This is a genomic window from Vibrio rhizosphaerae (assembly GCF_024347095.1).
GTDB classification, from domain to species: Bacteria; Pseudomonadota; Gammaproteobacteria; order Enterobacterales; family Vibrionaceae; genus Vibrio; species Vibrio rhizosphaerae.
This window is the reverse complement of record NZ_AP024903.1, coordinates 1,268,774-1,730,146: the sequence shown is the minus strand read 5'-3', so window position 1 is coordinate 1,730,146 and position 461,373 is coordinate 1,268,774. Positions and strand designations below refer to the sequence as shown.

The 461,373-nt window shown below is 45.9% G+C and carries 383 protein-coding genes, 2 tRNA genes and 4 pseudogenes (2 of these 389 only partly in view); 169 read left to right on the top strand and 220 right to left on the bottom strand.

What is annotated here, in order from left to right:
- From OCV37_RS07380 to matP, 5 genes are all read right to left on the bottom strand, one after another.
- Positions 1-978, bottom strand: partial view of a PEP/pyruvate-binding domain-containing protein gene (locus OCV37_RS07380; RefSeq protein WP_038179356.1) — the 5' end (the start) only. 1,683 nt of this gene lie to the left of the window's left edge; only the first 978 of its 2,661 coding nucleotides appear in the window; its start codon is at positions 976-978; its stop codon lies beyond the left edge, outside the window.
- Positions 975-3,035: a DUF6041 domain-containing protein gene (locus OCV37_RS07375; RefSeq protein ID WP_051680411.1), complete on the bottom strand. Its 2,061-nt coding sequence runs from the start codon at positions 3,033-3,035 to the stop codon at positions 975-977. The genes OCV37_RS07380 and OCV37_RS07375 overlap by 4 nt, the downstream gene beginning before the upstream one ends.
- Positions 3,036-5,227: 2,192 nt before the next feature.
- Positions 5,228-6,907, bottom strand: coding sequence for a sensor domain-containing diguanylate cyclase (locus OCV37_RS07370; protein ID WP_169739352.1), 1,680 nt, complete (start codon positions 6,905-6,907; stop codon positions 5,228-5,230).
- A 289-nt stretch (positions 6,908-7,196) separates the two neighbouring features.
- The gene (locus OCV37_RS07365; protein ID WP_038179360.1) at positions 7,197-7,514 is read right to left on the bottom strand and encodes a DUF3634 family protein; all 318 of its coding nucleotides are present in this window, start codon (positions 7,512-7,514) and stop codon (positions 7,197-7,199) included.
- Positions 7,515-7,529: 15 nt separating this feature from the next.
- Entirely contained in the window at positions 7,530-7,979 is a 450-nt protein-coding gene (gene matP / locus OCV37_RS07360) for a macrodomain Ter protein MatP (RefSeq protein ID WP_038179362.1), read from the bottom strand.
- A gap of 166 nt (positions 7,980-8,145) precedes the next feature.
- On the opposite strand from matP, the gene OCV37_RS07355 reads away from it, so the two are divergent.
- Positions 8,146-9,834, top strand: coding sequence for a S16 family serine protease (locus tag OCV37_RS07355; protein ID WP_038179364.1), 1,689 nt, complete (start codon positions 8,146-8,148; stop codon positions 9,832-9,834).
- A gap of 65 nt (positions 9,835-9,899) precedes the next feature.
- Complete coding sequence (gene fabA, locus OCV37_RS07350; protein WP_021020321.1) at positions 9,900-10,418, top strand: bifunctional 3-hydroxydecanoyl-ACP dehydratase/trans-2-decenoyl-ACP isomerase; 519 nt, start codon at positions 9,900-9,902, stop codon at positions 10,416-10,418.
- A 134-nt stretch (positions 10,419-10,552) separates the two neighbouring features.
- Here fabA and rmf read toward each other — a convergent pair whose 3' ends face one another.
- From rmf to OCV37_RS07285, 13 genes are all read right to left on the bottom strand, one after another.
- Positions 10,553-10,726, bottom strand: a complete 174-nt coding sequence (gene rmf, locus OCV37_RS07345) for a ribosome modulation factor (RefSeq protein ID WP_027694189.1) — start codon at positions 10,724-10,726, stop codon at positions 10,553-10,555.
- Between the two features lie 172 nt (positions 10,727-10,898).
- Positions 10,899-12,584, bottom strand: a complete 1,686-nt coding sequence (locus OCV37_RS07340; RefSeq protein WP_038179366.1) for a DUF3466 family protein — start codon at positions 12,582-12,584, stop codon at positions 10,899-10,901.
- Positions 12,584-14,533, bottom strand: coding sequence for an ABC transporter ATP-binding protein (locus tag OCV37_RS07335; RefSeq protein ID WP_038179368.1), 1,950 nt, complete (start codon positions 14,531-14,533; stop codon positions 12,584-12,586). Before OCV37_RS07335 ends, OCV37_RS07340 begins: the two co-directional genes overlap by 1 nt.
- 216 nt (positions 14,534-14,749) lie before the next feature.
- The gene (rlmKL, locus tag OCV37_RS07330) at positions 14,750-16,879 is read right to left on the bottom strand and encodes a bifunctional 23S rRNA (guanine(2069)-N(7))-methyltransferase RlmK/23S rRNA (guanine(2445)-N(2))-methyltransferase RlmL (protein ID WP_038179370.1); all 2,130 of its coding nucleotides are present in this window, start codon (positions 16,877-16,879) and stop codon (positions 14,750-14,752) included.
- Positions 16,880-17,308: 429 nt separating this feature from the next.
- Entirely contained in the window at positions 17,309-17,845 is a 537-nt protein-coding gene (locus OCV37_RS07325; RefSeq protein ID WP_038179371.1) for a cell division protein ZapC, read from the bottom strand.
- A 179-nt stretch (positions 17,846-18,024) separates the two neighbouring features.
- Entirely contained in the window at positions 18,025-19,035 is a 1,011-nt protein-coding gene (gene pyrD, locus OCV37_RS07320) for a quinone-dependent dihydroorotate dehydrogenase (protein WP_038179374.1), read from the bottom strand.
- A gap of 45 nt (positions 19,036-19,080) precedes the next feature.
- A complete protein-coding gene (locus tag OCV37_RS07315) occupies positions 19,081-23,928 on the bottom strand; it encodes an NAD-glutamate dehydrogenase (protein ID WP_038179376.1) in 4,848 nt (1,615 codons plus the stop codon).
- A gap of 152 nt (positions 23,929-24,080) precedes the next feature.
- Complete coding sequence (locus tag OCV37_RS07310) at positions 24,081-24,299, bottom strand: DUF2835 domain-containing protein (protein ID WP_038179378.1); 219 nt, start codon at positions 24,297-24,299, stop codon at positions 24,081-24,083.
- Positions 24,300-24,375: 76 nt separating this feature from the next.
- On the bottom strand, positions 24,376-26,979 hold the full coding sequence (pepN, locus tag OCV37_RS07305; protein WP_038179380.1) for an aminopeptidase N: 2,604 nt from the start codon (positions 26,977-26,979) through the stop codon (positions 24,376-24,378).
- A 219-nt stretch (positions 26,980-27,198) separates the two neighbouring features.
- The gene (locus tag OCV37_RS07300; protein ID WP_245609111.1) at positions 27,199-27,867 is read right to left on the bottom strand and encodes a hypothetical protein; all 669 of its coding nucleotides are present in this window, start codon (positions 27,865-27,867) and stop codon (positions 27,199-27,201) included.
- 178 nt (positions 27,868-28,045) lie between these two features.
- Positions 28,046-30,052, bottom strand: coding sequence for a carboxy terminal-processing peptidase (gene prc, locus OCV37_RS07295; RefSeq protein WP_038179382.1), 2,007 nt, complete (start codon positions 30,050-30,052; stop codon positions 28,046-28,048).
- A 17-nt stretch (positions 30,053-30,069) separates the two neighbouring features.
- Positions 30,070-30,681 carry an RNA chaperone ProQ gene (gene proQ / locus OCV37_RS07290; protein ID WP_038179385.1) on the bottom strand — a complete coding sequence of 204 codons (612 nt, stop codon included), beginning with the start codon at positions 30,679-30,681 and terminating at the stop codon, positions 30,070-30,072.
- A gap of 90 nt (positions 30,682-30,771) precedes the next feature.
- Positions 30,772-31,257 (bottom strand): GAF domain-containing protein, encoded by a 486-nt coding sequence (locus OCV37_RS07285; RefSeq protein WP_038179386.1) that lies wholly within the window; start codon positions 31,255-31,257, stop codon positions 30,772-30,774.
- Positions 31,258-31,556: 299 nt separating this feature from the next.
- Here OCV37_RS07285 and rsmF point away from each other — a divergent pair, with 299 nt between their 5' ends.
- On the top strand, positions 31,557-32,984 hold the full coding sequence (gene rsmF, locus OCV37_RS07280) for a 16S rRNA (cytosine(1407)-C(5))-methyltransferase RsmF (protein ID WP_038179387.1): 1,428 nt from the start codon (positions 31,557-31,559) through the stop codon (positions 32,982-32,984).
- A 100-nt stretch (positions 32,985-33,084) separates the two neighbouring features.
- Here rsmF and OCV37_RS07275 read toward each other — a convergent pair whose 3' ends face one another.
- Positions 33,085-33,930, bottom strand: coding sequence for a CvfB family protein (locus OCV37_RS07275; RefSeq protein WP_038179388.1), 846 nt, complete (start codon positions 33,928-33,930; stop codon positions 33,085-33,087).
- Positions 33,931-34,078: 148 nt separating this feature from the next.
- On the opposite strand from OCV37_RS07275, the gene OCV37_RS07270 reads away from it, so the two are divergent.
- The 3 genes from OCV37_RS07270 to OCV37_RS07260 are packed head-to-tail and all read left to right on the top strand — an operon-like array spanning position 34,079 to position 37,011.
- On the top strand, positions 34,079-35,443 hold the full coding sequence (locus tag OCV37_RS07270; protein WP_038179389.1) for a hypothetical protein: 1,365 nt from the start codon (positions 34,079-34,081) through the stop codon (positions 35,441-35,443).
- A gap of 9 nt (positions 35,444-35,452) precedes the next feature.
- Positions 35,453-36,511, top strand: a complete 1,059-nt coding sequence (locus OCV37_RS07265) for a 3-deoxy-7-phosphoheptulonate synthase (protein WP_038179390.1) — start codon at positions 35,453-35,455, stop codon at positions 36,509-36,511.
- Positions 36,512-36,528: 17 nt separating this feature from the next.
- Positions 36,529-37,011 (top strand): YajQ family cyclic di-GMP-binding protein, encoded by a 483-nt coding sequence (locus OCV37_RS07260; protein WP_038179391.1) that lies wholly within the window; start codon positions 36,529-36,531, stop codon positions 37,009-37,011.
- Between the two features lie 110 nt (positions 37,012-37,121).
- On the opposite strand, the gene OCV37_RS07255 is transcribed toward OCV37_RS07260, so the two are convergent.
- Positions 37,122-37,478 carry a YibL family ribosome-associated protein gene (locus tag OCV37_RS07255; RefSeq protein WP_038179392.1) on the bottom strand — a complete coding sequence of 119 codons (357 nt, stop codon included), beginning with the start codon at positions 37,476-37,478 and terminating at the stop codon, positions 37,122-37,124.
- A gap of 90 nt (positions 37,479-37,568) precedes the next feature.
- The gene (locus tag OCV37_RS07250) at positions 37,569-38,519 is read right to left on the bottom strand and encodes a siroheme synthase (RefSeq protein ID WP_038179394.1); all 951 of its coding nucleotides are present in this window, start codon (positions 38,517-38,519) and stop codon (positions 37,569-37,571) included.
- A 471-nt stretch (positions 38,520-38,990) separates the two neighbouring features.
- On the opposite strand from OCV37_RS07250, the gene OCV37_RS07245 reads away from it, so the two are divergent.
- From OCV37_RS07245 to OCV37_RS07225, 5 genes are all read left to right on the top strand, one after another.
- Positions 38,991-40,022, top strand: coding sequence for an amino acid ABC transporter substrate-binding protein (locus OCV37_RS07245; protein WP_038179396.1), 1,032 nt, complete (start codon positions 38,991-38,993; stop codon positions 40,020-40,022).
- A gap of 68 nt (positions 40,023-40,090) precedes the next feature.
- Entirely contained in the window at positions 40,091-41,302 is a 1,212-nt protein-coding gene (locus OCV37_RS07240; protein ID WP_038179398.1) for an amino acid ABC transporter permease, read from the top strand.
- A gap of 1 nt (position 41,303) precedes the next feature.
- Positions 41,304-42,401, top strand: a complete 1,098-nt coding sequence (locus OCV37_RS07235) for an amino acid ABC transporter permease (RefSeq protein WP_038179400.1) — start codon at positions 41,304-41,306, stop codon at positions 42,399-42,401.
- Between the two features lie 19 nt (positions 42,402-42,420).
- Positions 42,421-43,182, top strand: a complete 762-nt coding sequence (locus OCV37_RS07230; protein ID WP_038179401.1) for an amino acid ABC transporter ATP-binding protein — start codon at positions 42,421-42,423, stop codon at positions 43,180-43,182.
- 236 nt (positions 43,183-43,418) lie between these two features.
- A complete protein-coding gene (locus OCV37_RS07225) occupies positions 43,419-44,081 on the top strand; it encodes a Bax inhibitor-1/YccA family protein (protein ID WP_038179403.1) in 663 nt (220 codons plus the stop codon).
- A gap of 137 nt (positions 44,082-44,218) precedes the next feature.
- Here the strand turns inward: OCV37_RS07225 and tnpA are convergent, their stop codons facing one another.
- A complete protein-coding gene (gene tnpA / locus OCV37_RS07220; RefSeq protein ID WP_261855926.1) occupies positions 44,219-44,680 on the bottom strand; it encodes an IS200/IS605 family transposase in 462 nt (153 codons plus the stop codon).
- A 272-nt stretch (positions 44,681-44,952) separates the two neighbouring features.
- Between tnpA and OCV37_RS07215 the strand changes: the two genes are divergently transcribed.
- Positions 44,953-45,282 carry a TusE/DsrC/DsvC family sulfur relay protein gene (locus OCV37_RS07215; RefSeq protein WP_038178435.1) on the top strand — a complete coding sequence of 110 codons (330 nt, stop codon included), beginning with the start codon at positions 44,953-44,955 and terminating at the stop codon, positions 45,280-45,282.
- 139 nt (positions 45,283-45,421) lie between these two features.
- Here OCV37_RS07215 and yccX read toward each other — a convergent pair whose 3' ends face one another.
- The gene (gene yccX, locus OCV37_RS07210) at positions 45,422-45,697 is read right to left on the bottom strand and encodes an acylphosphatase (RefSeq protein ID WP_038178455.1); all 276 of its coding nucleotides are present in this window, start codon (positions 45,695-45,697) and stop codon (positions 45,422-45,424) included.
- Between the two features lie 225 nt (positions 45,698-45,922).
- Between yccX and OCV37_RS07205 the strand changes: the two genes are divergently transcribed.
- Complete coding sequence (locus tag OCV37_RS07205) at positions 45,923-47,116, top strand: class I SAM-dependent methyltransferase (RefSeq protein ID WP_038178434.1); 1,194 nt, start codon at positions 45,923-45,925, stop codon at positions 47,114-47,116.
- A gap of 445 nt (positions 47,117-47,561) precedes the next feature.
- Positions 47,562-49,217, top strand: coding sequence for a methyl-accepting chemotaxis protein (locus OCV37_RS07200; RefSeq protein ID WP_038178433.1), 1,656 nt, complete (start codon positions 47,562-47,564; stop codon positions 49,215-49,217).
- A gap of 265 nt (positions 49,218-49,482) precedes the next feature.
- On the opposite strand, the gene citG is transcribed toward OCV37_RS07200, so the two are convergent.
- From citG to citC, 6 genes are read right to left on the bottom strand one after another with little or no spacing between them, the layout of a single operon-like run.
- Positions 49,483-50,448 carry a triphosphoribosyl-dephospho-CoA synthase CitG gene (gene citG / locus OCV37_RS07195; protein WP_038178432.1) on the bottom strand — a complete coding sequence of 322 codons (966 nt, stop codon included), beginning with the start codon at positions 50,446-50,448 and terminating at the stop codon, positions 49,483-49,485.
- Positions 50,426-50,965: a citrate lyase holo-[acyl-carrier protein] synthase gene (gene citX, locus OCV37_RS07190; RefSeq protein WP_038178431.1), complete on the bottom strand. Its 540-nt coding sequence runs from the start codon at positions 50,963-50,965 to the stop codon at positions 50,426-50,428. The genes citG and citX overlap by 23 nt, the downstream gene beginning before the upstream one ends.
- On the bottom strand, positions 50,962-52,488 hold the full coding sequence (gene citF / locus OCV37_RS07185) for a citrate lyase subunit alpha (protein ID WP_038178430.1): 1,527 nt from the start codon (positions 52,486-52,488) through the stop codon (positions 50,962-50,964). Before citF ends, citX begins: the two co-directional genes overlap by 4 nt.
- A gap of 13 nt (positions 52,489-52,501) precedes the next feature.
- Positions 52,502-53,377 carry a citrate (pro-3S)-lyase subunit beta gene (gene citE, locus OCV37_RS07180; protein WP_038178429.1) on the bottom strand — a complete coding sequence of 292 codons (876 nt, stop codon included), beginning with the start codon at positions 53,375-53,377 and terminating at the stop codon, positions 52,502-52,504.
- Positions 53,374-53,670 carry a citrate lyase acyl carrier protein gene (citD, locus tag OCV37_RS07175; protein WP_038178428.1) on the bottom strand — a complete coding sequence of 99 codons (297 nt, stop codon included), beginning with the start codon at positions 53,668-53,670 and terminating at the stop codon, positions 53,374-53,376. The genes citE and citD overlap by 4 nt, the downstream gene beginning before the upstream one ends.
- Before the next feature lie 43 nt (positions 53,671-53,713).
- Positions 53,714-54,763 carry a [citrate (pro-3S)-lyase] ligase gene (citC, locus tag OCV37_RS07170; RefSeq protein WP_038178427.1) on the bottom strand — a complete coding sequence of 350 codons (1,050 nt, stop codon included), beginning with the start codon at positions 54,761-54,763 and terminating at the stop codon, positions 53,714-53,716.
- Between the two features lie 279 nt (positions 54,764-55,042).
- Between citC and citS the strand changes: the two genes are divergently transcribed.
- The 6 genes from citS to OCV37_RS07140 all read left to right on the top strand — a co-directional run bounded on the left by citS (position 55,043) and on the right by OCV37_RS07140 (position 62,383).
- The gene (gene citS, locus OCV37_RS07165) at positions 55,043-56,386 is read left to right on the top strand and encodes a citrate/sodium symporter CitS (RefSeq protein WP_038178426.1); all 1,344 of its coding nucleotides are present in this window, start codon (positions 55,043-55,045) and stop codon (positions 56,384-56,386) included.
- Positions 56,387-56,704: 318 nt separating this feature from the next.
- Positions 56,705-58,351 carry an ATP-binding protein gene (locus tag OCV37_RS07160; RefSeq protein WP_084717411.1) on the top strand — a complete coding sequence of 549 codons (1,647 nt, stop codon included), beginning with the start codon at positions 56,705-56,707 and terminating at the stop codon, positions 58,349-58,351.
- Entirely contained in the window at positions 58,351-59,034 is a 684-nt protein-coding gene (locus tag OCV37_RS07155; protein WP_038178425.1) for a response regulator, read from the top strand. Before OCV37_RS07160 ends, OCV37_RS07155 begins: the two co-directional genes overlap by 1 nt.
- 1,204 nt (positions 59,035-60,238) lie before the next feature.
- Complete coding sequence (locus OCV37_RS07150; protein WP_084717410.1) at positions 60,239-60,850, top strand: GNAT family N-acetyltransferase; 612 nt, start codon at positions 60,239-60,241, stop codon at positions 60,848-60,850.
- Positions 60,837-61,697, top strand: a complete 861-nt coding sequence (locus OCV37_RS07145; RefSeq protein WP_038178424.1) for a lysophospholipid acyltransferase family protein — start codon at positions 60,837-60,839, stop codon at positions 61,695-61,697. The genes OCV37_RS07150 and OCV37_RS07145 overlap by 14 nt, the downstream gene beginning before the upstream one ends.
- On the top strand, positions 61,694-62,383 hold the full coding sequence (locus tag OCV37_RS07140) for an HAD family hydrolase (RefSeq protein ID WP_038178423.1): 690 nt from the start codon (positions 61,694-61,696) through the stop codon (positions 62,381-62,383). Before OCV37_RS07145 ends, OCV37_RS07140 begins: the two co-directional genes overlap by 4 nt.
- Positions 62,384-62,481: 98 nt before the next feature.
- Here OCV37_RS07140 and OCV37_RS07135 read toward each other — a convergent pair whose 3' ends face one another.
- The gene (locus tag OCV37_RS07135; RefSeq protein WP_157634860.1) at positions 62,482-63,168 is read right to left on the bottom strand and encodes a response regulator; all 687 of its coding nucleotides are present in this window, start codon (positions 63,166-63,168) and stop codon (positions 62,482-62,484) included.
- Positions 63,159-64,775, bottom strand: a complete 1,617-nt coding sequence (locus OCV37_RS07130) for a sensor histidine kinase (RefSeq protein ID WP_038178421.1) — start codon at positions 64,773-64,775, stop codon at positions 63,159-63,161. Before OCV37_RS07130 ends, OCV37_RS07135 begins: the two co-directional genes overlap by 10 nt.
- Positions 64,776-65,066: 291 nt before the next feature.
- On the opposite strand from OCV37_RS07130, the gene OCV37_RS07125 reads away from it, so the two are divergent.
- The 5 genes from OCV37_RS07125 to OCV37_RS07105 all read left to right on the top strand — a co-directional run bounded on the left by OCV37_RS07125 (position 65,067) and on the right by OCV37_RS07105 (position 70,954).
- Positions 65,067-66,038, top strand: a complete 972-nt coding sequence (locus OCV37_RS07125) for a tripartite tricarboxylate transporter substrate binding protein (protein WP_038178420.1) — start codon at positions 65,067-65,069, stop codon at positions 66,036-66,038.
- 113 nt (positions 66,039-66,151) lie between these two features.
- A complete protein-coding gene (locus OCV37_RS07120; RefSeq protein ID WP_038178419.1) occupies positions 66,152-66,649 on the top strand; it encodes a tripartite tricarboxylate transporter TctB family protein in 498 nt (165 codons plus the stop codon).
- A gap of 13 nt (positions 66,650-66,662) precedes the next feature.
- Positions 66,663-68,192: a tripartite tricarboxylate transporter permease gene (locus OCV37_RS07115; protein ID WP_038178418.1), complete on the top strand. Its 1,530-nt coding sequence runs from the start codon at positions 66,663-66,665 to the stop codon at positions 68,190-68,192.
- Between the two features lie 142 nt (positions 68,193-68,334).
- Positions 68,335-70,230: a DUF294 nucleotidyltransferase-like domain-containing protein gene (locus OCV37_RS07110; protein WP_038178417.1), complete on the top strand. Its 1,896-nt coding sequence runs from the start codon at positions 68,335-68,337 to the stop codon at positions 70,228-70,230.
- A 1-nt stretch (position 70,231) separates the two neighbouring features.
- On the top strand, positions 70,232-70,954 hold the full coding sequence (locus OCV37_RS07105; RefSeq protein WP_038178416.1) for a 3'-5' exonuclease: 723 nt from the start codon (positions 70,232-70,234) through the stop codon (positions 70,952-70,954).
- Between the two features lie 135 nt (positions 70,955-71,089).
- Here OCV37_RS07105 and OCV37_RS07100 read toward each other — a convergent pair whose 3' ends face one another.
- On the bottom strand, positions 71,090-72,664 hold the full coding sequence (locus tag OCV37_RS07100) for a BCCT family transporter (protein WP_038178415.1): 1,575 nt from the start codon (positions 72,662-72,664) through the stop codon (positions 71,090-71,092).
- A 514-nt stretch (positions 72,665-73,178) separates the two neighbouring features.
- Here OCV37_RS07100 and OCV37_RS07095 point away from each other — a divergent pair.
- Positions 73,179-73,655: a MarR family winged helix-turn-helix transcriptional regulator gene (locus OCV37_RS07095; protein ID WP_038178414.1), complete on the top strand. Its 477-nt coding sequence runs from the start codon at positions 73,179-73,181 to the stop codon at positions 73,653-73,655.
- A gap of 92 nt (positions 73,656-73,747) precedes the next feature.
- Here OCV37_RS07095 and OCV37_RS07090 read toward each other — a convergent pair whose 3' ends face one another.
- Complete coding sequence (locus tag OCV37_RS07090) at positions 73,748-74,119, bottom strand: hypothetical protein (protein WP_038178413.1); 372 nt, start codon at positions 74,117-74,119, stop codon at positions 73,748-73,750.
- Between the two features lie 332 nt (positions 74,120-74,451).
- Here OCV37_RS07090 and OCV37_RS07085 point away from each other — a divergent pair, with 332 nt between their 5' ends.
- Entirely contained in the window at positions 74,452-75,132 is a 681-nt protein-coding gene (locus OCV37_RS07085; protein WP_038178412.1) for a DUF2982 domain-containing protein, read from the top strand.
- Here OCV37_RS07085 and OCV37_RS07080 read toward each other — a convergent pair.
- The 4 genes from OCV37_RS07080 to gyrA form a co-directional block, all read right to left on the bottom strand.
- Positions 75,126-75,782: an MBL fold metallo-hydrolase gene (locus OCV37_RS07080; RefSeq protein ID WP_038178411.1), complete on the bottom strand. Its 657-nt coding sequence runs from the start codon at positions 75,780-75,782 to the stop codon at positions 75,126-75,128. The genes OCV37_RS07085 and OCV37_RS07080 overlap by 7 nt on opposite strands.
- Positions 75,783-76,027: 245 nt before the next feature.
- Positions 76,028-76,624: a GTP cyclohydrolase II gene (locus OCV37_RS07075; RefSeq protein WP_038178410.1), complete on the bottom strand. Its 597-nt coding sequence runs from the start codon at positions 76,622-76,624 to the stop codon at positions 76,028-76,030.
- A gap of 302 nt (positions 76,625-76,926) precedes the next feature.
- Positions 76,927-77,055: a 3-demethylubiquinone-9 3-methyltransferase gene (locus OCV37_RS07070; RefSeq protein WP_205409447.1), complete on the bottom strand. Its 129-nt coding sequence runs from the start codon at positions 77,053-77,055 to the stop codon at positions 76,927-76,929.
- A gap of 305 nt (positions 77,056-77,360) precedes the next feature.
- Entirely contained in the window at positions 77,361-80,024 is a 2,664-nt protein-coding gene (gene gyrA / locus OCV37_RS07065; protein WP_038178408.1) for a DNA topoisomerase (ATP-hydrolyzing) subunit A, read from the bottom strand.
- A 384-nt stretch (positions 80,025-80,408) separates the two neighbouring features.
- Between gyrA and ubiG the strand changes: the two genes are divergently transcribed.
- The 4 genes from ubiG (at position 80,409) to yfaE (ending at position 85,337) form a co-directional block, all read left to right on the top strand.
- A complete protein-coding gene (gene ubiG / locus OCV37_RS07060) occupies positions 80,409-81,116 on the top strand; it encodes a bifunctional 2-polyprenyl-6-hydroxyphenol methylase/3-demethylubiquinol 3-O-methyltransferase UbiG (RefSeq protein WP_051680298.1) in 708 nt (235 codons plus the stop codon).
- Positions 81,117-81,540: 424 nt separating this feature from the next.
- The gene (nrdA, locus tag OCV37_RS07055; RefSeq protein WP_038178406.1) at positions 81,541-83,832 is read left to right on the top strand and encodes a class 1a ribonucleoside-diphosphate reductase subunit alpha; all 2,292 of its coding nucleotides are present in this window, start codon (positions 81,541-81,543) and stop codon (positions 83,830-83,832) included.
- Positions 83,833-83,919: 87 nt separating this feature from the next.
- Positions 83,920-85,053, top strand: a complete 1,134-nt coding sequence (gene nrdB / locus OCV37_RS07050; RefSeq protein ID WP_038178405.1) for a class Ia ribonucleoside-diphosphate reductase subunit beta — start codon at positions 83,920-83,922, stop codon at positions 85,051-85,053.
- Between the two features lie 2 nt (positions 85,054-85,055).
- A complete protein-coding gene (gene yfaE, locus OCV37_RS07045; protein ID WP_038178404.1) occupies positions 85,056-85,337 on the top strand; it encodes a class I ribonucleotide reductase maintenance protein YfaE in 282 nt (93 codons plus the stop codon).
- Between the two features lie 64 nt (positions 85,338-85,401).
- On the opposite strand, the gene OCV37_RS07040 is transcribed toward yfaE, so the two are convergent.
- The gene (locus OCV37_RS07040; protein WP_038178403.1) at positions 85,402-85,680 is read right to left on the bottom strand and encodes a hypothetical protein; all 279 of its coding nucleotides are present in this window, start codon (positions 85,678-85,680) and stop codon (positions 85,402-85,404) included.
- 274 nt (positions 85,681-85,954) lie between these two features.
- Positions 85,955-87,187 carry a CinA family nicotinamide mononucleotide deamidase-related protein gene (locus OCV37_RS07035; protein ID WP_038178402.1) on the bottom strand — a complete coding sequence of 411 codons (1,233 nt, stop codon included), beginning with the start codon at positions 87,185-87,187 and terminating at the stop codon, positions 85,955-85,957.
- Positions 87,188-87,475: 288 nt separating this feature from the next.
- On the opposite strand from OCV37_RS07035, the gene OCV37_RS07030 reads away from it, so the two are divergent.
- Both OCV37_RS07030 and OCV37_RS07025 read left to right on the top strand, forming a co-directional pair.
- Positions 87,476-88,000 carry a glycine cleavage system protein R gene (locus OCV37_RS07030; protein WP_038178401.1) on the top strand — a complete coding sequence of 175 codons (525 nt, stop codon included), beginning with the start codon at positions 87,476-87,478 and terminating at the stop codon, positions 87,998-88,000.
- A 230-nt stretch (positions 88,001-88,230) separates the two neighbouring features.
- Positions 88,231-89,838 (top strand): methyl-accepting chemotaxis protein, encoded by a 1,608-nt coding sequence (locus OCV37_RS07025; RefSeq protein ID WP_038178400.1) that lies wholly within the window; start codon positions 88,231-88,233, stop codon positions 89,836-89,838.
- A gap of 122 nt (positions 89,839-89,960) precedes the next feature.
- Here OCV37_RS07025 and nspC read toward each other — a convergent pair whose 3' ends face one another.
- From nspC to OCV37_RS06990, 7 genes are all read right to left on the bottom strand, one after another.
- Positions 89,961-91,094, bottom strand: a complete 1,134-nt coding sequence (nspC, locus tag OCV37_RS07020; RefSeq protein ID WP_038178399.1) for a carboxynorspermidine decarboxylase — start codon at positions 91,092-91,094, stop codon at positions 89,961-89,963.
- A 186-nt stretch (positions 91,095-91,280) separates the two neighbouring features.
- Positions 91,281-92,525 carry a carboxynorspermidine synthase gene (locus OCV37_RS07015; RefSeq protein WP_038178398.1) on the bottom strand — a complete coding sequence of 415 codons (1,245 nt, stop codon included), beginning with the start codon at positions 92,523-92,525 and terminating at the stop codon, positions 91,281-91,283.
- Positions 92,526-92,541: 16 nt separating this feature from the next.
- Positions 92,542-95,430 (bottom strand): pyridoxal phosphate-dependent class III aminotransferase, encoded by a 2,889-nt coding sequence (locus tag OCV37_RS07010; RefSeq protein ID WP_038178452.1) that lies wholly within the window; start codon positions 95,428-95,430, stop codon positions 92,542-92,544.
- Between the two features lie 509 nt (positions 95,431-95,939).
- Positions 95,940-97,115, bottom strand: a complete 1,176-nt coding sequence (nhaA, locus tag OCV37_RS07005) for a Na+/H+ antiporter NhaA (RefSeq protein ID WP_038178397.1) — start codon at positions 97,113-97,115, stop codon at positions 95,940-95,942.
- 144 nt (positions 97,116-97,259) lie between these two features.
- Complete coding sequence (locus tag OCV37_RS07000; RefSeq protein WP_038178396.1) at positions 97,260-99,713, bottom strand: ABC transporter permease; 2,454 nt, start codon at positions 99,711-99,713, stop codon at positions 97,260-97,262.
- The gene (locus tag OCV37_RS06995) at positions 99,694-100,365 is read right to left on the bottom strand and encodes an ABC transporter ATP-binding protein (protein ID WP_038178395.1); all 672 of its coding nucleotides are present in this window, start codon (positions 100,363-100,365) and stop codon (positions 99,694-99,696) included. The genes OCV37_RS07000 and OCV37_RS06995 overlap by 20 nt, the downstream gene beginning before the upstream one ends.
- Before the next feature lie 80 nt (positions 100,366-100,445).
- Positions 100,446-101,798: an MATE family efflux transporter gene (locus OCV37_RS06990; protein ID WP_390902291.1), complete on the bottom strand. Its 1,353-nt coding sequence runs from the start codon at positions 101,796-101,798 to the stop codon at positions 100,446-100,448.
- Positions 101,799-102,031: 233 nt separating this feature from the next.
- On the opposite strand from OCV37_RS06990, the gene OCV37_RS06985 reads away from it, so the two are divergent.
- Complete coding sequence (locus OCV37_RS06985) at positions 102,032-103,459, top strand: DUF2867 domain-containing protein (protein WP_038178393.1); 1,428 nt, start codon at positions 102,032-102,034, stop codon at positions 103,457-103,459.
- 35 nt (positions 103,460-103,494) lie between these two features.
- Here the strand turns inward: OCV37_RS06985 and OCV37_RS06980 are convergent, their stop codons facing one another.
- From OCV37_RS06980 to rsuA, 6 genes are all read right to left on the bottom strand, one after another.
- A complete protein-coding gene (locus tag OCV37_RS06980; RefSeq protein ID WP_084717408.1) occupies positions 103,495-103,854 on the bottom strand; it encodes a cupin domain-containing protein in 360 nt (119 codons plus the stop codon).
- 305 nt (positions 103,855-104,159) lie between these two features.
- The gene (locus OCV37_RS06975; protein ID WP_038178392.1) at positions 104,160-104,759 is read right to left on the bottom strand and encodes an isochorismatase family protein; all 600 of its coding nucleotides are present in this window, start codon (positions 104,757-104,759) and stop codon (positions 104,160-104,162) included.
- Positions 104,760-105,014: 255 nt separating this feature from the next.
- A complete protein-coding gene (locus tag OCV37_RS06970; protein WP_038178391.1) occupies positions 105,015-105,881 on the bottom strand; it encodes a LysR family transcriptional regulator in 867 nt (288 codons plus the stop codon).
- Between the two features lie 92 nt (positions 105,882-105,973).
- Positions 105,974-106,639: a DUF2913 family protein gene (locus OCV37_RS06965; protein WP_038178390.1), complete on the bottom strand. Its 666-nt coding sequence runs from the start codon at positions 106,637-106,639 to the stop codon at positions 105,974-105,976.
- Entirely contained in the window at positions 106,636-107,853 is a 1,218-nt protein-coding gene (locus OCV37_RS06960) for a Bcr/CflA family multidrug efflux MFS transporter (RefSeq protein WP_038178389.1), read from the bottom strand. The genes OCV37_RS06965 and OCV37_RS06960 overlap by 4 nt, the downstream gene beginning before the upstream one ends.
- A 51-nt stretch (positions 107,854-107,904) precedes the next feature.
- Complete coding sequence (gene rsuA / locus OCV37_RS06955; protein ID WP_051680297.1) at positions 107,905-108,636, bottom strand: 16S rRNA pseudouridine(516) synthase RsuA; 732 nt, start codon at positions 108,634-108,636, stop codon at positions 107,905-107,907.
- Between the two features lie 89 nt (positions 108,637-108,725).
- Between rsuA and OCV37_RS06950 the strand changes: the two genes are divergently transcribed.
- From OCV37_RS06950 to OCV37_RS06935, 4 genes are all read left to right on the top strand, one after another.
- Positions 108,726-110,477, top strand: coding sequence for a DEAD/DEAH box helicase (locus OCV37_RS06950; protein ID WP_038178388.1), 1,752 nt, complete (start codon positions 108,726-108,728; stop codon positions 110,475-110,477).
- Positions 110,478-110,613: 136 nt separating this feature from the next.
- Positions 110,614-110,892, top strand: coding sequence for a 50S ribosomal protein L25 (rplY, locus tag OCV37_RS06945; RefSeq protein ID WP_038178387.1), 279 nt, complete (start codon positions 110,614-110,616; stop codon positions 110,890-110,892).
- A 469-nt stretch (positions 110,893-111,361) separates the two neighbouring features.
- Positions 111,362-111,508 carry a hypothetical protein gene (locus OCV37_RS06940; protein ID WP_157634858.1) on the top strand — a complete coding sequence of 49 codons (147 nt, stop codon included), beginning with the start codon at positions 111,362-111,364 and terminating at the stop codon, positions 111,506-111,508.
- 235 nt (positions 111,509-111,743) lie between these two features.
- Positions 111,744-111,965: a hypothetical protein gene (locus OCV37_RS06935; protein ID WP_038178386.1), complete on the top strand. Its 222-nt coding sequence runs from the start codon at positions 111,744-111,746 to the stop codon at positions 111,963-111,965.
- A gap of 45 nt (positions 111,966-112,010) precedes the next feature.
- Here OCV37_RS06935 and OCV37_RS06930 read toward each other — a convergent pair whose 3' ends face one another.
- A complete protein-coding gene (locus tag OCV37_RS06930; RefSeq protein ID WP_038178385.1) occupies positions 112,011-112,262 on the bottom strand; it encodes a DUF1289 domain-containing protein in 252 nt (83 codons plus the stop codon).
- A gap of 292 nt (positions 112,263-112,554) precedes the next feature.
- On the opposite strand from OCV37_RS06930, the gene OCV37_RS06925 reads away from it, so the two are divergent.
- The gene (locus OCV37_RS06925) at positions 112,555-113,001 is read left to right on the top strand and encodes an META domain-containing protein (RefSeq protein WP_051680295.1); all 447 of its coding nucleotides are present in this window, start codon (positions 112,555-112,557) and stop codon (positions 112,999-113,001) included.
- A 46-nt stretch (positions 113,002-113,047) separates the two neighbouring features.
- Here OCV37_RS06925 and OCV37_RS06920 read toward each other — a convergent pair whose 3' ends face one another.
- The 3 genes from OCV37_RS06920 to OCV37_RS06910 all read right to left on the bottom strand — a co-directional run bounded on the left by OCV37_RS06920 (position 113,048) and on the right by OCV37_RS06910 (position 116,152).
- A complete protein-coding gene (locus OCV37_RS06920) occupies positions 113,048-113,983 on the bottom strand; it encodes a class I SAM-dependent methyltransferase (RefSeq protein ID WP_038178449.1) in 936 nt (311 codons plus the stop codon).
- A 7-nt stretch (positions 113,984-113,990) separates the two neighbouring features.
- Positions 113,991-114,692, bottom strand: coding sequence for a TIGR01621 family pseudouridine synthase (locus OCV37_RS06915; RefSeq protein WP_038178384.1), 702 nt, complete (start codon positions 114,690-114,692; stop codon positions 113,991-113,993).
- 116 nt (positions 114,693-114,808) lie between these two features.
- Complete coding sequence (locus OCV37_RS06910; RefSeq protein WP_038178383.1) at positions 114,809-116,152, bottom strand: sodium-dependent transporter; 1,344 nt, start codon at positions 116,150-116,152, stop codon at positions 114,809-114,811.
- Between the two features lie 684 nt (positions 116,153-116,836).
- Here OCV37_RS06910 and OCV37_RS06905 point away from each other — a divergent pair.
- The 3 genes from OCV37_RS06905 (at position 116,837) to OCV37_RS06895 (ending at position 121,935) form a co-directional block, all read left to right on the top strand.
- Entirely contained in the window at positions 116,837-119,005 is a 2,169-nt protein-coding gene (locus tag OCV37_RS06905) for a methyl-accepting chemotaxis protein (protein WP_038178382.1), read from the top strand.
- 174 nt (positions 119,006-119,179) lie between these two features.
- The gene (gene cls, locus OCV37_RS06900) at positions 119,180-120,634 is read left to right on the top strand and encodes a cardiolipin synthase (protein ID WP_038178381.1); all 1,455 of its coding nucleotides are present in this window, start codon (positions 119,180-119,182) and stop codon (positions 120,632-120,634) included.
- 101 nt (positions 120,635-120,735) lie between these two features.
- On the top strand, positions 120,736-121,935 hold the full coding sequence (locus tag OCV37_RS06895; protein WP_038178380.1) for a cystathionine beta-lyase: 1,200 nt from the start codon (positions 120,736-120,738) through the stop codon (positions 121,933-121,935).
- Positions 121,936-122,040: 105 nt separating this feature from the next.
- On the opposite strand, the gene pspC is transcribed toward OCV37_RS06895, so the two are convergent.
- Genes pspC through pspA form a run of 3 tightly spaced genes read right to left on the bottom strand, consistent with a single transcriptional unit; the run spans position 122,041 to position 123,343 of the window.
- Positions 122,041-122,433, bottom strand: coding sequence for an envelope stress response membrane protein PspC (pspC, locus tag OCV37_RS06890; RefSeq protein WP_038178379.1), 393 nt, complete (start codon positions 122,431-122,433; stop codon positions 122,041-122,043).
- The gene (gene pspB, locus OCV37_RS06885) at positions 122,420-122,659 is read right to left on the bottom strand and encodes an envelope stress response membrane protein PspB (RefSeq protein WP_038178378.1); all 240 of its coding nucleotides are present in this window, start codon (positions 122,657-122,659) and stop codon (positions 122,420-122,422) included. The genes pspC and pspB overlap by 14 nt, the downstream gene beginning before the upstream one ends.
- Before the next feature lie 9 nt (positions 122,660-122,668).
- Positions 122,669-123,343, bottom strand: coding sequence for a phage shock protein PspA (pspA, locus tag OCV37_RS06880; protein WP_038178377.1), 675 nt, complete (start codon positions 123,341-123,343; stop codon positions 122,669-122,671).
- A 193-nt stretch (positions 123,344-123,536) separates the two neighbouring features.
- Between pspA and pspF the strand changes: the two genes are divergently transcribed.
- From pspF to OCV37_RS06840, 8 genes are all read left to right on the top strand, one after another.
- A complete protein-coding gene (gene pspF, locus OCV37_RS06875) occupies positions 123,537-124,577 on the top strand; it encodes a phage shock protein operon transcriptional activator (protein WP_038178376.1) in 1,041 nt (346 codons plus the stop codon).
- A gap of 122 nt (positions 124,578-124,699) precedes the next feature.
- Complete coding sequence (sapA, locus tag OCV37_RS06870; protein WP_038178375.1) at positions 124,700-126,322, top strand: ABC transporter substrate-binding protein SapA; 1,623 nt, start codon at positions 124,700-124,702, stop codon at positions 126,320-126,322.
- The gene (locus OCV37_RS06865) at positions 126,322-127,284 is read left to right on the top strand and encodes an ABC transporter permease (RefSeq protein WP_038178374.1); all 963 of its coding nucleotides are present in this window, start codon (positions 126,322-126,324) and stop codon (positions 127,282-127,284) included. The genes sapA and OCV37_RS06865 overlap by 1 nt, the downstream gene beginning before the upstream one ends.
- The gene (locus OCV37_RS06860; protein ID WP_038178373.1) at positions 127,271-128,158 is read left to right on the top strand and encodes an ABC transporter permease subunit; all 888 of its coding nucleotides are present in this window, start codon (positions 127,271-127,273) and stop codon (positions 128,156-128,158) included. Before OCV37_RS06865 ends, OCV37_RS06860 begins: the two co-directional genes overlap by 14 nt.
- Positions 128,158-129,153 (top strand): peptide ABC transporter ATP-binding protein, encoded by a 996-nt coding sequence (locus OCV37_RS06855; protein WP_038178372.1) that lies wholly within the window; start codon positions 128,158-128,160, stop codon positions 129,151-129,153. Before OCV37_RS06860 ends, OCV37_RS06855 begins: the two co-directional genes overlap by 1 nt.
- Positions 129,150-129,947 carry a peptide ABC transporter ATP-binding protein gene (locus OCV37_RS06850; RefSeq protein ID WP_038178371.1) on the top strand — a complete coding sequence of 266 codons (798 nt, stop codon included), beginning with the start codon at positions 129,150-129,152 and terminating at the stop codon, positions 129,945-129,947. Before OCV37_RS06855 ends, OCV37_RS06850 begins: the two co-directional genes overlap by 4 nt.
- A gap of 1 nt (position 129,948) precedes the next feature.
- Entirely contained in the window at positions 129,949-130,734 is a 786-nt protein-coding gene (locus tag OCV37_RS06845; RefSeq protein WP_038178370.1) for a DUF2927 domain-containing protein, read from the top strand.
- 72 nt (positions 130,735-130,806) lie between these two features.
- A complete protein-coding gene (locus OCV37_RS06840) occupies positions 130,807-131,607 on the top strand; it encodes an ABC transporter permease (protein ID WP_038178369.1) in 801 nt (266 codons plus the stop codon).
- Between the two features lie 303 nt (positions 131,608-131,910).
- On the opposite strand, the gene pgsA is transcribed toward OCV37_RS06840, so the two are convergent.
- From pgsA to OCV37_RS06820, 4 genes are all read right to left on the bottom strand, one after another.
- Positions 131,911-132,468, bottom strand: a complete 558-nt coding sequence (gene pgsA, locus OCV37_RS06835) for a CDP-diacylglycerol--glycerol-3-phosphate 3-phosphatidyltransferase (protein WP_038178368.1) — start codon at positions 132,466-132,468, stop codon at positions 131,911-131,913.
- A 45-nt stretch (positions 132,469-132,513) separates the two neighbouring features.
- The gene (uvrC, locus tag OCV37_RS06830) at positions 132,514-134,346 is read right to left on the bottom strand and encodes an excinuclease ABC subunit UvrC (RefSeq protein ID WP_038178367.1); all 1,833 of its coding nucleotides are present in this window, start codon (positions 134,344-134,346) and stop codon (positions 132,514-132,516) included.
- Positions 134,346-134,990 carry a UvrY/SirA/GacA family response regulator transcription factor gene (uvrY, locus tag OCV37_RS06825; protein ID WP_038178448.1) on the bottom strand — a complete coding sequence of 215 codons (645 nt, stop codon included), beginning with the start codon at positions 134,988-134,990 and terminating at the stop codon, positions 134,346-134,348. Before uvrY ends, uvrC begins: the two co-directional genes overlap by 1 nt.
- A 391-nt stretch (positions 134,991-135,381) precedes the next feature.
- Positions 135,382-135,678, bottom strand: coding sequence for a hypothetical protein (locus OCV37_RS06820; protein WP_038178366.1), 297 nt, complete (start codon positions 135,676-135,678; stop codon positions 135,382-135,384).
- Between the two features lie 150 nt (positions 135,679-135,828).
- Here OCV37_RS06820 and OCV37_RS06815 point away from each other — a divergent pair, with 150 nt between their 5' ends.
- Entirely contained in the window at positions 135,829-138,240 is a 2,412-nt protein-coding gene (locus tag OCV37_RS06815; RefSeq protein ID WP_038178365.1) for a DNA polymerase II, read from the top strand.
- A 36-nt stretch (positions 138,241-138,276) separates the two neighbouring features.
- Here OCV37_RS06815 and OCV37_RS06810 read toward each other — a convergent pair whose 3' ends face one another.
- Complete coding sequence (locus tag OCV37_RS06810; RefSeq protein ID WP_038178364.1) at positions 138,277-139,047, bottom strand: nucleotidyltransferase domain-containing protein; 771 nt, start codon at positions 139,045-139,047, stop codon at positions 138,277-138,279.
- 189 nt (positions 139,048-139,236) lie between these two features.
- On the opposite strand from OCV37_RS06810, the gene efpL reads away from it, so the two are divergent.
- The 3 genes from efpL to OCV37_RS06795 all read left to right on the top strand — a co-directional run bounded on the left by efpL (position 139,237) and on the right by OCV37_RS06795 (position 141,119).
- Positions 139,237-139,803 carry an elongation factor P-like protein YeiP gene (gene efpL / locus OCV37_RS06805; RefSeq protein WP_038178363.1) on the top strand — a complete coding sequence of 189 codons (567 nt, stop codon included), beginning with the start codon at positions 139,237-139,239 and terminating at the stop codon, positions 139,801-139,803.
- Positions 139,804-139,808: 5 nt separating this feature from the next.
- The gene (locus tag OCV37_RS06800) at positions 139,809-140,129 is read left to right on the top strand and encodes an HI1450 family dsDNA-mimic protein (protein WP_038178362.1); all 321 of its coding nucleotides are present in this window, start codon (positions 139,809-139,811) and stop codon (positions 140,127-140,129) included.
- Positions 140,130-140,390: 261 nt separating this feature from the next.
- Positions 140,391-141,119, top strand: coding sequence for a DUF3581 domain-containing protein (locus OCV37_RS06795; protein WP_038178361.1), 729 nt, complete (start codon positions 140,391-140,393; stop codon positions 141,117-141,119).
- Between the two features lie 138 nt (positions 141,120-141,257).
- Here OCV37_RS06795 and OCV37_RS06790 read toward each other — a convergent pair whose 3' ends face one another.
- Both OCV37_RS06790 and ydiJ read right to left on the bottom strand, forming a co-directional pair.
- A complete protein-coding gene (locus tag OCV37_RS06790; protein WP_038178360.1) occupies positions 141,258-141,725 on the bottom strand; it encodes a methyltransferase family protein in 468 nt (155 codons plus the stop codon).
- A 70-nt stretch (positions 141,726-141,795) separates the two neighbouring features.
- A complete protein-coding gene (gene ydiJ, locus OCV37_RS06785) occupies positions 141,796-144,846 on the bottom strand; it encodes a D-2-hydroxyglutarate dehydrogenase YdiJ (protein WP_038178359.1) in 3,051 nt (1,016 codons plus the stop codon).
- Positions 144,847-145,027: 181 nt separating this feature from the next.
- On the opposite strand from ydiJ, the gene OCV37_RS06780 reads away from it, so the two are divergent.
- From OCV37_RS06780 to OCV37_RS06755, 6 genes are all read left to right on the top strand, one after another.
- Positions 145,028-145,747, top strand: coding sequence for a DUF3334 family protein (locus OCV37_RS06780; protein WP_038178447.1), 720 nt, complete (start codon positions 145,028-145,030; stop codon positions 145,745-145,747).
- A gap of 243 nt (positions 145,748-145,990) precedes the next feature.
- Positions 145,991-146,674 carry a DUF2786 domain-containing protein gene (locus OCV37_RS06775; RefSeq protein WP_038178358.1) on the top strand — a complete coding sequence of 228 codons (684 nt, stop codon included), beginning with the start codon at positions 145,991-145,993 and terminating at the stop codon, positions 146,672-146,674.
- A 96-nt stretch (positions 146,675-146,770) separates the two neighbouring features.
- Positions 146,771-147,421, top strand: coding sequence for an OmpA family protein (locus tag OCV37_RS06770; protein WP_157634868.1), 651 nt, complete (start codon positions 146,771-146,773; stop codon positions 147,419-147,421).
- A 70-nt stretch (positions 147,422-147,491) separates the two neighbouring features.
- On the top strand, positions 147,492-148,565 hold the full coding sequence (locus tag OCV37_RS06765) for a tetratricopeptide repeat protein (protein WP_169739342.1): 1,074 nt from the start codon (positions 147,492-147,494) through the stop codon (positions 148,563-148,565).
- Positions 148,566-148,884: 319 nt separating this feature from the next.
- A complete protein-coding gene (locus tag OCV37_RS06760) occupies positions 148,885-149,295 on the top strand; it encodes a hypothetical protein (protein ID WP_051680293.1) in 411 nt (136 codons plus the stop codon).
- A gap of 303 nt (positions 149,296-149,598) precedes the next feature.
- Positions 149,599-150,708 (top strand): phosphoribosylaminoimidazolesuccinocarboxamide synthase, encoded by a 1,110-nt coding sequence (locus tag OCV37_RS06755; protein ID WP_038178355.1) that lies wholly within the window; start codon positions 149,599-149,601, stop codon positions 150,706-150,708.
- Positions 150,709-150,836: 128 nt separating this feature from the next.
- On the opposite strand, the gene OCV37_RS06750 is transcribed toward OCV37_RS06755, so the two are convergent.
- Positions 150,837-151,214, bottom strand: coding sequence for a hypothetical protein (locus tag OCV37_RS06750; protein WP_038178354.1), 378 nt, complete (start codon positions 151,212-151,214; stop codon positions 150,837-150,839).
- A gap of 368 nt (positions 151,215-151,582) precedes the next feature.
- Here OCV37_RS06750 and OCV37_RS06745 point away from each other — a divergent pair, with 368 nt between their 5' ends.
- From OCV37_RS06745 to OCV37_RS06730, 4 genes are all read left to right on the top strand, one after another.
- Positions 151,583-153,271: an NAD-dependent malic enzyme gene (locus OCV37_RS06745; protein WP_038178353.1), complete on the top strand. Its 1,689-nt coding sequence runs from the start codon at positions 151,583-151,585 to the stop codon at positions 153,269-153,271.
- Positions 153,272-153,347: 76 nt separating this feature from the next.
- Complete coding sequence (locus OCV37_RS06740) at positions 153,348-153,671, top strand: DUF3392 domain-containing protein (RefSeq protein WP_038178352.1); 324 nt, start codon at positions 153,348-153,350, stop codon at positions 153,669-153,671.
- A gap of 110 nt (positions 153,672-153,781) precedes the next feature.
- A complete protein-coding gene (locus OCV37_RS06735; RefSeq protein WP_051680306.1) occupies positions 153,782-154,462 on the top strand; it encodes a SanA/YdcF family protein in 681 nt (226 codons plus the stop codon).
- Between the two features lie 151 nt (positions 154,463-154,613).
- On the top strand, positions 154,614-155,441 hold the full coding sequence (locus OCV37_RS06730; protein WP_038178350.1) for a DUF2797 domain-containing protein: 828 nt from the start codon (positions 154,614-154,616) through the stop codon (positions 155,439-155,441).
- A 143-nt stretch (positions 155,442-155,584) separates the two neighbouring features.
- Here the strand turns inward: OCV37_RS06730 and OCV37_RS06725 are convergent, their stop codons facing one another.
- Together OCV37_RS06725 and OCV37_RS06720 are read right to left on the bottom strand one after the other, a co-directional pair.
- Complete coding sequence (locus OCV37_RS06725; RefSeq protein WP_038178349.1) at positions 155,585-156,817, bottom strand: cysteine desulfurase-like protein; 1,233 nt, start codon at positions 156,815-156,817, stop codon at positions 155,585-155,587.
- Positions 156,801-157,457: a 2OG-Fe dioxygenase family protein gene (locus tag OCV37_RS06720; RefSeq protein WP_038178348.1), complete on the bottom strand. Its 657-nt coding sequence runs from the start codon at positions 157,455-157,457 to the stop codon at positions 156,801-156,803. The genes OCV37_RS06725 and OCV37_RS06720 overlap by 17 nt, the downstream gene beginning before the upstream one ends.
- Positions 157,458-157,846: 389 nt before the next feature.
- Between OCV37_RS06720 and trxB the strand changes: the two genes are divergently transcribed.
- The 3 genes from trxB (at position 157,847) to cydC (ending at position 162,476) form a co-directional block, all read left to right on the top strand.
- Entirely contained in the window at positions 157,847-158,803 is a 957-nt protein-coding gene (trxB, locus tag OCV37_RS06715; protein WP_038178347.1) for a thioredoxin-disulfide reductase, read from the top strand.
- A gap of 168 nt (positions 158,804-158,971) precedes the next feature.
- Positions 158,972-160,762 carry a heme ABC transporter permease/ATP-binding protein CydD gene (gene cydD / locus OCV37_RS06710; protein WP_038178346.1) on the top strand — a complete coding sequence of 597 codons (1,791 nt, stop codon included), beginning with the start codon at positions 158,972-158,974 and terminating at the stop codon, positions 160,760-160,762.
- Positions 160,755-162,476, top strand: a complete 1,722-nt coding sequence (gene cydC, locus OCV37_RS06705; protein WP_038178345.1) for a heme ABC transporter ATP-binding protein/permease CydC — start codon at positions 160,755-160,757, stop codon at positions 162,474-162,476. The genes cydD and cydC overlap by 8 nt, the downstream gene beginning before the upstream one ends.
- A 90-nt stretch (positions 162,477-162,566) precedes the next feature.
- On the opposite strand, the gene rluB is transcribed toward cydC, so the two are convergent.
- The 3 genes from rluB to rnm form a co-directional block, all read right to left on the bottom strand.
- Complete coding sequence (gene rluB / locus OCV37_RS06700) at positions 162,567-163,484, bottom strand: 23S rRNA pseudouridine(2605) synthase RluB (protein WP_038178344.1); 918 nt, start codon at positions 163,482-163,484, stop codon at positions 162,567-162,569.
- 141 nt (positions 163,485-163,625) lie between these two features.
- Positions 163,626-164,246 carry an L-threonylcarbamoyladenylate synthase gene (locus OCV37_RS06695; RefSeq protein WP_038178343.1) on the bottom strand — a complete coding sequence of 207 codons (621 nt, stop codon included), beginning with the start codon at positions 164,244-164,246 and terminating at the stop codon, positions 163,626-163,628.
- Positions 164,247-164,279: 33 nt separating this feature from the next.
- Positions 164,280-165,122, bottom strand: coding sequence for an RNase RNM (rnm, locus tag OCV37_RS06690; protein WP_038178342.1), 843 nt, complete (start codon positions 165,120-165,122; stop codon positions 164,280-164,282).
- 250 nt (positions 165,123-165,372) lie between these two features.
- On the opposite strand from rnm, the gene OCV37_RS06685 reads away from it, so the two are divergent.
- The 7 genes from OCV37_RS06685 (at position 165,373) to OCV37_RS06655 (ending at position 173,617) form a co-directional block, all read left to right on the top strand.
- On the top strand, positions 165,373-166,974 hold the full coding sequence (locus tag OCV37_RS06685; protein ID WP_038178341.1) for an anthranilate synthase component 1: 1,602 nt from the start codon (positions 165,373-165,375) through the stop codon (positions 166,972-166,974).
- Positions 166,967-167,554 carry an aminodeoxychorismate/anthranilate synthase component II gene (locus tag OCV37_RS06680; RefSeq protein WP_038178340.1) on the top strand — a complete coding sequence of 196 codons (588 nt, stop codon included), beginning with the start codon at positions 166,967-166,969 and terminating at the stop codon, positions 167,552-167,554. The genes OCV37_RS06685 and OCV37_RS06680 overlap by 8 nt, the downstream gene beginning before the upstream one ends.
- A 51-nt stretch (positions 167,555-167,605) precedes the next feature.
- Positions 167,606-168,604, top strand: coding sequence for an anthranilate phosphoribosyltransferase (gene trpD / locus OCV37_RS06675; RefSeq protein ID WP_038178339.1), 999 nt, complete (start codon positions 167,606-167,608; stop codon positions 168,602-168,604).
- Between the two features lie 6 nt (positions 168,605-168,610).
- Positions 168,611-170,020, top strand: coding sequence for a bifunctional indole-3-glycerol-phosphate synthase TrpC/phosphoribosylanthranilate isomerase TrpF (gene trpCF / locus OCV37_RS06670; protein WP_038178338.1), 1,410 nt, complete (start codon positions 168,611-168,613; stop codon positions 170,018-170,020).
- A gap of 45 nt (positions 170,021-170,065) precedes the next feature.
- Positions 170,066-171,259, top strand: coding sequence for a tryptophan synthase subunit beta (trpB, locus tag OCV37_RS06665; RefSeq protein ID WP_038178337.1), 1,194 nt, complete (start codon positions 170,066-170,068; stop codon positions 171,257-171,259).
- Entirely contained in the window at positions 171,256-172,062 is an 807-nt protein-coding gene (gene trpA, locus OCV37_RS06660; protein WP_038178336.1) for a tryptophan synthase subunit alpha, read from the top strand. Before trpB ends, trpA begins: the two co-directional genes overlap by 4 nt.
- Before the next feature lie 253 nt (positions 172,063-172,315).
- Positions 172,316-173,617, top strand: coding sequence for a dicarboxylate/amino acid:cation symporter (locus OCV37_RS06655; RefSeq protein ID WP_038178445.1), 1,302 nt, complete (start codon positions 172,316-172,318; stop codon positions 173,615-173,617).
- Positions 173,618-173,711: 94 nt separating this feature from the next.
- Here the strand turns inward: OCV37_RS06655 and OCV37_RS06650 are convergent, their stop codons facing one another.
- Complete coding sequence (locus OCV37_RS06650; protein WP_038178335.1) at positions 173,712-174,170, bottom strand: DUF2846 domain-containing protein; 459 nt, start codon at positions 174,168-174,170, stop codon at positions 173,712-173,714.
- A gap of 468 nt (positions 174,171-174,638) precedes the next feature.
- On the opposite strand from OCV37_RS06650, the gene OCV37_RS06645 reads away from it, so the two are divergent.
- From OCV37_RS06645 to OCV37_RS06630, 4 genes are all read left to right on the top strand, one after another.
- Positions 174,639-175,181: a septation protein A gene (locus tag OCV37_RS06645; protein ID WP_038178334.1), complete on the top strand. Its 543-nt coding sequence runs from the start codon at positions 174,639-174,641 to the stop codon at positions 175,179-175,181.
- Between the two features lie 153 nt (positions 175,182-175,334).
- Positions 175,335-175,736, top strand: coding sequence for an acyl-CoA thioester hydrolase YciA (yciA, locus tag OCV37_RS06640; protein ID WP_038178333.1), 402 nt, complete (start codon positions 175,335-175,337; stop codon positions 175,734-175,736).
- An 85-nt stretch (positions 175,737-175,821) separates the two neighbouring features.
- A complete protein-coding gene (locus OCV37_RS06635) occupies positions 175,822-176,118 on the top strand; it encodes a YciI family protein (protein ID WP_038178332.1) in 297 nt (98 codons plus the stop codon).
- Between the two features lie 20 nt (positions 176,119-176,138).
- Positions 176,139-176,540, top strand: coding sequence for a GspS/AspS pilotin family protein (locus OCV37_RS06630; RefSeq protein ID WP_038178331.1), 402 nt, complete (start codon positions 176,139-176,141; stop codon positions 176,538-176,540).
- An 80-nt stretch (positions 176,541-176,620) separates the two neighbouring features.
- Here the strand turns inward: OCV37_RS06630 and metE are convergent, their stop codons facing one another.
- A complete protein-coding gene (gene metE / locus OCV37_RS06625; RefSeq protein ID WP_038178330.1) occupies positions 176,621-178,936 on the bottom strand; it encodes a 5-methyltetrahydropteroyltriglutamate--homocysteine S-methyltransferase in 2,316 nt (771 codons plus the stop codon).
- A gap of 276 nt (positions 178,937-179,212) precedes the next feature.
- On the opposite strand from metE, the gene OCV37_RS06620 reads away from it, so the two are divergent.
- Complete coding sequence (locus OCV37_RS06620; protein WP_038178329.1) at positions 179,213-180,124, top strand: LysR substrate-binding domain-containing protein; 912 nt, start codon at positions 179,213-179,215, stop codon at positions 180,122-180,124.
- Positions 180,125-180,164: 40 nt separating this feature from the next.
- On the opposite strand, the gene OCV37_RS06615 is transcribed toward OCV37_RS06620, so the two are convergent.
- From OCV37_RS06615 to OCV37_RS06600, 4 genes are all read right to left on the bottom strand, one after another.
- Positions 180,165-180,890: an amino acid ABC transporter ATP-binding protein gene (locus OCV37_RS06615; protein ID WP_084717412.1), complete on the bottom strand. Its 726-nt coding sequence runs from the start codon at positions 180,888-180,890 to the stop codon at positions 180,165-180,167.
- A gap of 22 nt (positions 180,891-180,912) precedes the next feature.
- A complete protein-coding gene (locus tag OCV37_RS06610; RefSeq protein ID WP_038178327.1) occupies positions 180,913-181,857 on the bottom strand; it encodes an amino acid ABC transporter permease in 945 nt (314 codons plus the stop codon).
- 90 nt (positions 181,858-181,947) lie between these two features.
- Positions 181,948-182,754 carry a transporter substrate-binding domain-containing protein gene (locus OCV37_RS06605; protein WP_038178326.1) on the bottom strand — a complete coding sequence of 269 codons (807 nt, stop codon included), beginning with the start codon at positions 182,752-182,754 and terminating at the stop codon, positions 181,948-181,950.
- A gap of 296 nt (positions 182,755-183,050) precedes the next feature.
- Complete coding sequence (locus tag OCV37_RS06600; RefSeq protein WP_038178325.1) at positions 183,051-184,259, bottom strand: trans-sulfuration enzyme family protein; 1,209 nt, start codon at positions 184,257-184,259, stop codon at positions 183,051-183,053.
- A 191-nt stretch (positions 184,260-184,450) separates the two neighbouring features.
- On the opposite strand from OCV37_RS06600, the gene OCV37_RS06595 reads away from it, so the two are divergent.
- Positions 184,451-184,927, top strand: a complete 477-nt coding sequence (locus OCV37_RS06595) for an Lrp/AsnC family transcriptional regulator (protein WP_038178324.1) — start codon at positions 184,451-184,453, stop codon at positions 184,925-184,927.
- Between the two features lie 157 nt (positions 184,928-185,084).
- Here the strand turns inward: OCV37_RS06595 and OCV37_RS06590 are convergent, their stop codons facing one another.
- Positions 185,085-185,282, bottom strand: a complete 198-nt coding sequence (locus tag OCV37_RS06590) for a DUF4250 domain-containing protein (protein ID WP_038178323.1) — start codon at positions 185,280-185,282, stop codon at positions 185,085-185,087.
- Between the two features lie 89 nt (positions 185,283-185,371).
- Positions 185,372-186,052 carry a hypothetical protein gene (locus OCV37_RS06585; RefSeq protein ID WP_038178444.1) on the bottom strand — a complete coding sequence of 227 codons (681 nt, stop codon included), beginning with the start codon at positions 186,050-186,052 and terminating at the stop codon, positions 185,372-185,374.
- A gap of 209 nt (positions 186,053-186,261) precedes the next feature.
- On the opposite strand from OCV37_RS06585, the pseudogene OCV37_RS06580 reads away from it, so the two are divergent.
- Positions 186,262-188,469 (top strand): annotated as a pseudogene (locus OCV37_RS06580) (YgiQ family radical SAM protein); the annotation flags it as partial.
- 80 nt (positions 188,470-188,549) lie between these two features.
- Here the strand turns inward: OCV37_RS06580 and serC are convergent.
- Complete coding sequence (gene serC / locus OCV37_RS06575) at positions 188,550-189,644, bottom strand: 3-phosphoserine/phosphohydroxythreonine transaminase (protein ID WP_038178322.1); 1,095 nt, start codon at positions 189,642-189,644, stop codon at positions 188,550-188,552.
- Positions 189,645-189,803: 159 nt separating this feature from the next.
- Entirely contained in the window at positions 189,804-191,057 is a 1,254-nt protein-coding gene (locus tag OCV37_RS06570; RefSeq protein WP_038178321.1) for a DUF945 family protein, read from the bottom strand.
- Between the two features lie 266 nt (positions 191,058-191,323).
- Between OCV37_RS06570 and OCV37_RS06565 the strand changes: the two genes are divergently transcribed.
- From OCV37_RS06565 to OCV37_RS06555, 3 genes are all read left to right on the top strand, one after another.
- Positions 191,324-193,276, top strand: a complete 1,953-nt coding sequence (locus tag OCV37_RS06565; RefSeq protein ID WP_038178320.1) for an ATP-binding protein — start codon at positions 191,324-191,326, stop codon at positions 193,274-193,276.
- Between the two features lie 24 nt (positions 193,277-193,300).
- A complete protein-coding gene (locus OCV37_RS06560) occupies positions 193,301-193,801 on the top strand; it encodes a response regulator (RefSeq protein WP_038178319.1) in 501 nt (166 codons plus the stop codon).
- A 263-nt stretch (positions 193,802-194,064) separates the two neighbouring features.
- Positions 194,065-194,613 (top strand): hypothetical protein, encoded by a 549-nt coding sequence (locus OCV37_RS06555; protein WP_038178318.1) that lies wholly within the window; start codon positions 194,065-194,067, stop codon positions 194,611-194,613.
- Positions 194,614-194,670: 57 nt separating this feature from the next.
- Here OCV37_RS06555 and OCV37_RS06550 read toward each other — a convergent pair whose 3' ends face one another.
- Positions 194,671-195,276, bottom strand: coding sequence for a TfoX/Sxy family DNA transformation protein (locus OCV37_RS06550; protein ID WP_038178317.1), 606 nt, complete (start codon positions 195,274-195,276; stop codon positions 194,671-194,673).
- Positions 195,277-195,591: 315 nt separating this feature from the next.
- Here OCV37_RS06550 and OCV37_RS06545 point away from each other — a divergent pair, with 315 nt between their 5' ends.
- The 5 genes from OCV37_RS06545 to OCV37_RS06525 all read left to right on the top strand — a co-directional run bounded on the left by OCV37_RS06545 (position 195,592) and on the right by OCV37_RS06525 (position 201,815).
- Positions 195,592-196,512, top strand: coding sequence for an HDOD domain-containing protein (locus OCV37_RS06545; RefSeq protein ID WP_038178442.1), 921 nt, complete (start codon positions 195,592-195,594; stop codon positions 196,510-196,512).
- Between the two features lie 145 nt (positions 196,513-196,657).
- Positions 196,658-198,310 carry a pyridoxal-dependent aspartate 1-decarboxylase PanP gene (panP, locus tag OCV37_RS06540; protein WP_038178316.1) on the top strand — a complete coding sequence of 551 codons (1,653 nt, stop codon included), beginning with the start codon at positions 196,658-196,660 and terminating at the stop codon, positions 198,308-198,310.
- Between the two features lie 326 nt (positions 198,311-198,636).
- The gene (locus OCV37_RS06535) at positions 198,637-199,491 is read left to right on the top strand and encodes a MurR/RpiR family transcriptional regulator (RefSeq protein ID WP_038178315.1); all 855 of its coding nucleotides are present in this window, start codon (positions 198,637-198,639) and stop codon (positions 199,489-199,491) included.
- A gap of 177 nt (positions 199,492-199,668) precedes the next feature.
- Positions 199,669-199,935: a GrxA family glutaredoxin gene (locus OCV37_RS06530; RefSeq protein WP_038178314.1), complete on the top strand. Its 267-nt coding sequence runs from the start codon at positions 199,669-199,671 to the stop codon at positions 199,933-199,935.
- Between the two features lie 197 nt (positions 199,936-200,132).
- The gene (locus OCV37_RS06525) at positions 200,133-201,815 is read left to right on the top strand and encodes an aspartate:alanine antiporter (protein ID WP_038178313.1); all 1,683 of its coding nucleotides are present in this window, start codon (positions 200,133-200,135) and stop codon (positions 201,813-201,815) included.
- A gap of 144 nt (positions 201,816-201,959) precedes the next feature.
- Here the strand turns inward: OCV37_RS06525 and fabV are convergent, their stop codons facing one another.
- Complete coding sequence (gene fabV / locus OCV37_RS06520; RefSeq protein ID WP_038178312.1) at positions 201,960-203,162, bottom strand: enoyl-ACP reductase FabV; 1,203 nt, start codon at positions 203,160-203,162, stop codon at positions 201,960-201,962.
- Between the two features lie 418 nt (positions 203,163-203,580).
- On the opposite strand from fabV, the gene OCV37_RS06515 reads away from it, so the two are divergent.
- The gene (locus tag OCV37_RS06515; RefSeq protein ID WP_038178441.1) at positions 203,581-204,510 is read left to right on the top strand and encodes a 1-aminocyclopropane-1-carboxylate deaminase/D-cysteine desulfhydrase; all 930 of its coding nucleotides are present in this window, start codon (positions 203,581-203,583) and stop codon (positions 204,508-204,510) included.
- Here OCV37_RS06515 and OCV37_RS06510 read toward each other — a convergent pair.
- The 3 genes from OCV37_RS06510 to OCV37_RS06500 all read right to left on the bottom strand — a co-directional run bounded on the left by OCV37_RS06510 (position 204,507) and on the right by OCV37_RS06500 (position 207,673).
- Entirely contained in the window at positions 204,507-205,871 is a 1,365-nt protein-coding gene (locus tag OCV37_RS06510) for a TrkH family potassium uptake protein (RefSeq protein WP_038178311.1), read from the bottom strand. The genes OCV37_RS06515 and OCV37_RS06510 overlap by 4 nt on opposite strands.
- A gap of 1 nt (position 205,872) precedes the next feature.
- Entirely contained in the window at positions 205,873-206,526 is a 654-nt protein-coding gene (locus tag OCV37_RS06505; protein ID WP_038178310.1) for a potassium channel family protein, read from the bottom strand.
- Between the two features lie 88 nt (positions 206,527-206,614).
- Positions 206,615-207,673, bottom strand: a complete 1,059-nt coding sequence (locus tag OCV37_RS06500) for an FAD:protein FMN transferase (protein ID WP_038178309.1) — start codon at positions 207,671-207,673, stop codon at positions 206,615-206,617.
- A gap of 312 nt (positions 207,674-207,985) precedes the next feature.
- On the opposite strand from OCV37_RS06500, the gene OCV37_RS06495 reads away from it, so the two are divergent.
- A complete protein-coding gene (locus OCV37_RS06495; RefSeq protein ID WP_038178308.1) occupies positions 207,986-209,725 on the top strand; it encodes an ABC transporter ATP-binding protein in 1,740 nt (579 codons plus the stop codon).
- Positions 209,722-211,506 (top strand): ABC transporter ATP-binding protein, encoded by a 1,785-nt coding sequence (locus OCV37_RS06490; protein ID WP_038178307.1) that lies wholly within the window; start codon positions 209,722-209,724, stop codon positions 211,504-211,506. The genes OCV37_RS06495 and OCV37_RS06490 overlap by 4 nt, the downstream gene beginning before the upstream one ends.
- A 100-nt stretch (positions 211,507-211,606) precedes the next feature.
- Here the strand turns inward: OCV37_RS06490 and OCV37_RS06485 are convergent, their stop codons facing one another.
- Together OCV37_RS06485 and OCV37_RS06480 are read right to left on the bottom strand one after the other, a co-directional pair.
- The gene (locus tag OCV37_RS06485; RefSeq protein WP_051680291.1) at positions 211,607-212,140 is read right to left on the bottom strand and encodes a NifB/NifX family molybdenum-iron cluster-binding protein; all 534 of its coding nucleotides are present in this window, start codon (positions 212,138-212,140) and stop codon (positions 211,607-211,609) included.
- Between the two features lie 481 nt (positions 212,141-212,621).
- On the bottom strand, positions 212,622-212,897 hold the full coding sequence (locus OCV37_RS06480) for a DUF134 domain-containing protein (RefSeq protein ID WP_038178306.1): 276 nt from the start codon (positions 212,895-212,897) through the stop codon (positions 212,622-212,624).
- A 366-nt stretch (positions 212,898-213,263) separates the two neighbouring features.
- Between OCV37_RS06480 and OCV37_RS06475 the strand changes: the two genes are divergently transcribed.
- The 9 genes from OCV37_RS06475 to OCV37_RS06435 all read left to right on the top strand — a co-directional run bounded on the left by OCV37_RS06475 (position 213,264) and on the right by OCV37_RS06435 (position 222,198).
- Positions 213,264-214,691: a S41 family peptidase gene (locus tag OCV37_RS06475; protein ID WP_038178305.1), complete on the top strand. Its 1,428-nt coding sequence runs from the start codon at positions 213,264-213,266 to the stop codon at positions 214,689-214,691.
- Positions 214,692-214,887: 196 nt separating this feature from the next.
- Positions 214,888-215,841: a M23 family metallopeptidase gene (locus OCV37_RS06470; RefSeq protein WP_038178304.1), complete on the top strand. Its 954-nt coding sequence runs from the start codon at positions 214,888-214,890 to the stop codon at positions 215,839-215,841.
- A gap of 8 nt (positions 215,842-215,849) precedes the next feature.
- Positions 215,850-216,203 (top strand): bactofilin family protein, encoded by a 354-nt coding sequence (locus OCV37_RS06465; protein WP_245609097.1) that lies wholly within the window; start codon positions 215,850-215,852, stop codon positions 216,201-216,203.
- A 376-nt stretch (positions 216,204-216,579) separates the two neighbouring features.
- Entirely contained in the window at positions 216,580-217,605 is a 1,026-nt protein-coding gene (locus tag OCV37_RS06460; protein ID WP_261888137.1) for a substrate-binding domain-containing protein, read from the top strand.
- A 5-nt stretch (positions 217,606-217,610) separates the two neighbouring features.
- Entirely contained in the window at positions 217,611-218,615 is a 1,005-nt protein-coding gene (locus OCV37_RS06455) for an ABC transporter substrate-binding protein (RefSeq protein ID WP_038178438.1), read from the top strand.
- 40 nt (positions 218,616-218,655) lie between these two features.
- Positions 218,656-219,468 carry an ABC transporter permease gene (locus OCV37_RS06450; RefSeq protein WP_051680300.1) on the top strand — a complete coding sequence of 271 codons (813 nt, stop codon included), beginning with the start codon at positions 218,656-218,658 and terminating at the stop codon, positions 219,466-219,468.
- A 3-nt stretch (positions 219,469-219,471) separates the two neighbouring features.
- Positions 219,472-220,257, top strand: coding sequence for an ABC transporter permease (locus tag OCV37_RS06445; RefSeq protein WP_038178301.1), 786 nt, complete (start codon positions 219,472-219,474; stop codon positions 220,255-220,257).
- A gap of 28 nt (positions 220,258-220,285) precedes the next feature.
- Positions 220,286-221,389 (top strand): ABC transporter ATP-binding protein, encoded by a 1,104-nt coding sequence (locus tag OCV37_RS06440; protein WP_038178300.1) that lies wholly within the window; start codon positions 220,286-220,288, stop codon positions 221,387-221,389.
- On the top strand, positions 221,383-222,198 hold the full coding sequence (locus tag OCV37_RS06435; protein ID WP_038178299.1) for a phosphodiesterase: 816 nt from the start codon (positions 221,383-221,385) through the stop codon (positions 222,196-222,198). Before OCV37_RS06440 ends, OCV37_RS06435 begins: the two co-directional genes overlap by 7 nt.
- 1,606 nt (positions 222,199-223,804) lie before the next feature.
- On the opposite strand, the gene OCV37_RS06430 is transcribed toward OCV37_RS06435, so the two are convergent.
- From OCV37_RS06430 to OCV37_RS06385, 10 genes are all read right to left on the bottom strand, one after another.
- Positions 223,805-224,332, bottom strand: a complete 528-nt coding sequence (locus OCV37_RS06430; RefSeq protein ID WP_038178437.1) for a GNAT family N-acetyltransferase — start codon at positions 224,330-224,332, stop codon at positions 223,805-223,807.
- 126 nt (positions 224,333-224,458) lie between these two features.
- A complete protein-coding gene (locus tag OCV37_RS06425) occupies positions 224,459-224,815 on the bottom strand; it encodes a nuclear transport factor 2 family protein (RefSeq protein WP_038178296.1) in 357 nt (118 codons plus the stop codon).
- A gap of 127 nt (positions 224,816-224,942) precedes the next feature.
- Positions 224,943-226,553, bottom strand: a complete 1,611-nt coding sequence (locus tag OCV37_RS06420) for a UvrD-helicase domain-containing protein (protein WP_038178295.1) — start codon at positions 226,551-226,553, stop codon at positions 224,943-224,945.
- Between the two features lie 3 nt (positions 226,554-226,556).
- A complete protein-coding gene (locus OCV37_RS06415; RefSeq protein ID WP_038178294.1) occupies positions 226,557-228,254 on the bottom strand; it encodes an ATP-dependent nuclease in 1,698 nt (565 codons plus the stop codon).
- A 1,389-nt stretch (positions 228,255-229,643) separates the two neighbouring features.
- Positions 229,644-230,054 (bottom strand): cytidine deaminase, encoded by a 411-nt coding sequence (locus OCV37_RS06410; protein ID WP_038178293.1) that lies wholly within the window; start codon positions 230,052-230,054, stop codon positions 229,644-229,646.
- A 97-nt stretch (positions 230,055-230,151) separates the two neighbouring features.
- Positions 230,152-230,673, bottom strand: coding sequence for a GrpB family protein (locus OCV37_RS06405; RefSeq protein ID WP_038178292.1), 522 nt, complete (start codon positions 230,671-230,673; stop codon positions 230,152-230,154).
- A 77-nt stretch (positions 230,674-230,750) separates the two neighbouring features.
- On the bottom strand, positions 230,751-231,215 hold the full coding sequence (locus OCV37_RS06400; RefSeq protein ID WP_038178291.1) for a hypothetical protein: 465 nt from the start codon (positions 231,213-231,215) through the stop codon (positions 230,751-230,753).
- A 643-nt stretch (positions 231,216-231,858) separates the two neighbouring features.
- Positions 231,859-232,737: a HEPN domain-containing protein gene (locus tag OCV37_RS06395; protein WP_038178436.1), complete on the bottom strand. Its 879-nt coding sequence runs from the start codon at positions 232,735-232,737 to the stop codon at positions 231,859-231,861.
- Between the two features lie 294 nt (positions 232,738-233,031).
- Positions 233,032-233,448, bottom strand: coding sequence for a hypothetical protein (locus OCV37_RS06390; protein WP_038178289.1), 417 nt, complete (start codon positions 233,446-233,448; stop codon positions 233,032-233,034).
- A complete protein-coding gene (locus tag OCV37_RS06385) occupies positions 233,448-233,783 on the bottom strand; it encodes a hypothetical protein (protein WP_038178288.1) in 336 nt (111 codons plus the stop codon). The genes OCV37_RS06390 and OCV37_RS06385 overlap by 1 nt, the downstream gene beginning before the upstream one ends.
- Positions 233,784-233,968: 185 nt before the next feature.
- On the opposite strand from OCV37_RS06385, the gene OCV37_RS06380 reads away from it, so the two are divergent.
- The 4 genes from OCV37_RS06380 to OCV37_RS06365 all read left to right on the top strand — a co-directional run bounded on the left by OCV37_RS06380 (position 233,969) and on the right by OCV37_RS06365 (position 237,982).
- The gene (locus OCV37_RS06380) at positions 233,969-234,115 is read left to right on the top strand and encodes a hypothetical protein (protein WP_157634856.1); all 147 of its coding nucleotides are present in this window, start codon (positions 233,969-233,971) and stop codon (positions 234,113-234,115) included.
- 1,058 nt (positions 234,116-235,173) lie between these two features.
- Positions 235,174-235,416, top strand: coding sequence for a type II toxin-antitoxin system Phd/YefM family antitoxin (locus OCV37_RS06375; protein ID WP_059120589.1), 243 nt, complete (start codon positions 235,174-235,176; stop codon positions 235,414-235,416).
- An 8-nt stretch (positions 235,417-235,424) separates the two neighbouring features.
- Complete coding sequence (locus OCV37_RS06370) at positions 235,425-235,724, top strand: type II toxin-antitoxin system RelE/ParE family toxin (protein WP_261888136.1); 300 nt, start codon at positions 235,425-235,427, stop codon at positions 235,722-235,724.
- Positions 235,725-237,790: 2,066 nt separating this feature from the next.
- Positions 237,791-237,982, top strand: a complete 192-nt coding sequence (locus OCV37_RS06365) for a hypothetical protein (RefSeq protein WP_261888135.1) — start codon at positions 237,791-237,793, stop codon at positions 237,980-237,982.
- A gap of 31 nt (positions 237,983-238,013) precedes the next feature.
- On the opposite strand, the gene OCV37_RS06360 is transcribed toward OCV37_RS06365, so the two are convergent.
- On the bottom strand, positions 238,014-239,411 hold the full coding sequence (locus OCV37_RS06360; protein WP_038181179.1) for an SLC13 family permease: 1,398 nt from the start codon (positions 239,409-239,411) through the stop codon (positions 238,014-238,016).
- Positions 239,412-239,493: 82 nt separating this feature from the next.
- On the opposite strand from OCV37_RS06360, the gene OCV37_RS06355 reads away from it, so the two are divergent.
- Positions 239,494-240,339 carry an AraC family transcriptional regulator gene (locus OCV37_RS06355; RefSeq protein WP_038181250.1) on the top strand — a complete coding sequence of 282 codons (846 nt, stop codon included), beginning with the start codon at positions 239,494-239,496 and terminating at the stop codon, positions 240,337-240,339.
- A gap of 36 nt (positions 240,340-240,375) precedes the next feature.
- On the opposite strand, the gene OCV37_RS06350 is transcribed toward OCV37_RS06355, so the two are convergent.
- The 3 genes from OCV37_RS06350 to OCV37_RS06340 form a co-directional block, all read right to left on the bottom strand.
- Positions 240,376-241,776 (bottom strand): APC family permease, encoded by a 1,401-nt coding sequence (locus OCV37_RS06350; protein ID WP_038181181.1) that lies wholly within the window; start codon positions 241,774-241,776, stop codon positions 240,376-240,378.
- Positions 241,777-241,813: 37 nt separating this feature from the next.
- Positions 241,814-243,106 (bottom strand): NAD(P)/FAD-dependent oxidoreductase, encoded by a 1,293-nt coding sequence (locus OCV37_RS06345; RefSeq protein ID WP_038181184.1) that lies wholly within the window; start codon positions 243,104-243,106, stop codon positions 241,814-241,816.
- Between the two features lie 67 nt (positions 243,107-243,173).
- A complete protein-coding gene (locus tag OCV37_RS06340) occupies positions 243,174-244,313 on the bottom strand; it encodes a tyramine oxidase subunit B (RefSeq protein ID WP_038181187.1) in 1,140 nt (379 codons plus the stop codon).
- Between the two features lie 249 nt (positions 244,314-244,562).
- Between OCV37_RS06340 and OCV37_RS06335 the strand changes: the two genes are divergently transcribed.
- Positions 244,563-245,411 carry a helix-turn-helix domain-containing protein gene (locus tag OCV37_RS06335; RefSeq protein ID WP_038181190.1) on the top strand — a complete coding sequence of 283 codons (849 nt, stop codon included), beginning with the start codon at positions 244,563-244,565 and terminating at the stop codon, positions 245,409-245,411.
- Between the two features lie 308 nt (positions 245,412-245,719).
- Here OCV37_RS06335 and OCV37_RS06330 read toward each other — a convergent pair whose 3' ends face one another.
- The 4 genes from OCV37_RS06330 to OCV37_RS06315 form a co-directional block, all read right to left on the bottom strand.
- Positions 245,720-246,709 (bottom strand): trypsin-like serine peptidase, encoded by a 990-nt coding sequence (locus OCV37_RS06330; RefSeq protein ID WP_038181193.1) that lies wholly within the window; start codon positions 246,707-246,709, stop codon positions 245,720-245,722.
- 250 nt (positions 246,710-246,959) lie between these two features.
- Positions 246,960-248,216 (bottom strand): PTS ascorbate transporter subunit IIC, encoded by a 1,257-nt coding sequence (locus tag OCV37_RS06325; protein ID WP_038181196.1) that lies wholly within the window; start codon positions 248,214-248,216, stop codon positions 246,960-246,962.
- A gap of 12 nt (positions 248,217-248,228) precedes the next feature.
- A complete protein-coding gene (locus OCV37_RS06320) occupies positions 248,229-248,516 on the bottom strand; it encodes a PTS sugar transporter subunit IIB (protein WP_038181200.1) in 288 nt (95 codons plus the stop codon).
- Positions 248,517-248,557: 41 nt separating this feature from the next.
- Positions 248,558-249,001, bottom strand: coding sequence for a PTS sugar transporter subunit IIA (locus OCV37_RS06315; protein ID WP_038181202.1), 444 nt, complete (start codon positions 248,999-249,001; stop codon positions 248,558-248,560).
- A 262-nt stretch (positions 249,002-249,263) separates the two neighbouring features.
- Here OCV37_RS06315 and OCV37_RS06310 point away from each other — a divergent pair, with 262 nt between their 5' ends.
- The gene (locus OCV37_RS06310; RefSeq protein ID WP_038181205.1) at positions 249,264-250,289 is read left to right on the top strand and encodes a LacI family DNA-binding transcriptional regulator; all 1,026 of its coding nucleotides are present in this window, start codon (positions 249,264-249,266) and stop codon (positions 250,287-250,289) included.
- Positions 250,290-250,492: 203 nt separating this feature from the next.
- Here OCV37_RS06310 and OCV37_RS06305 read toward each other — a convergent pair whose 3' ends face one another.
- Entirely contained in the window at positions 250,493-251,266 is a 774-nt protein-coding gene (locus OCV37_RS06305) for a 2,3-dihydro-2,3-dihydroxybenzoate dehydrogenase (RefSeq protein ID WP_038181208.1), read from the bottom strand.
- 176 nt (positions 251,267-251,442) lie between these two features.
- On the opposite strand from OCV37_RS06305, the gene OCV37_RS06300 reads away from it, so the two are divergent.
- Together OCV37_RS06300 and OCV37_RS06295 are read left to right on the top strand one after the other, a co-directional pair.
- Positions 251,443-252,624 carry an isochorismate synthase gene (locus OCV37_RS06300; protein WP_038181209.1) on the top strand — a complete coding sequence of 394 codons (1,182 nt, stop codon included), beginning with the start codon at positions 251,443-251,445 and terminating at the stop codon, positions 252,622-252,624.
- An 11-nt stretch (positions 252,625-252,635) separates the two neighbouring features.
- Positions 252,636-254,279 (top strand): (2,3-dihydroxybenzoyl)adenylate synthase, encoded by a 1,644-nt coding sequence (locus OCV37_RS06295; protein WP_038181212.1) that lies wholly within the window; start codon positions 252,636-252,638, stop codon positions 254,277-254,279.
- A gap of 112 nt (positions 254,280-254,391) precedes the next feature.
- Here the strand turns inward: OCV37_RS06295 and OCV37_RS06290 are convergent, their stop codons facing one another.
- Entirely contained in the window at positions 254,392-255,291 is a 900-nt protein-coding gene (locus OCV37_RS06290) for an isochorismatase family protein (RefSeq protein WP_038181214.1), read from the bottom strand.
- Between the two features lie 417 nt (positions 255,292-255,708).
- On the opposite strand from OCV37_RS06290, the gene fepB reads away from it, so the two are divergent.
- A complete protein-coding gene (gene fepB / locus OCV37_RS06285) occupies positions 255,709-256,713 on the top strand; it encodes a Fe2+-enterobactin ABC transporter substrate-binding protein (RefSeq protein ID WP_038181216.1) in 1,005 nt (334 codons plus the stop codon).
- A gap of 52 nt (positions 256,714-256,765) precedes the next feature.
- Here the strand turns inward: fepB and entS are convergent, their stop codons facing one another.
- The gene (entS, locus tag OCV37_RS06280; protein ID WP_038181220.1) at positions 256,766-258,055 is read right to left on the bottom strand and encodes an enterobactin transporter EntS; all 1,290 of its coding nucleotides are present in this window, start codon (positions 258,053-258,055) and stop codon (positions 256,766-256,768) included.
- Positions 258,056-258,178: 123 nt separating this feature from the next.
- Here entS and OCV37_RS06275 point away from each other — a divergent pair, with 123 nt between their 5' ends.
- The 3 genes from OCV37_RS06275 to OCV37_RS06265 are packed head-to-tail and all read left to right on the top strand — an operon-like array spanning position 258,179 to position 261,103.
- Positions 258,179-259,252: an iron chelate uptake ABC transporter family permease subunit gene (locus OCV37_RS06275; RefSeq protein ID WP_038181223.1), complete on the top strand. Its 1,074-nt coding sequence runs from the start codon at positions 258,179-258,181 to the stop codon at positions 259,250-259,252.
- Positions 259,249-260,289, top strand: coding sequence for an iron-enterobactin ABC transporter permease (gene fepG, locus OCV37_RS06270; protein WP_261888134.1), 1,041 nt, complete (start codon positions 259,249-259,251; stop codon positions 260,287-260,289). Before OCV37_RS06275 ends, fepG begins: the two co-directional genes overlap by 4 nt.
- A gap of 1 nt (position 260,290) precedes the next feature.
- Complete coding sequence (locus OCV37_RS06265; RefSeq protein ID WP_051680541.1) at positions 260,291-261,103, top strand: ABC transporter ATP-binding protein; 813 nt, start codon at positions 260,291-260,293, stop codon at positions 261,101-261,103.
- A 219-nt stretch (positions 261,104-261,322) separates the two neighbouring features.
- Here the strand turns inward: OCV37_RS06265 and OCV37_RS06260 are convergent, their stop codons facing one another.
- The 3 genes from OCV37_RS06260 to fes all read right to left on the bottom strand — a co-directional run bounded on the left by OCV37_RS06260 (position 261,323) and on the right by fes (position 271,431).
- A complete protein-coding gene (locus OCV37_RS06260; RefSeq protein WP_038181227.1) occupies positions 261,323-269,785 on the bottom strand; it encodes a non-ribosomal peptide synthetase in 8,463 nt (2,820 codons plus the stop codon).
- Between the two features lie 63 nt (positions 269,786-269,848).
- Positions 269,849-270,043 carry an MbtH family protein gene (locus tag OCV37_RS06255; protein ID WP_038181231.1) on the bottom strand — a complete coding sequence of 65 codons (195 nt, stop codon included), beginning with the start codon at positions 270,041-270,043 and terminating at the stop codon, positions 269,849-269,851.
- A 29-nt stretch (positions 270,044-270,072) separates the two neighbouring features.
- Positions 270,073-271,431, bottom strand: a complete 1,359-nt coding sequence (gene fes, locus OCV37_RS06250) for an enterochelin esterase (protein WP_038181233.1) — start codon at positions 271,429-271,431, stop codon at positions 270,073-270,075.
- 179 nt (positions 271,432-271,610) lie between these two features.
- Here fes and OCV37_RS06245 point away from each other — a divergent pair, with 179 nt between their 5' ends.
- Entirely contained in the window at positions 271,611-273,686 is a 2,076-nt protein-coding gene (locus OCV37_RS06245; RefSeq protein ID WP_038181236.1) for a TonB-dependent receptor, read from the top strand.
- A gap of 78 nt (positions 273,687-273,764) precedes the next feature.
- Here OCV37_RS06245 and OCV37_RS06240 read toward each other — a convergent pair whose 3' ends face one another.
- Positions 273,765-275,303, bottom strand: coding sequence for an alpha-N-arabinofuranosidase (locus OCV37_RS06240; protein WP_038181240.1), 1,539 nt, complete (start codon positions 275,301-275,303; stop codon positions 273,765-273,767).
- 890 nt (positions 275,304-276,193) lie between these two features.
- Between OCV37_RS06240 and OCV37_RS06235 the strand changes: the two genes are divergently transcribed.
- Entirely contained in the window at positions 276,194-277,252 is a 1,059-nt protein-coding gene (locus tag OCV37_RS06235) for a 4-oxalomesaconate tautomerase (protein WP_084717464.1), read from the top strand.
- Between the two features lie 396 nt (positions 277,253-277,648).
- Positions 277,649-278,335 (top strand): response regulator, encoded by a 687-nt coding sequence (locus OCV37_RS06230; RefSeq protein ID WP_038181242.1) that lies wholly within the window; start codon positions 277,649-277,651, stop codon positions 278,333-278,335.
- A gap of 146 nt (positions 278,336-278,481) precedes the next feature.
- On the opposite strand, the gene OCV37_RS06225 is transcribed toward OCV37_RS06230, so the two are convergent.
- The 13 genes and pseudogenes from OCV37_RS06225 to OCV37_RS06165 all read right to left on the bottom strand — a co-directional run bounded on the left by OCV37_RS06225 (position 278,482) and on the right by OCV37_RS06165 (position 297,652).
- Positions 278,482-279,924, bottom strand: coding sequence for a DASS family sodium-coupled anion symporter (locus tag OCV37_RS06225; protein WP_051680542.1), 1,443 nt, complete (start codon positions 279,922-279,924; stop codon positions 278,482-278,484).
- A 136-nt stretch (positions 279,925-280,060) separates the two neighbouring features.
- Complete coding sequence (locus tag OCV37_RS06220) at positions 280,061-281,701, bottom strand: sensor histidine kinase (RefSeq protein WP_038181243.1); 1,641 nt, start codon at positions 281,699-281,701, stop codon at positions 280,061-280,063.
- A gap of 168 nt (positions 281,702-281,869) precedes the next feature.
- Positions 281,870-282,115 (bottom strand): annotated as a pseudogene (locus OCV37_RS06215) (transposase); the annotation flags it as partial.
- Positions 282,116-282,204: 89 nt separating this feature from the next.
- On the bottom strand, positions 282,205-283,086 hold the full coding sequence (locus OCV37_RS06210) for a HEPN domain-containing protein (protein ID WP_038181247.1): 882 nt from the start codon (positions 283,084-283,086) through the stop codon (positions 282,205-282,207).
- 262 nt (positions 283,087-283,348) lie between these two features.
- Entirely contained in the window at positions 283,349-284,344 is a 996-nt protein-coding gene (locus OCV37_RS06205; RefSeq protein ID WP_038181248.1) for a ribonuclease T2 family protein, read from the bottom strand.
- Between the two features lie 248 nt (positions 284,345-284,592).
- Positions 284,593-285,770, bottom strand: a protein-coding gene (locus tag OCV37_RS06200) for an IS3 family transposase (protein ID WP_261888133.1) whose coding sequence is annotated in 2 segments (ribosomal slippage) — positions 284,593-285,503 and positions 285,503-285,770 — 1,179 coding nt in all. Because the reading frame shifts where the segments join, the coding sequence is not laid out codon by codon here.
- Between the two features lie 436 nt (positions 285,771-286,206).
- Positions 286,207-289,260: a type III restriction-modification system endonuclease gene (locus OCV37_RS06195; RefSeq protein ID WP_038178653.1), complete on the bottom strand. Its 3,054-nt coding sequence runs from the start codon at positions 289,258-289,260 to the stop codon at positions 286,207-286,209.
- 2 nt (positions 289,261-289,262) lie between these two features.
- On the bottom strand, positions 289,263-289,943 hold the full coding sequence (locus OCV37_RS06190) for a DUF4276 family protein (protein WP_038178651.1): 681 nt from the start codon (positions 289,941-289,943) through the stop codon (positions 289,263-289,265).
- Positions 289,936-291,042, bottom strand: a complete 1,107-nt coding sequence (locus OCV37_RS06185; RefSeq protein ID WP_038178650.1) for an AAA family ATPase — start codon at positions 291,040-291,042, stop codon at positions 289,936-289,938. The genes OCV37_RS06190 and OCV37_RS06185 overlap by 8 nt, the downstream gene beginning before the upstream one ends.
- Positions 291,043-291,051: 9 nt before the next feature.
- Complete coding sequence (locus OCV37_RS06180; RefSeq protein ID WP_038178648.1) at positions 291,052-293,028, bottom strand: site-specific DNA-methyltransferase; 1,977 nt, start codon at positions 293,026-293,028, stop codon at positions 291,052-291,054.
- 55 nt (positions 293,029-293,083) lie between these two features.
- Entirely contained in the window at positions 293,084-293,845 is a 762-nt protein-coding gene (locus OCV37_RS06175) for a DUF4391 domain-containing protein (RefSeq protein WP_051680340.1), read from the bottom strand.
- Position 293,846: 1 nt separating this feature from the next.
- On the bottom strand, positions 293,847-297,158 hold the full coding sequence (locus OCV37_RS06170; RefSeq protein WP_038178646.1) for a helicase-related protein: 3,312 nt from the start codon (positions 297,156-297,158) through the stop codon (positions 293,847-293,849).
- A complete protein-coding gene (locus OCV37_RS06165) occupies positions 297,158-297,652 on the bottom strand; it encodes a type II toxin-antitoxin system RelB/DinJ family antitoxin (protein ID WP_038178644.1) in 495 nt (164 codons plus the stop codon). Before OCV37_RS06165 ends, OCV37_RS06170 begins: the two co-directional genes overlap by 1 nt.
- A 219-nt stretch (positions 297,653-297,871) precedes the next feature.
- On the opposite strand from OCV37_RS06165, the pseudogene OCV37_RS06160 reads away from it, so the two are divergent.
- A pseudogene (locus tag OCV37_RS06160) lies at positions 297,872-299,024 on the top strand (IS3 family transposase).
- Between the two features lie 245 nt (positions 299,025-299,269).
- Here OCV37_RS06160 and OCV37_RS06155 read toward each other — a convergent pair.
- Together OCV37_RS06155 and OCV37_RS06150 are read right to left on the bottom strand one after the other, a co-directional pair.
- Positions 299,270-299,357: transfer RNA gene (locus OCV37_RS06155), tRNA-Ser, on the bottom strand.
- A gap of 161 nt (positions 299,358-299,518) precedes the next feature.
- On the bottom strand, positions 299,519-299,965 hold the full coding sequence (locus OCV37_RS06150) for an L-alanine exporter AlaE (RefSeq protein ID WP_038178638.1): 447 nt from the start codon (positions 299,963-299,965) through the stop codon (positions 299,519-299,521).
- Positions 299,966-300,262: 297 nt separating this feature from the next.
- Between OCV37_RS06150 and OCV37_RS06145 the strand changes: the two genes are divergently transcribed.
- Entirely contained in the window at positions 300,263-300,835 is a 573-nt protein-coding gene (locus OCV37_RS06145) for a UPF0149 family protein (RefSeq protein ID WP_038178688.1), read from the top strand.
- A gap of 86 nt (positions 300,836-300,921) precedes the next feature.
- Here OCV37_RS06145 and nadA read toward each other — a convergent pair whose 3' ends face one another.
- The 16 genes from nadA to cysS form a co-directional block, all read right to left on the bottom strand.
- Complete coding sequence (nadA, locus tag OCV37_RS06140; protein WP_038178636.1) at positions 300,922-301,983, bottom strand: quinolinate synthase NadA; 1,062 nt, start codon at positions 301,981-301,983, stop codon at positions 300,922-300,924.
- 194 nt (positions 301,984-302,177) lie between these two features.
- On the bottom strand, positions 302,178-302,960 hold the full coding sequence (ybgF, locus tag OCV37_RS06135) for a tol-pal system protein YbgF (protein WP_038178634.1): 783 nt from the start codon (positions 302,958-302,960) through the stop codon (positions 302,178-302,180).
- A 21-nt stretch (positions 302,961-302,981) separates the two neighbouring features.
- Complete coding sequence (gene pal, locus OCV37_RS06130) at positions 302,982-303,524, bottom strand: peptidoglycan-associated lipoprotein Pal (RefSeq protein WP_038178632.1); 543 nt, start codon at positions 303,522-303,524, stop codon at positions 302,982-302,984.
- Between the two features lie 31 nt (positions 303,525-303,555).
- Complete coding sequence (tolB, locus tag OCV37_RS06125; RefSeq protein WP_038178630.1) at positions 303,556-304,908, bottom strand: Tol-Pal system beta propeller repeat protein TolB; 1,353 nt, start codon at positions 304,906-304,908, stop codon at positions 303,556-303,558.
- 34 nt (positions 304,909-304,942) lie between these two features.
- Entirely contained in the window at positions 304,943-305,953 is a 1,011-nt protein-coding gene (gene tolA / locus OCV37_RS06120) for a cell envelope integrity protein TolA (protein WP_038178629.1), read from the bottom strand.
- A gap of 14 nt (positions 305,954-305,967) precedes the next feature.
- Entirely contained in the window at positions 305,968-306,408 is a 441-nt protein-coding gene (locus tag OCV37_RS06115; RefSeq protein WP_038178628.1) for an ExbD/TolR family protein, read from the bottom strand.
- Positions 306,409-306,413: 5 nt separating this feature from the next.
- A complete protein-coding gene (gene tolQ / locus OCV37_RS06110) occupies positions 306,414-307,097 on the bottom strand; it encodes a protein TolQ (RefSeq protein WP_038178627.1) in 684 nt (227 codons plus the stop codon).
- Positions 307,098-307,099: 2 nt separating this feature from the next.
- A complete protein-coding gene (gene ybgC, locus OCV37_RS06105) occupies positions 307,100-307,507 on the bottom strand; it encodes a tol-pal system-associated acyl-CoA thioesterase (protein WP_038178626.1) in 408 nt (135 codons plus the stop codon).
- 155 nt (positions 307,508-307,662) lie between these two features.
- On the bottom strand, positions 307,663-307,965 hold the full coding sequence (gene ybgE, locus OCV37_RS06100) for a cyd operon protein YbgE (RefSeq protein ID WP_038178625.1): 303 nt from the start codon (positions 307,963-307,965) through the stop codon (positions 307,663-307,665).
- Positions 307,958-308,065: a cytochrome bd-I oxidase subunit CydX gene (gene cydX, locus OCV37_RS06095; RefSeq protein WP_038178624.1), complete on the bottom strand. Its 108-nt coding sequence runs from the start codon at positions 308,063-308,065 to the stop codon at positions 307,958-307,960. The genes ybgE and cydX overlap by 8 nt, the downstream gene beginning before the upstream one ends.
- Before the next feature lie 14 nt (positions 308,066-308,079).
- Positions 308,080-309,216 carry a cytochrome d ubiquinol oxidase subunit II gene (cydB, locus tag OCV37_RS06090; RefSeq protein ID WP_038178622.1) on the bottom strand — a complete coding sequence of 379 codons (1,137 nt, stop codon included), beginning with the start codon at positions 309,214-309,216 and terminating at the stop codon, positions 308,080-308,082.
- 15 nt (positions 309,217-309,231) lie between these two features.
- On the bottom strand, positions 309,232-310,818 hold the full coding sequence (cydA, locus tag OCV37_RS06085) for a cytochrome ubiquinol oxidase subunit I (RefSeq protein ID WP_038178620.1): 1,587 nt from the start codon (positions 310,816-310,818) through the stop codon (positions 309,232-309,234).
- Between the two features lie 457 nt (positions 310,819-311,275).
- Complete coding sequence (gene ruvB, locus OCV37_RS06080) at positions 311,276-312,280, bottom strand: Holliday junction branch migration DNA helicase RuvB (RefSeq protein ID WP_038178618.1); 1,005 nt, start codon at positions 312,278-312,280, stop codon at positions 311,276-311,278.
- Complete coding sequence (gene ruvA / locus OCV37_RS06075) at positions 312,277-312,894, bottom strand: Holliday junction branch migration protein RuvA (RefSeq protein WP_038178616.1); 618 nt, start codon at positions 312,892-312,894, stop codon at positions 312,277-312,279. Before ruvA ends, ruvB begins: the two co-directional genes overlap by 4 nt.
- An 83-nt stretch (positions 312,895-312,977) precedes the next feature.
- Positions 312,978-313,499 (bottom strand): crossover junction endodeoxyribonuclease RuvC, encoded by a 522-nt coding sequence (ruvC, locus tag OCV37_RS06070; protein WP_038178615.1) that lies wholly within the window; start codon positions 313,497-313,499, stop codon positions 312,978-312,980.
- A 77-nt stretch (positions 313,500-313,576) separates the two neighbouring features.
- Positions 313,577-314,962 carry a cysteine--tRNA ligase gene (cysS, locus tag OCV37_RS06065; RefSeq protein WP_038178613.1) on the bottom strand — a complete coding sequence of 462 codons (1,386 nt, stop codon included), beginning with the start codon at positions 314,960-314,962 and terminating at the stop codon, positions 313,577-313,579.
- Positions 314,963-315,114: 152 nt separating this feature from the next.
- Between cysS and OCV37_RS06060 the strand changes: the two genes are divergently transcribed.
- The 3 genes from OCV37_RS06060 to OCV37_RS06050 all read left to right on the top strand — a co-directional run bounded on the left by OCV37_RS06060 (position 315,115) and on the right by OCV37_RS06050 (position 316,907).
- Entirely contained in the window at positions 315,115-315,609 is a 495-nt protein-coding gene (locus OCV37_RS06060; protein WP_038178611.1) for a peptidylprolyl isomerase, read from the top strand.
- A 71-nt stretch (positions 315,610-315,680) separates the two neighbouring features.
- Complete coding sequence (lpxH, locus tag OCV37_RS06055) at positions 315,681-316,412, top strand: UDP-2,3-diacylglucosamine diphosphatase (protein WP_038178609.1); 732 nt, start codon at positions 315,681-315,683, stop codon at positions 316,410-316,412.
- 99 nt (positions 316,413-316,511) lie between these two features.
- Complete coding sequence (locus OCV37_RS06050) at positions 316,512-316,907, top strand: YchJ family protein (RefSeq protein WP_038178607.1); 396 nt, start codon at positions 316,512-316,514, stop codon at positions 316,905-316,907.
- Between the two features lie 78 nt (positions 316,908-316,985).
- On the opposite strand, the gene OCV37_RS06045 is transcribed toward OCV37_RS06050, so the two are convergent.
- Together OCV37_RS06045 and OCV37_RS06040 are read right to left on the bottom strand one after the other, a co-directional pair.
- The gene (locus tag OCV37_RS06045; RefSeq protein WP_038178605.1) at positions 316,986-317,645 is read right to left on the bottom strand and encodes a YccT family protein; all 660 of its coding nucleotides are present in this window, start codon (positions 317,643-317,645) and stop codon (positions 316,986-316,988) included.
- A gap of 174 nt (positions 317,646-317,819) precedes the next feature.
- The gene (locus OCV37_RS06040) at positions 317,820-318,854 is read right to left on the bottom strand and encodes a porin (RefSeq protein ID WP_038178604.1); all 1,035 of its coding nucleotides are present in this window, start codon (positions 318,852-318,854) and stop codon (positions 317,820-317,822) included.
- A 508-nt stretch (positions 318,855-319,362) separates the two neighbouring features.
- Here OCV37_RS06040 and dinG point away from each other — a divergent pair.
- The 6 genes from dinG to pflB all read left to right on the top strand — a co-directional run bounded on the left by dinG (position 319,363) and on the right by pflB (position 326,824).
- Complete coding sequence (dinG, locus tag OCV37_RS06035; protein WP_038178601.1) at positions 319,363-321,444, top strand: ATP-dependent DNA helicase DinG; 2,082 nt, start codon at positions 319,363-319,365, stop codon at positions 321,442-321,444.
- 36 nt (positions 321,445-321,480) lie between these two features.
- Positions 321,481-322,260, top strand: a complete 780-nt coding sequence (locus OCV37_RS06030; protein WP_038178599.1) for a sulfite exporter TauE/SafE family protein — start codon at positions 321,481-321,483, stop codon at positions 322,258-322,260.
- Positions 322,257-322,814: a primosomal replication protein PriC gene (gene priC / locus OCV37_RS06025; RefSeq protein ID WP_038178596.1), complete on the top strand. Its 558-nt coding sequence runs from the start codon at positions 322,257-322,259 to the stop codon at positions 322,812-322,814. Before OCV37_RS06030 ends, priC begins: the two co-directional genes overlap by 4 nt.
- A complete protein-coding gene (locus tag OCV37_RS06020) occupies positions 322,811-322,990 on the top strand; it encodes a DUF2496 domain-containing protein (protein ID WP_038178594.1) in 180 nt (59 codons plus the stop codon). Before priC ends, OCV37_RS06020 begins: the two co-directional genes overlap by 4 nt.
- Positions 322,991-323,108: 118 nt before the next feature.
- Positions 323,109-323,921 carry an exodeoxyribonuclease III gene (xthA, locus tag OCV37_RS06015; RefSeq protein WP_038178592.1) on the top strand — a complete coding sequence of 271 codons (813 nt, stop codon included), beginning with the start codon at positions 323,109-323,111 and terminating at the stop codon, positions 323,919-323,921.
- Positions 323,922-324,547: 626 nt separating this feature from the next.
- Positions 324,548-326,824, top strand: coding sequence for a formate C-acetyltransferase (pflB, locus tag OCV37_RS06010; protein ID WP_038178590.1), 2,277 nt, complete (start codon positions 324,548-324,550; stop codon positions 326,822-326,824).
- Positions 326,825-326,901: 77 nt separating this feature from the next.
- Here pflB and OCV37_RS06005 read toward each other — a convergent pair whose 3' ends face one another.
- Positions 326,902-328,782, bottom strand: a complete 1,881-nt coding sequence (locus OCV37_RS06005; RefSeq protein ID WP_038178588.1) for a methyl-accepting chemotaxis protein — start codon at positions 328,780-328,782, stop codon at positions 326,902-326,904.
- Positions 328,783-329,141: 359 nt separating this feature from the next.
- Between OCV37_RS06005 and pflA the strand changes: the two genes are divergently transcribed.
- The 5 genes from pflA (at position 329,142) to OCV37_RS05980 (ending at position 335,816) form a co-directional block, all read left to right on the top strand.
- Positions 329,142-329,882, top strand: coding sequence for a pyruvate formate lyase 1-activating protein (gene pflA / locus OCV37_RS06000; protein ID WP_038178587.1), 741 nt, complete (start codon positions 329,142-329,144; stop codon positions 329,880-329,882).
- A gap of 159 nt (positions 329,883-330,041) precedes the next feature.
- On the top strand, positions 330,042-330,542 hold the full coding sequence (locus tag OCV37_RS05995) for a YfbU family protein (protein WP_038178586.1): 501 nt from the start codon (positions 330,042-330,044) through the stop codon (positions 330,540-330,542).
- Between the two features lie 309 nt (positions 330,543-330,851).
- Positions 330,852-332,786 (top strand): PrkA family serine protein kinase, encoded by a 1,935-nt coding sequence (locus OCV37_RS05990; RefSeq protein WP_038178585.1) that lies wholly within the window; start codon positions 330,852-330,854, stop codon positions 332,784-332,786.
- Positions 332,787-332,980: 194 nt separating this feature from the next.
- Positions 332,981-334,252, top strand: a complete 1,272-nt coding sequence (locus OCV37_RS05985; protein WP_038178584.1) for a YeaH/YhbH family protein — start codon at positions 332,981-332,983, stop codon at positions 334,250-334,252.
- 13 nt (positions 334,253-334,265) lie between these two features.
- Entirely contained in the window at positions 334,266-335,816 is a 1,551-nt protein-coding gene (locus OCV37_RS05980) for a SpoVR family protein (RefSeq protein ID WP_038178583.1), read from the top strand.
- A gap of 70 nt (positions 335,817-335,886) precedes the next feature.
- On the opposite strand, the gene kdsB is transcribed toward OCV37_RS05980, so the two are convergent.
- The 5 genes from kdsB to OCV37_RS05955 are packed head-to-tail and all read right to left on the bottom strand — an operon-like array spanning position 335,887 to position 341,774.
- The gene (gene kdsB, locus OCV37_RS05975) at positions 335,887-336,648 is read right to left on the bottom strand and encodes a 3-deoxy-manno-octulosonate cytidylyltransferase (RefSeq protein ID WP_038178581.1); all 762 of its coding nucleotides are present in this window, start codon (positions 336,646-336,648) and stop codon (positions 335,887-335,889) included.
- Positions 336,648-336,827, bottom strand: a complete 180-nt coding sequence (locus OCV37_RS05970; protein ID WP_038178579.1) for a Trm112 family protein — start codon at positions 336,825-336,827, stop codon at positions 336,648-336,650. The genes kdsB and OCV37_RS05970 overlap by 1 nt, the downstream gene beginning before the upstream one ends.
- Positions 336,808-337,815, bottom strand: a complete 1,008-nt coding sequence (gene lpxK, locus OCV37_RS05965; RefSeq protein ID WP_038178577.1) for a tetraacyldisaccharide 4'-kinase — start codon at positions 337,813-337,815, stop codon at positions 336,808-336,810. The genes OCV37_RS05970 and lpxK overlap by 20 nt, the downstream gene beginning before the upstream one ends.
- Before the next feature lie 3 nt (positions 337,816-337,818).
- Entirely contained in the window at positions 337,819-339,567 is a 1,749-nt protein-coding gene (gene msbA / locus OCV37_RS05960) for a lipid A ABC transporter ATP-binding protein/permease MsbA (protein WP_038178687.1), read from the bottom strand.
- A 17-nt stretch (positions 339,568-339,584) separates the two neighbouring features.
- Entirely contained in the window at positions 339,585-341,774 is a 2,190-nt protein-coding gene (locus tag OCV37_RS05955; protein WP_245609101.1) for a DNA internalization-related competence protein ComEC/Rec2, read from the bottom strand.
- A 92-nt stretch (positions 341,775-341,866) separates the two neighbouring features.
- Between OCV37_RS05955 and OCV37_RS05950 the strand changes: the two genes are divergently transcribed.
- The gene (locus OCV37_RS05950; protein WP_038178575.1) at positions 341,867-342,376 is read left to right on the top strand and encodes a DUF2062 domain-containing protein; all 510 of its coding nucleotides are present in this window, start codon (positions 341,867-341,869) and stop codon (positions 342,374-342,376) included.
- Between the two features lie 267 nt (positions 342,377-342,643).
- On the opposite strand, the gene lolE is transcribed toward OCV37_RS05950, so the two are convergent.
- The 3 genes from lolE to lolC are packed head-to-tail and all read right to left on the bottom strand — an operon-like array spanning position 342,644 to position 345,779.
- Positions 342,644-343,891: a lipoprotein-releasing ABC transporter permease subunit LolE gene (gene lolE / locus OCV37_RS05945; protein WP_038178573.1), complete on the bottom strand. Its 1,248-nt coding sequence runs from the start codon at positions 343,889-343,891 to the stop codon at positions 342,644-342,646.
- Between the two features lie 12 nt (positions 343,892-343,903).
- A complete protein-coding gene (lolD, locus tag OCV37_RS05940; RefSeq protein WP_038178571.1) occupies positions 343,904-344,578 on the bottom strand; it encodes a lipoprotein-releasing ABC transporter ATP-binding protein LolD in 675 nt (224 codons plus the stop codon).
- Entirely contained in the window at positions 344,571-345,779 is a 1,209-nt protein-coding gene (gene lolC, locus OCV37_RS05935) for a lipoprotein-releasing ABC transporter permease subunit LolC (RefSeq protein WP_038178569.1), read from the bottom strand. The genes lolD and lolC overlap by 8 nt, the downstream gene beginning before the upstream one ends.
- A 164-nt stretch (positions 345,780-345,943) precedes the next feature.
- Between lolC and OCV37_RS05930 the strand changes: the two genes are divergently transcribed.
- The 3 genes from OCV37_RS05930 to OCV37_RS05920 are packed head-to-tail and all read left to right on the top strand — an operon-like array spanning position 345,944 to position 350,822.
- Positions 345,944-346,510, top strand: coding sequence for a PilZ domain-containing protein (locus OCV37_RS05930; RefSeq protein WP_038178567.1), 567 nt, complete (start codon positions 345,944-345,946; stop codon positions 346,508-346,510).
- A 7-nt stretch (positions 346,511-346,517) separates the two neighbouring features.
- Positions 346,518-349,982, top strand: coding sequence for a transcription-repair coupling factor (mfd, locus tag OCV37_RS05925; protein ID WP_038178565.1), 3,465 nt, complete (start codon positions 346,518-346,520; stop codon positions 349,980-349,982).
- Positions 349,983-350,036: 54 nt separating this feature from the next.
- The gene (locus OCV37_RS05920; RefSeq protein WP_038178563.1) at positions 350,037-350,822 is read left to right on the top strand and encodes a peptidoglycan binding protein CsiV; all 786 of its coding nucleotides are present in this window, start codon (positions 350,037-350,039) and stop codon (positions 350,820-350,822) included.
- Between the two features lie 93 nt (positions 350,823-350,915).
- Here OCV37_RS05920 and OCV37_RS05915 read toward each other — a convergent pair whose 3' ends face one another.
- The 7 genes from OCV37_RS05915 to hinT all read right to left on the bottom strand — a co-directional run bounded on the left by OCV37_RS05915 (position 350,916) and on the right by hinT (position 356,952).
- Positions 350,916-352,205, bottom strand: coding sequence for an NAD(P)/FAD-dependent oxidoreductase (locus OCV37_RS05915; RefSeq protein ID WP_038178561.1), 1,290 nt, complete (start codon positions 352,203-352,205; stop codon positions 350,916-350,918).
- 350 nt (positions 352,206-352,555) lie between these two features.
- Positions 352,556-353,095: an alpha/beta hydrolase YcfP gene (ycfP, locus tag OCV37_RS05910; protein WP_038178559.1), complete on the bottom strand. Its 540-nt coding sequence runs from the start codon at positions 353,093-353,095 to the stop codon at positions 352,556-352,558.
- A gap of 115 nt (positions 353,096-353,210) precedes the next feature.
- Complete coding sequence (locus OCV37_RS05905; protein WP_051680333.1) at positions 353,211-354,107, bottom strand: phosphotransferase; 897 nt, start codon at positions 354,105-354,107, stop codon at positions 353,211-353,213.
- Between the two features lie 24 nt (positions 354,108-354,131).
- A complete protein-coding gene (lpoB, locus tag OCV37_RS05900) occupies positions 354,132-354,722 on the bottom strand; it encodes a penicillin-binding protein activator LpoB (RefSeq protein WP_038178557.1) in 591 nt (196 codons plus the stop codon).
- An 18-nt stretch (positions 354,723-354,740) separates the two neighbouring features.
- Complete coding sequence (locus OCV37_RS05895) at positions 354,741-355,130, bottom strand: YcfL family protein (protein WP_038178555.1); 390 nt, start codon at positions 355,128-355,130, stop codon at positions 354,741-354,743.
- Entirely contained in the window at positions 355,130-356,497 is a 1,368-nt protein-coding gene (locus OCV37_RS05890; RefSeq protein WP_157634874.1) for a COG3014 family protein, read from the bottom strand. Before OCV37_RS05890 ends, OCV37_RS05895 begins: the two co-directional genes overlap by 1 nt.
- Before the next feature lie 104 nt (positions 356,498-356,601).
- Entirely contained in the window at positions 356,602-356,952 is a 351-nt protein-coding gene (hinT, locus tag OCV37_RS05885) for a purine nucleoside phosphoramidase (RefSeq protein ID WP_038178551.1), read from the bottom strand.
- Between the two features lie 394 nt (positions 356,953-357,346).
- On the opposite strand from hinT, the gene OCV37_RS05880 reads away from it, so the two are divergent.
- On the top strand, positions 357,347-358,510 hold the full coding sequence (locus OCV37_RS05880) for a Card1-like endonuclease domain-containing protein (protein ID WP_038178548.1): 1,164 nt from the start codon (positions 357,347-357,349) through the stop codon (positions 358,508-358,510).
- Positions 358,511-358,580: 70 nt separating this feature from the next.
- On the opposite strand, the gene fadR is transcribed toward OCV37_RS05880, so the two are convergent.
- Positions 358,581-359,426: a fatty acid metabolism transcriptional regulator FadR gene (gene fadR, locus OCV37_RS05875; RefSeq protein WP_038178546.1), complete on the bottom strand. Its 846-nt coding sequence runs from the start codon at positions 359,424-359,426 to the stop codon at positions 358,581-358,583.
- 629 nt (positions 359,427-360,055) lie between these two features.
- Here fadR and nhaB point away from each other — a divergent pair.
- Positions 360,056-361,636 (top strand): Na(+)/H(+) antiporter NhaB, encoded by a 1,581-nt coding sequence (gene nhaB / locus OCV37_RS05870; protein ID WP_038178544.1) that lies wholly within the window; start codon positions 360,056-360,058, stop codon positions 361,634-361,636.
- A 75-nt stretch (positions 361,637-361,711) separates the two neighbouring features.
- Positions 361,712-362,248, top strand: coding sequence for a disulfide bond formation protein DsbB (gene dsbB, locus OCV37_RS05865; RefSeq protein ID WP_038178542.1), 537 nt, complete (start codon positions 361,712-361,714; stop codon positions 362,246-362,248).
- A 66-nt stretch (positions 362,249-362,314) separates the two neighbouring features.
- Here the strand turns inward: dsbB and OCV37_RS05860 are convergent, their stop codons facing one another.
- The 3 genes from OCV37_RS05860 to cysB form a co-directional block, all read right to left on the bottom strand.
- Positions 362,315-365,080, bottom strand: a complete 2,766-nt coding sequence (locus tag OCV37_RS05860) for a DNA translocase FtsK (protein ID WP_038178540.1) — start codon at positions 365,078-365,080, stop codon at positions 362,315-362,317.
- 175 nt (positions 365,081-365,255) lie between these two features.
- Complete coding sequence (gene lrp, locus OCV37_RS05855; protein WP_021020090.1) at positions 365,256-365,750, bottom strand: leucine-responsive transcriptional regulator Lrp; 495 nt, start codon at positions 365,748-365,750, stop codon at positions 365,256-365,258.
- Between the two features lie 513 nt (positions 365,751-366,263).
- Positions 366,264-367,238, bottom strand: coding sequence for an HTH-type transcriptional regulator CysB (gene cysB / locus OCV37_RS05850; protein ID WP_038178682.1), 975 nt, complete (start codon positions 367,236-367,238; stop codon positions 366,264-366,266).
- A 302-nt stretch (positions 367,239-367,540) separates the two neighbouring features.
- On the opposite strand from cysB, the gene OCV37_RS05845 reads away from it, so the two are divergent.
- Entirely contained in the window at positions 367,541-368,302 is a 762-nt protein-coding gene (locus tag OCV37_RS05845; RefSeq protein WP_038178538.1) for a hypothetical protein, read from the top strand.
- A gap of 76 nt (positions 368,303-368,378) precedes the next feature.
- Positions 368,379-369,149, top strand: coding sequence for a tRNA isopentenyl-2-thiomethyl-A-37 hydroxylase MiaE (gene miaE, locus OCV37_RS05840; protein WP_038178536.1), 771 nt, complete (start codon positions 368,379-368,381; stop codon positions 369,147-369,149).
- A 113-nt stretch (positions 369,150-369,262) separates the two neighbouring features.
- Here the strand turns inward: miaE and pyrF are convergent, their stop codons facing one another.
- The 6 genes from pyrF to cmk form a co-directional block, all read right to left on the bottom strand.
- Positions 369,263-369,964: an orotidine-5'-phosphate decarboxylase gene (gene pyrF, locus OCV37_RS05835; protein ID WP_038178534.1), complete on the bottom strand. Its 702-nt coding sequence runs from the start codon at positions 369,962-369,964 to the stop codon at positions 369,263-369,265.
- 56 nt (positions 369,965-370,020) lie between these two features.
- Positions 370,021-371,190: a lipopolysaccharide assembly protein LapB gene (gene lapB, locus OCV37_RS05830; RefSeq protein ID WP_038178532.1), complete on the bottom strand. Its 1,170-nt coding sequence runs from the start codon at positions 371,188-371,190 to the stop codon at positions 370,021-370,023.
- 9 nt (positions 371,191-371,199) lie between these two features.
- Positions 371,200-371,484: a LapA family protein gene (locus OCV37_RS05825; RefSeq protein WP_038178530.1), complete on the bottom strand. Its 285-nt coding sequence runs from the start codon at positions 371,482-371,484 to the stop codon at positions 371,200-371,202.
- A 136-nt stretch (positions 371,485-371,620) separates the two neighbouring features.
- Positions 371,621-371,905, bottom strand: a complete 285-nt coding sequence (gene ihfB / locus OCV37_RS05820; RefSeq protein ID WP_038178528.1) for an integration host factor subunit beta — start codon at positions 371,903-371,905, stop codon at positions 371,621-371,623.
- 86 nt (positions 371,906-371,991) lie between these two features.
- A complete protein-coding gene (gene rpsA, locus OCV37_RS05815; protein ID WP_021020081.1) occupies positions 371,992-373,662 on the bottom strand; it encodes a 30S ribosomal protein S1 in 1,671 nt (556 codons plus the stop codon).
- Between the two features lie 117 nt (positions 373,663-373,779).
- On the bottom strand, positions 373,780-374,463 hold the full coding sequence (gene cmk / locus OCV37_RS05810; protein WP_038178525.1) for a (d)CMP kinase: 684 nt from the start codon (positions 374,461-374,463) through the stop codon (positions 373,780-373,782).
- A 255-nt stretch (positions 374,464-374,718) separates the two neighbouring features.
- On the opposite strand from cmk, the gene OCV37_RS05805 reads away from it, so the two are divergent.
- The 3 genes from OCV37_RS05805 (at position 374,719) to OCV37_RS05795 (ending at position 381,127) form a co-directional block, all read left to right on the top strand.
- Positions 374,719-375,903: an acyl-homoserine-lactone synthase gene (locus tag OCV37_RS05805; RefSeq protein ID WP_051680331.1), complete on the top strand. Its 1,185-nt coding sequence runs from the start codon at positions 374,719-374,721 to the stop codon at positions 375,901-375,903.
- A 238-nt stretch (positions 375,904-376,141) separates the two neighbouring features.
- Positions 376,142-378,424 (top strand): ATP-binding response regulator, encoded by a 2,283-nt coding sequence (locus OCV37_RS05800; protein ID WP_169739345.1) that lies wholly within the window; start codon positions 376,142-376,144, stop codon positions 378,422-378,424.
- Positions 378,425-378,586: 162 nt separating this feature from the next.
- On the top strand, positions 378,587-381,127 hold the full coding sequence (locus OCV37_RS05795; protein ID WP_038178523.1) for a hybrid sensor histidine kinase/response regulator: 2,541 nt from the start codon (positions 378,587-378,589) through the stop codon (positions 381,125-381,127).
- Between the two features lie 78 nt (positions 381,128-381,205).
- On the opposite strand, the gene OCV37_RS05790 is transcribed toward OCV37_RS05795, so the two are convergent.
- The 7 genes from OCV37_RS05790 to tig all read right to left on the bottom strand — a co-directional run bounded on the left by OCV37_RS05790 (position 381,206) and on the right by tig (position 390,078).
- Positions 381,206-381,508 carry a ComEA family DNA-binding protein gene (locus OCV37_RS05790; RefSeq protein ID WP_038178522.1) on the bottom strand — a complete coding sequence of 101 codons (303 nt, stop codon included), beginning with the start codon at positions 381,506-381,508 and terminating at the stop codon, positions 381,206-381,208.
- Between the two features lie 135 nt (positions 381,509-381,643).
- The gene (gene ppiD / locus OCV37_RS05785; RefSeq protein ID WP_038178521.1) at positions 381,644-383,497 is read right to left on the bottom strand and encodes a peptidylprolyl isomerase; all 1,854 of its coding nucleotides are present in this window, start codon (positions 383,495-383,497) and stop codon (positions 381,644-381,646) included.
- Between the two features lie 251 nt (positions 383,498-383,748).
- Positions 383,749-384,021 carry an HU family DNA-binding protein gene (locus OCV37_RS05780; protein ID WP_038178520.1) on the bottom strand — a complete coding sequence of 91 codons (273 nt, stop codon included), beginning with the start codon at positions 384,019-384,021 and terminating at the stop codon, positions 383,749-383,751.
- 189 nt (positions 384,022-384,210) lie between these two features.
- Positions 384,211-386,565 (bottom strand): endopeptidase La, encoded by a 2,355-nt coding sequence (lon, locus tag OCV37_RS05775; RefSeq protein WP_038178519.1) that lies wholly within the window; start codon positions 386,563-386,565, stop codon positions 384,211-384,213.
- 116 nt (positions 386,566-386,681) lie between these two features.
- Positions 386,682-387,956: an ATP-dependent protease ATP-binding subunit ClpX gene (gene clpX / locus OCV37_RS05770; protein WP_038178518.1), complete on the bottom strand. Its 1,275-nt coding sequence runs from the start codon at positions 387,954-387,956 to the stop codon at positions 386,682-386,684.
- A gap of 85 nt (positions 387,957-388,041) precedes the next feature.
- A complete protein-coding gene (clpP, locus tag OCV37_RS05765) occupies positions 388,042-388,668 on the bottom strand; it encodes an ATP-dependent Clp endopeptidase proteolytic subunit ClpP (protein WP_038178517.1) in 627 nt (208 codons plus the stop codon).
- A 105-nt stretch (positions 388,669-388,773) separates the two neighbouring features.
- Positions 388,774-390,078 carry a trigger factor gene (gene tig, locus OCV37_RS05760; protein ID WP_038178516.1) on the bottom strand — a complete coding sequence of 435 codons (1,305 nt, stop codon included), beginning with the start codon at positions 390,076-390,078 and terminating at the stop codon, positions 388,774-388,776.
- A 500-nt stretch (positions 390,079-390,578) separates the two neighbouring features.
- Between tig and OCV37_RS05755 the strand changes: the two genes are divergently transcribed.
- Both OCV37_RS05755 and OCV37_RS05750 read left to right on the top strand, forming a co-directional pair.
- A complete protein-coding gene (locus tag OCV37_RS05755) occupies positions 390,579-392,378 on the top strand; it encodes a sensor histidine kinase (RefSeq protein ID WP_038178515.1) in 1,800 nt (599 codons plus the stop codon).
- A gap of 9 nt (positions 392,379-392,387) precedes the next feature.
- Positions 392,388-393,731, top strand: coding sequence for a sigma-54-dependent transcriptional regulator (locus OCV37_RS05750; protein ID WP_038178514.1), 1,344 nt, complete (start codon positions 392,388-392,390; stop codon positions 393,729-393,731).
- A 188-nt stretch (positions 393,732-393,919) separates the two neighbouring features.
- Here OCV37_RS05750 and OCV37_RS05745 read toward each other — a convergent pair whose 3' ends face one another.
- The 6 genes from OCV37_RS05745 to nagE all read right to left on the bottom strand — a co-directional run bounded on the left by OCV37_RS05745 (position 393,920) and on the right by nagE (position 401,447).
- The gene (locus tag OCV37_RS05745; RefSeq protein ID WP_038178513.1) at positions 393,920-394,522 is read right to left on the bottom strand and encodes an ATP-dependent Clp protease proteolytic subunit; all 603 of its coding nucleotides are present in this window, start codon (positions 394,520-394,522) and stop codon (positions 393,920-393,922) included.
- A 231-nt stretch (positions 394,523-394,753) separates the two neighbouring features.
- Positions 394,754-396,115: a TRAP transporter large permease gene (locus OCV37_RS05740; RefSeq protein ID WP_038178512.1), complete on the bottom strand. Its 1,362-nt coding sequence runs from the start codon at positions 396,113-396,115 to the stop codon at positions 394,754-394,756.
- A gap of 5 nt (positions 396,116-396,120) precedes the next feature.
- On the bottom strand, positions 396,121-396,807 hold the full coding sequence (locus OCV37_RS05735) for a TRAP transporter small permease (RefSeq protein WP_038178511.1): 687 nt from the start codon (positions 396,805-396,807) through the stop codon (positions 396,121-396,123).
- Between the two features lie 81 nt (positions 396,808-396,888).
- Positions 396,889-397,893, bottom strand: coding sequence for a TRAP transporter substrate-binding protein (locus OCV37_RS05730; protein WP_038178510.1), 1,005 nt, complete (start codon positions 397,891-397,893; stop codon positions 396,889-396,891).
- Positions 397,894-398,216: 323 nt separating this feature from the next.
- Complete coding sequence (locus OCV37_RS05725) at positions 398,217-399,698, bottom strand: protein adenylyltransferase SelO (protein WP_038178509.1); 1,482 nt, start codon at positions 399,696-399,698, stop codon at positions 398,217-398,219.
- A gap of 246 nt (positions 399,699-399,944) precedes the next feature.
- Positions 399,945-401,447 (bottom strand): N-acetylglucosamine-specific PTS transporter subunit IIBC, encoded by a 1,503-nt coding sequence (nagE, locus tag OCV37_RS05720; RefSeq protein ID WP_038178508.1) that lies wholly within the window; start codon positions 401,445-401,447, stop codon positions 399,945-399,947.
- Between the two features lie 268 nt (positions 401,448-401,715).
- Here nagE and nagB point away from each other — a divergent pair, with 268 nt between their 5' ends.
- The 7 genes and pseudogenes from nagB to OCV37_RS19800 all read left to right on the top strand — a co-directional run bounded on the left by nagB (position 401,716) and on the right by OCV37_RS19800 (position 407,357).
- Positions 401,716-402,528, top strand: coding sequence for a glucosamine-6-phosphate deaminase (nagB, locus tag OCV37_RS05715; RefSeq protein ID WP_038178507.1), 813 nt, complete (start codon positions 401,716-401,718; stop codon positions 402,526-402,528).
- On the top strand, positions 402,529-403,680 hold the full coding sequence (nagA, locus tag OCV37_RS05710; RefSeq protein WP_038178506.1) for an N-acetylglucosamine-6-phosphate deacetylase: 1,152 nt from the start codon (positions 402,529-402,531) through the stop codon (positions 403,678-403,680).
- Between the two features lie 16 nt (positions 403,681-403,696).
- The gene (locus OCV37_RS05705) at positions 403,697-404,911 is read left to right on the top strand and encodes an ROK family protein (RefSeq protein WP_038178677.1); all 1,215 of its coding nucleotides are present in this window, start codon (positions 403,697-403,699) and stop codon (positions 404,909-404,911) included.
- A gap of 79 nt (positions 404,912-404,990) precedes the next feature.
- Positions 404,991-405,611 (top strand): esterase/lipase family protein, encoded by a 621-nt coding sequence (locus OCV37_RS05700; protein ID WP_038178675.1) that lies wholly within the window; start codon positions 404,991-404,993, stop codon positions 405,609-405,611.
- Positions 405,523-406,212, top strand: coding sequence for an alpha-ketoglutarate-dependent dioxygenase AlkB family protein (locus OCV37_RS05695; RefSeq protein ID WP_157634872.1), 690 nt, complete (start codon positions 405,523-405,525; stop codon positions 406,210-406,212). The genes OCV37_RS05700 and OCV37_RS05695 overlap by 89 nt, the downstream gene beginning before the upstream one ends.
- A 77-nt stretch (positions 406,213-406,289) precedes the next feature.
- Positions 406,290-406,778, top strand: a pseudogene (locus tag OCV37_RS19805) (bifunctional transcriptional activator/DNA repair enzyme AdaA); the annotation flags it as partial.
- Between the two features lie 39 nt (positions 406,779-406,817).
- Positions 406,818-407,357: a methylated-DNA--[protein]-cysteine S-methyltransferase gene (locus tag OCV37_RS19800; protein WP_342665169.1), complete on the top strand. Its 540-nt coding sequence runs from the start codon at positions 406,818-406,820 to the stop codon at positions 407,355-407,357.
- Between the two features lie 161 nt (positions 407,358-407,518).
- Here the strand turns inward: OCV37_RS19800 and OCV37_RS05685 are convergent, their stop codons facing one another.
- Positions 407,519-408,313, bottom strand: coding sequence for a transporter substrate-binding domain-containing protein (locus OCV37_RS05685; protein ID WP_038178672.1), 795 nt, complete (start codon positions 408,311-408,313; stop codon positions 407,519-407,521).
- 472 nt (positions 408,314-408,785) lie between these two features.
- Between OCV37_RS05685 and OCV37_RS05680 the strand changes: the two genes are divergently transcribed.
- Positions 408,786-410,732 (top strand): HAMP domain-containing methyl-accepting chemotaxis protein, encoded by a 1,947-nt coding sequence (locus tag OCV37_RS05680; protein ID WP_038178504.1) that lies wholly within the window; start codon positions 408,786-408,788, stop codon positions 410,730-410,732.
- Between the two features lie 150 nt (positions 410,733-410,882).
- Here the strand turns inward: OCV37_RS05680 and OCV37_RS05675 are convergent, their stop codons facing one another.
- The 17 genes from OCV37_RS05675 to OCV37_RS05595 all read right to left on the bottom strand — a co-directional run bounded on the left by OCV37_RS05675 (position 410,883) and on the right by OCV37_RS05595 (position 428,951).
- Positions 410,883-411,500 (bottom strand): glutathione S-transferase family protein, encoded by a 618-nt coding sequence (locus OCV37_RS05675; protein WP_038178503.1) that lies wholly within the window; start codon positions 411,498-411,500, stop codon positions 410,883-410,885.
- A 160-nt stretch (positions 411,501-411,660) separates the two neighbouring features.
- Positions 411,661-412,293: a type B chloramphenicol O-acetyltransferase gene (gene catB / locus OCV37_RS05670; RefSeq protein ID WP_038178502.1), complete on the bottom strand. Its 633-nt coding sequence runs from the start codon at positions 412,291-412,293 to the stop codon at positions 411,661-411,663.
- A 38-nt stretch (positions 412,294-412,331) separates the two neighbouring features.
- Positions 412,332-412,952, bottom strand: coding sequence for a hypothetical protein (locus OCV37_RS05665; protein WP_038178501.1), 621 nt, complete (start codon positions 412,950-412,952; stop codon positions 412,332-412,334).
- Between the two features lie 109 nt (positions 412,953-413,061).
- Complete coding sequence (locus tag OCV37_RS05660) at positions 413,062-413,808, bottom strand: metallophosphoesterase family protein (protein WP_038178500.1); 747 nt, start codon at positions 413,806-413,808, stop codon at positions 413,062-413,064.
- 25 nt (positions 413,809-413,833) lie between these two features.
- On the bottom strand, positions 413,834-414,526 hold the full coding sequence (locus OCV37_RS05655) for an NADPH-dependent F420 reductase (protein ID WP_038178498.1): 693 nt from the start codon (positions 414,524-414,526) through the stop codon (positions 413,834-413,836).
- A 159-nt stretch (positions 414,527-414,685) separates the two neighbouring features.
- The gene (locus OCV37_RS05650; protein ID WP_261888132.1) at positions 414,686-415,138 is read right to left on the bottom strand and encodes a GNAT family N-acetyltransferase; all 453 of its coding nucleotides are present in this window, start codon (positions 415,136-415,138) and stop codon (positions 414,686-414,688) included.
- Positions 415,139-415,266: 128 nt separating this feature from the next.
- The gene (locus tag OCV37_RS05645; protein WP_038178497.1) at positions 415,267-415,674 is read right to left on the bottom strand and encodes an ABZJ_00895 family protein; all 408 of its coding nucleotides are present in this window, start codon (positions 415,672-415,674) and stop codon (positions 415,267-415,269) included.
- 34 nt (positions 415,675-415,708) lie between these two features.
- Complete coding sequence (locus tag OCV37_RS05640; protein ID WP_038178496.1) at positions 415,709-416,335, bottom strand: LysE family translocator; 627 nt, start codon at positions 416,333-416,335, stop codon at positions 415,709-415,711.
- Between the two features lie 29 nt (positions 416,336-416,364).
- Complete coding sequence (locus tag OCV37_RS05635) at positions 416,365-416,586, bottom strand: VF530 family protein (RefSeq protein WP_038178494.1); 222 nt, start codon at positions 416,584-416,586, stop codon at positions 416,365-416,367.
- 195 nt (positions 416,587-416,781) lie between these two features.
- On the bottom strand, positions 416,782-417,681 hold the full coding sequence (secF, locus tag OCV37_RS05630; protein WP_038178492.1) for a protein translocase subunit SecF: 900 nt from the start codon (positions 417,679-417,681) through the stop codon (positions 416,782-416,784).
- 1 nt (position 417,682) lies between these two features.
- Complete coding sequence (gene secD, locus OCV37_RS05625) at positions 417,683-419,518, bottom strand: protein translocase subunit SecD (RefSeq protein WP_038178491.1); 1,836 nt, start codon at positions 419,516-419,518, stop codon at positions 417,683-417,685.
- 130 nt (positions 419,519-419,648) lie between these two features.
- A complete protein-coding gene (locus OCV37_RS05620; RefSeq protein ID WP_038178490.1) occupies positions 419,649-420,119 on the bottom strand; it encodes a hypothetical protein in 471 nt (156 codons plus the stop codon).
- A 191-nt stretch (positions 420,120-420,310) separates the two neighbouring features.
- On the bottom strand, positions 420,311-422,593 hold the full coding sequence (gene pbpC, locus OCV37_RS05615; protein ID WP_169739344.1) for a penicillin-binding protein 1C: 2,283 nt from the start codon (positions 422,591-422,593) through the stop codon (positions 420,311-420,313).
- Between the two features lie 8 nt (positions 422,594-422,601).
- On the bottom strand, positions 422,602-427,503 hold the full coding sequence (locus OCV37_RS05610) for an alpha-2-macroglobulin family protein (RefSeq protein ID WP_261888131.1): 4,902 nt from the start codon (positions 427,501-427,503) through the stop codon (positions 422,602-422,604).
- 260 nt (positions 427,504-427,763) lie between these two features.
- Entirely contained in the window at positions 427,764-428,132 is a 369-nt protein-coding gene (locus OCV37_RS05605) for a VOC family protein (RefSeq protein ID WP_038178487.1), read from the bottom strand.
- 93 nt (positions 428,133-428,225) lie between these two features.
- Positions 428,226-428,696, bottom strand: a complete 471-nt coding sequence (locus OCV37_RS05600; RefSeq protein ID WP_038178668.1) for a GNAT family N-acetyltransferase — start codon at positions 428,694-428,696, stop codon at positions 428,226-428,228.
- A gap of 178 nt (positions 428,697-428,874) precedes the next feature.
- Positions 428,875-428,951: transfer RNA gene (locus OCV37_RS05595), tRNA-Arg, on the bottom strand.
- Between the two features lie 216 nt (positions 428,952-429,167).
- Between OCV37_RS05595 and folD the strand changes: the two genes are divergently transcribed.
- A complete protein-coding gene (gene folD, locus OCV37_RS05590; RefSeq protein ID WP_038178486.1) occupies positions 429,168-430,025 on the top strand; it encodes a bifunctional methylenetetrahydrofolate dehydrogenase/methenyltetrahydrofolate cyclohydrolase FolD in 858 nt (285 codons plus the stop codon).
- A gap of 152 nt (positions 430,026-430,177) precedes the next feature.
- On the opposite strand, the gene OCV37_RS05585 is transcribed toward folD, so the two are convergent.
- Together OCV37_RS05585 and OCV37_RS05580 are read right to left on the bottom strand one after the other, a co-directional pair.
- Positions 430,178-431,155, bottom strand: a complete 978-nt coding sequence (locus OCV37_RS05585) for a lytic murein transglycosylase (protein ID WP_038178485.1) — start codon at positions 431,153-431,155, stop codon at positions 430,178-430,180.
- A gap of 30 nt (positions 431,156-431,185) precedes the next feature.
- Positions 431,186-431,470, bottom strand: coding sequence for a YcgL domain-containing protein (locus OCV37_RS05580; protein ID WP_038178484.1), 285 nt, complete (start codon positions 431,468-431,470; stop codon positions 431,186-431,188).
- 202 nt (positions 431,471-431,672) lie between these two features.
- Between OCV37_RS05580 and minC the strand changes: the two genes are divergently transcribed.
- From minC to minE, 3 genes are read left to right on the top strand one after another with little or no spacing between them, the layout of a single operon-like run.
- Positions 431,673-432,335: a septum site-determining protein MinC gene (gene minC, locus OCV37_RS05575; RefSeq protein WP_038178483.1), complete on the top strand. Its 663-nt coding sequence runs from the start codon at positions 431,673-431,675 to the stop codon at positions 432,333-432,335.
- A 42-nt stretch (positions 432,336-432,377) separates the two neighbouring features.
- Positions 432,378-433,190: a septum site-determining protein MinD gene (gene minD, locus OCV37_RS05570; protein WP_038178482.1), complete on the top strand. Its 813-nt coding sequence runs from the start codon at positions 432,378-432,380 to the stop codon at positions 433,188-433,190.
- A gap of 6 nt (positions 433,191-433,196) precedes the next feature.
- Positions 433,197-433,460: a cell division topological specificity factor MinE gene (gene minE / locus OCV37_RS05565; protein WP_038178481.1), complete on the top strand. Its 264-nt coding sequence runs from the start codon at positions 433,197-433,199 to the stop codon at positions 433,458-433,460.
- A gap of 149 nt (positions 433,461-433,609) precedes the next feature.
- Here the strand turns inward: minE and rnd are convergent, their stop codons facing one another.
- From rnd to OCV37_RS05525, 8 genes are all read right to left on the bottom strand, one after another.
- Positions 433,610-434,737: a ribonuclease D gene (gene rnd / locus OCV37_RS05560; protein WP_038178480.1), complete on the bottom strand. Its 1,128-nt coding sequence runs from the start codon at positions 434,735-434,737 to the stop codon at positions 433,610-433,612.
- A gap of 172 nt (positions 434,738-434,909) precedes the next feature.
- Positions 434,910-436,601, bottom strand: coding sequence for a long-chain-fatty-acid--CoA ligase FadD (fadD, locus tag OCV37_RS05555; RefSeq protein ID WP_038178479.1), 1,692 nt, complete (start codon positions 436,599-436,601; stop codon positions 434,910-434,912).
- Positions 436,602-436,697: 96 nt separating this feature from the next.
- A complete protein-coding gene (locus OCV37_RS05550; RefSeq protein ID WP_038178478.1) occupies positions 436,698-437,579 on the bottom strand; it encodes an alpha/beta fold hydrolase in 882 nt (293 codons plus the stop codon).
- A 6-nt stretch (positions 437,580-437,585) separates the two neighbouring features.
- Positions 437,586-438,155 (bottom strand): Slp family lipoprotein, encoded by a 570-nt coding sequence (locus OCV37_RS05545; protein ID WP_051680318.1) that lies wholly within the window; start codon positions 438,153-438,155, stop codon positions 437,586-437,588.
- Positions 438,156-438,172: 17 nt separating this feature from the next.
- Positions 438,173-438,481, bottom strand: coding sequence for a hypothetical protein (locus OCV37_RS05540; protein WP_038178477.1), 309 nt, complete (start codon positions 438,479-438,481; stop codon positions 438,173-438,175).
- A gap of 86 nt (positions 438,482-438,567) precedes the next feature.
- Positions 438,568-439,269, bottom strand: a complete 702-nt coding sequence (tsaB, locus tag OCV37_RS05535; RefSeq protein WP_038178476.1) for a tRNA (adenosine(37)-N6)-threonylcarbamoyltransferase complex dimerization subunit type 1 TsaB — start codon at positions 439,267-439,269, stop codon at positions 438,568-438,570.
- Positions 439,270-441,225 carry an ATP-dependent DNA helicase gene (locus tag OCV37_RS05530; protein ID WP_038178475.1) on the bottom strand — a complete coding sequence of 652 codons (1,956 nt, stop codon included), beginning with the start codon at positions 441,223-441,225 and terminating at the stop codon, positions 439,270-439,272. It abuts the gene before it with no gap.
- A 105-nt stretch (positions 441,226-441,330) separates the two neighbouring features.
- On the bottom strand, positions 441,331-441,534 hold the full coding sequence (locus tag OCV37_RS05525) for a hypothetical protein (protein WP_038178474.1): 204 nt from the start codon (positions 441,532-441,534) through the stop codon (positions 441,331-441,333).
- Between the two features lie 207 nt (positions 441,535-441,741).
- On the opposite strand from OCV37_RS05525, the gene purU reads away from it, so the two are divergent.
- The 3 genes from purU to ansA all read left to right on the top strand — a co-directional run bounded on the left by purU (position 441,742) and on the right by ansA (position 445,813).
- Positions 441,742-442,575 carry a formyltetrahydrofolate deformylase gene (purU, locus tag OCV37_RS05520; protein WP_038178473.1) on the top strand — a complete coding sequence of 278 codons (834 nt, stop codon included), beginning with the start codon at positions 441,742-441,744 and terminating at the stop codon, positions 442,573-442,575.
- Positions 442,576-442,830: 255 nt separating this feature from the next.
- A complete protein-coding gene (sppA, locus tag OCV37_RS05515; protein ID WP_038178472.1) occupies positions 442,831-444,699 on the top strand; it encodes a signal peptide peptidase SppA in 1,869 nt (622 codons plus the stop codon).
- 100 nt (positions 444,700-444,799) lie between these two features.
- A complete protein-coding gene (ansA, locus tag OCV37_RS05510) occupies positions 444,800-445,813 on the top strand; it encodes an asparaginase (protein ID WP_038178471.1) in 1,014 nt (337 codons plus the stop codon).
- Between the two features lie 126 nt (positions 445,814-445,939).
- On the opposite strand, the gene OCV37_RS05505 is transcribed toward ansA, so the two are convergent.
- Positions 445,940-446,236, bottom strand: a complete 297-nt coding sequence (locus tag OCV37_RS05505; protein WP_038178470.1) for a YeaC family protein — start codon at positions 446,234-446,236, stop codon at positions 445,940-445,942.
- A 123-nt stretch (positions 446,237-446,359) separates the two neighbouring features.
- Here OCV37_RS05505 and OCV37_RS05500 point away from each other — a divergent pair, with 123 nt between their 5' ends.
- Positions 446,360-447,172 (top strand): DUF2989 domain-containing protein, encoded by an 813-nt coding sequence (locus tag OCV37_RS05500; protein ID WP_038178664.1) that lies wholly within the window; start codon positions 446,360-446,362, stop codon positions 447,170-447,172.
- A gap of 39 nt (positions 447,173-447,211) precedes the next feature.
- On the opposite strand, the gene msrB is transcribed toward OCV37_RS05500, so the two are convergent.
- On the bottom strand, positions 447,212-447,613 hold the full coding sequence (msrB, locus tag OCV37_RS05495) for a peptide-methionine (R)-S-oxide reductase MsrB (RefSeq protein ID WP_038178469.1): 402 nt from the start codon (positions 447,611-447,613) through the stop codon (positions 447,212-447,214).
- A gap of 339 nt (positions 447,614-447,952) precedes the next feature.
- Between msrB and gap the strand changes: the two genes are divergently transcribed.
- From gap to OCV37_RS05475, 4 genes are all read left to right on the top strand, one after another.
- On the top strand, positions 447,953-448,948 hold the full coding sequence (gene gap / locus OCV37_RS05490; protein ID WP_038178468.1) for a type I glyceraldehyde-3-phosphate dehydrogenase: 996 nt from the start codon (positions 447,953-447,955) through the stop codon (positions 448,946-448,948).
- Between the two features lie 115 nt (positions 448,949-449,063).
- Positions 449,064-449,951: a D-hexose-6-phosphate mutarotase gene (locus tag OCV37_RS05485; protein ID WP_038178467.1), complete on the top strand. Its 888-nt coding sequence runs from the start codon at positions 449,064-449,066 to the stop codon at positions 449,949-449,951.
- Positions 449,952-450,065: 114 nt separating this feature from the next.
- Positions 450,066-450,884, top strand: a complete 819-nt coding sequence (gene rlmA / locus OCV37_RS05480) for a 23S rRNA (guanine(745)-N(1))-methyltransferase (RefSeq protein ID WP_038178466.1) — start codon at positions 450,066-450,068, stop codon at positions 450,882-450,884.
- 123 nt (positions 450,885-451,007) lie between these two features.
- Positions 451,008-451,373, top strand: a complete 366-nt coding sequence (locus OCV37_RS05475) for a hypothetical protein (RefSeq protein WP_038178465.1) — start codon at positions 451,008-451,010, stop codon at positions 451,371-451,373.
- A 129-nt stretch (positions 451,374-451,502) separates the two neighbouring features.
- Here OCV37_RS05475 and OCV37_RS05470 read toward each other — a convergent pair whose 3' ends face one another.
- The 4 genes from OCV37_RS05470 to OCV37_RS05455 all read right to left on the bottom strand — a co-directional run bounded on the left by OCV37_RS05470 (position 451,503) and on the right by OCV37_RS05455 (position 460,337).
- Positions 451,503-453,095 (bottom strand): bacteriohemerythrin, encoded by a 1,593-nt coding sequence (locus OCV37_RS05470; RefSeq protein WP_038178464.1) that lies wholly within the window; start codon positions 453,093-453,095, stop codon positions 451,503-451,505.
- Between the two features lie 373 nt (positions 453,096-453,468).
- Complete coding sequence (locus tag OCV37_RS05465; RefSeq protein WP_051680316.1) at positions 453,469-456,147, bottom strand: EAL domain-containing protein; 2,679 nt, start codon at positions 456,145-456,147, stop codon at positions 453,469-453,471.
- On the bottom strand, positions 456,144-459,233 hold the full coding sequence (locus OCV37_RS05460) for an ATP-binding protein (protein ID WP_051680314.1): 3,090 nt from the start codon (positions 459,231-459,233) through the stop codon (positions 456,144-456,146). The genes OCV37_RS05465 and OCV37_RS05460 overlap by 4 nt, the downstream gene beginning before the upstream one ends.
- Before the next feature lie 18 nt (positions 459,234-459,251).
- Positions 459,252-460,337 carry an ABC transporter substrate-binding protein gene (locus OCV37_RS05455; protein WP_084717413.1) on the bottom strand — a complete coding sequence of 362 codons (1,086 nt, stop codon included), beginning with the start codon at positions 460,335-460,337 and terminating at the stop codon, positions 459,252-459,254.
- 476 nt (positions 460,338-460,813) lie between these two features.
- Here OCV37_RS05455 and OCV37_RS05450 point away from each other — a divergent pair, with 476 nt between their 5' ends.
- Together OCV37_RS05450 and panF are read left to right on the top strand one after the other, a co-directional pair.
- Positions 460,814-461,155, top strand: a complete 342-nt coding sequence (locus tag OCV37_RS05450; protein WP_051680313.1) for a YhdT family protein — start codon at positions 460,814-460,816, stop codon at positions 461,153-461,155.
- Positions 461,148-461,373, top strand: partial view of a sodium/pantothenate symporter gene (panF, locus tag OCV37_RS05445; RefSeq protein ID WP_038178463.1) — the start only. 1,229 nt of this gene lie beyond the right edge of the window; only the first 226 of its 1,455 coding nucleotides appear in the window; its start codon is at positions 461,148-461,150; its stop codon lies beyond the right edge, outside the window. The genes OCV37_RS05450 and panF overlap by 8 nt, the downstream gene beginning before the upstream one ends.

Below are 461,373 nucleotides of genomic sequence, written 5' to 3'. Positions count from 1 at the left end.
GGAGAACAGGGCGCCATCTTTCACGGCTTGTCTGGATTCCCAAGGGTTTGCGTAAATAACGGTCGCTTCTTTTGCCTCGGTGGTGACCGGCCGAGCCTGCAGTAACCAAACTTTGTTATCTTTGACTGCCCATTCAATATCTAAATCGGTGCCGTAAATTAATCGGGCCTGACGCGCAAGGTCTTTCAGCTCACTCAAATGTTCCGGTGTCAGACTGGGTTTTTCTTGTAATGCGGCCGGCGTTGGCAGGATGGTAACATGTCCCTTTTCGTCACACTGACAATAGTGGGGTTTGTGACGGATCTCCTGGGCAATGACGTGACCAGTTTGCTTGTCGAGGGTAAAGCTATCGGTTGTGACCTGACCGGAAACGACCCCTTCACCCAATCCCCAGCAGCTATCGATGACAATATGATCTTGATTGCCGGACAGTGGATCACAAGTGAACATGACACCGGCTGCATCTGCATCGACCATCTCCTGTAAAACCACTGCGATAGCACTTTCGGAAGCATGTCCTTGGCGATAATGAGCCGCTCTGTCAGCCCAAAGCGATGCCCAGCAGGAACGAACTTTCTGCAAGACGTCTTGAATCCCCTGAACATGCAGATAAGTTTCGTACTGACCTGCAAATGACTGAGATTGTCCGTCTTCATCCAGTGCGGATGAGCGTACCGCAATACGGGGATTCTCACCCAAATCCTGATAGGCTTGTTGGATCGCCTGTTTAATGGATTCCGGGATGTCTGCATTGAGAATGGTCTCTCGTACCTGCGCCATTTCTCCGGATTCAAGCAGTGGCGCGGGGAGTGTTTCCCGAATGAATTGCTGATAAGCATCCGCGGTGACACAAAAAGCGACCGGAACGGGCAGTCCTGCATGAACTAAGTGGTTCAGCGAATAACCTTTTCCCCCCAGATGTTGATGAGCGAGTTGCTGATCACCGGAGATCCCGACAACGATATGTGCATCCGTCATAGTGCTGCTCCTGCTAGAGAATCTTCAGTTTGATGTTGAGAGAGGCTTGTATCCGGCTGAGAAGCTTGCACCTTTAGTTGTTGCTTAACGGCTTTAGCTGCCTTCAGGCCAGAGAAAACCGCACCTTCAATATTACCGATACCGACACTGTCCTGATTGGCAAACTGAATACATTTAAATGGCTGCCCTGCGGTCTTGAATATGCCACGACTATGATGTCCTTTAACCGCAGTGACCAGACCGCCGGACCAATGCCAGAGTTTGATATCCTGAATCACATTCGGATTGATACCGATGTTGGTCAGAAGTTTGGATATTTCAAAATGAGTCTGTTTTTGCAGCGATCTGAATTTTCCGTAAGCATCACGCCCTTTGCGTTCCGGCCGTGTTGTCGGCATCAGTAGTGAGAGCACTCCGACTTCAGCATGACTGTCAGGATCCATCCAGTTCGCGACCAGACAAGTGCCGGGTTTACACCAGTAGTACGGTTCATTCACCGAAGCGTACTCAGGTTCGATCATATACCCGCCAAACGCGTGACTGAGAACCGGTTTGGATAACAGGACACTGGCCATATAGTAATCTTCGTAACAAATGCTCTGAATGGCTTCAACCTGAGACTTTGGCAGGCTTGGAACATGGGGAATAATGGCGCTTTTCTGTGCCGCCCAGATGACTTGCCGGGTATTGACCTCTATCACTTGGCCGCCCACCATCAGTTGTAACTCGGCATGATCTTCAGCAAGTTGGTTGATGTTTTCCAATGTGGCATCGGTCACCATAGTCACATTTTCTTTTGCATCAAGGTAACGACATAATCCTTCACTGATACCACCATTTCCTCCGGGCAGAGCCATCAGATTGCCGCGTAAATAACCGATGAGGAAGTAAAGGCCGGCATAAGCAGAAACATCGTTGAGATCAGAACATTCAACCCGCAGCGCAACCCGAATCGCATTTTCAACTAATTTGCCAAGGACGGGCGGACGCAGATGTTGAGGGAAGTGGGCAATTTTTTCAGGTTCAAACAGATAAGTGTAGAGAGAAATATTATCCAGCAGTTCCATTTCTTCCCGAGGCCAGCCACTTTCTTCACTCCAGGGCATTTGAGGGTAGAGTCGGGTTCCGGGAGCAAATCGATCCAGAAAGCGATAGAGCTCAGCAAATGTTGGATCACCGAGTTGTTTTGATGAGCTCACATACGGTTTACCAATGATGGCGTTCACAAAGAGCTGACAGGTGAGTCCCCAGACTTCCGGCTTGAGCAGAAAAGCCGGTTTTTTGAGGAAGCCGACAATCACTTCTCCCAAACAACGCATCAGTAACATCGTATCGAAGAAAACCAACATGTCTTCTGCGTTAGAGCGGTAGCTTTTATCCAAGCCGATTTTTTTCAGAATGTACATCATTTCAGAGTCGGGGAGAGGCTCTTGAAAACAGACACCGCCGACAGGATGTTTGAGTCCCTGATAGGATTCATGACGCGCATTTCCTCCCAACGATGCCGTTTTCTCAACGATCAAGACACGTTCCTGATCAAATTCACTGGCTGCAGTCAATCCAGCGACGCCGCCACCGATAATAACAACATCATAAGCGGCACCATTTTGAGGCCGGTTCGGTTGTTCGGTCGTGGATTGAAGCTGCGAAAAATCTTGCGTAGGGAAAATGCGAAATGATGTTTTGCGTCGATACTGGTTGCGGAGCATGTACAGGGCAGCTAAAGCAAAGACGGCATCGAGTAATATGACTTGAGGTTGTGAACGGTGCAAAATCGTAACAAAAACAGCCATCATCAAGAGCTGACCGTAGATGATCCATTTTGTCCAAGGTGGATTTAGTAGCAAAATCAATCCTGAAACGAAGAGAATCGCGCCGGATAGAAGATTGAAGAACTGAGCGTGAGTACCAATCCAGGCGGAAATCCCTTCATACCAAGTTCCCTGATTTGCCACCGCTGCTATTTGGAGTTCTGCTACGACATCTTCAAACTGAGGGAAAAGTTTAGCAATGCCGGCAAGCATATATAGTACGGCGAAAATACGTTGAATAATCATTCGATAGTTACCTCTATAAAGCCTATTTCACGAACGATAATGGGAGATTATCGTTCAAAGCGGACAACTTCATCGGGCGGGTAACTTACTTTTTCCTGAAACCATACATTCTAAAAATCATATATGACACTGACCATAGAAAGACGGTAATTCTGGTTATTCAGCTCGTTATATATTCAAGAGATGCATTATTCATACAGCATTCAATCCATATCTTTTGATACAGATCAATTTTAATTAATAATTAGCTGCTTGATAAAATAAGCCTCATGAACCTAGCCCTGACGTTGTTATAGTTATGAATCAAAAAAAACAATTATTGATAATAATATGATTTATGGTTTTTTTGACGCTATACCTCGATTTTTATTTTTTATAATTTTCCATTCTATTGCGATGGTTATATGAATATTTTTATAAAGCAAGAATATTAAACTTTTAAGTCAGAATAATATTATTTAAATCATTTTTTATTCTACGTGGAAATAGTTACCACATAATCTGAGCCGCTATCAAGATAGAAATAATTGCCTAACAATTTGCTGAACAATTGTTAAGCAACTATTTTCAATCAAAATCAATAACATAAAATAATCATTTCATATTTGGAAATATTTATTGAAAATTTCAACATGAGATATAGTTCTCAAAAAATCAGGAAACGGTAGGTATGTGTTGCAGTTCAACATGAGGGGTGTTTTATTTATTTTCTTTGACTCGCATCTTATAATAGTGCACATATAAATAATAAAAGTGTAAAAATAAAATAGAGTTTATACTTTAACAAATCAAGTATAGATGAAAAAAATCATTTTGTAATGTTGCCCATGAAAAAATTAGTATCATTTTTATCAAAAGAAAGAGATTATCATTTCAATACGAAATCGTATCACAAGCGTTTTTGAATATATGACGGTATAAAATCGAGAACGTCTCTGATCTTGCATCAGCAGAAGACTGGGGGTTATGGCATTTTTTAATATCGACTTACTCTCACAAAAAGTTTATACCAAGACTTATTATGAGAGGGTTTTATATGATTACATATCATTTGTCCTGTTTTGAAATGCTATTTATTATGGAGTATTTACTCCAATTCTCATTGCTAAATAATAAATTTAATTAACCGGACAAATAATTTCAAAAGTTTACGTAAAGCTATCAACCGGACAGGCCAAGAAGTCCCAGAAGTTAAGATACAAACAGACTAACTTTTAATATGGGATAATCAACTGATAAGTATTTATGAGCTGCAAGACGGCTTACAACACGCAACTCAATTCAATCTGGTTTGTGAACAGCCAAGACAGCCAAGACAGCCAAGAAAAGAAAGGATTTAGTTAGGACAGACAAGGCTTGAATCGATGATGATTGTCAATCATCACGAGGATGCACATCATCATCGATTCTGAACCGGTGGACGGCCGTACATGATAACTTGGGATGGCGCATAACTTCTCACAACACAAAGATAGGCTGCAAGAGTGAAAGCCATAATCAGATTTAACGTCCCAATATTTATCGTTATCGTTTTTCCAAAATCGGCGTTCAGAGGATGGGAGAATGAATAAGAAGTTAGGGCATAGAGAATGAACACATTGAATCGTCTCGAATATTATATTTAACATAATATATATAATACGTACTTAATTATAAGAGAGAGTGACAGCCTGTTGCTGATGCCGTCTTTTATCAACTCTGTAGATGTAGAAATACACATTTATGCCTTGTACGAATCATATCGTTTCCTTGCAATGTCTTGGTAAGCTTAACGCTGTTTCTGGTACATCTGCCAAGCTGGTCGTTCTGTATTTCAAACGCCGCAACACTAAACACACAAACCATCGTCCGCCAGCCTGACTTGAATCAGAAATTTGCGGCTCTGCTATCTGTCGTCGTCATACCCAGCTTCAGTCTTCTGAGGATTATCATGGCTATCTACATGGTTAGCCCAAGCGTCTCATCTGATGATGATTCATCGATAGTATTCTGGAAGCAAAAAGTATTTATATTCGCAGTCGAATTCCCAGTTTTTTTGCATACCAGTTGCCCTTAGGCTTGCTAGTTTTGTTGGTTATGGGGGTTGCTATCTATTTTTTATTGGAGATATGTGTAAGGTTTTTTAATTCATTCTATTAGTTATAGTGCATCAGTATATATCGATTTAACCTTAAACGGCCAAATGAGCATCATTAAATAAGTAACTTCGCTTCACCTGTCACGGTTTCTACAACGGGAGCATTTGATACTAAAGGTTGCTCACTATTCATACGTCCGACAACCTGACAACGTCCGCGATCTTTGGCTTCATACAGCCCTTGATCGGCTTCATTCAGTAATTCAGCGACCGAATTTTTTCCAAGCGATGAGCTGACGCCTAAACTAATCGTTACTTGACCGGTCTGTCTGAAACGGTGTTGAGCAACAATACTACAAAGTTTATTGGCCATATGAAATGCGGCTAAATAGTCAGATTGAGGACAAATGACGACGAACTCCTCACCACCCCAACGGCCAATGTCATTCGGTTGATTCAAAGATTGCTGTAGCAACTGGGTTATTTCAATCAAAGTATTATCACCGACCAAGTGTCCGTATTCATCATTGATCGTTTTAAAATAATCAATATCGATCAGAATGATGGAAAACTCACGTCCCGATTTTTCTGACTGTTCGAGATATTCTCTCATTAACTCATCGAGTTTCATCCGGTTATAAATACCGGTCAATGGATCTCTTTCAGCCATTCGCTCGACTTGCTTGCGGTCAGTCCTGTCAGTAAAGATAGCCATGTACCCGGTCAGATTCTGGCGTTTATCAAACCTCGGTATAATCGATGTATGTAACCACAGCTCATCTCCATGATTTGTTTGTCCGTGGAGCTCACCTTGCCACTGCTTACCGGGTAATAGTGTTCTAAACATCGAAAAAGAGACTTGATTCACCACCAGTGAATCGCTGAGCATACCGTAAGACTGTCCGAGTAACTCATGTCTGGCATAACCGGTTAATTTTAAAAATGCATCATTACAACGTAAGATTCGGCCCTGCTTATCGGTAAAAATGACCGGGATATATTGATCGATAATATTAAGACTTGCCTGATTTTCAACCGACAGCTTATTTAACATAATCTTACGCTGAATCGTATGCCACATCATCAGCGCTCCAATTGGGATCGCAAGAGCAACCACTGCCATAATCGCAATCAATAACAGATTATTATCGCTATGATAAGGTGCCTCACCTCGCATTCTGTACGCTAGCGTTAATTCATCATGACTGGGGATTAAATGAGATAAGCTAAATGTAGAAAATCCAGAGGCTTTCCACATTGCTAAAGCGGTTGGCAGAGATGTATGAGGAACAGACTGAAAATCAGTCTCCCAATGGTTTAAGCTTTGATTGCCATATAAAATCTGACCGTATTTATCCAGTAAATAAATATCAGCATCCGGTTGAAAAAAGAGGCTCTGCCAGAATTCGGTCATATCAAGATGAATCGTCAGAGCACCGATCAATTGCCCATGCATGAAAATAGGCAACCCTGCCTGCAACATCAATTTCTCTGTCCTGATGAGGCCTGATTGCTGTCTTATCTGAGAAAACCAGATATCATTCGGTTTGGCTTGACGTAGTTGCCGGACATAAGGAACGATCGATTCCTGGTCAGGCGGTGAAAACTGAATTTGATTATCGGGCGCAGCCGATTTCACAAAACGAACCCGTGTATCGCCGCTTCGATTTAAAATATCCAGTTGTTCAATTGCAGGAAAACTTTGTGTCAGTTGCCGAATCATAGCTCGAAGAAACAGCGGACGACTAGGCTGCGAATGAGTCAGATAATCATGTACAACCTCACTCTTTTGCATCGATTGAAGCACGTTTTTTACGAGCCTTACATAAAGTTTAGAATATTGTTCAGCGCTGGAAAAGAAAAACTGTGCGTGATTTTCGACAGTCGTATCTCTTTGATTCTGAAATGTAATCAAAATGAAGGACATTGAGGCCATCGAGAGAATGACCCCAAAAATGAAGTAGATGTACTTCGTGTATGTTTTTGACAGGACCATGACATTATTATTCTTATTCCTTTAGTTAAGCAATATAAAATCTAGCTCATAATCAAGGAATTGCAAACAGAGGTCAGGTTTATTCAATCTAGTGTTTATTTTTTTGACTAATGCCCGATTTTTTCAGGCCGCTGAATGGGAATACATTACGAATCCGCTGTTGAACACTCTTTGGTATCGAGGAGGAAAATTTAAGCCGAATCCCCTCTCGACGTTGGTAAGCTTTTAGGTCTCCATCAAATGGCGAATGATGACCAATTTCAGTCAGGTTATGCTTTAAAGTCGTTGGTAAATGGCCTTTGACTTTGACCAACTGGCCTTTTTTAAAATGAACGTACAACACGGGCCGATCAAGAACAAGCAACCAGAAAATCACAACAGCAGCAATGATTATGACGTACATCATTAGATAATTCCTTGATTATTCGGATAATAATCGATTTAAATCTTCTTTCAGTGAGCTCATTTTCTGACTCGCTTTTTCAGTTTTAGAGGCTTCGCTGAGCAAATATTCAATCGCTTCAGATAAGGTGCATCCTAATTCATTCGCACGAAAGGCAAGTTTTTCCCATACGCGATAATCCAAATCAATTGACTTTTTCCGGGTGTGAATTTGTTCAGCGTTATAATGTCTTTTCCGTTTTGCCCGAATAGCCTGTTTCAGCTTGTTATCCAGTTCGGGGGACATGTGTTGCTCGATCCACTCCAAAACATGGATGGGCTCATGTTCAATCTGACTCAGTAACGCAATGGCATGATCAATCTCACTGTTATCAATGTAGCGAGTGATCTGAATGCCCTCTTTATACCGATGCATGAGGTATTGCCATTTCCACCCACATTCCAGATTTTCAAGTTGCTGGTATTTCATTTGGGATAACCTATTTGTCTTACGCGGAATCATTTTAGATGCAGTGACAGCGTAACCCATCATATGAGTATCTGCAAATAGATCATTGATCAATGGGACACAAATCTGTTTTCTAGGTGACTTTTTCTATATAATCTTTCATCTTTTAATTCATATTGAATATGCAATGACAAATGATATATGGCGCTTCGTAACGCCTCAGTTTGACGACTACAGCAAACAGTTCGCACAATACCCATCAATTCAACCTGCTGATTTTATGTCAACCCAGCCTCGGCTCCAATCGACACTGCGTCGCTTTACCGAGCTAACAGGACTGAGCCGCTTATTGGTGATCCATGCACCGGACAATTCAGTTTATCGCCATATTATCCAGAATAGCCTCTCAGCCTTACTGCCGGAAAATGTACCGGTGATTACCAGTGAATCGATTGAAAAGAAGCATCTTTTTACAACAGTCAAGGCAGATGACGGGCACCTGGTCAGCGAAGTTTCCGGCTTACTCGATAAAGCGGATGGCGGTTACCTTATTCTCTCGCCGAACTGGCTGATCAAAAATGCAGATAGCTGGCCGATTCTGAAAGGTGTCTTACTTGGTGAAGAAGTCTCGGCATTAAACTGTAATGAAAAATCCCCCCTTCAGTATGAATGGGCGAAACGTTACGATATCAAATTGATCTTATCCGGCGATCGCGAACAGCTGGCAACAGTCGATTATATTGATGACGACATCCGAAGCGGCTTGTCTCTTTATACTGAGGTTGAACTGGAGATGAAGATCGAGCCGGAGAACCTCACCCACTATTTCGCTTACTTAAAATGGTTACTACAAACTTACCGCTACCCCGCTCTGTCAGAAGACGCGGTTCGGTTATTGTTGACTGCCGGCGTCCGGCAAACCGAAGATCAGCAATACATACCTCTTTGCCTATTCTGGCACCGTAGTCTGCTGGAAGAAGCCACAATTGAAGCGGGCAATCATACCATTGAGTCTTATCATATCCAGTCTGCATTGGATAAACGCTATTATCGCGAAAGTTATCTGCCGGAACGTGCTCTGAGTGATATCCTTAATGGTCAGGTATTGATTGAGACTCAAGGAAAACAAGTCGGTCAGGTAAATGGTTTAACGGTCATCGATATAGCAGGACACCCGGTCTCTTACGGAGAGCCGGCTCGTATTTCATGTGTGGTTCACTTTGGTGATGGCGATATCAGTGATGTCGAGCGTAAAGTCGAGCTAGGCGGAAACCTTCATGCCAAAGGCATGATGATTATGCAGGCATTTGTCAGTAGTGCTCTGGAATTGAATGCGCCACTCCCCTATTCTGCATCCGTTGTATTTGAGCAGTCATATAGTGAGGTCGATGGTGATAGCGCTTCTCTAGCCGAGGTCTGTTCACTGGTGAGTGCATTGTCGAATATAGCCATTGATCAACAGATTGCAGTGACGGGCGCGGTCGATCAATTTGGCCGGGTTCAGGCAGTCGGTGGTCTGAATGAGAAAATCGAAGGGTTTTACCATGTTTGTTGCCACCAAGGGCTAACAGGCAAACAAGGTGTCATTCTCCCGAAAACTAATTTAAGGAATTTGGCACTTCACCATACACTGGTGAGCAGTATACAAGCTGGAGAGTTCCATATCTGGCCGGTATCAACCGTCGATGAAGCGATTCCTATCCTTATGGGGAAACCGTTTCGTCGAAAAGATACAGACGTCGTCCTCAACAAGGATAACGGCTTTGAAAAAAATAGTGTTCTTGAAAAAATAGCGGAAAGAATTGAATTATTCGAGCGTGAAGAAAATCCGGAAAGTTTATGGGAAAAACTCAAAAATAGACTGAATTTTTACTGATCGGAGTTGTTTCACATACACCGCTTCACTAACATGCTCGCTGTTAATATTTGGAGTAATAAATAATGCAAAATAAACGTGAATCTTATAATCGTGACGACCTTCTGGCATCAAGCAGAGGTGAACTCTTTGGGCCAGGATATCCACAATTACCAGCTCCCAATATGTTAATGATGGATCGTGTCACCAAGATGTCTGAGACAGAAGGTGAATTTGGTAAAGGTTTGATTCTGGCTGAGCTTGATATTACTCCTGATCTATGGTTTTTTGACTGCCATTTCCCTGGTGACCCAGTGATGCCAGGATGTCTCGGACTTGATGCGATGTGGCAGCTTGTCGGCTTCTTCTTAGGCTGGGTTGGCGGTAAAGGTAAAGGCCGGGCTTTAGGTGTCGGTGAAGTTAAATTTACCGGTCAGATTCTGCCAACTGCTAAAAAAGTAACTTACGAAATCAACATGAAACGTGTCGTCAATCGTAAACTGGTTATGGGTGTCGCAGATGGCCGGGTTTTAGTGGATGGTAAAGAAATTTATGTTGCCAAAGATCTGAAAGTTGGCCTGTTCCAAGATACATCAACTTTCTAATTATTATTTTATTTAAGCGGTTCGTGGACGAGCCGTTTTTTTCTGATGCAAATCATTAGTTATAGTGCATTAGAGGCCAACAATAAAGCCCCTGTTTATAGGGGCTGTTTTCTCAGTGTATGTGGAATGTTTCGTTATTTATAGAGACCTGCATTCTTATCATCTCTGGCTTCGCGCCAACCGCCCATCCAATAGGAGCGAACATCCATCTGTTGGTAAGGGCACTCTTCAGCAGAACGACCATTTAAACCCGCTTTGTACCCTTGAGACTGTGCTCTTCCCAGACGATCTCGCTTTTGTCTCTTCATAGTAAAGTCCTCATACATTAACGATTCATTAACTGATTACTGTTACAACGATGTGGCTTTTTTATGACCACGTCTTTAAGAATCGCTCAATTAAGAAGCAGACTCAAGCATAAAAAGAGACCAAAATGCGTGCAAATCAAAATCTGTGATTCATTCCGATTATTGACAAAACTCATCGTTTCCGTCGGAACCAAAGCAGACTCAGTAATGTCAAACCTGCGCTACCCAAAGCACCACCACTACGTTTAATTGAACTGGATTCTTGCCCTCTGGCACTGATATCACTGCTGGTTGCGTTCTGTATCGGAATCAGCTTCACCGCAACCGTTGTCTCTACTTGCCCGCCATTGCCGCATGTCGCATTGTATGCAGTTGAATCATATCCGCCACTACACTTAATCGCAGTTGCTGCAATCACGCCGGCATCATTAATATCGGATGCATTCAGAATACGATACTGATTGTTATTCGCAGAGAAATTACCGCCATTGGTCAAATCATCCAGTAACCAGGCTCGGTTGGCGAAAATTCCCATGCGTGTAGCGTTACTGCCTGTTCCGTTATACGGATAGATGAAAGCGCGCTTCCGGCGCGGTTTACCGCTACTTTCACGGTTGGACTCCGTATCAACCTGACCAACGATTTCGTTAAAGTTATTGATCGCATTGGCATGACCACCCGCGCCGGAAAACGAAATATTGTCAGAGATAAATTGCGCTGACGGGGATGCAGCACTGACATCCGGCACCACAAAGAACCGATTTGCCGCCGCACCACCGGATGGTCGGCTTCCCGCTCGTTTTGCTTCCCCAATCGCAATCAGATTGTCGTTAACCGCAGTTAAGACGGTATTACTATAGATGCGGTCATTACCTGATTTGGTCTTGGCGTTATTAATCTCAGTCGAAGTCCAGTTTGATGCTGTTGCATAAGCACTGCTAGCGACTTTAAAGACCGTCGCATTCATAAAGTTATTGTCGCTATCGTAGGTATTGTAACCAATCCCGTAGATGGTTCCGCTCTTAACGACAAAATCACGCATACTGCCCTGAGCCAAACGCTGATCTTTCTCCTGACTGACACCAGGGCCCCAACCAATTTTAACTACCACACCATCACTGCCCCAAATCGCGGCATTAGAGCTGTAATAGTTCCCAAAAGTATTGGTCCGATTATCAGATACACTACCGACTGTGAAAGTACCGTCCGTTTTCCAGGCCCGGGATTTATCAAACGTTCCCGTCGGAGCAACCGGTGCCAAAGCGGTGACCGTCTGACGGCTATCTCCAGTCGAAAGTTGAATACCAACCGGCTCTTCACTGGTCGTCAGGCTATTGATTACGGTATTTTGACTACTGAAAGTGGATTTCCCCTCAACAAAAGCGATGCCATTCACGGTTTTATCCCCGCTCAACTCACGTTGCCACTCCGCCCAATGGGACTCTCCCCATGCATCACAAGTTGAGTAAAGCAACTCACTCTTACAGTAATTTTTCATATCGTTCTCGGTCTGAGCATAAGAGAACGCGTTGTCCATACCGAATGGGGCTTCCTCTCGATAGCTCATCCCGTCAACAGCTTGACCGGCCATTGTTTTTTGAATCCGAGTCTCTCCGGCAAGAGTAAAACCGGAACAAGACGTCCCGCCGATTGAACCGGCGAGAAAACAACTATTAAAATTAGTGGCTGAATTACTATCATTTGTCGACGGCTGAATCGCGACACCAAAGGCACTTTGATAACTATTCGAAGAAACCGGCGGCGTCACTTCAACCACTTGATAAATAGCGGCATGAGCCTGTGTTGCTGCAAATACGGAAACGGCTAAAAATGATATTTTTGTCTGAATCGGTGTCATTATGATTTACTATCCTGTTGTAATGCTTCCAGCTCTTCCCATCGGTTAAATGCCACCTCAAGCTCGGCTTCTGCGGCATCCAAGCGTTCCAAAACGGGTTGAGTCTGTTCCACCCCCTGCGAAAAGAAGTCAGCATCGTTGACCTGGGCCTGAAGTGTCGCGATTTCTTGTTCCAAAACTTCAAGCTGTTCCGGAAGTGATTCCAGTTCACGTTGCTGTTTATAAGATAATTTTTTACCTTTATTCACCTTCGCAGGTGGATTTGTTTTCAGTGAAGCGCCTGCAGACGGCTCCGAAGATAAATTCGGCGCTGACGCTTGGCTCTTGATCACTTCATTTCTCGCGGCGAATACTTGTTGACGCTGTTGCTGCGCATCATGATATCCGCCGACAAATTCTTCAATCTGCCCATAGCCCTCAAAAATCCAGCTTGTCATGACGGTATTATCTACAAAATGACGATCGTGGCTGACCAAAAGCAATGTACCCTGATAATTGGCAAGTAAATCTTCCAAAAGTTCCAGAGTCTCAATATCTAAATCGTTCGTCGGTTCATCCAGTACCAACAGGTTATTTGGACGAAGAAAGATTCGGGCTAACAATAAGCGATTCTTTTCTCCGCCAGACAACGCTTTCACCGGCGTTCTTGCTCGTTTCGGAGAAAACAAAAAGTCTTGTAAATAACTTAAAGCATGACGCGGACGCCCACCGACCATCACTTCCTGTTTACCATCGGCCAGATTGTCCATGACCGTTTTTTCCGGATCTAACTTCTCCCGATACTGGTCAAAATAGGCAACTTCCAGTTTTGTACCACAATGTAAGCGACCATGTGTCGGCTGAATTTGCCCTAATAACAATTTTAACAGAGTACTTTTACCGCAACCATTTGGCCCGATCAAGGCAATTCGGTCTCCCCGCATCACATTAAAGCTAAAGTTATCAATAATGCATCGACCATCAATCTCATACGAAAGATTTTCAGCTTCAAAGACAATCTTCCCGGAGCGAACCGTATCATCCAGCTGTAGGTTCACTTTGCCCTGTACATCACGTCGTTCGCTGCGTTCCTGACGAAGTTTCTTGAGAGCTCTCACCCGCCCTTCATTTCGTGTTCTACGGGCTTTAATTCCTTGACGAATCCAAACTTCTTCCTGAGCCAGCTTCTTGTCAAATTCAGCATTTTGCAGTTCTTCAACGCGTAACAGCTCCTCTTTTTCAGTTAAGTACTGTTCATAACTGGCAGAGAACGAGGCGAGTTGTCCGCGATCCAAATCAACAATCCGAGTCGCCATTGACTGAATAAAGCTCCGGTCATGCGAAATAAAGATGATTGAACCTTTGAAGTCTTTCAGAAAGCTTTCCAACCACTCAATCGTTGTGACATCCAGATGGTTGGTCGGTTCGTCAAGTAACAATACGTCAGGATCACAAACCAGTGCACGGGCCAGTGCCGCCTTACGCTGCCAGCCACCAGACAAATCCGTTAATAAGGTATGTCCATCGAGATTTAACGAGGCCAGAACATTTTTAATCCGTTCATCAAAACGCCAGCCGCCACTATGATCCAGTTGTTCCTGAACTTGTGCGAGTCGGGTAATATTTTTCTCACTCGGGTCGTGTTCAACTAACGTTAATAATTCTTGATAGGTTTGGAGCAGTTTACCAACCGCAGCAAGACCATCGGCAACATACTCAAATACCGTCCCTTCCTGATCTCTGGGCGGATCCTGTTCCAGACGGGACACCACCACGTCCTGTGTCACGGTCATTTTGCCGTCGTCCAGATGAACCTCTCCACAGAGAACTTTCATCAATGTTGACTTCCCGGCACCATTTCTGCCAACCAGACAGACCCGCTCGTTTTCTTGCAGAGAAAAGTCAATATGATCCAGCAACGGATGGTCGCCAAATGCCAGATATCCGTTATGAATGCTCATTAATGCCATATGCTTCTAACCAAATCTTTGAATGCTGTGAATATACAACGGCCACGTTCCTGAACCTCAAGAAAAAGTGACATTGTCACTTTAATAGTACGACTTTCAGGAAGACCATCAATTAACTAATATCAAATAACTAATAAAGCAGACTGCCTAAGGGCCAGTCTGCTTATGTTCATACAATAACGAAGCGGAATCATCGACTCATAAAATTGCGAGCAATTATTCCGCATCGGCTTGACGATGACGAATGAGCCAGCAATTATGAATCTGCTGATGCCGCTTAAAGTCTAAAGGCAACGTCTGTGAGGAAATATTTTCCGCAGAAAGTTGTAATTCAGTCAGCGCAGCCATATCCATCTTAAACTGTCGTTTATTATTGGAGAACACAATCACACCATCCTGACGAAGAAGACGCTTCAGATATTGCATGAGGTGAATATGATCGCGTTGGACGTCAAATGTCCCAGCCATCCGCTTTGAGTTTGAGAACGTTGGAGGATCAATGAAAATTAAATCATACTGACCTTTCGCTTGCTCAAGCCACTGTAAACAATCCGCTTGCTCATAACGATGTTGCCGCCCGATCTGCTTATTCAGAGTCATGTTTTCTTTCGCCCACTCAAGATAGGTTTTTGACATATCAACCGTTGTGGTTGATTTAGCGCCACCTAAAGCCGCATGAACGGTTGCAGTACCGGTGTAAGCAAATAAATTAAGAAAATCACGCCCTTTTGCCATTTCACCCAGACGACGACGTGTTAAGCGGTGGTCGAGAAACAATCCCGTATCGAGATAATCATACAAATTAACGATAAACCGGACACCATACTCCTGCACTTGTGACGTTTTAGCTTTAGTCGACATTTTCTGATACTGCGCATGCCCCTTCTGCTTCTCCCGTACTTTCAGGACAATATGATTCGCATCAACATCCATGACTTGTGTTGTTGCCCGAATCATATCAGTCAGACGTCGTTTTGCTTTCTCTGGCGCAATCGATTTTGGTGCTGCATATTCCTGAATCACGACATGATTGCCATATATATCGATCGCAGCATTATAGTCCGGAAGATCAGCATCATAGACACGATAACAGTCAAGCTGTTCCCGTTTCGCCCATGGCGTTATTTTTGCGATATTCTTACGTAAACGGTTAGCGAAGTCCGCTGCGACTTCCTGACCCGCCATCTGGCGCTGGGTCTCATCCCGTTCGGCAATCGAATAGAATTTTAAGTGACAAGGTAACGAACCATTTCTCATTTTGAACTGTTTATCAGCCCGCATCCGCAAACAGCTTAATAATTCGTCAGAGCTGGAGAGAAACATGGCCTTACATCCGCCAAATTCAGATTTTAGCTGCGCCCCCAAAGATGCATACAGTGCAATGAGACTAGGCTCTGTTCCCAGTCGCTCCCCATAAGGCGGGTTAGAAATCACCAAGCCAGCCTGAAAAGATGCCGGACACTGTAATTTTGCAGCATCCATTGATTGAAATTCGATCAGATCACGTACCCCGGCACGACGCGCATTTTCTTTTGCCAAGTTCAGCATCTTTGAATCATAGTCATAACCATAAATCGGCACAGATACTTGTTTGAGCCCTTTTTTCGACTGAACACTGGCTTGCGTTTTGACTTGGGTCCAAAGCTCAGGTTCATAGTCAGGTAACGACTGAAATCCCCAGTGGGCCCGATTGATTCCGGGCGCAATTCCGGCAGCGATCATTGCCGCTTCAATGACGATCGTACCGGATCCACACATCGGATCCAATAACGCCACATTGCCCTGCCAGCCACTGCGCATGATCATTGCAGCAGCCAGTGTTTCCCGTAAAGGTGCCGCACCAGCTTCCGTCCGGTAGCCTCTGATATGGAGGCTTCCTCCAACCATGTCGATCCCTAAGATTGCTTTTTCTCTATTCAGGCGGACGTGAACCCGAAGATCCGGACGATCCTTACTGATCGTTGGGCGCGGTAAGTTTCTTTTCGTAAAATGATCAACGATCGCATCTTTTACTTTGACCGCTCCGTACTGGCTATTCCGGATTGACTGATTGGTGCCATTGAAATCAACAATCACGGTTCCCGATAACTGTAAGTAGTCACTCCACCGAATGGCTGATGCAGAGAGATAAAGATCCATATCATCCTGACACGAAAACTCTGAGAGAACTCGGATAAAACGTGACGCTATTCTGCTCCAAAGGCAACAACGATAAATAAGTTCATTGGAGGCGCGGAACCGGACACCGGCCTGAACAACTTGGGAGTCACTGACACCTAAACGGTTCAATTCTTCTGCTAATAAATTCTCAAGTCCGATTGAAGTCGTGGCTAAATAATGATGCATCGATGGTCTTTACTCTGAAAATTGGTCCGCAATTATACCTGACATTCGTCTATTTGGGTAAATCAAACCGCGGAATTTTTCTTTTCCTGACCAGCCTTCCCCTTATTTTTTGTTTCCTTATATATCAATGCATAACCAGTAAGTGAGTATTTATTCACTGCAAAATTGGTCTATACCAGAAGGCCATTTACAATGTAAATTAATTACAAAAACAGCGCAAAAGAGGAACTATTACCTGAAAAAGGTCAGGATGACCCTGCTTTTTGTTATCGCATTGATGATAAATTTATCGAAATTTATGGATGAATCTCACAGTTGAGACCTACCTGTGATTGGATGATGGGGAATGACTCAGGATTTTAAGATAAAAAAAATCGGCCTTTCAGCCGATGGGAAATGAAAAAAGGAACAAAATACGAATGGAAATCACTAGCCAACTAAGGCTATAGGTTGTGAACCAAGGTTCACGTACTCCATACGGTCATGCATCACTTTGATAGCCTGACCATATTTGAGTTCTTTACCCGGAGCAAGTGTAAATGCTTCAAGTTCAATGCTGGCACATAAACTGGCATATTCACCCACTTCCAGAACAATAAAGCGACCAGCGTTCATTTGGTTTTTCAGCTGGACAATATCCCCGACATGCGGGACTGTTTCAGTATTCTGGATATCAAAGAACCAGCTTTTCGGTTGCACTGGCTTATGAAATCTTCTCGCTGCGACACAGTTTAGAACCAATTCAACTTTTCTTGGTTCAGATAAATCCAGATACGCAACACTCTCTTTAAATACTTGGTAATCACTGGCATCATCCACGGTGAACTGACCAGAAGTAAAAGCACATGTAACAAGCAGCTTTTTGGGCAGAAGGGTTTTAAACACCATCTCATTTCCCAAATCGAGCATTAAGTGGCCTTCTGTGTCACAAAAATACCAGTTCCATTTGTCACTCGGTTTCAGCATATTACAACTCTTTTCAATACGGATCATTTATGATACTCGTGCCCTGACAGAGCAGATTTACCAACGAATCAATATCATTCTAAAAGTGAAGAAATAAAAAAAAAGAGGAAATGAAAACTCATTTCCTCTCGATAATTTCAGGCTGATTTGCACCAAATCAGTACAATCTAACCACTCCACTATAAATTTTTGACAATGTCTTTTACTAGACCAGGACCATGGTAAATAAATCCAGAATAAACCTGCACTAGTTTAGCGCCAGCCAGTAGCTTTTCTTTGGCAGCCACATAAGAATCAATCCCACCAACACCAATGATTGGAATCTGCTCCCCGAGCTCTTGATACAACTTACGGATCACTTCGGTACTTCTGAGTTGAACCGGACGTCCACTCAAACCACCCGCCTCGTTCGCGTGTTTCATTCCCATCACAATCGAACGATCCAATGTCGTATTGGTTGCGATCACGCCATCGATGTTGTTGCGAAGTAAAGACTGACAGATCTGTTCCAGTTCATCGTCACTTAAATCCGGTGCAATTTTTAACGCCAGCGGCACATACTTATCGTGTTGCTTAGCCAACTCCGCTTGTTTTGCTTTTAATAGCGCCAGTAGTTCATCCAACGCTTCACCATATTGCAGTGACCGCAATCCCGGTGTATTGGGCGATGAAATATTGACAGCAATATATCCGGCATAAGAATAAACTTTCTCCATACAGATCAAGTAATCATCTGCACCGTTTTCAATCGGAGTATCTTTATTCTTACCAATATTGATCCCCAGCACACCATCATAGTTTGCCTTTTTGACATTATCGATCAGTTGATCAACGCCTTGGTTATTAAATCCCATGCGATTGATGATCCCTTCCGCCTCGACCAATCGGAACAACCGAGGTTTATCGTTCCCGGGCTGTGGTTTTGGTGTGACTGTACCCACTTCGACAAAACCAAATCCCATCGCACCAAATGCATCGATACATTCTCCGTTTTTATCCAGCCCTGCCGCTAATCCGACCGGATTTTTGAACGTCAGGCCCATACATTCAACCGGACGATGCGGTAAATGCTGACGATAAAGGAGATCAAGAGGTGTACCGGTAAAACGTTTAAAATTCTGAATTGCAAGATCATGTGCCTTTTCGGCATCCAACTGGAAAAAGCCACTTCTGGCGATACGGTAAAGCATTGTGCCTCCGAAAGAAAAAACCCCGTATAAACGGGGCCTTATTATTTACTCATTTGTCGAACAATTCAAATTTAATAGTGTCAGTTCCCTGAGTGCTACCGAGAATTTTGCAAATTCATGGACAGCGCCCACTTTAAACTCATTGAGAATATTCTCCCACCGTTGCAAGGCCACTTGATTCACTTCGATCCATTGTTCTAATAACTCAATTTCATCAAATGACTCGCCGAGACATCCGCAAGAAAGTACCTGGGATGTTAACTGACGTTGCTGCCAGTCAAGATCTTCTCTAAAGGCTGCACGGGCCAACGTTTGCCAATTATTATCAACCGCCTGATGATTGATTTGCTCTAAGAACCAATGGAGTGATAAACGCACACCGAGGTGGAAATATAGCTTAGCTGTTTGTTGAACCGTAATTCCTTTTTCTCTGGCAACCACGCAAATGTCCAGTGCCGAATTGAGACTGGAGAGCCGGGAAACATAATGAGCCATATCTTCATCGATACCCTGTCCGATCCAGCGATTGGCCAGTGCATCATGATCACTGATTTCTCTGCCTACCAAAGCCTCATTCAGATGAGCCGCAATTTTTTGTACATCATCTTTATAAAGTTCGATGAGTTCATTGACGGATTTTTTACCCATATGATTGCGGAGAATCCAACGGGACAAACGTCTTAAAAATCGCCGTACAACCCCCAGCACTTCATACTGAGCCCCGGTTGTCGCCTGATTATCCAGCCCCCGGATTTTTTCCATAATTTGGTCAAGGTTGTAAATATCCCGGGCAGCACAATAAGCATTGGTAATCTCAACAACACCGGCCCCGGTTTCATCCTGCAGACGAGAGACAAAATTGCAGCCCATCTCATTAACCATCTGGTTTGCCAGCGCGGTTGCAATGATTTCGATCCGTAATGGATGTGTCGGTAGCAACTCAGCATAGTTACGGCGTAACTCAGAAGGGAAGTATTGCATTAGTTGTGCAGCATGGTAGCTATCACCGGCAATCCGTTCATCCGCCAACTGCTCTTTCAGCACCATTTTCGCGTAAGCAATCAGGACGGAAAGTTCGGGACGAGTCAGCCCGACTTCTTGTTTTTCACGCTCGAGCAATGTTTCATCATCCGGTAAATATTCCAGCGCCCGATCCAGAGCACCACTCTTTTCGAGTGCATGAATAAAACGGATTTGCTCTTTCACCTGAGCGACACCTTGTACTTCCGCCACCGAAATCGATTCCGCCTGCTGATAGGCATCGGCAAGAACGATTTCTCCGACTTCATCCTGCATGGATTGTAGTAACTGATTACGCTTCTTCATGGTCAACTCACCATGAGCAACCAAGGTGTTGAGGAAGATCTTAATATTGACTTCATTATCCGAGCAATCAACACCACCGACATTATCGACAAAATCAGTATTGATTCGTCCACCTTTCAGTGAGTATTCAATGCGTCCCAGCTGAGTCAGACCGAGGTTACCACCTTCACCCACAATTTTAGCCTGCAAATCAGCACCATTAATTCTCACAGCATCGTTAGCCCGATCACCGACATCAGCATCTGTTTCTTGGGAGGCTTTCACATAGGTACCGATTCCCCCATTCCACAGTAAATCGACATCCATTTTCAGGATCAAACGAATCAAATCATTCGGAGCCAGTCTCTTCTGATCTGTTTTCAGCATGGTTCGGACTTCAGATGATAATGTGATCGACTTCGCTTTCCGAGAGAAGACCCCACCACCTTTTGAGATCAATTTCTGATCGTAATCTTCCCATGATGATCTGGGCATCTTAAATAAACGATCCCGCTCCTGCCAGCTTTGTGCCGGATCTGGATCGGGATCCAAGAAAATATGCAGATGGTTAAAGGCGGCAAGTAAACGCGTATGTTGTGATAACAACATGCCGTTCCCGAATACATCCCCTGCCATGTCACCAATCCCGATGGCAGTAAATTCAGAAGACTGGCAATCAATGCCTAATTCGCGGAAATGGCGTTTCACCGACTCCCATCCCCCTTTCGCAGTGATCCCCATCGCCTTGTGGTCATAGCCATTCGAGCCACCGGATGCAAATGCATCCCCTAACCAAAAGTCGTAGGTTTCAGAAACAGAATTGGCAATATCAGAAAATGTTGCCGTTCCTTTATCTGCTGCAACAACCAGATATGGGTCATCAGGATCATGTCGCACCACATGGGCCGGAGGCACGATCTCGCCTTCCTTAATATTGTCCGTGATATCCAGTAATCCCTGAATAAACTGGCGATAACACCGTTGTCCTTCCGCAAAAATCTCATCGCGGTTACTAAACAAATACTGCTTTTTACAGATGAAGCCACCTTTGGCACCAACAGGAACAATCACCGTATTTTTTACTTGTTGGGCTTTGACTAACCCCAGAATTTCTGTCCGGTAGTCTTCAAGTCGATCCGACCAACGCAATCCCCCCCGGGCAACTTTACCGCCACGTAAATGCACACCTTCAACATCGGGGGCATAAACAAAAATCTCATAAGCTGGCACCGGTGCAGGAATGTCAGGAATATCACGCGGACTCAGTTTCATCGACAACCAAGGTTTCGACTGGCCTTGATCATCAAGCTGGAAGTAATTGGTCCGTAATGTGGCCTGAATCATTTCCATATAGCGACGTAAAATACGGTCATCATCGAGGCTTTCAACATCTTCAAGCTGGGCTGAAAGTTCATTCACCAATTTATCAAATGCCCGGACACGTTTCTGCTCATCCAAAGCCGGATTGAAACGTGCCGTGAAAAGACCGACAAGACCTTTGGCCAGCTGAGGGTAATGGTTCAGTGTATCTTCAATATATTGTTGACTGAATGGGAAACCGACTTGGCGCATATATCGGGCATAAGCTCTCAGAATAGAAACTTCTCTTCCCGTCAGCGAAGCACTCAAGACCAAACGGTTAAATCCGTCATTATCAAGTTCACCACGCCAGATCGCGGCAAAGGCTTGTTGGAAACGATCTCTTGACTCACGAATATCAATCGCCATATCCGTTTTATGCAGCATAGAGAAATCAAGGATCCAATAGGTCTGACCGTTAGACTTATCCACCTCATACGGGGATTCACCGATGACCCGTAATCCGAGATTTTCAAGCATCGGCATCACATCGGATAAATGAATCGGTTCATCGCGATGGTAAAGTTTCAGTTTGACAACTTTGGAATGGCGATCTTCTTCCTGCGGACGATAGAACAGCATATCCAATTTATGATCTTCACTCAGCGATTCCAGCCGTTCAATATCCGCCACTGCCGTACTTGGCATCATGGCTTCTTTGTAAGAACGCGGAAAAGATTGCATATATTCTTTCGACAGGGGTAATCCTTTACTCTCGCCTAAATTCGCCACAATCGCTTCAGATAAGCGGTCATCCCAACTGGTCGACGCTTCCATGAGGTTCTGCTCTATTCTTTTCACATCAACATCCATATTATTGTTATCAACACGTACAATATAATGCGTGCGAGCTAACGGACTCTCTGAAAAATAGACTGTATAATCAACAGGTTGTTTTGAACCAAAATAATCAGCGAGCACCGCTTGCGTTTTTTTCCTCAGTTCAGTCGTATGTCGATCTCTCGCGACATAAACCATGCAACTAAAGAAGCGTCCAAACGGATCTTTACGCACAAACAACCGCAACAGATCCCGATCCTGCATTTGAACCACGCCCATACCGACTTCGAGTAACTCTTCCTCATTGGCCTGTAACAGTTCATCCCGTGGATAATTTTCGAGAATGTTATGCAACGCTTTATACGAATAAGCGCCCTCGCGATAACCACTGGCAGTCAGGATCCGACCGACCTTATCACGGATCAGCGGAATACTTTCGATCGTTTGGTTATAGACGGCTGAAGTGTATAAGCCGGTAAAACGGTGTTCCCCGATCACTTTGCCATTTTTATCAAACTTTTTGATCCCGATATAATCGGTATAAGCCGGACGATGGATCCGAGACTGGCCATTGCCTTTCGTCATGATCAACAAAAATGGTTTGGTGGCTTCCAAACGTGCTGAATCAGAAAAATCTGAAAGTTTGACCCCTCTCACCCGCTTTGGATCAGAAAAAAGCCCAAGTCCGAGCGCATCGGTCGGTCTCAATTCCCCGCCTTCCGATGTATCGATCAAATCGTACTCTTTGTAGCCCATAAAGGTGAAATTATGATTGGCTAACCAACGTAAGAACTCGATGGTTTCGACGAAACGTCCTTCATCAACCGGCAGTTGTTTTTTCTGTTTTTCCAGTTGTTGAATGACACGGTTGAGCTGTTCCACCATCGGCGACCAGTCTCTGACCACTAATGCCGTATCCGCAATTACACGGATCACTTCATCACGCAAATGTTTTATCTTTTGACTATCGGTTAATCGGTCAACCTCGATATGAAACATCGAATGTAACTCTCCCTCATGCTGACCGATTGCAATAATTTTATTATTTTCATCACGCTGGATCTGAGCAGGACCATGCAACATGATGTGGCAGGCCAGATCAAGACGGTTCAACACCATTTTGATCGAATCAACCAAAAACGGTGTATCGGGAACAACGACTTCAATAATGGTATGTGTCGATTGCCAACCATGTTTGCTGACCACCGGATTAAAAACTTTAACAGACTGTTCTGTGACTTTGGCTTCATTCAAATGGTGCCAAAGACTAATCACTGCCCCATAGAGATCGGATTCCGTTCGATCAATCAGGTCATCCTGAGAAACGTTATTAAAAAGATGCTGCGCTAACTGCTTAACAACTGAATGTTGTTCAGACTCTAACTTCGACTGAATCAGTTGATACACTTTCTCGACTAAAACTGGCTGTAATGTGTCACGGGAACCCATAGAAACCTCATCTATTACTGGATTATTTGCTATTTTTATTAGTTTATGCGCTAAAGAGAATCTTTTTGTAAAAGAAACAACTGAATTGTGAAGTAATTTTAATAAAAATTAACTTATTCGCATCACAAAAGAGAAAATGTGTTGCATAAATGTCAAATTAATTCAAGGCACTGGAATTTATACTGCGCATCCGTCGTCAGACGAAAGCGTCCTTTCAAGCCAAATTGAGTTAAATAAGGGCGAAAGTGTGTTGCGGGAAGTTGAAGGGTCAGACCATTCTCCGTTTTGACCACAAGATGACTTGCCACACCGGAGTAATGTGCAAGGTATTCCTGATAAGGAATATAAAGCGAAAAATAAAAATATTTCATCTGCAACAATGACCGTAGCAAATAGTGACCGTGGCCAAAACGGCCACGGTCTTCATCTTAACCAATGATAATACGACTAAGCCTCCAGAGCTTTAGTGACTTTTTCATATAAATCTTTGGCCAAATTATCCATTTTCAGTAACGCTTCTAACTCTTGCTTCATCAGTTTCTGACGAACGTTGTCATAACGTTTATATTTCAGTAACGGGTCAATCAGACGTGAAGCGACTTGTGGGTTCATCGCATTCAACTGCTGTAATATTTCACCGGCAAAACGGTAGCCGCTACCGGACTGGTCATGGAAACGCTCTGGATTCTGATTCAGGAATGAACCAATCAAACTCCGGATACGATTCGGGTTTTTCAGCGTGAATGCTTCATGACTCATTGTTTTCTGAATGACAGCTAATGTATCTTCTGCCGGATTGGTTCCTTGCAACATAAACCATTTATCCATGACCAAACCATCGTGTTTCCATTGCTGACTATAGTCTGCCATTAATGTTTCACGACAAGGTAGTTCAGCCAGATTGGCAGCGGTCATGGCCGCGATTGTGTCCGTCATATTGTTGGCATTTTGGTATTGTTGCCGAACCAATGTATCCCCTTGTTCAGTCAGGGCTAAATAAGATAAACAGGTATTTCTCAGAGAACGTTGACCAATTGCCGGGTGCTCAATCGTGTACTCATCTTGCTTCAATGAATGATAGAAGGCGGAGAATTCATCTTGTAGTTCTCGTGCCAAAGCATTCTTTATCGCTTTCAGAACCAGAGAGATCGCATCAACATCGACCGTCTCAAACCAACCTGAGACTTCATTATGATTCGGCAACGCCAACATTTCGGCAATAAATTCATGTTCCAGAGATGGATCAAGCAATACTCCGCGGAAAGCATCCATCACCGATTCCGGCAACTCAACAGACTCTCCCTGCTGCACCCGCTCAATATTAGCGCGGATATATTTCGCAAGAAGCATTTGCCCCGCATCCCAGCGAGCGAATTTATTTCTCGCATGTATCATCAAAAATGCTAAGGCTTCGTCTTGATAGTCGTACACCAGTTTCACCGGAGCTGAAAATTCTTTCAACAGAGAAGGAATCGGCTCACTGGTTACTGACTCAAACACAAATGTCTGTTCATCTTGGGTAACATTCAGCACATCAGAGATTGCTTCACCGTTACAACGTAACTCAATAATATTTCCCGTGGCATCGTAGAGTTCAATGGCAAAAGGAATATGAAGCGGCTGCTTGTCTTTTTGATCAGCCGTCGGTGGCGTGTGTTGTTTTACTGATAAGGTAAATGTCTGGGCATCCTGATCATAAACACCACTCACTCGAAGTTCCGGTGTACCGGACTGGCTGTACCATAAACGGAACTGTTGCAAATCAATCCCGGATGCATCTTCCATCGCCGCGACGAAATCTTCACACGTTGCAGCCGTACCATCATGACGTTCGAAGTAAAGTTTCATTCCCTTCTGGAAATTACTTTCGCCCAATAGCGTATGAATCATACGAATAACTTCGCTGCCTTTTTCATAGACCGTCAAGGTATAGAAGTTATTCATTTCAATCACTTGCTCCGGACGAATCGGATGAGACATCGGCGAAGCATCTTCAGCAAATTGTGGTCCGCGAATAATCCGGACATTATGAATACGATTGACAGCCCGGGAGCCTAAGTCTGAAGAAAACTCTTGATCGCGGAAAACAGTCAATCCTTCTTTCAGGCTGAGTTGAAACCAATCCCGACAAGTGACGCGATTCCCGGTCCAGTTATGAAAATACTCATGCCCAATCACGGACTCAATCCCAAGATAATCGGTATCGGTTGCCGTCTGATCATTGGCTAAAACGAATTTAGAGTTAAATATATTTAACCCTTTATTCTCCATCGCGCCCATATTAAAGAAGTCAACGGCCACCACCATATAGATATCGAGGTCATATTCCAGACCAAACCGCTCTTCATCCCATTTCATCGCGTTAATGAGTGAACGCATCGCATGATGTGCCCGGTCTAAATTACCTTTGTCCACAAAGATTTCAAGTGTCACATCCCGACCAGACATGGTTTGGTAAGAATCGCGAAGCACATCAAAGTCACCGGCCACCAGTGCAAACAGGTAGGATGGTTTGGGATGAGGATCTTCCCATCGTACCCAGTTTTTTCCTTCATCGGTCGTTCCCTGGTCAACTTTGTTACCATTACTGAGCAGGTAAGGATAATTCTGCGGAGCAATAATTGTTGTGGTATATCGTGCTAATACGTCCGGCCGATCAAGATAATAAGTGATGCGACGGAATCCTTCGGCTTCACATTGAGTACAGAATGCACCATCAGATAAATATAAGCCTTCCAACGCTGTATTTTCAGCCGGATTAATCAGAGTCTCGATTCGTAATTCAAATTGCGTGGGAAGATTACTTAATTCTAAACCGGCTTCGACGAGCTGATAATCGGTCCACGGTTGCTGATTGACCTGAACACTCACCAATTCAATAGCTTCACCATCGAGTGTCAGTTGATTACTTTCTTGTAGCTGCTTCACCTGAGACACAGCTACGACGCGGGTTTGATTTTCGTGAAGATCAAATGTGAGATTGAGATCAGTGATCGTATGAGAAGGCGATTGATAATCTTTACGATATTTGGCTTGGAGCATACTTGCCATCTTGAATCCTTTTGCGTTAACGATATAAAACTTTTCCGAAATATGTGGAAATAGGTTTTGTCAGAGATATAGAACGTTTTTTGCGTCTATAGATAAGGCTACTCTAGGCGATTCTTATATAATTCTCAATGACCACGCGAGATTATCTGTCAATATACGCGGGTATAATCTCGTAAGGGCGACCATACAATTTCATACTCACCAACAGCTCTTCCAGACTCACTGAACCCGATTCAATACTGCAATCATGGCACCGTTTTCAAAATTAACGGTCAACTGATCGGCATTGACCCGAAAACGGGTATCGTGTTCTCCCTGTTCGTACAGTAAAACCAGATGGTCATTTTCGGTATAATAAACCCCACGATGAACGGCTTCATGGCCTCGCTCATCAACAGAACGAATAAAGAATAAGAAATCAGGCTCGAGAATCAGCTGAATTTCTTTCACACCAACCACATCCAACTCGGAACCCGAGAGGTGGACACTTTGCCAGTAACCCACCAAAGAACGAGAAAGTCCTTTGATGAAAGTAACGCCATTTAACATCAGGCGATTATGGGTTGTCTGATAGGCATAGATTTGAGGGTCAAGACTGTGCGTGCCAAGCATTAAGGTATCTTGACTCGCTGCATATCCGCCTTCCCAATATTCCACAGAACTATCCCGCTTTTTAACCTGAACGGCAAAGGTATAGCTGGAACTGAGTGTCAGATGGATGGACATAAAGTCCTGCTGCGGATCATCGGGGTCAGAATTAACCAGATACCACTCCCCGACTAAAAAAGGAAAATCGAACTGAGTGAGATCATTCTTATGACTGGTCGTGAATCCACTGCCGGAGCACACGAAACTGAGGATAGCGACATACCATTTCACATTTCGCATAGTAGATAGACTCCTCACTTTTTTCTTTAAGCTTAGAATCCATATACTGATAAAGCGAACAATTCTGTAATTTGCTGATAGACGAATTTTGATTGTGCTGGACAGTATAAAATCGCTCAAAAAAGAAAACGCGCTTTGAGAAAGCGCGTTTGTCTATAAAGCTCAGAAGCTGATGAAATTAAGCACCAATATTAACCATATCCACCGTAATTGCCACGGCTTCATCCAGATATGCATCCGGCGCAATATAGTCCTTCGGAACATCTTCTAATTTAGCGTAAGGTTTATGACCCTCTTGCTTCTGACGCAGATTGATCCGTTTTAATTTCAGTGCATCCGCAGCTTCAGTTTCCTGACGTCTGACCGCTTCATTCAGAGAAAGCCAATTCTCACTGTCTTTCTCCTGTTTATACTTAGCAATATCTTGCTCGATAAACTGAAACTCCATATCTTTGGCAATGCGTTTTTCATGACGTTTTTTCAACGCCTGAATCAGCTTCTGATAGTGATGGACCTTGCTGTAGTCAGCACGGCTGATGCTATCCCAAGGCAGTGAGTTATCTTCAACACTTTCACCGGTTTCACTCGGATCAACGGCCGTCGGGAATGCAATATCAGGGGCTACGCCCTTATCCTGCGTACTACCACCATTGATACGGTAAAACTTCTGAATGGTATATTGAATATATCCCAACGGCTCACTGAACAAATCGTAAATACTATTTAACGAATAATGTTGTTGAACGGTTCCTTTACCGTAAGAGTTTTCACCGAGAATCACCGCACGATCATAATCTTGCATAGCGGCAGCAAAAATTTCAGAAGCAGAGGCACTATAACGATTAATCAATACCGTTAAAGGACCGTCATAGCTACTCTTGCCATCCGTGTCGCTGTTGATATTCACTTGTCCACGACTATCACGCACCTGAACTACCGGTCCTTTTTTAATAAACAAACCCGTTAATCCGGTTGCTTCAGTCAGAGCACCACCACCATTATTACGCAGGTCAACAATCACACCATCAACATGCTGCTGTTTAAATTCACTCAGCAATTTATCGGTATCCCGGGAAAGTCCGACATAAAAGCTAGGGACTTCAAGAACACCGATCTTCTTGCCGCCTTGCTCAATCACTTTCGATTTAACCGCCCGGTCTTCCAGACGAATCTTATCGCGTGTAATTGTGACAACGTGACTTTTTGCGTTCTTACCTTCCGGTAGAACTTGGAGTTTGACCACCGTGCCTTTCGGCCCTTTAATCAACTGAACGACATCATCGAGACGCCAGCCAATCACATCAACAATGGCTTTACCATCCTGGCCAACCCCGATAATCCGATCGCCTTCTGAAAGTTTATGGCTTTTATCCGCCGGCCCGCCGGCAACTAATGAACGAATAACCGTATAATCATCCGTCATTTGCAACACGGCCCCAATCCCTTCCAGTGACAGATTCATTTCTGATTTAAACTGCTCGGCACTACGCGGGGAAAGATAGCTGGTATGCGGGTCAATCTGACGCGCAAAAGCATTCATAAACAGTTGAAAAACATCTTCACTATGTGTCTGAGTCAAGCGTTTGATGGCATTATTATAGCGTTTCGTCAGCGTCTCTTTGATTTCCGGCCATTTCTTTCCGGTCAGTTTCAGGTTCAACGCATCATATTTAACTCGCTTACGCCATAAATCATCCAGTTCCTGCTGATTCTTCGGCCATGCCTCTTTAGAGCGATCCAATTCAATCGATTCGTTGGTATCAAACTTTATCTCATGATCCAATAACGAAAGCGCATATTTAAATCGTTCATAGCGTTTCTTAACTGAGATGTTGTAGACATCGAAAGCAATTTGATCATTGCCCGCATTGAGTTGGTCATCCAATTCAACCGACCACTGTTTAAACCCATCAATATCTTTCTGAGTAAAAATATTCCGGTTGTAATCAAGCAACCCCAGATAACGCTGAAAGATTTTCTGAGAAAAAGCATCATCCAGATAAATATGTTTGTAGTGAGACTGAACAAACTTATTCTTGATCCGTTCCGTCGCAAGCGAATGTTGACTTTCAGGAGTAAGAACAGGCAGATCCGATTCACGGATTGAGGGAACAGAGGCTTGAACAGAAGAAACTGCCAGCCAAAGGCCAGCAGCAATTAGTGTCAGTTTTGAACGGCATTTCATGCGTAGGAGGCTCTCCTTTATGCGCTTAAGTGCTCCGCTTTAATGACCATTTGCAGGCCATTTCCAAGCTGTACACGCACATCTTCCTTATTGATCTCAACAATGGTCGCAGCCATGTTGCCTTTACCCATGTTGACTTTGACCTGACGACCTACACTCAGTTCATCAGGATTCAATGCCCGGGCTTGTACAGTTTTTTCCTGAGCACGTTTTGCAGTTTTTGCCTTAGGATTTGGCTTCCTAGTTTTAGGCTGTGCATTATTCTTTTCTTGTTGCTGTTTTTCTTTGCGTCGCGCCTGAACTTTTGCCTTACTTTCGGCTAGTGTATTCTGGGCATGTTCGACATGTTCTTGCTCTAATGTACCACATGGATTCCCATCTAAGTCAACTCGTTCGGCACCGGGTTTTACTCCATGCAGATAACGCCATGAAGAGGTGTATTGTCTTAACGCTGCACGAAGCTGAGTTTTACTCACCTTCGGATCACCTTCCAAACGTTGAACAAGATCTTGAAAAATACCAATTTTCAGTGGCTGAGCTTCACCTTCTAGTGTGAAGCATTTTGGGAAACATTCAGCAATATATGCAATGACTTCTTTGCTGTTTTTTAACTTTTCAGTGTTTTCCATGTGGGTTCCTGGTTACTACGGTTTCATTCCGTAAGACATGAAGATATCAATGTTCGGGTATTATAGTGTTCTGAATCGGAAAAACCACCGTCAGACTATAAATAATGTCTCGTTAGTCTGTGAATTAAACAGCTTTTCTACCTGATTCATCATTTCTGTCAAACCTTGTTCGTCGACTTCAGAGAATCGCCCCTGGCTTGGACTATCAATATCCAATACGCCACGCAATTGACCGTCCACCGAAAATGGAATCACCAACTCGGAGCGGCTGTCAGCATCACAGGCGATATGTCCTTCAAATGAATGCACATCATCAATCCGCTGAACGCAATTTGTTTCAATCGCAGTGCCACAGACCCCACGACCGACAGGAATCCGAATACAAGCCGGTTTACCTTGAAATGGCCCCAGGACGAGTTCATCACCCTCTAACAAATAAAATCCAACCCAGTTAATGTCGGTCATTTCCATATGAAGAAGTGCTGACAAATTTGCCAAGTTAGCGACCAGATTGGTTTCAGAACCAATCAATGTCACGGCCTGCTTAGTTAAAAGCCGATACTGTTCAAGTTCCATACATCTTTCCATATCATGCAATCGATCCAATCATTACGATGAAAATTGCTTTAAAACGAGTCGTTTTATCGCTGAATGATTGATAACACAAGCAAAAACTAACATTCATGTTGCATTGATGCAAATACATCCATATCCAAAGACATCATCCCCCACCAATCAAGCGTTCCCCAGCGGGTTAAATCTGCGGAAACTGAGGATAAAACTGACGAGGCGAGCGCTGATTATGTATCTTGATATCACTTGTGTATATAATGCAGCGCTTCCCTGCAATTGAACGTTAAACTGAGAGAGTTATTTTGCACACGAATATTGATTTGCCGGATGAATTTCTGCGGACGATCGAACAGATACTGCCGTCTCAACTGTCGATGGATGATTTTATTGCCGCCTGTCAGCGCCCGCTGCGCAAGAGTATTCGCGTCAATACCTTGAAAATATCGGTCTCCGATTTTTGTCAGCGTGCCAACGATAATGGCTGGCGTCTGACCCCGATTCCTTGGTGTCCGGAGGGATTTTGGGTTGAACCGGAAGATTTCACCACACCGATAGGCAATACTTTCGAGCATATGACCGGCTTATTTTATATTCAGGAAGCCAGCTCAATGATGCCGGTCAGTGCATTATTTCATCAACAGGACACCGCTTTTGAAGCGGTGTTAGATATGGCGGCAGCACCGGGATCAAAAACGACCCAGATTGCGGCCCTGATGAATAATGAAGGGATTATCGTTGCCAATGAGTTCTCAGCCAGTCGGACCAAAGCACTTTACTCAAATATTGAACGCTGTGGCGTCAGAAACAGTGCCCTGACAACGTTTGACGGTCGGGTTTTCGGTGAGTGGCTTCCCGAACAGTTTGATGCGGTATTAATTGATGCACCATGCTCCGGTGAAGGTACGATTCGCAAAGACCCGGATGCAATGAAAAACTGGAGTCCGGCCTCTATTGCAGCGATTGCTGAGACACAAAAAGCACTAATTGAAAGCGCGTTTTATGCTTTAAAACCAGGGGGAATCCTAGTCTACTCAACCTGTACATTGAGTCGAGAGGAAAATCAGGATGTTTGTCATTACTTGCAACAAACTTTTGGTGACAGCGTCACATTTGAATCTCTAGCATCACTGTTCCCGCAGGCCGAACTGGCATTAACTGAAGAAGGCTTCTTACATATTTTCCCACAAATTTATGACTGTGAAGGTTTCTTCGTAGCACGGATTCGCAAAACCTCTTCTGTCCCCTCGCCACAAGTCAAGAAACGACTCGGCAAGTTCCCTTTCAGTAAAGCGAACCTAAATCAGCAGAATACGATCAGTCAGGCATTGAAGCAGTCATTGGATATCGATTTACCGGCACACAGCCAAATCTGGCTACGCGATAATGAAGTGTGGTTGTTTCCACAGGCTCTGGAGCCGATGATTGGTCAGTTTAAATTCTCCCGCATGGGAATCAAACTGGCTGAAGCACACAAAAAAGGCTATCGCTGGCAGCACCAGGTTGTCACCGCTCTGACATCCGGCCACGAAACCAAAGCGATTGAACTCTCGCTGGAAGAAGCTCGCCAGTGGTTTATGGGCAAAGATATTCGTCCGGAGCAGGCTGACGTTGGCCAAGGCGAAGTCCTGATTCAATATCAGGGCGTGTTCCTTGGACTCGGGAAATGGGTCGGTAACCGGATTAAAAATGGCTTGCCAAGAGAACTGGTGAGAGACGGTAATTTATTTTAATCTCTGCCATTGATTGTCACTTTTAAGCATTGAAAAAGCCCGAAACCATACCACTGGTTTCGGGCTTTTTGTATACGATGCAGATTACAGCAAAGTGAGTTTATTTCGGATCATTCAATAATCGGATGCCATCACTTTCAATCGTGATGATACCTTGCTTATACAACTGACCAATCGTTTTTTTATAGGTCCCTTTACTGGTACGAAAGGCATTAAAAATAGCATCTGGAGAAGATTTATCGCCCAGCGGCAGAAAACCACCTTTCTGACGCAGTTGCTCAACAATCTTACCGCTCAGTTCATCAAGTTTGGCGACCCCTAACTTTTGCAGAGACACATCAATTTTGCCATCTTCGCGAACTTGTTTCACAAATCCTTTCAGTCGCTTGCCGACAAATACTTTGCCAAAAACATCTGACTGAAACAGCATTCCCCAATGTTGCTCATTGATAATCACTTTGTATCCCAAAGCTGAACGCTCTGCGACCAATAGATCAACCTTCTGGTTAGGTGTGTAATGTGCCGGTGTTTTATCCAGCCATTTATTGAACTTTGTCGTCCCGACAATCCGTCCGGACGCTTTATCCGTATAGACATAAACCAGAATAGATTGCTCAGCCGTGAGCCGCCCGCGCTGCTCACTGAAAGGAATCAAGAGATCTTTTTCATGAATCCCCCAATTGACAAAAGCACCGGTTTGATTGACGCCAACCACTTTCATCATGCCCCATTCACCAACACAAGCAATCGGTGTTTCCGTTGTCGCAGCGAGCTGACTGTCAGAATCGAAATATAAAAACACATCCACCGATACACCGATTTCAACCGGCTGACGCATCAGCTTCTTCGGCAACATCACCGTGCCATAATCTTTTGCATCGAGAAACACCCCAAAATCAGTTTCCCGCAAAATCTCTAGCTGATTGATTTGTCCAATTTTAATCATCAAATAGGTCTCATATCAAATTTGCAGAGATTATACGCGAACTCTGATATCCTTTCTCTACCATTTACAAATATATACTCAGTCAACGTCAGGATTTACGTCTTTTGCGGTGATTCAGATATACAAGTGCGTTTACCGGAGGACAGATTTGATCAAGGTTAGCAAGCATGATGCGATTACGTTGAAAATATCCCATACAATGTCACAGAGTAAGCTTTCCAGTCTGGAAATGTATCTGTTCGTCCCGGGAGAAATCGGGCTCAATCAGGATCTGATGCCTGAGACAGAGCTCTATTATAATTGTCTGACCCAAAAACGCGCTTATTACAGTGACAAACATCTCCTGCCGTTGATTCACAGCCGTCTCGCTCAGCGAGGCAGATTGTCATCCACTCAATATCGAATCAGTTTGAGTTTGTTCGCTTACCAGTATGTCATGGCACTCGACAATGCAGTGGGTAATCTCCTGCACGATAGTGACAACGTCACTGAAATCGAAATTGATAACGTTGTCGAATTGACGCTGGATATCCTTCGCAGACTCAGACGCACCATTCCTTATGAAGAAACACTCAAACGGTATTACACCAATATCGATAATTATCTCTCTTGGTATACCGAACAAAAATTTCTCTCTCTGGTGGCGCACTTAACCCGGGACAGTGAGTACAAAACGATCAAGGACCGTCTGATTATTTTGGCCGAAAAAGAACAGGCCCATCGTGCACTGCATCACTATAATTCAGCGCAAGCGACTCAGGATATCACCCGGATCAGTAACAAAATGCGTTTGTTACGCCGCCTGATTGAACATCCGGTCATTCTTAAGGAAACAACCATATCGCTCGGTAATAACATTCGGCGGGCCGTGAAAGGGATTGCGACCGGTTTTGTGATGCTGTTTGTCACCATGATGGTTATTTTTGCCCGGGATTACTGGGGAGAAATTACGGCTTCATTTATTATTGCCATGTCTTTTATATATGCATTGAGAGAAATATTTAAAGATGATTTGAAAGATATGCTCTGGCGCTGGCTCCGTAAGGGAAAACCGAAGTGGAAAAGACGTTACTATGACCCCAGTACGGGCAACCAGATTGGGCAAAAATATGAGTGGTTGAATTACCAAACGATTAGCAACCTTCCTGACCGGATTCAGCGCATCCGTAAGAAGCGGATCGTACAGCGGGAAGAGCAAGTCATCTGTTACCGTTCCGAAACGGAAATGTCAACGTCACGCTTTATGAGCGGTTACGAAGAAACACGTGAAACTATCTATTTTGACTTTCGTGAAATTACACGACTTTTCGATAAAGATACTTATCGGATTTATCGCCTGAACAACGGTCAGGTCAGTCGTGAAAAAGTTGAAAAGCGCCACCTGTTTAATCTCATTATCAAACAGGATAATCATGTTGATGAGCCAATTTACTATCGCTGGAAGGTGGTACTCAACCGTAGCAAGATAGTCGCGATTGAACCGATTGAGCTTACATCTAACGAACTGGAATAGAATCAAACCATGAAAACCGATGAATTAAGAACAGAACCTTTAGGGCATATGCCTACCCCCGAGCAGTTGCGAACCCAGTCTCCTGTGAGTGCTGCCGTTGGCCAGCATATCTCACAAAGTCGTCAAGCAATTGAAGCCATCTTACACGGCAGAGATCATCGACTGTTAGTCATTACCGGACCATGCTCAATTCATGATCCGGAAGCGGCACTGGATTACGCAAAACGCTTAAACGTCCTTCGCGAGCGGTATGCTGATAATCTGTTGATCGTCATGCGGACCTATTTTGAAAAACCGAGAACCGTCGTCGGCTGGAAAGGATTAATCACCGATCCGTATCTGGATGGCCGTTATGCACTCGAAGAAGGATTGAGTAAAGCCCGGGAGGTTTTACTGGCAATCAATCAACTTGGATTACCGACCGCGACTGAATTTTTGGATATGATTACCGGTCAGTATATTGCCGATCTCATCTCTTGGGGAGCCATCGGTGCGAGAACCACCGAATCTCAAATTCACCGGGAAATGGCTTCGGCACTCTCCTGTCCTGTCGGTTTCAAAAATGCCACCAACGGTAACGTAAAAGTAGCAGTTGATGCGATCAGAGCCGCTCAGGCATCTCATTATTTCTACTCCCCGGATCGACAAGGTCGCATGACGGTTTATCGCACCAGTGGCAATCCGGATGGACATGTCATTCTTCGTGGCGGTGAAAACGGGCCGAACTTTGACAGTAAGTCTGTTCAACAGGCTTGCGCTCAATTAGAATCACACCATCTGTCTCCCCGGGTGGTCATCGATTTCAGCCATGCGAACTGCCAAAAACAGCATAAACTTCAATTAAGTGTGGCTGAAGATATTTGTCAGCAAATTCGCCGGGGAAGTGATCAAATTGCCGGCGTGATGGCCGAGAGTTTCATTGAAGAAGGCCATCAGCCGATTGCTTCACCGGATCAATTGAAATACGGCATGTCGATTACCGATCCATGTCTGAGCTGGTCAGATACCGAGCTGATGCTCTCTCAACTGAACGCAGCGATACACGACAGAAATAACGACAAACGATAAAGACAAGGAGCAGGCCTATGCCTTCTTTTGACATGGTGTCAGAAATTGACACTGTTGAATTAAAAAATGCTGTTGATAATGCCAACCGTGAACTATCAACCCGCTTTGACTTCAGAAATGTTGAAGCCAGTTTTGAACTCAAAGATGACATCGTCACACTGTCAGCAGAAGGTGACTTCCAGCTCAAACAGATGCGTGATATTTTGCGGAGCAATCTGGCAAAACGCGAAGTTGACGGTAACGCGATGGAGACACAAAAAGCCAGTCAGTCGGGTAAACTCTGGCATCAGGATGTATTATTCAAACAGGGAATCGAGACGCTGCTGGCCAAAAAAATAGTCAAAAGCATTAAAGACCAGAAGCTGAAAGTTCAGGTTGCAATCCAAGGCGATAAAATTCGTGTAACCGGTAAAAAACGCGATGACCTACAAAGTGTGATTGCTTTTATCCGCGGAGAAGATTTTGGTCAGCCGTTTCAATTCAACAATTTCAGAGACTAAACACTACGACCAAAATCATCAAGGGCTCGATAATCACGAGCCCTGATTTGTCAGTCAGACTATTATCGCAGCTTACTCATCACAGAGACGCTTAACAGGACTGTCGCGAATCAGAACTGACGCGGTGCAAAACCTGTCATGGCCTCAAGACGCATCGCCTTGCCCAATTTGGTTGTCGGGTGAACAATAACAAGCCCTTTGACTGATTTTTTCAGCTTACCGATATCCGCTTGTTCCTCGCGGGTAATTTCCCGGGAAAAAGGTAAATCAGATAATCTTTTACGCTCTTTATTTAGATCGTACTCTTGCTTACTTTTCAATGAGTTGAGCTGTTTATTCAACGCATCAATCTCATCCGTAAACTGGGTAATCATCTCATTATCTCCGCGAGATTTAGCCGCCTCCAGCTTATGTTTACATTTGTCCAATCGATTGTTCAATTGCTGGGTTTGATCTTTTAAACTCATAGGAAATAACTCTCATCTGTTAGTAGCGGCGCAGTATAGCACAAGCGTATTCAATTATTAGTGGATTCGTGATGACGGCTTTATTCCTGTTTATTCACTCTGATAAACACCACAGCCAAATTGACGCTCCCCCTTCATTTTCAGATCGGCAACAGCCTGAAAATCAGTCGCGGTGACCATGATACAAAGAGCGTGTGTTTCTTCCCGGGCTCGCGTAAGTAAATCTTGTAATTCAGCCCGGCTGGCAAACACGGCTCTTTCTGCATCACGACGACATAAATCAAGCCCCGCCGCAGGGATATCCCGATGATAAAGCACTTGTTCAGATTGCTGCATAAAACGCACTGCCTTCATCGGCAGTAACTCCACATCGGTATCACAAATCACCCACACCACTTCCCGGACATCCAATTCCGGCATCGCAAGATAATGTTGATAACGATGTTCTAAAATTGTCCGCTCCTGCGTCTCTTTCACCATCGGGTCTGCCAGAAAAGACTGCCAAAAGCGACGGCGGGCATTGACATCCGGTCGGTTTGCTTTCAGATGCTCTCGTTTTTCACCGCAAAATTGCGCCAGAACACGTAAATTCTGCGCTAAAATCGCTTCAACGGACTCACGAATATTACGTACCAATACCGGGGAAGACCCACCACTTGAAATGGCCACTTGAATTAGCCCTCGGTCAATCATGGCTGGCGTAATAAAATCACAATAGGGTTGATCATCAACCACATTGACTAATAATCCGAGTAATTTAGCATCCGCATGAATCTGATGATTCAACGCAGCATGATCCGTCGTCGCCCAAACCTGCACATAATTGCGGGTCAGAAATGCACTATCATAGCGCTGCTGAATCCAGTGAATCACATCATCGTGCCATAATCGCAGAAGAGATTCGGAAAGCTCAGGAGACAAGATAGTGACCTGCGCACCGGCTTTAACCAAAGCTTCAGTTTTCCGACTTGCAACTTCTCCTCCTCCAACAACCAAGACAGCTCTTTCACTTAAATCCATAAACAGCGGAAAATATCGCATAACATTTGCAACCTTATATTAACAACTATAACAAATCACACGAACCAAAAAAGTGCAACTGTTATCTAACCAAAGCACAATATGGAAATTATTGATTAAATTAACATCCATACTTGGATTAAAATTCTAAATAATAACAATAAACAAAAACAAAAAGTCGAAAAACTATTCAAAAAATGTATGTATACACAATTGCACTATCATTGAACCTGACTGCACTATTTACATTTAAATAACAATTCGCCATGCTAAATGCAGGCTGGGTTTGTGATTATACTATAATTCTTTTTGTCAGAAATTTGAGAAAAACCTAATCCCTACCTACGCTTACAGACGATTGTGACTGGAAATGAAATGGCGCTCTGGACAAATAGCGGTTTCAACCGTCAGAACAAATAAAGGCAAAATGAATTACTTGTGTCAGGAATCCCTGCTCACATTGCGTGATTCATACTGGAAGGATACAGACTCATGGCAAACACACTCAAAATTCTTGCTTCAATTACTATTGCATCCGCTGCAATGGTTGCAGCCCAGTCTGCTTCAGCAGCAGAGAGCACTCTTGATAAAGTACTCTCAAATGGCGTTGTAACCTGTGGTGTTAGTACCGGGCTTCCGGGGTTCTCCAACCCAAATGCGAAAGGAGAATGGGAAGGCATTGATGTTGAATATTGTCGGGCATTGGCCGCAGCAGTGCTCGGTGATAAAACCAAAGTCAAATTTGTACCATTAACTGCAAAAGAGCGTTTCACTGCACTACAATCCGGTGAAATCGACGTTCTCTCCCGTAATACAACCTGGACATTGCAACGCGATACCGCTTTAGGTCTCAATTTTGTCGGCGTTACATATTATGACGGACAGGGATTCATGGTCAAAAAGAATCTCGGTGTCAAAAGTGCCAAAGAGCTTGATGGTGCTTCTGTCTGTATTCAGTCAGGAACCACAACGGAGCTGAATCTTGCTGACTATTTCCGCAAAAATGGCATGTCTTATAAACCGGTTGTCTTTGATACATCAGCTCAAACCGCTAAAGGTTTTGATGCTGGCCGATGTGATGTACTGACATCGGATCAGTCTCAACTTTATGCGCTACGTGTCAACCTCCAAGATCCAAGCTCTGCTGTTGTGCTTCCGGAAATTATTTCTAAAGAACCACTCGGCCCGGTTGTCCGCCAAGATGATGACAAGTGGTTTAACGTTGCAAAATGGACGCTATTTGCTCTGGTCAATGCCGAAGAATACGGCATCACATCGAAAAATGTTGAGCAAATGAAGAAATCAACCGATGCCAACATTACACGTATTCTCGGCTTAGATGGCCCCAAAGGTTCCGGTCTCGGAATTCGTGATGATTGGGGTTATCAGATCGTCAAGCAAGTCGGAAACTATGACGAAATATTTGAACGCTCTGTCGGTTCAGGTTCTCCACTTAAAATTGCCCGTGGTGTCAATGCACTATGGAATGCGGGCGGCTTCATGTATGCCCCACCAATCCGTTAATCATGAGATTAAAAAAACGGGCGGTTTAATCCGCCCTTTATCGGAAATGGACTTGAGGTTATTGTTGTATGAAGCCTGAAAATAACGCGGTGTCCTCAACAGGCAACACATCTGCCCCCAAAAAAGTGACACACTTATTCTATAATCCTACATTTCGGTCAGTCGTCTTTCAGATAATTGCTATCTTGGCACTGGTCTTTTTCATCTACACGATTGTTAATAATGCCCTGACCAATCTAGAGTCTCGCAACATCACCACCGGGTTTGATTTTATGGATCAACCGGCAGGGTTTGGCATCAGCCAGTCTTTAATCGACTACAACGAAACCGATACATATGGCAGAACCTTTGTTGTCGGACTCCTGAATACATTATATGTGTCATTTATTGGCATCGTTTTGGCGACAGTACTGGGGTTTATTCTTGGGATCGCTCGTTTGTCGTCAAACTGGCTCGTGAGTCGCTTTGCAGCCATCTATGTCGAAACCTTTCGGAATATTCCGCTGCTGTTACAAATTCTCTTCTGGTATTTTTCGGTCTTACAGGCCTTACCCGGAAAAAGACAAAGCCTATCTATCGGAGATGCCGTTTTTATTAACGTCAGTGGTTTATTTATCCCGAAACCCATTTTTGCCTCAGGAAGCGGCTTGGTATTGGCGGTTTTGATTCTCGGTGTGATCGCCACAATCTGCGTGAAAATCTGGGCCAACAATCGCCAAAAAGTGACAGGGCAACAAACACCGACACTGAGTATTGCACTCGGCCTGATTATCGGTCTGCCAGTTATCACCTACTTCTTGACCGGGATGCCAATCTCAGCGGAATATCCGGTTCTGCAACGGTTTAATTTTCAGGGCGGGATTGAAATTATTCCTGAATTCGTAGCTCTGCTGGTTGCTCTTAGCATCTATACAGCAGCATTTATTGCCGAAATTGTTCGCTCCGGGATTAATGCCGTCAGTCATGGTCAGACTGAAGCGGCAATGTCATTAGGCCTGTCTCGCCGGAGAACCCTTAAATTAGTTATTATTCCTCAGGCAATGCGCATTATTATCCCACCATTAACCAGCCAGTATCTCAACTTAACCAAAAACTCTTCACTCGCTGTTGCGATTGGTTATCCGGACCTCTTCAATGTGTTCGCCGGAACGACCCTAAACCAGACCGGACAAGCGATCGAAGTCATTTCGATGACAATGGCCGTTTATCTGACAATCAGTCTGGTCACTTCATTTTTAATGAACACATATAACCGTAAAGTTGCTTTGGTGGAGAGATAAGATGAAAGTACATCAATTTCAACCGGATCTGCCGCCACCGTCCAATACCAACGGTCCGATCGTCTGGATGCGCAAGCACTTATTCAGTAATGTCTTCAATTCCGTGCTGACGCTGATTCTTGCTTACTTTGCATTTACCGGACTGTACCACCTCATTGACTGGGCTCTGATTAAAGCCGATTGGATCGGAGAAAGCCGTGATGCTTGTTCAAAGCAAGGGGCTTGTTGGGTGTTGATTTACGTTCGCTTTAATCAGTTTATGTTTGGATTTTATCCGGAAAGTGAACTGTGGCGCCCCCAATTATTCTATGCCACATTGGCAATTTTAGTTGCCCTGCTGGCTTATCCGAAGACCCCGAAACGTGGCTGGTTAGCGCTGTTTACATTGACTGTTTATCCACTCTTGATGACCGGTTTGCTCCATGGCGAATGGTTTGGTTTACCTGTGGTTGAAACTTACAAATGGGGCGGCCTTCTGATCACGCTTGTGCTCGCTTTGGTCGGCATTGTCGCATCCTTACCCATTGGTGTGCTGCTGGCGCTCGGGCGACGTTCTCATATGCCCATCATTCGTAGCTTATGCACCGTTTATATTGAAGTATGGCGTGGAGTCCCGCTGATCACCGTGTTGTTTATGGCCTCGGTCATGCTACCGTTATTCATGGCTGACGGCGCAGATAGTGACAAGTTAGTCCGGGCACTGATCGGTGTAATACTCTTCAGTGCAGCCTATATTGCCGAAGTCATCCGGGGCGGTTTACAAGCCATCCCTAAAGGGCAATACGAAGCTGCAGACTCACTCGGACTAAGCTACTCCAAAAAGATGGGATTGATCATTCTGCCTCAGGCACTGAAAATTACCATCCCTTCGATTGTGAATACCTTCATCGACCTATTTAAAGATACCAGTCTGGTACTGATTATCGGGATGTTTGATGTGCTTGGGATCGGTCAAGCAGCAAATACCGACCCGAACTGGCTTGGTTTTTCGACTGAAAGTTATGCCTTTGTTGCGTTAGTGTTCTGGGTCTTTTGTTTTGGCATGTCGAGATATTCGATCTGGCTGGAAAACAAACTACACACGGGTCACAAACGATAAAAATTTCAAGGAACGTATTATGACGCTACAAAATACTCAAAATAAAGAAGCCGTGATCCAAATTAAGGATATGAATAAATGGTACGGTGAGTTCCATGTATTAAAGAACATCAATCTGAAGGTGACTAAAGGAGAACGGATTGTAATTTGTGGTCCTTCCGGTTCCGGTAAATCAACCATGATTCGTTGTATTAACCGGCTTGAAGAACACCAAAAAGGCCAGATTATCGTTGCCGGTCATGAACTCACTGAAGATTTAAAGGATATCGAAGCCGTCCGTCGTCAGGTCGGGATGTGCTTTCAGCATTTTAACCTCTTCCCTCATTTGACGGTGCTGGAAAATTGTACGCTGGCGCCTATCTGGGTGAAAAAAATGCCAAAAGAAGAAGCCGAAGCCCTTGCGATGAAATATCTGGAGCGCGTCAAGATCCCCAATCAGGCCAAAAAATATCCGGGCCAGTTGTCCGGGGGGCAGCAACAACGTGTGGCGATTGCTCGCTCATTATGTATGAACCCTCACATTATGCTGTTTGATGAGCCGACATCGGCTTTGGATCCGGAAATGGTCAGAGAGGTTCTGGATGTCATGGTTGAACTGGCAGAAGAAGGCATGACCATGTTGTGTGTCACACACGAGATGGGGTTTGCCAAAGAAGTAGCAGATCGCGTCATTTTCATGGATGCCGGTGAAATTATCGAAGAAAACAATCCGCAAGATTTCTTTGCCAATCCTCGCTCCGATCGCACCCAGAACTTCCTTGCGCAAATTCTGCAGCATTAATGTTCAAGCGTATCTTTGTCAACAAGGCCCATCGGGTGCCTTGTTGACATCAGGAAACCATTCGGAAGTTAACATTTGTTTCTCATCGGAAAAATTGTGTTACAACTTCATCACGGTATTGCAGTTCATTTTTGACTAAGATAAGGTCATGATACCCGTGAGGGGTTGAAGATTAGAACTTTTACCCCCACATAGAGTCTTAATTAGAAATAGACAATCATTATACGAGGAAGCGTATGAACCGTCCTATGTATTCACGCACATCGACTTTAGATGGTGCACTTCAAACAAACAAAGTGTTGAGAAACACCTATGCCCTCTTAGGGATGACGCTGTTATGGTCTGCTGTCGTCGCTGGCGTTTCTATGGCGATGAATCTTCCCTCTCCGGGGTTGATCATTATGTTGGTCGGCTTCTATGGTTTACTGTTCCTTACTGAGAAGAACCGTGATAACAGTATGGGATTAGTTTTCACCTTCCTGTTCACCGGTTTCCTTGGTTATACACTAGGCCCGATCCTGAACGCATATATCAGTGCCGGTCTCGGAGATGTAGTCTTAACCGCGCTGGGTGGTACAGCCCTGACCTTTATGGCGGCTTCCGCTTATGCACTGACCACTAAACGTGACCTTTCATTCCTGTCGGGAATGCTACTGGCTGGTTTTGTTGTCCTGCTCGTCGGGTTTGTTGCGAACATCTTCCTGCAACTCCCTGCCCTGTATCTGGCAATGAGCGGACTGTTCGTCTTGTTCTCAACGGGTGCAATCTTGCTGACTACACAGCAGATTGTCCGCGGTGGTGAGACCAACTATATCTCTGCAACCATTACGCTGTATGTTTCAATCTATAACTTGTTCATCAGCCTGCTCAGCATTCTGGGCTTCATGAACAGAGATTAAGTTCTGACTGACGTATTTTTTGCATGACAGAAAAAAAGTATCCACCGGCATAGCCGGTGGTTTTTCATATGCGCCTATAAGGCTCTCCTACTAGCAGCGCCCTAGCAGGCGCGTAGTGATCTGACATTTGCATATGACTACTTCCTGCGGCCCGTAAACGGGCTACCTGAATACGGGATCGACAATTGCTCTCCCATTTTATCCTGCTCTAGTTGCTGCTTGATGTAATTTTGTATCTTGCTCGTATTTTTACCTACCGTATCTACATAATAACCTCGGCACCAAAATTCTCGATTTCTATATTTAAACTTCAAATCACCGAATCGTTCATAAAGCATTAGGCTACTTTTACCTTTCAAATACCCCATAAACCCTGAAACACTCATTTTGGGCGGTATTTCTAAAAGCATGTGGATATGATCCGCGCAACATTCCGCTTCAAGAATGTTCACATTTTTCCATTCACATAGTTTCCTCAATATTTCACCTATTGCTCTACGTTTTTCTCCGTAGAACACTTGCCTTCTATATTTCGGTGCAAAGACTATGTGGTATTTACAGTTCCAGCGCGTGTGCGCTAAGCTCTTTTCGTCCCCCATTGGGACCCCCTTTCAATTCTTAATTAACTCTTGTAGTTGCCAGACCACAAGACTTTTTTATCAAATTGAAAGGGGTTATATAACTGACTTATAGCTGTAAGCTTTACGGAACCCCCAGCCTAGCTGGGGGTTTTCTCTATACAACAAAGAAAAAGCCCGGCTCCGGGCTTTTTTTATATCTCCCACAGACCTTTTCTATAAACAATGATTGTTTCATGGCAAGCAGTTCGTTACCCTTAGCGCGTTCTAATTAATGAGGCAACACAGCATTTATGTTTGAATATAATGGTCAGATGATAGCAACTGATAATGAAGGTTATTTACTTGATCACACTCAGTGGCAGGAAGGGATGATTCCACTGCTGGCAGAAGCCGAAGGCATTGAGTTAACCGCTGCGCATATAGAAGTGATTCACTTTGTGAGAGAGTTCTACGAACAATACAACACGTCTCCGGCCATTCGCATGTTGGTCAAAGCCATGGAAAAGGCTCATGGTCCGGAAAAAGGCAACAGCAAGTACCTTTTCAAACTATTTCGCAAAGGGCCTGCCAAACAGGCAACGAAATTGGCAGGACTTCCTAAACCAGCGAAATGCCTGTGACATCGGCGACATCATCACGCACTCAGGTCGGTAAATATTGAGACCAGACTCAAGGCGCGTCCCTTAAACGGTTGAGGAGCAATCGATTCACTTAAACGCAGTGGATATTCCGCTTAAATTCAGCCCCTCAACCGCATCATTAATGGATTGAAAATCCTTGAAATGACTTCTCACTGTGAAAGTCTGACCGCTCTACCGCTTCAACACGCGCGGCCGGTGAGCCTTGATGGAGCCAGTGATAAAACCGTTCCAGTTTATCCGTTTCGCCACAGGCAACAACCTCGACATCCCCGTTATGTAGGTTTTTTGCATAACCGGTCAATCCTAATTTTAACGCCTGATGCGAGGTGTAATAACGAAAACCGACCCCTTGAACAACACCTTTCACGGTAAAGATTTCTCTCTTTTGTGACATTTTCGGTTCCTCCTCTTTCGCATCAGAAAACTCATCAAGCAATGAGATTCGCTCATCGAGATAGTATATCTAAATTTATCTCGAATGTGAGGGATGCCTCGCTCACTCTGCACAATGATTCCTCGTTTAAAACACCGGAGCGTTGCTCTCGCGAGGCCTTCAATCCATTGCTTTTCCCCCACACATCACCGACAATACCGTTTTTTCAAGCTACAGAATACAACTATGACAGCCGCTATCTATCTCGCCAAAGGGCGTGAAAAATCTCTCCTTCGCCGCCATCCTTGGATTTTCTCCCGCGCAATTCATCATATTCAGGGTGAGCCGGTTTCGGGCCAAACGGTTGATGTCTATAGCCACAACGGACAGTGGCTGGCGAAAGCAGGCTTTTCTCCACAATCACAAATTCGGGCCCGGGTCTGGAGCTTCGAACCCACGGAGATTGATACCGCTTTTTTTATCCAGCGTATCCGTCAGGCACAACAGCTTAGAGAGCCCGTCATTCAGCAAGGTCAATTAACCGGTTATCGCCTTGTTGCGGCTGAATCTGATGGTTTACCGGGCATTACGATTGATCGATATGGCGATTACCTGGTCTGTCAGGTATTGAGTGCCGCCGCTGATTTTTTAAAACCGCTGCTGGTTGAAGCCCTTAGAACCTGCTTCCCTGAGTGTCATATTTATGAGCGTTCAGACGTTGCTGTGCGTCAAAAAGAAGGGTTACAAGAACAGGTCGGCGTTTTACACGGTGATATGCCGACAGCACCCGTCATTATTGAAGAAAATGGGATAAAAATCAGTGTCGATATCGTCAATGGTCATAAAACGGGCTTCTATCTGGATCAACGGGACAGTCGCTTGCACGCCATGAAATACGTTCAGGATAAGGAAGTGCTAAACTGCTTCTCTTACACGGGTGGATTCGGTCTCTACGCGCTCAAGGGCGGTGCAAAACGGGTGATCAATGCAGACGTTTCCCAACCGGCTCTGGATACAGCCAAGGCAAACGCCCAGTTAAATGAATTCGATATTGCTAAAAAACGCGCTGTATTTCTGAACGCGGATGTCTTTAAATTACTTCGTGAGTACCGCGATCAAGGCACCCAATTTGATGTCGTCATTATGGACCCGCCCAAATTTGCCGAGTCAAAAGCCCAACTCAACGGTGCCTGCAGAGGATATAAAGATATTAACATGCTCGCGATGCAAATTCTCAGACCGGGCGGAACGTTACTCACCTACTCCTGTTCTGGTTTGATGGATCAGATGCTATTTCAGAAAATTATTGCGGATGCAGCGCTGGATGCCGGACGAAATGTTAAATTTATCGAACGTTTTAGTCAGGCTGCCGATCATCCGATCGACTCGGCCTATCCGGAAGGCTTCTACCTCAAAGGGTTCGCCTGTAAGGTTTGGTAAAACTTGGTAACGACCAATGGGAGTGTTCGGCTCCCGTTGTTCTCTTCCGACGCCCTTTTCATCACTTTCCCGTCACCTTTCACTCTCATTCTTATCAAACGTCTCCGTCAATAAGCAAAAAGTGGGATATCAATCCATACTCTTCAACATAAATACAAACAAAGATAAATATTCTGGTATTGACTAACTGGTATTTATAACCTAATTAAAAATAAAGGGAAGATTTTATGCAAAATTAGTAACTATTCACTTTTACTTTATTAAACAATAAATTAGATAAAAGCTGGTCTAATTGTGAACAATATAAAACCAGCCGTATTGATCACTATTGGAAATGAACGCGCCCGGAAATTTACAAGTTGTGAAACTAATCGTAAACCACAACAGTAGAACACGTTCTGGGTACTGACTTTCCACCACTTGATTTACCTAGTAGGAAATGCAGATGTTTCAGAATCGTCTTACCTTAAAATTACGACTGGTCATTGCTGTGGCAATTCCTTGTCTCGCACTGATTTTAGTCGGTATTAACAGCCTTCAAAAAATGGCTAATATCCAATATCAATCCGAACAGCTCTATGTCAATACAGCGGAACCTTTACGGGCAATGGCCGAAGCTGCGTCTCGGATTCCGAGAATGCGAGTCGGTATCGATATGATGCTCATGCAAGATACCTCGCTGAAAGATAAAAAAGGGATTCAGACCCGGGTGAAAGAAGCGTATGAGGAAGATATTCCCGAAATGCGTCAAGCGATGCAGCTGGCCGTTGACACCCAAGTTGATCCGGACATGATCAGCAATACGCTCAAGCTACAAAAAGACTATGAGGAGATGATTTCGCAGGCCATTGAACCCTTATTAGAAGCGTTAAGTAAAAATGATTTGGAAGGTGCCAGAGAAATCTATAAATCTCGCTATGCCGGCTATTACAATGTGACACGTAAAGCATCGAACAAATTACTGGATACCCTGTTAGAACAAGCCAAAAAACATAATCAAGTGAGTATTGATACATACAATCAAGCCCAGCTGATGATGATCATTGCGATTAGTCTCGGTTTGATTGCCTCTATCGTGGTATCAACCTGGATCGTAATCCAACTCAGAAAACGCGTTGACTCTCTTAAAAATTCAATCACTTATGCAGCCAATAATCTCGCACTCCATACACGAATTAATCTCGCGGGTCAGGATGAAATTAGCCAAATTGCTGAAAGTTTTAATCGCTTTATCGAGAAAGTTCACCGCTCCATGCAAGATGTATCCAGTAACGCCAGAGAGCTGGCAGAAACCGCACAGAATGTTGCCAAACAATCCAACCTGACTCATAACAACTGTACTCGTCAGAGCGAACGGATTATTCAGGTCGCGACGGCCATTACTGAAATGGGCAGTACCGTCAGTGAAATCGCGTCGAATGCAGCAAGCGCTGCTGAAACCGCACATCAGGCCACTCAACAGACATCGGAAAGTAATCAGGTTGTGATGCGGACACAGCAAGAGATTGAAGCATTGACTGAAACCTTGAACCAATCCAGTGACGTGGTTCAATCACTCAGTCATCAGGTTGATGATATCAGTACCATACTGGATACGATTCGCGGCATATCGGAACAGACCAACCTGCTCGCGCTTAACGCTGCAATTGAAGCTGCCCGAGCCGGTGAACAGGGTCGTGGATTTGCCGTTGTTGCCGATGAAGTGCGTAACCTTGCCACTCGCTCTGCCGCATCGACCGATGAGATTCAAGAAGTTATCGAAAAATTGCGCCATGAGTCATCTCGTGCCGTCTCTGCGATGCAACTTGGCAAAGATAAAAGTCAGTTGGTAGTCGAACATGCCACAGCAACCAGTGACTCACTTCAGGAAATCAGCCACCATATTCATCAATTAAATGATCAAAACACCCAAAATGCCGCAGCAACTGAAGAACAATCATCGGTCGTGGCTGAGTTGGGCGAGAATATCGAAGACATTAGTATGCTGACGGATGAAACAACCAGACTGTCTGAGCAACTGACAGACGCCAGCAGCCACCTACATAATGTGTCTCAACAGTTAGATGATCTGGTCAAATATTTTGATTTAGGTAAACAGTAAACGGCTCATTCAACTCATTCGCATGGGACGTGTTATGTCAGTCACCAGAACCGATTCTGGATGCATACCTGACAAAATACGTTCCATTGCTGTGTCGTATCATGGTGATGATTATCTTTCCCAAATAATGATCCATCTATACATAAAAAATATACATAAAAAAACTTCGGTAGCGCCTGTGACCTACCGAAGAAAAGGACCACCAAATTTTATCGGCACTCACTCTCGTCAGTGCAACCGCTGCCGAGGCAAGGTCAATATTTCCTTAATCCGTCGGGACAAAAACTTGCTCCAGTTCAGCAATCAGCCAAGTCACAGCCAGTAAATCAGCGCTGCCTCCCGGGCTGAGATGTCGTTCGATCAGACAACGGTCAAACTGATTTAATGCCATTTCGATATCCGGACGGGCAATACCACCTGACGCCAGTAGATTAGACGCATACTGCTGCACATACACCAACCCGGCCATTCCCCCGCGGGAAAGTAAATTGGTATCCTGATTGTGCGCGATCAGAACCAGCAATGTCTGCCACAAGGCTTGCTCGGTTGAGACACCTTGCGCAATCGTCGACTGATAGACCGGCAACGCATGATTGATGATCGTCTCAAACCCTGAAGCGGCTTCACCTCTTGCACCGGTCACGCCATATTGTTGATAGAGTTTTTCTCCTTGTGTCATCGGAACCCGGCGTTTGATTTGCCGAAGTTCATCGAAAACAAGGTGTTGGCAACACTGGCTTACCGCTGCACTGATGGCCTGAGCACTCACCGCCTGCTGATTGGCTTTCAGCCAGCCAACCACACCACAAATAAGTCCCATGGAAAAGATCATACCTTTATGGGTATTGATACCTGATGTTGCCTGAAACATGGCAACTTCAGCATCAATACCAATGGGCCGCAGTTGTGCTAAAAGAGACGAGAGCGGTTGGTGATGGTACAACCAACCAGCCCGCACAAAACTAACCATGTATGGCGCAAGCACTTCCGCACTGCGAACAAACAATGCCAGATCCATATCATGGTGAGCCCCTTGATTCGCCGTATCAACCAACCCGGGTTTCGGTGTCAGATGCACCTCAAGCATCATGGCATGATAAGCGAGATGACCGACAAATTGATCGAGAGGAAACGCATCTTGGATGTGACGCGGTAACACATCGATATTTTCAGTCTCAAAGAGATGCTGACCTTTGTCAAACAGCAAATTAATGACTGCACTCTTCGGCATGAGCCATTTCCTCTATCTTCGTCAACAGCTCCTGAAGCGGATGTCGACGGGAACGAGCACAGATGACCGCATCTTCCTGACAGATCAAGCATTTCCTTCGCCCGATCTGATATGCTTTACGGCTAATACTTTTACCTTGTTTATCAATGACATCCAAATCCATCAATCGACCGAGCGGATGAGTTCTCTCAATGTGCATCATCTGCTTTTTGAGTATTGACGCACTCACACCTTGCACAGCAAATATGCCTTCTGGCCCCGTTTTTTCATGATGAATTTGCTGTGCAATCACTTTCCAGCCCTGCTCATGACAAATCGCTTCTAGTGCCGCTAATCCCTGAGCAAAAACTTGCTCACTAATCGAATTCAGTTTGACAGGCCCCGGCATATTGATACTAAAGGAAACCAAAGGAACTCCGTAAGTTCTCAGCCATGACAATTGCGTTTTTGCACGTTGTTCTTTACATGCGAGTAGTTCGCACAAATGAACCGGTGTTTCTTCTGCTATCTGTGTCATTGAGCAACCTCTTTAATCACATCAATGACAGAACCATCCCGATAACGCACAAAGGCAATCGTTCTGTCAGTAAATTGAATCGGCTCAGGCTTACCGGTAATTAATTCAGCCCGAGTCTGCAATGCATCGATAGAATAAACCGGAATTGAAAGCGCATTCAGTCGTTCGATCAAGTCTTCACGTCTTGGGTTTACGGCAATACCATGATCCGTGACTAATACGTCAACCGATTCGCCCGGTGTCACCACATTGGTCACCCGTTCGACAACCGTCGGAATCCTTCCGCGCACCAAAGGGGCAACGACAATCGTTAAATTCGCTGCTGCGGCAGTATCACAATGACCACCGGAGGCACCACGAATCACCCCATCAGAGCCTGTAATAACATTGACATTGAATTGCATGTCAATTTCTAACGCACTGAGAATCACCACATCCAGTCGATCAACGACAGCACCTTTTGAGGAGGGGTTCGCGTATTCATTGGCGGAGATTTCATGATGATTCGGGTTCCGGGACAAAGAGTCAGCGGCCACCGAATCAAAACACTGAACATCCAGCAATGTTTCAATCAACCCTTGCTCATGTAGATCCACCATGGTCGCCGTAATGCCACCCAAACCGAAAGATGCCACAATATTATGCTTAATCATCTTATCTTTCAGAAAACGGGTCACAGCCAGAGAAGCGCCTCCGGAACCGGTTTGCAAGGAGAAACCAGATTGAAAGTAACCGGAATGTTCAATGACCTCAGCCGCATGTTTGGCAATTAACAATTCACGCGGGTTCGTCGTCATTCGGGTGGCATCACCGCCAATCTTATCCGGGTCCCCCACCTCTGCGACTTGAACCACTGCATCGACACAATCCTGACGAATGGATGCGGGCGCATTGGGATAATCAACCATTGATTCGGTCAGAATAACCACATGATCCGCATATTGCGCATCAATCTGAGCGTAACCTAAAGAACCACAGCGTGACTTGCCCTGAATACCGTTCGCATTACCAAACTCATCACTGCAAGGAACACCAATAAAGGCAATATCGATATGAATTTCACCACTTTGGACTAAGTGAACCCGTCCGCCATGAGAATGAATATGAACCGGCTCTTTCAGTAGTCCCCGGGAGATTGCTTCTGCCAGCTCCCCCCGTAACCCGGAGGTGTAGATTTTACGTACCACGCCATTACGGATATGTTCAATTAACGGGGCATGAACCGAAGTCAGGGAACTGGAGGCTAAAGTCAAATCTTTAAACCCCATTTTAGCGATGACATCCATCACCGCATTGATGGTTTTATCGCCGCCACGAAATGCATGATGAAAAGAAATCGTCATTCCATCGGCCAAACCAAGCGCTTTAATCGCCTGCTCAAGTGAACCCTTCAGTTTTCTGCCTTTTTTAAATCGCTCTTGTTCCAGATGCGGTGTGATTGCATTGGCATTTGTATAAGGCGTTAATGAATGGATTTCCAGTTCATCAAGCGAAATGGGATTATTTAACGTACTGACACTCATAACACACTGCCTTCTATTGTTTGATACCGGATTCAGCACGTTGCAATGTCCAGCGTGCGCGTTCAATGATGGGACTATCGACCATTTTACCGTTGAGAGAGACCACACCTAGCCCTTGCTGTTCTGCTTCTTCAGCCGCTTCAATCACGGCATAAGCATAATCGACCTCTTTCTGGGTCGGGGCGTAGACATTGTGGAGCAGATCGATCTGACGTGGGTTAATCAGTGATTTGCCATCAAATCCAAGCTGTTTGATGTGCTCAGCTTCGCGGAGAAATCCTGCTTCATTATTCGCATCCGAATACACCGTATCAAATGCCATAATCCCAGCCGCTCGTGCGGCTTGAAGAATACTACACCGGGCAAATAGTAACTCCGTTCCTTCCGGTGAGCGGTTGGTTCTCAAATCACGCACATAATCTTCTGCTCCCAGCGCAATACCAATCAGCCGGGAGGAACTATGCGCGATTTCGACGGCATTGTTGATCCCTTGGGCACTTTCAATTGCAGCCAAAAGTTTGGTGCTCCCGACAGCACGGCCGCAAGCTTTCTCGATTTGTTCAATTTGGCTCGCCATCAGCGTTACGTCGTGAGCCGTATCGGTTTTAGGAAGTCGCACAACATCAGCGCCCCCTCTCACCACGGCATTTAAATCATTCATACCAAACCGGGAGTCAATCGGATTGACCCGGACAACGGTTTCAATATCCTGATATAACGGATGTTGTAATGCACGGAACACCAACATACGCGCCGTGTCTTTTTCCCGTAATGAGACCGAATCTTCAAGATCAAACATGATCGCATCGGGTTTGTAGATAAAGGTGTTACTTAACATTGCGGCATTCGCACCCGGGACAAATAACATACTTCTGCGTAGTTGGCTCATGACAATAGACTCCAATCAATCTGTTCGACACCACAAGCCCGCATCACTGCCGCCTGAACCCGGGCCTGAATCACACAATCCAAAGCCCCTTTATCTTCAATGGTTAAAATCGCATCCGTCACTTTCAGTTGCTGTAATGAGTCGAGAACAACACGTTTGATGACTTCACCAAATTGTTGCTGAACCGTACTATCAAGATGAATCACAATGCCACCTTCATGATTCGGAGCGATTCGAACCTGAAGATCGCTGGACTCCAGAGTTCCGGCAAACGCTGGTTGTTTAATTTCCATGGGATTGGCCTTTCTAAGTTGAAATTTTTATAGGGGATGCCGTTCAGGCTGCAACAGACTTTGGCCTGTCAGACGGAACGTCATCACGCAATAGGATTGTGTAGGTCGTTTTCGGTACCAGCTTCGCAACCTGTTCATTATTTTGCTGAGATAATAATCGCCGGACTCTGGACGCAGAGACAGGTTCACCATCGACAGACTTTCTGGGCACTTCGACAATTTGAATGCGATTGGGTCGGAAAATCGATGATGCCAACCAGTAGTGCATGGCCTCGTTATAATGATTGGTGACCGGACAGAGCGGTTCAGTACCGACGTATCGGTGGGTAATCCCTAAAGCCGGAACGATACCATCACGAAATAGCTGTAAATCCAGCGCTGCATGACACTCATTGATTTTCTGTTGATCTTTGATGAAGTAAGTCGGGAATGTAGCTCTGGAGATCATATAATCTGAGCCTGGATGGATGGTGATATTTTTCAGGTGTTGCGTGCCGGCTCGAATCATATTCAGTCGTTCAAGATAAGAAAAATCTTTCCCCTCTTCCCGAACCACGAACAGATGAACCCAGTCGCATTCGGCACAGGCTTTTTCCACCAGATATTGGTGCCCCAGAGTGAATGGATTGGCATTCATGACCATGCCACCGATACGATCACCGGCAACTTTCATGAGTTTGAGTTGCTGACAATAAGATTGAAACCGATTCGGACTATTTTCCATGAGAATCATGGCATCATCGACTTGGGCAAGCGGGAAAAAACCAGATTGGCGAAATAGATTAAAATTTTGAGGTTTAGTAAACAGAAATAAATTATAGCGTCCTAACTCATAAGCGAAATTTGTTAATTCAGTCATCAGCGTCAGAGATAATCCGCTACCACGGCATGTTTTTTCAATGGCAATCGACTTTAAAACTTTTCCGGCTATCGCCCCACACGCGAGTATTTGTCCAGTGATACATTTTCCGATAACGAAGTATTCTATATCATCATCAATGTCCAACCCGTTACGTGCTAAAAAGGTTTGAATTTTTCCTATTTTATAGCGATTGGTAATCGGAACTCGAGAAAAGGATATCTCGTCTAGCATGACGTACTGCCTCTGTAACTAAATTCATCACGACATAGTTTGCGGTGTTTATATTCATAAAATAATGATATGAATCACTTTATATGCGAGCTTAAAAACTCTTTATGAATTTAATGAACTTAATTACTTATCCTCTTGTTTTTAAAAAACAAAAAATAATAAAAACCATTAACGCCATTGACGTTTTTAACGTCACTTCATTCAATGAACTTTTTCACAATTATGGATCACTTTTTTATCTAAATTGTTAAATTGAACATCAACCTACGGAAATTGATTATGAATGAAAAAACGTTACGAATAACAAGTGACGCCCCCAGCGCTCAGTCGCTTCTGTCACAAATAAAAATATTCGGCATACCATTCCATCTTTTTGCCCTACTCTTTCTTGTGGTTTTGACAGCACACATAACAGATACACTACCTAACAATATTGTCGGCGGTTTCTGTTTTATGTTCGTCGTCGGTGCAATATTCGGTGAATTCGGTAAACGTCTACCGATATTTAATAAATATATTGGTGGTGCGCCAGTGATGATTTTCCTTGTCGCAGCTTGGCTTGTCCACATGGGGTTACTGACCCAGAAAGAAATTACTGTTGTGACTCAGGTTATGAAAAAGACCGATTTTCTCGATCTCTTTATCGCAGTACTGATTACCGGTTCGATTCTGGCAGTGAATCGAAGACTCCTGCTACGTTCCTTGGTCGGTTATATTCCAACCATTCTGGCAGCAGTGGCAGGCGCATCGATTCTTGGTATTCTGGGGGGGTTGCTCTTCGGTATTCCCGTCGATCGGATTATGATGCTGTATGTCCTCCCAATCATGGGCGGTGGTAATGGTGCCGGTGCGATTCCCCTGTCTGAAATTTATGAATCCGTCACTGGCGGTTCAAAAGAGCAATATTATTCGGTTGCAATTGCGATTCTGACCATTGCCAATATCGTCGCTATTATTGCAGCAGCGGTGTTAAATGGTATTGGTGATAAAATCCCTGCCTTAACAGGGAATGGCGAGCTACTACGTAAATCAAAATTCAATGTCGATGAAGTCGTGAACACTCCAACGATTACAGCACGCGAAATCGCTATCGGCCTGATGCTTGCGGCCTGTGTTTATACGTTATCTGTCTCACTATCCAAACATATTCTTCCCGGATTTGGCGATATCAAAATTCATACATTCGCTTACATGGTTATTATTGTTGCGATTATCAACGGTGCTGGTCTTTGTTCCGAGGAAATCAAAGAAGGCGCGAAACGCCTTTCTTCCTTCTTCTCGAAACAATTGCTCTGGGTTTTGATGGTCGGTGTCGGTATTGCTTATACCGATCTGGGTGAAGTCATGAATGCCTTAACTTTCACTAATGTCATCATTGCGGCACTGATTGTATTCGGTGCAATTTTTGGTGCCGCACTCGGTGGCTGGATGATGGGCTTTTACCCGGTTGAATCATCAATCACTGCAGGTCTGTGTATGGCGAACCGTGGTGGTTCCGGTGACCTCGAAGTGCTGGCGGCCTCTAACCGGATGAACTTACTCTCCTACGCTCAAATATCTTCTCGTCTTGGGGGTGGGATTGTTCTGATCATTGCCAGCGTGGTATTCGGCATATTCATGTAATTTTCCCTTCTACGTAGCGCGTCATTCGACGCGCTCAACTCAGCGACACAGCGTTTTCGGAGCAATCTATGCCATGACAATACAAGCCCAATATGCATAACCATGCCGACTCATCACACGAAAATGAATATATGTCTCACCGTTTAGATATAACCAAATGTATAAACAAAGTGTAGAGATGACACAATAGTGATATAAACAGCGGTTATGGCAAGATAAGCAGAACAACACTTAAAATGGATTGTACACCACTCATATCAATTCTAGTGAACCATAGAATCGATATAATCACCGATAATAATTTGCCTTTATAACGTTATGCTTAAAACGATCTTTCAAACCGCTCATACACATATTTGTCAGAAGCTTTCATTTCGACTCCGGGTTGCATTACTGCTGATTTTTGTGGTTTCAATTCAATTAATACTGGTCACCGTTTTTTTTCATCTCACTCTCAGCAAAAGTCTTGAACATCAATTCAGAACCAAAGCAGTGATCCAAGCCAGAGAGATTGCCCATAATAAAGTCTTAATCCATAACATCGAACAACATAATGTGGCAGCGATTCAACAGACGGTTCACGAACTACAGGCGATCTCCGATGCTGATTTTATTGTTGTCGGTAACAAAGAAGGAATTCGTCTGGCACACCCCGACTCAGATAAAGTCGGTTTTCCGATGCAAGGCGGTGATAATGTGCGCGCCTTAAAATACGGAGAATATTATTCCTCGTTGAGAAAAGGCAGTTTAGGATTTGCGATCCGCGGAAAGTCCGCGATTATTAATCAGCACGATGAGATTATCGGTGTTGTCTCGGTGGGTTACTTAGTTAACAGTATCAGCGACTGGCTGGCATTTTATTCCTATCCGCTTTTTTACGCCGTATTCGCTCTGCTGATTTTATCCATGCTCGGTGCCTGGTTATTTACCAAACATATCAAACAGCAAATGTTCGACATGGAACCGGAAGAAATTGCCCTCTCGCTACGCTTACATAGCTCAATCTTACAAAGTGTTTATGAGGGAATTATCGCTGTCAGTACCCAAGGAAATATTCTGTCGGTCAATCATCGCGCCCTCAAAACACTGGGGATCGCGCATCCACCGAAATATTTACTTGGCAGAGCGATTACTGAGTTCGTCACACCGGCTTCATTTTTTATGGGCAGTAATTCGCTTGGTCAGATTGATATCAATGAACAACAAGATGAACTCATCACCTGCAACGGCGAAACACTGGTTGCGAACCGGGTGAACATTTGGGATCACGAAAGACACATCGGTTGGGTCGTAAGCTTCCGGAGGCGGGATGACATCAATACCCTGACCTCACAAATTTCACAAATTCGCCAGCATACCGAAAATCTGCGCGTGCTCAGTCATGAATATACCAATCGGTTATCAACGATCGGAGGATTAGTCCAAATTGGCGCTTATGATGAAGCCATTCAAGCCATTCAAAAAGAAACCCAAAATCAACAACAACTGATCGATTATATTACCCAAACATTCTGCTCGCGTATTATTGCCGGACTACTGCTAGGCAAATATAGCCGAGCCAAAGAGCTCGGCTTACAGTTGGAGTTTGATCCACTCTGTCAGATGCAAAAACAACCACAATGTATGTCATCCGACGAACTGGCCGCAATTTTGGGTAATCTACTTGACAATGCCTTTGAAGCTACTTTAAAAAACGATAGCAGTAATAAAACAATCTCACTGCTTTTAACCGATGCCTCAGACGAGCTCGTCATTGAGGTAGCGGACAATGGTACCGGCATCCCCGAAGAGATTTCTGATTCACTTTTTAGCAAAGGGGTCAGTAGCAAGGAACAGCCGGGACACGGTATTGGTTTATATCTGGTTCATCGTCTGGTTACGCAGGCGAATGGCTCGATATTGATTGATCATGCTGAGCCGAAAGGTACCATTTTTTCTATTTTCATCCCTAACGTGAGTACATAATAATGGATGTGTTTGATGTATTGATTGTTGAAGATGAAGTCAGTATTTCTGATTTTCACACTTACTACCTGAATCAAATGCCTAGGTTTCGTCCGATTGGTGTTGCCCGCTCTCTCGCGGAAGCGCGTAACATGCTCCGTCTTCTAAAGCCACAACTAATTATATTGGATAATTTTCTTCCTGATGGTCAAGGTCTGGATTTACTGAAAGAAATGATTTCAGGTGGAAATATGCCGGACGTTATTTTTGTCACCGCAGCCTCTGATATGGAAACCGTCCGTGAGGCCGTTCGCTGTGGTGTTTTCGATTATCTACTAAAGCCAATTGCCTATGACCGGCTACAAGATTCACTTGAACGTTATTTAAAGTATAACAACTCGCTGAAAGCCGCAGATAATTTCAATCAAAGACATGTCGATGAATTACTCAACTTCCAATCAAAAGCGCAATATCATCAAGATAATCTCCCCAAAGGTATTGATGAATTAACACTCAATAAGATCAAAGTAATTTATCAGGAAGACGATGTAACACACACCGCAGAATCATTGGGGAAGTTGGTGGGGATCAGTAAAACAACGGCCCGCCGATACCTCGAATATTGCACCTCCACCAGCTTCCTTGAAGCAATCATTCAGCATGGTCGGGTTGGCAGACCCGAAAGACTATACCGCCGAAAGTAGTACCATAGATGGGTCAGCCTTGCTGCTGGCTCTTTCCATACAGATACACATGCGTTGCCACACCATTGTCACGACTCATATCATCTGTATCCAACATCTCTGGCTGTATGATCTGCACTCCGGCTAGAGCCCCACACCTCGACAACACAATCAAAACAAAATACCAACGAACCAATCACATCAACGACTTCCGTTCCTGTCAGGGTATCCACATGTGAAAGATCATGTTCAATATCGATAATTGTCAGATCGTTGATTCGCTTGTTCGGTCTAAAGTCACGTATTTACGCTAACGTTGCTAAACCGGAAGCCAAATGAACAATAAAATCCCACATCATGAATGCAGGACTGGTTTATTATTTTAAAGTATACCATACTGATAAATATTCACCTTTTGTGCACTCTGATAAACACCACCAATATTATTGACAAAATAAACATTTATAATTAAAAGATAGTTAAAACAGACAATATCCACATTTTTTCCTGCTTAAAAAGTATTAAACATCATATCTATCCAACCAATACGAAATGATAGCGATAACATTCTTATATAATTCTGTTCAGCGCTATCTGTCTCACAAAAGAAAAATTAAGAAAATTTTCTCAAATTAGAGACTGAAGAGCATATTTTTTATTTTTTTAGATGATTTTATTTTATTTTATATTTTATCCACTACGCCTTTTCCCTCCTAGCGATTGGCTAGGTGTATCAAGATCAGTCCTCCCCCTTTTGATAATTATGACGATAAGCAACTATTTACATTAAAACCAAGAGCAAATAATTTAAATTTATATGGATAATTCAAAAAAGGAATATTTTAACGAAACACTATTCACCCGATAAAGTTTAATTGTCACCTTCTCACGCACTTGATACAGCGTTTGGTGATTGACTAAATGAATATAGTTGCATATACAAATAACTATCTATAATGATGTAATAACGATAATGATGTAACAAATATGTTTAAAAACATACTAAGACGAAGAGAGTTCAGCGCCTCATTCAGAGTTCATGACTTTTCCATCTGTTCTCGGTTATATGAGTCGGCAGGCGGACAAAAAAACAAACGTATTAGAACGAGATGTAGAAACATCGAATTGGGTAATCGACATACGCATTGGCTACCCTTTAGGCAGCACATGAAGAAATGTGGCGATGATAAACAATTGAACAACTGAAGTTTGGCGGTAGGTAGATATGAATAACGTAATATGTAGCAAATACGGCATCACGCTGCGCAAGTGGAATGATGAAGATATACAGGGATATGCAACACTCGCTTCCGATGAAGAAAATATGAAGTTTATTTCTTCCGGACAAGCAAGAACTATCGATATCATCAAGGATGAAGTTGAACGATTCAGACAAAACCAGGAACAAAAAGGATGGGCACGCTGGGTTGTTTCTCAAGGAGCCAATGCCCCTTTCATGGGGTATGCCGGATTTGAAGAGAAACAATTTGGTATTAATTTCGGGATGCGTTACTTACCCAAATACTGGGGAACCCCATGGACTTATTTAGCGGGTCATACAGCATTGTGCTGGGCCTTTGATGTTCTGGGATTTACGTCAGTTTATACACTGACCAACATCAAACACACTCGTGCAATTCAGATGAATCTGAAATATCTCAACCTTGATCGTGATCAGTGCCGGATTGTGGCCACGCCATTCGGTGATCATCTCAAGATTGACTATGACCGGGATAACTTTTTCAAGGTCAGAGACAAAAACGAAAGTACTGCACAAAAACTACATCAGTACATTCAAAAACAAGAAGCACGGGAAATAGTACATGCAAAATATTGAACAACCTACATTATGTCAGGATGTCCCTATCTCGGCATTATGTGATGTGAAATTATGGCATCATTTTTCAGTATCAACCGTGCTATATATGCCATTCGGATTGTTATTATTACTGTTCCGACTGTTACTGATCGGTGCTTATGGACTGGTATTTCCGATATTTCCACATTCGAAAAGAAAGTCGGTATATCGAGTCTTTATTCGACTGTTAGGAATACAGGTACGTTGTAATATGACGCCGGAAGCTGTCGGTCAACATACAGCCGGATGTGTTGTGGCCTCACCACATGTCAGTATTTTTGATCATATTCCGGGTTTGGCCATGCCTCACGCGACACTGATGATTGATAAAGCAGATAGTCCGCTGGGCAAATTCGTAGGCTATATCTTATTTAAAGGCTCGAATTCCAGCTATTGGCTCGTCAGAAATCAACGTCAGTTAATACAGTGTTTCAGAGAGTGGAACAAAACGCCGGAAAAACACGCACTATATATTACACCGGAAGCGACACTGAATAACGGGCAAGCCCTTTTTCGGTTTCGACCTGAGTTTATGATCCGAGGACAACCCGTCGTGCCAGTGGCTTTAAAAGTCAGACTTCCTTTTGGATTGTCTCCAAGTCCGATGATGTCCCCCGGGTATGTCCGCTTCATGACCATTCTGATGATGCCCTATATCCATTTTGAAGTCACTTATCTGGACAAGCTTCATTACTCCCGGGAGCAGTCACCACAAGAGTTTGCAGATAAGGTTCAACAAGCCGTTGCCGATTATCTCAATATTCCGGCGACCCGCTGGACCAGAGACGATAAGTATAGTTACAAAGAGCAGTTAAAACAGTTATGAATGTCATCTTTGATTTTGATAATACGTTACTTCCGGAAGAGAGTACGGTAGAAGTTTTGAAAATCGCATTGCGTCATAAGAAAGGCGGAGATGACACCATGCGTTATCTGGCAGAAATCGCACCTCGTGCATTTGCCGGGCGTGCGACTTGGCAAGAAAAGCTGATCATGCTCAGAACAGCACTGTTTGTCACGAAGCAAACCATCGATCAATATGTCGCAAGTCGGGTCGATGCTTTAGACCCTGTATTACAAGCGACATTGCGTTCGTTAACCGAAAAAGGTGTCAAACTCCATGTAATTTCAGGCGGTTATACAGAGTGGATCGCCCCTTTGTTAGACGCATGGGGCATTCAATACGATCAACTCACAGCCAACCGTTTTATCTGGTTAGGTAATCGAGTGCTCAGTATACGCCCTTCCCCGTTACTTTCTTCCAAAGGAAAAGTACAAGTGATACAACAGTGGAAAAGTCAGCATAAGACGACCGGGAAGTTTATCATTGTGGGTGACGGTTCAGCCGATCAAGATACATTGCGCTATCATGCCAGTGATGCCTTTGTTTCCGCTGAATACTTCCAAAATAACCAGCTCCCGTCGATGGCACAAATGAGACGGGCGTCAACGCCGGCAGAGGTAGGACAACATCTTGACCATTTCTTAACGCAGCTCTCCCCTGCGTCTTAAAACTTATCTCTCATCGTGTGGCCTTCTACCGATATACTCAGTGGGCGATTCACCCACTGAGTATTGCCATCCTTGCATCGTATGGATTCGCCTGATATTTAACCTTTGCGTTGATAACAACGTTCAGGACGGCCAACCGTCCCGTAGTTCACATCTGAAATAAGTTCCCCGGTACCATTCAGGTACTCCAGATAGCGTCTGGCAGTCGTTCGACTCGCTCCGATTTGTTCTCCGGCCTCATCAGCGGTCAGTAAAACATGATCCTGAAAAAGTTTGCGAATTTTATCCAAAGTCACAGCATCAATCCCTTTCGGGAGTTTCTCCACACATGTTGTTGATGCGCCAGCCGGACTAGAAAGCATTTTATCGATGACCCCCTGATCAAGGCCGCCCGCTTCGGTCAACTGCTGCCGTAGTCGCTGATATTTTTGCATCGCGGATTCAAGTCTGGAAAACACGACAGGTTTCAGTAAATAATCGACGACACCATAACGCATTGCCTGCTGTAGTGTTCCGACATCTCGGGCTGCTGTAATCAAAATCACATCACATTGATCCTGATTGCTTCTCGACTGCTGCAAAATCTCTAATCCAGTGCCATCGGGTAAATAAACATCTAAAAGAATGAGATCCGGTGCAAGCAGTGACAACTGCATCTCTGCTTCTCTTTTATTGGTGGCAATACCAACCACCTCGAATCCACCGATTTGTTCCAGATAACGCTGATGAAGCTGAGCAATCACCAGATCATCTTCAATAATCATGACTCTGGTATTCATATCAATGGCTCCTTGGGCAAATAAACCGTCATTCTTGTGCCATTTCCCTTTTTATCGTACATGTCTAACTGCCCGTGGTATCTGTCAGTCAACTGCTGCACCAGAAATAATCCAACGCCGCGTCCCTGATAGCTTTTGCTTGATACCCCTCTTTCGGTCAGTCGGTTCACACTAACACCATCCGGCAGACCACACCCTTGATCATCAACTTCCAGAATAATGTCATGCCCATAGTCACTGATCGAAACATCGATAATACGCCGCTCATAAGCAATATGTTTACTTTGCCGTACAGAGGTCAGAACCGCTTCAAAGGCATTATCAATTAGATTTCCCAATATCGTCACCACATCTTCAGCGCGGAGGTGCTCCGGTAATGCGTCCAGCGAGGTTCCCTCTTCAACCCGAAGCTCCAGCGATAATTCCCGGGCCCGTTCACTTTTACCCAGCAACATTCCCGCGATCAATGGATCTTTGATCGCGCCACGCAAAAATTCGATCAATGTCTGATAATGTTCGGTCTCCTGACCAATCAACTGTTGGACAGCTTCTAGCTCTCCCATTTGGACTAAACCACTGATTGTATTTAGCTTATTTCGATGTTCATGTGTTTGTGCCCGTAACAGCTCCGCATAAGCTTTCGTTTGGGACAGTTGCTCGGTTAAATCATTGATTTCATCACGTAATCGAAAACTGGCAACCGCACCGACAACCCGTCCATCAACCACGATCGGGCTCCGGTTAGCAATCAGCCGCTGATGATTGAGATACAATTCAATATCACTATCGGTTTGTCCGGTTTCCAGCAAGGTATAGAGATTACTGTCATGCAACGAATCCGTTAATAAACGATTCAACGCTTTATCTTTATCGATTCCCAGAATATCGCAGGCACTTCGGTTGATAGAGCGAAGATACCCCTTTTCATCAATACTCAGAATGCCCTCTTTTAAGGTACTCATGGTGACATCAAGCTCTCCGTAGAGACGCCCGATCTCTTCAGGCTCAAATCCGAGAATTGCTTTTTGAAAGCGTTGGGAGACATATCCGGAAATGAGCCCATTGACCACCACCACCAACACGACAATGATCAACAGATAATACAAATAGGGTTCAACCCTGTCCTGTAATCGCTCAATCAGGTAACCCACCGATACCACACCAATGATATGACCCGATGCATCAATCACTGCGGACTTCCCCCGGACGGAACGTCCCAGAGAACCATGCGCAAATGAGATATAAGACTGGCCTTCTCGCAGTGCTCTTTGATTATCGCCCCCAACCATCGGCAGACCAATCCGTTCTCCCAACGGGTGAACCAGACGAATCCCCTGACGATTACCGATCACAATAAATGCCGCCCCGATCATATAAGTCAGATCACGGTAATACTGCTGCTGACTGGTATCTTTTTGACGAATCATCTCAATCACAGCCGGAGATTGAGACAGAAACGTAGCAACACGCAATGCCTTCTGCCCCATATCTTCTTCTTGCTGATGGCGGATATAAGAAAAACCAGCCAGTGCCAGAATCAGCAACTCAACGAGTCCAGAAAAGGTCATGATGATCAACATCCGTTTACGGAAACTAATCTGATTCCATGTCATATGTACCTCCAGAAAAGAAGCCGTACATTAACACTTATTCAACATTGTGGAGAGTGACACCACGAATAACTGTGATTGATTCAACGCATTACAACACTTCATGAACAATATGAATAAAATACTCTTAATGCTCATTATTCCCTTTTATTACCATAAACAGGACAAGTATTTAACATTTGTATAACTTTTCGGAGTGATTACGGATGAAGGAAGCGAACCGCGACAACCGTAAAGCAACACCGCATAAAACGTATAAGCATAAATAAATTGCACACAGCAAAAGGAACGTGAATGATGAAGCAACTGAAAACCTGCCTGTTGATATCCATGCTCGCTGCTGGATTTTCCACCAATACACTGGCTGCAGATATTGAGGAAATCCATTTTCTGGTTCCCGGGGGTGCCGGGGGTGGCTGGGACATGACAGCTCGCGGAACGGGTGATGTTTTATATAAATCCAAACTGATTGATAACGTCTCTTTTCAAAATATGTCCGGTGGTGGTGGTGGCAAAGCAATTGCCCACCTGATTGAAACGGCAGAGCGCCAACAAGACACGCTGATGATTAACTCGAGCCCGATTGTTGTCCGCTCGCTTTCCGGCATTTTCCCTCAGTCATTTCGGGACATGACCCCTGTCGCGGCAATTGTTTCGGATTACAGTGCCATTGTTGTGCGTGCCGACTCAAAATATAAAACATGGAAAGACATTGTTGCTGATTTTCGGGATAACCCTCGAAAAATCAAGATTGCCGGCGGCTCAGCCCGTGGGAGTACAGATCATCTGGTCGTAGCTGAAGCATTCAAAGGCGAAAATTTCGATCCGAGAGCCGTTCGTTACATCGCATATGATGGCGGCGGTAAAGCAATGGCAGCTTTGTTATCCGGAGAAACACAACTCCTCTCAACCGGTTTAGGGGAAGTGCTTGAGATGTCAAAAGCCGGACAGATCAGAATTGTCGCTGTCACTGCACCGGAGCGTCTTCCTTCCGCACCAGATATTCCGACATTAAAAGAGTATGGCAATCCAACTGTATTTGCTAACTGGCGCGGCTTCTTTGCCGCACCGGGAGTGAGTAAAGAAAAAGTCGCGGCGTGGGACAACGTGCTGGAAAAAATGTACCAGACCCCCGAATGGAAAACGCTTCGGGACCGGAACGGTTGGGTCGATAACTATAAGCCAGCACCGGAATTCAATGCGTTCCTTGAAGCACAGGAAAACCAGATGAGAACGCTGCTGCGTGAACTGGGCTTCATTCAATAATTATTCCCCAAACGAGAACATCAACTGTCATATGCAGGTTTGCTGAATCCTTTGTTGAGATTCCCCGTCCAGGCGACCTGTATATGACGCCCTCACACCCATGGAGTCGGATAATGTCTACTAAAATAAATCCACTGCTCTCAAGAGAATATCTATTAAGTCGCGATAGAGTTGGCGCCTTAATTTTTCTCGTATTTTGTCTGGTTTATGGCTATCAAACCTTCAATATTCCTCTGCTTCCGGGAGATGAATACGAACCTTTTACCGCCAGAACACTACCGATTTTACTCACTTATATCGGGATCATTCTTGCTGTGATACTACTCGTCACCGGGCAACCCGATCAAAAAAGTGGCGCTGTACTCCAATTCAACTGGAAGTTACTCATCAGTTTCCTGATTTTAATGACGTTCTATGGCATCGGTCTGACCTATGTCGGCTTCGTGGTTGCCACAACGCTTTTTCTCGCGATCGGGTTCTATCTCTTAGGCGAACGACGTAAAAAAGTCCTGTTCGGGGCCTCATTTCCCTTTGTCTTAAGCTTTTATCTGTTACTGACTCAAGGTCTGGATATTTATCTGGAACCCGGCGTCATCTTCACGATCTGGTAAAAAGGAGACTGCAATGTTAGATGGAATTCTTCAGGGACTTAGTACCGCAGTTCTGCCGATGAACCTGATGATGGTGGTTGTCGGATGTTTTGTCGGTACATTTATCGGCATGTTACCGGGATTAGGGCCAATTTCAGCAATTGCCCTGATGATCCCAATCACCTATGGCTTAGAGCCCTCTTCCGGCCTGATTCTGATGGCTGGGGTTTACTACGGTGCAATTTTTGGCGGTTCGACTTCGTCGATTTTAATCAATGCGCCGGGGTGTTCATCGACCGTCGTCACGGCTTTTGACGGATACCCGATGGCACAAAAAGGACAAGCAGGCAAAGCATTGGCATTAGCGGCTTATGCTTCGTTTACCGGCGGAACACTCTCCGCAATTATGTTGCTCTTCGCAGCTCCGGCACTCGCCAGTGTTTCGCTCAGTTTTCAATCTGCCGATTATTTTGCACTGATGTTAGTCGGTCTGTCCGCTGTCGCCGCTTTTGCCGGTAAAGGGCAAATTTTGAAAGCATGGATGATGACGATCTTAGGCCTGATGCTTTCTACTGTTGGGATTGATAAAGGGATTGGTGTTGAGCGATTCACCTTTGGTTTAACCGATCTGATGGATGGCTTTAGTTTTCTGATGCTGGCGATGGCCACCTTTGCTTTAGGTGAAACATTAATGGGCATTTTAAAACCTGAGGCTGATACACGCCATACGGAAACCCAAAAAATGAGCGAACTCGGAAGCATGAAAATTAATAAAGAAGAGTTTAAAGAAGCGGCTCCTGTTGCTGTCCGCTCTTCGATTCTGGGATTCTTCACCGGCGTCTTACCCGGTGCCGGGGCAACGATTGCAGCATTTCTAAGTTATGGTCTGGAGCGAAACCTCGCTCCCAAAGACAAACAAGCGTCATTCGGCAAAGGCTCAATTCGGGGGCTCGTTGCTCCGGAGTCAGCCAACAATGCAGCATCCAGTGGTTCATTCGTGCCCCTGCTGACTCTGGGTATTCCGGGATCTGGCACAACAGCAATTATGCTTGGTGCGCTGATTGCCTATGGCATTCAACCGGGTCCCCGCTTGTTTGTGGAACACCCGGATGTATTTTGGTCAGTGATTATTTCCATGTATTTCGGCAATATCGTGTTGATTATTTTGAATCTGCCATTGATTCCTTATATTTCACGTTTACTGGCCGTGCCGCGGACCGTACTCCTACCGATGATTCTGTTTTTCTCCATAACCGGTGTCTATCTTGTATCGTTCAATACCGTGGATGTTTTCATCATGATTTTGATTGCGATCGGAGCCATCTTATTACGACTGGCAAATTTTCCACTGGCCCCTTTGCTACTGGGATTCATCCTCGGCGGACTGATGGAAGAAAACCTGCGGCGTGCGTTGATGATCACAGATGGAGAACTGAGTTTCCTTTGGGAACGGCCGATTACTTTGGTCTTCACATCTCTGGCCATTTTATTACTGATCAGCCCTCTCTTCAGTGTGATTCTCAGTCATTTGAAAACCCGCAAAACTGCATTACATCATTCTTAACCTCAAGAGCAGCCCGGTATCACCGGGCTTTTCCTCTGGTTCAATTCACTTTTTTAATACATTCATGTGCTTCCATCGAACCCATCGTCTCTTCCTGCTATGATGATAGAAATACTCGTTATCTCGTGATAGAGAAACCTATATGCATACAGAATTATTGGAAATTAAACAATTTTTTGCTCAATATCCCCCATTCAATGAGCTGGAAGAGACAGCACTTGAAGCGATGGTGCAACAGATAGAGATCACCTACTTTCGCAAGGATACACCGATTATTCAAAACGGGGATACTATTGAGGATTTGTTCATCATCCGGAGTGGTGCCGTCGAAGTGTATCGACGCAAAGGCGAGCTTTACAACCGCCTCTCACAAGGTGACCTATTTGGACAAATGGGATTATTGACCAATAACAAAGTCGTTTTTCCTGTCACGGCGATTGAAGATACGCTGGTTTACCGGATTCCGGAAGCACACTTTCAAATGCTATATGATAACTATGAAGTATTTGCCGATTTTGTTGAAGTTAACGATAAAACCAGACTGCGCCATGCGATTTCCAGTACGGTGGAAACGAATGATTTGTCCACCGCCAAAGTCAAGAATTTGCTAACCGGTGAAGCAATCTGGATCTCACCGGAAACATCGATCCACGACACCGCCCAAAAAATGGCTGAGGAAAATGTCTCTGCCCTGCTCATTTTAAATACTGATCAGCCTGAGGCAGATGATCAGGATGACAAACCACAATTAGGTATTATTACAGACAGAGATCTGTGTACCCGAGTCTTAGCGAATGCAATTTCTCCTCAGCGGCCAATTCGTGAAGTCATGACAACCGAGCTGTTAACCCTTGATCATAACGCTTATGTTTATGAAGCAATGATGGCTATGTTGCGTCACAAAATTCACCATCTCCCGATTCTGAAAGAGAACAAGCCATTAGGCATCCTCGAGACAACCGATTTGGTTCGTTATCAGTCACAGAACTCACTGTTATTAGTCAGTAGTATCTTTCATCAAAATAGTGTGGATGATTTGGTGACGATTGCCGAACAGGTCAAAGAAAGTTTCGTTCGTCTGGTCAATGAAGATGCGAATGCCCACATGATTGGCACTGCAATGTCTGTTATCGGCAGAAGCTTTAAACAGCGCATTATTGAACTGGCAGAAATTGAATACGGGCCGGCCCCCATCCCTTTCTGTTTTCTCGCATTAGGTTCAATGGGAAGAGATGAACAACTGGTCGTTACCGATCAGGACAACGCCATCATTCTCGACAATCGTTATGACGCCAACAAACATGACGACTACTTTAACAAACTGGCTCACTTTGTTTGTGATGGGTTAGCGCGTTGCGGTTATAGCTATTGTACCGGTGATATCATGGCAACCAATCCGATGTGGCGGATGACCCGTCAGGAGTGGGAAGCCTGCTTCTCCGATTGGATTGATGACCCGAATCCGAAAGCCTTGTTGAACGCATCAATTTTCTTCGATCTGGATGGCGTCTACGGGCAAACCCGCTGGGCAGAACAACTGAATCGGTTTATTGTCAGACGCGCGCGACAAAGCCCCCGCTTCCTTGCCTGTCTGGCCAGAAATGCTTTAAACCGCACCCCGCCATTAGGATTTTTCAAAAATTTTGTGATGGAAAAAGATGGTCGTCACAATAATTCTATCAATCTCAAAAGACGAGGCACCGCACCGCTGGCCGATGTCATTCGGGTTCATGCCCTTGCGATTGGCTCACATGCAAAAAATTCATTTGAACGGTTGGATGATATTATCGAATACGGTCTCCTCCCGAAAGGTGGTGGTGAAAACCTCAGAGATGCGCTTGAATTTATCTCGATGGTGCGTATCCGCCATCAGGCCTATGACGTCGAAAACCGAATTGAACCGGACAACAATATTGAGCCGGAAAACCTCTCGGATTTCGAACGACGGAACCTGAAAGATGCATTTCAAATTTTGAGCAATGCGCAAAACTTTTTGAAATATCGTTATAAAGCAAGCAGTTCACCTCGTGCCTCATAATATGCTAAAAAAACTATTGAAAGCGCCCAGTATTGACTGGCAAAAAAAGTATCAGCTCAAGCAGAAACGGGTAACGCATCCGTCGCTTCATTATTTCTATCAGCAATTACTACCCGATGCAGATACCCCGATTGGAGAAATTGAGTTTCTGGCACTTGATTTTGAGACAACGGGCCTGAATCAGGCCAAGGATGAAATTGTCACGATTGGCGCGGTCCCTTTCACGCTGGATCGAATCAAACCGGGGCAGTCTAAACACTGGCTGGTGAAACCACGTCGTCCTTTAAAAGAGTCGTCTATCATTGTTCATGGTATTACACATACAGATATTATGGACGCACCTGATTTAAATGAGTTTCTTGATGAGATCTTGCATCTTATGGCAGGAAAAATAATCGTCGTGCATTATCATCCGATTGAGCGCCAATTCCTCGATCAGGCGCTGAAAGAGAGAATTCAAGAAGGGATTGAGTTCCCGGTTGTTGACACCATGCATCTCGAAGAGCGAATTTTGGCTCAGCAATCCGGAGGGATACTGAATTTGATGAACAGCTTTAAGAAAAAGCCATCAGTCCGACTGGGGAATACCAGAGAACGCTATGGATTGCCACACTACCCGCTGCATGATGCATTATTTGATGCACTCGCTACAGCAGAGCTTCTTCAGGCGCAGATCGCTAATCACTATGATCGCTCTCGGCCAATCAATGATTTTTGGATATAGCCCCGCAAAAATTTACTTCAGTCAGTCACGGCCTGATCATCAATCACTTCACCCAGTCTATTCAGCGTTGAAATGTTGGGGCCAGATACAAAAAAGCCGGCATCATCGCCGGCTTTTCCAGAATAACCGCAGCAATTAATTCAATCGCTCGGTTTTCATTCCCATAATCAGACTGACACACATCATGAGCAGAACAAATGTAAATGGCAGAGCTGTCGAAATCGCACCCGCCTGCAATGCCTGAATGGCTTGTGTTCCACCAATCCATAGCAATGCAATGGCAATTGCGCCCTCAATAGAAGCCCAGAATATTCTCTGCGGAATCGGTGCATCGACCTTACCACCAGCAGTAATACTATCAATAACCAGTGAGCCGGAATCAGAAGAGGTAATGAAAAATACCAAAACTAATACAACACCAATTAAAGAAAGGACTTTGCCGTAAGGCAAGACATCAAACATCTGGAACATCGCCAGTGAAACTTCAGTAATTCCTTTATGGCCCAGTTCACCGACTTGATGAACCACCTGATCGATTGCCATGCCACCGAATACAGACATCCAAACCACAGTCACCAGTGTCGGAACAAAGAGTACCGCCGTGATAAATTCTCTGACCGTACGACCTTTGGAAACCCGGGCAATAAACATACCGACAAATGGTGACCAAGAGATCCACCATGCCCAGTAGAATACAGTCCAGCCTTGGAACCATGCTTCATCTTCACGACCATGAGGATTGCTCAAAGAAACAATATTTTCAATATAGGCAAGCAGCGTTGTTTTAATAGAATCAAACGTCACCGCGTAACCAATCAGACCGACCGCAAGCAGCAATAAGAAAGCGATGATCATATTGATATTCGAAATGACTTTTACACCGCCATCGATACCACGAACCACAGAGATCACAGCTAACATGGTGACCGCAATAATCACCACAATCTGTAATCCGATTCCGGCATCAATCCCAAACACGTGGTGGATCCCACTGGCAGCTTGTTGTGCACCAAGCCCTAACGATGTAGCCAAACCAAATAACGTTGCAACAACGGCAAGAATATCAACCAAATGTCCGGGCCATCCCCAGGCACGATCGCCAAGTAACGGATAAAAGATTGAACGAATTGAGAGTGGCAGGCCTTTGTTATAGCAGAAAAATGCCAGTGACAATGCAACAACCCCGTAAATCGCCCATGGGTGTAATCCCCAGTGGAACATCGTCGCACCCAAAGCGAGTTTCGCCGCTTCAGGAGAGTATGCTTCAACATTTAAGGGTGTTTTATACCATCCGGTATAGTACGCCACCGGTTCAGCCACACTCCAGAACATCAAGCCAATGCCCATCCCAGCGGCAAATAACATCGCCAGCCAAGAGAGGTAAGAGTAATCGGCTGTTGCTGACTGTCCCCCTAAACGAATTTTACCGAATGGCGAAACGACAAGAATCAAGCAGAAAACCACAAAAATATTACCGGACCATATAAATAGCCAGTCAAAGTTGCCGATGATTTTCCATTTGATGCCGTCTAAAGCGGATTTAGCTGTTTCAGGATCAGTAATTAACGTCGCCACAAGAAACAGCAAAATTAACCCTGCGCTGATACCAAACACAGGGTTATGAACATCAAAACCCCATTTTTGAACATTATCCTGTCCGACAGTATAATCCGTACTGTCGATACTATATTTATCAATACCTTTGGTCATAATTCCCCTCTTTATGATTTAGCCGTCAAATTATTATTACCTATCCCTAGGCGAATCAGCTAAAAATCATTTGAACACACAATGAACAACACGTCATCGCGTGGCATAATTTATCTTAAACTAATCAATAATGCCATCAATCGGTTAAAATATAGACTAAAAAACAGATAAAAAAGAACTTTTTGGTTAAAATCACAACGCGAACAACTTAGCCTCCGGCGAGATTGTTTTGTACACTAATATTTTATACAGATTACAATATGATGAAAGCACATCATTACACTGTCACATATGACCACATTGCAACAAAATGACATTCGTGTCATCCTTGTCTGACAATTCAGCAAAAATACTTTCATAACCTTCTTTCCTGAAGATAGTTGCAAAGAAAACGATGACATCAGCACTTTTCTTCTATGAATAGCACTTTTCTTCTGTGAATAAGTGAGGTAATGTCCGCGTTATTGTTATCCGTATAAAATATTAGTAATTACTCAAAGTCTGGATATTGATTTTGGAAAAACATGAAGAAGTACTGGTTGCTATACGCCAGATCATCCGAGCGATTGACCTTCACTCAAAAAAATTAAGCAAAGTTGCAGGACTCACAGGGCCGCAATTGATTTTGATGCGTTCAATCGAACAATTAGGCGAAGTCACGATTCGTGAACTTTCTCGTAATACAAATATGAGTCAAGCCACTGCGACAACCATTCTGGATCGTTTGGAAAGGAATGGTTATGTACGCCGCGTCCGTAGTGTGACAGACAAGAGAAAAGTTCATGCTCATCTGACAGAATTCGGCCAAGAGTTGCTGCATAAAGCACCTCAGCCTTTACAGGATAATTTTGTTTCTCAGTTCCAACAGTTGGAAGAGTGGGAGCAGACACTGTTACTCTCTTCGATTCAGCGTCTTTCAGCAATGATGAAAGCAGATAATATTGATGTGGCACCGATGCTAGAGATCGGCAGTATTTTGAATCACGAATAACAGAACAGATTGGCGAGAGTGTCATACTCTGATACATCAAAAAGATCCAGCGCAATGACATCACAACTGGATCTTTTTGGCGTGTGTCAGATTTAAGCGCGCTTATAAAGTACTTTATTGCCGGCCAGTTGCACTTTCTCAACAAGATTGTCTTCTAAAAGTTTTTTCAGTGCACCTGTTGCCCAGCTAGCCGCTTTTGTGTCTTCCTGACCCGCTTCTAATCCGATGCTTTTCGGATTAATTCCATCAGCATGTTGAGTCACAATTTCCAACACTTGAGCCTGCTTCGGGGTGAGATTTTCGTTGACGATTGTCGCTGCCTTTGGCTGACTTGAAGAAACAAGGGGCTGTGTCTTCACTGCAGACGGCTTTACTGCAGACTGTTTTAAAGTCGGATTTATGGCAAAGGGTTTCATACGCTTTTGCAGTTTATTCTGCACATTACGCTTATGAGCCAGTCTCATCGAATATTCTCCATTACAACTGTCGAGACAGTATTCATTAAACAAAGTGCGGTTTATATCAAAATTTTGCGCTAATTTATAGACAGCAGAAATGATTTACGCTGAAAAGTTAATTTTTAAGCTAAAAGCGATTAAAAACCAAGCAAAACAGCCCTAATAAACCAACAATGAGAGCAAAGGTCTGTATCTTCTGAATTCTTGAAGATATTATCTTCAAATCACTTCAGAGTGTCAGAACTCAAGTCTTATTTATTCTGAATATTCGCGGTCTTCAGATATTGGCGTAAAGCCAATTGAGGAAAAACAGAGCCCCAAACGATTGTGGAACAAATATGCAGACGGTTCATCTTTCAAATTTTGAATTTAATTTCCACCAGCGCTCCGTACGCTTAACGATGATTGCGTATGCAACAATCGCCCTGCTGATCATCATGACCACAAATACCCTTTCTCTGGCTTTGATTTATGCTGCGTTATTCTCTGGGATTGCAGTACTGCTCTATTGGTTGATCCGCAAAAGTCAGGTTCGTTATACCTTAACCGCAACTCACTTCCAACAGCACACATTTCGAGGCGGCTGGGTCGTCAAATGGAATAATATTCAAGAGATTAACCAATGTACCTATCATATTGACGGCTGGCACCAACCACTCCCCTGGATTGGGATTCGTTTGAAGTCCTACTCTCCTTTTCTGAATAGTATTTGCCCACGAATTATCAGTGAGATTTTATTGTCTCAGCGCGGACTACTTTATCTGGGAATGAAACAGCACCATGTCCGGCTTGCTGAGTTCGAGGATATTGTTCTGGATCCGAGTTTATATAAGTCGGCAGACGGACAGCTATATTCCGGCTTACTCGCAATGCTGGCAAACCGGATGAGCTATCAAAGAAATTACCATGGGTATGATCTATTCATCCCGATGAGTGATTTAGGCATTCAAGGCGATGAACTGATTGGAATGGCCAGACGCTATATTGCTGCGGCAGAGCCGGAACAGCGCCATCAATAGAGTGGCATTTCATCCGCAACAAAAGGATTTGACGCACGTTCATGACCAAAGGTTGACTGTGGGCCGTGTCCGGGGATAAATGTAACATCATTGCCCAATGGCCATAACTTCGTTTTAATCGAACGAATCAATGTTTCGAAATCACCCTGAGGAAAGTCTGTTCTTCCGATACTTCCCTGAAATAAAACATCACCGACAAAAGCCACTTTTGCGGATTCACTGAACAAGCAGACATGACCCGGTGTATGACCCGGCGTGTGATATACCTGAAGCTCTTGCTGACCAAACGCAACCGAATCGCCCTCGTTCAACCACTGATCGGGGTCAAACGCCATCGTTCGCGGAAAACCAAACATCTGACTCTGCTTTTCCAGTTCTTGCAGCCAGAACCGATCAGCCTGATGCGGGCCAATAATATCGACGGCACCAAGCGATTGTTGCAGTGTTTTCGTCCCACCGACATGATCAAGGTGTCCATGGGTCAAAACAATATGTACAATTTGGACCCCCAACACCTGAATCACGTCCGCAAGATGCTTTTCATCGCCGCCAGGATCAATCACGATGCCCTTCATGGTTTCATCGCACCAAACAATTGAACAATTCTGAGCAAAAGCCGTTACAGGGACTATTTGATACTGAAGAGACATATTTTTCCTTATAAAGCCAAATTACAGTGAACTATGACACTCCAAGATAGGTTTGACAAGAATCGGCTCAACGACAAACCGGACATTCAAATCCCCCCTGCACCCGCAACAAACTCAAGCCTGAATCCCATCTTTTTCTTTGATCATGAACACAGCGGCAGATTTCAACCCTATGAATAACGTCAAACAATATAAAAAATCAATAGGGTCATGAAGTGAATATCAGTCAGAGCAGAGAACGCCACTTACAATGAGAGTTTATGCTTACCATAACTGACTTTTGCTTTCAGATAGTTGGCGTTACCCGCTTTAATATGGGCTGCCGTATGAACAATCTCAACAATTTCAATGCCGTGAGCTCTCAAGTCATTCACTTTCTTGGGATTGTTTGTCACTAAGCGGATTTTATTGATATTCAATGCTTTCAACATTTGAGCCGCTTCAGAAAACTCTCTGAGATCATCATCAAAACCAAGCTTTCGGTTCGCTTCGTACGTATTCAACCCTTGGCTTTGCAGTCGATACGCATCAATCTTATTATATAAACCAATCCCTCGCCCTTCCTGGCGAAGGTATAGGATGATTCCACCAGATTCTCCCATTTTAGTAATAGTTTCTTCTAGTTGTTCACCACAGTCACATCTTGACGAGTGGAAAACATCTCCCGTCAGGCACTCTGAATGCATTCTCACTAAAGGAATTTCTTGATTTAAGTCTGCAGATTTAAAAATCAAAGCAACGTGTTCTTTATCTGTATTCAAACCGTTGAAAGAGAGGATCTCAGCATCAATATCACTTTTTGCTCCAACTTTTAAATCCACTCTGGCTCGGACATCCGCCATATCAGTACTCTCTTACTCAGATATTTCCATATCAATAACAATCAAAACATTTCGCACTAACGTCCCCCTCATAGGTATAGTGGTGACGTTATAATATTACAAATAGAAAATACCACTAGATGCCCAAGAGAAAAAGAGATTATTCTATATTGGCGTGTAATCCCTGCAAATCATCCCTATCGAATACGCCCGACCTGATTGATAAACCGTCTCATTGATTGTATTACTCAATATTTCTGACATAAAAAAACCCGGTCATCAGTTGATTTACCGGGTTTCTTATATGTATGAACCGCTACCTGTTAATGTGTCTGCGATTTTTTCCACATGATCAGCTCGATCCAAACTCTTTCAATCTGCTCCAGCTCTTCATCAGTTAAAAGTGACAATGTCGAGGACGTATTTGGAAATGCATACGCGTGCTGCGCCATAATCTGCTGGTAGAAATCTTTCTTCAACTGAGTTACTTGAGAGTCCACTGCATCTATCCATTATCGGTAACAAGTAAAAAAATTTTATCATTTTCTCATTTGTTGTCCTATGAAATTTAAATTATTGGAATGATTATCACATTTAATATCTCTTTTTTTTGCTAAGAGCAATTGAGTAAATTGTTAATTTTATTATTAATTACGCTGTCAACCCCAGAGACAATCAGAGACTAGCGGGCTAAGGACATAAAAAAACCGGGCTATTTGCCCGGTTTTATTCGCGTTATCACTGATATTCGTCAGAATTAATCGTCAGAGAGATCTTGCTCATCTGAGCTCTCTCCCTCATTTGGAGCTAAAGGCTCTGATGACGAGGATGAATCCTCAGTGGTGTCATCTGCTACAACACTTTCATCGACAACGCTTGCATCGATATCAGCATCTTCAACTTCTTCGATTCGTTGCAGACCAACCACTTTTTCATCTTCTGCGGTTCTAATCAATGTCACACCTTGGGTATTACGACCAACCTGACTGACTTCTCCGACACGAGTTCGAACCAAGGTACCAGCATTGGTGATCATCATAAATTCATCACCGCTGTCTACCTGTACGGCTCCGACAACACAGCCGTTACGCTCAGACACTTTGATTGAAACAACCCCTTGAGTTGCCCGCCCTTTCGTCGGATATTCATTCAAATCAGTCCGCTTACCGTAACCATTTTCAGTCACAGTCAGAATATCACCCTGTTCAGAAGGTACAATCAGCGAGACAACTTGATCGTTGTCTGCCAACTTCATGCCTCGGACACCGGATGCCGTTCTTCCCATAGCTCGTACATGTTGTTCATTAAACCGGACGACTTTACCGGCTTTCGAGAACAACATAATCTCACTGTTCCCATCCGTAATATCGACACCAATCAATGAATCGTCATCACGCAGGTTCACAGCAATCAAGCCGTTGGAACGAACATTGGCAAACTGATCAAGTGATGTTTTCTTCACGGTTCCGTCACCGGTTGCCATGAAGATAAATTTATCTTCCGAGTATTCTGCAACCCGAAGAATTGCCGTAATCCGTTCATTTTCTTCCAGCGGAAGAATGTTATTAATCGGCTTTCCTCGTGCAGTCCGGGTCGCATGAGGTAGCTGATACACTTTGAGACGATACGTTTTACCACGCGTTGAGAAGCACAGAATATTATCGTGGGTATTCGCCACTAACAGACGTTCAATATAGTCTTCGTCTTTCATCTTCGTGGCACTTTTACCCTTACCGCCACGACGCTGAGACTCATAATCACTCAGTGATTGGTACTTCACATATCTTTCATGAGATAAAGTAACCACTACGTCTTCACGCGCAATCAGCTCTTCCAGATCAATATCATGTGAAGCTGCTGTAATTTCTGTCAGACGATTATCACCGAAACCATTTCTGACAGCTTCCAGTTCTTCCCTGATAACTTCCATCAGACGTTCAGTGCTGGACAGAATCAACATTAATTCGGCGATTTCTTCCAGTAAGGCTTTGTATTCATCCAGAATTTTTTCATGCTCAAGACCAGTTAGTCGGTGCAATCTTAACTCAAGAATCGCTTGTGCCTGCTGTTCAGTCAGGAAATACAGCCCATCACGGATACCGTATTGGGGTTCCAGCCAGTCCGGACGTGCCGCATCAACACCCGCACGCTCGAGCATTGCCGCAACATCACCTAAAGACCAACCACGAGCCAATAGACCTGCTTTTGCTTCTGCCGGTGTTGGAGCACGACGAATCAGTTCAATAATGTCATCGATATTTGCCAGCGCAAGTGCCAGACCTTCCAGAATATGGGCACGATCCCGCGCTTTGCGTAGTTCGAAGATTGTCCGACGAGTCACCACTTCACGACGGTGATCAACAAAACATTTTAACAGTTCTTTCAGGTTAAACAGTTTTGGCTGTCCATTATCGAGCGCAACCATGTTAATGCCGAACGTGGTTTGTAACTGAGTCTGTGAATACAGATTATTCAGGACAACTTCGCCGACAGCATCACGTTTACATTCGATAACAATACGCATCCCGTCTTTATCGGATTCATCACGCAGTGCACTGATACCTTCGACTTTTTTATCTTTGACCAGCTCTGCGATTTTCTCGATCAAGCGTGCTTTATTGACCTGATAAGGAATCTCAGTAACAACTATCGTCTCTCGACCATTTTTATCTGTTTCGATATCCGCTTTTGAACGGAGATAAATTTTGCCGCGCCCGGTTTTGTAGGCATCAATAATACCTTTACGGCCACTGATCATTGCAGCCGTTGGAAAGTCAGGGCCCGGAATGTACTCGATCAGTTCATCGATCGTAATGTCTTCATTATCAATGAAGGCAAGACATCCATCGATGACCTCCCCTAAGTTATGAGGTGGGATGTTGGTTGCCATACCAACTGCAATCCCGGAAGAGCCATTGACCAACAGGTTCGGTACTTTAGTTGGTAAGACCGCTGGGATTTGCTCGGTATCATCGTAGTTTGAAACGTAATCGACCGTTTCTTTATCCAGATCGGCAAGCAATTCGTGGGCAATTTTTGCCATCCGAACTTCGGTATAACGCATGGCCGCAGCAGAATCACCATCAATCGAGCCAAAGTTTCCTTGACCATCGACCAGCATATAACGAAGTGAAAACGGTTGTGCCATCCGTACAATCGTGTCGTAAACGGCACTATCACCATGGGGGTGATATTTACCGATAACATCTCCGACAACACGAGCCGATTTTTTGTAGGGTTTATTCCAATCATTCCCCAACACGCTCATTGCGTATAGTACCCGACGGTGCACAGGTTTAAGTCCGTCACGTGCATCAGGAAGAGCCCGACCTACAATGACTGACATTGCATAGTCAAGGTATGAGCCTCTCAGCTCATCTTCTATACTGACAGGCGTGATCTCTTTAGCTAGATCGCTCATAGAGCCATTGTCCCTCTATAGTTTGATCGTATATTCGATACGTATAAGACCGGAAAATATAACACAGGTTTTGCTACTTCGGCATCACTTTCCCTCTCCTTTTCTCAGCTTGTTACATTGGTCGCGAATTAACTGTCTATATTTTACCCACTTCTGCAAGAGTCATTGATTCCTCAGTGCATTTTTTAGACACACCCTGCCCTCAACTTTTTTACCGACATCAATCGATTAACGAACCGAAACGGATTGACGAAATGAATAAATGACCAATCTTCTTTGTTTCAGAGACAGAAACTTTCGGGGGCATTGCATTTCTGTATAATACGGCAAGCAAAATGGTACATCGCGATTGCGACAATGTAGATATCAACAACGGATCTGAAAATGACAACACAGAATGTGGACCCGAAAGAAATTCAAAAATTTGAAGACATGGCTTCCCGGTGGTGGGATCTGGAAGGAGAATTTAAACCTCTCCATCAAATCAACCCGCTTCGACTTGATTATGTTTTGCAGCAATCAAATGGACTATTTGGTAAACAGGTTCTGGATGTCGGATGTGGTGGCGGGATTCTCGCTGAAAGTATGGCGCGCGAAGGTGCAACGGTCACGGGGCTCGACATGGGAAAAGAGCCGTTGGAAGTTGCGCGGCTCCATGCCTTGGAAAGCCAGTTACAAATTGATTATGTCCAGACAACGATTGAAGAGCACGCACAACAACATCCTGCCGCTTATGATGTTGTGACCTGTATGGAAATGATCGAGCATGTCCCTGAACCACAATCGATTATTCAGGCGTGTTCCCGACTGGTTAAGCCCGGCGGACATGTATTCTTTTCAACCCTGAACCGTAATTTGAAATCCTATCTGTTTGCAATTGTCGGTGCAGAAAAATTGCTGAAGATTGTCCCGGAAGGCACACATGACCATGAGAAATTTATTCGTCCTTCAGAGTTATTCCGGATGATCGATCAGACATCACTGCAAGAGCGGGGAATCACTGGGTTACATTATAATCCTTTCACTCAAACATATCGTCTCGGACACAGAGTCGATGTCAATTATATTGTGCACACAACACGGCCTGAATAACGCATCTTTATTTCTGTATAAAGCAGTGCATCGATTTGCTGAGGTACAGTTTTTATACATATTGATTAAATTAACACCAGACATTTGATCTGATCATTTGTCTCTAAAGATCAAGCTGTTTTTTTTTCATTTTGGTGGAACTTCACTCAAATAAATAAGACCTGTTTTGACCATTCTCTTGTAAACACAGGTTCTCAGTAAGCAGCTACTAACAAAAAAATTTCATGCGATGGTTATCCACAAGATGTCCCCTGATGACAAACTTGAAATAAGCCCGTAATAGCACTATCTTGTAATCCGCAAGGTACGAAGACCCTATATGTTGTGTTTAACGCATAGTGTTATTTATATCAGATAAGCAAGACCCTAAATCTAAAATAATTCATAGTCGGTCTTATCAGTTTTGTTAGGGAAATAAAGCAGAATGAACCAGCAACTCACAGTTACGAAGCGCGATGGGCGTAAAGAACAAATCGATCTAGATAAGATCCATCGGGTTATCACCTGGGCAGCAGAAGGGCTGCAAAATGTATCGGTTTCACAGGTAGAACTCAGAGCTCATATCCAATTTTACGATGGCATCACCACTTCCGATATTCATGAGACACTGATTAAATCCGCCGCCGATCTAATCTCCGAAGATTCGCCAGATTATCAATATCTTGCCGCCAGACTTGCGGTCTTCCATCTAAGGAAGAAAGCCTATGGCCAATATGAGCCGCCAACACTGTTCGACCATGTCACAAAACTGGTTGAAATGGGTAAATATGATCGTCATCTCATTGAAGATTATACACAAGCAGAGTGGATCGAATTAGGCAACTATATCGATCACCGCCGCGATCTGAATTTCTCTTATGCAGCAGTCAAGCAGTTGGAAGGTAAGTACTTTGTCCAGAACCGTGTGACCGGACAAATCTATGAGAGTGCGCAATTCTTGTATATTCTGGTCTCGGCCTGCCTGTTTGCCAAATATCCTCAGGAAACGCGCCTGAGCTATATCAAACGTTTCTACGATGCAACGTCACAATTTCAGATCTCTTTGCCGACCCCAATTATGTCTGGTGTCCGTACTCCGACGCGCCAGTTCAGTTCCTGTGTCTTGATCGAGTGCGGGGATAGTCTCGACTCAATCAATGCAACTGCAAGTTCGATTGTCCGTTACGTCTCACAACGTGCTGGTATCGGTATTAACGCAGGTCGCATTCGTGCCTTGGGCTCTGAAATCCGAGGCGGAGAAGCATTTCACACCGGTTGTATCCCTTTCTATAAATACTTCCAGACCGCTGTTAAATGTTGCTCTCAAGGGGGCGTTCGTGGTGGCGCTGCCACGGTCTTCTATCCGCTGTGGCACCGCGAAGCACAATCACTGCTGGTCCTCAAAAATAACCGGGGGGTTGAAGAAAACCGGGTTCGCCATATGGACTACGGTGTGCAACTGAACAAACTCATGTATACCCGTCTGGTTCAAGGCGGTAATATTTCGCTGTTCTCCCCTTCTGATGTACCGGGACTCTACGATGCATTCTTCCAGGATCAGGCAGAGTTTGAGCGTTTATATGTCCAGTATGAAAATGATGCGTCAATCAAGAGAGAAACCGTTAAAGCGGTTGAACTGTTTACACTGCTGATGCAAGAGCGAGCTTCAACCGGCCGGATCTACATTCAAAACGTTGATCACTGCAATACGCATAGCCCGTTTGACGCAAGCGTTGCCCCGGTTCGCCAGTCGAATCTCTGTCTTGAAATTGCATTACCGACAAAACCTTTAAACAATGTTGAAGATGAAACGGGTGAAATTGCCTTGTGTACGCTGTCAGCATTTAACTTAGGGGCAATTCAGTCTCTGGATGACTTTGAAGAGTTATCCGATCTGGTCGTCCGGGCACTGGATGCATTGCTCGACTATCAAGATTACCCGCTGCCAGCAGCACGTAAAGCAACCATGAATCGCCGGACACTGGGTGTTGGTGTGATCAACTATGCCTACTATCTGGCAAAACATGGGGTTAAATATTCAGACGGTAGTGCCAATGCCCTCACTCACCGTACTTTTGAAGCGATGCAATATTATTTGCTAAAAGCATCCATGAATTTGGCAAAAGAGCAAGGTCGCTGCCCTGCCTTTAATGAAACCAACTATGCGAAAGGCCTCATGCCAATTGATACCTACAAGAAGGATATTGATCAGCTTTGTGCCGAACCGCTGCATTATGATTGGGATCAACTTCGTGCCGACGTCATGGAATACGGGTTAAGAAACTCGACCCTGACTGCATTAATGCCTTCAGAGACCTCCTCTCAGATCTCAAATGCAACCAATGGGATTGAGCCACCACGTGGTTATATTTCGGTCAAAGCGTCGAAAGACGGTATTTTGAAGCAAGTCGTTCCTGAGTTCACTGAATTGAAATCTAACTACGAACTATTATGGGATATTGGCTCGAATAACGGTTATCTACATCTGGTGAGCATTATGCAGAAATTTGTTGATCAATCGATTTCTGCAAATACCAACTATGATCCGACCCGTTATGAAACCGGCAGAGTTCCGATGAAGCAACTGCTTCAAGATCTGCTGACTGCTTACAAATTTGGCGTAAAAACCCTGTATTATCACAACACCAGAGATGGTGCGAAAGATGATCAGAAGGATGTCACAGCATCCGTGATCGCTGAAGATGATGACTGTGCCGGTGGCGCCTGTAAGATTTAACGCGGACACCGTATAGACTTTTCTCTGTCAACATATACCAGTTTTACACCCTCTCTCTGTGAGAGGGTGAAACCGATTGAGGCAACTATGGCTTACAGCACTTTTACACAAAAGAAGAATAACCAGCTCAAAGAACCGATGTTTCTTGGTCAACCTGTAAACGTGGCACGTTATGACCAACAAAAATATGAGATCTTCGAAAAATTAATCGAGAAACAGCTCTCTTTCTTCTGGCGTCCCGAAGAAGTCGATGTATCGACAGATCGGATCAATTACAACAATTTGCCGGATCATGAGAAGCATATTTTTATTTCCAACCTGAAATATCAAACGCTGCTCGACTCTATTCAGGGACGTAGTCCGAACGTCGCACTGCTTCCTTTAGTTTCACTCCCCGAATTGGAAACATGGATTGAAACTTGGTCTTTCTCTGAAACGATTCATTCTCGTTCCTATACGCATATTATCCGGAATATCGTCAATGACCCGGCAGCCGTGTTCGATGATATTGTTGAAAATGAGCACATCATTAAACGCGCCGGTGACATTGCCCATTATTACGACGAACTGATCAAACTGACCAACGACTATCACCGTTATGGCGAAGGCAAACATGTCATTAATAATCAAACCGTGGTTGTCAGCCTCAATGAACTCAAGAAAAAACTCTATTTATGTCTGATGTCAGTGAACGCCCTTGAGGCCATTCGCTTCTATGTCAGCTTTGCCTGCTCTTTTGCATTTGCTGAACGAGAACTGATGGAAGGAAATGCTAAAATTATTAAGCTGATTGCTCGTGACGAGGCGCTGCATCTGACCGGTACACAGCATATGCTCAATCTGCTTCGCAATGGTCAGGATGATTTTACCTTCATTCAGATCGCGGAAGAGTGTAAACAAGAATGTTTTGACTTGTTTAAAACCGCAGCGGAGCAAGAGAAAGAATGGGCAGAATATCTGTTCAAAGATGGCTCAATGATTGGTCTGAATAAAGATATTCTCTGTCAATATGTTGAGTATATTACCAATATCCGGATGCAAGCCGTCGGTCTGGAAGCCGCTTATCCCGGTGCAGTCAATAATCCGATTCCTTGGATTAATGCTTGGCTGTCTTCAGACAACGTTCAAGTGGCACCTCAGGAAGCCGAGATCAGCTCCTATCTGGTCGGTCAGATTGATAATCAAGTGAACCTTGATGACTTTGAAGGCTTTGAGCTGTAACGATGCCAATCCTCAAAATCAATCAGATACTGACGATCGAATCCAATGGCTCCGAGACATTACTGGAGAGCATGGAAAACGCCGGGCTGAATGTTGAATACAACTGCAGAGACGGGCACTGTGGTGCCTGTCGATGTAAGTTATCAGCCGGGGAAGTTGAGTATGTGGGTTTTGCAATCGCATATACTCAGTCTGATGAGATATTACCTTGTATATGCCGGGCAAGCAGTCAACATATAGAACTTCAGGATGTACATTATGTACATAAAGTGAAGCGAGCCTAGCCGATTACCATCAAATCAATATTCATCTGATGTTTGTCACACGGCTATGGCTGATTTATTGTCGCTATAGCCGGGCCCCCGTTTTTCCTGTATCGACGAGCCGTTGTGCTTTCCCCAATAACTGATCTGCCGTCATCATTGAAATTGCTTTATCTGCGATCTTACGCCCATCATCACCAAATAATGAAATATGATAACCCAAATCGCTCATTAAACCGTTTTCTGTCGGTGTATCTAACCAAAGCGAAACCAGTTTATCACTCATATCCTGATATGCTTCTCCCAAAACAACTTGTTGGCTTGCAACTTTGTACCAAACAAGAATCTTTGAATGACTCTGCATGTCAGCCTCCTGCCGTATCAGCTCCACGAGACTTCAGTTTAGCGTGAACAGGATAGTCTTGGGTATAGCCATTTTTAGGGGAATAAGGAAACACTTAAGAAATCATCGAATTAAACATTAGACAATTTACGCATAAAGAATAATCAGATTTTATTTGAAATTATAAGGTGGCAATTCAAAGTATTACCCCCTATCAAATTCGATGACTAAGCATGATATGGGGGGAACACACGTCGGTTCAGAATCTGAATACTGAACCGAATTCATTGATTTATCATGATGTTGTGGGAATATAAATCTGTTTCTCTGACAGAGTCGATGAATACTTGCCAAAGACTGGTTTGGAAGACAGGTAACGCAACAACATATCGGCGGCAATTGTGCCGATTAAAATTTTTCGCTCATCGGCGCGATAATCCCGTTTAAACTTCAGTTGTTGTGCCCACTCCCCTTCCTTCGCCGATAACGCCAGCGTAAAACCATCGTCACGGAATTCACCCGTCACAAGCGCAAGGTCCGTCTCACTTTTTTCTTTCGTTGCACTGGCTAGTGCTAATATCGCAGAAACCGGATCCTGAGCTGACATTTTCTGGGAGACTTTCGGGCTCAATACCCAACTGCTGCCACACAATTCAAAGATCGCGTCATCACTGAACAGCCAATCCACCAGCCAACCACGCGTCGATTGTTCAGCAACCGCCAGCGTTTTACCACTGTTATGCATGGTTTGTGAAAGTTGGGCAAGCATCGGTTGATCAATACTGACCGTCCATTCGGAGACATGGCTAAATATTTCTTCCATTAAACGGTACATTTCATTGTCCTGCCCTGCCGGTCCGAACAACTTGATCTCAATAAAAGGCAGGTAAGCACGGAAACCCAGCAGATACGTCTCAGGTAATTCAACCTGCCGGAGCAAATCTTCCAAAACCGACTCGGACGAACCGAGTGTATATAAACGATGACAGACTAAATCTGAAGCATCGGGAAATTGTTGCTTTAAGTCGGGCAATACTTGTTCATGAATCATTTTATGAAATTCTACCGGAACCCCCGGCGTGAAATAACAGAGACATCCCTGAATTTCGACTTTAAACCCACAAGCAGTCCCAATCGGATTATTCAATACCGTTGCCTGTTCCGGTAACATCGCTTGTTTGATATTACTGTCAGACATCACCAAGTTCCGCTGAGCGAAACGTGCTTTCATGACTTCAAGCCAATCAGGAAACAGGACCAATGGTTGCTCAGCGGCTTCTGCCGCGACCTCGGCAGACAAATCATCGCTGGTTGGCCCTAAGCCACCATTCACGATCAAAACATCTGAATTTAAAGCCAGCGTCAAAATTTCATCGCGAAGCACCTGACGATTATCACCAGCGGTTGAACGCTTGGTCAGTGGATAGCCTTGTTCAAAAAAAAGATTCGACAACCATGTCGCATTCGTGTCTTGAATATCTCCATGGAGTACTTCTTCACCGGTACTAAGCATCGCAACTTTTAGCATAACCAAAACCTTTTATTCAGCTTCAATCTCCCGGACAAGAAAAAGATCGACTCTGCTTTTCCGATCCAGAAACTTACGTTGTCTCATCATACAATACATCACAGAAAAAGACTTGTGATTCTCTATCTTTGCTTTGATTTCAACCTGATAGAAGTTTAGCCATCCATCGGTTTTTCATCGAACCAAAGATCAGATCTAACTAACAAAACTGTAAAACATTCAGCTAACCACATCACCTCAGCCTAAAATAATAGTATCAGTCAGTAAAACTTGGTAAGGAGAAACCGAATGCCCCAGCTATTTATTGTCAGCTTTATCGGTGATGCTGCACCAGCAGATATCCATCATCTAGCCGCGATTACCCATGAAAATGGCGGGCAATGGATGATTAGTAAAATCAATTATTTAGAAAACCGGGTCGCTGCACTAATCAAGGTATCTGCACCTGAAGAGACCGCCATGTATATTAAAGATGCCTTTCTGTCACAACCCAACTTATCAACGATGATTACCGACTGTGCGCCACATGATACCGAACAGAAAAAAGAATATAATTTGAGAATCGATGCGAATGACAGAGCTGGTATCGTCAATGAAATTACTCACTTACTCGATAGTCAGCGAATTAGAGTGTTAGATATGAATTGCCAGCGGATATTTATTTCTGACAGCCACGGCATCAATTCCAGTTTATTTACAGCACACATTTCCCTTCGTTTACCCGAGACATTATTCATCGATGATATTATCAGTGAACTTGAATCGTTGAGTGAAGATACTCAAGTCATGCTTGATAGTTCATCAACGCACTAATTTAATGCAACAACATAAATATATGAAAATATTCATTATTACATTCCTAAAACGAAAGACAAGTCGCAAAAAATAACATTGTCAATTACATGTTTATATGATCTGATCTGCAGAATAGCTGCTTATTATTGCGGAGATATTTGTATGGGCCATTATGAAATATAATAGTGGATAATATTGTTGAAATAATAATACACAAGCATCTCTGTAGATGCTTGGAGGAAAACGTCATGTCAATGCTAAGAAATATCAAAGTCAGCCGAAAACTGGCCTGGTTAGTATTCGTTGCGATTATCGGTTTTGTTGTATTACTCATAATTGCAAATCAAACATTAGAAAGAAACTTACTCAGTGAAAAAAAGCAACGCCTTTCGGCAGTCATTGAATCCGTCATTTCTCAAATTGCTTACCTTGACCAAACCCTGCCTAAAGAAGAAGCTCAAAAACAGGCAAAATTGTTACTCAACGCTACACGCTTTGATGGGGACAATTATCTATTCACGTTAGACAAATCACGGTACATCATTGATCACCCCTTAAAACCTGAGTTGAATGGTAAACAGATGGGGCAAATGAATAACCCTGAAGATAAACGCTGGTTTGAATTTGTAGAAGCGGGCCAGAAACAAGGCGGTGATATGGTGCTTTATCGCTTTGAAAATACCAATGGTGAAATAACCGATAAGTTATCCTATCTAAATAGTTATAAACCTTGGGGATGGATTATTGGCTCAGGAATGCTCGTCTCTGATATTGATAATGAAATATCCTCATTATTACTCAAAATGGGTTTATCTACGCTTCTTATTGTCGCTGGCATGATTTTACTCGGCACAATCATTGCCCGCTCAATCATTATTCCATTGGATCATATAAAAAATACCATGCAGCATATTGTGAAGGGCGATATGACTGTTGAAATTCCAATTATGGGTAAAGACGAGATCGGTATTCTGGCCCAACGTATTAATGAAACAATTAGCTCGATTCGTACCGCTTTATATGAATCCGTGAAGTCTGCCAAGCAACTTTCTGAAGCGGCAAACCGAATAGCAGCATCCGCGGAAGATACTAGCCAAGCCGTGAGTTCTCAGAAAGATCAACTCACCCAAATTGCAACGGCAATGAATGAAATGAGTGCCACGGTCGCAGATGTGGCTAATCACGCTGAATCAACCGCCAAAGATACCGCAGAAGCAAGTCAGGAAGCCGGAATGGGCGACAAAGATGTCTCATCAAGTGTTGAAAGCATCAAATCCTTATCTCAAGAGTTGGAAGTCGCCTCTGATCGGGTCAATAAACTTAAAGAAGGTGTAATGGAAATCAGTGAAGTGACTTCCGTCATTAGCGGAATTTCCGAGCAAACCAACCTACTGGCCCTGAATGCGGCGATAGAAGCCGCCCGAGCCGGGGAACAGGGCCGTGGCTTTGCGGTTGTGGCTGATGAAGTCCGTAATCTGGCCAGCCGGACCAATCAATCCACCGAAGAGATTCAGAGTACCATTAATCGATTGCAACAATTGGCAGTCAGCACCGCTGACGCTATGCAGAAGAGTCAGGATCTGGCTTACAACAGTGTCCAGTGTGCGGAAGGCTCCGGTAGCGACTTAAAATTGATTGTCACTCATATTCAGCATATCAGTGATAAGTCGGCACAAATTGCGACCGCTGCCGAAGAGCAAAGCGCAGTTGCTGAAGAGATGAACCGCAACATTTCCGGCATTAACGACGCGGCTCAGGAGATGTCCGACTCAGCAACCACGCTCGCCAAAGAGAGTGAACGTTTAGCCAGTATGTCTCATCAACTCGATGACAAACTCATGCGGTTCAAACTGTAATCGTGATAATGTATCGATCACCGATCAAAAAGCCCCCAAGAAGTCATCCTTCTTGGGGGCTTTATTTTATCGTCAGCACTTATGTCACTCATCGGTGGCTTTACCACCGACCAATCACGAATCTATTGCACGGACCACTGCGACAATGAGCGTTTAAAATCCGCATAGTCAAACTCATTGAGTTTCTGGATTTCACCATTCTGACGCTCACAGTAAACGGAAGGCATCCGTAACCCATTAAACCAGTTCAATTTAACCATGGTATACCCTGCACTATCCATCAGATGCAGTTTTTGACCAATGGTCAATGGCTGATCAAATTTAGCAATACAGAACTGGTCTCCGGCCAGACAGGAGCATGATCCAATGACATATTCATGCTCGCCATTCTGACTACTCTCATAAACAGAAGCAGGCTCATTGTAGATCAATGTATCCAAGCGGTGCGCTTCGGTGGCAGAGTCAACAATCGCGGTTTTGATCTCGTTCTCAACAATATCGACCACTGACACAACCAGATCCGTTGTCCGGGTAATAATGGCTTCTCCCGGCTCAAGGTATAACTGAACCCCATGTTTCTCGGCAAATGCTTTCAATGCCATGCCAAGCTTCTCTACATCATATCCCGGCCAGGTAAAGAACACACCGCCACCAAGACTGACCCAATCCAACTGTGCCAGATAAGGCCCAAACTGGATTGAAATCGCATCTAACAAGCGGATGAATGCATCAACGTCTTTGTTCTCACAGTTCATGTGGAACATGACACCATCAATGGATTCAAACACATTCGGATCCAGATGATCCACCTGAACGCCTAAACGGGAGAACTGACGAGCCGGATTGGCTAAGTCCTGACCGGCATAGCTCACACCGGGGTTGAGACGCAGACCGAGAGAGGCCTTTCCTTCCACCAGATGACGATACGCGGCTAATTGTGACTGTGAATTAAAAATCATTTTATCGCAGAGATCGGCGACTGCTTTTACATCATCTTCACTATATCCAACGCTATAAGCATGAGTTTCACCGCCAAAAGTCTCATAGCCTAACTGAACTTCGTAAGGCCCGGAGCTTGTCGTTCCGTCAAGATATGGCTTGATAATATCAAACACGCCCCATGTGGAAAAACATTTGAGAGCGAGCACCAGTTTCACACCGGAAATCTCTTTTAGCTGTTTGGCAATTTCAAGATTACGAATCAATTTAGACTCATCAATCATAAAATAAGGTGTTTTCAGTTCACTTTTTTGCATGACTCACTTACCGGTTGATCATGTTTACCATGTACTGCTGCGAACATTGATGGCTCGGTGACATCCATTACACCACACAACGTCAATCGCATGAAATACAGGGAGGATTTAAAAAACAGCCATAGCATTATATGCTACGGCTGCTTGGTCGTATCATTATCGTCCGTTCGACGAAGACGATACCAATTATTTCAGAATTTGAATGTCAGGCTGGCCGACTTCGAGTTCCTGCATATCCCAACCCAGACCAATACTTGGCATGGTTTCGAGGAACGGATCCGGATCCAACTGTTCCATATTGAAAACACCGGGTTCAGCCCACTGTTTACGGAAAAACTGAATCGCTGCGGTAATTGCAGGTACACCCGTTGTATAAGAAATCGCCTGATGCTCCACATCATGATAAGCAACTTCGTGGTCCGCAATGTTATAAAGAAAAACACTGCGCGCTTTACCGTCTTTTTGCCCTTGAACCCAGGTTCCGATACAGGTTTTACCCGTATACCCCGGCGCCAAAGACGTCGGATCCGGTAATAATGCTTTGAGGACATGCAGAGGCTGAACCTCACGGCCATCCGGTAATGTCAGCGGATCCGGGCTTAACAGACCAATATCCCGCATCACATTAAAGTAGTTCAGATAGCGATCACCAAATCCCATCCAAAACTCGATGCGTTTAGCCGGGATGAATTCTTTCATCGAGCGCACTTCGTCGTGCGCCATGGAGTAAACTTTATGTTTACCGACGACCGGAAAATCAAATTCATGCATCCGCGTATGACAACCAACCTGTTTCCATTCGTTGTCATCCCAGTAAAATGAATCGCCCTGAATTTCTAACATATTGGTTTCAGGGTCAAAGTTGGTCGCAAATTTCTTACCGTGATCGCCCGCATTCACATCCATAACGTCAATACTGTCAATCTCATCAAACAGATGTTTGACGGCATAAGCGGCAAAAACACTCACCACACCGGGATCGAAACCTGCGCCAAGAATGCCAGTGATACCAGCATCTTTAAACTTATCACGATATTCCCATTGCCAATCATAAGCTTCAGGAACCTGCTGACCTTCAGAACAGAGGTCAACTGCAACAGAGGTATCCAAATAGGATACTTTCGCCCGATAACAGGCTTCCATGACATGGATGTTGACCCACGGGGGGCCAACATTGATCACTAAATCAGGCTGAACCTCGTGAATCAACGCCACTAATGCATCGATATCATCCGCGTTAACTTCACGAGCTTCTAACTTCTTTTGTGCGTTTTTCAGGTTTCCTTTGCGACGGACAGATTCAATAATCTTTTCGCACTTTGCGATTGTTCGAGATGCAATCGTAATATCACCTAAAATATCGTTGTTCTGAGCTGCCTTATGCGCGACAACCCAACCAACACCTCCTGCTCCAATTTGTAAAATTGACATAGTCCTATTACCTTAATTATCCGACTAGTTCATGAGTTAGCTGTGTAATCTTCTCCATTAACGATTCGAAATCGTTGATGTCTAAACATGGATTCAAAATGGTCAGTTTCAAAGCCGTTTGACCGTTTACCACCGTTTCACCAAGTACGGCGACACCGCGAGTCAGTGCTTCGATACGGACCTGCTGATTCAAAGCATCGAGGTCTGTAACCGCCGGATGTACCGCACGGAATAACACCGTAGACAATGATGGCTGAGATAACAATTCGTATCCCGGGGCCTCATCAATCAACCGGGCAACCTGCTGAGTCTGCTGGATTAAATGATCGTACATATCACCCAACGCGACCGGGCCAACACTTTGCATCGTCATATAGACTTTCAATGCGTCAAAACGTCTGGTCGTTGAGAGTGACTTATCCACCAGATTCGGCAATGTGTCATGTTCTCTGTTCAAATAATCAGCATGATGCAGCAGATATTTTAAATCGGCCTTATTGTTAACCAGAAATGCACCACAACTGATTGTTTGATAAAACAGTTTATGAAAATCGACCGTAATTGAACGAGCTCGTTCAATCCCATTCAAACGATCCGCATGACGACTGAGAATCAATGCACCGCCGTAGGCACTATCCACATGCATCCATAAATCATGGTGTTCGGCAACATCTGCAATCGTGTTTAAATCATCAATTGCACCGTGATCCGTCGTGCCTGCCGTACCAACGACAGCAAACGGAATCAAACCTTCAGCTTTCGCTTGTTCAACCACTCCGGCAAGTTGAGAGGCATCCATTGTTCCGTTCGGCAGAGAATCAACTGTCAAAACGGCTTTTTCACCCAATCCCATCCATGAAGCTGCTTTTTGCACCGTAAAATGGGCATTCTTCGAACAGACAATGCGTAATTTATCCGCATACTCGGGTAAACCTAATTTCTGGATCGAATGATTGCTTAACTTATCTGCAATCCAGTCACGCGCTAATTGCAAGCCCATTTGGTTGCTTTGCGTACCACCACTGGTAAATACACCGTCAGATGACTCGCTTAAACGGAACTTGGTACACATCCAATCGATCACACACTGTTCAACATAGGTTGCTGCAGATGACTGATCCCATGAATCCATTGACTGATTCAATGCCCCGATCATCGACTCTGCCGCAACAGACGCTAATAGCGGTGGCGTATGTAAATGAGCAATACAATTCGGATGCTGAACAATGATCGAATTGGCACCGACTAATTTGGCAGTATCGGAAATGACATCAGTCAGCAACGCATTTTTATGGTCTAAGTCAGCCGCATAAATGGCTTGTTCCAACTGTGAAGGTTCCATACCGGAATATGGCGCCTGAACCGCTTCAAAAATCGATTTCATTGCCGCAGTGGTATGATTCATCACTTTGGCAAACTGATCACTTCCTTGGTAGCCGGTCTGAATGAAATGCTTCTTCCACTCGGCCTGATGGGCACCTTCAGCGGACTTCAAACCACCACCGGCGACTAAAATAGCTTCTTCTAAGACACGCAGGGCAAAATCAATCTGCTCGTAGGAGATAATCACTGGCGGCAGAAAACGAATCACAGAGCCTTCGCGACCGCCTTTTTCAACCATCAGCCCTCTTTCTAATGCCGCGCGTTGAATTCTCAGCGTCAACGCCCCATCGGCTTTCGGCTCACCAAATTTATTCAGCGCACCTTGCGGGTCTTTAATCTCAACACCCAGCATCAATCCTTTACCGCGAACTTCTGCAATACAATTGACCCGGTTTTGAATCTTCTCCAGACCCATCCGTAAATACTGGCCAGCAATATTTGCGTGTTCCACTAAGTTATCACGCTGGATGATTTCCAATGCTTTTGCACCTGAAACCATCGCCAGTTGGTTACCACGGAATGTTCCGGTATGCTCACCGGCACGCCATGTATCTACTTCTTTTTTGAACACTAACAGCGACATTGGTAGTCCACCACCAATGGCTTTAGATAGGCAAAGAATATCCGGAATAATACCTGCTTCTTCAAACGCAAAGTTGTAACCGGTTTTACCGACGCCACACTGCACTTCATCAAAAATCAGCAGGATGCCATGATCATCACAAATACGACGAAGTTCACGCAACCAGAACGCAGGCGCAGGAATCACGCCACCTTCCCCTTGCACGGGCTCCACAATAATACCGGCAGGTTTCATGATCCCAGCTTCATCGTCATTCAGCAGGCGCTCAATGTAACGGATACTGGCACGCGCCCCCTCTTCACCACCCAGACCAAACGGGCAGCGAATGTTATAAGGAAACGGCATAAAGTGAACATCAGACATCAGACCGGTCCGACGGGCTTTGGTATTTAAGTTCCCCATCATCCCCATCGTCCCGTTCGTCATCCCGTGGTATGCACCGCGGAATGCAAACATGGTATTGCGACCCGTCGTTTGTTTAGCAAGCTTGATCGCCGCTTCGACGGCATCGGCACCGGAAGGGCCACAAAACTGAATCGCACAGTTCGAGCCAAGCTCTTCTGGCAGAAATGCCCGCACCTGCTTGATAAAATGATCTTTCGCAGGTGTCATAATATCCAGAGTCTGATAAGGCAATCCTGAATCTAATTGCTCTTTTAATGCCTGATTGATTTCCGGATGGTTATATCCGAGCACCAACGTTCCGGCACCTGCAAGACAGTCGAGAAAAACCTGACCACGTGTATCTTCAACCAAAAGACCATAGGCTTGTTTAATCGCGATGGGCAAACGGCGTGGATATGAACGGACTTCAGATTCGTACTTTTCTTGATCTAAAAGTACCTGATCCGGTGTTAAATCATAAACACCTTTTACGTCAGGTATTTGTGATGAAAAAATTGGTGAAATGTTTTGATTGACTTCAAAGGCAGTACTCATCTGCGCCCCCTCAGGAAAAACGCCCATCATTAAAGAATAAAAATATCAATAATAGGGATGGGTAATAGCAACCGGCCTCTTACATCATCCGGACAATCAGATATATATGCCAGACGTGTTTAGAGACACAATAAATAAAATGGAAAATCAGCGATTGCTGGGTATCAAGGTTCAGTAATGCTACTGTCCTGCTGGACAGGGCACTGAGGAAGAACAAAGCTGATTAATGAAGATAAAATATATGGTTTCAATGTTGGGTTTCCCATTTTGATGCCGCTCCCACGACTAGAGTATCCCGTCTATCAACAAAAGGACTTGCTGATACCTACCCTACGTAATGACACAATCAGCCTGAATGTTCACTACGCGTATCCCCCAGAAAATGCTATTCACTCCGAGATTGTCGCGAAATCTAACATACAAAGGACACGACTTGCAATTATTTTCTCTGAACAATTTTATAAAAAAAGACGAGGGTTTTACCCTCGCCTCTCCTCATAATTTTTGAGTTAAACGTCGTCGGTCACCACTGCTTTTTCTGCCTTTCCGGCAGGCAGTGCGAGCCGCAACAAAATATACCCCAGTATCGCGGCAACCGTTGACCCCATGAGGATCCCTAACCTTGCATAAGTATCTAATGATTCAGCAATTTCACCAAATGCCAGTGACGAGATAAAAATCGACATGGTAAAGCCGATCCCACACAACACTGATACGGCAAAGATTTGTCTGAGTTCAACGCCCCGCGGCAATTTGGCAACTCCCAACTTCAGTGCGCCATAGCAGAAACTAAACACCCCAAGCGGTTTACCGAGTAACAGCCCCAATGCAACACCTACCGGCACAGGATGACTCACTATCTCATTTGAAATCGCATCCATCGGAATCCCTGCATTGGCAAATGCAAAGATCGGTAAAATAATGAAAGATACATAGGGATGTAGCCAATGTTCCAGTTGTTTTAATGGTGACGGCTGTCCCTCTTTTCCTTTAAGAGGTATTGCGAAACCAAGCACAACCCCGGCCAGCGTCGCATGAACGCCTGATTTCAGCACCGCAACCCAAAGAATCGCCCCGATAATCAAATAAGGTGCCAGATGGGTAACACGCTTATAGCTCATCAGAACCAGAATGGCGGTCATGGCCAAACCAACAGACAGAGCCAGTGCCGAAAGATCACTGTTATAGAACAGAGCAATAATCACGATGACGCCTAAATCGTCAATAATCGCGAGCGCCAGCAGAAAAACCTTTAAGCTGGCCGGTACCCGGTTCCCCAGTAACGCCATAATCCCGAGTGCAAATGCAATATCAGTTGCCGCAGGGATCGCCCAGCCTTGAATTGCCAGCGCATCGCCTTGGTTGAAGAATACGTAAATCAGAGCCGGAGCCAACATGCCTCCGACAGCACCAATGGCAGGAAACATTGCCGTTTCTTTTTTCTTCAGGGCACCGACAAACAGCTCTCGTTTTACTTCAAGTCCGATTAACAAGAAAAACACGGCCATGAGTCCGTCATTTATCCAGTGACGCAAAGACAGCCCCACTAGTTTGGTATGTAAAACATCCTCATATAATCCTTGCAGTGATGAGTTGGCGACCCACATGGCTAAGATAGAGGCGATAATCAGCATCACACCACTGCTTGATTCCATGCTGAAGAATTTTCGGATTAATTGCGTCATTCGAAGGCTCCTGATTCAAACTATTTTTGAAACATACATATAACGATTTTAACAATCAATCGGAATATATAAAAATCGATTCTAATGATAGTTCACTTCGGAAAAAACGAATGAAAAAACGCAGAAAAGATCACGACTTAAACATTACAGAGAATCCCTAAAGGATTGAATTGGGGAACGCAGCGTCAGTTTAATCACGGGAATTGCGCCGGCAATCACCAGTGCAGCAATCGACCACAACGCCGTCGACAAATAACCGGAATACATAAAATAAAGTTGTACCGACCAGCCGAACGTCTGCCGAATGACCATATCCATCACCAGAACAGACAAGCTAATACCGAGAGGAATGGCAATCAATAAAGAAATAATCCCGAACGTCGACAGTTGTAAACTCCCAATCATGATCAGTTCTTTACCGGATACACCGAGATAACGCATCAATGTCAGATGCTTTCTTCTCGCCAGCTCGCCGGAGAACGTTGCACAGAAAATCCCGATCACCGCAATCAGTAACGTAATTTTACTGAGTGTATCTGCAATGGAAAAAGTCCGATCAAACGTTCGCATCACGGCTTGATGCACCGTCCGATGATTAAAGACCCGATCACTATCGAGATAAAATGTACTGAGGAGCCGCTGCTTGAGACGATTTTCGGCATCAAGATCCGAGGTTTTCGTCAGGACATTCAGAATAATATCCCCATGTGCCGCAAATATTTGCTGCCAGGCAAACTCAGAAATAAGTACCTGATAAAAAGGATTGCCATAATCATAATAGATGCCAGCGACATACCAGCCGTTGCCCAGCGGAGGCGGCAGTGCAATTTGCTCTCCGGGCCGGATATTCAGTTTCAACGCCATCGACTCACTGATTAATACACTTTTGCTCCGGTGCAAATACTCCCAGAAATCCGGTACCGCAACCTTCATCGTGGTTGCCCCCAGTTCAATGTCCGTTGCACCGGTACTCACAACCTGAATTAAACCTTGTTCTGACGGAATATCACGTTCCCAACGTTGCCAGACAAAGTCCACCTCATCCTGCTGTTTTAGCCAGCGCGTCATCTCCGCCTGAGACGAGGGGGAAGCATAGATGTACAAATCAGCCGCCAGTTTTTCATTGAGCCAGTGCTCCATCGTGCCCCGAAAACTTCCGACTAAAGTTTCAATGCCGATATTGGCAGTTAAGGCAATTAAGAATGCCATGGTTGCAATACCGCGATATCCCATACTTGCTGCGGCATCCGCAAAAAACCAGCGCCGTTTGACATCTTTGAGGCGATAAGAAAGCCAGTCACACACTTTCCAGAACAGAAATGGCGTCATCAGTCCGACACTAATCAAGATCAATGCCGGTATAACAAACCCAACCCACAACTGGTGCACAAACAGATAGAGCAACATTGCCGTTCCGAATAATAAAACAGCAACAACCGCCTGACAGGCGAATTCGATTCCGGCAAAACGGACCAGAGAAACTTTGGCCGTTAACCGGATGGAAGGAGACTTCAATAACCGAATCAACGGCCATAAACACGCCGTCAAAGCACCAAGGATTGCCATGACTAAGCTGTATATGCCCCAGTGCCAATTCCAGTCAATAAAGAAGCTCTCCGGTTCACTCATGACGGTTGCATAGACCGACGGAATCAAACGATCCGCCAGCAGCAGTCCCAAAAAGTTCCCCGAAACCCAAGAAACCAGAATCAACAACCCCAGTTCAATCATCAATGCTTTAATCAGTTCGATCCCTGACACGCCAGCCTGACGCATCATCCCCACCAGCGGTTGACGTTGAATAAAAGAAAGCGATATTGCCTGATAGAAAATAAACAGTCCGACTAAAAATGCCAGTACACCGATGACATCTAAATTCAACAAAAAAGCCTTGGTCAGCGAACCGATATCAGAACGATACTGCCGATTAATCGACAAAGTTGGTGGCAGGATCTGCTTTAAGCGTTGTAACGTCTCATTCGACATTTCCCGACAGGCAATCACAGATAAAGCGCTCTGCCCCGTCAAAGCACGAACCAGCGACAGGTTCGTCATAACCCGACGACCATAAACCAGATCATGTTGATCGACTATCACCGGGCCGATGTGCCCGCCGGACGAGAGGGTAATCCAATCACCGTTGTTTAACTGCTCATGTTTGGCAAATTCACGACTGATAATCACCGAATGAGGTGCAATCAGTAACGGCAAAATAGGCTGCTGCCAGACAGACTGCTTCGACGCGGCAATATTCGCCATGATCATCGGATCAATACCAATCACGGTTATGGTCTCACCGCGCTGGGTTTCTGCCTTAAAATGGCTGAAAGGCACACACTGGTGAAAACCGGCTTGCTGGAGATGCTGATAGGCTGAGTAGGGAATCAGATGATTCAAAGAACGAGAACGGATGTGATACGGCAGCGGATTGGCAAACAGTTTTTCGCCGTGAGCATAACTTTTACGGGCATGTTCGGTAATCGCAGTGACCCCGATGAGAATGGAAACCCCCAATGTCAGCCCTAACCAAACGAGGAAAATCTGTAGTGGTGAGCGGCGATAATGACCCAGCAGTGCTTTAACTACGGGACACAACATGTAACTGCCCTCCCTGCAGGCGAACACACCGTTCCATATGACTGGCTACTTTTTCACTGTGGGTAACAAGTAACAGGGTATATTCCAGCCGACGGGATAAAGATGTCAGTAACCGAAGCACCGCTTCGGCATTTTTTTCATCGAGACTTCCCGTGGGCTCATCAGCCAGCAACAGTTTCGGTTCCATATACAACGCTCTGGCAATCGCGGCACGTTGCTGCTGACCACCGGACACTTCTTCCGGATAGCGCCCGAGCAGTGGCATTAAATCAAGGGCAGATAAAATCTGACGCCATAAACCTTGATCTTCAGGTAAACGACGGAGTTGACGGCAAAACCGGATATTATCGGCAATATTCAGTGTCGGCAGTAAATTAAACTGTTGAAAAACGTGACCGATATAATGGCGGCGGTAAGCAGCACGATGATGTTCTGAAGCACTATGCATGGGGAAGTTAGGAAACCAAATATCACCGGAGTCCACTTTATCAATCCCAGCAATCAGATTTAAAAGCGTACTCTTACCGGAACCGCTTTCTCCCATCAATGCAACCTGCTCACCTGATGTCAGTTTTAGTTCTGCGCCTTGTAAAATAGGGTGAAACTCTTCCCCATCTAAATAGCCTTTACACAGGTCTGTCAGTTCTAACATCTTATGGATCCACTCTCGCATAACACGGTGTGTGAATCTACACTAAAAACCATAATGGAGAAAGTGTTTTGCGGTGTTAATCACACATCTGATTCGATTAGATTTCTCATCCATTTTTTACTCCGTATCCGTGGAATCGAGCCAATCCACTTCACACACTCTTCGGTCAAAAATGCCAGATATACCCATTCCGGCGGAGCGTGAAATATCACAGCAACGATGGCAGTCACCGGAATCCCAATCACCCACTGGGCACATATATCCTGATACAGACAGAATTTCACATCACCGCCGGCACGCAATACCCCGACAATCGCTGACATCGGAAAAGAACGTAACACAATGCCAACACTCAGAATGGCAATGAATTTCTCAGCCAGCGCCCGGGTTTCTGGCGTGAGCGCAGAAAAAGCATTCAGTACGGGAATTTGCACTAAGTACAACAAGAACGCGACAATAATACTGGCAAAAACACAAACCATAGTCAGGGCAATCGCCTGATCATAGGTTTTCTCATATTCTTTCGCGCCCAACTGATTACCGACCAAGACAGCGGCAGCACTAGAAATACCGATCATAAAACTCAGAGAAATCGATTCAACCGGCGTCATGACTGACAGCGCCGCCAGCCCTTGGACACCACTCATGCCCATAATCGCATGATAAGCAAATAACCCACCCGACCAGATCAAAAAATTAAAGGTCGTTGGTAATGAGATCTGTAAAAAGCGTTTTAATTTCCGCAAATTTACCGCAGCAACGACATCATGCCACCCAAACGCCAGTAGATGCTGTTTCCGATAAAGATAACCATACAAGGTCGCAATTTCGATCACGCCACTGAGTACCGTGGCAATCGCAGCCCCGGCAATCCCCATCGCCGGCAGTCCGAAATGACCGAAAATCAAAATCCAGTTCAACACAACGTTCGAACCAATCCCAATCGCACTGAAGAAGGTGCTAACCGCTGGCTTATGCATTGCCCGTAAACCGACAGCCATACTACTGACCATCGCCACAGCATACATACTCACCGATGTGATCTGGAGATACTCACTGCCTAAACGGATGACATCAGGCGAATCGGTCGCCACCGACATCACCGATTCCGAGAACAATATAAACATCAATACCGTCATGGTGGCAAAAAACATCGCAACCAGACACGTCAATGCAGTACTTTCCCGAACGCCTTGTCTGTTCGCTGCCCCCCAATACTGAGCAGTAAGCAATGCGCCGCCGGTTGTCACACCAACCAGCATAATCGTCGAGACAAATGTCGCTCTCGCCGCCACACCAACTGCCGCAATTTCAGCTTCACCGAGCTGTCCCAGCATGATGACATCCACTAACCCGCGGCTGGAAAACAAGATATTCTGCACAGCAATAGGGATTGCAATCGCAATCAACTGACGCACAAAATTGCCCCGAATCGAGGAAAGGATCGTGATAATCTTAGACAAAAACGTATCTACTCCAGTGATAGGATCGTATTCCTAAGCCGATGGTGACTCAGGAGAATTTATACATTCAAAAGAATTGAAAAAACGGCTCGAGTATAACATGGCCCAGTGACACCCCAAAGTGGATTCTGTATGCTAATCGCTATTCATATCAGTAGACAGAATCACCGTCTTTCCTATCACTCACGACTTACGGATTATTTATGAAAAATGTACTCGTCCTCGGTGCGTCCGGTTACATCGGTTCACAACTTGTCCCCCATCTGCTGGCACAAGGTTACACCGTCACAGCCGCAACGCGTGATGTTGAGTCATTGAAAGCTCGTCTGGAACCTCATCCGAATCTTCAGCTCGTGTATCTTGATTTAGCCGATGCCACAGCCACACAAACATTGATACCTCATTTTGAACTGGTCTACTTCCTTGTTCACGGCATGGCTTACGGCGGTGATTTCTTCGATTACGAATTACAGTTGGCAGAGAACTTCAGGCAGGCAGCAGAGCACAGTCAGATTGAACATATCATTTATCTCAGTGCCATCCAGCCAGAATCGGGGCACTCTGAACATCTCAAAGCCAGAAAGATGACCGGAGAGTGCCTGCGTCGACTTTCAATCCCGATCACTGAACTGCGGGCCGGCGTCGTGATTGGTCCGGGATCTGCGGCGTTTGAAATTATGCGTGACTTTGTCTACAACCTGCCGATCCTCATTACCCCCAAATGGGTCGATTCAAAAGCCAATCCGATCGCGCTGGAAAACCTGAATTATTATTTACTGCGTTTTGCAGAATCGTCTCCGGCCGGACACCAGTTATTTGAAATCGGCGGCCCGGATGTCCTCAGTTATCGCGAGCAGTTCAAAATTATTTGCCAGATAGCTGACCAGCCTTTCCGTCTCTGGTCAACTCGTTTACTGACACCCCAAATTGCATCCTACTGGCTCGGCATGATTACTTCCGTGCCCAGCAGTATCGGCAAAGCGTTACTGGCCGGTCTGACCCATGACTATGTCGCCGATAACCGCGCAATCACCGCACTTTACCCCCAAAAGTTACTCAGTTACAGCGACGCAGTGCAACAAACCATTGCCCGGGAAGGACGCTTTGTCCGGAGTCAGGTTTGGGGATTCGACCCGCACGCACTCAATCGCTGGCAACCGGGCTATGGCTATTATCCCAAGCAAGCCGGTGCAACGTGCCAGACCACAGCAACAGCCGAACAACTCTGGGCGGTGATTCAGCGCATAGGCCGCCGACCGGAAGGTTATTTTTTCGCCAACAGCTTATGGCGAACCCGGGAATGGCTCGACTTCTTTTTCGGCGGCGGAAAACCAGTCAGAAGAGAACCGCAAGGCGACCCGTTGCAAGTTGGTGATTATATTGATTCGTGGAAGGTGATTCGCTGCGAGCCGGGTCAGTTTCTCTCGCTGCTATTCGGCATGAAAGCCCCGGGACTTGGTCGACTGGAGTGTTCAATCACGGATGAAGGCACCCACCGCACCTTAGACATCCGGGCATGGTGGCACCCACAAGGATTTTACGGCCTGCTCTATTGGTTCGTGATGATGCCGGCGCACCTGTTTATTTTCAAAGGTATGGTTAAGCGTATTTGCAGGAAAGCGGAGCGGTAGTCAATATCGGGTGTTGAGAATTCGCTACACCCGACTTAAGACTCTTGTGATCCTTGTACTTCAACACGATCACCATGACTTGGTGGCGTCGATGTCACCACAAAATGCAAATCTGTTTGAGTTCGATTCCTTAACTGATGTGGTGTGTTACTAGGCACATGTAGTCCTTGGTTCTCTTTTAACTCAAAAATTTCACCATTCACTTCTAGTGTGGCACAACCAGACAGAACAAAGAAAAACTGTTCTGATTGCTCATGCAAATGGCGCACCTCACTACAACCCGGAGGGACTCGCTCTTGGATGACACTAAGACGCTTCGACTTGACCAAGTGCCAACCATCACAAGCCTCTCCCCACGAATAATGTTCTGCATTTTCCTTAGATACGACTGTCAAGTTTCCTCCTAGATCATCACTGTGTCTTTTTTAGATATGTCCGCTAAATTGGGAGAGAACCCGATGATGCCGTTTTGTCGGGCAGCCAGTGAAGCCGAATAACCCGGTTACATGGTTATGGCGACGAACTTGGCTTTCTCTTGCGGAGTATAACGACGGCGACATTGTTTGCCAGTAAAAATTTCAATACGCGCCATAACATAAACACACCTTAAAGATAGGTCTAAGCCTATCACTTAACGAATGAGTGTCCGTTTTAATTGGGGGCTATAACACTTTTAAATTCAGACTTATTCTGAACCGATTTAGATCAAATTGGCCAGAGACTGAATTGAAGCGTAACGGTCGCGCAACGCAGCCATTGCTACCGAATGAACCAGATGCTCATTGATTGGATTACCTTGCTGATCCGGTAACGGGCGTGAGGCGCAGGCGTCTTCACACACAATGACATCGTAACCTAATTCTACGGCTTTAATGGTTGTCGCCGTGACACACATATGGCTCATAAAGCCAGCAATGATCAGTTGTTGACGGCCGGTTAATGCCAATAATTCTTCGAGTTCTGTCTTAAAAAATGAATTCGGCAAAGTTTTATGGATCACGGTTTCATTGTCTGTTGGCTTGACAGCATCAATCACATCAGACAGACGAGACTCACAGTTAAATACCGGGGAAGCCGCACTGGCTTTATGTAAGATATGGAAAACCGGTGCAGACTGAGCCCGGGCAGTCTCAAGCAATGTCTCCGCTTTTCCCAATGCAGTCATCCCCGCTTCACCTAAAGATAAAATGCCATCCACATACTCATTCTGATAATCAACGAAAAGAACAGCGGCATTGGGCCAATCAATTTGATGATCCGGGAGTCCGGCAATGTTACGCAGTGTATTGAGTTCGGTCATAGTTATTTCTCCTTTTGAAACAAGGCCCATTATACTGACCCGCTCCTATGGGTTAATTTCTATTGATGCAGATGTGATGTGCAAAAATGCATGTGGATCTCAAGTGACGTTTCATGCCGGGAGCAATCAACTGATTTGATTTTGAAAATCTCAGAAGAGAGAACAACAATATGTCGTTGCCAGATGATGACGGGTAAAACGATGATGAAGGGTTCCGCCCTACTTTTGCGCTTTTAATGAAGGAAAGTCGTCAGACTAAGACTCGCTTTGAAGTTCATGATTGAAAATTTTTACCAACTCTTCCATGACGAGTTTTTTCGCGGTTGATGACATGGTTTTTTTAGTGGTTAACAACCAAATTTCTCGTGTAATCGCCGTCTCGGGCTTGAGTGTAGACAGCGGGCTCGAACGCAGTGCTATCTTCGGCAGTAAAGCAATGCCATACCCCTGTTCCGCTGCTTTTCTCTGTGCGGAAACGGTATCGGTTTGGATCTTGATCGACTTGGTGCCAAATCGCTCAATCAGATACTGACATTCCGGCAGATGGCTCAACTCAGCCGTATAAGTGACAATATGCACCGGCTCATGATTGCGTAGTCGCGCTATCCAGTCATCGGTGCCGGCCAGTACAAATTCGACTTCACCCAGTTTCTTACAAATGGACTCTCCTTTTTCCGGAAGTTCCATCCTTAATGCAATATCCGCTTCTTGTTTGGCAATATTCACATTGCGACTGGACGTATCCATTTCAAAGCGGAGCTCGGGAAAACGGGAGTGCAGCGGTTTCAGTTTTTCGATGACTAAGTGTTCAGCTAAGAATGGCACCATTGAGATCTTGGTGCTCTGGTCAAATCTTGTATCCGGCGAGAGTGATTCTGACAGATGGTTAATCTGATCTCTCAGATTAACGGAACGCTCATATAATAGCTTCCCTTCGATGGTCGATAAAAATCCATCTCCGGTGCGATTGAACAGTTTCAACTTTAACGCATCTTCCAGCCGGTCGAGCCGTCTTGATACCGTCGCGTAGTTGACGTTCAACCGATGTGCTGCAGTACTGACTTTGCCGGTTTCATAGAGTGCCAGAAAATACTTCAGGTCATCCCAGTTGATATTGTTCATTCTCGACTCCGTCATTAGCCTCATGCCTGAATAAGTATATCAATATACAAAATACCTCTTCCCGCTTTACACGAACTAAATCTCCCACGAACTTAATCCACCTGAAATCCGATGGGAATTTCGGCCAGTTGATCTCCGCGATTGTCGGGATAGATCAAATACTCGCCATGGTATTTTACATTCGATTTATAATCAGTTCGTTTATGTACCATGAGACCGGCTTGCCACGCTTGATCCACAAACTGTGAATGATTGCCCCGCACAAAGAAACTCATCGGTTGAGTCAGGCGCGTGCCATCAAAACAAGCTTCGCACTGTTGCGCACACAGCGCTAATGAGTTGGGGCTTTGGGTAAATAACTGTACTTTACCGCAGCCGACCAGTGGCTCTGAGGTGGAAACCTCCCACCCGGCTTCGGTCATCGTATCCAGAAACAGTTCAATCTGTTGATCCGTAACGGACTGCTTGGTTGACCCATCAGACGTGAAAAAAAGGTGATAATAGGCAGATATCCGCTGAAATATCCGTTCCAGCCCGGCATGATTTCCCTGAGACCGCCCCGCTTTCTGCCATCGGGTCAGGTCATCACCGACACAACGGTGGAAACGTTGCTGTTTTAAAGCATTGGTTACCCAGCGAATCAGAAAATGGTTGTTGGCTACCGGCGCATCAACCAGTTGACCACATTGATGTGCTTGCGCTAATTCAGTCAACGCCGTATTCACCAGCCGCTGGATTTCCTCATGGTACGCACTCATGCCCCTCTTCCCTCTCTTGCAGACATCCAATAACTCAATCCAGACAAGACTGAACAAATCGCCATACTGCATACCATCGGCCAGACCGCCTCTCCGGGCATGGCTGCGACAATCACTCCGACAATCGAACCGACACCGAAACGGAATGTCCCGACCAATGAAGAGACCGTCCCGGCAATATGCGGATAACCGCTCATCAGCAGTCCCATAGCATTACTGCCGATGGTGGAGATCATCCCGATAAAGAGCACGACAAATGGCACGGTTCCCCATAATCCCCAATCAAACACCCAGCCGCTCAGTAAGCCAAGACCGGCTAAAAACTGAATCGATAACCCAAACCGGAGCATGAAGATTGAGCCCACTTTTTTGACAAAGCGGCTATTGATACTGGTCATCAACATGATGCCCAGAATATTGAGGCCAAACAGATAACCGAATTTGTCCGGGCTCACGCCATAAATATCAATGTAAACAAATGAACCTGCCGTCAGGAAAGAAAACATACCAGCAAAAGAGAATCCGCCACACAACATCAGACCGAGAGAGTGCCTTGACTGGCACAATTGCCAATAGTTTTTCAATGTCTGTTTGAGATTTAACGGCTGACGATTTTCTTCTTTTAAGGTTTCAGGAATCTTCCACAACACCATCACAATCACGACCAGTGCAAACCCGGTCAGTACCCAGAAAATTGCTCGCCAGCCAAATAAGACCGCCAGATGCCCGCCTAACATCGGCGCAACCAAAGGCGCTAAAGTGATCACCAAAGTAATAAAGGACATCGCCCGGGCAAAGTTTTCCTGATTGAACATGTCACGGACGACGGCTTGAATCACCACCGCCGCCGCCGCTCCGGCAAATCCCTGAGCAGCACGGATATAGGTCAGCGCCTGAATATCATTCACACTGGCACAGATAACCGAACACAGACCAAATAACACAATCCCCAGCAGCATGACCGGACGACGGCCATAGCTGTCTGAAAACGGGCCCTGAATCAGTTGTCCGACTGTAAATCCGATCGTGTAGGCCGTTAAGGTCATCTGAACAGACCCGGCACTCACCCCTAAATCATGGGCAATCACAGGCATCGCCGGAAGATACATATCAATGGCTAAAGGTGTAATCGCACCAATTGCTCCTAAAACAATAAAAAGTAATAGGTCCATCCGAGGGGAACTGTCTTGTTGTAATACGTGCCCGGTACTCATAAATCTCCTATTTCGTTATCGCCGTCATGCAGATGAACAGCTGGTTTTGCTTCACATTGATTGAGAGACGGAATCGTCAGCGGATGGGTTTTCCCAGACAGACTGCACTTCAGCCTCAGTCAGATAACGCGACTCGCCCGGTGCCAGTGTATCATCGAGACGAATTTGTCCCACTTGTTCGCGATGAAGTCCGATGACTTTATTGCCCAGTGCCGCAAACATCCGTTTGACCTGATGATATTTGCCTTCATAAATTTTCAGACGAGCTTCTTTTTCACCCAGAATTTCAAGCTGTGCCGGCAACGTCAGATCACGTTCCTGACGCAGTTGAATACCCTGAGCAAATTGAGCGACGGCATCCGCCGCAATCGGATCCGCCAGCCAGACGCGATAAACTTTGGCACATTGATGCTTAGGAGAAGTCACACGATGAGACCACTGACCATCATCGGTAATCAACACCAGCCCGGTCGTATCAACATCCAACCGACCGGCAAAATGCAAATGCTTCAGGTGGGGTTCATCAAGCAGCATAAAAGCCGTTTCATTAAAGCCGTCTTCGTGAGAACACACATAGCCTTCAGGCTTATACAGCATGATATATTTAGGCCCGTGCAATCGTATAGGTTGATCCTGCCAAGTGACCTCATCATTTGCTGTCAGTTTCAGCGCGCCGCTTTTTTGAATCTGCTCATTGACACAAACCTCACCCTGTTTAATAACTTTTGTCGCTTCTTTACGTGTGATGCCTAAAGCATCACATAAAAATTTATCCAGACGCATGCGTACCTCATGATATTGAAGTGCGCTATTATAGCCATCTATCCGCCATTAGTTGAGCAGTTTCACATTTTTCTTAATTGATTGAATCTATGTATACACTTCGTCCTTATCAACGTGATGCCGTCAAAGCGGTCATCCATTATTTTCGTCATCACCAGACCCCGGCAGTCATTGTTCTGCCTACGGGGGCGGGAAAAAGCCTAGTCATTGCAGAACTGGCCCGACTGGCAAAAGGACGTGTACTGGTACTGGCCCACGTCAAAGAACTGGTCGAACAAAATCATGAAAAATATGAAGGCTATGGCCTGACCGGTGCTATCTTTTCTGCCGGGCTGGGGAGAAAAGAAACCGATCAGCAGGTCGTGTTTGCCTCGGTTCAGTCAGTGTCTCGTCACTTATCAGCATTTAGTCATCAATTTTCGCTGCTCGTCATCGATGAGTGTCACCGCGTACCGGATAATCAAGACAGCAGTTACCAAAAAGTGATTGCACATCTGCAAGCCAACAACCCCGGCATCAAAATCCTTGGGTTAACCGCAACCCCGTACCGACTCGGCATGGGCTGGATCTATCAATACCATACCCGCGGTCAGGTGCGCAGTGAAGATCCCCGGTTCTTCCGGGATTGTATTTTCGAACTACCGATTCATTATCTGTTAGATGAAGGTTTCTTAACCCCGGCCAAGCTCATTGATGCACCGGTTCTCAGTTATGATTTTTCTCAGGTCAAACCGATGTCAACGGGGATGTATAAGGCCTCAGAACTGGATAAAGTGATCTCTCAGGCTAAACGCGCGACCCCACAAATTATTGCGCAGGTCATCCGACAAGCCAAACACCGACAAGGTGTGATGATCTTTGCTGCAACGGTTCATCATGCCCACGAAGTCTATGCCCTGCTTCCTGAATCAGAGGCCGCGATCATTACCGGCGAAACGCCCGCACAGGAACGGGACCAACTGATTCGGCAATTTAAACAGCGTCAGTTGAAATATATGGTGAACGTTTCCGTTTTAACCACTGGGTTTGATGCGCCGCATGTCGATCTCATCGCAATTCTGCGCCCGACTGAATCGGTCAGTCTGTATCAACAGATCATCGGTCGCGGGCTGCGGCTTGCACCCGGCAAACAGGATTGCCTGATTCTCGACTATGCCGGTAATCAATACGATCTTGAACAACCGGAAGTCGGTGACCCCAGACCTGACAGTCAAAGTGAGATTGTCACCATTCCTTGCCCGGCATGTGGCTTTAACAACAATTTTTGGGGCAAGTTAGATCCGGCCGGATTTCTGATTGAGCATTACGGACGACGTTGTCAGGGGTATTTTACCGACGAAGAGACCCAAGCACGACACCACTGTGGTTATCGTTTCCGGGCGAAATATTGCCATGAATGCGGGGCTGATAACGACATCGCTGCCCGCATCTGCCACGAATGCCAGGCCGTGCTGGTTGACCCGGATAAAAAGCTCAAAGAAGCCCTCAACCTGAAAGATGCCTTGGTCTTTGAGTGCCTGAATATGGAACTGAATCTGCATAAAGATAATCAAGGCAAGAGTCAGCTTAAAATCACCTACTACGGGGACAATCAGGCTCAGGTACATGAGTTTTGGCCTTTAACGACACCGAAGCAAAAACGACTCTTTCAGCAACGGTTTGTCAGGCCGCATCTGGCAGACAAACACCGACCGTTTCAAGAGTCTTCGCCAAGCCGCGTGATCGCCCACCAGCACCGTTTTCGACTCCCCCAATTTGTAATTGCCAGAAAATCGGGCCGCTTCTGGAAACTCAGAGATAAGATTTTTGCCGATGAACTGAGTCAAAAACCGGCGTCATGAAGATACTTATTGCCCATAAAGACAGAGAATGGTAGTATCCGCGCTCGTTTCATTATCTGTATGAAACGGACTTTGTCTGGCAAGGTCGCATTGCCAGACTGAACCAAACCATTTACTAAATTTGAGAGTAAATAATATGAAATTTGAAGCAGTCGTACGTACTGAACTAGGTAAAGGTGCGAGCCGCCGCCTACGTCATGCTGGTCAATTCCCAGCTATCGTTTACGGTGGTGATGCAGCCCCTGTATCTATCGCACTAAACCATGATGATGTCATCAACCAAATGGACAAGCCTGAATTCTACGAAGCCATCACTCTTGTGATCGACGGCGCAGAAGTTAAGGTGAAACCACAAGATGTTCAACGTCATGTGTTCAAGCCAAAAGTAACACACATGGATTTCATCCGTATCTAATTCTTTTAAGAGTTAGCCGGAATAATCCAGCTCCTTTTGCATAACAGATAATCGGCCTTACCAACCGTGACATCTAAAATTCAGAAACCCCGATGGCTACCAAACATCGGGGTTTCGCCTTTTTATTCATCCCATTCACGCGAAACCGTGATCGCGAGTAAACAGCCTGTTATGAAACGTTTAAAAGCTGTTCACAAAATTGTAACTTACCTCTCGATTTGAATGTTTTTTGTGCAAAACTTCTCGGAGACGGGTCGCTCATCTCTTATACTCGCAGCGAGTAATCAAATACAACATACCAACACAGGCACAACGTATACATAAGACATAATAATAATGGCGTGATGAATCGCTAAAACAGAACATAGTTCCGATTCATTCAGCTTCAGGTCTCTAACAACGGTAAGTTCGGCTAACGATGAGCAATGCTCCCGTTAGCCTTTTTATTTTGATATTGAGGGATTTGAAGATGAATAGTGAAACACAAGCGCAAAAACAAATTATCGCGGGCCTTAAAACCATCGGGGATAATTTCCTGAAAACCACCAAACACCTGCGTAAGGTTGAGAAAAACTGTCGCGATGCCGCGACAAAATTTGAGCAAATGAGTCGTTAATTTAACCAGACATCACTCACCCTATCCGCGCTAAACCACTTCCCGGAGAGATAGTCCAATGGCTATCTCTTTTTTTATCTGCTTTTACAAATCGATGAACTTATGTATTTAAATTCATATCACTTTAATTATTTTTTGCCCAAGATCAAAAATGACCGAGAACTCACACAGTGCGTGTTGACGTAGCCAGACAAAGTGGCTATTTTTTGTACAACACACATACACAGGAGGTCATATGAAACATTCAAGTTCAACCTATCGACTCAAAATGATTAAGGAGGTCGCTCAAAAACAACACCATCACTCTGATGATCCGATGGCAAACTACATCCATCACCTACTCCACGAAAAACCGCTACATGAAAGAAAAGCAGACAGTCACCGTCACTTTACCGGCAATCATTTTGATGAGCGAGTTGGCGGCTGGGTCAGTGATCGCTGGCACATCAACAAGTAATTAACGGTCTGACAAACAACACACCTATTGATCGAAAAATATCATTCAAAACAGATCTCGCTGTGGGTTTTCCGAGCTGTGTTTGTCTATACCACCAACCGCTTGTTTTTTGCCCATTTTGCGGCGATAACGCATTTTGCATAATTGAATGACATGGATCTTCTCAGCCGAACTCATCTTCAGCCAGCGAAGACGTTCGTCTCGGTTTCTCATACAGCCCCGGCAATAACCTTTTTCATCCACTTCACATACACGGATACAAGGGCTGGGAATATCAAAAAATTCGAGTTGTTCCATGTCTTATGATCCAAAGTCTGATGCGATATCATCGTTGTGTTCAATATAGTACTCATCTGGAACGTATTTTCGTTCCGTTATTGCGCCGCGGTGATTGAAATATCAAAATCCTTCTTTACAATCCTGTGGGGAGTTGATTTACTTCGCCAAATTCTATTTGTATATCATGACAAGTCTTAGAAGCTCTGCAATCAAGGTTACCGGATATATTCTCTGAGTATCCAGACTGAGGGTGGATCGATATGCAAAAAGAATAACAACGTCACAATTTTAACAATTAAAGGTTAGTTATATGAAGCTTAGTTCAAAGGCTATTGTCACCACAGCAACATTCACAGCTTTCGTGGCTGGCTTGGCAGGATGCGCGAGTAAAGATAAACCGATTCAATTGTCTGAACTGCAAACACCTCAGTGGCATCTGGTTGAGTTGGATGGTAAAGCTTTGGAACGTCCGAAAGGGAAAAAAGCCCCATCACTGCATGTTGATGAAAAAATGACCGCAACGGGTCTGGCAGGTTGTAATGATTACGTGGGTGAAGCAGAAATCGACGTAGATGATCATGAGTTCAGAATCACGCATATGAATTCAACGATGAAATTGTGCCTGAAAAATGAAATGGCACTCAATAACACCATTATCTCAACGCTTTCTGAGTGGACTCGCATCGACATTGACAAAAACCGACTGACCCTGCAAGGTGAAAAGCATACTCTGGTTTTTCAGGCTCAGAACCCGTAATAGCAGGCTCCCGGTGGGAGACATACCACCGGGAGCCTGATGCGGCTTATGAATGAAATACCAGAGCTTTCAAGCCTGACTCTGGCTCAATATCAGCAAATTCAGGCGGATTGTCTAAACGATGACTGAATGTCAGTGCCGGCGCTTCTTCACGCATACTCTGAATCAAGAAATCACTCGGCACCATCGGCGCATTCACACAAGCCAGTACCTGCCCGTCTTCCGCTAACCAATCACTCAAACGCCTTAAAATTTTGCGATAATCTCTCGTCAGAGCGAAGCTGCCTTTCTGAAAGGTCGGCGGGTCAATCACAATGAGATCATACGGGCCATATTTTTTAATTTTTCCCCATGATTTCAATAAGTCATGAGCCAGAAAATAGACGGAACTAACATCATGTTGATTAAGCAGATGATTATCCCGACCCTTTGCCAGTGATGATTTAGCCATATCAAGATTCACGACCTGAGTGGCACCACCGGCAACCGCAGCCACAGAAAAACCACAGGTATAGGCAAACAAGTTCAACACCCGCTTACCTGCTGCTTGCTCTCTCACCCACTGTCGCCCATAACGCATATCGAGGAACAGACCACAATTCTGATTGCGTCCAATATCCAGTTGGTACTTTAGGCCATCTTCAATGGCGATCGGATGTGATACCAAACTCCCCCACAGCACTTCAGCGGGCGTACCTTGCGCATAACGATGCTGGATAATGATGCTTTTTCCTTCACATTGTTGCCAGCAGTGATGTTGGGTCAGGTCGTGTAATCCTTGACGTAAACACCGGATGAAATGTTCATCGGGTCGTTTAAAAAGGCTCACCACCAGTTGCTGGCCTAACCAGTCTGCCGTCAGTTGCTCCAGACCCGGCCAGCGTCGCCCCCGGCCATGAAACAAACGTCTGATTTCACATAAATCAGGCTTAAGTTGCTGCTCAAGGTGTTGAAAAAAAGCTATTAATTGATTGCTATCCATCATAAATTCAAGGTTTTCGTTTCATTTTAGGCCAATCGAGTAACCATGGCTCAGACCACATCTCAATACCGCGGATAATCGCAGGCTCCCGCCACTTCTCACCCATAACATCTTCCTGTCGCGGATCACAGATAAACCGATGCCATTCACCGGCATACGGAAATGCCAAAGCATAGGCATGCAAATAACCCCGATCAATGTCATGGCTATGGTGATAAATGGGATCACCAACAATCGCAGACCCAATCGACTTCAGTGCGACCCGGATTTGGTGGGTTTTTCCCGTTAAGGGGCGACAAAGAAACAGCCGCTCTCCCTGTTCACCGGCTGTTGAAAAAAATTGCGTGACCGCCGGATTGGTCTGCGCAGTGGTCAGCATCCATCCGGAACGACGAGAACGAACCATATCACCACAAATCATCCCCTGCTTCTTTTTCGGTTTTTTACTGCCAATCGCCAGATAGTATTTCTCAACCATCCGCTCAGCAAAACACGTCGATAACTCCCGGGCAGCGTCAGCAGAACGAGCCAACAACAATAGCCCGGACGTCATCTTGTCCAGTCGATGGACCAGATAAAGCGGCGCACCGCCCAGTTGGCGACTGACCTCATGCACGAGCATGGTATCTCCATCGTCTTTATGGACCGAAACACCGGGATATTTGTGAATTAATACAAAATCAGAATGAACAAATAAGATACGGAACACGGTCTCCTCCACGTCAGGCGGTGGAGTATAGAGGGAAAGTGAGAGAAACAAAACCGCCACTTATAAAAACACCTTCCCGGGGGAAGGTGTTTTGACGAAAAATCTCAACCGGACCATCAGATTAATGGGTAAACAAACACCATGATAATCGCAACCGGACAAATGAAACGGACATACCACGGCCAGATCTTCCAAAAGAATCCTTGTTCGATCTCCGGATAACCTTGTTTAATTTCATTAAGCAGTTTATTACGATGCCAAATCCATCCAACCACAATCGCCCAAGCAACACCAAGCAATGGTTGCATATAAACGGTCGTAACATCAGCAACCAAACCAAAAAGCTGATCAAAATTGAAGCAGATGACAACGCTTATCAACAGAATGAATCCGCCGATCAGCCAGGTCGCTTTAGAACGCTGCCATCCGAGTTCATCCTGAGCACAGGAAACCGGCACCTCAAGCATCGAAATTGACGACGTCAGCGCCGCAATCACCATTAACACGAAAAAGCCGAATCCGAGTAAGACCCCGATATTGCCCATCGTCTCAAACATTGCGGGTAATACTTTAAACACCAAATCACCGGAGCTTTTCAATGCACCGCTTTCCGTGAAAATATCAACACCATTGGTTTTAGCAACATACATGGCCGGTAAAATCAACAACCCGGCAAAGAAAGCAACCCCGGTATCAATCGAAGCCACTTGCGCTGCAATCTTGGGAAGATTGACATCTTTTTTCAGATACGAACCGTAAACCATCATCGAACCACAGCCCAACGACAGCGAAAAGAAGGCTTGCCCCATAGCATCGACAAACAGTCCGCCGCGAAGCTGAGACAGATCCGGGACTAAATACATCTTCAGTCCTTCCATCGCCCCGTCCTGAGTGAGGATATAGAGAATCATCACCCCGAATAACACGAATAACAGCGGCATCAGTCGTGTTGACCAGCGCTCAATCCCATCGGCAACCCCCCGCAGCACCACCAAAATGGTTAACAGCGAGAAAATAACGGTAAAAACCAAATTCCGCGAAACGCCAAAATCTACCAGCCAATGCGAGACTTGATGAAATCCAGCCAAATCAATAGCCGGAGCGATGGCATAACTCACCAGCCACCCGGCAAGAATGGAATAGAAGCTCAGAATGAATGATGCGGTTACAATCGCAATCAATCCGAACCCACCGGCTAGGGCACGGTTTTTGTTCCAGATCGACTTTAAGGAGGAAATGGGATTAGCCTGCCCGTGACGCCCGATCGTCAGTTCAGCCACCAGCATCGGAAATGCCAGCAAAAAGACCATGACCAGATAGATCACTAAAAAAGCAGCACCTCCGTTACTGGCTGCTTTGGTGGGAAATCCCCAGACATTCCCCAGACCGACCGCTGAACCGGCAGCAGCCATAATAAAGCCAAGTTTCGAAGAAAAATGACCTCTTGTATTACTTGCCATATTTTTATACCAATTTTATGCAATGTTGTGTTTACCCTGAAGAGCATCAGACAGGTGTAAAATAAAGTGTACACTCAATCAAAATTCTACTGATTCTCAAAGCGTGGCAAGTAAAACAGTTTGTCCTTAAAATTGGAAGGCCCAGCGGTCTTATTTATTGATAGTGTCCTATTTTATCGAGTTATATGCCGCTTTTTTAACCAGACACCTCATGATTTATCCTTCTTTTAACCAATAAACCACAAGAACATCTTTCAAAATCCCTGACTCTCTCTTCATCTTGTTCTTTTTTCACACGTGACAGCGTCTCTTTACTCATTTGTTCTATAAATCATAAAATAGAGGTCAATCACAATTAATTATCATCAAAATTTATAAATTCCGAGAACATTCACCTATCATTAGAAGGAACCTGAAGGTTTGAACCACACCCGTCGGCTAGACAAAAATCGATTTATCATTCATACAATAAATGTAATCAATTTAATCACGATCAGGCTATATTTTGTCCATTTCTGTTCGATTTAATGAAGTATGCATCTTATTCGATGTATGACATCAGGCCTAAAGTGCAAAAAATATAGAAAACATTGACTGTTTCAATAGGCCAATGAAGCGCTGGTGTCATCCCCCGGAGATATCATGCATTGGTTAAATCGAATCATTGTGTAGGAAAATAATTTTATGACATTTAAGTCGATTCAGACCAAAATCGCACTCGCAGCTGGTATTTGTTTGTTTATCACTTCCGGTATTTTAGTTGGCTATGGTGTTTATTCTTCTTCAGCAACGCAGCAACTTGTTTCCCGCCAAGTGTCAACAATTGTCAAGCAGACAACCATCAGCAAAGTCGAAGCAACCGCATCAACTTATGCTCAGTCTATCAGCAGACGTCTTGAGAAAGGCCTTAATGCCGCCCGGACACTGGCTGAAGTTGCTTCTGCGGCAAAAACCTACCAAATCACGCATCAGACCGAGCAACTGACCCGAAAATCATTTAATGATATGCTCGTCGAGATTCTCAAAAATAATCCTGACCTCAATGGTACATACAGCTGCTGGGCCCCCAATGCTTTTGACGGCCAAGATAATCTGTACGCTAACGGACTGAACGGTAACAATAAAAAAACCGGACGTTATACCCCCTATTGGACACGTGATGAGTCCGGCAAAATCGATGTGCAACCCTTGGTTGAATATGATTCAACAGAAGCACATCCGAATGGTGTCATTAAAGGCGCTTGGTATCAGGTTCCGGAACAAACCTTGCGTGAAACCGTCACCGCTCCCTTACCTTATGTTGTTCAAGGTAAAAATGTCTGGCTTGCAACACTATCCGCCCCCATCATGGTTAATGGTCAATTCCAGGGTGTAGTCGGTACCGACTATCACCTTGATTTTGTTCAACAACTCAGCCAAGAAATCTCAGCTCAGCTTTATAATGGCCAATCACAGGTTTCAATTCTGACCGATACCGGACTCGTCATTGCTGACAGCCAAAAGCCCGCATTCATCGGCAAATCTGTCCGTGATTTATTTGGTAATGAGAGTGATGAGGTCATGAAGGTCATTCAGCAGAAACAAGCGTTTACTCAGGCCAGTGACCAAGAAGAGCTCATCAAAATATATGTGCCGATTTCATTAGGAAATAGTGGCGTGACTTGGTTCATTCTGGTGCGTGTTGACCGGGATTTAGTGCTGGAGAATGTCAATCAGTTGTCACAACAGTTGATGACAAACAATCAGCAGAACATGACTTGGCAAATCATCATTGGTTTGGGTATTACAATGCTGGCAATCGGAGTCTTGTTCCTGATGGCGAAAACGCTAGCGCGTCCGATTTTAGCAGCAGTCAATATGTCGAAATCAATTGCCAGCGGTCAATTCCATCACCGGCTGAACTATCATGCAGCGGATGAAGTTGGGCAGTTATCGAATGCGCTGGACAATATGGCTGACAGCTTACAAAAACAGGTCTCCGTTGCTGAGCAGATTTCCCGGGGGGATCTCAACCTCACGGTAGAACTCGCTTCGGATCAAGATCAGCTTGGTCATGCCTTAAGCCAAATGGTCGATGACTTAAATACCTTGGTCAGTCAGATCAATCACCGCTCACATGTCATTACCCAAAACGCAGATACTATCTCTGAACTGAGTCAGGATTTAGCCAACGGTGCCACGCACTCCTCTTCTTCAATTACGGAAATCAGTGCCACAATTGCGCAGATTGCGGCACAAATTAAAGAAAGCTCAACCCACGCAGAGCAAGCACGAACCTTATCACAACAAACACTCCGCTCCGCAGAAGATGGCAATGAACTGATGACTGAATTACGCAATGCAATGCGCGACATCGAATCCTCAGGTCATGATATCAATCAGATCATTCAATCGATTGAAGAAATTGCCGAACAAACTAACTTACTGGCACTCAATGCCGCCATCGAAGCGGCCCGGGCCGGAGAGCAAGGACGCGGTTTTGCAGTGGTCGCCGATGAAGTGAGACAACTGGCCGCCCGCAGTGCCAAAGCGGTCCAGCAAACGGCATCGCTTATCGAAACATCATCGCAGAGAACTCAGCGCGGCATTGTGCTTTCCGAGCAGACTGCAGAAGCCTTAAATCAGATAGTACGTAGTATTAGCGAAGCCTCTACTTTAGTGAATGAAATCGCTCAAGCCTCAACAGAACAGGCAACAGGGGCAGAACAAATTAATCTGGGAATCCATCAGATTGATGAAGTCACCCATCAAAATACCTCCAATTCAGATCAGTGTGCGCGTTCGGCACAAGAACTCACAGAGCAATCTGAACAACTGAATCGTTTGATTCAACAATTTAAACTCAGAGGCTAGCGCTGCAAAGACCCGACGCTTCAAGTGTCAAAGCACACGAGAATGTGCTGCCAATACCTTCGCTCCCTGCTTCCATCAATTGTAACAATTGATGGAAGCCCATCAATCTTGCTTCCCTAAACGATACTTTCACTTTAATATCCCTGAAGATATAAAGCAGATATGCAACGGTATATGGATAAAATTTATCACATCCTCACTTTAGTCAGCATTGGTATCTATTGGTTACTGGTCGCGCTGGTGACATTCCGGATTGTCTTTAAAAAGAGAGCCGTCAGTGTTTCTCTGGCTTGGCTGATGGTGATCTATATTCTGCCCATTCTTGGCGTGTTCTGCTATTTCCTGTTCGGCGAACTAAACCTGGGAAGAAAAAGGGCTGAACGAGCAAAAGCGATGTCCCCTTCTTTCGGTGAATGGTTTACGCAACTGAATCACTGTCAGGCGCACATTACAGAAAATATGGGCGCACATATCTATAAAATCGATGAACTTTGTAATCATCGTATGGGGATTCCGGCGCTCAGCGGTAACACACTGGCTCTCCAGCGCGATCCAAAAGTTATTCTGAATTCGATTATTACCGATATTGAACAAGCACAGCGTTCGATCCGCATGGTTTTCTATATCTGGCATGTTGGCGGCTTGGCAGATGCTGTCGCCTCAAGTCTCATACAGGCAGTGAAACGAGGTGTTAACGTCAAAATACTGCTTGATTCTGCGGGCAGCCATCGCTTTATCAAAAGTCATTGGTATCAGATGATGACCGATGCCGGCATCCAAATCGTTCAGGCACTCGAAGTCCGGCCGTGGCGTATTTTTTTACATCGTCTCGATCTCCGCCAACACCGAAAAATTATTGTGATTGACGACATGGTGGCTTACACCGGTTCAATGAATCTGGTGGATCCAGCGTTTTTCAAACAAGACTCCGGTGTCGGTCAGTGGATTGATATTATGGTGCGCCTCACCGGGCCGACGGTGAATGTACTGGCAGCGATCCATTGCTGGGACTGGGAGTTTGAAACAGGTGTCAGAGAGTTTCCGCAGATTCCTCAGTGCCGCATCGATGCGGGGTTACCTCGCCATCCGATTCAGGTTGTCCCCTCCGGCCCGGGCATGCCCGAATACTTGATTTCTCAGGCATTGATCCTCGCGATTCATCAGTCGAATCAGTCGATTCGAATCACGACCCCTTATTTCGTACCCAGCTCTGAGCTGCTTTCTGCACTGAAAACTGCAGCACAACGAGGCATTAAAATTGACCTCATTATCCCTCACAAAAATGACTCAACGATGGTCAAATGGGCATCTCGCTCTTTTTACGGCGAGTTGCTCGACATCGGTATCGCCATCTATGAGTTTTATGGGGGCCTGCTCCACACCAAATCCGTTGTTATCGACCAACAATTTTGTCTGGTCGGCACCGTCAACATGGATATGCGAAGTCTATGGTTAAATTTTGAAGTCACGCTGGCCGTTGATGATATTGAATTTACCCAAAAACTATCTCAATTGCAGGATGAATATATCCAGCAGTCTTATCCCGTGACAGATGAGAATTGGCAAAACCGCCCTCATTACAACCGTCTGTTAGAACGGATTTTCTATCTTTTTAACCCGTTATTATGACTTTTTTCATGCTCAGGGTTGAAATCTACATCTCTCCCATGTTTTAAATAAACACTGAATTTTAAATAAACAAACACTGAATCTGCCTGAAAGGACTTTGCATGTCAGAAGGAAAAAAAACCAAGTATGTGGCCACAGGGCGCAATAAGGAGTGGACGCAAGGCGCGGTCAATCCGCCAATACAACGAGCCTCTTCGATTATTTTTGATTCCGTCTCAGACAAAAATCATGCGATCCTCAATCGGGCCAACAAAACCTTATTTTATGGTCGCCGCGGCACCAATACACATTTCGCTTTCCAAGAAGCCATGACCGATATCGAAGGCGGCGTCGGATGCGCTCTGTATCCTTGCGGTACAGCGGCCATTACCAATGCGATACTGTCGTTTGTCGCCACGGGAGACCATATCCTGATGGTCGATACCTGTTATGAGCCAACCCGAAACTTCTGCGATGTCATACTCAAAAAAATGGGGATTGAGACCACCTATTACGATCCGATGATCGGGGCTGATATCGAATCACTTATTCAACCAAATACCAAGGTTCTGTTTACTGAGTCTCCCGGCTCAGTCACGATGGAAGTTCAGGACATCCCGACACTTTCCCGGATTGCTCATGCACACGATATCATCGTGATTCTCGATAACACTTGGGGTGCAGGGGTGAATTTTTCACCTTTCGAGCATGGTGTCGATATTTCGGTACAAGCGGCAACCAAATATATTGTCGGTCACTCGGATGTCATGCTGGGGACGGCGGTCGCCAATGAAAAATGCTGGGCTCAACTACGGGAACAAAGCTACTTAATGGGGCAATGTGTCTCCCCTGACGATGCTTATATGGGTTTGCGCGGCATCCGGACACTGGATGTCAGATTGAAACAACATGCTGAAAACAGTTTAAGAATCGCGCGCTGGCTGGCAGAACGCCCGGAAGTTGATCATGTACGCCATCCGGCTCTGGAAACCTGTCCGGGACATGCGTATTTCCAACGCGATTTTACCGGCGGCAACGGGCTGTTCTCGTTTGTCCTGAAAACCAGTCATCCGCGAGCAACGACCGCTTTGCTCGATAACATGCAACATTTCAGTATGGGGTATTCATGGGGTGGGTTTGAAAGTCTCATTCTTGCCAATGAACCGAAAAGTTTCAATGCATTACGCACGGTTGCTCATCCCCACTTTACGGGAACCCTGATTCGGCTTCATATCGGCCTCGAAGATACCGATGATTTAATTGCCGATCTGGAAGCAGGATTCGAACGTTATCAGGCAGCACTCGGCAGTCTCTCTGACTGACCCGATCAATATGCTCGTAGATAGCACGCTCCGGTGCTTGAAATATTCAACACCGGAGACTCTCTGAACTGATGGCTATTCTGGTCTCAGGCAACCATTGATCGATTATAAATCTCGGAATGCCTTATTAACTTTGAATGCATCCGATGTTACGTAAGCCTCAATCTGACAGACTTTCGCTTCAACCTTATCAAACTCCTGCGCTAAATTATTGATTAGCTGATGCGCTGAAGCACCTTGCTTCCATGGCTGACGTTTCAGTTTATGTTCACGCTGCATCTGCACGGTCTGCTCATAATCTTCCGGTTGTTTTTCCAACATGAGACTGAGCGCAATGTACGTCAGAATGACCAGAAATCCACCGCCTAATAATGTTGCCGACAGGACAATGATTCTGACTAACCAGGCTTCCAGTTCAAAGTAATTCGCCAGCCCGGCACACACACCTGATATTTTGCCATGCCGAGGATCCCGGTACAGAGATTTATGCGCCGTCATAATGTGACCTCCAGTTCGGCGTCTCATCATCCAAGATGGTTTCTAACGTATGAATACGCTGTTTCAGCGCATCGGCTTTCGCTGATAAAGCCGCCAATTGTTCATAGTCGTCCTGACTCAGTCCCCCCTCCGAACGTTTTTTACTTCGATAGTGCAGAATGAGCCATAAAGGGGCCACCACCACCATAAAGACGATGAGTGGCACAGAAACAAGCATCACTAACATAGTTATTCCTTATTCTGACTGATTTTTTTTCAGTGCCTGTTTTAACTTCGCCAGCTCACTGTCAATTTCATCCTGTGCCTGAAGATCGGCAAACTCTTGTTCCAACGTTTTGCCATTGCCGGTTTGATCGTAAATATCCGCTTCAGCTTCAAGCTCATCAACACGTCTTGAAAACTGATCAAACTTTGCCATCGTTTCTTCAGTGCGGTTGTGGTGTAAATGCTTTTGAACATCGCGACGCTTACCTGCCGTCTGAGCCCGAATCATCATTGCTTTCTGCTTGGCTCTGGTTTCAGTAATTTTAGTTTCTAACTTGGTGATTTCATCGGCCAGTTTATCCATGGTCTCTTCAACCAGCGTGAACTCGGTTTTTAAACCTTTCACCATGTCCTGCAATTTTTGTTTTTCAATCAGTGCAGCTCGTGCCAGATCTTCTCGCTCTTTCGTCAGTGCCAGAGACGCTTTTTGTGTCCATTCTTCAATCTGACTCTCAAGTGATTCGATTTTTCTCAACAACTCTTTTTTATCTGCCAGCACTTTGGCTGAATGGCTACGGACCTCAACCAAGGTGTCTTCCATCTCCTGAATAATCAGACGAATCATTTTTTCAGGGTCTTCTGCTTTATCAAGTAATGCACTGATATTAGAATTTACAATATCTGCAAATCGGGAAAAAATGCCCATGTGATGTTCCTCTTCATTGATATGATCGGTGGATATGATATGCCTGTTAAGAGTATTCAAAACCTGTGCCATATTTAAAAAACGATAAAAATCAAAGCATTAATGTTTTATCGGGTCATCCCTCTCAATGAGGTTTGTATTTATCACCACTTTTTGGTTAATCTGACCATTATTTGTTGATTCGGAACAATCCATGAAAATTAATCTGATTGGTGAATCCCCCTATTTTCTGGCCGTACTGGAAAAAGCATCTCATCTGGCGCAAATCAATCGACCGGTACTCATTTTGGGAGAACGGGGCACCGGTAAAGAACTCATCGCGCAACGTATCCATTATTTGTCCGGGCGCTGGGAACATCCGATGATCTCTCTCAATTGTGCTGCGCTTGCCGAAGGCGTGATTGACTCAGAACTCTTTGGCCATGAAGCGGGCGCTTTTACCGGCTCCAAAGGTCGTCATCAGGGCCGCTTTGAACGGGCAGAGCATGGCAGTCTGTTTCTTGACGAGCTGGCAGCGGCCCCCCTCAATGTTCAAGAGAAGCTTTTACGAGTCATTGAGTATGGTGAATATGAACGCGTCGGCGGTTCAAAAACCCTCAAAACAGATGTCCGTCTGATATGCGCGACCAATGGTGACTTAGTCTCCATGGCCGAACGTCAAGAATTCCGCGCAGATTTATTGGATCGGTTAGCCTTTGATGTGATTCATCTGCCGCCGCTTCGGGAAAGAACAGAAGATATTTTACTGCTTGCCGAACACTACGCCATACGGATGTGTCACGAAATCGAACTTCCCTACTTTCCGGGATTCAGTCCGTCAGCTCGCGATAAATTACTGAGCTATCACTGGCCCGGAAACATCCGCGAATTAAAAAATGTGGTCGAGCGTGCAGTCTACCAACATCGTTCCGTCGATCATCCCATTGATGACTTCGTACTGGATCCATTTCAATGCCAATGGCAGCAAACAGCGGGTGACAACAGTACGCCAGATGACACGGATGTAGATACGGAACAATCCATCCCCGCGACGAAAGAGCCCCACCACGCAAATGATATTACCTTTCCGCTCAACTTCAGGTCATGGGTGGACACTCAAGAGCGCCATGTGATTATGCAAGCACTGATACAAGCCAAATATAATCAAAAAAATGCCGCCCGGTTACTCGGATTAAGCTATCATCAACTGAGAGGTCTTATCCGAAAATATCAGCTCACAACTAAAAATGAGTAAGTTATGAATCAATTTCAATGTGTTTTTCATTGGTTCACTCATACAAAAGTGGTAAATTAGCCGCTTGTTTGAGGCAGATTTCTGTGGCTTAAAGGGCCTCGTTTCATATATTCGCTTTTAAAATGAAAATACTGATAAAACTCACCCTGAGTTTCTGTGGTCTGGGACTCTTAGCAGGCTGCAACGACCAGAATACCGATCATAGCGAAATCAGACAGACAGGCTTCGTCTACTGTGGGCAGGGAACGCCGGATACCCTGAACCCGCAATTAGTAGATAGTGGTATTACCGCAGAAGCCCTCGGTCCGCAAATTTATGACACGCTGCTGGTGCTGGATCCGAAAACACAGCGCCCTTCACCGAATCTGGCTGAACGTTGGACGGTGAATGAACAAGGCACAGTGTACACCTTCTATCTCCGTAAACATGTTCCTTTTCAACAGACGAAATGGTTCAGTCCATCACGGAATCTCAATGCTGAAGATGTCGTATTTAGCTTTGATCGTATCCTGAGCTCATATAACCCATTTCATAATGTCGGAAACAGTAGCTATCCGTGGTTTGCCGGCATTAATTTTAAACATCTGGTCAAAAGTGTTGATGCCATTGATCCCTATACGGTTCAATTCACGTTACAACGTCCCGACAATAGTTTTCTGGCCAATATCTCGACGACCCATGCCGTGATTCTCTCTAAAGAGTATGCCGATCAACTGATTTATGCTGATGAAAAAGCAATGATTGACACGCATCCGGTCGGTACGGGGCCTTTCTATCTGGATGAAATGCAAGTGAGCGACTTTATCCGGCTCAAAAGGCATCCGCTTTACTGGAAAGGCCTGCCCAAAATGCAACAGGTCGTTTTTGATATTGCACAGCGTGGTACCGGTACGCTGGCAAAACTGCTGCGTAACGAGTGCGACGTACTCAGCACTCCGATTTCGAGCCAAATTCCGATTATTGAACAGCAAAAACATATTTCGCTGAGCTCGACACCAGCCATGAATGTCTCTTTCATCGCCGTCAATACGACTCACCCGGCCATCAGTGATCCCCGGGTGCGTAAAGCACTGAGTTTCGCCATTAACCGGCAAAATATCTTAGATTCCGTTTATTACGGCACCGGCAGGATTGCCTATAATATTCTGCCTCCGACCTCCTGGGCCTATCAGAAAGATGCGGTGCAGGTGCGTTATGATCGCAGTTATTCACTCGGTCTGTTACGGGATGCCGGCTTCAGCAACGGATTAGAACTTTCCATGTTGGTTCCGCTTGAACCCACAGCCTATAATCCAAGTCCGCGAAAAACCGCCGAGCTCATTCAGGCGAATCTGAAAGATATCGGTATTACATTACACCTCATCCCTGAAGAACGGATTGACCGACAAAATCGCTCTGATTATACCGATGTTGACTTATATCTGACCGGCTGGTCAGGACGAACAGGCGATCCGGATAGTTTTCTGCGCCCGATTCTCTCTTGTGATGCGCGAGAAGAAGGTATCAATCTCTCTCAATGGTGTAATGAAGATTTTGATTTCCTGCTCAATCTCGCATTAGAAGTGGATCGTCATCGTTATCGCCTTAACCTTTACAAGCAGGCGCAAAATATCATCAACCAAGAGTTCCCGGTGATCCCTATCGCTCACGGAATGCAATTTAAGGCATATAATGATTCATTGACCGGTTTTCAGCTGAGTCCATTCAATGTGCAGCCTTTTAATCTGGTTGAGAGGATCAAATAATGCTGCTCTATGCAATCCGTAAATTTAATCTTTTTATTATCACATTGTTGATTTTGACGTTAGTCGGATACAGCATTCTCAGATTCGATCCCTACTCACACTGGGCACTGGAGAATTTCTGGCAAGGCTGGCTGACTTATGTATCGGAAATCAGCCAGCTCAATTTTGGTATCAACCATTCGGGAACGCCGGTCATCGATGAATTAGCCATCGTCTTTCCTGCCACACTGGAACTCTGTCTGTTTGCCTTTCTGATTTCATTAATGATCGGTATCCCGATCGGGACCTTGGCTGGTATGAAGCAAGGAAAGTGGATCGATACCGTGATTTCTTTTGTGTCAATGTGTGGCTACTCTGCACCGATTTACTGGATCGCACTGATGCTGCTGCTGGTATTTTCACTGAATTATGAAATTTTCCCGGTCTCTGGCCGTTATGACTTGCTGTATAACATTCAGCACGTCACAGGTTTTACCCTGATTGATGCTTTTCTGTCAAAAAGCGTCTATCGTCCTCAGATCCTCCAAAGTGTGATTTCTCATCTGATCCTCCCATGTACCGTACTGGCTCTGGCTCCGACCACACAGGTCATTCGCTTAATGCGGACCTCGGTAGCCGATGTGATGAACCAGAATTACATCCGAGTGGCACGGATCCGCGGTCTTTCGCAATATCAAATCATCAGAGAACATGTGCTGCGCAATGCGATTCCGCCGATTATCCCTAAGTTTGGCGTCCAACTCTCAACCATGCTGACATTCGCGATTATCACCGAATCCATCTTTAACTGGCCTGGGATCGGCAGATGGCTACTGGATGCGTTAGCAAACGAGGACTTAGTCTCGATTCAAGCCGGGGTGATTTCAGTCTCCACCTTGGTTCTCACCGCCAATATTTTATCTGACTTGCTCGGCGCTCTGATCAATCCGTTCGTAAGGAAAGCTTGGTATGCTAACAAATAATATCTATCAGGAAGAGCATATCCCGACTCAGTTCGAACGGTTTTGGCGGAGTTTTCGCCAGAACAATCTGGCGATGTTCGGACTCTGGTGTCTGCTTGCTCTGATTATCATCACGGTATTTGCACCTTGGATTTCCCCACATGATGCTCAGGCACACACCAGTCATTTGCTGATTCCGCCTTCCTGGGATCCGGCAGGTTCGGTCGAGTATTTTTTCGGTACCGATGATCTCGGCCGGGATATTCTCTCTCGCTTAATTGAAGGGGCCCGGCACTCGTTTGGCAATGCCGTACTTCTGACCATATTTGCGACATGTGTCGGTTCTATCATTGGTATCGCCGCAGGCATGACCTCGGGATTGATTTCCAGTATTCTGAATCACTTGATGGATACCGTCATGTCGATTCCGTCGCTCCTGCTCGCGATTATTTTTGTTGCCATTCTTGGCGTCGGTGAGTCCAATATTCTGCTGGCAATCGGACTGGCTTTGATTCCCCGCTTTATTCGCTCAGCCTATACCGCAGTCCACAATGAAGTCGGAAAAGATTACATTATGGCCGCCAGACTAGACGGCGCAAAAGATATCTATCTGCTGTGGTACTCTATTTTGCCCAATATTTTATCGACCATTGTATTAGAGATTAACTTTGCAATGACGGTTGCTATTCTGGATATTACCTCACTTGGTTTTCTCGGATTAGGTGCTCAGTCATCCACTTCTGAGTGGGGCGCGATTCTGGGAGACTCCGTAGAGCTGCTATATCTGGCCCCCTGGACCGTCGTCCTCCCCGGATTGACAATCATGTTTACGGTTATTACTGTCAATCTTGTCGGTGAAGGGGCTCGCCAATCACTCAACGAGGGGGTCGAATAATGCCAATGCTGGATATTCGTCATCTGACGATTGAAATCGATACACCACAAGGGCTCGTCAAAGCAGTTGATCGTATCAGCCTAACCATGAGTGAAGGTGAAATTCGTGGTTTGGTGGGTGAGTCAGGTTCAGGTAAAAGTCTGGTCGCCAAAGCCATTGTGGGGGTGTGTAAAGAGAATTGGCGTATTACAGCCGATCGGATGAGGTTGGGTAATATCGATCTGCTGCAACTCACGCCGCGAGAGCGGCGACGGGTCATCGCCCGGGATATTGCGATGATCTTTCAGGAGCCCTCCACTTGTCTTGACCCCTCAGATGAGGTGGGCAAGCAGTTAATTGAAGCCATTCCTTCTCACACATATAAAGGGCCATGGTGGCAACGCTTTTCATGGCGTAAAAAGCAGGCCATTGCTTTACTGCATAAAGTCGGGATTAAAGATCACCACCGTATTTTAAAAAGTTATCCCTATGAAATTACTGATGGTGAATGCCAGAAAGTGATGATCGCCATGGCGATTGCCACCCAACCCAAATTATTGATTGCAGATGAGCCGACCAATGACCTCGATCCTATTACACAGTCACAAATACTGCGCCTGTTAAGCCGAATGAATCAGGTCAATAACACGACGATTCTACTGATCGGGCACGACCTGACCACGATCACTCAGTGGGCACACCGTATCACGGTTATGTACTGTGGTCAGTCAATCGAGTCCGCAATGACTCATAATATTCTGGCCACCCCCAAACACCCCTATACGGTCGCCCTGCTGACGGCGATGCCGGATTTCAGTGCATCAATCCCACATAAGCAGAAATTAAACTCATTGCCGGGTTCCATTCCACCGCTGCAACATTTGCCGATTGGCTGTCGCCTCGGTCCAAGATGCCCTTACGCGCAACGTCAGTGTGTTGAAATGCCGAAAAGCCGCTGGATTAAGAATCACAAATACTCCTGCCACTACCCGCTGAATATGGAAGAGACACAATGACGATTCCGCTGTTAGAAGTTTCTGATTTATCGAAGACTTTTATTACTCGTCCCAGCCTATTTAAGAAGAAAGTGCATCATGCTGTCGAGTCGGTCAATTTTACGCTGGAAGTCGGGCAAACAATTGGATTCATCGGACAAAACGGTTCGGGCAAGTCTACCCTTGCGCGGATGTTATCCGGTATGGTCGAACCGACAACAGGAGAAATTCGGGTCAATGGCGAGCGTCTGGAGCATAAAGATTATGCCACCCGATGTAAGCTCATCCGCATGATTTTTCAGGATCCGAATACATCGCTGAATCCAAAAATTCAGATTGGACGTATTTTGGAAGGGCCGCTGAAACGGAATACAGAAATGTTGCCCGAGGCACGCCAGAAGCGGGTAAAAGATACTTTATTGCGAGTCGGTCTGCTGCCCGAGCATGCTTACTTTTATCCTCAGATGCTGGCAACCGGTCAAAAACAGCGGGTATGTCTCGCCAGAGCCCTGATTTTGCAGCCCTCCATCATTGTTGCCGATGAAGCATTGAATGGTCTGGATATGGCAATGCGGTCGCAGATTATCAATCTGTTGATGGAATTACAGGATGAAATGGGGGTGTCCTTCGTCTATGTGTCTCAGCATCTTGGGGTGATTAAACATATTACCGATAAGGTTATCGTCATGCACGAAGGTAAAGTGGTCGAATCCGGTTATACCGAAGATGTGCTGTCCAATCCACAACACATCGTCACACAACGCATGATCGAAAGTCACTTCAGCAGAATCCCAGAGTTCGGAACGGAAGATTAATATGCGATGGCGATCATTGTGCCGGCTGCTGATCACCATAAGCTTCAGCCATACGGTGCTCGCTGAGCAACCGACATGGGAACGCCCGACATTCATTCAGAATGCTTTCAACCATGTCGCACTCGAATACGAATTTACCTCGGTAAAAACACCGCGTCTCGCTAAATGGACTCACCCTATTCGGGTGTGGTTCCAGCATGATGTCGGTGATCAGGCATTACATGAGAAAATGGCACGTCTCCATTTGACTCATCTCGAACAACTGACACATCTGCCGATCTCGATTGTTACACAACGAGCCGATGCCAACTTTATTTGGTATTTTACGCGCCAGTCTCAATGGCAAAGCATTATTCGTACTGAGCTTGGGGAACAAGCATTAAAAAATACCTATGGTTCCGTCTGTATGTTTGGCGTAAAGGTCGATCCCGACAGTCATGAAATCCGTCACGCAACAGTCATTATTCCCGTCGATCAAGCGCGCGCTCACGGCAAATTACTCGGATGTATTATCGAAGAATCGACTCAGGCACTCGGACTCTTCAATGATTCGGAACAGGTTTACCCTTCAATATTCAACGATAAAACCCCTGATGATTTTCTCTCGCCTTTGGATATCGTCTTACTGCAACTCCTCTATGAGCCGACGCTGCGCCCCGGAATGAGCGCCGCGGCGCTGCAACATCCTCTCAAACAATTGTTATTGCGCTATCAGCAGCAAGGGAAACTCAAACAGGCTTTATATCAATCCAAACATGCCCCGCTCATCGAACAGTTTGCTCCGTAAAAATAACCAGTTGTGGTGATCCCCTGAATTCAGATAGAGTAACCATTCCGTTGTTCAATTTAACCGCTTAACATGAATAGTGTCATTGATATTTCTTGGTGGCAGTTGGCAATATTTAGCCTGACACTGCTGATTCCGATCACGATGAGTTTCCACTACCGATTGATGATCAACAAAGATATTGTGATCTCGGTGTGCCGGATGGCGCTACAACTGGGTCTGGTCGGAATTTATCTCGAGTATCTATTCGCACTCAACAGTCTTGTTGTCAATGTCTGTTGGTTATTCGTCATTCTCGGCGTTGGTGCCAGCGCGATTCTGTCAAAAGCCCATCTGCCTAAACAGCGGTTAATCATTCCGCTGATGACGGGGATGATGATCGGCTTATTACCTATGTTAGCCGTGCTGTGTCTGTTGATGGTTCAACCGGTTCCGTTTTATAACACCCAGTACATGATCCCTTTGGCCGGCATGTTGATGGGGAATACACTGAGCGGCAATATTGTCGCCCTGCAAAATCTTTTTACCGCCTATCAGGAACGCCGCAGTGAATACGAAGCGGCACTCTCTTTAGGAGCCTCTCCCCGCTATGCTTCACGGCCGTTTATTCAGAATGCAATCCAAAAAGCCAACGCACCGATCTTAGCATCAATGGCGAGTATTGGATTGGTGACATTACCAGGGATGATGACGGGACAAATTTTAGGTGGCGCATCGCCATTTATTGCCGCCAAATACCAGTTCATGATTATGATTGCGATTTTTGTCGTGCTGAATGTTTCACTTGCACTATCGATAGAATATATGTTGAAAGCGGTACTGAGCAAAGAAGGTAAAGTCTTGGTTCAATTCAAAAAAAGCACCCAATTCTGACGCGCCAAATCCGTGCACAAAATGTTCTTTTTTTGTGCACGTTCATTTTTTAAATCAGGAAGTTATTCTTACTCACTGCCTTTAAAACATCTTATCCACAGATTTTGTGGATAACTAATAGAGTCATCGACATTTGTCCGGCCAAGATGGTAGAAAAGTATCATTTGATTCAATGTGCATGATTAAATCAATGTCACTCATGATGCAATGAAGTGATAAAATTCAACGGCTTATAATATGACATTAAAAAACCCTGAGATGGAAGTCGCCATATCAGGGTTCATTATGGGAAATAGCGTGCTATTAATGATTTTCTTCACTCAACAGGTCATCTTTTGCAGCAAGTAAATATTGCCACATCGACCAGTAGGTCAGAATTGTTGCGACATAAATGGAGATATATCCCAGCCAAATCATCCAGTCATCATAGCGCCAGATTAACGCGAGCAACGCAAACATCTGAGTCATTGTTTTCACTTTACCAATCCAGGACACCGCAACACTTGCCCGCTTGCCGATTTCTGCCATCCACTCCCGCAGTGCTGAAATAATGATTTCTCGGGCAATCATGGTCACCGCAGGAATGGTAATCCAAATGCTATGAAAGTATTCTGTAATCAAAATCAATGCTGTCGCAACCAATACTTTATCGGCCACTGGGTCGATAAAAGCACCGAAACGAGAGGTTTGTTGTAATTTTCTCGCGAGCATCCCATCCAACCAGTCGGTAAGCCCCGCAATCCAGAACACCACAGCCGCCGCAAAAGAAGACCAGCTATAAGGTAAATAAAAAGCGATCACGAACACCGGAATGAGGAAAAGCCGAATCAGGGATAATATATTGGGGATATTTAAACGCATATGCTTCGCTCTTATTGTTTGCGCTGTTATGTTGCTGTATTTTCGCTACTGTTTCAATGCTTGATGGATATTTTCTGCTAAAGACCGACTGATCCCCGGAACTTTGGCGATTTCTTCGACACTGGCACGCTTCAATTCCTGAAGTCCGCCCATAAATTGCAACAACGCCTGACGCCGTTTCGGCCCGACGCCTTCAATCCCTTCCAATGCACTTGTTCGCCGGGTTTTTCCGCGTTTGTTGCGATGACCACTAATGGCATGGTTATGACTTTCATCACGGATATGTTGAATTAAATGTAATGCGGGGGCATCACTTGCCAGATGAAATTCATCGCCTTCGACAGTCAGCAAGGTTTCCAAGCCCGGTTTACGGGTCACCCCTTTAGCAATCCCCATCAATAAAGGCCGCTTGGGCCAATCGTCCCAGTAACGGGAAATAATCTGATGCGCACGGGAAAGCTGGCCTTTTCCCCCGTCAATGAAAATGATATCCGGAATTTTATCAACATCGATCTGCTTGGAATACCGTCGTTCGAGCACCTGCCCCATTGCCGCATAATCATCGCCGCCCGTAATGCCGGTAATATTATAGCGACGATATTCCTGCTTAACCGGACCTTCCTGATTAAAGACGACACAGGATGCGATGGTACTTTCCCCCATCGTATGAGAGATATCAAAACACTCCATCCGCTGAATCTGCTCGATCTCTAATTCATCCTGAAGCGCTTTGACTCGTTGTAAAATGGTCATACGATGATTCTGACGGGTGGTGATTGCGGTCTGAGCATTGGTATTCGCCAGCTTCAGGTATCGTCCGCGAACCCCCGACGGCTCAGTAAAGAACTGCACTTTTCGCCCGGCCATCTCAGTCAACAACGCTTGGAAAACCGGGACATCGTCCAGCAACCCTCGGTTGACAATCACTTTGGTCGGCAATGTCCGTGATTCATTATGAGAGAGATAATACTGTTTGAGGAAGCTTTCAAACACCTCCTCGTGCGTGGTATTACCGGGAATTTTCGGGAAAAAGCTTCGACTGCCGAGAATTTTCCCCTGCCGAATCATCAGCACATGGATACAGGCTAAGCCATTTTCTTGTGCAAATCCCAGCACATCAATATCATCCAGACTATCGGCTGAGACAAACTGCTGTTCCTGAATACGACGAATCGCCTGAATCTGATCACGGTATTTCGCGGCGTCCTCAAACCGTAATGCCTCACTGGCGGATGTCATCCTTTCCACCAGCATTGAGACAACTTGTTGATCTTTACCACGTAGAAATAGCCGCAGATCGTCGACCAGTTCCTGATATGCTTCTTCCGAAATCAAAGCCGATACACACGGACCGGCACACCGACCAATCTGATACATCAGGCAAGGACGGGTCCGATGACTATAGACAGAGTCTTCACATTGCCGGACCGGAAATATTTTCTGAATTAAATGTAGGGTTTCCCGAACGGCACCCGCATCAGGATATGGGCCGAAGTACTCACCCTTTTTCTTTTTTGCACCACGATATACCGATACTCTCGGATGCCGATGAGCACTGACAAAAATATAGGGATAAGATTTATCATCACGCAATAGCACATTATATTTAGGCATGTATTGCTTGATGTAATTGTGTTCCAGAATCAATGCTTCGGTTTCAGTATGCGTCACCGTTACATCAATTCTGGCGATATGGCTGACTAATGCTTTGGTTTTTTCGTTATCCAGTGTCTTACGAAAGTAACTGGATAACCGTTTTTTGAGGTCTTTTGCTTTACCAACATAAATTACCTCAGCCTCAGCATTATACATTCGATAAACGCCGGGCTGATTAGTAACGGTTGCTAAAAAAGAAGAAGGGTCAAAGACTTGAGTCACTACAACGTCTCAGTATCCAGCATTCCGTGTCGTATCGCTAAATGGGTCAACTCGACATCACCGCTGATATCCAGCTTAGCAAACAGGCGATAGCGATAACTATTAACGGTTTTCGGGCTCAAATTCAGCTGCTCTGAAATGTCAGTCACTTTTTGCCCTTTGGTGATCATCATCATGATCTGTAATTCGCGTTCCGATAAATCGGCAAACGGATTTTCAGACGCCGGTGAAAACTGACTCAGTGCCATTTGCTGGGCAATTTCGGGGGAAATATAACGCTGCCCGCTATGGACAACCCGAATCGCATTCACCATTTCATCCGGCCCGGCACCTTTAGACAAATAACCAGCGGCACCAGCCTGCATCACTTTGGTCGGAAATGGATTTTCGGTATGTACAGTCAGGACAATAATTCGAATATCCGGATTGTAACGTAGGATTTTTTTCGTTGCTTCAAGGCCGCCGATCCCCGGCATATTCATATCCATTAAAACAACATCAACATGATTATTACGGCACCATTTTACCGCTTGTTCACCGCTATCAGCTTCCCCTGCTACACTCATGCCACGGACGTCTTCAATAATACGTCGAATCCCTGTGCGAACCAGCTCATGATCATCTACAAGGAATACGCTAATCAAACCTGCATCTCCACAATCAATTGGCTCAACACCCAATTGGTTCAACATCATCGGGCAGACATCATTGTGCCTCACCCAAAACCTTCACTATCCCCCGACTATGAGCCCAAACAATCGCTTTGGCAAGCACTTCTTTGCCTCTCGGTGCGTTAATCTAAGCAAGCTCAAAATCTCGTTTCTGCGCCGCGCTTTGTGTCTCAAAAAAAAGACACAAACTACTTTATAATAAGTAGCTTACACCGCAACACATCGGCTGAATGAATCACCGATCTGAGTGAGCATTCAAAAAAAACGCCTTGAATAGGTCACTTTATCAGCTCCCCTTCCTGGCGCATCAATCCAATTTACAAATTTTCAGGGAATATAACTTTATTCAATCAATAGAACCTGACTACAAATCTCTCATCAATGCTTCATAGACTTCATTTGCTTCTTCAATCAAATGATTTAACTCTTTGGCATCGCTATCAGACAACATCACCTGCCAAGGTGAAGATGAATGATGATTCCCAGTCAGTTTTGTTTTTTGACCCTTTTTCTCAAAATGGACATCGTCAAATGCGGAATGATAACACGCTTGACATGAGTTTAACTCAATGTCGATATGACCAACAGGATTGACCTTCACATGAGCGTGATCTCTGTTGCCGCGATGAACTAATAAGTAATCTCGGTGTATAGTGATCATACGATCCTCCAGACATGCTGATATCAGACATCCTTATATAGTGTAGAATATGCCCCACGTTTTACCGATAAAACTATAATGAAGATTGATCTGGATTCGATTAATTGATGAAATTATTGTGATTATCAATAACAAAATGAGTAACCAAGCTTGACGCTCCGGAAAGGTTTTCTTTTAACCCGTCATGCCCGGGATATAAACGGCACAACACAGATAGAACTTTGGGCAGCAACGCCTGAAGGGCCGACCCAAATTTTAATCCATCACGAGAAACCCGTCTGTTTTATCCCGACGACAAAAGCAAAATATCTGACCCGAAAGTTGACTGAGACGGGCATTACCGCCGAATTAAAACCGCTGTCACTGAAAAGTTTTGCGCATGAGCCGTTGACCGCTTGCTATACCCATACGCTACGAGACGCCAGCCATATCCATGACCTCTGCCGTCAGGAAGAGATCGAGGTACTTGAAAGTGATATTAAACTCGCCGAACGCTATTTAATGGAACGCTTTATTCGCGGCAGCTTTGAATTCACGGGGCAAATCACGCAACATGGGCATGTCACCGTCGTTCAGGACGCAAAGTGCCGACAAGGCGACTTCCTACCGACACTCAAGGTCGTCTCTCTGGATCTCGAATGCTCAGAAAAAGGACATTTGTACTCAATCGGGCTCGATAGTGACATGGATTCACGGGTGATCATGATCGGGGTTCCACCAACAGATGAACATTCATCCGCAACGCCTGACTCTTATGTCGGGCAAGCGGCTGATCTCCCGCTCATCGAATGGGTTGAAAATGAACGAGCTCTCTTGTTAGCCATGGTGGCCTGGTTTCACCGCTACGATCCTGACATCGTTATCGGTTGGAACGTCATTGATTTCGATTTCCGTCTGTTACATCGCCGGGCAGAAAAACATCACCTGAAACTGATGCTGGGTCGAAACCAACAGAGCAGTTATTTCAGAACATCCAATCAGTCTCAGCAAGGGTTTGTCACCCTCCCCGGCCGTGTGGTTCTCGATGGCATCGATACATTAAAAACAGCGACCTATCAATTCCCTTCCTGGTCGCTGGAATCCGTATCGCAAACCTTACTCAACGAAGGCAAAGCCATCCATCAGGTACATGACCGAATGGAAGAAATCAACATGATGTTCCGCCATGATAAAACCCGGCTGGCCGTGTATAACCTCAAAGACTGTCAATTAGTAAACCGCATATTTGCCAAAACTCACCTGCTCGACTTTGTGATGCAGCGCTCCCGACTGACCGGGATCGAGCTGGATCGAATCGGGGGGTCAGTCGCTTCCTTTACCAATCTTTATTTACCGCAGCTTCATCGGGCTGGTTATGTCGCGCCCAACCTCAGTGCTGCAAACTGGCAAGCCAGTCCGGGCGGCTATGTGATGGATTCGCTTCCCAATCTCTATGACTCGGTACTCGTCCTCGATTTTAAAAGCCTTTACCCTTCCATTATCCGCTCTTTTCTGATTGATCCGCTGGGGCTGATAGAAGGACTCAAACTCGACGTGGGGCCTGAAGCGCATCAGGCGGTGCCCGGATTTCGTGGCGGGCAATTTCACCGTACCCGACATTTTCTGCCACAAATGATCGAGACGCTTTGGGCTGCAAGAGACGAAGCGAAAAAGAACCAGGAAAAAGCGTTCTCTCAAGCCATCAAGATCATCATGAATTCATTCTACGGTGTATTAGGCTCTGCGGGTTGCCGATTTTTCGATACCCGGCTGGCGTCCAGTATTACGATGCGTGGCCACGAAATTATGAAACAGACCAAAACCCTGATTGAAGCGCAGGGTTATCAGGTCATTTATGGCGATACAGATTCGACCTTCGTTTCATTAGGGAAAACGTATTCTCAGCCTGATGCCGACCGCATCGGTCAGCAGCTCGTTGCTGCGGTGAATCAATGGTGGCAAACACACTTATGGGAAAACTATCACCTGAATAGCTTTCTTGAAATCGAATATGAAACTCACTACATCAAGTTTTTAATGCCCACGATCCGGGGGGCAGATACCGGCTCCAAAAAACGCTATGCAGGATTAATTCAGACCGATGAAGGCGAACAGCTTATTTTTAAAGGGCTGGAGAGTGCGAGAACGGACTGGACTGAACTCGCTAAACGTTTTCAGTACCAACTGTATCTTCGGGTTTTTCACGGTGAAAACCCTTGTGACTATATCCGTGAACTTGTTGCTGAAACCCTTGCCGGTCAATACGATCAAGAACTGATCTATCGTAAACGGCTGCGGCGTAAACTGCATGAATATCAGAAAAATATCCCGCCACAAGTGCGTGCGGCGCGGATGGCAGACGACATCAATCAGCAACGGGGAAAACCGCTGCAATATCAAAATAAAGGCGTGATCGAATACGTTATTACTCTGAACGGTCCCGAACCGGTTGCCTATCAGTCAAGTCAACTGGATTACCAACACTATATCGATAAGCAACTCAAACCCGTTGCGGATGCTATTCTACCGTTTATCGGCTATCGGTTTGATGAACTGACACTGCCGCAGTTAGGGTTGTTCTGAACAGGGATGGTATGAAATCTTGCTCGTCATCAGGCATCAGCCGATACGGAATTCGGTTTTCTGATACTGTTTGACCAACCATTGACCGTAGTCATCTAACAAACCAATGACTGAACGCTTCGGGATAACGCGCTGCATCTTCAGTAATATCCCCAGTCGTTCAATATCGGTCTGCCGTTCAGGATGATAATGCAGAAACTGCGCCCCGCAAGTGACCGGATCATCAATCCACTGTTTATCGCGATACATCACCAGAGAATAGCTGGCGCGGAGTAATTTCTTAGCAATAGTCTGCTGTGCTTTGATCTGTTCATCCGGGGTATTTGATTTGGCGATTTTATCCCGGTAATAACTCACCCAATCCGCCACATCCATATTCCAGAACTTGGCGATTTCCCAACTCGGCTCATAGTGGCCGAAACACTCGGCTAAATTCGGCCCATAGACGCAGACGGAACAATGACGGAGCAGAAACCCCCATGAGAAAAGACTATCGAGCGAAGCCACCTCGTCCACCAATGCCGTCTCAATCGACACATCGGTGATAAACGGATAGTCCTTTTTAAACCGCCAGCGGAGTGTATTGAAGATGGTCGTTTTCTGATTCTCAAAATGGCGATGCGTCACGACGATCACATCAATATTTGAACGTCCCGGGCTAGCCGTTTTCCGGGCGACACTGCCGTAAACATAAACACTGTGCAAATTATCTTTCAGGCCCGCTTTTAAGTATGCGATCAGAGAACTGACAACAGGCTGATACTGCGACTGGAAAGGAATGTTCGGATTAATCACTGGTAATTGCATAACCGGAATATGTCATCATAAAAACTCAAAGAAAAGGTGCCCAAAAGCATCGTTATCATACACGAATCATAGTGATAAAGAATATTGCCGGAGAAAACATTGTTATAAAAGAAAACACAAGAGATGATCAACGCACTTGAGTCAGTATATAATCGGCTTTTCTCAAATCAATCCATGTAAGGAAAAGCAATGCCGAAGGCAAGTGAAATTAAAAAAGGCTTTGTCGTCGATACTAATGGCAAGATGCTGTTGGTGAAAGATATTGAAATTACCACCCCCGGTGGCCGTGGCGGCGCAAAAATCTATAAGTTCCGCTGCACTGATTTAACCACAGGGGCCCGGGTCGATGAACGCTTTAAATCCGATGATGTTCTGGAAACAGTGGATATGACCAAACGTCCAATCAGTTTCTCGTACATTGATGGTGATGAATATATCTTCATGGATACCGAAGATTTTACCCAATACACGTTTAAACACGATGATATTGCAGACGAGTTACTCTTCATTAATGAAGAAACTCAAGGGCTGTATGTCGTACTCGTTAATCAGCAAGTCGTTGCTTTGGATCTACCGGCATCGGTTGAACTGGTGATTGAAGAGACTGACCCGTCAATTAAAGGCGCTTCAGCATCTGCAAGAACCAAACCCGCTCGTTTTGCAACGGGTTTAGTGGTTCAGGTGCCGGAATATATTGCCACGGGTGATCGTGTTGTCGTTAACACAACTGAACGTAAATTCATGAACCGAGCATAACCCGAATGAATGAACTCATTTCTTACGATGATGCCATCGATACTGCCTATGATATTTTTCTGGAGATGGCCCCGGATAATCTCGAACCAGCCGATATCATTCTGTTCACGGCACAGTTTGATGAACGCGGTGCTGCTGAGTTAGTCGATGTCAAAGATGACTGGAGCGAACAAGTTGGCTTCGACGTCGATAAAGAAACCTACGCGGAAGTGAATATTGGTCTCGTCAACGAAGAAAATGATACTTTAGACGATGTTTTCGCCCGAATGCTGATTAGTCGGGATCCGGCACAAAAGTTTTGCCATATCTTCTGGAAAAGAGACTAAACACGGCTGTCCATCGATGTTGTCGAAATAAAACGGTCGCTCAACAGTCAGACCACGGTTTCTGCTTCGAAACCGTGGTTTATTTATCCCCGAAATTTAAAATTGATAACCAAATCAATAAAATTGACACCCACCACCTGACAAACTACACTAGCCGCGGATACTTTCTTGTGGTCTGTACTGGTTTTTGATCTGGATAGACCATTTTTTTGCTAAAAATCGTATATAATTCCTGTCAGTTTTGACTGCTTAATATTAAATATGTTCCTAAATCCTTATTTCTCAAGCAATAATCATCAGTTTCAGTTCACACGCCAGCAAGCAAGTCACTTTGCTAAAAAAGTTGCCGGTGATTTCAACCCTATTCACGACGAGGATAACAAACGCTTTTGTGTGCCCGGTGACTTACTTTTTGCGGTGCTGTTGAAAAAAGAAGGGATTAGCCAGAATATGAAATTCAAATTTTCTGGTATGGTCGGAGATCTGACACCGTTACATATTGAACATATGGCAGGCAAAGAAAGTGCCCTGGTTGATGAAAGTGGCAAAGAATATCTTCACATGAACCGTGACGGTGAAGTAAGCCACAACCCCGCACTCATTGAGCATGTGATTACCAGCTATGCCCGTTTTTCTGGGATGAATTTTCCTCACCTGCTGGTTCCGCTGATGAAAGACAACAACGTGATGATTAACTGTGAACGTCCGCTCGTGATGTATGAAAGTATGGAACTCTCATTCACACACCTTGACCTCACACATCCTGAAGTTAAGCTCAGTCACACCACATTCGATGTCGATGGGAAACGGGGGCTGGTAACTCTGCATTTTAATTTTATCAACGACGATCAGATTGTCGGACAAGGCACCAAGCGCTTAGTCGTCTGTGGATTACGTCCGTACGACGACAACGCCATTGACAAGTTGGTTGACCGGTTCCATGAACTCAAAAATGCATTTCAGGCACGGATTGCAGGTCAGGCAGCCTGATACCAATCCAGCTCAATCGGCGCTAAGCTTTTATTTCCGTCCGATACCCTGCTGATGAACATAAAAAACCGCTGTGACAAACAGCGGTTTTTGCTTTTTAGCATTCAGTCCAAATGAGATGAACAAGTAAGCGCCCTGTTATAACCAGCGGCGGACTCGCTGTAAATAAGCTTGATAAGGCTCACCAAACCGGGCACCCAGTATCCGCTCTTCAGGCATAATCTGAAAATAGGTCATATACACCACGAATCCGATAATCCAAATCAGCCCGATGAAACTTCCCAACCAGTACACATCCGCGATCAGAATCAGTACCAATCCCAGATACATCGGGTTTCGGGACAACCGAAACACACCGTGTGTGACCATTGTTGCAGCCAATTCAGGAGATATCGGATTGACCGTTGTTTTCGCCCGGTAAAACGTGAATAAAGCCGACAGGCCCAGCCAGCCGGACAACAATAAGCATCCGATAACAACGCCCCAGCGGTATGGTAATTCAACCGCCGAGGCCGGTAACCACCAGTCCCCGAGATGAATCAAAATCAGTGCGACGCCAAATACGAGCACGGGGGGCACTTTCAATGCTAAGCGGTCATTCACAATTCACCTCCTTCACACCCCTTTCGATATGGTCTCAGAGAACATTGTTCCCCAACGCTCTGAGCCAAACGACTCACGACTGAAGATGAGTCAGTAATGCCTGAAGCGGATGTTTGGGTTTAATCTGCTCAAACCGTTTCACCTGACTCCGGCACGAATAACCGGTAGCCAGACAACGCTCCGCCGGCAACTGCTCAAAGTTCGGTTTCCAGCTCAACCCATAGATGTCTTTTGACATCTCGAATTTGTCCGCTTCATGACCAAATGTTCCTGCCATACCACAACACCCAACGGCAACCGGTTCAAGCTTGGCACCGAAGTGACTGAAAATCATCGCCCACTCTTTCTCACTATTCGGCAACTTGGTTTTTTCGGTACAGTGAGAAAACAGATACCATGGCGACGCAACCGAAGGTTGAGATGCCTCAATGTGAAATTCAGATAAACGTGGCGCCATCCATTCATGCACACTGAAGACTTGAAACTCGCCGCGTTGCTCGCCGAGAATTTCCTGATACTCATCGCGATAACACAACACCGTGGCAGGATCGACCCCCACCATCGGGATGCCCAGTTCAGCAACCTCGCGAAGGAACGCAGCCGTAGAGCTGGCCGTTGCCGTAAACTGTTTCAGGAATCCTTTCACATGTTGTGCTTTACCATTCGGTTTAAATGGCAGCAAAATCGGATGTTTGCCTAACCGGATCACTAACGTGATAAAGTCATCGACCACATCCGCATCATAATAGCTGGTAAATGGGTCTTGAACGATAATGACATAGTCCTGACGCAGTGATTCGGGGATCTGAGCCAGCCCTTCTGAATGATAGGGAAGCAATGCTTTATCACGCACTCGTTTAGCCAGAGTCGGCACCGTCAGTAAAGGCGCATCAATATAACCCACAGCTGAACGCGTGAGACGTTGCACCCAGTGCTGAGACAGCGCGCCATTCACTATCGCCGGGACCTTCGCCATCAACGGCAACATGGTTTCAATATTGGCAACCAGATAATCTTTGACCGGGCGCGGATAACGGGTGTGATAAAGATTCAGGAAACGCGCCCGGAAGCTCGGTACATCCACTTTGATCGGACACTGACTGGCACAGGCTTTACAGGCCAGACAGCCATTCATCGCTTCATAGACTTCATGAGAAAAATCATGCTCTTGCTCTTTGCGCCAAGCATGGCGAACCCGGTCAATCAGCGTTTTCACCGAGAGCGTCGAATTCAGGGTTTGCTGTTCCAAATCAAGAATATCAACGCCGTGTTCGGTTAACTGACGCAACCATTCACGAACCAACCCTGCCCGCCCTTTCGGAGAGTGGCGTCGATCCGCGGTGACTTTCATTGAAGGGCACATCGGAGAGCTGGTTTCATAATTAAAGCAGAGGCCATTTCCGTTGCATTCCATCGCCTGTTTGAAACTGTCGCGCACCTCAATATCAATTTGGCGGTCAAAATACCCCCGTTTGACATCCGAGACTTTCACCAGTTGATGATCACTCTCCAGCGGTGTACAGATTTTTCCCGGATTCATCTGATTATTCGGGTCAAAAGCGGCTTTCACACGCCGAAGTTCCTGAAACAGTTCTTGACCGAAAAATTCAGGGCCATACTCAGAACGATAACCTTTTCCGTGCTCACCCCACATCAAACCACCATATTTAGCCACCAGTTTGACGACTTCATCGGAGATAAGATGCATCATGGCTTCTTGTTGCGGGTCACACATATCCAATGCAGGGCGCACATGTAACACCCCGGCATCCACATGACCAAACATCCCGTAGGTCAGTGATTTAGAATCGAGCAAGGCACGAAATTCTGCAATGAAATCGGCCAGATTTTCTGGTGGAACACACGTATCTTCAGTAAACGCAACCGGTTTAGCGCGGCCTTTCGCAGCCCCGAGTAACCCCACGGCTTTCTTTCGCATATTGTAAATCAGATTGATACTGGCTAGATCCTGACAGACCTGATAACCAATAATGCCAGCCTCTTGATTTTCCAGCATCTGATCCAGTTTGTCGGTCAGCGCCTGAACCTGAGACTCGATCTCCGCCAGATCCTGGCCTGCGAATTCAACAATATTGATGCCCTGCATCTCTTGCCCGGGCACGTCAGACAGTAACTCTTTCACGCTGTGCCAGACAATATCCTGCTTCGCCAGATTCAATACTTTTGAATCCACCGTTTCAACCGATAACGCCTGCGCTTCAACCATAAACGGCGCATTTCTGAGGGCCGAATCAAAGCTATTATATTTCACATTGACCAACACTCTCGCTTTGGGAATCGGCGTCAGATTGAGCGTTGCTTCGGTAATAAATGCTAATGACCCCTCCGCCCCACACAAAACGCGCGTGAGATCGAATGAGTCATCGGCTTCATTGAGCGCATTTTTCAGATCATAACCGGTCAGAAAGCGGTTTAAAGGGGGAAACTTGTCCAGAATCTGAGCCCGCTTGTCCCGACAAACAGATTCAGTGACAGCCAGAGCGTGAGCGGCATAAGTCTGTTGTGCCGGCAATCCGGCCGACAAATCCGTTTCCAGGATCGAACCATCGGCAAACACCGCCTGTAACGACAGCACATGATCCGAGGTCTTGCCATATTTCAGCGACCCTTGCCCCGACGCGTCGGTGTTAATCATGCCGCCGAGCGTCGCCCGGTTGCTGGTGGACAGGTCCGGAGAAAAGAAATAACCATAAGGCCTGACAGCATCATTCAGTTGATCTTTGATCACTCCGGCCTGCACACGAACCCAGCCTTGTTCCGGATTGATTTCCAGAATGTTATTCATATGACGGGATAAATCGACGACAATTCCTTTCGTCAACGATTGTCCATTCGTCCCAGTGCCACCTCCCCGGGGGGAAAAAGTCACTGTCTTATAAACCGACTGAGCACTCATTTTTCCAATCAACGCTACATCTTCTGTTGTTTTAGGATGAATGACTGCTTGCGGTAACTGCTGATAAACACTATTGTCTGTAGACACCGCAAGGCGGCTTGAATAGTGCGTTTCGATATCACCGGAAAATTCTTGAGATGCAAGTTCTTGTAAAAATTGAAATATGACGGGATCGATATCGGATTGATGGTGAAGTCTTGGTAACATTTGCTTCCTATCCGTGCGACGCTGACTTCAGTGCAGCGATGGGTTAATACTTTTTGTTCTTGATCTTTGAGTTAGGTCACTTTACAACATTTAATGAGGTGATTAAAACAGAATCTCGGCTCAGGAATAGGAAAAGGCATCCATGATGCCTTGTTGTTGAAATATTTTGATGGACAATCATATGAAAAAAAGTCAAGTAGTCACCACAGAAGATATTCTGCTGATGTTGTGCCAGTCTGTTTCTAAGGTGCTTACGACAGCAACCGCTTCGCAAATCCATTACTCTGCTATGGTTCAGAAAATTAACAAAACAGCACTCAAACCTGATTTTGGTTGCTTTGTGCTCTTCGATGGCGGTTTTACCGGACTGGTTGTCATTAACTTTAATGCTAAAGCTGCACTGGAAATTTACAGTAATTACATGCGTAACATGGGAATGCCGGAAGAAGAACTGGCAGTCCTGCATACATCGGATGAAGTCGGGGATGTGTTGGGTGAGCTGATGAATCAGCTCGTTGGAGATTTCACCAACAAAGTCCGTAAAGAGCTACAGACCAACATAACCCAGAACCAACCTAAAATGCTGTCACTGAACAAACAGGTTTTGCTGTCTGTTGATACCAACCTTGATCGTCCTCAAGCTCGTCGAGTCACCTTTTCTACTGAAAAAAACAATATTTTCTATCTTGAACTCGCGATGGATAAAACCGAATTCATTCAGTTAGAAGAATTTGACGTTTCTGAAGATGAAAACCCAGATGATATTCTGGAATCCGCATGGCAACAATCAGCACATGCCTCATCCTCTCAATCATCGGATAACAGCCAACAAAATCAGAAAGATGATCGACAAGGCTCTGGCGCCAACGCAGCCGACTTACTCGACCAACTTGGTCTGTAAACATCTCCTGCGCTGAGCAAATATCATCAAAAAACCGGCTAACGTGTCCACGTAGCCGGTTTTCTTTTACAGCAGATCCGACGAATCAAACCCGCGTGATTTCACCCTTTCAGGACTCAGTGAACTGACCGCTACTCTCCCGGTCAGAACCGCTTAACACTGACGTCTATCTTTTCATTTTCGGTCAGAAACGTTAGAATGGCTGACTTTGCTGTACATCTCAACTCCCTATATTTCAGGTCAATGAATAAAGAAAAAGCCCTTAAAAAAATAGCCAAATGCTTGGAGCTTGGTAATTCAGCCAATGTGAATGAAGCGGCCAGTGCCATCAAGATGGCACATAGTCTGATGTTAAAATATGGTCTGCATAAAGATGATATTGAATTCATCAAGATGGGGAAAACCCAATCTTCTCATCTGCTACCGACTCAAATCAGCAGCCACCTGCTCCGTATTATCCGCGGTATCAACACCAAGTTTGGTGTAGAAGCCGTATTACTCAACCATAAAGGTCTGAAAAGAGCCGAGTTTATCGGTGAAGCAGATCGCGCTATTTTTGCGGCCTTTGCTTTTGATGTGATCTATCGTGAAATGAACGAGCAAACCGGTCAGTTTCGTAATAGCTTTGCTGGCAGCGGGACATCCACACAAGAAGTATCCCGCCGGGTGAACTCGTTTGTCTCCGGCTGGATCGAAGGTGCGCTGGAAAAACTGCCCGATATCACCCCGGATCAAGACTCAGCAGACAAGATCAATAGTTATATTGATCGAGAATTTCAGAACATTGACCGGGAAACGTTTAAGAAGCAACTCAAAGAAGCGATGAAAAATTTGACCGAAGATTACGAAACCGGATTGAAAAAAGGACGTAAAATTTCTGTCAACAGACCGATTGATGGTGCACAGGCACCAAAATTATTGAAATAATTCATCCGATTTATTGTCTACAATGTGATAGATAATTTTGATTCATGATATGAGAATAAACAATCAGGGAGTATCTCAGTGAAACGAACCATCATCATGCTATCTCTGCTCTCGCTTCTGGCCGGGTGCGAAGCAACTCAGAGACAAAATGCAACAACGGGTGAAAACGAAACCAATTCAACGACAAAAGGTGCACTCATTGGTGCCATTTCAGGGATTGCCGTTGGTCTCGCTTCAGGTGATAACGCCAGAGAACGGCGCCAGCGAGCTCTAGTCGGCGCTGCCGGCGGGGCGGCTATCGGTGGCGGTGTCGGTTATTACTTTGATAAACAGGAAGCCGCGTTACGACGTTCTCTGGTGGATTCCGGCGTACAGGTTGAACGCGTCGGAGAGCATCAGCTGCGCTTACGCATGGAAAATGGTATCGGTTTTAATACCAACGATTATCATCTCAATGCGTCAATTCATAATACCTTAAATGGTGTGGCCAAAATTTTAGTGGCGTATCCCGACACCAGTTTAGTCATCGAAGGTCATACCGACAGTACCGGTAGCGACCGTACCAATCAAATATTATCGGAAAAACGAGCCGAATCAGTCCGCCAGTATCTGGTCTCACAAGGCGTAGCTCCCGGTCGGGCGATAGCCCGGGGTATCGGTGAGCGTCATCCCCTGTGCACCAATAATACGCCGCAAGGCAGACAGTGTAACCGCCGGGTTGAAATACAAATCCTCCCACTGAAATAAACCAATATATTTCCCGGATTCAGACATGTCGCTGAATCCGGAAAATCAAATTTAGGGCTCAGGAGTGCGATTGAGATTCTTACTGATATGTTTGCTGCCGGTTCTCGCATCTGCTTATGCAGCCGACATCAATACCCTCCGTCAACAGGCTATCTTGCGTGACAAAAACGCACAGTACCAACTTGCCCTGCATTACCAGCAAGGACAAGGTGTCCAAGCCGACCTCAAACAGTCGTTTTACTGGATGGAACAAGCTGCCGAAAATGGTCATACGCAGGCACAATTACAGGTCGCAAATGATTATCTCAATGGCAGCAACGGGGCGACTCCGGATCAAACCCAAGCCATCTATTGGCTGACCCGGCTTGCAACACAAGGTGACACAGCGGCACAGTTCAAACTGGGGCAACTCTATGAACAAGTGGCAAACCTGCCGGGTGAAACACAAGCACTGATTTGGTACCGGATTGCAGCACTCTCCAACCCAACGGCAGAGCAACGCTATAGCCAGTTACTCGAACAGCAGTTCAATCATCGCAGAATGAAAGAGATATCGCAGAGAAAGGCACTCGAAGATGCGCAAGCCGCAGAACCGACATCGTCTCCGGTCGTCGGAAACCCTCATCCTACTCAAATCGATACAGATCAGCTCACACTGCCTCAAATCATATCCGGCATTGTCGCGACAATATTGATACTGGCGGTGACCTTACTGAGCCTTGTTAATATACGGCTCAAAAAACAACTCAAAACAGCGGAGGCGGCTCATCCCGTCGTACAATCCCAGCCGCCAGAACCGTTACAGGTCCAGCCCGGAACTCATACACAGCAGCAAAAAATCAAACAGCAGGAACAAACCATTCGCAAACAAAAACAGCAGATGACGATGCTATTTCAAGAGCTGAAGCGCTTACAACAAACGCAGACAAAACAGCCCCCTGCCCGCCCGCAGAGCCTCGATCTGGCGTGTGCCTTATTTGGTTTCTCAGCCACGGAAATACCGGACATCAAACAAATCAAACTGCGTTATAAACAGCTGAGCAAGATTTATCACCCCGATATGAAAGGGAGTGATGAAGAGATGAAACGGTTAAATCAAGCGTTAAAATCACTCTTAGCACAGCAGCAAAATTCTCCGAAGTAATAAGACGCTACCTATCTTTGTCCGTTTCGGCTTGTTCATTGCGACATCATTCACACAGTTTGTTCCGGCCACTCACACCATTCACCACAGAACGGCCTGTCATCCGCAGTATTTTTCCTCTTGTTTAACGAACCTCACACCCCAGCTGACAAGCGATGGTGTGCCGTTATCCGGCACACGCGTTCGCATTCACGATAAGAAACATTCAGTAATGAGATCTTGGTAACAGAAAAGTACAAATTTACGTCAATTCCTGCTTGATCCATCATCCAATATAAAATACTGTATATAAGAACAGCATGTATAAGGAAACAGTATTATGCGTTTGTTGAATGATTTGATGAACTCATCCGGAGCGTACCACTATGCCGGCCACCATCCATCCCAGAATGCGGCTCAACCCGATGCAAGGGAAAATGCGCTTTATGATCGCTTGGCACAGCTTTCCCGACAGCAACAGTGGATACTGGTGACATCAGAATCCCACCGGCCAGATCTGCGGTCACTGGATTCATACAAGATTCCGGGACATCAAGTCGTACAACTGAGACCCTCACGAACGATGGATGAGTATCAGGTGATCCGTAAAGCGATTCTATCAGGCAATGCCTGTGCCATCGTGGCTTCACAACGTCTCACTGAACAAGCGCAGACACAACTCAAACAATTGGGTAAACAATACCACTGTGAAGTTTTTTTCGTGGCGACGCCGAGCCACTACTACCATTAGAATAATCACCATTAGAATGATGATTATCACAAAGCGATGGTTCATTCTGACCGTCACCACCATATTTCCCACAAAACACACTGCAATTTCCCATTTCCTCCCCTCGCTGCGAGGGGATTTTTTTGAATTCGTGACCGGCTGAAAATACCTCACTAAAGCAAACGTTTGCTTTTTCTCTGGCAGTGAAAAATAGTTCTGGTATGATGCGCTCAGAAATCGGATATCCCGTGATGTTTGTCACTCTGTGTCTGGTCAACGGGTATCTGTCAGTTGAACCGATTACTTTTAGATAGGAATGTCTGAATGAGCCTCGCCGATCAAATTCTCGCCGTCAATGACGACCTCCCCATTCGTACCAGCAAACCCGTTCACAGTGGAAAAGTTCGCTCCGTTTACTGGTTAACCGAAGAAGACAGCCGTCGCCTGATTGAACAAAAAGGTTACAACGTCGCAGCAGATGCCCCGCTGGCAATTATGGTGATCAGTGACCGTATCTCTGCTTTTGACTGTATCTGGCATGCAGAAGGTGGTGTTGCCGGTGTTCCGGGAAAAGGCGCGGCCCTCAACGCGATTTCCAATCACTGGTTTGAACGATTTCGCCAGCATGGTTTGGCTGACAGTCATATTCTTGATATCCCCCACCCGTTTGTCTGGATTGTTCAGAAAGCCACTCCAATTAAAATTGAAGCTATCTGCCGGAGCTATATCACAGGTTCAATGTGGCGAGCTTACGAAAAAGGTGAGCGAACTTTCTGTGGTATCCAACTTCCCGAAGGCTTAGGCAAAGATAAACCACTGCCTGAACTGCTGTTTACGCCATCAACCAAAGGGATTCTTAAAGGAATTCCCGGCGTACCGGAAGCCGATGACGTCAACATCAGCCGCCAAGATATTGAAGCGAATTATGCAGCATTTAACTTCCGCCGCCCGGCAGATATCGATTTATATGAGAAGTTACTGAAAGAAGGCTTTGATGTGATTAGTCAGGCGCTCGCCGAGATTGACCAGATCTTCGTCGATACTAAATTTGAATTTGGTTATGTCACCGACGCTCAGGGGCAGGATAAACTGATTTATATGGATGAAGTCGGGACACCGGATTCTTCCAGAATCTGGGATGCTCAACAATATGCAGTCGGTCATATCGTGGAAAATTCAAAAGAAGGCTTCCGTCAATTTTTGCTGAACTACTTTCCCGATCCGGATATTTTGCTGAACAAAACGCGGATGCCTGAGCGAGAAGCGCTTGCCAGAGACAATGCCTTACCCTTGCAAGCAATACAGGACATTTCCGATACTTATATCGGGATTGCCGAGAAAATTACCGGTCAGCCGATTCACCTGAGTCACAATCCCAAACAAGAAATTATTGAGATCCTTGATCGGGAATATGGTCTCATTCAGCATTCATAACGCTCACGAATCACATCTTCGGTCATCAAATCAATGATAACCTCAACCGACTGAAGAAGATCATCAGCCGCTCATCGCAATTCTGACGATGAGCGGCCTCGGTTGTTAACCGACAATCTCGCTGCAATTTACCACTCGATTAACACTTCATCAGCTTCGGTCATCTGCGTCGCATGACACCCCAGTGTTTCAATTTCATGCAGTTGCTGTGCATCCAAGGCATAAGGCATCATGACATGTAACGCTTCAATCCCTTCCGCCCTGGCCAGTTTCGACAAAATCATCAGATTTTCTTGATCACTACGTCCCAGAGACAGACATTGCAGTGCCTTTTTCCACAAACGTTCATCGGTGGCTAATGCCTGACGGGTCATTTGTGTCGCTTCGTCCTGTTCATTAGGCTCTGTATGAAAAAAGACTTCAAAGAGCGTCCAATGTTTGTGACATGCAACATCCAGAAATGCGGTGTAATCAAATACACCCCGGATTCGGGTCGGTTGAATCATTTCGTCCCCCACGAAAGTGACAGCACCATCAACACACTATGATTCGCCAATCCGTATATAGCAATAGAATATAAAAAAACGATATTTTATGGTCGAAAATATATATAAAATTGCTCTATCAGATGCATATAAATAACAACTATTGAACAAATATTTAGCGTGTTGATCTGAATAATTCATATTTTGTTTAACAAATAAACTTCGGTTTATTTACTAAAAAGCAACCATTGATAAATCAGTTCCAAAAAATCCTCAAATTAACTAATGAGAATGAGACAAACATTAAATTGCCTCTATTTACAACCGACAGGAGTAACCGTAAAATTTGCTTCGGTTCCCCTTCATCCTCCTACAAATATAGGCATACAATGAACAACGACAAACGCCCTTTATATATCTCCCACGCGGGCTCCATGCTCCTCAGTACACCCCTGCTCAACAAAGGTGCTGCTTTTACCGCAGAAGAAAGGAGCTCATTTAACCTTGCCGGTCTGCTCCCGGAAGCGACCGAGACCATTCAAGAACAAGTTGTCCGTGCATATCAACAGTATTGTAATTTCGATAATGACATGGATAAGCACATTTATCTGCGTAATATTCAGGATACCAACGAGACACTTTTTTACCGGCTGGTACAAAATCACATTACTGAGATGATGCCGATCATCTATACACCGACCGTTGGTGCGGCATGTGAGAACTTCTCGAATATTTATCGCCGTGGCCGTGGGCTTTTCATTTCATATCCGAACCGCAATCAAATTGATGACATTCTGAATAATGCAGCGAACCATCATGTCAAAGTGATCGTCGTCACCGATGGTGAGCGAATTCTCGGCCTTGGTGACCAAGGTATCGGCGGAATGGGCATTCCGATTGGTAAACTAGCCCTGTATACCGCCTGTGGTGGTATCAGCCCGGCTTATACGCTCCCGATCGTATTAGATGTCGGTACCAATAACCCACAACGTCTGGCCGACCCGATGTATATGGGCTGGCGGCATCCGCGGATTACCGGTGCAGAATACGATGCATTTGTTGAAGAATTTATCCAAGCGGTTCAACGCCGCTGGCCAGATGCCCTCGTGCAGTTTGAAGACTTCGCTCAGAAAAATGCGATGCCACTGCTTGAGCGTTACAAAAACCGGATTTGCTGCTTTAACGATGATATTCAAGGCACCGCTGCGGTAACGGTCGGTTCATTACTGGCAGCATGTAAAGCCGCCGGCAGCAAACTGTCAGAACAACGCATTACTTTCCTTGGCGCCGGATCTGCCGGATGTGGGATTGCCGAAGCAATTATCGCCCAAATGGTTTCAGAAGGTATTTCTGATCAGCAAGCGCGCTCACAGGTTTATATGGTTGACCGCTGGGGATTACTCCAAGAAGGGATGCCAAACCTGCTGGATTTCCAACAGCGTCTGGTTCAGAAGAAATCCAATACACACGATTGGGAAGCTGAAGGCACCGGGTTCTCATTACACGATGTCGTTCGTGAAGCCAAACCAACGGTGTTGATCGGTGTATCCGGTGCGCCGGGACTCTTCAGTGAAGAGATTATTCGTGAAATGCATCAACATTGCCCGCGTCCGATTATCTTCCCGCTATCTAACCCGACAAGTCGTGTTGAGGCTTTACCGAGTGACTTGATTGCATGGACAAACGGAGAAGCACTGGTTGCAACCGGTAGCCCGTTTGAACCGGTTATCTTAGGCGATAAGACCTACCCGATTGCTCAGTGTAACAACAGCTATATCTTCCCCGGGATCGGGCTGGGTGTACTCGCAGCAAATGCAAAGCGTGTCACCAACGAAATGTTAATGGAATCAAGCCGTGCATTGGCTGAATGCTCACCACTGGCGATCAACGGGCATGGCTCACTGTTACCGCCGCTGGAAGCGATTCACTCCGTCTCGAAGAAAATTGCACTGGCCGTCGCGAAAAAAGCGATTGAGCAGGGTGTCGCCGATGCAATTACACCGGAAGCACTGGAACAAGCGATCGATCGTAATTTCTGGCAACCGGTTTATCGTCGCTATAAACGCGTCGCATTCTAATAGCGGTCAAATAATATCAATATGATAAGATAAGCCTCTGTAACAGAGGCTTTTTATTTGCAAGGATTTTCATACTATGTTGCATTTTTTCAATCCTGCGGGACAATATCTCGCACCTTATCTGGAAGAGATCGCCATCGCTCTGATTGCCTGCCTGTTGGTTATGCTCGGTGGTGAAATTAATGCGTTGTTACGCCGCATGTTGCGTAACCAGCACTTTGTCATTCGTACATTTACCTTTATATTACTGAATGCATTTGGTTATGGATTTATCATCGTCAAACTCAGCCCTGACTTAGCTCGGACACTTGCCCATTTAGAACGAGGCACCATGTTTGTCGTTGTCATTGTCAGTTTTGTCGGCATTGGGCTTTGGGCTCAGAAAACCCGGCAAATCTAATTTAGGTAAAAGGTATCGTTATCCATTCTCGTTTCAGTAAATATTGCGCCGATAGCGGTTGTATCAGCAAAATATGTCATTTGAGCTGGCTGGCTATCAAAGGTCTGCTCATGATGCTGCTTATCTTAGCAGTGTCTCTGTTCGCCATTGATCGCTGGATCAGCTGGAAAACACAAAACCAGATACTCACCAACACCGACCATATTGAGCACTATCAAGTGGCGGTGGTTCTGGGCACCAGTAAATATCTGGGACGGGTACTCAATGCTTATTACACCCACCGTATTGACGCTGCCATTCGGCTCTATCGCTCAGGTAAAGTGACTCATTTTCTGCTGAGCGGCGATAATGCTCATCGTTCTTACAATGAACCCTGGACCATGAAACGTGATTTGATGAAAGCTGGCATACCGGAACAAGATATTGCTTTGGACTATGCCGGATTCAGAACACTCGATTCGATTGTCCGGGCAAAAAAAATCTTTGATACCAACCATTTTTTGATTATTACGCAGCGCTTCCATTGCGAACGAGCATTGTTTATTGCGAATTACCATGAGATAGATGCCGCCTGTTTCGCAGTCCCCGGCCCGACCCACGGCACGGACCTCAAAATAAGAGTCCGTGAGATTTTTGCCCGGGCCCGGGCGATCCTCGATCTGTTTGTCATCGATGCCAAACCGAAGTTTCTCGGACCTAAAGAGCCGATTTTCTCCGAGGAGACATCGACAGCAATCTCTGAGAACGACAATCATCCGACCGATACAAAAAATCCTCATACCGACGAGTAAGCTCGCTCGAGGAGACTCAATTCTGTTAATATCACCGGATGATGTCGGTGTATCAGCAAACGGGCGACATTACGCGGGCCAACCCCGTCCCGGCCCGATTGCGATTCCCTGCTTCATTTCGATTAATTTCAACCATAAAAAGAGCAATGTCATGTCTTCAGTCATCAAGGGAACCCTCAGTAAACTACGTGCGACCCTCAACCCAAACACCGAGTATTTCCTCCCGGTCGGCGCAACGGAAGTCGCCCTGAATCCACTGCTCGGCCATCCGCTATCCCTCACCTATACCGGTAATATTTATTGTTGTCATTGTGGTAAGCGTACCAAGAAAAGTTACGCACAGGGGCACTGCTATGTCTGTATGCAGAAGCTCGCGAGCTGTGATATGTGTATTATGAAGCCGGAAACCTGCCACTATGAGCAAGGAACCTGTCGGGAGCCGGAGTGGGCACAGTCACATTGTATGACGGATCATTATGTTTATCTCTCCAACACATCCGGTCTCAAAGTCGGGATTACCCGTCATTCTCAGATTCCGACCCGCTGGATCGATCAAGGGGCGACACAGGGATTACCGATTTTCAAAGTGAAGAATCGTTATATTTCCGGCTTGATCGAAGTTGAACTGGCGCAGCATATTGCCGACAAAACCAACTGGCGCACTTTATTAAAAGAAGATCAGGATCCACTCGCGCTTCATGAACAGGCAGAAAAGCTTCGTCCATTGGTTGAGGAAACGATTGAGAATATCCGCCAAACATACGGCGAAGATGCGGTCACAGCCGTCAATCCGGCTATCACGGAGATTCAGTTCCCGGTACAACAGCATCCGAGCAAAATCGTGTCACATAATTTTGATAAAAACCCGCAAGTATCCGGTCAGTTGCAAGGAATCAAAGGGCAATATCTGATTCTCAATACCGGAGTCATCAATATTCGTAAATTCACATCTTATGAGATTGAATTTCAACCGCTTTAAGGCCCATGAAGCATCTTTTCCCGGCTGACGCAACCGCCCACCCAGTCAAGTCGGTCGATGCCTGAGTGATGATGATGTGTGAGTACTGCGATGTGCCACACATCATCCCTACGGCCCCAGTGAGACGCTCATCAATCGTGCGGCTAACCTTGCTCCAGACGCTGCAGATGTTCAAATAAGTGATGAATTTCCGCTTCGGTGTTGTAGTGCATCATCCCGATACGCAAGACGCCTCCCTGATCTTCAAGCCCTAACTGGCGCACCAGTCCCAAAGCATAAAAGTGGCCATGCCAGACACACATATTCTGTTCGCCTAACGCTTGGGCCACAGACGCCGGTGTCCGGTGTGCAAAGTGCAATGCGAAGGTCGGGGTTCTCACCGAGCTATCGGCAATATCAGCCCCGAGCAGCCGTACCGAAGGTAAAGTGTGCATCAGCGATAAAAACAGCTCACATAACTGCTGTTCATGCTGTTGATACTGAGCAAAACTCTCAGCCAGTCTGATTCTGAGTGAAGCATCAGTATCTCCCCATTGAGCGAGATATTCGATCGTGCCAATCACCCCGGCCAACCCCTCAAAATTCAGAGTCCCTGTTTCAAAGCGACCGGGACCGACATTTGGTGCCGGTTCAACTTTATAGGGCTCAAAATGAGCCAGCCAACGCGGTGCAACGTACAGAATACCGACGTGTGGTCCATAAAATTTATACGCCGAGCACACCAGAAAATCACAATCCAACGCCTGAACATCGATTAACTGATGTGGGGCAAAATGGACCGCATCGACATAAACCAACGCACCCACCTGATGTGCAGCGGCGATAATCCGTCGGAGATCCACAATCGACCCGGTCGTATTGGATGCATAGGTCACGGCCACCAGTCGCGTTCGTTCATTTATCAGAGCGAGCAGATGTTCAACATCCAGTGAGCATTGGTGTTCATCAATTCGGGCCTGATGAATCACCGCCCCTCGATCAACAGCAGCCTGCTGCCAGCTCGACACATTGGCATAATGATCCAGTGCCGTGACAATCACTTCATCGCCATGTTGCCATTCACGGCTTAAAATCCGACTCATATGGAAGGTCAGCGTGGTCATATTGGCACCGAACACAATATTGTCAGGTGCCGGTGCATTCAAAAATGCCTGCACCATGCCCCTTGCCTGCGCCACCAGCTGCCCCGTCTGAACACTGGTGGGGTAGTAACCGCCCAGATTCGCGGTTCCGCCAGACCAATATTGTGTGATTTTTTCTCCGACAACAGCCGGGACCTGACTGCCGCCCGGGCCATCGAAAAACAGCGGTAATCGTGGCTCATTTTGCCGGAATACCGGAAATTGCTGACGGACTGCTTCAGGCGTGAAGTGCATGATTGCCATCCTTTGCTGTGAGGACAAAGACATCCATATGCCCTTCTTCGCCATGTGCTATGGAACGAATCGGTGTCGCGTTATGCCAAAGCGTACTATCAGCCACCATGGCGACTTCACCATCTTCCAAAACTTTGCGGAAAAATGGCGCTGCATGATGATCCTGATACAACATCAGCTCACCTCCGACAATGTTATGGCGATCAATCCCAATCATCGCAATATAGTCATAGCCATCCTGATGTACGCCTTCCGGTGAAACCATAGTCTCATCGAAAACCGATGCAATGCGCATCTGGTGAATATCGATGATTTGTCCGTCGGGTAACCCATTGGTTTCGACAAACAATTCACACATTTCCCGCAGACCATCACTCATCAGTGTGTCTTTCAACACCGGTTCAAACTGACGCTTAATATCCCCCTGAAACGGGTTATATTGGCTGGATTGCGTGAAGTCATGTTTGTCTGTTTCAACAACCTGCCCATTGATGAACTGGATCACCGAGTAACGTCTCAGGCGATATTGTCCGTCAGCATGCCGGGTATGCGGGAGTTGTTGAAACGAAGGGGCCAGTTGATGGATGGCTGTCTCACTCAGATGGGTAATATGCAGGGTATTCTCATGTGGATGAATCATATTCAATTCCTCTATTCAGAATCAGCATGATTTTACATTTTTATAACAAAAGAATAGTCGATTCATTTGCACTTTCCATAAAACATAAATCAAAATACAACAAAAAATGATGATTTAAGGATATTTAACTAAATCATAATCAGAAAGCGCACAATCCGTTCAACAGAGAGACAGATACAAGTCAATATCCGGAACTTTTCCCTATATCAGCCCGTGCAGTTCAAGGCACCTGAATGATGAAAATCAGGCCGCTCGATCTATCGCTACGCCCCGCCCTGCCATCTATAACCTTTTCTTTCATAATATGCTTTTTTTCATACTTTTATTGAATGAAGGAATCTCCTACAATCGTTAATCAGATAAAGTAAAACGATTCCCCTGAGGATAAGATGAGCAACGTAAAGCATTCTAAATTGATGATTCTTGGTTCCGGACCTGCCGGTTATACCGCGGCAGTTTATGCAGCTCGCGCCAATCTGAATCCTGTTCTGATTACCGGTATGCAACAAGGCGGTCAGCTCACGACAACAACTGAAGTCGAAAACTGGCCCGGTGACCCGGAAGGACTCACCGGCCCGGGGCTCATGGAACGTATGAAAGCCCACGCGGAACGTTTTCATACCGACATTATTTTCGACCACATCAATGAAGTGGATTTTACCCAGCGCCCTTTCACACTCAAAGGTGACAGTCAGACCTACACCTGCGATGCACTGATTATCTCCACCGGTGCGTCGGCCAAGTATCTGGGCCTGCCTTCAGAAGACGCATTTAAAGGCCGGGGCGTTTCCGCCTGTGCAACCTGTGACGGTTTCTTTTACCGCAATCAGAAAGTCGCGGTCGTCGGCGGCGGAAATACTGCGGTTGAAGAAGCACTGTACTTATCGAATATCGCCTCTGAAGTACATCTGATTCATCGTCGTGATAGCTTCCGTGCTGAAAAAATTCTGATTGATCGTCTGATGGATAAAGTGACCGGCGGTAAAATCATTTTACATACCGATCGCACGCTGGAAGAAGTCACCGGTGATGATATGGGAGTGACGGGAGTTCGTCTGAAAGATACCCGCTCAGAAACCCTTGAAACACTTGATGTGATGGGGGTATTTATTGCCATTGGCCATCAACCGAATACCGAGCTGTTCCAGGGCCAGCTTGAGATGAAAAACGGCTATATCGTGGTGCAATCCGGCCTGGAAGGCAATGCAACCCAAACCAGTATTGCCGGGATTTTCGCGGCCGGTGACGTCATGGATCATAATTATCGTCAGGCGATCACTTCAGCAGGAACCGGTTGCATGGCTGCACTAGATGCCGAACGTTATCTTGATAACCTGTCAGAATAAGTCCATTATTTTTCATCATTTTTGATGTGAAATCCCCTCAACCCGGTGGTGTCCCCACTGGGTTTTATTTTGTATACTAGCCTACCTGTGGGTGTCCCCGGATCGCGGCGCTGCGATCATGATGGGTGAAAACACCTGAATCAATTCACTCCGATAAAAGCCTTTATAATGGATAAGAATAAACAACGTAGCTTAAATCACTGGCTCCGCCAACAAAGCAAACTGGCAAAGCGCTGGCTGATGCTGGCTGTCGGGCTCGGTGTCCTCTCCAGTATTTTCTTACTGTTCCAAGCGGCTTTACTGGCCTCGATTTTACATCAGCTGATTATTGAACAGACCCCGAAAACGGATTTAATCCCTTATTTTCTGGCACTTGCAGCCATTATTGCGGTACGAGCGGGGCTAAGCTGGGGACGAGAAATCGCCGGATTCAAATGCGGCGAACAGATCAGAATCTACATCAGGCAACTGATTCTGGATAAACTCAGAGAAATGGGGCCAGCCTATATCAAAGGAAAACCGGCTGGCAGCTGGGCGACACTGGTCCTCGAACAAGTTGAAAATATGCACGACTTCTTTGCCCGCTACCTCCCGCAGATGTCGCTGTCCGTTCTGATTCCGTTTGTCATCCTCATTGTCGTGTTCCCTGTCAACTGGGCCGCCGGGTTAATTTTTCTGCTGACCGCACCTTTAGTCCCCTTGTTTATGGCACTGGTCGGAATTAAAGCTGCGGAAGCTGCCCAGAAGAACTTCAAAGCACTCCAGCGCCTCTCCGGGCATTTTTATGACCGTCTTCAGGCGATGACAACCATTCGGATGTTTGACCGGACAAAAGCTGAAGCCGAACATTTACGTGCGGCATCGGAAGTGTTTCGGATGAGAACCATGGACGTTTTGAGAATCGCCTTTCTTTCTTCGGCGGTACTGGAGTTTTTTACTTCTGTATCCATTGCCCTCACCGCGGTCTATTTTGGTTTCAGCTTCATCGGAGAGTTGAATTTCGGTTATTACGGGGCTGAAATTACATTATTCACCGGACTATTTGTCCTGATTCTTGCACCTGAGTTTTACCAGCCCTTACGAGACTTGGGCACCTTCTACCATGCCAAACAACAAGCCGTTGGCGCAGCCGAAAGTATCGTTGAGTTTCTCCAGATCGATGTGAATGAGGTTAAATCTGGCACGCAACCGGTTCCGACACCACAACAGATCACCATTGAGGCAGAAGATCTGGAAGTCATCAGTCCCGAAGGCAAAAGACTGGTTGGCCCGGTTTCGTTTCGCCTCAACCCTCACGAGACCACGGCTCTGGTCGGTCCGAGCGGTGCCGGGAAGACCTCACTGGTACAAGCTATTTTAGGCTTTATGCCCTATCGGGGAAAACTGCTGATCAATGGTGTTGACCTTCATGATCTCTCCCACGAAGACTGGCGGCAACTCATCAGCTGGGTCGGACAAAACCCTCTACTCGTTCACGGCACAATTCGTGACAACGTCACTCTCAGCAAGCGACAAATTACCGATGAGCAACTCGACACCGCTCTGAAAGATTCCTTTGCAGCTGACTTTGTCGAAAACCACGGGCTGGACTATATGATCAGTGACCGTTCAGGAGGCCTGTCCGTTGGTCAGGCCCAGCGGCTTGCCCTCGCCCGGGCCATGCTGCAAAACGGTTCATTCTGGTTGCTCGACGAACCAACCGCCAGCCTTGATGCGAGGAGCGAACAGTTGGTGATGCAAGGGCTGGCCAAACAGATCCATCAGCACACCACGTTACTGGTGACGCACCAACTTGCCCAACTCCGGACAGTTGATAACATTCTCGTGATGCAAGACGGGAAAATTGTTCAGTCCGGTCATTACCAGACACTCAGCCATGAAGACGGCTTATTTCAATCCATGTTGACAGCCAACCAGACACTGCAACCTGAACATCAGAAGGAGAATCTTGATGCGTGATTTGATCCCATTTCTCAAACTCTATAAAAAACATTGGTTTGGCTTGACACTGGGAATGATCTTGGCTTTCCTGACCTTGTGTGCCTCGATTGGGTTACTGACACTATCCGGTTGGTTTCTTTCCGCAGCAGCCGTTGCAGGTTTAGGGGTCGCCAGACAGTCGTTCAACTATATGTTACCAAGCGCCTTTGTCCGCGGTTTCGCCATTGGACGTACCGCCGGACGATGGGGAGAACGCGTGGTCAGCCACAATGCAACCTTCAAGGTGTTGGCCGATCTGCGGATTTTCTTTTTTAAGCAACTGTCACCTCTTATTCCGGGGCGCATTGCCAACTTGCGTGATGCGGATCTGCTCAATCGTTTGGTAGCCGATGTCGATGCCATGGATCATCTCTATCTGCGTCTGATCAGCCCGGTCTTTATCGGTGTATTGGGTGTGGGGGTTCTGTCTGCATTCCTGTACGGATTCGATCCGGCTGTCGGGCTGATGCTCGGCGCAATTTTGCTGACGTTATTGTTGTCCTGGCCAGTGTTATTTTACAAACTCGGCAAACGTAACGGCGCGGCACTGACCCAAAGCAAAGCGAATTTTCGGGTAACCCTGCTTGACTGGATTCAAGGCTATAGCGAGCTGACCATTTTTGGTGCAGAGCCGACTTACCGAGCAGCAATGCTGAAAGATCAACAAGACCTGATTTCCCGGCAGTATGTGAATACCCGTTACAGTGGCTTTGCTCAGGCACTACTGATGCTTGCAAGTGGCTGGACACTGGTATTTATGCTGTGGTTTGTCGGTAATGGCGTCGGTCAGGCCGGCCCCGATCCGATGATCGCAATGGTTGTCTTTGCGACCATGGCTAGTTTTGAGCTATTAATGCCGATAGCCGGCGCATTTCAGCATTTAGGTCAGACGCTGACATCGGCGCGACGCCTGAATGAAGTGTTATCATCACAACCTGAAGTGACATTTCAAACAGAGCCGACCCAGCATAATGGAACATTCGACATCCGTTTTGAGCAGGTTAATTTTCATTATCCGGACCACCAACAACGAGTCCTGACGGAAGTTGATCTGCATATCCCAGCCGGACATAAAGTCGCGATTGTCGGCCAGACAGGTTCAGGTAAATCGACACTCCTCCAGTTAATCTCCCGCTACTGGGACCCGACGCAGGGGAAAGTTTCAATTGCCGGAACTGATCTAAAGCAGTGGAATGAGCATGATCTGCGCGCCTGTATGAGTATTGTCAGTCAACGGGTTGATATCTTAAACGGCACATTACGTGAGAACTTACAAATCGCAGCACCAGATGCTGATGATATGACTTACACACAAGTTCTCAGTCAGGTTGGTCTGGATAAACTTCTGGACGCGCCGGGGCTGGATATCTGGCTCGGGGACGGCGGTCGTCATCTTTCCGGAGGAGAGAAACGTCGTCTGGGGATTGCCCGTGCACTGCTTCATCAGGGCAATATTCTCTTGTTGGATGAACCGACAGAAGGACTCGATAAGCAGACCGAACGGCAAATTATGGATTTGTTACGCACCCATTATGCTGATAAAACCGTGATTTTTATTACGCACCGTTTAATCGAGCTGGAACGGATGGACGCCATTTGTCTGATTGAACAGGGCCAAGTCGTTGAATATGGTCGTCATGAAGCGCTCATGGCACAGCAAGGTCGGTATTATGCGCTCAACCAGACGTTGTAATGGGTCATGGTGACGGAGAACAGGATTAAAAAAAGGTGCTTTCAAAGCACCTTTTTTTGAATGTCATTTTGTTCAGGCGATGATAACGATCTAGCGCTGACGCCCTTTGGCCTGAGTGCCCGGCTTCTGACTTCTCTGCCCTCTCCCTTTCGGAGCGGAAATTCGCTCTTCATGGCGTTTGACTGCCCGGCGAATTTTCTGGCTTCTTGCCCGTTCACGTTTACGAGAAGTATTGTCTTTAGACACATCAATCATGGTGCGCTGTTCAGGTCGTAACTCAACCAGTTTACGCAAGTAATTCACTTCAGGCAGACTCAGCTCAACCCAACCACCGCGAGGCAATGCTTTATCTAAAAAGATATCCCCGTAACGCACACGTTTGAGGCGGCTTACCGTGGTGTCCTGAGACTCCCACAACCGGCGGACTTCGCGGTTACGCCCTTCATTGATCACGACATAGAACGTATGATTCATTCCTTCGCCACCGGCATAGACGACATCTTCGAAACGGGCAACACCGTCTTCCAGCTCAACGCCGCGCACAAGATTTTTGATCTTCTGTTCGTTAATTTCGCCAAATACCCGCACTAAGTATTCACGTTCAACCTGACGGCTTGGATGCATCAACCGATTGGCAAGTTCACCATCAGTTGTAAACAACAACAGTCCGGACGTATTGGCATCCAGACGCCCCACAGAAATCCAGCGGGAACCGCGGATTTTCGGCAACCGATCAAAGACGGTTCTTCGCCCTTCAGGATCATGCCGTGTACATAATTCCCCTTCAGGCTTATAGTAAGCGAGCACCCGACAAACCAATTCTTCATCGGCTTTCATTGAGACAACGTGTCCGTCAATACGAATCACGGCACTTTCATCTTCTAAGCGCTCACCCAAAACAGCTACCTTGCCATTAACACTGACACGCCCGGACCGAATCAACGTTTCTAACTCACGACGTGAGCCATGACCTGCGCGTGCTAAAACCTTCTGTAACTTTTCGCTCATTAACTTACCTTGCTTGTCGTCTTCTCAGACGTCGAATAAAAAATGCGACCACAAAAATCGCGGCCGCATATTATCTCAAATCAAAGTGAAAAAAGCATCATTTTTGATGACATGATTTATCCTGAGGCTCATTTCGACAGGTTATTCAAACGGAGTCGGATCCCCGGCACCGAGTCGCTGGACCACCATAACTTCTTCACTGAAATCAATCACCGTTGTCGGCTGCTCTCCGAGGTATCCCCCATTTAAAATCACATCCACAACATGCTCCAGCGAATCACGAATCTCATCCGGGTCGGACTCAGTGGTTTCTTTGCCCGGCAAAATCAACGACGTTGACATCAACGGCTCGCCGAGCGCTTCAAGTAAATCCAAAGCAATTCGGTTATCCGGCACCCGGATACCAATGGTTTTCCGCTTCGGATTCATTAATCGTCTCGGCACTTCCTTGGTCCCTTTAAATATAAAGGTATAAGGCCCCGGCGTATTATTTCTCAGCAAGCGAAATGCGGTATTATCAACTCGGGCATACAGCGAGAGCTCAGACAAATCCCGACACAGTAGCGTAAAATTGTGTTTATCATCCAAACGACGGATTTGACAAATTCGTTCCAGTGCCCGTTTATTCTCTAATTGACATCCCAATGCATAACCAGAGTCAGTCGGATAAACAACAACCCCACCATTACGAATAATCGCCACGGCCTGATTAATCAGTCGGGCTTGTGGATTTTCTGGATGAACATAAAAATACTGACTCATTATTACTCCTCACCATCGAGCAACTCTCGATGCTTACTCTACGGACAAGCCCCAATCTTTCCATACAGGTTCAATATCAGAAGGCAACCAAAGATTCCGGCCTAACTCCATCCACGGAGAAGGATAATGGAAATCACTACCTTGAGAGGCTAGCAGTTTGTATTGTAACGCATAATTGGTCAGATTGCGCCTTTCCTGAGGGGCTTGTTGTGGCTGAGCAACTTCCATGGCATCTCCCCCCGCCTCAGCAAATGCTTCAATCAGGCGCTTCAACCATTTTGTCGTCAGTTGATATCGCCCCGGATGCGCTAATACCGCTTGTCCTCCTGCGGCATGGATCGCTTCGACTGCTTCTTGCATCGAACACCAGTCCGGCGGGACATAACCCGGCTGATGACGGGTTAAATATTTTTTAAACACCTGCTGCATGGTTTTGGCATAACCATTTTCAACCAGCCATTGCGCAAAATGCGCCCGGGTCATCGCCGCATCCCCCGCGATGACTTTCACCTCCGCAAGAATCCCGGGGCGGGTCACTTTTTCCAGACGCTCTGCAATAATCGTCGCACGCATCTCGCGTCGCTGCTTTTGTTGTGTAATCAGCGCCTGCAGCTGCGCGGCAGTCACATCAACATTCAGGCCGACAATATGGATATCTTTATTTTGCCAGACAGTGGATATTTCAATGCCATCAATCAAACGAATCGGTAATTGTTGCGCCTCGATAAACCGATGCGCCGCATCTAAACCATCCACGCAATCATGGTCTGTAATGGCCAGTACATCAATCTCAAATGAAACAGCGCGAAGCAGAAGTTCCTCCGGAGATAATTTTCCATCGGAAGCGACGGTGTGACTATGTAAATCTATTTTCATCATTTTTTTGATTTTCACCAATAAAAGCTTGACTTCGAACCTTCGCACTAGTTTACTAGTACAAAAATACATGACCGGACTCAGACTCCCATGTTACAAGAATTCAACATCGATCCAAACTCTCTCACACCGATTTCTAATGAGTAGACGATGTTGGAACCACTTGAATCCCGAATCAGTCTCGCATCGCATGATCGAATGACCATAAAAACAGTTGGCAATGAAGGCATTAAAAATAAAGGATCAGTAAATGAATAACACCATTGATATCACTCAGCTCGGGACCCTGCGTCTTCTCTCAGAAACCTTGCCCTATTCAGCGGATCCAACCGCCGTATTTCACACCTTATGCGGAGACAAAAGTGATTGCCTGCTGCTTGAATCGGCAGAAATTGATTCGAAAGCGGATCTGAAAAGTTTGTTGCTGATTGACGCGGCGGTTCGAGTGATTTGCTTTGGTCATGAAGTCACATTTCATGCACTGACCCCGAACGGGGAACATCTGATTCATCATCTGCTCCAAAATATTAAACCTGAGGTTACCCGGACACAGACCGAACGAACACTGACTCTCCACTTTGATGCACCAAGAGCCGGACTGGATGAAGACAGCCGTTTACAACAATCGTCATCATTTGATGCCCTGCGCCTGATTCAGCACAGTTTTGATCTGACCGGCCTCGATAAACATGCCATTTTCTTAGGGGGGCTGTTTGCTTACGACCTCGTTGCCAACTTTGAACCGCTGGGCGATGCACAAGCCACGAATCAGTGTCCTGATTATGTTTTTTATGTCGCCGAGTCCCTGATGATCATTGACCATCAGAATGGCAGCTGTCATGTTCAGGGCTCACTGTTTAACCCGGATGAACAGACAACGGCATCACTCTCACAGCGTCTGAAATCGATTGTTCGTCAGTGTCAGGACATCCAGCCACTCCCTTCCGCTGTGGTCTGCGATGATGTCACGGTTTCCCCCTCAATGAGTGACGCTGAATTCTGTGACGTCGTGCAAAATCTTAAACAGTATATTGTTCAGGGGGACATTTTTCAGGTTGTCCCTTCACGGCGTTTTATTCTGCCATGCCCGTCCCCGCTGGCGGCTTATAAAAAACTGAAAGCCACCAATCCAAGTCCCTATATGTTTTATATTCAGGATGAAAAATTCACGTTGTTTGGGGCATCCCCGGAAAGCGCACTCAAATATGCCAGCGAGACGAATCAAATTGAAATCTATCCGATCGCGGGAACACGTCCCCGTGGCAAAAATCCGGATGGTTCCATTAATTTCGATCTCGATGGCAGACTGGAATTAGATCTGCGCAATGATAAAAAAGAGAATGCCGAACACATGATGCTGGTGGACTTAGCCCGTAACGACGTTGCCAGAATTTCTGAAGCCGGGACCCGCCATCTAGCTGACCTGCTAAAAACCGATCGTTACAGTCATGTGATGCATTTGGTCTCCCGGGTTGTGGGTCAACTGCGCCATGATTTGGATGCATTACATGCCTATCAGGCGTGCATGAATATGGGGACGCTGACCGGGGCACCGAAGATCCGGGCGATGCAATTAATCCGTACCGTTGAACAAGAACGCCGTGGCAGCTACGGCGGTGCTGTCGGTTATATGACGGGTGAAGGCGATCTGGATACCTGTATCGTGATTCGCTCTGCCTATATCGAAGATGGGATTGCCAGCGTGCAAGCCGGTGCAGGGGTCGTTTACGATTCTGACCCACAATCCGAAGCCGATGAAACCCGAGGAAAAGCCCAAGCCGTTATTGCGGCCATTCAACTGGCCCACCAATCATCAGACCGCTCAGTTCAGGGAGAAAAACGTCATGGCTAATCTCATCTTTATCGATAATTTTGATTCATTCACTTATAACCTTGTTGACCAGTTTCGTTCACTCGGTCATCAGGTTACGATTTATCGGAATAATATCGCAGCCACCCAGATCATGACGACAATTGCGCACACAGAAAATCCTGTCGTCGTTCTCTCTCCGGGACCGGGTGTGCCTTCTGAAGCCGGTTGTATGCCAGAACTGTTACAAATGGTGATCGGAAAAGTGCCGGTTATCGGCATCTGTTTAGGTCATCAGGCAATCGTTGAAGCCTATGGCGGCCGGGTTGCCGGTGCAGGTGAAATCGTCCACGGCAAAGTCTCGCTGATGGCCCATCAAGCACATGCCGTGTATCAGGATTTACCATCACCGATGACTGTTGCGAGATATCACTCTTTAGTGGCCTTAGAGATACCGGAAGCACTCACCGTCACCGCTGAAGTGGATGGTCTAACCATGTCAGTAATTCATGAACAGCACAAAGTTTGCGGATTTCAGTTCCATCCGGAATCAATCATGACGACTTATGGCGCACGACTTTTGGCAAATACGATCGAGTGGGCACTTCAGCCAACAAATTGAAACCGCTCAGCACCGACCAGAATCACAGAATTAAACAGGGAAAAGGACGACATGCAACCAATCATTGATAAGCTGTTCTCACAGATGTCATTATCACAACAAGAAGCCCATCAACTCTTTGATCAAATCATTCAGGGTGAGATGCCTCCTATTTTGATGGCCGCCATGTTAACCGCACTGAAAATCAAAGGTGAAACCCCCGCAGAAATCTCCGGTGCGGTTCAGGCCTTATTAGACAATGCCACACCATTTCCTCGTCCCGACTACGACTTTGCTGACATTGTCGGCACCGGTGGCGATGGCGCAAATACATTTAATATTTCGACGACCTCGGCATTCGTTGCAGCGGCCTGTGGCGTAAAAGTGGCAAAGCACGGTAATCGTGGCGTGTCGAGTAAATCAGGCTCATCTGATCTGCTCGACGCATTTGGAATCGACTTGGCGATGACACCCGAAGCCACCCGGGAGGCACTGGATGAACTGGGGGTCGCTTTTCTATTCGCCCCGCAGTACCATGGTGGCGTCCGGCACGCAATGCCTGTGCGTCAGACCCTCAAAACCCGTACGATCTTTAATATTCTCGGCCCGCTGATTAACCCGGCGAAGCCGAATATTCAATTGATGGGGGTTTATGATCCAGATCTTATTCAGCCTATCGCCCAAACCATGCTCAACATGGGAATGAAGCGAGCGGCAGTGGTGCATGGTTCAGGTGTGGATGAAGTCGCCATTCATGGTCCGACACGCGTTGCAGAAATTCGGGATGGCACTATCACTGAGTATCAGTTAACGCCTGAGGACTTTGGTTTAACAACCTATCCGTTATCAGCAATTCAGGGGGGAACTCCTGAAGAAAATCGGCAACTAATAGAGAATCTGTTAACCGGAAAAGGGACAGAAGCACAAATGGCAGCAGTCGCTGTGAATGTTGCCTTGCTGTTACGTCTCTTCGGCCGCGAAGATTTAAAAGCAAATGCCCAACAAGCAATTGATATCATGAAATCAGGACAGGCATTCCAACGAGTCCGTCAACTGGCACAGCGGAGCTAATACAACATGACAACACAGTTATCAGAACACATCACGACAAAACATACCGAAATGGCAGAAGTCCTCGTAAAGATTGTTCGCGATAAACATCTCTGGCTTGAACAACGTCAACAGAATCAACCATTAGCAAGCTTTAAGCCCTTGCTCAAACCTTCAGACCGAAGCTTTTATGATGCATTGAACACCGGGAAATCAGCGTTTATTCTCGAATGCAAAAAGGCATCACCGTCCAAGGGATTGATCCGGGATGTGTTTGATCTCGACTATATTGCATCGGTCTATAAACAGTATGCCAATGCAATTTCAATTCTGACTGATGAGAAGTACTTTCAGGGAAATTTTGAATTTATTCCTCAGGTACGCAATCAGGTCACTCAGCCAGTCCTGTGTAAAGATTTCATGATCGACACTTATCAGGTTTATCTGGCTCGCCACTATGGTGCGGATGCCATTTTGCTCATGCTGTCGGTACTGGATGATGAAACTTATCAGACGCTGGCTCAGGTTGCCCATCAGCTCAATATGGGGATTTTAACCGAGGTCAGTAATGAAGCGGAACTGGAACGGGCCGTCGCACTCAAAGCCAAAGTCATCGGGGTCAACAACCGTAATTTAAGAGATTTGACGACCGATCTGAACCGGACCAAAGTGCTGGCACCGAAGCTCCCGAAAGGGACCACGATTATTTCGGAATCCGGTATTTACACCCATCAGCAAGTCCGGGAATTGTCTGCCTACGCTCAAGGCTTCCTGATCGGCAGTTCTCTGATGTCCGAGCAAAATCTGGAAATGGCGGTTCGTCGTGTTGTTCTCGGTGAAAATAAAGTTTGTGGCCTGACTCGTCCGGATGATGCCGCTCAGGCTTTTCGGGCAGGCGCGGTCTACGGCGGATTAATTTTTGTCGAAGCCTCTCCGCGTTATACCACACTTGAATCGGCACGCATCACCATGTCCGGTGCACCACTCAAATATGTCGGTGTATTTCAAAACCACCCCGTCGACCATGTCACTCAAATTGCGCATGAACTTCAGTTAAGCGCGGTACAATTGCATGGCAACGAAGATCAAGCTTATGTCAATCAGCTTCGTGAAGCCCTCTCTGACGATATCGCGATCTGGAAAGCCTATGCCGTATCGGATCAGCTTCCGCCACAATTATCACAGCATGTTGATCGCCATTTATACGATACCAAAGTTGGCCAACAGAGTGGCGGTACCGGGCAAACCTTTGACTGGCAACAACTGACCCAAGTGGAAGGTGTCATGCTTGCCGGTGGTTTATCACCGGAGAATGCCAAAGAGGCAGCCGCTCTGCAATGTAACGGGCTGGATTTTAATTCAGGAGTCGAATCGGCACCCGGCATCAAAGACGCAGACAAGCTACAACAAGTATTTCAACAAATCAGAGATTATTAGTCGTCGGAATACCGATGCCTGACAGAACACAAAAAGGAATCAATCATGTCTAAACTTAACGCCTACTTTGGCGAGTTCGGTGGCCAGTTTGTCCCACAATTGCTGGTGCCGGCACTCGATCAGTTAGAACAGGCTTTTATCGACGCACAGGATGACCCGGCGTTTCAGGCTGAATTCATGTCACTGCTTCAGGAATACGCGGGTCGTCCGACGGCCCTGACGCTGACCCGCAATCTGACCAAAGGCACCAAAACCAAACTGTACCTTAAACGAGAAGATTTATTGCACGGCGGAGCTCATAAAACCAATCAGGTACTCGGACAGGCTCTGTTGGCAAAACGCATGGGTAAAGATGAAATCATCGCAGAAACAGGGGCCGGACAACACGGGGTTGCGACAGCAATCGCCTGCTCTCTGCTGGGACTCAAATGTCGCATCTACATGGGTGCCAAAGATGTCGAACGACAAAGCCCGAATGTGTTTCGGATGCGTTTAATGGGAGCCAAGGTCATCCCGGTTCACTCCGGCTCATCCACACTGAAAGATGCCTGTAACGAAGCGATGCGCGACTGGTCGGCAAGCTACGAAACCTCCCACTATTTACTCGGTACAGCCGCGGGACCTCATCCCTTCCCTACAATTGTCCGGGAATTCCAGAGAATTATCGGGGAAGAGACAAAACATCAAATTTTGGCACGAGAAGGAAAATTACCGGATGCAGTGATTGCTTGTGTCGGGGGCGGTTCGAATGCAATTGGTATGTTTGCTGATTTTATTGACGAAGAAAACGTCCGCTTAATCGGTGTTGAACCCGGCGGAAAAGGCGTTGAAACGCATCAGCATGGTGCCCCGCTGAAATATGGTAAAACCGGCATTTATCTCGGAATGAAATCACCACTGATGCAAGATACTTATGGTCAGATTGAAGAATCGTATTCGATTTCTGCCGGACTCGATTTCCCGTCAGTCGGCCCGCAACATGCGCATTTGAATGCCATCGGCAGAGCTGAATATGAAAATATCACCGATGATGAAGCACTGGATGCGTTTCAAGAACTGGCACTTCATGAAGGCATTATCCCTGCCCTTGAGTCTTCTCACGCTTTAGCCCATGCACTGAAGATGGCTCGCAGTGAGCCCGACAAAGAGCAAACTTTGGTAGTGAACTTATCCGGACGCGGTGACAAAGATATATTCACCGTCAACAAAATTTTAGAAGAAAAAGGAGTGCTGTCATGAACCGCTACCAAACACTTTTCCAACAACTGACGGAAAAGAATCAAGGTGCATTTGTTCCTTTTGTCACGCTGGGTGACCCAACCCCGGCACTCTCTGCAGCGATCATCAACACTCTGATTGAAGCGGGAGCAGATGCACTGGAGCTTGGCATTCCATTTTCGGATCCTCTTGCAGACGGCCCGACCATTCAAGGGGCGAATATGCGGGCTCTGGATGCGGCAACGACCCCTGACATCTGTTTCGAACTCATCACCCAAGTGCGTCAGAACCATCCGGATTTACCCATAGGCCTGCTTGTCTATGCTAATCTGGTTTATGCCCGTGGTATTGACAACTTTTATCACCGTTGCCAGCAGGCCGGGGTTGATTCAGTGCTCATCGCAGATGTCCCGACCAATGAAAGTGAAGATTTCATTCATGCGGCTGAAAAACACGGGATTGAACCGATTTTCATTGCCCCGCCAACGGCAGATGAGCAAACCTTACAAACCGTGGCATCACGTAGCAAAGGTTATACCTATCTCCTTTCCCGTGCAGGGGTTACCGGTGTCGAAACCAAAGCCGGAATGCCGGTTGATAACCTCCTGAAAAAACTGAAAGAATATCAGGCACCGCCGGCATTACTCGGATTTGGTATTTCAGAGCCGGAACAGGTAAAACAAGCGTTGGCAGCCGGTGCCGCAGGCGCAATCTCAGGTTCAGCCGTGGTGAAAATTATTGAAACCCACCAACAGGATGAAGCAACACTTCTGACACAACTCCATCAGTTTGTCTCAACGATGAAAGCAGCGACCCAAAGATAAGCTGCCTGACAGGCGGTTTCCGGTAAAGAAACCGCCTATCATGCCACATTCGCTTATTCAACCCCGTTTAAAGAAACAATAATTTTACAATTACGGATTATTTAGCATATTTTCCTATTCTCGATATCTTTTGCCAAACGTTTGCGTAAATTTTCTATCTATTGAGATTTTTGATAACAGATACCTTGATCAGGAAAAGATAACAGTGTAAAAACCTAACCGGAATATTTACCCATAAATGTTAACAATGTTGGTGGGTAATCCTAGGAAATTGCAAATACATAACACAAGGGTTACGGAAGTGTTAAAACAAAAGAGTTTATTATCAAATATTGGTGTTCAGGTTGTCATCGCGATGATTCTGGGTTCAATTGTCGGCGCAACCATGGGACACGACGCTGCAATGTTCTCACCACTCGGCGCGATTTTTATTAATCTGATTAAGATGCTGGTCATTCCATTGGTCGCCGTTGCACTTATTTCAGGTGCCGCCGGTTTGGGGAACAGTCATTCCGCAGGTAAAGTCGGCGCAGTGACTTTGGGGTACTTTGCCGTCACTTCTGCACTGGCAGTCGTCTTAGCACTCTTGATGGGACACATTTTCCAACCCGGCATCGGAATCGATGTTTCAGGTGTTGAAGGCATGTTCTCTTCAGAATACGCATCAAAAGGTGAACTACCTACTTTTTGGGCAACCATTATCGGGATGATCCCAACCAACGTTTTCCAGTCACTGAATAACGCAAATATTCTGCAAATACTGGTATTCTGCCTCTTCTTCGGTGTGGCTCTGGCTAATCAAAGTGAAGAAAAGCGCCAACCGATCATGAATGGTGTCAATACAATTGTTGATGCAATGGTCTGGATGATCAACAAAGTGATGGTCATCGCACCAATCGGTGTTTTCGGCCTGATGGCAGAAGCCGTCGGTACATTCGGTTTCAGTGCTCTGACCGTTGTACTGAAACTCTTTGTCGTTTATGTCGCAGCGATTCTGATTTTTGGTTTTATTGTCTATCCGCTGATGATTCAGCTCTTTACCAAAACTTCCGCCCGTAAATTCATCAGTGCCATGAAAAAACCACAAGCCGTTGCACTGTCAACTGCTTCATCCATGGCTACGCTGCCAGTGACAATGGATACGGTTGAAAACGATCTTGGCGTCAGAAACTCAACTGCATCATTCGTCCTCCCACTGGGTGCGACAATCAACATGTCCGGTAACGCAATATACTACGGACTGGTTGCAATCTTCTTTGCCCAACTATTCAACATCGATCTGGGTATTGGCTCTTACATCGCCATTATCGTCACCGCGACATTAGGTGCGGTGGGTCAGGCAGGTGTTCCCGGTCCTTCTTTCTTGGTGGTTGCCGTCTTGCTTGCAGCAGGGATTCCGATTGAAGGTCTGCCACTGTTGTTTGCACTGGATCGTATTTTCGATATGATTCGTACCGCCCTGAATATCACGGGTGATGCCGCCTGTGCTGTGATTGTCGATGCCCTCATCGAAGAGCCGGAAGCAGAAGAAAAAGCGGTTGAACAAGAAGCGTAATCAAAGTTGTATGACTGATTAAGCGAATTGATAAAAAACCACTCGTCATTGAGTGGTTTTTTTTGTCATATATGAATCGGATTCAATCCATTCATCATGAACTACAGTGACCCTGCTTCGCCATTTTCAGCTTTTGAATCGTTTTCTTCGCTTCTTCAGCATTCACTGCTTCGAGATCGGCTCCGCCAACAAATACCCCGAGCTTAATATATTGTTTAATAAAATAATTCTCGCCGCTCTTGGTTGTGACCGATAACAGATTCGGAGAAAACTCCGATTCAGTTGAAATCTGATGTGCTTTATTACCGGCAACTTCTTTATAAAAGAAAACATCAGGTGCTGTTTCACCGACACATTCGCCATCGACCCACACATCTTTTTTCAATGCACCACCTAAAGCACCTGAACGATAAATATATAACCCGGCATGGCCTTGAGAAGGCGGGTTAAACGCTTTTGCTTGATTGGTTGTTGCCTCATCTTCCAATGGAACCGACGCACAACCCGCAAATAAAACAGAAGCACAAGCTATAGCAACTAGCTTTTTATACATGATGAATTTTCCTTGTTATTTAAAATTATATACATCACTCGTTATCGTCATGATGAACCAGCGATATTCCACCGCCCTTGTCTGCTGTTAAATACCACTTATTTGTCAATTCGACTGCATGACTTATCAAGCAAAAACATTATAAATAGATATATGAATGATAAAACGAATATGCATGCGATAATCTGATCTAGCTCTGAATAATCAATAAGATGTGTAATAAGATATATAAAATAAATTACATATAAATATATTCTTGGATGGATCTACGCCTCGAATTTGTTTCATTTTTACACAAAATTCCAGCACAACAGGAAGGAATAAACCGGCGGTAAACTCAGACTCAATTACAGGTATCCGGATCCGGATCAAACCCGTCAGAAATCGTGACAAAACGTGATCTGGCTATTCAGATAGCCGCCAATTTTAGTTAGACTGTACCGCTCTTTAGTGAAGGACTGAATCCCCATGAAACAACTGATCGACTTTATTCCACTCATTGTATTTTTCGTGCTGTTCAAGCTGTACGATATCTATGTGGCAACCGGCGCCCTGATCATTGCCAGTGCGCTACAAATTGCCATCACCTACTTTTGGTATAAAAAAGTCGAAAAAATGCAGGTCATTACATTTGTTCTGGTTGCTGTATTTGGAGGGATGACAATTTTCCTCCATGATGACAACTTCATTAAGTGGAAAGTCACGATCGTTTATCTGGTGTTTGCCATCGGCCTGACCGTGAGTCATCTCATGGGCAAATCGGCGATTAAAGGCATGTTGGGTAAAGAACTGCAACTCCCGGACGATGTCTGGTCAAAAATCAACTGGGCCTGGGTGCTCTTTTTTGTTGTCTGTGCCGCGATTAATATCTATATCGCTTTCAGATTACCTTTGGATGTCTGGGTCAATTTCAAAGTCTTTGGTCTGCTGATCGCAACGCTGGTCTACACCTTGTTAACCGGTGCATATATTTATACGCGATTACCCAAAGATAAAGATAATCATCAGTAGTTCGAAAAACGTGAACTTGCATCGGTTCTTTCTTGCATCTGTGTGAAATCCGATGCACCATCTGTTATTGTTTCGAAGTTGGATGAATTCATTGTATTTGATTGATGAATCAACGCTTCTCCTGAAAGCGTTCAACATACGTAGTACGAAATTATGAAATCTGAAGTAAATACGCCGAAAGGCCAGCTCCTTTCACGAACGCTGGCGATGCCGGCGGATACCAATGCAAACGGTGATATTTTTGGTGGCTGGATTATGTCCCAGCTCGATTTGGCCGGCGGTATTCTGGCAAAAGAAATTTCACACGGCAGAATCGTGACCGTTTCCGTCTCGAGTATCACCTTTAAGAAGCCGGTCAGTGTCGGTGACGTGGTCTGTTGCTATGGTGAGTGTGTCCGCATCGGTCGGAGCTCAATGTCAATCGAGCTTGAGGTCTGGGTTAAACCCGTTCATACACACGGTATCGGTGAACGGTTTCAGGTCTGTGAAGCCACATTCAACTATGTCGCCGTCGATAGTGACGGACGCCCGAGAATGATTGAGCTTCACCCATAAGATAGTCATGATGCTCCCGACGTCACCGGCCGGAGAGTGAACCCAAGTCGGGTGAGTGACCCGGCTTTTGTATAAGGATATAAATATGTGGTATGTCATATTTTCTCAAGATGTAGAAAACTCTTTAGAAAAGCGGATGGGTGTCCGGCCGCAGCATCTGGAGAGATTACAGCAATTACAAAATGAAGGGCGCTTACTCACCGCAGGTCCTCTGCCTGCGATTGACTCAGAAAATCCGGGAGAAGCCGGGTTCACCGGGTCAACCGTCATCGCTGATTTTACCTCTCTGGATGAAGCCAAAGCATGGGCAGACGCAGATCCTTATGTTGCAGCCGGTGTCTACCAGTCTGTTATCGTCAAACCCTATAAACAAGTTTTTTAACGATCTGAGAATAGCATTTCATGATAAGAAAAATATGTATTGCAGTTGGGCTAAGTGCTGTCTTAATCGGTTGTAGTAGCCATGGTGAACAAAAACAGCTGGAGCTGCTTGCAGCCAACCGTGCGAGTATTCTTCATGCTGAACTTCCGATTAAGTCCGGCCCATTGTCCATTATGCGCGCCTCTTCAAAGGGGAATGTCATTGAGATCATGATGATTTATAACAATGATGCACCTAAAGCCAAGTCAACCCAGTCACTTTTAACGCAGAGTATTCAGAGCTACTGCACCAGTGCAGAAACCAAATCGAATCTCGATGCGGGGCTGGCCTATCGGATAAAAATCCGCAACACCCGCGGACAGCTAATGATTGATCAATTGATCGACCAGAATACTTGTAAACAACTCCAACAGAAAAAATAAGCCAGCCGGCTGATTGTTTCCATTTGGTTCTGTTTCGCTCAAGCGCCCCGGTTTCGGGGCGTTTTGCTGATCCGCAACCGCTAGACGATAACCTGCGCTTTCCAATGCGCCCGAAGCGTTTTGGCCGCTGCAACCATATTGCGTAATGCAGCTTCTGTTTCCGGCCAGCCTCGGGTTTTCAAACCACAGTCAGGATTGACCCATAACCGCTCTGCCGGAATAGCTTGGGATGCTTTTTTCAATAACTCAACCATCCACGCCTGAGATGGAATGTTCGGAGAATGGATGTCATAAACCCCGGGTCCAATTTCATTTGGATAATTAAACGCTTCAAATGCATCCAGTAGTTCCATATTTGAACGAGAGGTTTCGATCGTAATCACATCGGCATCCAAAGCCGCAACGGATTCAATAATCTCATTAAACTCGCTGTAACACATATGCGTGTGGATCTGCGTTTGTGGCACAGCACTGGACGCAGCAATGCGGAAAGACTGGACAGCCCAATCCAGATAAGTCTGATGATCACGTTTCTTCAACGGTAACCCTTCTCGAATTGCAGGTTCATCAATCTGAATAATATCAATTCCGGCGCTTTGCAAGTCAGCAACCTCATCACGTAATGCCAGTGCCAGTTGCTGACTCATGGTTTTACGGGGAATATCTTCCCGCGGGAATGTCCAGCATAGAATGGTCACAGGGCCGGTCAACATCCCTTTCATCTGTTTTGAAGTAAGAGACTGGGCATACTGCGACCATTCTACCGTGATGGGTTTTTCACGCTCAATATCAGCTACGATAATGGCAGGTTTGACGCAGCGTGAACCATAACTCTGTACCCATCCGAAACGGGTGGTCTGAAACCCGGATAAGTTCTCAGCAAAATATTCCACCATGTCATTTCGCTCAGCTTCACCATGCACCAGAACGTCAAGTCCCAGCGCTTCCTGCCGCTCAACCGCTTCATGAATATGGGCTTTTAACGCCGTTTTATAATCGCTTTCAGACAAATGTCCCTGCCTGAAATCGCGACGCAACTTTCTGATTTCACCTGTCTGAGGAAACGAGCCGATGGTGGTGGTTGGTAAGAAAGGTAACTGCAGCGCTTCTTGCTGATAAATGGCACGTTGCTGATAAGGGAGTGATCGGGTCGCCAGAGATTCGTTAATCGCTTCAACACGCTGGCGTACATGCGGTTTATTGACCTGTTGAGAGGCCCGGCGCTGTTCAATCGGGAGGCTATATTTCCGGCATGCTTCAATCGCTTGGGTATCCCCGTCTAACGCAGCCCCCAGTAATCCCAATTCTGTCACTTTCTGTCGGGCAAAGGCAAACCAACTCTGCATGGCTTCACTCAGGTCGGTTTCCAGTGAGAGGTCAACCGGACTATGAAGTAGCGAACATGAACTCGCAATCCACAATCGCTCACCAAGCTGTGCTTTGAGAGGCTGTAACTGCTTAAGTAATGCCGCCAGATCGGCGCGCCAGACATTGCGTCCGTTAATGACGCCCACCGACAAGACCCAATCAGCAGGGAGTTTTTCGCTAACTTGATCCAACTGCTGTGGAGCGGAAACGACATCGATATGCAGTCCATCAACCGGCAAGGCGGTCACACGCTCTAACACATCGGTGATGGAATCAAAATAAGTGGTGAGCAACAACTTAGGGCTTCCCTGCTTATTTTTTCTCTGTAATTGCGTGTAAGCCGTCTGAAACGCATCAAGCCAGACAGGCTCTAATTCCAGCGCCAGAATCGGTTCATCAATCTGAATCCATGCCACGCCCTGTGCCGCCAATTTATCCACAATCGTTTGATAGGCGATGACTAACTGAGGCAAGAGCGATAGTCGATCAAATTCCGCTGTCACGGATTTACCCAGATACAGATAACTCAATGGTCCGAGTAACACCGGCTTCACCTGATGCCCTTGCTGTATCGCTTCATCGACTTCATCAAAGAGCTGTGACCAGCTCACCTTAAACGTATCATCGGCTGAAAATTCCGGCACGATGTAATGGTAATTGGTATTGAACCACTTGGTCATCTCAGAAGCGGCATTGCCATCATGGCAGCTGCACTCTTGCCGCGACTGACCTCTGGCAATGTTAAACAGCGTATCCATATCGATATCCCCGTCGCGGTGACGTTGCGGGACATGGCCCAATAACAGTGACGTATTCAATACATGATCATACCAGGCAAAATCTCCGGCGGTCACAAAACGCAGCTGGTTGTCGGCTTGTAGTGTCCAGTTCTCCTGACGGATCGATGCCCCCGTTGCAGCCAGCTGAGGCAAGTCAAGCTCTCCGCGCCAATACCCTTCTAAGGCAAATTTGAGTTCTCTTTTTTCACCGATACGGGGAAAGCCCAAAATATGTGTAGTTGTCGCCATATATACCATCCTTTTCATTGATCATTGCTTGTCGTAAGTCTTTGATACTGAGTTCGCTTGCAGACAAATACAGATGTCTGGATGGCTAAAATATCGTACAGAATGTACTCGCTGCCAAACGGCAATTATTCAACCAGTACATTAATAAAATTCATCATCATAAAAATAAATTGAAATTAATTAACCCATATAGACGTCTGGATGTTTACATGTGTTTGATTTCAGCGTAATTTAGTAAAAATATTCAACATGATTCATCATGAATGAGGAAAACTCATGTTAGAAATCAAACACCTCAAAACCTTGATTTCACTCCGAGATACCGGTTCTTTAACGGCAACGGCGACGGCGCTGCATCTGACCCAGTCAGCGCTGTCTCATCAGATCAAAGATCTCGAGTCGCGGATTGGCAGTCCGTTGTTTCTCAGAAAAACCCGTCCGGTCCGATTTACATCCGAAGGTGAAATTTTGCTGCGACTGGCTGAGGATGTATTACCGCGAATGGCTCAGGCAGAACATCAAATCGCCAGTCTCAAAGAAGATGTCAACGGACGTCTGCATATGGCGATTGACTGCCATTCCTGCTTTCAATGGCTGATGCCCGCACTCAAGGAATATCAACTTGGCTGGCCCGATGTGACGCTGGATTTTTCTTCCGGTTTTGGTTTTGAACCCCTCCCCGCCCTGCTGGCAGGAGAGCTTGATCTCTTGATCACCTCGGATATCATGCCGCGCTCTGAAGTTCATTATGAGCCGTTGTTTGATTTTGAAATGCGTCTGGTGACCGCGATCAATCACCCGTTGGCTGACGCAGCAGCCATTCAACCGGCAGACTTAGCCGGACAGACCATGTTAACTTATCCGGTACCAAAACAGCGCCTCGACGTGTATAAACACTTTCTTCATCCGGCGGGTGTCGAGCCGCTGAAATGGAAACAGGCAGACAATACGCTCATGTTGGTGCAGATGGTTTCAGCGGGCTTAGGCGTGGCGGCACTACCCAATTGGGCGATCAGCGAATTTTCCCGCCAGCGTCTGATCACCAGCAAACCTCTGGGGCAAGGATTATGGCGACGACTGTTTGCTGCCGTACGGCATGGAGAAAAAGAGAAACGCTATTTACAGGCTTTCTTTGCCACCGCCCGGCAACAGTGTAAAACCCATTTGGAAGGCATAAAAATCGCCTGACAGAAACGACTTCCGCCAGTTAACTGGCGGAAGGTTGTGATTATAAAACTTTGGCAAGAAACTGTTTTAACCGAGGATGAGGCGGTGATTCAAACACCACGTGCGGTGTATCGTCTACCAACAAGGCCCCTTCTTCCATGAACAAAACGCGATCGGCGACCTCTTTGGCGAATCCCATTTCATGAGTCACAATCACCATCGTCATACCTTCCGCGGCCAACCCCTTAATGACATCCAACACTTCACCAACCATTTCAGGATCAAGCGCCGAGGTTGGTTCATCGAACAACATCAAATCGGGTTCCATCGCCAGTGCCCGGGCAATCGCAACACGCTGTTGTTGCCCACCGGACAAATGAGAAGGATAGTTGTTCATCCGCTCAGCCAGACCAACGCGCTTCATTAACGCTTTCGCCGCCGCTTCAACCTCTTTCACCGGACGTTTTGCCACTTTCAGTGGTGCCAGCATCACATTCTCTAACGCCGTCTTATGGGGAAACAAATTGAAGCTTTGAAATACCATCCCGATATTTTGCCGCAACTGGTTGATATCCGTTGATTTCGCGTACATATCCGTCCCATCAACAATAATTGAACCTTCGTTAATCGCTTCAAGTTGATTGAGTGTCCGCAAGAAAGTTGATTTCCCTGAACCGGAAGGCCCGATAATCGCAACAACTTCACCTCGTTTAACCGTCGCACTAACCGATTTCAGTGCATGGCAACCATTGGGATAGAATTTTTCAATCCCGCTGGCAACAATCATTTCTTCACCGGAGTATTGATGATTAGTCACTAGCCGATAACCTCTTTTCTAACATTTGGATCGCCCATGAAAGTGAGCCGGTGACAAGCAGATACAGCGCAGCAACGGTAAACCAAACTTCAAAGGGAGCAAAACTACCAGCCACCACTTCCCGGCCTGCTTTAGTCAGATCGGTGATTGAAATAACCGAAACCAATGACGAATCCTTAATCAGATTGATAAACTGCCCGGCGAGCGGTGGTAATGTTCTCTTAAAAGCTTGCGGCAGTATGACATACAGCATCGCCTGCGGGTAAGTCATCCCCAATGAACGTGCAGCTTCCATCTGACCACCGGATACCGACTGAATCCCCGCCCGGATAATTTCTGCAACATAAGCACCGGTAAATACAGACAGTGCCACAACGCCCGCAGTAAACCGGTCCAAATCCAGTACGGTACCGATAAAGAAGTAAACGATAAAAATCTGTACCAGTAACGGCGTACCGCGAATAATCTCAACATAAGTCAGGGAAAGGTCCCGGGCGGTCTGGTTTTTAGCAACCCGCATCAGCCCAAAAATCAGGCCCAGAAAAATAGCAAAGAATAAGGAGATGAAAGAGATTTTCACCGTCACCCAAAGCCCGACGGCTATCGGGCCAAATTTCCAATCTTCGACTCGGGCAATGGTATCCCCTTCAAAGACTAAATCACCATTACCAATTGCCCGTTGGTCATAGGATTGAATCACTTGATCGGGGGTGCCATTATCAAATTTCACAATGATAGTCTTGCCTTCGATAACAGACACACCATCACCATGGGCACGAATATTCTGCATCTCCGTATTAATGATATAAGGCCATAATCGATCCCAGTGCCAGTTGTAATTAATCGTTTTGCCGGAGAAATAAATTCCCCCCACCAGCAACACCATCATTACAGCATAGATGCCATGGCCTATCCAACGGCTGGATTTTGATTGCATTACAATGATTCTCTTCTGTTTATTGCTCAACCGGACCTGAGAACCCCCAAGTCCGGTACTTGATATTAATTGATTACAATCATGAGGAAATTACTGAACATCCTTCAGCCAGCTATCAGATTTGAACCATTTATCATAAATACGCTGGTAAGTTCCGTCCCCTTTGACCTGACGCAGGTAATTATTGAGGAAATTGAGGAAATTAGGATCATCTTGACGAATCGCCCATCCCAGAGGTTCATAGGTAAACGGTGTATCCAGATGGATCACCTGTTGTGGATGCTGCGCCGCATAAATCGCATTGTATGGCAAATCATACACATAGGCATCCGCTTTCCCATTTGAGACTTGCAGAACCGCATCGACTTCAGTGTCATAGAGATCCAGCTTCGCCTTCGGAATATACCGCTTCGCCGCATCTGCACCCGTCGTTCCCAGCTTACTGGTTAAGGTGTATTTCGGATCATTCAAATCCTGATAACTTTTGATTTTACCGGCCAGTTTAGGTGATATCAGCACCGATTGTCCGATGACAATATAAGGGTCGGCGAAGTTCACTTTCAGATTTCGTTCCGGTGTAATGGTCATTCCGGAAATGATGATATCGCACTTGTCGGTCTGCAAGGCAGGAATAATCCCATCCCATGCCGTATTCACCGGCACAAATTTTACGCCGATAGAGCGTGCCATATGTTTTGCCATATCCAGATCAAAGCCGACAAAACGGCCGTCTTTGGTTTTCATTTCAAACGGAACATACCCCGCATCAAAACAAGCTCTGAGTTCACCTTTATTCAAGATGTTTTCCAGTGCAGATTGTGCGGCATAAACCTGAGTCGTCCATGCTGAGCAGGCAAGAACCGCTCCAGCCATCGCTGCTTTTAATATTTTATTCATACTATCCCTTTATGATTTTTATATTCTGTGACCATTTCTCTCAAGAAATGCGATGTTGTGTTGCCAACTTTGCTGAATAATTCAGCAAAGTTATCTTTAGTATAGTGCGACATAACCGTAGTACTTTTCAATACTTTCGTCACAATCAATCGCCCGCTTGTCTACAAAAGAGTCAAATCATAGAGGCCGGCAGCTATCGTCTGTTGTGCCTTGATATACCATCCTTTTCTTTTATCTGCTTTTTTTCATTTTCGCGGGTACAAACTGAGCAATGTCCCCTTGAGGCGGAGATCGTATCAGCGCAGTAACTGCTCAAGCTCTTCGATGAGATCCTGTGGATTTTCCAGACCAATCGACAGCCGGAAAACACCTTCACCGGCGTAACGTCGGAATTCTTGTGCCTGTTCATGCGTCATCCGGTAGGTCGATGCCATCAAATCAGCCGTTTTCAGTAAGACCACCAGACTGCGTTGATGGCCGATAGAATAAGCGTAATAAAATAATCGCGCCTCTTGAGCAAACCGTTGTGCAATGTCATCCATGTCATCCATCTGAAAGACAATCATGCCGCCACCATAAGCCATCTGCTCCGTGGCCAATGTATATTGCGGATGAGACACCAGTCCCGGATAATTCACTTGTTTGACCCGGGGATGATTTTCCAGCCATTGCGCGATCTGTAACGCCGAATCACTGATCGTTTTCATCCGCGGATACAAGGTTTCAATACCACGCATAATCAACCAGGCATTCTGCGCACTGATAGTTGAGCCGAGATGCGCCGCCGCTCTGGAACGAATTTGTGCAATTAACGCTTTGTTTCCCGTCACACATCCACCCAGAGCATCCCCATGACCATTGATGAATTTAGTCAGCGAATGAACCACCAGATCAACGCCTAACACTGCCGGACGCGTGATCACGGGTGTCGCAAAGGTTGAATCCACAGACAGCAGCACCTGATGCTGCTTGGCTAAATCGGCCAGTTGCGTCAAATCCGTCAGACGGAGCAATGGGTTACAAGGGCTTTCAGCATGGATCAGTCTGGTTTGGGGGCGAATTGCCCGCGAGACAGCAGCAAGATCCGTCAAATTTACCGGCGTTACTTCAATCCCGTAATCGGGTAAGACTTCTCTTGCCAGCTCATAAACTGCGGCATAACAGACATCACTGATAATCAAATGGTCACCGGCTCGTAACAGCGAAAAAAACATCGCTGACAAGGCCGCCATCCCCGTCGTCGTCGCATAAGCATCATCAGTACACTCCAGTGCCGCAATCCGTTGCTCAAGTTGTCGGACGGTGGGATTGGTCCAGCCGGCATACAAAAAGGGAGTATCGGCTAAATTCTCAATCCCGTTGGCAGAGAATGATCCCTCCTCCGGGACAAAACAGTGATTGACCGACATGGTGATATCGGGGGTTGTCACTCTGGTTGGCTGATCAGAAAAAAAACCGGCCGAAAGTGCCAGTGTTTCAGGACAATAATGGGGGGACTTAGACATCGGTACCGGCTTCCCTATATTTCAAATAACCGTTTCACAACAGACAAACGCAAGCTTTGACGCGCCGCCTCTCAGATCAAACAGTATCGAGTAAACAAGAGCGGCAGAACGGAGAAATCACGCAACCAAGTTATGATTTTCTGCGTTTTTTATCGTAATATGCAGAAAATCCGCACTTGAGAATTTAAAATATGCAACTGGACTTATTTGATAAGAAGATACTGGAAATGATGCAACGCAACTGTCGGCTTCAGACTGAGCGGATGGCAGAACAGATTGGCCTGTCGGCATCAGCCGTTCAGCGCCGGATCAAAAAAATGCGGCAGGAAGGCGTGATTCAACAGGAAGTGGCCATCATTGATCCCCAATATCTGACGAATCAGATGAGTTTTCTGGCAGGACTGGAGATCGAGCGCGACAACTATCAGACGCTTTCCCACTTTAAAAGCTGGGCCGCGCAGAAAGACAACATCCAACAAATCTATTATGTGACCGGCCAATTCGACCTGATGGTGCTGGTGACCGCAGCGACCGCACTGGAATATGATGCGTTTATCGAAAAACTAATGCAGGAAAACCCCAAAATCCGGCGGGTCACAACGCATGTGGTACTCGATAGTCCGAAACGCTCGTTTTATACGCCGGTCAAAGATCATGAATACATGTAACATCCGATGTCAAACACGCACTGTATTGACCGAGTCAGTAAATCAATCGTCATCGTTCATATACAAATGACCGGATGTCACCATCCGGTCATCTCAGATTTCTGTCCGCCATCAACAACTCAGGAAGACGCAACTGCTCTCATGCCGATGCACATCCTTAATGTTCGGCTTTGAATTGATTGGTGAGTGGATCATACTGGTATCCCAGATGACCTAACTTATTCAGCACAGCTTGAGAATTAAACTCATAAGTGGTGACCAGATCGTCAAAACTGTCACATTCGAGCCGCAGCTTCTCATTGATAATTCCAAGCAAAATCGAATGGTCTAAACGATCAATATTTGAAAAGTCCATCACAACACCCTCCTTTCGGTGATTCTGAGGCGATTCGCCTAAATGAAGTCAACCTGATTTAAGTGTAGTGCTAAATCGTAACAAACAGCTTAATAAAAATACAACTGGTGAAATCCAGTCATCGCGGTTAACAGCACCAAGCAGGAAATACCTAACTGTACTTTATCTGCACTTTTGGCCGTCAGTAAATGCCATGACCAAATAATCACAGCCGTCACTAATAGGGAGAAACTGAGCAAAATGGAGTGAAGCACGTTTTGCAACTGAATCGGGTCCATTCTGGCAGCCAGCGGGACAATACACAGCGTCATGAACATCGCAGCCAGAATCCCTGTAATGGGTAACAGTCGGTGAAAAGCCTGCAGACGTGTCCGGGCAATCGTCAGCAGCCAATGTGCGGCGATTGCGCCTAACAGCAAACACGACAATATCAACGTCACTGCGGCCACCCAGTTCGGTGCCGTCAAAATAGCAAACAGCATCGCCAGTCCGGCAATCCCATTGGCGAGATAAAGTATTTTGAGCGGCCCTTCCTGCCGCGTCTTACCGGTTTTCACCTGAGAATAGAAATAGCCAATCAGCACAACGTTCAATAGCGTATATATATGTTGGACGGCAACCAGCAACCAAAGCACGAACAGTAGCGGTAAAATACGGTGGATTCTTCCCCGTTGTCCCGGACAAATTTCCCCTTTCGTCAAAACAAGGGTCACAATGAATTGTGCACCGGCGGTCATGGGCAGCAATATGGCAATAAAAGCATTCAGCATAGCGAAATCTGGCATAAAATAAGATTGCGTGATCATACCAAAAACCCTGCCGGATGAAAGCCGAATCATGCAGAACTGGCAGGCAACGGAGTGTCAGCCATGCACGATCGTAAACCATCAATACCCTGATTTATTTTGTGGATTGATGATGCTGGCGACTCACCTCACTTGCCGTTATAATGCCCGCCGCACATTCATGAGGTCAAAATATGCACAGCAACATCACGCCAATTCATCACTATGAACCCTACTGGGCCAAGTGTTTCGGTCACGCCCCGTTTTTGCCGACCAGCAGGCAAGAAATGGATCAGCTGGGCTGGGATAGCTGTGATGTCATCATCGTCACCGGTGATGCCTATGTTGATCATCCGAGTTTTGGGATGGCCATTATCGGACGCTTGCTCGAAGCGCAGGGGTTCCGGGTCGGGATTATTTCCCAACCGGCATGGCATAACAAAGATGATTTTATGGCGCTGGGGCAACCCAATCTGTTTTTTGGTATTACGGCCGGTAACATGGATTCGATGATCAACCGTTATACCGCCGATAAAAAACTGCGACATGATGATGCCTATACCCCCGGAAACGAAGGGGGAAAACGTCCTGATCGTGCTACGCTGGTCTACTCTCAACGCTGCCGCGAAGCCTATAAAGAGACACCGATTATTTTAGGGGGCATCGAAGCCAGTCTTCGTCGTGTCGCCCACTATGACTACTGGTCGGATAAAATTCGCCGTTCGATATTATTGGATGCCAAGGCTGACCTTTTACTGTTCGGTAATGCGGAGCGGGCACTGGTCGACGTGGCCCACCGACTGGCACAAGGCGAAGCAATCCAGACGATGACCGGCATTCGCGGTACAGCGGTCATCCGTTCTCAAGCCCCAGACACCTATCGAATTATTGACTCTTCACGCATAGAAAAGCCGGGCAAACCATTTGTGCCAACAAATCCGTATCAGGCCGAACCTGCCTGTGAAACAAATACCAATGAGGCAGCTGCCCAGCCGATTACGGTTCGCCCCTCTCGTCATGATGCTGAAACAACAGCGGTACGTCTGCCATCATATGAAAAACTGGTCAATGACCGGATTCTTTATGCACACGCAAGCCGGGTGCTCCATCTGGAAACCAATCCTTATTCAGGGCGGGCTTTAATCCAGAAACATGGGGACCGGGAATTATGGGTCAATCAGGCACCGATTCCGCTGTCTACCGAAGAAATGGATTTTGTCTTTGGCCTGCCATACGCCCGGGTCCCGCACCCCCGTTACGGCAAAGCCAAGATTCCGGCTTACGATATGATCAAAACGTCCGTCAATATTATGCGCGGATGCTTTGGCGGCTGCTCGTTCTGTTCTATCACCGAACATGAAGGGCGCATTATTCAAAACCGCTCAAAAGAGTCGATTCTCGAAGAGTTGCAGGAAATTCGCGACAAAGTACCGGGCTTTACCGGCACCATCTCTGATCTCGGCGGGCCGACAGCCAACATGTATCGTTTAGGCTGTTCAGATCCAAAAGCCGAGGCCAATTGTCGCCGGCCTTCTTGTGTGTTCCCGGGGATCTGTCACAAGCTCAATACCGATCATAAACATACCATCGACCTTTATCGTTCAGCCCGCGAGGTGGAAGGGATCAAGAAAGTCTTAATCGCTTCCGGGGTCCGCTACGATTTAGCCATTGAATCCCCCGAGTATGTCAAAGAGCTGGTGACTCATCATGTCGGCGGCTATCTGAAAATTGCTCCGGAACATACTGAAAAAGGGCCATTAGATCTGATGATGAAACCCGGCATGGGTGCTTATGAGCAGTTCAAAACGATGTTCGAACAATACAGTGCAGAAGCCGGCAAAAAACAGTATTTGATCCCCTATTTCATCTCGGCGCACCCCGGCACTGAAGACGAAGATATGTTGAATCTGGCGCTATGGCTGAAGAAAAACAATTTCGAATGCGATCAGGTTCAAAACTTTTACCCGTCGCCGATGTGTAACGCCACCGCAATGTATCATGCTGAAACGAATCCGCTCAAACGCGTTAAGTATAAAAAGCGTGATGTGGTACCGGTCGCCAAAGGGGAACGTCAGCGCCGCTTGCATAAAGCATTGCTTCGTTATCATGATCCAAATAACTGGCCGTTGATCCGTCAGGCGCTGATCGATATGGGTAAAAAACACTTGATTGGTGATGGCCCGCACTGTCTGATTCCGGCAGAAGACCAACAAAAACAGACACCGGCACAGCGGCGGAAATCCGGCCGACATGGCGCAAATCGCTTTGCGACCAAACATACCAAATCTCAACCGGGATTTAAGCCCCTGCGCGAAGGTCAACATCAATCGAAGCAATCTCAGGGAAAGCCATCCCAGTCAGCCAATTCGCAACAGCGGGGCAAAAAAAACACGTCGTCAAAACGTGTTAAGTCATCCTAAACCATAAAAAAACGCAGCCAACTTGCTGCGTTTTTTTTTATCGACACGAGGCAAATACAGTCTTATGCGTATTCCGCCTCGAATTCTTGCATAAATGCAACCAAGGCCTGAACACCTTCCAACGTCATTGCATTATAAATCGATGCACGCATACCACCGACGGCACGGTGGCCTTTTAATGCTACTAAGCCTCTTTCTTTTGCCAGTTCAAGGAACTTGCCGTCCAATTCTGGTTTTGCCAACTGGAACGGAATATTCATCCGAGAACGGTTATTCGGGTGAATGGTATTACGATAGAACGGAGACTGATCGATGTAACCGTAAAGCACCGCCGCTTTCTCACGGTTGACTTGCTCAATCGCTTTCACCCCACCCTGATTCTTCAGCCATTTAAAGACTAAACCCGACAAATACCAGGCATAAGTCGGCGGAGTATTGAACATGGAATCTTTTTCCGCCAGCTCTTTATAATTAAGAACTGTCGGCAGCGCCTTATGCGCCAGTTCAAGTAAATCATCCCGAACAATGACGATTGTAATGCCTGCCGGTCCGATATTTTTCTGAGCACCGGCGTAAATAACCCCATACTGACTCACATCAATCTCACGAGACAGAATATTAGACGACATATCGGCCACGATCGGTTTATCCGTAATCGGCAGGTCACTAATCTCAATGCCATCAATAGTTTCATTCGGACAGAAGTGCACATATGCTGAATCCGGTGCAATTTGCCATTCACTGGCAGGTTTGACAGCCATTTGCCCGTCAATTTCGGTTTTTGCATCAAATAAGTCGATGTCACAGTATTTACTTGCTTCATCAACTGCACTCTCTGCCCAGTATCCGGCATCAATATAAGTCGCTTTCGTTGACTGACCCAATAAATTCAACGGCACGGCTGCAAACTGTGCTCTGGCACCGCCCTGACAAAACAGAACTTTATAATTGTCAGGCACGTTCAGTAGCTCCCGAAGATCCTGCTCAGCCTCTTGAGCAACTTGAATAAACTCTTTACTGCGATGGCTGATTTCCATCACGGATGTGCCCAGCTGATTCCAGTTGATAAATTCGGCTTGCGCCTGTTCCATCACGGCTTTTGGTAAAGCTGCAGGGCCTGCACTGAAGTTATACACGGTGTCAGACTTTAACTTCATGGGTTCGTTGCTCCTACGGTCAATCATACGTTTATAATATAGGCTTTGATTAATATCACTTTTCCTGTCACAAAAAAAGCAGAAAAGAGGCGAATTGCCTCTTTTCGAATACCGGGGCTGAAATCCCCCGGAATAAATCAATAAAACGTGAATTCGTGATTACATTTGCATCATTGCTGACATCAAGATCGCCATCAGCGGCACTTTCTTCCCGCTGGCAAAAACAAGGTTGCCATCTTGCACGGTTGCATTCATCTGATAGACATCCCCATTTTCCCGCATCATTTTCATACTCACCAATTCATTGACCCCTTGCCGTAATACAGGGAAAGCCTCCGTGACCGCTTTAGGCACTTGACTCTCCACATTCCCTGTCAATTTTTTGACAACCTCTAGCGGATCTTGGGGCGTTTCTTGCATATCTTCTGGCAATTTCAAATCAACTTTGGACTCAATCTGACCCGGTGCCAAACCGATATCCAACTGTTCTAATGCAATTGAAAACCCTTTAGATATCAATCGATCAAATGCTTGTTGTAGATTTTGCGCATCCGCTGGTGTGATATCGGCATAATGTTCTAATATTGCGGCAATCTTCGTCAAACTATCGACATCAAGCTGTCCCATCGAGAAAATCACATTCAGATGTTCGATAACACCATCCTTAGCGGTAATTTTGGCAATATTGAACTGCTGACGAGTATCGTATCGGGTTCGGTCTGCATCCATGGATGACGTATTCTGATACCCAGCGTTTTCTAAAGTAAAATCATCCACCCCTAAACGATCAGACATCGCGATCTTATCGGCTTGAAGAGTCTGCGAACCAATCCAGAATCCTTTCTCTTTTTTGCCCTGACCATTGCCATAAAAGTTACTCACCTGAATCTGCAGATCAGGATTGCTAAACTGCACCGATGGAACATCGAGCTTATAATCGATTTCACCTAACGTTGTCACATCGCCAGACAATGACATCGGCGTGAATGTCATCGACCATGTACTACCCTGATAATGAGTGACCTGACTATCCACTTCAAAATGGGTATTACCATTGAGCTGTGTCTGGGTCACGATTTTGATCGGTTGATTTGCCTGACCGTCTAATTGAGTGATGGCATGAATCGCAAACAGGCTGTGTTGCAAGTCACTGTTCAAAATCCAGGATGTCGGTAAACCCTCATATTGCATCTGAGCTTTGATGCCCGGATCAGTCACCTGAATCTCAGTTTTAACATGTGACGAAAGATATCCCCGGTCATAATTCAAAACTTTCGCGCTTATCAACTGATTACCAATATTGGCAATGTTGTCTTTAAATACTCTTTCGGCAATCTGTCCGACGACTAATGGCCAAGAAGCCATCAAACAGACCGCACCGCCAACTGCTGCTACTTTTTTAAGTTGATTCATAACACAGGATCTCTTTGGTTTATTGTCTCTCATACATACTCAAATAACCTTGAAACGGAGACATCTTCGTCTCAACAGAAAAGTTATTTGAATATTTATAGTTACATTTTCAATGGGATTTATCGATAGTATTCACATCAATCATGCAACTTGGACGGTTTCATTGCTTTTTACCGTAAACCGCTCATTATAGAACTTAGCTCTCATCCCCATCAGTAAAACCTTGGTAAAGTTTCAGAAAAATATGCTTATCCGGTGAGAACATTGTGAACCACTACGCGATCATCTGCTTAGATAACAACCCGATCAGTGTCGAACAGTATCAGCATGAACTGGCCCCTTTTACTGGCCTGTTTGATCTCTATTGTGTCGATTCTATCCGCGACGCGCAGTATACACTGGATTTTATTCATGAACGTTCACAAATTGTCGCTTTAGTGATCGCCTGCCACCACGAGGCACTCAATGGCGCAGATTTCTTAATTCAACTTGACAAGCAGCCCCACACCAAAGATGCCAGAAAAGTACTGATTAGCGCGGGAAAAGATATTCAGGTTATTCTATCGGCCGTCAATGAAGGCAGGCTGGATCACGCACTCACCAAACCATTGCCCGACCAGATATTGTATCAAACGGCCCATAAAGAGCTGACCCGATTTATTCTCGATGCCGAATCTGACAATTTATTAGACTACAGTCAAGTACTCGACCAGAAGCAACTTTTGCGCGCCCATGTCGATAATTCGATGCGCCATTTCCGGCAGGGATTTATTCATGATTATCATCAGATGAGTGATACCGAACTGGCAGAAAAGGTCATTATTCTCTTGTATGCCTTCTTTGAGCAAAAAGATGAAACCCACGCCTGCCGCACTTACTCACCAAATCATCTGCTCACCCGGGAAGGTGAAGAAAATCAGTTTCTCTGGTTTATTACTCGAGGCGAAGTCGCCCTGTTTAAGCAAGATGAGCTCGGCTATGAACGCGAAGTCGTCCGGCATCAAAAAGGCAATCTGGTCGGCGGGATGTCATTTGTGACCGGTGAACCTTCATTTTCAACCGCAGTGACACTGACGAAAACTCATGTCATCAAGCTTGATCGCGAGGTGTTTGCCAAAGTCATGCATTCCGACAGTCAACTGTTGCCTCTGTTCACCAATCTCCTGTTACGCCATTTTAACCGACGCTTACAACGCAGCATTACCACCAAACTGGAATTGCAGAAAACGCTCGAATCACTGGAAGCGACTCAACAACAGTTAGTCGAACGGGAAAAACTGGCCGTTCTCGGCCAACTCGTCGCGGGGGTTGCTCATGAACTGAATAATCCGGTTGCGGCAATCCTGCGTGGTGCCGAAACACTGGCAGAACAGATTGAATCGGTATTCAAGACACATACACCGAACTTAACAGAGCAAGCGACTGCATTACTGCACCGAGCCATGACGGTCTCCCCACTGTCGACATCAGAGGAACGACAGCGGGTAAAAGCGCTGGAGAAGCAACTGCCGGACCGGAGTCTCGCCAAAAAGCTGGTCAAATTACAACTCGATCATGATCGTGCGCTCATCGAACAACTTCGAATAGAAAAGACCGAAGCCAAAGCGTACGTTGATCAACTCGAACACTATATGAAAACAGGCAATGCACTGCGGTCCGTGCTCATCTGTGCTCAACGGATCACAGATATGGTCAAAGGACTGAAAAGTTATGCGCGCTCAGATGACGAAGGGTCTCTCCCTGTCAATATTCATGAGGGACTTGAAGATACTTTAGTTATTTTCGAAAACCGCCTCAAAAGACATCAACTCATCAAAGAGTATGCCGCATCCGCATGGGTTTACGGCCAACCCACTGCATTACAGCAAGTCTGGGTTAACCTCCTGTCGAATGCCCTCGACGCCCTGCCGGAACAAAATGGCAAAATCGAAATACACACTCGTCAGGTCGAATATCAACACCGCGCTTACTTATGTGTGACGGTAAAGGATAACGGTGCAGGCATTCCGGCAGATCTCCAGAGTAGAATTTTTGAACTAAACTTTACCACCAAAAAAGAAGGCAACTTCGGTCTCGGGATCGGCCTGTCTGTCTGTCAGCAGATTATTCAGCAACACCAAGGCTGGATTCAGCTCAATTCACAGGTGGGTGAAGGCACAACGATTGATGTTTACCTGCCCCTTGTCCAGCCGGGGATCGATAAACAGATGCAATCATGAATAGTGATGATGAAGGAGCACACAATGAAGCGACGTTATTTGATCCTCTGTGTTGATGACGAACGGGAAATTTTAGACAGCGTGGTTCAAGACCTCGACTGCTTTGAAGATGATTTCGTCGTTGAGGCAGCTCAGTCGGTATCAGAGGCAAAAGAAGTTCTCTCTGACTGTCAGCAGCAAGACATCCCCCTGGCTCTGATTCTATGCGACCACATCATGCCGGAACAGACAGGGATTCAATTCCTGATCGAGCTCAATGCCGATCCGCAGACAGCAACGGCACGCAAAGTTCTCCTGACCGGGCAGGCAGGCCTTGATGATACCGTTGCGGCGATTAATCATGCAGGTTTGGATTTTTATATCAGCAAACCTTGGCAAGGTGAGGCACTTCGTCAAGCCATTAAACATCAACTTACTCAGTATATGATTCAAAACGAAAGCGATTTATCACCCTGGATGAAGATACTGGATACTGCGGAAATACTCGCGGCACTCTCCCAACGCCGCCGTGAATTTGGCGAGTAATGTGACTGACGGTCAGTTCATCAATATGCACGCGGGTCTACAGCCATCATTTCTTTTTAATGGCACGCCCCCCACCCATGCGATGCGTATCTTTTGACCTTAATTTATGGCATTGTATTTGCAGACGATTTACTCACACGACAAAAGCATGACACTCTTAAGGTAGCATTATGCCTTTCATCCGGTTTATGATGTGTTAAAGGGTTGATTGACGGCAGAATTACTGCCATTTTACAGGGATTCTAAATAAGATAGGTTCGGTTATGCGTAAAATTATTAGTGCAACAGTGTTGTTACTAGCCTCTGGTTATACATTTGCAGCGGTAGATCCAAACAGTCCATCGGTGATGAGCAACTTTAGTTATGACTATTATGAAGCTCGGATAGGTATTAGTCCCAATACTTATGGTGCAGGTTTTAGTATGTCAGTTCATCCGAATGCACATGTGATAGGACGAGTCGACTCAAAACTTGAAGGTGATTACGATCTAACAGGTGGCTTAGGCTTCCACGCACCCATTAACAACTGGGCTGATTTCACCGGTGAAATGCTAGTCCGTATGGTTGATCATGATGACTCCCGAGGCAGTGACACTGGTATGGAATTAAATCTGGGGGTTCGCCAGTGGTTAGGCCCGCAGCTTGAAGTCGGTGGTAAGGTGGGGTATCTGAGCCTTGATAACGATGACGATTGGTTGGGTGCTGCTTATGCCCGCTTCCACTCGACCGAGTTATTCTCCGTCGCCGCTGAAGCCCGCTTTAATGACACATATGACGATCAAATCATCTTAAGTGCCCGGTTTAAATATTGATCTGAACCTGTCACCGATCACTAATACAGCCAAGTTAAGTGACTTGGCTGTTCAACACTATCCCTCCTCTATTTCTATCAATGTGCAGCATTCATTCAGCAACTGCTGTTTGCGCTTTTCCGGTATCAGTTTCCAGTGCACTTCTTCGATCGCGCCGACAAATTTCCACAACAACTTGATATCCGTTGTTGTCCCGTATAATTGCCTGACTTTGACAAACGCTTTCAAGGCCCCCAATTGAAAGAATGTCGCGACATCCGGAATCCCGGATTTTTTCAACATTCGTTCAATCGTCAGATGCAGATTGGGTAAATCTCTCAAGCGTCGATTCGATAATGCATATTTTTGCTTTTTCTGAAAAATAGCCAACGCCTTTGAACGACTGATCAGTTCGCCCAAATGCGGATAATTAGCTTGGAATAATTCAGTAATATCATAATAATTTACTTTAGAAATACTTTGTTTTTTAACAAAGACATATTTTGCACAATTTAAAGCATTTAATTTTTCATCTAATACACCACCTCCTCGAATATAAATATGATTTGTGCTAATTAAAGCAAACATTGCATCTTGCCAGAATAGCCCGATATCCCCAAATATTGACTTCGTGTCAAAGTTTTCTCTTTCCAGTAAGTAATCAAAAAATTTTGTTGCTATCATTTACCTAGCCTCAGTAGTCGTTATACGTATAATTCGGGCTGACGCACAGGCGATAACTCGGTGATTCGTAACGGGAACATCCGGGCTATCGCCTTATTGTCGGTTTAAAAGATATAACGAATTGATTTCTAAAATCTCGGCAGGGGTGTGAAATGAGTCCCATCAAAAACAGAGCGATCACGCAGAGATAATAAATATGCGTGTGTATTCTCAATTTGACGGCAAGATCAATATTTTTTATAACGCACCGATAATTCATTGCGGTGCTGTCAGTGCAACGCTAAAATAACGTAAATAGCAACGAATCTGATGAATATGAATCACGTCTCTTTTTTTTGGCTTCCGAGTGATCAACAAGCCTTATTTCAGGCAATTGAAACCGAATTTGCCCAAATGGTTGAATTGTCTATACGAAGCGGAAAGATAGAACTCCCTCCGATCCCTCAGGTTGTGCTGGAAATCCAGAAACTCTGTTTGGATGAAGCGACGACTGTTACGGATGTCGCGGAATGTTTAATCGATGACCCGGGCTTGACTGCGGTTGTATTACGTATTGCAAATTCCGTCATTTTTAATTCAAGAAGTATTGCCTACAGCGATATCAACACGGCGGTATCGAGACTGGGGATATTTCGGGTCAGGGATATTGTGACGGCACAGGCCGTGAAACAGCTCAAATACTCCGTCAATCTTCAGGATGACTGTAATCAAATCCTGCGCCAAAGTGCGACCAACTCAAGAAAGTTATGTGCCACAATGGTGCTGGTTACCAACGAGTTTAAACATTTGGACCCACAAGAATATGCTTATCTGGAGTCAGACAAAGCTTTGCTCGTCGGTCTCTTAGCTGATATCGGGTTATTCTGCTTACTCAATGAATATCACCTCTATCTTGAGCAAGGCAATTACCTTGATCATGATTTAGCCATGCGTATTTTTGAATCGCGCTGTAGCCGGACCAGCTATCATGTTCTCAAGACATGGGGATTCGATCAGGACTTTCTTTCTGTGGCATCCAATCAGGAACCCCCGCACAAACCGAGAGAAGTGTCTTATCTTGATATTGCCAAGATTGCCTACCACTTGTTGCTATTTCGCGAGCAAGACGAAAGCATTGACGCTCATGAGGTAGAAATCAACGCCATTGGTGCTGAAGTCTTATATGAGTTAAGTAACTTATCAGATAACGACTTTAAATCTCAGATTCGTTCGATCATTCATTCATCTGGATTTTGAGTCTTTGATGATTGAGACTGCAAAACGTAATCATTGATAACGCTTGCGGTCCGGGCAACCCCGTCATCAATTAATACGGGACATTCACGACGTTTTCGTTTAGATTGTCCCGCCAAATTAGGCCACGATACGATTTGATAGCTTTATGGTTTTAAAAAGCAAAACAGCGGAAGCCAATTTTGACAGTCTGCTTCGAATTTTTACCGTACCGGAAGGGCCGGGCTCCACGCTGACCCAAATCGAAGAAGAGATTTCTCAAAACCTCAATCAGTTCTTACGAGAGCATATCGTTTCCGAAGAAAAACCGCTAAAAGCAATTGAGCAAGATTTTCTTGCCTCACAGATTCCGGAACAACCGGTATTTGTCTCTGAGCATACCCAACATTTGCTGGACAAAGTGGTCGCCCAATCGGTTCATACGTCGGCCCCCAGTTTTATCGGTCACATGACATCTGCACTACCCTACTTTTTGATGCCGCTGTCAAAGATCATGATCGCTTTGAACCAAAACCTCGTCAAAATTGAAACGTCAAAAGCCTTCACGCCACTTGAACGTCAGGTCATCGGTATGTTGCACCGACTCATTTATACGGACCGTGAAGACTTTTACACCCAGTGGATGCATAGTGCCAATCACTCATTGGGGGCATTCTGCTCAGGTGGCACGATTGCGAACATCACGGCCTTATGGGTCGCCCGGAATAATGCACTGAAGGCTCAGGGTGCATTTCAGGGGGTTGAGAAAGCAGGACTGTTTCAGGCCATGAAACACTATGGCTATGAAGGACTCGCAATTCTGGTCTCAGAACGTGGCCACTATTCATTAAAAAAAGCAGCGGATTTACTGGGAATCGGTCAGCAAGGTTTAGTGGTCATTCCAACGGATGAGCACAATAAAATCAAACCCGATGCCCTCAAAGCAACCATCCGGCGGCTCAAACAACAACGCATTTTACCCTTTGCCGTGGTGGGCGTTGCCGGCACAACAGAAACCGGCAATATCGACCCGCTCGCGGAAATGGCCGCCATCTGTCAGCAGGAACAGTGTCATTTCCATGTCGATGCAGCCTGGGGCGGCGCCACCCTGATGTCACACCAATACCGCCACCTGCTCAACGGTATCGAATGCGCCGATTCGGTCACAATCGATGCCCACAAACAACTTTACTTACCTATGGGTGCAGGCATCGTACTGTTTAAATCACCGGCATCAAGTCATGCGATTGAGCATCATGCCCAATATATTCTCCGGGAAGGGTCTAAAGATTTAGGCAGCCGGACGCTGGAAGGGTCTCGTTCCGGTATGGCCATGCTGGTTTATGCATGTCTGCATATTATCAGTCGTGCCGGTTATGAGTTACTGATTAATGAAAGTATTCAAAAGGCGGCTTATTTTGCTGATCTCATTCGCCAACAGGATGACTTTGAGCTTGTTTCAGAACCTGAGTTGTGTTTGCTGACTTATCGCTATGTCCCCAAACAAGCACGCCTCGCCTTGCAACACAGCAGTGGTGATACACTCGCCCAGCTCAATCAGCAATTGAATGAACTGACTAAGTTTATTCAGAAAAAACAAAGAGAATCAGGAAAATCGTTTGTTTCCCGAACCCAACTGACACCGAAGCGTTGGCACTATCTCAACACGATTGTGTTTCGTGTGGTACTTGCCAACCCGTTAACCACCAAAGATATCTTACATGCAGTGTTAGAAGAGCAGCGGCATATTGCCACACAGGCTCCCTCACTACTGCGTCAAATTGAACACTCAGCAACGGCCATTTTGTCAGATAACATATAAATCGGCATCGGCTGCTTTCGGCAATGCGATCACATCGGATGAAATTTTATTTCTGACTGATGTAAGAAATGAATCATTTTGCCTTGAAGAAAGACGGTTTTTTCAGATTTAACGGTAAAATTGGGGGATCATATGAAATTTAGTTTGAGGCCTGTCATATTCTTATCATCTGATAACCTGAAATGTTACAGAATTACCACTGCATACGTTTATACTCATTTCTCATGCCCACTTCGTGATGAATGTTGAATGCTTTGGGTATCATGATTCGATATCGCCAGTGATCAGGTCGAATTCCTGAAATGTGCCTTTCCCGTGTGAACACTATGAATACATTAGAAAAAATTCAAAAAAATCTGGAAAATTTTAGCAAGTCTGAACGCAAAGTCGCAGAAGTCATCATGGCATCACCGCAAACTGCAATTCATTCCAGTATTGCAACCCTTGCCAAAATGGCTGATGTGAGTGAGCCGACGGTCAACCGCTTCTGTCGTCGTCTAGATACCAAAGGTTTTCCGGACTTTAAACTTCATCTTGCCCAAAGTCTGGCAAACGGGACACCGTATGTGAACCGTAATGTCGAAGAAGATGATGGCCCGGATGCATACACGCATAAAATTTTTGAATCAACGATGGCTTGCCTTGATGTTGCCAAAAACAGCATCGACTCCGCACAAATTAATCGAGCCGTTGATTTGCTGACCCAAGCCAAGAGAATTTCGTTTTTTGGTCTGGGCGCATCGTCTGCCGTCGCGCGTGATGCACAAAATAAGTTCATCCGGTTTAACATCCCGATCTCCTGTTTTGAAGATATTGTCATGCAACGCATGAGCTGTATCAATTGCACGGATAATGATGTTGTCGTCTTGATCTCTCATACCGGCCGGACCAAAAGTCAGGTCGAGATCGCGCATCTGGCGAAACAAAATGGTGCGACGGTCATTGCCATCACCGCCAAAGATTCTCCACTTGATCAGGTCAGTTCTCTCTCCATCTGCCTCGATGTCCCGGAAGATACCGATGTCTATATGCCGATGGCGAGCCGAGTGGTTCAGATGACGGTCATTGACGTGCTTGCAACCGGATTTACATTACGCCGCGGCTCAGGATTCCGGGAAAATCTCAAACGCGTCAAAGATGTATTGAGAGACTCTCGCTACGATAAGTTACCTCAGTTCTGATACTGACTTAAATATCAGTAAATTTTCATCTCATGTGGGCCGTCGCGGCCCACATTTTTTTCAGCGTCATGCCAGCGATTACATCGTTTTAATCTATTAAAACAAGAGGCAGATGTAACTTTATTTCCGCAGTGACTTCAGGCATAGTTACGCCAACAACACATGAAGGAGAAAGTTATGTTTGTAGTGATATTTGGTCGTCCCGGCTGCCCATTCTGTGTTCGGGCAAAAGAACATGCAGAAACATTAAAAGCAAAACGTGACGATTTTAATTTCCGCTACGTTGATATCCAAGCAGAAGGCATCAGCAAAGCTGATTTGGAAAAAACCGTAGGCAAGCCTGTTGAAACTGTCCCGCAAATCTTTATCGACCAGACTCATATCGGCGGCTGTACTGAATTCGAAGCATATGCGAAAGAAAATCTCGGTCTTTTCGACGAGTAATCACGCGCTGGCTAACCTGCCAATAATCTGGCAGGTTTTGCTTTTCTGACGCGCGATCCCCTTGATTCTCTCCCCACTCCCCTGTGCTAAGATGAAAATTCTTATTTGTGCCAAAAAGCCTGAAAAATCCCCTTATTTTTTCGTATATTTCAGATACAATTTACTAGCCATCTTTTTCCACATCCCTGAGTCGAGTTGTGAATATAAACGTTGTTTTGCTGTTAAAAGAAAACCCTATTCTGCTTATTTTTGTTGTTCTGGCGAGTGGTCTGGCGCTGGGAAAAATTCGTTTCGGTAGCCTCCAAGTCGGCAACTCCATTGGTGTTCTCGTCACCTCGCTCCTCATGGGGCACCTCGGATTTTCTCTGAATTCAGAAGCGCTCACCATCGGTTTCATGCTGTTCATTTATTGTGTGGGTATTGAAGCGGGACCTAACTTTTTTGGTATCTTTTTCCGGGATGGAAAACACTACCTGATCTTAAGTCTGACAGTACTCATTATTGCCAACCTGATTACTTATTTCGGCGGCAAAGCCCTGCATCTGGATTACGGTCTGTCCGCCGGGATGATGGCCGGGGCACTGACCTCAACCCCCATTCTTGTCGGGGCTCAGGATGCCCTCGGTTCCGGACTGGCAGAAATTCCCCGCAATATGGAAATGTCCCGCGTGCTGGAGAATGTCTCCGTCGGCTATGCGATTGCCTATCTTATCGGTCTCATCAGTATGATTATGTTTGCCAAACTGCTGCCGAGACTGCAAAAGCAAAACCTCTCAGATTCCGCCCAGCAAATTGCCCGGGAACGCGGCTTAGGGCATAACGGGCAACGGAAAGTCTACTTACCCATCATTCGCGCCTATCGGGTTGGAAAAGAGCTAACAAACTGGATTGATGGTCGGAACCTTCGTGAATTAGGCATCTACCGTCAAACCGGTTGTTATATCGAGCGAATCCGGCGAAATGGCATTCTGGCCCATCCGGATGGTGACGCAATTTTGCAAGAAGGCGATGAAATTGCGCTGGTCGGTTTCCCTGACAGCCATGCACGGCTGGACCCAAGTTTCAGAAACGGTAAAGAGGTCTTTGACCGCAACTTGCTTGACCTGCGAATTTCAGAGGAAGAAATCGTGGTCAAAAGTGACAGCATGGTCGGAAAACGGCTGTCTGACCTGAATCTTTCCGAATATGGCTGTTTTCTCAACCGCGTTGTCCGGGCTCAGATTGAAATGCCAATGGACTCAGATATTGTGCTCACCAAAGGCGATCTCCTTCAGGTCAGTGGCGAAAAAAGCCGGGTACAGGGGCTCGCGGATAAAATCGGTTTCATCTCGATCCACAGTCAAATGGCAGACTTGCTGGCTTTTTGTGCCTTTTTCATTTTTGGGATTACACTGGGCCTGATTACCATGACCTTCGGGCAAGTCTCTTTTGGCCTCGGTAATGCTGTCGGACTGTTGCTCTCCGGGATTACTCTCGGTTTTTTACGGGCCAACCACCCCACCTTTGGTTATGTTCCACAGGGTGCCCTGAATATGACCAAAGATCTCGGGCTGATGATTTTCATGGTCGGGATCGGTCTGAGTGCCGGGGGCAGTATGTTTGAGCACCTGTCAGAAATCGGGATTAAAGTGATTGGTCTGGCTTTTCTGGTCAGTGTCGTGCCCGTATTTTTTGCTTACCTGATCGGCGCCTATATTCTGAAAATGAACCGGGCACTGCTCTTTGGTGCGATTATCGGCGCAAGAACTTGTGCACCGGCAATGGATATCGTCAATGACTATGCGAAATCAACCATTCCTGCACTCGGATATGCGGGCACCTATACCATTGCCAATATTCTGATGACCCTGACCGGAACCGTCATCATTCTGCTGAGCTAAGGAAAGCACAGTCTCGGTCTCGCGGCTCCGTCCGGGACCAAATCGATCCCCCTAATTCTTGGGATATAAAAAAGCGCCATGACGGCGCTTTTTTATATCAGTGTATCTTCATATCAGTGCATTGCACCGGGAGCTGCAGTCCAATCAGATATCAATCACGTCAAATGCAACCGCCGGATTAACATCAGCATCGTAGTCGACCCCATCAAGACCAAAACCAAACAGCTTGAGGAACTCTTCTTTGTAAGCTTCATAATCGGTCAGCTGCTTGAGGTTTTCAGTGGTAATTTGTGGCCACAGCTCACGGCAATGCTGCTGGATATCTTCCCGCAGTTCCCAGTCATCAAGACGCAGACGGTTTTTGTCGTCCACAGCCGGTGCCTGACCATCTGCGCGATACAAACGTTCATTAAACAGACGATAAATCTGTTCCATACAACCTTCATGGACGCCTTCTTCGCGCATCTTTTTAAATACCATCGAGATATAAAGCGGCATCACCGGAATAGCTGAGCTGGCCTGCGTCACAACCGATTTCAACACAGCAACATTGGCAGAACCGTGTTTAGTACTTAATTGCTGATTCAGCGCGGTTGCAGCACGGTCTAAATCCATCTTGGCACGGCCAAGAGCACCATCCCAGTAAATCGGCCAGGTCAACTCGGTTCCGATATAGCTATACGCCACGGTTTTACAACCTTCGGCCAGTACACCAGCCTCGTCCAGCGCATTGATCCACAGTTCCCAGTCTTGTCCGCCCATCACGGTCACAGTATCTTCAATTTCCTGCTCAGTTGCTGGTTCAATGCTGGCTTCAATAATCACATCCCGGTTGGTATCAACAGCTGTTGACGTGTAAGTTTCACCAATCGGTTTCAATGATGAACGCACCAACTCACCACTATCAGGCAGTTTTCTGACCGGGGATGCCAGAGAATAAACAACCAGATCAATCTGTCCCAAGTCTTGCTGAATCAGCTCGATCGCTTTCTGTTTAGCTTCATGAGAGAAGGCATCGCCATTGATGCTTTTCGCATACAGACCGGCTTCATGGGCACATTGATCAAATGCAGCAGCATTATAAAACCCGGCAGTACCTGTTTTTTTCTCGGTTCCCGGCTTTTCAAAGAAAACACCGATAGTTGCTGCACCACCACCGAATGCCGCAGCAATCCGTGATGAAAGTCCATAGCCACTGGAAGACCCGACAACCAGAACGCGCTTCGGCGCATTGTCGATTTTCCCTTGGGCTTGCGTATAAGCGATTTGCTCTTTGACATTCGCTTCACACCCGACCGGATGTGTTGTCGTACAAATAAATCCACGAATTTTAGGTTTGATGATCATATTCAACTTCCTTTAAAAAACCCGGTAAGAATAAAAGTTTCGCCCTGAAATCTCACCCTATTTCTTAAAATTTCCCTGCAAAAAACGAGTGGTTGGATCTCTTTTCACCAAATTCGGCATCCGATACGCCATTATCTCACTGAAAAATTTATCATTTTTTCATTTTCGAACGATATCGCCTAACCGATTCAAAAGAAAAAACTAAAAAATAAGGAACTCTCGGTGCTATCACCAGTCAGAATAAGCAAGATTGACAGAAATGTTGGATGACTTTTTGTCAATACTGCTTTTTCTTGTTAACTCCTATTTATAGCAGCCAGTACCATTTGTACTGGCTTTTTTTTATCTGTTTTTTACCTTGCCTGTTTGCCATGATTGCTGCTTGTGATAGTAACTCACTCCAGCTATGCTTGCGGGCATGAATGTATTCACCCATAGTCCGACGACTGAACACACCTTTAACGGCAAACATTTCTATCTCAAACGGGATGATTTGCTCCATCCTCAATTTTCTGGCAACAAAGCCCGTAAATTAATGACGTTGCTTGATGCCCCACTGCCTCATATTAAGACGCTGATCAGCTATGGCTCGCCGCAAGCCAATTCTCTCTACTCATTTGCAGCGCTGGCCCAGCTCAGAGGCTGGCAGTTTGAATTTTACGTTGACCATATTCCTCAATGGTTGCGTGAACATCCGCAGGGGAACTACAAAGCAGCATTGGCACTGGGTGCAACAATCTATCCGACGGGACAACACCCAACCTTAGCGATGCATCCTCAGGATTACATCCGACACGTTCGTTGCCCTGATGAAAGTTGTCTGGTCTTGCCCGAAGGCGGACGGAGTGATCTGGCTCAACCGGGTATTGCAGCCCTTGGGGATGAGATTATCATTTGGTGCAATCAACACCAGATTCAGCACCCCGTCGTTGCGCTTCCTTCTGGCACCGGTACAACCGCACTTTACTTACATCAGCATCTGGCCGCTCATCAGATTGAAGTCCTGACTTGCGCCTGTGTCGGCGGAGAGTCTTATCTGAAGCAACAGTGGGATATGCTGGCAGCCACCAGCTATCCGACCATTCTGTCTTTGTCGCAGAAGCACCATTTCGGCAAACTGTATCGCGAGGACTACATGCTCTGGCTGAATCTCTGCCGCGAAGCCCAAGTCGAGTTTGATCTACTCTATGACCCGCTGATGTGGCGTTGTCTGCAACAGTGGCTGCCCGCTCACCCGGATACCCCCCTGATCTATATTCATCAGGGAGGGTTACTGGGCAATGTCAGTATGCAGGCCAGATACCAGCGTAAATATGCGGATCTCCCCCCGCCTCACCGATTGCGTTAACCAATAACGAGTTTGGTCTCCGGATAACGTAAACGGTGTGTTCTGGGACTGGCAAGAAAATAAGCGATGGTCAGCGGCCCTAACCGGCCAATGAACATCATCAGCATGATGATCACCTCTCCCGTTTCAGACAACGATGCCGTCAATCCCCGCGAAAGCCCGACCGTTCCCAAAGCCGAAATCGCTTCAAAAATAATATCGATCATCGGGGCATGTTCACTCAGCAGTAAGCCGAATATCGCCATCCAGCTCACCCCAATAGAAATCACGGTCAGTGCCAGAGCTTTATTAATCGTTTCTGTGGGAATTTCTCGTTTAAACACCTGAATTGCGGCATCTCGGCGCAAATAACCATAGGTCGCCAGAATCAGCACAATGAATGTCACCACTTTAATGCCACTGGCAGTACTCATCGATCCGCCGCCGATAAACATCAGCACCAGCATCACTGATGTAGTGGCATCTTTCAGCTGATCGATCGCCAGCGTATTGAACCCGGCCGTTCTTGGTGTGACCGCCTGAAACCATGAGGCCAGCAACTTTCCGCCCTCACTCAGGGGGCCCAGCGTATGAGGATTATCGTATTCAATACAATAAATCAGAATCACCGCCACCGCGTTAATGATAATCGTGCCTGAAATCATCAACTTGCTGTACGGTGTCAACAGCACCCAGCGGCGATTACGGATCAAGTCCAGCCAGACAGAAAATCCCAGCCCTCCGATGATAAATAACCCGGTAATGGTCAGATTCACAACCGGATCCGAGACATACGGCATCAGGCTGCGGCTGTCGAGTGCAAACCCGGCATTGTTAAACGCACTGATGGTATAAAAAAAGCCGTGAAATAAACTGGTTTTCCACCCCAGTTCCGGTAACCAGTACAGCGATAGAATCACCATACCGATCGATTCAACGATCAAAGAAAAATATAAAACGGACTTTGCCGTCGAGACTAATGTCGATGCATCGGTCTGATTGAAGGCTTCTCTGATAACCGTCCGCTGCAAGAAATTAATTTTGCCACCCAATGCGATTAATGTGACCACTGCGAACGTCATCAACCCTAACCCGCCAAACTGAATCAAGATGGCAATAACCACCTGACCAAAGACGGTAAATGCTGTGCCGGTATCCACCACAGAGAGTCCGGTCACCGTCACGGCAGACGTCGCAGTAAACAGGCTTTGTGCCCAACTGATTGGCGTCACCGTCGCCCACGGCAATTTCAGTAAGCACATGCCGACTAAAATCAGCAGCAAGAAACTGGCACATAAGACAATCGGTGGCGCAGCTGCAATTTTTCGTCCTGCTTTGGTCTTTCTGACGATAGGCGCGGTAGACGGATGCCATGCTGCCATCTCACACCAACCTTGGCGCAATCTGTTCCAACGCTTCTCGTGTACCACACAACAAAAAGGTATCGTTTTCCTGTAACAGAAAATCATTGGTCAGCCGGGTAAACGTCTCCCGGCCACGCTTGACCAAAATCGCATCCACCACCCCTTCTGCTTTATCCAGCAAGGACGAAATCGGCTGGTGATGTAACACCGACGTCACCTCAATATCCACCACATATAAACCATGGCCGATCGACAGATAATTATTCACCATCGGATAATTCAACGCTTGAGCAATCCGCACGCCCATCTCTTCTTCGGGGTGAATAATTCTCGCCACGCCCAGTTTCGACACAATGGTATGATGCGCTTTCGAGCTGGCTTTCACCCAAATCTCTTTAACCCCTAAATTCTTTAACGCCAGAATACAGAGCAAACTCGATTCCAGATCTTCACCAATTGCAACCAGCACGGCATTACTCGCGGCCAGCTCCAGCTCTCTGAGTGCATGTTCATCAGTCACATCACAAATGATCGATTGTGTCAGATCTTCAACATATAGCTCCGCGATTTTCGGATTGCGATCCACGCCGGTCACGGTATGCCCGAGATGGATCAACTCCAGACTGGCTGCAACGCCAAACCGTCCTAAACCGATCACCGTAAAATGTGCCATACTTTTTACCTCTTCCTCAGGTTACCCTGTCTCTGCCGTTACTTACCGAGATATCGACCCGGTGCATTCTTCAGGAAATCCTCTCAGACTATTCCTGTTGGAGCAGCACCCGTTTGGAATGCTCGAGTGCCGGACTCAGCTGATCAATAAATTTTTCGTGTTCTGCTCGAATGAAGAACACCTCTAGATTCTCCTGTTGTGCGACCTGATAGCCCACTTTCGGCCCCAGACATAACATTGCCGTTGCCCAGGCGTCACTTTCTGCGGGGTTATGACCGAACACAGATGCAGACACCAAATCGTGCGTCACCGAAGCGCCGGTCCGGGGATCAAGAATGTGAGAATATGAATGACCATCGGCATCAAAAGAGCGGCGGTAAGTTCCGGATGTATCCAGCGTCACACCTTGTTCATCCTGAATGGTGACAATCTTATAAGGCTCAATATCATCATCTTTATGGACCGGGCGTTCAATCGCAATCCGCCACTTCGAACCATCGGGCTTGTGCCCTTTGATTTTCATGTCTCCGCCAAATTCGACCAGATAATTGACAATGCCGTGAGATTCCAAGATCGCACTGAGCTTACCAATCGTATAACCTTCCCCCATGGACGAGAAATCGAGCTGTACCTGCGGTAAAGTTTTACGAATGCGTTTGCCCTGTTCATCTACCTGAATTTTATTCAGCCCCAGCTCAGCTTTGACCGCAGCAATTTGCTGGCTATCCGGCACTTTGAAATCACTTTTCCGAAACCCCCACAAATTAAACAGCGGTCCGACGGTCGGGTCATAGCAACCCTGAGTTTTCTCATTCACCCGGCGTGCAATTTTCAAGAGTTCGATGAAGTCATCCGAGGCGGGTTGCCATTCGGTCGAATGGCTCTGGTTAAACAGTGAAATGTAAGAATCATCACGATAAGTCGATAACTCTTTATCAATCTGTGCCAGACGTTGATCAAACAGCGGACGAATGTCATCGGCCGAAACTCCCGCTTCAGACCACCAACTGATATGATAAGTTGTTCCCTGCGCATACCCGTCCAACTTTTCTAATGTCGGCATCCGACTACATGCGGTCATCATGACAAGGAATAATAGCGCAATCACGCAACGAAAACGGTTCAATAACATTCTTTGGGTAAACATAAAGCAACCTGATTGATAAAAAAACTGGCCAAAGTTTAACGGCAGGCAGAAAAGATTACTATACCCAAAGTCTCGGCAATACGCGCCAAAAACATTGACTTCACAGCCCAAACAGATTCGGCAACCTACAATTCTGAAGCCGTCATGCACCGGGACAGACAAACAAGACCACAACAAATGCAGCCCGTTTCACGACACCTGACTAGACAAGATGACTTGGTTTAGTAAGAATGTTGCTGATAAAAATGCAACCTACTCAATATGAGCGGTCTGGAAAAGAGAATAAACCGCTCACACCGGATAACAAATTACATGCAATTATTTCAACACTTGGGATGGTTCTTTCGCCGCTATTGGTTTACTTACACATTAGCGTTGCTCATGCTCGTCATTGTCGCGCTGATCAATATGGCCATTCCATGGTTTATCGGTCAAACCGTTGACCATCTGCTTGCCACCCGGAGCATGACACAAGCAAAGTACCAGTTACTCGGCCTGTTGCTCGCGAGCCTTATCGTCTACCTGCTTCGTTACGGCTGGCGACGGATGCTATTCGGCACCTCCTATAAGCTGGGTAATCTCCTGCGTCAGCAGTTTTATCAACGTCTGACCCGGCAAGGACAGGCCTTCTACAATCACCACTCAACCGGGGATTTGATGGCGCGAGCCACCAATGATATTGATGCGGTTGAAATTGCCGCCGGTGAAGGGATTCTATCGGGCTTTGACGGGCTGCTGACCTTTATACTGGTCCTTGTGATGATGTTTGTCTTTATCGACTGGCGACTCGCCGCCTTAGCGATCCTCCCCTTTCCGTTGATGGGCTTCGGCTTTTATCGTCTGTCCAGCAAGATTCATCACCAGTTCAAAACGACTCTTGATCGGTTTTCCTCGTTGAATGAGCAGACACAACAAGCCATGACGGGCATTCGCATGATTAAATCGATGGGCAGAGAGTCGATTGAAGCCAAACAGTTTGATCAGATTGCAGAACAGGCCGCCAGCAGTACCTACCAAGTCCAGCGTTCAGAAGCCTTGTTTGATCCCATCATTCAACTGAGTCTCGGTGCAGCTTTGCTGATTGTCTTACTCGCCGGAGGCTGGCAAATTCACGCAGGTCAGTTAACGATCGGGCAATTAACCAGCTTCACGCTGTATTTATCGGAGTTGATCTGGCCCATGTTTGCCTTCGGTTGGCTCATGAATATTTTGCAACGCGGCAACGCAGCCATCGGACGTCTCAATGAATTACTCACCTTACCCGATACCATTGAAGACCACGGTCAGTTCACCCCCAAAGGTTATCGTGTGACGGTCAGTCATCTGACGTTTCATTATCCGGAGACGGCTCAGCCTAGCCTGAAAAATGTTTCGTTTCGTTTAAAAGAAAACCGCGTTTTCGGCATTGTCGGTGCCACCGGTGCGGGCAAATCAACCCTGCTCCAGCTTTTAATGCGCTATTGGGAATCCGGTGAAGGCGCCATCCAAGTCGGTGGCACCCCTATCCGCCAGATTCCGTTGTCCCAACTGCGGGCACTTTATGCGTATGTGCCTCAGGATGCGTTTCTGTTCAGTGCCACGATTATGGAAAACATCCGTATGGGACGCCCGGATGCTACCGATGAAGCCGTCTATCAGGCAGCCCAATTGGCTGCAATTGACGCGGACATCCGCCAATTCCCCGACGGCTATCAGACCACTGTCGGAGAGCGAGGCGTGACACTATCCGGAGGGCAACGCCAACGGATTTCCATTGCCCGGGCGTTAATCAGTAATGCGCCGATCCTCATTCTCGATGATGCGCTCTCGGCCGTTGATATCCGGACGGAAAAAATCATCATTCAGCATCTGCGACAACGCAAAGCTCAGACTCTCATTATCGTCAGTCACCGTCTGTCAGCCGTTGAACACGCGGAAGAGATTCTGGTGATGGCGCACGGTGAAGTGATTGAAAGAGGGAAACATCAGCAATTAATCGCCGGTGATGGCTGGTATTCAAGAATGGCTGCCTATCAACAGATGGAACAGGCGATGGAGAGTGTATCCGCATGAGTCTCAAAAATTCTAAGCAGGAGAATCAACACACGGGCTCGCTACGCATGTTGATGAGTTACGTCTTTGCAGATAAAGCGCTATTGATTAAAACCTTGATTCTGGTTGTGATCGCAACAGGATTTGAGGTGTTAGGCCCGCTATTAAGTAAAGTGTTTATCGATGATTTTATTGTGCCGGATCATTATCCATTCTGGCCCATTGTCGGCATTATCAGTTTGTTTATTCTGTCAACGGTCGTGGGGACTTACCTCAAATACCGGCAAACACTGCGTTTTCTGGATATGGCCCTGTATGCGGTGCTGGATATTCGCAAACGTGTGTTCAAGCACGTTCTGTCTTTGCCCATGTCCTATTTTGACTATGCCCGCACCGGACAACTGGTGAGCCGGATTACCAATGATACCGAATCAATCAAAGATATTTACGTACAGTTTTTATCCAATGTACTGACCAATATTATTCTGCTGATTGGCATCCTGATTGCGATGGCGATTTTAGATATTCAATTGATGCTGGTCGCCCTCTTACTGCTGCCGACCGTTATCGGACTCATCTATTTGTATCAACGCTTTAGTGTCAAAAATGTCACCGACAGCCGTCGTTTTCGCTCCGACATTAACGCGACAATGAACGAATCCATCAGCGGCATGACCGTGATTCAAGCGACCAACCAACAGCAGGCGAAACTGTCGCAGTTTGATCAAATCAATGCGCATTATTACGATACCCGCCTGAAAACGGTCACGATTTCATCCTTGTTGCTCCGTCCGGCAATCAACTTATTTAGTATTATTGTCCTGGGAAGTGTGGTGTGGTTTTTTGGTCTGCAAGTGGTTCAGGGGGTCGCTGAAGTCGGGGTGCTGTACGCTTACCTCAACTATTTGGGACGATTCTCAGAGCCGTTAATCGAAATCACCCAACGCTTCGGCTTGTATCAACAAGCCATTGTCGCCGGTAACCGCGTCTATGAACTGCTACAGGAATCATCAGCTACCGCCGAGAAAGGCACCTGTACCCGGATTGATGCCGGACATCTGGCGATTAAAAACTTAAATTTTGCTTATCAGAGTGATCATCCGGTTTTGCAGGATATCAATGCCGAAATCAGCGCCGGACAATTTTTTGCCATCGTCGGACACACCGGCAGCGGCAAAAGTACCTTCATGAGTCTGTTACTCAATTTTTATCAGCCGCAGTCCGGCACGATCTGTATTGACGGGCATCCCCTCAATGATTTTAGTCATGACGCCTTACGTCAGGGGGTCAGTTTTATTCCTCAGGATCCGTTTATTCTCGCCACAACGATCTTCGATAACATCGACATGGGGCGACACTTAAGCGAGGCCGCGGTACATCTGGCGGCACGCAAGGCCCATTTGCATGATGTGATTATGGCGATGAAGGACGGGTATCAGACCCAGCTCGGTGAGGGTGGCTTGCGGCTCTCAACCGGACAGCGTCAACAACTGATTATCGCCCGTGCTCTGGCCGGTTCACCCAAAGTGCTGTTACTCGATGAAGCCACAGCGAATGTCGATAGTGAAACCGAGCAGGTTGTCCAGCGAGCACTGAACGATCTGCAAGGTCAGGTGACGCTGATTGTGGTGGCTCATCGCCTGTCCACCATTCGCCATGCCGATCAGATTTTGGTTCTGGAACATGGCCACCTTATCGAACAAGGCGATCATCACCAGTTGATGACGCTCCCACAAGGCCGGTATCGCGCTATGTATCAGCTACAGCAGCAGGAAAAGCGGGTGGCACAGGCGGCTGAGTGACAACGTCACTCAAATTAGTTCTTGTGGCATCATCCACCAATCCCTCCCTCCCAATGAGAGCCCGACGGCTCTCATTTTTGATCATGCATCGCGCCGCTTTTCAGGAGTGGCAACAACGTCCTTTGCCATGCCGCCGTGGCTGATGTCCTGCACTTTCGTGAGTTGCACATTCACCCGGCTCACCGGTCTCACAGCACCGATGGCCCTGACAATGAGTCTGCACAAGATCATGGTGTTCATGTTGATGATGCCCGCAACAACCGCCTTGTTGTTGCTTGGTTTGATAATTGACCGACTGACGTCCCTGTTTTGTATCCGTGAGCGGAATCCATTCATCCGCTGCCTGAATCAGGTGCCGTAGCTCCTGACGACCCGTCTGCGTTTGAAAGACGGCAAATTGATTGTCGAGTAATCGGCTCAGCATCCGCTGACCAATCTGACGGACAATCACCCGCTCTACCCGCTCACTCTGGAGCAATGCCAGTAATGCAGACTTCCCAGCACAACCGGCAGCCTGTGCGGGATTTGGTTGACGTCCCACAATCTCACCTGACTCATCCGTAAAAATAAAATGGTCGGCTTTGGTAAAATGGTTGGCAATACGCTCTTCTTTAACTGGAATCGCAATAATCATCAGAAATTACTCCTGTGCTGAATGTTGAGCAAACCCAACCGATCAATGGGCTGAGTCAACATAAATCATGAACGAAATAAACCGTTGTTTGAAATAAACAGTGCTTTGAAATAAACAGTTCTTTGAAATAAACAGTTCTTTGAAATAAACAACGGCACACACCGACGCTGCCCTCTCAGTGACAAGGTGCGACTTTTGCACCCAATTAATTGGCATATGCTATTTATAGTCCTATTTTATAGCATATGCAAATTATAAAAAGACAAGAGTGATAAAAAGACACCGGGTACCGCAGGTCTGCCCAGTCAATGGTTCACCAACAGAATCGGTGCCGCCAGACGTGTGCCGGATTGACAGGACAGGAAAGCAAAACTAATAACCCGGTATACGGCTGTGGCTGTATACCGGGTTATTAATCAGAAAGGTGATATAAAAGTGAAATGTCGAAACGAATGATCAGAACGAAGAGCAGCGCCTGATCTTAAGGGCACATCATCAATGCTTTACCATTGACTAAACAGTCCGCGACTTTGAAACGGGCAGACTTAACCAAATTGGCCAGCGTTTGTCGGGAAACCCCCATTGCAACAGCCGCATCCTGCTGATGCATCCCCTGCAAATCAACCAGACGCAAGGCTTCAAATTCATCCGCGGCTAAATCAAGCTGCGCCAGCTGGTTCATCGGAATACCGTTCGGTTTGAAACAACTATCCGCAGGTTTACCACAAATCACACGAGGAATTTTATTCCGCCCCATCGATGACGCCTCTCAATATATGTATCCACAAATTATCGTTCATCATAATCGAACCCTACCAAAGTCGATAGCTTCTCATACGATTCGTTTTTGACATCTCTCAACTACAGATTAAGACATCAAGCACAAGAGCTTTAAAGCACTCACTATCCCTATCGCAACTTAGACATCACTACAAATCCAATCTGTCGGTTATTTATCAACTGATATTCTTCCGAGTAAAGTCACTGAAATATATCAAATTGTGTCTGATTGTCCCTTTTATCATTTTTTCACATTTTCGGGTTGAATATTGGTTTAACCTACTCAGGAACTTTTATACCAATCTTTCAATATCGAATATTTACTATAAAACAGGACTCACTAATGATTTCGGCTTCATGGATAAAATATACTTCCCGGTTCATTTGCATTGCTCCCATCACCTTAGCTGCTGCCTGTCAGACTTCAGTGAATTTTGATGGGCTCTGGAAACATCAGGGATACGGTGACATTTATCAGTTAGATGATACAGAAAGTAAAATATATCAATTCAACAGCGAAGGATGTGTGCTGGCAGAAACCATGACCAAAACCGACATGCAAACAACCTACTTTCCCAACGCGACATTATCTCATGACGGCATGACGCTGACATCCCGCCAGATGGCCCGCCCTTTTGCACAGCAATTTGAACGCCTGTCCGCCTTACCAACACAGTGTCAGCCGGGGCAACGACTGGATGCAAATGCATCCCCTGTTGAGATTTATCATTTCTTCTGGACGACGATGCATGACTATTACGCTTTCTTTCAGGAGCGCGGCATCGACTGGGCGCAGGTCTATCAACAAGTGGCACCGGATTTGAGCGATGACATCAACGAAAGTGACCTGCTCCAGCTCATCAAAACATCGCTCAGCGGTTTTTCCGATGATCATGTCGTCCTGACTTTCGGCGACGATGAGTACGCCCCCGCCCCACCCAAAGGTGTCTTACGGACATTACAACAGGGCTTCCTCAGCCAAACCGAAATCAGTGACTTTGACACCTACGTCGCAGACCGTCTGGCACAAATTTCGCTGATGCAACAACAAACAATGGATGCCGGTAGTGTCCGGATCATCAACGGTCACTCAGCCGATACTTTATATGGCGCGGAGCGTGTTGTCTGGGGGACATTCAATCAAGGCAAAATTGGTTATCTTCGTCCGAATATGATGCTGCTGGATACGGGTGAAAATCCGGATGACCCCGAACAATGGGTCAGTAATATGGCGCAGGTGATTGATCAGGCAATGCAGGATATGCGCAATACAGAGACCATGATCATTGATATGCGGTTCAATGGCGGCGGTGCCGATGGTGTGTCACTGGCACTTGCCAGCCGGTTTAATCCGGTCACTCAGCGCGTCATCGGTAAATTCACCCGAACCATTGCCGGTGACGGTGAAATTCACTGGCTCGACTTACCAGCTCCAGACAATACGCCCGCTTATACGCGTCCCGTCACGATTCTGGTCAGCGGTACAACCGTCAGTGCCGGAGAAGTCTTCCTCATGATGATGAAAGCGCTGCCACAAGTCACATTTATGGGCGAGACCAGTAGCGGCGCATTATCGGATGCCTTGGTGAAAACCCTGCCTAATGGCTGGCAAATCAGTTTGTCCAATGAAGTTTACATCGACACACAATATCAATCCTACGAAGGCATCGGCATCCACCCGGATATCCCCGTCACAGCCCTGACACTAGCCGATCTCAACCACCATCAGGATCACGCTCTGGCTCAGGCAATTCGTCTGTTGTCGCGCTGAACGCCTTTCACGTCATACAATTATTTTTAAATCAGACCAGCACCGACAGCCCCTCGCGCTGTCGGTGCTGCTACATATGGTTTCGGCTAAATTTGCACAATATTGCAGTTTTCCACTCAAGATCACTGATGAAAATTCAATCGTTGACAGAAAACTGATAGAATCCTGACATTGTATTTACCAATGCTGATGATGTATGAAAGAAAACCTCGTTATATCAGTATCTTCTATCAACGGAACCCGCCATTTCCATGTCGGCCGTTGGTACCAGAAATGTATTAAGAGTGCGGGTTATATCCTGATGGCAGCGATTGTGAGTACTGCCGGTATCATCTATTACCTGATGAACGAAGTGGATTTTGCGAAATCAAAGCAACGAGAACTGGAAAATCAGTCGATGTCTCTTTCTGAAGATGTCGCATCCCTCAAAAAACTCAAGGTCGGCTTACAAAGTGAGCTGCTTGATCGTGAAGAAAAAATGCAGACGGTTTCCGATCGTCTGAGTGATCTGGAAAAAGTGCTCGGTGTGGAAGATTCAGACGATGCGACGCTTGAATCCCGGCTGGATACTGCCGCTATCACCTCTTCAGTCCGCATGGTCCTGCTCAATCAAATCCCGAATGGTTTCCCGGTTCAGAAAGCCCGCATGTCTTCCGATTACGGCCGCCGGATTAATCCGGTCACCGGAAAAAGTGAATTTCACCGGGGTCAGGATTTCTCAGCGCCGAAAGGCTCGGCGATTTATGCCCCCGCAGACGGCGTGGTTGAAGTGGTGCGCCCCAGCTTGGTCAAAGGCTCCGGAAATTACCTAAGATTGAGACATTCATTCGGCTTTTCCAGTTCTTATTCTCATATGAATAAATTTGCTGTCAAAATGGGCGAGTTCGTCAATAAAGGCGATATCATTGGTTACGTGGGAAATTCAGGATTGAGTACCGGGCCACACCTACATTATGAAATTCGCTTTGTCGGCCGCTCATTAGATCCCAAACCCTTTGTGTTCTGGGGAATCAATAATTTTGATACGATCTTTACTAAAGTTGGAGGAGTAAGATGGGAATCTTTGATAAACAACGTGGAGCAAAGAGTCAGTGCTCAGTTACAACTCTCATCGCTGAAGGCTGCGCCATTAATGGCCAGTTCCGAGTAGAAAGCAACATGCAAGTTGATGGGAAGATTGAAGGTCAGATCCACACCGATAAAACACTGATCATCAGTGAATCCGGCTCTGCCAGTGGTGAAATTTATGCCGAGCATATTATCATCAACGGCTGTTTCCAAGGGACTTGCTATGCCACTCGCATTGAAATCTTAAGTAAAGGTCGTGTCGATGGCACACTCTATACTGACGATATCAGCATTGAACAAGGCGGACGCTTCAACGGCGTGACAAAACCAGCCCCGGAGCAACAAGTCGTCGACTTTCAGGGGGCCAAAACGACTGAAAGCTTAGCCGCGCCGACTCAAACCTCACCAAGCAAAAAAGCACAACAAGGTGGTTCATCATCCTAATCAACAATCATCTCTGTTTTCGATGATATTGCTTTAGGTAACCATTGTATGTGCGACGCAACATCAATCTGACCGTACCGGCTGATGCAGGTATTGTCAGATTGAAAGACACCGGTCACGCCCTGTCCTGCCAGATTCCCTCCTCCATCTCGCCACAAACTGTGACACAAATCACATTATTAATAACATTTATCTCATTAATGATTTTCTCCATCTGCCATAAACTGGCAATGAAACGAGAATATTTCATCCGCGATCTCAAGAGAATATGTCGCTAAAATACCAAAACCCTCTGACAAAATGACATATCCCGTCGATTTTTTGTCATAAATACGTCACCTGCGATTCCTAACCTTGCGCTGTACTCGGGAGGGAAATGATGAACATTAAAGACATTGCAGCACTCGCCAATGTATCGCCGGCGACCATATCGCGTTACTTCAACGGCACCGGCCTGATCTGTCATCAGACTCGCGAGCGGATAGAAAAAGTCGTGTACTTAACCGGCTATCATCCGAAGCAGAAATCCACCCGCGTGTCACTCAATCATAATCCGACCATTGGGGTACTGATCCCCAGCTTACTCAATCCGGTCTTTGCCGAGATCGTTGCCGGCATTCAGGAAAGAGCACGCCACTTCGGTTATTCGACCATTATCATCGACACCGAATATCAGCAGGCGCGGGAGTATCAGGCTGTGGTTGATTTCATTCGTCAACGGGTCAGTGGCGTCATTCTGACCGTCGCCAGTATGCAAAACAATCAAGCCCTGTCGCTATTAAAAGAATTTAACTTCCCGCTGAGTTTGGTTCACAACCAGTTCACTGCCGATGATGCCACCGTTTACGTCAATAATTTTCAGGCCGGATGGGATGTCGCCGATCACTTGCTCCGACTCGGCCACCGGAAACTCGGCATGGTCGCAGGGCAATTCAATCGCTCCGACCGGGCCGAACGCCGTTATCAGGGATTCAAAGCCCGTATCGCTCAGGATAAGCAGGCCTGTTTACACACCTTACTGGAAGTGGATCCGATGGCCGACACACCGTTCACCGATCTTGAGCCGTCACTGTCACACCATGCACCGAGCGCTTGGTTTTGCAGCAACGACCTTATTGCGCTGAAACTGATCCGTCACCTGCGCCACACCGGTATCCGCGTACCGGAAGAGACTTCGGTGGTGGGATTTGACGGCATGTCACTCGGACAAATTACCTACCCCGCTTTGGCAACGGTGAAGGTTCCCCACCTGCAAATGGGGCATCTTGCCGTTGATTTACTGTTGAACTCGAAACATCACACGACTTTACCACGCCAACGAGAACTGCCCTATGAGCTCAGTCTGACAGGAACAGTTGCTCCGGTTAAACCTCACGTTGAATCACTTCAATCAATAGGATGATTGTTATGAAATTAAAACATATTGCAACTTTGGCACTGATGGCAACCGGCTTCATCACCGGTAGTGCGCAGGCAGCGGATGCCATCTGTTATAACTGTCCCCCGGAATGGGCCAATTGGGGCGGTCAGTTAAAACAGATTAAAGATAAACTGGGCATTAATATTCCCATCGACAACAAAAACTCGGGGCAATCCCTGTCTCAGTTAGTGGCAGAAAAAGACAACCCGGTCGCCGATGTGGTGTACTACGGCGTTTCGTTTGGCATTATCGCGGCACAAAAAGGGGTCGTTGAACCTTATAAGCCACACAACTGGGATAAAATCCCGGCAGGTCTGAAAGATCCGCAAGGCAACTGGTTTGCAATTCATTCCGGCACACTGGGCTTTTTCGTCAACAAAGCCGCACTTGATGGCGCGCCGGTCCCACAATCCTGGCAAGATCTGCTCAAACCGGAATATCGTGGCATGGTCGGTTACTTAGACCCAACCAGTGCGTTTGTCGGTTATGCCAGTGCCGTGGCGATCAATCAGGCGATGGGTGGCACAATGGATGATTTCACCCCGGCGATTCACTATTTTCAGGCACTGCGCAAAAACCACCCGATTGTGCCGAAGCAAACCTCTTATGCCCGCGTCATATCAGGCGAGATCCCCATTTTGCTGGACTACGACTTTAACGCCTATCGGGCCAAATATAACGATAAAGCCCCGGTTGAGTTCGTGATTCCGAAAGAAGGCACCATTGTGGTTCCTTACGTGATGAGCAAAGTGAAAAACTCACCCCATCCTGAAAATGGCCGCAAAGTACTCGACTTCGTCCTCTCTGATGCCGGTCAGCGGTTGTGGGCCGATGCTTATCTGCGTCCGGTGATTCCTTCGGCGATGAGCGCTAAAACGCGTGCGAAGTTCCTGCCGGATGCTGACTATAAACGGGCAAAAGCAGTCGATTTTGCCAAGATGTCACAGGCACAAAACGCTTTTGCACAGCGTTATCTGAATGAAGTTAAATAATCACAGGCCGGGTGGTGGTAACGCCACCCTTCACTTTATGATGAAACACAATTTTTCACGGCTGATGTTGCTGCTTCCGGCATTGATGATCAGTCTGACCTTCTTTCTGCTGCCCGTCGGCAAACTGATCTGGCTGTCGCTCGCCGATGGCACCGGCCAATCTTACTGGTCCATCTTTACCCAACCGACGTACTACCGAAGCCTGCTGTCAACTGTGGTGCTGTCAGTTCTCGTGACCTTGGTCAGTCTGGTGATTGCCACAATTTCCGGGCTGTTTCTCACCCGTTATCAGTTCCGGGGCAAATCGCTCCTGATTGCGATGCTGAGTTTTCCGCTGGCGTTTCCGGGGGTGGTGATTGGTTTCTTCGTCATCATGCTGGCCGGTCGCCAAGGTATGGTTGCTCAGGCGAGTCTCGCGCTGGTTGGTGAGCGTTGGGTGTTTGCTTATACCATGGCCGGGCTGTTTCTCGGTTATCTCTATTTCTCAATCCCGCGTGTCGTGCTGACCGTGATGGGCGCTGCCGAAAAACTCGATCACAATTTAGTCGAAGCCGGACGATCACTGGGGGCCAGCCGCTGGCAGATCCTGCGGGACATCACCCTGCCGGCGTTAACCCCCGGCCTGATCTCCTCCGGCTCGCTCTGCTTTGCCACCTCGATGGGCGCATTCGGCACCGCCTTTTCGCTGGCAACCGACATCAACGTACTGCCGATGACCATTTATACCGAGTTTACCCTGAACGCCAATTTTGCTATGGCTGCGGCATTAAGCCTGATCTTGGGTGCCGTAACTTGGCTGTGTCTCGCTCTGGCGCGGCTCAAAGGGGCAACATCCCTGAATATGGGAGGCTAACTCATGGAAAAAAATCGTTACTTCTACGCACAACTGATCTTCACCCTGCTGGTGTGTGCATTTTTGATTATCCCGGTGGTGATGTCGGTCATGGCCGGTTTAACCCAAAATTATTTCGTCGGCCTGAAAAGCGGCCTCACCTTACAGTGGGTTGAACAAGTCTGGTCAATGTATGCCGATACGGTCTGGCTGACGTTACAAATTGCATTAGTCACTACCGCGATTAACGTAATCGTTGGTGTACCGTGTGCCTACTATCTGGCGCGCTACCGCACCCGTTTTTCGCTGTGGTTCGAAGAATGCCTGACCTTACCCATTGCCATACCGGGTATGGCGATCGCACTGGGGCTGATTTCAGTCTATGGCGGCTTTCACGACTTTCGCGCCAGTTGGCTGTTCATTTTAGTCGGCCATGTCATTTTTACTTTGCCGTTTATGGTCAAAGCCGTTGTGGCGATTCTCTCCAGCATCAACTTTCGCGTACTGGAAGAAGGTGCAGCCAGCCTCGGAGCCAGCTTCACGCAACGGTTTATGCATATCATCGTGCCCAACTGCATGACCGGTATCATCAGTGGCGTACTGATGACGCTGACTCTCTCCGTCGGTGAATTTAATCTCACCTGGATGCTGCACACCCCACTCACCAAAACGCTGCCGGTCGGACTGGCCGATGCCTACGCGTCGATGCGTCTTGAAGTGAGTTCTGCCTATACCCTGATATTTTTGGGTCTGATTCTGCCGCTGCTGATTCTGGCTCAACTGTTTAACCGAAAAACTCAGCGTCGTTAACCGACAGCTGCATGAAAGTGATATTGATATGAATATAGCGAAATCCAGTGTTGCGATGACTCTGAAGCAGGTTCAGAAGACCTTTGCTGATGGCACATTGGCTCTCAAGCCTCTTGATTTACAGGTCGAAGCCGGTGAAATATTAGTGCTGCTCGGCCCCTCCGGCTGCGGTAAAACCACCACCCTGCGCCTGATTGCCGGGTTAGAGTTTGCCGACCCCGGCGGCACCATTCATTTTGGCGAGCGGGATGTCACCCACCAACCCATCGAGCACCGCCAAGTCGGGATGGTGTTTCAGTCTTATGCGCTGTTTCCCAATATGAATGTCCGCGACAACATCGGCTATGGCTTGCGGGTCCGCGGTGAAAACAAAGCGCAGCGACAGGCCAAAGTCGCGGAAATGCTGACCATGTTCGATCTCGAACCGTATGCAGAGCGTGATATCAGCCAGCTCTCCGGCGGACAACGCCAGCGCGTAGCTCTGGCACGGGCGATTATCACCGAGCCGGAGGTGTTATTGCTTGATGAACCCCTTTCCGCCTTAGACGCCCGTCTCAAACAGCGGCTGCGGATTGACATTCACCAGATGCTTAAACGGTTAGGTATCACGGCGATTTATGTCACCCATGATCAGGAAGAAGCGATGGTGATGGGCGATCGGATTGCCGTCCTCGATCACGGTGAAATTGCTCAGATCGGCAGTGCGGAAGAGATTTACCTGACACCGAACAATCACTTCGTGGCAGACTTTATCGGTCAGATCAACTGTTTTCATGGCAAGCGTGAGGACAATGCATTCATCCTCGGCGATGTCTCCGGCCAAGGGCAAACACAACAGCTACGCCTGAGCGAATCGCACTGCGCGCAACTCGGTGAGGGGCAACCGGCCACCGCGATGGTACGCCCGGAGGATATCCAAATCCTTGATGCAGCAACAGACAATACCCTCCTCGCACAAGTGCAAAGCAGTACTTTTTTAGGGGATCGCACCCGTGTGCAAGTCACAATCCCCAGCCTTGATGAACTGCTGATGATCGACTGTTTTGCCCGCCGTCATTATCAGCCGCAGCAATCTGTTTACTTATCCGTTGCGCCTGAGCGCTTGGTTTTTATTGGAGACCGTGAATGCTAATCGCACAGTTAACCGATTTACACATTAAGCAGTCAGGCAAACTGGCGTATAAAAAGGTCGATACATTAGGTTGCCTGCGTCATGCGATTCATCATATCAACCGGCTCAAGCCGATGCCTGACCGGGTGGTCATCACCGGTGACTTGGCAGACTTCGGCACCCCTGACGAATATCAACTGCTGGTTGCCGAGCTGCAACGCTTAAAACCAGTGGTGCGCGTCATTCCGGGTAACCATGACAACAGAACGCATTTGCGTGATGCATTGCAAGGCTGGCTCGCGTTTGACACACCGGTATTTTGTAACTTCAGTGAGCATGTCGGCGGCTATCAACTGATTGGGCTGGATAGTTCCGTACCCGGTCAGCCTTATGGCATGTTGAGTCAAGCGACACTCCGATGGCTTGATGAACAACTCTCGGCAACGCAACATCATCCGGCATTGCTATTTATGCACCACCCGCCGATGACGGTCGGGTTACAACATATGGATGTGCAAAACCTCCAGAACAGTGATGAATTATATCAAGTATTGCAATCTCACCCGCATGTGGCCGGGATTGTTGTCGGCCACATACATCGCCCGATTGTAGCGACGTGGCATCGAATCCCCGTCTGGGTCGGCCCGTCTCACAGCCATGCCGTGACGCTCGATTTAGATCCCCAAGCGCCCGCTTGTTTCTCACTGGAGCCGGGAGCCATTCAGTTGTTCCGTCTCGAACCGGAGGGAATTTGCAGCCATATCAGTTATATCGATGCGGTTGAGGGGCCTTATCCGTTTTTCGATGAGAATCATTGTTTGATAGATTAGTTGGTTTTTGGGGGTGTTTTTGGAAGGTGTTTTTTGGGTATGGCGTGGAGGTTTGGATTGGTAATACTGTGGTTTGGGACGCAATGACTTTCTTCGATCTCATTGCCATCTCCGAAAGCGCCCCAGTTACTTTTGATGGATGTCAAAAGGAACCAAAAGCATCTCCCTCAGCCAAGGCGGGGGAATAAGATTGGTCATGTTGTGGTTTGGATTGGTAATGCTGTGGTTTGGTGCGCAATGACTTTCTTCGATTTCATTAGCTTCTTCGAAAGCGCCCCAGTTCCTTTTGATAGATGTCAAAAGGAACCAAAAACATCTTTTTGGGTTCAGCGCACGTAATCAGGGTCGCTTTTATTCGCTCCTGCTCACGAAAAGCTTAAAATTCATCCATGAATTTTACCCTGAGATCATCGATCAATTTGGCTTCGCCTTAAAGAGATTTCACCCAATTCAAACAAACCACCCAACAAAGAAAACCATTCAAGGATGAATGGTTAGGCTTTTCCGGGCAGGACGCCCGTAAAAGCTGGTTCTGGACAGCGTGTGACTCCGTCAAACAAAAAAGATCTTCTGGTTACTCTTGCATCTCTGCAAGAGTAACTGGCGCACTGGGCACCGATGCCTCTGATATTGAGGAACGCAACTGTGCGTCAAACTGCAACGCCGGAGGCTGGAAAAGTAAAAGGGTGGTGCTGAGTTTGGTGCGCAATCCCGTTCCTCGATCTCATCGCCATCCCCTACTGCGCCCCAGTTCCTTTTGATGGATGTCAAAAGGAACCAAAAACATCTTTTTGAGTTCGGTGCGCGTAATCAGGGTCGCTTTTATTCGCTCCTGCTCACGAAAAGCTTAAAATTCATCCATGAATTTTACCCTGAGCACATCGATCAGTTGAGCTTCGTTGATTCAATGTTTCACTTTATTCAAATCAACCACCCAACCAAGAAAATCATTCAAGGAAGAATGATTAAGCTTTTCCGGGCAGGACGCCCGTAAAAGCTGGTTCTGGAACGCGTGTGACTCCGTCAAACAAAAAAGATCTTCTGGTTACGCTTGCATCTCTGCAAGAGTAACTGGCGCACTGAGTAACAATGTCTCTGAAATTGAGGAACGTAATTGTGCGTCAAATTTGTGAGCCGGAGGCTAAGAAGATAAAACTTGTGATGCGGGTATTTGGTGCGCAATGACTTTCCTCGATTTCATCGACATCTCCGACTGCGCCCCAGTTCCTTTTGATGGATGTCAAAAGGAACCAAAAGCATCTTTTTGGGTTCAGTGCGCGTAATCAGGGTCGCTTTTATTCGCTCCTGCTCACGAAAAGCTTAAAATTCATCCATGAATTTTACCCTGAGAGCATCGATCAATTGAGCTTCGTTGATTCAATGTTTCACGCTATTCAAATCAACCACCAGACCAAGAAAACCATTCATGGATGCGCCCCTTGGGGAAATAAGACCCATGCAGTCTATTCGACGTAACAAAGTTACGCATCAATTACTATGATGATTATTCTGTCGGTGTCTCTAGGGGTTGTTGACCTTTCGTGGTTGAATTTTGTTCAATCTGAACGGGTATTGATCGCGGCGCGGGGCATGCCGCTTAGCTATCCTAAGCAAATGACCCGCAACAAAGATCAACAGCCCCTAGGCTATAGTTGTCCAGCCCTTCGCAGTTATACAGGTCTACATTTTTCTCTGGCGTCATGCCAAGTTTCTTTAGAACGGCTTTGGAGCCAATATTATCGACCATTGCAACGCCATAGAGTTTTTCATGTTCGGTGTTTTCAAAGAACCAATTTACCAATGCCCCTGCCGCTTCTGAAATAAAGCCCTTCCCTTCAAAGTCTTTAGTTATGCCGAAACGAATATCCACATAATTGGGGTTTGGAGCATACTCAGCACCAACAAAACCTAACTTGATTTTAGGGTTTTCTTTCAAGCAAATAATCATGGTACCGAACCCATTATTCTCCCAATGAGCAATACGTTTTTCTAGGTATGCTTTCTGCTGGGTTTGTGAATATGGTGCTTCATTTGGAAGATATTTAGTTTGTTTTGGGCAGGATAGTATTTCAGAAATGATATCCAGATCATTTTTGTTTATTTTGAATAAAATTAATCGTTCAGTTTCTAACATCTTCTCTTTCGTCTGTGACATTTTAATAGTACGAATGCCCGTTCAATTGCTTCTCCGATTTCATTGCCATCTCCGGCTGCGCCCCAGTTCCTTTTGATGGATGTCAAAAGGAGTTTGTTATGTTGCTTACTCTGGAATTGGCAAGTCATGCGCTTTAAGGAAACTAAGTTTATCCCAGTAACCCCGCTGCAACTGAATTAAACCATTTTGAATTTTGAAAAACCCACAACCTCTCAAACCTAAAGGATCTTTCCATTCTAAAATGGCCCAATGACCGTCTTCAAATATGTTCTCCACGATACAAACCATGTTTGCATTTGCGAACTCGTTCATAAACATTTTTTTAATTGCTTCTTTGCCCTCAACAGGCTCATTTGCAACTTGGTGATTGACGGCATCAGTGGAGTAGAACGAAGAAAGTTTCTCCGCATTGCCTTCATTGAAGGCTTCCACCCACTTTTTAACTATTTCTTTTGGGCTCATACGTCCTCTCTAACATCTAAAGCAACATAACTCATTGCTCACCGATAAATTAGGAGCGTAGTGAGTAATTTATCCGCGTGCAGCAACTAATACATTTCCGTTATTGATTTTTCTATGGTTTGCACTATCACTGGTAGAGCCCTTCAAGTTGAGGTAAACCAAGAAAGTATGATGGTCGTGAGTCACTGTAGTTACCTTGCATAGTCCGCCTTAATGTTGTTCGAAGTAAGATGCAGCATAACTCGGCTCTAGTGATTCCGACATAATGTAGATTAGTGTCTTCTGATAAGCTTGGATAATTAATATCGTCCCAATTTACACCTGGTATTCGGTGTGGGAAAGACCACTCCTCCATATCCAAATGAAAGACTATTTTGAATTCCAAGCCCTTAGATTTATGAAGCGTCATTAGTTGGACTTCATCTTCTGCAATTGGCTTAAACAACTTCACTAAAGAATCATTGTTCCAGATTGATCTCACAGCTTCATTTTCAATTTCTAACTCGTTATACCCCATTAGCTGCAGTAAATCGTTACATCTATCTATAAAAATTTCCAGATCTTGTTCGGCACGAATAGACTTAAATACTCTTCTTAATTCAGCAATATTTGCCAACCCTAACTTTAATGAATATTTTTCTATCAAGTCTTGAGCAGTTGGAATTGATTCGTATTTGTAGAAAAGAAAATCTGAATAAATGTCAGCACACTCAGTACCGATATCATTAAGTGGTGTATCCTTATACAATCGGTGTTCAAGGCCTAAGCCTAACGAAAACTCACTTAAGGAGACTTCTTTCTTTGCTAAAACTGCAATATCGCGTGCATGAGCAACTTTACCGTTTTCTAACCAATCTATTATCCAAGAGGTGACGACTTCAGCTGCATTTTTTAAATTCCCAGTAAGTAAACGCCTGTACACACGAATGTCATCTTCGTGAGGAATTAATTGATATTGAGGAACAAGAAGCCGAGAAGCATAATTAACAATTGATGGATGACACCTATGATTTAAGTCGAGCTCAAAATGCTTAAAATTAACAGTATCTTTGGTTAATTCAATCAAGAATTCAGGCTGACTTCCCCTGAAACGGTATATCGACTGGTCGATGTCACCAACAGCAGTTGCAACTAGACCAAGTTCACGTAGTTTGGTGAAAAGCTCATGTTGTGCCTCAGATGAATCTTGATACTCATCCATAAATACATGAGAATAACGCGCTTTTATATAATTCTGTGCCGAAGCTGAGCTATTGAGAATTAAAAGTGACAAAGCAGCAAAACTGCTCATCCACAGAATTCCGTTATCATATAATGTTTTGAAGCCATCATCGGAAGCGAGTTCAACTTGTGTAGGAGAATTATATTCCTTAGAAAGGTACAATTTTTGGTGCGAATCAAGCTTCTTGATTATTTGACAATCAGACGGGCTTCCATTCCATATTCTACCTAAAAATGGGAGTATTAACTCCTTTAGGCAAAAACTGTCTATTGTGCCGAAAAAGCTAAGCTTCGTGTCATGGGCATTTTCTTTACAGCGTTTCTTTAGTTCTTCACTGGCTTTTTTCGTGAAAGTGATTGCAATTACACCCTTATGAGAAGGTAGCTCTGGAGTTATCCGTCGGATTTTTTCCTTCATGACGGTAGTTTTTCCACTACCCGGACATGCTGTAATGACAATACTATTTTTGTAATCAATCGCACCTTGCTGTTGTGGCGTAGGATTAAATGAAGGCATTTTCTAACCCCTTTTAAGCGCTAGTAATTTGTACAAAGGTTTAGCTAATTCACCACCATTAAATTTATGAAGGTCATCTTTAATAGACCTGAGTAACTCCCTCATTCTTAGTGCTTTTTTTTCTTGAAGGTATTTTATAGCTGATTCAGCATCAGTTTTCCCAAGTGCTGTTTTAACCTCCTCAGGCAACTCATTGACTAAGTCTGTTTCAAGATCTACTTTTGATAGAAATACACCTTTATCATTAAGCAGGTCGGATACAGCTTGCCATTTACCATTGTCTATAGTTTCTTGTGCTGTAAATTCGGCATCATTGTTTTTTAGTGGTTCTTTCCCCAGTATCCCTAAACAGCGATTTATACCAGCATACTGCCATTCAGCTTTCTTAGGCACTTTTGATATGTCGTTGTCAGTCCTCATTGTCCATACGATACCTAAGGCATCCAATATTGATATATATACTCGAAAAGAAATACCGTCGACAGAAAGAACCGACAAATTCTCATAATCTAGATCGATATTCAGAGCTTTTGATAGTGATTGATAGAAAAGTATCTCTGATGGCCCTTCAACTAAAAATATACCGTTAGAGAAGAAGGCTTCTGCTGGCAAAATACTCATTCTATAGCTCATGTCTTCCCAGCCTGCTTCTATACATTTTGAGCAACCATCACTGGCAGCAACTGTTGCTGAATCTTGATGAAGCAACCTGATGATAGAGTCTGGCGAGAAGTTAACTGTTATCTGAGGCGAATGTGAAGATATGATTGTTTGACCAGGCAATTCATCTATTAAGTATTCTGCTAATTTTCTTTGTTGATGAGGATGTAAATGCGCTTCAGGTTCCTCGATAACATAGAAAATAACTTCATTATCTAAGTCATGCTCTTTTGCACTTTTGGCTTTCCACAAAGCTAGCAATATCTGATTGTTTCGCCCATCGCCACCAAGCATAACATTAGAGCCATTAGTATTAGCACCAAGTTGTAACTTTTCTATAAAGTCATTAACCTGTATAGCGCCTGTATCAAGTTGAACCTCATAATCAGTGTAATGATGAGCTAGTTTTTTTAGTTCGTCATTAACATCCTTAGTTGCTTTGTCCACATATATAAGTTGAGACACCTTCTCATTGAGAGTTTCTAAATCACTACTTATTTCACCCAGCAATTCATCATCTTCTTCTTTCTCATTTTTAGAAAGAGATTCCTGCGCAATTTTCAGAAGCTGTCGTTTTTCTTTACGAATAAATTTATCCAAATCACGCTGAGATTCAATGTATTTCAAATGTACGTACTTTAGATAGAAACGGCTCGATATCTCTTGTAAATCATCTAAAGATGAGCCGACAAATAACTTATAATCTAGATTAATCCTTTGCGCTGTATACCTTAAAAATGTTTCGTTATCCTCACTAACGCTTCCCTTCAGAACTGAAATAACAGCGTCTTCTGTAATCTCTGAAAATTTAACTGTAATTGATATTTCATCAGCGACCTCTGCCGGGCTAATGTGAAAATCTAGTTCATCAGGTTCAATATCCGCTTCAGATAGGCTTTTGTCTAATAATATTCTCAACGCATGAAGTAAGTTACTTTTTCCGACGTCATTTGAACCAATTATTAACGTGTTTTCGTTGAAATTAATACGTGAATCAGCAAAATTTCGAAATCCTTCTAAATGCACATTATCTATTTTCAATTTTTAATCCTTGGGATCCTAGCAGTTCCAATAATCAATTGTCGCCTGTAGAGTATGAGAAGCAATATAAGAGAAGGCTAACTAGTGTCTACTGACTCGGTGGTTATTCAAGCACTCACTTAATAGGTAGCTTGAGAACTCAATACTTAAGTTTACTAGATGACGTGTAACAATTTATTATACAGAATCACTCTATAGGAATACTTCTGTATAACTTGCTACCATCCGATAAAATGCTTCCCGTAATGGCATGAAAACACGTATAAAAATATCAGTGAAGCACTATTATCAAACAGAAATTACAGCACTATGCCGTCTAATCTGCACGCAACTGATTCACCCACGCTACCGCCATTCGAACCATCTCGGATAAGCGCCATTGGTTCGTTAATAAGCATCTAAACACCGTACATAGGATTTAATAAGTTACAGAGAATATCCAGAAAAAATTGACACAAACATGATATTCTTTGATGTAGGTAGGGTTTGCAGGAAACTGCAACGTTTGAACAGTCAGTAAAAGTAATGAAGTGGTGGTTTGGGGGAGGTATGTTGGCTCAGTTGTTTGGTGCGCACCGTGGTAATGTGGCATTGTCGGTTTGGGACGCAATGACTTTCTTCGATCTCATTGGCATTTTCGAAAGCGCCCCAGTTCCTTTTGATGGATGTCAAAAGGAACCAAAAACATCTTTTTGAGTTCGGTGCGCATAATCAGGGTCGGATTGATTCGCATCCTGCTCAAGCAATCCTGAAAAATCATCCTTGATTTTTCACCCTGAGTTCTGTGACCAATCTAGCTTTTGCTATGTTTCACACCACGCAAATCAACCGCTCAACCAAGAAAACCATTCAAGGAAGAATGGTTAGGCTTTTCCGGGCAGGACGCCCGTAAAAGCTGGTTCTGGACAACGCGCGACCAAGCCAAACAAAAAAGATTTTCTGGTTACGCTTGCATCTCTGCAAGAGTAACTGGCGCACTGAGCACCGATGCCTCTGAAATTGAGGAACGCAACTGTGCGTCAAACTGCAACGCCGATGGCTGGAAAAGTAAAAGGGTAATGCTGTGGTTTGGTGCGCAATGCTTTTCTTCGATCTCATTGGCATTTTCGAAAGCGCCCCAGTTCCTTTTGATGGATGTCAAAAGGAACCAAAAGCATCTTTTTGGGTTCAGTGCGCGTAATCAGGGTCGCTTTTATTCGCTCCTGCTCACGAAAAGCTTAAAATTCATCCATGAATTTTACCCTGAGAGCATCGATCAATTGAGCTTCGTTGATTCAATGTTTCACCCAACTCAAATCAACCACCCAACAGCACCCATGTCGTTCTCCCAAAGTTTTGACTTGCCTAAAAAGGTTAGCTGGTCATTAGAGCGGGAGTCCGATTATCTTGTTATAGCGCATTCCCATTTACCAACGACCAATGGTGAGGCATTAATTCACGGATGGTTTTGAATACCAATTCATTGTTTTCACTTGATATTGCTGCTTTGACATCTCCACCCCAATAAACCAAACGCTCTTGGCAAATACCACACGGAGATAGAACCAAAAAATCTCTATTTTCATCTTCACGACATATACACAACGAATGAGTTACCGCTTCATTTAATTTGTGAGCTTCCAAATAAGCCCCAACTTCCATACAGAGTGACAAAGCATCATTTTTCACGTCTGGTGCAATACTAGTCAGAATTTTTCCTGAGCTGGTTCTCACTGCAGCCGCGCCGCCCCAGCCCGTGGGGTATCGAGTCTCGATTAATTGCACCGCTGCGTCATAAAGATCTTTTTCTATTTTTTCCATTCCATCAATTCCGAATTTTCGAGGACGCTATAACGCTTTCTATACGACAATTTGAAGCAAGATTCGTAACAGTTATTTTGTCAATGGGAGCGATTTGTCAGGGAAATTTCCACCGTACTGCCTTTGCTTCATATTTTTTTATAAAGCTATTTTTGTAATCAATGTAAACATCTATATCATTGTTACAAATTGCTGCACCCGCTCTTTTTATTTCTCCGTACTTAAACGCTACATCAGGGAATGCCCTTAGATAATCTCGAAACGCGATATGTCTTTTAACTTCCGGCGAGTCGGTTATGAATGCATGAACCTGATGGGTTCGCTGTACTCCACCTTTTTGGAAATAACGGCGCCCTTTGATACCAAATTCACCTTTCACCAAATAACCCAAAGAAGCCATCTTTTCTGATTCAGAATCTAAAATATCAAGACTTTTCACTTCCAAAAGAATATCTATAATTGGTTTGGCACATAATCCTTTAACCGATGTGCTACCAATATGATGTATTGTATGAATATTAGCAGCTGTTAAAACTGAACTGATTAGTTCTTTTTCTCTGGAAAAATCAACTACCCACTGCGACTGATAATCAATAACTTCAATAATTCTTTGACTCATAACTTCCAATTTACCTAACGCCGCCACACTAGAAAATGAGGAGTGCTGCGAGTAATTTGTCCGAGTGCTTGGCTTTGTTAGAAGCCATAGCGACGACTCTCTTTTTCTGGGTTGTGAACCCAAACATTGCAACCTCCTTCTTTGGTATATGTTTTACCTAGATCAGTAGTAATTTCTACCAGACACATTGCTGGTTTTCCGCCAAAGCCAGATGTCCAAAGGTGATACTTTTCTTGATAATTAGTATTAAAAGTAAAGATTACCTTTGCATCCTTTACCCACCAATCGGGTATTTTCAGTGATTCAAGGTCACGCTGTAAAATGTCTGACAATAGCTTGATAGCTTCTGAAGACTTTACACCCGTGACTTCATTAGGCACATACTCTTTGACAAGATTGATTACATACTCATTGGTGTCATTTTCTTGGACGTAGGCATATAGCTGGCCGACAGCCCAGTACCCTTGATAGTCAAAGTTTCTACTCAGGCACCATTGGACTATATTTCCTGCGACTCCCTTAAGTTGTTTTCTTCGTGCCATCTCTAAGATCTTCTAACAGTTTATTACACAGAATCACTCTATAGGAATACTTCTGTATAACCTATCGCTATCCGATAAAACACTTCACATAATGGCATGAAACACGTATAGAAGTATCAGTAAAGCACCATTATCAAGTAGAAATTATAGCTCTATGGTAATGTGGCATTGTCGGTTTGGGACGCAATGACTTTCTTCGATCTCATTGCCATCTCCGACTGCGCCCCAGTTCCTTTTGATGGATGTCAAAAGGAACCAAAAGCATCTTTTTGGGTTCAGTGCGCGTAATCAGGGTCGCTTTTATTCGCTCCTGCTCACGAAAAGCTTAAAATTCATCCATGAATTTTACCCTGAGAGCATCGATCAATTGAGCTTTATTGATTCAGAGTTTCACCCAACTCAAAACAGCCACCAAACGAAGAAAACCATTCAAGGATGAATGGTTAAGCTTTTCCGGGCAGAACGCCCGTAAAAGCTGGTTCTGGACAACGTGCGACTCTGCCATACAAAAAAAAGATTTCTGGTTACGCTTGCATCTCTGCAAGAGTAACTGGCGCACAGAACACCGATGCCTCTGAAATCACTGACGCTGATTGTGCGTCAAATCTGGGAGCTGAAGACTGAAAGAATAAAAATACTGCCCTCAATCCCCGATTCTCCCCCGACAAACCTGTTCGGTTAACACCTGTAAGCGCTGCACTTCTGTCTCCAGATAATTCAACTCCTCTTCGGTGATTTCATAATGCTCCGAATAGCGCGCATCAATATAGGCTCGTTGCAGACGCCGGAAGCTGCGGCGGTGGAATTTGTTGTCCATCGGGAAAATCTCAGCAAAGGCCAGATCGATTTGTGAACAGAATTTCCCCAACTTTTCGATATTGTGGGATTTGGGTAAGTAATTGGTGCAAGTCAGCAATGTGCAGGCGAAAAACCGTTCCGTCGCTTGATGCAGTTCAAATGCAGACTTTTTGAGTTTGCCGCGATTTTTATCAAATCGATAAGTCACCAGAAAATCAGAAGCACTTTCAAACCACTGCTCATAATGCTTACGGGCTATCTCTCGCAACTCTTCCTCAGTCAAATCCCCCGGCATCGCCAACGGCTTCGGCGTTGCGGCAAACAGTTCGATACCCTCTTCACGGATATCCTTAAAAAAATAGTGACCCTGTTGCAATCGCTCATTCACTTCCTGCAAATCATGCACAATCAACCCGAGCGGTGCGGATTTTACTCTCCGGTCAATTTGCTCTTCGGCCCGCTGCCAAACCACGTCTTCCTCGACCAAAGCAGCTTTATTCACAATCACCAGAATATCGTAATCGCTGATATAACCATTGACCGGATCTTTGACCCAGTTACCTTTCGCATGGCTACCGAACAGAATGATTTTCAGAATACGAAATTCACTTTTACTCGCCGTTTTGCCCTGAAGGTAGTCTTCCAGCGTGTCACGCAGAATCGTTGAAATCGTAGCAAGCTCACGCTGTTTGTATTCCGGCAGATGGTCGAGGGATGTTTTCATAATCGCAACATTGGGTGGTTGTGGATGAATAGCGCTAGCATAAAAGAAGCATTCAACAAAAAACACCGTTTATCATCGTTTTAGCACGGCTCAAAGGTAAAATGCGACGCGGTTCTTTTTTATTTTTTGCCTTTATGATTGTCTCCGCACCCGGCTTCGAGGCATGACACAATGCCCTTCTCTGAATTCTGAGACATGGGGGCTGACACAGAATGTTGAACACGACCTTGTTGACGATAATATGGCTACCGATGAATTACTGAATGAATTGTGTCCGGCAAAGATCGACAACCCCTAGGAAAAATAAACACATCGAATATTATGATTGCCTACTTCGTAAAGCACTTGAATCATCTGAGCATCTTGCAGTTTGAATTTATCCCATGCCCCCACATTTCCTAATACTGGAACTTTCTTCTCTGGCATAGATTCTATAGGGTCACCTAAAAATTGACGAATCTCCTCCATAGTTTTTAACCCCTTCAAATGATGATAAAAATAGTCGGGATTACTCACAACAATCAATTTCAGTTGGCGTGAATGCTGATCAAAATGAAGCTCGACACCATATTGATCTGACTTAATGAAGAACTCACTATCTAACCCACTAATTTTCGAAGGAACATTCCCGCGAATCAAAGACGTAAAACTGGCTTCCCTAACTAAGGATTCATACGTCTTTCCTACAAAATCAAAGTAATTCACTGACATTAATACCACCCATTAGCTCGATTGATTGAATGTAGTTCCTTCCGTGCATTTTCGAGTTGCTTATCTGAGTACCCCTGATTCATCAAGCAGTCCTTAATGGCATCAAAGTTCGAATCTACAGCATTTTCTATATCATTCGCATCTTCTATCTGCTTCTCTAACCTATTTCTACCGCCATAAGTCTCGCTACACTTTCTATGTACGTCTTGAGGAATCGCAATACTCGCAGCAGAGCTTACCAGATCACGTTTTTCTGATTCAATCAGCGGACGTCCAAGTAATTTTTCTGAAGCTCGGAGTAAAGCGGCCTGAGAGGGAATATGGTCAACATCCATCCCATCTTTCGCACTTCTTGCCGCCAGCTCGCCATAAGTCCCAACTTCTAACGGTTTTACTTTTGGCTTATCCGTTTTCTATTTCACCCAACTCAAATCAACCACCCAACCAAGAAAACCATTCAAGGATGAATGGTTAGGCTTTTCCGGGCAGGACGCCCGTAAAAGCCGGTTCTGGAACGCGTGTGACTCCGTCAAACAAAAAAGATTTTCTGGTTCGTCTTTCATCTCTGAAAGATGAACTGGCGCACTGGGCACCGATGCCTCTGAAATTGATGAACACAACTGTGCGTCAAACTGCAACGCCAATGGCTGGAAAAGTAAAAGGGTGATGCTGAGTTTGGGACGCAATGACTTTCTCCGATCTCATTGCCATCTCCGACTGCGCCCCAGTTCCTTTTGATGGATGCAAAAGGAACCAAAAGCATCTTTTTGAGTTCAGCGCACGTCATCAGGGTCGGATTGATTCGCATCCTGCTCAAGCAATCCTGAAAAATCATCCGTGATTTTTCCCCCTGAGTTCAGTGACCAAATTAACTGTTTAAGAATGTTTCACCGCACGCAAATCAACCACCAAACCAAGAAAACCATTCATGGAAGGATGGTTAGGCTTTTTCGGGCAGGACGCCCGTAAAAGCTGGTTCTGGAACGCGTGTGACTCCGTCAAACAAAAAAGATCTTCTGGTTACTCTGGCATCTCTGCAAGAGTAACTAGCGCACAGAACACTGATGCCTCTGAAACCGAAAAACGGAATTGTGCGTCAAATTTGTGAGCCGGAGGCTAAGAAGATAAAACTTGTGATGCGGGTATTTGGTGCGCAATGACTTTCTTCAATCTCATTGCCATCTCCGACTGCGCCCCAGTTCCTTTTGATGGATGTCAAAAGGAACCAAAAGCATCTTTTTGAGTTCAGCGCACGTCATCAGGGTCGGATTGATTCGCATCCTGCTCAAGCAATCCTGAAAAATCATCCGTGATTTTTCCCCCTGAGTTCAGTGACCAAATTAACTGTTTAAGAATGTTTCACCGCACGCAAATCAACCACCCAACCAAGAAAACCATTCATGGAAGAATGGTTAGGCTTTTTCGGGCAGGACGCCCGTAAAAGCCGGTTCTGGAACGCGTGTGACCAAGCCCAACAAAAAAGATTTTCTGGTTCGTCTTTCATCTCTGAAAGATGAACTGGCGCACTGAGTAACAATGTCTCTGAAATTGAGGAACGTAATTGTGCGTCAAATTTGGGAGCCAAAAGCTGGGAAGATAAAAACGTAAAGCACTCAGACTTCATCAATCACAACACTTTCGCACATTTCGCACGATTTAATCGGATTGACCATTTCGTCCTAAAGGCTATACTCTGATTAGATTTAAAACTGTGGGGACTAAGTTATGCGGACATTAACAGCAAATGACGCTAAACGAAATTTTGGTGAGTTGCTTTTAAATGCTCAACGTCAACCAATTAAGATCAGTAAAAATAGTAAAGATGCAGTTGTCGTTATGTCTATACATGACTACGAGGAACTTGAGATGATGAAAGCTGAGTACCTCAAACACTGCTTCATCGCCGCCAAAGATGACTTAGCAAAAGATGATATCGTTGATGGTAAAGACTTTTTGAGTGAGCTGTAATCAGAAATATGCACCATAACCAATATAGACTAAGCCATCTAGCTCAAGCTCATCTACGCAAAGTAAAAAATTATACCATCAGCCACTTTTCTGAACTTCAGTGGCAACGCTACAAAGAAACACTACTCTCAGGCTTTCAAATGCTCGCTGATAACCCGGACTTGAGACGAAGTTGCCATGAAATATACAGTAACGGGTTTTACTTTCCGATTGGGGAACATACTGCTTATTTCACAAAGGAAGATGGTTTTATCCTCGTCGTTGCTGTGTTGGGACAATCTCAATTACCACAAAACCACCTGAAATAATCTAACGGTTCAGCGCACCGAATCAGGGGCGCTTTTATTCGCTCCTGCTCAGCCTTTTTATTAAGGGATAGCTTAAAATTCATCCGTGAATTTTACCCTGAGAGCATCGATCAATTGAGCTTCGTTGATTCAATGTTTCACCCAACTCAAATCAACCACCAAACCAAGAAAACCATTCATGGAAGAATGGTTAGGCTTTTCCGGGCAGGACGCCCGTAAAAGCTGGTTCTGGAACGCGTGTGACTCCGTCAAACAAAAAAGATCTTCTGGTTACTCTTGCATCTCTGCAAGAGTAACTGGCGCACTGGACACCCGATGCCTCTGAAATTGATGAACACAATTGTGCGTCAAATTTCGGTGCCAAAGGCTGGGAAGGTAAAAATGATAGGCTGCTGGTTTGGGACGCAATGACTTTCTTCGATTTCATTAGCTTCTTCGAAAGCGCCCCAGTTCCTTTTGATAGATGTCAAAAGGAACCAAAAACATCTTTTTTGAGTTCAGCGCACGTCATCAGGGTCGGATTGATTCGCATCCTGCTCAAGCAATCCTGAAAAATCATCCGTGATTTTTCCCCCTGAGTTCAGTGACCAAATTAACTGTTTAAGAATGTTTCACTTCATTCAAATCAACCACTAATCAAAGAAAACCATTCAAGGATGAATGGTTAGGCTTTTCCGGGCAGGACGCCCGTAAAAGCTGGTTCTGGACAACGTGTGACCAAGCCCAACAAAAAAGATTTTCTGGTTCGTCTTTCATCTCTGAAAGATGAACTGGCGCACAGAGCATCAATGCCTCTGAAATTGATGAACACAATTGTGCGTCAAACTGCAACGCCGGAGGCTGGAAAAGTAAAAGGGTGATGCTGAGTTTGGGACGCAATGACTTTCTTCGATCTCATTGCCATCTCCGACTGCGCCCCAGTTCCTTTTGATAGATGTCAAAAGGAACCAAAAACATCTTTTTGGGTTCAGCGCGCGTCATCAGGGTCGGATTGATTCGCATCCTGCTCAAGCAATCCTGAAAAATCATCCGTGATTTTTCCCCCTGAGTTCAGTGACCAAATTAACTGTTTAAGAATGTTTCACTTCATTCAAATCAACTACCCACAGAAGAAAACCATTCATGGAAGAATGGTTAGGCTTTTCCGGGTAGGACGCCCGTAAAAGCTGGTTCTGGACAACGTGTGACCAAGCCCAACAAAAAAAGATTTTCTGGTTCGTCTTTCATCTCTGAAAGATGAACTGGCGCACTGAGTAACAATGTCTCTGAAATTGAGGAACGTAATTGTGCGTCAAACTGCAACGCCGGAGGCTGGAAAAGTAAAAGGGTGGTGCTGAGTTTGGGACGCAATGACTTTCTTCGATCTCATTGCCATCTCCGACTGCGCCCCAGTTCCTTTTGATGGATGTCAAAAGGAACCAAAAGCATCTTTTTTGAGTTCGGTGCGCTTAATCAGGGTCGGATTGATTCGCATCCTGCTCAAGCAATCCTGAAAAATCATCCGTGATTTTTCACCCTGAGTTCAGTGACCAAATTAACTGTTTAAGAATGTTTCACTTCATTCAAATCAACTACCCACAGAAGAAAACCATTCATGGAAGAATGGTTAGGCTTTTCCGGGCAGGACGCCCGTAAAAGCTGGTTCTGGACAACGCGCGACCAAGCCCAACAAAAAAGATTTTCTGGTTCGTCTTTCATCTCTGAAAGATGAACTGGCGCACAGAGCATCAATGCCTCTGAAATTGATGAACACAATTGTGCGTCAAATTTCGGTGCCAAAGGCTGGGAAGGTAAAAATGATAGGCTGCTGGTTTGGGACGCAATGACTTTCCTCGATTTCATTAGCATCCCCGAAAGCGCCCCAGTTCCTTTTGATAGATGTCAAAAGGAACCAAAAACATCTTTTTGGGTTCAGCGCGCGTCATCAGGGTCGGATTGATTCGCATCCTGCTCAAGCAATCCTGAAAAATCATCCGTGATTTTTCACCCTGAGTTCAGTGACCAAATTAACTGTTTAAGAATGTTTCACTTCATTCAAATCAACTACCCACAGAAGAAAACCATTCATGGAAGAATGGTTAGGCTTTTCCGGGCAGGACGCCCGTAAAAGCTGGTTCTGGAACGCGTGTGACTCCGTCAAACAAAAAAGATCTTCTGGTTACTCTTGCATCTCTGCAAGAGTAACTGGCGCACAGAACACCGATGCCTCTGAAACCGAAAAACGCCATTGTGCGTCACATTCCGAAGCCAAAGGATGACAAAATAAAAGGTGATGAAATGAAGTGCATCTCACCCCAACCACCCCACAAATCCCCACCACAGATAATCCAACGGCATCAAAACCAAAATCGTGATGACCGCCAACGGGAAGGTCAGTTTCACAAGCTTCACCAACGGTTCATTCGATAACTGCATCGCAATAATCAGTGGTGTAACCTGATATGGGAAAATGATGGTAGAAAAACCGACTACTTGAGTCATCAATACCTCGGGAACCGTAAAGCCGGTGGTCTGTGCTAAATCTGCGGCCATCGGGGTCAGAACGGTCGGGACACCGGGAACCGTGGCGACTAACCCCGTCACCATCGACATCAAAGAAAGTGCCATGAAATTCAGGAAACCGCCCTCTCCCTTTCCGGGGACTAAGTTGCCCAAGACATCGCCCATAATCGAACCAATGCCTGACTGGTTAACTAACGCACCAAGCCCGAGCGTAGCAGCAACAAACACAACCGCCCCGAAATCGATACTCCCGTTGAATGATTTGGGAGGAACAATCCCCCAGCGGGGCAGCAATAATATAATCGCCGCAGCCAGACCAATCCATGCCGGATTCACCCCGTGAACCGTGTCGGTCACCCAGAGTAACAAAGTCACCCCTAAAATGATCCCGACCCGGATTTGCATCGCCGTCTGGTTGGGCTCATCTTGCGATTGCGGCGCTTCATCCCGGGCTTCAGCATTGATATGGGCAGGAAAGATAAATAATGTCAGCGCGACAATCACCAAAGATTTGACGATGCCGAGAACAGGGAAATGTAATAACAGATATTCGGTATAGCCAAAGCTCAGGTCAAATAATGTCTCACTGGCACCGCTTAAGATCATGTTCGGGATATTGGCTGGCAGAATGGCGAAACTCGGCATATTACAGGCCAAAGTGAGTGACGTCGCGATACCGAGACGCCCGTGACTGCCGCTGGAAAAACCGACTTTGTCCGCCAAAGCCATGCCTATCGGAATCATCACCACCGAGCGCCCTACCGAAGAAGGCATCACGAATCCCAGAATCATTGCACTCACAACCAAACCGAAAATAAGACGAAAATAGCTGCCGACAAGGTATGGCGCAATCCGGGATGCCAGTCTTTTTCCTAACCCGGAGAGGCTAATCGCAGAGCCAATAATAAATCCGGAAATAATCAACCACACCGCGGTCGAACCGAATCCGGCAAACAGGATTCCCGGGTCAAGCAACTGGAAGATGGTCACCAGTGCAAAGAAAATCAGGCCGGTTAAAAATGGCGGGAAGAAGCCGGTGCTCCAGCCGGTCAGCGTAACCAGTATCACTGCGGCACTATATGAGACCTTCGGTTGAACGCCTGCCATCGGAAATAAAACCAGCCAGACTGCCAGTATCAGCGCAAAAGCAACTGCAACATGCCGCAACGATACACGGTTGTTCATAGAATTCACCTTGATTGATCTTGATTGCAGAAATAATGAATCCTAAGATAGCCGTTCTGACGTGACGCAAGAAGCCCTGTATATGCCAAACAATGTTCCTGAAGCGACATTACTGCCACCAAGTCAGTTTGCTTATACCATCGATCCGTCTCGCCCGGTGCTCACAAACAGCCGCAGTATGTTGGCAGAAACCCGGATGACGCCTCATGCACACCCCAGAGGTCAGTTGTTATGGGCCGCACAAGGCATTGTCAAAGTGACCAGTGATGAGGCGATTTGGATCGTACCGTCTACCCATGCCGTTTGGATACCGAGTGGCGTGATGCATCAGGTTCAGGCAGAAACATTGACCCAAATGCGTAACTTATATGTTGACCCGTCATTTCCGATTCGGGCGCACCAACAAGGTATCGCGATGCTGAAAATGACGCCGTTAATCCGTGAATTAATTCTGCGACTGGTTGAAGGAAACACGGTGTTATCAGAGGGGCCGATCAGAAGACTCGGACTGGTTTTAATTGACGAGATCGCCACCCTCGATGAGCTGAAAGTCTATTTACCGGCGGGTAAAGATCCGCGATTAAACCGGCTGCTCACCCAGCTTATCAATGAACCCTTACACAATACCTTACCAGAACATAATTCGACGCTGAAACACCGTGCAGCGCGGGTCGGCGCCAGTGTCCGCACCATTGAACGACTGTTTAAAGCAGAAACAGGGATGACTTACCGGCAGTGGTGTAGCAGGCACCGCTTGATCAGTACACTGGAGATTTTAAGGCAGGGGGAAAGCACCAGTCGCGTCGCCTATGAACTTGGCTACAAAAGTGTGAGTAGTTTTATTAGTGCCTTTAAAGCTTTATTCGGATGTACACCGCAGGCATATGCAAAACAAGAAAATCATCAGCTTCCCCCGCTTCTGCCTTAATCTCCCTGTGACGGTCACCCCGCCACAGGGCAACGCTTAATCGACATCGGGCTCAAACAAGCCGCGTTTCATGTAAAATTTCACCCATAATGCCGCAATCAGACTAATCACCAACAAAATACCACCGGTGATGGTGTACACCATCCGGGTCATATTCGGATCCGGTGAATTATTCAATGCCACATACAGCATACTGACAATCCCGATCACCTGAGGCCACGGGTAAAATGGTGTCCGATAGGGACGCTCTTGCTGCGGCAGCCGCCGACGCAGAACAATCACATCAATATGCGCTACGATATAGGCCAACAGCCAGCTGGTCGTTGCCGCAATCACCAGTACGATCAACGCATCAATCTCAAAGCTGAAATAAGAAATCGCGGTACAGACAGAGAGCATCATGATCGCCGCCCAGGGCGCATTGAAGCGATTGATGGCTTTGAGCTGTGGAAAAGCCTGCTTTTGCATCGCCATGCCGTGCAGCATTTTCGGTACCGAAGCCAGTACGGTATTGATGGTGCTACAGGTGGCAGCGAGCGCCATCACGGTTGCAATCACTAACCCACTCTGGCCGAAAACAGCATGGGCGTAATCCAGATACGGCAAAGGCGATCCAACCAGTGTATCAATGTCTAAATAAAGGCTGGCACCATAGGCAAATGCTAAAAAGATGAGAAAAATAAAGAACAGTGACAAATGCATCGCCCGGGGAATGTTCTTGCGCGGCTGTCTGACATCGTTGACCATCGGACAGATAAACTCCACCCCGACCATCATCCACATCGCTAAAGCGATCAACCCGATAAAATGACCGTTCCACACGCCGCTGAAACTCCAGTCAACAGCTTTATCGGCTAGATCCGGATGCGGCTGACTCAGGCCGGTAATCGCGGTCAGTCCAACCAGAATCAAGGCACTGACCAGCACAAATGCCAGAATATTCTGCACACGGGCAAAGACATCAGCGCCAACCAGATTGGTCATCGTGAGTCCCAGTAAAATCAGTAACGGCACGACCTTATCCGGCAGCATCCCCGGAAACAGCTGCGCTAACATGGCATCGACCAGAAACATTTCCACCGGAATGGCCAGAATAGCCACCACGACATAACCGGCAAACACCGCGACAATCGCCGGGAAGTGACCTATCGCTTTTTGCGTATAGGTGGCTAAGGTGCCCTCTTGCGGAAACATCAGAGACAACTCGGCAAAACTCATGGCATTAAACTGGGAGAGCGCCAATGCCGCCACCATCGCGGTGATGAACGACATACCGCCCATCCCGATGCCTTGCGTTGCAGAAATCATTGCGCCCTGCACGATCACCAGACCGATACAGACGGCCATCATGGTCGGCAAACGCATTTTTAACGGTGAACGGGGTGTCATTGACAGTCCCGCAGTATCCATACTTTGTACATGGGTGTGATTGCTCATGTGAAATCCCTCTCATGAATAAAAACAACGTCCTTATTTAAAACCGTTCAAACCGATAAGGTTTCGGATCGACAATCGGTGTCACATCCGACACTAAATCTGCGGCGAGCTGTCCTGCTGCCGGGCCGGTACCAAATCCGTGGCCGGAAAAACCGGTTGCGATGGTCAGGCCGGGAATGGCACCGATGTGATCAATCACCGGTAATGAATCCGGCGTCACATCAATCAGCCCGGCCCAGCTTTCATCAATCCCTATCCCTGCGAACATCGGCCAGGCCTTGGCAAGATTGGTCAGCGCTTCTTGGTTAATCCCTTCATTCACCGACGGGTTCAGGGTTCGTATCCGTTCGAACGGAGAAACATCGTTCGCCTTCCAGCGTCGTGGCAAAGTCAGATCCCGCAGGAAATGACGTCCGAGCGACACGCGCATATAACTGCGCTGCGCCCGTAACTGCGCCAGATAACGCATGCCGATCAGCAAATGATCCAGCGTCAGTGGCGCATCCAGTGCCCCGCGCTGCGTAATGACAAATCCACCGTCGGCATGTCGGCGAAAAGAAAAGTCCGGCGCGGCAAAGGCAATATCCGTCGGCCCTTGGGTCGCTTTTGTGCGCAACACGGAACAGATAATCGGTAATGTCGGAAACGACACACCGTGATTGCCTAAGAAACGTCGCGACCATGCGCCGCTGGCAAGCAGCACTTGAGTGCAGCGGATTTCACCCTGTTCGGTGACTACACCACTGATCCGACCGCCGGCGGTTGCGAGAGCCCTGACGGCACAGTTCTGGACCATCACCGCCCCCTTTTCAATCGCTCGCTGAGCGATAGCACTGGTCGCTATCGCGGGTTCAGCAAATCCGTCGGAAGGGGTATATAGTCCACCGACCCATTTTTCAGTGCCGCCGGGAGCCAACTGATCAATCTGCTGTGGGCTCAGGAGTTGCGAATCCAGTTGTAACGACTCAACGGATTGATGCCATTCTTGATACATCGCCATCTGTTTGTCATTGCGTGCCGCAAAAAGAATCCCGGACTGCTGATAGCCGACGGAACGCTCAAGACGTGCCGGCATTTCAGCCCAGAGTCGATCTGCGGCCTGTGCCAGCGGCACATCCTCAGCATGTCGGTTGGTTTTACGGATCCAGCCGAGGTTACGGGATGACTGTTCCGCGCCGATTTGTCCTTTTTCCAGCAAGACGACCGGAATATTGCGCTCGGCCAGTGCCAACGCGGCACTGACACCGATAATACCGCCCCCGATAATCACTACTTGCGTGGATGCGGGGAGTTGGTCTTGTGTATTGACGGGTTCTAATCTCTGTGTCATCGCTTGATCCTTGCTATTCATTCTCTGAAACATGGCATGTTTTGAACCATTTCTGAACGATGTCCGTTCAGCACAATACCGGCTCGTCCCAAAGATTCAGTTTGACGCCAATGCCCTGCGCGAGTGCATTGCGGTAAATCACCGTCGCCCACGCCACATCTTCGACCGGTAAACCACCGACAGACATGATGATGATCTCTTCATCGTTCTGGCGACCGGGCACTTCACCGGAGACTATCTCACCGATATCTTCCAGCTGATCGAGGGTGATTTTGCCTTCGGCGATCATGTCCATAAAACGTACGCCGATGACCGGAATATGGTGATGAGCCGGCTTGGGCACTTCTTCGTACCAAGCTTGATACAGGCCGGTATTATCAAGCACTTTGCGAATGTCATCCTGCTCCATCCCCTCATCAAGACGACAATAGGCTGGCATCGCCAGAAAAGCGCCCGGTTTGACCCATTCCCGTTTGACGATCGGATAGGTTGAGGGGTCTCCGGTCTCGCCCGAATTGCAGTATGTGACAATATCGGCGCCCCGCACCACCTCTTCCAGTGAATCGACAATCTCGATTGTGGTGATCTGCGGATAAGTCGCTGCCACCCAAGTGAGGAAGCTATCGAGGCTTTGCTGTCCGCGGCCTTTGACTTGAATGGTATCAATCTGAGGACAGGCGGTCATAAAAGCTGCCACGGCGGTTTTGCCCATCACACCGGGGCCAAGCAAACCGATGACTTTCGAATCCGGACGCGCCAGATAACGGGCGCCCACTCCCGGTACGGCACCGGTACGATAAGCCGATAACAGGTTGGCGGACATATAGGCCAGTGGCGCACCGGTTTCAATATCGTTGAGGATAAACATGAGGATCGAACGGGGCAGACCTTTCTCGCGGTTGGCAATGTTGGAGCCATACCATTTGACGCCACACGTCTGGAAACTGCCGCCGAGATAAGCCGGCATCGCCATCAAACGGCGATCAGCGGTCGGTTTCGGCATGGTCGGAAAAGGCGACTCTTCCGGAAAAATGACCATGGCGCCGTGAGAATCATTATTCGCCCCAGCCATACGATAATCGCCCTGCCACAGCAGAGCAAACATCGCTTCCATAGTATCGACACAGCTTGGCATATCGGTCACGCCGGCTTTGAGCATGTCCTGCTCCGACAGGTAAATAAAATCAATTTTGGTACGTTCTGACATCACATCACCTCAAAAAATAGGGGGTAGAATGGGTATGCCGTGTTCCGGGTCACCGCGGTGTCAGTCATCGACCTTCCCTGGCGAATCACATCAGATGAACAACGGATAGTTTGGATGGTAGAGCGCCCGACAGACAGCGTATTGAATTTTTGCGACATGACACGAATATTGATAAAAGCCCCAATATTGGCACCACGTTTGCTTCTCACTCTATTCGGATGGGTTTATCCCGAAAAAGCAGGTGTCATTATGTCCAACGCTTCGATTGTCAGTCGTGTGGCAGGTATTCACGCCAAACAGCCTTGGTTTGTCTTGAGTGCCGCGCAGGATTTTTCGCTTTGTTCCTCGGAAATTCCGGAGGTGTCTCACTTCTATAGTTTTGAAGCTGACCAATCCGCCGCTCTGACTCTCGCGATCCCCGACGGCTGTATCGACATTCTGTTCGATTGTGACGCCACCTCTCCGGCAGCATACGTTTGCGGTACGACCCTCGAAGCAACCCGGGCCAATTTTGTCCATCAGCATCGCTATTTCGGGGTTCGGTTTGTGCCGGGAGTCATTCCCGATTTTCTCGATGCGTCGGCCAGTGAAATGGTCAACCATTTACTGCGGTTACATGAGGTCGTGCCAAGGTGTCACGCACTGTTCGAACAAGTCGTCAGTACGCCAACGTTTGTCGGGCAAGTCAGGCTGACGCAGCAATTTCTCAAGAAAAAGCTGTTGCACAGTCACAGGAAACGGCGTTTTTCGCCGCTGACATCACAAGCGATGCAGCATATTTTTCATCATCAAGGGAATATTCAGATCCAGCAGTTAGAGGCGATGACCGGCTATACCAGCCGCACGTTACAACGCCAGTTTCTCAATGATCTGGGACTGTCCCCCAAAGCATTCAGCCGGATCATCCGTTGCCAGTCAGCGGTCTATCATATCAACCACCACCAGCAGGTGGTCTTTTCCGACTTAGCCTATGGACTGGGATTCAGTGATCAGGCTCATTTTTTGAGAGAATTCAAGCGGTTGGTCAGTGCGACGCCCCTCGATTACCAGAAGCGGGTCAAACATGAGACTTATCTGAGCCGGATTCGCTACAACTGACCTCATTTTGTGCATTTTTGCACCAATTCAGTACCGATAAACATTCATTACAGACAAATATTCATTAGAGACAAACATGCCTTAGATACAAACATGCTTTAGAAACAAATAAGATTTGCGCGTGTCAGGGTCGATATCAGAGCGGTCAGAACGACAAAACAAAAGGCTCTCAGATTTGAATTCTCAGAGCCTTGATGATGTTTGGCGGATCTCAGCCGCTCATTGATTGCTTAACGGATCGACATGCGCAAACCCAGCGCTTGTCTTATCAGTCTGACATAAACAATCAGTCTGACATAAAAATAGGGTTAATGAGTAGAGATCCACTCCTTCAGCGTATTGTATACGGTGCTGGTCAACCGGGTACCACAGTTGCGGGATGATGAACCGGTTGTATGAATCCCGCGGACGATGTTACTGCTATCGCGGATGCCGCTACCACTTTCGCCCCCTGCAGTATCGATTGTATAACAGATACGGTAAGAAGAGATGGTATTGGTCGCACCGGAGTCAGTCCACAGCGTCCCGCGGCTTTTATCGCCCGGATATCCGGTCACCGAATGCGTACCGCCGGAATAAACGCCCCAGCCAGAAGACCCGCCATGTGGGGCTTTTTGCAATACGATTAACGCATAATCATAGTTAGAATTGCGGTTATTGAACCAAGCTTTGGTGGTGACCGCAGTTTTCCACCCGGTGGTGCCCCAAGGTTTGGTCGAACCATTCTGCCCGGCGGCGAAATCCAGATTCTTATACCAGCTACCACGACCGTCTGCCACACAGTGACCTGCTGTCAGCACATATTTACTCCCAATCAGCGTTCCGGTACATCCCACTGAAATGTGGCCGATATACTTGTAAGGTGCAGCTGTTGTATTGGTGATCCGGGTTCGATCATCACGACCAATGACCACCCCCTGAATATCCTCTTCTTCTCCGGTCAATTCAGGTTTCACCGTTGATTCCTGTTCCGGTGTGGTAAATAAAGTGGCATCCAGACCCAGATCATCAAATGTTTTAATTGCGTCCTCAAGCGCCTGCAATGTTTCTGCTGAAATCTCAGCGGTGGATTGGTTGCCGTCCCGGTCAACCGCAATCGCGCCCATAGCATCTGCCCGATCAACAACAGAGTCACTGAACGTCGGATCATCATTGGTAAACTCCGGGGGCTCAACGATATTCACACCATCGATAAAGTTGGCTTTCTGAGCGATTTCGGTAAATTGTGTTAAATCACTGGCCTGAACTCCCAGTGAACACAAGCCGATGATTGAGAGGGATAAGATTCTAAACTTCATTTTGTATTCCTTTATATTCAGATTAGAAAGTAAACAGCGTTCTGACATCCTGACGTTGTTTGAGTATGTTGAGCATTCATACACAACAATATGCATATTAGTCTAATTATAAATCTCGCGAAAGTGTGAATCAGTACGCATTGCATATCCGAATATCCAGACGTGATCTGCTCCCCAAAAGAACAAATGCCAGTCAGCATAACTGACTGGCATGACCCAGCGGTGAAACCTTTACTTTGCAAGCTGACAATCAGCGGACGATCAATCCCAGCAGAATCCCGATAGCACCAAAGTCCGAATCACTGAACGTGGTATTGGCAAAGCCTAAATCACCCAAGACGGGCAATAGGAATACCGGCAGGAATGTAATCAACAGTCCCTGAGCGAAAGCGCCTAAAATAGCGCCGCGTCGCCCGCCGGTTGCGTTACCGAACACCCCGGCAGCAGCACCGACGAAAAAGTGAGGTACCACACCGGGAATGATGATGGTTAAATTCATCAGGTAGAGCAGCAACATCCCGACTAAACCGGCGGCAAAACTCGACAGGAAACCGACCAATACCGCATTCGGCGCATAGGGAAAGACCACCGGACAATCCAGTGCGGGTTTGGCATTGGGCACCAGCTTATCGGATATACCTTTAAAGGCCGGCACGATTTCAGCGATAATCATCCGTACCCCTTGCAGGATGACATACACCCCACCGGCAAAAGTGATCGACTGAATTAAAGCAAACATAAACCAGTGCTTACCACCACTGACCTCACGCACATAATCACCACCGGCGAACAGACAGGTAATGATAAAAATAATGCCCATGGTGAATGAGATCGCAACGGGTGTATCGCGCAGGAACAATAAGCTTTTAGGTACATTCATATCTTCTGTTGAATGTTCTTTATTACCCAGTTTACTGCCGATAAATCCGGCAAGCACATAAGACAGGGTTGAAAAGTGACCAATCGCGACATCATCCGAGCCGGTGACCTGTTTCATGTAGCGGTGAGCGATGGCAGGGAAAAACACCATCACGCAACCGACCACAACCGATCCCAAAGCAATCAGCGGTACGCCTTTCATCCCGCTGGTGGCAAGAATCGCAGCCACCATCATCGACATAAACAGCGTGTGATGCCCGGTCAAAAAGATAAATTTCCACGGTGTAAAACGGGCAATCAGAATATTCACCAGCATCGCAAAAAACATGATCATCGCCATTTCACGGCCAAATGATTTCTGCGCAATCGAGACGATCGCCTCATTGTTCGGAACGACACCGGTAATCCCGAAAGCGTGCTGAAAAATCGTGGCGAAGTCACCGAGCGAGCCGACAACCAACCCCGCCCCGGCACCTAAAATAATAAATCCCAGAATGGTTTTGACCGTGCCTTTGATACATTCCGTCACTGATTTTTTCTGTGCGATGAGACCAATCAAAGCGATTACACCAACCAGCACAGAGGGTTCGGACAGCACATCATTCATTAAGAAATTAAAGAACTCCATCGCGCCTCCTCCTTACAGATAACCCAGCTCTTGCAGAGCCACGGACAAACGTGCTTTCATCGCCGCTTTGTCCACCATGTTATCCAGTGCAACAATACGTGGCTCTACCGCTAAGGTGTTTAACTGCTCAGCAATATCATTGGTGCCAACGAAGATGTCACAATCGGTTCCTTTGGCGGAACCGAGATCAACATGATCCACGCTCGCCTCAACATTCAGTTCTTTCACAATGGCTTTAATGCTCATTTCCATCATCAGGCTGGTGCCAAGACCATTGCCGCATACAACGATAATTTTCATCATTCAGACCTTTATTTTTAGAGGGTGTAAGGAGATAAAATTTAATATTGTTCAATCACCGCAAGCACATCATCTTTGCTGTTCGCATTGCAAATCTGTTGTACATGCGCTTCATTCATAAATAGTTCAGCCAATTGCGCAATCGCTTCAATGTGGCTGTTACTGTCTGTTGCCGCTAAGGTCACCAGCATTTTGATCGGATCATTTTCTTCGGCATGAAAATTCACACCTTGTTGAATCACCGTTATCGCCAGCGCCATGCGGTTGACGCCATCTTCCGGGCGGGCATGGGGCATCGCCATGCCGGGGCCAACCACATAATAAGGCCCGATCGATTCATGCGAGCGACAAATGGCGTCCACATAACCGGGTTCGATTGCATGATTGTCAATCAAAGCCGCACACGATTTTTCAATCGCATCCTTCCAGTCGGCCGCATCAGAATAAATGCGCACCACATCAGGTGTTATCAGTTCACGTAGCATGGTTTTGTTCCAACGTTGTTGTGTGGTTTAGTGACACTTTACAGAACAACATGTCAGAAAAATCTTAAATTGATCACAAATGATAGCGCTATCTGATAGCGCTATCATTTGTGTGATGCAGGTTGTATTTTGAGTGTGCCTGAAGATGGAATGAATTGAATCAAGACACTGATACGTTAGTATCGGGCTGATAACCAACAGGATCACCGACAAGCTGTGGTAAAATCCCAGCGCAGCAAACCTATGACATAAAATTGGAACAATGAGCAGACCCCGTAAACGAAGAAGTACCGGTAGCATCACGTTAGCTGATGTCGCCCGCAAAGCAGGTGTCGGCACGATGACGGTGTCGCGTGCACTAAGAACGCCGGATCTCGTCTCCGATCACCTCAGAGAAAAGATTCAGCAAGTGGTGGATGAGCTCGGTTATATCCCGAATAAAGCAGCAGGGACACTCGCATCAGCCGAAAGCCACTCCATCGCACTGGTCATTCCGTCACTGTTTGAAAAAGCTTGTGCGGTTTTCCTGCCCAACTTTCAACACGCCCTCAATAAAGCAGGCTATCAGTTACTGATCGGCTACAGTGATTATTCAATCACTCAGGAAGAAAAACTGATCTCCACATTCTTAGAAAGCCGCCCGGCGGGCGTCGTGCTGTTCGGACAGGAACATACCCAGCGCACCCACCAGCTCCTGAAATCGACCAATACCATTGTGTTAGAGATCGCAGAACAAGGCTCCAAAGCGAACTACTTCAATATCGGTTTTGATTACTTTGATGTCGGGAAAACATGTACCCGACACCTGATTGAGCAAGGCTTTCGGCATATCGGCTTTATCGGTGCACGCGGTGACCATTTTACTTTGCAGCATCAGCTACATGGCTGGCAAAGTGCGATGATCGAGAACTATCTGACCCCCGACCATTTTTTAACCACCCCGGATGCGCCCTCTTCCCGGTTAGGTGCTGAAGGGCTGGCGAAATTGCTGCTCCGGGATTCCGTCTTGGATGCCTTGGTATGCAGCCATGAAGATATTGCCATCGGCGCATTATTTGAGTGTCACCGCAGACTGCTGAAAGTACCGAAAGATATGGCGATTATGTGTCTTGAAGGCTCATCGATGGGAGAACATGCCTACCCGAGCCTGACCTGTGCGGAATTTGACTATGAGACAATGGGTCTCAAAGCCGCCGAAAAGCTGATACAAGCCATCAAAGGGGGGTTATTGGAGTCATCTACGACGCTGAAGTATAAACTCAAACGAAGAGCCAGTACGGTCGGTTGATACCAGTGCATTGGTAGATATTAGTACGTCGGTAGATATCAGTACGGTGATTCATAGCAGCGACGCCACTCGATTGGCAAATCATACGGTGAGCAACGCATCGGGATCACTCCGCCTGTTTTATGAATCCGTTAAGCCGTCAACAGAAAATAGATCACCACCGCCCCGGACGGTGATGATTTGACTCACTTTCACGCTCCGGATTAATGATCCAGCGTTGCTCCCCCATCGACACGCAGGTCATGCATGGTGATCTGACGGGCAGCATCAGACATTAAAAACAGCACACTATTGGCGATATCAACCGGCTCGGCCATTTTTCGCAAAGGAATCCCCAGACGATATTGGGCAAGATTTCCTTCAATCACCTGCTGTTCCCCATAATTGTCATGCCACAGTTGCGTCTGCATGTCTGTTCTGGTGGAACCCGGACTGACGATATTGCAACGAATCCCGAATTCCGCCAGCTCCAGTGCGCAGCACTTGACCAGCATATGTAATGCAGATTTAGAGGCCGCATAGGCACCAATATTCAGTCTTGGCGTATTCGCGGCATTCGAACCGATGATCACCATGTTTCCCGACTGACGCTGTTTCATCCCTTTTGCGACCTGCTGCATCATGGTCAAAGTCCCGAAAGTATTGATATGAAACATCTGCTGAATCTCTTCGACCGACATTGCATGAACACTGCCGCTGCTGAGCACCCCGGCACAACTGACAAAGTGATCGAACTGATATTCACTGCACAGCTGTGCGACTTGCTGTGCTAACTGGTTATCCAGCAAGTCAATGGCGTAGTAATCGAGCTGAGTCGTATATTTTTGTTGCACCCCCGCCAACGCTGCCTCAAGAGCATGGATACAACGATCCGTTGCGACAACCTTGTACCCCTCCGCCAGTAACCGTTCGAGGACGGCATAGCCAATCCCCTGACTGGCACCGGTCAGTAAAACCGTTTGATGATGTTGATTCAACCCTCTGTCTCCTGTTTTCAGTTTTCAGTTTTCAGTGAACGATAGCCACGATGAACAAGCTCAAATAAGATAAATTATCATTTGAAATTGATAATTGTTCTCATCTATAATCCTACCAATATTTTGTGTATGAAACAAATGGCAAATCTTTGTCATCACATTTGAAAGAGGTAATTATGAAACGTGAAGTTGTCGGCTTCTCCCAAATGGCTCAATCCCTCTTGGAGCAAGAATTAGAGAGCGCACCATTTTTCTTTGCATCACCAAACAGTTCTATGCTGGGTGTGGGGATTGAACAGCAGTTGCATCAAGCCATACCGTTTACGGAGCTGGCCCGGCACGCAACCCAAATGCTTGAGCAGGCAAAAACATCGGACAATGACAATCCGGTCTTATTCGCCACGGTGCCGTTCGATGAAAATACGCCAACGAAGTTTTTTATCCCACAAAAGTTGTATGTCTCCGGTAGTCCCCGGGCATGTAAAAATGACGCGTCGGGCTCGAACAAAGCCACGGTGATTTCACCACCGACCGGCGATGACTATAAACAAGGGGTCTCCACGTTATTAAATCTGTTCAATACCACCGAGCTTTCTAAGGTTGTTCTGTCTCGTTCGGTTCGTATCGCCACCGATCAAGCCATTAACCAGATCGCCCTGCTCAGAAATCTGCTGGCGATTAACGCTCGCGGCTACACCTTTGCTGCCGATATCGGCGGCAATGCCAAACTGATGGGAGCCAGCCCTGAGTTATTGCTGGCAAAAAAAGGCGGCCACGTCGTTTCAAACCCGCTGGCCGGATCCCGACCTAAGTCAGCCAATGCGTCAGACAATCAGCGCTCCCATAGTGCGCTGCTCGATACCCAAAAAGATTTGAACGAACATAGTTTTGTGGTGGAAGAAGTCGAAAAAGTATTAAGCCGCTACTGCCGTAACCTCTTCACGCCGATGGTGCCATCGGTCATCGAAACCGAAACGATGCTTCACCTCTCAACCGTTTTAGAAGGCGAAGCGATTGACCCGAATGTGAATGCTTTACAGATTGCAGCAGAACTTCACCCGACGCCCGCAGTGTGCGGTTTTCCAAGGCTGTCGGCTTATCAGGCCATCAAGCAGCTCGAAACATTTGAGCGCGGCTACTTCAGTGGCATGATTGGCTGGTGTGATGCGCGGGGGAATGGCGAGTGGGTCGTGACGATTCGCTGTGCCGAAGTCAGTCAACGCGAAATGTGTATTTTTGCCGGTGCCGGAATTGTCAACGAGTCTTCTCCGCAAAGCGAACTGGAAGAAACCGGCGCAAAGATGAGCACCATTCTGAAAGCGGCCGGGATTCAACTTGATGATCGACTCATCGCGTAAGAGGACATGCCATGACAGCTTCAACACCATTAGACTTTACCCCTTGGCCGGCCGAATACGCACAATACTATCGCAAGCAAGGATACTGGCAAGACCGAACCCTGTTTGACTGCTTCTCAGCAACCGCAACGCAGTCACCCCACGCTATCGCATTGGTGTGTCAGAATCAGCAATATACCTATCAGCAGCTGCAACAGAAAATAGCCGGACTGTCAGCCGGCTTACTTGCTCTGGGATTAAAACCCGGTGACAACGTCGTGCTGCAAATGGCAAATGAGCCAGCATTTTACATCTGCTTCTTTGCCTTAACCCTCAAAGGGATCAAACCGATTCTCGCGCTGCCGGCCCATCGGCACATAGAGTTAAGCTACTTTTGTCAGCACGCGGCGGCTAAAGCCTATATTTGCTCTGATCAGATTGTGGGTTTTGACAGCCAAAAACAGGCTTTGCAGTTGCTGGAGACTTGCCCGTCCCTCCAATTCGCCATCACCTCAGGCAGCGCTTCACACCCCGGGATCACGCCGCTCGACACCCTCTATTCAGCCCCCTGCTACCAGCAGTACAGTCAGCCCGGCGATGTCGCCTTTTATCAGTTATCCGGCGGCACAACCGGTACATCAAAGTTAATACCAAGAACGCACAATGACTATGTATACAGCGTGATTGGCAGCATTGAGATTTGCCGCTTCACCCCGGACACCAACTATCTGTGTGTGCTGCCTGTGGCGCATAACTTTCCGTTGAGTTCACCGGGCTCTCTCGGGGTCTTTTTCTCTGGTGGCAGCGTCATACTGGGGCAAGATTCATCCCCAAAAGCGGCGTTTGAACTGATCGAACGCCACAAAGTGACCGTATCTGCGCTGGTGCCGCCTCTGGCGTTACTCTGGATGCAGTATGCCCCTGCCGCAGGCGAGGATATCTCCAGCCTGCAACTGGTGCAGGTCGGCGGGGCGAAATTCAGTCAAAGCGCGGCACAACAATTGCCGGAGACACTGAACTGTCAATTACAGCAGGTATTTGGCATGGCGGAAGGTCTGGTCAATTACACGCGGTTAGATGATCCGCTTGATATCATCGTCTCGACCCAAGGACGGCCGATTTCTCCCGATGATGAAGTGTTAGTTGTTAATGAAGATGGTGAGCCGGTGCCTGTCGGTCAGGAGGGGCAATTACTGACACGAGGCCCCTACACCATACGCGGCTATTATCGGGCAGCCGAACATAACCGGCGCGCCTTCAACCATGACGGGTTTTATTCGACCGGAGATTTAGTCAGGCTGACGCAGGACGGCAACATCATTGTCACCGGGCGTGATAAAGATCAGATCAACCGCGGTGGCGAAAAGATTGCGGCCGAAGAGGTGGAAAACCTTTTATTACAGCACCCGGATGTACACGATGCTGCCCTCATTGCAGTACCCGATGAATTTCTTGGCGAACGCAGCTGTGCGATTGTGGTCTTGGAGAATCAGGATACACCGCTCAAGCCTATCGTGCTCAAACGTTTCTTGCATGAAAAGGGGCTGGCTGAGTATAAAATTCCCGATCAGATTCATTGGATCACGGTGTTACCCAAAACACCGGTCGGTAAAATCAATAAGAAACGGCTCAGGGAACAGTTCTCGTCCCGTCAGTTGAAGACCGGTTCGGCCTGACCATCCTGCTGAAAATCAGCTCGCGACAAAAAACCGATTTCATCTGAAATCGGTTTTTGCTTGCCTGTTTACGGTGCGATCCATTTATCGCATCAAATGTAAGCTGAGGCGACTAGGCAACCTCATGCGCTTGCATCTGATGGTGTTGCGCACTGACCATCAGTTGCCACCATCCTCTCAAGGTCACTTGCTTCATCACCTCAGAGAACGCGACATTTACACCTTGCTTGCGCCATCTTTCCAATAAATTCATCGCACGGATAGAATCCAGACCAAGCAGCATCAGATTCTCATCCACATCGATATCGTCGGTCTCCAGATCTAACATCTCTGCCACATCTTTTTGCATCGCTGCCAGATTGATTACCGGCGCAGACTGCGCGCTGTGATTGATTTCTTCAATCACACGCTGAGCCGACTTCACGCTCCCGGCCCTGCCCGTGACATACGCCAGTGCATATTGATGGTCTGTCGGTGAAAAATCGGCGACCGCATCACCGACCACAAACGGTTGAATATCGAGCATAAAGGCATCAAGTGCCGTCGAAAGAATGCCGATATGGGCATAAACCCCGACGATAATCAGCTGATCGCGTCCTGTTTCATGCATCCATTCAAGCAGCGGGGTTTTCTTAAATGCGCTATAGCGCCATTTGGTGTAAATCATATCGTTCGCTTGCGGGGCGAGATCCGCGATGATTTCGGTATCCCGGGTTAACCCGGTCCCCCAAAAGTCGGTCAGGAGCGCACGCTCTTGCGGATCTTGATTGGCCGGTTGTGCGGTATAAACAATCGGTATACCTGCCGCATTCGCAGCCTGTTTGACAGACTGAATCTGTTTAATGAGATCAGGGACTGGCGCAGCCTGCTTATCGAAAAAATTAATGAAGTAATCCTGCATATCGTGGATCAGCAGAACGGCTTTTTTTGCATCTAACTGCCAATCGACCTTGTTTGCCGGAAAAGCATCCTGTGAGGGCATTTGATATGCGGCTATCTTGGGAATCGCCATGGTGATTATCCTTGTTGATCAAAATGGTTAATAAAAATAATGAATTCAAAATGGTTGAGAAAAACGGCTGACTCGTTTGCGATCCAATCCCGGCTGGCGAACTGATAGTATTCGCGAACTGATAGTATTCGCGAACTGATAGTATTCGCGAACTAATACCATTCGCGAACTCCTACCCTTCGTTCGGGCTCATCTCGAATTACCGATTAAATGTTAACGATTATCATTCCCAAAATAATAAACAGCCTGTTGAATAAAATCAATTGATAATGAGAGCTATTCGCAATAAAGTACTCACCTATTATTATTGCCCGGCGCGACGACGGGATGCTTTCTCTGTCACAGAGTCGATAAACAGAGTCAATGACAGAGAATCGATCCAAGACAACTTGCGCCCGATAGCCATTGGAGCTTGCTATGCCTCGCTTATTATTTTTCCTCTTGGGCGTCATTGGTTCCGTCTTCATCGCAGGATGCAACGACACCACAACCGACGCCACAGCCAATACCGCTACAGATACCGCTCTGACGGTTTCTCAAGGCTGGCCGAAAACCATTGCTGGCCCTTACGGCACCGTCACCCTGAACAAACCACCACAGCGCATTGTCTCCACCAGCGTTTCAATCACCGGGACCTTGCTAACCATTGATGCACCGCTGATTGCCTCAGGCGGTGCACGCCCCAATACGCTTGTGGCAGACAAAAATGGTTTCTTTCATCAGTGGAATCAAGTCGCCTATCGCCGCGATATCAAACCCTTATATCAGGGCGTGGCCAATGCTGAAGCAGTCGCCAAAGAAAAACCCGATCTGATCATTGTGTCTGCAACCGGTGGTGACTCCGCCCTAAAGCTTTATCAACAGTTTTCGACGATCGCGCCGACACTGGTGATCAATTACGATGATAAAAGCTGGCAGGCGTTAGCGCGGCTACTGGGTTCGATAACCGACAGAAGCCAACAGGCCGAATCGGCTATTGAAAGATTTGATAACAGAATCAAGACACTAAAATCGCGCATTGCACTACCGCCACAACCCGTCTCAGCTATGGTCTATTACGGTGATAACCGCGGCGGTAACTTCTGGACGGCGGACTCGGCTCAGGGGCAAATACTCAGCTTACTCGGCTTCACGTTAAGCCCGCTCCCCGATGAGCTGAAGAACAATCATCAAATGGGAAACCGCAAAGATATTGTGCCCGTCAACGGAGAAAAATTTGCCGATGCCATCACCGGCAACTCAGTGCTGCTCTTTGCTGCGGATCAAGCGATTGTCGAACAGGCGAAACACAATCCATTTATTGCCCACCTGCCAGCGATTCGCCAAGGCCATGTTTTTGCAATGGGCAACGACTCTTTCAGACTCGATTACTACAGTGCGATGAACTTACTCACCACACTGGATATGACCTTTCACCGATAAATCTTCTCACCGATAAACTTTCGTCAGCCAAAACCGCCTTATGCTGAGGCGGTCAGGCTTCATTCGCCGTCGCTGGCGATGTGTCTGTGAGCGGTTCCTGAGGCGCTAAAGCAGGATCAAATAAGGTTGCCTGCCGCAGAGAGCGAAATGCCATCACCATCAACAGGCCGATCCCGGTCGCCCCGAGTCCAAAACTCAATACGGATACCGCCGGGGCCATTACTTTACCAAGAGCGCCGAGCCCCAGCGCCCCGGCCGAGTCACCGGTCACATCCTGCGCGGTCCACAAACTACTGACCCGCCCTAACAAATGATCAGGCGTATGACCCTGCACAATTGAATATTGGATCAGTGACGCAACAGAACCGGCATAGCCGTAAACCACCAGAATGACTAAAAACAGCCAAAAGTTACCGGTCAGCCCCATCAAAACAATGGAGACGAAAGTCCCCATCGTGGCATAAATCATCACCATGCCCGGCTGGCGTGACGTTTTCACCCACCCGGAGGTTAAAGCCCCGATCATCGCCCCCAGAGGAATGGCCGAATACATCAAACCGGCATTCGTCGCATTACCGGTAAATGTTTCTAATGCCAGCGCCGGAAACATCACCCGAACCGCGGTTGCCAACGTTTCTAACGTGCCGAAGACCACCACACAACCGACGACTTTATTGGCAAACAAGAACTGCACGCCCTCATACAAGGACCGTAAAGGATTCACCGGTGTTTGATGGGTGGGTTGCATTGCCGGTAACCTGAACAGTGGAATCAGGGTGCCCAATGTACCAACCGATGCTGCCAAATAGTTCCAACTGACATCACCCCATGCAATGATCAGCCCGCCGATTGCCGGTGACAGCACCATCCCGATACGCACGGTGAGCATGCTCAAGGCGGCAGCAGCCGGCAGATTTTCCCGCCCGACAATCACCGGAAGAGAAGCCATCAGAGCCGTCATCCCCAGCGCCCCGAAAAAGCCATCCCATACCGAGAGTATATAAAGCGCACTCAGCGATGCATCCGCCAGTAAACTATTCAGAGCCAATGCACCAAAGCCGATGCCACAGGTCGCCCGTGCCATTAAAATCAGTTTGCGTCGGTCATACTGATCAGCCAGAACCCCGCCCAATAACAGTCCAACAAACATCCCGATGCCGTCTAAGGCCATAATCAGCCCCACTTGCAGGGTCGAGCCGGTCATCTGATGAATCTGAATGGGTACTGCGACCGTCATCATGCCTAAAGCAAGCACGGACATCATTCGGGCAATGAAGACCATTCGAAAGTGAGGGTTTTGTTTCAGCAGGCTAAAATCTAAGAACAGTTTGGGTGTTTTCATCATCTTCTACATTAAAATTTGAGACATTGTAAGGCATTACGCTTCATGACGAGTGTCTGAAGGTTGAACATTCTAATCATTTATTTATAATAATGGAAATGATAATTATTTTTATTAAGATTCATGAATCAGCAATTTTCTCCGTCCCGAACGTCTCACCAAGATGTAACAACATCGAGCCGCAGTGCCTTCACGCATGAACCGCGATTCAGCCTGTCCGGTAAACTGATGGGTCTGATAGCCGCCCTGATGATACTTGCCACCGCCAGCCTGTTTATCGGTGCCAAAAGTATCTCACCCGGCATGGTGGTGGATGGATTACTCGCGCAAGCGAACACCACCGAAAGTTTGATTATTATCGAGAGTCGCCTCCCCAGAACCCTGACGGGGTTATTGGTCGGTGCTGCCTTAGCGGTTGCCGGATGCTTAATTCAGTCGATCACACGAAATCCCCTTGCCGATCCCGGCATTCTTGGCGTCAATGCCGGGGCGAGTTTCTTTGTGCTGACGGGGATCATCCTGCTGGGCAACCACAGCATGGCCGAACACCTCTGGCTGGCGTTTTTCGGCGCAATGTTCACCAGCATTTTTGTGTATTTTGTCGGCACATATAAAGAAGCCCGAGTGAACCCGCTCAAAATTACATTGGCCGGGATTGCTATCGGAGCGCTGCTGGCCGGGATTGCTTCGTCGATGACCCTGATGAATCCAGAGGCATTCGATGCGATGCGTTTCTGGGATGCCGGCTCGCTGGACATTCGTGATCGGTCACTCGCCTTGATGGCCGTTTTGCCGGTTCTGGCCGGGGTGATTACAGCACTGGCGATTGCGCCCGCCTTAGATAATCTGTCACTCGGCGAAGATATCGCGCAAGGTTTAGGCACTCATGTAAGACTGGTGCAACTGAGCGCTCTGTTTGCGATTGCCCTGCTCTGTGGCAGCGCCACCGCGATTGCAGGCCCGATTGGCTTCATCGGCTTAATGATTCCCCATATTGCGCGTCGTCTGTCTGGCCCGAACCAGCTTTGGCTGACGCTGTATGCTATTGTTCTCGGACCGCTCTTGCTCATCAGTGCTGACATGGTTGGCCGGGTGATTGCCGTCAATGAGATTCGTGTCTCCATTGTGACTGCGTTTGTCGGCGCGCCGGTGCTGATTTATTTGGCGCGTCAGGTCACCTCTTTTGGCAAATTATGATGCAACCATCCCATACCATTTTAATCGGCAGCCAAACCGGCCGGATCAATCTTCTGCTCGCTAAGCGCACGCTCAAGTGGTGCTTTATCCTGCTCCTGTTCACCGTCGGTGTTGCGATTTTTGCCCTCGCCACCGGGCAGTTGAAAACGACCTTTTCTGAGCTGTCACAAGTGCTGTTTGGGGAAGGAGAACGATTCCTCACCACGGTCGTGCTCGAATGGCGGCTGCCCCGGCTCACATCCGCATTAGTGTTCGGTGCCGCACTGGGCGTCAGTGGTGCCCTGTTTCAGTCTCTGATCCGTAACCCGCTCGGCAGTCCTGATGTGATTGGCTTTAACACCGGTGCCTATACCGGCGCACTGGTGGTCATCATTTTGTTCGGCGGTGGCAGCTTGCAGATCGCTTGCGGTGCAATCGTCGGGGGGATTGTTTGTGCCGGTTTGGTGTACGGGCTGGCGTTTAAACAAGGAATACAAGGCTTTCGTCTGATTATTATCGGGATTGGTGTGAGTGCCATGTTGAGTGCTTTGAATACCTGGATGATGATTTCGAGCAACTTAGAAACCGCAATGGCCGCTGCACTGTGGGGGGCCGGTTCACTCAATGGCGTCAGTTGGCATCAGGTTGTGCCGTCACTGTCTTTCATTTCGGCCGCTTTACTGGCCGCGGCCATGCTGGCGAGAAAGCTGAACCTCCTCGAAATGGGAGATGACAGCGCCAATATGCTGGGGATCAACAGTGAAAGAACCCGTCAGCTGGCGATGTTATGCGGTGTCATTTTAACCGCAGCCGTCACAGCCACTGCCGGGCCGATTGCTTTCATTGCCCTTGTGGCACCACAACTGGCGAAAAAGCTGACCCGGGAAGGCGGGCTCGCTCTCATACCTGCGGCATTCATGGGGGCCATGCTCCTCACCCTGTCAGACTTTATCGCCGCGAATCTCTTTGCTCCGAATCAGTTACCGGTCGGCATTGTCACTGTCAGTATTGGTGGCTTCTATCTGATTTATCTTTTAATTCAACAATCAGGAAAATGATATGGTGACTGATGTCCCACACTCTACACAAACCCAACCCAGTCGTTTGATAGCTGACAACATCACGCTCGCCTATCAAGATCCGCCCATTACTGAGGGGCTGTCTCTTCACATCCCGGATCATCAGTTTACCGTGATTCTGGGGCCAAATGGGTGTGGCAAATCGACCCTGCTGCGCGGGCTCAGCAAGCTTCTCTCCCCCAGCAAGGGGCAGATCTGTCTGGATGGCAAAAGCCTTGAACAATATCCGCGCAAAGCGCTGGCAAAAGTTCTGGGTCTGCTGCCTCAATCGGCCATCGCCCCCAGTGGTATCACGGTGCATGAACTGGTGGCCAGAGGCCGCTTTCCGCACCAGTCGTTTCTGCGGCGCTGGACACAAGCAGATGAGCAAGCCGTCAATGACGCCATGCAAGCCACCCAGACAGAAGCACTGCGGCAACAAACGGTAGAATCCTTGTCTGGCGGACAACGCCAGCGCGTCTGGGTTGCGATGGTTCTGGCCCAACAGACGCCTTATCTGTTATTGGATGAACCCACAACCTATCTCGATATCGCGCATCAAATCGAATTACTGGAACTGTTCAGAACGCTCAACAGACAAGAGAATCGCACCATCGTGGCGGTCTTGCATGATCTCAATCACGCTTGTCGCTATGCGGATCATTTGATTGTGATGAAATCCGGCGCGGTCATTGCGCAGGGCGCGCCGAAAGCGATCATGAATGAAACTCTGATTCGTCAGGTCTACGGGTTAAACAGCCTCATCATTGATGACCCATTGACCCATACCCCGTTGATCATCCCGAAACCGTGATGTCATGTCAGTCCTCAATACAGCCCGTCCTCAACAACACGGCTCGTCCTCAATGCAATTCGTTTTGAAATACAATTCGTTTTCAACACAGCTAGTTTTTAATGCAGCTAATTTTTAATGCAGCTAATTTTCAATACGATCACGCGCTGCAAAGATTACAAACGTTCCGCGAATTAAAAGTGAATCAAAAAAGAACCGGCTTTACGCCGGTTCTGTGATTTATGCTTGTAGTGTCTTGGTCTGGCACAGCAAGAGATTGAGTTGTTCACCGATATCACGGACATGCTCCGGGGCGAGTATATCTTCGTGAGAACAATCAAAATAGTGCTTGTCCAACTGAGTCAGAAACGGCTGCCACTGCTGATCAATGTCATAGCCCTGCGGCAGGGTTCTTTGGGCAACAAACAGTACGGCACGGCCATCATATTTGGTGGTTCGCGCCCCGGATAACAGCCGGACTGCATCAGCATAGTTGGCCGTGATATCCTTAAACATTGCCGCTCTTTGCTGATCCAGTTCATCATCAGTCACATCATTGGCCGCAAGAAACAGGTCTTTTTCCCGTTCGATTTCATCCTGCGCTTCTTGATTCATCGGGCCGTCCCAATCCTGTCCTTCCGGCGGATAAGTGTCTAACAGCCCCACAAATGCGACTTCTTCCCCCTGTTGCACCAGTTGAGCCGCGAGATGTTGCGCCACAGTGCCACCAAATGAATACCCCAGCAAGTGATACGGCCCGTGGGGTTGCACTTGTTTGAGGGCTTTCATATGAATATCACAAGCCGCTTGCATGTCTGCACCGGCGGCAATCGCTCCGAACGGACGGGGGGACTGGAGACCGACAATCGGATAGTTTCCCTGCAAATATTGCGGTAATCCAGTATATTGCCACGCAAAACCAGACGCAGAATTGATACAGAATAACGCCGGCCCCCGACCGGCGCGGATCGGCAGAACTTCGCCAAATCCGGCCAGAGTCGGATCATTGCGGGCATCATCATCAAGCAGTAATAACGCCAGCTTTGCGACACTCGGGTTAACCATGATCTGGCCAATGGTCACCGGCACATGCAACACCCGCCGAATGTCGGCCGCTAACTTCATCGCCATCAGAGAGTGGCCCCCCAGTGCAAAGAAATCATCTTCCGCAGAGAGTGTGTCAATGCCGAGTACCTCGGCAAAAATCGTAACCAGCTGGGTTTCCAGACCGGGGCGCGCTTTACGCCCGGTCTTCGTGACAATGTCACTTGGCAGCGGCAGTGCTTTACGGTCTAACTTACCGTTCGCACTGAGCGGAAATTGCGTCAGAACGATTACCGCAACCGGAACCATATGCGCCGGAAGATGGGCAGACAATGCCGCTTTCAGGGCGTCACCGTCACCGTATTCGTCATCACTGACAATCACGTACCCCACCAGTTGGCGATCATCAGCGCCAGCCATATGTTTATCTGCACCGAGCGCTTTGGCACATACCACCGCTTGTTTGACCCCCGGTAAAGATTGCAATGCCGTTTCGATCTCTCCCAGTTCAATTCGCTGCCCCCGGATTTTGAGCTGGTCATCACTTCTGCCCAGATATTCAATCTTGCCCGACGGTAACCAGCGCACCACATCTCCGGTACGGTACATGCGTTGCCCATCAGCAAACGGATTGGCAATAAACCGGTCAGCGGTCAGCCCGCTGCGGTTCAGGTAGCCAATCGCCAGTTGATCACCGGCGAGATACAACTCACCCGGCACACCGACCGGCGTTTGCCGCAGAAAGCTATCTAACACATACAGCTGCGTATTCCATACCGGTAAGCCAATCGGGACACTGTGCCCCGGACTCTCATTGAGCGGCTCACCGAATGCCGGGCAATAGGTCACATCGACCGCCGCTTCTGTCGGACCGTATAAATTATGCAGCGGTGCATCGATCCATTGCGCATAAACCCCGGCAAGCTCTTTAGAGAGCGCTTCACCGGAACAAAAGACCCGCTGTAAGCTCGGCGCCACGTTGGTGGTCTGTTGATGATGCGCGGCTACCGATGCCATAAACGCCGCGAGCATTGACGGCACAAAGTGCATCGTGGTGACTTGATAATCGTCAATCACAGCCATCAGCCATTCCGGGTCTTTGTGTGCTTCAGGCGGGGCCATCACTAACGTTGCCCCTTGTATCAGCGGCCAGAAGAACTCCCACACCGACACATCAAAACTGCATGGCGTTTTCTGCAAGACCACATCATCCGGCGTGAGCGGATATGCAGACTGCATCCATTGCAAGCGGTTGACAATCGCCTGATGAGAGACCATCACACCTTTCGGATGACCGGTCGATCCCGAGGTATAGATGATGTATGCGCCGTGCTCAGGACGCAGCGCCTGTGGCTGCGGCACCTCACTGAACGGCGTCGGCTCGGGCAACTGATCTAAGATCAACAGTTCACCGAGTGCCTCAAACCGCGCCTGCTGCCCGGCAGTCGTGATAATGAGTTTTGGCTGCGCATCATGGATCATATAAGCCAGTCGGTCATCCGGATAACTGACGTCAAGCGGCAGATACGCTGCACCACATTCAATAATACTGTTGAAAGCGAGGCTAAGCCTGACGCTTCTTGGCAGGGCGACTGCGACCACATCACCGACGCCCACACCGTGACTGACCAACAGATTCGCAATCGCAATCACTTGCTCCCGCATGGCTTGGTAGCTCAGCCGATGTTCACTGTCGATCAGCGCAATCTGTCCGGGCGTACGTGCTGCCTGTTCAGCCATCAGCGAACGTAACGTCTGCGGGGCGACTTCGGCGTCGGTCCGGTTGACCTGTTGCTGAAGCGTTATTTCTTCATCCAAACGTAAATCGAGTTGTGACAGCGGCTGTTCGGGTGCATGAATCACCGCATCCAGTACCTTTTTAAACCGCTGCATTACTTGCTGTGCAATCCCAACGGTATCCCGGTACTCAAACAAAATATGCAGCTGCTCACCGGGCAGTACCAGAATGGTCAACGGATAGTGGGTATATCCCCGATTGTGAATCCCGGTCAGCGTCGCGCCCTGATAATCTTGACTGTACCAGTGGCCCTGATCAGGATAATTCTCCACCACCAGCAAGGTATCGAATAACGTTTCGCCCCCGGCTAACTGCTGGATTTCCCCCAAACCCAGTTCGTCATGTTCAAGCAGTTGAATCTGTGTGGCCTGATGCGCCTGCAACTGTTCTAACAGGCTCTGCCTCGCCTGCAGCTTCATCCGCACCGGGATGGTATTACTGAACAAGCCGATATGTTCATCAATGCCTTTCACATGGCCGAACCGGCCAGAAACCGGCGTCCCGAACACGACCTCTTCTCGTCCGGTCATACTCGCTAAAATACATGACCAAATCCCCTGCATCAGCGAGTTGATCGTCAGGCCATAATGCCTCAGTCGCTGACTGAGTTGCTCTGTTTTGGCTGCATCGATGATCAGTTCATCGGTGTTGACGTGCGACGTAACCGGGATGTCTTCAAAGGCAATCGTGGGGGTGACGTGTTGCAACACCGCCTGCCAGCGCGCTTGTGCCGCCGCTTTATCCCTTTGTTTCAGTTGACTGACAACATCCGCATAGCGAACTGACACCGGCGGCAGGTGCGGATTGCCTGTTGCATACGCACTCAGAAAATCACCCAGTAAAATCGGGGTTGACCAGCCATCAACAACCAAGTGATGCGCACCAATCAACAGCGTACTGTCGGCCTGACCATGATGAATCAGCGTCGCTTCCAGTAATGATTCATCGGGGTCATTGAGATCAAACTGACGCCGCAATGCCTGCTGTTCTGCCCGGACAAGCGCGGCCTGTTGCTGTTGCGCGCACGCGGAGCGGAGATCAAGATACGTCAACGGCCATGCCGCACCAGCCTGAGGAATCAACTGCACCGCCCGGCCTAAAACCGAGCTATCGAATTGAGCCAACAGTTGCGGATGACGGGCCAGCACAGCATTCAACGCTTGGCGGACTCGCTGTGGTTCGAGCTCGCCCCGGAAGGTCAGTCTGGTGATTGAATTGTAATTGCTATTTTCATCCCCGGTCTGCGACTGGAACAGTAAGCCTTCTTGCAGCGGCAAGGCGGGCAAGATATCGCGCAGCGGCCCAAAACGATCGGAGAACGTCGCGATGTCACTGAGCGACACCCCGTCCTCAGTCAATTCAGCCGGAACCCGCAGCGCCACCTCAGGGGCGGATTGGCTTCCCAGCCAGCGAAGCATCACCGCAAGCTGTTGGCTGATCTGCTCGACAACGGCATCGATCTCTGCCTCGCTGAACTGAGCCTCATCCCACGCCCAGTTCAGCGCAAATCTCGGCTCATGATGACTTTCATCGACAAAAATATTCAGCTCTAACGGATGTAGCAACGGATAATCGCTGTTTAACGCAACCGCAAATGTGTCGGCAAATTTCCCGGCCCGGCTGAGGGGGGACCATGTCTCCTGTGACGACGCAAACCGGCCAAGATAATTGAACAGCAGTGAAGCGGGATGACGGGCTGATAAGGTGGTGAGCGTCTCGCGATGCGGGTTATCTAAGTATCGCAAAGCCATGTAGCCCAATCCTCTGTCTTTGACCCCTCGTTTTGATTGCTTCACTTGTTTGAGTAATGCCGGGATCTCACCGTCTGCGGGCAGATCAATCACGGCCGGAAATTCGGTTGTAAACCACCCCAAGGTTTGACTGAGATGAAGTGAGGCGTCAAATTCTTCACGGCCATGCGCTTCTAAATGCAGTTTGATCGCCGTTTGTTGATAGCACGCCCCCAGCGCAGCGGTGACAGCGGCAAGCAACAATTCATCGACGTCAATTGCCTGTGTCTCTTGGCAATCACGAAGCATGTCGTGTGTCAGCTGGGCCGATAACATGCGACGACGATGCACCACTCGCCCCGGTGCCGCTTGCGGTTTTAAGGGTGCAATCTGCCGCGATGCCAGTGCAATCCAGTCTGGCGCTTGCCGGGCCAGCTGTGGCAAATGTTGATAGAGCGCTTGCGACCATGAATTGATCCCAGTCTCTTCCGGCGTGATATCAGCCGGGCGACCACTCACTTGCGCCCGGACGAAAGCTTGCAACTGGGGCAGTAAAATTCGCCACGATACGCCGTCAATTATCAGGTGATGGGCAAGTATCATCAGTCCGCTGCGCCCGGCGCGATCGCGCATCTGAATCAGCCGCAGCATTGCACGGTCTGGCAATAACATGGTACTGCAGCGCCCGAATACCCCATCTAAATCAGCGTGTTCGAGATCTGCAACTTGAAGCGTCTCGATCCAATCGTCAACCGCGAGCTGATCCATTGACTCGATTCGATAACGCCCCGCCTGTTTTATCAGTCGGCAAGCGGAATGAGTGGCAACCAGTTGTGTCAGTCCGGCCTGAAGATGATGACGGGTGATATCGGATTCAATGGCAACAAACACGCCTTGCACATAACTGGTATCTTCGGCAAAGGTTTCTTCAAACCAACGCCACATCGGCAGCGGCTGAATTTCTCCCTCCTGCTCGCGTGTCACCTGACGACGCAGGGGTTGCATCAACGCAGCCATTGCGCCTAACTGACGTGCTGAGAAGATCTCCCGGGGGCGCAGTTCATACCCCGCCTTTCTCAGTCGCGTTCCCAGACTCATGGCTGAAATACTATCGCCCCCCAAAGCAAAGAAGTCATCTGCGGTTCCGACCCGCTCAGCACCGAGTAACTCAGCCACGGCATCACACAAAACCTGCTCTTGATGATTCTCCGGCGCCACCCATGCCTGCCCCGATACAACCACAGGTTTCGGCAGGGCTTTTCTGTCGATTTTACCGTTCACATTGAGCGGAAACTGCGCCAGAATCACTACTGCCGCAGGGACCATATATGCAGGAACGGTCGCCGCGACTTGCGCCAGCAAGGCTTGCTCATCGAGCAAAGTTGGCGCGTGATGCACCAAGGTACAATACGCGATCAGTCGATCGGATTGACCATGACGCTCAGCAATGACCACGGTGTTTGCAACACCATCAATGGCATTGATTGCACTTTCGACATCCCCCAGCTCAATGCGGAACCCGCGAATTTTGACCTGATCATCACACCGGCCGATAAAGTCGAGCTGACCATTGTCGCGCCATTTGACTAAATCTCCGGTGCGATACATGATTTGCCCCTCATCAAACGGGTTCGCCACAAAGCGCTCGGCGGTCATCCCGGCTTGGTTTAAATAGCCTTTTGCCAGCCCGGCCCCCGCCAGATACAACTCACCAACAACCCCGACCCCAACCGGATTCAGCTGTTGATTTAATACATAAGCCTTGGTGTTTAATATTGGCTGGCCGATCACGGGAGTGTCATCTGCATCCAGTGATGCACTCACGGCATCCACGGTAAATTCGGTTGGCCCGTAGCAGTTTTCAACCTGTAATTCCGGGTAACTTTTGAGCCTCGTCCAGAGATGCTCAGGCACCGCTTCACTGCCGATCAGCACCAGTGAAGGGACATGCCCGGCGTCCATCAAGCCGTTATCGAGCATCTGGCTCAACAGCGACGGCGGCAGATCCAAAGCATTAATCTGATCGCGTGCGACGCTGTCGGTCAGTTCCTGCGCATCTTTACGCTGCTCATCGTCGTACAGATACAGGGTATGGCCACAGAGCATCCAGATCACTTGTTCCCAAGAGGCATCAAATGAGAACGATGTGGTGTGCGCAGCCCGGACCTGCACCTCATGCACGGCACACTGTTGTTGTGAGGCAAGCCGTTCCGTCGTGCGGGCAAATATCGTGTGCAGGTGTGAATGTAATAAGTTCAGCAATGCCCCGTGGGTATTCATGACGCCTTTCGGCTGACCTGTCGAACCTGAGGTGAAGACAATATAGGCCACATCTGTGGCCGCGATCTCAAGATGTGTCGATGCCGTTAGCGGCTGGTCGGCAAGCGCATGCAGCGTGATGCAATCTGTCAGGTGTTGCCATGCCAGTGATGCCGTCTGTTCAACAATCACCCCTTTGGGCTGAGCCTGCGTTAATATGGTTTCGATCCGCTCCTGAGGATAAGCCAGATCAATCGGCAGATAGACCGCCCCCGTGCGTAGCGTTGCCAGCATCGTGATGATGGTTTCGGCGCTGCGGGGTAAAGCGACCCCGATAATATCGCCTTTGCCGATGCCGAAAGATTGCAGCTGCTGCGCCCGCTCGTCGATAGCCTGCCCGAGCCGGGCAAAAGTCCAGTGCTGCGTACCAAAGCACAGCGCCACAGCATCCGGTTTCTGTTTGATCTGCTCAGCCAGTACAGCACATACACTCGTCTGTTGCGGCACCGCATGTCGTCTGTTGCCGGTTGACCATTGCGTGATCTGCGCATGTTCATCTGCCGGGATCAGCGCAAGTGCATCCAGCGACAGCCCGGGCTGAGCGGCAATCTGTTCAACCATACAGGCAAACCGCCGGGCATGTAGCATCAATGACTGGCGGGTATATTTCTCAGCATTGGCGGTCAGTGTCAGACGCAGTTGGTCATGCTGAAGCCGGGGAGAGAATTCAATCTCGTCAATCGGACCGGCTGACAAAATGTGGGTATAACCGGTCGTGCCGGCCAGATTCACCGTATCTTCAAAGGGTTTGTAGTTCAGGACCGGCCCATACAGCGGTTGGCCGACTTTGCCTGCGTCGCGCTGAATCTGCTCTGCATCGTACATTTGATGGCGGCGGGTCTGACGGATGGCCTGATTCATCGCCCGGGCAACATCCGAGATAGTCATGGTGGGATTGACGGTCAGTGTCAACGGTAACACATTCACCACTGCGCCGGTTGAACTCGCCGCCACACTGCCCATGCGGCGCATAAACGGAAAGCCGACACACAAGTGCTGTTCACCTGAGAGTAAATGGAGATAGGCAAAGACCAGCGCCATAGCAAATTCAGAAGGGAGCACTTGATTACCTTCGCGCTGTAACCATGCTCCGCCGGCTAAATCAATCGTGAACGTCTCGACACCGGTCGCCGCCGTCTGTCGTCCGCCAGTGACACACGATATCCGGTCAGGCAATTGGCGGACATGTTGTTGCCAGAAACTGCGTGCTTTTTGCAACGATTCAGACTGATAAAACTGCTGATGCTCGACAATCACGTCTTTAAAAGGGGTAAACGGGGCCGGCCCCGGGCTGCCTGACATCCATCGATTGTACTCACCGACAATATACTGTGTGATGGCGTTAAAACTGAACCCATCCACATCAATATGATGATAACGCTGATACCAGAGCCATACCGGCCGACGATTGTCACTGACCGCGATCAGACAGTGCCGGTATCTTGGCCGGTCGGCCCGGAGATCAATCGGTGTCGCGAGATCGGCTTGCATCCACGCCAGAGCGGCATCATAAGCTTGTGCTGCCTGAGAGAAATCCATGATTTCTAAGACATCTTGTTCAGGGAGCGCCCCACGGCTCCTCTGTTTAATTTCCCCCTCGACCTCGACATATTGCTGATGCAGCGAATCAGCAGCGGCGACACCAAGCTGAACCGCCTGCGTAAAGCAGGCTAAATCAATCGCACCGTCAATCCTGATGTAATGCGCGACATTCAATGATTCAGGTTTTGGCATCACTTGTTGCCCAAACCAGATCCCCTGCTGCGTACCAGTCAGATCAAACAGTTCTTCTGGTATCTGGTGGTCTTTCATTTGTCCATTCCTTTAAAAATAATGATTGTTTTTTTATCGTTTTTGGTGGGTTTGCGGTGCCGGTTATACCCGGATGTCTTGCCAATGGGTTTCGATGTAATCGATGCAACGCTGCTTATCACATGGACCAAAGGTGTTTTCCCAACCGGCAGGTGTCGGCTTAAACTCAGGCCACAGGCTGTACTGACCTTGATGATTGATCAGGACCATGAACTGATTCTCAGGATCATCAAAAGGGTTAATGTATTGTTCTGACATATCTGACTCCGCGTAGGCTGAATAAAGATTCACAATGAAAAAATGGAAGAGAGGCCGTCGATGATGCCGCCACGCCAACACAGACGTTCATGGCCACCGTCGAAAACCCGGTATTGGATGTTGTGCTGCTGAGCAGCGAGTTGGTGGTACATATCCTGACTGAGGTCAACCATCACGTCTTCGCCACGGCCGACTTCGATAAAGATGTTCAAACAAGCGCCCTGCCCCAAGCCCTCATGTACCTGTCGGCTCATCTCACTCAGCAAATGCGGTGATTCCGGGGTGACGTAGTCACCGGGCGGTTTGACGAGAGAAAAATCTGGCCACCAGAATGAACCGGACTGACACACCACCGAACCAAAGCGTTCCGGCCAGTTCAGGGCCGCATACATGGCGGCTAACCCACCGAGACTCTGGCCCACGACAACGGTATGGTGCGGATCGGTGCTGAGCGGGAAATAACCAGACACCAAAGGAAATAACTCTTGAATGATTGCCTGCCAAAACGTGGCGTTACAGCCCAGATCATCATGGCGCTGGCGGCCATCGATTTCATCAATCAGTACATAGACGGCTTCAGGTAAGGCACCGTCTTGGGTGGCACATAACAACGCATCATAAATCGGCAGCGATTCTGACCAGAAACGGCCATCCAGGACCACCACCACCGGTAATGCTTTGGTTTTAGCAGCATAGGATACTGACGGCACCGTTGGCTCGGCGGCAGCGGTCGTATACAGCCAGACCTGACGGCTGCCGTGTAACATGTCACTGTGCCAGTCGATGATTTCCGTGGCTCTGGCCGTCGGTTGTCCGCCACGCTGATCGAACGATTGCCAGTGAGGCTGAGCGGGAGCGTCCGGCATATGCAGCGGTGTCTTGAGATGCCCCCATGCACAATGAGTCAGCTGGTTTAAACTCAGTTGATCGCGACAACTCAATGGAAACAGGCGCTGTAACCATTGGCGGTGCTGCGCTCTTTTCTCATGATACTCCCCGACATAATCGGGCTGAATCAGTGCGGCGGTCACCGGCATAAATGCATATCCGCCCCGCCAACTCAGGGGGATTGAAGCAACGTAATACCACACATCGCTACCGTCTATCCGGGTCAGCTGAGCCATATTGAAGCTGTGATGATCGGTGATCCCGTTCATATCAATATACACAGCTTGGATTTCTGCGTCCCCCGCCGGTGATGACGGCTGCCGCCAGAGAAAGATGACCTCCGCATAGCCATCGGCAACGGTCGCGATGATCGGGGTCCCTTCTGCCTTTATGATTTGCCACCATGTTTCATCACCGAGATGACAATTTTCTCTGTTGAGATACTCGCCAATTCTTGTCATACGCGGGGTGGTGTGTCCTTGAGTGTTTTCAAAAATCATAACTATTCCGATTGATCGGCCACCGACTCATTCATAGAAAAAGTGGTCAAGTGGCACAAATTTACCTGATTGATTATTGTAAATAATAATAATTATCATTACCATAATCATCCGCAACAAACTTGATAAAATTTGTTGCGACATCAAACAATTCAAATTTTTAAAGGATTTCTTTAATCATGAAGCCCATCGATTTAAACAGTGGTCATTCTCTTCGTCATACGAGGAACATACTTTCCACCATCATTAGCCTGACCTGCTTAGGAATCAGTACCAGCGCCTCTGCTGAAAAAACCGAGCAACAGAACCGTGCTCAAACGCCGGATACAATTGTTGTACATGGCGAAAAGCTAGGGGGAACGCTGGCTGAAAATACCAGTTCGGTGACGGTATTCACCGAAGATGCGGATAATGGTGAAAACCAAAACTATTATGACTTACTCGACCGCGTGCCTAACGTACTGAACGCCCCGTCAGGGATGCCGCATATTCGGGGGGTCGATGGCCGCGGAGGTGCCGGAGACGGATTCCTGTCATACATGACCGGGGCTACGCCGCGGGTCAACACCACCGTTGATGGTGTATCCGAATCATGGACCGGGGAGGCTTTTGGTAAAGCCGGTTTATGGGATACAGAACAAGTCGAAGTGTATAAAGGGCCTCAATCGACCAACCAAGGCCGTAACAGTATCGGTGGTGCGGTGGTCATCAAAACCAAAGATCCAACCTTTTATACCGAAGGCAAAATGCGCGCGGGTTACGAAAACGAAGATAACAAGTACCACTTAGCCGGTGTCGTTTCAGCACCGATCGTCGATGATAAACTCGCGTTTCGTCTTGCCGCTGAAGGCACCCAAGGCAATACGCCGATTGACTATTCACTACCGAATCATGACCAGTACCCCTGGGACCCTTCTGAAATCGAATCTCATAATATCCGGGGAAAATTACTGTTTAAACCATTCGGCTCAGACAAGCTCACCGCCAAGCTGACCGTCGCCAGTCGTTATGAAAAAGGTCAGTACACCAATCTGGTGTCTGAAAAAGATAAGTTTGAATACACCAGTTCAAACGGCACTCGCCGTCAGGAAACAAAAAGCTGGAATGTGAACCTAGATGTTGCTTACCTGATTAATAACGAACTGAAAGCGGATGTACTACTGGCAAGACGCGACTATTCAACTCAGTTTGTCGCTTATCCAAGCACAGACTGGTGGGGTGATATCGACGAGAAAAACTACACTGCCGAAGCGAAGTTGTCTTATAACTCTTTGGATGAAAAATACAATGTGATTGTTGGCATCAGCAGTTACTTCAAAGATCAGGATACACAGACAGACTCACTCAAACGGGTCGATGAAAATCAAACCTATGCCATTTACTTTGATTCCAAAATCCAGTTAGCTCCGAAATGGGGACTGCTCCTTGGCGCCCGTTATGAGCGCGATGACCTCGACCGCGATTTTGATCATGAAAAGTATCCCATTGACTTTAAAGCCGATGATGATAACAGCATTCTGCTGCCTAAAATCGGCATCACTTATGCGGTCTCTGACGACGCAACACTTGGACTGACCGCACGTAAAGGCTACAACGCGGGTGGAATCGGTTATAACGAGTACAAGCAAGAGCTCTTTGTCTTTCAACAGGAAGAAGTATGGACTTACGAGCTGAGCTCACGCACCACCTTCCTCGATAAAAAACTCGGGGTGAACGCCAATGTTTTCTACAACGACTATGATAACTACCATACCGTTGTGTATGGCGATAGCGGCAGCAGACTCGACAACTACGTGGCCAATATCCCGAAAGGTAAAACCTATGGGACGGAAATTGAAACCACTTACTGGTTCGATTCTGGCTTAGATGTTTTTGCTTTTGTCGGTTTATTGAAAACCGAAGTGACACAAGGCCCGGGCGGTACAACAAGCAATCTCAGTGGCAAAGAGTTTAGCTATGCGCCTGATCTTTCTGCCGGGTTAGGGTTTACGCAACACTTGAATTCAGGCCTGTTCTTCGGAGCCCGGGTCAACTATGTTTCCGACTATTATACGGATTTAGCCAATACCGAAAGCAATGCTGCCGGTGATTACACGGTACTGAATTTGAATGCCGGTTACGCCGCAGATGACTTCACGATCCGCGCTTATGTGAAAAACGCGACCAATGAAGACTATGTATTACGGCATAAGAACGATCTGTATGAAATCGGTGCCCCACGAACATTTGGTATCATTGCGGATTATCAGTTCTAAAATTGTTACCGCATGATCGATAAAAGCCAGACGAGTCCACTCGTCTGGCTTTTTACTGACGCTATCTCTGACTAACCGCTACTTGAGTGTTAACACCACCACGGATTTGGCAGGAAGGACAAAATAATCCGCCCAGTCCTGAAACGGTTGTGGCTCTATAGCATGTTGGTCATCGAATGTATTTTTCGCGGTGATGGTTGACGCAGTTAAGATGCGTCCCGCTAAGATGGTGTTGATTTCTCCGTTCAGATCGAGATCGATATTTGCGTCCTTCTCCGGATCTAAGTTCACCAACGCCATATATAGACGACCATCCGTTCCCTGCGCTAACGACGCAGTCACCGCCGGCAGATCTTTACCATTCATCGAATATTGGGTGGTGTCCAGCGTGAACGGAATCGACTTAGCATCCTGAAACACCTTGTACATATCGTAAATATAGTACGTCGGGGTTTTGACCATTTTGGCACCGTCAGTCAGGATCATGGCCTGAAGCACATTAACCATCTGCGCGATATTGGTCATGTGAACCCGTTTTGCATACTCATGGAACAGGTTGAGGTTGACCGCTGCAACCACTGCGTCACGCAAGGTATTCTGTTGATACAAGAAGCCGGGTTCACGCCCTTCTTCCGTGTCATACCATGTGCCCCACTCATCAACATAAAACCCTAACTGACCACTCGGATCATTGCGATCGAGGATGTCGATATTATCTTTCAGGTAGGTTTTCATACGATAGGTGCGTGCCAAGGTGTTAAACCACATCGTATTGTCAAATTCAGTGGCGCTCCCTTTGTTATCCCAGTCATCGTTGGGGAGGGTGTAAAAATGGAAACTGATCCCATCCATACCGTTGTGGATCTGGTCACTCAGGACGTCGGTCCATGCTGTATCTTCCGTTGTACCACCACTGCCGACAAACAAGATATCCTTGGCTGCAGGCGCTTGAATCGCTGACCGATATTGGTCATAAAGACCGACATACTGCTCCGGACCCATGTTCCCGCCACAGCCCCATGCCTCGTTACCAATGCCAAAGTAGGTAATATTCCATGGTTCTCTTCTGCCATTGGCGCGGCGTTGGTTGGCCAGTGCGGAGTCGCTGTCGGAGGTCATGTACTCAATCCAGTCCGCCATTTCCTGCGCGCTGCCGGTACCTAAATTGCCGTTAATATAGGTATCTGCACCAATCAGGTCGGCTAAGTCAAAAAATTCGTGGGTACCGACCGCATTGGTTTCGTCTACCCCACCCCAGTTTGAATTGATGGTAATCGGGCGATCCGCCTGAGGGCCGATGCCATCGCGCCAATGATATTGATCCGCAAAACAACCACCGGGCCAACGGAGCAGCGGCACTTTGATGTCTCTTAAAGCTTGCACGACATCATTACGAAACCCTTTGGTATTCGGAATGTCGGAATCGTGTCCGACCCATAAGCCGCCATAAATACCGTGTCCTAAATGCTCGGCAAACTGACCATAGATGTCTTTATTAATCACAGCGCCACGATCTTGTAAATTTGCGTGAATGGTCACCCAGTGGTTGGCTGCGAATGCCTGACTCGTCCATAACGAAGCAGAGAGTATAGAAAAAGTAAGTACCTTTAGTTTCATTTATATTTTCCTTAATAAGTTGTGTAACACCCGGAATAACGCACACAAGCACCTTTGGCGTTATTGTAAATAGGCTCGATTGCAACCGAACAACTTAAGCGGACGCCACTTGGTTTATTACGTTGCGAAAATAAAACCAAAGTGATCAATAAAATAATACAAGCCGTTAACGTCGATAATAAATGGGTCATTCATCTCGGGGATTGCCAGTCACTTCTTTTAAGATGCCCTCCTACGACCAAGGACGACAAATACTTTGACTTAAGGCACCACCGATTTTTCTCGAACGCCTTCAGGGGGCAATGATCATGTATCCGGGCTGCCGAGACGGCAGTGAAAACAACACGAATGATTGGTTTTTTTATATATCTTTCCACAGAGAATCAGCGCTAAAATTATCTTTAAGCACTTATCTAATGTAAATAAATCATTCATTATCATTATAATAGGGTGAAAGTGACTTTACTGTGGGATCGTTCGAATAAAGATGCCCTTTAATTGGTAATAAACAAAATAACGATGAAGGTGCAACGATTTAATTTCCCCAAATCACCATGAAATTTAAATTTATTGATTACTCTGAGAAAATTTAATCTCTCGAATATACGGCTGATTGTGAGCGGCAGATTCTGTGGCGAGCAACATCTCCAAAACCTTTCCTGAACATTCATCCCATCCCGGTGCAGTCAAAGCAATGTTCCTCACCTGTCTGACGGCCTTAATAGCCGCCAAAAAAGAAACACCGTGTGATTCATCCTCCTATCTCAATCATTTTGTTCATTATATCCATACTGTTTTTTAAATTTACTCAACGCCCTTCAGAGCGTCTCACATATTTTTTCCCGTTTATCAGAAGATCACGCTCATGACTGAATAACAAGAGAGATCCTATGACTCAGCTAACTCAACTACCTTTTACAATGATGCGTGGCGGCACTTCCCGCGGCCCTTACTTCCTTGCTTCAGATTTACCAGAAGATCGGGAAGAACTCGCGGAAATTCTGGAAAAAGTCATGGGCTCGGGCCATGAATTGCAAATTGAAGGCATCGGTGGCGGAAACAGTCTGACCAGTAAAGTCGCGATTGTTGACCGATCTGCCGATCCAGATGCAGACGTCGATTATCTGTTTGCACAGGTAGGCATCGCCGAGGAAAAAGTAGACTTTTCTCCCAACTGTGGAAACATCCTTTCCGGTGTCGGCCCTTTCGCGCTGGAAAAAGGTTTAATCGCAGCCAGTGGTGACAAAACAACCATTCGTATCCGTAATTTAAATACCAACAAAATTATCCATGCCACGGTTGAGACGCCAAACGGTAAAGTGAATTATGACGGCGATACTTACATTAGCGGAGTCAATCGTCCGGGAGCACCGATCGAGTTGAGTTTTCTGGATGTGGAAGGCGCAAAAACGGGGAAATTATTCCCGACGGGCCATGTGCAGGACAGCATCGCGGATTACAAGATGACCTGCATCGATGCCGCCATTCCGGTCATGATTGTTGATGCCGCCCAGTTCGGCAAAACCGGTTATGAACAACCGGCAGAACTGGATGCCGATACAGAATTCACCCAAAAACTGGAAGCATTACGACGTCAGGCCGGTGAGATGATGGGGCTGGGTGACGTATCTGACAAAGTCATTCCCAAGCCCATTCTGGTTTCAAAACCAGCAACAGACCGGGGCACGATTAACGCACGTTACTATGTGCCAAGCACATGTCATAAAGCGATTGCCGTGACCGGCAGTATTGCACTGACCATGTCGCTGTGTCATCCCGGAACCGTCAGCTACGATTTATTACAGCAAAACGCTGAGCTCGTTCACTGCTGTATTGAGCACCCTTCAGGCTATATTGACCTGAAAGTTGCCCGGGAAAATGGCAAGGTATCGTCTGTCTCGCTGGTCAGAACAGCCAAGAAAATTCTCGACGGTATCTTATCGCTCTGATGACATCTTCACTCAAAAGAGGCCAAGACCGACTTCGCGAACTATCTACTAGAAATATCTACTAATATAGAGATGGTGACGCATTGATGTCTGCACATCAATGATGCTTTCTTTTTATGGGTATCGGACAACTCTTGCATAGTAATCGAACAATACTTGCTTAGTAAAAGTGTTCGGGGATGTTGCGGAGCCGGTTTTTATGACCGGTTTTAATCACATCATCAATGACACAGCACGGGGTAATTCAGCATCTCTCGATCTGAATTTTTAAAAAGACGATTATTTTGCCCTCGCTCATTTCCTTTATTTTGTATCTGTTTTACTGTGTTTTTTTATCACTTAAACTGAACCGTTACCCGGTCGTTTCATTAATTTTCGTCAAGGCTAAATGACTCTATGAACAGAATTGATTTATTAATTGTTGAGGATATTAAAGAGATTTCGGGCCTGTTATCTGACCATATTTCTCAAATATACCCATTCAGAGTTGTCGGTACAGCCAAATCACTTGCTGATGCCAGAATGATGCTCAACCACTTTTCCGTGAAACTGATCATACTGGATAACTACTTACCAGACGGCACCGGTATTGAATTTTTCCGCAAGCTTCGTTCTCAGGGTAGCAATATTGATATCATCTTTATTACTGCAGCAAACGATATTGAAACAGCAACAAACGCGATTCGTCTGGGAGCGTTTGATTACATCATCAAACCGTTTTCTCTGGATCAGATTGCTGAAACGCTGGGACGCTACGCTCAGTTCCATAAAGAAATCAGTCTGAATGAAGGCAGCCAGATTGACCAAAGTTTCATCAAGAAAATGTACAACAAACACCATAACTTAGAAGACGCCGTCAGACATCCCAAAGGGATCGACGAAATTACCTTACAACAGATTCTGGTGGTCTTTTCAAAAGACCAGCGATACACCGCTGATCAGGTCAGTGCCGAAGCCTCCGTCAGTCGGACAACGGCGAGACGATATCTTGAATATGCAGTCAGCAGCGGGTATTTAAGAGCGACGATTCAGCACGGAAAAGTGGGGCGACCACAACGATTCTTCAGCAAAGCAATCGTCTAATCTGCCTGATACGGGCTGTCTTTTCGTCAGCCAAATAAAAAAGCGACCCGGGATTTATCCTCGACGAGGAGAGATCAACCGGGGGAGAGATCAACCGGGCCGCTTTTTTAATTTATCGCATCGGATAGAGATGACTCAGGCGAAAGCTATAGCCCGAGCAGATTCCACCACCATAAACCTAATGTCATGTTAATTGCATAGTTCGCGAAAGTAATCACAGCCCCGACGGCCCACCAATGTTTCAGCGGTACATAGTTTTCACTAAAGATAATCGGACCGGCAGCACTACTATAGTGAGTAATTCCACTCCCATAAATCGTAGAACATGATAGTGCGATGGCTAACAGACCGGGAGAAATTCCCATCATCAGCCCTAACGTAAAGAATACGGGAACCATCGATACAACGTATGCAGAACCGGAAACAATGAAATAACGAACCAACACGCTACACAGTATAATCAGCATCAGGGCCATCGTTGCATTCGTACCGGCAGTGGCCAGATGATTCATCAATGAACCCAGCCATGAGAAGAAACCTTCTGCTTTCAGAGACGCTGACAACCCGATGATGCCACCAAACCAGACAAGCACGGTCCATGCGCCTTTCGCCTGTAATACTTCATCCCAAGAGACCACGCCACAAATGATCATCAGCATGAATGCAGCTATCGCAACCACCGCAGCACTCAGATGAAATACAGACCCCATCACCCAGCCCGCTAAAGCCAGTATGAAAATAACACTCAGTACTTTTTCTCTTTTACTAAACGCGCCAAGCTCTTTCAGACCTTCTTCGGCAATGCGCTTGTTATCAATTTTTTTCTCTTCCGGTGGATAAATCAGGTAGATAATCAGTGGAGTCAGCAGCAGCATGACCATACCGGGAACAACCGTGCTCACAAACCAGCTTGACCACGTCATCTCAACGCCCAGAATATCTTTCATAAACGGCAAAACCAGTAAGTTTGGAGCCGCCGCCGTTAAGAAAACATAAGCTGTTGATTTGGTATTTAAAAACGAGTTCATCATCAGATAGGAGCCAATTTTTCTGGCGCCTGATTCCGGATAGGAGTCCAGAGAAGCTGAAATACTTTTCGCCACGGAGAAGACCAGACCACCGGCTCTGGCCGTAATCGATGGTGTACATGGGGCGACAATGAAGTCCAGCATTGCCAGAACATACCCCAGTCCCAGACTGGTTCTGCCAAACTTATCAATCAGAATATATCCAATCCGTTTTCCCAGACCGGTAACCAAAATTGCGTTACTCATAATTAACGCAGAAAATACGATCCAAGTGGTCGTGGATGAATATCCGCTTAACACCATCTTCGTATTTCCGCCGGTCAGACCAATCACCGCAATAACGGATAATAAAATAACCGGGGCAGGAAAAGGTTTAAATATTAATCCGAGGATGGTTGTGACAAATAATCCACATAAATGCCATCCTTGAACAGATAACCCCTCCGGTGCAGGAGATATGTAGAACAGCAGGGGCACAATAACAACCAATAATATGGGAAACAATGGCTTGTTAATCACAGGCTCTCGTTCGAGCCTTTCGCTCAGCAGTGTCGAAGTCATAGTTTTTCACTCTCAACTTTAAAATAAGTAGCTGAGCTCATACTAAGTTTCAACAAGAATCACATCTGTGACGGTCAACTTTGAACCGTCAAATGAAAATCAACAATATGGGTTTAATGGTTTTAATTCTATTGGATCATGCATCCGTCAGTGAATGAATTTCAGAATAGGTAGACTGACTTGATATAGAGCCAATATTTAACGGAATAAATACCATAAATAAAGCGCCGCCAAAATCTGATTCTTCAATAACAATTCGCCCGTCGGCCTGCTCAACCAGTGTTTTTACCAAATGCAGACCAATACCATGATTATCACCCGCCTTCGAAGTGACACCTCGCTCAAAAATTTTGTCTGCATCTTCTTCAGCAACCCCGCCTCCACTATCTGCGACTTCAATAATGAATTCATCACTCTGATAAACATACACACTGACAACCCGTTGCGCAGCGTGACTACTGACGACCGCCTCAAATGCATTACTAATTAAATTACCGATAATGCAAGTGACATCCTGTATATTGATCGGTAACAACTTACTGTCAATACGACTCATCGGATCGATTTCAAGCGAAATATTCAACTCTTTCGCCCGGACTTTTTTACTCAGGAACATCGCCGCAAGATCAGGCACCGGCAACATTTTTGAGATTTCACGGACATCATTCTGGCGGGTCGCAAATTCCGTATCAATGTATTGCAATACACTGTCATAGCGTTTCATCTCCAGTAAGCCATAAATCACCGACATCTGGTTATTAAATTCATGAATGATCGCTCTGAGATTGTCTTTATCCTTCGCAAACTGGTTCATTTTGTTTTCCAGTTCATCTTTCATCGTATTAATACGAAAACTCACCACTAAGCCAAGCTCATTCCCCTGTTTGTCGTAGATGGGTTTACGGGTCGCAATCAGAGAATGCCCATTGCAAAGAATGGTCTCATCTTTCAACTCTTCAAGACTTTGACTGCTAAAAAAGTCCGTATTAAAAATATAATCGGCAATAGGTTTCCCCCGAATATCCTCGTCAAGAATGTCCAGATATGCCATTGCAGCATCATTAATCAAAACGACATGATCGTCTTTGTTGACAGCGACAATCCCCTCATAAACGGAATCAAGAATATACTGACGGTAGACAAAGCCTTTTTCTATCTGCTCGGGAGTCATTAAGTTTAATCGGTAACGTAAACTGCGGATTAATAAATAACTCACCCCCAGATTAATAAACCAGGCAGCAATAAATAACATCGCCATTTCATTGAGATCTTTTTTCTGTTTTTCGATGAATTTAGGATAAGAGATACCAGTAGAAACAATGCCGATAAACTGGCCATGATAAAAAATCGGTACCCGGGCTTTGACTAATACCCGACCATAAAATCCCTGACTGACATCTGAAATCTCTTTTCCCTGCGCAATCTCATCAATTTTATTCGAATGAATTTTCTCACCGATGCCATAGCCTTTACTATGAAATAACCGGATCCCCTGCGTGTTTGAGATAGAGATGTACTCAATTTCACCCCCCCATTGATACTTTTGCGCCATCGCGCTCAGTTGTCCGATATTTTTTTTGAATACCTGCTCAGACAATAACGGGTCATGGGCAATCACTCTTGCTTGAGATAACCCATAGTTTTTCAATTGGTGAAGATTTTCTGTGAAATTTCGATTATAGAGATTCAGGGCAACAAGCACTAAACCGACAAAGCAAATAATATTAATGGTCACGACCAGCTTAAAGTAATAAGACCTTTTGCTAAGGTAGGTCATATTTTTTATCACGATGCTCCCCCGGCTTTGAACATATTTCTCAATCGTGATGATATCCTAGTCCGCTGCCCGGTTTCATGTGAAGAATTAAAAATAGTTTTAATGAACAAAATCATGCGTGTCATGCAGTCTGATATTTCAGCTGGATGTGGTCAGCCTTGTTCAGCGCTTTTTTAGTATATCTCGATCTTCGGTGACTCTTTGCAGTTCTTTTCGAAGCCTACGAATTTCGGCATTTTCATCAGATTGAGCTTGGTGTTGAGAGGAGTCGGGGCCATAGCGCTTCACCCAAGCATAAAGACTATGGGTAGTTGTTCCTAAGCGATTGGCGACATCAACCATACTATGAGCTTTTTCCGTGACCTGTATTACCGCTTCAATTTTAAATTCTTCTGGATATCTTTTGCTGCTCATAAGCACCTCTCTATTAGTCATTTTGTCTAACTAAAAGGTGTCTATCAAGTCGGTGGCTATTCATACTTAGTTATGCTATTTAAGTGGAATTACCCCCCAAGCCTCGCCAAACAAACCTTCTCCACCAGTCCTTTCAGCTTCTCCACTTCGCCTTGCAGATACACCAATTCTTCTTCGGTGATTTCGTAATGCATCGAGTAACGGGCGTCAATGTAGGCGCGTTGCAGGCGGCGAAAGCTGCGGCGGTGGAATTTGTCGTCCATCGGGAAAATATCAACGAAAGCAAGATCTTGCTCGGCACAGTATTTTTTCAGCTTTTCGATATTGTGGGTTTTGGGTAGGTAGTTACTCAGAACCAGTAAGGTACAGGCGAACAATCGCTCTGTGGATTGGTGGAGTTGAAATGCTGCATTGCTCAGCCATTTCTTATCAGAAAGAGCCTGACCAAAGAAATGAAAAAACTGCTGTGCACTTTCAAACCAGTAATCATAGTGCCCTTGGGCAATTTGACGACGTTCTTCATCACTCAGATCCCCCGGTTCGGCCAGTTCTTTCGGTGTCGCAGCAAAGATTTCGATCCCCTCTTCGCGAATATCCTTGAAAAAATAGTGACCTTGTCTGAGCTGTTCATTCACTTCTTCCAAAGTATGCACAATCAGACCCAGCGGTGCGCTTTTGACTTTGCGGTCAATCTGCTCTTCGGCCCTGCGCCAGACAAGATCCTCATCCACCAGCGAGGGTTTGTTGACGATCACCAGAATGTCGTAGTCACTGACATAGCCGTTGGGAATATCGCTCACCCAGCCGCCTTTGGCGTGGCTGCCGAACAGAATGATTTTCAGGATCCGGAACTCGGCTTTACTCCCCTGCTTGCCAACGATGTATTCTTCCAGCGTATCGCGCAGAATGGTTGAAATCAGCGCAAGCTCGTGCTGTTTACGTTCAGGGAGATGATCGAGAGAAGTCTTCATATCTGAATGATTTGAATCAGTTAGCCAATATGGCTCTAGTGTGGCGGGGTGTCGTGCAAAAGTCTATGGATTTTCACCGGTTTAAATCAATGTCGCGGCCTTTTCCCGAGACACTTCACATCAATGTATTCTCATGCTGCAACATTGATTTATGGTATAGATTTCAAAAAATAAAACCCGGATTGAACCGGGTTTTATACCAATGTAATCACAAGAAAGAGGCGGGAAAGCCGCCTTCTTTTTTATCAGTCAGAACGGATGATTAAAAGCCAATTTCATCCACAGTGAAGCGGCTGCCACATTGGTTAGAAAACTTCGGATCAGCATCCATCATTAAGCTTTCAAGGGAAGCATTTTCATCCAGTTGTTTCGGCAAATTAATATAGACATCCACTAATTTGCTGTTCTTACATGAAATCTGTAACCGTTTATGCGCTCCGTCGAAAAACGCCTGATCCACAACATCAAAAAAGTCCTGCGTGGAGACAGATTTACCGAGATGCTCCTGCATGAAATAAGCGACATTCTGGTTAAATTCTTTTTGCAGACGAATCGCAGTTTTAAAATATTCATCCGCGTTTCTTTGCGTCTGGCAGGTACCGTGCTTGTACCATTCATGACGTTGTAAACAAGAACCATAGGCTGCACTTGGCATATATTGTCCCAGTAATGCCAGCGTCGATGATGACATCGGAACCGCATCATAGCTGCAGAAAGGACTCACCGAGTGAGAGTAACTGCCACAGAATCCGTAACTTGTGCCACAGGAGGCTTTATTCGGCCATAAACCATGCAGGGTAAAGTTTCCGGCCTGATAAGCGCTGGAATCCGTGACCTTACATTCAGGCTTTGACGTGTGTGTTTCACAGAAAGCTGGCTGCCAGCTGAGTGCCAAGACATAACTGTCTTCCTGACCCGCCGTTGAACAGCTGCCAGAACCCGAGCTACCCGATGAAGAAGAATCACCACCTTTTACCTCACCACAACTGGCAGAGGCCCAACGCAACTGTGGATTAGCATTGTCAACCACCACCCGGTACCAGGTGGCGTCATTTTTATTCGCCTCACGAATTTGGTAAGACTGCCCGGAAACCAGATAGATGTTCCCAGGATTGGTTTTCTTGTTTTTTGATTGATAAGCCGGACATGACTGGCTGGCATAAAAAGTACCAGAGAAAGTCACCGCGGAACTCTGCCCGACCACACCGAACAACAGTGCCAGAGCAGAAAAAACAGCCAACAGAGTTTTTAGTTTCATTTAACAAATTTCCTATATAAATATGTGTAAGCGTCGCAATATTAAACATATCAAATTAAATAAGAAAGCAGTTAAATAAAACTTAGTATCATATTATTTTTGCGAAATAGTCATGACTCTGTGTTTTCACCGGACATGCCGCAATAACCGGGTCAATCCCGGTTTAGTCTTCCAGTTCATGGGGTAAAGCTCATGGGAAGGCCTGCCTTTTAAAGCTCCCAGCCGAGCGAATAATTCAGGTGTAGTGGTCAACTAAAATTGGCCACGGTTTTAGAGTTTTTCCAATACAGTCGTTCAGACTCATTGGGTGTCAGCCCACCATTATATTGATGGGGCCTAAGTTGGCTGTAATAACCTGTGATGTAACGAGTTATATGCTGTCTTGCTTCGCTAAAACTCCTATAACCCGACACCGGTATCCATTCTGTCTTTAGACTTCTGAAGAACCGCTCCATCGGGCTATTGTCCCAACAATTACCTCGCCTAGATAAGCTTTGCTTGATTTGATAACGCCACAACAGTTGCCGATAAGAACGACTGGTGTAATGACTTCCTTGGTCGCTGTGGAACATCACGCCTTTGGGCTTACCTCGTGATTCAAACGCCATAAAGAGTGCTTTCCCTGTCAACTTACTATCAGGCGATACTGACATCGCCCAACCAATTGGCTTTCTCGCGAACAGGTCGATGACAACAGCAAGATACATCCAGCGTTGTCCCGTCCAGACATACGTCACATCACCGACCCAGACTTGGTTGGGAGTGGTAACGGCAAATTGTCGAGACAGATGGTTTGGGAGCTCTACGTGCTCTTGTGATGCCTTTCGATATCGGTGCTTCGGTGTTTGGCAGCTGAACAACCCTAATAATTTCATTATCTTAGAAGCTCGATAACGTGTCAGTTTTACACCTTGGGCCGTCACCATGTCGGCAATGCTTCTCGCACCAGCAGAGCCGTTGCTTGCCGTATGAACTTCTTTAATGAGACTCTTTAGTTTCACCAACTCTGGAGAAACACTCTTAGGGCGACAACGCCAGTATTTGTAACTGCTGCGGTGGACACTGAACACATGACACAGGGTTGTTACGCTAAAGCTCTGCCTGAGTTTCTCGATTATCGAGAGTTGTTCAGTGAGTCCGACATCAAGAGAGCGGTAGCCTTTTTTAATATTTCATTGTGCTCTTCAAGACGTGCAAGTTTCTTCTTTAGCTCTCGTATCTCAATTTGCTCTGGTGTCATTGGTGAGGCTTGAGGAGTCATTCCCTTTTTTTCTTGCTTGAGCTGCCTTACCCACTTATCCATTGTCGATTTACCAACACCCATGGCTTTTGCAGCTTCAACAACGGTGTAGTTTTGATCGAGAACAAGTTGCGCTGCTTCGAGTTTGAATTCCGCACTGAAAGTGCGTCTGGTACGCTTGGTCATAGTTTCACCTGTCATGCTATGAGGTGTATTTTAACACCTCTAATCAGGTGGCCAAATTCACCGTACCACTACAAGGCCTGATGCGATCTCTTTTATCCGGTTTAGATATCAGTGTTATAGAAAGGTAATACGGATACAAAAAGAGATATCGTGATTTCTGGTGTCTATGTTGAAGAGAAGTTCAGGCATACATCAAATCTGTGGAAGTTGACGAACATCCACGGACAATAATGGAAGATAATTAATTGATTTAGAAGAATTTCAGAGAGTGAGAGATTCGACCTGAGATTGTAAGCAGTTGAAAATAAAATAATTCCAAAAATCGACAATTAAAAAGCATTACTTCTAGCAAAGGCTACAAATCCAAACGAACCACACTCCACCAACCAAATAGCAACAACTAAGATTAATCAGCTGTTGCTATTGTCTAAACAAATCAACAAATCAATGTCTTCAGATTGTCGTAGCTATCCACTACACTGTATTTTACTTTTTTCTCTGCAAATTTTTCATTAATAGTTGCGAAGAACTTTTTCGCACAGTTAATTTTAGCCTCTTCAGCCCCTTTTAACTGAAGTGACTGCATAGAACCTTTGGTTTCTGCAACAAAGTATACGTGTTTAACTGCTCCTTCCTGGAAGGCGATAGCCCAGTCAGGATTATAGTTACCTAATGGTGTGGGAATGAAGAATCCCTTAGGTAGCTTAGCATAGACACTTACCTCTTTCTGTGTATCAAGTTCTTCAACAAATTTGCGTTCAGTTTTAGAATCAGTGACAACGTAATCATAGATATGACGTTTAAGCTTTTCTCCTGCATTAGAAAAGTCCTGAGAACCACCAGCATTGAAAATATTACTGTCAAATTTATCCTCTATTGTGTCATACGCTAAATGCTCAATAACCATTGCAGCTTTTTGTTCATTGATCAAAGCAGCAGACTTAGCAATAAAATCTTCAGGGTTGCTTCCAAATTGCTCAAATACATGACTCTCTATACCGCGCAGAATCTCAGCCACAGTGCTACGCTTAAGCTTTGTCAACTCAGACACTTTTCCTAAAAGGTCATATTTAACGCTAGAATGCACTGAAGAGTGATAAGTCGGACTTTCAGTTTCTTCTATTTTAAAACCTTGACCCGATTTAATTTGCTCAGCATCAGCATGCGCCAATTGCTCACCACGAACAATGTTGAAATGTAACCTTTCAACTCTTAGCTTTTCATCCAATACAGGTATCGCTTTATGTATTAGTTCTGAAGAATCAAATTCAACATTATAAATCGCCTTATGGTTAATTCGGTTCCATAGTTCTTTAAATTCCTTCTTATCGAAATTGTCGTTTAGCTGATTGGGTTTGGCTTTACGATCATCATCAATATCAGGTAATTGAGTATCTGAGTAGACAGAATCGATCAGTTTAAAAATCTGTTCGGCATACGGTTGTAAAGCTTCTGGTAAAGCAGCTAGCTGTTCATCACGTTTTGCTTGGTGGTAAACTTCGCTGATATGATCATTATCATCGGTATAATCATTTTTAAGCAAATAACGATAAAGTTGTTTAGCCATTTCAGAAGTTACTTCTACATCGCTGTCAACTGTAGAGAGTACTTTGCCTGTAAAGTATTTTTCATCAGCCACTCTTGGGCGATCGGAAAGTGAAGCACTAATGTCTTTCTGCAAACCACTGACAAAATCTTTATAGCTTTCACTTGCGACCACTGTCAGTCGATTTATATCATGAACGATCGACTCTTGATCAACACGCTCTCCCAACTGATTAACAGCCAAACGTAATCCACGACCAACTTCTTGACGACGTGAAATGGTATTATCACTGTGTTTTAGTGTACAAATCACAAATACATTAGGGTTGTCCCAACCTTCACGAAGTGCAGAGTGTGAAAAAATAAAGCGCGTCGGCTCGCTGAAGCTTAGCAAAAGCTCTTTGTGTTTAAGAATTAAGTCATAAGCTGCAGTTGCATTTTCGTCATTCGCCAAACCAGCATCTTCACCGCTTTTTTTGAATTTAGGGTCGACTAAGTGCTTAGTTTTTTTATCGATTGAAAAATAGCCATTGTGGGTTTTATCGACATCAATACCCTTCAAATAGTCACGATATTTACCACTGTTCGGCAGATACTCGTTAAGAACTGATTGGTATTCTTCTTCAAAGATACGGGCATATTCACCTTTTTCATCCGGCTGCTCATAATCACGATACTTAGCGACTTCATCGATAAAGAACAAACTAAGAACCTTGATACCTTTATCAAATAAGTGAACCTCTTTGTCAAAATGCGCTTTAATTGCTTCTCGAATTTGCATTCGACGCAGAGCTGATTCGTTCACATCACCAACAGCATCACCAACGGTCAACTCAATACCATTTAAAAAGCTCACTTTGTCGGTGATAGCATTAATATCCTTGATGACAAAATCACTCTTGTATTGCTCAAGCTCATTAGATTGGTTATACAGGTTGGCCCCCATACTCAACTTACGAACAATACGTTTAATACTACCTGATTTAAGTTTTTGCTCGAATTCAATTCTTGCAACTGGTGGTTTGTTCGGGGATATTTCTATATTTTCAAGATAGAGGTAAGCATTTGTCCCAGCTAAACCTTTAGTGGTAATGCCTCGAACAGCAATCTTCTTAACCAGCTTCTGGTTATAAGCATCCACCGCATCCAATCTATAAATTTTATTACGATCAACCTTGTGTGTTGCTGAGTAGCGCAGAATAAATAACGGATTGAACTCAGATAAAGATTCTAGAGTTTTCTTGCCTTCCATCTTTTGAGGCTCATCCATGATCATTATTGGACGGTTTGCCTTGATCACATCAATAGGTCTGCGGCTTTGAAAGTCATCAAGCTCTTCATAAATCCGACGAGCGTCTTTACCACGTGCATTAAACGCTTGCACGTTAATAATCATAACGTTAATACCACCATCTGAAGAGAAACTTTCTAGCTGATGTGGTTGCTTTGAGTTATAGATGAAAAAACGAGCACGTTTAAAATAGTCCTTTTGGAAATGTTCTGCGGTAATCTCAAGTGACTTATTGATCCCTTCGCGGATCGCAATACTCGGCACCACGATTACAAATTTACTCCAACCATATTGCTTATTAAGCTCAAAAATCGACTTCAAAAAACAGTATGTTTTGCCCGTCCCTGTTTCCATTTCTATATCAAAATTCAACTTACAGGCAGGAGTTGACTCGAGCTTAGATGACTGAGGCAAATTCTGTTGACGTTGTACTTGCTGAATATTCGCTAGCAACTGGTCATCACTTAGTTGAATTTCAGCATTTTTAAAACCTAAGTCATTTTGATCTAGTGAATGTGATCTACCTTGCTGCACTGTTCCAGGATCAATACGATACCTACTGGCAGCATCATTACGCAATTGCCCTTTGAAACATTCTACAACTGCCTGAACAGATTGAGCTTGGTATTTTTGATGTTTAAACTGTAACTTCATTGTTATGCCTCCACCGAGGCTTCTAATGTCTCCAGCCATTGATTAAATACGGGACATTTTTCTCTCATCGTTTGTATACCAATTCTTTGTGCAATCGTAATACCCATCGTTGTTTTGGGAAATTTACCACTCGCCGTCCACCCATTGAGACGTTTAGACGGTGCTGTTTCTGGACCATTATTGATTGACTCAGGCTCTCCACATTCAGTCAAAACATCTTTAACACCCTGCTCATCAATACCTAGTTCATTGGCTAGAACTTCACTATCTGAAAATAGTAGAGCTTCGAATTCATGCATGGCTACAAATGGAATAAAACGCTCTTCTGAACGTACATCTCCATACAGATCATTGACTGCCTGCTTTGTTGCTCGGTTTAAATGGTCAGCAATCTGCGCAGGCATTGAACCTACAGGTATATCGGTCAAACCAGGCCACTCTTTTGTGCCATAGTAATCAATGAAAGTAGTAACTAATGTATCCGTTCTCTGCTTGAGATGGTTACCAATATCTTGCTTCGCTCTGGTAAATCGGACATCCCCACCTTTTTGCCCAGGTTTACTAATTTGAGTCGCGAAAATAAATATATTTTTTAAAGCCAAGTACGGCTGAAGTACTCGTTCAATAAATACTTGCTCTGTTTTACCTTCGACAATTGCGTAAACATTAACGAACTTACTCATAACGAGGACCTCCCGCTATAACGTTTTTCGTCCAAAGTTCACCCACAGAGTAACTTTCCAGCCATTGAGAGAAATCTTTTTCGTTTAATCGTTCAAATGTTGAAGCACCATCTTTTCTGTTTACCACAACAATATCGTCGATGGAAAACTGATCAATTAATGCCGGTGACTGGGTAGCGACGATAACCTGAGTTCGCTGAGAAGCCTGCTGAATAAGCTCGGCCAAAACATCAATGGCAGCCGGGTGTAAACCAAGTTCTGGCTCATCAATGATGATCGTTGATGGCGGATTCGGCTGCAGTAACGCTGTTGCCAAGCAGATAAAGCGAATTGACCCATCTGACAAATGATAAGGCTGCATTGGATAGTCAGAGCCTTTCTGAAGCCAGCTAATATTTACTTTATCCTTAACACCAAAACTACGAGGTTTAAGTATAAAATCTTCAAAGAATGGAGTAACCAATCGGATTGAGTTAACAATATCTTTATATTCTTTCTCATAAGTCGATTTTAACTTTAATAGAAATGGCCCAATATTTGATGCATTGGTTCGCAAAACATCATCATCTTCTATGATTTCGTATTTACGCATAGGAGCAGTAGCACTGGTATCATGAAAATGATAAATCATCCATGAGGAAATCTCATCATAGACTGGTTTGGAATAACGAGCATCAGAACGATTTTCTTTAACTTCAACAACCATCTGCGATTTACCGTCATGGCTATTTCCTAACTCCCACCAACCATATTGGCTTCCTGAGTAATAGCGAGCTTCGCTTTCGATTGAACAACTATCTGAAGGTGTTGGAGCCAATGAAAAGCGAAAGCCTCGTGTTCCAAAACGGGTACTAAAGCTCATTTTAGGCGTTTCTTTTTCACCATTGAAAAGGAGATCACTTGCGCCACCGTTATCTGAGACATAGTCATTCAATTTCTCATTAATCAACGAACGAAGCATTTTGAAAAAAGAGATAAGGTTACTTTTGCCAGCACCATTTGCCCCCACAATAACATTGAGGTTTTTTAACTCAAAATCTTCTAAATCTTTAATCGATTTAAAACCTTTTATGGTTAGCTTGTCGAGTCGTGTACTCATCTCATCCCCTTAAATCGCTTTAACTTCAGTGTTTGGTGATAGCTGCTTAAGTACTTGCTCAATATTATCTTTCGTACTATCTAAAGCAAAACCTGCATCACGAAAAACTAAACGCAGTGGTTTAAATTGAGCCAGTTGTTTAACGAAGTTGTCGGTAATCCCCCCCTGTTTATCAAAACAAGCCACTAGAGAGTTGCTATCCACAAAGAATACTGTCTTTTCATCAATAACTTCACGACGAATAGGTAGCGTCAGATCGACGCCCCAATCTAGCATCACTTGGAAAAGTAGGTCTTCTTCGGTACGGTCTTCTTTGATATTGTCAACCAACTCAAATAGATCCGCTTGTGAAATAACATCCGGTTTGTAATAAACTTCAGCCATATTAGAACTATCGATTTTTAACACTCGATACCCATAGTCACATTTTATGCAACTATCATCATTAGCTAACTGAGCACCCGCTTTTTTTATACGTTCCTTAGTTATTTCTGAAATTGTTTTATAACCTTTTTTTAAAGCTACAGATTTATCTGAAGTTTTTTCTGGTATCTGAACAACAATAAACTTTCTGTTCATTCCATCTTTGGAATTTGCAGAAAATACCGCGTGTGCAGTGCTACCAGAGCCGGCAAAAAAGTCCAAAACGACGTCTCCATCATTTACACCAAAATAGTTAATTAAACGCTCTATATCTTTATAATTTTTCGGATTTTCAAAAACTTTACCTCCCATAAGTTTTTCAAATTCCATCGCAGACGTTTGAGCATAACTATAGTGAACTGATGTCATAACTTGACCTTCACTTTCAAATAAATATCTACACTGCCTTGGAAGAGTTGTTTCATCTTCGCCGAAAACCACCTTTCCTGTATTAACTTCTTCCCAAAACCTTTCTGGTTTTGAATAGCGCCATCCTCCATCAGGTACTTTACATGGCTTGTGTGTTTTAGGATGAATAACTTCATACTTAGGTCCACCACCGCCTGGCCAAGAAATATTACCATCATCTCGATAAGGTCCTTGAGAAGAAATTTTAGAGAATCGTCCAATTTGTTTATGAGGATGATCACTAGATAACTGATTATAGTATTTTCTCCATTCAGATTGGACGGCGTTCAAATCAGAATTATATTTTTTAATTAAACGTTGAAAAAAGATTTTCGCTTCATCTATCCCTGGTTTTGGTTCTCTTAAAATTATTTTATTATCTTGCAGAAAGGATTTATTTTTCGCATACACGAGCATATATTCATGTCCGACGGAAAAGTATTTTGCATCATTTTTTCGATTCTTATCCCATACTAAAACTGCAATTTGGTTATCTCGACCAAAAGTTTCGTCTAATATATAACTAAGATTTTTAAATTCTGCATCATCAATACTTATAACTAAAAAACCATCATTTTGAAGTAAGTTAAATGCCAACCTTATTCTCGAAAGAATCATATTTAACCAATCCGAATGAAATCGACCATTTGTTTCAGTGTTTGTAAGTAAACGATTACCTTCTTCATCGATTTGATTCGAACGTTCTATATAAGAATCAATATCCTCAGCAAAATCATCATTATAAATAAAATCATTACCCGTATTGTAAGGAGGATCGATATAGATCAACTTAACCTTATTTAGGTACGTTTCCTGAAGAAGTTTCAACGCATCTAGGTTATCCCCTTCAATAAACAGGTTCTGAGTATTATCAAAATCTATGCTCTCTTCCCGGCAAGGACGAAGCGTTTTTGCAATCGGTGCATTGGCCGTTAACAAAGCTTCTCGCTTACCCGGCCAATTTAATTGATAACGTTCTTGAGGTCCTTCGACGATATGTCGAGACAATTCCTGTTTTAAAAGGTCAAAATCAATCGCTTTACGCAGTTTCCCATCATCACCTTTAGATTCAGTAATACAATTCGGGAAGAGTTCAGCCAACTTATCTATATTTTGATCAACCAAACTAGGGCTGTGCATTTTTAGTTTATTCATTCTCTTTTACTCTAAATTCGTCTAATTCTTTCTGCTTGGTCGCGTTCTTTATCATTTACTCAAACAAAGCGTTAATTTGTAATTTCAGTTGATTGACTTGATGGTTAATCTCAACTTTACGGTTAAATTGTTTTTCTCTCTGAAGCTTGATTTTTGCTTGCGCTAACTGAGTCTGTAACACTTTAATTCCACGGATACGTTCTAGCTGAGTCTCTAGTTTTTCACCCTCTCGGGGCGGCACTGGCAGCAAACTACGCAGCAACTCTCGATGTAATCCACTCATGTTGACCACCAGCGGTAGTTTCTGACTCTGGAACGCTTCATCTTGTTTGGGTAATGGTATCCATTCACTAAAAAAGTACTCATCAATCACCATCACACTGTCATCGCGTTTGTTTGCTCTCTTATACGCCATAGCACATTGAATCATCGAACGCGACTCACTGCGAAAAACACGAAAGAAGACGGTAGAAGGTATCGCTTTATCTAGAGCCTCTAATACGGCTATATCCAGTGATTCACTTCCTTGTTTAAGCTGAATATCAAACACCTGAATTTCAGCCACATCCTCACTCTCAGCCACATTCAACGTTTCAGCAGACAATTTATAACGCCAGACAATGGACTCGACTTGCTCGACAAATATCTGCTTTACCGCGTTTGTCGGCTTCACTTGCTGGTAGATGGCTTCTTTTGCAACTTTTTGCCCCTGCTTTACACCATCTTTATCTGGAATACCTAATGCCGCTGCTGGTGGAAAAATAAAAGGAATAAAGTCCTTCTTTGGCACTGCTACGTTTACTTTAATTGGTGACATTCTAGTTATGCCCCCGAAGACTAACTTGTGGAAGCTTCACAACGACGATGAAATTAATCAGTTCGAAATCCTCTAAACCGGAGATCTCTCCTGTCAGTGCAGTCGTTGTTTTACCGCTAAACAAGCTCTTCACATCACTAGTTTGCTTGGTTTCTACCATTGAGCTCACAGCCAAATCAAGTAAATTGGAGTAACACTCCATATTTCGACCATCTTTAGTTGCATTATTGAACACATCACATGCTTGTCGGACTGGTTCGTCTTTACCTCTACATGCAGCACGAACTCGGTCCAAAAGTGGTTTCACTTGGGTATGGTTAACCACAACTTCTCCACTTTCTCCGATATAAACTAAGTAGTATGGATGAAGCCGATTTTGTTGGTTAATGTTAACGCTATGATTTCGATTTCTGAGTGCAAATATTACTCCAGGAATTAATCCTTTTTCAGGCTCAGCAGCAACTACTGCATGCATGCCGTTGGGGGCAGAATCCAATCCAGCATGATTCTTTTCTGTGCCATTTGCTTTGATGTATCCAAGCAGATCCATTCTAAATTCATTTAGCCCAAGATCCGTTATGGAGACTCCAACTTTGACATCTTCTAAATCAATCACTTCTTCCTGTAACTTTTTAAGCTGCTCTTTCCTATAAGCTACATCATTTGCCTGAGCTTTAAGTACGTTATCGTCCCCCGTCGCTGTGATATCTGAAATCACCATGCGGTTTTCGACTCGCTCTTTAAGATTAATGTATTCATCTAAACTGATATCTGGCCAGTAGTTAACAAGCTGAATGGCCTGGTTAGTTGAGCCAATACGATCGACGCGACCAAAGCGTTGAATTATCCTAACGGGATTCCAATGGATATCATAATTAATCAGATAATCGCAATCCTGAAGGTTTTGACCTTCAGATATACAGTCTGTCCCGATTAAAACATCTAATTCACATGGTTCATTTGGTAAAACTTGACGCTTTTCTTTTGAATGAGGGGAAAATAAGGTCAACAAACTTTGAAAGTCATAGGCTTTGTTTAACGTTGACTTAGCTGAGCTACTGCCGGTAACTTTACCGGTATGAATACCAAACTGCTGCTTAAACTCTTCTGCTAAATTTTCATATAAGTAATCAGCCGTATCCGCAAACGCCGTAAAAATCAGCACTTTTTTGTTACCTTGATTAAGCGGGTTAGCCCATTTATTCAAAATATGCTGTTTGAGGTGCTGAAGTTTTGCATCGTGGTTTGGTGGCAGCTTTTGCATCTCTGAGATCAAATCGCATATTACTTCAAGATCAGCTGATAAGTTATGCCCCCAAGACGGTAAATCCATATCTGCAAGATTGATTTTTACTTTTCCCCCAGTAGAGAAACCTTCTTCAAAATCATTAATATCTTCATCCCAATCATCACCCGATAGATTATTATCCTGCTCTTCTATAAAACCATCTTGTTCGAAACGTTTAAACGCTTCTATGTTGCTTAAAGCCTTTTCTAGCGTGTCTTGTAAGCCCTTTAACGTTAAGGTGAATGAATGTACGGAGCTTTCGAGTCGCTTAAGCAGATTAATAGTCATCAATCGCTGAAGGGCCTTTTCTCTATCAGCCTGGCGTAATTTACCTTTGCCCCCAACATCGGTGTCATACATTTCTTCGTATTTGGCTATTCTACTTGGCAAGATATAACTAATCGGACCATATACTGCCATTTTCAACTTAGACAACTGCGCAAAAATCTGATTGAAACCAATAACATCAGTTCTCTCGGTCAATGGAGGATGGAAAGATATGGGCTTCTTACGTTCAGGAAAATGACCAATATCTGCCGTATCGTAGAAGGTTTGAATATGTTTTCGAGAACGGGCAATAGTTACACTATCTAGAAGCTGGAAAAAATCAAAATCTAAAGTGTCTAATAGCGCATTCGCAGTACGGTCTTCTGGCTCTAAATCAGACCAGGCATTAAATGATTTCTGCGCGCGTTTAAAGATCTCTTCAATACTTCTTTGTGTCCCTATTTGCTCTCTAAGAATGCTTGAATCACCTTCATAAGCAAGGGCTAGCTGATTTCGTAAATCAGAAAACTTATTGTTTACTGGCGTTGCAGAGAGCATTAACACCTTTGTTTTCACTCCAGCACGAATAACTTTATTCATCAGTGCTTGGTAACGTGTTTCCTTGTCTTTATACACTTGGTTATTGCGAAAATTATGTGATTCATCAATCACAACAAGGTCGTAGTTACCCCAGTTAACTCGATCTAATGGGATACCTAAGGACTCTCCCTTTGTGCGCTGCAAATCAGTATGACAAAGAACATCGAAACTAAAACGGTCTCTCACAAAAGGGTTAGTCGTAAGATTTCGATTGTAATTAAGCCAATTCTCAGACAATTTTTTAGGACACAAAACTAAAACTGACTTATTACGGAGTTCATAGTACTTAACGACAGCCAATGCCGTAAATGTCTTACCCAAACCAACACTATCGGCCAAAATACAGCCATTATAGGTTTCTAGCTTGTTGATTATGCCGGTTGCTGCATCGCGTTGATAGTTAAATAACTTGTTCCAAATAAGACTATCTTGATATCCGGTTTTATCATTCGGTAATACATCTTCACTGATATCTTCCAGAAATTCACTGAAGATATTGTATAACAGCTGGAAATAAATACGTTCTGGTGAATTTTCTTGGTAAACAGTAGATATATGATTGACTAAACGATCAGTGACATCTTGAACTTTCTCGTTATCACTCCAAATTTGATCAAACATATTTATAAAAGCACTAGAAGCAGCCATCTCATCCATACAGGTAACGATATTTGAAACCGCATTACCCTTTTGATAGCCAAGATCGACGGCGGTAAAACCATACAAAGGCTGATAGACAGATTGATTTTCTAGAGACTGTACAGCGGCTAACGGCTGCATTGGTGAGCCTGTGGTGTTTGAACGAAATAACGCTTTTCTCTTAATCCAATCAGCACATTCACGCGCAATCGCTTTCTGTGTCAATTTATTCTTTAGTTGGATCTCAAATTCCGTTCCATAGAAACTCTTCTCGCGCTGTTCTTTAGGAATATGAAACTCTCGTTTTTCCTTTTTGAACTTATCGGTTACTTCTGATTCAACAAACGTTGGAGCCGTGAAAACAAACTCTAGAGATTCAATCTGTTCGAGCTCCTCTTTAAGTGCTTCATATGCATATATAGAGAAACATGACGCAGCTATTTTTAACTTTGTACCTGGCTTAAGTGAATCTCTTAAATCATCTCCAAGTAAATCATTAATGTTATCGATAATACGCATTAGCAATCCCCGTATGATTTCTGCCAACGAAGGAATGCTGGACGATGGCGATCTGTCCACTGAGTACAGATTACGTAAGACACCCCATCTCTTTGGGCTACTTTTGATGTGGAATATCGATTTCGTCCCTTGGCATCTTTCACTGCTATTCTTACATCTTCAGAGTGAACCGACTTTGTTGTTTTTAGGACAGGAAATGAGAGCCCAAAAGTATTTCGACAATATTCTAGCTGGGTAAGATTATCGATCTCCGAAACTGGAAGAACTTGCTCAACAAAATGTTGAATAATCTCCGTGATTTCTGCATTGGTTACAGTTTGCCCTACTAAGCCGTTACGATTTGAATCGCCATCTAGTGCTACTGGGAATGGAAACCCTTGAGTTTGTATTGCTTTCGCTAAAAATACATTGATTGCTAATTCTACCGGCAATCCTAACTCAGCAAAAATGCTGCCGGCCTTTTCAAGAAGTTCAGGATCGATATGTGTTTTCATTACTTGCTATCCATACAATTTGTAACTTTTGTATCATAGCAAAACTTCTCTCTAGTTACGAAAAAAGCTAGTAGAAAAACTGACAATCAAGTTTTAAGTCTATTCCAAGCTTTTTCGACATAACCTGATCAATATTCTCTAGATCAGTATTGATTGGGTTCTACCCAGATTTTACGGACACATCTAAAAAGAGGCATACTATGCCTAAAAGGAGTGTCTATGACCAAGCGAAGAAAATATTCTGCAGAATTCAAACGTGAAGCCGTTGCTCTGACTCAGCAACCGGGTGTGAGTTGTCGTCAGATAGCATTAGATATCGGCGTCAATCCTAACTTATTAAACCGTTGGAAGCGAGAAGCTGAGCAGTCACAAGATAAAGCATTTCAAGGCAGTGGCTCTCCTCGTGATGAAGAAATGGCGAGGTTAAAACGCGAATTAGCTAAAGTGAAAAAGGAACGTGATTTTTTGCGAGAAGCGGCAACGTTCTTCGCCAAAGAGTTACCGTAAAGTATCTTGCGATATCGCGTTGCCGCGATGTGTTTTCTGTTCGCCTCATGTGCCGTTGTTTGAGCGTCTCACCTAGTGGTTATTACGCTTGGGTGGAACGTCAGCCAAGTGCGCGAGTTCTTGCTAACGCAACATGATTAAAACGAATGCGCGAGATCCATGATGACAGCGGCGGCATTATCGGCGCACCACGTATGCACGAAGATCTACAAGCCGAAGGGGTGAAAGCGAGCTTAAATCGTGTAGCCAGACTGATGTCAGCGAATGGACTTTATGGCTGGCCGCGTAAAAAAGGTCGAGGGTCAAAGCGAAAGTCCGCACGTCCTGACGGTTTAAAGAATCATCTTGAGCGGGACTTTAATGCTTTGGAGCCAGAAACCAAATGGGTCACAGACATTACAGAAATTGGGACGCTTGAAGGGAAGCTTTATCTGTGTGTGGTGCTTGACCTGTTTAGCAAGCTCATCGTTGGCTGGTCGATGCATCATCGACAAGACCGTCATATGGTGATTCGAGCCGTCCAAATGGCGGTTTGGCAGCGTCAGGAAAGACATCATGTTATCTTACATTCAGATCGTGGCACACAATTTACCAGCGGAGACTATCAGCGCTTTCTCAAGCAAAAGAACCTAACCAGCAGCATGAGCGCTGTAGGCCATTGTGCAGATAACGCGGCTTGTGAAGGGTTCTTCGGTGTGATGAAACGGGAACGTATCAATTATCGACAATACCGGACGAGAGATGAAGCCAGAGCAGATATTTTTGATTATATCGAACGGTTTCATAATCCAAGAATGCGACGTAGACTAGCGAATCAAGATCGTCAGTTTACGTCTTTACTAAACCGTCCGTGAAAACGGGGTAGAACCCCTTCTTATATCAGAGATATATTTATCAGATAGTTAAGAAATTTATGAACCAAATTCAACTCTGCTCTTTTAAGCAAAAGTAATGCTAATTTTAAATACAGTATAAAAGCATTACTTTTAGCATTACAGAAAAAGTTAGTTTGGGATAGATACGATTAGGCAGGGTTTAACAATAAGTATTTGTTTTTAATAAATTTTAGTCAAGAAAAAAGACGCCCTTGGACGTCTTTTAACATGAATTTGGCGGTGAGTGAGAGATTCGAACTCTCGATACGTTGCCGTATACACACTTTCCAGGCGTGCTCCTTCAGCCACTCGGACAACTCACCGAATTGTTGAAATTATTGTTCCAACGGGGCGCTAATTTAATGATTCTTCGAAAGAAGGTCAAGGAGAAAAATCGTAAAAACCGCCCTTTGACAATCAAATGGTTATTAATTAACTGATTGGCCGATTATCTGAACAATCTGAAGCTGAAACCCTCAGCGAATCAGACATGATAATAACCGGGGACTCTGAACCAGCGCCGGCAACAATCAAGGAAGTAACCGTAAACAACCCCCATACCACAAGAAATCACCGCATTGGTAGATACAGCGGTAATGATTTGATCGGCTGTTGCCCCGACTACCCATAAGATTCCAACATAAACTGGTGATTGAAATGCCACATAGGCAAACAAATCACAAATATTCTTCATCCATCCGCTGGGAGAAATACGTCGGCCGGATCTCAAGACAAAATCACGGAAAAGCCCATACGGCCAGGCAATGGCAATATTCACCGGAATGGAAAGTAGTCTGGAAGATAACGACTGTTCCAGCGTCATTCCCGAGATAAACACCTCAATGCCCATGCCTGTTACAAAACAGAAAACCACCATAGCAAATGTATCAGCAGCTGCATGGCGAACACAAAAAGGCGCGCTATTTTTCATTTCATCTCACTTCAAAAAAGCAACATTATTTGTGCGCATTAGAACACAATAATTATGAAATTAATCACCATTTATTTAACTATTATTTGAACATATAACTGCATTTTAATTATTTATTCAGAATAAAAAACTACAAATTTCGAGTTATTACCAATTTGTAAAAACAGCAACAAAAATACAACAACCACCCAATATAACTGACTGTTTTTCAACAAACAGATCGGATGTCTCGCAACTTACTTCAATTTCAAATACCATAGCGATCCACCCACTGAATTGATTTGATCAAGCATGAATCTGACACTAACTGAAATTATTGCGTCGGTAGAACAACCCGAACAACTGCTCAATGAACATCAGATGACTGGTTTTATTGTCGCGCTTGCTGCAACACCCTATCTGATTTCGCCGGAAGAATGGCTCCCCTATCTTTGGGGTGGCAGTGACGTTGCACCGTTCGCAGAACCATCTCACCTTGAAATATACTGCCAACACGTTGTTCAACAATGGAACAGCGCTCGGGAACAACTCCTCAGTGGCTCTTGGCAATGGCCGACATCATGTCAGCTCGATGATGAAGAAATCGTTAATCAGGCGACCCGGGATTTCTGTGAGGGCATGTTACAAGGCTGGCAACTGACTAAGGATGATTGGGAAGCACTCATGCCACCAGAAACGGAAAATGGGGCGCTACTCGGCGGTGTGTTACTCTCGATGACCATCCTCTATGATCCAGAAACCTCTTTGGTGACATTAAACGAAGCGGGTGCGGATGCAATTGCCCAGTTTGAAGAGATTTATCAGGCGATGCCAATGATGCTATCCGGTCTCAGTCAGCGTGCGCTGGCGATTGCGGAATCTGACGATTAAGCCGGAGAGAATCGCAGATCAAAAAAGGAAGGTGACATCATCATCGCCTTCCTTTGTTATCATTCAATCCACATGAACGGATATGTTTATGCATTACCTTTGACAGAAAGGTTCAGCTGCTCAGCAAAATCTAACATACGGTTGAGCGGAATCAGAGACTTCACCCGAATGGATTCATCCACAAAGATTTCGTGCTCCTCTCCCCCGTCTCTGAGCGCTTGCTCAATCGCCTCAAGGCCATTCATCGCCATCCAAGGGCAATGGGCACAACTTCGGCATGTCGCGCCTGCACCGGCTGTTGGTGCCTCTATCAACTCTTTTTCCGGGACAAGCTGCTGCATCTTAAAGAAGATCCCTTTATCCGTTGCCACAATCATCTGTGGATGCGGTAACGCTTTCGCAGCTTTGATTAATTGGCTGGTTGAACCAACGGCATCCGCCAGTTCAACGACACTGGAGGGGGATTCCGGATGAACCAAAACCGCGGCTTCCGGATATAACGCTTTCATTTTTTTCAACGCATCCGCTGAAAACTCATCATGAACAATACACTCACCATGCCAGAGTAACATTTCAGCTCCGGTTTTATCGGCAATGTACCCACCCAGATGGCGATCTGGTCCCCAAATGATTTTTTTATCTTCCGAGTCAAGATGTTCGACAATCTCCAAAGCAATGCTCGACGTCACAACCCAATCGGCTCGGGCCTTAACGGCTGCAGAAGTATTCGCATACACCACGACCGTATGATCCGGGTGCGCGTCGCAGAAAGCTGAGAATTCATCGACAGGACAACCTAAGTCCAAAGAGCATTCGGCTTCTAATGTCGGCATTAAAATTCGTTTTTCCGGTGTCAGAATCTTCGCTGACTCCCCCATAAAACGTACGCCACAAATCAGCAGTACCTTGGCTGGATGTCGATTACCGAATTTTGCCATTTCCAGAGAATCACCGACAAATCCACCGGTTGCTTCAGCCAACGCCTGAATTTCAGGATCAGTATAGTAATGGGCAATCAAGACCGCTTCTTTCTCAATCAGAAGGCGCTTAATTTCATCAATATAAAAATCTTTTTGTTCTTTTGAGAGTTGTACCGGCTTCGGTGGGAATGGGTACACGGTTTCAATCTGTTCTGTGATATGGCTCATTGCCCTTGCTCTACGCAATTTCCAGTAATGAGCGCATTTTACACGCTCTTTACAACGTGTCAAAAGCCAGCCTGATAACAAATTGACAGAAAAGTTAATAAAAGGAGACCGATAACATAAAGGAGAACCGAGGTTCTCCTTTTGTGTATTCAGGATATAGACACTGACACCAACAGATTAAAGCCTTATCAAGACTATTTCACCATCGACCGCTTTGCTGACGCAGCAGAGGCCGTATCGGGATATTCATCAATCACCTGTTGATAGTACTGATTCGCTAGTTTGTCGTTTCTGCGCCGTTTCTCAACATCACCTAATTTGACTAATGCGTCTGCACGTTTATTTGATTTAGGAAAATCCAAAACAGCTTTAAAGCTTTCAACCGCTTTATCATCCTGCTGTTTGGCATAGTAAAGCTGCCCTAACCAGTAATGTGCATTTGGCGCAAAGTTAGATTTGGGAAAGTCACGCTGAAATTTGGTAAAGGCGTTGATCGCGCCAGCGTAGTCTCTCTTCTTCAGAATGAGATCGACTGCATTTTGATAAGCCATCTGCTCATTAGCATCTTCACTGTATGTCCCAGCAGACGCCGACTGACCATTATCTTTTGAACCGGATTGAGACTCTTGACTGTTCTTTGAATTGAGCTCTGCCCGAAGGCGGTCAATTTCAACAAACAACTCTCTCTGGCGAGAGAGCATCTGCCCCATATCGTGATCACTCTTTTCTAACTGACCACGTAGATGTTGAATGTCGGTTGCCATCTCATCGAGTTGCTGCTGCATTTGCGCACGTAAACGATTACTGTTTTGCAGAAGGCGTTCCAGACGTTCAACTCTTGTTTCAGGACTCATCGACGCTGTGTTTTGTTCAGCATTTTCACTTAAGTCCGATACTGGAGCGGGTGCAGCAAGTACAGGACTTGCTGCACTGACCAGTAACATAAGCACAATGTGTCGCTTTAGGTTACCGAGCATGTTTCACCAAACTTCTTCAGATTAGTAAACAATCACTGCACGACGGTTTTTAGCGTATGCAGCTTCGTTATGTCCACGAACTAATGGCTTTTCTTCGCCATAGCTAACAATTGACATTTGGCTAGTCTGTACACCCAGAGCCTGAAGATATTTATAGACGGCTTCTGCACGACGTTCACCCAACGCAATGTTGTACTCAGGCGTACCACGCTCATCAGCATGGCCTTCAATCGTTACATGAACGCTTGGGTGCTTACTCAGATAAGATGCATGAGTTGCCAGCATATCTTCATAATCTGATGCAATTGTTGAATTATCAAAAGCAAAGAATACGGTTTGCTCTTGCATAACCTTATCTTTTAGTTCCTGTTCAGAAAGCTTACCATCGTCAGTCACAGGAGATACAACAGTTGTATCTGTGCTATTTGCAGAACCGGATGTAGATTGGTTAGTCGTCGTCTCATTTCCTGAGGCATTCACTGCATCATCGCTTGAGCTACACGCAGTAACCGCGAGTACTGGTAGTGCAATCAACAGCCCTTTAAGAACTTTATTCAGTTGCATCTTCTTTTCCTTATTTTTTAATCATGACTCATTACAAAAACGGTGACCACGCCGGCGCTCTCACACGTCCGTTTGTTTCTGGTAACCTGGCTTTAAATCGTCCGTCAATAGAAACCATAGATAACACATTGGTTTTATTGTAGATCGAACTATAGATAACCATACCACCGTTAGGCGCAATACTTGGAGACTCATCGAGCAAAGTTCTTGTCAGAATTTGCACACTGCCAGTTTCCAAATCTTGCTTTGCCAAGTTAAATCCTGACTGGTTTTTATTCACCATAATCAAGAATTTCCCGTCAGGCGTAATCTGCCCACCTAAATTTTGTGAGCCCTGCCAAGTAAGACGATTTGTCACGCCAGTAGACAAATCTACTTTATATATCTGTGGTTTACCACCCCGATCTGAGGTAAATATCAGAGATTTTCCATCCGGATACCAAAAAGGCTCCGTATTATTTGATCTACCCCGCGTTATTTGACGAATTTTCTTGGTCGCCAGATCCATGATGTAGACCTGCAAACTCCCCGATTTCGACAAGACTAAGGCTAATGATTTACCATCAGGTGAAAATACTGGCGCGCCATTGTGACGAGGAAATGACGATATTTTTTCACGTTTACCGGTATAAATGTTCATGATGTAGATTTCAGCATGCCCATTCTGGAAACTCACATAAGCCAATTTCTTACCATCAGGAGACCATGCCGGAGACATGAGTGGCTGTTTAGAGCTGAGCACGAGCCGTTCATTGTAACCATCATAGTCTGAGATTCTCAGCTGATAGGGATACTTTTCATTATCATGAACAACAACATAAGCAATTCGGGTTAAAAATGCCCCTTTATCCCCGGTTAGTTTTTCATAAACTAAATCAGAAATTCGATGGGCATATTCACGGAGACGTTTCGGCGAAACCGTCGCAATATTATTGAGTAAGACATAATCTTTGGATTCAACGAGTTGGCCATCCTCAGTAAGAGATTGTCTTTTACCTTTCAACAATTGCGCCTGAACAATGTCAACCAACTGGTAATGAATGACATAATTACCTGCTGCATTTTGCTTAATCGTCCCGGTCAGTAATGAATCGACCCCGAGGCGAGTCCATGCATCCACATTGACAGCAGATTCGTCATAAGGTGTCTGAGGCATATTGCTGGTTGCAACAGGACTAAATTTACCACTTCGTTGTAAATCCGAAGCAACTACACCTGAAATATCCTCTGGTAATTGCTGCTTACCTTCCCATTGAAATGGGACGATCGCAATTGGTCTCGCTGAGTTAATCCCATCGGTAATCACGAGTTCTAATGCTGCATTGGCGGTGTGTATGCCTGATATTACGAGGAACATACAACTCAAAATCAATCGCTGTAACACAAGCTTTTCCTTTTCTCTGATACTTCAGTCAAAATTATATATTTGGCTCAACGGTTATATTAATGTCTTTCAGCTTATTAATCACATCCGGGTCATCCTTCGGTAAAGGGAAAGACGGAACCTGCGCAACCGCTCGCTGTGTCGCAGCACAAACAGCGGCGTCTCCCCCTAACACTTTCAAACTACCGACAATTGCACCTCTGCCCGTGGGAATAAGGTGCAAATTAACCCGACAATTTTTTCCTTGAAACGTATCTTCTACGCGTAGATTCTGCCGGATCAGCTGTTTATAGATTTCGCCGTAACGTCCAACTTCGCTGGCAATATATTGACTCCGGGCACTGGAGTTTTGTTGCTCTTCAGCCTGCAGACCGGAAAAAATATCATTTAAAGCAGCTTCCCGTTGCTTCCTTTCCTTCTCTAACTTTTCCAGACGCTCTTTTTCCTGTCGAGCCTTCTCAGCAGCAGCCTTTGCTGCTTTTTCCTTTGCCAAACGCTCCTGCTCCGCTTTCTGAGCCGCTTCACGCTCTTTGCGCGCTTTTTCTGCCGCTAATTTAGCAGCTTTCTCACGTTCAATTCGCTGCTGCTCAGCTTTTGCAATTTCAGCCTCTTTGGCTTTCCTTGCAGCTTCAGCTTTTGCTGCACGCTGTTCTTCAGCAATTCGCTCTTGTTCTTTCTGCTTACGCTGTTGCTCTGCTTCTCTGGCTGCCTTTGCCTCACGGGCTTGCTGTTCTTTTAACTGCCGGATTCGCTCTTCTTCAGCTCTGCGGTTCTCTTCAAGACGTTCACTTTCACGTCTTAAACGATCAAGACGCTCTTTTTCTTTCCGAGCCGCCGCTTCCCGGGTCGACTTAATCTGTTGTGCCTGTTGATGCACCAGTGCAGGGTCAATCACGACCGCCTGAACCATATTACCCGTCGGTTGTGGTTTCTCTTGATAAAACTGACCGCCCCAAAGCAATAAGCCAATTAAAATCGCGTGCAACACGATAGAAATTATCAGTGGTTTTGTAAAACCTGAGCGCTTGTCTTCTCTCTTTTTCATGAAGGTTATACTGCTTATTCCCTGATATCTGTTAACAAACCAACCTTTGGAACACCGGCTTTACTCAGCTCGTCCAGCACATGCACAATCTCCGCATAGGGGCTCGTCGCCTCACCACCGACAGCAACAGGTGAACCGGGATGTAAACTCAGTTCAGCTTTGACCAGAACAATTGCATCCTGTAAGGATAGTCCCCGTTTGAAAGGTTCATTATTGATACTAACGCCCAAACTGCCTTCTTTGTTGATTTCTACAATAATGAAGCCACCATCGTCACCGACTAAGTCGGACGCAGGTTTTGCGGTTTCTGTTTTTGGTAGTTCAACATCGACGCCCTGAGTGATGAAAGGAGATGTCACCATAAAAATGATCAACAAAACCAACATCACATCGATATAGGGTACCACATTAATTTCTGCGGTCATTTTACGCTTTTTTGGTTGGTAACCCGCCATAAAGCTTACTCCCTACCAGTCATTGCCTGACGATGAAGAATACTATGAAACTCCTCAGAGAATGTCGCGTAATTCATTTCAAGTTTACTGACAACTGTTGTCAGTCGGTTGTATGCCATAACCGCAGGGATAGCGGCAAAAAGCCCCATCGCCGTTGCAACCAACGCTTCGGCAATACCGGGAGCAACCATTGCTAATGTTGCTTGTTTTACCGCACCTAACGCAATAAATGCATGCATAATCCCCCACACGGTACCAAATAAGCCAATGTAAGGGCTAATTGAACCGACTGTCGCCAGAAACGGGAGGTGAGTTTCCAATGATTCAACTTCTCGGGAAACAGCTACACGCATCGCTCTCGCTGTACCATCCATTACAAAGTTGGCTTCCGCTGCATGGTTTTTTCTGAGTCGGGCAAATTCAGTAAAACCAGAATAAAAGATTTCTTCACTGCCGCTCAGCTGGTCTTTTCTACTTTTTACATCTTGATATAAAACGGCCAAATCCGTTCCAGACCAGAAACGGTCCTCAAATGAAGCGGCTTGCTTTTCAGCAGCCGATAATGCTTTGGTTCTTTTAAAAATCATCGCCCATGACATGATCGACATGCCTAAGAGAATCATCATCACCACTTTGACTAGAAAACTAGCCTGTAAAAAAAGATCAAGTATCGAAATTTCAGCACTCACTGTTACTTCTCCGAAAATACCGCGTCGGGAATACCTTGGGGTTTCATTCTTTGCATGTCAATACATGCTACCTTAACTATTGCTCGACACAATACCTCTTCACGAGGATTAACCAGCTCCTGACAGAATATTAAAGAAGCCTTTTTTTTCTCGGTCAACTGAGTTAAGACGACTAAGTTATCATCCAGACGCGCTGCTTTCAGAAAATCAATCTCCATGCTTCGGACCACAAAGCCAATATTTTGTTCCAATAACTCTCGTTGGGCTATCCCCTGCTCTCTAAGCATTTCTGTCCGGCCGCGTTCAAAAAATTTAAGATAGTTTGAGTGGTATACAACACCACCGGCATCAGTATCTTCATAATAGATCGTTACAGGAAATCGGGAAAAAGCTGATTTAGAATGATGCACTTAACGTCCCTCAACGAATTCACATAAGCGCTTACTATAACGCAACTCAAACACTTTCGCATGAGTGAGACGGGATGAATTTTTATTTTTTGGACAAAAAACGCAGCCATACGGCTGCGTTTTCTTTCACGATAGGGATACTAGGTGCTATGCATTCAGTTTATTCGAATCAAACTGAAATAAATTAATATGCATCCGGCAATATATGGTGAAAATAGAATCTGCCAAAACCATCGTCTCGGCTTAAAACCGACACCAAAGATCATGCTCGCACAGATAGCCAAGATGAGCAGAGCAACAACCGTCAAATTAAAACCGCCAATTGTTGCTGCATAGGCCTGCGGATTCCACATCAGTAACGCAACATGATAGAAAGCAAGGCCCATCAATAATATCCGATAGAAAATATGATTAATGGGTCGATGCCACTGCGCAACTAAGGCAGAAAAATCATTCACTATCTTTATCCATCATCTCTGTATGTTCTAACCACAACGCATTAATGATGCCGAAAGAACAAGCCAGTAAGACGCCTAGAATCCATGCAAAATACCACATAACTTAGCTCCTCGTTAATAAAGTGAATTTTTGTTGTCTTCAACATACTTATTATTCAGACGACCAAACATTTTATAGTACGTCCAACAAGTATATCCGAGAATAATGGGTACCATCACGAAGGCAATCCCCGTCATCAGTTGCAACGTCAATTCACTAGATGTTGAATCCCACATGGTCAGACTATTACTTGGTGCCAAGCTTGAAGGCATGATGAATGGGAACATCGCAAACCCGGCAGTAAAAATAATACCAGCGTTCGTCAAACTCGATGCAATAAATGCAATACCGCCTTTTTCCATGCGAGAAGCAAGGACAGCAATCAATGGCATTGCTGTACCAAGAACAGGCGCCAGCCATAACAATGGATATTGATTGAAGTTTGCCATCCACGCACCAGACTCACGCGCGACTTCTTTATTCAATGGATTTGATGACGCGAGATGATCCATAGTACTGGTGATCACATAGCCATCAATATGCTGAACCCAAAAACCAGCGGCAACAAAAAGAACAGCGACAAGTACCCCACAGAGTTGAGCAACGCTACGAGCACGTGTGTGGACTGCATCAGATGTTTTCATTTGTAACCAAGATGCACCTTGGAGCACGATCATCAGGACGCTGACCAAACCACATACAATACCAAATGGATTGAGCAGCCCGAAGAATGAACCGTGATAAGTCGGCATCAGGAATTCATTCAGTTCAAAAGGAACACCCTGTAATAGGTTACCGAACGCAACACCAATAATGAGTGGAGGAACAAATCCACTGACAGAGATACAGATATCCCAAATATTACGCCATTTGGTATCTTCAATCTTTGAACGATAATCAAGCCCAACAGGACGCAGCCATAAAGCAGCTAAGGTTACAATCATCGCAAGATAGAAACCGGAAAACGATGTTGCATAGACTAAAGGCCACGCCGCAAATAATGCACCACCAGCAGTAATCAACCATACTTGGTTACCATCCCAGTGAGGTGCAATTGAGTTAATCATGACTCGACGTTCAGTGTCATTTTTCCCGATGATCGGTACTAATGCACCGACCCCCATATCGAATCCATCTGCAATAGCGAAGCCGACAAACAGCACACCAATCAGGATCCACCAGATAAATCGTAAGATTTCGTAATCCATAATATTCTTCTCCTCGCCTTAAGCTTCGACCTGACGGTTAACTTGATCTGTTGCTGAAGTTGCATTTTGCTCAAAATGATAACGGCCAGTTTTCAAACTACTTGGACCTTTGCGAGCAAATTTCACCATCAGGTAAACCTCGGCAACAAGAAACGCTGTATATAGAGCAAGAATTGCAAGCAGGGAGATAACCAGATCACTGACACTCAATGCAGAATTCGCGATATGTACAGGGAGAATCTCACCGACAGCCCATGGCTGACGACCATATTCTGCAACAAACCAGCCAGCTTCAACCCCAATCCACGGTAGCGGGATACTGTAAAGCGCGGCTTTGAGCACCCAGTTTTTCTGCTCAATTTTCTGACGACATGTCTGAATAAATGCAGCAACGAAGACAACCAACATGATGACACCACAAGCAACCATGATCCGGAACGACCAGAACAATGGCCAAACGGTTGGCAGAGAATCATCAGCAGCGGCCTGAATCTGTTCTTCTGACGCATTGGCGACATCATCGGTATAGCGTTTCAGTAACATGCCATAACCCAGATCAGATTTTACTTCATCAAAGGCATCACGGTTCACCTCGGAAGTATCACCCGCACGTAATTTCTGGAGCAGCTCATACGCATACATCCCATTACGAATCCGTTCTAAGTGTTCTTCACGTAAATCACTCAAACCTTTGACCGGCGTATCCAGAGAGCGAGTAGCGATAATCCCCATCACATAAGGAATCTTAATCGCAAAATCGGTATGCATTGAATCCTGATTCGGGAAACCAAACAGTGTAAACGATGCTGGCGCTTCTTCTGTGTGCCATTCTGCTTCAATTGCAGCCAATTTTGCTTTCTGAACATCGCCCAGCTCGTAACCGGATTCATCACCCAGGACGATAACGGAAAGAATCGCAGCCATCCCAAATGATGCAGCGACAGTAAATGAGCGACGAGCAAAAGCAATATCACGGCCTTTAAGCAGATAATAAGCACTCACCCCTAAAACAAACATTGCACCAGTCACGTAACCCGAGGCGACCGTGTGAACAAATTTCACCTGCGCGACAGGGTTCAGAACAACTTCAGCAAAGCTCACCATTTCCATACGCATGGTTTCGAAGTTAAAGTCTGAACCAACTGGGTTTTGCATCCAGCCATTGGCGACAAGAATCCAAAGCGCAGAGAAGTTAGAACCTAAAGCAACAAGCCATGTTGTCACCAAATGTTGACGTTTTGAAAGTCGGTCCCATCCGAAAAAGAACAAACCAACAAATGTTGATTCAAGGAAGAAAGCAACTAACGCTTCGATGGCAAGAGGAGCACCAAAAATGTCGCCAACGTAGTGCGAGTAATACGACCAGTTTGTACCAAACTGAAATTCCATTGTTAGCCCTGTCGCAACGCCCAGAGCAAAGTTAATCCCGAACAGCTTACCCCAGAATTTTGTCATATCCTTGTAGATTTGCTTATCGGTCATCACATAAAGTGACTCCATGATAGCGAGTAAAAACGTCATCCCTAGAGTCAGAGGAACAAACAGGAAGTGATACATCGCAGTAAGCGCGAACTGCAACCGCGATAGAACAACTATGTCAATCATGATAACTCCTTTGTGTCGGCTGAAAGACACCACTCAGATTAAAGCAACCAAATTTTATCAATTCATACCTGTCAAAAAATGCTAGAAAAGCAGAATATTTGTTACATCAACGTGTATTTTTATTTGAATAAATATTAATCAAGTAAAATACATATTGCCGAAATACTACTTTCAAACGCGTAAGCTTTCAAAGGGTTTATCTACAAGGCTTGTCTTGATTTAGATCAAGTTTCACGTGCGGTGAACCAGTAAAAAAACAACAAAATGATTGAGATCAAAATAAGGGGGAGTTAATTGATATTTTTTTGTAACAAATAGATTTTGCTCACTCAATAAACACACAAATAATTAACATGAAGCTTAAGTTTGCAATCTATTTGTTACCTGGGAAATTTTCATAAATGAGATATTTATCACACAAGAGAATCTGTTTATTATTCCAATCATCCATGAAACATTATTTTTCGAATCCGAAATGCAAATAAGCTCTTTCTGTTGCAATCCGTCCTCTTGGTGTTCGCTGCAAATACCCCTGCTGAATCAGGTACGGCTCTAAGACATCTTCTATTGTATCTTTTTCTTCACCAATTGCAGCAGCAAGATTATCTAAACCGACCGGCCCTCCGGAAAACTTTTCAATAATTGTGAGCAACAGCTTGCGATCCATAAAATCAAATCCCTGTACATCGACATCAAGCATGTTGAGCGCATTATCTGCCGTATCTGCACATATGTTACCGTCGCCCTTCACTTCAGCATAGTCTCTGACGCGTCGCAATAACCGATTGGCAATCCGAGGAGTACCTCGGGAACGACGAGCAACTTCCAGAGCCCCTTCCGGTTCAATCGACAGCGATAAGCATTCTGCACTTCTCTGGACAATATTTTGCAAATCACCAACCTGATAATATTCAAGCCGCTGAACAATACCAAAGCGGTCACGCAGTGGTGACGTCAAAGAGCCGGCTCGGGTGGTGGCACCAATCAGGGTAAAAGGCGGCAGATCAATTTTAATGGAGCGAGCCGCGGGCCCTTCACCAATCATAATATCGAGTTGATAGTCTTCCATAGCCGGATAAAGCACCTCTTCAACCACAGGGCTCAAGCGATGGATCTCATCAATGAACAAAACATCATTTTCTTCAAGATTGGTTAACAAAGCCGCCAAGTCACCGGCTTTTTCTAGCACCGGTCCTGATGTTGTCCGGATATTCACACCCATTTCATTAGCGACGATATTGGCTAATGTGGTTTTCCCCAGCCCCGGCGGACCAAAGATAAGCAGATGGTCTAACGCCTCTTGACGACGCTGAGCCGCTTCTATGAAAATTTCCATCTGATTGCGCACATGATCTTGCCCCTGATAATCGGCCAATAGCTTCGGCCGTATCGCACGATCAATCAATTCATCATCTTTAAACGGTGCACTCACCGGTGTTACAAAACGATCCGCTTCAATCATACCATTGCTCTTAATGCTTCTTTAATGAGCGTTTCGCTACTCATCCCGGGTTGGGCAACCTGAGCAACGATTTTAGAGGCTTGCTGAGGTTTATAACCCAGCGTTAACAACGCACTCACAGCTTCTTCTTCAGCATGGTTCGGTGCTTCCTGTGGCCGCATTGGTGCAGCATCCTGAACTAATTCAAATTCATGAATCTCAGAGGTCGGGAAAGCCGCAAGGCGATCTTTCATTTCAACCACCAAACGCTCTGCAGTTTTCTTACCGACACCCGGTAGTTTAATCAACATGGAAACATCTTCGCGTTTGACACATTCAACAAACTGACTCGCCGTCATGCCAGATAGAATTGCCAATCCAAGCTTGGGACCAACCCCATTTGCTTTGATCACTTCACGGAACAGCGCCCGTTCCGCTTTGCTGTTGAACCCATATAAAAGTTGAGCATCTTCCCGAACCACAAAATGCGTATAAATAATCGCCTCTTGTTCTGTGTCAGGTAATTCATAAAAGCAACTCATTGGCATCTGAACTTCATAGCCAACCCCACCAGCCTCAATTAAAACTTCCGGTGGCTGCTTTTCCAGCAGAATGCCTCTAAGACGTCCAATCACGATTTTTCCTTTTTCATCTATGTTGAGTCTGGTTGATCATAATCAATAACTGGATAAATAGCCAGTATTCGGTGCTGACAAAGTTACCGATAGCGCCCTCTTCGGGCGCCTCGTGCTTGCCCTGCCAGAGCAACCAATGTTTTATTCGTATTGGCGTGACAAATAGCAACCCCCAGAGCATCAGCAGCATCAGCTTGCGGTTTAGATGGTAACTTCAACATTTGCTGGACCATATGCTGAACCTGGATCTTATCTGCCCCCCCCGTCCCGACAACAGCCTGCTTGATTAAACGTGCCGCATATTCATAAACGGGTAGATCGGCATTCACGGCGGCAACAATTGCACACCCCCGGGCTTGCCCGAGTTTCAACGCAGAATCTGCATTCTTCGCCATAAAAACCTGTTCTATCGCAAATACATCGGGCTGAAACTGCATAATCACTTCCGACACACCGGCATATATTTGCTTTAAACGTCCCGGCAACGCTTTCTCTGTCGTTTTAATACAACCGCTACCAAGGTAAGTCAGTAATCTTCCCTGCTGACGAATGACCCCATAACCGGTGACCCTTGAGCCCGGATCAATTCCTAAAATGATCGACATAACTATTTGATTGCCTTCAATCGGATGAACAAAAAGGGCTTATTTATCTCATAAGCCCTTTCAAAACCGTACCGCAATTATTTACGCCGCCAAGTCGTGCCACCAGAGCCGTCTTCGAGAATAATGCCCATTGCAGTCAGTCGGTCACGGGCAAGATCTGCATTCGCCCAATCTTTCGCTGCACGCGCATCATTACGCATTTTAATCAGCGACTCGATTTCAGCCACTTCGTCTTCTGAGCCGCCATTGCCTTGTAAAAAGTGCTCTGGGGTTTGATATAAAATTCCGATCACACTGGCTAAATCTCGCATACGGACGGCAAGTTGACTGGCTTGCTGTAACTGGTCTTCCTGCTTAAGACGATTGATTTCTCTCGCCATATCAAATAATACCGAATAGGCTTCCGGTGTGTTGAAATCATCATTCATAGCCGCTTCAAAACGGGTTACAAATGCCTCTCCACCCGATGCCGCAACGGTCAAGTCCAGTCCACGCAAAGCGGTATAGAAACGTTCCAGCGCAGCTCGCGCCTGATTGAGGTTCTCTTCACTATAGTTTAGTTGGCTACGATAATGCCCGGACATCAGGAAATAGCGCACAGTTTCCGGATCATAGTGCGTCAATACATCCCGAATGGTAAAGAAATTCCCCAGTGACTTAGACATTTTCTCTTTATCAACCATCACCATACCACTATGCATCCACGTATTGACGTAGGTTGTATCGTACGCACAGCAGGACTGGGCAATTTCATTTTCATGATGAGGGAACTGTAAATCTGAACCACCCCCATGAATGTCAAAATGGCTGCCTAAAATCGAAGAGTTCATCGCTGAACATTCAATATGCCAGCCCGGGCGCCCCTCACCCCATGGCGATTCCCACTTCGGTTCACCCGGCTTAGACATTTTCCACAAAACAAAATCAAGCGGGCTACGCTTTGCCATTTCGACATCAACCCGGGCACCGGCCTGAAGCTGTTCCAGATCTTGTCGGGAAAGCTTGCCATAGTCATTGAAACGACTGACTTCAAACATCACATCGCCATTCTCTGCGACATAAGCAAAACCTTTATCGATCAGTCGTTGTACCAACGCAATGATTTCATCAATATAGGCTGTGGCACGTGGTTCAACATCAGGGCGCAATATATTCAATGCATCGAAATCGGCATACATATCCTGAATCAAACGCTCTGTCAGCACATCACACGACTCGCCATTTTCCGCAGCACGATGAATAATTTTGTCATCGATGTCGGTAATATTTCTGACCAGAGTCAGCTCGTATCCCAAATAACGTAAATAGCGGGCAACGACGTCAAAGGATACAAACGTCCTTCCGTGACCAATATGGCAGAGATCATATATAGTGACGCCACAGACATACATGCCGATTTTTCCGGCGGTAATGGGCTTGAACTGCTCTTTTTGTCTGGTAAGTGTGTTATATATTTGTAACATGATCTCTATCTAAGTTGTCCTAATTTACTGAATAATCCGATTATAACAATGCTCTTGTCTATAGGTCATCCTATTCTTTCAAGAAGATTTGAATGTCACCGAAACTAAGTTAGAATCACGGTTTCTTGTACAAAAATAGAAAGGCAATCGTGATGATCACCCTGCATACAAATTTCGGCGATATTCAAATTCAGCTTCATGAGGACAAAGCTCCTGAAACCTGTGCAAATTTCCTACAATATTGTCGTGACAATTTCTATGACAATACCCTGTTCCACCGTGTGATTGACGGTTTCATGATTCAGGGCGGTGGTATGGCTTCTGGCATGAAAGAGAAAACAACCAAAGCGCCGATCAAAAATGAAGCCAATAACGGGCTCAGCAATAAAGTCGGCACACTTGCGATGGCCAGAACCATGGAACCTCATTCAGCAAGTTCTCAATTCTTCATTAATGTGAATGACAATACCTTCCTCGATTTTCGTTCAGAAAGTCTCGACGGATGGGGATACTGCGTCTTCGCTGAAGTTGTTGACGGCATGGATGTTGTTAACCAGATTAAAGGGGTCAGTACTGGTTCATACGGTATGCATCAAGATGTTCCTCTGGAAGAAGTTGTGATCACTGGCACAACCATCGAAGAGTAACAGACCATTATGACCTGACCGGTGCAGAAATTAACATTCTGCACCGGTCACCTTTCCCGACAAGCGAATTTATGCATACACTTTTTATTTCTGATCTCCATCTAACGCCAACCCGCCCAGATTTAACCGCTGCGTTCCAACATCTGATGCAACATCGGGCCCCCCAAGCGGATGCGCTCTATATTCTTGGTGATCTGTTTGATTTTTGGATCGGCGATGATGACCCGGGCGTTTTTGCACAAACAATTAAGGCAGCATTCAAAACGCTGACCGCTTCGGGTACGCCTTGCTATTTTGTGCAAGGAAACCGGGATTTTCTGGTCGGGAAGCGCTTTGCCCGGGAAACGGGTGTCCAGTTACTGGCAGAGAAAACCCGGATTGAGCTTTACGGCAAGCCTATCGTCATTATGCATGGCGATACTTTATGTCTTGAAGATGTTCGTTATCTCCAATTCAGAAAGAAAGTTCATCAGCCTTGGCTACAATGGATTTATTATCGGCTACCATTTTCCATGAAACAACGCATCGTCAGTAAAGTAAAGCAGGATGTCCGGATGGATAAGCAATCGAAATCGATTGCAATTATGGATGTCACTCAAGCAGAAGTGGAACGCGTGATGACTGAATATCAAGTGGATATGATGATTCACGGCCATACACATCGCCCTAATATTCACCATTTTCATCTTGATGGCCTTGAAAAAACACGAATTGTTTTAGGGGATTGGGACCATGAAATATCAGTACTTGAATACCATCAGGATGCCAGTTACCGTCTGCTTCATCAGCCGGTTTCACAATAAAGCGATGGATGTCGAACCGATGGCTTTCGATCAACGAACAAGTAATAGCGTGGTTCTGTTTTAATTACACATTCACCCAGCATAATCTCAAGTAACATCATGAAGAAATGTCCGTGTGGCTCTCAGCGCCACTATAAAAATTGCTGTCAACCCATACATCGTTCTCCCGAGGCGGCTAAAGTACCGGCTCAACTGATGCGGGCGCGTTACAGCGCTTACGCACTCGGATTGGTTGACTTTATTGTGGCAACATATCACCCGAGCTGTCAGGCGGAAAATGACCGTCAAGAGATCGAGCAAGGGACACAAACGCACTGGACCAAACTTGCTGTTCTTGGGGCAGAAGATGGTCATCATACCGATGAGGGGTTTGTCAGTTTTAAAGCCTACTTCGAGCAAAACGGTGAGAGTTATTCTCTGCAGGAACGCTCTCGTTTTATCCGGGAAAATGGCCGCTGGTATTACATCGACGGCGAATTTACTGACACCCATTAATTCTGCATATAAAACTTAAAAAAGCCACCGATACTACGGTGGCTTTTTATGCTCAATATGAACCCGATTAACAAATGATTACTGACCGGCAATCCACGCCTTAATCTTCTGCTGCTGAGCAGGAGAAGCATTATTATAAAGCAGTTGAATAGTTTGAATCAGTGTATCGTCACCTTTTGGTGGCGTAATTTTTTGTGCAGCAATATTCGGTGTTTTTACAGCCGCTTGTTGAGCCGGGGCGAACTCATTCCCTTGCTCAGCATTATGCCTCGCAACCGCTCTCTCAATATCATTAAATGGCATAATACCGTTGCCGGTTAATGGCTCATAATGCACCGATTTGACATTGCCGTGCTGATCCTGAACTTTCCAGTCTGCACCACGACGAAAATAACCTTCTGCCTGTGCATAACTGTTCAGACGTGGCGCTAAAATCTTGATGCTGTCATCTTGCTTCAGATCAATGGTAAATACATCCGGTGCCGTGGAATAAATCACATCGCGCTGCCCTTTTCTGACATCTCCATAATAGCGGAACACCACCTGATGCCGTCCAGCTTGCACTTCCAGCATATCCGGCTTTGCAAAATTTGCATCATTGACTTCCACCCCATCTAACGCCAGGATTTCGACATCATTCTGACTGGTAATTGTCGCAGCATAACTCTGCGCTGAAAAGCCAAGCATAGAGACACTTATCAGGGCAACCGGCCCCAGTACTTTTTTCCATAACAACATGGTTGATTCTTTCCTATCACTGAACTCTGAAAAACCCATTCTAATGGATTGGCTACAAGATGAATACGGGTGATAAACCGAATGATGACTGGCTCGACATAATACCCATTCATCTATGAAAAAACCGCCCCAGATGAGGCGGTTTTTACTAGCAAGTATTCGAATCAACAATGATTAGAATTTAACTTCCATACCCAGTGTGTATGCTGGATCGTAGTCAGTTGAAGTGCTGTCATCATAGAAACCAATTTCCGCATAAGTGCGAACGTTAGCATTCATTTTATACACAACAACACCGTAGATATTGTCGCCATCTACATTTGATGCATCATCGTCGTTATGAACATAACCTAGAGAGAAAGTGGTTTTGTCCATAGTATATGAACCGTAGATTTCGAAAATATCCATATCAAGATACTTTGAAGAACCAGAATCGATATCACGGTTACCATATGAAGCACCAACTTCATACATATCAGCAGAGTAAACAACTTCTAAGTTGTATGAATCTTCGTCACCAACGATAGAATCACCTTGTTTGTATGAAACACCACCAACACTCTTATCTGTACTTGCCTTGCTGATATTAATGTTATCACCGGAATAAACATACAGACGAGCATCAAAACCGTTCATACGAAAACCGATACGGCCATCTGTAGATGTCTCATCTTTCGGGTTATCATTAGAAGTTCCAGTGTTTGTTTGTGATTCATCTAAATCGTGAGAAAGACCGAAGTAGAAAGTACCGTTGTCGTAGACATACTTGATCACATCGCTTGCGCTAGTTTCGTTCTGACCGTACTGCTTTTTACCAACTTCGAAATCAACACCGATACCAGCATCATCTGCAATTAGATACTGACGACCATAAGTGACTGTACCGTAATCAGCATACGCGAAGCCAACATAAGAACCGTCAGTCTGAACGTTGCCTTTCGCACCAGAATCATTGTCTTCGAAAGTGAAGTCCAGACCAACAATGGCATTCAGGCCTTCAACTACTTCGATTGTACCATGAGTATTCAATTGCATGTCATCGATACGTAGCTTAGTTGATACATCAGTACCATCGGCTTCGTAGTCTTGGAACAATTGAACTTCACCTGCACCAGATACTGTGATTGCAACACCATCTTGGTTGTAGATTTCAGCCGCGCTAGCAGAACCTGCTGCTAGAACCGCAAGAGCGATTAGAGTCTTTTTCATAATTAATCCACTGCCTTTTCTTAGATTAGGAATTCCTTATCTGGATTCCTTTTGTTTTTTGATGGTGACCAAGACATCAAGCCCTCGTCACCGCCATTTCAATTACGGAGATTAGATTGCAAAAGAATAGCTTACGTGTCAAATATTCTAAAGCAACAAAATAAAATTAAATAAATCATTAAAAAACAAATAATTAAGAGGTATTATTCTCAATAGTGCATACTTTGTGACCATTTTTATAAATTTAGTCTAATTCTGTTTTTCATTAAAAAATCAGCATAAAAATCTTTACAATAACTAAAAAAATATTAATTTTGGTTTTTTATAAAAATTTCAGACTAACTTAAAGGCTTTATATTTTTCGTGTTCTGAATTTATTTTAAGTCTCTGACGATTCAATTTTTTTGTGAACAAGATCCCCATTTAGAACAAAAAAATCACATCTAAAGGAACTTCTCCTGCTTTCCGTATGTGTTAGTATGTCCGCCTCACCCCATCAGGTTACATTATGATTACACCCAGAATTCAAAAATCGATCCGTCAGAGTTATCAAAACCTACAGGCTCAGATGGAAAATTTTACCCCGCGACGCGGACAAAATTATCTGGTTGCTGAAATTGCCAAAACATTATGTGGTACCTACCATGACAAAAATCGGCTGTTAGTCGCTGAAGCTGGAACAGGGATTGGTAAATCACTGTCGTATCTGATGGGGGCAGTTCCGGTAGCTGTGTTGAACGATAAAAAATTAATCATTGCGACAGCAACCGTGGCACTGCAGGAGCAATTGCTCCATAAAGACTTACCTCTTTATCGCCGCCTGACCGATTTGGACTTCCAGTTTCGAATCGCCAAGGGACGGCAACGTTATTGCTGTGCAGAGAAACTGGCGGCAATTTGTGAACCGCAAACCTCGTCGGGACAAGTCGCTCTGTTTGAAAGCCCGCCGACTGAGCAGGATATTTCTCTCTATAAAGCGCTCTACTCACAGTGGTCCTCCGGCCAGTGGGATGGCGATCGGGATAGTTGGCCAACCCCGATTGATGATTCGATGTGGCTACAGATTGTCAGCGACAAGCATAGTTGCAATTCTGCATTTGCCATTCATCACCATTGCCCGTTTCAAAAAGCGCGCGCGAGTCTCGAACAAGCCGACGTCATTATTGCCAATCATAGTCTGGTGATGGCTGACGCGGATCTGGGCGGAGGTATCATTCTTCCGGAGCCGGAAAACAGCATTTATATTTTTGATGAGGCTCACCATTTACCACAGGTCGCCCGCGATCATGCCGCAGCATCGTCGCCTTTGAAAAGTACCGCTTCTTGGCTGGAAAAATTTCATCAATCATTGACACAATGGGTGTCACTCACCGATGAAAGTCGGTCAGCTCGCTTTAAAGAGGAAATCGCAACGGCGATTCAAGTTTTAATTCCGACACTCTCCCAATTAAGCCGGCAATTCACACCCGAACAATGTCAGGATGGCGTACTCCGTTTCGAACATGGAGAACTGCCGGAATGGTTGCTGACCGAATCGAAAGCCTTGAAACAGGCATCCGTCAAAATCTGTCAGGCCACCGCTAAAGTCGCAGATTTAATCACCGAACGACTGCAAGAAGGTCAGATCAGTCATCGGATCGCAAGTCCGGTGCTGGCTGAATTAGGGGTCAGCTTACAGCGTCTGGATACTATGGCGCAGGTTTGGACCCTGATGGCCGAACCGCCGAGAGAATACGGTGCGCCGATGGCACGCTGGATCACTGCCTCAGAATCTCAACCCGGTGATTACACCATTCACGTCTCACCGATTGAAATCGGCTGGAAGCTGGATCAACAGTTCTGGAGTCGCTGTTATGGTGCGATTATGGTCTCCGCGACACTTCGGGCCTTGAATTCATTCAGTTTCTTTTGCCATCAGAGCGGCATCAGTGCCCAGCCAGATGAGGGAACCCAGTTTATAGCGCTGGCATCACCGTTTGACTATCCGCGTCGAGGCGAATTATACGTGCCGCGTCTTCAACAGGAACCGCAGTCACCTCATTATACTCAGACACTGATTGAACGGTTACCGACGTTGATTCCTGAGAAACAAGCAACACTGGTTCTGTTTTCTTCCTACTGGCAAATGAATCAGGTCGCTGACGCGCTCAAATCTGACTTTAAAAAACGCGGCTGGTCATTTCAGATTCAAGGTAAGAAATCACGGACAGAAATTCTAAAAACGCATCGCTTTACTGTCGAGCATCAGGGAACTGCCGTCATTTTTGGCACCGGTAGTTTCTCTGAGGGATTAGACTTGCCCGGTCGACTACTGGAAAACGTCATTATCACCAAAATTCCTTTTTCTGTACCGACGTCTCCGATTGAACAAGCACATGCGGAATACATTCTTTCCAAAGGCGGTAATCCGTTTATGCAAATCACGGTGCCAGAGGCTAGCCGAAAATTAATCCAATGTGTCGGAAGATTACTGCGTAACGAGGAAGATTCTGGTAGAGTTGTCATTCTTGATCGCCGGGTTGTCACCAAACAGTACGGCAAAGCATTACTTGATGCTCTCCCTCCGTTTAAACGCATCATCGAGCCGTAATTCGTTGATGAGAAAATAAGAAGGCCAATCAAATTAATGGATTTTCTGGAGCCGACGCTTTTAATTGTATTGGCAGTGGTTGCTTTTGTTGCCGGGTTTATTGATGGCATTGCCGGTGGCGGTGGTATGTTGACGGTCCCCGCTTTATTATCATTAGGACTCCCGCCTCATATTGCCTTAGGGACCAACAAGGTTGCAGCGACATTCGCGACCTCAACGGCCGCCTTTACCTATTACCGCAAAAAAATGTTCCGCCCTGCTGGCTGGAAGCCGGTATTTATATCGACATTTGTCGGGGCGATTATCGGCACCTTAATCGTTGACTTTATTAGTACTGAACTACTCGATAAAGTCCTTCCGATTATTATCTTGCTGACTGCGCTATATACCATTTTTTATCACCCACAGCATGGTAAGTTACATACTCACCCGGACATTCCTCCGCAAAGTAAACGTAAGCAAATCCCTCAGGGACTGAGTCTCGGTTTTTATGACGGGATTGCCGGCCCTGGTGCCGGTGCATTCTGGGTGGTGTCTTCGATGGCACTTTACCGACTCAACATCTTATTTGCTTCCGGCCTCGCCAAAGTGATGAACTTGACCAGTAATATCACATCGCTGGTGACATTCGCCATTTTAGGCCATATTAACTGGGTACTTGGGCTGACGATGGGCATTTGTTTGATGGCCGGCGCTTATGTCGGTGCTCACTCCGCGATTCGTTTCGGCACATCTTTTATTCGGCCCGTATTTATTCTGGTTGTCAGCATCCTTGCGATCCGGCTGGGATATCATGCATGGTTTGATACGTTATGATTGATCTGTCTCGTCTACACGACCTGATTTTTTCTTTAGAGCCGCAAGTCACCCAACTTGATGAACAGCGTGGAGAACAGCAGTATCCGCTGTTCGATCCTCAGTTGTTCCGATGTAAGTCTCAGTTACTGGGACCTTGTCTGAGCGAACTGAAAAACACATATCGCGAAATTGTGCAAAGCCACGAGCATCAGCGTCTGACGACCACTCAAGCGACTTACCTGACCGAAAAGCTCCTGAATCAGTTGAATGCGATTCAAAGAGAGCTTGCGACTGCCGAACTGAGGAAAAAAGAGAGCCATGGTTTGCCTCGTGAAACGTCAGTCAGCGCGCTTTATCAAGAATTAGCGCAGCATCAGGACTGGGAAAGACGCTTGCAGGAAATGATCTTTGAACAAGAGCAGCAGCTTGAAGCCAAACCAATGACTCCGACAGAGAAGAAGTCCTGTCAGCAGGCCATTCTGGCACTGGAACAACGGCTGATTCGCTGCCAAAAATCCAGACAGCGTATTGAGAATAAGATTACGGCAAAAGAGAGAAAAGGTTTCAAATGAGTGATCAACATCCCCCGTTAGCACAGGCGCCTGAGCCCGTTCAGCTTGCAGTCGACTTAATTTATCTGCTTGAATCGAATGCCATCGATCCAGCCGTTGCTCTGGAAGCTATTTACATCGTCGAAGCCGATCTCAAAAACAAATTAAATACGGCAACCCAAGCATCACGTGACTGAAGGTCCCATGATGTCGTTCAAATGGGCCATACACCACTTGCAGATAGATCGGGAACAGTTGCAGATAACCAACAGACTGTTAACATCTGTCGTTCAATAGAATTCAAGGATATTAGTCATGAAATTGGTTAGTTTTAATATCAATGGACTCAGAGCTCGTCTTCATCAGTTACAGGCACTGATCGATAAGCATCAGCCTGATATTATCGGGTTGCAGGAAACAAAAGTTCACGATGAAGCATTTCCGCTTGCTGATCTGGAAAGCATGGGATATCAGGTTTTCTATTATGGTCAAAAAGCACACTACGGTGTGGCTCTACTCTGCAAGCAAACGCCCGTTTCAGTACAATATGGATTTCCCAGTGATACGCCTGAACATCAAAAGCGGATGATCATGGCGACATTCGAGACTCAGAGTGGCAAACCGTTTACGGTACTCAATGGATATTTCCCGCAGGGGGAGAATATTGCTCACGAAACAAAATTCCCCTACAAACGACAATTCTATCAAGATTTAATGGGATATCTGTCTGCCAATCATCAGCCGGATGATCAACTGGTCGTGATGGGTGATGTAAATATTAGTCCGATCGATCTGGATATCGGTATCGGAGAGGCGAACCGGACTCGCTGGCTTAAAACCGGTAAATGTTCGTTCCAACCCGAAGAGCGAGCATGGTTTGCGAGCTTACTCGACTGGGGCTTGGTTGATACCTTCCGTTATCTCCATCCTGAGATAACGGAACAATATTCATGGTTTGATTATCGCTCTCGTGGATTTGATGATAACCGAGGGCTCAGAATTGATGTCATCCTCGCGACCGCAGCACTCTCTCAGCAATGTCAGGATGCCGGTATCGACTATGAATTGAGAGGGATTGAAAAGCCCTCCGACCATGCGCCCATCTGGAGCACGTTTGATCTCCGGTAATCCTACCGAAGCATGAAGTTACCCATTCCATTGACAGGCCTCATTATCGGAGGCCTTTTTTCAAATTGCTGCAGGCTGGTCGTACCCGCCGCAACGCACCACGAATCATCTCTGCCGTAATAAATCAAATACAGCGAAACCAACATCACTGAACATTTCATCACCATGACCGCCGATAAAATGAAATGAGTTGGATAGAATTCATGTCAGGCAGGTCTAAAGAAAGTAAATATGGCAAAAATCGTATTGTGGGATTGCTGAGCATTCGTAGAGCCGGGCCTTTCGTCTGCAGGAATCTATACTGAACTGAGAAATGATTCAGCGCCGTCCGGTCTGCAACGCTCATCGGTTGTGCAGGTCAATATGGCACCTAAACTTATTCCTATTTTTGAAGTTTTATTGATTTAGTTTAAGGTTTATATGTTTTTTTTATCCTAAGCTACACTCCATACGATGAGGTTCGTGGTAAGAGTCGCAATATGATTAATCAAACTGATGTATATCATCTGGTGTTTAACCATATTGTTATTCGAAGAGTGTACTGATGTCTTTTCAACCAAAAGACAAGTTGGCTCAACAGCTAAGTCAGTATGTGTTTTTCTCTACTATATAAAGGTAGGTATATCATGGCAGAGCAATTTGCTAAAGCTTGGGAAGGTTTTGTCGCTGGAGATTGGCAAAACGAAGTTAACGTTCGTGACTTTATTCAAAAGAACTACACCCCTTATGAAGGTGATGAATCTTTCCTTGTTTCTGAAGGTACCGAAGCGACCAACTCTCTATGGGCCGCAGTCATGGAAGGTATCAAAAAAGAAAACTCAACTCACGCACCTGTTGATTTTGACACTTCCGTTATTTCTACTATCACTGCACACGATGCGGGATACATCAATAAAGATTTAGAAAAAATCGTTGGTTTGCAGACTGAAGCACCACTGAAACGTGCAATCATTCCAAACGGTGGTATCCGTATGGTCGAAGGTTCATGCCAAGCGTATGGTCGTGAACTTGACCCTCAAGTGAAAAAAATCTTCACTGAGTATCGTAAAACTCACAACCAAGGTGTATTCGATATCTATACGCCTGCTATTATGAAATGCCGTAAATCTGGTGTTTTGACTGGTTTGCCGGATGCTTATGGCCGTGGTCGTATTATTGGTGACTACCGTCGTATCGCTCTGTACGGTATTGACTTCCTGATGAAAGAGAAATTCGCGCAGTTCACTTCTCTGCAAGAGAGATTTGAAGCGGGTGAAGATCTGCATATGACAATGCAGCTGCGTGAAGAAGTTGCTGAGCAACACCGGGCTCTTGGCCAAATCAAAGAGATGGCAGCTAAATACGGTTGTGACATTTCACGTCCTGCAGAAACAGCGCAAGAAGCGATTCAATGGACTTACTTCGGTTATCTGGCAGCCGTGAAATCTCAAAACGGTGCTGCGATGTCTCTGGGTCGTACATCGACCTTCCTCGATATCTTCATAGAACGTGATATTGCCGCCGGTAAATTGACTGAAGAAGACGCTCAGGAAATGATTGACCACTTCGTCATGAAACTACGTATGGTTCGCTTCCTGCGTACACCTGAATATGATGAGTTATTCTCTGGCGACCCTATCTGGGCAACAGAATCTATCGGTGGTATGGGACTTGACGGACGGACACTGGTTACACGGACTAACTTCCGCTTCCTGAACAGCCTGTACACAATGGGCCCATCTCCAGAGCCAAACATCACGGTACTTTGGTCTGAACAGTTACCTGAAGGCTTCAAACGTTTCTGTGCAAAAGTCTCTATCGACACATCATCGATTCAATATGAAAACGATGATTTAATGCGCCCTGACTTTGAGTCTGATGATTATGCAATTGCATGTTGTGTATCACCAATGGTTGTTGGTAAACAAATGCAGTTCTTCGGTGCCCGCGCCAATCTGGCGAAAACCATGCTCTATACCATTAACGGTGGTATTGACGAAAAACTGAAAATTCAAGTGGGTCCGAAACTGGAAAAAATCACCGCTGAAGTGCTCGATTATGATGAACTATGGGAAAAAATGGATCACTTCATGGACTGGCTGGCAAAACAATATGTCACCGCTCTGAATGCGATTCACTTCATGCATGACAAGTACAGCTACGAAGCGTCACTGATGGCATTACATGACCTTGATGTCAAACGTACCATGGCTTGTGGTATCGCAGGTCTGTCTGTGGCTGCTGATTCTCTGTCAGCAATCAAATATGCGAAAGTTACACCAATCCGTGATGAAGACGGCATCGCTGTCGACTTCAAGATCGAAGGTGACTATCCTAAATTTGGTAACAATGACCCGCGTGTTGATGACATCGCATGTCAATTGGTTGAAGTCTTCATGAACAAAATCCGTTCACTGAAAACTTACCGTGATGCAGTGCCTACACAGTCAATTCTGACCATCACATCTAACGTTGTTTATGGTAAGAAGACCGGTAACACACCTGATGGACGTCGTGCCGGCGCACCATTCGCACCCGGTGCAAACCCAATGCACGGTCGTGATGAAAAAGGCGCGGTTGCATCACTGACTTCAGTCGGTAAACTGCCATTTGCTCACGCCAAAGACGGTATCTCTTATACCTTCTCTATCGTGCCAAATGCACTTGGTAAAGATAATGATGCACAACGTTCTAACCTTGCAGGCCTTATGGATGGTTACTTCCACCACGAGACTGGCATTGAAGGTGGCCAACACCTGAACGTCAATGTCTTGAATCGCGAAACTCTGGAAGATGCTGTGAAACACCCTGAGAAATACCCACAGCTGACAATCCGTGTATCTGGTTATGCTGTCCGCTTTAACTCTCTGACAGCAGAACAGCAAGCTGACGTAATTGCACGTACATTTACTGAAGCGCTTTAAGCTTTCGTTATGACCACGAAAAAGCTCCCGAATGGGAGCTTTTTTTATGACGAATCCCTTTGTGACACAAAACAGCCTCACACCGCAAAGCGCTGACAATCCTCTGAAAGGTGTGTTGAACGTTGATCGACGACTTTACTGGTTTTTCGGAGTCTTTGATTGTTCTCTTCTAAGTTTTTCATCGACGATGATATCTGGACCATACTATCTGCCATCGAGTGACTGGTGACTGCCAGTTCTTTGATTGACTCAAAAATTCTTGCGGTCTGACTGGCAGCTTCATTGGCTTTTTCAGTGATCTGAGAAAGGGCCTGTATCGCTTCCTGTCCTTGCTCTTGACCACGCGTCATCGCCCCCTCAGACTGAGCGATATACTGAATCACTTCGGCACTTTCACGTTTCATGGTCTCAATCGTTTCGGTTATCTCTGATACGGCATCAACCGTTTTGACAGCAAGGTTACGGACTTCATCGGCAACAACCGCAAAACCCCGCCCCTGCTCACCGGCCCGGGCTGCTTCAATCGCCGCATTTAACGCCAGTAAATTCGTCTGCTCAGCGATCCCATTGATAATGTCCATCACTGCATCGACTTTCTCAGAAGCCGATTCAAGCTGCTGAATATGCCCGGCAGCTGAATTCAAAATATCACCGACATCCTGAATAGACTGAATAGCCGCCTCAATAATTTCGCCCCCCGCTTGTGCCGCGCTGGTAGATGCCTGACTCACATCCGCCACAAATTCAAGTGAATTACTGACTTCCTGAGTCGTTACACTGACTTGCTCCGTCGCAGAAGCAAGCAGATCCGTTTGACGAACGATATGAGTCTGGGCCGTCATTAGCTGGTCTAAACCATCATTCAGATCGGCGGCATCGCCAGAGAGCGCCTGACTGTTTTTCTGTACCTGATTCACCAATAACCCCAAATGCTCACAACTATCATTCAAAGCAATCGCCAGCTGATTAAATTCATCGGCTGTATTTGTTGTAATCGGCAGACGCTTTGATAAGTCACCTTGAGACAAGCGATCCAGAAATGTTTTGGTTTGCGTCAGAGAACGCGTCAGAGATAATCTTAAAGTAATGAAAATGGTAATCGTCAGTGCGGCCAGTGCTGCACAAGCAGCCATCACCGACCATAAGGTCTGTGTCGCCTCCCGGTGAGCGGTCTGCTGATATTCCTGACTGATTGCTTTTAATCGTGCAGAAGCATTCTGAATTAATTGCTGAACGGCTTGCTCTGATGCCGATAGTTCCGACTCATAGTTTTTGACTTGCTGAGATAATTCACCAACCCGGGCAAAGGTTTTTTTAAACTGGTCAACTTCCGATTGATAACTCGACAGCGCCGCGTAAAGCTTAGATGTGTTGATAAAGGTTGCCATCGCACGATTGAATAACTTGAGATTTTTTTCATTGGGGGCCAATAAATAATTCTGTTGAGATTTAATCATTGCCCGAAAATCAGAACGAATGGTCACCATGCCGGTTTCTTCAATTTTTGCCTCAATTTTTTCCGCCAGCTGCGTCAATACTCCCTGCTTTCCTTCACTGATACTAAATCCCAGTTCAGATTTAGTTTTCAGCCAAGGATGCATCGCATTTTCAAACCGACTCATCGCTTCAAAAAGCATCTGCCCCTCAGGCTCAAAACCGGCATTTTTAAGAAAACGCACATCCTTATCAATATCTTGACTCAATTGCGCCAACAATTCGGTCACACGAGAAACATCTTTTATTTGGAGCACATTGCTCTCTGCGGCCAGTGATAATAATTTGGTCTGAGACGCAAATAACTTGGTTGTCCCCTGAGAAACTTCCCCACTCAGATCGTATTGGGAGGTCATCATTGATAACTTACGGGCAATGAATCCTCCCATCGCTAGAAAACCCACACATAAAATAACAATAAAAATAGCAATCTTCTGCTTTTGCGATAATTTCAGTACATCCATGACCACAATATCCTTCACTCAAATCAGAACCTTGAAGAGTAATTTTCTGAACCAATATCACCCCTCTGTTGCTAACAAATTTATTACACGCGTCACAAAATTACTACATTTATATTTCAAAATAATATCTTGATGATTTGCGTAATAAGCACAGAATATTCGTGCAACATTTCTAAGATGAGAATCACAATTAAACGCATTACAAACAACACTATTTTTGCGCCGCTTTCATTCAAAAATCAGCATTTAAATATTAGGGTTCAAAAGGCTCGGATTCATGATTGTCTAATGACTTAGGTCTATCTCATTGTATGGAAATGTAATAAAATAACGGCCAAATCCTCCAAAGAGAAATCATCATGTCAACTCTAGGTCGTATTCATTCTTTTGAGACATGTGGCACCGTTGATGGGCCGGGCATTCGTTTCATTGTGTTTATGCAAGGGTGCTTAATGCGCTGCATGTATTGCCATAACAGAGATACTTGGGACGTTCATGCGGGAAAGCTGATATCGGTCGAAGAGATCATTCAAGAAGCAAAATCTTATCGCCACTTTATGAATGCATCTGGTGGCGGAGTCACCTGTTCGGGCGGAGAAGCCATTCTACAACCTGAATTTGTCAGAGATTTTTTCAGAGCCGCCAAAGCAGAAGGTATGCATACCTGCCTTGATACCAATGGGTATGTTCGTAAACACACCCCGGTCATTGATGAACTGCTTGAAGTGACAGATTTAGTTATGCTGGATATCAAACACATGCAGGATGAAATTCACCAGAAACTGATTGGTGTATCCAACCATCGCACGTTGGACTTCGCCCGCTACCTGCATAAAATCGGTCAGACAACCTGGATCCGCTATGTGATTGTTCCCGGATATACCGATGATGAAGACGCCGCTCATCAATTGGGTCAATTCATTCAGGATATGAATAATATCGAAAAAATAGAGCTGCTCCCCTATCACAAACTCGGGGCGCATAAGTGGGAAGCCATGGGCATCGATTATCCCCTTGACGGCGTCCAGCCCCCGTCAAAAGAGACCATGGATCATATTGTTTCGATCCTCAGCCAATACCATGCCAATGTGAAATACTAACCACAAAAAACCAAACTGACCGAGATGCTCAAAGGATGAAACATCTCGGTAATCAAATGATATAAATCAGATAAAACCCGTATTGAGATCATGTTTCAGGCACACAATTCACGTTACTCTACTGATAACAATCTTTTATCATTCGCGTAGGAATTTGCTATGGAAATGACCAATGCTCAACGCCTTATTCTCTCCAATCAGTATCGATTGATGTCACAACTTGATCCGGCAAATGCTGAAAAATATCATCGTTTCCAAACGATTATTGAACGTGGTTACGCATTGCACATGCGGGAGCTGAATAAAGAATTTGGCTGTTTGCCAGAGAGTGAATGCAGTGAAATCATCAATATCATGGAAATGTACCATGCGATGCAAGAGTCTCATAAACAGTTGACCGAGGCGGATCAAAACAAGATTGACGCAAGACGTCTGCAATTTTTAGGCTTTGATTTATCGACAGAAACGCAATTAGTTCACTATGTTCGCTTCTTAGTTAACTCCGAAGGATTATATAGCCAGTTTGATCAAGGTGAGCACCAGTTCAATAGTCAGGTGCCCATGCTAGACAAATATCGTCGTATGGCAGCAAAATGGCAATCATGTCCCCGTCAATATCACCTCTCGGTTTCTGAGTTCCAACAGATTTTTAACGCCTAACCTCCTATGCAGATTCGGACGACAGCAAATGTCGTCCGAAAATGCTATCAATCGAATTCATCATTCAAACGAAAATCATTTACCTTTCTGTCAAGGCAATGCGATGGCCTTCACTTTTCATAAATTTTTGTTAAATTGATAATACATTCATTTAACAAATCATTTAAAACATCCAGTATGACGCAGCCCAGATTTTTTGATTAAACACATATTTTTTAAGCAGAATTGCTAATTAGCGACTAGTCTTAAAGATGTGCGATTGTGTTGAAGCGTTTACATGTCGTTAAGACATTTTAGAGGGAATGAGCTATGAGTATATTCGACCATTTTCAAGCGCGTTATGAAGCAGCGAAGGAAGAAGAGTTATCACTTCAGGACTTCTTACAGTTATGTAAAGAAGACAAAAGTGCCTATGCCAACGCTGCTGAGCGTCTACTATTAGCCATTGGTGAACCTAAAGTCATCGATACATCAAAAGATCCCCGTTTGAGTCGTATTTTCTCAAACCGAGTGATCTCTCGTTATGATACCTTTAAAGACTTTTACGGGATGGAAGAATCCATTGAGCAAATCGTTTCTTATCTGAAACATGCGGCTCAAGGACTTGAAGAACGGAAACAAATCCTCTACTTGCTCGGCCCTGTCGGAGGCGGTAAATCATCACTTGCAGAAAAACTAAAATCATTAATGCAACAGATGCCTATCTATGTACTCAGTGCAAACGGACAACGCAGCCCGGTGAACGATCATCCGTTTAGTCTGTTCGATATCAGTGAAGACGGAGAGCTACTCAAAACGGAATATGGGATTGATCAGCGTTATCTCCGAACCATCATGTCCCCATGGGCAGCCAAACGGCTGCATGAGTTTGGGGGAGATATTACCAAATTCAAAGTCGTCAAATTACGGCCATCGATCTTGGATCAAATTGCGATTGCAAAAACAGAACCGGGGGATGAAAACAATCAGGACATCTCCTCATTAGTCGGTAAGGTTGATATTCGCAAACTGGAACATTTTTCTCAGGATGACCCTGATGCGTACAGCTATTCGGGTGCGCTTTGTCGCTCGAATCAGGGACTGATGGAATTTGTTGAGATGTTTAAAGCCCCGATTAAAGTGCTACATCCACTGCTGACTGCCACCCAGGAGGGCAACTACAACGGTACGGAAGGTTTATCTGCCTTACCATTTGAAGGCATGATCCTCGCCCACTCCAATGAATCGGAATGGCAGGCATTTCGTAATAACAAAAACAACGAGGCATTTCTTGACCGGGTTTATATCGTCAAAGTGCCTTACTGCCTGCGTGTCTCTGAAGAAGTCAAAATCTATCAAAAACTACTGGATCACAGTGAGCTCTCTCGCGCGCCTTGTTCACCCAGCACCTTAGAAACGCTGGCACAATTTAGTGTTCTCTCCCGGCTCAAAGTACCGGAAAACTCGTCCATCTTCTCCAAAATGCGGGTCTACGATGGTGAAACGCTCAAAGATACCGATCCCAAAGCGAAAAGCTATCAGGAGTATCGTGACTATGCGGGTGTGGACGAAGGGATGAACGGGCTATCAACACGTTTTGCCTTCAAGATACTCTCCCGGGTATTTAACTTTGATCAGACGGAAGTCGCTGCCAACCCAGTACACCTGTTTTATGTGATCGAACAGCAAATCGAGCGAGAACAGTTCCCTCAAGATACAGCCGAACGGTATCTCGAGTATCTCAAAGGTTATCTGGTGCCACGGTACGTTGAGTTCATTGGTAAAGAAATCCAGACCGCTTATCTGGAGTCTTACTCTGAATATGGGCAAAACATCTTTGACCGTTACGTCACTTATGCTGATTTTTGGATTCAGGATCAGGAGTATCGCGATCCGGAAACCGGTCAACTATTTGATCGCTCTGCGCTCAATAGTGAACTGGAAAAAATCGAAAAAACAGCCGGGATCAGTAATCCAAAAGATTTCCGTAATGAAATCGTGAACTTTGTTTTACGTGCCCGAGCAAACAACAACGGTAAAAACCCGGTATGGACCAGCTATGAAAAACTGCGGACTGTGATTGAGAAGAAAATGTTCTCCAATACCGAGGAACTTTTGCCGGTTATTTCTTTCAATACAAAAACATCCTCTGAAGAACAGAGAAAACATGATGATTTCGTCGCGCGGATGATGGAAAAAGGTTATACCGAGAAACAAGTCAGATTGTTATCCGAGTGGTATTTACGAGTTCGTAAATCGTCATAAATCATCTTGCACCATACGCTCGGTGTGGTCGGAGGCAGACTTCAACAGTTGCCCCTTTAAAGGGGCTTCCAAGAAGAGTGAGTTGCACCAAACACGGTTATCAACCACTTTTCTGCCGCCAATCCGAGGGAACTATACAACAACGCATACCCTACTGAGTTGTTGTTCGGTGATGTTAAGTAAAGGGGATATTCATGGCGCAATTTATTGACAGAAGATTAAATGGTAAGAATAAGAGTGCGGTCAATCGCCAACGTTTTCTCCGCCGCCACAAGCAGCAAATCAAAGAGTCGATTGCAGATGCGGTGAATCGTCGCTCAATTACCAATACCGAATCCGGGGAAGATATCTCAATCCCTAGTAAAGACATTAAAGAGCCAAGTTTTCATCAGGGAAAAGGTGGTCTGAAAGAACGTGTGCATCCCGGCAACGATCAGTTCATCACCGGTGATAAAATTGACCGCCCACAACAAGGTGGCGGCAGTGGTTCTGGTCAGGGAGATGCCAGTGCCGATGGTGAAGGCAGCGATGATTTTGTGTTCCAGATATCCAAAGATGAATATCTGGATATCTTATTTGACGATCTGGCTCTGCCGAATCTGAAGAAACAGCAAGTCAACCGCATCGTCGAATGGAAAACACATCGTTCCGGCTATCAGACTGCGGGCGTCCCTGCCAATATTGCTATTGTGCGTTCACTCCAACAATCATTGGCAAGAAGAACTGCAATGACTTCCGGCAAACGCCGCCTCCTGCATGAACTTGAAGAAACACTGGCAGAAATCCAGAATCTTGAGCCGGCACAGCCTCTGGAAGAGAAACGTCTCCAACAAGAAATACTGGATATTCGTAAAAAAATCGATCAAGTTCCATTTATTGATACATTCGATTTACGCTATAAAAACTATGAAAAACGTCCTATTCCCTCCAGCCAAGCCGTGATGTTTTGTCTGATGGATGTTTCAGGTTCAATGGATCAGGCAACGAAAGACATTGCAAAACGTTTTTATGTCCTGCTCTATCTGTTTTTAACTCGGACGTATAAAAATGTTGAAGTCGTCTTCATTCGCCATCATACCCAGGCAAAAGAAGTGGATGAGCATGAGTTCTTCTACTCTCAAGAAACCGGAGGAACCATTGTATCCAGCGCGCTCAAATTAATGCATGAAATTGTGGAAGAACGCTATCCGATCAATCAATGGAATATCTATGCCGCACAAGCATCGGATGGTGATAACTGGGCTGATGACTCCCCGCGCTGCCGTTCGATTCTCACTGAAAACTTACTGCCGTACTGTCAGTACTACGCATACATTGAAATTACACATCGCTCTCATCAGACACTCTGGCATGAATATGAAAAGTTACAGACAAGTTTTGATAACTTTGCCATGAAAAATATTCAGTCCGTGGATGATATTTTCCCCGTGTTCAGGGAATTGTTTCACAAAGAAACAACAGCTTAGGAGGGACTTTTGCATGGTAACCAAAACAAAGTCGGCACCTGACAAGCACCACAGTAAACGGCTCCCGGACGGACCGGACTGGACCTTCGATTTACTCGAGCGCTATCACGTTGAGATCAAACGGGTCGCAGAGCATTATCGTCTTGATACCTATCCAAATCAGATAGAAGTCATCACATCTGAACAAATGATGGATGCCTACTCAAGTATCGGTATGCCGATCAATTACAATCACTGGTCTTTCGGCAAAAAATTTATTCAGACTGAACAAGGTTATAAACATGGTCAAATGGGATTAGCCTATGAGATTGTCATCAACTCTGACCCTTGTATTGCCTATCTGATGGAAGAAAACACCGTGACCATGCAAGCACTGGTTATGGCTCATGCCTGCTATGGGCATAATTCATTCTTTAAGGGCAACTATCTGTTTCAAGCCTGGACGGATGCCAGTTCGATCATCGACTACTTACTATTCGCCAAAAATTACATTAGCGAATGTGAAGAGAAATATGGTGTTACAGAAGTCGAAAATATCTTAGATTCCTGCCACGCCCTGATGAATTTTGGGGTGGACCGATATAAAAGACCGGAAAAAATATCAATTACTGAGGAAAAAATTCGCCAAGAACAGCGTGAAATGTATTTGCAGTCTCAAGTAAATGAGCTCTGGAAAACGCTGCCGAAAACCGAACCGAAGTCAGAGGATGAGCGCATTCGCTTTCCGAGTGAACCGCAGGAAAATATCCTCTATTTCATTGAAAAACATGCACCGTTACTTGAGCCGTGGCAACGTGAAATTGTACGAATTGTCAGAAAAATCAGCCAATACTTCTACCCTCAGAAGCAGACACAAGTGATGAATGAAGGATGGGCAACCTTCTGGCACTATACGATTCTAAACCACCTCTATGATGAAGGACTGGTCTCTGAAAAATTCATTCTCGAATTTTTGCACAGTCACACCAGTGTTGTTGCTCAGCCGTCGTACAATAGCCCCTACTACAGTGGGATCAACCCATATGCTTTAGGGTTTGCGATGTTCAAAGATATTCAGCGTATCTGTCAGGAGCCCACGGAAGAAGATAAAGAATGGTTCCCGAATCTGGCCGGAACCGACTGGCTGGATGCGGTTCACTTTGCCATGAAGAACTTCAAAGATGAGAGTTTTATTAGTCAGTACCTTTCACCAAAACTGATCCGAGACTTTAAACTTTTTGCCATCACAGACGATGACCGCAAAAACTTTATTGAAGTGAATGCGATCCATGATGAGTCAGGCTATCAGAAAGTCAGAGAAAAACTCGCGGCACAATACAACCTGAGCAATATTGAACCCAATATTCAGGTATACAATGTGAACGTCAGAGGCGATCGCTCTCTCACGCTCCAGTATGTCCCTCATGATCGTATTCCACTCGATTCGAGCTACGAAGAAGTTTTAAAACATTTGCATCGTTTGTGGGGATTTGAGGTGATTCTGGAAGAAGTCAAAGATACCGGCAGACGAGAGCGATTAGCCGTTTGTCCGACCAAAGAGACAACACAACTCTCAACGCCGTAACCAACTGAAATGAACAATAATGACCCATGTATGGTCATGACGACAACGGATGGGGCCCCATCCGTTGTTTTTAATGACGCTGGGCGATAATCGCACGAAGGTGCGCTAAATCTGCCTCGGTATCCACGCCAATCGGTGGTGTTTCCAAAGCAACACCAACATGAATCTTCTCTCCGTACCAAAGAACCCGCAGCTGTTCCAAACTTTCAATTTTCTCCAGCTGACTTGGTGCCCACTGGATATAGGTCTGAATGAATCCGGCACGATAGGCATAGAGGCCGATATGTCGTAATAACGGCGTATGAATTTCAGGTTGCGGTTGACCATAATGGTCACGATCCCAGGGAATGGCTGCACGACTAAAATAGAGAGCATACCCTTGATGATCCGTGACAACTTTCACGACATTAGGGTTGAACACTTCTTCTCGGTCCGTAATTTCAACCGCAAGCGTTGCCATCGGCACCTGATGATTTGCCAGATTCTCGGCCACCTGTGTAATGATTACTGGTGGGATCAACGGCTCATCCCCTTGAACATTAACCACAATATGGTCATCCGGAATCGACATTTTGCGGACAACTTCCGCTAGCCGCTCCGTACCAGACTGATGTTCAGCACCAGTCATACAGACTTGTCCGCCGAAGGCTTTGACCGCCTGTTCAATTCTTTCATCATCCGTCGCGACCACCACGCGTTCAGCACCAGACTGAATCGCCTGTTCATAGACACGCTGAATCATGCTCTTCCCGCCGATATCAGCCAGTGGCTTTCCCGGCAAACGAGAAGACTGGTAACGCGCAGGAATCACCACGGTATAGGCAGTTGTCATCAGCGTCCCTCGTCCATTGACATCGTTCGTGCTTCTGGCTCCAGTAACACAGGAATTCCCTCTCGAATAGGATATGCAAGCCGATCAAATTTACAAATCAACTCTTGTTGCTCTTTATCATAGGTCAGTTTTCCTTTACATACCGGACAGGCAACAATTTCAAGCAGACGATGGTCCATAGTGTTCAATAACCTCTTCAATTGATCGTAATATTTTTTGTGCATCCACAGGTCGGAATGTCGCTGATACTGGTAAATACCACCAGTTATCTTGCGCAAAGGGAAGACACTTCACGGCATCTTTTTCCGTCATAATGACATGTTCCGCCGCTTCGGCAACGGCTTCAATATCACGGACATTATATTGATAATGATCAGCAAATTCATGAGTCGCAACCAGAGACGCACCTAACTGCGTCAATGTCTGGAAAAAACGGGACGGATTCCCGATCCCTGCAATAGCCGTTAATTTCCCTAATTGTTTCACGTCACGCCGGTGCTGGGAACAAAGATGCACCGCTTGCTGAGGTGTCAGCGTCATGGGAATCTCATTCGATTCTGGCACACCGCCATTGTTAATGACAAAATCAACCGACGTCAGGCGGTGCAGCGACTCTCGCAATGGACCGAAAGGAATAAACCGTTGGTTGCCAAAACGTCGTTGACCATCAACAACCACAATTTCAATATCCCGCGCCAATGCATAATGCTGTAAGCCATCATCGGCAACGATCACATTCACACCCTGCGTCAACAGGGCCTGTACCGCATCGGATCGCCGGGGAGCAACGGCAACGGGAGCACCGGTTCGTTGATAAATCAGTTTAGGTTCATCACCACAGTGGTGGACGGGTGTATCTTGAGTCAACAGTAATGGATATTGTGGTGCTTTGCCCCCATAACCCCGCGAAATCACTCCCGGTTTCATGCCCATCTGCTGTAATGCTTCCACCAGCCAGATCACCACCGGCGTTTTACCATTTCCTCCGGCAGTAATATTACCGACAACAATTACCGGCACCGGTGCACGATAGATGGGCTTTCGCCCTTGTTGGTAGGATTTTCTGCGCGTTTCACTGATCCGGCGGTACAGCAGACTCAGCGGCCATAAGATTGGCGCGAATAACCAACCGAGAAAATGATGTTTAAACCAGATGTTCTCAATCACGATTTAGCTACCAAACTGCGTACGATGAAGTTGTGCATAAGCACCGTGTTTCTCCAGCAGCGCCACATGATGACCTCGTTCAATAATTTCACCCTCATCGATCACCAAAATTTCATCGGCTTCTTCAATTGTGGATAATCGGTGTGCAATCACCAGAACCGTCTTATTCTTTTGCAACTCCGCTAACGCTTCCTGAATCGCTCGTTCTGATTCGGTATCCAGTGCCGATGTCGCTTCATCCAGAATCAATACAGGGGCATCTCTCAGGAGAGCCCGGGCAATGGCAATTCGCTGGCGTTGTCCACCAGACAGACTGGCGCCATTCTCACCGATCAAAGTGTCCAGACCTGCGGGCATATTTTGAATGAACTCCATCGCGTGCGCCTGCCGGGCTGCGTGTTCAATCTGCTCCCGGGTATACATACCCTCAGCAGCATAAGCAATATTATTTGCGATTGTGTCGTTAAACAGATGCACATTTTGCGAGACCAACGCAAAATGCTTCCTGAGGTTAGTCAGTTTATAATCCCGGATGTCATGTCCGTCTAACTGGATGACACCCGAGTCAACATCATAAAAACGGGTAAATAAATTGGCAATGGTACTTTTCCCCGAGCCGGAACGGCCAACCAAAGCAACGGTATTGCCTGGTTTGATGGCAAAAGAAATATGTGCAAGGGTCGGTTTTTCTTTGCCCTGATAAGTAAACGTCACATCATTGACTTGCACCAATCCCGTCACGGCATCGGCTTCGTAATTGCCGGTATCTTTTTCCGTCTCCAGATCCATCAGTGAAAATAAAGTCTGACTGGCGGCCATCCCACGTTGAAAATCGGACGTGACATTCGTTAACGCTTTTAATGGGCGCATCAAACCAAACATGGCAGAAAAAATGACCGTGAATGTCCCGGGAGTCAACTCGGAACGAATCGAATCGACGCTGGCTAAAAATAGCACTGTCACCAATGCCACAGAGGCAATCATCTGAATCACAGGGTTTGCAATTGCCTGAGCGGCAACCAGCTTCATGGTTTGTTGGCGCATCCGGTTGCTGACATCATCAAAGCGCTTGCATTCAACCTCATGCCCCCCATAGCTCAGCACAACTTTATGCCCTTTGAGCATCTGCTCCGCAGACGAGGTGACCTGCCCCATCGCATCTTGCATATTTCTTGAGATTTTCCGAAACCGTTTTGACACCACTCGAATAGCCACTGCAACAACAGGCGCAACAACGATCAGGACCAGCGATAACTCCCAGCTATTCCAAAACATCAATGCCAACAGCCCGACAATACTGGCACCTTCACGGACAATACTGACCAATGCCCGGCTGGTCGCCCCGGCAACTTGTTCCGTGTCATAGGTAATTCGCGACAACAATCCGCCGGTTGACTCCTGATCAAAGAAACTCACCGGCATATGCATGAAATGGTTAAATATTTTACGTCGCATCATCATCACGACGTTTCCGGAGACCCAACTCAGACAATAAGATGAGACAAAACCACTGAGCCCGCGGACCAGCATCATGGCTAAAATAATGAATGGCAGTATTTTCAAAAAATTAGATTCCGCAGAACCGAAACCTTCATCCAACAGTGGCTTGAGCAAGGAAACCATGTAGGTATCCGAGGCAGCATTAATAATCAGAGCAATAACGGCAACAAACAGACCTGACTTGTATAGGCGGATATAGACCCAAAGACGCTTAAACGTTTGCCAAGTCGTTTCATCATTTATATTAGACATAGATACCATGGTACTTTTCATCGAGAATAACCGCGCCATTCTACCTGTTTACGTAGCATCTGCCTATACCATGGCGAGAAGGCGTGACTACGCATCGTATTGATCTCGCGTTTTTTATTCGAAATGATGATCCGTATCTGACCGGACGTGGCCGTATCCAGCCATTGTGTACCATTTTGCTGATAACGTTTAACGACACCATGATTGGGCAAATGCCAGGGATTAATACCCGCCAGAGAAGCAATGGCGAATTCAGCGCCGACCCGTTTTACCCATAAAGGGGTCGATGATGTATAGCTGCCATGATGAGGCACAATCACTACGTCGCTGCCAATCGGCAGGTTCTGCTGTAACATCTGCCTTTCACTGTCTTTTTCAATATCACCGGTCAGCAATATAGAATGTCCGGCATCATCAGAAATCCGAATCGTACATGAATCATCGTTACCGGCTTTGACAACACGTTGCGGCGGCCATAACACATCAAACGTCAGCGCTTGCCACTGCCATGAATGCCCTTGCGTACAAGGTTGATAACCCGGCAACGATGCACTGGCCCGTTTCCATTGGGGATGCCAGATTTTATCAAGGTCAAAGCGTCCCCCGGCATGGTCATTATCCAGATGACTGAGAATCAAACCATCCAGACGCCGGACACCTCGCTGCCTCAAAACCGGCGTCACCACCGACTGAACGATACTCCCTCCCGGCCAGCTTTTCCCCGTATCATAAAGAACATAATGTCCATTTCTCTCAACTAAAATCGAGAGGCCATGCCCCACATCCAGAATATCAATCTGCCAGTTCTTTGTTGTCTCACGTCCAACGGCTAATCCGCACATCATCATCAGAAAAAAGCTGCGACTATGGCAAGATAAGACGGGCCAAAGTAACACCAGCGCCGTCGCCATGAACAGAAGATAGATAAAATAAGCGGGCGTAAACAGCCAAGCTGGCTCAGCGAAACTGGCGGCCCACATAACCGGTTCAAGTAAAACATGAATCGACTGCCATATCAGCATTGCCGGGCCACCACATACTGTTATCACCAAGCCGATAAAGAGCAACGGCACGACCAACACGCTAAACCAAGGAATAAATACCAAGTTATACAATGGCGCAGCCAGACTCACGCCACCGAAAAAATAAGCACTGACCGGCAACATGCAGACCATTAAGACCACATGTCCTTTTATCTGCCGTAGCAGTTTACCGAGGCGATCACGATGCAGAACATCTCTTTCCTGATTGACCAGATAAAGTACAAAGGAAACCGCCGCAAACGACATCCAGAAACTGGCCGAAACCCCGGCAAACGGATGGATAGTTAATATACCGCATAACGTGATTAGGAATCGGCTGCTGAGACTGATTCGGATATGGCTCAGTCTGAACACGATATGGATGAGTAGCATTAGCATCGCCCGTTGGGTTGGCAGCGAAAAACCGGCTAACCATGCGTAAATCCAGGCTGAACATGTCCCCAAGATAACGGGTGTCCATAACCAGCGTTGACCCAAACGGGAGAGCGGGAGCCCCAGCAAGAAACCAAATGAATAAGCAATCCCGATATGTAAGCCGGAGATAGCAATGAGATGAGCCAAACCACTCTCTTGGAAGAGCCGCCACTGCTGCTCGGTTAAATCATTGCGGTTTGCAAAAGAGAGCGCAAGGATAATACCTTTCAACGAGTCACTTTGGAGCTGCTGAGCCACTCGCTGAAATAACCGGTAACGCCAAGAGTCTCCCGACTTTTTGACGACGATATCTGAGCGGGCGAATACTTTAGCAACAATCCCCTGACTGAAAAAATAGCGTTCACTATCAAATCCCGCTTCATTGAGTAAACCTGTTATCGGCTTGATAGCTACTGACATTTTCAATATATCTCCGGGATAATATTGAGCAGATGTATATAGCTTGACTTTTGGTTGTATCCACCACTTAATAGGTGTGTTATTTATCGATAACACTTGCGCTCGCGCACTATAGCCAAAACTATTTGGTGTAAAAAAGCTGTCAACTTTGACGTTTATGGTAGTATCGTGCGGAGACTGAAACAGAACGTCAGATTGTCGTTTGAATATATTTCCGTGAAGTAGCACCAATATCAATGCGATGCATACACCAACTGTGTACCATAATTGATGAATCCGGAGAGCGAAAAACAACAGTAAAAGTAAAACACCCCACCAGCAATAAACCATACCCGGCATCTTCGGCCAGTAAGGTGATGATAATAACGTTAAACAATAAGAACTGAGCAACCAGTTGTTTTTTATAAGAGCCATCGTTTTATATGCCTAAAAAATTTATTAAGCGATTCTTACCGGACAGAGAATTGATCAAACGGCAGAAAGCCCTGAAAATTTTCGGTAACGTGTTGTATAACCCCAATTTATGGTGCCTGAACCGCCGTTCGGCTGCCGGTGCTTTTGCCGTTGGTTTGTTTATGGCATTCGTTCCGCTTCCCAGTCAGATGATTATGTCCGCCGGGCTGGCTATCGCCTGTGGCGTCAATCTTCCCCTTTCTGTCGCCTTGGTTTGGGTGAGTAACCCCATTACGATGCCGGTCCTGTTTTATTTTGCGTATAAGCTTGGCGCCTGGGTACTCCATGAACCGCCACAACATTTTCATTTTGAACTGTCCTGGAGCTATATCACCCAACAGATGTCAACCATTGCCCCTTCACTGGTTGTCGGGTGTTTAATCTGTGGTGTCGTCTGTGCCCTGCTCGGTTACTTTGGGATTCATGGCTTATGGCGTTACTCCGTTGTCAGAAGTTGGCAAAAACGACAATCAAAGTAACCGATTCACAAGCAAGCGTCCGGAAAAGTGTCCGCCATTACGAGGCACTCGAGATAAAAATGTGAAATCGTTGAGATGCGCATGGTTATCCTCGGCTCAACGCTCATTTTTTCTAGATCAGGAATCGCAACGCCAGAGCGTCAGAGAGAAGAAAAAAGCGACTTCAGGCTATCAATGCTGAAGTCGCTTTTTCTATCGGAAGTTATTGACTAAAAATAATTTGCTTAAAAGCAATGAACTAAAAGTAAGTTGTTGATTAAAAGTAATTTATCGGGAAGAAAGGACGCTTGCGGGATTGAGGCGGCTCGCTTTCAACGCAGGATAGAATGTCGCAGCCAGACTCAATACAATCGCTGTCGCGGACACCAACACCACATCCTGAATTTCCACTTGGGAGGGCAGAAAATCGACAAAATAAATATCACCGGATAAAAAGTGGTGCCCGATTAACGATTCGAGTTGTTTGATCAGTGTTGTCAGATTCATCGCGATCAACACCCCAATAACGCTACCACACAGACTCCCCAATACGCCGGAAAAAATGCCCTGCCACATGAAGATCTGCCGGATTAGGCGATCCGAAGCCCCCATCGTTCTCAAAATTGCAATTTCCGCAGCACGATCTTTCACCGCCATCATTAAAGTTGAAACAATATTAAAACTTGCCACCCCAATGACGAGCACCATCACCAGATACAAAATGGTCCGAACCAGTTGAATATCCCGGTACAGGTAGCCGTATTGGCGCTGCCAGCTCCGCAGATAAACATACTGATTGAGCTGATTGCCAACCTGACGAACAATGTGCTCAGCGCGGAAAACATCTGCCACTTTGACTGAAACCCCGGTCACGGCGGAGCCAATGCCGGTATATTGTTGAGCATCTTGCAGAGGGATTAACGCCAGATTGTGATCGATCTGCCCATGCAGTGCCAGAATGCCAACCAGAGTCACGCGTATCCGCTGAGGTGCTTTCAGCGATTTAGCCCCTCCTGACATATTCGGCACCATCAATGTCAAAGCATCACCGACATGAACCCCTAAACGTTGTGCAACCCCCTGACCGAGTATCACCTGGTGCTTGCCGGGAGCATCTTTGGTAAACATCTGTCCGGTGACATAACGGGAAAGCTCGGACACATGGCGCTCCATCTCCGGATCAATCCCGCGCACCTCAAGGGCTTTCAGTTGCTGGCCCCGTTCCGCTAATGCAGTAAAGCGGACATAAGGTGCTGCGGCAACAATCTGAGGAAACGTCGTAATTTTCTTCATCATGGCTGGCCATGATTGGATCGGTCCTTCAACGCCTTCAAATTCACCGTGAGGGATCACGGATAACACCCGGTTATCGAGTTCTCTTTCAAACCCGTTCATCGCAGACAGACCAATGACAATCACAGCGACACCAAAAGCAATCCCCAGAGTGGAAGACATTGAAATGAAAGAAACCAATTTATTTCTTTTTTTGGAACGGCTGAAACGACGACCAATCATCAGAGATAATGATGAAACCACTTTATGCGCTCCTTATGACGTGAATAAGCCGTCTTGCATCGTCAGAATACGATTCATTTTCCCCGCCAGCTCCCGATCATGGGTGACCACTAGAAACGCAGTTTGGGAATCCTCGTTCAGCTCTCTCATGAGTTCATAAACAGCTAATGCTGTCTGATGATCGAGATTACCGGTCGGTTCATCGGCTAATACCAGAGATGGTTTGTTGACCAACGCCCGGGCAATTGCGACCCGTTGCCGTTCTCCGCCGGACAACTCACTCGGACGATGAGCAAGCCGATGGTCAAGCCCAACGCGAGCGAGCCATTGTTTGGCAGTGCGTGTCGCATTCGCAACAGACTCTCCACCGATCAGCAAGGGCATCGCCACATTTTCTAATGCCGAAAAATCCGCGAGCAAATGATGAAACTGATAGACAAAACCAATATGTTGATTACGGATTTTAGCCTGTTGGGTGGAGCGAAGCTGCAACAAATGATGACCTAAAAACGTCACATCACCACTGGTCGGTTGGTCCAGTGCCCCTAAGATATGTAGCAGGGTACTTTTTCCCGATCCGGATGAACCGACAATCGAAGCAAACTCACCGGGCTGCATCGAAAAACTGACACCTTGTAAGACATGTGTCGCAAGCTCACCTTCCCGATAAGTTTTGGTCAGTTGGCGACATTCAAGGAGATTATTCATAGCGTAAAGCCTCTGCTGGATGAACGGACGATGCACGGAGCGAAGGATATAAGGTGGCCAAAAGACTCAGGGCAATAGTCAGTAACTCCACCACAATAATTTGGCCGGGTCGAATCATCACGGGCAACGATCCCCCCATAGCCATCAAATCAACCCCGAGTATTTGTAAAATCGAATTCAAATGACTGGCAATCAAGACGCCGAGAATGCCACCACTCAGCGCACCGGCAATTCCGCTACTGGCACCCTGTACAATAAACACAAATAAAACCTGCAAATTGGTCATACCCTGCGTTTTCAAAATCGCCACTTCTGCCTGTTTTTCCATCACAACCATGATCAATGCAGAAATAATATTAAAGGCGGCAATGGCAACAATCAGGCCCAACATGAGTCCCATCATATTTTTTTCCATTCGTACGGCCTGAAACAATTCGCCCCGTTGATCCCGCCAGTCACTCCAGTGCCATCCCTCTGGTAACGGTGTCTTCGCCAGTTCAGAAACCATAAAAGGATCCGCAAATGACAATCGCCAGCCCGATATCGTTTGCCCTTTTAAGTGCAATAACCGCTGCGCATCATGGATATGGGTAATCATCAGTTGGCCGTCGATATCGGAACCGGTGTTAAAAATACCGGCGACAGTAAAGTTACGTTGACTGGGAATTCGGCCTAGCGGTGTAAACTGACTGGCTTGCGTCACCATCAGACGAACTTTATCGCCTTGAGAAACATTGAGTTGTCTTGCTAACTGATGACCAAGAAACAGTGTATAATCCCCGGCGTGTAAATCTTGCATGGTCCCGAGGATCAGGTATTGAGCAAGTGGATCATGATCGCGTGGCTCAATCCCCAGCAGGATACCTGCCGATAACTCACTCGCACTCTGCACGACCGCTTCGCTACGAACAATCGGTTCAGGGGTAGTCTGGGCGGGAAACTGTTTGAGAAAAGACGGCGGCGTTGTTTGCCACTGGGTTCGTTCATGTCCCTGATAAACCACTGCATGGGGTAAAACCCCGAGAATCCGGTTTTTCAGTTGAGACTCAAAGCCATTCATGACCGATAAAACCGTAACCAGCGCTAAAACCCCAATCGTGATACCGACGGTGGAAATACGCGAAACAAAACGGCTGAACCGATCACCTGACTGTCCTCGTAAATATCTGAACCCTATAAATACCGAAACAGGACGAAACATACTATAAACCAATAAAGACGATTGCACGGTACTTTAACGATAAACTGACTCAGGTTGTAGCATTAATTTGCCAATTCATTGTTAATTCATACAAATGACAGCTCTATACCTTGATTAGTTCATTCGTATAGCGATAATCAAGATGCAAAGATGAGGAATGAACCATGGTCGAACAAGATTTTTTTACAGTGCTACATGCACTCACAATCAATATAGAGCCTTTGGAGGCGGAGGTATCATTCCCTTCAGAAGAGGTTTTTGAAAGTGAAATCCCAGTACCATTTATTGTTGCCTGTGAATTCAGTCATATTGACCAACTCGGTGATGTAGCCCGTCAGGAACTGAAAAATAATGATTTTAAGAACCTGATCCAATTACTGGACAGTCAAAATACCAAATTAAATCTGTTGTTGAACTTTATGCTGTCTCAGCAAGACGATCCTCAGCAACGCCACCAGACGGAATCATTTGGTGCCAGTCAGTTTACTTATATCAGTCAGCATCCGCTTGAAATCGGTACGTTATTACGCGTCAAATTGTTTCTGGAGCATCCGCCGGCTGCAATATACTGCTACGCACATGTGGCAGCTTGTCAGGCTGAAGATGAACGTTATCTCATGACCGTAAAATACGACCTCCTGAGAGAATCCGATCAGGATCTACTGATTAAAGCCGCACTCTATCAACAGCAGAAACTACTCCGTCGTCGCTCCCTTGAAAGAAATAAATAGCAAACTAATGACCAGCTTGAATCCCATTCTATCGCTTCCGGCTTCGCAAGGCCCGGGAGATAAAAAACAGATCGGTAACCTTACGGGTGCCAGCCTTGCGCTGGTGGCTGCAGAATTGTCCCATCAGCATCAACGTCATACACTGCTTGTCACTGCTGACCCACAGATGGCATTGAAACTCCAGCAGGAAATCGAGCAGTTTTTCTCCGCAGAAATTATGTTATTCCCGGACTGGGAAACCCTGCCCTATGACAGTTTTTCTCCGCATCAGGATATTATCTCCGACCGAATTTCACGGCTCTATCATTTGCCCAAGCAGACCGGGGGAATAACGATTATCCCCGTGACGACCTTACTGCAAAAACAATCTCCCCGGGATTTTCTGCTGCAACACACCCTGATCGTCAAACAAAGAGATCGCTTTTCTTTAGTCAAACTCAGAGAACAGCTTGAAAATGCTGGCTATCGTCATGTCGATCAGGTGTTCGGTCCGGGTGAATATGCGAGCCGGGGAGCGATTCTTGATCTCTTCCCGATGGGCAGTCACCTCCCCTATCGTTTCGACTTTTTTGATGATGAAATTGATACGATTCGGACCTTTGACCCGGAAAACCAACGTTCGATAGAAGAAATTCAAGAAGTTCGGCTCCTGCCAGCGCACGAGTTCCCGACCACGGCCACGGCAATCGAAGCTTTTCGAAACCGATGGCGTCAGCGCTTTGAAGCCTCCAGAGAACCTGAGTCGGTCTATATGCAGGTCTCAAAAGGCATATGGCCGGCAGGGATTGAATACTGGCAGCCTCTGTTTTTCGATCATACTGAGACGCTCTTCGATTATTTACCCGAAGAGACGCAACTCATTGTCGTCGGTGACATAGAGCCGTCGATTGATCGTTTTCTGAATGATGTCGGTGAACGCTATGAACAGCGACGGGTTGATCCATTACGACCATTGCTGGAGCCAACGGAACTATGGCTGCAAAAAGATGAGCTATTTGCCCTGCTGAAGCCTTTCGCACAATTTCAGGTTCGGCATGAGCCTGTTACAGAGAAAGCGGGTCGACTCAATCTTCAAGTCTCGCCTCTGCCGGAAATCAAAGTTCAACATCAGCATAAAGAGCCGCTGGCAGCACTACGCCAGTTTGTTGAATCTCATACCGGTCAAATTATATTCTCCGTCGAATCAGAGGGTCGTCGCGAATCCCTGCTTGAGCTATTGCAACGGATCAAATTACGCCCCACCACGCTGCCGTCATTTCAGGATGCGTGTCTGAGTGACGAAAAATATGCGTTGATTATCGGCGCTGCTGAGCATGGATTTATCCTGAACCACCCACAAATTGCTTTGATTTGCGAAAGTGACCTGCTTGGTGATCGGGTGGTTCAACGACGTAAAAAGGACAAACGGGTCACCAATAGTGATGCGGTGATCCGCAATCTTGCCGAACTCAAACCCGGCCAGCCCGTGGTTCATATTGATCACGGTATCGGGCGTTATATCGGTCTGCAAACCCTTGAAGTCGGTGGCATCACAACAGAATATGTCACACTGGAATATCAGGGAGAAGCCAAGCTTTATGTGCCAGTCTCAGCCCTAAACCTGATCAGTCGCTATTCCGGCGGTGCCGATGAAAACGCCCCCATTCATAAACTCGGCGGAGAGAGTTGGACCAAGGCCCGGCGCAAAGCCGCAGAAAAAGCCCGGGATGTTGCGGCTGAGTTGCTGGATGTCTATGCCAAACGTGAACTCAAACCGGGCCATGTCTTCGCTTTGGACCGTGAGCAGTACGCAACGTTTAAAGCCAGTTTCCCATTTGAAGAAACCGATGATCAGTCAATGGCGATCAACGCGGTTCTATCGGATATGTGCCAGAATAAGGCAATGGATCGCTTAGTCTGCGGGGATGTCGGTTTTGGTAAAACAGAAGTTGCCATGCGTGCCGCTTTTGTCTGTACAGATAACAGCAAACAGGTCGCAGTTTTAGTGCCGACAACCTTGCTTGCACAGCAACATTTCGAAAACTTCAGAGACCGCTTTGCGAATCACCCGATTCGCGTCGAAGTTCTGTCCCGTTTTAAAACCGCCAAGGAGCAAAAACAGATCCTTCAGGAGGTGGCCGATGGCAAAATTGATATTCTGGTCGGGACGCATAAATTACTCTCCAGTGAATTGAAATTTAAAGATCTCGGGTTACTGATTGTCGATGAAGAGCACCGCTTCGGGGTTCGCCAGAAAGAGAAAGTCAAGGCGATGCGGGCAGATGTTGATATCCTCACACTTACGGCCACACCGATTCCCAGAACGCTGAATATGGCGATGAGCGGGATGCGGGATTTATCCATCATTGCGACCCCGCCCGCACGACGGTTAGCGGTGAAAACTTTTGTCCGACAGAGCGATCAGACCATTATTCGCGAAGCGGTACTCCGGGAGGTCATGCGGGGCGGACAGGTGTACTATCTGCATAATCAAGTGGAAACGATTGATAAAGTTGCTGCCGATCTGGAGAAACTGATTCCCGAAGCACGAATTACAGTGGCACACGGTCAGATGCGTGAACGTGAACTGGAACGCATCATGAATGACTTTTACCATCAGCGTTTCAATCTGCTGGTCTGTACCACAATTATTGAAACGGGCATCGATATCCCGACGGCTAATACCATCATTATCCATCGGGCCGATACTTTGGGCCTCGCACAACTGCATCAGTTACGCGGCCGAGTCGGACGCTCACATCACCAAGCCTACGCTTATTTACTGACACCGCATCCGAAAGCCATGACAAAAGATGCCGTCAAACGTTTAGAGGCATTGGCTTCGCTGGAAGATCTCGGTGCCGGATTTACGCTCGCAACACATGACCTTGAAATCCGCGGCGCGGGAGAATTACTCGGTGAAGAACAGAGCGGGCAAATTCAGTCTGTCGGCTTTACCCTATATATGGAAATGCTCGAGCAGGCTGTCGATGCGTTAAAATCCGGCAAAGAACCGTCTCTGGATGATTTATTGAAGACACAGACAGAAGTGGAACTCCGGCTACCGGCCCTGCTTCCTGATGACTATATTCCGGACATCAATACCCGCCTTTCAATGTATAAACAGATTGCTAGTGTCGCGCATCCTGATGAACTGAACGAATTGAGAGTCGAGTTGATAGACCGCTTCGGTAAACTGCCGGATGCAGCGCTCAACTTATTAGAAATCAGTAAATTGAAGCTGGAAGCAGCGGCACTGAAAATTAAGAAAATTGAAGCGCACAGCAAAGGCGGTTACATTGAGTTTGATCTTAATGCTAGTATTAATCCGGCGTATTTAGTGCAGCTCTTGCAATCACAACCGAAACAATATGGCATGGATGGTCCAACGAAGTTTAAGTTTACCCTGCCGCTGGAGGAACGAAACCAGCGACTTGGTTTTATCCGAGATATGCTGAATGAATTTCAGCAAAACATACTATCGGCTTCCTGAGGTCAGGGAGCAATCATGATGAAGAATCGCCTGCTAGGTCATAATGGAGTCATAATGAATAAGCTGATCCCACTGCTAATGTTATTAATTGCCATGCCTTCTTGGGCACAACGTCAATTTGACATTGAAGTGATCATATTTAAACGTGTCGTGAATGCTGAACAAACCAATGAGACATGGCCCAATGTACTCCCGCCAATAGATTACCAAAATACTGGTAGTCTCAGTTCTCAGGCCTATTTAAACCAGAAAGGTGTGACCCTGCTACCCGCCTCGGAATACAAGCTGGACCAACAGGAAGAGAGCCTGAGAAATCATGCCGGTTTTCAAGTTCTGTTACATACGGCCTGGCGTCAGAATGATGACGGAAAATCAGATGCCCCGGCTTTTCATCTCTTAGCCGGCAAAGATTACTCATCTCAGTTTCATCCGGATGGGCGGGAAATCACACCATCGACCGTCGCTCAACAGTCTCCCATTGAAGATACGGTTGAAAAAGCCGTTCCGAAACCCCTTTACGAACTGGACGGTAAGTTACAGGTTTATGTACAACATTACCTCTACGTCGATGCCCTCTTGGATCTGAAGGAGCCGAGTGTCCGGGACATTGAGGTTGAAGAGACACCGGCCGATTTCTCACAAAATACAGCCAACGGCGACGACGATAATGTTCAGTTTGGCCACCTTCAAGCGATCTCTCCGACGGTGACTGAAGAGCGTTTTCTGAAACCTTATCGACTGGATCAAAAACGCAGAATGCGCAGTGGTGAAACCCTCTATTTCGACCACCCTCTGATGGGCATTATTTTACAGGTCAGAAAAGTTCAGGATGCATCGTAGCAACGTCACCGGAATGACACATGGTTTGATTGTACAATGACAAAAATGCCCGCTTCAGCGGGCATTTTTGTCATTGTACAATCATCATTCAATTTAATGAAGCTTCAGATTCGGCCGGAGCACGCGGTTGATCCGACCGACCAACAGCATCAACGCGGTCTTAAACATCCCGTGTAATGCCATCTGATGCATCCGGTAAAGAGAAATATACACCACGCGGGCAATTTTACCTTCAACCATCATCGAGCCTTTCGTCAAGTTCCCCATCAGACTGCCGACAGTAGAAAAACGGCTCAGAGAAACCAGAGAACCATGATCTTTGTAGACATAAGGCTTCATGTCGCGATCATTTAATTTCGCCACAATATTTTTAAATGTCCGGGTTGCCATTTGATGGGCAGCCTGCGCACGTGGCGGAACAAATGATCCATCCGGTTGAGTGCATTGGGCCAAATCACCAATCACGAAAATATCCTCATCCCGGGTGGTCTGCAAAGTATTTGTCACCACTAACTGATTAATCCGGTTGGTCTCAAGACCTGCGATATCTTTCATAAAATCAGGCGCTTTAATCCCAGCGGCCCACACCATGATTTTCGCGGGAATCTTTTCACCGTCTTTGGTCGTCAGGCCATCTTCTTCAACTTTCGTGACCATCGTTGATGTGCGGACATTCACGCCCAGTTTCGTCAGTTCATGATGTGCAGCAGAAGAAATCCGCGGCGGTAAGGCGGGAAGAATTCGCTCTCCGGCTTCGATTAAGTGGACATTCAACTTATTTGAATCCAAGTCACCAAACCCATAGTTGCGCAGCTCTTTTACTGCGTTATGTAATTCAGCAGAGAGTTCGACCCCTGTCGCACCGGCTCCGACAATGGCAATATCAACGGTTCCATGACCATTTTTCGCGTGTAGTTTCAGAAACTCATTATTCATCTCAGTGCGGAATAAATTGGCCTGCTCCGGACTATCCAAAAAGATACAGTGATCTTTAACACCCGGTGTATTAAAGTCATTCGATGTTGACCCAATCGCCAATACCAAAATATCGTATTCGACTTCACGGCGAGGGATCAGTAGTTCACCATGTTCATCTTTCAGCTCAGCCAAAGTAATGACTTTCCTGTCCCGGTCGATTTCTTCCAGATTTCCCATTTGAAAGTCAAAACGATGATTTCTCGCATGAGCCCGATAACTCAACGCGTCCACACCTTCATCCATAGAGCCGGTCGCTACTTCATGCAATAACGGCTTCCATAAATGACTGGCATTTCTGTCCACTAATGTGATTTGGGCTCGCCCTTTTCTTCCTAATGTGTGGCCTAATTTAGTGACAAGCTCTAAACCGCCTGCACCGCCACCAACAACAACAATACGAGTCACAACAAACTATCCTCAAAATGAATAAAAATGGTATAGCCCGGAATCACCACTCCGAACTAGAAAAACAGGACGGGTAAAGAAAGTTGAAAGTCACTTTTTCTGCGAGACACGCTGATATCGATAAAGCATTACTTTACTTTTACTTCACATAAACGGTCGTCAGGTTAAACCCTGCTCTCATTTTATTTTAATTTTAATTATTTTGATTTTTATCAAATTTTAATTGAATAAGAAACATTATAAGCAGCAAATCAAGTCATGCAAGCCAAGATTGTAAGAAAAACCATCCCTTTCCGATGGCTTTTCTCAAAGCTGCATACAGTAGCTTAAGCTTATGAAATATATAATTATTATTTATTTTTGAACTGATTGATTGTCTGAAGATGTTGAGATATCTTCTTGAATTTATGGCTTTGTGTCTCATCCCAAACAATATCGTAGTAATTGCCCAGCTCTTCAGCCGTTTTCCGGCTATCTAATGCTTCATCATGTGTTGCCAGAACAACCAAGCAACGGTCTTTATTTTTCAATCTGAATTGAGAGACACACTTTGTTGCAATATCCTCATACTCTTCAGGACGATCAATCTTCCCTTGCATATGCGCTTCAGGATGTAAATTCGGATTGAATAGTACCTGTTTAATACCACATAAAAAGCCAATGCGTTCAGCCCAGTAACCACCTAGCCCGACACCGCAGAGCATCGGGTGCGGATCATCACTCAATTCAATCGCTTTGTGGACTTCTTTCAGGAGATGCTGCATATCGTGTCTGGGGTGAAGCGTGCTATAGCTGATAAAACGCACATCATCATCAATGAATTGTAATTGCAGTACCTTTTCATGATTCCCTGGGCTGGTTGAATCAAATCCATGTAAATAAATAATCATAACAATACCCTTTCCAACATACAGAACGAACCTAGCATGAAATACACCGGTGATACAGTGAGAGCGACATGAAAATCATCAATCAACTGCCACCCACCCTTACCGGAGAACACGCTTATTGAGTATTCGGTTGGTTACTGTCGTCACGACACCCGTTATCAAACTGTGCTTTTATCCGTTCAGCGGCAGCTTGCATCGCTTCATTTTCCCACATCTGAAAAGCAATCAGGTACCACAACATAGCAAGCATCCGAACTCTGGGCATCCACGCTTTCACGCCCTCAATCCATAAATCAAGCTCGGTAATATTTCGATGCTGGCAATACTGGCCGACAGTTGTGAGCAAGTTTGCATCGGACATATCAATCGTCATGGCTAAATCCATTCTTGGATCAGCCAGAGACGCGTACTCCCAATCAATCACTTTGATCCCTTGAGGCGTTTTGATCAGATTGTGGCATCCCAAATCGAAGTGGCACAGCGTATGTGGAACCTCAGAAATATTGGGGAGTGTCCGCCAGGTTTTATACAACGACTCAATCGGACCAAGTTCAGCGGACATCGACTGTAACTGAAACCAGTAATGATCAAGACGTGCTGTATAGACAAAAGGAACAATAGGCAGCTTGGTGACCGGAAACTGGTGAATCTGACTCAGCAAACGTGTCATCATTTCAATATCATCAGTCACAACTTTTTCCCCTTCGATCCACTGAACCAACAATCCTTGTTCATTGATATAAAGGGGTTTCGGAGAAATTTGCGTTGCTTGATCTTTCAATGCTGACAGGATATGGAATTCCTGATGGCGGGAGATTGAAAATGCTTGTGTGACGTCCGTTGAAGGACGCCACACTGCAGAGGGAGAGTCAGGGATGTCAATCTTCCAGCAACGATTGGTCAAACCACCAGCGAGTGTCTGTGCGACCGTCGGTGTTGCTCGGAAAAAATCATTCAGAGACACCAGAGACGGATCTAATTGACATGCTTCGGACCATGACATTCGTGCCATCGCTGACGCCCTCAATTCAGTGGATTAAAATCCTAAGAAGCTCTTTTCCTGCTCTTTACGAATTTCAGTTTCATCAGCCCATTCGATGAGCCCTGAACGTAAATCCATCAGACGCATGGTCATTTTATAGTAGACATCTTTATCGCTGCCGGTATCTTTGACGATACTGGATAAATTGCCATACAACATATATTGTGCACCGACCATTTTACCAAACTGAATCGAGCTGCTCTTATCGACTAATGCATCATTATTCTGGAAATCTAACTGCTTTCTGACCGCTTCAATTCGCGTCATATCAACAAAACGAAACTTCCCTGAATTCAGCATCTTGGTACTAATTGTGTCGGTAATCGATTCGGTATCGATATGTTCACTGGTTTTGTTTTTAATACTATCCACAAACACAATTGGACGTGAATGACGAGTGATGGCAGCCACAGAACCAGACATCATCATACTATCGACCATATCTGCGGCGATCTTTTGTAAATCTGTCGAACCAAAATCGACAGTTTTCGTTTCTACAGCTTGTGCATCACCATAGGAAACTTTATTTGCACAACCACTCATGAGAGCAGCCAATCCCAACACGAGGATTATACTTTTTTTCATAAAGACTCACCTTGTCACTTACTGATTCAATTCTCTAATCTGTACTCTGAAATTCACAGCTTTCGGAGCAACAGCCACTTCAGATAACGAAACTTCATCCATTCCTCTAATAATGGCTTGTCGCCATGGACCCGGCTGAGCATTGACTTCCAGTCCCTGTTGATCATACCAATAAAAGCGGTATTGAAGATGTTGATCGGCGGTGGTCTTATTTTTTACTCTGACCACCCCTCGAGTATGATCGTTCACTTCTGCTGTCGAAATATCTTTGACTTCGATTTCAGAAGCTAAGACCTTATCGCCATACAAAATCCGTTGATACTCACTCTCAACGGTCAACCCGGCAGTCTGTGTATTGGAACACCCTACCAAGGCAAGTACAACAAAACTGAAGAGCCATTTATTCATCATAACCTTCCCAACTGTTTGTGCCAAATAACGGCATTTTCCCCTTGACGGGAAAGCCATACAAATGTTGTTCCTTGTGCTGGAACATTGAATACGTACGACTGCTGTCCCACGGAGAGAGTTTGCTCACCCGCGGATACAATCTTGGTCGCACTGAACACGGTGCCGGGCAAAGTAATCCAGCTCCTTGTATCCGGTTGCTCGGTCAAAGTGTTCCATATATTAAGCACCAGATTTGCGACCTCAGCACCGTTATTATCATCTTTCGTCGTTTCCTTACGCATCGCATTTTTCAACGTTAAGCGTAATATCTGACGAAAGACAATTGACGTAATTCGTTCATTCAGTTGTTTCCTCGCCATCAGATTGGTATCCACCAACCGTTGGCCTGCGACCGCAGTACCATCAAGCGTAACCGGAACAACATCTGAGGGTTGATAATCTGAGTAATAGGGTAACGCCAGAGAATACAGATTTATTCTGCCAAGGCTATCATAAATCGGTAAAGACGGCTGCCAGCCTTTCATCTGATCAACAATCCCTTGCTCCTGAATGATAATGACCCGCCCTTGGTTTTGGCTCAACTGCGGCAAATGACCATATTTTTTGCGCAACGAGACCACATCCTGATTCATCCCCAACTTACGCGCACAGCGGAGGGTACTTTGAGCCACACTGGTATTATCAGGCGCAACCGCAAGGGCTCGTCGATAATCAACATAGGCATCATTCAAGTTACCACTGGCTTCGTATAACAGCCCGGACAGATAAAACAGATAGCCATTTTGGATCGACTCAAGTGTCTTTCCCGTACTGGGATAACGGGCCATCAACCCACCAATATTCGGTTGAATCCCCTCTTGCTTGAGACGATCCCGCTCTTTTATCAATTCATCCTGCCGCTGGTTTCTGGCTTTTTCCTGAACCTGATTCGCCCGTCGCAATTCAACTAATGCATCGTCAAGTTTGTTTTGATAAACATACGAAAGTGCAAGATATAAATGTAAAAAACCAAGTTCATAGTCTGCCGGAGTGTACGCCATCAAATTATCATTCGTAAACAGACTGCCCGCACTAGCTGCCTCGCGGCTGATAGAGATAATGGCTTCATCCTGCTGCCGTCTGACCGCCTGATCACTCAGATTCAAAAATGACTGACTTTGCGGCACTTCTTTATTGAGAAAATAGACTCGGCCTTTCTCCATGTTATCGAGAATCTTTCCCCCGATACCATCAGGCAGTTCCTCACTCGCCTTCTGATAGTCACCTTGTTGAACAGCCCGATACATTTTCCGGTTTTGTTCGGAGTAGTGGCTGAATAAGTTGCCAGCCGAAAAATTGGCGCAAGCACTACTCCCTAGCGCCATACATATTACTGCAATATGTCGTATCCGTATTCTCACAATGTTCCCGTGTCCGCCTGTATCTTATTATTCATATCATCGAGATTAACTCATCAGACACCGGTTAATCAGTTCATCAAGAGCGGCCCGAGCGGTTTTCCACCCAGAAGATGCATATGAATATGATAAACTTCCTGCCCACCATGCGCATTGCAATTCATAATTAGGCGGTAACCATCCTGAGCAATCCCTTCTTGCTCCGCCAATTTTTTCGCCACGGTAAAAAGACGACCTAAAGCAGCTTCATCCGCATCTTCAACATCATTCACTGTCGCAATCAACCGGTTTGGAACAATCAGAATATGACTTGGCGCTCTCGGATTAATATCTCTGAAAGCAGTGACCAATTCATCCTGATAAAGAATCTCTGCCGGAATTTCTTTGCGAATAATCTTACTAAAAATTGTTTCTTCGGCCATATACGCCTCTCTCGCTGCTGATATATAAAATCAGACTCATAAAATCAATAACAATGAAAAAGTAACCCTGAATTGGATTCATGACAACCCGTTAAGTTTCATTGTGTTTTCGTACCTGATGTATTTTAAGCACTTTTCTCAGACTAAATACAGCAGAATGTCACCGATGTTTGACGTCACCAAGACCTCACACCTTTTCGCCAACCACTGCATGAGTCTGATCCGAATTTGAATTTTAAGTGAGTGATAGGTAAAGATAGCGTTATATTTCGCGCTAAAAGAGATATTTATCACCCACTGACCTTGTTTTTTATTCTGGAGACCTTTATATCCTAATCTATATCGCTTGTCTTTTTCCTTCCCACTCCTGCAAGCGAAAGCACGAGGATAATTTATGACCATTCATGTTGGCATCCTTGACGACGACCCGGTTCGTCTGATAACTCCGTTGCTTGATCACCGTATTATTGGCTCGCATACCATACTTATCGGTGACGCTTCACAAAAAACTATCTATTTTCGATTGCATGATGTTTTAGAACAACACGGTATTAGTAGTGAATTTTACGAGATCCCATCCGGGTCAAGCGTGGCATTAATTAAACATGCCATCTATCAATTAGCACACGATCTGAAAAACAGAAATCAGGATATTCAACTCAATGCAAGCTGTGGTCTTCGCCACCGTCTTCTTTCCGTTTATGAAGTATTCAGAACATTCCAGTGGCCGATTTTTGTGGTTGAACCCAACTCTGACTGCCTGTGTTGGTTATACCCGGATGACTGCCAAGATACTCAAGTTCAGGATCGGATTACCATCTCAGATTATTTAACTATCTTTGGTGCCCGGGGCGAGTTTACTGAAAGAGATACCCCGGCAGAACTGGATACCAAACTCTGCAACATCGGTGCTTCATGGGCCAGTCGTGCACTCGAACTCGGTCCGGGACTAGCGACACTGAATTATCTGGCAACGACGTGCAGAAAAGAGCAATGCCTTGATGTGGCGTTATCAGAAAAACAACAGGGCTACAAAGAACTCAGTCTGTTGATACAAGATCTTGTTGATGCAAATATTGCCACTTATAAAAACGGCATCCTCACCTTTGCCAACGAAGATGCCAGACGATTTGCCAACGGAGAATGGCTGGAAACACTGGTACATAGCATTGTCAGGAAAATTCAGTGTTATATGCCAACGATTCAGGACCGTTCTTTAAACGTTCAAGTCTATCGTCAGTTAGGTGAGCGAGAAGTAAGAAATGAGCTGGATGTTGCTACTGTCGTCAATAACAAACTACATATCATTGAATGTAAAACCAAGGGAATGAGAGATGACGGTGATGATACCTTGTATAAGCTTGAATCACTGAGAGACTTACTGGGTGGCCTGCAGGCAAGAGCAATGCTCGTCAGCTTCCGTCCGCTCCGGCAAAACGATATTACCCGGGCACAGGATTTGGGATTGGCCTTAATCGGGCCGGAAGAGTTAAAAGCGCTGGAAGAACATTTATCGCAATGGTTCATGCAAGCCGGGGGCCGAGAGAATCTCTCCTAGACGCACCGGACAGAAACAACAAAGGGCCCAGCGGCCCTTTTTAATGATTAAGCGTGTTTACCAAATCAACTTAACCATCATCTTCCGTAAAGCTTGTTGGCAATGAACGCTTCATTTCATTCCAAATTTGTCGGCTTTCAATCCCGTACTGACGAATACAAGCGGAAAGATGTTCTAATTTCTCAGTCCCGTTCGAACAAATCGACAACAAATCTTTATAGAACTCTAATGCGAGTACGCGTGCTTTAGGGTTCGAGAAATAGTAACTGCCAACGCGATCATACAATTTTTTCAAACCGTTAAAAATCAGACCGTAGATTTGATTACCAGAATGGAAAGCCAAACGCTGGAATAACATGTAATCATAAAAATTGAATGTTTTCGCCAGAAGTTTCTGTTCACGCGCTTCCTTGTCACCTTCACCGTCATCTTTCACATGCTGTGAAATTTTTTCGGAGTATGGTGAATCAGCCATGAATTGCTCCCATGAATCCGCATCCAGTAATGCCTCACACGACCCAATCACACGCTTGATGGTTTTTTCAGACTGAGCCTGATTCAGTCGAAATGCGTAACGCATGAAAATCGGACTGATATTGGTTCTTGCCGCCAGTAAGTCTTCAACAATACTGGTTGCATTCTCAGCATCCAGCGTCATCAACGTATCAAGAATATGCAACCCAGAGGTTTCCATAAATTGATTCACTTTGGTCGGCTTGCCATGCTGTATTGTCAGCCAGCCATCACGCGCCAATCGTTGCAGCACTTCCCTTAATGTCGTTCTGGTCACACCAATCAGTTCGGACAATTCTCTTTCTGCCGGAAGAATTGATCCCGGCGCAAACCGCCCATTCCAGATACTTTCAATAATATACTTTTCTGCAAAGCCTGCTGGGCTTTTCGCCTTAATGACCATTCAATACTTTTCCAGTTTTGTTTATTTACAAAGTCAGGTGGCATTTATCATATCACCAGTTTGTACACCACGAAAACGTTCAATATTCAACTTGCCACACAAGCCAAATTATTATCTTCGATAGGCAATAAGTATCTTATGTGCTTTTTGATTTAGCTTAAGATTACCATTCTGAAACTTGAATAAAATATAAAGGAAATTTAGTACGATGGACAGGTGAAAAACATAAAATTTTCCATAGTAAACTTACAGATATGTCATAATATTTCACATCACCGCTATTGATATGGTTGTTGGTAATCATGTTATCTTCGACATTATTTCCAAAGTTGTGAAGTCACAATGATTTTATATGCATCATGTTCATATTATGGGCTACTTTTATGTGAAAACTTCAAGGGAACTCTCACTAAGAACTTATTGTATTTTATGAAATATTTAACCTACTGTAGAGTTGCCGGCAAAACACCCATGTCGATAGATTAGTCAGGGAGCAGTGTTCATTAGATATTACTCATGAATATTTGCTGGGATGTATGTAACTTTGAATGGATATCTTTCGTAAATTGTTACGGAAAGGAAATGATAGATATCAGTGTCTATTCATAACAACTATAAGAGTCATCATCATGCCGATTTCGTTAGGAAACGCGTTCATTAAAAACTTTCTGGGTAAATCACCAGATTGGTACAAAGTGGCAATTATTGCTTTTCTCATAGTCAATCCAATTGTCTTTTTTGCAATAAGCCCCTTTGCCGCAGGTTGGTTACTGGTTGTCGAATTTATATTCACACTGGCAATGGCCTTGAAATGCTATCCGCTCCAACCCGGTGGATTGCTTGCAATAGAAGCAATACTCATCGGAATGACAAGCCCAGAGCAAGTAAAACATGAGTTAGTTGCCAATATTGAAGTCCTGCTGCTGCTGATGTTTATGGTGGCGGGTATCTATTTCATGAAGCAACTGCTTCTCTTCATCTTCACCAAAATTCTGCTAGAAATACGCTCAAAGGTTATCTTATCTTTAGCATTCTGTGTTGCTGCTGCATTTCTGTCTGCATTTCTCGATGCCCTTACGGTTATCGCTGTCATTATTAGTGTTGCCGTTGGATTTTATGCCATCTATCACAAAGTTGCCTCTGGACAAGGCGATCATACTCAAGATGAACATTTATCTGACCTAACCAGAGAAGATCTGGAAAACTACCGGGCGTTTCTGCGTTCACTACTTCTTCATGCTGGGATCGGAACTGCACTGGGTGGTGTCATGACCATGGTGGGTGAACCACAGAACTTGATTATTGCCGATCAGGCCGGATGGCATTTCGGTGAATTTTTAATTCGTATGTCACCAATTACTGTACCTGTTTTTATCAGTGGGATTCTCACCTGTATCGCGGTTGAGAAGCTGAAGATTTTCGGCTATGGGGCCCGGCTGCCAGACCCTGTCCGGCAAATTCTACGGGATTATGACCGAACACAGAGACAAAGCCGTACCAATCTCGACGTAGCAAAACTATGGATTCAGGGATTAATTGCGATTTGGTTGATTGTCGGACTTGCACTGCATCTGGCATCGGTGGGACTGATCGGGCTTTCAGTCATTATTCTCGCAACGACATTCAGTGGAATTACCGAAGAACATGCGTTGGGAAAAGCATTTGAAGAAGCATTGCCCTTTACCGCTTTACTCGCAGTCTTCTTCTCGATCGTTGCAGTAATTGTCGATCAACACCTGTTTAAACCCGTCATAGATGCTGTTTTACACTTAAAGAATGCCGATTTGCAACTCGCGATGTTCTACGTGGCGAATGGATTGCTTTCTATGGTTTCTGACAATGTGTTTGTGGGCACGGTTTATATCAACGAGGTTAAAACCGCACTCGCAGAAGGCATCATCTCACGTGATCAATTTGACCTGCTAGCCGTTGCGATCAATACCGGTACAAACTTACCTTCTGTTGCGACCCCGAATGGACAAGCCGCGTTTTTATTCCTGCTGACCTCGGCATTAGCACCACTGATCCGACTCTCTTACGGGCGGATGGTCATGATGGCATTGCCATATACCATTGTTTTAACACTTGTCGGTCTGATGGGGATCATCTTTTTCCTTGAGCCAGCAACTGCACATTACTATGATCTGGGTTGGTTATCGCACCATGTCCCAAATGCATTAAAACATGTATCAGTATCACTGGGTCATTAATAATAGATTGAGTTTAAAACATTTTCGCGTTAAAAAGCTCTGTAGAACAGAGCTTTTACTTTATAAGGATATCTCATAGTGATCTTTGCCAAACTCAACCGGTTTTCTCAGTCCAGAACATCCTGGGTCTTGTTGCTATTATCGATCCTGTTTTTTGAAATGTGTGCCCTCTTTTTCCAACATATTCTAATGCTTGCTCCTTGCGTAATGTGCATTTATGAAAGAGTAGCAATGCTAGGGATAGGCGGTTCTGCAATTCTGGGGGGCATCGCACCCCGACTGGCTATATTCCGTTGGTTAGGTATTCTCTCATGGGGATATACGTCTTATTCAGGCCTGTTACTTGCACACCAGCATGTTGAGTACCAGTTTCATCCGTCGCCATTTGCAACTTGTGATGCTTTTGTTCAGTTCCCACAGTGGGCACCACTCAATCAATGGATGCCGTGGATGTTTGAAGCCTATGGTGACTGCAGCAAAATCGTATGGCAGTTTTTAACTTTATCCATGCCACAATGGTTGGAGATCATCTTTGCAATCAATCTTTTTATTGCCTTCATTTTCTTGATTGCTCAATTTTTCAAACCGAAAAGACGCGGCTTATTTGAATAACGGCTTTGCATAACGACAAAGGGAGACCATCTGGTCTCCCTTTTACTTTGTCAATCAACGTTGAATTTAATCTCTGATCGGTGGTGGTGCTAAAACTTCCCGATTACCATTATGACCGGGAGCACTGACAATCCCCTGAGCCTCTAACTGCTCAACAATTCTAGCCGCACGATTATAGCCAATTTTGAAGCGTCGCTGTACACCGGAAACCGACCCTCTTCGCGTCTCAACAACATGCTCAACAACCTGATCAAATAACGGATCGATATCTTCGTCACTTTCAAGTTGTTCTCCCGGTAACAATGCTTCTGGCCCTTGGTCCCCGCTAACGATTTCTGCAATGTAGTTGGGTTGGCCTCTCGCCTTCCAGTTATTGACAACGGCATGAACATCATCATCGGAAGCGAATGCCCCATGAACACGGATAGTGTGGCTGGAGCCGGGCGGTAAATACAGCATATCCCCCATTCCCAATAAAGATTCGGCGCCGCCCTGATCGAGAATGGTCCGAGAATCCGTTTTCGTTGAGACGGTAAATGCAACCCGAGTCGGGATGTTCGCTTTAATCAACCCGGTAATCACATCAACCGAAGGACGCTGGGTTGCGAGAATCAAATGGATCCCCGCAGCCCTTGCTTTCTGTGCCAATCGGGCAATGAGTTCTTCAACTTTTTTGCCAACCACCATCATCAAATCGGCAAATTCATCAACGACAACGACGATAAAAGGTAATTTCTCCAGTAGCGGCGGCTCTGCATCCATGCTATCCCCCTCTTTCCAGAGTGGATCATGAATCGGATGCCCGGCCTTCGCTGCCATATCCAACTTTTCATTGAAACCTTTAATGTTTCGGACCCCGACAACCGACATCAGCTTATAACGGCGCTCCATTTCAGCCACACACCAGCGTAGTGCATTGGCGGCATCCTTCATATCGGTCACAACTTCAGAGAGCAGATGCGGAATCCCTTCATACACAGAAAGTTCCAACATTTTCGGGTCAATCATGATAAACCGGACTTCTTCCGGCGTCGCTTTATAAAGCATACTCAGGATCATGACGTTCACACCGACAGACTTACCTGAGCCCGTTGTACCGGCAACCAATACGTGCGGCATTTTCGCCAAATCGGCAATGACGGCATCACCGGCAATATCTTGACCGAGCACAATCGTCGTCGGAGATTTTGACCGCTTAAATTTATCACTACTCACGACATCAGAAAGGTAGACCGTCTGACGACTCAAGTTTGGCAGTTCCAAGCCAACATACGGTTTTCCCGGAATCACTTCGACAACCCGAACCGCAGGGGTCGACAAAGAACGAGCCAAGTCTGTCGATAATCCGGAAATTCGACTCACTTTCACCCCCGGGGCTAAGTCGAGTTCAAATCGAGTAATCACCGGACCGGGATAAATCCCGACAACACTGGCCTGAATCTTATAATCCAATAGCTTAGACTCAACCAGTCTTGCCACTTCCGTCAGCATATCCTGATCAATAAAATTTTCTCTCTTCTCAGGATGATACAACAACTCTAAGGTTGGTAATGGCTCTGTTGGTGTTGGTAGATCGACCGTCGGCTGCATCAGAAACGGATTTTGTTTCGCCAATTCGGTTTTCTTTGCTTCAGAGACTAAATTTTGGAAAGCAACCACATCTTCATCTGAATCCTCTTCCGGCTCAGAGACATCCGGCTCATCATCGAATACATCTAAATCAGAGATTGTCGGACCGTGATCACTCATATCAATGTCAAACGATCCCACATGACTGGTGGGCTCGGTAGCAACGGAGCGATCATCAATTGAGTGATCACGCCAGTCGCCTTCAGCAAAATCATTATGTTGCTGTGCGGCCTTATCCAACTCCTCGATCGTTGCAGAAAACTGAGTATTCCGTTCGGGCCAGTCATCATTGATTTCCGTTGCAACCTGTTGATCTTGAGATACATCGTTCTCAACACCTTGTTGAGGCATGTGAATATTAAAACGACGAACCTGCTCGTCAGTAAAAGCATTGTCAGCAGGAGAATCATTGACCGATTCTGATACGGTCGTATTAATGGTGTTCGATTCAGCAACAGGTTCAGGTTCAGTCGGCGACAGACGATTTTGCATATCACGTTCAAGTAAAGCAGCCGATGATTCAATTCCCGGGGACAAAATGGTCTCTTTCTCCCCTTTGCGAAACAGTGCCACACATTTTTGCGCCAAAGCGATGGCTTGATCACCAAGCCACTCAACAATCGTTAGCCATGAAATACCGGTCAGTAATGTAAAACCGGCGCCCCAGAGAAACAGGAAAATCAACGTACTGCCCAAGACATTAAATGTGGGCAGCGCCAGACTACTCAAAACATCCCCCACGACACCGCCGGAAGAGAAATACCACAGATCATCAAAATTGATGTCGGCAAGGCCACAACTCGTCAGAAGAACGACCACAAAGCCGAGTAAGCGAGTTCCCCAGAGCATAAAATCGAAAGATTCATCGTCATCTCGGGAGCGAAGTCCTCCCCATACAATCAGTGTAATCACGAAAGGGAGCGGGTATGCCAGTGAACCAAAGGTAAAGAAAAGTGTATCAGCGATCCAGGCACCGATATATCCACCGGCATTATGCAATTCGCCTCCCCAGGCAGTCTGAGACCAAGACGGATCTGCAGGGCTAAATGTCAATAAAGCCACGGAGAAGAAAACGGAGAGGAGGACAGCCAAAATCAAAACACTCTCTTTCAGCCGTTGAACGCCATTTAAGCGCGGTGAAGTCGTGACCTCAGCTCTGGTTTTGATAATGGTTTCGACTTTACTTTTGTTCTCTTTGAACATAACCAACTTTTTGCCTAAGCCTCATGTCAAAGCATTATGCGCAACATGAATTGAAATAAAAACAGTCCGAGCGGCCCAAGCCGCTCGGTTTATGTTGTGATTTAACCATAACATCAGCTAAAACCCAATGTCGTTAAGTCAGAATACAGAAAGATATTCGAGACTTGCTTTCCAGCTAACGAACTTTAATGACTAGCTGATTTGTTTGCTTCACTTCTTCCATCACCACATAGGTGCGCGTATCATTCACACCGGGCAATCGGAGTAATGTATCGCCCAAAAGCTTACGATAAGCGCCCATATCCGATACCCGAGTTTTCAACAAATAGTCAAAATCGCCTGAAACAAGATGACATTCCTGAATGTCGTCCAGTTTTTGCACCGCGGTATTGAATTGTTCAAATACATCCGGTGCACCACGGTTCAACGTGATCTCAACAAAAACAAGAAGTGACGCATCCAGATACTGCGGGTTCAGGAGTGCAGTGTATCCGGTAATATAGTTCTGACGCTCAAGTCGTCTTACACGCTCCAAACAGGGCGTCGGAGATAATCCAACCCGTTTGGATAATTCTACATTTGAAATCCGGCCATCTTTCTGCAACTCATTCAAAATGTTGCGATCAATCCGGTCTAAATCCTTGGACGGCTTTTTATAGTTGTCTGCCATGTTTATTCCACCTTATTTACTTCCTTGCAAAAACATACAACAATTTTTTAACACAAAATATCTCAAGTTACAGGACTAACATAACACTAGTCATATATTCGATATATTATACAAACACCCAGTGAATACAACCAAATACAAATAAGAGGTCAGGATGATGATTGGCAGACCAAAAACATCAAATATCGTCCATACCGAATCGGTATGACGTGATCCCATGTCGAGGAGAAACGATATCTCAAGGTCGCCAACATTCTGTTGCAACAAACACCAATAACAAACACCAGTATTGGTGTCTGCTTCTCTGACGAGAATGACATCACCGTAGGCGCATCCATTCTTCCTACTGCTGACGGTATATTTGCGAAAGCAGGCATGATTGTAAAGGTTACAAACCTCTGAACGTCAAGTGTGAAAAACGACAAAAAGAGCAAATAATATCGACTTATTTACACCTTGCACCAAATTTTCCACAAACTGACGACTGAATCAAGAATAAAACGCTCTCTCGTATCAGCGCACAGGCAACTGAATATCCTTAAACATCTCATCAATTTCCTGATTCGATTTCAGAGAAATCGCTTGTTCCACCACCGGACGAGTTAAATGAGGCGCAAAACGTTCCATAAAATCAAACATATAAGAACGCAGAAAGGTTCCTCGACGAAAACCGATACTTGTGGTGCTTGAACCAAAAATGTGGCTGGCATCAATTGCCACTAAATCTGCATCTCGAATTTTATCAACGGCCATGCTGGCAATCACTCCGACCCCCATACCGATTCGGACATATGTTTTAATGACATCGGCATCCGTTGCTGTAAATACAACTCTCGGACTCAATCCAACCTGATTAAAGGCCATATCTAATTCAGACCGCCCTGTAAATCCAAAGACATAAGTCACCAAAGGATAGGTCGCTAACTCTTCAATGCTCAACTTATCCCGCTGTGCTAAAGGATGCCCTTTAGGGACCACAATCGAACGATTCCAGTGATAACACGGTAGCATGATTGCATCCTGATATAAGTGCAGTGCTTCTGTTGCAATCGCAAAGTTGGCAATCCCTTTCGCAATCGCTTCTGACATTTGACTCGGAGTGCCCTGATGCATATGCAGAGACACTTTAGGGTATCGGGCAGTAAACCCTTTGATCACATCCGGCAGCGCATAACGGGCTTGTGTATGGGTTGTCGAAATGTTTAATGTCCCCATTTCAGGATGGGTATGTTCACTGGCAACCGCTTTAATACTTTCAACCCGAGAAAGAATTTCCTGTGAAATTTTAACGATATCTTCTCCGGCAGAAGTAACCTGAGTCAGATGTTTGCCGCTACGTTCAAAGATCTGAATCCCAAGCTCATCTTCAAGTAAACGAACTTGCTTACTAATCCCTGGTTGAGATGTATACAAACTTTCGGCTGTAGCTGAAACATTCAAATTATGGTTCACTACCTCCACAATGTATTTTAACTGCTGTAGCTTCATGTCAACCCCGTTATCTCTGAAGCAAATTACAAACTTAGGCATTTTATATAATCATTAGTTATAATGCTTAATGGGGAGAATTTATACCCTTTTTGACTGCAAGTTGGAAAATAATTGGAACTTTTCCACAAGTTGAAGCTTCATTCACTGAATAATTAAGTGATCTATTAAAGAATAATGGGGGATTCATTGGTAGAACACGATAAATTTTATTATGCTATACGAACTTACCGTCAAGGATTTTGACTCCTTTGAATCTTTAGACTGGTTGAACTCACGATGTACGGATTGATGCAGGAACTATGAGTATAGGATTAATCATTGCCTTGGTTGGCGTATTGCTCCTTCTGATTTTAGGCTACAACATTATGTTGCAGTATAAGGTCAAAGTTGAAACAGCAAAAAAACACGAGTCTACTCGTTATGTCGCAATCATTGACGCCACTGAGGATCTAATAGGCAATGCCCACCACGTCCCTTACAGTAAGGACTTGTTGCTCTGTCTGAATAATCGGATTCTGGATGCGCTACAAAATATGCATGAGCTAGACCCAAAAAATAAGCAACTGGCACATCGCATCGAAAACATGCAGGGACAAGTAAAAAATCTGCGTGACAATCATCCCAATCAGGACAGCACAACATTTAAGTCTCCGACCAATGATAAGCAAGCGATTACCATGCTCAAGCTCGTCAAGCGTCTGAGAGATACAATCCGCAGTGAGCATAATAAAGGACGTCTGGATACGCAATCATACGTGACCGAGAACGCACGTTTGGAAATGATTCAGATACGAATCAATATTGAAAATGTCATCAAACGCGCCAATGAATCGATTGTACGCGGGCAACCGGGAACGGCGATTCAACTCTTGAAGAAAGGTATTGATGTTCTCAGTACGAAAAATGATGCTTATTCAAATCAAGCTCGGGAAAAACTGCAATCGATGTACGATGAACTTGAGAACAAGCGTCAACAGAAAAAAACATCCATGGAAAGTCAGGGCGATCGAGAGCGAGATGACGATATGGAAGCGCTCTTCGGTGAAAAGAAAAAGTGGTAGTTACCCTCTCCCCCTTTCTTTGAATTATACCTATGCATGATAGGTCGCTCCGGCGGCCTTTTTAAGTTAAAGAACCATGAACAGTCACGACCAATACCAACAACTACTTCAGCCTATCCATAATTTTCTACAATGTGAAACCCCCGAAGCGTGGGTTAATGAAGCTCAAAAACCAGAAAATTTAAAAGTCATTTTGATTGATCATCTGCTGTGTGAATTGAAAGCAGGACAATCAGCAATGTATCTCATCCGTAAGTATGCCGTCGATAAAACAAGTGCATCGGCTTTACTCGCATGGTTTGAACCTTATGAAAATTTTGCTTATCGCAAATTAGGCTCGCTGGCTGAACTGAAAGGAAAAAGCCAGCTATCCAAAACCATCATGGCAAAAGCCGATTCGTCATACAGCCAAGATTTAATCGACAAAATGGTTTTATTGATCAAAGAAGAGCTCCATCATTTCTATCAAGTACTCGAGATCATGGAGAAAAAAGGGATTGCCTATGCAAACATTCCTGCGGGTCGTTATGCAAAAAGATTATTATCACAAGTAAAAACCTATGAACCAGATGCGCTCATCGACAAATTAATTATCGGAGCCTACATTGAGGCACGATCATGTGAACGATTTGCCAAACTCGCCCCACATATGGATGACGATATCGCTAAATTTTATGTGTCGTTGTTACGTTCTGAAGCCCGACATTATCAGGACTACTTAACATTGGCTCAGCAAATTGCGTCACAAGATATTTCTCAGCGGATCGATATGATAGGAAAGGCCGAAGCTGAACTGATTCTATCTCCGGACCCGCTGTTCAGATTCCATAGTGGGGTCCCCTGCTGAATCGCTGGGAAAATTTTCCCCTCACCATCATAAATCGATATGAAAGAAATAGGGGCTAAAAGCCCCTATTTCACATCAATCAAACTGTCATCACAGCAGAACAATCGACCGGTTTATGATAAATCGAGTGAATGGTTAATATTCTCCAGTTCCGAAGCCGGATCTTGTGCCTGAGTAATCGGCCGACCAATCACCAAATAATCAGAGCCCGCCGAAATGGCATCCTGAGGGGTCATAATCCGCTGTTGATCGCCAACATCACTGCCTGCAGGACGAATACCAGGCGTCACCAACTGAAATGACTGGCCCAGTTGCTCTTTGAGCTGACGAGCTTCCTGAGCAGAACATACCACACCATCCAGCCCTGAGTTTTTTGTCAATGATGCAAGCCGAAGCACTTGTTCTTGAGGAGGTACATTCAACCCGATATCAACCAAATCATGTTGTGACATACTGGTTAAGACCGTTACACCAATCAGTATCGGCCTATCTGCGCCATAAGGTTCGAGTATTTCCCGGGCAGCAGTCATCATCCGTTGACCACCACTGGCATGGACATTCACCATCCAGACACCCAGTTCAGCCGCAGCCCGAACAGCTTTGGCACACGTATTCGGGATATCGTGAAATTTCAGATCCAGAAAAACGGAGAAGCCACGCTGATGTAATGCGCGAACAAAATCAGGTCCGAATAACGTAAACATTTCTTTCCCGACTTTCAAACGACAACGCTGGGGATCGATCCGATCAACAAAACGTAACGCTTCGGCCTGATTATCATAATCCAGTGCCACAATGACTCTCGGCTCGCCCATTTTTTCTCCTCTGTTTATGTTATATCTCAATTCAATTCTCGTTTCAGGAGCAGTCCTCACTCTCCGTCTAACCCTCGAATCGGTTTAACCTCTCCCCAACTCTTACACGATGGACAGTGCCAATACAGTGAGTGAGAAGAGAAACCACATTTTCGGCAACGATAATAAGGTTTTATCCTCATCTGCTCACCGACCATGATCTGTAATGCCGATAAACTTTTTTTCGCCCGCCCTTCTTCAGCTTCCGCTAAGTGGTAATCCATCAGGCGGTAAAAACCCTTCATAGTTGGATTTTTCACCAATTGCTTGGTCAGTAAATCGAGTGCGGCTCCCACGCCTTCATGGTGAGCCACTAATTGAGCCAACATTAACTCGGCGGAGGCACCTGCCTGTTGGGCAATACATTTTCTTAAAAAATCGATCAATCCCTGCTCATGACCAGAACGGTGATAACACTCAGCAAGCGTCGGTAAAATTTCAGCGACATAATCGACATCCTGCTCAAGCACCATCTCCATATAACGAATCGTATTTCGATAATCTTCTTTTTCCAGATAAAGCTTTCCTAATCCAATACTGGCTCTGACACATTTCGGATCTTCCGACAGCGCTTTTTTGTATATTTGTATCGCTTTCATGTCATCACGCATCGATTGCGCATCAGCAGCGAGCTCACACCAGAAGTAAGCAATACTCTTACGCATTTTTTTGCGACCAAGTTTAACCAAGGCATGAGCACATTCGATTGCTTTCATCCACTCCCGAGTTTGCTGATAAATCGAAGTTAACTGGAGTAAAGCTGACTCTCGATGCTCTGGCTCATCAATGAGCTGCTCGAAAATCCGCTCAGCTCGATCCAAAAACCCGGCAACCATATAGTCTTTTGCCAGTTGCTGAAGCGAGAGATTTTTCTGCTCAATCGTTAATCCTGAGCGAGAGATCAGATTCTGGTGAATTCGAATAGCGCGATCGACTTCACCTCGGGAACGAAATAAGTTACCGAGCGCTAAATGTGTGTCAATCGTCTCATCATCGACCTGAAGTAGTTCGATAAAGTGATCAACCGCTTTATCTGATTGATCAGATAACAACAGGTTAAGCCCCGTAACATACTGACGGGAGATTTGGTGGGATTGCTTCTGCTTGTCCTGCTGAGCGCTACGGTGCCCCATGTACCAGCCATAAGCAGCGGCGATCGGCAATAACAAGAAGAGTATTTCTAACATCGAGCTATATTATCCGATATTGAGTTTCTCTTTCGCAACTGATCGCTGAGTTTCACTCTTACTCAGTTGCTTATTCAAACGACGAATCTGTAGTTTTGCTCTAAGATGCAAACTACCAAAGATAAGCCATGCTATGGCAAAACCAGTCACAAAAACTGCTCCCAAAAGCCAAGACAGATGAAATTCACCTTTTGCTACTAAGTAGTTAAACGTGACAACTTCTTGATTTTGAGCGCCCAGAGCTAAGGCAACAAGGAAGAGAACAAGAAGGAAAATGATTTTTAGGACTCTCATAACGGGAAAACCTGCATCAGTTATTGGCACCCCTGATTATGCAAGAAAATCACCATCCATACCATGATAATTGATAATATCGTATCCAAAAAAACGGCATATCAAATGATATGCCGCACAGATTCGTTTGCAAAAATCAGAGTGCACTATTAACGCGCTCTCTAAGCTCTTTGCCAGGCTTAAAGTGAGGAACATATTTGCCATCCAGTTCAACTTTTTCACCTGTTTTAGGGTTACGTCCAGTGCGAGGCTCACGATAATGCAGAGAGAAACTGCCAAAGCCACGAATCTCTATTCTGTCACCTTGCTCCAACGATGTCGCCATATGCTCGATAATATCTTTCACGGCATCTTCGATTTCTTTCGCGGACAGATGAGTTTGCTCTGCGCACAATCTTTCAATTAATTCAGACTTCGTCATAGTTTCCCTCTTCTTATTTGCAATATCAGCATCAAAATCCTAACCAAAAAAAAGGAGCCAATCTGGCTCCTTTTTTGCGAATTAAATTATTCGCCTTTAGCAGCCTTGAAAGCATCAGCCATAGCATTACCGAACGCGCCTTCATCTTGCTTGTTCAGTGAAGCCATTGCTTCTTGCTCTTCTGCTTCATCTTTCGCTTTGACAGATAGGTTGATTACGCGGTTCTTACGGTCTACACCAGTAAATTTCGCTTCAATACTATCACCAACGCTCAGGATGAGAGATGCGTCTTCAACACGGTCACGAGATACTTCAGAAGCACGGATGTAACCTTCAACGCCATCTTCTAGTTCAATTGTAGCACCTTTCGCATCAACTGCAGTAACAGTACCATTGACTAGTGTGCCTTTTTTGTTATCAGCAACATATGCGTTGAATGGGTCGTTCTCCATTTGCTTAACGCCAAGAGAAATACGCTCACGCTCTGCATCAACAGCAAGAACAACAGCAGAGATTTCATCGCCTTTCTTGTATTCACGAACCGCTTCTTCTCCAGGAACATTCCAAGAGATATCAGACAAGTGAACCAGACCGTCGATGCCACCATCCAGACCGATAAAGATACCAAAGTCAGTGATAGACTTGATCTTACCTGTCACTTTATCGCCTTTAGCCTGAGCTTCAGCGAATTGTTGCCATGGGTTAGCTTTACACTGTTTCAGACCCAGAGAAATACGACGACGTTCTTCATCGATATCCAGAACCATCACTTCAACTTCGTCACCGACGTTGACAACTTTAGATGGGTGGATGTTCTTGTTCGTCCAATCCATTTCTGAAACGTGAACCAGACCTTCAACACCTTCTTCAATTTCAACGAAGCAGCCGTAATCAGTCAGGTTAGTCACACGACCAGTCAGTTTGTGACCTTCTGGGTAACGTTTTGCAATTGCAACCCATGGATCTTCACCCAGTTGTTTCAGACCAAGTGATACACGTGTACGATCACGATCGAACTTCAGCACTTTCACCAGGATTTCGTCACCAACGTTGACGATTTCAGATGGATGCTTAACACGTTTCCAAGCCATATCAGTGATGTGCAGAAGACCGTCAACACCACCAAGATCAACGAATGCACCGTAATCAGTCAGGTTCTTAACGATACCTTTAACTTCTGTGCCTTCTTGTAGTGTTTCAAGCAGTTCATCACGCTCAACACTGTTTTCAGATTCGATAACAGCACGGCGAGAAACAACAACGTTGTTGCGTTTCTGATCCAGCTTAATTACTTTGAACTCTAGCTCTTTGTTTTCCAAGTGAGCAGTATCACGAATTGGACGAACATCAACCAGAGAGCCAGGAAGGAAAGCACGAATACCGTTCAGTTCAACAGTAAAACCGCCTTTCACTTTACCATTGATAATACCGACAACAGTTTCAGCTTCTTCGTATGCTTTCTCAAGAACGATCCAAGCTTCGTGGCGTTTCGCTTTCTCACGAGAAAGTTGAGTTTCACCGAAACCGTCTTCTACTGCATCCAGCGCAACATCGACTTCAGAACCGACTTCAACTTCAAGTTCGCCGGCAGCGTTCTTGAACTGTTCAGCAGGGATTGCAGATTCAGACTTCAGACCTGCATCAACAAGAACAAAACCGTTCTCGATAGCAACAACAGTACCCTTAACAATAGTACCAGTCTGGAATTCAGTCTCGTTTAGAAACTCTTCAAAGAGTTGAGCAAAAGATTCAGTCATTTATTTCATCTTCAAAATATTAAACGTCCACGGGTATCCTACCGCATGGGGTTATGAATTTCGCCAATCATCATCCTTGCGATCGACGTTCTGCGCTGACCGTTGCCTAGCACATTGCTAGCGAACCGCCAGTTTAGATTCTATATATTGTAGCGATGTTTCGAGAACTTGCTCGATAGACATAAACGTTGAGTCAAGAACCAATGCATCATCAGCGGGACGCAACGGCGCAACGGGACGATTTCGGTCTCTTTCGTCACGTTCACGAATTTCGCTTAAAAGGTCATCAAATTTAACATCAAGCCCTTTAAGTTGCAACTGGTTATAACGCCTTTTTGCCCGCTCTTCTGAGCTGGCATCCAAGAATATTTTGACTTCCGCTTCAGGGAAAACAATCGTTCCCATATCTCGGCCATCGGCAACGAGTCCAGTCTCTTTAACAAACGCGCGCTGACGTCGCAAAAGCGCTTCTCGCACTCGGGGGAAAGCAGCAACCTTAGAAGCTGCCATGCCAGTTTCTTCCTTACGAAGTTCTCTGGAAACATCCTCACCTTCCAGAATCACTTTGACCAGTTGCCCTTCAGCGACAAATTCAACATCCAAATGCGTTGCCAAAGGCACTAAAGCATCTTCAGATTCGGTATCAACACCATGATGAATCGCAGCCAGAGCCAGTACACGATACAATGCGCCGGAATCAAGCAGGTCAAACCCCAACGCTTTAGCGATACACATACAAAGTGTACCTTTCCCGGCGCCACTCGGTCCATCAACGGTAATCACCGGTGTATAAGAAGACATGTCTTACTCCACTATTCAAATGATTGCGGCTAAAATCCGCACCTTGCCGGTGCCGCATTATAAAGACTCAACGGCTCAGGAGCCATAGGGGATTTTAAATCTTCCATATCCTTCTTATTTTCACAATATAGTTAGATAATAAAAAATTCATCACAAAAATATTCAAAAGTATCAATAAGCAACTCGAATCATTAAAGAGGAGGTGGTAGCATCACGATAGGCATATGCTTTTCATGAATTTTAAGGCAGGTTATTGTGCATTCAGCAACGTCAGAACACGATCAAACAGACAACAGAATCTGGAATCAACAACTCTCCAACAATTTTTTCATAGAAATAGAATTACAACTCCAAAATACATCAGAATTTTCTGGATTCGATGAGCTAGTCAAAACAAGAAAGCTAGAAATTACAAATATTTACCCAGAGCTTTCTTGTGGTAATTTAGCAGCACTTTTTGAACATCCCAAATCTATCCAGCATATCCTGAATTTTCCTATCTCAACCATTCCTAAGTTTTGGCATGATGTTGAAGTTATCGCGATAAAAAATTTTGGCAATTTGCTTGCTTGCTGGGCCGCTTATGAGCGCTTTCATATACTACAACGGAATCAGGCTGTATCATTGGCGTCCTGCTCTTCACCTCCAATAGATGAATACAGCTATCAGTCGGAGATAGTTGATCGGATTGAAACCGATCATCGGTTCTTTTTAACATTGCACAGTCATGTAGCCTTGAAACTTTCTGATGCCATAAGCTTAATCAATATCGATGTTTTTATTATCGAACAAAAGTGGTACGAAATGTTGTTCTGCCTCCATTTATCGCAGCGAGGGAGTCATTTTATTCTCTATCACACAAAGGACTCTCCATATCCACTCATTGTTTCTACAGCCCTTATCCAACACTGGCATGAGCGAGATTCTTGGTTAACATTTGACCCTTTTTTTCAGGGAAATGGATGGCACTCTTGTCTTTCAATTGATACCAAAGAGCTTCTATATAACACTGGCTTATTTCACGATAGTATAATGCAACAGGTTGAGTTAGAATGTGAGCTATCATTTTCGTCATGTATCAAGAACACCGATGCCGTATGTGAAGTTTTGCGCTTAACGGTAAGCGGCTCAAAAAACTTGCGCTTTTTTCTTCTTTATCTCTGCCAAAAACTATTAATGAAACAACTGGTTAAGTATGGAAAAAAACTATCATTTACGATTATCGAACAACCTATCATGCTTAATTTATATAGGGTATTGGATCGAGTCTGTTATCTCAATCGTAGCTACTGTGATATTAATCAGGAAAATGTTCTGACCTATAAAGGTTTTTGGTTAAATGAAGAATTAGGAAACGCCTTAAATCAGTATAATTATAGCGAATATAAATCGCTAATAACTGGTCGACGAAAAAAAGCTGAGGAAACAAAACTTGTTTGAATCATTCATTCATCATCTAATGTACCCTAAAGCACTTCTGCTACTGAGTACTGCTTTCTTCAGTCTCGGGTGGCTTATTTATTTTCTTCGTTGTTCGATTCAACAAAGTTTGGATATGTTAAAAACATTATACTATCCATACGTTATGTATACTTTCTTCATCACAATTTGGATTATGAGCAACGCCTATTTTCATACAGGATGGCTAGTTGATTTCGGTAATACTGGTGGAGTATTCATGGCTAAAGCAGCGAATATCTTCTCATTTCTAGCCTTTAGCTCTGCCTTTCATTTTTCATGTCGGCTAAAATCTCTTAATGAAAATCACAGTATAAAAAAATGGCAGCTAGCTTTAATCACTGTAAGTACAGTTTATGCGTTTTATGTCAACTTAGCCCCCGGGCTTACAGTGGTCAGCGTTATAGTTGAATCACCAAGTGAATTTACTATCCATTTCGGTCCTGAGACTCCTATATTCTTTTCTCTGCTAATACTTTTTACCTTTTTGACATTATTTAATACACTTGGGCTCAGTAAGAGTAGTAATAAATTAAAACGAGTAAAATCTACCTACATGGTTATAGGTATCGTGATTTTTATGATATCAACAGCTGTTATACATGTATTTATCACAACCGTATTCAGTGATTTTTCATTTACATGGTTACCGCCAGCATTTTCAATTATTGAACTCTTCCTCATGGGTTATGCAGTAATATTTCATCGATTCTATAGTTGGAAATATTTATTGTATCTATCATGTAATGCTTTATTAACATTATGCCTATATATAATTCCCATTTGGATATTTTCTCAAGTATTCAATATATTAGAACACATTCTTCTTCTATCCATATGGTGTTTAATGTGTGGCATAACAATTCGTTATACTTGGGCTAGAGTTTCTCAATGCTCTAGCTTATTAATTTATAGAGATACCGAGACTCCTGTTCATAAAATTTTAAGTCTGTCTAATGATTTTCAATATTCTACACAAGATGCTATATATAAACTGGCACAACTACTAAACTTGGAGAAAGAACAGACAATTCTGATTTCTGATGCACAATCTAATGAGCTTTATGCAACTTACTTGATCCAAGACGACTCAGTACTACTCCTTGAAGAAGTCAACTATCATTTTAATAATACAAGAAATCAAAGGCTGAATCTGATCAGAGAACAGATGTCGAAACATAATGCAGCAATGATCCTTCCATTATATGATCACCATAACACTGTATCTCAATTGCTATTTTCCCCTCATAAAAGTAACGGATCACTCTACTCTAATGAGGAAATATCAGCTCTTCAAAAACTCTTTAGCAAAGTACAGTCATATATTCGTAGTGAACATCATGTGAAACAAGCTCGAGCAATGGCGAAGTCAATTGCTCATGAAATGCGCAATCCATTATCTCAAATATTATTACACCTTGAAAATATTGACAATATTGCAAATAGTATAGGTACACCTAGCGGTTTCCGTGAAGAAATTCAACGAGGCAGAGATTCAATACAACATGGAAATCAGATGATTGATATGATTCTTTATGAATCAAATCAATCCATAATAAATAACAATAATATAGAATCCCATCAAATCTCTTCTTTAGTTAATCAGGCAATTAACAGTTATGCATATGAATCAAATGAGATTAAATCAAGAATTTATTTTTATTCTGATAATGATTTCATTGTCCAAGTAAATGAAACATTATTTGGATTTATCATTTTTAACTTACTCAAAAATTCAATTTGTTACTTTAATGATTATCCTGACAACAAAATTGAAATTAGATTAGAATCAGGTAATAAACAAAATAAATTATTTTTCAAAGACTATGGACCTGGGATTGAACCACAAATTATCCAGCGAATTTTTGATGAGTTCTTCACATACCAAAAGAGAGAAGGTAGTGGATTAGGCTTAAGCTACTGTAAAAGGGCAATGAAGCTATTTAATGGGCAAGTTGAATGCCATTCAGTCTACGGGAAGTATACAGAGTTTTCTCTTATTTTTCCTTATGTAAAACCATTGCCTTTACATACATCTTCCCAAAATAATTTCCTTCGACAATTAGACCTAGATTTAAATGAAGAAAGAATGAATTACCGTAACAACATTAACATTACCTCCCCAATAAGAAAGATTCTTATAACAGATGATAATCAGGTGCAAAGAGCTCTTGTAAAACTATATTTAAAGAAAACTGGCGCAGAGATATATGAAGCAGAAAATGGTCAACAGGCCATTGATATCGTATCTCAAAAGTCTATTGATATCGTTTTTATGGATATTCAAATGCCCATAATGGATGGTTTTGAAGCTTGTAAACAGATCAAATCTATGTACCCTAACCTTCCCGTTATCGCACTTTCAGGAGAGTCTGGGGAACAAGAAATCAATCAAATTACTCAAACTATGGATGACCGATTGCTCAAACCAACCACACAGAAACTACTGGAAGAGATACTAGATAAATGGATACAACAAGATGAATTAATAGGAAATTTTTGAAGTATAATTACCTTACAAAACCACTTATTGATAAAAATAAAAATTATTATTAAGTATTTTGTGCTGTTGGTAAAAAATCTAACACGTAGTAAGTCCTTCTTAACAATCATGAAAAAATATCGGTAAAATAGAGGAATCGAACTCTCCAATAGATAGGAGTGGATGTTGTTAATTGATAACATACTTTATCCAAAAGCTCTATTATTGCTAGGTGCCGCATCCATTAGTTTTTTATGGTTAGTTTATTTTTTATATACGACACTCAAGCAAGGACTGCATACCCTTAAAGTTCTTTATTATCCATATGTTATCTATATGATATTCATCATCCTATGGATTTTAAGTAATACTTATTTTCATACAGAGCTGCTTATTATTAATGGAGAACAATGGGCTATATCTATGGCAAAGGCTGCTAATATATTTTCTTATATGGCATTTAGCTCTGCCTTTCACTTTTCATGCCGTCTTATTTCCGATAATAAAAATAACAGAATAAAATTATGGCAATTTCTATTGATTGTTTTATTTACTCCGTATGCAATATATGTCAATTTTTTAGATAATTATACGGTGACGTATGTGGATATTTTTTCACCTAGTAATTTTACGATACACTTTGGTTCTGGTACCCCTTTCTTCTTTTCCACCTTAATTTTATTCACATCGTTGTCAATTTTAAATTTATTTAATTTCCGCAGAAAAACAGACAATAAAATAAAACATATAAAATCAATGTATATGTCAGTGGGAATTATTGTCTTCATGATATCAACCGCTAGTATTCATATTTTCTCTACCTACATATTTCATGATTTTTCATTAACTTGGTTACCTCCCGTCTTATCAATTACAGAACTTCTCCTTATGGGATATGCAGCATTATTCTATCGATTCTACAGTTGGCATTATTTATTCTACATAGCAACAACTGCTTTCTTATCAGTTATAACACTTTTTTTACCAATATTTATTATAAATTCATTACTACATATAGACAATATTTCATTTGTATTAGCTTGGTGTCTATTTTATGGATTGATAATACATAAAATATGGTTATTCTTCTCCCAATACTGTAGTTTATTTATTTACGGAGAAAAAAACATACCAAGTAAAAAGATATTAGCCTTAAGTAATGATTTTCAATCATCACCTCAGAAAGCTTTAGATAGTTTAACTCAGTTATTAAACATAGAAAGAAATAAAATAAAAATAACATCCAATATAGATTCAAAAGAAATATATGAAAATTATATACACAGATATAACCCTATACTAGTTTTCGATGAGCTAGTTCAATACATGAAAAGCTTTAACGACAGAGACATAAATATTATTTATGAACATATGTCAAAAAATAAAAATGCAGTTGTAATTCCGTTATATGATGACCATAACTCCATATCACAACTATTCATATCTCCGCATAAAAATGATGGTTCTTTATACTCAAACGAAGAAATAAATGCTCTGCAAAAGTTATTAAAAAATGCTCAGACATATATTAACTATCAGTCTCGTATTAACCAATCTCAGGTAATGGCCAAATCGATAGCGCATGAAATGAGAAATCCTCTTGCTCAAGTTCAACTTCATTTAGAAAACTTAGCGAATTTTGGTTCTAACATATCTCTACCTACAGAGATAAAGAATGAAATTCAACGAGGCATTGACGCAGTCCAACATGGTAATCAGCTCATTGATATTATTTTACGAGAAGTGAACCAAACGCTGATCAATTATCAAAATATGGCTACTTTTTCGATTACAAAATTATTAAACCTTGCAGTGAATGATTTTGCTTATGAATCGGAAGAAAAGAAAACTCGGGTGAGCATCAAATCAAATATTGACTTCCAAGTGCATGTAAATAAGACCTTATTCGATTTTATTATTTTTAACTTATTAAGAAATGCCATCTACTATTTTGATTCGTCACCTCAGAGTAGAATTGATATTGAATTAACCTCAGGCCTCAAAAATAACCAACTCCATATCACCGACTACGGCCCGGGGATTGAACCACAAATTATACATAGAATTTTTGATGAATTCTTCACTTACCAGAAAAAAGGGGGAAGTGGTTTAGGCTTAAGCTACTGCAAAAGAGCAATGAAACTCTTTGGTGGTGACATTCAGTGCCAATCAGTTTACGGTGAATATACAAGATTTACGCTCACCTTTCCTCACGTCACACAAGAAGCTCTCCAGACTCAGCCTCAAATGAACGAGTCAGAAATACCAATACCTGAACGGTCAAAATCCACTCATGCTGTATCAATAAATCAGAAACAGAGAATCGCATTGGTGACTGACGATAATTCAACACAACGGGCATTGGCAAAGCTCTATTTGGAATCCCTTCAGTTTACAGTTTACGAAGCTGTAAATGGCAAAGAAGCTGTTGATATGGTTCGCCATCATCCCATCGATATTATTTTCATGGATGTTCAAATGCCCGTTATGGATGGCTTGAAGGCATGTAGACTCATTAAAGAAACTCACCCGACACTGCCAATTATTGCGCTTTCTGGAGAATCGGGTGATGATGAAATTGCTCAGATAAGAACAACGATGGATGGCTGGTTGATTAAGCCCACCACCAAGCAGTTATTAGAGCAAACTGTACTCAAATGGCTGTATGTGGATGATCCGCAAGCAATAGATCATGTTAATCAAGCAGCGTCTCACCCCATATAATAGGCACTTGATTATCTATCTAAATATGAGCTTGCCACAGGAATAGTAAAGGCTATTTCATCCGAGCAATGGCTGCGACTACAAGCTTATCCGACGACGGTTCTTCTCGATTAGTGACGGACCAATTCCCTTTACTGCCGTAATATCCTCTATCTGAGTAAATGGCCCGTGCTCTTCTCTGTAATTGACGAGAGCTTGTGCTTTCTTGAGCCCAATACCACTGAGTGTTGCAGCAACCTCTTCAGCTGTTGCACTGTTGATATTAACGACATTGGCGGGGCGTTCATTCATCACAGCGGATGCTGGCTTATCTGCAGCATAGACGGTATGTAATGGCAGACAGATAATTGATAGGACAGAAAGAAGTAATATTTTAAGCATAAGATTTATCTCCAAATTAAAAATTTCAGACTCATCCTAGCGAAGCTTGCTAAAAATACGATACCGACCGATACAAATTAAAACGGGCTACAAAAGTAGCCCGTCTCAACAAACATATCAGTTACATCCGGCTTATCACTGTGTCGCAAGATAATACTCGATATCGGTTTGCTCTCTTAAGATATTCAAAAGACCAGAGAGATCTTGTTGGCGATTCAACCGTTGCATCTGGACAGCTAGCTGCTGAGTTAATTGCTTATCCGTCTTAGATTCAACCTTCGTTAGCTCAACTAATACAATATTGCCTTGATGATCTTTCGTTTGTCCGTAAACAGGCTGGCCATCTTGTGGCTTTTGCATTGCAAAAACTGACCGTGCCAGCGGCGAGCTCCGATCAATCATCGTTAGCTCACCAAATTTGAGCTTGTTGCTCTCAAGTGCTGCCATGTCACCCTGTTTTAAGCCGGCAAGTACCTTCTCAGCAATTGCTTCTGTTTGCTGCTCAGCCTTCACTTTAGACAACGCCTCTACAACCTGTGCTTTCACAGTATCGAAAGGCAGTAATGTTTCTGGGCGACGCTCTTCAATACGAACAACCACAACATCTTCAGGCGCGACCTCAACCACAGACGAATTTAAACCTTCATTTTTGACTTCTGGGTTATCTAACGCTTTCTGAACTGGCGCAGCACGCAAAATTTCTGGCAAATCCGTCAACGCCACAAAATCAGTCGTATGAACCTTCTCTTGGATAGCTTTGGCTGCTTCATCCAGAGAATCCGGGCTTTCAAAAGCAACTTTTTCTAGATCACTCTGTAATTGATAAAAACGGTCAAGCGCCCGCTCGTCCCGAATCGATGCGATAACATCATCTTTAACTTCTGCAAAAGGTTTGACTTTCGCAGGTTTCAGCGCGTCCAATTTAATGATGTGATAGCCAAAGTTCGATTTCACAACACCAGAGAGATCACCGACATTCTTCAGTGCAAATGCCGCTTCTTCAAACGCAGGATCCATCGCACCTTTTTCAAACCAATCCATCTCACCACCTTTACTGGCACTTCCCGGATCCTGAGAATCCTTTTTGGCCAGTGCTGAGAAATCAGCGCCACCTTTCAGTTGTTTCAGTAAAGCGTCCGCCTGTTTCTCATCATTCACTAGGATATGACTGACTTTGCGCTGTGCTTTTGTCGAATATTGGTCAGCATGATCCTGATAATACTTTTCAGCCTCATTATCCGTGACTTTGATCGATGACTTCAGTTTGTTTGCTGACAACTCAAGGTAGGAAACTTTGAATTGCTCCGGACGCATGAAATTGTCTTCATGAGATTTGTAGTATGCATTCAAATCTTCATCACTGAGTTGAATCTTCTTCGCATAATCGTCTGTTGCAAGCTTAATCGTTCTGATTTCCCGCTTCTGAGCAAGCAATGCCGCCTGGGCATCGACCTCACTATCCAAAGAAAAATCACTGGCTTGAACCGCTGTCAGAAGTTGGTTACGTAACAAATCACTTCTTAAGAATGTTGCAAAAGAGTCAGGAGAAAAGCCTGCACGACGCAATGCTGTTTGATAAATATCCTGATCAAACTTGCCGTTCGACTGGAATTGTGGCATGTCCACAATCGCCTGACGGACCTGTTCATCACTAATTCTTAAACCCAGCGCTTCGGCATGCTGTTCAAGCAGAACATCATTCACCATTTTATCTAATACAGAACGGCGGAAAGATGCAACATAACTCGGATCAGCAAGCAGGTTCGAGAAGTAATCACCTAATTGTGATTGCATTCTGCTCCGCTCATTTTGATAAGCTTGTTCGAACTCTGCCCGGCCTATCTTTGTGCTGCCAACCTTTGCTGCTGCATTATTACTACCACCAACCAGGTAGCTACTGACTCCCGCAAATACAAATGACAAGATTATCAATCCAAGGATAATCTTAATCGCGATGCTATTCACACCTTCGCGCAACCGATCCATCATAATTTAATCATTCTCCGGCTTAATGGCCACTTACTCAGTAAAATACTCTGTTTCTCAAAACTATCGATTCTGAAGTCAATGATTTCTATCATCAAAAGACGTTCAACTCTGGATAGTTTTCAGAAGCAACTATATTCAAAGCGAATGAGGCGATAATATCAGAAAAAAGAAATGCGCATCACTATGATGCGCATATTTTCAAAACGTTTGACTTAATTTTGCCTCAATTAGCAAAATTTTGTGCGACTGAATTAGTTACACGCGTCTTTCAGAGCTTTACCCGCTTTGAAAGCAGGAACCTTCGCTTCAGGGATTTGGATCTCATCCCCTGTTTTCGGATTACGACCGGTGCGGGCTGCGCGAGTACGAACACTGAATGTTCCAAACCCAACCAGAGCAACTTGCTCACCAGACTCGAGTGTACCACTGACTGCATCAATGAATGCATCAAGAGCACGGCCCGCAGATGCTTTAGAGATTTCAGCATCTGACGCAATTTTATCGATTAATTGTGTTTTATTCACTGTGATTCCCCTTTCTTCACCTATCGTTATATTTAAAGGTGATTTTTTGTTCCATTAAGTCTGAAAAATGGCTTAAAGCCTTGTTGTATCAGGGCTTAAGCCATAGTCAGTAACTATGGCCTCCAAAAAAAACGCTGACAAGCCTTTTTATGCGAATCAGCGTAAACTTTTAGTTATTTTTGCTGTATATCACTCTTTTTGAGACTCAAACTCAACCCCTAACGGAGCGCGCTCCAAAGCGACAGACAGAACCTCATCAATCCATTGCACAGGAATGACTTTCAGATCAGCAATGACATTGTCAGGAATTTCTTCCAGATCACGTTCATTATCTTTCGGGATTAGGACGGTTTTTATTCCCCCGCGATGCGCGGCAAGCAATTTTTCTTTTAAACCACCAATCGGTAGGACTTCACCCCGTAATGTAATTTCACCTGTCATGGCGACATCTGCTTTCACTGGATTACCAGTCAGACAAGACACAAGTGCCGTACACATTGCAGTACCAGCACTTGGGCCATCTTTCGGTGTAGCACCTTCAGGAACATGCACATGGATATCACGTTTTTCATGGAAATCACTATTGATCCCCAATTTGTCTGCACGTGATCGAACCACGGTCATGGCGGCCTGAATCGATTCTTGCATCACATCGCCCAACGAACCGGTCTGAGTTAATTTCCCTTTACCGACCATGGACTGCGCTTCAATTGTCAGCAGATCACCACCGACTTCTGTCCATGCAAGACCGGTCACCTGACCAATACGGTTACTTTCTTCAGCTTTACCGAAATCAAAACGCTGCACGCCTAAGAATTCTTTCAAGTTATCCTGAGTGACCGTCACAAGCTTGATATCTTTATTCAGCAGAATTTTCTTCACGGCTTTGCGGCAAATTTTCGAAATTTCCCGTTCCAAATTACGTACACCCGCTTCTCTGGTGTAGTAACGGATAATACCGATGATTGCAGAGTCATCAATCTCAATCTCTGCCGGCTTCAGACCATTTCGTTCAACCTGCTTAGAAACCAGATGTCGTTTGGCAATATTCAATTTTTCATCTTCGGTATAACCCGACAGACGAATCACTTCCATCCGATCTAACAGTGGTCCGGGAATATTCATTGAATTTGATGTTGCCACAAACATCACATCAGATAAGTCATAATCGACTTCGAGATAGTGATCGTTAAAGGCATTATTTTGCTCTGGGTCAAGAACCTCAAGCAATGCCGATGACGGATCCCCTCTCATATCAGATGCCATCTTATCAATCTCATCCAGAAGGAACAGAGGGTTCTTCACACCAACCTTGGACATTTTCTGTATCAGCTTACCGGGTAACGAACCGATATAAGTGCGTCGATGGCCACGAATTTCTGCTTCATCGCGCACACCACCCAACGCCATACGGGTATATTTTCGCCCAGTGGCAGCAGCAATAGAACGCCCCAGAGATGTCTTACCTACACCCGGAGGACCAACCAAACAAAGAATAGGACCTTTCAGTTTTTGAATTCGGTTTTGAACCGCAAGATACTCTAAAATGCGCTCTTTTACCCGCTCCAGCCCATAGTGATCTTCATTTAAAATCACTTCTGCTTTCGCCAAATCTTTCTTCACTTTCGAACGTTTCGACCAAGGAACATTCACCATCCAATCGATGTAACTCCGCACCACCGTAGCTTCAGCAGACATTGGAGACATCATTTTCAGTTTCTGCAGTTCCTGTTCGGTCTTTTCACGCGCTTCCTGAGGCATCTTTGAATCTTCAATTTTCTTCTTCAATGTCTCAAATTCATCAGGCGCGTCGTCCATTTCACCCAGCTCTTTCTGAATAGCTTTCATCTGCTCATTCAGATAATACTCACGCTGAGATTTCTCCATCTGTTTCTTCACTCGGTTACGAATACGCTTCTCAACCTGCAGCAAATCAATTTCAGATTCCATCTGGCCCATCAAAAATTCCAGACGCTCAACCACATCAATAATTTCAAGAACTTGCTGCTTATCCACAAGCTTCAAAGGCATATGGGCGGCAATCGTATCAGCCAGACGAGCGGCTTCATCGATACCATTTAAAGCGGTTAAAACTTCTGGTGGAATTTTCTTATTCAGCTTGATAAACCCTTCAAACTGATTAATCGCACTGCGAACAATCACTTCTTGCTCTTTCTCATCGAGCTCGGGGGTGATTAGGTAACGCGCTTGCGCAGAGAAAAAATCACCTTCAACAAACGATTCGACCTGTGCGCGCTGTTGGCCTTCCACCAGCACTTTCACCGTACCGTCCGGTAATTTAAGGAGTTGTAAAATCGTCGCGACCGTGCCGACATCAAACAAATCATCAATGGTCGGCTCATCGGTTTCTGCTTGCTTTTGAGCGACTAAAAGAACCTGCTTGTCATTGTCCATTGCAGCTTCAAGACATTGGATTGATTTTTCACGGCCAACAAATAAAGGAATAACCATATGTGGATAAACCACAACGTCTCGCAGTGGCAATACGGGGATCTCTATACGCTCGGAACGTTCCAAGTTCATATTCTTCTCTCTTCCGCTTCTGTCTATATGGCAGTATATGGGGTCTAAACAATGGGATTCAATCGTAGAATAAAAAAAAGGAGGTAATCATACCTCCTTCGTGAGACTTTGCTGAATTATTCGGCACCGGCGGCCTGATTCTCATTGTTAGAGTAGATGAGCAATGGTGCAGATTCGCCATTAATGACTGATTCATCAATGACAACCTTACTCACATCATTTACTGATGGTAACTCATACATAGTTTCTAACAACACACTTTCAAGAATCGAACGCAGTCCGCGAGCACCGGTTTTACGCGTCATTGCTTTTTTCGCAATCGCACGTAATGCATCTTCTCTGAACTCTAAATCAACATCTTCAAGTTCGAAAAGTGCACCATACTGCTTGGTCAGCGCATTCTTCGGCTCACACAGAATCTGTATCAGTGCGGCTTCATCCAATTCGGTCAGTGTTGCGGTCACAGGCAGACGACCAATGAATTCTGGAATTAACCCGTACTTCACTAAATCTTCCGGCTCAACCTGTGTAAACAGTTCGCCGACTGTCTTGATTTCATCTTTGGAACGAACTTCAGCACCAAAGCCGATGCCGGTTCCTGTCGCGACACGTTGCTCGATGACTTTATCCAGTCCGGCAAACGCCCCCCCGCAGATAAACAAGATTTTTGATGTATCAACTTGCAAGAATTCCTGTTGTGGGTGTTTTCTGCCACCCTGAGGAGGTACAGAAGCAACGGTCCCTTCAATCAGTTTCAACAAGGCTTGTTGTACACCTTCACCAGAAACGTCTCGTGTAATCGACGGGTTTTCAGATTTGCGCGAAATCTTATCAATTTCATCGATGTAAACAATCCCCCGCTCGGCCTTAGCCACATCGTAATCACATTTTTGCAGTAACTTCTGGATGATGTTTTCAACATCTTCCCCGACATAACCTGCTTCAGTCAGTGTTGTTGCATCCGCCATTGTAAATGGCACATCCAAAAAGCGAGCCAGAGTTTCGGCCAATAAAGTTTTACCGCTCCCTGTTGGCCCAATCAGCAGGATATTACTCTTACCGAGTTCAACACCTTCACTGGTCTTATCACCATTACGCAGACGCTTGTAGTGATTATAAACAGCGACCGCAAGCACTTTTTTCGCGTGCTCTTGACCAATCACATAGTCATTAAGATGATCCCGAATCTCACGCGGCGTTGGTAATGCCGTTGACTCTTTCTTCGGAAGTGCATCCTTAATTTCTTCTCGTATAATGTCGTTACATAGATCGACACATTCATCACAAATGTAAACAGAAGGACCTGCGATCAGTTTGCGAACTTCGTGTTGGCTTTTGCCACAGAAAGAGCAGTACAACAGTTTACCACTCTCTTTGCTTTTATCTGTCATTCGCTAACCTCTTAGCCTTTATCCATATGCTGAGTTTATATCAATTTGTATCAAATTGCGCTATTCAAATGAAAGCACTATCAGCCTATTTGCCCCGATGCGTCAATACTGCATCAACCAGACCGTAATCGACAGCCTGCTGCGCAGACATAAAATTATCCCGATCTGTATCACGTTCAATGACATCCAGTGGCTGCCCGGTATGTTTGGCGAGAAGATCATTCAATTTTTGTTTAATCTTCAAAATTTCCTGCGTATGAATCTGAATATCAGATGCCTGACCGCCAAAACCACCCAACGGTTGATGAATCATCGCTCGTGCATTTGGCAGCATGAAGCGTTTTCCAGCAGTGCCGCCCGCAAGTAAAAAAGCACCCATCGAACATGCCTGACCCATACATACCGTACTCACATCAGGTTTGATAAACTCCATGGTATCATAAATCGACAACCCGGCATCAACACTTCCTCCCGGGGAGTTGATGTACAAGAAGATGTCTTTATCCGGGTTTTCTGATTCCAGGAAAAGGAGCTGAGCCACGATAAGATTTGCCATCTGATCTTCAACCTGACCGGTCAAAAAGATAATACGCTCTTTCAACAGACGGGAATAAATATCATAAGAGCGTTCTCCTCGGGAGGTCTGCTCTACCACCATGGGTACTAAGGCGTTCAGGATTGACGACATTTCATTTTTTTCTTGGTAGCTCATATTCTTATATCCCTAAAATAAATGGTCCGATGACGGAGATCATGCGGACCATTGTTATCAGAATAGTTAACCTTTAGTCAACCTTCTATGATACATATTGCCTAATTAAGCAGCGTTCTGAGAGTTCATCAGCTCATTGAAGCTTACTTCTTTCTCAGAAACTTTTGCTTTCGCAAGGATCGCATCAATCGCTTGCTCTTCAAGTGCAACGTTACGCATGTTATTCATGAGCTCTTCGTTTTGCTCATAATAGGTCACAACTTCTTGTGGATCTTCATAAGCAGTTGCCATGTCTTCGATCAGTGCTTTAACTTTTTCGTCATCGGCTTTCAGTTCATCTGCTTTGATGACTTCACCGAGCAGCAAGCCCACTACAACACGACGTTTTGCCTGTTCTTCGAACAGTTCACGAGGCAGCTGTGCCGCAGCTTCAGAATTGCCACCGAAACGTTGTGCCGCTTGTTGACGCAATACTTGGATTTCTTGATCGATCAATGCAGCCGGAACGTCAATATCATTTTCTTTGACCAAGCCATCAATTGCTTGTTGCTTGATACGCTGCTTCACGGCTTGCTTAAGCTCACGTTCCATATTCTTACGAACTTCAGTCTGAAGCGCTTCAATACCGCCTTCACTCACACCGAACTTCGCGACGAATTCATCGTTCAATTCAGGTAATTCACGCTCTTCAACTTTGCTGAGCTTAATCGCAAATTTTGCTGCTTTACCTTTCAGATTCTCAGCATGATAGTCTTCAGGGAAAGTAACATCGATTTCAAATTCCATACCGGCAGTTTTACCAACGATGCCATCTTCAAACCCAGGAATCATTCGGCCAGCGCCCATTTCCAGTGCGAAGTCTTCGGCTTTACCGCCTTCAAATTCCTCACCATCAATGGTTCCAACAAAATTAAGTGTAACACGCTTGTCTTCATCTGCAGCCGCGTCAACTTCTTTCCAAGTCGCTTGCTGCTTGCGCAGTGTTTCAAGCATTTCTGCCACATCTTCATCTTTTACTGCAACGTTTGGCTTCTCGACTTCGATATTTTCCAAGCCTTTCAACTCAACTTCAGGATAAACTTCAAACGTTGCGTTAAAAACTAAGTCTTTATTCTCTTCACTTTCAACGGGAGTAAATGTCGGCGCGCCAGCAGGGTTCACTTTTTCTTGGATAATTGCTTCGATAAAGTGACGCTGCATCACTTCACCAAGGATATCCTGACGTACTGCTTTGCCATACATCTTAGCAACCATTTTCATCGGCACTTTGCCTTTACGGAAACCATCGAAACGACGGTTTTTTGCGATGTTACGCAGTTCTGCTGTCACAGCATCTTCGATGTTGGCAGCAGGAACAGTAATATTCAGACGGCGTTGTAGGCCTTCTAGCGTTTCAACAGTAACTTGCATTCTATATAAACCTCAAAACTGGCTCAGTTCTTCTGAGCATCATGAGCCTAGATCGCATTCGCTAATCTTGGCTGCATCCATGTTCCGTACTCTTTCAGAGTACATCTATAACGAAATAAATAGTGAGCAGTGACGTGGAGTAATCATCGTTCCACAACAGGAGATACTCCAGATATGCTCCTATCAGACTCAGGACATACTTTTCAGACGCGACATTCTAACGACCAGAGCCACAACTGTCGAGTCTATCTCAGCAGACGAATTCCTGATGCTCAGAATTTATTCTCCTGCCTGACAAAAATTCCATCCGTATTGCTCCGTAGATTGACAGGTTGGGGGTAAAATTGTGCTTTTCAAGGGAAAAATGGCTTTTTTTCCGTGAAATATTGAAAAAGAGATCCTGATCTTACTTTTTCGCTCTTCCCGAAACCGTTTATCACCGTTCTTCAGACAAACCCAGTAAAATAGAGAACTGGCTCTTCCCACTGACAAGTGCAACGATGGTATCTAAGTTCCGTTTCAATCTTATCTTTATGGTTGTTTTTGTTGTAACGACTGCCTACGGTGCGCATCTTGTGTGGCAGTATAGTTATCAGGCCCTGCTCAGCGAACATCAGGCACAGTTAGAACGTTTTGCCAGTCACGTGGTTACCAAATTGGATAAGTTCGCCCATATCCCCCGCCTCCTCTCGACCGATAAAAAACTGGTAGATGCGCTGACGATGGCCGATAACTCCGCTCAAATCGATATCACCAATCACTATCTTGAACAGGTCAATGATGCGATCAAAGCTTCTGATACCTATCTTCTGGATATTCACGGAACGACCATTGCCGCGAGTAACTGGAATCTCAAACATTCATTTATTGGGAGAAATTTCAACTGGCGTCCGTACTTTCAGGTAGCAGTACAAGGCAATGAAAGCCAATACTACGCGCTGGGCTCAACTTCCGGGGAACGTGGATACTACTACGCATATCCGGTGACGTATGCTGCGACGATTCTCGGTGTCGTGGTGGTGAAAATGGATCTTTCGTCGATTGAAGAGAACTGGAAAAGCAAAAGCAGTTACTTTGTTGCCACCGATCCGTACAGTATTATTTTTATGTCCAGTCAGCCAAACTGGCTGTTCAAAAGTGTCACCTTTATTGACCCGAAGATCCGCACAGAAATCTTTCATTCCCGTCAGTATCTTGATCAAACGATCCAATCGCTGGGGTTACTCGGGAAAATGGATCAAGCAACCACTGAATGGATTGACCCGAAACAAGGCTGGATTAAAGGTGACTTTATTGTCAGCAGCCGGCCGTTGAAGAACATTCCGCTGAACATTCGTGTGCTGTCACCGAAGATTCAGGTATTTTGGAGCAGTTTCGGCTTTGTGGTCATTTCATGCATGGTCTTTGCCATTATTTATCTGATTCTGTTGCTCGTGCATCATCGTAAAAATAAATTACGTCAGATTGAGCAACTCCAGTCGGAAGCAAAGCAAAAGCTTGAATTTTTAGTTATGGAAAGAACCGCGAAGTTACATCTTGAGATTGAAGAACGCAGTAAAACCGAACACCGACTGCGACAAACACAAGATGAATTGATTCAGGCTGCCAAACTTGCGGTACTGGGACAAATGTCCGCCAGTATCAGTCATGAATTGAATAACCCACTCGCGGCCATCCGTAGCTTTGCCGATAATGGCCGACGCTTTCTGGCCAGCGGTAAAATTGACCGGGCAGACGACAACCTGAACCGGATCTCGGGGCTGACGGAAAGAATGGCGAAAATCAGTACCCAACTGCGCTCATTTGCCCGCAAGTCGGATCACGATGAACGAGCCGTCGTCCAGCTTTATCCCATTATCTTATCGACCAGAGAATTGATTCAGGCACAAATAAAATCAAATCTAATCCACTTCGAAATACAGGCCCCGGAACCGCCTATCTGGTTGAATATTAATCCAATCCATTTAGAACAAGTCCTGATTAATCTTTTGACCAATGCGATTCAGGCACTCGATGATCATGCGGATAAACAGATTATCCTGAGCTTTGCCGAAGACGCTCAGCAGCTCACGATACATATTGACGATAATGGGGAAGGATTAGGAGATAAACCGTTATCCCAGCTTTTTGACCCCTTTTATACCACCAAGAAAAATGGACTCGGACTGGGTTTGTCGATCTCTCAGCAAATTATTCAGAGTATGGGCGGTCAGTTGAATGCCAGCTCATCACCGCTTGGCGGTGCCCGGTTCACTGTCCAGTTACCCACGGTGCCACCACCGTCTGAAACTGCCTCATAAGGACATGTTATGTGCGATGTATTTTTTATCGATGACGAAGCGGATATTCGTATAGCGATCGAACAAAGCTTTGAACTGGCTGAAATTCAGGCCAGATTCTTTGATAGTGCTGAAGAAGCATTACTGGCCATCAAACACGATGGTTTGCCGCTGGTGGTTGTCACCGACATCCGTCTGCCGGGACTCAGCGGGCAGAATTTACTCCATTCGGTTCACCATCAGGATCCCGATTTACCCGTCATCCTGATTACCGGGCACGGTGATATTTCGATGGCCGTTCAGGCAATGCATGACGGCGCTTATGACTTTATCGAGAAACCATTTGCCCCCGAACGGCTGATGGAGACCGTGCATCGTGCCATCGACAAACGTCGGCTAACGCTGGAAAACCAAAAATTAAAGCGCAGTCTGAAAGCCAGCCAAACCCTCGGACCACGGATTATCGGTGAGACAACCAGTATTCAAACCCTGAAAGACACCATCGGTCAGATTGCCGATACCAATGCCGATATCTTGCTCTTCGGTGAAACCGGCACCGGCAAAGAACTCATCGCCCGCTCTCTGCATGAATTAAGCTCTCGCAGAGAGCGCAACTTTGTCGCGGTCAACTGTGGAGCCGTGCCGGAAAACCTGATTGAAAGTGAACTCTACGGTCATGAGAAAGGTGCATTCACTGGCGCAGAGAGTCAACGGATCGGCAAATTCGAACATGCACAAGGCGGGACGCTGTTCCTTGATGAAATCGAATCGATGCCCATGCCCGCACAGATTCGTCTGCTGCGTGTGCTACAGGAACGACTGATTGAACGGGTCGGCTCCAATGAATTAATTCCACTCGACATTCGAGTCATTGCAGCGACCAAAGTCGATCTTAAACAGGCAGCACAGCAAGGCACATTCCGGGAAGATTTATATTATCGGCTCAATATCGTGACACTGGATATTCCCCCGCTACGGGAGCGGAAAGAGGATATCCCGGCTCTGTTTCACCATTTCTTACTGGTGGCCGCTGCCCGCTATGGCAAAGCCGCCAATTCGATCTCCAAGCAGGACATGCAATCCTTACTGAGTCATCACTGGCCGGGTAATGTCCGTGAATTGAGAAATGCTGCAGAACGGTATGTACTACTCGGTAAACTGATTCAACTGGGTCAGGAACCGCATCTGATGAATGGACCGGTACTCAGTTTGGCCGATCAGGTGGCAGAGTTTGAAAAATCAGCCATTGAACAAGCCTTAATCGAATGCGGAGGCAGTATTAAAGATACCATGGAAAGCCTGAATCTACCGCGAAAGACATTGTATGATAAAATGCAGAAATATCAGTTAGATAAAGAAAATTACAAACACTAACTGCTGCGCTTCACCCCTGTCACACCAAACGGATACTTGCAGGCCGACAGATACACGGCCCTCAAGCAGTGAATAACCAGACGAAGGTTTAGGGATGACAATAAAAAACATGGCATGAAAGTCACCTTCCATGCCATGTTTTAATTGGTTCGTAAACGTGGTCTGTCAAGACAGAAAAAACGTTCCGATTAATCCTGCAGTTCCCGGATATTGCTTACAACCCGGCTCACCAGACCGTATTCAACTGCTTCTTCAGGACTCATCCAGAAGTTATAATCGGTATCTTTCTCGACCTGCTCATAAGGCTGGCCTGTCGCGTCACTGATCAATTTATTGACCCGGCTGCGAGTCCGTAAAATTTCATCCGCTTCGATTTTAATATCGGAGACTTTACCACGTACCTGACCCAGCGGTTGATGGATCATAAAGCGAGTATTCGGTAAACAAACGCGGTTTTCTTTTTTCGCGGCAATGTAGATTGTCACGCCGGCACTTGCAACCCATCCGGTTCCAATCACGATAACTTCCGGTTTGATAAACTTAATCATGTCATGGATAGTATCGCCGGCTTCCACATGTCCGCCTTGGCTATTGATATACAGATAAATCGGCTCGTCGCTGATTTCTTGTAAGACCAATAACTGGGTCGAAACTTTCTGAGCCAGCTTCTGGTCAATTTCACCAGAAATGAAAATAGAACGAGACGCTATGAGTTTTTCCTCTACCATTGAACCAGAGCTTCGTTCATCCTTGGCCTTATCATTTTCATCATTTTTTAATACGAAATTCATAGACATTCTTCTCTAATTAACCTTGGGATTCATTGTAACGAATTACATTTAACTAGCAAGGCATATCTCCCGCCTTTTAAGAAACAAATCTCATAATGAGTTTTCACCAAAAATTTGCTTACTCTCCTGAGCATAGCGCTTCCGGATAAAAAAATCCTTTACCATGAGTCACCCACGGTAAAGGATTTAGAAATCAAGCGCTCATCGATGCCACGAAGGCACCGGAACAACTTATTTGGTAATAATTTCCGGCCCCATCAGTGTTGTCGGTAACCAGGTTGAAACCCATGGCACATAGGTCACGATCAACAGGAACAAGAACATGATTGCCACCCAGGGTAACGCGGCTTTGACCACATTCAGCAGCGACATTCTTGCAACCCCGGCGGTGACAAACAGATTGAGCCCGACAGGCGGCGTAATCATGCCGATTTCCATATTCACCACCATGATGATTCCGAGGTGAATCGGATCAATCCCAAGCTGAATCGCAATCGGGAAGACCAAAGGGGCAACAATAATCAGCAGCCCGGAGGGTTCCATAAACTGGCCGCCAATCAGCAGTAATAAGTTGACGACTATCAGGAATGTGATCGGTCCTAAACCGGCAGAAAGCATCGAGTTTGCAATCATCTGCGGCACCTGTTCTTCGGTAAGAACATGTTTCAAAATCAAAGCATTAGCAATGATAAACAACAACATGATCGTCAGCCGCCCGGCTTCACACAAGGTTTTCTTGGTATCCGGATGCACAAAGGCCTGAAACACTTTGATCACGCCCGGCAGCCGATTATTCTGATCAGCAAACGGCCCCATATCTTTATAGACAAAATTGGCGATCAGGAAAGCGTAAACCGCAGCGACTGCAGCCGCTTCCGTCGGGGTGAAAATCCCCCCATAAATGCCGCCTAAAATAATGACGATTAAGAACAGGCCCCAAATGGCGTCACGTCCGGCAGCCATCAGCTCGCCCCAGCCGACAAACGGCTGTTTCGGCAAGTTTTTGACTCGCGCTGCAATATAAATGGCAACCATCAGCATTGCCCCAGCAAGTAAACCGGGAATCACCCCCCCCAGAAACATCCGGCCGACCGACACATCCGTTGCAGCGGCATAAACCACCATGACAATCGATGGCGGAATTAAGATACCCAGTGTGCCGGCGTTACAAATCACCCCGGCAGCAAATGCTTTGGAATAACCGTTTTTCACCATTCCGGCAATGACGATACTACCAATCGCAACCACCGTGGCAGGCGAAGACCCCGACAGTGCGGCAAACATCATACAAGCCATGACTGACGCAATCGCAAGCCCCCCGCGGAACCAGCCGACCAGCGCAATCGCAAAGCGAATGATCCGTTTGGCCACCCCACCGGTAGACATAAAGCTCGAAGCAAGGATAAAGAAAGGAATCGCTAACAGTGTGTAGTGACCCGCAAATGCATTAAACAGCGTTTGTGCAACCGATGCCAATGATGCATCAGAATGCAACATCAAAAAGATAATGCTCGATAAACCCAGTGAAACAGCGATCGGCACCCCGATAAGCATCAGGACTATCACCATTAAAAAGAGAAATAAAACGGCCATGATGACTACTCCTTGCGATCCGATGAATTGCGATCTGATAACGGTGTTGATTTGTCAGCATCAACATCACTGTCTTGCTGCAGCTCTGATTTCAGGGTTTCCAGCTCGTCTTCTCCTTCATGCGAAGCGATCAGACGATCCATCTTACCCGTCAGGATCTGATACGCAGCTTGTGCAAAGCGTAAGGTCAGCAGTCCCATACCGATGGGCAATGCCATATACGGAATAAATCGCGGCAGCTTCTCGTAAGCTTCCCCTTCATTGAGCCAATCAGCTAAAAACTGGAGGAAATCAGGCATCGGAATATCATCGGTCTCATACCAAGCCCGCTCGGCAATAAACGGATGCCAGTAATGCCAAGAACCAATGAGCAGCAGCACGGCAAAACTCAGGCAAGCCAGTGCTGACAGCACGGCAAAGGTTTTCTTGAGCCCTGCCGGAGCGATGTTGATCACCACATCGACACCGATGTGAAAATGCTTCTTAACCCCATAAGACGCACCTACCAGCACCATCCAGGCAAACATAAAGACCGTCAGTTCAAGGGCCCACAAAATGTTGTCATTAAAGACATAACGGCAAATGACATTGATAAAGGTCAGTAAGGTCATCGTGCCTAAAAAGAATGCGATCAGAAACTCTTCAACTGAATCTGTGAAACGACCGACTTTAGAAAAAAAAGACTGTTGCATAACTATCTTCGCTCTCATTGTTATCATGAAGGTGCCCCACACCAATCGCGGGGGCACATACTTATAGCGTGACTACGACAGTTACTGCTTATTGGCTGCGAGCGCATCTTCGATCAGATCATGACCGATATTTTTCTCGAATTTCTTCCAGACAGGTTTGAGCGCATCCACCCATTTTTGACGCTGAGCAGGTGTCAGTGTCCGCACCACACCACCGGCATCAATAATGTTCTGACGGTTCGTCAGATTGACTTTGGTGGACTCGGCATTCCGCGTCTCTGTCACTTCTTTGAGAATCTGTGCAAACTGGTTACGGACATCATCAGGCAGACCATCCCAGAACTTCGTCGAAGTCACCACGAGGTAATCCAGAATGCCGTGGTTGGTTTCGGTAATGCCATCCTGAACTTCAAAGAATTTCTTCCCGTAAATGTTAGACCAAGTGTTTTCCTGACCGTCGATAACACCAGTCTGTAAACCACCGTATACTTCTTTAAATGACATTTTCTGGGGATTAGCGCCGAGCTGTTCAAACTGAGCAACCAACACATCAGACGCCTGTACGCGGAACTTCAGGCCTTTGGCATCTTTGGGTTCGATCAGCGGCTTGTTGGCAGACAACTGTTTCATGCCGTTATGCCAGAATGCCAGTCCCTGCAATCCCCGGCGCTTCATCGCATTTTTCAGCTTGTCGCCGGCAGCCGAATTCTGGAAACGATCGACGGCTGCAACATCATCAAACAAGAATGGCAAATCGAAAATGCGGTACTTTTTCGTGAATTTTTCGAACTTGGAAAGAGAAGGGGCTGCGAGTTGAACATCGCCATTTAAAAGGGCTTCCAAGACTTTGTCATCATCATAAAGCGTTGAGTTCGGAAAAACTTCCATACAAACTTTTCCGTCCATCTCTTTGTTGACTCGTTTGGCCAGCAACGCTGCGGCAATCCCTTTTGGATGCTTATCCGTATTGGTAACGTGGCTGAATTTAATCACGGTTTCACCCGGATCACAGCCTTCGGAGGCAGCTGCGTTAAAACTGGTCGCTGCAAGTATGGATACAGTCAGTAATGTGAAAGGCTTGAACATCTTTTTCTCCTTGTTATAGAAACAGAACACCTACTTGGTATTCACGTTATTGACAACAAGGCAAATAATGAGCCAACCCGAGAAACAAATGAAACAAACCATTAACAACAGTAACTTAAGAGAAACAGCGCTAACCGTTGGTTCATTATCTATACAGCACATCAATCAGAAATGGGTGAAAATCCCTCCATCTCCGACCTATGAATGGGTCAGAAATGACCCATTCCTGAGGTTTCATTCGAACACTCAGGGATGGGCGCAATCAACAAAGAATGGTTCCGGAAACCGGCATGTAGTGACGCGATGAACAGACCAATATCATCTTATGATGAACAACTGATTTCGAGACATTTTCCCCATGCCGGCGGCAACGCAGCATACTGTTCATGTTGCGGCTGCTCATCATAAGGCCGCCTCAAAACTGCAATCAATTGTTCTAACGGTTGAAAATCACCCTGCTCTGCGGCATCAATCACCTGCTGTGCAAGATAGTTGCGGAGGATATATTTCGGGTTGACCTCACGCATCGACTGACAACGGGCGGCAACCGTCCGGGCCTGTCCCCTTGAATCCGTTTCCTGTTCACAACGCGAGAGATACCGCTGTAACCACGCCAGAGCTGCCGTCTGGTTGTCAAATAACGTAGTCACCGTATCAAGCGGTTGTTGATCCAGAGAAGAGAGTCGCCGGAAAAACAGCGTATAATCCACCCGGTTTTCCGCCATCAGGTTCAACAAGTCATCACACAGCTCACTATCCCCGTCCCGGCGCTGCTGCAATCCGAGTTTACGGCGGATCAAACGGCTGTATTCCTGATTGAGTCGTGTGGTATAGGTTTGCAACACGGCTTCCAGTGCATCTTTATCGATCAGGGGGGTCAGCGCCTGTGCCAGTGCTGTCAGGTTCCACCAGCCAATTCCCGGCTGCATATCAAACGCATAACGGCCCTGATGATCGGAATGATTACAGATAAACTGGGGATCATAATCATCCAGAAACGCAAACGGCCCGTAATCGAAAGTCTGGCCGAGAATCGACATATTGTCGGTATTCATCACGCCGTGGGCAAAACCATACGCTTGCCAGAAGGCAATCATCTCGGCAGTCCGTTCGACAATTTGCCGGAACATCGCCAGATAAACGTTATCCTGTGGTACTTCAGCGGCGGTCAGTTCCGGGAAATGCCATGCGATGACTTTATCCGCCAGTAAACGCAGGTCGTCATGCTGCCCGGTATAAAAAAAATGCTCAAAATGACCGAAGCGGATATGCGTTTCAGCGAGACGAATCAGCAAAGCCCCTTGCTCAACACGCTCCCGATACACCGGTGTATCGCTGACCATCATCCCCAATGCGCGGGTCGTTTGATTGCCCAGCGCAGCCATCGCTTCGCTGCACAGGTATTCACGAATGGTGGAACGTAATACCGCCCGGCCATCGCCCATTCGCGAATACGGTGTCAGTCCGGCTCCTTTGAGATGCACATCAAACCAACGCCCTTGTTGATCGGCAATCGCGCCGAATAACAACCCGCGACCATCCCCCAGCGCCGGATTATAGACGCCAAACTGATGACCGGCATACTTCATCGCCAGCGGTTGAAAATAATCAGGCACCTCACCATCGGAAAAGATCTGTAGCCAGAGATCATCCGGGGTCTCACCCAGACCAAAACTGGCTGCGAATGGGGCATTCCAGCTAACCCAACGCGGGTTATCAACCGGTGTGGGCATCACGCGGGTATAAAAGCTTTGTGGAAGTTCAGCATAACGGTGGCTGATCGGTAAATCTTGCCAAAGAGACATAGGGCGTTTCCGTTTCAATCTATCTCTGCCAACCTTACCAATTACCCGACCAGTTTGCTAGGTTATTCATGGATTGCGGTGAGGCGAATCCGGTCTCCGGCAGAAAAAACAGGATCCGATGCCTCGCCAGTCGGTCAGAGTACATCTATCGGAAAAAGAAAAGAGCGTACGAAACCGCACGCTCTTTTTGATTGCTTTCAGTGAAACCACCCGGATACCGGAGCGTCGCTGAGTCAACCCATTGACTTAATCATATGCCGCATCGCCTTTCATCGCATTTGCGACTAATTCAGCCTTGGTACCCAAGACGACCTGCAAGTCGGTGCGGTTCAGCTTGACAATACCACTGGCCCCAAGCGCTTTGATTTTCACTTCATCAATCCGCGCCATATCATTGACAGAAAGACGTAAACGCGTAATACATGCATCAATTTGTTTCAGGTTATCCCGGCCACCCAAGGCTTGAGTATACTCATCCGCCAATGTCTGAATATCTTCAGCAACTGCGGACTGACTGGTCGCCACCGCTTCTTTTTCTCTGCCCGGCGTCGGAATATCAAACCAACGGATGGCAAAGTAAAAGATACAGAAGTAGATCACGCCAAAGCACAGTCCGACCAACAGTAGGAGTCCCGGTTTGGTTGCCAGTCCCCAGTTGATTACAAAGTCAAACAGACCCGCCGAGAAACCAAACCCATCGAGAATCCCCAGAGAGTTAGTCACCACCAGCGAGATGCCTGTCAGGATCGCATGGATGATATACAGCACAGGCGCCAGGAACATAAACAGGAATTCAAGCGGCTCAGTCACCCCGGTCAAAAACGCGGTTAACGCCACAGACAATAAAATCCCGCCGACCTGTGCCCGCCGCTGTTTCGGAGCCGCCAGATACATTGCCAACGCTGCACCGGGCAGACCAAACATCATGATCGGGAAGTAACCGGCCATAAATACCCCGGCTCCCGGATCACCGGCAAAGAAACGGTTGAGATCACCACGAGTGGTCTCAGTCGCAATACTCTGAATGACACTGCCGTCAATCGATGAAATTGCGCCTCCGACACTCAATGTTTTCGCCACTTCAGGGGCAAGACATAAGTTATGGAGGCCTCCCGCCAATTCGTACGTGACTTTGGTACACTCACCCAGTCCGAACCAGAAAATGGAATTTAAAACATGGTGTAATCCGACTGGAATCAACGCACGGTTTAATGTCCCATAGACAAATTCACCCCATGCGCCAGAGTGCGCGACCGTGTGACCAAATGAATCAATCCCATGTTGAATCGCAGGCCAAACCACGCCACTGATTCCTGCCAAAATCAGGGTAATCAACCCCGTCATGATCGGAACAAGTCGCTTCCCACCGAAGAATGCCAGATAAGCCGGCAGGTTGGTCTGATGAAAACGGTTATAGGCATGACCGGCAACCACACCGGCAACAATACCGCCAAAGAAAGACATATTGATATCAGCATTGATGGTTTTCGCCGCTTCCGTCAGTACCAAATATCCGACAGCACCAGCTAAACCCGCAGCACCGGCATCCCCGCGAGACAACCCCACAGCAATCCCTATCGCAAACAGCAACGGTAACTGGCCAAAAATTGCGCCCCCGGCCTGAGCCATAAACGCAATGTTCAACATATCCGGTTGCCCGAGTCTCAACAGAATCGCAGCCACCGGCAAGATAGCAATCGGCAACATAATTGCCTTGCCAAGTTTTTGTAAATACCCCAGTACGTTCATTGCATCCTCCATCACATGATTCGTACATTACACTGATATCTTAATTCATCCAGTAAACTAAGACCTAATATATATGTCACATAAATGATAATTTTGTAAAGCAATACGACATTTTATTTGCACTAATCGAAAAGTTTATTCAATATATAAATTAAGTCCACCTTACTCTGATGCCTAAGCAGTGATGAACTCAAACCGTACACGGTCACACTGATGCCCGAATCACTGCGACAAATCAGAGTGTCAGTATGATGCATGGAGAGAAAAAATGCGTTTATTACCTTTGAAAGATAAGCAACAAGTGGGTCAATGGACCGCACATTATATTGTTGAAAAAATCAGAGCGTTTCAGCCAACGGCAGCGCGCCCCTTTGTATTAGGCTTACCGACGGGTAGTACACCACTGACGACCTATCAGGCGCTGATTCAGCTATATCAGGCTGGTGAGGTGAGTTTTGAACATGTGGTGACGTTCAATATGGATGAATATGTCGGGCTGGCACCGGATCATCCTCAAAGTTATCATCACTTTATGTTTGAAAACTTTTTTAACCATATTGATATCCAGAAGCAGAATATTCACATTTTAAATGGCATGGCGCCTGATTTAGAGGCAGAATGTCAGGCTTATGAAGCGGCGATTAAGCAGTTCGGCGGGATTCATCTCTTCTTCGGCGGTGTCGGTAGCGACGGACACATTGCATTTAATGAACCGGCTTCGTCTTTAGCATCCAGAACCCGGATCAAGACCCTGACCCAGGAAACGATTATCGATAATGCCCGTTTCTTCGAAAATGATGTCCATCAGGTACCGAAAATGGCGCTAACCGTCGGCGTCGGCACATTATTGGATGCCAAAGAAGTGCTGATTCTTGCCACCGGGCCAAACAAGGCATTGGCAGTACAGGCCGGTGTTGAAGGTGCAGTCAATCATTTGTGGACTATCTCTGCTTTGCAGATGCATCCCCGGAGTATTCTCATCTGTGATGAACCGGCGGCCATGGAACTGAAAGTCAAAACATTACGCTATTTTCAGCAGCTTGAGGCGGCTGAGATTGATAAATTTGGAGGAACAAAGTAAATGTTCGCACTATGTCATGGTGAGGTTCTGACCGGTGATGAAAGATTACTGGACACTGCGGTTGTCATCAGCAAAGAAAAAATTCACGCTTTAGTCCCGATGTCAGAACTGTCTGAAGATATTCCCCGGTTCGATCTGCATGGCCATATTTTGTCTCCCGGTTTTATCGACTTACAACTGAACGGCTGTGGTGGTGTGATGTTCAATAGCGCGCCGACTCCGGAAACACTGGAACACATGCATCTCACCAACCTGCAAACCGGGACGACCAGTTTTCTGCCGACATTGATTAGTGACAGTGATCATGTGATTCGTCAGGCGGTTGAGGCCACACGTCAGTATATGACTCAGCATCAGCATCAAGTGCTGGGGATGCACCTTGAAGGCCCCTACACCAACCCGGTACGCAAAGGCATTCATCCGCTCGAGCAGCTACGCCAGCCCAATAATGAAATGATCGACTGGTTAACCGACCAAGCGCCGTGGCTGAAAAAAGTCACGCTCGCGCCGGAAATCAATCATGGCGAGCATTTGAGACAGCTGCACAAAGCGGGAATTATCGTCAGTATCGGTCATACCGCAGCCACCTATGAACAAGCGAATCAAGCCTTTGAACTGGGTGCGAGCTTTGCCACGCACCTATATAATGCCATGACATCAATGGAAAACGGCCGCTCCCCCGGAGTTGTCGGAGCCGTGTTTGATCGCAATGATGTGCATGCAGGGATCATTGCCGATGGTTACCATGTTCACTGGGCGAACGTCCGGACTGCCAAGAAAGCCATGGGTGAACGGCTTTGTCTGGTCACTGATGCGACTGCAGCTGCGACACCACCGGCAGATCTGACTGAGTTTGATTTTTGTGGCACGACAGTGTTTATCCGCGACGGCAAGTGTGTCGATCAGGACGGGACGCTGGGCGGCTCGGCACTGACAATGAATGAAGGCATCCGTCTGCTGGTTGAGCAAGCTGAAATTCCACAGGAAGAAGCCTTCAGAATGGCAACGCTCTACCCGGCTCGGGCTATCCAGATGGATCACCTTCTCGGTGCGATTCGTCCCGGAATGATTGCTAACCTCACGATCCTCGACCCGGCTTACCAAGTGATTAATACGTTGGTCAACGGTGCGTGGACCAAGGATATGCACTAACGAGGACATGCAGTCAATGGTCAAACGTAGCCGACAAGTGACAAATCACGAACAACTCAAACAGGTCAATGCAGCCCTGGTCTATCAGTTGATCGATCAAGAAGGGCCGATTTCCCGGGTCCGGATTGCACAACAAAGTGCGCTGGCACCGGCCAGTGTCACCAACATCACACGTCAGCTACTGGCCCACAATCTCATTACCGAGGTTGAACAACAAGCCTCTACCGGCGGACGACCGGCAATCTCACTGACCACCAATCAGCGAGATTTCTATTTTATCTCCTGCCGGTTAGGGCGGGATATGATTCAAACCAGTCTGATGGATTTATCCGGCCAGATTCATCATGTTCAGCAAACACCGATTGAATCTCACGATACACAAGGCATCGTTGACACACTCCGTCATCAAATCTGCCAGATCCGTTCCCGCTACGCTGCACACCAGCGTCTGATTGCCATTGCAATTACGATGGCCGGTTTAGTCGATCCGACTTCAGGGATGATCCATTACTCACCCAACCATAAAATTGCCGGTCTCAAGTTATCTTCAGCCCTTGAAGACCTCGCGCTGCCAATCTACATCGGCAATGACATTCGTGCCAGAGCACTCTCTGAATACTATCTGGGCGAAGCCAAGCAGTGTGATGACTTCATCCTGATCAGTATTCATCACGGCGTCGGTGCCGGGATCATTACAGATGGACAGTTACTTTTGGGAAAACACCGTCCGATTGGCGAAATCGGGCACATTCAGATTGATCCATTCGGTCAGCGCTGTCACTGCGGTAGCTTTGGGTGCCTTGAAACGGTGGTGTCGAATCAAGCTTTGTTGAAGCAAACCGAAACTCTCTTGCAAAGAGGCCATCCCAGCGGTTTATCTCCGGATAATCTCACCATCGAACGGCTCTGTGATGCTGCACTTCAGGGGGATGCGGTGGCAACACATATTATCGAGCAGGCCGCTCAGTACCTTGGACGCGTCTTGGGGATGCTGGTCAATGTCTTCAATCCGGAAAAAATTCTGTTTGCCGGAGAAATGATTCAAACCGCCCCGGTTTTGTTTCCCCTACTGCTGGAACAAATTCAGCGTCAGACGCTGCCGAGCTTTGCCGGAGATTTACGCCTTGAACAAGCCCGTTTTCAGCAACAGGACACCATCGGTGGTTACGCGCTGATTAAACGTGCCTTGCACGAAAGTGATCTGCTCCAACATATCATGACAGACGAATAACGCGTTATACTCACGATTGAACGCAATAAAACTGATACGATGCAGTTCAGTCTTTAGGAAATCTGACATGAAAGAGTCTATGAAAATCATTCTTCTCCACGGCTTATACATGCATGGCATCGCGCTACACCCCCTGCGTCAGCGATTAAACCAGCTTGGCTATGCCACGGAAGTGCTCAGCTACAATACCGTCGCTATTGATGGTGAAAAACTATTCAGCGATATTGATGCAGCGCTCGATCAGAGCCATGTCAATATTCTGGTCGGTCATAGTCTCGGGGGCGTGATGATCAAAAACTATCTCGCTTCCCGTCAGCCGTCTGTCCACCAAATTTCTCATGTGGTCACCATAGGCTCTCCTCTTCAGGGCGCCTCGATTATTAGTAAGATTCAAGCGATGGGCTTTGGTATGATTCTCGGCAATGCCCCGGATCATGGTTTACAGCAACATGAAGATGAATGGCGCTTTCCACAAAAACTCGGCAGCATCGCGGGCACGATGGCTTTCGGGATTCGTCCGCTGTTATTCGGTAATGATGCCGCATCGGATGGGACGGTCACTGTTGAAGAAACCAAAATCCGCGGGATGACTGATCATCTTGAAATCTGCTATGCCCACACCACGATGCTATACGCACAAACACTCGCTGCACAAATCGATACGTTTATCCGTCATGATCGTTTCCAGCCAGAATCCTGAAATCATCGATCTGCCCGATGGCAGATTACGTTATGTGAGTTCGCTGCTCACCGAGACGGATGCATTGATACACCGCTTGACAACCTCGCTGAACTGGTATCAGGGGGATGTTTTCCTGTTTGGCCGTCATCATAAAACGCCCCGACTCCAGTGTTGGTACGGTGATAAAGCCTATACCTACTCTCAAGTTCGTCTGGAGCCAACCCCTTGGCCTCCGTTACTACAGCAACTCAGGACGATTGTCGAAGAGGCTTCAGGACATGCTTTTAACTCTGTATTGGGTAACTGGTATCAACACGGGCAACACAATATGGGAATGCACGCCGATAATGAACCAGAATTAGGTCAAAACCCAGTCGTCGCAATGCTCACCTTCGGGACTGCACGCCCCTTGCAATTCAGACACCGTAACGGTGTAGATCGATTCACCATCATACCGGAAGACGGTTCGTTACTGATAATGGAAGGACCGATTCAGCATTACTGGCGACATGGTATTCATAAAAGCAAAACAATCAGCGCCCCACGAATCAGTCTGACATTTCGTCAGATTTTATCCGTCAACCATGCCCATACAGCTCGTCGTCAGTCGAAAAAATAGTTGTCAATTTATTGGTTGCCATATCACTTTTTTTACATGTATCGTCTGAACATTCAAGCCGACAAAAGCATATTCCCATGCAAAAAAATGGACAGCCCATTACCGACCCACAACAGATAAACCGTTATTATCAGGCGCTGGTGGACAAAGACCCGCACTATGTGGGGATCTTCTATGCCGGCGTCAAAACCACATCTATTTTCTGTATTGCGACCTGTCGGGCCCGTAAACCGAAGCAAGAGAATGTTGATTTTTATCCGACATTCAAAGCGGCGCTTGATGCGGGTTTCCGCCCCTGTAAGATTTGTAAACCGACAGAAAATGCCAACGAAGCGCCCTCACCGGTTGCAAAAGCTATCGAACTGGTCCGCCAACACCCGAAAGAGAAAATTTCAGACAGCCAATTGAGACAGCATCAGATACAGCCAGAAATGGTTCGACGCTGGTTTAAGAAAAACTATGGCATTACATTTCATACCTTCCAGCGGATGTACCGTATTAACAATGCGCTGGTCGAACTCAAAGAAGGGAAGAAACTCATGGACACCGCCTACGACACAGGATATGAATCATTGAGTGGATTCGGTTACACGTTTAAGAAAGTGATGGGAAAATCCCCCAACCAAAGTACCGACAGTCAGGTCATTCTGATCAATCGCTTGACGACGCCATTAGGCCCGATGTTTGTCTGTGCGACGGATGAAGGCATCTGTTTGCTGGAGTTTGTCGAACGGCGCATGCTGGAAACCGAATTCCGCGATTTACAACGCCTGTTGAAAGCGACCATTATCAATGGTGAGAATGACCATATTCGTCAGGCTAAACAAGAAATAGCCGAGTATTTCGCCGGGACACGCAAACAATTTGACGTAAGCATTCACTCACCCGGAACACCCTTCCAAAAGCAGGTGTGGCAAGCGCTACAGCAGATCGAATATGGCACGACAGCGTCCTATCAGCAACAAGCGGAAGCCATTCATAATCCCAATGCGGTCCGGGCAGTTGCTTCAGCCAACGGACATAACCGTATCGCTATCATTATTCCGTGCCATCGCGTCATCGGCAAAAACGGTAAGCTGGTCGGTTATGCCGGCGGGCTCGAGCGTAAGCGTTGGCTGCTTGAACATGAGAATGCTCACCGTTGATTCTCTGTCACCCAATCACTGAAAGTTACTTCAAGTCGCGCGTCGAAGTGAGAGGTGAATCGCCGAGACGGATATTCAAATCTCCGTCCATAAAAAAACACCGAAGCAATCGGTGTTTTTTATTCTGTCGCCAGCATCGAAGGAACACTGGCACAAATGAGTTACTGCACGTTGTTGATCCAACGGTCTGACTTAAACCATTTGTTGTAAATCCGTTCGTACGTCCCGTCACCATGAATCTGTTTTAAATAATTATTCAGGAAGTTTACAAACGCCATATCTCCCTGACGTACAGCCCAGCCCAGCGGTTCGAATGTGAAGGCTTCATCAAGATGAACAACCTGCTGCGAATGTTGTGCCGCGTACATCGCGTTATAGGGCAAATCGTAAACAAACGCATCGGCCCGGCCATTGGCAACCTGCAACACGGCATCGGCAGACGTATCGTAGAGATCAACTTTTGCTTTTGACAGATATTTCTTCGCCGCTTCGGCACCGGTCGTTCCCATTTGAGTGGTGACCGTGTACTTCGCATCATTCAAATCACGATAACTATGAATTTTTCCGGCCAGTTTCGGTGACAGTAAAACCGTCTGACCAATCTGCATGTACGCATCAGCAAACGACACTTTCAGATTGCGTTTCGGTGTCACTGTCATCCCGCCGATAAAATCACACTTTCCGGTCTGTAATGCCGGAATAATGCCATCCCATGCGGTATTGACCGGCACAAATTTCACATCGATCGAATGCGCCATATGCTTTGCAATATCAATATCAAAACCGATGAATCGCCCATCTTTACTGGTCATTTCAAATGGTACATAACCAGCTTCAAAACAGAATTTAAGCTCACCTGACTTTAAAATCCCTTCAATGGTGGATGCTGTCGCAAATGGTGTCGTCGCAGAGAAAGCAGCAGTGCCAATGACCAAACCGGTCAACAACCGACGCATTCCTGTTTTCACTAGATGAATTGTCATGATGAATCATTCCGTAAATTGTTGTGCTTTAAGTAATATTATTTTTTAAGTCCATATTCAGCATCATCTCATCCGGTCATTGTTGACCCTATGGATGTAATGCGCACCGAATCATCCGGGAAAAATGTCACAATTTCAATCGATTCTCATTATATCTTATGCTCAAACTTCGCGCCTGAATCTCAAAATGAGATCAGACCCGCACACGCTAACTGCACCCTGATCTCATTGTGATGTACATTTAGTTACTGATTTTACTCAATTAATTGAGACTCCTTCAAAGTTTTCAGATCTTTTCACTCAACTACTCTGATATCTTATCAATAGTCTATAATTTGTATGTTGCTCTGATATCATGTGGTGAGATTTTGTCGGATCTCTGGCACGTATTTATTGCCAAAAATAACGTCAAAAGGGTTATCAAAACAGATAAATAGGTGGAAATATGTTTAGGGACTTAAGGCTAGGCTTAAAAATTGGTGCTGGGTTTGCTGTCGTACTGATTTTATTATCGATTGTTTTAGGGGCGAGTATCATCGCATTACAGTCAGTCAGTGATGGGATCAACCAATACAGAGGTCTGGCCCGGGAGACGAATCTTTCCAGTCGCTTACAAACGAACATGCTAATGGTTCGTATGAATGTGAAAGATTTCCTGATCACGAGAAACACGGAAGACATCACCACCTATCAAAACTATCTTGCCAAAATGCGCAATTACTTAAATGAGGCAAAACAATTAATTCAATCTCCAGAAAGAAAAGACCTGATTGACCAAGTGGGCAGCGCAATTGATACCTATGACAATGCCTTTAAGCAAGTGGTAGAACTCGTCAGGAAACGTAATCATCTTGAAGAAAAACTAAGCACTTACGGCGAAGAGATGCGCAAGACTGTGGCTCAAATTCTCAACGCCGCTAATCAAGAAAACAATACCACACTCACCTACCGCGCCGCTCAGACACAACGTGGTATGCTTGTCGGGCGTCTGTTTGTGGTGAAATATCTGCAAAGCAGCCTTGATGAAGATTTCACCATCGCGGTCACCAATATGGATCAAGAGCTACAGGATGAAATACAGGCGCTGAAGCAAGAGATCCAAGGCACATCGCAGCAACCACTGTTGACCGCTTTCCTCAAAGCTCATCAAGATTATCTGAGAGACATGAATGACATCCATACTCAGATTGCACAATCCAATAAAATTATTACTGGGACTCTCGATAGATTAGGCCCTCAGATTGCTGCAAATGTCGAAAAAGTCACGCTGTCAGTGATGAAAGAACAAGATACGCTCGGTCCTGAGTTAAAAGACAATACCAGCAGAAGTATAGAAATCACGATGCTTTTATCTGTACTGGCAATTGTGTTGGGAATCGCCGCCTCTTATGTTCTGACGATTGCCATTACCCGCCCGGTTCGTAAAGCTGTGAATGCGGCCAATCTGCTCGCAGAGGGTGATTTGACGATTGATGTCGGAAAAACCAGTAAAGATGAAACCGGTTTACTGCTGGCTGCGGTGCAAAACACTGCGATAAATCTCAAAGAGATGATCACCACGATTTCCGGAGCCAGCACCGAGCTTGCATCGGCATCGACTGAACTGGCCACTGTCACCGAACAAAGTAGTCAGAGTATTATCCGGCAAGAATCAGAAACAGAAATGGTCGCAACCGCTATGAATGAGATGACCGTGACCGTTCATGATGTGGCCAACAGCGCCTCTCAGGCAGCGACTGCGGCCGATAAAGCCAATCAGGAAGCTGAATCCGGTGCAAATGTTGTATCACGCACAATCAAGGCTATTCATCTACTCTCGGACAGCGTCACCCAGTCTGCGGAAAAACTCAGCGAAGTTGAACAAGAAGTCCACAACATCAGTACCATTCTGGACGTCATCAGAGGGATTGCCGAGCAGACCAACCTGCTCGCACTGAATGCAGCAATTGAGGCAGCCCGTGCCGGAGAACAAGGCCGCGGATTTGCGGTTGTTGCCGATGAAGTCCGCTCACTGGCATCCAGAACACAGGATTCCACCCAAGAGATCCAGAACATTATTGAGCAGCTTCAACAAGGGACACAAAGTACCGTCGATGCGATGAGTCAGGGGAAAAAACAAGCATCGGTATGTGTTGAACAGGCCGATGAGACCAATGAAACGTTGCAAGCAATTATCCATGCTATTGGTGTAATCAATGACATGAATATGCAAATCGCCAGTGCTTCTGAGCAGCAGAGCACAGTTGCTGAAAGTATCAACGAAAACATTGTCAATGTGCGTCAAATCGCTGAAGAAAATGCCGTGGCATCCGATGAAACCCGTCAATCCAGTGGTGAAATCGCTCGTCTGGCAGAGCAACTGAATCATTTAGTTTCACGCTTTAAAATTTAATTCACGCTGTCTGAGCGACACATCTCAGCAAAAAAGGGAAGCCATCTCATCTGGCTTCCCTTTTTATCTCAAACATCTCAAACCACAATATTAAACACATAATATCCTGTCGCTTGACGAAATCCACCTCCGCAATACAAGTGATGGGATTCAATCGGGTGAAGGTGAATATGCCGGGGGTTCTGAAGCCATGACACTGTCATTCTGTCGAATAAACATCAGATGCCGATTGTAGAATGCATGACCACAGCAACCATGCTGCAAGGCTTTTTTGTATATGGAAGCCACAAATATATCGGCCAGACTAAAACCATGACCAATCGCATACCCGGACTCATGACAAAGCGATGGACTGAGTTTTTCGAGACCATGCATAATCCACTCGCCACGGAGTTGCCGTTTCGAAACCTCATCAAGATCAGGACGCAAAAATTGCAGCACCGTTCGGTTTTGCGGCGAATGAATACTGCCATTGACATATTCACAGACACGGCGAATATGCGTTTTTTCATTGAGATTTTCACCGAGCAAAGAGCAACGAGGAAAACGTTCTTCAAGATACTCAGCGATCGCCATCGACTCAGAAAACACCACCCCGTCGACCGAGAGTGACGGCACATAGCCAAACGGATTAATGGTCAGATAGGTCGAGTTCAGCGCTTGTGAACTGACCTCGACGATTTGGTAGGGAATCCCCTTAAAGTTAAGCACCCACTGAACTCTTTCCGAGCTATTGGAACCCTTGGCACTATATAACAAAATATCCATATCCAGATTCTCTCCTGAAACAGCCGACGACACCGGCCAATAACGACTTCTTTTCTCTCTTATGGTGAATGGGTGAGAAGACGTCTTGTGAATCGAGTCTTGTGAATCGATAGCAGACGGCACCACAAGCTCAGATATCAGGGCCCGGCATCGCAATCGATTAGCCGTTTGAATGTTGCCAGTGATGATAAAGGTTCTTAATATCAGACGAACACAAAAACGGCATCGCTGCTTTAATTTGTGGCAGTGACCAATCCCACCAAGCCATTTCAAGCAACATAGCGATTTCCGGTTCTGAAAACCGTTTCCGGATGGGTTTGGCCGGATTGCCACCGACAATCGTATAGGGCTCAACATCTTTGGTGACTAAAGCCCGGCTGCCGATCACGGCACCATGGCCGATCTTGATGCCGGGCATAATCATAGCCTCAGACCCAATCCAGACATCGCTGCCAATCACGGTATCCCCCGCACTTTGATAAGCATCCATAGCCTCGGAAAACGCAGGCTCTTCACTCATATAAAAGAAAGGAAATGAGGTCGCCCAGTCATATCGGTGCCCTTGATTGCCAGCCATCATAAAGGCAGCACCGGTCCCGATAGAACAAAAACTGCCAATAATCAGCTGATCAACATCATCACGATCAGGCAACAGATAACGGGCACAATCATCAAATGAATGCCCATGATAATAGCCTGAATAGTAACTATAACGCCCCACCTTGATATTGGGGTTGCTCACCTGCTCTGTGAGTGGTTTGCCCTTAAAGGGACTTTCAAAATAATTTTTCATTGAAGACTCAATTCAACCAGAAAATAAAGCCTTAACCTCTACCCCACCAATTTATCAGATGCATATTTATCAAACTGGCGGCGAACATAAGGCACGGAAAATACGATTAAACCAATCTGCATCGGCCAGCCAGACACCAAATTAAATGTGACGAGACTATCGGCATTCATCGGGTATAACGCGAACAACAGCAATGCCTTGGCAAGATATGCGAGGACCCATATATAAGAGAGCCGCTGCCAAATACTGGCATAGGCTTTGGTTTGACTAAAATCCCACTGTTTCAGGCTGGGAGATGCAACCTCGGCAAACAACTTGGGAATCGGTTTATTGATCAGCGCAAAGATAAGGAATATCAACGCGGTTTGCAACGCCCCCACCAAAGACTTCACAAACAGCGTATTCAACAACCATTGGCCGGGGATCAACCAGACAATCGCGACTTCAATCAGCCCGAACACCGCAAATAAAAATGCAATATATTTGGTTGATTTCAGCCAGAAGCTCACCAATATCGCATAAAAACCAGAAGCGAGAACCGCATCAATCAATCCCAAATATCGATAAGTCAGACCATAAATCAATGCCGGTACGATCATCGATAACACTGCATCCCGGTTAAACAATATCCGCTGAATAATCTTGACACTTCCATTCATTTTACTCACCCCATATTTCTTTTACTGCAGACCCGGTTGCAATGCTGGACACGATATGACGGCAGCCGAAAAATCATCCCAATACGCATTCAATTGTGTTGTTTGATCATTAACATCGTCCGGTACGCAAAAATTGAACCCAGTCATGCCGACCTCGCTCGTGAGCCGCATCGATGGCTGGCAAGACATCGTAACCGACCCGGTGAAAAGCAATATGCCACTCACCACCAGAATCTCGGGACAACGTGACATACGATGCGCAAGAGGAATAATTTTGCATCGCATGACGCACCGGTTCTTCGTCTTGATACGCTTGCAATCCGACACTACCGGGATTGATGACGATTTGACCGGTCGATAGTTCAACACATCTTGGGATATGGGTATGACCACACAGAATGATTGGCGAGGAAATACCGGCCAATAATTCTAAAATGTCCTGATCCGCCCTCACTTCAGGTTTCCCTGACTCAACATTTTCTAATAAATACACCAGATCGTCGGTTGGTGTCCCGTGGCACGCATAGATATCACCGGTGATCTGTAAATCAAACGGTAACTGCTTCATCCAGTCTAACGGAGCCTGACCCAAATCACCGAGGATAAACGCCATGGTAGGATTGGATTCAATGTCTTCTGGCGTAGCTTGGTAGATTTGTCGATCCTGATTGCCTGATATCGTGTATGCATCCAGCGCTAACAAATATTCATAAGTTTCTCTCGGTGCAATCGGGCCATACAAGATATCCCCAAGATTGATAAACCGATCCACCCCTTGTGATTTGGCATGATTAACCACAGCATCGAGGGCAAAGACATTGCTATGAATATCAGATAATACGGCAAATTTTGTCACGCAATTTCCCTCATGCTTATGACGATTAATGATCCAGTTTATGGTCATGTAACGCCGACTGAATCCGGCCACTGAATGCTTGTTGTACTTCCGGGAGATCAATCAATGAAAATGCCTTCCATGGTGTTTGTGCTTTATACATCAGCATTCGAATCAAATCTGCAGCACTTTCTATTAATCGTGACTGCCTTAAATCACCACAATCTACTGGGGTAAATCCTATCTGCCCGATTAACTGTGACACCCTGTTTTTTGCTTCAGGCGCATCCGATGCCACAAAACAACAGACATTCAGCGCATCCAGTCCCTGCTCCGCAAGTTCAAATGTTTCTTGAGTAATCGTATTGAACGCAGTCACAACATGTGCAGATGGAATCTGACGCTGTAAAATTTCAGCCTTTGAGCAAGTAATCGCGTCAAATTGAAAGTCTTGCGGGACGGTACCATTGTGTGAACAGATCACGGGTTTTCCTGAAAGTGCGTTGATGTCGGTTAACACTTCATTCGGTGCAACATCTCTCGGATTGTAATAAATCACGTCACCATAATCTGCCGCTGCTTGGTTCGAGCCGCATTGAACATTCACCCCATAATCCGCAGCAAACCCAGCGACTTTGCGAAGATCTCTCGCACCAAAAAATACCGAATGGCCTTGTCGTGCAAGCGTTAGACCGATAACCTTTCCCATATTTCCTGTGCCAACAATACCGATTTTCATGACACTCAATCCCCCACTCCAAATAAAATAATGTTCACAACTATGGTTCAGAGGGAACCACTGACTTGTTTTATGCGTCAATGTATGATGTTAAGTCTGATACTCGCCACTCTCGCCATAAAGAGAGGTGATGACTGAATACTGTTCCGATATATCACTCTATACGGGTTCATCAACCAGTTCTAGTGCCATCGGAATATCCAAGATCCCGTTTCTGTTTCTGACCCCCTCAACACGCTTAAAACCAAAACGCAAATAGACATGTTCTGCATTCACGGCGGAGTTCACCGTAAAATAACCGTGATTACCGTGGTTGAGAGATACTTGCTTCACCACGTCCCACAACTGACGTGACAGTCCCTGTCCCTGATAGTGATCAGCAACAAACAGATGATACAGATGTGAGAAGTCGCGGATCCCGGCCACACCAACCACCGTATCACTCGGGTTCACCGCGACAACATAAAAGTAATTGCCCGATAAATAAGTTTCAATATTCGCCACCGACATAGAACCAAGCAGAAAGTGACGTGCCGATGCATCGAAAGTCGGGCAGACATATTTATCCGTTAACGGCACAATTAACTCACTGATAGCCTGCGCATCACTCATGAGAGCGCTTCTAATCTTGATGTCCATCATTTCTCCTGATGCAATGTCCGTCCAAATTGGATCCCCACCCGATATCCGGTGCTAACCGACGATTTCAAATATCGAATCAATCATGATTGAGCATCCGGTTAACTTTCGGCCAGTTCAGGACGCTGTTTGATGATGCTCTTTTTGACGCAATAGTTGATGAATAGAAAAAGCAACAAATGTAATGGAATGGCGATTAATAAACCAATCACTAAATATTGAATTGGTAAACCATTTGCCAACATGGTCGGGGTACCTAACAAGAGCGTGGCAATTACGTCACCGAGCAGCGCCAGCCCCATTAAATGCCATTTCTCTCGCTTCTCGACGAGTCGTCCATTCTTATTTGTGTAAGTGTAGAAAACCCAATATGACACACCGAGCAATATCGGCGCATTTAAACTGCTCGCATGCTCCTCCATTTCTAAAAAACCAGCGAACAAACCGGCAAGCGCCATCACTACGGTATAGGCAACCGTAAAACGAATGAAGAATCCTATTTTAGTCATTATCTTCCCTTAAAGGTATATTTATCAATTAAAACTACTGTTTACTCAATACAATTTTGCCGGCCAAGCCAATCAAAAGCACACCAGAGACCCCTTCGATGATTCGGGAATAACGCTGAGCTTTGGCGCTTTTTAATAACCAACTACCGACAAATGCATACATCATATTACACAGGGTCGCCATTCCACTGAAACACAACCCTAAAATGAATAGCTGCATATTCACTGAACTTGAAGCAGTATCAATAAACTGCGGCAGAAAAGACAGAAAAAACAACGCCACTTTCGGATTCAGGACACTGACAATGATCCCTTGTTGAAAGACATTCCCTTGGGACTGAGCATGTGCTGCTGTGGTTAACTTTGAACCGCCCAGCCACATCGACTTGAGAGAGCTGAACCCCAAATACAGCAGATAGATTGCCCCCAGCCACTTAACGATGCTGAAAGCCAACGCAGAACTCATGATAATGGCAGATAAACCGAGTACCGCCGCTAAAGTGTGGACGAAATAACCGACACCTAACCCTAGCGCAGCTTTCACGCCCCCGACCATTTTGCCCTTCATCGTGTTGGACACGATATAAATCACGTCTGGCCCCGGTATTAAGTTGATTGATAAACATGCAACAGCGAACAGTAAAATCGTGTGTAATTCCATGAATTGAGCGCTCCTTATCGGATATTTTCTTATTTGCAGAAAGTTTCAATATACAGTGCTTCGACCTTCTCTCTTGCCCACGGCGTTCTGCGCAGAAACTTTAATGACGACTTAATGGATGGGTTGTTGTAAAAACAGTTAATTTGAATGGCTGCATCTAACTCTTCCCAGCCATAGTGTTCTTGTAAACGCACCAAGATCTTTTCTAAAGTCAAACCGTGCAGCGGATTATTGGGTTGCTCTTGGCTCATGTCTGGCAGCTCCTGAAGTGCACTAAGGCACACTGAATTGATTTATATACGGGATAATTTACTGATTTTCATCCTCAAAGTATGTTTTTTCTCATCTTCAATGAAAAAAATCGAGCGTATCCACAGAATACCGCTCGAACAATTCACGGAAACGTCGGTTTAGGGCAGCATCAGTTGCTGCCCGTTTGCATCGGTCTAGTATGGTACTTCCGTTTCATGATCCGGCATAACCGGCTGTGGCTGATAATGCTGACTGGTGAGTCCCAACAGTTCAGGCAATGATGTCCCCACGGCAATCGAGGAGAACGTACCGGTCAGGATGCCAATAAACATTGCGATTGAAAACCCTTGCAGGGGTTCTCCCCCCATGATCCAGAGCGCGGCCACCGTCATCAGGGTTGTGCCAGATGTCACCATGGTTCGGGAAAATGTCGCCATAACCGCCATATTGTTAATATCTGGCAACGGCACATCAGGCTTTCTGATTAACAACTCACGAATCCGGTCTGCGATAATAATCGAATCGTTCAATGAGTAGCCCAGTATTGCCAACACCGCAGCAAGTACCGTCAGATTAAACTCCATTTGGGTCAGGGCAAAAAAAGCAATCACAAAAACGACATCGTGGACCAAAGCAAACAAGGCACCACTGGCTAAGCGCCATTCAAAGCGAAATGACAAATATCCCAGAATACACAACACCGCAATGAGGACAGCAAGCCCCCCTTGTTCTGCTAATTCTTGACCAACCTGAGGCCCGACAATACTGGTATTCAATGTCTCTATCGGCGTATCGAGTTGAGCGGAGAGCGCGGCGATATGAAGTTGTTCTGTGACAGGATAACGTAGAATCCAACGCTTCGGCTCACCTGTCGCAATCAGCGACACATCCCGACCATAATTTTGTGTGAGCGTATTACGCAGAACCGACTCATCCATTGGCTTATCCAATCGTATCTCGCTGACGACGCCGCCGGTAAAATCTTGTCCCCAGTTCAACCCTTTTAAGGCAATAACGCCAATGGATAACACCATCAGCAAAACCGAAACCGCACTGAAAATATAACGCCAGTAACGTGTGAATTTGAATGTCATATTAAACCCTTACCTCATGAGATGAATGGCGGCCATAAACCAGATTAATCAGGACGCGAGAGGCAAAAATGCCGGTAAACATGCTGGTTAGCAGCCCCAGCCCCAACGTCAATGCGAACCCTTTAATCGGACCATTGCCGATGGCATAGAGCACCACTGCGGTAATCATCGTGGTGATGTTGGCATCAAAGATGGTGGCAACTGCGCTCTTAAAGCCACAATCAATCGCATTCGCGAAACTTCTGCCTTCTTTGAGTTTGTCGCGGATACGCTCAAAAATCAGCACATTGGTATCCACGGCCATCCCGACCGTCAGCACTAATCCCGCAATCCCCGGCAGGGTTAAAACCGCCCCCGGTATCAATGCAATCAACCCAAATAACAGCACCATATTAGCGAGCAATGCAATATTGGCTATCCAACCTAAACGACGATACCACAGCGCCATAAACAGCAAGGTACTCGCCAGTCCCAGTCCAAGCGCTGCAAAGCCATTTCGAATATTTTCGGCACCTAAACTTGGCCCGATGGTCCGCTCCGCCACAATCGTGACCGGTGCCGTCATTGAACCGGCCCGGAGCAGTAACGCCAGCTGCTGCGCTTGTTGATGCGTTCCGACCCCGGTGATCCTGAATCGCTCCGACAGTGCAGACTGAATGGTTGCGACGCTGATCACTTTGTTTTTCTGAGTCAACGTTCCGTCAGGTTGGCGGCTATATTCACTAAATACCGTTGCCATCGGTTTACCGATATGCGTGCCGGAAAACGTCATCATCTGTTTCCCGCCTTCACTATCTAAGGTGATGTTGACTTCGGCTTGTCCCAATTCTCCGGCATTTGCTCTCGCATCGAGAATATGTGTCCCGGTCAGCACTGGTTTTTTGCCAACAATCACCGTCTCACCTTGAGCGTTCTTGAACAACTGAGTCTTGCCGTCAGCCAGCGGAAACGCTTCATAAAATGCCAGCGTTGCCGTGGAGCCAATCACATCTTTGGCAACCGCAGGATCCTGTACACCCGGCAGTTCAATCCGAATGCGATTCTCCCCCTCGCGCTGAACCAAGGCTTCGGTCACGCCCAACGATTCAATACGGGTCCGCATGATTTGTAAATTTTGCTGCACCGTCCTGACTCGCAGTTCGGTTTTCTCTCTGGGGTCGAGCTGGAGTTTTAACATTTTCCCGTCACGCATGACTTGCCATTGAGGAAAGTGGCTGGCGAGATAGTCGCTCACCACCGCTCTCGCTTCGTGCGGTAGAATGAGTTGTAACTGGCCGTCGTTGGTGTTCCTCAGGTGTAACCCTCGAATGCCTTGCGTCTGGGCAAAATCCCGGACCGCATTCGCAAGCGCTTCGGCCTGAAGGCGGTACACCGGCGTTGTATCAACATCTAATAAGAATTGAACCCCGCCCCGTAAATCCAATCCGAGCTTGATGGGTGAAAATCCAAGCTGGAGCAACCAATCCGGTGCGGACGGACTCAAAGCCAGGGTCAGTTTTTCAGGATGGACTGCATATCCGGCGAGTATCTCTTTGGCCTGTGCCTGCATCGTCGGCTCAGCTAAAACCACTTGGGTAAACTGCGGATTCGAATTAATTTTTTTGACCGATACATCATGTTGCAGCAGCACCCGATGAATCCCTTGAGGGTCAAGTGCTAACGTCGCAGACGTCGGTATTTGAATGGCCGCGTCTTCACCATACCAGGTCGGCATCGCGCTCAGGCCCATGATGATGAGGGTGGTGACTAAAACTAAGTATTTCCATACGGCATTGCGATTGCGCAATGCTGACGGGCGTCGCTTAGCAGACGTCTTAAAACTAGAATTGATTAACATATTTGCTCTTTGTCTCGTTGAGCTGACGGCATAGCCGCACGATAGGCAGTCCTGTCACACCAGTGATATAAGGTGCAACGGGTCATACCCGCTTGTTCGTTGTGTACTTAACGGTGTTGAGACAAAAACATCAGATGTGATGGATAAACCGGTATTGTAAATTCGATTCTTTCCAGCCGTTGAGGCGCCCTCGCCCACGATTGAATAAGGTCCATGGATGGCGAGGCAAAGCAATGGCAAAGCCATGACAGAGTTCAGGAATTTTTGGTAGTTGGATTTCGCTCGCAAGCAAGTATTCGGGATGATCATTTTCGCCAGAAAATCCCGACCTGCTGATGTTGCGCTGGCTGGTCGCCGGTGTATACCATAAACCATCATCCAGTAGCCTATCGTGCTGAACCTGATTGGTCGGGGTGACCTGAACCGTGGTGTGAATTTTGAGATGGGCAAATGTCTGGGGGTGCGATTCACTCTCAATATTTGTCTGAGCAAAAGCCTTCCAGGTTGTATTTTCTACGACGCCAGAATAGACAGAGACTAACAAGCCAACCCATAACAATATCGTCAACTTGCGGAACAGAGAGAGTGCACGCATTTTCATGCCTAATCATATTGGGGCAAAGACTTGAATTTCAATGCCCGGGCTTTATCTGAGTTCAGGATACGATGGTTGGTTTTAAATTCATCGCGACCAATAGAAGACCGAATCGTATGAGAAGCCCCGTCAAACAGAGCATACTCAATCGGTTCGTCATAAATTAAAGCCCCGACGATATCGGTGGCTGGATAAACTCACTCATCACGCCGCACCGCAAACGACACTTGATCCCTTGAACCGGCTTGATCAATTAGCGTCAGTTGATAGCGACCTGATTTTAAATCTTTCAGGATAATCTTTCTGTTCTGATTTGACAGCAAAACTCCGTTTAAAAGCCAGTAAAAAGGCGCTTCTCCCCCTTCAGCAGAAACAGTGATCTCTTGAGACTGTTGCTTCGGAAACCGGAATGCATCCTGATTCGCAAGCCCGTGAATGTGTACAGCAGACTGTCGAACAATCGCCCCGGTCACCGGACATCTCGGATCCCAGCCGGGAATACGGGCCGCACGGCGTTGCTCCGGTTTCAACCATGGGTCGAGCGGCGCTGGCCAGACCGTCACTTTGTGCCGTTGTGCCTTGATGTGGCAGCCAATATTGACACGCAACTGAGTGTCACTGGCTTGCCAAAAGTAAAATTCAGACTGATTAAACAGTTGCTGTTGCTCCGCAATATTGTACCAAGTCTTCGGAATGGTCCCGTCGACAACATAAGCCCGATGGCGCTCCTCACAGTCGGTTGTAACCCGATCCCCCTGTGGCCAGCAAATATCGACTTGAGAGACGCTGTCAGGCGCCAACGGGGCTGGGCGTTGGTCATTGAGGCGCTGATAAATATTGTTGATTAACGGCACCGCGGTCACTTGGCCGTAATGCCCGGGCATGGGGACACCATCCGGTCTGCCGATCCATACGCCGATGGTGTAATGCTGGCTGACACCGATGGCCCACGCATCCCGGAATCCATAGCTGGTACCGGTCTTGACCGCCAGACCAGCCACGGATTTGGGGTTCTCCAATAAAATTTTTCGGATCACCCACGCCGCCCCTTCACTTAAAAGCGGTTGCTGGGTCTGTTTGTCTGCCGAGCGAAAACGAAGATGCTGTGCTTGCCCTTTGTTCCCTAGACTCGTGTACGCATAGACTAAATCTTCTAAGTCAGAACCCACGCCTCCGAGCGCAATCGCTAAATTCGGTATTGCACCCACAGGGAGTTTTAAATGAATACCTGCTTTTTGCATCTTTAAGAAGAAATAAACCGGTTTTAACTGTTCCAGCACTTGCACCGCCGGAATATTGAGGCTTTTCTGTAAAGCGTGCGTGACCGACACAGGGCCACTGAATCCGCTGTTAAAATTGTCAGGTTGATAGCCACCAAAATTGAGGGGCACGTCCATCAATAAGCTTTCACTATGTATCATTCCTTCATCTAAGGCCATACCGTAAATAAAGGGCTTGAGGGTCGAACCCGGTGACCTTATGGCTGACACCATATCCACATAAGCAAAACGGCTGTTGTCATTGAAGTCAGCGGATCCGGCGTAGACTTTGACCTTGCCGGTCTGATTTTCAACCACCAAAGCCGCCGCAGAAACATTCTCTCCGATACCATGGACATAATGTCTGAGCAGCTCACTGGTCTGGCTTTGCCATTGGGGATGAATAAATGTGTGAATCTGAGGAGCCTGACTCTCGGTGACTAATCTGCGGGCGAGTAAGGGCGCCGACTGGTAACCTTCTTTAGGTGCAACCGTAATGTCTTCGATTAACGCATCGTTGAGCTGTTCCGGCGACCAGACGTGCTGGGCGACCAAGCGACGCATTAATTTATCCCGGGCTTGTCGGGCGCGCGCCGGATGGCGATCCGGGCGGTAGTAACTGGGCGCTTGTGGCAAGATTGCCAATAACGCGGCCTGAGCATCCGTCAATTGCTTCACCGAATGACCAAAGTAACCTAAAGAAGCCGCTTGAATCCCCTCATAAGTCCCGCCAAAAGGCGCATGGTTGAGATAATAAGTGAGGATATCTTTTTTACTGAAGTGCCACTCTAATTGCAATGCCCGGACGATTTCTTTGAGCTTTCCCCAGATCGTTCTGGGCTCCGGGTAACGGATGCGAGCCACTTGCATGGTGAGGGTTGAACCGCCGGATACGATTTCCCCGGAACTCAACCACTGCCAAGTGGCACGCATGAGAGCCAGCACATTGACACCCGGATGGTCATAAAAATATTGATCTTCATAAGTGATCAGTGCGGTGAGATAATTCGGGGAAACATCGTCTAAGGTGACAGGGAAACGCCAGACACCATTTTCATCGGCAAAGTGACGTAAAATAGAACCGTCCTCGGCGAGGACGGTCTGGCTAAGAGTACGGGATTCTAAATCGACGGGGACAGCCCAGTCATATAATAAGAAAGCCCCAAACAGCAGTATGCCGGTCATGGGCAGATAAGCCCATCGCCGGCAATATTTACTCATGATAGTCATTAACGAGGCTGTATCTCCATCGTTCCGATTGACGTCCCTACAGCACGATAATTCGGACGATACATATCTTCTACAAATGGCGGTGCAACCTGATAACTCCCCGGAGTGATCGCCCGCGCCAGATAATAGAGCTTCTTCACAGCCTGACCGTCGAGACTGACAGCTGCCACAAAGCGATCATCGCGATATTCTTGATACTGCGTCTGGCGCTCACGGAAGTAGCTTCCAAGTGGTTTCTCATCAATCACAATGCTATCCAGATTAACACTGGCATTGCCCAGATTTTGGTTTTCCAGCGCCAGACCGGCGGGCAACAGGTCAATCACTAAAGCATCCGGGATACGGGTATTTTTATCTGCTGTCGCAACACTTAACTCAACAATGACCAAATCGCCACTGGTGAGCGTGGTTGGCGTCGTCAGCTGGCCCTGAAGGTCGTAATACTGCCGGTTGATACGCAGACCGTCGCTGGACGGTTGCGGTAAACCTTTCGGTGCCCCTTGATATTGCAGGCTGACATACAACTTCTGGTTGTGCGCAGTAATACCTTTGAGCTGACGCAGACGGTCTGCATCAAATACCGAATTGAATGCCTGATTTTTAACCAGTGACTGCTGACTCGATGCTAACTGGATGGTGCTATGCCATTGACTGCTTTTATTGGCATATTGGCGGGCGACTTTTAATAACGCGATCCGCTCTTGCGTACTGAACCAGCGCTTGTCTTGCATACTATCGACCAGATTATCCGCCAGCGAGCCGTCATCCAGCCCGAGCTCTAAGGCAACAGCAAGGCTTAATGCCTGATCGCGTACAACTGAACCATAATCCCGGTAATAGGCATCGGGCTTGCGGTTAATACTCAGGGCATAAGAAAGTGCATCTTTCGCTCTGCGGGTATCATTTAGCTGATGTAATGCACCGGCTAAATGCATCCAGGCAAGACCCGACTCATCATATCGCATTGACTTTGTACCAGCCAACGACCCTTTATCCGTTGCTGTGGCCTGCGTATAAAGTCGGCGCAAGGCACTCAAGCTGATGGCATTGGCCTTCGCTAACACAAAAGCCGCGTAAGCCCGATACGAGAACTGATAGTATTCTTTGCTTTCACTCCACATATCGCTTTTAGGGTCATTGTTGACAAAGAAGGTCAAACGTTTGATCGCACGCTTTAACATATCTTCGTCAACAACCAGACCTTGTTTACGCGCATCAATTAAAAACTCAGTGGCATAAACGGTTCCCCACCGCGATTCCCAACTGCTGGCATCCCAATAACCAAAACCACCATTACGCAGCTGTTTGGCTTTTAGTTTCTCAATCCCGTTCTGAATTTGTTTCAGGCGGAATGCTTCGCTGAATGGCTGCCGGAACTGCTGTTCAATGCTGTCCTTTAAGCCAAGTTTTGTAGCCATATTTTCGTTGAGCAATAACCAAGGATAGGTCGAGCTGGTCGTTTGCTCTAAACAGCCGTAAGGGTAATGCAATAGGTTTTCGAATTGACTTCTGAAATTGATCGCAGGCCGATCAGAAATCGTCAGCATGGCTTGGACAGTGCTGTCGCGCAAGTCACTGAGATCAAACTGTGGCTGCCATTGTTCACCGGGCTTCAGTGTGGCACGTAATTGATTGGTGACCCAAGGATAAGGGCTACGGACACCCAGTCGCCAGGTCCGGGAGATATTGATGTCATCACCATTACTGATATTTAGTCTGATCACACCTTGATCTTCAATCTCAGCCGCTGTAACAGGCATCGTAAGTACGGTTTTTTCTTTATCAGCAAGTGTCAGTTCCTGCTGTATCCCTTCACTCGTGACCGCGCCCTCGGCACTGACACTCACCCGAAGCGTTTGTTCGGTATCAGAGAGATTATGCAGATCAATACTCACTTGACTCTGATCTCCCATCGCGAGGAAGCGCGGCATGGCGATTTGCGAGACGACCTTATCAGCCACGGTCATCGCTTTATCTGCACTCCCGTAACTGTGGTCGCCATAGACCACAACCATCCACTCCAATTTGCCGTTGAAGCTTGGCAATTCAAAACTCACATCGCCTTCACCGTTCGTCAATGCAATCGGTTCACTGAAGAACGATACAATTTGCACATCCGATTTGGGCTTTTTACCGCCACGACTGAGCGTTTCATCCGATTCATCAAATCCATCACCACCGAATTTCTGGTTAATCATCTCATAACCTAAGTTATTGATGATTTTGCCATAGATATCGTAGTACGCAGATTCGAACCGGCGAGGTGCATAGAAGTACTGCTCCGGCCGAGGGGGTTGATAACGGGTAATATTCAGCACCCCTTTATCCACCAGCGCGACCGTGGCATATAATTTTTGCTCACCCAACTGGGCTAGATTCGTCACTTTGATATGGGCATGAACCACTTTATTGGGCTGTGTTTTGTCCTTCGTGGTCAGTTCAATGTTCGCAATGGCATCCGGGCGGACAATTGCTAAATGTGTGATTCCCAGTGCACGTTTGGGCGCAACTTCCGTAACCTGATCAGCCGGCGTTAATACCATGGCTGTGACATACAAATCATGTCGGTTCCAAGATTTTTGAATATCAATACTGACTTCGTTTTCGCCTTTCTGGATATGTTGATGCAGGCTGTACACCACCCCATTCGTCGATTCAACGTTGATAATCCCATCACCTGCGATAGGGCTGGTCAAACGCAATTTAGCCATCTCACCGGGTTCATAACGATCTTTATCTAATGCCATCTGCAGCATATCCGGTTTTAAATTGCTGCTGTTTTGATGGTTGTCCCAGCTCCACTCCGTTTCGAACTCAAAGGTACTCTTGGCTCCCGTTGCTGAAGTCACTTCTAAAATATAAGTGCCCCATTGCACCGGGAAATCGACGGTAACAGCACCATTTTTAATATTGACCGCTTCGCTACCTACGGTATAAATATGGCTTTTATAATTCCAGTACCAACCACGCGAATCATTGTATTCCCAGAAATATTCCCGATAGTTGCGAGACAGGCGAACACTGACTTTATCGGTGACGGGCTTGCCTTTTTGGTTAACGCTCAATAACTTAAATTGTACGGTACTATCGGATGCAGGCCGATCTTTAAACAACGGTTGAATCCCGACCAGTTTGTCGTAATCCGGCAACTGTATAATTGATTGATTACGGGTCACCGGGCGGCCACCGTTTTCATAAACACTGGCACTGACAAGATAGCGTAACGGCACGGTCACCTTAGACCAACGATCAGGAACGGTGATGTCACCCTTCCCTTCTTGATTAAGCTTAATTTCCGAAGCTTTCCATGTCCGGCCTCTGATTTTTTCTTTAGCATTGCCAAAATAAAAATCCTTGAGCAATGGAAATGGTGACGTCGAAGGCGACACGGTAATCACCGCATCAGCACGATTCCCTGCCGCAGGAGCACCGTAGAGATAGTCGGCTTGTATCGGCACATGAAACTCACCACGGGTCGGCGCATAGCGAGTTTGGTTGGGTACGCCATCGTAAAATGACAGGGTCATCGTCTCCGGTAAGAACTCTTCCACCTGAAACCAATATGTATTGACATAGTCGTCATTCATACTGACTTCAAGACGCCACTTTCCTGTGGGAACATTGTCACTTAACTGAAGATTAACTTGGTATAAATTGCTGCTGTCCGGTTGCCAAGTGAACTGCTTCATGCGTTCACCCCGTGCATCATAAAGCTTGGCTGTCAGTGGTAAGCCGGTAACTTGTTTTCCATCAAAGTCACGGAGGAGTAAATTAATTAAAACGGCTTCACCGGGGCGATACAGATCACGAGGTCCGTACATAAACATCTGATAATGGCGATGCAAACTGGGCACATTCGGGTAGGCGGAAAGATCCAACGCCCCTTCATTTAATTTCAGAAAGGAAATGCCTTTGCCCTGACGCGCAACCACCATTTTAGGCAGATCATTGGTCGCTAGCTGATAGCTACCGTCCAGATCGGTCTTACCGATTTGTTCGTGCGCGGCTTGTTTCGCGGTCTTGGGCCATACAAAATGTAAATCGACACCGGCAAGCGGCTTTGCTGTCGCAATCGAGTGACTGTAAACCACCAAAGAATCTTTGTACTTCCTGACATGCAGACCGATATCAGTAATGGTAAAGACTGCCGTGTCATAGGCATAATCATAACTACCCGCTTTGCGAATCACCGCAACATAAATCCCCGGTTCATTTTTTTCTAAGACCGGGTCTAAGTTGAAATTGTAGGTCTTCCGTTGATTGGCTTTTGCATCATTTTCGTAGCGTGCCGTATGAACTAAATCAGCGTATTTTTCTAATTTCTCAAGCCTGTAGTAATTATTCATCCCCTGTAGCGACGTTTCGTGAATGAAGCGATCTAAAGCATCGTCCCGAACCCGAAATACATCTAAATCGACGGCTTTCTGATTAATCACAGTCACGGGAATACCATTTTGAATATTACCCACCAAAAAAGTCCCTTGGTCCGCAAAATTTGCACCGGGGACAATTTTACGAGTTTTCACCGTGCGCTCAAATTGATGAACATGGCCTTCACTATCTGTCTCAGAGATAGTTATCCCACCAATTGATTGAAGCTTTTTATCAACGTTGATGACGTACTCTGTGCTTGGCTCAACAAAGGGAAGTACCCATTGGCGGCCATTATTTTGTGGGATCCATATGTTGCCTGATGTCGGATTTGGCGTCACAGAAACTAATTTGCTTAAGTCAATATTAGGATCGACCGGACTGGTAAAACGAATGACTAAGGCTGGTGCGTCATCTTGTGTAGTTTCACTGATATCAGAGACATAAAAATCAGCCGCCTGAAGGGTACTGGAAAGCAATAAGAATAGACTTATCCAAATGAAATTAAATCTTGATAAAAAAGACAACACGTTAAACATTCCTTTTACGCTGGTGAAGTTGCGATAGTATAAGAGCGCTCCATGTTTATCAATTACCATTCAAGCGCATCTGATTTCATAATTTCATCGATTAAATTCAATCCTTGAATAAAGATCACAATAGACGTGTTTCAAATGTTAGACAGAAAATCATTCACCGAAGCATGATAAAGCTTTTCCGGGCAGGACGCCCGGAAAAGCGGAGGCTGGAAAGGTGTAAACCGTGATGCTGTCGATTCGGCTCACGCTTGTTACATATACACACTCACCTCAATCAGATTTAAATCCGGGTCGAGGAAATAGACCGACTGAATCGGCCCGCTTGCGCCTGACTTTTCGACCGGACCTTCGACAATTTCAACCCCTTCACCGGCTAAATGGTTGACGACGTCGCCTAAAGGCCAGTCAGAGATTAAACACACATCACCGGAACCAACCTGCGCTAAGTTTCGGGGTTCCTGGCCTAAGATTTGAAAGTTGATCTTTTGGCAGCCAAATTTAACTGCTTTACGCCCATTGGCAAACGAGACCTCTTGCATGAGCAGAACTCGTTTGTAGAAGGCGACCGACCGTTCAATATCCGAAACTGTCAAAACGATATGATCAATATGACTAATCAAAATAATATCTCCTGTGTTCCCTGTGTGCGATGAACACACTGTATAGGTCAATCACGTTCGGTAACTAAGAGACGACAGAACGATCGCCTTGGCTTAGTCGAGATGCCGATACATGATGTGCGACTGGTCTTGAAAACCGAGTTGCTGATAAAACTTTTGCGCCGATTGATTAAAGGTCATCACTTCAAGTCTGATTTGCGCGGCGCCTCGTGATTTTGCCCAATGCTCACAGGCAGCCATCAGTTTGGTTCCAATACCAGACGCACGATGTTTCTCATCAATGACGATCGTTCCAACACGACATATCGGACAATCAACAATAAATGGAATGGTATCATTTTGAGTCATCATCGCGGTCAGAAAGCCGACAACCTGACGGTCTGACTCGACCAGCAAAAACAATGAAGATTCATCATGATTGAGCATATTCAGCCAGAACAATTTATCAGCGGCTGAAGGTTTGTTGAATGCGAACGGTGCGTTTTCAAAGTGTAGCATTCCTATTTGCTCACTTAAAACCAATAACGCGTCGATATCTGTGACTTCTGCGTGTCTAATTTTCATCATGTCCTTTGATCTCAACCGTCCGGTAAATTCGGGTCTGAGCATCTGCATCACCTGTGAACACTGATACTTGACTCACTTTGAACTACATTACCCTGTGTACAGACTGGTTTTCAACGATTCAGACAAAAGAAAAAGCCCCGACGATACAAGTATCATCGGGGCTTATCGAAATAAGTGGCGCGCCCTACAGGATTCGAACCTGTGACCACATGCTTAGAAGGCACGTGCTCTATCCAACTGAGCTAAGGGCGCGTTACGGGGTGGGATTATACGAGTTCATCGGCGTAAATCAACGAGTTTCTCTAATTGAATGTTTTAACTGCCTAAAAAATTACCATCCTGAGGGAGAGCTCAGAAAATAAACCAGAAGCAAACGTTTGCTTATAGATGTTCTTGAAAAGATCTGCGACAATGCGCGCAAAAATTTTGCTATTCTTTTGTTTCGCGACGCTTGTATAAAGGTAAGCCATGACTGCTCAAAATATTGATGGAACTCTAATTTCCAAAACTGTTCGTGCCGAAGTCTCTGCACGGGTGAAAGCAAGAACCGATGCAGGACTTCGGGCGCCGGGACTGGCCGTGGTTCTAGTCGGTGAAGATCCGGCTTCCCATGTTTATGTCGGCAGTAAACGCCGGGCCTGTGAAGAAGTCGGCTTTATTTCCAAGTCATTCGATTTACCCGCCAATACCACGCAACATGCATTACTTGAACTGATTGACGAACTGAATGCCGATGCCAGTATTGATGGCATTCTGGTCCAGTTGCCTCTGCCTGCCGGTCTGGATGCAACCCCCATTCTGGAAAGAATCTTGCCGCACAAAGATGTGGATGGTTTCCATCCTTACAATGTCGGACGGCTTGCACAACGCATTCCGACGCTTCGTTCCTGTACGCCGAAAGGCATCATGACGCTGTTGGAGCGCTACAATATTAACCCGCGCGGCAAGCATGCTGTTGTGGTCGGTGCATCCAACATTGTCGGTCGCCCGATGACACTCGAGCTTCTCTTAGCCGGTTGTACAACCACAACTTGTCATCGCTTTACGCAAGACCTCGAGCAATTTGTACGTCAGGCCGATATCTTAGTCGTCGCGGTCGGCAAACCACATTTCATTCCCGGAGAATGGATTAAACCGGGTGCAGTTGTGATTGATGTCGGTATTAACCGTATGGACGATGGCAAGCTCGTCGGTGATGTGGAATATGATGTGGCGAAGAATCAAGCCAGCTATATCACGCCGGTACCCGGCGGTGTCGGGCCGATGACGGTCGCAACACTGATTGAAAACACCATGCTTGCATGTGAACAATTTCACACCGATTAAGATCGCGGTTTCATCTCACTGATGAGGGCTGTCAGCACAGAGATAACATACCCGATTTACCGACACCGATATCCGTGTAAAAACCGATGTAAAGAAAACCATGTAAAAAAGGCTCCGTTCAGGAGCCTTTTCTTTGCCAGTCCGATTACCGGTTAGTTCATAATAATACGATCCGCGAGATGACTGACCGCCAATGCGAAGTAATAAGAGCGGTTCCACTTCATCAACACGTTATAGTTGTTATAGATCAAATAAACGCGGCCCTGCTCATCATCGGGGGCAATCAGCCACGCCTGAATATCGTCTTTCAACTTCGGTAACGGGCTACCATCATAACGTGTCACCCCCAGTTCACTCCATTGGTGGAGCATTTTACCCTGTGCTTTGCCTCGTCCGCTCAGACTCATGTCGAACCCTCGGGGTAAATGGACCTGACGCCCCCAAATCATGTGTTCATTCCAGCCGGACTGACTCAGATAATTCGCGGTTGATGCAAACACATCCGCCCGGCTTCCCCAGATATCTTTTTTCCCGTCGCCGTCACCATCGGCCGCAAAAGCCAGAAACGAGCTCGGCATAAACTGACACTGCCCCATGGCACCGGCCCAGGAGCCTTTCATCGCTTGTGGTGAAATATGTCGTTCATCGAGGATTTGCAGTGCTGCCATCATTTCTTTGCGGAAAAACTGCTCACGGCGTCCGTCATAGGCTAAGGTCGCCAAAGCATCGATCACATTGTATCCACCGGTCAGTGAACCAAAATTACTCTCGACACCCCACAAAGCCACAATATAACGGGGCTGTACGCCATATTCTTTACCAATTCGCGCCAGCTCATCATAGTGTTCCTGATAGAGTTTTTTCGCTTTGGTGACTTTCCAATCCGGGACCGCCCGCGGAATATATTCATCCAGCGTCAGCTTTTTTTCCGGCTGATTCTTATCAGCAACAATCGCTCTGGGGCGGTAAGTCACTGAATCAAAGGCGGCGGTGATAGTTGCTTGACTGATGCCCGCTTTCTGCGCTTGTTGCTTCAGGCCATCCACATACTGTTCGAAGCTCTCTGTATTGGCGGCATAGAGGGGACAACTCAGAATCAATCCCAATCCGACTGACCATAATCTTTTCATTTTTTCTCCTCTCATCCTGATAAGCATCGGCTATTGTTGTCCTTGCCGAGCGGCTTTCCTTGCTTTGTAGCTTTCTAATAAATTTTCCGGGGGCGGTGGTAATTGTAAGAAAAAACCGTCGTCGATGAGTGAGGTTTTCACTTTTTCAATATCAACGTTTGCCAGCGTCTTTCCCGCCAGATTCATTGTCATCACCAAAACCGGCCGCCCGAACATCTGCAGCAACGCTTCAGGAACTTTCGAGAAATCATCTTTTTTCTCAACATATAAATAGGTGCCTTCTTTTTTAGGACTTTTATAAATAGAACAAAGCATTACTGCGCCTTTTGTATATTTCCTGATCAGATTGCCAAGACTGACGATCTCAACACATAAAGTTAACCTCGTTTTGAGGTTAAAAACGTCAATTCAAAGTAAGATATCTTGCTGAGTTTGAGCTGTGACTATAACATGACAGCCCTACTTTCAGGCAATGCCCTTTCTACAGTGTTTTTACGAGTTGAGGCCCAAATTACCAATGTCAATCACACCTGATCTTAAAGGTAGTAGTTTTACACTCTCCGTGTTACATCTTGCCGACAGTGAAATTTCAAAGTCCGTCGAGTTTTTACAAACTAAAGTGGCTCAGGCCCCTGCTTTTTTCTCTGCGGCCCCGATTGTGCTCAACATTGCCCAAGTTGAAGGTGAGCTTGACTTTCACCAGTTAAAGCATGGGATTCATCAAACAGGCATGGTGCCGGTTGGCATTACCGGAGCCCGGGATAAGCGGACACAGAATCTGGCCTATGAAGCCGGGTTTGCTGTACTGACGGCCAGCAAATCTCCCAGTCAGGCCCCCGCATCAATCACCCCGACTAAGACCATCACCACACCGATTCGTTCCGGGCAGCAGGTCTATGCGAAAGATTGTGACTTAGTCATTCTCAATCACGTCAGCGCGGGCGCTGAAGTGATTGCCGATGGTTCAATTCATATTTACGGGAGTCTGCGCGGCCGAGCCATTGCCGGTGCCAGCGGACAACAGCAGGCAAAAATATTCTGTCATGATCTACAGGCTGAATTAATTTCTATTGCAGGTAATTATTGGCTCAGTGATCAAATTTCGAGTGAACACTGGCAGAAAAAAGCGATGCTCAGTTATCATGACGGCACGCTCCACATTGAGCCAATCACGATTTAAATCCTTTTCCAAGGAAACCGACGTTAAATTTAAGGGAAACAAATGGCACGCATTATTGTTGTTACATCAGGTAAAGGCGGTGTTGGAAAGACGACATCGAGTGCAGCAATTGCCTCTGGTTTGGCAATCAAAGGTTTGAAAACCGCAGTCATCGATTTCGACATCGGCTTACGTAACCTCGACCTGATTATGGGATGTGAGCGCCGGGTGGTGTATGACTTCGTGAATGTCATTCAGGGCGAAGCAACGCTCAATCAGGCGCTGATCAAAGATAAGCGCTCCGATAATCTATTTATTTTACCGGCATCGCAAACCCGGGACAAAGAAGCCCTGACCCATGACGGCGTCAAACGTGTGCTGGATGAATTAGACAGCATGGGCTTTGACTTTATTATCTGTGACTCTCCGGCAGGGATTGAACAAGGTGCACTGATGGCACTTTACTTCGCCGATGAAGCGATTATCACGACCAACCCGGAAGTCTCTTCCGTGCGCGACTCCGACCGCATTCTTGGCATTCTTGATTCAAAATCTCGCCGTGCGGAACAAGGCCTTGAACCGATCAAACAACACCTGTTACTCACCCGCTATAACCCGGCTCGCGTGAATCAGGGAGAGATGCTGAGCGTCGAAGATGTCGAAGAAATTCTGCATATTCAGTTGCTGGGGGTGATCCCTGAAAGTCAGGCAGTACTCAATGCATCGAATAAAGGGGTACCGGTGATTTTTGACGATCAATCAGATGCCGGTCAGGCGTATCATGACGCAGTTGAGCGTCTGACAGGCAATGCGCTGGAATTTCGTTTTCTGTCTGAGCAGAAAAAAGGCATTTTTCAACGATTATTTGGAGGTTAAGAACCTATGTCATTACTGGAGTTTTTCCGCCCGAAGAAACAAACCTCCGCGAGTCTTGCGAAAGAACGTTTGCAGATTATCGTTGCCGAACGCCGTAGCCAGAATGATCCGGCACCGAACTATCTGCCGCAGTTAAAAGAAGATATTCTGAAAGTGATCGCCAAATATGTGGCGATTGACCCGGATATGGTTGAGCTCTCTTTCGAGCACAAAGGCGATGATCTGTCCGTACTGGAACTGAATGTAAAATTACCCGACGAAGAGAAGTAGCGATAAAGAGGTCGCAACAAAGAAAAATAACCGCTCATCGGTGATGAATTCAGCGCCTCATATAACCGCTATCAGATTCGGTTATATGAGGCGTTTTACATGCATAGCACTCCCGGCTTAGACGAATGGCCTGACGCAACTCAATCCATTCATGAACGCGGCGCAACCATTTCATACAAGGTATCGCCCAGCACGTCTTTACGCCATCCCTGCATCAGATCCGGTATAGACTGCGGATCGGTTTGCGTTTTCCAGACCCAACCCAGTAATTGATTCAACTGTTTACGAGACGCCAAAAATTCGGGCGAGAGTCCCAGCTTCTCAGACTGAACATTAACCTGATCTTTGAGCCGTTTAAACAGTTGCTTGTATCCGGGATAATCTGAAATGGGGATAATTCGTGGCGGATAATCAGACTCGCTGACCGCTTGCCCTTCTTTAACCAGCTGGCTGATTTTCGCGCCGTGGCGCTTGACCGACCGTGGATCAACGCCTTCGGTTTCCATCCGTTTAAAGTTGACTAATTCCAGCCGGGCAATGGTCAATAGATCTTGTTCTTTGATCACAAAATTCAGCGCCAGATCCCGTTTGAGCGCTTCTTCATAACGCCAGGTTGCAAGCTGTTTCAAGATTGCCAATTGTTTGGGAGCCAGTTGCCACGCACCTTTGATATCAAGATAAGCGGCTTCCGGCTGATAGCTTCGGGTCCGCTTTTCGACCTGCAACTGCGACTCTTCCAACGCTGCATCCCACCAGCCTTGCTGCTGAACTTTGTCACGGAGTTGCTGATACACCGGCATCAGATAAAACACATCCGCAGCTGCATAGTCCAGCTGTTTGTCGCTCAAAGGCCGGGCCATCCAGTCAGTCCGCGATTCACTTTTATCGAGCTCTGTCCCGGTAAAATCGGCAACCAACGCCGCAAATCCGGTCGATAAACCATATCCGTTGAATGCCGCCAGAATCTGGGTATCGACGAATGGCGTCGGCGCACATGCAAATTGGTGGTAGAACACTTCTAAATCTTCACCGGCAGCGTGAAGCACTTTGAGCACCTGCGGCGCTTGCAACAAACTGACAAATGAGGTCATATCTGCAATGGTTGTCGGATCAATCAACGCGACGGATTCACCGTCATAGAGCTGGATCAGCCCCAGTTGGGCATGAAATGTCCGGGTGCGGACAAATTCCGTATCCAGCATCACGACCGGACACTGTAAGGCTTTGCGGCAGACCGCTTCAAGCTCATCTGAGCTGGTAATCATTTGATAGTTCAAAATTACTCACTTTTATCATTCATTGTCAGGCGACCACCACCCTAGCGCTGGCCGTGGTCTGTCAACCCGTTCGATGTAAACAAAATCGTATGTAAATAAGGTTATATGTATATGAACAAGAAAAATGCCGACATCATGTCGGCATTTCTCTGAACGTCTCGATCACGGACGATTAGGCTTGTTCCATACTCAATATTGCCTGATCTTCATCTTTTAATGCCCGGCGCAATATTTTACCGACATTGGTTTTCGGCAGATCATCCCGGAATTCTATCAGTTTTGGAATCTTATATCCGGTCAGGTATTGGCGACAGTGAGCGATGATTTCTTCTTTCGTCAGCGACGTATCTTTTTTGACGACGAACAATTTCACCACTTCGCCACTCACCTCGTGTGGCTGCCCGATCGCTGCGGCTTCCAACACTTTATCATGCATCGAAACGACATCTTCAATTTCATTCGGATAAACGTTAAAACCGGAGACCAGAATCATATCTTTTTTCCGATCCACAATATATAGCATACCTTGCTCATCCATCCGAACAATATCACCGGTAGAGAGCCAACCATCATCCGTTAAGACGTCTTTGGTGGCATCTTCACGCTGCCAGTATCCGGTCATCACCTGCGGCCCGCGCACCTGTAATTCACCGACCTGATCAAACGCAATCACTTGACCATGTTCATCGACAAGCCGAACCTCTGTCGAGGGAACCGGGATACCAATGGCACCGCTGTAATCACTGAGGTCATAAGGGTTACCGGCCACCAAAGGAGAACATTCGGTTAAACCATAGCCTTCAAGCAGATGAAGCCCGGTGACTTTCTTCCATTCATTGGCAACCGCCCGCTGGACCGCAGTCCCGCCACCGACGGATAAGTGTAGCTGCGAAAAATCCATATGACGAAACGCGTCATTGTGCACCAAAGCATTAAACAGTGTATTGACGCCCGTAATTGCCGTGACAGGGTAGCGTTGTAATTCTTTGACGAATCCCGGGATATCCCTCGGATTGGTAATCAACAGGTTTTGGCCGCCCATTTCGATAAACAGCAAACAGTTCACACTCAGCGCAAATACGTGATAGAGCGGCAAAGCGGTGACGACTAATTCACGCCCCTCAGCCAAGACTGGCCCATAAGCCGCTTTCGCCTGTAATACATTGGCGACCATATTACGATGGGAAAGGATTGCCCCTTTGGCTATCCCTGTCGTCCCGCCGGTATACTGTAAAAAAGCGGTATCATCCCCTTCAATCACCGGCTTTACATACTGCATATGACGACCCCGTTTCAGTGCAGTTCGCATCGAAACAGCATCGGGCAGATGATAGTGCGGGACCAGTTTTTTCACATATTTAACGACAAAGTCGACAATTGTCCCTTTCGGCCGGGGCAGCATCTGCCCCAGACTGGTCAGAATGACATGTTTGACCGATGTCCGTTGCACAATTTTCTGCAAGGTGCCGGCAAAGTTGGAGACGATGACAATCGTGGTTACTCCCGCGTCATTGAGCTGATGTTCTAGCTCCCGGGGGGTATACAACGGATTCACATTCACAGCGATCAAGCCCGCCCGCAACACCCCAAACAATGCCACCGGATATTGCAGTAAATTCGGCATCATCAGGGCAACACGATCCCCTTTTTTGAGTTGTAGCTCGTTTTGTAAATACGCAGCGAAAGCGCGACTGCGCTCTTCCAGCTTACGGAAGGTCATCACCGTTCCCATATTGACAAAAGCAGGCTGATCAGCGTATTTCGTGACCGACTGTTCAAACATTTCAACCAGCGATGTATAGACATCTGGATTAATCGTTTCAGGCACATCATTTGGATAACGTGCAAGCCATGGGTGCTCCACAGAAATACTCCTCGCGCTGACAGGTCAGTGCCCTGCCTTATTATATATGTTAATGATTTGTTAATTTTTTAAATTTTCTAAAGTATAGACTCTAATTTAAGAACATGGTGCTTCATCGATTTTCTTAATAAACTGTAATATCAACTGACCGACGCGCTCAGGATGCTCTAAGTGGCAATGATGACCGCCCTGCACATGCTCAATCTCAACTTGCTCTGGTCGTAAAGCCCGGGAATATGATTTTAAAGATGGGTAACCCTGATCCCCTAATACAACGAAAAAGGGAGATTGAATCGCGGCCAGCACAGCTTCAGCATGGGCGTCAGATATTCGATATAACGACTGTGCAGACAATTTCGGATCTGCCCGCCACAGCCACTGCCCGTCTCGCAATTCAATCCCTCGCGCAACAATGGGCTCAATCAGTGCTTCCGGCAGGGCCGAATGTGCCGCCCGAACTTGCAGCGCGGCTGCGTAATCATCATACCCTTTGCGACGAGATTTGCGTCGAATTCGCGAGCGGCTATTCACCCCGTCACGTAACCGTTGCACGCTGTTCGCGGCAGGTTCAGACAAGGGACCGAGGCTCTCTATCAAAAACAGTCCATCGACATATTCAGGAAAGGCGGCACTATAGCAACTTGCAATCAATCCACCAAGTGAATGGCCGACTAAAATCTTCTTTTTCGTTGGCAACGTCACTAAAAATTGATGAATGTCATCGATATAGTCATGAAATGCATAAAAATTGTCAGCAGACTTATGACCAGACAGGCCATGTCCCGGTAAGTCAATAGCACATAAATGAATATGCGAGGGCAGTTGAGAGGTAATCACATGCAGGACAGACTGAAAGCTGGCAGCATTATCCAGCCAGCCATGCAGGAAAATGACGGAACAGCTCGCGGTTTGACGATTGTCAGTTTCAATCGCCGCAATGTTCCGCTCAGAAATCGGATAACTGTGTTGCACCAGCATAGAAAATTATTTGACCTCGGGGATCACCCGACCGGTTTGCGAGCCGAAACTCTCCCGACAGCGCCAGTGATCACAATCTCGCAAAAATGGGCCCGGTTCATGAATCACCACCCGCTCCGTCACCCGCCATAGATGGTAAGCGGACGCTGACATGGCCGGAAACTCCGCCCGGTATTCACCAACCTGACTTTTTTCTGGCGCAATAGCGCTGCCAAGTACGGTCAGTAAACGCCCTTTGGCATAAGTCACCGGATCAAGAAACCGATTGATATAAACAATAAAACGTCCGTGCGGCTCTTGCTGAATGTCGGGTTTACCATTTGTACCGATCGGCAAGTTAACAATTTCCAGCCGGGTTCGTTTGGGCAGATTCTTAATTTCAGCAATGACTCCCCCTAACCGAACATAAGGCGCCTGAGTCCCTTTCAGTGCAGAAAAGGTTTGATAATCCTGAATCACCGCTGCACCGTCAGGAACGGACAACTCTTCCGGTAGTGACGCACAAGCACTCAGCACCAGACAACCAAAGGCAATCACCATGCCTTTCATATGACAATTGAAATGAGACCAAATCATGCTGTTTTCCCTCATCTTTAAATATAAATATCGACCCCGAGCATCTGTGCAAGTTCCTCGCGCCGGGCCTGAGTCATTACACCAAAGTACGCTTCGAGTGCTTTACGGGCCCGCCCCTCAGGTAAGTCATATTGCAGATTGTCCTGAAAACGCTCGGTCTCTTGCATCGAACGCATCGAATGCGTGACCGCATTGGCAACGGGGGTGGGTTCATAGGTACCCGAGGCAGCATCTGAAGTATCATTCTGCCGCTTTGCTTTCGTCGCTTTCGATGACTTGCCGGTTCCCGGTATTCGCGACGGCGGTAATCCCTGAATCGAAACCATACTGTTCCTCACCTGTCTTCGTGTATCGGTGGTGACACATCACCGCCCGCTTGCTTATGCTGGATCATCTGGCTCGCGAGATATCGCTATTCACGACCCGGTATTTTCTTCCAGGCCACCTGATCACGTAAATAAATCGGGCTGGCCTCTTCTGCCGGAACAGTGTCTCCATTCTCAAAGGCAATGTTCGCCAAGAACACAATATCTTCAGCATCAGGATAAAGCACCTCTCCCGACTCAACGGTCAACGGTAATTGAGCAAGTTCTTCGCCATAAGCTGCCCACCCGGTGCCGGCACAGCGCCACGTTTTCGCGTCCGACTCAATCTGCTGTGCCAGTGTCTGAGGCGGAATCACACATTCCTCATCGACAATCTGCCAAGCGCCATTATCCTGACGGGTAAAACGTCCCCAGTACACTTCGCTCATCCGCGCATCAATCGCGGTTGCCACGTCATGCGCACCATATAAACGATAACTGCCTTGCGCCATCGCTGCCAACGTCGAAACGGGGACGGTCGGTAATCCGGCGCCAAACGCCAATCCCTGCGCAATCCCGATACAAATGCGGACTCCCGTAAAACTGCCGGGACCACGACCAAATGCCAGCGCATCTAAATCGGTCAGTTGAATGTTCGCTTCGTGTAACACCTCATCCACCATCGGCAGGATTTTTTTCGCATGATCCCGGGGTGCAATGTCACGCCGGACAAAGCATTGGTGACCGACCATCAAGGCAACAGAACAGTTTTCTGTTGATGTATCAATTGCAAGAATTTTTCGACTCATTTAACTCTCTGTACTCACTTCATCACTTTCCGAGTGCGACGGCTCCGATATTTCGCGGAGAAATGCTTGTATCTGTTCTAAATCACGGGTCCGCGGGATCGGCGGTAAACTTGCAAGAAACACGCCGCCATAATCGCGGGTCACCAAACGATTATCGCAAATAATCAGTGCGCCTTTATCACTGGCATCGCGAATCAACCGGCCAACCCCTTGCTTTAGGGTAATCACCGCTTCCGGCAGTTGCACCTGTTGAAAAGGCTCGCCGCCTTGCAGACGACAGTCCTCAATTCTGGCTTTCAGCAGTGGATCATCCGGTGCGGTGAACGGTAATTTGTCAATAATAACACAGCTCAGGGCATCGCCTCTAACATCAATCCCTTCCCAGAAAGCACCGGTTGCAACCAATAAAGCATTGCCGAGCGACATAAACTCGGAAAGGGTTTTCTGCTTACTGGTTTCACCCTGTAATAAAACAGGTAATGTCAGAGACTGGCGGAATCGTTCCCCTAAATCCCGCATCATTTGATGGGATGTACACAGGAAAAAACAGCGCCCCTGATTCTGCTCAATGACGGGGGTCAGCATGGTTACTAATTTGTCAGCCATACCCGGTGAGTTGGGTTCAGGTAAATAACGCGGGACACACAATCGTGCCTGAGTCTCATAATCAAACGGGCTGGGTAACGAGAATTGTTGTTCGGGAATCAGCCCTAAACGATGGCTGAAATGGCTAAAATCATGATTAACCGCCAGCGTTGCCGAGGTAAAAACCCACGTCCCCGGTTTGAGCTTGATCTGTTCCTGAAATTTATCTGCGACAGACAGCGGTGTGATATGTAATCCGAAATGACGTGGCGTGGTATCAAACCAGTAGGAATAGCCGGTAATGGAAACATCACAGACTCGTTTCAGGCGCGCGTGAATGGTACTGGTCCGTTCGAAGGCGGTATCCAGTAGCTGACTGCGTCCTAACGCAAGTTTTAAAACTTCTAAAGCAAACTCAAGGCTGTCCGTCAATCGTTCAATCGCCTGACTCACTTTGGGCTGGCGCACCGCTTCACGCCAGTTGCCCCGATAGCCGGGTTCCCCCAGTGCGATTCTGACATCCATTGCGGTCTGAACCAGCTTGTCGCTGATTTTTTGCAACTGACGCATGTCTTTCGCTTCGGTGCGATAACCAATCTCGATATCTTTCGCCAGTTCCTGAATCTGACGGCTGGTCAGCGATTGTCCGAAATACTGACTCGCGATATCCGGTAACTGATGGGCTTCATCAAAAATGAACACTTCCGCTTCAGGAATCAGCTCGCCAAAACCCGTCTCTTTAATCGCAAGGTCCGCCAGAAACAGGTGATGATTGACCACCACGACATCCGCATCCATCGCTCTTCGACGCGCTTTCGACACAAAACAATCCTGAAAATCCGGGCACTCTTTGCCCAGACAATTATCATTGGTCGACGTAATGGTCGGAATAATCAGGCTATCTTCCGGTAACGTCTCACATTCACCAAGATCACCGGTTTTTGTCTCAGAAGCCCAGCGTCGAATCTGGAACAGCTGGGCAAAGTGCTGCGAATCGGTTTCATTGCCGTGACTCTCAAGCATCTGGCGATTCAGACGCTCCAGACATAAATAATTCGCACGCCCTTTGAGTAAGGCAATCTGGCCGAAAAACTCGAGTGCTTTAACAATCAACGGTAAATCGCGATGAAATAACTGCTCTTGCAGGTTTTTCGAGCCCGTGCTGATCACCACTTTCTTACCGCTCATCAACGCCGGGACCAGATAAGCAAAAGTTTTCCCCGTCCCGGTTCCGGCCTCAACCACCAGTTGTGACTGATTGCGGATAGCGGATTCAATCGCGCTGGCCATATCAAGCTGAGCCTGACGCGGTTGAAATCCCGGGATAGCTTTTCCCAAAGCACCGTGAGCTGAAAAAGTCTGTTCGATCATCGCATAGAGGATTTAAAAATATAATGTGCGATTATGTCAGGTTTGATGAAACAGCGCGAACCTTTCTCTGCGATTCACGCTGCAACAGGTTTGATGAAGACGCTGCTACTTGCGGTTCAGATACCGTTGTAACCAAGAGGCGGCTTCCAGTACATTGGTCGGCTGCTCCAGCATGACTCTGGCAGCATCAGCAGGAGAAGCTTTGCTTTCCCACATGGCGTTCAAGACGATTTCATCAATTTCATGTGTTCCCATTAACTCGTGAACACGTTCCACATATAGTTTACGCGCCAGCAATTCCTTATCCATAACCACCACCTTCATGAAAAAATGTGAGCCGTACAATTGCCTGAAATAAAGACCAATGAGATAAGCCGAGGGAAATTACTTTTGTTATTAGGTTGAAACTCTAATGAGAATAGATTAATTATAGCCCCAGTATTGTGGGACTCATCACCGTTTTGGGTCCGCTGAAATTGTTTTTAATTCAAAAAAAATCATCGGAAGTCATCATTGATGGAAAAGAAAACGCTCCTCACACATTGCACAGATAAGCCCGGCCTGATCGCTAAAATTACTAACATTTGTTACAAACATCAGCTCAATATCATTCACAACAATGAATATGTTGATAATACCAGCGGCCATTTTTTTATGCGCACCGAGCTGGAAGGCTATTTTAACGATGCAACCCTGACGGCTGATTTAGATCAGGCACTCCCTGAAGGGGCCAAATATAAATTGATCGGATCGTCACGCAAGAAAATCGTCATTCTGGTGACCAAAGAAGCACACTGTCTGGGTGATATTCTGATCAAAAGCTATGACGGCAGCCTAGACGTCGACATTGCAGCAGTTATCGGCAACTATGATAAATTACAAACACTGACTGAACGGTTTGATATCCCTTATCACTGTGTTTCTCATGACGGCCTCAATCGTCAGGAACACGAACAAAAGATGCTTGAAGTCATCGATCAATATCAGCCGGATTACATTGTTCTGGCTAAATATATGCGGGTTCTGACCCCGACCTTTGTTGAGAAATACCATCACCGTATCATCAATATTCACCATAGCTTTTTGCCGGCATTTATTGGTGCCAAACCGTATCAGCAAGCCTATGAGCGGGGTGTCAAAATCATCGGTGCAACCGCACACTTCGTCACCGATGACCTCGATGAGGGGCCAATCATCAAACAAGATGTTATTCCGGTCGACCATACGTTCAGTGCTCAGGATATGGCCCAAGCAGGACGGGATGTTGAAAAAAATGTCTTGAGTAAAGCGCTGGCAAATGTATTGAACGACAAGGTGTTTGTCTACGGCAATAAAACCGTCATTCTGTAGCGTCCAGACGACTCACTTCCCAGCAAACTATGGTTTGCTGGGGCTGATTTCAGCGCAACATGTCTCCTCTGCAAATACCGTTCTGAACACCGCCAAATCGATGGCATGGATTCCTCTGGCAACTCAGTCTGAACCGTCCCATAACGGAATAGTTGTTCCGCTCTGGGTTATCACGTAGGATCAGATCACCATACACCGTGTACCATCGGTTTTATTGAGCCATGGTGCCTAATCAGCCACGATGTTAAAGCGATTATGAAAACAATACTAAAAGCTATCGGTATGATCTTTCGGTTTATCTGGAAAACGATCACCCTGTTCCGCCTTCTCGTCACGAACTTATTATTTCTGTTCACGCTTGCTGTTATTTACATCCTGTATACGCAATCAACCCCTGAAGAGACCAACATTCAGATTCATCAGCCTTCGGCACTGGTGCTGAACCTATCCGGCCCGATTCGTGAACAAGCAACTTACGTGCAATCCGTTGATTCAATTGCTAATTCATTACTCGGCGACTCGCTGCCGAAAGAAAACATTCTGTTTGATATTGTCGATACCATTCGCCACGCAAAAGATGACCCGCAGATTTCGGGGCTGGTGCTCTCACTCGGAGAAATGTCAGAAACCAACCTGACGAAGTTACGCTATATCGCCAAAGCGATTAACGAGTTTAAAACCAGTGGCAAACCCGTGTTTGCGATCGGCGGTATGTACTCTCAAAGCCAGTATTATCTGGCCAGTTACGCTGACAAAATTTTAATGTCTCCCGATGGGCTGGTGATGCTGAAAGGCTATAGTGCTTACGGTTTATATTACAAAAACCTGTTGGATAAACTCGATGTCACGACCCATATTTTCCGTGTCGGTACTTACAAATCTGCGGTTGAACCCTTTATGCGAGATGACATGTCAGACGCGGCAAAAGCATCGAACAAGCGTTGGCTGCAACAACTCTGGGATGCCTATTTAACTGATGTCGCAGCGAACCGAAACATTGCGCCGGAAAAATTACGCTTCTCGATGGATGAATTCCTGACGCAACTGAAACGTGTCCACGGTGATATTGCCCAACTCTCTCTCAACCTTGGGCTGGTTGATGAACTGGTATCTCGTCCACAAATGCGTGCCGAGCTGAGCGAGACCTTTGGCAGCGATGGTCAAGACGGTTATCAGGCCATCAGTTACTACGACTACCTCAGTTCGCTTGACTCACGGTCGAAACCCAGCCTGATATCGAACAACGAAATCGCGGTGATTGTCGCGTCAGGAACCATCATGGATGGCAATCAACCCCGCGGTGAAGCGATTGGCTCAGACAATATCAGTGAACTCCTGAGAGAAGCCCGCAACGACCCACATATTAAAGCCGTGGTCTTACGGGTAGACAGCCCGGGAGGCAGTGCCTCAGCGTCTGAAGTCATCCGTAGCGAAATTGATGCGCTGAAAGCCTCGGGCAAACCGGTTGTTGTTTCCATGTCCAGCCTTGCAGCCTCAGGAGGATATTGGTTATCAACCAGTGCGGACCAAATCGTGGCGCAACCCACGACCCTCACCGGATCAATCGGTATCTTCAGTGTGCTGACCACCTTTGAGCACAGTCTGGATCGAATTGGTGTGTCTACCGATGGTGTCGGAACAACCCCATTTTCCGGCCAAGGTATCGCGACCGGTTTGTCTGACGGGACTCAACAAGCCTTGCAGTTAGCCATCGAACACGGATACCAGCGCTTTATTTCGTTGGTTGCAGAACATCGTCACTTGTCACTGCAAGACGTGGATAAAGTCGCTCAAGGACATGTCTGGACGGGACAGGATGCGCTCAAATTCGGTTTAGTCGATAAAATGGGTGATTTTGATGATGCCGTGACTCTGGCTGCCAAACTTGCCAAAGTGGATGACTATCAGCTCAACTGGCTGGAAGAACCGATTTCAACCATGCAGAAATTACTGATTGGTCTGTTCTCGGAAGCCCGGGTATCACTGGGACTCGATGTGACAGCGCTCCTTCCTGAGAGCCTGCGTTCAACCACGCAGAAAATGCTCAGTGATGCAACATTGCTCAATCAGTTGAATGATCCCAAAGGACAGTATGCATTCTGTCTCAATTGCGAGGTCGAATAAACGATTAAACGTGATCAAGGGCGACACTGTCGCCCTTTTTATTAGCCATGATTCCGCTATAATCGCACTCCCTGAACTTGATAGAAGAGTAATTTCAGTCATGGCAAGAAAACATATCTATATTGCCTATACGGGCGGCACGATTGGTATGCAAAAATCATCACACGGTTATGTACCGGTTGCTGGTTTTATGGAAAAGCAACTTGCAGGTATGCCAGAATTTCATCGTCCGGAAATGCCTGAATACACCATCCACGAATACGATCCTTTGATTGATTCATCCGATATGACCCCGGAAGACTGGCAACTTATCGCTGATGATATTCGCAACAACTACGAGCAATATGATGGTTTCGTGATTCTGCATGGCACCGATACGATGGCTTATACTGCCTCAGCACTGTCATTCATGCTCGAAAATCTGGGCAAACCTGTCATTGTCACGGGCTCACAGATCCCACTGGCGGAATTGCGTTCCGACGGACAGGCCAACTTACTCAATGCGCTGCATATTGCCGCAAACTACCCCATCAATGAAGTGACGCTGTTTTTCAACAACCAGTTGATGAGAGGCAACCGCAGCACCAAATCTCATGCAGATGGCTTTAATGCGTTTACATCCCCCAACCTGCCACCACTACTGGAAGCAGGCATCAATATTTCGGTCAGTAGCCATGTAACCGTCGGTAAGCAACCGGATGGCCCCTTTCAGGTCAGTGATATCACGCCACAACCCATTGGGGTGATTACCATGTATCCGGGCATCTCTCACGAGGTGATCCGTAACACATTGCTCCAGCCGGTCAATGCGATGATTCTGCTGACCTTCGGAGTCGGCAATGCACCGCAGAATCCTGAGCTGCTCGCCCAGCTCAAAGCAGCGTCAGAACGCGGGGTGATCGTGGTGAATCTCACCCAGTGTCTGGCAGGAAAAGTTAATATGGGTGGCTATGCAACCGGGAGTGCATTGGCAGAAGCAGGCGTGATCAGCGGGTTCGACATGACACCAGAAGCGGCACTGGCAAAATTGCATTATCTTTTAAGTAAGGGGCTTGACTACGAGACGGTCAAATCAGAGATGCAAAAAGTCCTTCGGGGAGAAATGAGTCTGTAAAACCGTCAGAGTTACCCGGATAAACCAGTCCGGATAAACTGGTTTTTCAGGCCGACGCTTCAAGACTTCCATATCATCAAAGATGCACTCCCGGTTAATCCCGGGAGTGCGACGTCAATGCGCACTTCAATCATTCACTTGATTGGGATTGACTCGCAAAATATCTTGTTCTGTCTGCCCTGCCTGAAACTGTTTTTTCAGTTCAGCCTTCGATTTGAAACAAATCTCTCCGCCGGCGGCAACTGTCATATGTTCCGGCTGTGCGTTATGCTTAGATTGGTACAACATCACAGCTTGAATACATGAGTCTCGCTGTTGTGCCGAAAGTATCGTACCTTCAGGCCACTTACCCGTTTCAACAGCATAGAGTAAACGCTGGTAAGCCTCAGGTGTAATCGCATCGATGAGTTGTTGAGTATCCATTGCATATCCCGGATGGTTGGTTGTACGAACAATTCAACATAATGAAGTTTCAGCCGCTAACGTCAAGATATGTCGCATAAATAATTGTATATGATCACAGGCTATCGTTATATGCAACAACCAATGAAGTATACTAGTCTTGCTATCACTGTTCTCTTGTTGAGCGGTTGCTTTGAAAATACCAGAAATACAGACAAACTTTGTCTCGACCACCCCGAGCTCCGTTGTGAAGAGCTGAACATCAATGACGGGCAATGCCGTGTTGCCAGAACCAATCTCATCTGGCATCGTCTTGAAGTGTACAAAGCCCCGACAGATATCAACAAAATTGCTGAGTACCAGTTCACTCAGCAATATAAGAAATGTCTGGAAGTTGCCGCCCAGATTCAGCCGATTGATCAGGCTGAACTCAAGAAAAGACGTTTCAATGCACTGATCAATTCCGGGAAAAATATGGAACGCCTGGAAAAAGAGCTCATGCAATTTAACACCCCCTCCTCACTCTATTTTTTATGGAGTCAAACAGGAGATACACAAGCCCGCCGGCAATTTCTACAGCTGGAAGGTAAACCAGAGATGGAAACCGCAGCGCTTCAGTATGCTTTGGCAACGTTCTATATTGACCGAGACAGAGAAAAAACCATCAAACTCCTCAACCATGCACTGGAACTCTCTGACCCGAACGCATTAAATACCAGCATCTTTGAATCGTTAGCCAGTTTGAACCAACTGCTTCACCATCAAGAAGCGTCTTACATTTGGGCGATGGTTGGCAAACACTTCGGTGTGCCTGTCGCCTCCGCCCAGAATATTCAGTTGATGTATGGCTTCAGTGATGAAAAATTCAGCCAGTTAGATGATGTTGCAGATACGATTATTGATGCGGTAGAAAGTCAAACCTATCATTCATCGATGATCCCTGAATTTAAGAAATAACCATTTTGTATAAATCATACAAGAGTGATGACGAAATCCTCACTCTTGATCATTTTTGTTGAAAATTAACGACACCGAGTTAACACAGTAACGTTCACCGGTCGTTTGCGGGCCATCCGGAAAAACATGCCCAAGATGACTATCACAAGCCGCACAGCGGATTTCAATCCGACTCATACCATGGCTGTCATCTTGTAAATATCGAATAGCACCGGCGTCGATCGGTGCATCAAAACTTGGCCAGCCACATCCCGAATCATACTTACTTGCGGAAGAAAATAACGGCGCCTGACAACAAGTGCATGTATAGATCCCCGTGTCTTTATTATGTAGTAGTGTTCCTGAAAATGGCATCTCGGTGCCCTGCTGACGACAAACCCGAAATTGCTCATCGGTAAGCACTTGACGCCACTGAGATTCTGACTTCTTAACCTGTTTCATATCCTCACAACTTATACTTGGTTCTTTACTTTTGCCGGCTTGATTTTATCATGTTTTTTTCATGAAAAACTTGCACACTCGCGGTGTTGTAGCACATACTTCAACACCTTAACATCATTCGTTGAGATTTTTTAGAATACCATGGATGCTTCGGTATTCTAGACCAACTGGTGACTGGCAGAGACTAGATTGTAGAATAAATGTAGCCGATAGAAAGAAAGATTCACTTTTTTGATTTTAAACAATTAAAGTAGGATTATTGGTTGCAGAGATGAGTCGGTTTCTGTAATTTTACTACCAGTATCTTTCATCAAGAAATTAAGTTGTGGAGCAACTACAATGACTATCAAAGTAGGTATTAACGGTTTTGGCCGTATCGGCCGTTTTGTTTTCCGTGCAGCACAAGAGCGTAACGACATCGAAGTTGTTGGGATTAACGACCTGATCGACGTAGATTACATGGCATACATGTTGAAATACGATTCAACTCACGGCCGTTTCAACGGTACTGTTGAAGTTGAAGGTGGTAACCTGATCGTTAACGGTAAGACTGTACGTGTTACAGCAGAACGTAACCCAGAAGATCTGAAATGGGATGCAATCGGTGTTGACGTTGTTGCTGAAGCGACCGGTATCTTCCTGACTGACGAAACTGCGCGTAAGCACATCACAGCCGGGGCTAAAAAAGTTGTTTTAACTGGTCCTTCTAAAGACGCAACGCCAATGTTCGTTAACGGTGTTAACTTCGACACTTACGCAGGCCAAGACATCGTTTCTAACGCGTCTTGTACCACAAACTGTCTGGCACCTATCGCTAAAGTACTGAACGACAAGTTCGGTATCGAATCTGGTCTGATGACAACAGTTCACGCAACGACTGCAACTCAGAAAACTGTTGACGGTCCTTCTGCAAAAGACTGGCGCGGTGGTCGTGGTGCTTCTCAGAACATCATCCCATCATCAACTGGTGCTGCAAAAGCAGTTGGCGTTGTACTTCCTGAAGTGAACGGCAAACTGACTGGTATGGCTTTCCGCGTACCAACAGCGAACGTTTCTGTAGTTGACCTGACTGTTAACCTTGTCAACGGTGCTTCTTACGCAGATATCTGTAAAGCAATGAAAGAAGCGTCTGAAGGCGAACTGAAAGGCGTACTGGGCTACACTGAAGACGCAGTTGTATCTCAAGACTTCATCGGCGAAACTTGTACTTCAGTATTCGATGCAAAAGCTGGTATTGCACTGACTGACAAATTCGTAAAAGTTGTATCTTGGTACGATAACGAAATCGGTTACTCAAACAAAGTTCTTGATCTGATTGCTCATATCTCTAAGTAATCCGGATTCAATCTGAACTTGTTCAAAAGGCGGCTTTCAGCCGCCTTTTATATTTTTCAGGCCGACACTGACTGGCCCCCAATCTCCGGTGACCCCACAATGCGAGGATGAAACAATGGATTTACATGCTTTACCCACCCTGACCAACCTTTCTCACTGTGTTTCAATCGTAGAGCGAGAGAACACAAAAATAGTGCGTGTCATCCACGATAAGGCAACCGCTGGTATTTCTTTATACGGTGGACATGTAATTTCCTTTCAGCCTAGCGACCAGACTGATCTCATCTGGATGAGTGACGCAGCAAAATTTGATGGTACAACCGCTTTACGTGGGGGGATCCCCGTTTGCTGGCCTTGGTTTGCCCGGATTGGTTCACCGTCTCACGGCTTTGCCCGCACCCAAGAATGGACTCTGGTTGAACATCGGGAAAGTGAAGCGGGAGTCGTGGTGACTCTCGGCCTGACCGCCAATCCGGAAACACTGGCAATCTGGCCCTATCAATTCAGTTTACGACTCCATGTTGCCATGAGTGACACACTTGAAGTTACGTTGGAAATGACCAACGAAGATGAAAGAGCCTGGCATTTCTCCGGGGCACTCCATACCTACTTGCATGTCGGTGATATCCGCCAAGCCACAACAACAGGCATGGGCAACGAGTATATAGATAGCCTGCAAAATAACCTGATGTGTCAGGGTGGAGACGAGTTACAATTGACGGACACCATTGATCGCGTTTACACCAAGCCAGCTCCCCTGATTCATCTGCATGACCCGGTTCTGAAACGGACAATTCAGGTTGAAAATAAAGGCCACAATTCAGCGGTTCTATGGAATCCCTGGTTACAAGGTGCCCAATCGATGGCAGATATGACCGATGAAGGTTATCAAACCATGTTATGTATTGAATCCACCGTTCATGCCCCCTGTATTTCTGCCGGAATCACTTTACAACCGGGCGAACAGTATCAATTGAAAACGACGCTCTCAACAGCACATTAACCTCACTATCGAATGCGCTTGTCCTTTCATGACGAACCGTCACAAGCGCTTTTTATTTTCACTGGAACCCGATACACTGCCCGCCTCCAATCGATACGAAATACAAGGCTGATTATGTCTTATCAATGTCCATTGTGTGACGCTCCGCTTCAGCAAGAATCCGGTACATTTCGTTGTATCAACCGTCATCAGTTTGATATAGCGAAAGAGGGATATGTCAATCTGATGCCCGTCCAGCATAAACGCTCCAAAGATCCCGGCGATAACAAAGCTATGATGCAAGCCAGACGTTATTTTCTGGAACAGGGGTACTATTCCGCGATGCGTGATCAAGCTGCCCGGCTCTGTGCACAATTTATTTCACCATCCGCGACCTTGTTATTAGATATCGGTTGTGGTGAAGGGTATTACACCACACATGTTGCAGAAACACTGCGCCCGGATATCCCGGACCTGCAAGTTTACGGGCTGGATATTTCTAAACCTGCGATTCGCTACGCGGCTAAACGATATCCCAATTGCCATTTTTGTATTGCATCCAGTCATCGGCTACCTTTTGCCGCGCAGAGTATCGATGCTATCTTACGTATCTACGCCCCCTGTAAATCAGAAGAGTTGCAACGCTGTCTGAAAACCGATGGTATTGTCGTTACAGTGACACCAGCGGCACGTCATCTATATCAGTTAAAAGCACTGATTTATCAAGAAGTTCGCCTCCATACCCCTCAGGCAGAATCCATTGAAGGATTTGTCCCGGTGCATGAAACGCAGCTCCATTATCCCATGCAGATGAGCGGCACTGACGCATTCAACTTACTCCAGATGACACCTTTTGCCTGGCGGGCCAGTGACGCGGTCAAAACTGGATTACAACAGCAAGAAACATTTCATTGCGAAGCGGACTTTACACTGCGGGTTTATCGAAAAATATAACCATCACACCAAATTCAGGCATATTTTTTGCTGTCTTATTTGCGGGGAAAATTTTGAGAAAAAATGACTCAAGTTTTTCCTTCAACCTCCGTTAACATAAAAGGAGATGGGCAGGAGAATGTTATGGACCCAGTAAAAGCAACAGGATCTACAACTTTGTATTCACCTCAGTCGGTCAAAGCAAAACAGATTGCACCGGCGGCTCAGAGTGCGCCAGATAAAACCAATGAGTTCACGAAAGTTGAGCAGAACAAAGTCACTTTGTCTGACGAAGGGAAAGCTTTACTTGCCGCACTGAAAGAAATCGACAAAGAAAGCAAAGTGAATGAAGATAAAAGTGTTGGTGATAAAGTCGAATCATTTACTTATGGTGCTCTGGGAATGGAACATCCTAAAAAATTAGAGGAAGAAGAAGACAGCTCATACTCTGCGGGGCAATATCTTTCCGCAGCGGCAACAGTTGGCAGTATCCTGTTAGCGATAGTTTGATCTCAAATCACTGTCTATCAGCCGCAACTTCAACTCCTTTCATTTTTCCCGTCCCTTCAGATGATTCGTCTCTGAAGGGATATTTTTATCTGCCCTCTGTCAGGAATTTCTGAGCCATCTCCTTGGTTTTCAGTTCACGCCATGTTCATGAAAACATTCAACGTACTGTTTATCTTCTTTCTGAATATGTAATGTCAGCCAGTCTTGGAGGAACGACATCAGCTCCTTCCCAATGTTCTCACCATTTTCGACCCGTTTCTGGAAATCAAGCACCTGCTCGACCAACCGATGGTGAGCCCCGACGTGCTCATGTTCATTCACATAGCCGAACTGTTCAAACAGCGTTTCCTCATACTGAAAGTGGTTGGCTGTATAATCGATCAACCCTTGTACGACCCGTTTAATGGATGCCAGCCCATAACCGTTATTCAGTAAATGATTCAGTTCGTTGATCAAGTGGACCAGCGTCTGATGCTGACGGTTAATTTCCTTAATATTCAAATCAAGCGATGGCCCCCACTCGATTAACTTATTTCTGTGCTTATCTTCTGCTTCGAGCTGACGACTATCGATGGCAAAACGGTGCAAGAGTGAGTTAATTTCACCGGATATATTTTGCACGGTAACACTTGCCATCAAGGTCTCCTGAGTCGCCCGGACGTTCTCTTTGGCCACCACCGTGATTTCCGACAAGCAATGTTCCAAATCAACCGTCGCGCTCACCTGCTCATCCAGAGCGGTGGTGATTTGGCTACTTTGCCCCTTAATTTCTGCAATCTTATCTAACAACTGGGTGAAAGACTGGCTGGTTTGCGTGACAATTCCCATCGATTCATGCATACATTCACTGTTTCGCTGCATGGCTTCAACCACTGTATTAATACTCGAACGCAGCGCCTCGATCCGTACGTGAATGTCATTGGTTGCCGTTTGCGTGCGTGTTGCGAGCGTCCGGACTTCGTCGGCAACGACAGCAAAGCCACGACCTTGTTCTCCGGCGCGGGCTGCTTCTATCGCGGCATTCAATGCCAGCAAATTGGTCTGCTCCGCGATGTCACTAATCGTACCGATCACCTGACCGATACTGACGCTCTCCGCTTCCAGTGACGTAATGTGCTGATGCGATGTTTCAATCTGTTCACTGGCGGTGTGCAGCGCATGCTCCAGCTGGGTCATCCCGTGACAACCTTCATCAGCCTGCGTTTTCGCTTCATTCGCGTAGCCGGATGAAATTTCGGTAAAATGTGCAACCTGCCGGGTCGTTTCAACCAGATTTCCGACGATTTCACTCGCCTGTTCAATATCATGCCTTTGCCGTAAAGCGCCGGTTTTAGACACCTGTGAATCTTTTTTTACCGATTCAGCGACATTGAGCAACGCCGCGGATGTCGCGCCCAACGCCCCGACAGTTCTTGAAACATCTTCACCAATTCGATTGAAAGAACGATAAAGCGGATGTGCGCCTTCCCGTTCAATCTTGATTCTGGCCCGCAAGTCACCTTCGGACAACTCAATTGCAGCATTCTGAGTCACTACCAGTAAACGGTGGAATGACTGTAACGTCAGAAAAACAACTGCACTGAACAGGATTTGTCCCCCTGTCCACCACCAAAGTTGCTGTGAAATAAAATAGGCCAAAAAAGGAAGTTGCAAAAGAAACAGGATGAGATTCCATTGTTGCGCGCTCAACTGACTTAACTTTTTGATATTGTTATAATTCATAAAAACTCTCAAGGGGACAATATTTGATTATTATTGGTTTGATTTTCCTAAGTGACAGGATGAAACGATGCCAGAAACGATCGACAGACATGAGGATGACCGACATTCTGAAACCAGTCCCTCAAGACGACTTGGGTCAGGCCTCGTACAATTACTTAACAAAATCATAGAAAAAGATTGATAAGTGTCCAGAAAATGCAACAAAAAATAAAGCAGAACCTCTCGAAAATTTGATCGCGTAACGATAAACATAAAAATACAGTGTGCCACCTCATTCGTGGTTCAATTTCAATGAGGCATACACTGGTAAGCTTCAGGCTCAAAGGTGGAAAAATATAGCCACAACCAACGCCTGTCGGCAGACATGCTTATCTCATGATCCATCCAACAAATTTAGTGGGTCAGGACGTGACAGCAAAAAGGCTTCACACCCATCAACCGGCTCAGGACGACACAGATAATACCCCTGTATCTCATCACATTGGTGCTGATGTAAGAAAGCCAGTTGCCGCTCATCTTCCACCCCTTCGGCAATCACATTCAGCCCCAGACTATGGCCTAATGCAATGACCGCTTGCGCAATACTGCACCCTTCAGGGTTGTCCGGCAGATCGGTGACAAAAGCGCGATCAATTTTCAGGCGGTGAACCGGAAAGTTTTTCAACGCACTGAGACTGGAGTAACCGGTCCCGAAATCATCAATCGAAAGCTGAACGCCCATCCGATTAATTTTTTGCATGATCTCGACCGCTTCTTGCGGGTTTTGCATCACCACGCTCTCGGTAATTTCCAATTCCAGATAGCGGGGCTCTAGTCCGCTCATTTCTAAAGCCGCTGCCACGCGCTCCGGTAAATCTTTCTCATGAAACTGGCGGGCTGAAACATTCACCGCCACGCAGAGGTCCTGAATGCCGGCATCCTGCCATGCCTTATTCTGTTTACATGCGGCCTGCAACACCCAATCTCCGATCGGTACAATCAGGCCGGTGGTTTCAGCCAACTGGATAAAACGCATCGGAGGCACCATACCGAATTCAGGATGTTGCCAACGCAATAGTGCTTCAACGCCAATAATTCGCCGGGTATGAAAACAATACTGAGGCTGATAGTGCAGGACAAACTCTTGATTATCCAATGCATGGCGCAGGTTCTCCTGCAGCACCATCCGTTCTTGAATTTCGTTGCCCATATCCAGACTATAGTGCTGAAAACTATTCCGGCCTGACTCTTTGGCGTGATACATGGCAACATCAGCATTTCTTAACAAAACATCGGCGTTCTGACCATCCTCAGGATAGTTGGCGAATCCGATACTACTCGTCATTCTGATTTCATGTTCAGCAACCTGAATGGGCTCAGCAATCGCTTCTTTGATCCGGTTGAGAACCAGCTCAATCGGATTGGCATTATACAAAACCACCACAAATTCATCTCCGCCTAAACGCGCCAGCGTATCGGTTTTTCGGATGCAACTTTCCATTCGCTTCGCGATGATTTGCAGCAATTCATCCCCGGCACTATGGCCCAAACTGTCATTGATCATTTTGAAATGGTCTAAATCAATCAGCACGACGGTGACTTTCCGATCATAGCGCTGCGCCCATAACAACCCTTGATTCAAACGGTCATCTAACAGAGTCCGGTTGGGGAGTTGCGTTAAGGTGTCGTGGTGTGCCAGATATTGAATTCGCTCTTCATGATGCTGCCGTTCAATGGCAATCCCCGCAATCCGCGTTGCCATATCAATAAACGTCATATCGACCTGATGCGGGTGATATTGTTCGAGAAAATACAGGGTCAGTGTGCCTAAAATATGTCCCTGTGACGTGACCATCGGGATGATATAGCTGGCCTGAATCCCGAATCGGCCCAGTAAAACACGGTAAGCCTCCCATTCAGGGTTTGACGTGCGCGTATCCTCAAGCCACACCGCCTGTTCACAGCGCACGGCTTCACTGTTCGGACTCAACGAGACAGCCACGGACTCACCATCAGGAAATAACGCGGCATACTGCTCAGCGAATCCCGTCGGGAGTGCCGGTGCGGTGCGTAGCGTTAAATGTTCATCACTTTTTAAAAATATTGCCCCAAGGGTCTGTGGCTGATTGGCTTCAATTAATTGAATTAAACGATTGAGAATATCGTCCAGTGGAGAGCCGGTCACCATCATTTCAAACAACTGCCCTTGGCCGATGCGCAGAGCCTCGGTGCGTTTGCGCTGATCAATATCGTGAATGACCAGAATTTCACCCTTGGATAGATCTTCCCGGTCAACCGCAGTTAAAATGGTTTCTCCCCAGAAATGCTGGCCATCGCGGCGTTGATAACGAATGTCCAACACATACTCGCCTTGCTGAACCAATGACTGGCGGGCGGCCTGCTGAATGTAATCATCCTGATATTCAGCAGCATAAAGCGATTCAATCGACATATCGTGCAAGGCTTCAATCGTCTCATCAAACAGTGTTGCCAGTTTCTGGTTGCATCTGACAATCCGTCGTTGGCGCAGAAACGCAATCCCCACCCCGGAATGCTCCAGTAAACGCTGTTGCTCTTGAAAGAGCTGATTGAGTTCCACCTGCGCTTGTTGACGAATCTGGCTCTCTTCAACCAACTGTTGATTTTTTTCACTGAGCCGTTGCTGCATATCACACACAGACAGGTGAAGCTTAATTCGTGAGACCACCTCTTCGATCTGAAACGGCTTGGTAATATAATCCACCCCACCGACATCAAAGCCAGTGACCTTGTCCGTCACATCATTCAATGCCGTCATGAAAATCACCGGAATATGGCATGTTTTACGGTTCTGCTTTAAGTGCGAACACACTTCAAAACCATTCATGCCCGGCATCATCACATCCAGTAAAATCAAATCCGGCACAACATAGTCAGCCCGCTGTAAACCTTCTTCCCCGTCTTCCGCAATCAAAACCTGAAAATGCCGGCCATCCAGTTCATCCACCAGTACACCCAAGTTGGCCGGTGTATCGTCGATGATCAGAATGACCTGCTCTTGTTGCTGCAATGCTTGAGTTTCTACACGATTCATATTGCGGATTTCCTTTCCAATAACTCATTGACCAATAAGGATATCGCCCGGGATTGAAACGACTTCGTCATCTCAATTAAATGCGCAGCAAACGCCTCATAGCAGGCATCTCCGGCTCTCAGATCCTCCGCCCAACTGCGGATATGACGCATATTGCCGATCAATGCCAAATGATGCAGTGCTTCTAATTGCTCTCTTGGGGGCGTCACCCATGTTGAAGTATCGGACACCAACGGAGATGCATCCAATTCTGATGACTGTTCATCAACAATCCATGTGAGGTTCAACTGTTCACCAATCTGAATCAGTAAGCGATTTCGATCAACCGGCTTACTGACAAAGCCACTTGCTCCGGCTTCTTCGCCCTGAATGAATTCGGTTTTGGATGCACTGGCCGACACCATCAGAATCGGTATCTCTTCCAGTTCCGGAATCAACCGAATCCGCCGTGTCGCCTCCAGCCCATCCATCACCGGCATCACAATATCCATCAAAATCAAATCCGGCCGCTTGGCATACGCTTGTTCAATGCCACCCTGACCATCGACGGCTTCACTGGTTTCAAAGCCAATTTCACCCAACAGATCAACCAATAACCTCCGGTTCTCGAGCACATCATCGACAATCAGGATCTGCTTGCGGCTTCCCTCGTAGCCAATGATATTCTCTTGACGAAGGCCAGCATCAGGCAAACGTTTCTCCGCCACAACCGGCAAATCCAGCGCAAAGAAAAACTGACTCCCCACACCGGCCTGACTGGTCACCTGAATCTCGCCGCCCATTTGTTTGACCAATTGCTGACTAATCGCAAGGCCAAGACCCGTACCAATAATCTGACGTTTTTTATCACCAACCCGCTCAAAGGGACGAAAAATAATGCTTTGCATTTCGGGGGCAATCCCGATACCGCTGTCTTCTACCGAAAAAGTGACGAGAACCGAGTCAGCCGTGTCGACGCAGTCTGCGACAGCTTTGAGGCAGACATAACCTGTATCGGTATATTTGACGGCATTCCCTAACAAATTCAGTAACACCTGACGCAGACGCTTTTCATCAACAAACACCCAAGGCAACTTCTGGGGCTTGACCTGAAGCTTCAGTGCCAACCCCTTCTGAGCGGCTTTAATCCGAATAATTTCCAGTACATTCTGAAAACACCGGGTTAAATCAACGGCCTCCGGCGTCATATCCATCCGCCCGGCTTCAATTTTCGACAAGTCGAGCAAATCATTAATCAGGGTCAGTAAATGATGACCACTCTGGATGATGGTATTCAGTCCTTCTTTTTGCTGTTCATTCAATTCAGGAGCCCGATGCATCAGTTGTGCATAGCCAAGAATCGCATTTAACGGGGTTCTCAGCTCATGGCTCATATTGGCCAGAAAAACCGATTTTGCATGCGTCGCGGCCTCTGCCTGAATACGCGCCCGATTCAGTTCATTGGCCTGAGCTTCCAGTTGTTCGGTTTTGTGCTGTAAGTCTTCTGTCCGTTCTACCACACGCCGTTCCAGCTGAGCCATTATCTGTTGGCGCTCTGACTCCGCTTCCGCTTCCATTGCCCGCACTTTGACCGCATTTTCCTGAAAGATTTTCACCGCACGAGACATACTGCCGACTTCATCCTGACGAGCCACCCCGGTAATGTTGACGTCCAGATCCCCGGCCGCCAATTGGCGCATCACCGCAGCCAGCGAGATAATCGGTCTGGCGATCAGCCGTGAAGAGAACCAAGCAATAAACAGGGCGGTTAATGCGGTAATCGCACCGACAATTGTGCCGGACAGCTCACTCCATTCATTATGTTTATCCGCTTCGTTTTGCTGCTCCTTGGCAAATTGAGACACCAGCGAGGATGCCCGGTCCGCCTCTTCCCGTACCTTTTTGTGAACCCGGGACAACGCATAGTTGGCCTGACGAAAACGAATAAACGCATCACGGTAACCATCAATTAAAGAGTTGACCGTCACGGTCGCGTCTTGTGAAGATGTGAGCGTATTCACCGCTGGCAAAATCCGTGAGTAATGCCCCAGTTGATCTAGTGTTTCATGAACCAGAGCGGCCTCATCGTCTGTTGAATGCAGCAAAAAATTCAGGGTCTTGGCTTCCAGATAAGCCACGCGCTCGGTAAATCGTCTGGAAATATTAATTGAGTTTTGCAAGAGCCCAATCTCGGTACGGAGCTGATCGAGGGTCTGCCCGATTTGGCCTTCCCGGGTTGCGACAAAGTGTTCGAGTGTTTCAAGCAGCCGCTCAATGGTTTTAAAATGCGCCACCATGCGCCGATAAGCGATGCCACGGTCTGAGGTCGAAGAACGTAATGTGTCCAGATCGCTACGGGCCGCTATCATTGCCTGTTGCAATTGCTCTGTCGCCGTCAGCCACTCCGGTTGCTCATTCAACGCTTGCAGCATCTGGAGCACCGGAAACATCGCCTGCAATGCCTGCCGGGTTTCCAACAGCGGTTGTGCAACGTCCCCGGTTACATCAGGTAGCAACAAAGAAGACATTTTGTGCTCCCCCGCACGCAGACTCTGAATCACCTGATGAGACTGATACACTTTGTTCACCCCGGTATTCTGTAAATCCATTTGATGCTCAAGCTGCTCCCGCTGTTGCGTCAGATGTGCTTCTATCGCGTTTGCAACGTTTTGCAACTGAGTCTGCTGGCGGGTCATATTGGCGGTTTCGGTTTCCATCATTTCGGTTGCCAGCCCTAAGATATCGACGGTATTCGAGAAGTAACGCATTCTTCTCTTCAGTGCAGAAACCTCTTCAGCATGCACACTTTCAAGATCACTGAGATCTAAATGGGCAAGCGTCTCAACATTCTCTTCCATGATGGCCTTCACTTCATTGAGCCGGGACATCTCGCGGGAAGAGATAAAGTTCTCGACCCGCTCGGCGGCATCATTGACAGAAGCCATGACTGCGGAGCCGTAACTAATCATTTCTACTGACTTTTTCAACTGCTTCAGGCTGTAAAAGTGAACGGCTGAGACCCCCAGATTCAGTAACACCAGCAAAATCACGGATACCGTAATTTTGGTAGTAATCGACCAGTGCTCAAATGATCTGATTTTCAGCATAACCTTGTATCCACACCCTTACTGCTGCATGGCGGCATCAATCATTTTCACCACATCTTGCTGAGAATATGACGGGTTTGCTGCACCGCCGACGGGGATTTTCTCAAGCCATGTATCCAGCTCGTCACTGTATATCGTCACCAGTGGTACGTGTACCACCTTCGGTACTTCTTTTCCGGCCAGAATTTGCTGTGCGACCCAAAACCCGACCTGTGAAATACTCGGGCTGGCCGAAATGGAGAATGTTTCATAACCGTGAGCATCCCGCGCTTGCTGCCAGAAAGCTAACTCATTCTGTCGGTTGCCCATCACAATAATCGGCACAGGCCGTCCGGCTTCCTGAAAAGCCATTGCGGCACCATAACCATCGCCGCCCTGCACCACCACCGCATCAATTTTCGGTAATGCCGGCAGCGCTAATGCAACTTCTTTCTTGGCAACCGAATTAGTCCACTGACCGTATACCGTATGGACGATATGCAGACCCGGATATTGTTGTACGGCTTTGTGAATCCCCGAACTGATATCCGCATCGGTTGCATCACCGGCAATCCCCCGAATTTCCAGCAAATTGCCTTTGCCTTGCAAGCGTTTGGCAACATAGTCAATCTCAGCCTGCCCCATTTCATCCCAATCGTAGTTCACCTCATAAACACAAGGTTCACTGACCTTACTGGCCAGCACCACCACCACAATACCAGCCTGACAGGCATCACGAACAACCCCCCTCAGCGCGGTATCGGATGCAGCCAGGATCACAATGCCATCATAGTCTTCCATGATCATATTCTGGATTTGCTGCGCCTGCTCCGGTACCGAGTTATTGGCACTGAACACCGGAGCCTCGCTGATCAATGCATTGTGCTGTGCCTGTGATGCGACATCTTTCCAGTTTTGAACCATCACTTTGCGAAAATCACTGCCTGCATAGGAATTACTAAAGACGATTTTTTTATCGCTCGTATCACCGCTGACGACGCCATTCGCCTGAATAAAAGGCACATAAACAGTGAACAACAGCGGGCAAAGTATCGAAAGGACAGACAACCAACACCGGGGCCGAATTCTCCCGAGGTGGCTGCGAAATAATTGAGTGAACACCATGCAATTCATCTCCTGATTCAAGGTTCTCGGATGTCTAAGAAGGAACGTTCTCAACCTCGGCTATCCATATGGAGCCCGCCAAATAAGACACGGAATCCATATCTGAACCATGCTTTATCATCAGGCTGAAACCGAGCACCGGGCAGGAAATTTTCTCCTGAACATAGAGAAAATATGGGCAGAAGGTCGATCAAACACAAAAACCAATCATAAATTACGTGAAATAATACTCATATTATGGATGCAACGATCAAATCTCTTACACCCATCATTGACAAATCATCTGATGACTTCGGGTGCCGTTTATCCTGAGAACCAATTCAGATTCACGGTAATGAACAGCATTCTCAACTTACCTTCATCGTCAACAATCTGGTATCATCGCCCACCAAATTCAGAGACAGAAAAGATCTTCAACTGAATGATTTCAAAGATGATGGTCTTTTTAGCTGCGGGGAACAGGGAGAATCAAGCCGATGAATCAACAGACTGAGTCTTATCGTCAGGCACACCGGGAAGCCTTATGGGCAATCGCACTGGCATTCGGATATTTTATCTGGTGGTATGCGACGGCTTACGGTTTTTCCCCTTCACCTGAATCGCAGGCGTTACCTGAGCTTTATTGGGGAATGCCATTATGGTTTCTGCTGTCTTGTGTTATTGGCCCGGTGCTTTTTACCCTCCTGTGCGCGCTGATGGTGAAATACGTCTACCGTAATTTCTCTCTAACCACAGAAGAAGACGGTTTGGAATCAGACTCAAGCACACTGAATTCATCTCAGACCCACACTTCACAACCGAATCCCGACCATGAATAGTCAGTTAATTATTCCGTTATTGATCTATCTTGCCGCCGTCTTTGGGCTGGCCCTGCTGACCCGCCGTCATCATCGGCCGGGTCAATTTCTCAGTGAATATTTTATCGGTAGTCGCAGCCTTGGCGGGTTTGTTCTCGCCATGACACTGGCAGCAACCTATGCCAGCGCCAGCAGTTTTATCGGCGGACCGGGCGCCGCCTATAAAATGGGACTTGGCT

What these genes read in the sequence shown, in the direction of transcription:
- cydX (WP_038178624.1), bottom strand. Translation starts at nt 308,065, where the DNA reads ATGTGGTATTTTGCATGGATTCTAGGCGTCTTACTGGCTTGTTCTTTC.
- OCV37_RS06930 (WP_038178385.1), bottom strand. Translation starts at nt 112,262, where the DNA reads ATGGAACAACTCGAATTTTTTGATATTCCCAGCCCTTGTATCCGTGTA.
- pspA (WP_038178377.1), bottom strand. Translation starts at nt 123,343, where the DNA reads ATGGGCATTTTTTCCCGATTTGCAGATATTGTAAATTCTAATATCAGT.
- lpoB (WP_038178557.1), bottom strand. Translation starts at nt 354,722, where the DNA reads ATGAAAAAAAGTATAATCCTCGTGTTGGGATTGGCTGCTCTCATGAGT.
- OCV37_RS06265 (WP_051680541.1), top strand. Translation starts at nt 260,291, where the DNA reads ATGGTGACTGATGTCCCACACTCTACACAAACCCAACCCAGTCGTTTG.
- OCV37_RS07225 (WP_038179403.1), top strand. Translation starts at nt 43,419, where the DNA reads ATGAACCGTCCTATGTATTCACGCACATCGACTTTAGATGGTGCACTT.
- OCV37_RS06450 (WP_051680300.1), top strand. Translation starts at nt 218,656, where the DNA reads ATGAAACACAATTTTTCACGGCTGATGTTGCTGCTTCCGGCATTGATG.
- pflA (WP_038178587.1), top strand. Translation starts at nt 329,142, where the DNA reads ATGTCAACTCTAGGTCGTATTCATTCTTTTGAGACATGTGGCACCGTT.
- OCV37_RS05505 (WP_038178470.1), bottom strand. Translation starts at nt 446,236, where the DNA reads ATGGATACTCAACAACTCATCGATGCGATTACACCTGAGGCTTACCAG.
- OCV37_RS05640 (WP_038178496.1), bottom strand. Translation starts at nt 416,335, where the DNA reads ATGGAATTACACACGATTTTACTGTTCGCTGTTGCATGTTTATCAATC.
- OCV37_RS06310 (WP_038181205.1), top strand. Translation starts at nt 249,264, where the DNA reads ATGAGCAGACCCCGTAAACGAAGAAGTACCGGTAGCATCACGTTAGCT.
- OCV37_RS06020 (WP_038178594.1), top strand. Translation starts at nt 322,811, where the DNA reads ATGAGTGATCAACATCCCCCGTTAGCACAGGCGCCTGAGCCCGTTCAG.
- OCV37_RS06315 (WP_038181202.1), bottom strand. Translation starts at nt 249,001, where the DNA reads ATGCTACGTGAACTGATAACACCTGATGTGGTGCGCATTTATTCTGAT.
- OCV37_RS06185 (WP_038178650.1), bottom strand. Translation starts at nt 291,042, where the DNA reads ATGAGTACACGACTCGACAAGCTAACCATAAAAGGTTTTAAATCGATT.
- pepN (WP_038179380.1), bottom strand. Translation starts at nt 26,979, where the DNA reads ATGGCAAGTATGCTCCAAGCCAAATATCGTAAAGATTATCAATCGCCT.
- OCV37_RS07075 (WP_038178410.1), bottom strand. Translation starts at nt 76,624, where the DNA reads ATGGCGGATGTCCGAGCCAGAGTGGATTTAAAAGTTGGAGCAAAAAGT.
- OCV37_RS06410 (WP_038178293.1), bottom strand. Translation starts at nt 230,054, where the DNA reads ATGGAAAAAATAGAAAAAGATCTTTATGACGCAGCGGTGCAATTAATC.
- OCV37_RS06630 (WP_038178331.1), top strand. Translation starts at nt 176,139, where the DNA reads ATGATAAGAAAAATATGTATTGCAGTTGGGCTAAGTGCTGTCTTAATC.
- OCV37_RS06750 (WP_038178354.1), bottom strand. Translation starts at nt 151,214, where the DNA reads ATGATTCAACCGACCCGAATCCGGGGTGTATTTGATTACACCGCATTT.
- OCV37_RS06290 (WP_038181214.1), bottom strand. Translation starts at nt 255,291, where the DNA reads ATGGCGATTCCCAAGATAGCCGCATATCAAATGCCCTCACAGGATGCT.
- OCV37_RS06180 (WP_038178648.1), bottom strand. Translation starts at nt 293,028, where the DNA reads ATGAATAAACTAAAAATGCACAGCCCTAGTTTGGTTGATCAAAATATA.
- cmk (WP_038178525.1), bottom strand. Translation starts at nt 374,463, where the DNA reads ATGTCTTCTTATACACCGGTGATTACCGTTGATGGACCGAGTGGCGCC.
- trpCF (WP_038178338.1), top strand. Translation starts at nt 168,611, where the DNA reads ATGACAACACAGTTATCAGAACACATCACGACAAAACATACCGAAATG.
- fabA (WP_021020321.1), top strand. Translation starts at nt 9,900, where the DNA reads ATGCAAAATAAACGTGAATCTTATAATCGTGACGACCTTCTGGCATCA.
- lrp (WP_021020090.1), bottom strand. Translation starts at nt 365,750, where the DNA reads ATGGCAGACAACTATAAAAAGCCGTCCAAGGATTTAGACCGGATTGAT.
- tig (WP_038178516.1), bottom strand. Translation starts at nt 390,078, where the DNA reads ATGCAAGTTACTGTTGAAACGCTAGAAGGCCTACAACGCCGTCTGAAT.
- OCV37_RS07025 (WP_038178400.1), top strand. Translation starts at nt 88,231, where the DNA reads ATGTCAATGCTAAGAAATATCAAAGTCAGCCGAAAACTGGCCTGGTTA.
- OCV37_RS06195 (WP_038178653.1), bottom strand. Translation starts at nt 289,260, where the DNA reads ATGAAGTTACAGTTTAAACATCAAAAATACCAAGCTCAATCTGTTCAG.
- nagE (WP_038178508.1), bottom strand. Translation starts at nt 401,447, where the DNA reads ATGAACGTACTGGGGTATTTACAAAAACTTGGCAAGGCAATTATGTTG.
- OCV37_RS07370 (WP_169739352.1), bottom strand. Translation starts at nt 6,907, where the DNA reads ATGCAAAAGAGTGAGGTTGTACATGATTATCTGACTCATTCGCAGCCT.
- sapA (WP_038178375.1), top strand. Translation starts at nt 124,700, where the DNA reads ATGAAAATACTGATAAAACTCACCCTGAGTTTCTGTGGTCTGGGACTC.
- OCV37_RS06795 (WP_038178361.1), top strand. Translation starts at nt 140,391, where the DNA reads ATGTTCCTAAATCCTTATTTCTCAAGCAATAATCATCAGTTTCAGTTC.
- OCV37_RS06170 (WP_038178646.1), bottom strand. Translation starts at nt 297,158, where the DNA reads ATGCGTATTATCGATAACATTAATGATTTACTTGGAGATGATTTAAGA.
- OCV37_RS07255 (WP_038179392.1), bottom strand. Translation starts at nt 37,478, where the DNA reads ATGAGTTTAAAAGATCAAACCCAGCAATTGAACAATCGATTGGACAAA.
- OCV37_RS06740 (WP_038178352.1), top strand. Translation starts at nt 153,348, where the DNA reads ATGTTGCATTTTTTCAATCCTGCGGGACAATATCTCGCACCTTATCTG.
- pspB (WP_038178378.1), bottom strand. Translation starts at nt 122,659, where the DNA reads ATGTTAGTGATGCTTGTTTCTGTGCCACTCATCGTCTTTATGGTGGTG.
- pyrD (WP_038179374.1), bottom strand. Translation starts at nt 19,035, where the DNA reads ATGCTTTACCGTATCGCCAGAAGTGGCTTTTTCCAGTTGGATGCCGAA.
- OCV37_RS05470 (WP_038178464.1), bottom strand. Translation starts at nt 453,095, where the DNA reads ATGAATTATAACAATATCAAAAAGTTAAGTCAGTTGAGCGCGCAACAA.
- OCV37_RS06735 (WP_051680306.1), top strand. Translation starts at nt 153,782, where the DNA reads ATGATGCTGCTTATCTTAGCAGTGTCTCTGTTCGCCATTGATCGCTGG.
- OCV37_RS06375 (WP_059120589.1), top strand. Translation starts at nt 235,174, where the DNA reads ATGCGGACATTAACAGCAAATGACGCTAAACGAAATTTTGGTGAGTTG.
- OCV37_RS05750 (WP_038178514.1), top strand. Translation starts at nt 392,388, where the DNA reads ATGTGCGATGTATTTTTTATCGATGACGAAGCGGATATTCGTATAGCG.
- OCV37_RS06225 (WP_051680542.1), bottom strand. Translation starts at nt 279,924, where the DNA reads ATGACTTCGACACTGCTGAGCGAAAGGCTCGAACGAGAGCCTGTGATT.
- OCV37_RS06995 (WP_038178395.1), bottom strand. Translation starts at nt 100,365, where the DNA reads ATGTTAGAACTGACAGACCTGTGTAAAGGCTATTTAGATGGGGAAGAG.
- OCV37_RS05485 (WP_038178467.1), top strand. Translation starts at nt 449,064, where the DNA reads ATGGATTTACATGCTTTACCCACCCTGACCAACCTTTCTCACTGTGTT.
- OCV37_RS05845 (WP_038178538.1), top strand. Translation starts at nt 367,541, where the DNA reads ATGAGTATAGGATTAATCATTGCCTTGGTTGGCGTATTGCTCCTTCTG.
- OCV37_RS05620 (WP_038178490.1), bottom strand. Translation starts at nt 420,119, where the DNA reads ATGAAAATGCGTGCACTCTCTCTGTTCCGCAAGTTGACGATATTGTTA.
- OCV37_RS05455 (WP_084717413.1), bottom strand. Translation starts at nt 460,337, where the DNA reads ATGGTGTTCACTCAATTATTTCGCAGCCACCTCGGGAGAATTCGGCCC.
- OCV37_RS07110 (WP_038178417.1), top strand. Translation starts at nt 68,335, where the DNA reads ATGCATACAGAATTATTGGAAATTAAACAATTTTTTGCTCAATATCCC.
- rsuA (WP_051680297.1), bottom strand. Translation starts at nt 108,636, where the DNA reads ATGCGTCTGGATAAATTTTTATGTGATGCTTTAGGCATCACACGTAAA.
- OCV37_RS07275 (WP_038179388.1), bottom strand. Translation starts at nt 33,930, where the DNA reads ATGATTAAAATTGGACAAATCAATCAGCTAGAGATTTTGCGGGAAACT.
- rpsA (WP_021020081.1), bottom strand. Translation starts at nt 373,662, where the DNA reads ATGACTGAATCTTTTGCTCAACTCTTTGAAGAGTTTCTAAACGAGACT.
- OCV37_RS06460 (WP_261888137.1), top strand. Translation starts at nt 216,580, where the DNA reads ATGATGAACATTAAAGACATTGCAGCACTCGCCAATGTATCGCCGGCG.
- OCV37_RS06425 (WP_038178296.1), bottom strand. Translation starts at nt 224,815, where the DNA reads ATGAGCCCAAAAGAAATAGTTAAAAAGTGGGTGGAAGCCTTCAATGAA.
- OCV37_RS06480 (WP_038178306.1), bottom strand. Translation starts at nt 212,897, where the DNA reads ATGGGGCGGAATAAAATTCCTCGTGTGATTTGTGGTAAACCTGCGGAT.
- OCV37_RS06220 (WP_038181243.1), bottom strand. Translation starts at nt 281,701, where the DNA reads ATGACCTACCTTAGCAAAAGGTCTTATTACTTTAAGCTGGTCGTGACC.
- OCV37_RS05540 (WP_038178477.1), bottom strand. Translation starts at nt 438,481, where the DNA reads ATGGTTTCGATTCAGGGATTACCGCCGTCGCGAATACCGGGAACCGGC.
- OCV37_RS06465 (WP_245609097.1), top strand. Translation starts at nt 215,850, where the DNA reads ATGCAAGTTGATGGGAAGATTGAAGGTCAGATCCACACCGATAAAACA.
- nspC (WP_038178399.1), bottom strand. Translation starts at nt 91,094, where the DNA reads ATGCAAAAAAGTGAACTGAAAACACCTTATTTTATGATTGATGAGTCT.
- folD (WP_038178486.1), top strand. Translation starts at nt 429,168, where the DNA reads ATGACTGCTCAAAATATTGATGGAACTCTAATTTCCAAAACTGTTCGT.
- OCV37_RS05790 (WP_038178522.1), bottom strand. Translation starts at nt 381,508, where the DNA reads ATGCTTAAAATATTACTTCTTTCTGTCCTATCAATTATCTGTCTGCCA.
- cydC (WP_038178345.1), top strand. Translation starts at nt 160,755, where the DNA reads ATGCGTGATTTGATCCCATTTCTCAAACTCTATAAAAAACATTGGTTT.
- OCV37_RS07115 (WP_038178418.1), top strand. Translation starts at nt 66,663, where the DNA reads ATGTTAGATGGAATTCTTCAGGGACTTAGTACCGCAGTTCTGCCGATG.
- OCV37_RS06165 (WP_038178644.1), bottom strand. Translation starts at nt 297,652, where the DNA reads ATGAAAACACATATCGATCCTGAACTTCTTGAAAAGGCCGGCAGCATT.
- lolD (WP_038178571.1), bottom strand. Translation starts at nt 344,578, where the DNA reads ATGAATAATCTCCTTGAATGTCGCCAACTGACCAAAACTTATCGGGAA.
- OCV37_RS06840 (WP_038178369.1), top strand. Translation starts at nt 130,807, where the DNA reads ATGAATAGTGTCATTGATATTTCTTGGTGGCAGTTGGCAATATTTAGC.
- OCV37_RS07335 (WP_038179368.1), bottom strand. Translation starts at nt 14,533, where the DNA reads ATGGCATTAATGAGCATTCATAACGGATATCTGGCATTTGGCGACCAT.
- OCV37_RS07085 (WP_038178412.1), top strand. Translation starts at nt 74,452, where the DNA reads ATGCAGACGGTTCATCTTTCAAATTTTGAATTTAATTTCCACCAGCGC.
- OCV37_RS05580 (WP_038178484.1), bottom strand. Translation starts at nt 431,470, where the DNA reads ATGCTTTGTTCTATTTATAAAAGTCCTAAAAAAGAAGGCACCTATTTA.
- gyrA (WP_038178408.1), bottom strand. Translation starts at nt 80,024, where the DNA reads ATGAGCGATCTAGCTAAAGAGATCACGCCTGTCAGTATAGAAGATGAG.
- ihfB (WP_038178528.1), bottom strand. Translation starts at nt 371,905, where the DNA reads ATGACGAAGTCTGAATTAATTGAAAGATTGTGCGCAGAGCAAACTCAT.
- OCV37_RS06845 (WP_038178370.1), top strand. Translation starts at nt 129,949, where the DNA reads ATGCGATGGCGATCATTGTGCCGGCTGCTGATCACCATAAGCTTCAGC.
- OCV37_RS06650 (WP_038178335.1), bottom strand. Translation starts at nt 174,170, where the DNA reads ATGTATAAAAAGCTAGTTGCTATAGCTTGTGCTTCTGTTTTATTTGCG.
- OCV37_RS05695 (WP_157634872.1), top strand. Translation starts at nt 405,523, where the DNA reads ATGCCCACACCACGATGCTATACGCACAAACACTCGCTGCACAAATCG.
- rplY (WP_038178387.1), top strand. Translation starts at nt 110,614, where the DNA reads ATGAAATTTGAAGCAGTCGTACGTACTGAACTAGGTAAAGGTGCGAGC.
- OCV37_RS05655 (WP_038178498.1), bottom strand. Translation starts at nt 414,526, where the DNA reads ATGAAAATCGGTATTGTTGGCACAGGAAATATGGGAAAGGTTATCGGT.
- ruvC (WP_038178615.1), bottom strand. Translation starts at nt 313,499, where the DNA reads ATGTCGATCATTTTAGGAATTGATCCGGGCTCAAGGGTCACCGGTTAT.
- yciA (WP_038178333.1), top strand. Translation starts at nt 175,335, where the DNA reads ATGAAATCTGAAGTAAATACGCCGAAAGGCCAGCTCCTTTCACGAACG.
- OCV37_RS05920 (WP_038178563.1), top strand. Translation starts at nt 350,037, where the DNA reads ATGAATAAGCTGATCCCACTGCTAATGTTATTAATTGCCATGCCTTCT.
- fes (WP_038181233.1), bottom strand. Translation starts at nt 271,431, where the DNA reads ATGATTTTTGAAAACACTCAAGGACACACCACCCCGCGTATGACAAGA.
- OCV37_RS06910 (WP_038178383.1), bottom strand. Translation starts at nt 116,152, where the DNA reads ATGGCAAGTAATACAAGAGGTCATTTTTCTTCGAAACTTGGCTTTATT.
- OCV37_RS07160 (WP_084717411.1), top strand. Translation starts at nt 56,705, where the DNA reads ATGCTTAAAACGATCTTTCAAACCGCTCATACACATATTTGTCAGAAG.
- OCV37_RS06730 (WP_038178350.1), top strand. Translation starts at nt 154,614, where the DNA reads ATGTCTTCAGTCATCAAGGGAACCCTCAGTAAACTACGTGCGACCCTC.
- OCV37_RS06530 (WP_038178314.1), top strand. Translation starts at nt 199,669, where the DNA reads ATGTTTGTAGTGATATTTGGTCGTCCCGGCTGCCCATTCTGTGTTCGG.
- OCV37_RS06975 (WP_038178392.1), bottom strand. Translation starts at nt 104,759, where the DNA reads ATGACCGAACTCAATACACTGCGTAACATTGCCGGACTCCCGGATCAT.
- minC (WP_038178483.1), top strand. Translation starts at nt 431,673, where the DNA reads ATGTCAATCACACCTGATCTTAAAGGTAGTAGTTTTACACTCTCCGTG.
- OCV37_RS05985 (WP_038178584.1), top strand. Translation starts at nt 332,981, where the DNA reads ATGGCGCAATTTATTGACAGAAGATTAAATGGTAAGAATAAGAGTGCG.
- OCV37_RS06605 (WP_038178326.1), bottom strand. Translation starts at nt 182,754, where the DNA reads ATGAATAAAATATTAAAAGCAGCGATGGCTGGAGCGGTTCTTGCCTGC.
- OCV37_RS05955 (WP_245609101.1), bottom strand. Translation starts at nt 341,774, where the DNA reads ATGGTTTATTGCTGGTGGGGTGTTTTACTTTTACTGTTGTTTTTCGCT.
- OCV37_RS05705 (WP_038178677.1), top strand. Translation starts at nt 403,697, where the DNA reads ATGGTCAAACGTAGCCGACAAGTGACAAATCACGAACAACTCAAACAG.
- OCV37_RS06255 (WP_038181231.1), bottom strand. Translation starts at nt 270,043, where the DNA reads ATGTCAGAACAATACATTAACCCTTTTGATGATCCTGAGAATCAGTTC.
- pflB (WP_038178590.1), top strand. Translation starts at nt 324,548, where the DNA reads ATGGCAGAGCAATTTGCTAAAGCTTGGGAAGGTTTTGTCGCTGGAGAT.
- OCV37_RS05685 (WP_038178672.1), bottom strand. Translation starts at nt 408,313, where the DNA reads ATGCGTCGGTTGTTGACCGGTTTGGTCATTGGCACTGCTGCTTTCTCT.
- citC (WP_038178427.1), bottom strand. Translation starts at nt 54,763, where the DNA reads ATGCTAGACGAGATATCCTTTTCTCGAGTTCCGATTACCAATCGCTAT.
- OCV37_RS07120 (WP_038178419.1), top strand. Translation starts at nt 66,152, where the DNA reads ATGTCTACTAAAATAAATCCACTGCTCTCAAGAGAATATCTATTAAGT.
- OCV37_RS07200 (WP_038178433.1), top strand. Translation starts at nt 47,562, where the DNA reads ATGTTTCAGAATCGTCTTACCTTAAAATTACGACTGGTCATTGCTGTG.
- yfaE (WP_038178404.1), top strand. Translation starts at nt 85,056, where the DNA reads ATGCCAATCCTCAAAATCAATCAGATACTGACGATCGAATCCAATGGC.
- OCV37_RS06585 (WP_038178444.1), bottom strand. Translation starts at nt 186,052, where the DNA reads ATGCTGAATGCTTTTATTGCCATATTGCTGCCCATGACCGCCGGTGCA.
- OCV37_RS07355 (WP_038179364.1), top strand. Translation starts at nt 8,146, where the DNA reads ATGACAAATGATATATGGCGCTTCGTAACGCCTCAGTTTGACGACTAC.
- OCV37_RS05800 (WP_169739345.1), top strand. Translation starts at nt 376,142, where the DNA reads ATGGCTAAAGCAGCGAATATCTTCTCATTTCTAGCCTTTAGCTCTGCC.
- OCV37_RS05950 (WP_038178575.1), top strand. Translation starts at nt 341,867, where the DNA reads ATGCCTAAAAAATTTATTAAGCGATTCTTACCGGACAGAGAATTGATC.
- ydiJ (WP_038178359.1), bottom strand. Translation starts at nt 144,846, where the DNA reads ATGTTACCAAGACTTCACCATCAATCCGATATCGATCCCGTCATATTT.
- OCV37_RS06230 (WP_038181242.1), top strand. Translation starts at nt 277,649, where the DNA reads ATGAACAGAATTGATTTATTAATTGTTGAGGATATTAAAGAGATTTCG.
- OCV37_RS06335 (WP_038181190.1), top strand. Translation starts at nt 244,563, where the DNA reads ATGTCCAACGCTTCGATTGTCAGTCGTGTGGCAGGTATTCACGCCAAA.
- OCV37_RS05745 (WP_038178513.1), bottom strand. Translation starts at nt 394,522, where the DNA reads ATGAATTTCGTATTAAAAAATGATGAAAATGATAAGGCCAAGGATGAA.
- OCV37_RS06960 (WP_038178389.1), bottom strand. Translation starts at nt 107,853, where the DNA reads ATGAGTACCGGGCACGTATTACAACAAGACAGTTCCCCTCGGATGGAC.
- OCV37_RS06365 (WP_261888135.1), top strand. Translation starts at nt 237,791, where the DNA reads ATGGAAGAATGGTTAGGCTTTTCCGGGCAGGACGCCCGTAAAAGCTGG.
- OCV37_RS19800 (WP_342665169.1), top strand. Translation starts at nt 406,818, where the DNA reads ATGGGAAAATCCCCCAACCAAAGTACCGACAGTCAGGTCATTCTGATC.
- OCV37_RS06550 (WP_038178317.1), bottom strand. Translation starts at nt 195,276, where the DNA reads ATGATAGCAACAAAATTTTTTGATTACTTACTGGAAAGAGAAAACTTT.
- OCV37_RS06515 (WP_038178441.1), top strand. Translation starts at nt 203,581, where the DNA reads ATGAATGTATTCACCCATAGTCCGACGACTGAACACACCTTTAACGGC.
- OCV37_RS06060 (WP_038178611.1), top strand. Translation starts at nt 315,115, where the DNA reads ATGATCACCCTGCATACAAATTTCGGCGATATTCAAATTCAGCTTCAT.
- OCV37_RS07030 (WP_038178401.1), top strand. Translation starts at nt 87,476, where the DNA reads ATGCCCCAGCTATTTATTGTCAGCTTTATCGGTGATGCTGCACCAGCA.
- OCV37_RS06620 (WP_038178329.1), top strand. Translation starts at nt 179,213, where the DNA reads ATGTTAGAAATCAAACACCTCAAAACCTTGATTTCACTCCGAGATACC.
- OCV37_RS06245 (WP_038181236.1), top strand. Translation starts at nt 271,611, where the DNA reads ATGAAGCCCATCGATTTAAACAGTGGTCATTCTCTTCGTCATACGAGG.
- pbpC (WP_169739344.1), bottom strand. Translation starts at nt 422,593, where the DNA reads ATGAGTAAATATTGCCGGCGATGGGCTTATCTGCCCATGACCGGCATA.
- nagB (WP_038178507.1), top strand. Translation starts at nt 401,716, where the DNA reads ATGCGTTTATTACCTTTGAAAGATAAGCAACAAGTGGGTCAATGGACC.
- OCV37_RS05895 (WP_038178555.1), bottom strand. Translation starts at nt 355,130, where the DNA reads ATGAATAAATGGCTCTTCAGTTTTGTTGTACTTGCCTTGGTAGGGTGT.
- OCV37_RS06965 (WP_038178390.1), bottom strand. Translation starts at nt 106,639, where the DNA reads ATGAGTGCGTACCATGAGGAAATCCAGCGGCTGGTGAATACGGCGTTG.
- OCV37_RS06405 (WP_038178292.1), bottom strand. Translation starts at nt 230,673, where the DNA reads ATGAGTCAAAGAATTATTGAAGTTATTGATTATCAGTCGCAGTGGGTA.
- OCV37_RS06935 (WP_038178386.1), top strand. Translation starts at nt 111,744, where the DNA reads ATGAAACATTCAAGTTCAACCTATCGACTCAAAATGATTAAGGAGGTC.
- nagA (WP_038178506.1), top strand. Translation starts at nt 402,529, where the DNA reads ATGTTCGCACTATGTCATGGTGAGGTTCTGACCGGTGATGAAAGATTA.
- ubiG (WP_051680298.1), top strand. Translation starts at nt 80,409, where the DNA reads ATGACAACACAGAATGTGGACCCGAAAGAAATTCAAAAATTTGAAGAC.
- OCV37_RS05530 (WP_038178475.1), bottom strand. Translation starts at nt 441,225, where the DNA reads ATGATCGAACAGACTTTTTCAGCTCACGGTGCTTTGGGAAAAGCTATC.
- lapB (WP_038178532.1), bottom strand. Translation starts at nt 371,190, where the DNA reads ATGTTAGAAATACTCTTCTTGTTATTGCCGATCGCCGCTGCTTATGGC.
- OCV37_RS06240 (WP_038181240.1), bottom strand. Translation starts at nt 275,303, where the DNA reads ATGAAACTAAAGGTACTTACTTTTTCTATACTCTCTGCTTCGTTATGG.
- OCV37_RS05725 (WP_038178509.1), bottom strand. Translation starts at nt 399,698, where the DNA reads ATGTCTCTTTGGCAAGATTTACCGATCAGCCACCGTTATGCTGAACTT.
- OCV37_RS07035 (WP_038178402.1), bottom strand. Translation starts at nt 87,187, where the DNA reads ATGCTAAAAGTTGCGATGCTTAGTACCGGTGAAGAAGTACTCCATGGA.
- OCV37_RS05755 (WP_038178515.1), top strand. Translation starts at nt 390,579, where the DNA reads ATGGTATCTAAGTTCCGTTTCAATCTTATCTTTATGGTTGTTTTTGTT.
- proQ (WP_038179385.1), bottom strand. Translation starts at nt 30,681, where the DNA reads ATGGAAAACACTGAAAAGTTAAAAAACAGCAAAGAAGTCATTGCATAT.
- OCV37_RS06535 (WP_038178315.1), top strand. Translation starts at nt 198,637, where the DNA reads ATGAATACATTAGAAAAAATTCAAAAAAATCTGGAAAATTTTAGCAAG.
- OCV37_RS06490 (WP_038178307.1), top strand. Translation starts at nt 209,722, where the DNA reads ATGAGTCTCAAAAATTCTAAGCAGGAGAATCAACACACGGGCTCGCTA.
- OCV37_RS06385 (WP_038178288.1), bottom strand. Translation starts at nt 233,783, where the DNA reads ATGGATGTTGACCATATTCCCTCTCAGGCCGCTTTACTCCGAGCTTCA.
- OCV37_RS06210 (WP_038181247.1), bottom strand. Translation starts at nt 283,086, where the DNA reads ATGAAGACTTCTCTCGATCATCTCCCTGAACGTAAACAGCACGAGCTT.
- yccX (WP_038178455.1), bottom strand. Translation starts at nt 45,697, where the DNA reads ATGTCACAAAAGAGAGAAATCTTTACCGTGAAAGGTGTTGTTCAAGGG.
- msbA (WP_038178687.1), bottom strand. Translation starts at nt 339,567, where the DNA reads ATGTCTAATATAAATGATGAAACGACTTGGCAAACGTTTAAGCGTCTT.
- OCV37_RS05680 (WP_038178504.1), top strand. Translation starts at nt 408,786, where the DNA reads ATGTTTAGGGACTTAAGGCTAGGCTTAAAAATTGGTGCTGGGTTTGCT.
- OCV37_RS07010 (WP_038178452.1), bottom strand. Translation starts at nt 95,430, where the DNA reads ATGAGTACTGCCTTTGAAGTCAATCAAAACATTTCACCAATTTTTTCA.
- OCV37_RS06615 (WP_084717412.1), bottom strand. Translation starts at nt 180,890, where the DNA reads ATGATTGTTGCCAGCGGGATTGAAAAATTCTATCCCAATGGTTGCCAT.
- OCV37_RS07080 (WP_038178411.1), bottom strand. Translation starts at nt 75,782, where the DNA reads ATGTCTCTTCAGTATCAAATAGTCCCTGTAACGGCTTTTGCTCAGAAT.
- gap (WP_038178468.1), top strand. Translation starts at nt 447,953, where the DNA reads ATGACTATCAAAGTAGGTATTAACGGTTTTGGCCGTATCGGCCGTTTT.
- mfd (WP_038178565.1), top strand. Translation starts at nt 346,518, where the DNA reads ATGACCAGCTTGAATCCCATTCTATCGCTTCCGGCTTCGCAAGGCCCG.
- OCV37_RS06925 (WP_051680295.1), top strand. Translation starts at nt 112,555, where the DNA reads ATGAAGCTTAGTTCAAAGGCTATTGTCACCACAGCAACATTCACAGCT.
- fepG (WP_261888134.1), top strand. Translation starts at nt 259,249, where the DNA reads ATGATGCAACCATCCCATACCATTTTAATCGGCAGCCAAACCGGCCGG.
- OCV37_RS06600 (WP_038178325.1), bottom strand. Translation starts at nt 184,259, where the DNA reads ATGTCTAAGTCCCCCCATTATTGTCCTGAAACACTGGCACTTTCGGCC.
- OCV37_RS06905 (WP_038178382.1), top strand. Translation starts at nt 116,837, where the DNA reads ATGACATTTAAGTCGATTCAGACCAAAATCGCACTCGCAGCTGGTATT.
- lon (WP_038178519.1), bottom strand. Translation starts at nt 386,565, where the DNA reads ATGAACTTGGAACGTTCCGAGCGTATAGAGATCCCCGTATTGCCACTG.
- OCV37_RS06440 (WP_038178300.1), top strand. Translation starts at nt 220,286, where the DNA reads ATGAATATAGCGAAATCCAGTGTTGCGATGACTCTGAAGCAGGTTCAG.
- OCV37_RS06420 (WP_038178295.1), bottom strand. Translation starts at nt 226,553, where the DNA reads ATGCCTTCATTTAATCCTACGCCACAACAGCAAGGTGCGATTGATTAC.
- OCV37_RS07260 (WP_038179391.1), top strand. Translation starts at nt 36,529, where the DNA reads ATGCCTTCTTTTGACATGGTGTCAGAAATTGACACTGTTGAATTAAAA.
- OCV37_RS06045 (WP_038178605.1), bottom strand. Translation starts at nt 317,645, where the DNA reads ATGTTGTTATGGAAAAAAGTACTGGGGCCGGTTGCCCTGATAAGTGTC.
- nrdA (WP_038178406.1), top strand. Translation starts at nt 81,541, where the DNA reads ATGAACCAGCAACTCACAGTTACGAAGCGCGATGGGCGTAAAGAACAA.
- OCV37_RS05740 (WP_038178512.1), bottom strand. Translation starts at nt 396,115, where the DNA reads ATGGCCGTTTTATTTCTCTTTTTAATGGTGATAGTCCTGATGCTTATC.
- OCV37_RS05600 (WP_038178668.1), bottom strand. Translation starts at nt 428,696, where the DNA reads ATGAAAATTAGACACGCAGAAGTCACAGATATCGACGCGTTATTGGTT.
- metE (WP_038178330.1), bottom strand. Translation starts at nt 178,936, where the DNA reads ATGGCGACAACTACACATATTTTGGGCTTTCCCCGTATCGGTGAAAAA.
- OCV37_RS06970 (WP_038178391.1), bottom strand. Translation starts at nt 105,881, where the DNA reads ATGAACAATATCAACTGGGATGACCTGAAGTATTTTCTGGCACTCTAT.
- tsaB (WP_038178476.1), bottom strand. Translation starts at nt 439,269, where the DNA reads ATGAGTCGAAAAATTCTTGCAATTGATACATCAACAGAAAACTGTTCT.
- OCV37_RS06760 (WP_051680293.1), top strand. Translation starts at nt 148,885, where the DNA reads ATGCGTTTGTTGAATGATTTGATGAACTCATCCGGAGCGTACCACTAT.
- OCV37_RS06115 (WP_038178628.1), bottom strand. Translation starts at nt 306,408, where the DNA reads ATGGCGGGTTACCAACCAAAAAAGCGTAAAATGACCGCAGAAATTAAT.
- OCV37_RS06400 (WP_038178291.1), bottom strand. Translation starts at nt 231,215, where the DNA reads ATGGCACGAAGAAAACAACTTAAGGGAGTCGCAGGAAATATAGTCCAA.
- secF (WP_038178492.1), bottom strand. Translation starts at nt 417,681, where the DNA reads ATGACATTCAAATTCACACGTTACTGGCGTTATATTTTCAGTGCGGTT.
- OCV37_RS07140 (WP_038178423.1), top strand. Translation starts at nt 61,694, where the DNA reads ATGAATGTCATCTTTGATTTTGATAATACGTTACTTCCGGAAGAGAGT.
- OCV37_RS06755 (WP_038178355.1), top strand. Translation starts at nt 149,599, where the DNA reads ATGAGCCTCGCCGATCAAATTCTCGCCGTCAATGACGACCTCCCCATT.
- OCV37_RS07015 (WP_038178398.1), bottom strand. Translation starts at nt 92,525, where the DNA reads ATGTCAATTTTACAAATTGGAGCAGGAGGTGTTGGTTGGGTTGTCGCG.
- OCV37_RS06435 (WP_038178299.1), top strand. Translation starts at nt 221,383, where the DNA reads ATGCTAATCGCACAGTTAACCGATTTACACATTAAGCAGTCAGGCAAA.
- cydD (WP_038178346.1), top strand. Translation starts at nt 158,972, where the DNA reads ATGGATAAGAATAAACAACGTAGCTTAAATCACTGGCTCCGCCAACAA.
- OCV37_RS06920 (WP_038178449.1), bottom strand. Translation starts at nt 113,983, where the DNA reads ATGGATAGCAATCAATTAATAGCTTTTTTTCAACACCTTGAGCAGCAA.
- trxB (WP_038178347.1), top strand. Translation starts at nt 157,847, where the DNA reads ATGAGCAACGTAAAGCATTCTAAATTGATGATTCTTGGTTCCGGACCT.
- cysS (WP_038178613.1), bottom strand. Translation starts at nt 314,962, where the DNA reads ATGTTACAAATATATAACACACTTACCAGACAAAAAGAGCAGTTCAAG.
- OCV37_RS05980 (WP_038178583.1), top strand. Translation starts at nt 334,266, where the DNA reads ATGGTAACCAAAACAAAGTCGGCACCTGACAAGCACCACAGTAAACGG.
- cysB (WP_038178682.1), bottom strand. Translation starts at nt 367,238, where the DNA reads ATGAAGCTACAGCAGTTAAAATACATTGTGGAGGTAGTGAACCATAAT.
- OCV37_RS06235 (WP_084717464.1), top strand. Translation starts at nt 276,194, where the DNA reads ATGACTCAGCTAACTCAACTACCTTTTACAATGATGCGTGGCGGCACT.
- OCV37_RS05645 (WP_038178497.1), bottom strand. Translation starts at nt 415,674, where the DNA reads ATGACTAAAATAGGATTCTTCATTCGTTTTACGGTTGCCTATACCGTA.
- xthA (WP_038178592.1), top strand. Translation starts at nt 323,109, where the DNA reads ATGAAATTGGTTAGTTTTAATATCAATGGACTCAGAGCTCGTCTTCAT.
- citF (WP_038178430.1), bottom strand. Translation starts at nt 52,488, where the DNA reads ATGAGTGTCAGTACGTTAAATAATCCCATTTCGCTTGATGAACTGGAA.
- miaE (WP_038178536.1), top strand. Translation starts at nt 368,379, where the DNA reads ATGAACAGTCACGACCAATACCAACAACTACTTCAGCCTATCCATAAT.
- OCV37_RS05730 (WP_038178510.1), bottom strand. Translation starts at nt 397,893, where the DNA reads ATGTTCAAGCCTTTCACATTACTGACTGTATCCATACTTGCAGCGACC.
- OCV37_RS07245 (WP_038179396.1), top strand. Translation starts at nt 38,991, where the DNA reads ATGGCAAACACACTCAAAATTCTTGCTTCAATTACTATTGCATCCGCT.
- lolC (WP_038178569.1), bottom strand. Translation starts at nt 345,779, where the DNA reads ATGTTTCGTCCTGTTTCGGTATTTATAGGGTTCAGATATTTACGAGGA.
- OCV37_RS06205 (WP_038181248.1), bottom strand. Translation starts at nt 284,344, where the DNA reads ATGAAACTAAAAACTCTGTTGGCTGTTTTTTCTGCTCTGGCACTGTTG.
- OCV37_RS07130 (WP_038178421.1), bottom strand. Translation starts at nt 64,775, where the DNA reads ATGACATGGAATCAGATTAGTTTCCGTAAACGGATGTTGATCATCATG.
- OCV37_RS07040 (WP_038178403.1), bottom strand. Translation starts at nt 85,680, where the DNA reads ATGCAGAGTCATTCAAAGATTCTTGTTTGGTACAAAGTTGCAAGCCAA.
- OCV37_RS05650 (WP_261888132.1), bottom strand. Translation starts at nt 415,138, where the DNA reads ATGAGTGATGCGCAGGCTATCAGTGAGTTAATTGTGCCGTTAACGGAT.
- OCV37_RS06355 (WP_038181250.1), top strand. Translation starts at nt 239,494, where the DNA reads ATGCCAAACAATGTTCCTGAAGCGACATTACTGCCACCAAGTCAGTTT.
- OCV37_RS05585 (WP_038178485.1), bottom strand. Translation starts at nt 431,155, where the DNA reads ATGAAAAGATTATGGTCAGTCGGATTGGGATTGATTCTGAGTTGTCCC.
- OCV37_RS06745 (WP_038178353.1), top strand. Translation starts at nt 151,583, where the DNA reads ATGAACAACGACAAACGCCCTTTATATATCTCCCACGCGGGCTCCATG.
- dinG (WP_038178601.1), top strand. Translation starts at nt 319,363, where the DNA reads ATGATTACACCCAGAATTCAAAAATCGATCCGTCAGAGTTATCAAAAC.
- OCV37_RS07125 (WP_038178420.1), top strand. Translation starts at nt 65,067, where the DNA reads ATGATGAAGCAACTGAAAACCTGCCTGTTGATATCCATGCTCGCTGCT.
- OCV37_RS06820 (WP_038178366.1), bottom strand. Translation starts at nt 135,678, where the DNA reads ATGATCACTATACACCGAGATTACTTATTAGTTCATCGCGGCAACAGA.
- OCV37_RS06040 (WP_038178604.1), bottom strand. Translation starts at nt 318,854, where the DNA reads ATGAAAAAGACTCTAATCGCTCTTGCGGTTCTAGCAGCAGGTTCTGCT.
- OCV37_RS07300 (WP_245609111.1), bottom strand. Translation starts at nt 27,867, where the DNA reads ATGCGAAATGTGAAATGGTATGTCGCTATCCTCAGTTTCGTGTGCTCC.
- OCV37_RS05465 (WP_051680316.1), bottom strand. Translation starts at nt 456,147, where the DNA reads ATGAATCGTGTAGAAACTCAAGCATTGCAGCAACAAGAGCAGGTCATT.
- OCV37_RS07375 (WP_051680411.1), bottom strand. Translation starts at nt 3,035, where the DNA reads ATGATTATTCAACGTATTTTCGCCGTACTATATATGCTTGCCGGCATT.
- OCV37_RS06495 (WP_038178308.1), top strand. Translation starts at nt 207,986, where the DNA reads ATGCAATTATTTCAACACTTGGGATGGTTCTTTCGCCGCTATTGGTTT.
- OCV37_RS06455 (WP_038178438.1), top strand. Translation starts at nt 217,611, where the DNA reads ATGAAATTAAAACATATTGCAACTTTGGCACTGATGGCAACCGGCTTC.
- OCV37_RS06635 (WP_038178332.1), top strand. Translation starts at nt 175,822, where the DNA reads ATGTGGTATGTCATATTTTCTCAAGATGTAGAAAACTCTTTAGAAAAG.
- OCV37_RS07205 (WP_038178434.1), top strand. Translation starts at nt 45,923, where the DNA reads ATGACAGCCGCTATCTATCTCGCCAAAGGGCGTGAAAAATCTCTCCTT.
- OCV37_RS05450 (WP_051680313.1), top strand. Translation starts at nt 460,814, where the DNA reads ATGAATCAACAGACTGAGTCTTATCGTCAGGCACACCGGGAAGCCTTA.
- OCV37_RS07250 (WP_038179394.1), bottom strand. Translation starts at nt 38,519, where the DNA reads ATGCGATATTTTCCGCTGTTTATGGATTTAAGTGAAAGAGCTGTCTTG.
- OCV37_RS06780 (WP_038178447.1), top strand. Translation starts at nt 145,028, where the DNA reads ATGAAAAAAAGTCAAGTAGTCACCACAGAAGATATTCTGCTGATGTTG.
- OCV37_RS06940 (WP_157634858.1), top strand. Translation starts at nt 111,362, where the DNA reads ATGAATAGTGAAACACAAGCGCAAAAACAAATTATCGCGGGCCTTAAA.
- OCV37_RS06370 (WP_261888136.1), top strand. Translation starts at nt 235,425, where the DNA reads ATGCACCATAACCAATATAGACTAAGCCATCTAGCTCAAGCTCATCTA.
- cls (WP_038178381.1), top strand. Translation starts at nt 119,180, where the DNA reads ATGGATAAAATTTATCACATCCTCACTTTAGTCAGCATTGGTATCTAT.
- purU (WP_038178473.1), top strand. Translation starts at nt 441,742, where the DNA reads ATGGAAAAGAAAACGCTCCTCACACATTGCACAGATAAGCCCGGCCTG.
- OCV37_RS06985 (WP_038178393.1), top strand. Translation starts at nt 102,032, where the DNA reads ATGAAAAATGTACTCGTCCTCGGTGCGTCCGGTTACATCGGTTCACAA.
- fabV (WP_038178312.1), bottom strand. Translation starts at nt 203,162, where the DNA reads ATGATCATCAAACCTAAAATTCGTGGATTTATTTGTACGACAACACAT.
- OCV37_RS05970 (WP_038178579.1), bottom strand. Translation starts at nt 336,827, where the DNA reads ATGGACCATCGTCTGCTTGAAATTGTTGCCTGTCCGGTATGTAAAGGA.
- pyrF (WP_038178534.1), bottom strand. Translation starts at nt 369,964, where the DNA reads ATGGGCGAGCCGAGAGTCATTGTGGCACTGGATTATGATAATCAGGCC.
- rluB (WP_038178344.1), bottom strand. Translation starts at nt 163,484, where the DNA reads ATGAGCGAAAAGTTACAGAAGGTTTTAGCACGCGCAGGTCATGGCTCA.
- OCV37_RS07340 (WP_038179366.1), bottom strand. Translation starts at nt 12,584, where the DNA reads ATGACACCGATTCAGACAAAAATATCATTTTTAGCCGTTTCCGTATTT.
- OCV37_RS06360 (WP_038181179.1), bottom strand. Translation starts at nt 239,411, where the DNA reads ATGAACAACCGTGTATCGTTGCGGCATGTTGCAGTTGCTTTTGCGCTG.
- OCV37_RS06390 (WP_038178289.1), bottom strand. Translation starts at nt 233,448, where the DNA reads ATGTCAGTGAATTACTTTGATTTTGTAGGAAAGACGTATGAATCCTTA.
- OCV37_RS05550 (WP_038178478.1), bottom strand. Translation starts at nt 437,579, where the DNA reads ATGCTGGTGCAACACAGTTATCCGATTTCTGAGCGGAACATTGCGGCG.
- OCV37_RS06800 (WP_038178362.1), top strand. Translation starts at nt 139,809, where the DNA reads ATGAATGAACTCATTTCTTACGATGATGCCATCGATACTGCCTATGAT.
- citS (WP_038178426.1), top strand. Translation starts at nt 55,043, where the DNA reads ATGAATGAAAAAACGTTACGAATAACAAGTGACGCCCCCAGCGCTCAG.
- rlmA (WP_038178466.1), top strand. Translation starts at nt 450,066, where the DNA reads ATGTCTTATCAATGTCCATTGTGTGACGCTCCGCTTCAGCAAGAATCC.
- OCV37_RS06595 (WP_038178324.1), top strand. Translation starts at nt 184,451, where the DNA reads ATGCAACTGGACTTATTTGATAAGAAGATACTGGAAATGATGCAACGC.
- clpP (WP_038178517.1), bottom strand. Translation starts at nt 388,668, where the DNA reads ATGAGCTACCAAGAAAAAAATGAAATGTCGTCAATCCTGAACGCCTTA.
- OCV37_RS06770 (WP_157634868.1), top strand. Translation starts at nt 146,771, where the DNA reads ATGCTATCTCTGCTCTCGCTTCTGGCCGGGTGCGAAGCAACTCAGAGA.
- OCV37_RS07230 (WP_038179401.1), top strand. Translation starts at nt 42,421, where the DNA reads ATGACGCTACAAAATACTCAAAATAAAGAAGCCGTGATCCAAATTAAG.
- OCV37_RS06260 (WP_038181227.1), bottom strand. Translation starts at nt 269,785, where the DNA reads ATGAAAGACCACCAGATACCAGAAGAACTGTTTGATCTGACTGGTACG.
- OCV37_RS07105 (WP_038178416.1), top strand. Translation starts at nt 70,232, where the DNA reads ATGCTAAAAAAACTATTGAAAGCGCCCAGTATTGACTGGCAAAAAAAG.
- OCV37_RS05930 (WP_038178567.1), top strand. Translation starts at nt 345,944, where the DNA reads ATGGTCGAACAAGATTTTTTTACAGTGCTACATGCACTCACAATCAAT.
- tnpA (WP_261855926.1), bottom strand. Translation starts at nt 44,680, where the DNA reads ATGGGGGACGAAAAGAGCTTAGCGCACACGCGCTGGAACTGTAAATAC.
- OCV37_RS06855 (WP_038178372.1), top strand. Translation starts at nt 128,158, where the DNA reads ATGCCAATGCTGGATATTCGTCATCTGACGATTGAAATCGATACACCA.
- OCV37_RS06190 (WP_038178651.1), bottom strand. Translation starts at nt 289,943, where the DNA reads ATGAGTAAGTTCGTTAATGTTTACGCAATTGTCGAAGGTAAAACAGAG.
- OCV37_RS07070 (WP_205409447.1), bottom strand. Translation starts at nt 77,055, where the DNA reads ATGGCGCAGCACGCGTATGCATTTCCAAATACGTCCTCGACATTGTCA.
- OCV37_RS05795 (WP_038178523.1), top strand. Translation starts at nt 378,587, where the DNA reads ATGTTGTTAATTGATAACATACTTTATCCAAAAGCTCTATTATTGCTA.
- ybgF (WP_038178634.1), bottom strand. Translation starts at nt 302,960, where the DNA reads ATGCTCGGTAACCTAAAGCGACACATTGTGCTTATGTTACTGGTCAGT.
- pal (WP_038178632.1), bottom strand. Translation starts at nt 303,524, where the DNA reads ATGCAACTGAATAAAGTTCTTAAAGGGCTGTTGATTGCACTACCAGTA.
- OCV37_RS06505 (WP_038178310.1), bottom strand. Translation starts at nt 206,526, where the DNA reads ATGGCACATTTTACGGTGATCGGTTTAGGACGGTTTGGCGTTGCAGCC.
- OCV37_RS06865 (WP_038178374.1), top strand. Translation starts at nt 126,322, where the DNA reads ATGCTGCTCTATGCAATCCGTAAATTTAATCTTTTTATTATCACATTG.
- OCV37_RS07090 (WP_038178413.1), bottom strand. Translation starts at nt 74,119, where the DNA reads ATGAGACTGGCTCATAAGCGTAATGTGCAGAATAAACTGCAAAAGCGT.
- OCV37_RS06645 (WP_038178334.1), top strand. Translation starts at nt 174,639, where the DNA reads ATGAAACAACTGATCGACTTTATTCCACTCATTGTATTTTTCGTGCTG.
- OCV37_RS05905 (WP_051680333.1), bottom strand. Translation starts at nt 354,107, where the DNA reads ATGGCACGAATGTCATGGTCCGAAGCATGTCAATTAGATCCGTCTCTG.
- OCV37_RS05635 (WP_038178494.1), bottom strand. Translation starts at nt 416,586, where the DNA reads ATGAGCCAAGAGCAACCCAATAATCCGCTGCACGGTTTGACTTTAGAA.
- nadA (WP_038178636.1), bottom strand. Translation starts at nt 301,983, where the DNA reads ATGAGCCATATCACAGAACAGATTGAAACCGTGTACCCATTCCCACCG.
- OCV37_RS06320 (WP_038181200.1), bottom strand. Translation starts at nt 248,516, where the DNA reads ATGAAAATTATCGTTGTATGCGGCAATGGTCTTGGCACCAGCCTGATG.
- OCV37_RS06720 (WP_038178348.1), bottom strand. Translation starts at nt 157,457, where the DNA reads ATGATTCATCCACATGAGAATACCCTGCATATTACCCATCTGAGTGAG.
- tolA (WP_038178629.1), bottom strand. Translation starts at nt 305,953, where the DNA reads ATGAAAAAGAGAGAAGACAAGCGCTCAGGTTTTACAAAACCACTGATA.
- OCV37_RS05500 (WP_038178664.1), top strand. Translation starts at nt 446,360, where the DNA reads ATGAAGTATACTAGTCTTGCTATCACTGTTCTCTTGTTGAGCGGTTGC.
- OCV37_RS06810 (WP_038178364.1), bottom strand. Translation starts at nt 139,047, where the DNA reads ATGCAATTACCAGTGATTAATCCGAACATTCCTTTCCAGTCGCAGTAT.
- OCV37_RS05990 (WP_038178585.1), top strand. Translation starts at nt 330,852, where the DNA reads ATGAGTATATTCGACCATTTTCAAGCGCGTTATGAAGCAGCGAAGGAA.
- citD (WP_038178428.1), bottom strand. Translation starts at nt 53,670, where the DNA reads ATGGAAATTAAACAACCAGCGTTTGCCGGAACTCTGGAGTCCAGCGAT.
- OCV37_RS05735 (WP_038178511.1), bottom strand. Translation starts at nt 396,807, where the DNA reads ATGCAACAGTCTTTTTTTTCTAAAGTCGGTCGTTTCACAGATTCAGTT.
- OCV37_RS06030 (WP_038178599.1), top strand. Translation starts at nt 321,481, where the DNA reads ATGGATTTTCTGGAGCCGACGCTTTTAATTGTATTGGCAGTGGTTGCT.
- secD (WP_038178491.1), bottom strand. Translation starts at nt 419,518, where the DNA reads ATGTTAATCAATTCTAGTTTTAAGACGTCTGCTAAGCGACGCCCGTCA.
- OCV37_RS06175 (WP_051680340.1), bottom strand. Translation starts at nt 293,845, where the DNA reads ATGTCACCAATTAAAGTAAACGTAGCAGTGCCAAAGAAGGACTTTATT.
- OCV37_RS06430 (WP_038178437.1), bottom strand. Translation starts at nt 224,332, where the DNA reads ATGTTAGAAACTGAACGATTAATTTTATTCAAAATAAACAAAAATGAT.
- fadR (WP_038178546.1), bottom strand. Translation starts at nt 359,426, where the DNA reads ATGGTCATTAAGGCGAAAAGCCCAGCAGGCTTTGCAGAAAAGTATATT.
- OCV37_RS06775 (WP_038178358.1), top strand. Translation starts at nt 145,991, where the DNA reads ATGAATAAAGAAAAAGCCCTTAAAAAAATAGCCAAATGCTTGGAGCTT.
- OCV37_RS06470 (WP_038178304.1), top strand. Translation starts at nt 214,888, where the DNA reads ATGAAAGAAAACCTCGTTATATCAGTATCTTCTATCAACGGAACCCGC.
- trpD (WP_038178339.1), top strand. Translation starts at nt 167,606, where the DNA reads ATGCAACCAATCATTGATAAGCTGTTCTCACAGATGTCATTATCACAA.
- OCV37_RS06330 (WP_038181193.1), bottom strand. Translation starts at nt 246,709, where the DNA reads ATGAAGTTTAGAATCTTATCCCTCTCAATCATCGGCTTGTGTTCACTG.
- OCV37_RS07310 (WP_038179378.1), bottom strand. Translation starts at nt 24,299, where the DNA reads ATGAAATATTTTTATTTTTCGCTTTATATTCCTTATCAGGAATACCTT.
- OCV37_RS06560 (WP_038178319.1), top strand. Translation starts at nt 193,301, where the DNA reads ATGAAGCGACGTTATTTGATCCTCTGTGTTGATGACGAACGGGAAATT.
- priC (WP_038178596.1), top strand. Translation starts at nt 322,257, where the DNA reads ATGATTGATCTGTCTCGTCTACACGACCTGATTTTTTCTTTAGAGCCG.
- OCV37_RS06850 (WP_038178371.1), top strand. Translation starts at nt 129,150, where the DNA reads ATGACGATTCCGCTGTTAGAAGTTTCTGATTTATCGAAGACTTTTATT.
- OCV37_RS06485 (WP_051680291.1), bottom strand. Translation starts at nt 212,140, where the DNA reads ATGATTATTGCGATTCCAGTTAAAGAAGAGCGTATTGCCAACCATTTT.
- fepB (WP_038181216.1), top strand. Translation starts at nt 255,709, where the DNA reads ATGCCTCGCTTATTATTTTTCCTCTTGGGCGTCATTGGTTCCGTCTTC.
- OCV37_RS05880 (WP_038178548.1), top strand. Translation starts at nt 357,347, where the DNA reads ATGACCATTCATGTTGGCATCCTTGACGACGACCCGGTTCGTCTGATA.
- OCV37_RS06345 (WP_038181184.1), bottom strand. Translation starts at nt 243,106, where the DNA reads ATGACACAGAGATTAGAACCCGTCAATACACAAGACCAACTCCCCGCA.
- nrdB (WP_038178405.1), top strand. Translation starts at nt 83,920, where the DNA reads ATGGCTTACAGCACTTTTACACAAAAGAAGAATAACCAGCTCAAAGAA.
- citG (WP_038178432.1), bottom strand. Translation starts at nt 50,448, where the DNA reads ATGCCGAAGAGTGCAGTCATTAATTTGCTGTTTGACAAAGGTCAGCAT.
- nhaA (WP_038178397.1), bottom strand. Translation starts at nt 97,115, where the DNA reads ATGACGCAATTAATCCGAAAATTCTTCAGCATGGAATCAAGCAGTGGT.
- OCV37_RS07100 (WP_038178415.1), bottom strand. Translation starts at nt 72,664, where the DNA reads ATGACCAAAGGTATTGATAAATATAGTATCGACAGTACGGATTATACT.
- OCV37_RS05825 (WP_038178530.1), bottom strand. Translation starts at nt 371,484, where the DNA reads ATGAGAGTCCTAAAAATCATTTTCCTTCTTGTTCTCTTCCTTGTTGCC.
- minE (WP_038178481.1), top strand. Translation starts at nt 433,197, where the DNA reads ATGTCATTACTGGAGTTTTTCCGCCCGAAGAAACAAACCTCCGCGAGT.
- OCV37_RS06570 (WP_038178321.1), bottom strand. Translation starts at nt 191,057, where the DNA reads ATGAATCAACTTAAAAAAGTAGCAGCAGTTGGCGGTGCGGTCTGTTTG.
- OCV37_RS05675 (WP_038178503.1), bottom strand. Translation starts at nt 411,500, where the DNA reads ATGGATATTTTGTTATATAGTGCCAAGGGTTCCAATAGCTCGGAAAGA.
- OCV37_RS06725 (WP_038178349.1), bottom strand. Translation starts at nt 156,817, where the DNA reads ATGCACTTCACGCCTGAAGCAGTCCGTCAGCAATTTCCGGTATTCCGG.
- OCV37_RS06005 (WP_038178588.1), bottom strand. Translation starts at nt 328,782, where the DNA reads ATGGATGTACTGAAATTATCGCAAAAGCAGAAGATTGCTATTTTTATT.
- OCV37_RS05545 (WP_051680318.1), bottom strand. Translation starts at nt 438,155, where the DNA reads ATGATTTGGTCTCATTTCAATTGTCATATGAAAGGCATGGTGATTGCC.
- OCV37_RS06950 (WP_038178388.1), top strand. Translation starts at nt 108,726, where the DNA reads ATGTATACACTTCGTCCTTATCAACGTGATGCCGTCAAAGCGGTCATC.
- OCV37_RS07285 (WP_038179386.1), bottom strand. Translation starts at nt 31,257, where the DNA reads ATGGAACTTGAACAGTATCGGCTTTTAACTAAGCAGGCCGTGACATTG.
- pgsA (WP_038178368.1), bottom strand. Translation starts at nt 132,468, where the DNA reads ATGCGTTTAAATATCCCCAATATATTATCCCTGATTCGGCTTTTCCTC.
- OCV37_RS06590 (WP_038178323.1), bottom strand. Translation starts at nt 185,282, where the DNA reads ATGGACTTTTCAAATATTGATCGTTTAGACCATTCGATTTTGCTTGGA.
- rmf (WP_027694189.1), bottom strand. Translation starts at nt 10,726, where the DNA reads ATGAAGAGACAAAAGCGAGATCGTCTGGGAAGAGCACAGTCTCAAGGG.
- OCV37_RS06555 (WP_038178318.1), top strand. Translation starts at nt 194,065, where the DNA reads ATGCGTAAAATTATTAGTGCAACAGTGTTGTTACTAGCCTCTGGTTAT.
- serC (WP_038178322.1), bottom strand. Translation starts at nt 189,644, where the DNA reads ATGAAGTTAAAGTCTGACACCGTGTATAACTTCAGTGCAGGCCCTGCA.
- OCV37_RS07315 (WP_038179376.1), bottom strand. Translation starts at nt 23,928, where the DNA reads ATGGGTTCCCGTGACACATTACAGCCAGTTTTAGTCGAGAAAGTGTAT.
- OCV37_RS07145 (WP_038178424.1), top strand. Translation starts at nt 60,837, where the DNA reads ATGCAAAATATTGAACAACCTACATTATGTCAGGATGTCCCTATCTCG.
- OCV37_RS06275 (WP_038181223.1), top strand. Translation starts at nt 258,179, where the DNA reads ATGAATCAGCAATTTTCTCCGTCCCGAACGTCTCACCAAGATGTAACA.
- OCV37_RS06695 (WP_038178343.1), bottom strand. Translation starts at nt 164,246, where the DNA reads ATGAGTCAGTATTTTTATGTTCATCCAGAAAATCCACAAGCCCGACTG.
- pspF (WP_038178376.1), top strand. Translation starts at nt 123,537, where the DNA reads ATGAAAATTAATCTGATTGGTGAATCCCCCTATTTTCTGGCCGTACTG.
- OCV37_RS06500 (WP_038178309.1), bottom strand. Translation starts at nt 207,673, where the DNA reads ATGTTTACCCAAAGAATGTTATTGAACCGTTTTCGTTGCGTGATTGCG.
- ycfP (WP_038178559.1), bottom strand. Translation starts at nt 353,095, where the DNA reads ATGATTATTTATTTACATGGATTTGATTCAACCAGCCCAGGGAATCAT.
- hinT (WP_038178551.1), bottom strand. Translation starts at nt 356,952, where the DNA reads ATGGCCGAAGAAACAATTTTTAGTAAGATTATTCGCAAAGAAATTCCG.
- OCV37_RS05700 (WP_038178675.1), top strand. Translation starts at nt 404,991, where the DNA reads ATGAAAATCATTCTTCTCCACGGCTTATACATGCATGGCATCGCGCTA.
- OCV37_RS07000 (WP_038178396.1), bottom strand. Translation starts at nt 99,713, where the DNA reads ATGTTGTGTCCCGTAGTTAAAGCACTGCTGGGTCATTATCGCCGCTCA.
- rlmKL (WP_038179370.1), bottom strand. Translation starts at nt 16,879, where the DNA reads ATGCATCATTATTTAGCCACGACTTCAATCGGACTTGAGAATTTATTA.
- lpxH (WP_038178609.1), top strand. Translation starts at nt 315,681, where the DNA reads ATGCATACACTTTTTATTTCTGATCTCCATCTAACGCCAACCCGCCCA.
- OCV37_RS06445 (WP_038178301.1), top strand. Translation starts at nt 219,472, where the DNA reads ATGGAAAAAAATCGTTACTTCTACGCACAACTGATCTTCACCCTGCTG.
- OCV37_RS06340 (WP_038181187.1), bottom strand. Translation starts at nt 244,313, where the DNA reads ATGTCAGAACGTACCAAAATTGATTTTATTTACCTGTCGGAGCAGGAC.
- cydA (WP_038178620.1), bottom strand. Translation starts at nt 310,818, where the DNA reads ATGATTGACATAGTTGTTCTATCGCGGTTGCAGTTCGCGCTTACTGCG.
- OCV37_RS07365 (WP_038179360.1), bottom strand. Translation starts at nt 7,514, where the DNA reads ATGATGTACGTCATAATCATTGCTGCTGTTGTGATTTTCTGGTTGCTT.
- rnm (WP_038178342.1), bottom strand. Translation starts at nt 165,122, where the DNA reads ATGAAAATAGATTTACATAGTCACACCGTCGCTTCCGATGGAAAATTA.
- OCV37_RS05890 (WP_157634874.1), bottom strand. Translation starts at nt 356,497, where the DNA reads ATGGCGCTAGGGAGTAGTGCTTGCGCCAATTTTTCGGCTGGCAACTTA.
- trpB (WP_038178337.1), top strand. Translation starts at nt 170,066, where the DNA reads ATGTCTAAACTTAACGCCTACTTTGGCGAGTTCGGTGGCCAGTTTGTC.
- minD (WP_038178482.1), top strand. Translation starts at nt 432,378, where the DNA reads ATGGCACGCATTATTGTTGTTACATCAGGTAAAGGCGGTGTTGGAAAG.
- matP (WP_038179362.1), bottom strand. Translation starts at nt 7,979, where the DNA reads ATGAAATACCAGCAACTTGAAAATCTGGAATGTGGGTGGAAATGGCAA.
- OCV37_RS06545 (WP_038178442.1), top strand. Translation starts at nt 195,592, where the DNA reads ATGAATCACGTCTCTTTTTTTTGGCTTCCGAGTGATCAACAAGCCTTA.
- kdsB (WP_038178581.1), bottom strand. Translation starts at nt 336,648, where the DNA reads ATGACAACTGCCTATACCGTGGTGATTCCTGCGCGTTACCAGTCTTCT.
- OCV37_RS06350 (WP_038181181.1), bottom strand. Translation starts at nt 241,776, where the DNA reads ATGAGCAATCACACCCATGTACAAAGTATGGATACTGCGGGACTGTCA.
- ruvB (WP_038178618.1), bottom strand. Translation starts at nt 312,280, where the DNA reads ATGATTGAAGCGGATCGTTTTGTAACACCGGTGAGTGCACCGTTTAAA.
- ppiD (WP_038178521.1), bottom strand. Translation starts at nt 383,497, where the DNA reads ATGATGGATCGGTTGCGCGAAGGTGTGAATAGCATCGCGATTAAGATT.
- nhaB (WP_038178544.1), top strand. Translation starts at nt 360,056, where the DNA reads ATGCCGATTTCGTTAGGAAACGCGTTCATTAAAAACTTTCTGGGTAAA.
- citX (WP_038178431.1), bottom strand. Translation starts at nt 50,965, where the DNA reads ATGACACAGATAGCAGAAGAAACACCGGTTCATTTGTGCGAACTACTC.
- OCV37_RS06680 (WP_038178340.1), top strand. Translation starts at nt 166,967, where the DNA reads ATGGCTAATCTCATCTTTATCGATAATTTTGATTCATTCACTTATAAC.
- clpX (WP_038178518.1), bottom strand. Translation starts at nt 387,956, where the DNA reads ATGACAGATAAAAGCAAAGAGAGTGGTAAACTGTTGTACTGCTCTTTC.
- OCV37_RS06050 (WP_038178607.1), top strand. Translation starts at nt 316,512, where the DNA reads ATGAAGAAATGTCCGTGTGGCTCTCAGCGCCACTATAAAAATTGCTGT.
- OCV37_RS07240 (WP_038179398.1), top strand. Translation starts at nt 40,091, where the DNA reads ATGAAGCCTGAAAATAACGCGGTGTCCTCAACAGGCAACACATCTGCC.
- OCV37_RS06475 (WP_038178305.1), top strand. Translation starts at nt 213,264, where the DNA reads ATGATTTCGGCTTCATGGATAAAATATACTTCCCGGTTCATTTGCATT.
- panP (WP_038178316.1), top strand. Translation starts at nt 196,658, where the DNA reads ATGGTTTTAAAAAGCAAAACAGCGGAAGCCAATTTTGACAGTCTGCTT.
- OCV37_RS06150 (WP_038178638.1), bottom strand. Translation starts at nt 299,965, where the DNA reads ATGAAAAATAGCGCGCCTTTTTGTGTTCGCCATGCAGCTGCTGATACA.
- OCV37_RS06685 (WP_038178341.1), top strand. Translation starts at nt 165,373, where the DNA reads ATGAATAACACCATTGATATCACTCAGCTCGGGACCCTGCGTCTTCTC.
- OCV37_RS06295 (WP_038181212.1), top strand. Translation starts at nt 252,636, where the DNA reads ATGACAGCTTCAACACCATTAGACTTTACCCCTTGGCCGGCCGAATAC.
- msrB (WP_038178469.1), bottom strand. Translation starts at nt 447,613, where the DNA reads ATGAAACAGGTTAAGAAGTCAGAATCTCAGTGGCGTCAAGTGCTTACC.
- OCV37_RS07150 (WP_084717410.1), top strand. Translation starts at nt 60,239, where the DNA reads ATGAATAACGTAATATGTAGCAAATACGGCATCACGCTGCGCAAGTGG.
- OCV37_RS06860 (WP_038178373.1), top strand. Translation starts at nt 127,271, where the DNA reads ATGCTAACAAATAATATCTATCAGGAAGAGCATATCCCGACTCAGTTC.
- OCV37_RS05665 (WP_038178501.1), bottom strand. Translation starts at nt 412,952, where the DNA reads ATGAATGGAAGTGTCAAGATTATTCAGCGGATATTGTTTAACCGGGAT.
- OCV37_RS07325 (WP_038179371.1), bottom strand. Translation starts at nt 17,845, where the DNA reads ATGCTGAAACCGAGTGACAAATGGAACTGGTATTTTTGTGACACAGAA.
- OCV37_RS06610 (WP_038178327.1), bottom strand. Translation starts at nt 181,857, where the DNA reads ATGCAATCAAAATCCAGCCGTTGGATAGGCCATGGCATCTATGCTGTA.
- OCV37_RS05860 (WP_038178540.1), bottom strand. Translation starts at nt 365,080, where the DNA reads ATGTTCAAAGAGAACAAAAGTAAAGTCGAAACCATTATCAAAACCAGA.
- OCV37_RS07265 (WP_038179390.1), top strand. Translation starts at nt 35,453, where the DNA reads ATGAAAACCGATGAATTAAGAACAGAACCTTTAGGGCATATGCCTACC.
- OCV37_RS06325 (WP_038181196.1), bottom strand. Translation starts at nt 248,216, where the DNA reads ATGGAGTTCTTTAATTTCTTAATGAATGATGTGCTGTCCGAACCCTCT.
- ansA (WP_038178471.1), top strand. Translation starts at nt 444,800, where the DNA reads ATGGCAAGAAAACATATCTATATTGCCTATACGGGCGGCACGATTGGT.
- OCV37_RS05475 (WP_038178465.1), top strand. Translation starts at nt 451,008, where the DNA reads ATGGACCCAGTAAAAGCAACAGGATCTACAACTTTGTATTCACCTCAG.
- catB (WP_038178502.1), bottom strand. Translation starts at nt 412,293, where the DNA reads ATGAAAAATTATTTTGAAAGTCCCTTTAAGGGCAAACCACTCACAGAG.
- pspC (WP_038178379.1), bottom strand. Translation starts at nt 122,433, where the DNA reads ATGACGGCGCATAAATCTCTGTACCGGGATCCTCGGCATGGCAAAATA.
- OCV37_RS06895 (WP_038178380.1), top strand. Translation starts at nt 120,736, where the DNA reads ATGTCAGAAGGAAAAAAAACCAAGTATGTGGCCACAGGGCGCAATAAG.
- OCV37_RS05995 (WP_038178586.1), top strand. Translation starts at nt 330,042, where the DNA reads ATGGAAATGACCAATGCTCAACGCCTTATTCTCTCCAATCAGTATCGA.
- trpA (WP_038178336.1), top strand. Translation starts at nt 171,256, where the DNA reads ATGAACCGCTACCAAACACTTTTCCAACAACTGACGGAAAAGAATCAA.
- OCV37_RS07235 (WP_038179400.1), top strand. Translation starts at nt 41,304, where the DNA reads ATGAAAGTACATCAATTTCAACCGGATCTGCCGCCACCGTCCAATACC.
- prc (WP_038179382.1), bottom strand. Translation starts at nt 30,052, where the DNA reads ATGAAATGCCGTTCAAAACTGACACTAATTGCTGCTGGCCTTTGGCTG.
- OCV37_RS05525 (WP_038178474.1), bottom strand. Translation starts at nt 441,534, where the DNA reads ATGGATAAGGAATTGCTGGCGCGTAAACTATATGTGGAACGTGTTCAC.
- OCV37_RS06300 (WP_038181209.1), top strand. Translation starts at nt 251,443, where the DNA reads ATGAAACGTGAAGTTGTCGGCTTCTCCCAAATGGCTCAATCCCTCTTG.
- entS (WP_038181220.1), bottom strand. Translation starts at nt 258,055, where the DNA reads ATGAAAACACCCAAACTGTTCTTAGATTTTAGCCTGCTGAAACAAAAC.
- OCV37_RS06395 (WP_038178436.1), bottom strand. Translation starts at nt 232,737, where the DNA reads ATGAAAACATCCCTCGACCATCTGCCGGAATACAAACAGCGTGAGCTT.
- citE (WP_038178429.1), bottom strand. Translation starts at nt 53,377, where the DNA reads ATGAGCCAACTACGCAGAAGTATGTTATTTGTCCCGGGTGCGAATGCC.
- OCV37_RS05460 (WP_051680314.1), bottom strand. Translation starts at nt 459,233, where the DNA reads ATGCTGAAAATCAGATCATTTGAGCACTGGTCGATTACTACCAAAATT.
- OCV37_RS06510 (WP_038178311.1), bottom strand. Translation starts at nt 205,871, where the DNA reads ATGGCAGCATGGCATCCGTCTACCGCGCCTATCGTCAGAAAGACCAAA.
- sppA (WP_038178472.1), top strand. Translation starts at nt 442,831, where the DNA reads ATGAAAACAATACTAAAAGCTATCGGTATGATCTTTCGGTTTATCTGG.
- OCV37_RS07215 (WP_038178435.1), top strand. Translation starts at nt 44,953, where the DNA reads ATGTTTGAATATAATGGTCAGATGATAGCAACTGATAATGAAGGTTAT.
- efpL (WP_038178363.1), top strand. Translation starts at nt 139,237, where the DNA reads ATGCCGAAGGCAAGTGAAATTAAAAAAGGCTTTGTCGTCGATACTAAT.